The following is a 453,708-nucleotide window of genomic DNA, read 5'->3' on the forward strand; positions in this document are numbered from 1 at the left end:
GGAAGTGAGGTATGTTCTTAAACTTGACGTCTAAGGTACTTCACTTCTAGTGAGCACTTGATTTCATTGTGCTTGTGGCCGGGGTTTAAAACCCAGTCACACTGCACTCGCATCAAGCGCCCACACTTATCGGTTGTTTAATTGTTAAAGAGCGGTACTGCTAAATTCGGTACTACTTACTGCCTGCTCGCTTCGCTACGCCGCTTTCGCTGGCGCCGCGTTGTTTGCAGCAGAGAAACGAGATTATGAAGAAGTTTTTATCGCTTGTCAAGTCAGCGTCACATCCATCGTTACGCTTTCTTGCCTGCGACCTCTTCAGGTCCGCCTCTCTTTAGCAGCTATCGAAATATCAGGGTTAACCCTAAGTTTTCGGCAGCTGCCAAGCCCAAGACTATAACACGATTTTTGCAGATTGCGCAACTGGCTTTTGCCTAACTTGCTGCAATCCTTGCAATCACCGCGCACCGCTCATCTCTGAACGCTTTGCGGCAGACCTGGCTCGAATCTTCTTGCCCGACCTGTTGTGCTTGCTTGGCTTCGCGGTTCAAAACTGTCTGAACTGCGAAGGAGCGAGACTATAGCACAGATTTCTGCGGGCGGCGCAGCATCGCGCTTACGTCTGCCCACACTGGAGCCACGCGCCGCTCGCCCCTATAGCTCGCCCCTATATATAGTGGGAATCCAGCAGTCGTCCCATATGGATAGTTGCCTCGTCCGCCTTGCCCTACGTTTACTATTCGCCTGTACGCCGCACCTTACTGGAGACGAACACGCTATGCCCCCAGCCATCGCCCTGAGCGAAGACATCCTGATCAACGTCACCCCCTTTGAAACCCGCGTTGCGCTGGTGGAACAAGGGTCGGTGCAGGAACTGCACGTAGAACGCAGCATTCAGCGGGGCCATGTCGGCAATATCTATCTTGGACGAGTGGTCCGCGTGCTGCCTGGCATGCAGAGCGCCTTCATCGATATCGGACTGGAGCGCGCGGCCTTCATACATATCGCCGATCTGCGTGAAAATCGTGGCGAAAGAAGCCAGGGGCTCACCCCCACGCCCATCGAAAAGCTGCTTTTCGAGGGACAGACCATCATGGTCCAGGTGGTCAAAGACCCCCTGGGCACCAAGGGTGCGCGGCTATCGACCCAGATCAGCATGGCCGGCCGGATGTTGGTTTACCTGCCCCACGACCCGCATATCGGCATTTCGCAGAAGATCGACGACGAATCCGAGCGCATCCAGTTGCGCGAACGCCTGCAGGCTTTGATGCCCGCCGAGGAAAAAGGCGGCTTCATCGTCCGCACCCAGGCGGAAGGCGCCAATGACGAGGAGCTGACGGCGGACCTGGAATATCTGCGCAAACTGTGGACCAGCGTCCAGGCAGCAGCCCGCACCCAGCCCGCCCCTGCTCTGCTGCATCAGGATCTGACCTTGGCGCAGCGCGTCTTGCGCGACATGGTGGGTCCGAACACCGGCGCCATACTCGTGGATTCCCGCACGACCAGCGCCGCGATGTTGGAGTGGGCGCGGGTCTATACCCCCTCGGTGGTGGACCGCATTCAGCATTACAGTGGGGAGCGTCCGCTGTTCGACACCGCCAATGTGGACGACGAGATTGCACGGGCGCTATCGCGCCGAGTGGATTTGAAGTCGGGCGGCTACCTCATCATCGACCAGACCGAGGCGCTGACCACGGTCGACGTCAACACCGGCGGCTTCGTGGGCGGCCGCAATTTCGACGACACCATCTTCAAGACCAACCTGGAAGCGGCCCAGGCCATCGCCCGCCAGCTGCGGCTGCGCAATCTGGGCGGCATCGTCATCCTGGACTTCATCGACATGGAGGAACAGGAACACCGCGAAACCGTGCTGGCCGAACTGAAGAAGGCGCTGTCGCGCGACCGCACCCGCATGACGGTCAACGGCTTTACACAGCTGGGCCTGGTGGAAATGACGCGCAAGCGTACCCGCGATTCGCTGGCGCATCAGCTGTGCGAGCCCTGCCCGATGTGCGAGGCGCGCGGCAACGTGCGCACGCCGCGCACGGTCTGCTATGAAATCCTGCGCGAGATCCTGCGCGAGGCGCGGCAATTCAATCCCAAGGAATTCCGCATCCTGGCCTCGCAAGAGGTGGTCGACCTGTTTCTTGAAGAAGAAAGCCAGCATCTGGCGATGCTGGGCGACTTCGTGCGCAAGCGCATTTCGCTGGAAGTGGAAGGCGCGTACTCGCAAGAGCAGTACGACATCATCCTGGTCTGATTTCAGGAGATCCTGTCGGTGGTGCCGACGAATTCCAGGGGGCAATAAAAGCCCCCATGGAACTGCGCCGCGATGGGATCCTCGGGGATGTTCTGGGCCAGGATCTCCGCGGCGAAAACCTCGGAATCGTCCTGCGGCGCGTAGCCCAGGAATTTCGCGTTGGAATTGTCCCAGCGGTTGCGCAGGTTGTTCGACACCCCATAGACCACGGTGAAATGATAGGACTCGTGCTCCACGCAACGCGCCGCCAGTTGCGCCATGTCGCGGTGGCTGATCCAGGTCAATAGCTGCCGCGCCTCGCTCGGGCGGTCCGGCGTGCGGAAGGTCCCGATCCGCAAGCAGGCGACGGACATGCCGTACTTGTCCGCATACATCCGGCCCAGGCCCTCGCCGAATACCTTCGATACGCCATACAGAGAATCCGGCCTGGGCTGCACGGTGTCATCGAGGAACTTTTCCCGCCGGTGGTAGCCGATAGCGTGATTCGAACTCGCGAAAATCACCCGGCGCACGTTCTGGCGCCGGGCCGCCTCGAATACGTTGTAGCAACCCTCGATATTCATGGGCAGGATTTTTTCCCAGACATCGGCGCCGGGAATGCCGGCCAGATGGATGACGCAGTCAATACCCTCCATGCAGCGTTCCAGGGACTCGATGTCCCGGACGTCCATGGTGCAGGTTTCCTCGCCTGCCTGCGCCGGTTCCTGCGGTGCGATGTCGGCCAAACGCAGCAAGGCATAGCGGCCGCGCAGCTGCGAGCGCAGGCAAAGGCCGATATTTCCGGCTGCTCCGGTAATCAGCACGCGCAGGTTTTGGGGTTGGTTGAAAGGTGTCATCAATCTGTCCAGTTTCTCTTGACTATGAAAGCGCCGGGGCCTGTGCCGTTCGCGCCCGTTACTGCTTCTGCTTGGCGGCGATCAGCGCGTCATAGAGCGCCTGGCCATTGGGGGCTTCGCCGACGAGCTTTTTCACAACGGGCCGCGTAGCCTGCACCATGGAATCGAGATTGCTGGGGTAGACGATGGACACCCCTTTCGTTTGCATCGTCTTCATCCCCTCGTCGTAGACCTTTTTGTAATAGTCGCGGGCGTAAGCCATGGCCTCGTCCGCGGACTCCTTGATCATTTTCTGTTCCGCGGGCGAAAAGCGGTCCCAGCGATCCTTGGACATGAGCAGCAGCGCCGGATGGATGTTGACGTGCGTCATGTTGAAGTACTTGGACACCTCGATGAATTTGTCCGAGACAAACTGGTCCGGCGTGGTTTCGCCGCCGTCGAGCACCTTCTGCTGCAGGGCCAGATACAGCTCCGAATAAGCCATGGGCGTCGCTTGCGCGCCCAGGGCCTTGTAGCTTTCGACGTAACCCGGCGACTGGATGACGCGGATCTTCATGCCCTTGAGGTCTTCAGCCGAGTTGACGGGCCTGTTGCCGAAGACGTTGCGCTCGATTGCCGAAAACCAGCCCAGGCCGACCAGGCCGTACTTGGGCAGGACTTCCATGAATTTGTCGCCCGCCGGCCCGTTGAGGATCTGGTTGGCTTGCTCCACGCTGTCGAACAGGAACGGCGAGTCAAAGACCAGGAATTCCTTGACGATGCCGTTCAAGGTCGGCTGACCCGTGATGACCAGGTCGGTGGCGCCGGCCACGGCGCCTTGGATCATGGTCAGTTCGCCGCCCAGTTGCGAATGCGGGAACACGGAAATCGTGATTTTCCCGTTCGATTTCGCCTTCAGCACGTCGGCGAACTTCTGCGCCCCCACGTGAAACGGACTGTCCGTCGTGAGCGTGTGCCCCACATCCATGTTCAGGGCATGCGACGGCGCGGCAAACATGAGGGCGCTCAGGGCGCCGGCGCCAAACAGTTTCTTGAATAGCTTCACATCCATCTCCTCGATTTTCCAGCCGCCCGACAGGCGCTGCCGTCAGGCGGCCGGATTATTTTTTATAAGAAAAAAGTACTAATGGCGGGCACGTAAGAAATAATCAGGACATCAAGCACCAGCACGGCAAGGAAGATAACCAGGTACTTCGCCAACTGGTGCATTTTCAACTGGGCAACTTCACACACCACGAACAGGTTCACGCCGACCGGAGGCGTCACCATGCCGACCGCCAGATTGGTGATGACGATCATGCCGAAGTGGATGGGATCGATGCCGAAAGTCAGGCTGATGGGCGCCAGGATGGGCACGATGATCAGGATCGCCGCCAATGCCTCGATGAACATGCCGACCAGGAACAGCATGACGTTCACCAGCAGCAGAAACACGATCGGATTGGTCGTGACGGACCCCAGCATGGCAGCGACCTGCTGCGGCACCTGGTTGATCGTCAGCAGGTACGCGAACACGGCGGCGAAGGCCACGATCAGCAGGATGATGGAAGACATCACCGCGGAGCGCGCGAAAATGCCCAGCAGATCCTTGACCGTTATTTCCTTGTAGACGAACAGCCCCAGCGCCAGCCCATAAAGCACCGCGATGCAGGAGGCTTCCGTGGCGGTGAACAAGCCGCCGTAGATTCCCCCAAGGATGATGACCGGCATCATCAGCGCCAGCGTTGCATCCTTCAGGGCTACCAGGACGCCTTTCAGCCACCCGCCAAAGCTCACCGCAGTGACTTCATCGAAACCCTGGAAGCGGGCGACCAGGCAGACTGTCAGGATCAGCGACACGGTGATCAGCAGCCCCGGCAGGATGCCCGCGAGAAACAGCGACCCGACCGATACGTTGGCCGTCAAGGCGTACACGATCATCGGGATCGACGGCGGAATGATCGCCCCCAGCTCGCCGGAGGATGCGGCAATGGAGGCCGCGAATGACCTCGGATAGCCCTTCTTTTCCATTTCCGGAATCAGCACGGAGCCGATCGCCGCGGTCGTGGCGGACGACGAACCGGAAACCGTCGCGAACAGCAGCGAGGTCAGCACCGCGACCGCGCCCAGGCCGCCCCGGATCCAGCCGACGAAGGCATTGGCCAGTTGCACCAGTCTGGTAGCCACGCCGCCCGAGGACATGAGATGCCCGGCCAGGATGAAGAACGGCACGGCCATCAGACTGAACGAATCCAGCGACTGGAACGCCATCTGCGCCACGATGAGCAGCGACCGGTCGCCCGCCTGCAAGGCGAACGCGGCCGACATGCCCAGGGCGGTGACGATGGGCGCACCGATGATCAGGATCGCCGTAAATGACAAGAACAGAACCGGAATCACAGCGCCCCTCCTTCACTGTTTTGCATGGCGGCGGCAACTCGTTCCGCCTCGCCGCCCTGCTGCGATACTTCAACGCTCAGCAATTCCTTGATGACGTGCGTGAAGGTATTCAGGCTCATGAGCACGCAGCCAATGAACATGAATATGTAGATGTATGCCATGGGCATTTCCATCGCGGGCGATGTCTGCCTCATGCCGAGTTCTATCAGCCTGATCGATTTCCAGGCCAAGAGCAGCGCCAGCATCAAGGTCAGGATATGCGCCACCACGCGCAGCCAGCGGGCGACCGACTCCGGCACCATGCCTATGAAGGCATCGACGCCGATCAGCCGCAGGCGATAGGTCGCGACGGCGCCGCCGATGAAGACGCTTCCGACCATCATGAAGCGGCCCAGTTCTTCCGCCCAGGGCGTGGAAAAAGGAATACCCGTATAGGTGTAGAGCAGCCGTACAAATACAGAAATTGAAATAGCCAGGACCATTCCTATAAGAAAAAGTCCGGCGCACTTTTCAGCTGCGGCGTTTATCGAATCCATTATTCGCTGCAGCGTTTGAAGCCTCTGGCGTGAGGCACAATGTCCGGCCATGCGGAGCCCTCCCTCTTTGTCTCATTTATTTATTCGCCGCCTTTTTGAGCCAGGCGTTCGATAGGCAATATACTCAGCGGCATGCGATTCGTAAAATTCAAATAACAGAACATTCTTTTCCAAAAAAACGATTGTTGAATCGTCCTGCCTTGAACCGGAGTTTCGATAATGTTGAGTGATCTCAAACAGTTGCGCGCCTTCCTCACGATTGCGCGTCTGGGCAACTTCACCAGGACGGCTCACGAACTGAATATTTCGCAGTCGGCTTTGACCATACAGATCCAGCAGCTCGAGTCCCATCTGCGCACGCGGCTGTTCGATCGCAACCACCGCAGCGTCAGCCTGACACCCCGGGGCCAGGAGCTCTTTCCGCGGATCGAGAAGCTGGTGGCCGAAATCGAAGACCTGGTCACCCATGCCCGCGACACCAGCGATCGGGAACGGGGCACCGTAACCGTCGCTGTGCTGCCCTCACTGGCCGCCGGCCTGCTACCGCAGGCCATCCACAGGCTGAACCGCGATTACCCTCGCATTACCGTCTGTGTGCGCGACACGGTGGCCTCCCGGGTCAACGACATGACCCGCAGCGGCGAGGTCGACTTTGGAATAGGCAGCCCGATCAAGCGCGATCAGGAATTGGTCTGGGAGCAGTTGGTGACCGACCGCTTCTGCGCCTACATGGCGCACGACTACCCCTGGGCCGCGCCGGACACGGTGACGCTGAAGGACTTGGCCGAGCATCCGTTGATATTGCCGGTGCGGGAGAGCAGCATCCGCACGCACATCGAAGCGGCGGCCGATAAATTGAAGATTTCGCTGCCGGCGGCGTATGAGGTGGTCTACAACTCGACCGTGCTGGCAATGGCGGCGCAAGGACTCGGCGTAGCCATCCTGTCTGAATTGGCAGCCCGCGAAGGCGATACCAACCGTCTGCGTTGTGTTGCCATCAGCGGCCCGCCGCTATACCGGCACATCGGCATCCTGCGGCGCGCGGGCCGCTCGCTGTCCCGTTCCGCGGAGCTGCTGACCGCGGCATTGCGGGAAATCGCCGTCCAGGAATAAGGCGCGACGCGCGCACGCGTAACAGGTCGTCGTCGCGATTTCACTTCATTATGTGTGAATTGTGTTTCTTAACGATTCGATTGCAAACAATTCTGAAAGCAATGGCGGCAAGGAAGACGACCCGATAAGCTGCGGGCGCCTTCAGGGTATACCCTGACTATTTCTTTACTTCGCTTTTAGGAGTTCGATGCGATGAAGTCCCTATTCCGTCCGTTCCTGGTGCTGGCCGCTGCGCTGCCGTTGATGCTGGCCGCCTGCGGCAACAAGGAACCCGAACAGCGTGCCGCGTTCACGCAGTTCCTGCAGACCCGTATCGTCGACAAGCCCGGCGTGCGCGTCCCGCAGCTGACGGATGAAGAGAAGAAGTCCTTCGGCGACTACGCGGCGCAATATGCGGTGATCACGGACTTCAACGCTGGCATGGATGCCTCGGTCAAGCCCCTGTCCGGCATCATGCAGAAAGGCTCGATGCGCTCGCTGAATGACATCGTGACCCGTCGCGACGACCTGAAGACCGTGCAGGCTTCGCTCAATGAAATGGGCGCGGCGCTGAAGGAGCAGCAGGCCAAGGCCGACGCCGCGCGCGCGCAGCTCAAGCAGCCGGAAGACCTGAAGGCCGTGTACGACAAGGCCTACGAGAAGACCGTCAGCCTGCCGGCCGACACCTTCCGCGATGTGCTGCCGCAACTGAACGCGACCTTCGACAGCAGCCTGAAGATCGCCGATTACGTCGCCGCGCACGCCGCGCAGATTGACATTTCCGGCCCCATCGTCAAGGTCCAGGATCCCGCCGTGCAGGCCGAGCTGAACAAACTGCTGCAGGACCTGAATGCGCAAGCCAAGAACGTGCAGCAGGCGCAGACGCGCATGCAGGCCGTGATGGTCGGCCGCTAAGCCCAGGCGGCATTAGAAAGCCCCGCCGCGCGATGAGCGCGGCGGGGCTTTTTTCATGCTGCGCCGGATCACGTCCCTGCGACCGCCACGCGGTTGCGGCCGGATTCCTTGGCCCGATAGACCGCAGCGTCGGCCGCCTCCACCAGACTGGCCAGCGTATCGTCGGCCTGCGGCACCGAGGTCGCGACCCCGACGCTGATCGTGACGATCCCGGCGGCGGCGTCCTCGTGCGGCACCTTCAGGCCGGCAACTGTCCGCCGTATGCTCTCCGCAATCTCCACCGCGCGCTGGCGGCTGGTGTTGGGCAACAGCACGACAAATTCCTCGCCCCCGTAGCGCGCCGCCAGATCGCGGGGACGCCGGGCCTTTTTCTTCAGCACGCGCGCCAACGCTATCAGCAGCTGGTCTCCCTGCTGGTGGCCATAGCGGTCGTTGTAGCGCTTGAAATGGTCCGCATCCAAGAACAGCAGCGACAGCGGCACGCGTTCGCGGCGCGCATTCTGCCATTCGCGCGCCAGCGTCTCGTCAAACGCGCGCCGGTTGGCCAGGCCCGTCAGTCCGTCCGTGCGCGCCTGTATCGCCAGTTGCGTCTCGACGGCCTTGCGCAGTGCCATCTCGCGCCTGAACAGCACGATCAGCGCCACCACCGACAGCAGCAACGCCGTGGTCACCGGGATGATGAAGAGCGCGCGGCGGTCCCAGGGTTCGAGCAGTTCGTCCACGTCCATCGCAACGTCGATGATGAGCGGCGTGTCCTCGATGCTGGCGAAGGTGTAGTAGCGGTTCACGCCATCCGGCGACAGCGCGCCCTCGAACGAGCCCTCGCGGCGGATCAGGAACTGCTGGAAATCCAGCGTCATGCCGATGTCGCTGCCCAGGTCGTTCAGCGAGTACGGGGCGCGCAGCAGCAGCAGGCCATCGTTGCGGAAGACGCTGATCTCGTCGCGCTCGCCGATCGACAGCGCGGCGAAACGGTCGCGGAAGTAGGCCAGGCGCAGCGAGCCGCCCACCACGCCGGCGAAACTGCCGTCCGGATTGGACAGGCGCCGGCTGATGGCGATGCTCTCGTCGCCGTCGCGCAGGCGGCTGCGATACGGTTTGCTGACGTACATGCCGACGTCGTCCGCATCCCGATGCACCTGGAAGAAATCCCGGTCGGCGAAACTCACGTCCGGCACATCAAGCCCCCCGGAGTGGTAGCGGATGTTGCCGTTCTTATCCAGCACCACCACGGCGCCCAGGTATTCGGCGGTGGATGGCCGGTCGAACAGGAAACGGTGCTGGGTTTCGGGCGCGAGCCGGTCGAGACCGGGTTCGCGCAGGCGTTCCGCCATGCCTTGCAGCGACAAGTCGTAGACATGCAGGGTGCGGCTGATATCCGCGGACAGCACGCCGGTGATGTTGCGCGCGGAGGCGTGGGCGGATTCCCAAGTGGCGCGCCGGTCGATCCAGAGCAGCGCGACCGCAGCCGCGCAGATACCAATCGCGACGAGCACCGCCAATGCATACAAGGCGCGATGCATAAGCCCGCGAGACTTCAATACGGCGCTCCTACGCAGGGGATGTCGGGGGAAAGCGGTTCATTTCCAGCAGACATTTACGCCGCTGATGATGCCGCCCCCGGACATGCCACGCAAGATCCGGCCCTAAAAAAATTCCCGCCCTGCCCGCCTGGATCTTCCCTCAGCCCGCCGCGACCGCCGCGATGCGGAAGGGAAAGGCCTTGGCGCCCCTGGCCCTGTCGGTTTCGCGATGCGCGCCGATGGACCATGCCGGGCCCGCACCGCCCGTGTGCGACATGAGCTGGCGCATGGAACCCGCCGAAAACCCGCAGCGCAAGGCCAAGGCCTGCCGCCGGGCCAGTTCTACTCCAACAGCGTGCGGCGTCGTGGAAATCCGATCCGATTGCAGCATGGCAGCCCCCTGGCAAATGCTCGTCATGGATGAAGAGTCAGTGCGGACAAATCTACCTCAGCCACCAGCGCCTGCGCGTGAAATGATGCGAAAAGTAATGCAACGATAAGGAAATAGTCGGTTACGCGGTCGGGCTGGCCGCGGCCTTCTCGGTTTCCCGGTCGGGTTGGTCGTTGCGGCCGTCCGGAGCGCTGGTCATATTGCCGTAAAGAAGCGAGCGGCCGGCGAACAGCCCGCCCGCCACCTCCAGGTCGAAACGCTCGGTGTCGCGCCTGCGCACGTCCTGCACCACCTCGGCGGCTTCGTCGGGCGGCACGCCGATCACGCGCAGCGCGGCCTCGCCGAAGGCCAACGCCGATTCCAGGGTTTCGCGCACCTGGTAATCCACCCCTTCCTTGGCCAGCGCCAGCGAATGGATGCGGTCATAAGCGCGCACCACCACCCGCACCAGCGGGAACTCCGCCTTGATCAGCTTGACCATGTGGTTGACCGCCTTCGGGTCGTCGATGCAGATCAGGATGGCGCAGGCATTCTCCGCGCCGGCGGTGCGCAGCATGTCGACGCGGGTGCCGTCGCCGTAATAGACCTTGACGCCCCATTTGGCCGCCGCCCGGATCGCGTCGGTATCGGTGTCCAGGATCGACACCGTCAGGTCGCGCGCCAGCATCGCCTGGGTCACGATCTGGCCAAAGCGGCCGAACCCCACGATCAGCGCGCAGCCCTCCAGATCCTTGGCCACGTCCACGCCCTCCATCGAAGGCTGCGGCTTGGGCAGCAGCCAGCGCAGCGCCAGCACGCACAGCGGCGTGAGCGCCATGGAAATGATGACGACCGCGGTCAGCACGGCGCCGGTATGCGGATCGAAGATGCCGGCAGCCGCCGCCGCCCCGTACAGCACGAAGGCGAATTCGCCGCCCTGCGCCAGCAAGGCGGCGCGGGTCATGGCCTCGGCGTGGGTGGCGCGCAGCACCCGCGCCACCACATACACGCCCACCGACTTCACCAGCATAAACACCACCACCGCTGCCAGGATCAGCGGCCACTCGCGGGCCACCGCCGACAGGTCCAGCGACATGCCCACGCCCAGGAAGAACAGGCCCAGCAGAATGCCGCGGAAGGGTTCGACTTCGGCCTCCAGCTGGTGGCGGAAGGTGGACTCGGACAGCAGCACGCCTGCCAGGAAGGCGCCCATCGCCATGGACAGGCCGCCCAGTTCCATCAGCAGCGCCGCGCCCAGCACCACCAGCAAGGCGGCGGCCGTCATGACCTCGCGCGCATGCGCGGCGGCCAGCAGACGGAACAAGGGATTGAGCAGCCAGCGGCCGGCGGCCAGCAGCGCCAGGATGCAGGCCACCGCGATCGCCGACTGCATCCAGGGATCGCCATGGCTGGCGTTGTCCGCCGGCGCCAGCAGGGTCGCCAGGGCCAGCAAGGGCACGATGGCCAAGTCTTCCAGCAGCAGGATCGAGACAATGCGCTGGCCCTGCGCGCTGGCGGTTTCGCCGCGCTCGGCCAGTATCTGCATGACGATGGCGGTGGACGACAGCACGAAGCCCATTGCGGCCATGAAAGCCGCGGGACCCGACAGCCCCGCCAGCAGGCCGACCACCGTCAGCAGTCCGCCACAGGCCAGTACCTGCGCCACGCCCAGGCCGAAGATCTCGCCTCGCAGCTTCCACAAGCGGGAGGGCTGCATTTCCAGGCCGATGATGAACAGGAACATCACCACGCCCAGTTCGGCCACGTGCAAGATGGATTTGGGATCGGAGAACAAGCCCAGACCGAACGGGCCGATCACCAGGCCTGCGGCCAGGTATCCCAGGACGGATCCCAGCCCCAGGCGTTTGAACAAGGGAACCGCGACGACCGCAGCCCCCAGCAGGACGACAACATTGACTAGCTGATTGCCTTCGGCAGGCAGGGACATGGGGCGCTCCTGATGCTCGGCGGACCAAAGCGCCTGGCGGCGCCGCCCCGCCCGCATCGGGCCGGGGCCGGGCCTGCCGGCAGGCCCGGCTCCATTTTCCGGCAATCCGGGCGCTTGGCAATCCGGAAATGCGACAGGAAAAAACAGCCGCCTGCGCGGACCGGATCAATCGTCGCGGAATTGCATCTTGTAGAGCGAGGCGTACAGGCCGTTGGCGGCCAGCAACTCGGCGTGGGGGCCCTGTTCGACGATCTTGCCGGCGTCCAGCACGATGATGCGGTCGGCGTTCTGCACCGTGGACAGGCGGTGCGCGATGACCAGCGTGGTGCGGCCCTTCATCAGACGCTCCAGCGAGGCCTGGACCTGGCGTTCGGATTCGTTGTCGAGCGCGGAGGTGGCTTCGTCCAGGATCAGGATGGGCGCGTTCTTGATCAGCGCGCGGGCGATCGCCAGGCGCTGGCGCTGGCCGCCGGACAGGCGGGCGGCGTTTTCGCCCACCGGCGTATTGAGGCCCTGCGGCAGTCCTTCGACGAACTCCAGCAGATTGGCCGCCGCCAGCGCATCGCGCACCTTCTGTTCGCTGGACTTGCCCAATGCGCCGTAGCCGACGTTGGCCGCGATGGTGTCGTCGAACAGCACCACGTCCTGGCTCACCAGCGACAGGTGCGAGCGCAGGCTGCGCAAAGTCAGCTCGTCGATCGGCGTGTCGTCCACCAGGATGGAACCGCTATCCGCCAGCACGAAGCGCGGCAGCATATTGACCAGGGTGGTCTTGCCACTGCCCGAGCGCCCTACCAGGGCCACGGTCTGGCCGGGCTCCACCGTGAAGGAAATGTCTTTGACCGTATCGCGGTCGGCATCGGGGAAGCGATGCTGGACGTGGCGGAATTCCACCTTGCCGCGCACCGGCTCGGCCAGTTCCCTGGTGCCAGTGTCCTTTTCGGGCGTCTGGTCGATCAGCGTGAACACGCTTTCGGCGGACACCAGCATCTTTTGCATGCGGGCGGCGACGTTGGTCAGGCGCTTGATGGGATCGAAGATCTGGGCCAGCGCCGCCATGAAGGAGGCGAAGCTGCCCACGGTCAGCGCGCCGTGGTTGGCCTGGCTGAGCGCCACGGCGATGACGGCGCCGACCGAGATGGAAATGCAGACCTGGGTCAGCGGCGTCAGGGCGGCGTCCGCCGTGGCGGTGCGCATGGCGAAGCGACGCAGGCGGCGGCTGACGAAATCGAAGCGGCCGCGCTCGACTTCATAGCCGTCGAACAGCTTGATGACGCGCTGGCCGTCGATGCCCTCGCCCACGACGCGGGTCAACTCGGCGTTCATGTTGACGGTTTCGCGGTTGATGCGGCGCAGGCGCTTGATGAAGAAGCGCGAGATCAGCACCGACACCGGCAGCATGATCAGGATGATCAGCGTCAGCACCCAGGACATGTACAGCAGCACGCAGATCAGGGCGATGACGACCAGGGTTTCTCGCACCAGCACCGTGATGACATCGGTGGCGTAGCCCGTGACGTTGCCGGCGTCGATGGTGAAGCGGTTGAGCAGGCGGCCGGTGTCGCCCTGCTTGAAGTCGGCGTCGGGCAGGCCCAGCAGGCGCTCGAACATGTCCCGGCGCATGCCCAGCAGCACGTTGTTGGCCACCCAGGCCAACAGGTAGTCGCTGAAGAAGTTGCAGATGCCGCGCAGCAGGATCAGGCCCACCACCGCCAGCGGCAAGGCCCAGACGTAGTACGGTTTGGCGCCCGAAAAGCCGCCGTCCAGCAGAGGCTTCATGATCACGGCCAGGACCGGCTGCGTGGCTGCCGCGCCGGCCATCAGCAGGACGGCCAGCAACAATCCCTTCCAGTAGGAGCCCACGCGGCTGTAGATCCGACTCCAGAGTTCAGCTTTGACAGGTTGGGAGCTCGCGGGCGCGTTGCGTGCGGCAGAATTCAAAGGGATCACTCGCTTTTATACAATTGTGGCGAGAATTGTACCGGCTGCGCGACAAGTCGCCGTCCGGGCCATGTCCCCTTCAGCCTTAACGCGCCCAGCGCCCTTCCATGTCCGATATCAGTTGCCTGTACGTCCGGTTACCCAATTGGGTGGGCGATGTTTGCATGAGCCTGCCCAGCCTGCGCGCCTTGCACGCCAGCGGCCTGCCCCTGGTGATCTGCGCCCGTCCCTGGGCCCGCGACCTGCTCGACGGCGTGGCCAAGCAGGATTTCATCCCCATGCGCGGCAAGGTCGGTCCCGACCGGGCGGCGGTCAGCGCCCATCGCCGCGGCCTGGGGCCCCTGGGGCGCCGCGCCCGCGGGCTGCTGCTGCCGGATTCGCTATCCAGCGCGCTGGTGTTCCGGCTGGCGGGACTGCCCTCGGCCGGCTATCGCGACGACGGCCGCAGCTTCCTGTTGCGTTGGCCCGTTGCCAAGCCCGGCGATTCGCTGCACGCGGTGCAGTCCTGGCATCACCTGACCCGCGAGGCCCTGACCCGCTGGGGCCTGCCCAGCGGCCCGGCCGAACCCGGCCCCACCCTGGACTTGCCCCTGACCTCCGCCCACCAGGGCGCGGCCGATCTGGCGCTGGAGGCGGCCGGGCTGGCGGGCCAGCGTTTCGTGCTGATCGCCCCCACTGCCACGGGGCTGCACAAGGGCAAGATCAAGGTCTGGCCGGGATTCGATACACTTACCCGCGCCCTGCAGGCTCGCGGCCATACCGTGGTAATGTGCCCCCCTCCGGCCGAAACCGAGGAGGCGCGGCGCAATGCGCCCACGGCACTGCTGCTGCCTCCCCTGTCCCTGGGCGCGTTCGCGGCCCTGACGGCGCGGGCGGCGCTGGTAATTTGCAACGATTCCGGCGTCTCGCACGTGGCTGCGGCAGCCGATGCCAGGGAACTGACCCTGTTTGGCGTAACGCGCCCGGGGCGCACCGGCCCGTGGTCGCCGCGGGCCGTGTGCGTAGGCACGGAGCATGCATGGCCGTCCGTCGAGGAAGTTGAGCAGCAGGCCGACCTCCTGCTGGGCGAGACGCAGTAATCAGGATTGTTTCAAAATGACCTTGTCCAGCTATCTCACGAATCTGATCATTCCTTACAACTTGTGTGTGACCCTGGTCGTCATCGGACTGGTGCTGGGCCTGTTCCGGCTGCGCAAGACCGGCGGCACCCTCATCGTCGCAGGCTTGCTTTGGGCGCTGGCCTGGTCGCTGCCGGCCACCTCGCTTTGGCTGGGCGGCGCGCTGGAATCCCGCTATCCGCATCTGGCCCCTTCCGAGTCCCCGACGGCCGACGCCATCGTGGTGCTGGGAGGCAATACCGCCAATGGCCGCGCCAACTGGTTCCTGCCCTATGACAAGGACACGGCGGTAGTGCGCGTGGACACGGCTGCCCAGCTCTATCTGGCCGGGCGTGCGCCCAAGGTGCTGCTGTCGGGCGGCGCGCTGGAAGGCGACGTCAGCGAAGCCCGCGGCATGGCGCACGCCATCCGCCAGCAGGGCGTGCCGGAAACTGCCCTGATCCTGGAGAACTCCAGCCGCACCACCTATGAAAACGCGGCCCTGACTGAGGACCAGCTCAAATCCCGCGGAATCGGCAAAGTCCTGCTGGTGACATCAGCGCTGCATATGCCCCGGGCCATGGCGGCCTTTTCCAAGCAAGGCGTGGAAGCCGTCGCCGCTCCGGCACCGCCGCAGATCGTGGCGCCCGCGGACGGATCGCTGCCGCTGTGGCTGCCAGACCAGCGCACGTTCGACGCCAGCCGCTCCATCATCAAGGAATACGCCGGCCTGTTCGTCTATTGGTTGCGCGGATGGGTCTGAACCCACAGGCGCCCGCCGCGCTGGAATGCCGGCCCGGCTGCGGCGCCTGTTGCATCGCGCCGTCGATCACCCGGTCGATTCCTGGCATGCCGCAAGGCAAGCCCGCCGGCGCGCCCTGTATCCAGCTGCTGCCGGACATGCGCTGCGCGATTTTCGGCCAGCCATCCCGGCCGGATTTCTGCGGCGGGTTGCAGCCCCAGGCCGAGATGTGCGGCACCGGCCGCGAACATGCGATCCGCTGGCTGGGCGAACTCGAACAGGCCACGGCACCCAGCCATTGAAACGCAGCCGGCAAGCCCGGACCCGCGCCCGCCTCAACCGCGCTCTTGCAGCACCTTGTGGTACAGCGCCTCGTAGCGCGCCGCCACCGTTTCCCAACTTTGCTCGCGGGCGATTTCAAGACCGCGCTCGGTCAGGGCCGCCCGCAATTCCGGTTCGGAGCCCAGCCGCTCCAGCGCCTGCGCCAGTTGAGCGCCGTCGCGGGGGTCCTGCAGGATGAGCGCGTCCTTCCCCGCCGACAGATACTGCGCAAAGCCGCAATAGGCGGGCGAACTCACCACCACCGGCAGTCCGTGCGACATGGCTTCCAATGGCGCCATGCCGTAGCTGTCGTTCAGGGTCGGATGCGCGTAGATGTCGGCGGCGCTGAAGTAGCGGGCGACATCGGGGGTAGGTTCGATCAGAGTGACGCGGCTGGCGATGGCGCCGGCCGCGCGCACGCGTTCGCGGGTAGGCTCGTCCGCCCCCACCACCAGCAACCGGTACTGCGGCGGCAGTTGCGCCAGGGCGTCCAATAGCGCCGGCAATCCCTTGCGCAAGGGATTGCGGGCCACCAGCAGACAGCCTATGGTGCCTGCGTCCCAGCCCAGGCTGGCGCGGGTAGCCTCGCGCCCTTCCATTTGCGCCGCGGTCGGCAGCTTGACCCCGGGCGCGATGATGTCGACCGGCAATTGCGGGCCATAGCTGCGGTGCAGCTGGTCCATGATGAGGCCCGATACCGCCACCACGCGCCTTGCGGGCGCCCGGCGCACGCGCAGCTTTTCCAGCACCAGATAGGTGGCCAGGCGCGGGCTGAGCCAGGCGGTCAGACGCTGCAAGGGCTTGACGCGGGTCAGCCGGTTGTAGCGCACCGGCGTCACGTGCATGACCTGGATTTCGCCGGCCCAGCCGTTCATGTGCGAATGCACGATGTCATAGCGGCCACGGGTCAGGCGGTCGGCGCGCCAGGCGAAATACAGCACCCGCATCCAGCTGGGCAACCAGCTCGGAAAACGTACGGGCAGGAAGGGAAACGGCAAGTCGCTGTCGAAGTCGCGCGCCACGATGGATACGTCATGGCGCTGGCCCAGCACCCGCATCAGTTCCACGCCATAGGCTTCCGCGCCGCCAAAGCGATTGCCGAAGCGGTCGACCAGCAGCGCGATGCGCAGCCGCCGCTCAGCCGCGCCGGCGGGAGTCTTCATACCGGGTCAGGCACTTCTGCAGGAAACGGATGATGTTGGTGGAACGCGAGACCGTGACCCGCGGCAACCCGTAGGGATCGTCCGAGGCGGCCGCCAGGCCGCGCTGGGTCAACGTGGCGTTGTCGTAGCCGGCCTCGCGCGCCATCGCGCGGTGTTCGGGGCCGTGGTCGCCGTAGGGATAGCAGAAGGCGGTGACCGGCGCGCCCAGCGCCTGCTCCAGCTCGTCCTTGGACTGGACGATCTGGCGGCGGGCCTCGTCGGGCGACATCTGGGGCAAGTGCACGTGGTCCAGCGTGTGCGAACCGACTTCGTTGCCGGCCTGGGCCCATTCCCGCATTTCGTTCACGGTCATCAGCGCCGAAAACGGAATGCCTTTTTCCAGATCCCACACGTTGCCGCCATCGAACTGGCGCGCCACGAAGTAGTTGGTGGCGGTGAAACCCAGTTCGCTCAGCACCGGCATGGCGTTGTGGTGCACGTTGCGGTAGCCGTCGTCGAACGTGATGCCGAATACCTTGCCCTGGCGTTCGCCGCGCACATAAGGCATGACGTCGCGCATGGACAGGCCGCGATAGCCCAGCCTGCGCATCCAGCGCATCTGCCGGGCAAAGCTGTCGGGGTGCACCGTCAGGCCGCGGAACGGCGTGCCCTTGGGATTGGGCTCGCCGATCTGGTGGTACATGAGTATGGGGATAGACATAGGGACAGATTATAAAGCCCGGTCTTATCCCAGCGTGCGTCGGTATACGTCCAGTGTGGCGGCGGCGAAACGTTCCAGATTGAAATCCCGCAGGCTGGTTTCCCGCGCCCGGGCGCCCATGGCACGCACGGCGTCGGGATGGTCCAGCATGAAGCGCAGCTTGGCCGTGATGGCGGGGACGTCGCGCGCGGGCACGATCCAGCCGTCGACGCCATCGGTGACGTTCTCGGGCAGGCCACCCGCGTCGCTGACCAGGGCGGGCAGCCCCAGCCCCATGATCTCGCGGCAGGCGAACGACAGGGCTTCGCGATAGGACAGCACAAAACCCGCATGGCAGGAGGCCAGCGCGGCCCGCACGTCATCGAGCAGCCCCGGAAAGCGGACCTGATCGATCATGCCCAGTTCGCGCACCCGCGCAAGCTTGGCTTCGTTGGGCGGATCGCCCGCCACCATCAGCAATACCCGCGCGCGGTCTTCCGGCGGCAAGGCTGCCGCCGCGGCCACCAGGTCCAGCCAGCCCTTGTCATAGTCGGTGCCGCCGGCGCTGCCCAAGAGCAGCTTGCCTTGCCAGTCGGGCCCGAAGAAGATGGTGCGCAGCTTGTCCAGGCTTTCCGGCGGCGGCGGCGCGAAGAAATTGGTGTCGATGCCGTGGCGGATGGTGGTGATGGGACGCTTGCCGTAGGGCGAATGCTGCATCAGGCCGTGGACGTAGTCGCTGACCGCGATGGCGTGGTCGGTCGCCAGCGCCACCCGCAACTTGTGGCCGAAGCTCGTCAGCGGATGGTCGTTGTGCTTGGTGAAGACGATGCGCGGGCGGCGGCGCATGCCCAGCGTGGCCAGCATGACCTGCTTGTGGTCGGCCGAGCCGTTGGCATGGATGATGTCGAAGCCGCCGGCCTTGATCAGCCGGCGCAACTGCGCACGGTCCTTGAACCAGGACGAAGGCCGCGTGGTGTATTGCATGTCCTCGACCGTCACCCCCGGAATCGCCTTGGCGTAGCGGTACAGGCGGCTGGTGGCCGGCGCCGCGATCGTGATCTGGTGGTCCTTGGACAGGGCCTTGGCCAGATTGATGATGTAGGTGACGTGGCCCCCGCCATTGCCGGCGTGGAAGTTGGTGTAGAGGATCTTCACTTCTTCTTCTCGGCCAGGAACATCAGCTTCGAATAGCGGAAGAAGCTGCCGGCCGAGGCCACGACCGCCAGCACCAGGCCGTGCTTGCCGTCCAGGAAGCCGCGCCGGATCAGATAGATCCGCACAAAGGTCCAGAAGCCATGGCCCAGCGCGCCGAAGACCGAGGTGCGCCGCCCCTTGGCGTACATCATGGCGGCGGCGTCGGAAGAATAGCGGTTGACCTTCGTGATCAGCGCATCCAGGTTGTCGTAGGGATAGTGGTGGAAATAGCCGCGCATCTGCAGCGGCTTGCCGTTGGCCGGCACCACCCGCTCATGCACGGCGACGTCGTTGAAACGCGCCGTGCCGCGCTTGAACAGGCGCAGCACGTAGTCGGGCCACCAGCCGCTGTGGCGGATGTCGCGGCCGCAGAAATTCGACAGGCGCGCAATCTCGTAGGCATCGGCGCGCGGCGCGCGCAGCGCTTCCTGGATTTCCTGGGCCAGCTCCGGCGTGACGCGCTCGTCGGCGTCGATGGACAGCACCCAGTCGCCCGTCGCCAGATCCAGCGCGCGGTTCTTCTGCGGGCCGAAGCCGGGCCAGTCCGGGGTGACTTCCACCCTGGCGCCCAGGGCGCGCGCGACTTCGACGGTGCCGTCGGTGCTGCCCGAGTCCACCACGATGAACTCGTCGGCGAAGGCCACGGACTTGATGCAGGCGGCGATGTTCGCCACCTCGTTCTTGGTGATGATGATGACTGATAGCTTCATCCGCGATTCCTGAGACGCTTTTTCCAGGCTTTCCAGGCATGAAAGCGCGGCCCCCAGAAGGGATCGCGCGACAGCCAGATGCGCCGGTTCAGCCAGGAGCCGCCCTGGTTGCGCACCGCGAAACGATAAATGTGTTCGGGATCCGCGCCGGGGGTGTTCTGGCCAAAAGGGTCGGTAGTGTACAAGTGCCGGAATCCGGCGGCCCGCGCCGCGGCCACGTAGTCCGCATCGAAGTAGCCTTGCGGCCAGCAGAGGTGGTCGCTGACGGATCCGAGGCGACGCGTCAGGGTGTCGCGGGAATCCTGCAGTTCCTGGGCGATATGGGCGCGCTTGGCGTCCTGGTCGGCGCCGCAGACCTTGTCCCAGCGCGTATGGGTATGGGTGTGGGAATGGAATTCGAAGGTGCCCGCCGCCTGCATGGCCTCGATCTCGCTCCAGCGCAGCATGGCCTCGTCGGCACGGCCCGCCGCCACCAGTTGCTTGCAGGCGTCGTGGTCGGGCGTGGCGGGCAAGGGGCTGCCCTGGCCGGCATGCGGGCGGACCGGCCCGTCGCCGATCCAGCCGGTGATGGTGAACAGCACGGCGCGCATGCCGTGGCGCGCCAGCACCGGATGCGCGTGCACCCAGTTGTTCAGGTAGCCATCGTCGAAGGTAATCAGCACCGAGCGCTCGGGCGCGGCGCCGCCTGCCAGGTAGGCCGCGAACTGATCGACGGACAAGGACTGGTAGCCGGCACGGGCCAGGCGCGCGATCTGCGCCTCGAACACCTCGGGCGTCGCGGCGATCATGCCGCCGGCCGGCGTGACGTGGTGATACATCAGCACCGGGACGTTGGGCGCATTCATCCCGCGCGCTCCGCCAGCCATTTGGTGTAGACGGCCTCGGTGGTTTCCGCCAGGCGGGCGGGCGAGAATACGCCTTCGTCCCAGACCATCTTGCGGCCGGCTTCGCCCATGCGCCGCCGCAGATCGGCATCGTCGATCAGGCGCACCAGCGCGGCAGTCAGCGCTTCGGGGTTCTTGGGCGGTACCAGGATGCCGGTTTCGCCGTCGCGGAACATTTCCGACACGCCGCCCACGTCCGTACCTACCACGGGCAGGCCGCTGGCCTGCGCCTCGACATAGACGGTGCCGGACGCTTCCTGCTGTGTCGCCAGGGCGAAGAGGTCGAAACCCGCCAGCAGGTTGGGCACGTCGCGCCGCATGCCCATCAGGTGGATGCGGTCCTGCAAACCCAGCTCGGCTACATAGTCCTGGGTCTGCTCGAACACCGGCGAACCGCCGCCGACGAACACCAGGTGCAGCTTGGGCCGGCTGGCCATCAGCGGCGCAATCGCGTCGATCAGGTCCTTGTGGCCCTTGGTGGCGCGCATGACGGCCACACAGCCGACCACGATGTCGTCATCAGCCAAGCCTAGCTCTTCGCGCAGTGTGGAACGCTCCACCGGCGGCGGCAGCACGATGGGCGAATAGACGGTGGCCACCTTGCCGGCTGGCACGCCGCGGTCGATGAGGTGTTGCCGCACATGATCACTGACCGTCGTGACCCTGTGCGGCAGACAGGTGTAGGACCAGAGCGATCCCACCTTGTTGGACAGATGCCGGGTCCGCACGATGAGCGGCGTCCCCGCCAGCCGGCCGGCGGCCGCCGCGATGACCGTGTCGCGCCGGCTGTGGGTATTGAGCACGTCGAAGCGCCCTTCGCGCAGGATGCCGCGGATGGTGGCGATGCCCTTCAGGTAATTGACCGCGCCATCCATTTCCAGGGTGTGCACCGGAAAGCCGGCGTCCGACAGGCGTTCGGCCAACAGCGCCTTGGGCTGGCAGATCGCTTCCATATGATGACCGCGCGCGCGCATGGCCGTCATTTCCTTGAAGATCCGGCCTTCCTGACCGCCAAAGCTGGTGGCGGCTTCCGAGTGAACGATACGCATAGGCATCAATAGGTGACCTCCACGCCATCCGGCTTGGTCCATTCATTCAGGTTGGCGAGCAGCGTGTCGGCCATGCGGACGCGCCACTCCTCGCCCAGGCGGACCGTGCACAGGAAATTATTCTTGGTATAGACGATATCGACCGGCACGCCGGGAATGCCGTTCTCCGGCTCGGCCCGGAACGGGTTCAGCATCTGCCGCAGGCGGGCGGCGTCGGCGCTGCCGTTGAGCTTGACGCGCAGGGACTTGGCGCGGGCTTCGCGCGCCAGTTGCAGGTCGTAGAGCTGTTCGGCCACGATGCGCATGCCGCCGGAGTAGTCGTCATTGCTGACCTTGCCCTGGACGATCACGAGCTGGTCCTCGCGCAGGCGGTTGCGGTGCTTTTCGTAAAGCTCGTTGAAGACCGAGATTTCCACCTGCGCGGTGCCGTCGTCCAGCACCGCGAAAACCATCTTGCCGCGGCGGGTCATCATGACGCGCACGCTGGCCAGCACGCCGCACATCCATTGCAGGTCGCGCTGCGGTTCGACCCGCACCAATTGCATGGGGACGATGCGGCGCACTTCATCGCGCCAGGCGTCGAACAGATGGCCGCTGTAGTAATAGCCCAGCGCGGACTTTTCCTCGGTCAGCTTCTTGTGCAGATCCCAGGGTGCGACCTTGGCCAGTTCGCCTGCCACCACGTCGCCGCTGTCGTCGCCGAAGAGCGAGGCCTGGTTGGCGCTGCGCGCCGCCTGCTCGGCGGCTTCCATGGCGGTGGGCACCGAGGCCAGCATCGCCGCCCGGTTGGGCTCGATGGTGTCGAAGGCGCCGGCCTTGATCAGGGCCTCGATGGTGCGGCGGTTGACCGCCTGCTTGCTGACGCGGCGGCAGAAGTCGAACAGGTTCAGGAAGGGACCGCCTTCCTTGCGCGCGCGCAGGATGTCCTCGACCGCGCCCTGCCCCGTGCCCTTGACCGCGCCCAGGCCGTAGCGCATGGTGCGCGGCGGCTTGCCGTTCTTGGTGTGCTTGTCGACGACCGGTTCAAAGCGATAGCCGGAAAAGTTGACGTCCGGCGGCAGCACCTCGACGCCATTGTCCTGGGCGTCGCGGCAGAAGATCTGGACCTTGTCGGTGTCGTCCATGTCCGAGGACATGGTGGCGGCCAGGAATTCGGTCGGATGGTAGGCCTTGAGCCAGGCGGTCTGGTACGAGATCAGCGCGTACGCGGCCGAGTGCGACTTGTTGAAGCCGTAGCCCGCGAATTTCTCCATCAGGTCGAACAGCTTGACCGCCAGGTCCGGGTCATGGCCCTTTTCCTTGGCGCCCTGCTCGAACAGCTCGCGGTGCTTGGCCATTTCCTCGGGCTTTTTCTTGCCCATGGCGCGGCGCAACAGGTCGGCGCCGCCCAGCGAGTAGCCGCCGATGATCTGCGAGATCAGCATCACCTGCTCTTGGTAGACGATGACCCCGTAGGTACTCTTGAGCGTGCTTTCCAGGTCGTTGTGGAAGTAGTCCACCGCGGCGCGGCCGTGCTTGCGGTTGACGAAGTCGTCCACCATGCCCGATTCCAGCGGCCCCGGTCGATACAGGGCCAGCATGGCGATGATGTCTTCGAAGGTGTTGGGCCGCAGCTTCTTCAGCAGTTCCTTCATGCCGCGCGATTCCAGCTGGAACACCGCGGTTGTGTTGGCGTCGCACAGGATCTTGTAGGCGGCCGGATCGTCCAGCGCCAGGGCCATGACGTCGAAGTCGCGCTTGTCCTCGTTGAACTGGCGCACATAGCGCACGGCCCAGTCCAGGATGGTCAGGTTGCGCAGGCCCAGGAAGTCGAACTTGACCAGGCCGGCGGCCTCGACGTCATCCTTGTCGAACTGCGAAACCGCGCTGTTTTCCTGGCCGGGCTGGCAATACAGCGGGCAGAAGTCGGTCAGCTTGCCGGGCGCGATCAGCACGCCGCCGGCGTGCATGCCGATGTTGCGGGTCAGGCCTTCCAGCGGCTTGGCCAGATCCACCAGCGCGCGCACTTCCTCTTCCTGCTCGTAGCGGTCCTTGAAGGCGGGCTCGTCCTTCAGGGTCCGTTCGAGGGTCCAGGGATCCATCGGGTTGAACGGGATCAGCTTGGACAGGCCGTCGCAGAACATGTAGGGCATGTCCAGCACCCGTCCGGCGTCGCGCACCACGGCCTTGGCGCCCAGCGTGCCGAAAGTGGCGATCTGGCTCACGGCGGCGCGGCCGTACTTTTCCTTGACGTAGTCGATGACCCGTTCGCGGTTGTCCTGGCAGAAGTCGATATCGAAGTCGGGCATGGAGACCCGCTCGGGATTCAGGAAGCGCTCGAACAGCAAGTCATAGCGGATCGGATCCAGGTCGGTAATGCCCAGGGCGTACGCTACCAGCGAGCCCGCGCCGGAGCCCCGCCCCGGCCCCACCGGCACGCCGTTGTTCTTGCCCCAGTTGATGAAGTCCTGCACGATCAGGAAGTAGCCGGGGAAGCCCATCTGGATGATGGTCTTGCATTCCCAGCGCAGGCGTTCGTAGTACTGCTCGCGCTTGGACTCGCGTTCGGCGGCGTCCGGGAACAGGAACTCCATGCGCTTTTCCAGGCCCTCTTCCGACAGCTGGACCAGGTAGTCGTCCAGACCCACGCCTTCCGGCGTGGGGAAGTTGGGCAGGCGCGGCTTGCCCAGCACCAGGCTGAGATTGCAGCGCTTGGCGATTTCCACCGTGTTGGCCAGCGCCGAGGGCACGTCGGCGAAGCGCCGCGCCATTTCCTCGGAGCTGAGCAGGTACTGCTCCTTGCTGAACCGGCGCACGCGGCGCGGGTTGGCCAGGATTTCGCCTTCGGCGATGCAGACCCGGGCCTCGTGCGCCTGGAATTCGAATTCGTCCAGGAACTGCACCGGATGCGTCGCCACCACCGGCAGGCCGGCCTCGCTCGCCAGGCGCATGGCGGCCTGGGTATAGGCTTCGTCGCCGTCCATGCCGGCGCGCTGCAACTCGATGTAGTAGCTGCCCGGGAACAGGTGCGCCCACTGGCGCGCCAGCGCCAGCGCCGACACGGCATTGCCGGCGTCCAGCGCCTGACCCACGTCGCCGCCGCGCCCGCCCGACAGGGCGATCAGCCCCTCCTGTCCCTGCAGCCATTCGCGGCGGATCTCCGCGCGGCCCTTGCCCTGGTTTGTCAGGAAGGCCTTGGACAGCAATTCGCAGAGATTGAGATAGCCCTGATGGTTGCGCACCAGCAGCAACAGGCGAAAAGGCTTGGCAGGGTCGTCATCGTTGGACAACCAGACATCGCAGCCGGCGATCGGCTTGATGCCGGCACCGCGCGCGCCCTTGTAGAACTTGATCAGGCCGAACAGGTTCGACAGATCCGTCAGGGCGACTGCGGGCTGGCCCAGCTTGGCCACGCGCTTGATGAGGTCGGGGATGCGCACGAGGCCGTCCACGACCGAGAATTCGGAGTGTACGCGCAGGTGAACAAATGGGGACGGGGTTGTTACGGCTTCTTCGGACATAAAGGGAATTGTACCTAGTCAACGCGGTCCAAGCCGAGGCCTCTGCGCTTGCGCAAGAGACACCGCAGGCGGCTGTGTAACAATACGCGTTGCACGTCATCCTTCATTGTTGACATGAGATTTACGCACGAGATTCACCTATGAAATGGCTAATTCCCGGGATCTGGCTAAGCGCCATCCTGTTTGCGCACTTCCGCGGCCGCGTCAAGCTGCCGCTGGGCCGGCAACTGCTCGACCACTCCGTGCTGCTCGCCCCCATCAACGCCTTCATGGTGCTGGCATCGCGCGTGCCGCCCACGCCCTACCTGACCACGAGCGAAATCGCCGAACTCAAGGTGCTGGACGACAACTGGGAGACGATCCGCGAGGAAGCCATGCAGATGGCCGAGCTGCGCCGCATCAAGGCCGCCGACACCCATAACGACATCGGCTTCAACTCCTTCTTCAAGTACGGCTGGAAGCGCTTCTACCTGAAGTGGTACGACGCCCGCCACCCGTCCGCCGAGGAACTCTGCCCCAAGACCGTCGCCATCCTGAAGACCCTGCCCAAGGTCAAGGCCGCGATGTTCGCCGAACTGCCGCCCGGTGGCCAATTGAACCCGCACCGCGACCCGTTTGCCGGATCCCTGCGCTACCACCTGGGCCTGGTCACTCCCAACGATGACCGCTGCCACATCATCGTCGACGGCGAGCGTTACAGCTGGCGCGACGGCGAAAGCGTGGTGTTCGACGAAACCTACGTGCACGAAGCCTACAACCACAGCGACGAGAACCGCATCATCCTGTTCTGCGACGTGGAGCGTCCGCTGAAGTGGCGCTGGGCCGAAGCCTTCAACCGCTGGTTCGGCCGCGTCGTCATGTCCGCCGCCAGCTCCCCCAACGACGGCGGCGACCAGACCGGCGCCATCAACAAGCTGACCCACGCCCACTGGGTCATCGACCAGAAGCGCAAGGCCTTCAAGGCCTGGAACCGCACGGTCTACAAGGCCACCAAGTACGGCCTGATCGCCCTGGTCATCGTGGGCTTCCTGGCCCTGTAAGAAAAGGCGCCCGGAAAATCCGGGCGCCCCCTCAGCCAGATCGCGCGAGCGTCCACCGCCACAACGCAAGACACCGCGTATGCCATTTCCGGCCGCCCGGGCGGCCGAAAATGGCGGGCCCCGCAAGACCCGCCCCACCAACCAGCTTCTACATCGCGACGACCCAAGACGCACGTAGCCCTTCGGCGCGGGCGGCGTGGCGGCTCGCAACCTCGATGCGCCCAACGGAATCCGAAGGAGTCGCCGAAGGCGAGGACGAGGATGAGGCAGGGGGAGTCCGGAGCGAACGCTCCGGACCGCAATCGTGGGCGCGAGCCGCCACGCCGCCCGCGCCGAAGGGCGACCTACGAAGAACCCGCCCGACAATAAACCACAATAGAAATATAGAGAATCACAAAAGCGATCAACGCTTCAGTGACTCCCAACTCTTCATCAACCGTTTGACAGAAACCGGCATAGGCGTCCGCAACTCCTGCGCAAACAACGCCACCCGCAGCTCCTCCAGCAGCCACCGGAACTCATCCAGCCGCGGATCCGGCGCCCCCTTCAACGCCGACCGCGCCCGCTGATACTGGGTCAGCAAGGGCGCCATCTCCGCCACCAGCTTGGCATCCCTGCCCGGATCCGCCCGCAGCTTGTCGATACGCGCCAGAACCGCCTTCAGATACCGCGGAAAATGCGCAAGCTGCGCATACGGCGTATCGCGGATGAACCACTTGGGCATCAGCGCCCCCAGTTGCGCCTGCAAGTCCGCATAGGCCGACGCATGCGGCTTGGCCTGCGGCAGCTTGCGCTGCACCGCCGCCCACTCCGTCAGCACCGCCCCCGCCAGCCGCGCCACTTCCTGCGCCAGGAGGCCCAGCCGGCCCTTGCCCTCGGCCCGTCGGGCCTCGAACTGCTGCTCGTTCACCGGCCAGGGTTCGGCCAGGCAAGCCTGCCCCAGCGCGCAATCGATGATCTGGTCGCGCAGCTCTTCCTGCGTCCCCAGCGTCATGTAGAGCATGCTGATCTTGGTCAGGTCGGTGAGGTTCTTTTCCAGGAACTTCACCTGCTCGCGCAAGCCCAGCCGGAACAGCTTGAGCAAGCCCGCCCGATGATGCTTGCGCGCTTCGTCGGGATCGTCGAACACGTCCAGGTCGCAATGCGCGCCGCGGTCCACCAGCGCCGGATAGCCGATCACCGACTGCCCGCGCCGCTTGATCTCCATGATCTCCGGCAAGGGACCGAAGGACCAGGAGGTCAGGTTCTCATGCGCCAGCGCCTGGGCGACCTGGGTGTCGCTGGCCGCCAATTGCTGGAATGTAGCCTGCGCCTGCTTGCCGAATTCGGCGCGCAGCTGCGCCAGGTTGCGCCCGGCCGCCAGCATGCGGCCATGCTCGTCCACCACCCGGAAATTCATGAACAGGTGGGCCGGCAAAGTCTCCAGCTTGAAATCGCCCGCCGCCGGGCGGACCTGCACCTGGTCCCACATATCGGCGATGATCGCGTCCACCAGCCCCTGCTGCGGATCGGCCTGGCGCTCGAACCAGCGCTCGTAGAAGCCCGCCGCATAGTCCGGCAGCGGCACGCAATGGCGGCGCAGCTTCTGCGGCAGCGACTTCAGGAGCAGATGCACCTTCTCCTTGAGCATGCCGGGCACCAGCCATTCGCAGCGCGCCGGATCGATCTGGTTGAGCGCGAACAGCGGCACCGACAGGGTCACGCCATCGCGCGGCGAACCCGGTTCGAAGTGGTAGTCCAGCGCCATCGACACGCCCTGCCATTCCACCTTCTTGGGGAAGACATCGGTCGTGACGCCCGCGGCCTCGTGTCGCATCAGCTCGTCGCGCGTCAGCATCAGCTTGGCGGCGGAGGCCTTGTCCAGCCCCGACACCCACTTTTCCAGCGAGGCCGTCTGCGAGATGTCGGCCGGCAACTGACGATCGTAGAAGGCGTGGATCAGCTCGTCGTCGACCAGGATGTCGGGGCGGCGGGTTTGGTGTTCCAGCTTCTCGATGCCCGCGATCAGCTTGCGGTTGTGCGCCACGAACGCCAGCCGCGTGTCGATCTCGCCAGGCACCAGGGCCTGGCGGATGAACAGCTCGCGGGCGTGGGTCGGATTGACCCGGCCGTAGTGGATGCGCCTGCCCGTGTAGATGGTCAGCCCGTAGAGCGTGGCCCGCTCGTTGGCCGCCACCTGCCCCGCCTTCTTTTCCCAGCGCGGGTCGGACCAGTTCTTGCGGATCAGGTGCGCGCCGACCTTTTCCAGCCACACCGGATCGATCCGCGCCACGCAGCGCGCGTACAGGCGCGTGGTCTCGACCAGTTCGGCCGCGACGATCCAGCGCCCCGCCTTCTTCACCAGCCGTGAGCCGGGGTGGATATGGAAGCGGATCTCGCGCGCGCCCTGGTAGTGGCCGCCTTCGTCGCTCTTGAAACCGATATTGCCCAAGAGGCCCGACAACAGCGCCATGTGCAACTGCTCGTAGGTGGCCTCGGTCTGGTTCAGGCGCCAGCCCTGCTCGCCCACCAGGGCGGCCAGCTGGGTATGCACGTCATGCCATTCGCGCAGCCGGATCGGCGACAGGAAGTTCTGCCGCAGCAAGGCCACCAGCTTGCGCTGCGAGGCCTTGTGCTGCACCTGCTCGCCATACCAGCGCCACAGCTTCAGGAAGGAAATGAATTCGGACTTGTCGTCGGCGAACTTGGCATGCGCCGCCTCGGCCGCCTCGCGTTCCTGCATGGGGCGGTCGCGCGCGTCCTGCACCGACAGAGCCGAGGCGATGATCAACATTTCGGACAGGCACTGGTGCTCGCGCGCCGCCAGGATCATGCGGCCGATGCGCGGATCGACCGGCAGCTTGGCCAGTTCGTGGCCCGTCTGGGTCAACACGAAGGACGCGCCGGTGCGGGAGGCGTCGGCGTCGTCGTCCGCAGCCGACGCCAGCTCGATCGCACCCAGTTCCTGCAGCAGGTGGTAGCCGTCGGCCACCGCGCGGCCCGGAGGCGCCTCGACGAAGGGGAACTGCTCGATATCGTCCAGCTTCAGCGACTTCATCCGCAGGATGACCGAGGCCAGCGACGAGCGCAGCACTTCCGGATCCGTGAACGGCGCGCGGTTGTTGAAGTCCAGTTCGTCGTAGAGCCGGATGCAGACGCCCGGGCCGACCCGGCCGCAGCGGCCGGCGCGCTGGTTGGCCGAGGCGCGGCTGATCGGCTCGATGCGCAGCTGCTCGACCTTGTTGCGCCAGGAATAGCGCTTGATGCGCGCCAGCCCGCTGTCGACCACGAAGCGGATACCCGGCACCGTCAGCGAGGTTTCCGCCACGTTGGTGGCCAGCACGATGCGCCGCGCATTGGTGCGCGGATGGAAGATCTGCTCCTGCTCGGCCTGCGACAGGCGCGCGTACAGCGGCAGCACTTCGGTGCCGGCCGGATGGCGCTTGCGCAGCGCCTCGGCCGATTCGCGAATCTCGCGTTCGCCCGGCAGGAACACCAGCACATCGCCCGGGCCGTGGCGCGCGCATTCGTCCACCGCGTCGACGATGGCGTCGATCAGGTCGCGCTCCTCGTCGCCCGACATGCGCTCGCGGTCGCGGCCAGGCTTGGCCGGAGCGGCCTCGTCTTCCGCCAGTTCCTCGCGCACAGGGCGGTAGCGGACCTCGACCGGGTACAAGCGGCCGGACACCTCGATGACGGGCGCCAGCTTGTCCTCGGACGCGGCGAAGTGGCGCGCGAAGCGCTCGGCGTCGATGGTGGCCGAGGTGATGATGATCTTCAGGTCCGGGCGCCGCGGCAGCAGCTGCTTCAGGTAGCCCAGCAGGAAATCGATGTTCAGGCTGCGCTCGTGCGCCTCGTCGATGATGATGGTGTCGTAGCGGCGCAGGAGCGGATCGCGTTGCGACTCGGCCAGCAAGATGCCGTCCGTCATCAGCTTGATGGACGCGTTGGGGCCGGTGCGGTCGTTGAAGCGCACCTGGTAGCCCACTACCTCGCCCATGGGCGTGTTCAGTTCTTCGGCGATGCGCTTGGCCACCGAGGTCGCGGCCAGTCGGCGCGGCTGGGTATGGCCGATCATCTTCTGGCGGCCGCGGCCCAGTTCCAGGCAGATCTTGGGCAGCTGGGTGGTCTTGCCCGAGCCGGTCTCGCCGCTGACGATCACCACCTGATGGCGGGCGATGGCGCGCGCGATCTCCTGGCGCCGCGCGCTGACGGGCAGGTCTTCGGGGTAGGTCACCACGGGGATGGGCCGCTCGGGACGCGGCGCTCGGCGCGCATTCCGCGCTTCCGCGGCCGCCGCGTCCGCGCTCTTGGGCGCACGCGGGCTGGAGGATTCAGGCATGTACGATTTGTCCGGTTAGCCCGGCATTATAAATTTCCGCGGACGCCCTGGCGGCGCGCCGGGGCCAAACCGGAAAATCCGGCACCAAATTGGCACTCTTTTCCTCCTGCGCCGGGGCGCGACGGTCATATAATTTCGCCACGCCGTCGCCTGACGGCGCCATGGCGCGGCACTGCGCCGCGTTTTGACCGACTCTCAGGAATCCTTCCGCCCATCATGCCCGACCTGGAACCAGACACCGTCTCCGCCCTCGAAGCCCCAGAATTCGCACCCGCCCAGTTCGTCCGATGGTTCCGAGAAGTGGCGCCTTATGTGCATGCGTTCCGAGGCAAGACATTCGTGGTGGCATTCGGCGGTGAACTGGTGCAGGCCGGCGCGCTGAACGCGCTGGTGCAGGATCTGTCGCTGCTGTCCTCGCTGGGCATCCGCCTGGTGCTGGTGCATGGCTCCCGTCCGCAGGTCAACGAGCAGCTGCGCCTGAAGGGCTACACCCAGCAATTCGACCGCGGCCTGTCGCCCACCGACGCCGCGGCGCTGGAATGCGCCAAGGAGGCCGCCGGCGAAATCCGCCTGGACATCGAGGCCGCCTTCAGCCAGGGGTTGCCGAACACGCCCATGTCGCACGCCCACATCCGCGTGATCTCCGGCAACTTCGTCACCGCCCGCCCTACCGGCGTGCTGGACGGCGTGGACTACAAGCACACCGGCCAAGTGCGCAAGATCGACATCGACGCGCTCAAGTTCGCCATCGAAAAGGGCTCGTCCGTGGTGCTGCTGTCGCCGCTGGGCTTCTCCCCTACCGGCGACGCCTTCAACCTGGCCATGGAAGACCTGGCCACCAGCGTCGCCGTGGCGCTGCGCGCTGAAAAACTGATCTTCCTGTCCAGCTCGCAGGGCGTGCTGAACGACGACGGCACGCTGGACACCGAACTGGCCCGGGTCGATGCCGACGCCCTGCTGGCCGGCGGCGAACTCGACGAGGAAACCCATTCCTTCCTGCAATACGCCTCGCTGGCGGTCAAGCGCGGCGTGGCCCGCGCCCACCTGCTGCCGTTCGCGCTGGACGGCAGCGTGCTGCTGGAAATCTTCACTCACGACGGCGTGGGCACCATGGTGGTGGAAGACACGCTGGACGACCTGCGCGCCGCCACCATCGACGACGTGGGCGCCATCCTCAGCCTGATCGAACCGCTGGAAGCGGACGGCACCCTGGTGCCGCGCCCGCGCAGCGTGGTCGAACGCGACGTGGAAAACTTCACCGTGCTGGAGCACGACGGCGTCATCTACGGCTGCGCGGCCCTGCATACCTTTGCCGAAGAACAGATGGCCGAAATGGCCTGCCTGATCGTGCATCCGGAATGGCAGGGCTCGGGCGAAGGCGAAATCCTGCTGCGCCACATGGAGTCGCGCGCGCGCGCCACCGGCGCCAAGCGCCTGTTCGTGCTGACCACGCGGACCTCGCACTGGTTCATGAAGCGCGGTTTCGTGCAAGGCGGCATCGCCGACCTGCCGCGCGAAAAGCAGAACAACTACAACCGCTCGCGCAACAGCCTGGTCTTCATCAAGAAGCTGTAACACCCGGGCTACCCGCAGGGTCCGCAGGGGCTTGGCGCCATCAGGTCGCCAAGCCCGTTAAAATGCAGGATTACTCATTTCTTCCGGCAGCGAACCATGGCCCGTATCGTCAACTGTGTGAAATTGAAGCGTGAAGCCGAAGGGCTGGATTTTCCGCCCTATCCCGGCGAACTCGGCACCAAGATCTGGCAGAGCATTTCCAAGGAAGCTTGGGAAGAATGGAAGGGCATCCAGACGCGTCTGGTCAATGAAAACCGCCTGAACCTGGCGGACGCCCGCGCCCGCAAGTATCTGAAAGAACAGATGGAACGCTTCCTGTTCGAAGACGGCACCGTCGAAGCGCAGGGCTACGTTCCGCCCTCGGCCTGACCCGGCCGTGCTTTTCCGCCGGTCGCCGCTAGCGGCGGCCAACCCGATCCAGCCCCTCGCCCGCGAGGGGCTGTTCGTTTCCGGCCCCGGCTCCCGTCGCCAAGCCGGCCTTAAGATTCAAGCATCGCTGGCCGTATCATCGCTGTCATGAAAGAAGAATCGCGCCTGTCCCCGTCCGCCGCCCCCTCCTCGCCCATCGAACGCGCGCTCGGCATCGGGCCCGACCGCCGCACGGGTACGCTGCAGGACGTGCGGCACGTGGTGATCCTGATGCAGGAAAACCGGTCCTTCGACCACTATTTCGGCACCTTGCCCGGCGTGCGCGGATTCGCGGATCCGCATCCCGCCCCCACGCTGAGCGGCAATGTGCTGACGCAGGCGGACGGCGCAACACAGGTTCGGCCGTATGCCCTGCAGGCGGAATACGCCAGCGATGCGCAGGTGGGCTACATCACGCCGCATACCTGGGACGACGCGCAGCGCGCCTGGAACGACGGCCGCATGGATCAATGGCTGCCCGCCAAGAGCCGGCTGGGCATGGGCGCCTATCGCAGCGCGGAGGTGCCGTTCCAGACCGCGCTGGCAAACGCCTTCACCCTGTGCGACGCCTATCATTGCTCGATCCACGCCGGCACCAATCCCAACCGCCTGTTCCTCTGGACCGGCACCAATGATCCGCAAGGCCTGGCCGGAGGACCGGCGCTGGTCAACACGTTTGACCGCCCGGGCCCCGCCAGCGAAGGCTACGCCTGGACCACCTATCCCGAGCGCCTGCAGGACGCCGGCGTGGATTGGCGCATCTACCAGGACATGGCGGACAACTACCACGACAACCCGCTGGCCGGCTTCCGGCAATACCGGCGCCAGCATGCGGGCGCGGCCGGCGACGCCCCCTTGCGCGACCGCGGCCTGTCCACTTGCACGCTGGACCAACTGGCCCGCGATGTCGCCGACGGCACGCTACCGCAGGTGTCGTGGATCATTGCGCCCACGGCCGATTCCGAACACCCCGAGGTCTCGTCGCCGGCCCGGGGCGGCGCCTACACGGAGCGCGTGCTGGACATCCTGACCCGCAATCCCGAGGTCTGGAGCCGCTGCGTGTTCTTCGTCACCTACGACGAGAACGACTGCTTCTTCGACCACATGCCGCCGCCCGCGCCGCCGGCCCGCGCAGCCGACGGCCTGTCGGGTGGCCTGTCCACGGTCGAGCTGGACGGCGAATACCATGACGCGCGCCACGGGCCCAGCGCCGCCACGCCGGACGACCCCACCGGCCTGCACGGCCGCGGATTCGGCCTGGGGCCGCGCGTGCCGATGCTGGCGGTCTCGCCCTGGAGCCGCGGCGGCTGGGTCAATTCCCAGGTGTTCGACCACACCTCGGTGATCCGCTTCCTGGAGGCGCGCTTCGGCGTGCTCGAACCCAATATCAGCGCTTGGCGGCGCGAGATCGCCGGCGACCTGACCTCGGCCTTCGATTTCGCCGGGGACCATATCGCGGCCCCTTCAGGCCCGCGGCGGGCCTGCGCCCTGCCGTATGCGCTGGAGATCCAGGGCAGGATGGCCGCCGACGGCGGACACTACCGGCTGACCCTGCGCAACCCCGGCGCCGCGGGCGCGGTGCTGCATGTCTACGACCGCCGCGCGCTGGAACTTGCCCCGCGCCGCTATACCGTGGGCGCAGGCGCGCGGCTGGACGACGGCTGGCGCCTGCACGATGGCGGCGCCTATGACTTGTGGCTGTTGGGTCCCGACGGCCTGCACCGGCAGTTCCGCGGCGATGCGCGCGATGCCGGCGCACTGGAGGCGCAAGTCACGCCGACGGCGACTGGCCTGAGCCTGCGTCTCGTCAATCGCGGCGAGGCGCCGCAGCCGGTGAAAGTGGAGTCGCGCATAGGCGACGGCTGGTGCGCCATGGCGCACGTGCAGGCGGACGGCGCGCTGGAACTCGCCTATGGCGGTTGCCAGGGGTGGTACGACCTGGAGATCAGCGCGCCCGCCATGCCGGCCTTCTGCCGCAGGCTGGCCGGCCGCATCGACGCCGGCAAACCCGGCCTGCCAGACCCGCGCCTGCAAGCCGGGGCCGCGCTGCCGCTGGACTGACGCGAGGCGCCTGACGCCTCGCGCCTGGCGGCGCCGCGACGCAATCTTCGACGCCAAACGCCCGGCGAGAACCCGCCGGGCGTCCGACAGCGATGATTACTCTTCCGTGCCCTCTTCTTCTTCGCCGCGCGCCAGGCGCTCGGTGTTCTTCACGCCGGTGTGGCGCACGTCGGCACCCTTGACCATGTAAATGACGCGCTCGGACATGTTCTTGGCGTGGTCGCCGATGCGTTCCAGCGCGCGCGCGATGAAGATCATGTCGATGGCGCGCGAAATGGTGCGCGGATCTTCGATCATGTAGGTGATCAGGTGGCGCAGCGCGCCCTTCCATTCCTTGTCCACTTCCTTGTCGCTGCGCACGACGGCCGCGGCCTGGATGGGATCCAGGCGGGCGAACGCGTCCAATGCCTGATGCAGCATGGTGCGGACAGCGGCGGCCATGTGGCGCAGTTCGATCACCGGAATATGGCGCAGTTCGGCTTCGTGGATGCGGCGCGCGACGGTGGCGACCTTCTCGGCTTCATCGCCGGAACGCTCCATGTCGGTCAGCATCTTGGACACGGCCATCAGCATGCGCAGGTCGATGGCGGTGGGCTGGTGGCGCGCCAGGATGCGGCTGATGCTTTCGTCGATTTCGACTTCGTGGCGGTTGACTTCCTTTTCCCGCTCACGAACCTTGTCGACCAAGGACATGTCGCCGCTGGCGAGCGCGTCGATGGCCTCCTGGATCATGGCTTCCACCAAGCCGCCCATTTGCAGGAACTGCGAACGGACGCTTTCGAGGTCCGCATCGAACTGCTTGTTTGTATGCTCCGACATCCGGGCTCCCTGCGTGGTTGGTCTCATTGCACTGCCCTGAAAAAAGGAAATTACAAGGTGGGCCTGCACAACCCGCAAGGTTATGACCCAAGTGTGACAGGATTATGAATGCGCCCCCGGGCGCCTGCAAGGCAAGGCGGCCGGGGTGCCGGATCAGGAGCCGCGGCAGGTCTCAGGCGCGGCGATCCAGGCGGCGGATGCCGTTCTGCGTGGCCAGCAGCGCCACGTCGGCGCCGGCGATCGCGAACAGGCCGCAAGTCACCACGCCCGCCAGGTTGTTGACCCGGGCTTCGAGGCCCTGCGCGTCGGTGATGGACAGGCCGGACACGTCCAGGATGATGTTGCCATTATCGGTGACGAATCCCTCGCGCAGCTTGGGCTGGCCGCCCAGCGCCGCCAGGGCGCGCGCCACGGACTCGCGGGCCATGGGAATGACTTCGACCGGCAGCGGGAACTTGCCCATGGTCTGCACCAGCTTGGATTCGTCGGCGATGCAGATGAAGCGCTCGGCCACCGAGGCCACGATCTTCTCGCGCGTCAGCGCGCCGCCGCCGCCCTTGATCATGTGCAGGTTGGCGTCGATCTCGTCAGCGCCGTCGACATAGATCGGCATCGTCGTGATGTCGTTCAGGTCCAGCACCTTCAGTCCATGCCCGGCCAGCCGGGCGGCGCTGCGCTCGGAGCTGGCCACCGTGCCGCCGATCCGGCCCTTGAAACGGGCCAGGCCATCGATGAAGAGATCGGCCGTGGACCCCGTGCCCACGCCGATGATGGCGTCCGGGCCGGCGACCTGTTCAACGAATTCCAGGGCCGCGTCGGCGGCTTGCTGCTTGAGTTCTTGCTGGGAAAGCATGGCGAAAAATGCGGGAAGGTTGCTCGAGCCAGGAAATTTAGCATGCGGCGGCGGGCCACGCCCGCGCCAGGATCGCCTGGGCATCCGTGCCGGCGGCGAGTTCGCCGAACACGCCGCCGCGCGTGTTCAGGCGGCTGGCGGCGAAGGCTTGCGCCACCGGCGCGGGCGCATGCTGGATCAGCAAGGCGGCCTGCCACAGCCGCGCCAGACCTGCAGCGATGCGGCGCGCCTGGAACTCGGCCTGGGCCTCGTCGGCCAACAAGGCCCGCCAGCGCGTCAGCGCGTCGTCGAAGTCCTGGTACTGCCCCGTCGCCTGCCCGAACTCGCGCTCCAGTGCAGGCAGCGCTGCGGCCTCGCGCTGCAAGGCCCGCAGCACGTCCAGCGCCATCACGTTGCCGGAACCTTCCCAGATGGAGTTGACCGGCGTTTCGCGGTAAAGCCTGGGCATGGGACCGTCGTCCACGTAGCCGTTGCCGCCGCAGACCTCCATGCATTCGGCCACCGCGGCGATGGCGCGCTTGCAGACCCACAGTTTGGCGGCGGGCGTACCCACGCGGACCAGGGCCCGCGCTGAGGCGTCGGCGCGTTCGTCCACCGCGCGCGCCAGCCGCAGGCCCAGCGCCATGGCCGCTTCGCTTTCGAGCGCCAGGTCGGCCAGCACGTTGCGCATGAGGGGCTGCTCGATCAGGGGCTTACCGAAGGCGCGCCGATGCCGCGCATGATGGACCGACTGCACCAGCGCCTGCCGCAGCAGCGCCGCGCTGCCCAACACGCAATCCAGGCGCGTGGTGGCCGCCATCTCCAGCAGCACCGTCAGGCCGCGGCCCGGTTCGCCCACCATGACGCCCCAGGCGTCCTCGAATTCGACCTCGGCGCTGGCATTGCTGCGATTGCCAAGCTTGTCCTTCAGCCGGCGCACGCGCACCGCATTGCGCGGCCCGTCCGGTATCCAGCGCGGCACGAAAAAGCAGCTGAGCCCTTCATCGGTCTGCGCCAACACCAGGTGTGCGTCGGCTTGCGGCACCGAGAAAAACCATTTGTGTCCGACCAGCAGATAGGCGCGTCCACGGCCGGCCGCGCCCACCGGCGTGGCGCGCGTGGTGACGGCGCGCAGGTCGGAGCCGCCCTGCTTTTCGGTCAGGCCCATGCCGATGAGGGCCGAGCGCTTGGCGGCCAGCGGCGCGTCGGCGCCGTCGAACTCGCGGGAATACAAGGCGTTCAGCCACTGCCCGCCGAAATCCACCACGCCTGGGGGTTCGCGCTGCAGCAGCGGCACCGCCGCGAAAGTCATGGTGGTGGGACACAAGGTGCCCGCCTCGACCTGCCCCTGCATCACATAGGCGGCTGCCCGCGCCACCTGCGCGCCCGGCTCGGGCTGCGCCCAGGCGCGGCTGTGCAGGCCGCGCGCCATGATGCCGCCCATCAGCAGATTCCATGACGGGTGGAATTCGACGCGGTCGATGCGGTGGCCGCCGCGGTCGTAGCTGATCAGGCGCGGCGGGCAGCGGTTGGCCTGGGCGCCGGCCTCCAGCGTCTGCGCCCGGCCCAGCCAGGCGCCATGCGCCGCCAAGTCTGACACCCAGGCTTGCGCGCCTTCGCGCCGCACCGCCTCGCGCAAGGCCGGATCGGTCTCGTACAGGGAGTAGTCCTCCAGGGGCGGCACCTGGTTGGATACGGCGTGCGTCGCAAACGATGACATGGCGGCTCCCTGGATCGGTCCATTGATGCGCCGCTGGCCCGCGGCGCGGTCTGCCCCTTGCGCCCTACCTGGCCATCGGCGCCACCAGGGCCCAGGGCCGCAGCGCCTCGACCTGCGCCGCCAGTTCCAGCAGCATCGCCTCGCTGCCCAGCGGCCCCATGACTTGGATGCCGATGGGCAGGCCGTCGGACGACATGCCGAAAGGGATGGAGATGGCGGGCATGCCGGTCAGGTTGGCCAAAGGCGCAAACGGCGAATAGCCGATGACGCCCTTCTTGCCCAAACGGTAGGCCAGGTAGTCGGCATTGTCCATGGCGTAGCGGCCGATGGGCGCCGGCGGCTGCGCCAGCACCGGGCTCAGGAACAGGTCATAGCCCTGCGCGCCGTCGCGCTCCAGGAAGCGGCCGACCCGGCGCGTGATCTCGTGGCAGGTATCGACGCAGGCCACGTATTGCGCGCCGGAGATCGCGCGGGCGTATTCGCGCGCGCCCAGCGTGGTCGGCTGCAGTTCATCGGCGGCCAGCCGTCGGCCGCGCGCGGCCACGAAGGCGTCGATGGCATTGGCCGCCGCGCTTGCGATCAGCGGCAGCATGGGCGACAAGACCTCCTCGGAGCCCACCGGCGGCGCGGCGGGCGCCAGTTCATGGCCCAGCGAAGCAAAGAGGCGGACGGCCTCGTCCACCGTCGCCGCCACTTCGGGATGGATGGCCTCGCCCTCGTAGGTCGTGTTGACGAAGGCGATGCGGCGCCGTGCGGCCGACTGCGGATCGGCCGCGATGCGCGCCACCACGGCGCGGTAGGAGTCCGCGGGCAGCGCCGGCGCGGCATAAGGCGCGCCCACGTCGGCGCCAGCGCTGATGTCCAGCGACGCCGCGCAGTCGCGCACCGACAGGGTCATCATGTGTTCGGTGGCCAGGCCGCCCCAGCCCTCTCCCTTCAGCGGGCCCAGCGGCATCAGGCCCCGCGAGGGCTTCAGGCCCAGCACGCCGCAGCAGGACGCAGGAATGCGGATCGACCCGCCGCCATCGCTGCCATGGGCGATGCGCACCATGCCGCTGGCCAGCGCCGCGCCCGCGCCGCCGCTGGATCCGCCCGCGCTGTGGCCGGTCTTCCAGGGATTCTGCGTGGCCGGGCCGTAGACCGGGGATTCGGTGGTGGGACTCAGGCCCAGCTCTGCGCTGGTCGTGCGGCCGAACGGAATCAGGCCGGCGCGGCGGTAGCGCTTGACGATCTCGGCGTCGACATTCCATACCACCTGGCCATAAAGCACCGAGCCCATGGCGCTGGGCAGGCCCAGCGCGGCGGTGCCCAGGTCCTTGAGCAAGGTGGGTACGCCCAGGAACGGACGGTCCTGCAGCTGCGCCGAGCGCTGCGCCTGCGACATACCGGCGAGATCCTCGTCCAGCGACTGCGCCAACCGCAGGCCGATTTCCGCCTGCAGGCCGCAGGCGGCGTTGATCGAGGGATTGCGGGCCGCCACCCGGTCCACCGCCTGCTGCATCGCAGCAAGCGCAGTGGTGGCCCCTTGCGCGATATCGGCGCCCAGCGCCGTCGCGTCCAGGGTGGAGGAATCATGGCGTTCAGCGGTGCTCATGCTTGCAATGCTCCAGGTGTCGACGGCGGATCGCCGCTAGCGCCAGGATATCGGCAGTCGCGGCGGGCAACAAGCGCGCGCCCCTGCGATGCCGTTTCGGCCGGATCAGTTCGGGCCCGCGGCCTGCAGCCCCTCCTGGTCTTCCTCGTCGTCCGCGGCAGCGCCCTCGTCCACCGCGCCCAGCAGGAGCCGGGCATCGGCTTCGGGCAGCGCCTCGACGGCCTTCAAGTTCTTGAGCATGGCGCGGGTACGGACTTCCGTCTGGCCGATCTTGTTGCTGGCGGTGTCCAGCGTCTTCTTGACGCTGGCCAGGGATTCGCCGAACTTGCCGAATTCCGTCTTGACCGCGCGCAGCACCTGCCAGACCTCGGACGAGCGCTGCTCGATGGCCAAGGTGCGGAAACCCATCTGCAGGCTGTTCAGCAACGCCGCCAGGTTGCTGGGGCCGGCCACGTTGACGCGCAGGTCGTGCAGCTTGTCCAGCAGGCCCGGGCGGCGCAACACCTCGGCATACAGGCTTTCGGTGGGCAGGAACATGATGGCGAAGTCGGTGGTGTGCGGCGGCGCCACGTACTTCCCGGCGATCAGGCGCGCCTGCAATTCGACCGCACGGCCCAGCGCAGCCCCGGCGTTCTTCACGCCTTCGGTGTCCGCGGCTTCCTGCGCGTCCATGAGGCGCTCGTACTCTTCCTTGGGGAACTTGGCGTCGATCGGCAGCCAGACAGGTTCGCCGCCGTCGCCGCGTCCCGGCAGGCGGATGGCGAACTCCACCACCGCGTCGCTGCCCGGCACGGGCTTGATATTGCTGGCGTACTGGTCCGGCGTCATGTTGTCCTCGATCAGCCTGGCCAGTTGCACTTCGCCCCAGGTGCCGCGCGACTTCACGTTGGTCAGCACCCGTTTCAGGTCGCCCACGCCGGCAGCCAGCGCCTGCATTTCGCCCAGGCCCTTGTGCACGGCCTCCAGGCGGTCCGACACCAGCTTGAAGGACTCGCCCAGGCGCTGCTCCAGCGTGGCGTGGAGCTTTTCGTCCACGGTGCGGCGCATTTCATCGAGCTTGGCGCTGTTGTCGGTTTGCAACGATTGCAGGCGCTGATCCACCGTGGCGCGCACTTCCATCAGGCGCCGCTCGTTGATCTGGATGAGGCCCTGCAACTGCTCGGAGAAACCTGCGGCGAAGCGCGCCAGGGATTCCGCCGACTCCGCGCGCGCGGCCTGGGCATCGCGCGACAGCCCGGCGCGCAAGTCGCCATGCGACTGCGACAGTTCCACCCGCAGGGCGCGCGTGGAGTCCGCGAATTCGCTGCGCAGGCCGCGCTGGCCTTCCGCGATGTCGGAACGCAGCGCGCGCTCGGTCCGCTCCAGGCTTTCCAGCAGCGCGTCGAGCCGGTCGTCCCTTGCGGGCGGGCGCAGCCAGGCCAGCAAGGCCGCCAGAAAGGCCAGAACAGCGCCGCCCGCGGCGATCCAAAGCAGATGAATGTCGTTCAAAAGATGCGTCTCCAAAGCCGGGATTGTAGGACTCCGACCACGTCTTCCCAGGTAAATCCGACCGAGATTCGGCATCTGGCGGACTCATGCTCCGGCTCAAGGATTAAACTTGGGAGCATCCAAACAGGCTTGATCTCCTCTTGAACCCCGCAGATCCCCCCCTCTGTACGCCCGCGGCGTCTTTCCAGTCCATCTTCGGGCCGCTGGACCTGAACGCCGCCACGCCGCTCGCCTCCGGCCATGACCGGCACATCTTCCAGCACCCCAACATGCCGTCCTTGCTCGTCAAGGTCATGGACATGCGCGCCCGCGCGATTTACCTGGAAGCCCGCCCGTTCAAGCGCTGGTACAAGCAGTACCAGCGCGAAAGCGCGTACCGCGTCTACCTGACCGAACTCTACGAATACGTCACCACCACCACCCGCCCCTCGGGCGTATGGCAGGTGCCCATGGCGCGCATACTCGGCGTTGCCCAAACCACCCTGGGCCTGGGCCTGGTGGTCGAGAAAATCCGCGACGCCAACGGCAACATCGCTCCCACCGTGACGGACCTGGCCAGGGCGGGCAAGCTGGACGATGCCCTAGGCGCGCAGCTGGACGAATTCTTCCAGGACCTGGCCGACGCCCACGTGGTCCTGCACGACGTCTCCGCCAGCAATATCGCCTGCGGCCTGAACGCAGACGGCAAGCAGGGCCTGTACCTGATCGACGGCTTCGGCGGACTGCCCCTGATTCCGATCTATGCCTGGAGCAAGCGCCTGAACAGCCGGCGCGTCCAGCGCAAGTACGCGCGCATGCGCGCGGCCCTGGCCGAGCGCATCGCCAACGGCACTGTCTGAAGCGCCCGCCCAGACCGCGACCGCGCAGGTCAGTTACGGCTGCGGAGCCTGCCGCAGCACCACGCCCTGGCGGTCCACCCAGACATAGTCATGGCCGGCGCGCTGTCCGCGGCGCAACGGATTGCGCGTGCAGAAGGCGGCGTAGCCCGGGTCGACAAAGCGGTAGTGCAGATGTTCGTCCCGCCCCAGGGGTATGCCCAGGCGCGTGGTGCAGATCAGGGCCTCGGGCGATTCCCCCACATCCTCCACATACAGTGCCTGCGGATCGAAACGGCGCGCGTCCCAGTCCGGCACTTTCAGGCCCAGCGCCCGGCACAGCAGGGTCTGGCCGGCGCACAGGCCGGAGACCGGCCGCGGCCGCCCCTGCGCATCCGGATTCAACTGCAGCATGCGGGCCAGCGCCTGCGGTCCGGACAGCGTGTCCGTCCAGGGATAGGCGGATTTGATCAGCACGGCATTGCCCGGCCCGCCGGCGCTGAAGTTCAGCGAATCGCCGCCACGGGCGTAGTACATGTAGACCGTGCCGCCGTCCATGAACAGGGCCCGTCGCTTGTGCGTGTACCCCAGCGACGCATGGCTGCCCTTCTCTTCCAGGTAATAGGCTTCGGTCTCGATGATGCGGGCCGACAGCCACAGGCCGCCCACGCGGTGCCGGATGACCTTGCCCGGCAGCTCGCGCGCCAGCTGCAAGGCGTCGCGGTCGAAAAAGGCGTCGGGCAATGCCTGGCCGGCAGCGCCTGGCGCCTGGCCGGACTGGGCCCGCGCCTCAGGCGAACCGTTCGCCGTAGCGTTTTTCGCTGAAGCCAACGCTCACCTCGCCATCGGGCGTGACCGTAACCGGGCGGCGCACCAGCGCCGGGTACTCGGCGATCAATTGGCTCCACTGGGCATCGGTGTGCGCCGTCTTGCGATCTTCGGCCAAGTTGCGCCAGGTCATGGACGTGCGGTTGACCAGCTTTTCCCAGCCGCCGACCTGGTCCGCCCAGGACTTCAGCGTGGCCGCGGGCACCGGGTTGTCGCGGTAGTCCACGAACGCGTGGGCGACGCCATGCGCGGTGAGCCAGTCGCGCGCCTTGACGCAGGTGCTGCATTTGGTCAGGCCGTACAGGGTGGTTTGCTTCATTTGGATTCGGACTCCTTGCGCCATTGCATGCGGTTGGCCAGGATCACGCAAGTGCCGACCGCCAGGATGAATAGGGTCGCCAGCGCGTTGATCTCGGGTTTCAATCCCAGGCGCACCCGCGAAAAGACTTCCATAGGCAGCGTGCTGGAGCTGGGGCCGGACAGGAACGAGGCCAGCACCACGTCGTCCAGCGACAGGGTGAAGGACAGCAGCCAGGCCGAGGCGAGCGCCGGGGCGATCAGCGGCAGCGTGATCTTGAAGAACACGGTCATGGGCGTGGCGCCCAGATCCAGCGCAGCCTCTTCCAGCGAACGGTCCAGGTCACGGATGCGCGTCTGGATGACGACCGCGACGAAGGCCATGCACAGGGTCACGTGGCCGACCCAGATCGTGAAGATGCCGTTCTCCGCGGGCCAGCCCAGGCTGCCGCGCAGTTCCACGAACATCAGCAGCAAGGAAATGCCCAGCACCACTTCGGGAATGACCAGCGGCGCGCTGAGCATGCCCACGTACAGCGCGAAGCCGCGGAAGCGCCCCATGCGGCCCAGCACGTAACCGGCCCAGGTGCCGATGATGACCGCAGCGGTGGCGGTCATGGCGGCGATGCGGAACGACAGCCAGGCCGCGCGCAGCAGCGCGTCGTCGTTGAACAGCGAGTGATACCAGCGGAACGAGAAGCCGGTCCAGGACGTGACGGTGGGCGACTCGTTGAACGAGAACACCATCAGGCTGATGATGGGCACGTACAGGAAGAAGTACCCCAGCCCCAGCACCACGGCGCGCAAAGTCTTGTTGGGCCCGTTCATTTGCGGCCTCCGCTCGCCTGCTCCTGCTGCTTGACCTGGTTGTATTGGAAGACCACCAGCGGCACCAGCAGCAACAGCACCATCACGCAGGTCACGGCAGAGGCCATGGGCCAGTCGGCGTTGTTGAAGAATTCATTCCACATCACGCGGCCCATCATGAGCGTATTGGCGCCGCCCAGCATTTCCGGAATCACGTATTCGCCCACTGCCGGGATGAACACCAGCATGGCGCCCGCGATCACGCCCTGGCGCGACAACGGCACGGTGATCTGCCAGAACGCCTGCCAGGGCTTGGCGCCCAGGTCGTAGGCGGCTTCCAGCAGGCGCAGGTCCATCTTCACCAGCGTCGCGTACAGCGGCAGGATGAAGAAAGGCAGATAGGCGTAGACCATGCCGATATAGACAGCGACGTCGGTGCGGTAGATTTCCAGCGGGCTGGAAATGATGCCCAGGCCCTGCAGCAGGTTGTTGAGCAGGCCGTCGTTGCGCAGGATGCCCACCCAGGCGTACACGCGCAGCAGCAGCGAAGTCCAGAACGGCAGGATCACGCCCAAGAGCAGCAGGTTGCGCACCGCGGGCGACGAACGCGCGATGTAGTAGGCGATGGGATAGCCGATCAGCACGCAGAAGAGCGTGGTGATGGCGGCTATCTTCACCGAATTCAGGTAAGTGGCGAAGTACAGGCTGTCCGTGAAGAGCAGGATGTAGCCGCGCAGGTGCAGGCTGAACTGCACCGCCTCGTCCTTGAATTCGGCCAGCGAGGTATACGGCGGAATGCCGAACTTCAGCTCGGCGAAACTGATCTTCAGGACCAGCAGGAACGGCACCAGCAGGAACAGCACCAGCCAGGCGAACGGCGGCACCACCGCCAGCGCCCGGCCCGACGGCAACCAGTCGCGGGGCGAAAAGCGGATCATGACGCCAGCACCGTGGCGCTGTCGGCGTCCCAGCTGACGAAGATCTCTTCGTCGATGCCGGGCGCATCCATCTGGACCAGCAACTGGCTGGGCACGCTGGCCTCCACCGTCTTGCCGGAATCCAGGCGGATCTGATAGAGCGCGTAGCTGCCCATCCACGCCATGTGGCTGACCATGCCGTGGGCCCAGTTGTATTCGGCCTCGGGCTGCTCGCGCGACACCACCAGCCGTTCAGGCCGGATGGAGACGTGCACTTCCATGCCCAGCGGCTCGCTCACGCCATGGTTGACGAAGAGCGGACGGGTCAGTTCGCCGCACTCGATGGCGACGTGATCGGGCTCATCGACCACGATGGTCCCGGTGAACATATTGGTCGAACCGATAAAGCTGGCGACGAAGCGGGAATTCGGAAAGGCGTAGACGTCCTGCGGCGTGCCGCATTGGACGATCTGGCCTTCGGTCATGACGGCCAGGCGGTGGGCCATGGTCATGGCTTCTTCCTGGTCGTGCGTGACCATGATGCAGGTCACGCCGACCTGCTCCAGGATCTTCACCAGTTCGATCTGGGTCTTCTGGCGGATCTGCTTGTCCAGCGCGGACATGGGTTCGTCCAGCAGCAGCAGCTTGGGCCGCTTGACCAGGCTGCGCGCCAGCGCCACGCGCTGCTGCTGCCCGCCCGACAACTGGTTGGGCTTGCGGCGCGAATAGCCGGCCATCTGGACCAGGTCCAGGGCTTCGAACACGCGATCATGGATCTCGGCCCGGTCCACGCCTTCCTGCTTCAGGCCGAAGGCCACATTGGCCTCGACCGTCATGTGCGGGAACAGCGCGTAGGACTGGAACATCATGTTCACGGGCCGGCGGTATGGCGGCACGTGCGTGATGTCCTCGCCGTCCAGGAAAATCTGGCCCGAGGTGGACTCCTCGAAGCCCGCCAGCATGCGCAGCAAGGTCGACTTGCCGCTGCCCGAGCTGCCGAGCAGGGCGAAGATCTCGTTGCGCTTGACCGAGAGATTGACGGAACGGACGGCGACCACATCGCCGAAGATCTTTACGACATCGGAGATCCGGACGAACTCGTCCGGATCGGCCGAATGCTGCGCCGAGTAACGGCTATCGCTCATGATGACTTATCTTCCAGACTTCAGCTCGGACCACATCCGGTTTTGCAGGCGTTGGATGTTCAAGGGCAGCGCCTTGATCACGTACAGGGTCTTGGAGACCTCCGCCGGCGGGTAGATCATGGGGTTGTCGGCCACGTCCTTGACCACGTACTGCCGCGCCTCTTTGTTGGCGTTGGGGTAGAACATGGTGTTGGTGATGGCCGCGTGCACCTTGGGCGTTTCGATGTAGTTGATGAAGGCCAGCGCCTCTTCGGGATGCGGCGCATCCTTGGGGATGACCATCAGGTCGAACCAGGCGGGCGCGCCGCCCTTGGGAATGAAGTAGTTCACTTCATACGCCTTCTTGGCGTCCTGGGCGCGCTTGCGGGCGATCATCACGTCGCCGGAGAAGCCGTAGACCATGCACAGGTCACCCACGGCCAGCTCGTCGATGTAGCCGGACGAACTGAACTGGCGGATGTACGGGCGGATCTTCATCAGCACTTCCAGCGCGGCCTTGTAGTCGTCCGCGTTGGTGCTGTTGGGGTCCTTGCCCAGGTACTTCAGCACGGCCGGGAACACCTGGGCGGCCTCGTCCAGCATCGAAATGCCGCACTCTTTCAGCTTGGCGGCGTTCTCGGGCTTGAAGATCATGTCCCAGTTGGCCAGGTCCACGCCATCGCCCATGATCTGCTTGACCTTGGTGACGTTGTAGCCCAGGCCGTTGGTGCCGTAGCCCCAGGGGATGGCGTACTCGTTGCCGGGATCGACGGTGGCGACCAGCGCCATGATTTCGGGATCCAGGTACTTCCAGTTCGGGATCTTGGACTTGTCCAGCTTCTGGAACAGGCCGGCTTCGATCTGGCGCGAGGCGTAATGCGTGGACGGGACAACGACGTCATAGCCCGACTTGCCGGCCAACAACTTGGCCTGCAGGGTGTCGTTGCTGTCGTAGACGTCATAGCGGACCTTGATGCCGGTTTCCTTTTCAAAACCGGGAATCGTGTCCGGAGCCGTGTACTCGGCCCAGTTGTAGACGTTGACGACCTTGTTCTGCGCCACCGCAGCCGAAGAGGCCGCCGTAACCAGCATCGCCCCCAGCGCCCAGCGCATGCCCGCCCGTAATTTCATCACCAGCCCCCTTGCGTTATGCCGTATGTGACAGGAGTACCAAAAGGCGAAATGATAAAGCTTTTTAGCGATGACCTGCCCAACTTTGCCGGCTGATTGGCGCGATTTGGACCCAATGGCGGCAATTGGCCGCCCGCGCCCGGATCAGGGCTGGATTCCCACGCCCCAGGCCGTCCAGTAGCTGTCGCGCAGGCGCAGCCAGAAGCGCTCGCCTTCTTCCCCCGCCACCTTGCGCAGCGAGCGGCGCAGGCGTTCCAGGTTGGCCTCGCGCTGCCGGTCCGACAGGGCGCCTTGCGTGCCGCGGTCGAAATCGATCAGCCAGACGCGGCCGTCGCTGCCCACCAGGATGTTGAAGGCGTTGAGGTCGGCATGCCAGACGCCGGCCCGGTGCATGCGCACGATAGCCTCGGCCGCCGCCTGCCAGACCGGTTCGGCCAGCATCTGGGCCAGGGGCCGCACGCCGGGGATGCGCTCGACCACGATGGCGGCACGGTAGATCGGGCCCTGCCGCCAGTACGCGGCGGCCAGCGGCGCCGGCACCGCCAGGCCCTGCGCGCGCATGGCGGTCAGCAGGCGGTATTCGCGGAAGCTGCGGGTGCGGGCCTCGCCGTTCCAGAGATAGGCGTCGCGGCTGATGCGCGCGATCATCCCGCCGCGGCGGTAGCGGCGCAGCACGCCCTGCCAGCCTGCGCCCTGCACGAACCAGGCCGCCTGGCGCCCGCCGGCGTCCACCGGCCGTGCCCGCTCGCCGTAGTGCGCAGGGTTGAACAGGTCCGGGCCAGCCTCGGCCAGCCGCGAGGGATCGCTCAGCATGGCCCCGCCCAGCGGGCCGGACCAGGCCTGGCGCCGTTCGCCGGACCGGGAATCGTCTTCAGCCTTCACGATTGCGCATCCAATCGGCCACGCCGTAGAAGGACTGCAGCAGGCGATCCACCAGGGCCGGCGCTATGCCCTGGTCTTCCATGGCCCGGCCGATACAGGTGACCCACTGGTCGCGCTCGACCTCTCCGATCGAGAACGGCAGATGCCGGGCGCGCAGCCGCGGATGGCCGAAGCGTTCTATATAGTGGTCCGGACCGCCGAAGTAGCCGCAAAGAAACCAGAACAGCTTGTCGCGCGCCTGGTCCAGGCTGGGACCATGGGCGGCCCGCAGTTCTTTCAGGTCGGGCTCCATGTCCATCAGGTCATAGAAGCGGTCCACCAGGGCGCGCACGCCCGGCTCGCCGCCGAGTAGGTCAAAAATGCTGCTGGAATTTTCCACGGGTTCGGTAATCGTATGGACGCGCGTCGGCATCAGGTTTCTCGTAGGGTGACCAGGGGCGGCGTGCGCAACACGCCGCGCAGGGCCAGAGCGCCGCCGGCCCAGGCGCCCAGCATGCCCGCAGCGATGCCCGCCAGCCACGGCCAGAGGCTGAGAGTAATGGTGAAATCAAAGACCTGCGTTGACAAAGCCCAAGCGATCGCCGTGGCGCCGGCCGCCGCCAGCAGCCCGGCCAGGCCGCCCACCGCCCATAGCTCGATGCGCTGGGAGCGCGCCAGCTGGCTGCGGGTCGCGCCCAGCGCGCGCAGCACGGCAGCTTCGCGCATGCGCTCGTCGCGCGTAGCGGTCAGCGCCGCGGACAGCACCAGCACGCCGGCCGCCAAGGTGAACAGGAACAGCAACTGCACGGCCTTGCCCACCTCGTTCAGCACGGACTGCAGCTGCTGCAGGATGGCGCCCACGTCGAACACGGTCAGGTTCGGGAACTCGCGCACCAGCGCGGGCAGGACCGAGGCCTTTTCGGGCGGCAAGTAGAAGGAAGTGATCCAGCTTTGGGGCATGTCGGCCAGCGCGGCGGGGGTCAGGATGGCGAAAAAATTGACGCGCATCGTATCCCAATCGACCCGGCGGGTGCTGGAAACGGCCACCTCGACCTGCTGGCCCGCCACGTCGAAGGTCATCTTGTCGCCCAGCGCCAGGCCCAGCGTCTTGGCCAGGCCGGACTCCAGCGACACCTCGGCTGCGCCGGGTTCCAGCCAGCGGCCCTGCTCGATGCGGTTGGACGAGGGCAGCTCGTCGCCATAGGACAGATTGAACTCGCGGTCCACCAAGCGCTTGGCGCGGGGCTCCTCGTAGTCGTCCGGCCCCACCGGCTTGCCGTTGATGGCGATCAGCCGCCCGCGCACCATCGGCGCCAGCGCGATGCGGCCCAGGCCTTCGCGCGTCAGCGCGTCGGTCACGGCCTGGCGCTGGTCCGGCTGCACATTGATGAGGAAGCGGTTGGGCGCGTCTGGCGGCAGGGTCCGCTGCCAGCCCTGGATCAGGTCGGTGCGCGTCATGGTCAGCAACAGCAGCGCCATCAGGCCCACCGCCAGCGCGCAGACCTGGGTAATGGTGGCGGCGCGCCGGCGCACCACGCCAGCCAGCGCAAAGCGCAGCGCCGGCAAGCCGGCGGCCAGCCGGCGCACGCGCGCCAGGCCCAGGATGCAGAGCCAAGCCACCAGCGCAAACACGGCGAACGCACCCAGGAAGCCGCCCGCCACCACCCCGCCCAGCTTGGCGTCGCCCGCGAACCACCAGATCAGCAGGGCGAAGCCCGTAGCGCCCAGGACATAGCCCAGGGCGCTGCGCGCGCTGAGCGTGTCGGCGTCGCGCCGCAGCACCCGGGCGGGCGGCACGTGGCGCAGCTGGGCCAGCGCCGGCAGGGCGAAGCCCAGCAACAGCAGCAGGCCGGTCAGCAGTCCCTGCAAGGCCGGTATGGCCGAGGGCGCGGGCAAGGTGGTATCGATGAGCGAGCCCAGCAGCATCACCAGCACCTGGTGCACCGCGTAGCCCAGCAGGCAGCCCGCGGCCGACGAGAACAGGCCGACCAGGGTGAATTCCAGCGTCAGCATGCGCGACACCTGCGACTGCACCGCGCCCAGGCAGCGCATGACCGCAATGCCGTCGCGGTGGCGCGTCATGTAGCGGCCGGCCGCCAGGGCCACGGCCACCGCCGATATCAGCACCGCCAGCAGCGCCACCAGCGACAGGAAACGCTGCGCCCGGTCCAGCGTGCGGCGCACTTCCGGACGGCCGGACTCCAGGGTGGCGACCTTCTGGCCGCGCTTCAAATTCTGCTTGAGCCAGGACGAGTAGCCGGCCACGGCGTCCGGCTGGCCCGCGACCAGCATGGCATAGCCGATGCGGCTGCCCGGCGCGATCAGGCCGGTGGCCGGCAGGTCGCTGGCGCGCAGCAGCACCCGCGGCGCCACGTTGACGAACTGCATGCCGCGGTCCGGTTCGTAAGTAATGACGCGGTCCACCCGCAGATGGGCGTCGCCCACGTTCAGCATGTCGCCTACTTTCAGGTTCAGCAGCGACAGCAATTGCCCATCCACCCAGACCGCGCCCTCGGGCGGAATATCGCGCGTCGCGGCGTCGGGCTCGAACGGCGCGCCCGCCACGCGCAAGGCGCCGCGCAGCGGATAACCGGGCTCGACGGCCTTCAATGCGGCCAGTTGTGCGCCGTTGCCAGCGCCCACCATGGAGGGAAACTGCCATGTGCTGGACACGGTCAGGCCGCGTTCCCGGGCCTGATCCATGAAGGCCGCGGGCACCGGCTCGTCGGCATCCAGCACCAGGTCGGCGCCCAGCATCTGCCCGGCGTCGCGCTCCAGCGCCCGTCCGACCCGGTCTGCCAGGAAGCCGACGCTGGTCACCGCGGCCACCGCCACGACCAGCGCCAGCACCAGCAGGCGCAGCTCTCCGGCGCGGGCGTCACGCATCATCATCCTGGCGCCCTGGCGCAGGGTGGACCAAAAACCGGGGCGCCTGGCCCGTGACATATCAGGGAAATCCATCATTCCACAATGTTAACCAACGGCCTAGATCGGGGCCGAATCCCGATATCATCCCGGGGCGGGAGGCAAAGCCACCCATAAAGATACCCAAACCTGGAGAAGACAATGCGTAAATCCTGGCTTGCCGCCACGATTCTGGCCGCCTGCGCGGCCGCCACCTCCCTGCCCGCCACGGCGCAGAACACCTTGAAGATGGCCTATGCGCTGTCCACGTCCTCGCACTACGGCGCCGGCGCCGACGCGATGGCCAAGTCCATCGAAGCCTCCACCGGCGGCAAGTACAAGGTACAGCAATTCGCCAACAGCGCGCTGGGCGGCGAACGCGAAGTGATCGAAGGCCTGCAGATCGGCACCATCGACCTGGCCATCGTCTCGACCGGCGCTACCCTGAACTTCGTGCCCGAAACCGGCGTTTTCGACATTCCCTTCTTGCTGCGCGACCTGCCGCACGCCCGTAACGTGCTGGACAGCAAGATCGGACAAGATATGCTGGCAAAGTTCCCCAGCCGCGGCATCATCGCCCTGGCCTGGGGCGAACAGGGCTTCCGCCACCTGACCAACAACGTCCGCCCGGTCAAGACGCCGGCCGACGCCAAGGGCCTGAAGATCCGCACCACGGAAAACCCGATTCACATCACGGCTTTCCGCCAGATCGGCATCCTGCCCACCCCCATGGCCTGGCCTGAAGTCGCCACCGCCCTGCAGCAAGGCACCATCGACGGCCAGGAAAACCCGCTGTCGGTGATCACCTCGGCCAAGCTGTCGCAAATGCAGAAGTACTTGTCGCTGACCGGCCACGTCTATGGCCCGGCCCTGGTGCTGATGTCGGCCAACGTGTACGAGGGCCTGTCGGCCGCGGACAAGGCCAACTTCGACAAGGCCGGCAAGGAATCCGCCCTGGCCATGCGCGCCTACGTGGACAACATCGAGAAGACGGGCGTCGAGCAGTTGAAGAAGGAAGGCATGCAAGTGTCCGAGGTGGACCGCGCCGCCTTCGCCGCCGCCGTCGAGCCCGCCTACCCCGAGTACTACAAGAAGTTCGATAAGAAGCTGATCGACGCGATCCGCGACACCAAGTAAGCAGGGCCCGCCCCGACCCGGGGCGCATCGCCCTTGGCGGCGGGATCCTGGTCCCGCCGCTTTTGTTCCCATCCTTTGCGTACCACGCCAACAGGATTCATCATGCGTTTGCTCTGCGCCTTCGACCGGGGCCTGTTCAAATTGGTCTCGGTTTTTGCCCAATTGCTGCTGGTGGCCGCCGCGGCCGCCGCCTTCTACCAAGTCATCGCGCGTTTCGTGTTGCACTCCCCCGCAGACTGGAGCGAGGTGCTGACCCGCGCCCTCCTGATCTGGACCGTGCTGCTGGGCGTGGCCCTGGCCTTCCGCCACGGCGCCATGATCAGCGTGGAGTTGCTGCGCAACCTGCTGGGCGGCACGCGCCGCCGCGTGCTTGAAGCCGTCATCGGCCTGATCTGCGCCGGATTCCTGGGCTTTCTGGCCTGGATCGGCGGCAACATGACCTACCGCGTGCGCTTCCAGACCGTGCCCAGCCTGGACATTTCGATTTCCTGGATCTACCTGGCCATCCCCGTGGGCGCTACCCTGGCCGCCATCGCCGTGCTGGCCCGCTGGTGCGCCGGCGAAGAAGACGACGTGCCCGTGCGCAACGACGCGCAAGGCTGAGCCGACCCCATCGAACATAAGCAGCAGATATCGCCATGTCCCAATTAATGATTGTCTCGATGCTGATTTTCTTCGGGCTGTCCGTGCCGGTCGCCGTGTCGATCGGACTGGCCAGCCTGGCGGGAGTCGGCGCCGCCGGCCTGCCCTGGGTGGTGGTGGCCCAGCAACTCTTCGCCGCGCTGGACAAATACCCCCTGGTCGCCATCCCCTTCTTCATCCTGGCCGGCAACCTGATGGAAGCCGGCGGCATCTCCGAACGCATGGTGGAGTTCGCCAAGAGCGTGGTGGGCGGCATCCAGGGCGGCCTGGCCTGCACCTGCGTGCTGACCTGCATGATCTTCGCCGCCGTGGCCGGCTCCAGCGTAGCCACCACCTTCGCGGTGGGCGCGATCCTGATTCCCGCGATGATCCGGCACGGCTACCCCGCGCCCTTCGCCGCCTCGTTGCAAGCCAGCGCGGCGGAACTGGGCGTGATCATCCCGCCGTCCATTCCGATGATCCTGTTCGCGGTATCCACCGACACCTCGACCGGCGAACTCTTCATCGCCGGCGTCATGCCCGGCATCCTGATCGGCGTGGCGCTGATGTTCTACGTCTGGTTCTACGCCAAGCGCAACAACCTGGGCAAGCGCGACGGCGAAGGCCGCCTGCCGCTGTGGCCGGCGTTCAAGAACGCCTGGCTGGCGCTGCTGATGCCGGTCATCATCCTGGGCGGGATCTACGGCGGCGTGTTCACGCCGACCGAGGCCTCGGTGGTGGCGGTGATGTACGCGGTGGTGGTGGGCAAGTTCATCTATCGCCGCCTGACCTTCAAGCAACTGTCCGCCACGCTGCACAAGTCGGTGGTGTCTACGGCCGTGATCATGTTCGTGATCGCCAACGCCGGCATCTTCAGCTTCCTGCTCAACCGCGCCGGCATCCCGGACGCGCTGGGTGTGTGGCTGGCGCAGATCTTCGATACCAAGTTCACCTTCCTGATGGGCGTGAACGCGGCGCTGTTCCTGATCGGCATGTTCATCGAAACCTCGGCATCCATCGTGGTGCTGGCCCCCTTGCTGCTGCCGGTGGCGCTGAAATTCGGCGTGGAGCCGGTGCACTTCGGCATCATCATGGTGGTGAACCTGGCGCTGGGGATGATTACGCCGCCGTTCGGCGTGAATCTTTTCGCGGCTTGCGCGGTGGCTAAGTTGCCGTTGGAGAGGTTGATCAAGCCGTTGATTCCGTTTGTGGGGGTGGTGATTGTTTGCCTGATGGTGATTACTTATTGGCCGGGGTTGTCGCTGGGATTGCGGGATCTGGTCTACGCGAAGTAGGTCTGTTTGCAGGTTCTGTAGTCGTGGCGAGTGGCGGGGCTTAGCTTCATAGGCCGCTCGCCGGCGCGGGCGCCATGGGGGCGAGCGCCCACGATTGCGGTCCGGAGCCTTCGCTCCGGACTGCCCCGTCGTCATCTTCGTCCAGGCCTTCGGCCTTCCCTTCAGATTCCCTCGGGCGCATCGAGGTTGCTCGCCCCCATGGCGCCCGCGCCGGCGAGCTACCGAACTCTTGGCCTGTTGCGCTGCTAGACCTTTGGTTGATGGCGAATCTTGCGTCGCCCGCTGCTTGCGGCCGCGCGGGCGGCCGCAAGCAGCATACGTGTGGGTGGTCGTCGTGGCTGTCTGCGCTTGCGCGAATGCGGCTAGCTGCTTGCTAATGGCACCGGCATTTGGGGTGTGGGCGGTGATGGGTGGCGCGCGGCGCGCAGCCGCTTGCGCATCAAGATCCGTTCACGCGCGCCACCCATCCGGCGGCGGAGTTGAAATGACGATTCTTGGCCAACTCCGCCTTGGCGCTTGCATATCGAAATACGCTGTCGCTGGCGGACAGGCCCACTAGTTCCAGTAAGTCGTCGACCCGGCGCCGCCCGCGTCTCGGCCGCTGCCGCCCACAGACCCTGCGTCGTGATCGGCTCGGCCACGATACTGGCCACGCACCAGCGCGGATTCAGGCTGGCGTACGGATCCTGGAAGATCATCTACGAATTGCGACACCCTGCCCTTGCGGTTGCGCCTGTAGCGCAACGTTTCGCGCGGCACTGAGAGTGTCCACCGCCTTCAAGGTTCGCTCGGGCTGACGCGACAAAGTGCGTTCCAGCCAAAGTTTGCGCTCCCAACCCTCAGCTCGCGTAGCTGTCGCACATTTCTTTGCTAACGGATCGTCATACCAATAGGGCAGTAAGCGAAACAGCTCTGCTTGGGCTCCGACGCACGACATCGCCGTTCATGCACCTAGCCTTTTGCGGAGATGTGCAGCTGATGTCTATCAGATAGCCTGCGATCGCCATGTCATTTTGCGCGCGAGGAAGAATTCACGAATTGACATGGTCGGGTTACGGGAGGGATTCGTCCAGATCTGCTCGCACCTGTTCCATCAACTCAATATCAAGCACTGGAGTCGTCTTATGACATTCAAGAAACGTGCTGTGTCAGCACTGCTGGCTGTCGCCTACCTGGCACTCGCGGCGTTCGCCCAAAACGCCATAGCTGCGGGCGCCTACTCGAGTTCGGCGGTCATGCCGACCATCTACAGCAAGAACCACTGGTACACCGTGGAACCGCCCGTGGTCGGGAACCCGCCGAGCACCACAACCATCTCCACGGTGTACTACAGCTACGGCTATCGCTTTCCGCGCCCGCCCGGCCTCCAAGTGATGCTGTGCGACAACAGCGGCAACAATTGCACCGACGTGACCTCCAGGGGTTCGGGCTCGGTCAGCTTCAAAGGCAAAGGCGTCAAGGCCAACACTCCTGTCCGCTTCTATGCACGCGTCGCGGGCAATGGCACGATGTCGCCCCTGGTGAGTGATGGCGCCGTCAACGTGTCGGTGAACTACGACGACTGATCCGGTAATCGGCGAGCGGGCAATGGATCTCACCCCGGCTCGCCGTGAATGATGACTCTGCAACTACGCGGCTTTTCCGCCCACCGATGCGAGCCAGCCACTGGCCTCAAGGTAGTCTTTGGATTGCAAGTTCGTATGGTCAAAGAGCTTGGCAAGGATCTGATCCGCAGGGGTACCCTTTGCCTTCTCGGAGTCGTATATCGCCTTGCGCTGCGCGTCAATCACGGCTGCCTCCTTGGAAAAATTCTCCTTGAAGGCTTCGTCGATGATGCGCCCGGAAGAGAGCTTATTCAGCGGCTCCCCGCCCCTTCCCGGTGCAAGCTGGTCGCGAATGTCGTACCAGATCGTGCTGGGTATATTCACCATGTCATACGCGAACTGTTCAGCGTATTGCGGGTCGGAAGCTGCGGAATTCAACCACTTTTCCTGAATCGCCGTGCGGCCCTGCGTCGCGCCTCCCTCCTGGATCGAGCGCTTGCGAGCCGCGTCGGAAATCCCCACTTGCGTGGTCGAGGAATTGAATCCCTGAAAGAGTCCCTGAAACCCCGCCACGTCCACCGGCGTCGATTTCGTCGTAGTGGAGCCCAGCTTCGAAAAGCCCACTCGATCTGCGCCTTGGAACGAAAGAACGCTAAAGCCAGACTGAATATTCATTCACATCTCCAATCAATACAGAAAGTGGCGAGCCTTGAAGCACTTTTTTCCTAATCTTCTTGGCACCTACGCCCCGGAAAGCTACGTTGATAGAACTGCGTCTTAACTTGTCGCCTAATACTAGATTGAAGGATCGCGAGCCTTTGGTCAAAAAAGCGAGCGAAAAATGGGACTTTTCTGACATTTTCTATCCCACGCACACGCGTTCTCAGCGCAAGCCACTGAACCTTCAGTGTTACCTCACGGCCGCGCTGACCGGATTGCTTCTTTTGACGTGCGACGCTGTGTTCGCTGCGGATGTTCTCTATTCCGAGTACCAAGCCAAACAGCAGCAAAGTGCGTTCGAGTTTCCGCTGGAAGAAGCAATCGCTCTGGCGGTGAGGGACAACAGGTTGGTGAGAAACGCCTACGTCCAACGCATCAGCCAGAAATTCGACCTCTACGTCAGCGAAGGGAAGTTCTACCCGAAGCTGCTGCTCACCACGTCCGCATTGACGAGCAAAGTCAACGGTACCTCTAGCAACGCGAAAGACCTGACCACCAACGCATCGCTCAACTTGCCGACCGGAGCAACCGTATCTCTCGCCAATGTCCAGGGCGGAGGCACCGCGGGCACATCTTCGTCAACATCGATCACGTTGAGCCAGCCCCTGCTGAAAAACGCAGGAATCGATGCGAACACGGCCTCAGTCCGCATCGCGCGCCTCGACGAGAAAATCGGCCGATTAGCACTCAAGGCAACACTATCCCAAACCGTCGCGCAGGTGATCTACGCCTACCGCGAACTCCTGCGCGCCCAGGAACAAAAGGTGATCGCCGAGGCAGCCCTGGCACGCAACAAGGACCTGTACGAGGTCAACCGCTCGCTGATTGCGGCAGGACGCATGGCCAAGGTGGAGATCCTGCAAGCGCAGGCCGAAGTCGCGAATCGAGAAGTGGCGTTGGAAGAAGCGGAGAACCAGATCGACGCGGCCCGGCTGGCCCTCGTAGCGTTGCTTGCTCTGGAGCCTCGCACACCCCTATACGCGACCGCGCCATCCAAGGTGGACTGGCATCCCGCCGACCCGACACGCGCGCTGGAAACGGCGCTCGCGCTTCAGCCCGACTACCTCGCCGCGAAAATCCTGGTCGAACGGGCCAAGATCAGCCTGGACTATGCCAAGAACCAGCAGCTGTGGGATTTGTCGCTGGTGGCCACCAGAACCCAGGCCCGGAGCAGCGGCGTGTCGCTGGGAACCACGGACATTCAGGCGTCCGGCGCCCGGACCGATAGCACCTACACGGGCCTGCAGCTCACCATCCCCTTCGGGGACCGCTCCATCAAGCAAGCCGAGGTGCGCGCCTCCGTGGATCTGCAGGCCCAGGACCTCAAGTTGCTTGAAACACGTCAAACGGTGGAACACCGAGTCCGCGATGCCGCGCGCAATGTCCAGACTCGATGGCGCCAACTGGAACTCTCGATCAAGGCGCGTGACTTGTCCCGGCAGAAGCTTGAGGCGGAAAAGGAGAAGCTGCAGGTCGGCCGATCGTCGAACTTCCAGGTGCTGTCCTTCGAGAACGACCTGCGCAATGCCGAGAACGCCCGCCTCAACGCGCAGATCGCGTACCTGAACACGCTCACAGAACTGGACGAACGCATGGGCAAGACACTGGACGTCTGGAACATCCCCATCATCGAACCCAACCGCTATGAGAACTAAAGAATTCGCGCCGGCAGCCCCGCAGTTCGGCCTTGTGGTCGTGAGTGCCGCCGGCACCATCGAATCGCTCAACACCGAGGCCGAGGCGCTTCTGCGGCTATCGGGTGAATCGCTCATAGGCCGGCCAGTCGTCGAAGCATTGCTTGATGTCGTTGACGACGCGTCCGCTACCATGTTGAACCTGCGGTTCGGCCCACCGCTGAGCGGCAGTAGCGTCCCAGAAGAGCGCCACCACGTCACACGGCTGTCCATGCACTGCGAGCGTCTTCCCGGGACCGAAGTCGATGGACGCTGGCTGATTCTGCTCGACACCCCAGCCCCCGCTTTCGAACCCACAGCCCAACGCACCAGCCGCGCCAGGTGCACCAAAGCGTCTTGGCTAGCTGCCGGTAGCGCAGCGGCCCTCTTGGCTGCTGCGGCACATTGGGGGACGCCTGGCAACGGCGCGTCGCCACCAGGAACCTCGGCTGGAGCGATGGCCGGCGCATCGACCTTGATGGCGCAAGCCTTGGCGTCCACCGCCCCTACCGACATTTCCATCGTCGGCACCATCGAGGCCAGCGACACGCTCGGCGTCTCTGCCCCCTTCGATGGCGTCATCAAGGAAAAGCGCTTCTCGTTCGACACGGAAGTCGAGCAGGATCAGTTGCTGCTGATACTGGACCCAACCGACTTGAACCAACGCGTCCAAGAAGCCAAGGTGGTGATGCTCAAGGCCTCCAACGCCATGCAGGAACTTGAGCGCTGGGACAGTGGCGCCGAAGTCTCGCGGGCGAGACGCACGTTCGTTGTGGCCCGCCAGCAGGTTGAGCAAACTGAGCGCAAAGTGCGGGAAACCGACGGGCTGGTCAAGAAGGGCATTCTCGCCCGCAACGAGTACGACATCGTGGCGGAACAGCTCAACGGTTTCAAGGCCCAGTTGGCGGCCGCAGCGGATGACCTGAAAGCTACCCAGAAAAAGGCCAGCAAGGACAATCTGGAAATCGCCCGCATCGAGTACGAACAGGCCAGGGCGAAGCACGAGGACCTGGCCAGGAGCGCGTTGCTGGCACGCATCGCGGCGCCGCGTGCCGGCATTCTGTCGAAGGCGCCAGCATCCTCTGGACAAGCGCCGGCGACACTTGATGCGGGAAGCCGGATCACGAAGGGTCAGTTGCTGTTCAACGTCGCGCTTACCGGCAAGCTGCGCGTGTCGGCCCGGGTCGACGAAGCGGACGTCGTCGGCCTCGCCACAGGCATGCCTGTGGAAGTGTGGATCGATTCACAGGAGATCGCCCCCCTCCTAGGACACCTTGCCAGTATCTCGGCACAGGCCATCCAAAGCGGCAACGGCGTCCGCAGCGCCCTGTTCGACGTGAGCGTCGATCTGCCGGCATTGAGCGAGGAGCAACGAAGGAGGCTGCGCGTCGGAATGTCCTGCAACCTTCGCATAGAAACCCGGGACGCCGCGAATCCCGGGCCGGGCGGCCCAGCGCGTGTCGGCATGACGCCAGCGCAGACAAGAGACTGAAATGCTGACACTGGATCGGATCAGCAAGGCCTACCGTAATGGCAGCGGTGCAGTGCCAGTGCTGCAAGACGTTTGCCTCGAAATCGGCGCTGGCGAGATGTGCGCCATCATCGGAGCATCCGGGTCGGGCAAGAGCACGTTGCTCAACATCATGGGGTTGCTCGACGCGCCGGATAGCGGCGCCGTGCTCTACCGGGGGAAGCCCGTGCATGATGCGGACTTGAAGATGCGAGCCGACCTGCGCAATGGCCACATCGGATTCGTATTCCAAGCCTTCAATCTGCTGCCGCGCATGAGCGCACTCGACAACGTCGGCCTTCCCCTGCTCTACCGCGGCATCGGCAAGTCCGAGCGCCGCCGACGGGCGCAGCGCTGGCTGGAGCGCGTCGGGTTGGCCGATCGCGCGGAGCACCTGCCGGACTCGCTATCCGGCGGACAGAAGCAGCGAGTTGCCATCGCGCGGGCCCTAGTCGGAGCGCCACAGCTCGTGCTCGCCGATGAACCCACCGGCAACCTTGATCCGAAGGCGGCGCAGGAAATTCTCAGCCTACTCGGCGAACTGAGCCGGGAATCCGGCGTCGCCGTCGTCATCGTGACCCACGACCCTGCCATCAGCGTCAAGTGTCAGCGGGAAATCGCGGTCAGTCACGGGCGGGTCGTCGTTAGCGAAAGTGCGCCATGGCGTGGATGAATCTCCCGCGCGCAACCGGCTCCTTGCGCGCCATTGTCGAGGATGCCATCGACAATATGCTCGCGGTTCGGCAGCGCACCCTTCTGTCCCTGGTCGGCATAGCCATCGGCGCTGCGGCCGTCGTGGCGCTCTTGAACATCGGAGAGAACACCTCGGACGAGGCTGCGCGCCAATTCAAGTCGATGGGGACGGACCTCATCATTGTTCAGGACAGCCCCGCCATCGGCCGACAGCGCAAAGCCCCCCCACTCAGGAGCGAAGACGCGCAAGAAATGGCAAACAGTATCGCTGGGGTTTCCCTGGCCGCTCCGCTATCGACGACGCCAGTCAAGACCGGCACAGCAGGAAAGTTGCTCGACGCGACGGTCATTGGCGCCACGGAACACCTGATGACCGCAGCTCGGCTGGAACTCGCCCGCGGCCGATTCATTTCCCACCGGGATGGATTGAACACCGTGGTGGTGGTCGGAGGGAATCTGGCTACGCAACTCGTCGGCGGCGGCACAGAGCTGGCGCTGGGCGATGAGATCCGCATGGACAACTACCGCTATACGGTCGTGGGAGTCCTGCGTAGTGCGCCACGCAATCCACTACTGCCGTTCGATCTCGACAACGCCCTGATTCTGCCGATCAAGGCGGATCGCCGCGCGAACTCCGCGACCGGAGCGCTATCCAACATCCTGCTTCGCGTTGACGAAGGCCACGACCCTCTGCATGCGCTCACCGAAGTCTCCTCGTTTCTTCAGCGCAAAGGCAGCAACGCCCAGGCGCAGGGAGCGCTGCTGCTGCTCGACGGCATGCGGCAACAAGGGCAGATGTTCAAATGGATGCTGGGTGGAGTGGCCTGCATCTCGCTGCTTGTTGGCGGCATTGGCATCATGAACGTCATGCTGGCCGGTATCGCCGAACGACGCCGCGAGATCGGGCTGCGCATGGCCATCGGCGCCGACCAGTGGGGCATCCTGACAATGATCGTCACGGAGGCGGTCAGCCTCTCGTTCGTGGGAGGCGGAGCAGGCACCCTACTTGGCATGTTCGCCTCCGTGCTCTACGCGTGGTTCACGGGCTGGGAGCCGACGCTATCAGCTCTGGCGGCACTACTCGGGTTCGGCATGTCGCTTTTGACCGGATTGTTCTTCGGTATCTACCCCGCCTTTGTAGCCTCGAAATTGAGTCCGATTGAAGCGCTCAGATCCGACTAAAACCGGCTCATCCACGGCGCGGTTGGCGCCCTGAGAACCGATCTTCGACTAGATCACGCGGCGCGCACTACATCCCACGTCACCGCGTGACACCGCAACTGCCGCCCGCCCACCCCGACAACCACAGGCACCTCCACCTTGCACTGCTCCCGCGCCATCCCACACCGAGGATGAAACGTACACCCCGTCGGCGGCAAAATAGGATTCGGCACCTCGCCCCCCATCGGCTCCCGATCCCGCCGCGGATCATCCAGGTCCGGAATCGTATCCAGCAGCATCCGCGTATACGGATGAGCAGGCGCTTCGAATAGCTGATCCGCGGGCGCCTGCTCCACAATGCGGCCCAGGTACATCACCGCCACGCTATCCGACACGTGCCGCACCACCGACAGGTTGTGGCTGATGAAGACATAGGTCAGCCCGAACTCCTTCTGCAGGTCGCCCATCAGGTTCAGGATCTGCGCCTGCACCGACACGTCCAGCGCCGAAGTCGGCTCGTCGCACACCAGGAACTCCGCCTCCGTCGCCAGCGCCCGCGCGATCGAAATCCGTTGGCGTTGGCCGCCGGAAAACTCGTGCGGAAAGCGCCCCGCGTCGCTGGCGGACAGGCCTACTAGTTCCAGCAGTTCGTCGACCCGGCGTCGCGTCTCGGCGGGCGTGGCGCGCAGGCCCAGCGTGGTGATCGGTTCGGCCACGATATTGCCCACGCGCCAGCGCGGATTCAGGCTGGCATAGGGGTCCTGGAAAATCATCTGCGGATGCAGCACCCCGCCCTTGCGGTTCTGCCCATACCGCAGCGTTCCGCGCGTAGGCGCCACCAGGCCCACCAGCAGTTTGGCCAGCGTGGACTTGCCACAGCCCGATTCGCCCACGATGCTCAGGGTCGTACCGCGCGGCACTGACAGCGAGACCCCGTCCACGGCTTTCAGGGTCTGCTCGGGCTGGCGCGACAGCGTGCGCTCCAGCCAGGGCGGCGACACGTCGAACCAACAGGCCAGGTCTTCGGCCCGCAACAGCACATCATCGTTACGCGGCATGGGCGACTCCTCCTTGATGCAGCCAGCAGGCGCTGACGGTGGCGCCGGCCGGGGATGCGGCCAGCGGCGGACGCTGCTGGCCGCAGCGCGGTCCGGCCATGGCGCAGCGTGGATGGAAGGCACAGCCGTCTGGCATGGCGTGCAGGCGCGGCATGGCGCCGTCTATCTGGTTCAGCCGGGCCGCGCGCTGGCGCAAGCCGGGAATCGCGTTCATCAGGCCCTGCGTGTATGGATGGCCTGGGCGGCGCAGCACGTCCAGCACCGGTCCGATCTCAACGATGCGGCCGGCGTACATCACCGCCACGCGGTCGGCGGTTTCGGCGATCACGCCCATGTCGTGCGTCACCAGCAGCACCGAGGTGCCCTGCTCGCGGCACAGGCGGCGCAAGAGTGCGGTGATCTGCGCCTGCACCGACACGTCCAGCGCCGTAGTGGGCTCGTCGGCGATGATGAGCGCCGGCCGGGCCGCCAGGGCCAGCGCGATCACCACGCGCTGGCGCATGCCGCCAGAGAACTGGTGCGGATAGTGGTCGATGCGCTTGTCCGCCGCCGGGATGCCCACCGCCAGCAACAGTTCCAGCGCCCGCTGGCGCGCCGCCTGCGCCGTCACCTTGTCATGATGGCGGATCGTCTCGACCAATTGGTCGCCCACGCTGAACAGCGGATGCAGGCTGGTCAGCGGATCCTGGAAGATCGCGCCGATCTCCTTGCCGCGCAGGCGCTGGCGTGCCTTGGGCGGCAGATTGTCGATGCGCCGGCCCGCCAGATGGATCTCGCCGCCGCCCAGCCGGCCGGGCGGTTCCAGCAGGCCGATCACCGCCATGCCGGTCAGCGACTTGCCGGCGCCGGATTCGCCCACCATGCCCAGGATCTCGCCAGGCTGGATATCGAAACTGATGTCGCGCGTGGCGACCAGGACGCCGTGGCGCGTGGGGAATTCGACCGACAGGCCGCGCACGGACAGAGTCGGCGCGGCGCTGGCTGCGGCCGGCGGCTGCGTGGTGTTGGGAACGATGGCCATCATGACGGACTCCTTGCGGGACGCGGATAGCTGGAGGAGAAAATCTGCTCGGCCGGCGGATGGCCCCAGGTGCGGTCGGGGTAGCGGGCCACCAGGCCGTCGAACTGCATCTGCGCCTGCTCTTGCGCCAGGCGTGCATCGAAGCCGGGAATGCGCCCGTCCACCATCACAAAGCGGCCGTCGATTACCACCTGCGACACGTCGCGCCCGCTACCGCTCACCATCAGCGTCTGTATGGGATCGATCAGTTGGCCGTTGCGGTCGTGCGAAAAATCGAAGACCACGATGTCGGCCTTGGCGCCCACGGCCAGCCGGCCCAGGTCCGGCCGGCCCAGCGCGTCCGCGCCGCCCACCGTGGCGGCGTCGTAGTAGTCCTCAGAGCGGACCGCCTCGGTCGAGCCATCCGCCACGCGGCACAGCATCATGCCCACCTGCATGTTCAACACCATGTCCGGCGGCCAGGTGTCCGTGCCCATGCCGATGTTCACGCCCAGCTTGCGGTAGCGCGCAAACGATTCCAGCGTGGCGCCGTGGCGTCCCGACACCAGCGGGCAATGCACGATGCTGGCGCCAGAATCCCGGATGATCTCCAGGTCGCGTCCCGGCCGGTCGATATGGCGCGAGCCCGACACATAGGTGCCGTGCGGCAGCAGCGCGCGCTCGGACAGGAAGTCCAGGCTTTGCAGCCATTCTGGCGGACTCATGCCGTGCTGTTCCAGCACCAGGTCGTACTCCAGGCGCGACTGGCAGCAATGCAGCCGGATCGGCATGTTGCGTTCGCGAGCCGCGGCTGCGGAGGTGCGCAGCAGCGCCGGCGTGCAGGTTTCGATGCGGTCGGGCGACAGCATGGCGCGCACCCGGCCGTTGTGGCGGCCTTCGATCTCGTCGCAGAAAGCCAGGGCCTCGGCCAGCCCCGCCATGCCGCGCGCCTCGTCATAGTGGCAGCGGATCTTGCCCGCAGCGTCTACATAGGTGTGGCCGCTGCGATAGGCCGGCCCCAGGTAGACGCGCAGGCCCAGTTCGCCGGCCGCGTTGGCCGCCGACAGGAATTCATCGCGGGTCTCGCCCCACACCCGGTAGAACAGCGACGCGATCGGCAGCGCCGTCGTGATGCCGTTGCGTATCAGCTGGGCGAAGGCATAGCGCTTCTGGAACGCCAGTTCGGCCGCCGTGTACATCTCGTACGGCCCCTGCTTCATGTAGCTCTCGGGCCAGATGCGGCCCTTCTTCCAGGCCGGCGAATTGTCGAAACCCAGGATGGTCGTGTCCAGGTCGGACAGCGCGTCCAGATCCACGAAACCCGGGCCGATCAGCGCCCGGCCGTAGTCGCGGCGCTGCGCCACCGGCCCCGGGTAGCGGTGGCCGACGTAGACGATGCGATCGCCCTCGAACACCACCTCGCCGTTCTCGTACAGGCAATGGCGGCCATTCTCGTGACCCACCACCCAGCGGGCGGTCAGCAGGATGGGACCTTGCGGCGCGCTCATCACGGCGCCTCCGTCAGCGCGCGGCCGTTACGCGCAACCACGCGTCCGCCCTTGACGACCAGCTTGCGCACCGGGCGCGAGACGATGGCTTCGGCCACCGTCTCGGCGTCCACCAGCACGAAGTCGGCGCGGCAGCCCGGCGCGAGGCCGTAATCGGACAGGCCCATGACCTGCGCATTGCCGTAGGTCGCCACGTGCAGCGCCAGATCCAGCTCGTCGTCGCGGCGGAAGTTGTTGCGCAGGCCCACCAGCATGGTCCGCTCCAGCATGTCGGGCTTGCCATAGGGGCCCCAGGTGTCGCGCATGCCATCGTTGCCCGTGCAGACCGTAACGCCGGCCGCGTGCAGCTTCGCCACATTGGGCACTGGCCGCGAGGCCGAGCCCGTGGTCATGATGTGCACGCCCGCCTTCAGCAAGCCTTCGGTCAATGCCTGCACTGCGTAGGTGTCGGGCATGCCCAGGCAGAAGGAATGCGACAGCGTGACCTTGCCCTGCATGCCCAGCGCCAGCACCCGGTCTATGGTCATCTGCATCGAGAACGCACCCAGTTCGCCGGCCTCGTGCAGATGGATGTCGATAGGCTTGCCGTGCCGCTGCGCCAGCCCGAAGATGGCGTCCAGATGCCCCTTGGGATCGCGGTCCATGCCGGCCGGATCCAGTCCGCCCACCACTTCCGCGCCCATGCGCAGGGCCTCGTCCATCAGTTCCAGCGTGCCTGGCCGGATCAACAGCCCGCTCTGCGGGAACGCGACGATCTCCACGTCGATCTGGTCGCGGTACTGTTCGCGCGCACGCATCACGCCTTCGATCGCCCCCAGCCCGATCTCCGTGTCCACGTCCACATGGCTGCGGATGTGGCTGGTGCCGTCGCCGATCGACATCACCAGCTGGCGGGCCGACTGGCGGTACGGGTCGATGTCCAGGCGCTTCTTCTCGGCGCGCTCGTTCTCGATCTTGTCGATCAAGCGCGGGCCGACCTCGTTGCGGTACCAGGGCATGCCGTACATGGTCTTGTCCAGGTGTGCATGGGCGTCGATCAGGCCCGGCAGCATCAGCGCGCCGCCTCCGTCCACGATCTCCACCCCGGCGGGCGCCGGTCCGCCCAGCGCCTGGATGCGGCCGTCGCGCACCAGCACCGAGGTCAGCTCGCCGCCTGCCGGACGGACTTGGGTATACAGCGTTGCGTTTTCCATGGTTCTACTCTTGTCGGTTTGCGTTCAGCGCAGACGGGGATTCAGGGCGTCGCGCAGCCAGTCGCCCAGCAGGTTCACCACCAGCACGATCAGGCTCAGGTACAGCGCGGGAAACACCACCACCCACCACTGCCCCGAAAACAGGAACTGGTTGCCCAGCCGGATCAGCGTGCCCAGAGAAGGCTCGGTAGGCGGCATGCCCACGCCCAGGAAGCTGAGCGTGGCCTCGATCAGGATCGCCAGGCCCAGGTTCAGGGTGGCGGTCACCATGACCGGCGTCAGCGTGTTGGGCAGGATGTGCGTCAGCATGATGCGCAGCGAGCTCACCCGGGTCAGGCGCGCCGCCTGCACGTATTCCTTGCCGCGCTCCACCAGGGCCGAAGCCCGCACCGTGCGCGCGTACTGCACCCAGTTGGTCATCGAGATGGCCAGGATCAGGATCACCGCCGACAGGGTTTCGCGCATGCCGGGCGGCAGCAGCTGGCGGAATACCGCCGTCACCAGGATCGCGACCAGAATGGTCGGGATGCTCAGCAGCGTGTCGCCCAGGCGCATCAGCGCATTGTCGACCCAGCCGCCGAAATAGCCCGCCGCCAGCCCCACCAGCAGGCCGATGGCCAGGGACAGCACCACCGTCGCCAGCCCGATCACCAGCGACATGCGCGAGCCGTACAGGATGGCGGACCAGACATCGCGGCCCTGCGTGTCCGTGCCCAGCAGGAATTGCGGGTCAGAGCCTGCCTCCCAGACCGGCGGCAGCTCCGCGTTCAACAAGTCCAGCTGCGCCAGGTCGTAGGGATTCTGCGGCGCGATCCAGGGCGCGAACACCGCCAGCAGCACCACCGCCAGCAGCACGATGCCCGCGCCCATGGCCACGTAGTCCTGCCGCAGGCTCCACCACAGATCGCTGCGCAGGAAACGGGCCAACCAGCCCTGGCCCTGCCCCGTTGCGGAAAATGGCTTAGTGAGCATTGGCGCCTCCCTTGACGTGCTGGCTGCGCAGGCGCGGGTCGACCACGCCGTACATCATGTCCACCAGCGTGTTCAGCGCCACGAAGATGAAGGACACGATCACCAGATAGGCGGCCATGACGGGAATATCCACGAACATGACCGATTGGATGAACAGCAGCCCCATGCCGGGCCACTGGAAGACCGTTTCGGTAATCAGCGCAAAGGCGATCAGGTTGCCGATCTGCATGCCGGTCACGGTGATCACCGGCATCAGGCAGTTGCGCAGGGCCAGCCGGAAATGCACCACGCGGTCGGGCAGGCCGCGCGCGCGGGCGAACTTGATGAACTCGGTGCGCAGCGTCTCCAGCATCTCGGCCCGCACCAGGCGCATGATGAGCGTGATCTGAAACAGCGCCAACGTAATGGAAGGCAGCACCAGCGCGGCGCGCCCGGATGGCGTGAGCAGGCCGGTGGTCCACCAGCCTATCTTCACCGTGTCGCCGCGCCCGAAGCCCGGCAGCCAGCCCAGCTGCACCGAGAAGATCAGGATCAGCATGATCCCCACCACGAAGCTGGGCAGCGAGATGCCCAGGATGGAAACGAACTGCAGCGTTTGCGCCAGGCGCGACTTGCGGTAGATGGCCGTCAGCACGCCCAGCGGCACGCCGATGACCAGCGACAGCAAGGTCGCCATCAGGACCAATTCGAACGTGGCCGGAAAGCGTTCGGCCACCAGCGCGAACACGTCCTGCTGGTTGCGGTAGGAAATGCCGAACTCGCCCTGCGCCGCGTTGGTCACGAAGTGCACGAACTGCATGCCCACCGAGGCGTTCAGGCCCAGGCGCTCGCGCAGTTCGTCGCGCTGCGTCTGCGAGGCCTGCTCGTTGAGCATCATGTCGACGGGGTCGCCGACGAACCGGAAAATCACGAAGGCCAGCAGCGCCACCGCCAGCATGACGCCGACCGCGTTGAAGACCCTTCTTACGATGAACGCCAGCATATGCGGCTCCCCTTCAGACCTCTGTCATTCCCAGGACCGCCGGCGGGCGACGGTCCGCGGCCTCACTGCATGCGCACAGTCCACAGGCGCGCCTTGTTGTCCGGCATCTGCAGCACCTCGCCCACGTTCTTGCCCACGGCCCAGGCCATCGGCTGCTGGTGCAGCGGCAGGAAGCGCGCGTCGTCATGCAACGTCTGCAGCACGTCGGCCATCATCTGCACCCGCTTGGGGCGATCCATTTCGGCCGCCGCGGCGTCGATCCTGGCGTCCAGCGCCGGATCGCCCCACTGGCCCCAGTTGAAGACGCCCGCCGGGCCGCTGCGGCTGTGCATCACCTGCAGCAGGATGGACAGCGCGTCGATCTGCGGTTCGTTGGCCCAGCCGTGGATGGTGATGTCGAACTCGCCGCGCGAGCGCTTGGGGTTCTGCAGCGAACGCGGGCCGCTGGCCAACGAAGCCTTCACGCCGATCCGCGCCCACATGGAGGCGGCGGCCTGGCAGATTTCCTCTTCATTGACGAACATGTCGTTCGAACACAGCAGCGACACCGTGAATCCGTCCGGGTAGCCGGCCTCGGCCAAGAGCTTCTTGGCGCGCGCGGCGTCGAACGGCAGGCGCTCTTCCTGCTTGGGCTCGTAGCCCGGGATGGACGGCGCCACCAGCGCCCCCGTGGTGCGCGACAGGCCGCGCATCACGCGCTTCTGGATCAGTTCCGGCGACAGCGCCATGTACAGCGCCTGGCGCACTTTCAAATCCTTCAGCGGATTCTTGTCGGTGATGTTGGAGCCGACCAGCTTGTCGCCCAGGTTGAAGCCGAAGTACAGGGTGCGCAACTCGGTCGAGGCCAGCACCTTGACGTTGGACGCCGCGCGCAGCCGGTCCAGATCCTGCAGCGGCGCGTTCTCGGTAAAATTGATGTCACCCGACAGCAGCGCCGCCACCCGGGTGGGCGCGGACGCGATCGGCGTGAATTCGATGCGGTCCAGGTTGTGCTGCGGCTTGTCCCACCAACCGGGGTTGACCACCAGCACGGTGCGCGTGTCCGGGCGGTACGACTCCACCTTGAAGGGACCCGTGCCGTTGGCGTTGTGGGTGGCGTAGCCTTCGATCTTCTTGGCCGCGTCGGTGGGCTTCAGGCTGTTGTTGTCCACCAGCCATTGGCGGTTGAAGATGAAGATATTGGTCAGGTCATTGAGCATCAGCGGATACGGACGCGTCATTTCGATCTCGACCGTGTAGTCGTCCACCTTGCGCACCGCCTTGAAGGCCGGCAGATTGCCCTTCAAGGGCGAGGCCTCGTCCGAGACCCGGGTCATCGACGCCACCACATCGTCCGCCGAGAACGGCGCGCCGTTGTGGAACTTCACCCCTTTGCGCAGATGAAAGCGCAACACCGTGGGCGACGGGGTCTCCCAGGACTCCGCCAACGCGGGCGTAATGTTGAACTTGTCGTCATAGCGGATCAGCGCTTCGTACACATGGTTCAGGAACGCCAGGTTGAAGGTGCTGCCGTACGAGTACGGATCCAGCGAATCCAGGTCCCGCGCCGCGCCCCACTTCAGCGTGTTGGCGGCGCTGGCCCCCGTGATGGCCGACAGCGCGATCACGGCGCCCGCGGTCCACTTGAGCAAAGTCTTCATGGCTGCAACTCTCCCTTGTGTATCGGTCTGAACTCGCCGGGGGCGAGCCCGGCGCGGTGGATAAGACGAAGAAACTAGGAATGCGCGCCCGGACGTATCAGCGACAGCCGCTGCGCGCGCTCCAGGGACGCCAGCGCCAGCGCCTGGGCCAGGGCGGCGCGGTAGGAATCGATGATGGGCACGGCCGGCAGGCGCGGCAGGCTGGGCAGGTAGCCCGCCAGCGCGGCCCCCGCCACGATCACGACGTCCGCGCCCTGCGCCACGGCCGCGTCCAGCGCCCGGCTGACCTGCAGCGCCGACTCGGCCGAACGCGACACGTAGTCCAGGGCATTGCCCGGCAAGGCCAGAATGCCGGCGCAGCGGGACTCCAGCCCCAGTTGGCGGATTTGTTCGCGCAGCATGCCGGGCCAGCGCTGTCCCACTGTCACGATGGCGTAGCGGTCGCCGCGCTGCATGGCGCTCATGATCGAGGCCTCGGCCATGCCCACCACGGGCACGTCCAGGCGTTCGCGCACCGCGCCGATGCCGGGTTCACCGAAACAGGCCAGCAGGCAGGCGTCGAATCCGCCGTCCGGCGTCTCGCCGGCCGCCCGCTCCACGATGTCCAGCACCGCATGGGCGGCAATGGCCGCCTCCGCGCGGCTGGCGATGTAGGCGGGGCCGAAAGCCGCGGTCACCGCATGGATGCGGACCGTATTCCCGTAAAAAGCCTCGGCCTGGCTGGCCAGGCTGGTCGTCAGGTCGGACGTGGTGTTGCCGTTGACCACCAGCAGGCGGTAAGGCGAGGAAAGGGACAGCTCGGTTGCAGCGGCCTGCGGTACAGCGGACATGGATCAGCCTTTGTTTATTTGTATACAAACAAAAAGACTGTATTTGGACAATCTTGAATGTTTTGTATAAAAATTTGTATACGATTTATGTCGCCAATGTACTCCGCAGAGTCACGGCGGCAAGCTATCGCTAACCCTTAGCCTGCGGTGTAGTATGCTTTCCTGCACCAAGAAAAATGCGCGCCGGCAGCGCCAGCCGGGCCATTCCAACACTCTGAAAAGCGCGCAGGCATAGGAGCCAACAAGAAGATGAAGTCCCTCGCGCCGCCGGCCAATGAGCCCGCCAAGAAAGACGTCAGCCGCAACGAAATCGTATACAAAAATTTGCGCATGGCCATCATTGAGCAGGCCCTGCTGCCGGGCGACAAGCTGCCCGAAGACATCATCGGCGAGCGATTCGGCGTCAGCCGGACCATCGTCCGCAGCGTCCTGACGCGCCTGTTCAGTGAAGGGCTGGTGGATCTGCGGCCGAACCGCGGCGCCGCCGTGGCCCGCCCCAGCCTGGAAGAAGCGCACGACATCTTCGAGGCGCGCCGCTGCCTGGAGCGCGACGTGGCGCGCCGGCTGCTGCAACACATCACCGAGGCGGGGCTGGCACGGCTGGAACAGCACGTGGCGCAGGAAGAAGAAGCCCGCAAGCGCAACAGCGCCAACGAATCGATCCGGCTGTCAGGCGAATTCCATATCCTGATGGCGGAGCTGTCGGGCAATGCGGTGTATGCGCGCTACGTCAACGAGATCGTGTCGCGCTGCTCGCTGATCCTGGCCCTGTATGGCCGGCCGCATTCGAGCGAATGCGCGGTCAGCGAACACATGGAGATCGTGGCGGGCCTGCGCGCGCGCGACGAGAAGCACGTGCTGCACCTGCTGGAGCACCATCTGGAATCGGTAACCGCGCGCGCGCTGCTGACCGCGGACGGCCAGGGCGTGCGCGATATCCGCAAGATCCTGGACCGCTACGGCACGTAGGGGCGCGCCCGCCCGACGGGCGTGCGGCGTCCCCCAACGAAAAAGCGCCCGGTCCGGGCGCTTTTTTGGTTGGGGAGGCTAGATTTCGCGCTCTTCCGTCTTGAGGTTGTTGTCGCGAGCGAAATCCACCACGAACTTGTACGCCAGCGGTTCCAGATCGCGCAAACGCAAATCGACCACGATCCCGCGCACGCCGTCGATCACGACGGGCAGCACATAGGGCGAATAGGTGAGGTGGTTACCGGCACAGCCGGCGGGCCGGAACTGTGCCATTACGCCGGCGAGCCGTTCCGCCCAATCGCTGGGGCGAAAGCGGCTACCGCTTTCGGTAACGCCATGAATTACGAATTGTCTGACGCGAGTTGCCATGAGTTCTTCACTACAGCGCGCCCTTCACGAAAGCCGGATCTTCGGCGTGATCAAACATGCGCCCTGCGCCGCGAATTGTATATGATTGATCCTTTGCCCTCTTTCAAAAAGCGATTCGCCTGGGAAAACGAGCTGCCGGGGCTGCCAAACCCGGCGGCATTCCACGGGAACTCCGACCGAGCTCCAGCGCAATCCGCTTCATCCACAGGAGGATCCGCGATGACCTCGCCTCTGGCCAATATCTACGCCCGGCTGCCGGTATCGTTCACGCACGGCCAGGGCGTCTGGCTGTGGGACGCCGAAGGCCGCAAGTACCTGGACGCGCTGGCCGGCATCGGGGTGTCCTGCCTGGGCCACGCCCATCCGAAACTGGTGGCCGCCATCAGCGAGCAGGCCGCGCGCGTCATCCATACCTCGAACATCTACGAAGTGCCGCAGCAGGCCGAACTGGCGGCGCGCCTGACGCAGTTGTCCGGCATGCAGGAAGTCGCGTTCAACAACAGCGGCTCCGAGGCCAACGAGGCCGCGATCAAGCTGGCCCGCTATTACGCTTACCAGCGCGGCAACAAGCACGCCCACATCATCACCATGGATTCGTCCTGGCATGGCCGCACGCTGGCCACGCTGGCGGCCACGGGCAGCGAAAAGGCGCGCAAGGGCTTCGAGCCCCTGCCCTCGGGCTTCATCCAGGTGCCCTACAACAGCGTGGACGCGGTGCGCGCCGCCGGCGACGCCGAACCGCGCGTGGCCGCCGTGCTGCTGGAGGTGCTGCAGGGCGAAGGCGGCATCCGTCCCTCCGACATCGCCTATCTCCAGGAAGTGCGCCGGCTGTGCACCGAGCGCGGCTGGTTGCTGATGATCGACGAAGTCCAGTCCGGCATCGGCCGCACCGGCAAATGGTTCGCCCACCAATGGGCCGATATCGTCCCTGACGTCATGACCCTGGCCAAGGGCCTGGCGGGCGGCGTGCCCATCGGCGCCATGCTCGCCGCCGGCCCGGCCGCGGGCGTGCTCACGCCCGGCAGCCACGGCACCACCTTCGGCGGCGGCCCGCTGGTCTGTGCGGCCGGACTGGCCGTGCTGGACGCGCTGGAATCCGAAAACCTGCTGGACAACGCCCACAACGTCGGCAACCACCTGCAAGCCGCCCTGGCCGACGCGCTGGCCGGCACCCAGGGCGTCACCGAAATCCGCGGCCGCGGCCTGATGCTGGGCATCGAGCTTGCCCGCCCCTGCGGCGTGCTGGCCCTGCGCGCCCTGGAGGCCGGCCTGCTCATCAACGTCACGCGCGACCGCGTCATCCGCATGTTGCCGCCGCTGATCCTCAACCGCGACGAAGCCGACCGCATCGTCGCGATCCTGGTTCCGCTCATCCAGGAATTCCTGGCCGAAACACCATAAAATCAACGTCCCGCCCGGGCCATGAGCCTGGCCGGGCCCCATGACCTGCGACATCACCATGACTCCTCCCACGACTCAAAACGGCCCGTTGCGGCACTTCCTGCAGTTCAAGGACTTCTCGTCCGCCGAGATCGCCTACGTGCTGGACCGCGCGCGCCTGATCAAGGACAAGTTCAAACGCTACGAACCCCACATGCCGCTGCATGACCGCACGCTGGCGATGGTGTTCGAAAAGGCCAGCACGCGCACTCGCGTGTCGTTCGAAGCCGGCATGTACCAGATGGGCGGTTCGGTCATCAACCTGACCTCCAACGACTCGCAGCTGGGCCGCTCCGAGCCCATCGAAGACACCGCGCGCGTCATCTCGCGCATGGTCGACATCGTCATGATCCGCACCTTCGAGCAGACCCGCATCGAGCGCTTCGCCTCGCACTCGCGCGTGCCCGTGATCAACGGCCTGACCAACGAATTCCACCCTTGCCAGATCCTGGCGGACATCTTCACCTACATCGAGCACCGCGGCCCCATCGCCGGCAAGACGGTGGCCTGGGTGGGCGACGCCAACAACATGGCCTACACCTGGCTGCATGCCGCCGAAATGCTGGGCTTCACGCTGCACGTGTCGACCCCGGCCGGGTACGAGCTCGAAGCCTCGCGCATCGGCACGCCGCCGGCCACGGTGCTGCGCCAGTTCAAGGATCCCATGGAAGCCTGCAAGGGCGCGCACCTGGTCACCACCGACGTCTGGACCAGCATGGGCTATGAAGCCGAAAACGAAGAGCGCCGCGCCGCCTTCGCCGACTGGTGCGTGGACGCCGAAATGATGGCCGCCGCCGACGTCGAAGCCGTGTTCATGCACTGCCTGCCCGCCCACCGCGGCGAGGAAGTCACCGGCGAAGTGATCGACGGACCGCAAAGCGTGGTCTGGGACGAAGCCGAGAACCGCCTGCACGTGCAGAAGGCGCTGATGGAGTTCCTGCTGCTGGGCCAGATCAAGTAAGGCCTACGCCTACAAAAAAAGGCCTGCGCTTCTGTCGATGCGCAGGCCTTTCTTGTGTTGGAGGCAGGCTGCCATATGGGGGGCATTCTCACCCGCCGTCAGGACAGCAGCAATAATGGGCGCCAGGGCAATTACAGAACCTTGCGCAAGAAGTCCCGCGTACGTTCATGGCGCGGCTCACCCAGCACTTGCCGCGGCGGCCCCTCCTCCATGATCACGCCCTGATCGATGAACAACACTCGATCCGACACTTCCTGCGCAAAACCCATTTCATGCGTCACCACCACCATGGTCATCCCCTCTTGCGCCAAGGCCTTCATCACCGTCAACACCTCACCGACCAGTTCGGGATCGAGCGCCGAGGTCGGCTCATCAAACAGCATGACTTTCGGTTCCATCGCCAGCGCGCGGGCAATGGCCACACGTTGCTGCTGGCCACCCGACAACTGATTTGGAAACGCGTCGATCTTTTCCAGCAGGCCGACTTTCCGGAGCAGCCTTTCGGCCGCCGGCACGGCGTCTCGGCGGGACAGCCTCCTGACTTCCATCGGCGCCATGATCAGGTTTTCCAGCACCGACATGTGCGGGAATAGGTTGAAGCGCTGAAACACCATGCCCATGCTGGAACGCAGCGCGTTCAGATCGACCTTGGGATCATGGACCTTGACGCCGTCTACGATAATCTCGCCATCGCTCGCTTCCTCCAGGCCGTTGAGGCACCGCAGAAACGTGCTCTTGCCGGAACCGGACGGACCAATCATACAGACCACTTCTCCCTCTTTGATATCGCAGTCGATACCGCGCAGGATATGCGCCGGGCCAAACTGCTTATGCAGTTTTCTGACGTGTATCACCGTGCATCCCCTTTGCCATAGCGGGTTTCAAGATGCCGGACGAGCGCCGACAACAGCAGCGTAATAGCCCAGTAGATCAGCGAAATCGTCAGATACGGCTCCCAGTAGCGGGCATAGGCGCCGGACACCGTGCGTGCCGCATACGCCAGTTCCGCCAGACCGATGGCCGACGCCAACGAGGAATCCTTGACTATGGCAATGGCGTTGTTGCCCAGCGGCGGCAACATGCGGCGGAAAGCCTGCGGCAACACCACCTTGCGCAGCGTCCTCATGTAGCTCATGCCGAGCGAGCGCGAGGCCTCGTTTTGGCCACGATCAATCGACTGGATGCCGGCGCGAAAAATCTCCGATACATAAGCGCCTGAATTGAGCGTGATCGCCAGCACCGCCGAGGTGAATGCGCCGTATTGCGAGCGAACTTCACGCGCGATATCGCCGCTCAGAATCAAACCGTCGCTGGGATTGATCAGCAGCGGCATCAGCGCGAAGTGAATCAACAGAATCTGCACGAACAGCGGAGTGCCACGCACGAAACTGACGTAGATGCGCACCGGCCACTGCACCATGTAGTGCAGGGAGTATTTCCAGAAACCGTGGCGCGCCTGCGCCAGACGGCCGACGCCCAAAGCCAGGCCCCAGCACGTTCCCGTGATCACACAGATCAGCGCGACCTTGATGGTCATCCACGTGCCCTCGACAAACAAGGGCAGATACTCGCCAATGATTTCCCATTGAAAGAAAGAATTCATGAATGGAATCCGGAAGGAAATTCGCCCACGATCCGCAGCGAGAGCGTGGGCATGAAAAGGTTCTTGCGTGGCTTACAGCGGCAGCGCTGGCACGTTGGCGTCGAACCATTCCTTGTAGATCTTGGCGTAGGTCCCGTCGGCAACGATCTTCTTCAAACCGGCATTGATCTTGCCTTGCAGTTCGCTGTTGCCCTTCTTGACGGCGATACCGAAGTACTGGCGCGTGAACTTGGCATCGTTGACCACTTTGAATTGCTTTTCAGGATGGCTCTTGATGTAGAACTTGATCACGCCGACGTCGCCGATCGCGGCATCGATACCGCCTCGATACAGCTCTTCCAGCATCAGCGGCGTATTGTCGAAACGGTGAATGGCCGTACTGGACTTGCCTATTTCGTCCGAGATGACGATGTCGCCCGCGGTCGAATTGACTACACCGACTTGCAGGGCCTTCAGGTCCGCCAGCGCGGCAACCTTATTGTCGGCGCCAGTGATGATGACTTGCTCGGCCGGGAAATAAGGCAGCGAAAAGTCGACCATCTTGGTGCGCTTTTCAGTGATGGTAATGCCGGAGATGATGATGTCGCGGTCGCCCTGGCCCAGGGTGGCGAAAATGCCTTCCCAGGGCGTGCTGACCAGCTTGATCTTGAAGCCGGACGCGTGGGCAATGGCCTTGATGATGTCGATGTCGAAGCCGACCAGTTCCTTGCTCGGCGTTTCGAATTCAAAGGGACGGTAGGTGCCGCCTGCACCGACGACATAAGTCTGATCGGCTGCACTGACGTTGGTAGCGCTCAGCGTCAGTGCCAGAGCACAGCTCGCGCGCATGACGAACTTCTTGAACAACATGGTTTTCTCCCTGGGATGCCGGCGACCCACGACAACCGGCGCCAGACGGCCGACCAGCAAATGCCCACGGGCTTCGCTGTGTTCAGGCCCGGCTTCGTTGCGGGACTCGCACTTGCACGAACTGCCGGAAAATTCCAGGCCGCGCGAAACTCGGGATGTTCCGGCGCTCGTTTCTGGAGGTCAACGTATTAATTATTGATTTTTATAGAAAAAAATTAGATTTACCAAACAAGATTTCCATCGGCTCAAAAACCGTTTCAACAGTCTGATTGCGCGCGCATGGCAGGCGAGTCCCGGCGCCTGCTCCGCGGCTCCGCGCCCTTCCTACAGAATGCGTTTGAACATGATGCGGCGCGTATTGCGGAATGACGGCCGCACGCGGCTGCTCCAGTCGCTGGCGCGCACGGCCAGCCAGGGCGGGCTGCCGAAGGTCTCGCGCGTGTGCAGGTCGTAGCAGGCCAGGTAGCGCGGCGACTCGTCGCGGCATTCATAGCGCATGGCGCGCACCGTGCCAGGCACGGACGCCAGGCCCGGCAGATGCTCCTGGTCATACCAGGCATTCAGGTCGGCTTCGGCCTCGGGCAGCACGTCGGTTTCGACGATGTAGTGCCACGGCGCGTCCTGCCCCGCCGAGGCGCCGGCCAGGTCCAGCGTCAAGTGCAGCACGCGGCTACGGGCGCCCGGAAAGCTCTCGGCCAGGCGGGCCTGCGCTTCCGGCAAGGCGGCCGCCGGACCGCGCAGATAGACGTAGGTTTCGTCTTCTTCAACGGCGGCGTACGCGGCGGCGCGCAGGCCTTCCAATCCTTGGGTCAAGGTCCGCCCAAGTTCACCTGCCCGCGGTTCGTCGAAGCGCTCGCCCAGCGATACCAGCAATACGGTTTCCTGCACTCCAGTCTCCTTTTCAATGTCCGACGCGCAAAGCCACCAGGAAGCGCGAGACCATGTTGTACGCGCCCACGGTCGCCGCCAGTTCCACCAGCTGCGTGTCATCGTAGCGCGCGCGCAGCGGCGCGAACACGGCGTCCGGCACCTCGATGTCGCGCGTCATGGCGTCCGTCAGCGCCAGCGCCTCCGCCTCGCCCGGCTCCAGGCCTTGCAATTCCGCAGGCGCAGGGCCGCCGCGCAATGCGTCGACCAGCGCTTGCGGCATGCCAGCGGCCAGCGCGTGCGGCACATGGGCCTCGAACTCGTACGGCGCGTTGTTCAAGGTCGCCACGCGCAGGATGATCAACTCCCGCAGGCGCGGTGGCACCGAAGTGTTCAGGCGGATCGCCGTCAGCATCGCTTCCCAACCCTGGACCACGGCCGGGCTGTTCAGCAGCACCTGGTACAGGGGCGAGATGCGCCCCCGCGCAGCCGAGATCCGCGCCTCGACTTCAGCCAGTTCCGGGCGAGTGCCGGGCGTCACGAGCCCTACTCTGCATGCGTTCATTTTCACTCCGGACGGATGTTCTTGCGCTGGATCAGCGCGGTCCACTTCTCCCGGTCCGACGCGATCAGGGCAGCCAGTTCCTGCGGGCTGCCGGGCGCGGCCTGGGCACCGAACTTCTCCAGGCGGGCGCGTACGCTCTCCGTGTTCAGCGCGGCGCGCACGGCCTGGTTGAGCTTGTCGATCGTGGCCGGCGGCGTGGCGGCCGGCGCCACGATGCCGTACCAGTTGTTGGACTCCACCCCGGCAATGCCTTGCTCGGCCAGGGTCTTGACCTCGGGCAGCAGCGGATGGCGGGTCGGCGCGGCGATGCCCAGGGGCTTGAGCTTGCCGCCCTGGATATGGCCGATCAGGCCGGGCACGTCGCCGAAGAAGCCCGACACCTGATTGCCCATCACGTCGTTGATGACCGGGGCCGCGCCCTTGTAAGGCACATGCATCACGTTCGCCTTGCTGGAGTCGGCGAACATTTCCAGCGTCAGGTGGGGAATGCTGCCGATGCCCGACGAGCCGATCGCCACCGATTGCGAGGCGGCTTGCGACTTCTTGACGAAGTCCGCGGCGTCGACCGCCGGATTGGACGGATTCACCACGAACACCGTGGCGTTGTTCACCACCTTGGACACCGGCGCGAAATCGCGCACGGGGTCATACGGCAGGTCCTTGTACAGCGCCGGGCTGATCGCTACCGCGCCCACGCTGGTCAGGAACAGCACCGAGCCGTCGGCGGGCGACTTGGCCACGTAGGCCGCCGCGATGTTGCCGTTGGCGCCGGCCTTGTTCTCCACGATGACCTGCTGCTTCAGCTCCTTGCCTAGTTGCTCGGCCAGCACCCGGCCCACCAGATCCACCGGCCCGCCCGGCGGGAAGGCGATGATGAGGCGCACCGGCCCGTCGGCATGGGCGGAGCCCACAGCGGCCAGGCTCAGCAGGCCGGCGGACAGTATTTTCTTGAACATGATGTCTCCTGATTGAATGGAATTTTCTTGTCATCCGCGCGCCGCCTGATGGCGGCCGCGTTTGCCGCGTCTACTCGAATCCGTACAGCCGCGCCGGGTTGTCCACCAGGATGCGCTGGCGCAAGGCCGCATCGGGGCAAGCTTCGAAAAACAGGTCGACCAACTCGCCGTCATCCGGCATGTCGCCGGCCACGTTCGGATGCGGCCAGTCCGTGCCCCACAGGCAACGGTCGGGCAAAGCCTCGGCCAGCGCGCGCACAAAGGGCAGGCCCTCGGCATACGGACGCGTGCCGGACGCGATGCGGTCGATGCCCGACACCTTGACCCAGGCCTGCGGCACCTGCGCCAAGCCGAGCAGCGCCTGCATCGCCGGCGACTCCAAACCATCGGCAGCTTTCAACCGCCCCATGTGATCGACCACGAAGGGCAACGGCAGCGTAGCCAGGCGCGGCAACAGTTCCGGCAGCATCGCGCCGTCCAGATGCAGGCACAGATGCCAGCCCAGCGGCGCGATCAGGGCCACCACCTGGTCAAAGACCGCCGGATCGGGCGCGCCGCCCAGATGCGGCACAAAGTTGAAGCGGGCCGCGCGCACCCCGCCCTCATGCAATTGCCTGACGCCGGCCTCGGTGGCGTCAGCCCCCAGCAGCGCCACGCCGCGATAGCGGCCGCCGCTCCGGGCCAGCGCGTCCAGCAAGGCCCGGTGGTCGGAGCCATGGCAATTGGCCTGCACCACCACCGCGCGCTCCACGCCCAGGCGCTCGTGCAGCGCCGCCATGGCCTGGTAAGGCGCGTCCGGCGGCGTGTACGAGCGGCCCTCGGCATACGGAAACACGCCAGCCGGCCCGAACACATGGCAATGCGCATCGCACGCGCCAGGCGGCAAGGCGTGGCGGGGACGGGACGGTGAGGCAAGCGGAGGACGGCAATCGGGCACGGGCGGGTTCCTGCGGTGAAAGCGTCATGGTCCCGGATTGCCCGCAGTCCAACAATGCTATATCTTTGATTTCAGATATAGATTTTCCAAATATCAGATGGACCTGAAGCAGATCGAATACTTCCTGCGCGTGGCCGAGAGGCGCAGCTTCTCGCGCGCGGCCGAAATGCTGGACGTGGCACAGCCCACGCTCAGCCGCCAGGTCCGCCTGCTGGAACTGGAACTCGGCCAGCACCTGCTCTATCGCAACGGGCGCGGCGCCGAACCCACCGAGGCCGGACTGCGCTTCCTGGAGCACGCCCGCGCCCTGCTGACCCTGGCCGAACGCGCCAAGGAAGATCTGCAGACCCTGCGCGAAACGCCCACCGGCAAGGTCGTGGTGGGCCTGCCGCCCCGCATCGCGCGGGTGCTGACGCCGCCGCTGGTGCAGGCTTTCCGCCGCGGCTTTCCCGAAGCCTCCATCGCCGTGGCCGAAGGCCTCAGCGCCCAGGTGCGCGAATGGCTGCTGGCCGGCCGCGTCGACCTGGCCCTGCTCTACGATCCCGCACCCTCGCCCCAGCTGGCCTACGAATCGCTGTTCCGCGAAGACCTGGTGCTGGTGGCCGCCGCCGGACGCCGGCCCGCCCTGCCCGCGCGCATCGCCGTGGCGCAACTGGGCGACTACCCGCTGGTGGTGCCCAGCCTGCCCAACGCCATCCGCACCCTGGTCGAAAGCGTGTGCCGCGCCCAGGGCGTGCGCCTGACCATCGCCGTCGAGGTGGACGCCGTCCAGACCATCGTCGAACTGGCCGCCCAGGGCGACGCCTACGCCATCCTGCCACGTTCGGCCGCGCGCGGCCCCGCCGCGGAACACGAGCTGTCGCTCTGCGACATCGTCGACCCGATCATCACCAACGACCTGGTCCTGGCCAGCGCCCGCCACCGCCCCGCCACCCGGCTGGCCGCCGCCACCGCACTCCTGATCCGGCGGCTGGAGCTGCCAGCCCTATTCGCGCCCCCCGGCCCATCCGCGGCAAAAGAGTTAAAATAGCGTCCGTTTCTCTTGTTTGGCGGCTAGCGGCTGTCCAAGTCTGCTGTCCAAGTCCTGTTGGCGTCTCACTTCAAACAATGACCACTATTCTCCCGAACCTTCCCACCGGCCAGAAGGTCGGCATCGCCTTCTCCGGCGGCCTCGACACCAGCGCAGCGCTCCTGTGGATGCGCAACAATGGCGCCATCCCCTACGCCTACACCGCGAACCTGGGCCAGCCCGACGAGTCCGACTACGACGAGATCCCGCGCAAGGCCATGGCCTACGGCGCCGAAAAGGCCCGCCTGATCGACTGCCGCGCGCAGATGGTGGCCGAAGGCATCGCCGCCCTGCAATCGGGCGCGTTCCACATCTCGACCGCCGGCATCACCTACTTCAACACCACCCCCATCGGCCGCGCAGTCACCGGCACGATGCTGGTGGCCGCCATGAAGGAAGACGACGTCAACATCTGGGGCGACGGCAGCACCTTCAAGGGCAACGACATCGAGCGCTTCTACCGCTACGGTCTGCTGACCAATCCGGACCTGAAGATCTACAAGCCCTGGCTGGACCAGCGCTTCATCGACGAGCTCGGCGGCCGTTCCGAAATGTCGGAATACATGCGCCAGGCCGGCTTCGACTACAAGATGTCGGCTGAAAAGGCCTACTCCACCGACTCCAACCTGCTGGGCGCCACCCACGAAGCCAAGGACCTGGAGCACCTGAACTCCGGCATCCGCATCGTCAAGCCCATCATGGGCGTCGCCTTCTGGCGCGACGACGTCGCCGTCAAGGCCGAGGAAGTCACCGTCCGCTTCGAGGAAGGCCATCCGGTCGCCCTGAACGGCGTGGAATACAGCGACCCCGTCGAACTGATGCTCGAAGCCAACCGCATCGGCGGCCGCCACGGCCTGGGCATGAGCGACCAGATCGAAAACCGCATCATCGAAGCCAAGAGCCGCGGCATCTACGAAGCCCCGGGCCTGGCCCTGCTGTTCATCGCCTACGAGCGCCTGGTCACCGGCATCCACAACGAAGACACCATCGAGCAGTACCGCGAAAGCGGCCGCAAGCTCGGCCGCCTGCTGTACCAGGGCCGCTGGTTCGACCCGCAAGCCATCATGCTGCGCGAAGCCGCCCAACGCTGGGTCGCCCGCGCCGTCACCGGCGAAGTCACCATCGAACTGCGCCGCGGCAACGACTACTCGCTGCTGAACACCGAATCGCCCAACCTGACCTACGCGCCCGAGCGCCTGTCCATGGAAAAGGTCGAAAACGCCCCGTTCACGCCCGCAGACCGCATCGGCCAGCTCACCATGCGCAACCTCGACATCGTCGACACCCGCGGCAAGCTCTTCACCTACGTGAAGACCGGCCTGCTCGCCTCCTCCGGCAGCTCGCTGCCGCAGCTGAGCGACGAAGGCAAGAAGAAGTAATTCTTCAACGCCCAAAACAAAGCCCTTCGGCATGCCGAAGGGCTTTTTGTTTGGGCAACATCAATCGCAAGAAACCGCCGAAGCCCCCAAAGGCCGCCCGCGCGGCCGGCCGGGGGCGAGCCCCGCAAAATCCATCGCCACACCCCACTCTAGGCGAGGACGTCAAGCACACTACCCGCGCCAGCGACCGGACAAATTCAACTGGCGCAGCCTGTGGCGAGGGGGCGTGGGACGCGCGGGGCGTCGATAAGCCCGAGGGAATCGGAAGGAGTCGCCGAAGGCGAGGACGACGATGACGACGGGGGAGCCCGGAGCGAAGGCTCCGGGCCGCAATCGTTGCCCCGCGCGTCCCACGCGCCCTCGCCACAGGCGTCATAAGAACTCACCGCATCGGCAAGAACCCAGAGCCTAGAGCTCCACCTGCATCCCCATCTCCACCACCCGATTAGCCGGAATCTTGAAAAACTTAGTACTCCGCGTAGAGTTCCGCGCCATGAACGAAAACACCGCCCGCCGCCACCGCCACAACGCCGGCTTCCTGGCCGCCACCACCGTCTGCCGCGACAGGAAGTAGGAAGTCCGCATCGGCTCCAGATCAATCTCGGGATAGGCCTCCGCCACCAGCCGCAGCGCCTCCGGCACGTCCGGATCTTCCTTGAAGCCGTAGTTGATCGTCGCCTGCCAGCTCGACGCCGACAGCTTGGTCACGGAGAAGCGTTCTTCCGGCGAGACATAAGGCACGTCCGCCACCAGAATCGTCAGGAACAGCACATGGTCGTGCAGCACCTTGTTGTGCTTCAAGTTATGCAGCAGCGCCGGCGGCACATTGCCCGAATTCATCGTCATGAAGATCGCCGTGCCTGGTACCCGCGACGGCGGATATTCCTCCAGCTGCGCCATGAATTCCTTGAGCGGCTGACGGTCCCGCTGCTGCATCTCGGACAGCAGCCGGCGTCCGCGCCGCCAGGTCATCATCAGCGTGAACACCACGATGGCCACCAGCAGCGGCAGCCAGCCCCCCTCATGGATCTTGAACACATTGGCCGAGAACAGCAGCACGTCAAACAACAGCAGCAGGCCCAGCGCCACCAGCCACAACACACGTTTGATTCCGGTCGAACCGCGCGGCAGCACCGCGAAAGCCAGCACCGAAGTCGTGAGCATCGTGCCAGTGACCGCAAAACCATAGGCCGCGGCCAGATTGTCCGAATTGCGGAACAGCAGCACCAGGATCAGCACCGCGCACAGCAGCAGCGCATTGACCTGCGGCAGATAGATCTGCCCCTTCTCGACCGCCGAGGTGTGCAGGATCTGCATGCGCGGCCAGAAGCCCAGTTGCACCGCCTGCCGCGTGACCGAGTAAGCCCCGGAAATCACCGCCTGCGACGCCACGATGGTCGCGATGGTCGCCAGCGCCACGAGCGGAGCCAGCCCCCATTCCGGCGCCATCATGAAGAACGGATTGCGTATCGCCGTCGGATCGCGCAGCAGCAGCGCGCCCTGGCCGAAATAACACAGCGTCAAGGCCGGCAGCACCATGCTGAACCAGGCGCGGCGGATCGCCGGACGACCGAAGTGGCCCATGTCGGCATACAGCGCCTCGGCGCCGGTCAGGGCCAGCACCACCGCCCCCAGCAGCACGAAACTGATCCACGGAAACTCGACGATGAAGCGCAGCCCCCACATCGGATTCAACGCCCGCAGCACTTCCGGGGTCTGCCAGATCTGCCACCCGCCCAGCGCCGCCAACGTGCCGAACCATAGCAGCATCACCGGACCGAACAGTTTGCCCATGGCGCCCGTGCCGTGCGACTGGATCGCGAACAGAGCGATCAGCACCACCAGCGCCAACGGCACCACCCAGGCATCCAGCTGATGCGACACGATACCTATCCCTTCCAGCGCCGACAGCACCGAGATCGCCGGCGTGATCATGCTGTCGCCATAGAACAGCGCCGCGCCAAAGATCCCCAGCACGATCAGCACCCAGCGCAGCTTGCCTTCGCGCCCGCGCACCGCCAATTCCAGCAAGGCCAGCGTGCCGCCCTCGCCACGGTTGTCGGCACGCAGCACCAGGGTCACGTACTTGAACGACACCACCACCATCAGCATCCAGAACAAGATAGACAGCACGCCCAGCAGGTGGGCCGGCTCCAGATCGGTGTGCACGCTCAGTCCCGTCAAGCAGGCCCGCAGCGTATACAGAGGGCTGGTGCCGATATCGCCATACACCACACCCAGTGCCCCCATGATGAGAGCCGCGCGCGACGACGGCGCGTGTCCGCCGAGTGCATGCCCATTGGACGACGAAGGAACGCTGGCCGAACCTTGGCTCATGATGTAGGTTCTTGACGAGTGAGTTGGGCTCCCTTGCGGGGGCCGGGAAACACGACGGAAAGCCGTGTTCCTGAAAAGTCCGGGCGGCTGGTGAGCTTCCACCAGGCGCCATGCGCATGCGCGATTTCCCGCACGATGGCCAACCCCAGGCCCGACCCGCCCGCGGTAGCCGTGGGCGAGCGGTAGAAGGCTTCGAACACGCGTTCGCGCTCATCCGGAGAAATGCCAGGCCCGTCGTCCTCCACGGTCAGCGAAGGCGGATTGGCGCCGACGATCAGCGTGATGCGGCCGGTCTTGTTGCCATAGCGCAGCGCGTTGTCGATGAGATTGCCCAGCAGCTCGGCCAACAGCAAGGGATCGGCGTCGATCCAGATCGGCGCATCGGGCGCCACCAGATCCAGCTCGTAGTGCGCCTCGCGCACCCGCGGAAACCACTCCGCGCCGTTCGCGCGCACCCATTCGCACAGGTCGATGCGCACGAAACTGTCTTGCGGGCGGGCGTTGGGATCGGCGCGCGCCAGCACCAGCAGTTGCTGCCCCAGGCGGATCATGCGGTCGCTGACGGCCTTGATGCGTTCCGCCCGCGCCCGCACGTCGTCGGGCAAGGGACGCGCCAGCATCAGTTCGGACTCCAGCCGCAGGCCGGACAAGGGCGTGCGCAACTGGTGCGCCGCATGGCCGATGAAGCGGCGCTGCGCCGCCAGCGAGGCGTCCAGGCGCAACAGCAAGTCATTGGTGTGCGTCACCAGCGGCTCGATTTCGACCGGCACGCCGGCCACTTCCAGCGGCTGCATGTCGTCGATGGAGCGTTGCCTGATCTCCTCAGACAGATGATTGACCGAACGCAGCCCCGAGCGCACGCCCTGCACCACCACCCAGGTGAACAGCGCAATCAGCGCGATCTGCCCCACCACCATCAACCAGAAGAAATCTTCCAGCATCCAGAGCGACATGTCGATCTTGTGCGTGATGACCCAGGTGGCTGCCAGGTCCAGCAGGACCAGCAGCAGGATCGGCGGCATCAGGCGAATGACCAGATGCCGCGCCAGCGAACGAGAGGGAAGCAAGGGGCGAGAAGCCGGAGTAGAGGTAGGAGCGCGTTCCTGCATCATGACGCAATACCCTCGCCCAGGCGTATGGATGCGCTCGGCCGGCGCGATCCGGCCGAGGCCGGCCCGTCAGGCCGTTTCCACATCCAGCATGTAGCCAAAGCCGCGTACCGTCTGAATGCTGGCGCCCGTGCCTTCCAGGCGCTTGCGCAGGCGGTACACATAGACTTCGACGGCGTTTTCGCTGAAGTCGGCATCCCAGGCCGAAAGCGAGTTCACGATCTGGCGCTTGGTCACGACGCGGCCGACGCGGGCCATCAGCATTTCCAGGACAGAAAGTTCGCGCACCGACAGGGACAAGCGCTGGCCATTGGCGCGGACTTCGCGGCCGACGGTGTCGAACACCAGCGGTCCGACTTCGATCAGGGGCTGCGCCTGGCCGGCGCGGCGCCGGCCGAAGGCGCGCACGCGCGCCGCCAGCTCGGGCAGTTCGAAAGGTTTGGTGACGTAATCATCGGCCCCGGCATCCAGGCCGGCGACGCGGTCCTCGATGCCATCGCGGGCGGTGAGAATCAGCACGGGGACCTGGTTGCCGTCCTGCCGCAACTGCCGCAGCACGTCCAGTCCGCTCATACCGGGGAGGTTGAGGTCGAGCAGCATCAGGTCGTAGGGCTGACCTGCCAAGGCGCCCAGAACCCGGTCGCCCTCGGTCAGCCAGTCGACCGCATAGCCTTGGTCGGCCAGAAATTCCTGGAGCGCGTGGCCCAGGGTGGTGTCGTCTTCGATTACCAGAACTCGCATGCGGCGATTCTAGCGCGATCCCGGCCGGAACGGGGCGTGAAATACGCCCCGGGGCCGGGAAGCGTTCAAGGTGCGGACGGAGCCGGGGCGGCTCCGGCTGCGGCGGGGGTTGCCGCGCCCGCGGCGCCGCCCGAAGGAGGCGTGGTGACGAACCCGATGCGCGTCATGCCCGAACGGCGCGCCGAAGCCATGACCTTGGCCAGCGTCTCGTAGCGGGTGTTCTGATCCGCGCGGATGCGGATCTCGGGTTGCGGCTTGGTGCCGGCGATCGACTTGAAGCGGTTGGGCAGGTCGTCGATATTGACCGGCTTCTCGTCCCAGAACAGCGCGCCGCTGGCATCGATGGCCAGGTCGACGGTCTTGGGCTCTTCCTCGATCTGCTCGGCGGCCACCTGGGGCATGTTGATCTTGATCGAGTGCGCCAGCAGCGGCGCGGTGATGATGAAGATCACCAGCAGCACCAGCATCACGTCGATCAGGGGCACCATGTTGATCTCGGAAACCGTGTGGCTTCCGGACCCTTTGCCCTCGAAGCTGCCAAAGGCCATTATTCGCTCCCGCGTTGAGCCGCAGCGCCGTTGCCGTTCTGGCGGCGCAGGGCGCGCACCTTGCCGTCGGACAGCGCAACTTGCTGGCCGGTGGTCAGGAACGCGAACAAATCATGCGCGAAGGCATCCAGGCGCGACAGGAACACGCGGTTGTTGCGCACGAAGGTGTTGTAGGCCAGCACCGCGGGAATGGCGACCGCCAGGCCCAGGCCCGTCATGATCAGCGCTTCGCCCACCGGACCAGCGATGCGGTTGATGGTCACGCCATCGGACAGGCCGATGCCGACCAGGGCATGGTACACGCCCCAGACCGTACCGAACAGGCCCACGAACGGCGCCGTCGAACCGACCGACGCCAGCACCGTCAGGCCGTTTTCCAGCTTGGCGGTTTCTTCGTCGATCACCTTGCGCATGGTGCGCGTGACGAAATCGGTATTGCTCCCGGCTTCTTCCAGCTTGGTCGCGCCGAACTTGTTGTGATGCGCCTGCGCATGCATGGCATGGCTGGCCAAGTGCGAGAACGGATCGCGCGCGCCGTGCGTGACGATTTCGTTTTCCACCTGCTCGAGCGAGCTGGCATTCCAGAACTTGTTCAGGAAGTCCGCCGAGCGCTTGCGCATGCTGACGTTGCTGGCCACCTTGACCAGGATCAGGTACCAGGTCACCAGCGACATCAGGATCAGGATGATGAACAGGCTCTTGCCGACAAAGTCGCTCTGCGCAATGAAGTGCATGAAACCCATGTCGGGGACCGCGATGGGAGCCGGCGCGGCAGGCAGCGCCGAGGGCAGCGCGGCGGCGGCGCCTTGCAGCGTGTCGGCCGACTGCTGGACAGCGCCAGCGGCTTGCTGAGCCACGGCGCCGACGGTCGAGGCGGCTTGTTGGGCGGCGGGCGCGGCCGCAGCCGCGGCAGGCGCAGCAGCGGCGGCAGCCGGCGCTGCCGGGCTGGTGGTCGCCTGCGCCACCAGGGTGGCGCTATGCAGTGCGTTGGACATCTCAGTTCCTCATTACGAAATCGAACGGAATTTTGGCTTTGGCGGGATAGGCCACGCCGTTACGGGTATACGGTTTGAAACGGCCCTTGCGGGCGGCTGCCAGCGCCGACTCGTCCAGGCGCGGAAAGCCCGAGGAAGCGTCGATGGTTGCCCGCTCGACCAGCCCCTGGGTATTGATCTCGACCAGCACCACCACCCGGCCCTCTTCCCGCATGCGGCGCGAGGCCATCGGGTAATTGGGCATGGGACGCGCGCCCTGGAACTCGATGCTGGAAACCAGCACCGGTTGGTCGGGCGGCGGTCCCTGCTGCGGCCCTTGCGGCGCCTGGGTGCCTTCGGGCGCGCCGCTGGGCGGCGCCTTCGGCGCGTCCGGCTTGGGCTCGACCTTGACGTCCTGCTTGGGCTCCGGCTTGGGCTTAGGCTTGGGTGGCGGCTTGGGTTTGGGCTTGGGCGCCGGCATCGGCGGCTTTTCAACCACCGGTTCCGGTTCGGGTTCAGGCTCCGGCTCGGGCTTGAGTTCGGGCTCAGGCTCGGGTTCCGGTTCAATCTCGGGTTGCGGCTCGGGCGGCGTTTCCGTCACCGGTTGCGGCTCTTCGGGAGTGGGCTCGGCCTTGGCGATCTGGGGAATGGGCGCATCCACCACGCTCACCATGATGGCTTCCGGTTCCTCGAGTTCAGGACGATTCTCGGGCGCCATGAAGATGGCTCCTATCACTGCCGCATGCAGCGCCAGGACCGTCAGGCCAGCGCCTGCGCGTATACCGAATGAAGAGCGCGAAGAAGAATTCCAACCGCGTTGAAAACTAGGCATGAATCAGCCAGAGTGCATTGACTTATCCGGCCAGCCAGTAAAAGACGCACACGCAATGGCGACGGCTGCTGACCGGTACAAGCCCACAATAATATCTTAAATGCGAATGATTCGCACGTCCTATTTCATCTGATCCGGTCCTACATTTCTGACCTGGATCAATGCGCCCGAGCCATGCAAGCCAGCTCAGTCAATGAAGAACAAAACCCAAAACAAAAAACCCGCCACCATGACGTGTGCGGGTTTTGTGTGGAGCGCATATCGGAGCTTTTGGTGGGTGCTACAGGGGTCGAACCTGTGACCTACGCCTTGTAAGGGCGCCGCTCTACCAACTGAGCTAAGCACCCATTTTGATGCAGCCTCAAGACGAAATTCGCGAAAAATCCGTACAAGCAACTGCCAACCGGGGCACTCAAAAGCAATACGCGGGCCGGAGTATACCGGACCGCGCACTTGTGGGCAAATCGCCAGGTCTGCGCCTGCGATCCGCCCGCCGTCCATTAGTTGACGGCGTCCTTCAGGGCCTTGCCCGGACGGAACTTCGGCACCTTGGCCTTCTTGATCTTGATGGTTTCGCCGGTGCGCGGATTACGGCCGGTGCGAGCGGCGCGAGCCGACACAGCGAACGTGCCAAAGCCAACCAACGTAACCGTACCGCCCTTCTTCAGGGTGGTCTTGACGGCACCGATCAGGGCGTCGAGCGAACGACCAGCGGCAGCCTTGGAGATGTCAGCCTTGCTGGCGATGTGATCGATGAGTTCGGTTTTGTTCATTCAGGTGTACCCCTCACAAGGTATTGAGTCTGCCGGTAGTGCAGTTCACGGCCGTCATGATGGACGCCGCTGAAGACGCAAGACCCGACAAACGACGAACAGACAGTGGATAAACTTTTTTCTTGCGCTGCGAAGCACAACTTTTAAACTGCTGCGCCGCTTGGATTCAATGGCAAATTGCCTTCAAATCGTCAGCGACGCAGACGTGTATTAGGCCTTGGCGTGGCGCGGCTGTCAAGCGAAAACCTCACCACAACCCGCGCCAATACTAGCTTTTAGACCTTTTCGCAATAAACAGAAACACGCATTTCGGGATTTGCGCGACACCCCCGAACGCGATAGTTAACTTGCGTCAGACCTCGGCCCATCGACGCAGCAAATTGTGATAGATGCCGGTGAGCTGCACGATGGAAGGATGCCCTGCGGCGTCCTGGTTCAAGCGCTGTATGGCCACGTCCATGTCCAGCAACAGCGCGCGCTGGCTGTCTTCGCGCACCAGGCTCTGCATCCAGAAAAAGGACGACACGCGCGCGCCGCGCGCCACCGGATTCACCTTGTGCAGGCTGGTGCTGGGATACAGCACCATGTGCCCGGCGGGCAGCTTCACCGCGCGCGGGCCATAGGTATCGTCGATGACCAGTTCGCCGCCATCGTAGGAGTCGGGCTCGGAGAAGAACAAGGTGGCCGACAGGTCGGTACGCACGCGTTCGGCCGTGCCGGCAATGCCGCGCACGGCGTTGTCCACGTGATAGCCGAAGGACTCGCCGCCCTCGTAGCGATTGAACAAAGGCGGAAAGATCTTGCGCGGCAACGCGGCCGACATGAACAGGTTGTTGACCGCCAGGCGTTGCAGGATCAGGTTGCCCAGCTCCTGCGCCAAGGGGTGCTGCTCCGGCAATTGGCGGTTGCGCTTGACCTCGGCCGACTGATGGCCGGCCGTGACTTTGCCGTCGACCCAATCGGCGGCGTCCAGGCGGCGCCGGATCTCGGCCGCCTCTTCAGGCGTAAAAACTTCTGCGATCTGTATAAGCATGGGCACTATCCCGATGGCGTTGCAGGCGCGGCCAGCCACCGGCCGCGCGCGTGCCGCATTATCCCTGCAGGCAGCCGTTGAGCGCCTGATCGAAATCAAACAGCAGATCGGCTTCGTCTTCGATGCCCACGGACACCCGGATGAGACTGTCCGCGATGCCCATCTGCTTGCGGCGCTCGGCGCCCATCTCGTAATAGATGGTGTGGGCGGCGGGCAGCGCCAGGCTGCGCGTATCGCCCAGGTGAGTCGCCATCAACACGATGCGCAGGCGGTTCAGGAAATCGAAGCAATCCACCCCATCGGCCAGTTCCACGCCGAGCAGCCCGCCGAAGCGCGAACCGAACAGCGCCGCCGCGCGCGCATGTTGCGGGTGGCTGGCCAGCCCGGGGTAATGCACCCTGGCCACGCCGGGATGCTCTTCCAGGAAGCGCGCCAGCGCCAGCGCGTTGGCGCAATGCTTGGCCATGCGCAGGGCCAGCGTCTCGGCGCCCACCGCGATGCGGTGCGCGGGCTCGGCCGCCAGGGTGCCGCCCATGTCGCGCAGACCCTTCTTCTTGATCTGCGTAAGGCCCCAACTAGTGGGCGCGCCCTTGCGATAGGCCTCGTAGATGTTCGAGTCATCCGACCAATCGTACAAGCCAGTGTCCGTCACGGCCCCGCCCAAGGCATTGCCATGGCCGCCGATGTACTTGGACAGCGAGTTCATCACCAGCGACGCGCCGACCGAGGCCGGCCGGAACATCCACGGCGTGGTCAAGGTATTGTCGACCACGTAGACCAGGCCCTTCTCGCGGCAGATCTCGCCGATCACCGCCAGGTCGGCAACTTGCGTGCCCGGATTGGCGATGGTTTCGGTGAAGACCATGCGGGTATTGGGCTGGATCGCCGCGCGCACCTGCGACGAATCGGTCGCGTCCACGAAGGTGATCTCGATGCCCAGTTCCAGCAGCGTGCCCAGCAGGCTGTTGGTGTTGCCGAACACGAACTGGCTGGATACCAGGTGGTCGCCGCGGCGCAGCAGCGTGGTGAAGATCGCGGCCAGCGCAGCCATGCCGGTCGCGAAGCTGACCGTGCCCTTGCCGCCTTCCATCTGGTTGACCTTGGCCTCCAGCGCAGTGGTGGTGGGCGTGCCCTGGCGGGCGTAGGTAAAGCCAGCTTTGCCTTGGAAGACCGCAGCCAGCTCGCGGGCGTCTTCGTAAGCGAACTCCGAGGACGGATGCATGGGCTTGTGCACCGCTCCGTGCTCGACGGATTGCTTGCGGTCGGAATGGAGGATGGTGGTGGTAAAGCCGTTCTGGTGCATGATGGGCTGACGCGAAGAGGATGTGGTCTACAGGATAGGCAAGACGGATGGATCAGGAACGGCGCTGACGCACGGTTTCGTATAGGCAGACGGCGCTGGCCACGCTGACGTTCAGGCTTTCCACCGAACCCAGCATGGGGATGTTCACCAACTGGTCGCAGGTTTCCCGCGTCAGGCGGCGCATGCCCTCGCCTTCCGCCCCCATGACCCAGGCCATGGGCTGGCGCGCATCGATCTGGTGCATGCTGTCGGTCGCCTGGTCGTCGGTACCCACCAGCCACACGCCGCGGTCCTTCAGGCTGCGCATGGTGCGCGCCAGGTTGGTCACCATCAGATAGGGCACCGTGTCGGCGGCGCCGCAAGCCACGCGTTGCACGGTCGCGTTCAGGCCAACGGCCCGGTCGCGAGGGGCGATGACCGCGTGCACGCCAGCGGCGTCGGCCGTACGCAGGCAGGCGCCCAGGTTGTGCGGATCGGTCACGCCATCGAGTATCAGCAGTAGCGGCGGACCTTCGATGACGTCGAGAACTTCGTCCACGTCCACCGCCAATTGGCGTTCTTCGGCCAGCGCCACCACGCCCTGGTGGCGAGTGCCGCGGGACAAGCCGTCCAGGCGCTCCATGGGGACCGGATGCAGGCGGCAGCCCGCTTTCTCGGCCTGCTCGATGAACGTCTGCATCCGCTTGTCGCGGCGCGATGCCTCTACATAGATTTCCTTGATCGAGTCGGGCGCGTGGCGCAGCCGCGCAACAACCGCGTGAAACCCGGCCAGGACTTGGGTCGACGCCATAAATGCAATACCTTTAGATAAACGAATACCCGCCCCAGAGCGGGGCGGGCCACCGGACCAAGCCGGGCATAGATGCAATGTTACCCCTTATGGCTCGGCCGCCAAACGACGGCCTGGCCATAAAGAAGCATCAGTGGCGCTTGTGCGCGGCCTTCTTGGCCGGCGCGGCGCGCTTGGACGCCTTGGGCGCCCTGGGCGGCTTGCTGGCCTTCTTGGCTTCGGCGCGCCGCTCCTTGGCGGTCTGGCCCTTCAGGGCGGCGGGCTTGGGCGAGGCCGCCTTCTTCACGCGGCGCGACGGCTCATCCGGCCCGCGGGCCGAGGCCTTGCGCAGAGCGTCGAAGCTCGTACCTTGCACCAGGCGGAACTCGATGCGGCGGGCCTCCAGGTCCACGCGCGAGACCTGGACCTGAACCTTGTCGGTCAGGCGGTAGCGCATGCCGGTGCGCTCGCCGCGCAGCTCGTGCAGGGCGTCGTTGAACTGGAAGTACTCGCCACCCAGCTCGGAAACATGCACCAGCCCTTCGACGTGCAGCGTGTCCAGCGTGACGAAGATGCCGAAGCTGGCGACGCCGGTGACGGTGCCGCTGAAGTCCTCGCCCACGCGCTCCTTGACGAACCAGCACTTGAGCCAGGCCTCGACGTCACGCGACGCCTCGTCGGCGCGGCGCTCGCTGGCGGACAGGACCAGGCCCATCTTTTCCCAGATGGCGTGTTCGTGCTCGCGCTGCGTACGGCCTATCACCACAGGCTGGTCTTCCAGGCTGGGCACATACCGCTGGCCGGCCAGCAACGCCTTGATGACACGGTGCGTCAGCAGGTCGGGATAGCGGCGGATGGGCGAGGTGAAGTGGCTGTAGCCAGGATAGGACAGGCCGAAGTGGCCCATATTGTCCGGGCTGTAAACCGCCTGCTGCATGGAGCGCAGGCACATGGTCTGCAGCAGCTGGTAGTCGGGACGTCCGCGCACCGAATCCAGGAAGTCGCCGTAGTCCTTGGCCGTGGGCGTTTCGCCCCCGCCCAGCGACAGGCCCATGGTGCGCAGGAATTCGCGCAGCGATTGCAGGCGCTCGGGGGTGGGCCCTTCGTGGATGCGGTACAGGCCGGGATGCTTGCTGCGGGTCATGAAGTCGGCCGCGCAGGTATTGGCGGCCAGCATGCATTCCTCGATCAGCTTGTGGGCATCGTTGCGTACCGACGGCACGATCTGCTCGATGCGGCCGAGCTCGTTGCAGACGATCTTGGTCTCGACCGTGTCGAAATCGATGGCGCCGCGCTTCTTGCGCCCTTGCGCCAGCAACTGATAGAGCTCGTACAGGTGCTGGACCTGAGGCATGACGCTGCGCATGGCATGCGCCGCCGGGCCGCCGGGTTGCTGCAAGGCGGCCCAGATGTTCGTATAGGTGGTGCGCGCATGCGAATGCATGACCGCGTTATAGAACTGGTAGGCCGTGACCGTGCCGGCCTTGGCGCCGCTGGCCGGGATAACCATGTCGCAGACCAGCACCAGGCGGTCGACGTCCGGGTTCAGCGAACACAGGCCGTTGGACAGCGACTCCGGCAGCATCGGGATGACCCGGCGCGGGAAGTACACGCTGGTGCCGCGTTCGATCGCGTCGTCGTCCAGCGCGTCGCCCGGACGCACGTAGTGGCTCACGTCGGCAATGGCCACCAGCAGGCGCCAGCCCGGACGCTTGCGCTGGCCCGTGCCCAGTTCCACCGGTTCACAGTAGACGGCATCGTCGAAATCGCGCGCGTCCTCGCCGTCGATGGTTATGAGCGGCACGTCGCGCAGATCTACGCGGTCTTTCAGGTCGGTCTTCTTGACCACATCCGGCAGGCGCGCCGCCTGCTTACGCGCGGCCTCCGAGAATTCGACCGGCACGTCGAACTTGCGCACCGCGATCTCGATTTCCATGCCGGGATCGTCGATCTCGCCCAGCACCTCGGCCACGCGGCCCAGCGGCTGCGTGTGGCGCGTGGGCTGTTCCATGATTTCAACCGCGACCACCTGCCCGTGCTGGGCGCCGTTGGTATCGCTGGGCGGAATCAGGATGTCGTGCTTGATGCGCTGGTCCTCGGGAACGACGATGGACAGGCCGTGTTCGTGCAGAAAGCGCCCCACCAGCTTGTTGGTGCGGCGTTCGATGACTTCGACGATGGTGCCTTCAGGCTTGCCGCGGTATTCGCCGGCAGGCTTGACCAGCACGCGATCGCCATGCAGCACCTTGAGCATTTCGCGCGGCGACAGGAACAGATCGGGCCCGCCATCATCGCGCAGCAGGAAGCCGAAGCCGTCGCGATGCCCCAGCACCTTGCCGGCAACGAAGTCCAGTTTGGTGGCCAGCAGCAACACGCCCTTGCGATTGGGCATCAATTGCCCGTCGCGCTCCATGGCGCCCAGGCGGCGCTCAAATCCCACCATCGTCGCGGCGCGCTCGACGCCCATGCGTTCGGCCAGTTCCACCGGAGACAGCGGCGAGCCTGCGGCGCGCAGCGCTTTCAGGATGGCTTCACGGGACGGGACATCAGGATCGAAGTCCGGCGGCGCTTCGGGCAAGGGTGTTGATCTGTTGTTATTCGATTCGTTATTCGATCGTTTTGCCAAAGCTAAAATTTCCGTATATAATGCGCAGCTTCTGTGGTTCGCCCAAGGCTGAACACTGAAGCAGAAAATGGTCAGAAGGTTGGGAAGTTTAAAGCCCAGCCGGGGTTGAAAAGCAAGTTGCTTAAAACCGTATTGTAGAACCAACTGCACTTTGGAAGCATGCTTTAGTTAATGTGTTTTAACTGAAGCGATGCAACTAGGGCGGCAGCGTATCACATACTTCTGACAGTATCTCTCAGTGCCCAGGTGGCGGAATTGGTAGACGCGCACGGTTCAGGTCCGTGTGCCGCAAGGTGTGGAGGTTCGAGTCCTCTCCTGGGCACCACGGAATTTCAATCAAGACTATGCAAGCCAGTCTTGATGGCAACGGCTAAAAAGCCCCGGAAATCGCAAGATTTCCGGGGCTTTTGCTTTGCGCCTTGCAAACCCTGCCCTTCAACGCCAAGGCACTTTGCGGTTCAAATGATGCCGTGCGTACAAATCGGCGCCCATGCCTTCGATCTGGCCATCGATCAATGCCTCGAAAGGCCGCAGCAGCGCATCGAAATTCATCGGCGCCTCGATGGCGTTCAAGGCATGCGTCACGGCCTCTATCGTGGACAAGGCACCTGCCACATCGGCATGGCGCACGCGATAGCGCGTGGAGAGTCCCGCAGGCAACATCACGCGCGGCAAAGCGGCAAGCGCAGGATTGATATGCAGCAGCTTGCGCGCATGCCCCCAGGTGCCGTCGGGCACGATCAACCTGATGGGCGCGCCGAGATCCTGCCCGTAGCCAGGCACCAACACCTCAGCGCCCTCGCCGGGAAACAGCAAGCGAGGCAGGTGGCCGGGCAACGCCCAGTCGTCTTCTGAAAAATATTCGCCCACCACGCGTTGCGCGCCCGCCAATCCCAGCACGGCCAATCTTGCGGTGTTCAAGGCATGACGCGCCTCGCTGGGATGCTGCAGCACCACGACTCGAGTACGGCAGGAAAGCGAGGGAATCAGCGCGCACAGACAGTGCGATAGAGGACGCAGGCAACGCGTGCAAAGGGTACGAGACATGGGGCGACACTATATCGAATGTTCGAAAGCGGCCCGGCAGCAAAAAATATGAAAAAAAACCCACACGACTTGCACACTTCTAAAAAAGTGTGCATAATCTCATTCCTCTGCTGCTGAACAAGAAACAACGCGAAAGCGAAGCGACAAGTAAAGCATCAGCGCCCAGGTGGCGGAATTGGTAGACGCGCACGGTTCAGGTCCGTGTGCCGCAAGGTGTGGAGGTTCGAGTCCTCTCCTGGGCACCAATTATTACATCACGAGGTACCTGCGTGATGCGCCAAAAAAACCCCGAACGCGTAAGCGTCCGGGGTTTTTTCTTTGTCGGGCCCGTTTTGCTTGCCCGGCTCGCAATTTTCTTGAGCCGGGCGGGACTGCCCTACTTCAGCACATGCGTCATGACCACGTGCGGAATACCAGCCTCGACGAATTCCTCGCCTTCCACATTGAAACCGTGCGCCCGGTAGAAGCCCGCCGCATGCGTCTGCGCGTGCAGCACCAGCATGCGATGGCCGTCGCCATGGCCTTGTTTGATCAACGCGTCCAGCAACTGGCTGCCGACGCCCATGCCCCGCGCCTTCTTGTGGACCGCCATGCGGCCGATGTGGCCGTCGGGCAAAAGCCGGCCTGTACCCATCGGCGTGCCGTCCGGGCCGTAGGCCACGGCGTGCACCGACACGGCATCGTCGTCGTCCAGCTCGACTTCGGGCGGCACTTTCTGTTCGACGACGAACACCTCGTGACGCACCGAATATGCGTCGTCGCGCAAACGGTCCCAGGTTCCCAGGGCGATACGCACCGTAGCTTGTTTGTTGGTCGACATGTCCATCCCTCGCATGCAGCAAATGAATAAAAGAATCCTACGCCTCATTTTAGGCAGGGATGAACAAGTGCCAAAAGGGGGTACGATCGCGGCTTGCCCACGTCGTCCATGTTCCGCCACATGCCGCCTGCCGCTCCCCCCGCCTGGTTGAAAGCCGCGCCCGCGCTCTTCCTGCTTCTCTGGTCCAGCGGTTTCGTCGTGCTCAAAGTGGGTCTGGCCTATGCCGACCCCATGACGTTCCTGGCCTTGCGCTATGCCTGCGTGGTGCTGATTCTTGCGCCCTTCATGCTGGTTCTGCGCCCGCCGCTGCCGCGCGGCGCCAGCGCCTGGGGCCATCTGGCGATGGTCGGGCTGCTGTTGCAGGCAGGCTACTTCTGTTTCACCTACCTGTCGCTCAAACAGGGCATGTCGGCCGGCGCCGTGGCGCTGATCACCTCGCTGCAGCCTATCCTGATCGGCCTGCTGGCGCCGGCGATCGCGCACGAGAAAGTCGATGCCCGCCGCTGGGCCGGCCTGGGCCTGGGGGTATCGGGCGCCGCGCTGGTGATCATCGCCAAGGCCTCGATCGACGTGCTCTCGCCGCTAGGCTTGGCGTTCGCCATCAGCGCCCTGCTCTGCATCACTGGCGGCACCCTGTATGAAAAGCGCTACGGCGTGCAAACGCATCCCGTCACCTCCAATATGGTGCAGTACGCGGTCGGACTGATCGCCACCGCGCCGTTGGCGTTCTGGCTGGAGCCGATGCACATCGAGTGGACCGGCCCCTTGCTGGGTTCGCTGGCTTATCTGGTCGTGGGCAATTCGCTGGTGGCCATCACCTTGCTATTGACCATGATCCGCTACGGCGAGGCCTCGCGCGTGTCCGCGCTGTTCTTCCTGGTACCGCCTTGCACGGCCGTCATCGCGCTGATCATCCTGGGCGAAGCCATCCCCGCGCTGGCCTGGCCCGGCATGGCGCTGGCGGCGCTGGGCATCCTGCTGGTGACGCGCACGCCACAAGCGTCGCCCAAGTAGAATGAGCGCCCCTCCAGGTCCCTCCCCATGAACGCCGTCATTACCTCCGCCCTGCCGGTCTTCGCGCTGATCCTGACCGGCTGGCTCGCCGCCCGCTGGCGCATCCTGGGTTCCGGCGCCACCGACGCACTGAATCGCTACGTCGTCTATCTGTCGCTGCCCGCGCTACTGTTCCGCGCCATGACGCAAGTGGACCTGGCGCACATGGCGCATTGGGGTTTCGTGGGCGCCTTCGCGGGCGGCATCGCGGTCACGTTCCTGGTCTCTTTTGCCGGCGCGCGCCGCACGCAGCGCGCGCTGACCGACCGCGGCATCCAGGGCCTGGCCGCCTCCTACGCCAACGCCGGCTACATGGGCATTCCGCTATGCCTGGCGCTGTTCGGCCCCGACAGCATGGCGCCCGCTACTTTCACCACCCTGCTCACCGCCAGTGTGCTGTTCGGCTGCGCCATCGCCCTGATCGAGTTCGACCGCCAGCAGACGCCCAACCTGCCCTCCACGCTGCTCAAGGTCGGGCGCGCGCTGCTGCGCAATCCGCTGCTGGCGGCGCCGCTGCTGGGCCTGGCCTGGGCCTTCACCGGGCTCGCCCTGCCGGAGGGCGTGGACCGCTACGTGGCCTTGCTCGGCGCGTCCGCCAGCCCCTGCGCGCTGGTCACGATAGGCCTGTTCCTGGCGCAGACGGAGACGTCCAGCTCGGGGCCGGGCGTCATGCGTCTGGTCACCGGCAAGCTCTTGCTGCAGCCCGCTGTCACGGCCGTGCTGGCGTTCTATGTCTTCACCATGCCGCCGGTATGGGCCTGGACCGCGGTGCTGATGAGCGCGCTGCCGATCGGCACAGGGCCTTTCATGCTGGCGCAGATGTACGGCCGCGACGCCCGCGTGACCTCGCGCGCCATCCTGGTCTCCACGGTGGCGTCGGTGCTGACTGTCAGCCTGCTGGTCGCCTGGATCAGCGCCCATCCGCTTTCCTGACGCCTTTCACCATGCTGCTCGCCGCCGCCATTTTCGTACTCACCATCACCCTGGTCATCTGGCAGCCCAGGGGCCTGTCGATAGGCTGGAGCGCCGTGCTGGGCGCCGCGCTCGCGCTGGCCACGGGCGTGGTGCACCTGGCCGACATCGCGGACGTCTGGCGCATCGTCTGGAACGCCACCGCCACCTTCATCGCCATCATCGTTACCAGCCTGATCCTGGACGAGGCCGGCTTCTTCGAATGGTCGGCGCTGCACGTGGCGCGCTGGGGCGGCGGCCGGGGCCGGCTGCTGTTCGTCCTGATCGTGCTGCTGGGCGCGGCCGTTTCCGCGCTGTTCGCCAACGACGGCGCGGCGCTGATCCTCACGCCCATCGTCATGGAAATGCTGGTGGCGCTGGGCTTCGGCCCCGGCGCTTCGCTGGCCTTCGTGATGGCCGCGGGCTTCATCGCGGACACGGGCAGCATTGCGCTGATCGTGTCCAACCTGGTCAACATCGTCTCGGCCGACTTTTTCAACATCGGCTTCGGCGAGTACGCGTCGGTGATGCTGCCGGTGAACCTGATGGCCGTGGCGTCGACCCTGGCGGTGCTGTTGCTGTTCTTCCACCGTAGCATTCCGCCGCGCTATGACGTAAGCCAACTGCCCGCGCCCGCTTCCGCGATCCGCGACCTGACCACGTTCCGCGCCGGCTGGATCGTGCTGGCGCTGCTGCTGGCGGGCTTTTTCATCCTGGAACCCATGGGCATCCCGGTTAGCGCCATCGCCGCCGTCGGGGCGCTGGGCCTGCTGCTGATCGCCGGGCGGCAGCATATCGTCGGCACGCGGCGCATCATGCGCGAGGCCCCGTGGCACATCGTGGTCTTCTCGCTGGGCATGTACCTGGTGGTGTACGGCCTGCGCAACGCCGGCCTGACCGCGCACCTGGCGCAGGTGCTGGACCGTTGCGCGGAATATGGCGTGTGGGGCGCGGCGATGGGCACGGGCCTGATCACCGCCTTCCTGTCGTCCATCATGAACAACCTGCCCACCGTGCTGGTGGGCGCGTTGTCGATCGCGGACACCAGCGCCACCGGCGCGGTGAAGGATGCCATGATCTACGCCAACATCATCGGCAGCGATCTCGGCCCCAAGATCACGCCCATCGGCAGCCTGGCAACGCTGCTATGGCTGCACGTGCTGGCGCGCAAAGGCCTGCGCATCACCTGGGGCTATTACTTCAGGGTCGGCATCGTGCTGACCTTGCCGGTGCTGCTGCTGACCTTGGCGGCGCTGGCGTGGCGGCTGCAATAGGCGGCCAGGCGGTTTTATATTACTTTTGGTTATTTAAAAGGCATTAATAGATGGTTTGAGTTAGGCTTGCGCCGCTTTAGACTTTCAAACCTACACGGGTGCCTGCGCGCGCCCGTTTTGCTTTCTTACGGATCAGATCCCCGGGACTCGACCATGAGCACCAACGCTTCCACCCTCCCCCTGCCGTCTTCCGCCCTGCCGCCCATCCAGATCAACCGCAAGCCGCTCTGGATCGCCTTGCTGCTGGTGCTGGCGGGCGCGCTCTACCTGAACCAGACCGTCAGCTGGCGCCAGGGCGCGCTGTGGGTGATCGGCGCCCTGCTGGGCGTAACGCTGTACCACGCCTCTTTCGGCTTCACGCAAGCCTGGCGCGTGTTCGTGTCCGACCGCCGCGGCGCCGGACTGCGCGCGCAGATGCTGATGCTGGCCGTGGGCGTGCTGCTGTTCTTCCCCTTCCTGGCGGCCGGCTCGCTGTTCGGCCAGCCGGTCAGCGGCTTCGTGTCGCCGCCTGGCGTCTCGGTCCTGCTGGGCGCCTTCCTGTTCGGCATCGGCATGCAGCTGGGCGGCGGCTGCGCCTCGGGCACGCTGTTCGCGGTCGGTGGCGGCAACACCCGCATGGTGGTCACGCTGCTGTTCTTCATCATCGGCTCGGTCATCGCGACCGCCAACTTCGGCTGGTGGTCCAATCTGCCGGCACTGGCGCCGACCTCGCTGATCAAAACGTGGGGCCTGGCGCCCGCGCTGGCCATCAACCTCGCCGTCTTCGCGCTGATCGCATGGGCGACCACGGCGCTGGAAAAGCGCCGGCATGGCCACCTGATCTCGTCTGCCTCGCGCACGGCGCGCCCGGCGTCCTTGCTGCAAGGTCCCTGGCCGCTGATCTGGGGCGGCGTGGCGCTGGTGGTGCTGAACTTCGCCACGCTGGCGCTCGCCGGCCGCCCCTGGGGCATCACCTCCGCCTTCGCGCTGTGGGGCGCCAAGACGCTGGACGCCTTCGGCGGCGACGTGGCCACCTGGGCCTACTGGGCCAAGCAGCCCTCGCTGGCCGCGCCGCTGCGCCAGGACGTCACCACCGTCATGGACATCGGCCTGATGCTGGGCGCGCTTGCCGCCGCCAGCGCCGCCGGCAAGTTCGCGCCCATCTGGAAGGTGCCGGCCCGCTCGCTCGTGGGCGCCGTCATCGGCGGCCTGCTGCTGGGCTACGGCTCGCGTCTGGCCTTCGGCTGCAATATCGGCGCCTACTTCAGCGGCATCCTGTCGGGCAGCCTGCACGCCTGGCTGTGGCTGCCTGCCGCCTTCGCCGGTAGCGCCCTGGGCGTGCGCCTGCGTCCGGCGTTCGGCCTCGCGGTCGAGAAGACTCCGGCCGCTTCCAGCTGCTGAGAAACAGTATTCCAGGACCTTCCCCCGGCACGAGGGGACGGCTCCTGGTGTATGGTTGCTCCATCCCGAAATACGGAGATGGACATGAGCTGGTTTTTCGGCCGTTACACGGCTTTTTTGTTGACCCTGATCGGCGCCGCGGTCACCGCGACCCTGGCCGCGACCAGCTCGCTCTGGTGGCTGTGGCTGGCCGTGCCGCTGGCGCTGCTGGGCGCGCTGGGCGTCTATGACCTGGTGCAGACCCGCCACGCCATCCGGCGCAACTATCCGGTCCTGGGCAATCTGCGGTTCCTGTTCGAGTTCATCCGGCCCGAGATCCGCCAATACTTCCTGGAAGACGACACGCAGGCCGCGCCGTTCTCGCGCGCGCAGCGTTCCATCGTCTATCAGCGCGCCAAGCGCGAAATCGACAAGCGCCCCTTCGGAACCCAGGAAGACGTCTACGGCGACCGCTACGAATGGATCAACCATTCCATGTCGCCCTCGCAAATCCCCGACACCGACTTCCGCGTCACTGTGGGCGGCCCCGAGTGCAAGCAGCCGTACTCCATGTCCGCGTTCAACGTGTCGGCCATGAGCTTCGGCGCCTTGTCGGCCAATGCCGTCCTGGCCCTGAACGAGGGCGCCCGCCAGGGCAACTTCGCGCACGACACCGGCGAAGGCGGCATCAGCCGCTACCATCGCCAGCCGGGCGGCAGCCTGGTCTGGAATATCGGCTCGGGCTACTTCGGCTGCCGCGATGAACACGGCGCGTTCTCCGAAGAGGCCTTCGTCAAGAATGCCTGTACGCCGCAGGTCAAGATGATCGAGATCAAGCTGTCGCAAGGCGCCAAGCCCGGCCACGGCGGCATCCTGCCCGCGGGCAAGGTCACGCCCGAGATCGCCGAGGCGCGCGGCGTCGTGGCCTGGCAGGACTGTAATTCGCCGGCCACCCATTCCGCCTTCGACTCGCCCATCGGCTTGATGAAGTTCGTGGCGCGCCTGCGCGAGTTGTCCGGCGGCAAGCCGGTGGGCTTCAAGTTCTGCGTGGGCCACCCCTGGGAATGGTTCGCCATCGTCAAGGCCATGCTGGAAACCGGCATCACGCCGGACTTCATCGTGGTGGACGGGGCCGAAGGCGGCACCGGCGCCGCGCCCGTGGAATTCGTGGACCACGTCGGCACGCCCCTGCGCGAAGCGCTGCGGCTGGTCCACAACACGCTGATCGGCGTAAACCTGCGCGACCGCATCAAGCTGGGCGCGTCCGGCAAGATCATCACGGCCTTCGACATGGCCCGCGTCATGGCCATGGGCGCGGACTGGTGCAACGCCGCGCGCGGCTTCATGTTCGCCATCGGCTGTATCCAGGCCCAGGCCTGCCACACCGGCAAATGCCCCACCGGCGTCACCACGCAAGACCCGCTGCGGCAGCGCGCGCTGGTGGTGCCGGACAAGGCGCAGCGCGTGGCCAACTTCCACCGCAACACCCTGCATGCGCTGGCGGAACTGTTGGCGGCAGCCGGCCTGACTCACCCTGGCCAGCTCCGTCCGCACCATATCGCGCGCCGCATCTCGTCCAGCGAAATCCGGCTGCTGTCGGCGCTGTTCCCGGAGCTGGCGCCCGGCGAACTGCTGCGCGGCGAATTCCGTCACCAGGTGTTCCGCGCCGGCTGGTCGATGGCCCAGGCCAGTTCGTTCCAGCCGACCCACGACATCACCACGGCCTTGGCGCAAGAACACGCCGCCCACTCCACACCGGCCGCCGCGCAAGTCTGAGCCGGTTGGCGCCTGGCGCTACAACCAGCGCTCGAACATGCGCGAGAAGAACTCCATCGAACGGTCTCCCACGCCCCTGGCCTGCCAGGCCTCGGGCGTGATCCGCACCGCATCGGCGACGTCGCGCTGGAACAGCGACTCCATTTCCGCCGCGAATTCAGGCCCCAGCACCACCGCGTTGATTTCGTAGTTCAGGGCGAAGCTGCGCCAATCCAGGTTGCTGGAACCCACCGTGGACCACACGCCGTCCACCACCGCGGTCTTGGCATGCAGGAGCGCATCGCGCCGCTCGTAGATCTTCACGCCGGCCGCCAGCAGATCCGTGTAGTGCGAACGTCCCGCATGGAATACCAGCGAGGAATCGCTGAAGCCGGGCAGCACCAGCGCCACGTCCACGCCGCGCCGCGCCGCGTCCGTCAGGACGTCGATGAAGGCCGGGTCCGGCACGAAGTACGCCATGGTGATGTGGATGTATTCCTGCGCGCTTTCAAACGCCGACATCAGCGTCAGGTAGACGGTATAGCCATCGCTGCGGTCCGGCTGGTTGGCCAGGATCCGCACGGTCGTCGCGCCTGCTGGTGGCGCCACCTGCGAGTCGCCGCCCTTGATCGGTTCCTTGGACTGGGATTCCCAACCTACGCGGAGGACTTGCTCCAGCTGGGCCACTGCTGGCCCCTCGATACGCAGGTGCGTGTCGCGCCATGGCGCCGCCTTGGCGTCCGCCGCAGCGGGCGCGTCGGCCTTGCCGGCGCCGCTTCCCGATCCCGATCCTGATCCCGATCCTGATCCAGACCCGGGCGAAGATTCGTAGACGCTGCTGACGTTGATGCCGCCCAGGTAGCCGACCTTGCCGTCCACCACCAGCACCTTGCGATGGTTGCGCTGGTTCGGCGACCAGCCCGCGCGGCCGCTGGCCGGGTTGACCGGATTGAATATCGCCACCTGCACGCCCGCGTCGCGCAGGCGCTGGAACAAGGCATCGGGCGTCTTGATGGTCCCTACCGCGTCGACCATCAAGGACACCTCGGCGCCGCGATTGCGCGCCGCGATCAAGGCTTCGGCAAAGCGCGCGCCTTCGGCATCATCATCGAAGATATAGGTTTCCATGTGCACATACCGGCGCGCCTGCGCAATGGACTGCAGCATGGCGCGATAGGTGCTGGGCCCGTCGGCCAACAGCCGGACGCGGTTGCCGGCCACCAGCGGCGCGCCGCTGACCGCCTGCTCGACGGCAAGGTGACGCGCGAGGAAATCATCCTTGGGAGTTCGCGGATCCGCCGCGATGCCCTGGCCGCGGCGATAGCTGTCCTGCGCGGCGTCGGCCGACAGGCCGGCCTGCGACTCGCGCGCGCGGCGCTCCTGCGCGTCGGGAACGCTGGCGCACGCCGCCAGCAAGGCCGCGCACACCAGCGGCAACAGCCACCGGTACGCGCCGGCCAGCCACGGCCACTTGTCCCGCCGCAGTCCCGGCCGGCGCACCGCCGCGGGCGGCTTCATGGCTTTCCGGCTTAGCGGCGGCCGCCCGAAGCCAGCAGGCAGCCGAGCAAGGCGCCCACCAGCGCCGCCACGCCCACCGACTTCCAGGCATGTTCATGCACGTACTCGTCGGCGTAGGCGGTGGCGCGGCGCGCGCGCTCCCGTGCCGCGCCCTCCCAATCACCGGCAGACTCGCGCGCCTCGGCCACCTGGCGCTTCAGGCGCGCGCGCGCCGCCTCGATCTCGGAGCCTGTGTATGTAGCGGTCGACCGCAAGAGGTCTTCCGTACCGGCGAGCAGTTCATGGAAGCTGTCGCTCACCCGTTCACGGTGCAGGGCCATTTCGGCGCGTTGGTGCTTACGGTTCATCGTCGCTCCTTGTCGTTGTCGGGCCTCGCGGAGTCGGGCCGCCTGACGCAATGCAGCATGCCGCGTTCCCGGACCGGCCCGCGCATCGCGTGGCCCCATTGTGACCATCATCGGCTGCCCCCGCCAGAGCTTTGGCAACCAGCGGTAAACCGATATTTCAACGCGAGCAAACGTATCGGCAGACAGCGTGCGCTCACCGGCGCAGACGCTCGCGCTCCTCTTTCGAATTCGTAAAAGTCCATTGCATTCAGCGGCTTGGCGCTTGACACCGGCCCTGCCCTGGCGGCCACAATAGACTTTTGCAATGCGCCAGAACCGCCTGGTCTGGACCTCCCAACGCCGTGTTTCCCAAGCGCTTGCCGCCCAGGGGTAGTCCGGCGACAGAAAAGGAACAGGACGCATGGTTTCGCCTTCCGCACTGTTTGCCCCCGCCGCGCCGACGTTCATCGCCCAAGAGCCGCAGCCTCCCAGCGCCGAACAAATCGAACTGCGCGACGGCTTGCTGGCGCGTCACGCGCACATCGATCCCAAGTTCCTTTATGACGCGCTGGGCTCGGCGCTCTTCACCGCCATCACGCAGTTGCCGGAGTACTACCCGACGCGCTGCGAGTCGGAAATTTTTCAGCGTCACGGCGCTGATATCGCGCGCCACATCGGCCCGGTGCTCTCGATGATAGACCTGGGCGCGGGCGATTGCGTCAAGGCCGAACGCCTGTTTGCCAGCCTGCGCCCGCGCCATTACGTGCCCATCGACATCTCGGCTGACTACCTGCAAGCCGCGGTGCGCCGCCTGCAGCTGTCCTACCCCGACCTGCAGATCACCGCCCTGGGCCAGGACTTCACGCATGCGCTAGCCCTGCCCGCCAGCGTGCCGGCCGAACAGAGGCTGTTCTTCTATCCCGGCTCCAGCATCGGCAATCTCAGTCCCGAGGACGCGCATGCCATGCTGCGGCGGATCCGCGAACAATGCGCGGGCGGCGGACTGCTGGTGGGCGTGGACCGAGTCAAGCCCAAACAAGTGCTGGAGCCCGCCTACGACGACGCGCTACACCTGACCGCAGCCTTCAACCTGAACCTGCTGCGGCACGTGAACAGCGTGCTGGACGCCGATTTCGACGTGGACGACTGGCGGCACGTGGCGCTTTTCAACAGCGCCAGTTCGCGCATCGAAATGCATCTGGAAGCGCAGCGCGCGGTGCGCGTGGCCTGGCCCGGCGGCGCGCGCGCATTCAGCGCCGGCGAACGCATCCACACCGAGAATTCCTACAAGTTCACCCCCCAAGCCTTTGCCGACCTGCTGCAAAGCGCCGGCTACCGCGATGTCGCGCACTGGTCGGATTCCCGCGGCTGGTTTTCGGTTTTCAGCGCCCGCGCCTGAAGCGGGCCCGCCCTCAACGCCACTGGAGGATCGCCATGGAACCTGCGTGCCTGCTGACTCACCCCGCCACCGGACCTTACGCTGCCGGCCAGGCGGGGCAGCACGACCGCTACGACGCCGTGCGCTCGACCAGCACGGCCCTGGCCGCTCCCCTGAGCCCCGAGGATTGCCAGGTGCAATCCATGCCGGACTGTAGCCCGGTCAAATGGCATCTGGCCCATACGACCTGGTTCTTCGAGACCTTTCTGCTGACGCGCTTTCATCCGCCCTATTCGGTCTTCCATCCGCAGTACCGCATGCTTTTCAACTCCTACTACAACGCCGTCGGCGCCAAGCATCCGCGTCCACACCGAGGCCTGCTGTCGCGCCCCGCGCTGGCGGAGGTGCTGCACTACCGCCGCCACGTGGACGAGGCCATGCATGAGCTGATCTCGCGCCTGGGCGGCAACGATCCCGCCTTCGACGCCTTGCTGGAACTCGGGCTGAATCACGAGCAGCAGCACCAGGAACTGATCCTGACCGATCTGAAGCACATGCTGTCGGCCAATCCGCTCAAGCCCGCCTACGTGGCGCCCGGCACGCCCGCGCTGCCGCCTGGCACGCCTGCCGGCTGGACCCGCTACGCCGGCGGCGTCAGCCGCATCGGCCATGACGGCAGCGGTTTCGGTTTCGACAACGAAGGCCCCGCCCATGACGTGCTGCTGGCGCCGTTCCATCTGGCCGACCGGCTGGTGACCCAGCACGAGTACCTGGCCTTCATCCGCGACGGCGGCTACAAGCGTCCCGAGCTCTGGCTGTCGCTGGGCTGGGATCGGGTCTGTGCCGAAGGCTGGCGCGCCCCGCTCTACTGGGAAGGACAGCGCGACGACTGGCGCATCTTCACGCTACGCGGCATGCAGGAACTGGAACTGCAGGCGCCGGTGACGCACGTCAGCTACTTCGAGGCCGATGCCTACGCCCGCTGGGCGCGCGTGCGGCTGCCGCGCGAAGCGGAATGGGAACATGCCGCCCGCCAACTGCCCGAAGGCGCGCTGACCGCGCGCGCCAACATGCTGGAAAACGGCCACCTGGACACACGCCCCGCCCCCGCGCGCAACGGCACGGGCGGCCCCGTGCAACTGTTCGGCGATGCCTGGGAATGGACCTCCAGCGCCTACGACGCCTACCCCGGCTTCAAGCCCGACAGCGGCGCGGTGGGCGAATACAACGGCAAATTCATGTGCAACCAGTACGTGCTGCGGGGCGGCTCCTGCGCCACGCCCAGGGACCACATCCGCCCCAGCTATCGCAACTTTTTCCCGCCCGAAGCCCGCTGGCAGTTCTCCGGGATCCGCCTGGCGCGGGACGCATGAGGCATTTCTTTGAAATTTGAGTACGGATCGCTTGCGCACGCCAAAAATTTCATGCTAGAATTTCGTTCTTCGTTGATCACTGATTGCGACACAGATGTGACGCAAATTCAGGGATTGATCGAAATGGCGCATTAGCTCAGCCGGTTAGAGCGACGGAATCATAATCCGCAGGTCCCCTGTTCGAATCAGGGATGCGCCACCAGGAATTCAAAGCCCGGAACCACCTTGGTTCCGGGCTTTTTCGTTCTGGCGCCGACAGATCTCTGTGCACTCGAAGCCCCCATACACTGGCAGGATTGACGGTTGCAGTAGCTCGATGCATATACCTACGATCGCGAATCACGCCGGCATTTCCAAATCGATTGAAAGAACGTAGCCTATTGGCCACACTAAATACAGCCTGATATATATCTTGCCTACGCGCTGGCAGAACAGCTGTAAATGTGGTGGCGTTCGGCAGTAGGTTCCTGCTGCCGCCGGACCTGACGGCTTACGCGAATCCATTGGAGCAATACGCCATGAAACTGAACACGCGTGAGTACGATGTCGCCGAGCGGCTACGTACGCCAGAGGAAATGGCCCTCTACCTTGACGCCTGCATTGAGGAAAGCGAAGGTGATGCCGCGTTCATTGCCAAGGCATTGGGCGACATCGCGCGCGCCAAGGGCATGACGCAGGTGGCCAAGGATGCGGGCCTCTCGCGCGAGAGTCTCTACAAGGCGCTCTCAGGGGATCGCGATCCCGGTTTCTCCACCATCCTGAAGGTATCCAGGGCGTTGGGCCTGCGGCTGCACGCAACGCCAGCCTGAACGGGTCGCACAATCAGCCGGACCAACGGGAAAGCAGATCAAAAACCCTATTGTTGGCATCCTGCGTGCACCGCCAGAATCAAGCAAGGCCCTCGCTCCTGCGAGGGCCTTTTGCTTTGCGGCTCCTGCATGCTGACGAAGCCTTCCCTGCATCAGGGCAGCCGCACCGCATCACGCCGCCTGCCGCCCCAGGTCGCCGCCAGGCTGGCCACGAAGGCGCCTATCAGCATTGAGGCGAATCCCCACAACGCGAATGCCGCCGCGGCCTTGCGCGCCTGGTCCGCAGCCTCCTTGGCCTTTTGCTTGGCGTCGTCGGCGGCCTGCTTCACGTTCTGCACGGCCTGATCGACGCGGCGCTGCGCCGCTGCCGGCTCCATGCCAGTCTGGGCGGCCACGACCTTCACGACATAGTCGCGGTCTTCGCCTGTCATGGAGCCGCGCGCCACGCTCATCGCCACGATGCGGGCCACTTCATCTCTTGCCCCGTTGCGATCGGCGCCAGCATCGGGCCGCTCCGGACGCAGCAAGGCATCGGAGAAATAGCCCCTGACCTGCGCCATCCCATCGCCCCCGCCCGCAGCGGCCGCGGCCGTCGCAGCCGTGCCGGCTCCCGCAGCGACGGAAGCGCCCGCCTTGGCCACGCCGGAAGCCAGGGTCGCGATGGACGCACCCAGCAGGACGGCGCTGACGACCGCGCTCAGTGCCCACACCAGAAAGCCGTGCGCCGTGTCGCGGAAATAGACCTCGTCCGAATGCACGTCGACCCATTTGGTGCGCAGCCGCCCCGCGACGTAGCCGCCTATGCCATAGGCAACGATCTGCGTGGCCAGCATCCATATGATGAGACCGATGCCTATCGCAGGCGCCGACACGCCCTCGCCGCTCCAGGGCGAAACAGAAAGAAAGCCCAGGCCCGTGCCGCCGGCGAACAGCGCCAGCGAAAGCGCCGCGGCGATGACCGCGCCCGCAATCACGGCGGCCCACGACACGGCCGAGATGGCGGATTCTCGCGGCGGCACGCCACCTGCGTACGGCTGACTCAATGAAGATGCGTTTTCCATGGATATGTTCCTTGTTCACGGTTCATTGCGGCTGCGCCAACATGCGCCACAGCTGCAGGAAAATCTCGCGGTCAATGCCAGAAAAGCGCCAACAGGATGATGATGGGAATGGGCACGCCAAGCAGCCACAACAAGATGGAACGCATAAAACCTCCTTGGATGATGTCCCGCGCCTTGCGCGCGGCGCTCAGGCCAGATCGATCGTGCCCGGCGCGCGAGGATTCGGCGGCGGCTGCACGGGATCGATGACGTCGGGATCATTGCGAGGCCGATTCGGATCCAGCGGCGGGTCGTCAGGCGGCGGATTGTTGGGAAAGGCAGGATCGTCGGGTACGGGCTCGTCGCCCCCACCGGGTTCGCGATGCATGGACTGGGACATGGTGTTCTCCTCGAGCAGCGCCAGGCGCGCCGCTCCATCCCTCCAGCAAGCCGCATGCCCGCCTCGCGCCCGCGGACATGAAAAAGCCCTCTTGCGAGGGCATCATGGCGCGCATAACGGTGAAGGCATCAGGACTTGTTCTTGCCGTCCTTGGCCGTTTCGGTGACTTTCTGGCCCCCGCTACCCAGAAATTCGACCACGGCAGCCTTGCCCGCCGCCGAAGCCTCATCCTGGCTGCCATAGCGCCTGGCCGAATAATTGGTGCTGCGCACATTGCCGGTTTCGGGATCGAACAGGGTAATGATCCAGGCGAATTCTCCCGGCATCAGTTGCCTGACTTGCAACGTGGCGCGCGTGCCTGGGCGCAGTTGCGGCATATGGCGGCCTTTAGCGTGGTTCGACGCCGCCATCGTAGCGCAAACGCGCCGACGCACACGCGCCGACGCAAACACGTCGGCGCGAGCCCTGGCAAAAATGCTGCGCCTGCACATGAATTCATGCTGCACACCCCGCGGCAAAAACGCCACACGCGACGCAGCGCGTCAGGAAAACCCTAGGGCCGAATGCCCGAATACAGGCGCACAATCGATACAAACATCTAGACCGCATCAGCGGCAGCCGCATCCCTTTAATCAGGCGAGGACGGAGACAACATGACTTATGTAGCAGTGGTTATGAGCTGTTTGATGGTTGTGGGTATCGTCGCGTTGGTGATTCAAACGGTTCAAAGCGCAGGGTCCGAACCCTGGCTGAAGATCTCGGCGGCGATCGTCAGTTCCTTATTTGCTTCGCTCTTGCTGATTCCGCTCGGATACGCGGTCGCGCAGACCGTGCTGATCGAATAACTCCTTTATTACGGCATACACGCCTGGGGCTAAGCGCCCCGGGCGGTCTTGCCGCGGGTCGCAGCCCAGCACAAGAGCGACCCGGCGGTCACCATGGCCACGCCCTGCCAGAATGACGCGGTCAGGCGGGTCGACAGCCACACGGCAGCGAAGAATGTCGAGAACACCGGAGTGAAGTAGGACGCCGTGGCCAGCAAGGTCAGGTTGCCCTTGAGTATTCCCACGTTCCATAGCGCATAGCCTGCCGCCATGGCGCCGCCGGCCACCAGCAGTTCCAGCGTGGCGGGCCAGGTGTAGGTCCAGGCAGGTTCGGCGCCCAGCAGGTACTTGATCCACAGGGCGGCCGCGGTCAGCATGAAAAACAGGACAACGCCATTCCTGCCGTCGGCAAACCTCGTGGTCACGTTGCAATAGACGGCCCAGATGATGGCGCCGCTGAAGGCCAGTCCGTAGCTGAGAGGATTGCTGGAAACATTGGCGATGGTGCGGTCCCAAGACAAGCCGCCGGATCCGCCCAGAACCCAGACGATGCCGGACAACGACAACAGTATGCCCGGCACCACCCATGCGCTGGCCCGCTGGCCGTTGATGAGCATGGCGAGAATCACAGTGAAGCAGGGCCAGAGATAGTTGACCATGCCCAATTCGATCGCCTGTCCGCGATTGGCGGCATAGCCCAAAGAGAGCGACAGGCAGATCTCGTAGGCGACGAACAGCAAGCTGCCAACGATGAGATAGGAGCGCGGAAAGGTCCGCAGCTTCGGAAAGCCCAGCAACAGCACCAGGAACGCGGAACCCGTCGTATAGATCAGCGCGGCGCCGCCCACCGGGCCGAAGCTTTCGCTGACACCGCGGATCAGGCCGACGACGGTGCCCCACAGCAGCACCGCCAGCAAACCTAGGGAAGTCGCCGTGTTCCGGCTCAGGGAGAGTTGCATTACCGATTCCGATTGCCCGCTTTGGGGCGCCAAGCCGGGCAGTTTAGCGAAAACCTGCTCGATTCGCGGCCAGCCTTCGGCCTGCGACAGAGTCGGCGCCCCACCCTCGAATGCCCGCCAGAACAATGCAGAACAAGGAGCAAGCGCCGCATGACCATCTCCACACGCAGATTGAGCGACGTGCTTGCCAGCACGGAATCGGGCCGGCTCTACCGGATTGAAGTATTCCTGAGGACGGAAGAGCCTGGCCACGCGGCCCGGCCTGACGCGGCCCGCTACATACTCCGCACCACGGAGGGGGAGCTCGTGGTGCCGCTGGATCGGAACCGGTATCGGCTGAAATCGGGCGAAGTACTTACCGCCCTGGCGCCGCCGCCCCACGACGCATGACGGCGCATGGGCGGCTGGCGGGCCAGATCACTGATCGGCCTCCACCCTGCGCTTGCCCTGCCCCTTGGCCTTGTAGAGCGCCATGTCGGCGCGTTCCAGCAGCTCGCGCACGGCAACGCCGGACTGCGGATACACCGCGATTCCGACGCTGGCGGATACCGAGACGCTGACCTCGGGATACGGCAGCGACAGGCTTTCCACCAACGCCTGCGCGACACGCCGCGCGTCGTCCCGGCTGGCGCCCAGCAACAGCACCGCGAATTCGTCGCCCCCAAGCCGCGCCGCCACGTCCGACACGCGGATCGCGTCGGCCATGCGTTCCGCCGCCTCCTGGAGCACCGCGTCGCCGGTCGCATGGCCGTGCAGGTCGTTGACCGCCTTGAATCCGTCCAGGTCGATCGCCAGAATGGCGAAGGACTCGCCGCTGCGCTGCGCCACCGTCAGTTCGCGCAACACCAGTTCGTTGAACAGCACTCGATTGCACAGGCCCGTCAGCGGATCGTAGTGCGCCAGATGCTGGGCATGCGCCAGCATGCGCGAGGCCTGCACCAGCGCGCCGCCCACTTCCGCAACCTCCTTGACCCGCGTGCCCGGCACCGTCACCGCGTGCCCCTTGCCCAGCGCGAGCGCGGGCGCAACCAGACTCTGCACGGCCGAGGTCAGGCGGCTGGCGAGCCGCAAGGCCAGTAGCAGGCCCAGGCCGAAAGCCAGCAAGGTTCCCAGGGCGATCCAGGCGATGGAGCGATACAGGTCCGTGGTCAGCAAACTCATCGGCGCGCCGGCCGCGACCGTCCAGCCGGACAAGGACGAGCGGCTGAAGGCGGTGTAGACGGGCGTGCCTTCCTTGGTGACGGTTTCCAGCGAGCCCTCGCTTTCCTGCTGCACCGCCCGCGCCAACTCGGGCACGGCCTTCTGGCCCACGAACTTCGAGGTGTCGCGGGTGCGCGCCAGGATCGTGCCGCTGTCGTCCAGCACGGCAGCCACCCAACCGTCAGGCAATGCCCGCCTGCCCAGCAGATTGCCGATGCGCTCAGGCAGGATGCCGACATTGAGGCTGTAGGCGACCTCGCCGCTGCGCATCACCGGTACGCCCAGCGCAATGAGCGGCCCCTGGTTGACCTTGCTGGCAAAGAGACCCGTCAACACCGCCGCGCGCGTCTGGAACACCTGGGCCAACTGCGCGGACGCACCGGTCAGTGGCAAAGGGTTGCCGAACGGCACGGACGTGTTGATCAATTGGCGGCCATCCTTATCGGTCAGGACGTAGCTGTCGATGATCTGGAAGCGCACGGATTCGCGCGCCCGCCGATGAAAACCGGCCAGGTCGCCAGCCACCAGATCCGGCGACGAAGCCAGCATCTGCAAGCCAGCCTCAACGCCGGTGAGTTCGCGGTCGAGGATCGCGGTGAGATTGCGCGCCAGGAATATCGTGTCGCGGAAAATCCGCTCTTTCTGGATGACGTAGCTTTCGTAGACTGCCACCGAAGCCATGACCAGCGCGGGCGTGATACAGGCAAACACCAGTGTCAGCAGCCCTGTGCGCATGGAATAGCGGCGCGGCCGACGCACCCGCGCGCCCGCCAGGCTTTCGGCGTCAGCCACGGGAACCTCGCCCTGCGACGTCCGCAAGCGTCGGCCTGCCGATCGAAACCACACCTCTGGACCCATGCGCCTCCCGATGCGCTCCCCTCGGCCCACGGCCACAGGACGAATGAACGCCAGAAATTATTGCAGAAGTTCGCAATCGCACAATCCGCGCCATGGGAATCCCCTCGCCGCGTCGATACCGATGTGGTGAAAACAGCGCGTCCCCAATTTATTGCGAACGCGCGGCGCCTGTCGGCTACCGGTCTTCCAGGTCCGGGGTGCCGGTGAACTGGGTCTTGAGCAGCGTCAGCGCCCCTTTCTCGGCCAGCGCCTCATTGGGGAACACGTGCTTGGTGTCTTCCAGTACTGGAAATCCGAAGATCCGCACCCGGGCGTGATAGCCCTCGGGGGTCTCGGCGAATTCGATGTCGAAGTTGCGTTCTTCGATCCAGCCCGATCGATGCAGTTTCCATTCCATATCCAACGCGCTCCCGATTAGTCGAGGTTTGATACGAAAGGCCGGCCTCGATGGAAGCCAGCGCTGCTACACCATACACCCGCCGGGCCGAGGCGGGCCACCGGGCCGCCCTCCGTGCCTATTTTTCGACGCGCGGCGGGTCCTCGGCGCTGTCCGCCAATCCGTCCACCGGCGGCGCGAACAGGTCCCAACTGGCCATGAACAGCGCGGCGATCAGGGGGCCGATCACGAAACCGTTCAGGCCGAACAAGGCCATGCCGCCCAGCGTGGAGATCAGCACCACATAGTCAGGCATCTTGGTGTCCTTGCCGACCAGGATGGGGCGCAGCACGTTGTCCACCATGCCGATGACCAGCACGCCGAAGAGTATCAGCACGACGCCCTTGATCGTGGCGCCGGTCAGGAGGAAGTAGATCGCCACTGGCGCCCAGATCAACCCGGCGCCGATCGCGGGCAGCAAAGACAGAAAGCCCATGATCACGCCCCACAGCAGCGCGCCCTGGATCGACAGGATCGAGAAGATGATCCCGCCCAGCGCGCCCTGCGCCGCGGCCACCGCGACGTTGCCCTTGACGGTGGCGCGCACCACGGTGGTGAACTTGCGCAGCAGGTGCTGCTTGTGCGTATCGCTCAGCGGCATGGCGCGCTTGAGCCGCGCCGACAGCAGCGGGCCGTCGCGCAGCAAGAAGAACAACAGATACAGCATGATGCCGAAGCTGATCACGAACTGGAACGTGTCCTGTCCGATGTTCAAGGCCTGGGTCGCCAGGAACTGGCTGGCCTGCATGGCGCCCGCGCTGAGCTTTTCCTGCAGGCTCGGTATGTCGGTCAGGTCGAAGCGCGCCAGCAGATCATGTACGGACGGCGGCAGGGCCGCCATGGCCTGCTGGAAATAGGCACCGAAGTTGATCTGCCCGGACTTGACGCTCTGATAGAGATTCGCCCCTTCGCGCACCAGCGATCCGCTGATGACGATGAGCGGCAGGATCACCAGCAGCAGCACCAGCAGCAAAGTGATCAGCGCGGCCAGGTTGCGCCGTCCGCCGATGCGCGCCACCAGCCGGCGCTGCAGCGGCGCAAAGATGATGGCAAGAACCGCGCCCCAGAAAACGGCGCCGTAAAAAGGCCACAACAACCAGCCGAATGCGATGGTGACCACCACCAGCAGGAGCAGAAAGGTTCTGTAGTGCACGCTGGAAGATTGGCTCATATTCCGTCCCAGGCTCGGCTGACGCCGCGAGACCCGCATTGTACAAAGCGCAGCTCAGCGGACGTCCGGCGGCTGCCCGGCAGCCTGCAGCAGCACGATGCGCGCATGCTCCAGGACGTCCGACTGCGCGTTCAAGCCCTGCAGGCGCAGGTTCAATTCCTGCTGCAGCGTGAGCGTCGCGACGCGGGCCTGCCCGTCCGCCAGCAGGATGTCCTGCGCATGGGCGGCGACGAAATCCGCCACGCCGAGCGCATCGCGCGCCACCGCATCCATGGCGGCCGCGGCATCCAGCAGCTCGCCGGCGGGCGCCGTCACGGCTTCGTCATACACGCCGTCATAGACCGGCGCGAGATCCACCGGCAAGGCCAGCGCCGCGCGCGCCTTGTCGGCCTTGGCCTGGGCCTGCTGAACCTCGGCCGCCTGCTCGGCCAGCGTCTTGCGCGCCGCCTCGAAGCGAGCCCGCCGTTCCACGATCTCGGCCACTGAATGGATAGTCTCGACTTCCAGCACGCCGCGCATGGCCAGGGCTGCCTGCGCCAGGGTTTCCTGGAAGCCGGTGATCACTTCATAGGCGTCGGCATAGCCGCCGACGGCCTCCTTTTCCGGCTCGCTCAACATGCCTATGGGCAGCAGCGACGCGCTGCTCATCCGGCTTTGCAACAGCTGGATGAACGCAACCCGCTCCTGGGGCTCCTTGTTGACGCAGGCCGACAGAAACAGCATCGACGCCATCGTCAGGCCCAGCAGGCAAGCTCGCAGCAGTGCCATGCCCATCCTCCTTGCATGCGGGTTCGCGAAACCGCCGCCCCCCAGCAGGGCGGCCGCCCTCCGGCAGATTATCCCGAAGGCGCTTCCTGCCGCCGCCAGCGGGCGGATTTTGTTGCTATCGAAGCGTGTTGACACAGGGTCTATCGCCCGCATCATGGCACCAGGGGATACGTCATCGCACATCGCAGCGCCGGGTCAAAGCCCATGGCTGCCTCGTGCCGCAAACGCGCCCGCAGCCCCGGCGAGAGCTCCTCCGCCGGCACCTCGGCAAAGCCTTGCCGCAGGTAAAACGGCCGGTTCCAGGACAATTCGCGGTCGGTGGTCAGCACCACGGACCGGTAGCAGCCAGCAGTACGGGCGTGGGTGCATACGGCGCGAAGCAGCGCCCGCCCCAGGCCGCGCCCCTGCCAGGGCAAGGCCACCGCCATCTCCGCCAGGTAGAGATCGCCATCCATGGGCCGGGTCAACGCAAAGCCCGCGGGCAGGCCCTCGGACTCCGCAATCCACAACAGGCCGGCCGCCAGCGCCTGCGACAGATCGGCCTGCGGCACCGTATCGTCGCCGGCGGCCCAGGCCATGTGCGTGTCCAGGAACCGCCGCGCGGCGGAACGTTCGATATCGGCCAGGCTGGCCAAGTCTGAAGGTCGAGCGAGTCTGATCATAGGCATGGCAGTATGCCTCAAGCGGCCCTGCCGTCCGATCCCATAAAATGGCGTCTTCGGCCCCCACGGCCCTCGCAATACAGGCTAGCCCCAAGACATGACTCAAACCGCCACCTCCGATACCTGGGGCTTTGCCCATCCCGATTGCCGCGGCGCGGCCGCCCTGCTGTTCTTCATGAACGACCTGGCGCGAGTGGTCAACCAGTACCTCAGCCCGGGCCAGTTGTCCGATGAAGCGCTGGCCGACGCGCAAAAGGCAGTCGACGCCTTGCTGGCCCGCTACGTGGAAATCCAGGCCGCCCCCGAGGCTTTCGACAACGAGCGCATCGAACTCGCGCTGGAAACCGAAAACCAGCCCGACGGCCAGACCAGCGCGCAGGTCGCCTTGCGCATGTCCGCGCGTCTGGAAGGACTCATCATCGAAGCCCAGCGCCAGGCCCGCCCGACTGCACATTAAGGGACGGATAAGGGGAGATATCTATCTCCCCTACCACAAAACGCTTGCAAAAAGCGTCGACCACCCGTATCATCAGCGGTTGAGTTCTGCGGTTTGCGCCAATTTCCATTCGAAAATAAAACGGCGCAGGTCCTGAGGGCTGAGCATCAGTCCCATTCCAAGCACCAAGCAGAACCTCAAAAAAACACCCAAGCCCGAGCATTCCGTCCCGTTTGCGAAGAACGCAAATCCGGATCATGGCCTTGGGGAAAACGCCTTCACCAAACCGCCAGTCCGGCTTGGCAAGAAGCAACAAGACAATCTGCGGCGCCTGCAACACGCGCAAGCGACAAGTACCGATAACCGCGCCGCAATCGCCAGGGCCTGCACGCCCTGCTTGAATCCTCGGACCCCTGCATGCCTTGCGCATCGCACAGCCCGAAATGATGCCGTCCCGGACTGATGGACAGCATCGCACCGTCAGCCCGCGCGCGCAAAAAACATGAGAATGCGCAAAGGGACGGCGGCAGAAATGCGTTAGTGTCACCACACGCCCGCCCGATTCGATACGGCTGGCAGCGGCAGGAATGCCGCGCGTCATATGGCCTGACGCGGCTTTTCACATAACTAGAAACCAAGAGAACAAACACCATGAATACTCGTTTCACTACCTCGGACCTGATCCGACGCCCGGCCCACAGCACGCTGGACAACATGCCGATCCATATCGGCGACATCGTTTACCTGAAGCCCGCGAATGGCCCGGAAATCCGCGCCACGGTCATCTACAACGCGCCGATCAACGGCACCACGACCTACACGACCGAAGTCGTGCCCTGCGGAGCGCCTGCGCAAGAGGCTCCTGGCCAACGCATCCGCTTCCGCCATGAGCACGTGCATCGCATCGTGCCGGTGCGCCGCAACACCCACTGAAGCAGTGCCCCGCCCCGTTGCACACGCAGCGGGGCAATTTGTGCGTGATAAAGTCCCCGGCAACACAGCCCTGGCGATCCCTCCATGCAGAACAATCGTCTCGCGGTCCATATCTGGGACCTTCCCACCCGTCTATTCCACTGGGCGCTGGTCGCCTGTATCGTCGGCGCGTTCGTCAGCGTCAAGCTGGGCGGCCTGTACATGGATTGGCACGTGCGCTTCGGCTGCGCGGCGCTGGGCCTGATCCTGTTCCGCCTGCTGTGGGGATTCTTCGGCCCCCGCTACGCCCGCTTCTCGCAGTTCGTGCGCGGCCCGGCTGCCGTGGCCCGATACCTCAAGGGCGCCGCCGCGCCCGCCGGCCACAACCCGCTGGGTGCGCTGTCGGTGCTGGCGCTGCTGCTGGTGATCGGCTTCCAAGCGGTCAGCGGCCTGTTCACCACCGACGACATCATGACGCAGGGTCCGCTGTTCGGGCTCGTCAGCGAAACCGTGTCCGGCGCCATGACCTCCTGGCACAAGCTCAACGAGTGGGTCATCCTGGCGCTGGTCGCCCTGCACCTGGCCGCGGTGCTCTGGTACGCGCTGGTGCGCCGCAAGCGCCTGGTGCGCGCCATCATCACGGGCAAGGTCGACGCCAAGGACGTGCCCGCCGGCACCCCGCCCACGCAGGACGGCTTTGCCGTCTGGCTGCGCGCCCTGGTGCTGGGCGCATGCGTCACGGGCCTGGTGCTGTGGATCCGGTCGCTGGAAGTGGCCGCCGATATGTCTTTTTCCTGATCCGTCAGCGCGGCGCGAAACAGCGCTGCGCAGCCTCAACGCCGCGCCTCGATCAGATGCCGCGTCGAGTGAGCCACCAACGGCTCCCCGCGGCGCATCCGCATATCCAGCGCCAACAGCGCGTCATGGTACTTCCGCGCCGAAAAGCCCGGCACCCACCACACGCACTTGCGCAGAATCCAGACCACGGCGCCCACGTCGTGGAACACCATCCGGCAGCGCGCCGTGCGCAAATCCGTCACGGTCAGCCCTGCCGCCGCGGCGTCGGCGGCTTCATCCCGCGGATCGCGCAGGCGCCGTTCCTGCGGCAATAGCCCGAGAAAATGCTCGATCAGTTCGAACGCGGAAGCCGGTCCCACGTGCTGCGCGAAGTAGTGTCCGCCCGGCTTGAGCACGCGATGGATCTCTGCCCAGTCCGGACTCACGGGATGTCTGGACGTCACCAATTCGAACGAGGCGTCGGCGAATGGCAACGCAGCGCCATGCGCGGTCTGCACCACCTGCACGCCGCGCGCGGCCAGGCGCTCATGCGCTTTCCTGGCATTGGGCGGCCAAGCTTCGGTCGCATGCATCACCGGCGGAAAGCCGGCGGCCTCGCCCAGCACCTCGCCACCGCCCGTGTCCAAATCCAGCGCCGACTGCACACGGGCCAAGCGCTGGGCGAGTCGATTGGCATAACCCCAAGGCGGGCGCTCCTCGGAGGCCCGCCCCGACAGCCAGTCGAAACCCCACCCGTTCACGTCGGCAGCTTCGGCCTCGGCCACCAGATCCTCAAAGGATTTCATACGCTCTCCCTGAAACGGGATGCGCCCATGGTCCGAGAACCGCGGCCCACGCCCCGCAATGACCAAAAAAAAGCGCCAACGATTCCGCTGGCGCCTCTTTGCCCACATGCCGCCCGCGGACGGCCGGCGCTTTATTTCTTCTTGCGGTACGAGTCGTGGCAGGCCTTGCAGCTTGCGCCGACATCGCCAAACGCGGCGCGCAGCTTGTCCAGGTCGCCGGCATCGGCGGCGGCAGACAACTTGACGATGTTGTCCTGGAAGGCCTGCTGCTTCTGCTTGAAGCCCGCAGCGTCGCTCCAGACTTCGGGACGCGCGTCGCCGCCCTCCGTGCCCGCGCCGAAAGCCGTCCACGGCAAGGCCGACAAGGTCTTCAGCACTTCCACATTGGCCTTGATCTGCGCGGCGTCATAGGGTTGCTGGCCCTTGACCACCGGCGCCATGCGGCCAAAGTGGGAAGCCATCAGCGTCAGCGCCGACTGGCGGTATTTGACCGCATCCTCGGGCTTGGCGAACTGCGCGGACGCGCTCGTCGCCAGCAGCGGCCCAACCGTCATACAGGCCAACGCGGCGAGCGTGGACAACTTCTTCATTGCAATCTCCCGTAAGTTCAACAGAGGCCGCGCGCCCCAGGCGCGCGGCAAGGCGACTATACCGCCCGGGCCAAGTCGGCCGCCAGCCCGATATAGGAGCGCGGGGTCATCGCCAGCAGGCGCGCCTTGGGCTCTTCGGGCAGGGCCAGGCCCTGGATGAATTCTCGCAGACCTTCCTCGGTGATGCCCTTGCCGCGCGTCAAAGCCTTGAGCTGTTCGTACGGCTGCGGCAAGCCATAGCGGCGCATGACGGTCTGCACCGGTTCAGCCAGCACTTCCCAGCAAGCGTCGATGTCGGCGTCGATGGCCGCGGTGTTGACTTCCAGCTTGCCCAGCCCGCGCATGCAGGCGTCCCAGGCCACCAGGCAGTAGCCCAGGCCCACGCCCAGGTTGCGCAGCACGGTGGAGTCGGTCAGGTCGCGCTGCCAGCGGGAGATCGGCAGCTTGTCGGCGAGGTGGCGCAGCACGGCGTTGGCCAGGCCCAGATTGCCCTCGGAGTTTTCGAAGTCGATCGGGTTGACCTTGTGCGGCATGGTGGACGAGCCGACCTCGCCTTCCTTCAGGCGCTGCTTGAAGTAGCCCAGCGCCACGTAGCCCCAGATGTCGCGGTCCAGGTCCAGCACAATGATGTTGGCACGCGTGATGGCATCGAACAGCGCCGACATCCAGTCGTGGGGTTCGATCTGGATGGTGTGGCGGTTCTGGGTCAGGCCCAGGCCAGCCAGCACGCGCTGGCTGAAAGCGGGCCAATCGATCTCGGGGTAGGCCGAGAGGTGGGCGTTGTAGTTGCCGGTGGCGCCGTTCAGCTTGGCCAGCGGTTCGACGGCCTCGACGGCGGCGATGGCGCGGTTCAGGCGCGCGGCCACGTTGGCGAATTCCTTGCCCAGGGTCGTCGGGCTGGCGGGCTGGCCGTGCGTGCGCGACAGCATGGGCTGGTCGGCCTGGGCCACGGCCATGTCGTTCAGCTTGGCGGCCAGTTCACGCAGGCGCGGCACCACGACCTCGTTGCGGGCGCGGGTCAGCATCAGCGCGTGCGAGGTGTTGTTGATGTCCTCGGAGGTGCAGGCGAAGTGGATGAACTCGGCGGCGCGGGCCAGCTCGGCGTCATCGGCCACTTTTTCCTTCAACCAGTACTCAACGGCCTTGACGTCATGGTTGGTGACGCGTTCGATGTCCTTGATGCGGGCGGCGTCCGCTTCCGAGAAGTCGCGCACCAATTGTTGCAGGCGGGCGCGGGCGGCTTCGGAGAAGGCGGGCAGTTCCGGCAGGCCGGCATCCGACAGCGCGATCAGCCAGGCCACCTCGACTTCGACGCGATGCGCCATGAAGCCGGCTTCGGAGAGCAGGCCGCGCAGCGCGTCGCCCCGGGAAGCGTACCGGCCATCCAATGGCGAAAGGGCGTTGAGTTGGCTGAGCTGATCGGCGATTTGCATGGTATGGGAAAGAAAAAGCGGGGAATGAGCGAATCGGGCGATTTTATCATCCGGAAGCATGCAACATTGTGGCAAACTGACGAAGATTCCGGCCTCTTGGCCGTCTGCCGTCATGCGGCCTGCTATACTTCGGCCGCTTTCCGACTCCGCTTGTGACTCCATGAAACTGATCGGCTCGCTTACCAGTCCTTACGTGCGCAAAGTGCGTATCGTCATGGCCGAGAAAAAGCTGGACTACCGGCTTGAACTCGAAAACGTCTGGTCCGCCGACACGCAGATCCAAACGTACAACCCGCTGGGCAAGGTACCTTGCCTGGTCATGGAAGATGGCGGCGCCCTCTTCGATTCGCGCGTCATCGTCGAATACGTCGACACCCTGTCCCCGGTCGCCCGCCTGATTCCTCAGCCGGGGCGCGACCGCGCGGCCGTCAAGTGCTGGGAAGCCATCGCCGATGGCCTCCTGGACGCCTGCGTGACCATCGTCAAGGAAAACCAGCGTCCCGAGGCTCAGCGCAGCCCCGAATGGATCGAACGCCAGTACTCCAAGATCCACGCCAGCCTCGACGCCATGAACAAGAGCCTGGGCGACAACGCCCACTGTATGGGCATCAACTACAGCCTGGCCGACATCGCTGTCGGCTGCGCACTGGGCTACCTGGACCTGCGCTTCGCCGCGCTCGACTGGCGTACCAACCACCAGAACCTGGCCCGCCTGTACGACAAGCTATCGCAACGCCAATCGTTCGTCGATACCGTTCCGGTGGTGTAGTCCCCCCCGAGGCGCTGCGCGCCTCCCCCCAGGGGGCGCCGCTACGGACCGGCGGAGCCGGATCCGTGCGGCCCCGCTTCTGCTCCGCGTACGCTTCCGCGCTGGCCGTGCCTCGGCTTCTCGTCTACTTCTACGCCGGCTGCGCCTATCCATCGGCGCAGCCGTACCCGGCTCAACTGGTGAACGTCTGCCAGGCCTTGAACAGCATGTACGCGGCCAGCGCGAACAGCAGGCAGGCAAACACGCGCTTCAAGGTCTGCACCGGCAGGCGGTGCGCCATGCGCGCGCCCAGCGGCGCCGTCAGCACGCTGGTGCACACCAGCGCAATCAAGGCCGGCCAGTAGATGTAGCCCAGCATGCCGGGACGCGATTCGCCCGAATTCAGTCCTGACACCACGTAGCCCACGCTATTGGCCAGCGCGATGGGAAAGCCCAGCGCTGCCGAGGTCGACACCGCGTTGTGCAAGGCTACGTTGCACCAGACCATGAACGGCACCGACAGGAAGCCACCGCCCGCGCCCACCAGGCCGGACAGAAAGCCGATGCCCGCCCCCGCCGCGCTGGTGCCCACCACGCCCGGCATCTGGCGGCTGGGCTTGGGCTTCTTGTTCTGCAGCATGCTCCAGCCGGAATAGCCGACGAACAGCGCGAAGAACAGCGACAGCCACAGCGTGCTGAGCGCGGCGAACACCGCGCCGCCGGACAGCAGGCCGCCGACGATGATGCCCGGCGCCATCGCCCAGACGATGTTCCATTTGATGGTGCCGCGCTGCTGGTGCGCCCGCACGCTGGAAATGGAGGTGAACAGGATCGAGGTCATCGACGTGGCGATGGCGGCGTGCACCACCAGGTCGGCAGGCATGCCCTTCCACGCGAACAGCATCGTCAGGAATGGCACCAGCAGCATGCCCCCGCCTATGCCCAGCAGGCCCGCGGCGAAACCCACCACTCCGCCCAGCACCAGCAGGCAAATCACCATCGTTACATCCACAACTCTCTCCTCTTTCTTCTTGGTAATGAACAAAGCCCCACGGGCCGCGCCCGAGGGGCTTTGATTGAAGTCCGTACACGCCGCGCGGCGGATGCCGGCGCGGCGCCTACAGGATGATGCCGCCGCCCAGGCAAACCTCGCCATCGTAAAGCACGGCGGACTGTCCGGGGGTAACCGCCCACTGCGGCTCGGTAAAGCCAAGGCTGAACGTGCCGTCCACAGCACCGTCCAGGCGGCAGGCGGCATCGGCCTGCCGGTAACGCGTCTTGGCGCCATACGTGCCGGCGGCCGGCGCGTGGCCCGCGACCCAACTGGCGTCCTGCGCGCGCAGTTCGCCCGACAGCAGCCATGGGTGGTCGTGCCCCTGCACCACGTAAAGCACATTGCGCTCCAGGTCCTTGCGCGCCACGTACCAGGCTTCGGCCGTGCCGTCCTCGCGCTGGCGTCCCTTCACCCCGCCCACGCCCAGGCCCTTGCGCTGGCCCAGCGTGTAGAAGGACAGCCCTTCGTGGCGTCCGACCTTCTGCCCTTCCGGCGTCATGATCGGACCCGGCTCGGTCGGCAGATAGCGGTTCAGGAACTCCCGGAACGGCCGCTCGCCGATGAAGCAGATGCCGGTGGAATCCTTTTTGGCGGCATTGTGCAGCCCGATCTCGTGCGCGATGCGCCGCACTTCGGTCTTGTGGATCTCGCCCAGCGGGAACATGGTGCGCGAGAGCTGCGCCTGGTTCAGGCGATGCAGGAAGTAGCTCTGGTCCTTGGACGCGTCCAGCGCCTTGAGCAGCTGGAACTGCGTGCCGCCGCCCTCGGCCGGCACTTCGCGCACCCGCGCGTAGTGGCCCGTGGCGATGTGCTCGGCGCCCAGCGCCATCGCGTGGTCGAGGAAGGCCTTGAACTTGATCTCGGCGTTGCACAGCACGTCCGGATTGGGCGTGCGGCCCGCGGAGTACTCGCGCAGGAACTCCGCGAACACGCGGTCCTTGTATTCGGCGGCGAAATTGACGAACTCGAACTCGACGCCGACCAGGTCCGCGACGCTGGCGGCGTCCAGCAGGTCCTGGCGGGTGGAGCAGTATTCGGAATCGTCGTCGTCTTCCCAGTTCTTCATGAACAGGCCGACGACCTCATAGCCTTGCTGCTTGAGCAGCCAGGCGGTGACCGAAGAATCGACCCCGCCGGACATGCCGACGACAACGCGGCCCTTCTTGGTAGATTTTTGATTCATGATGGATCTATTTTAGATCGGACGGGGCATCTTCCCGCGGCTGCGGCTCGGCCGCGCGCGATACTTCCATCAGCCAGGTGCGGAAAGCCTGCAAAGTGGGCAGATTGGCTTTCTGCTCCGGATAGCACAGGTAGTACCCCATGCGCGCCCGGATAGGCAACTGGATAGCGACGGCCAGCTTGCCGTCGCGCAGTTCGTCCTCGATCAGGCAGCGCGGAATCAGCGCCACGCCAAAGCCGGCCGCGGCCGCCTGCGACAACAGCGCGTACTGGTCGAAGCGCGCGCCTTCCAGGCTGCGCCGGGTATCGCAGCCGGCTTGCTCGAACCAGTCGCGCCAGCCGTCCAGCGCCGAGGTATGGTGCAACAGCGGGTAGGCCAGCAGATCTGCCGGCGTGGCGCAACCGCCCGGAATCAGGCGCGGACTACAGACCGGCAGGATTTCGCGGCCGACGATGTAGTCCGCCCCGCTGCCCGGCCAGATGCCCTCGCCGAAGCGCACGGCGGCGTCCAGTTCCGGCGTGGAAAAGTCATAGCCCTGCCGGTGGGGCAGGAACTCGACATGGATGTCCGGCCGCAGGCGCATGAAGGCGGTCAGGCGCGGGATCAACCAGCGCGCGCCGAAGGTCGGCATACAGGTCAGGTTCAGCGTGCCGCCCTGCCCCTGGTGCGCGATCAGCTCCACGGTCGCGGCTTCGATCTGCCCCAGGCCGGCCTGGATCTTGGTCAGATAACTGCGTCCAGCCTCGGTCAGAACCAGGCCTTGCCTGATCCGCAGGAATAGTTCGATGCCGACGAACTCCTCCAAATGTTTCACCTGCTTACTGACCGCGCCCTGGGTGACACACAATTCCTGAGCCGCGCGCGTGAAACTGCTATGTCTCGCGGCGACTTCAAACGCCTGGAGATCGGTAAGAGAAGGACAGAAACGCCGCATGGATGGGGTACGCAAATTGTTTCAGGCCGCGCAGTCGAAACAGCCGCGTTCCGGGCCGCCGCGAAAAGAGGCATGAAAAAAACTCATAGCTTACGGAGAAACTTTCGTTTGCGCAAACCCGACCGCCAGGAAAGAATCGTTGCGTTTGCGTCTGCCTTTGCGCATCCGCTTTCCAATTCATTAGGGGAATCCATGCAACGCCGTAATGTAGTACTGGGCCTGTGCGTCGCCGCCGCGACCCTGGCCACGCCGCTGACCTCGGGCATCGCGCACGCTGAAGACGCGTATCCGACCAAGCCCATCCGCCTGATCGTTCCGTTCCCGCCCGGAGGCACCACCGACATCGTCGGCCGCCTGTTCGCCGACAAGCTGGGCAAGGAACTGGGCCAGACCGTGGTGGTGGAAAACCGCGGCGGCGCCGGCGGCTCGATCGGCAGCGCCTTCGTCGCCAGCAGCGCGCCTGACGGCTACACGCTGGGCATCGCCACCGTCAGCACCCACGGCATCAACCCGGCCATCTACCCGAACCTGCCGTTCGACGGCGAGAAGGACTTCACGCCCATCTCGAACCTGGCGGCCGTGCCCAACATCATGACCATCAACCCGAAGGTCCAGGCCAAGAACATCGCCGACTTCATCAAGCTGGCCAAGAGCGAGCCGGGCAAGCTGACCTACGCGTCGGCCGGCAACGGTTCGGTCTCGCACATGATGGGCGAACTGTTCAAGATGGCTTCGGGCACCAACCTGATGCACGTGCCGTACCGCGGCGTGGGTCCGGCGCTGAACGACGCGCTGGCCGGCCAGGTCGACGTCATGTATGACAACCTGCCTTCCTCGCTGCCGCACGTGCAGTCCGGCCGCCTGATCGCCATGGCCGTCGCCTCGCCCAAGCGCGTGGCCGCCCTGCCCGACGTGCCCACGTTCGCCGAAGCCGGCCTGCCGGCTGTGAACGACGCGTCCTGGTTCGGCCTGGTGGCCCCCGCCAAGCTGCCCCAGCCCGTGCTGGACAAGCTGAACGCCGCCGTGCAGAAGGTCAGCGCCGAAGCCGACGTCAAGACCCGCCTGGAAGCCCTGGGCGCCGCGCCTGCCGCCAACACCCCGGCCGAATTCGCGGCGCAGATCTCGGCTGAAATCGCCAAGAACAAGCGCATCGCCAAAGAAGCCAACGTGAAGATCGACTAAGCGGTCTTCGATCCTCGCCGTCCCTCGCGGCGGCGAGGATCTCCGATTCACGAACGCAACACCCCCTTATGCGAATTACCCAACCCCTGTCTTACCGGCTCGACCTCCCGCAGCAGTATCCTGATTCGGACTCCTCGGCTCCCCTTGTGCTGGACTCCCCGCACAGCGGCACCGCCTACCCCCCCGATTTCGCGGCTGCGGTGGACTTTGGCGCCTTGCGCACCGCCGAGGACACCTGGGTTGACGACCTGTGGGGCGACGCCTTGGACATGGGCGTACCGATGATTGCCGCCGCGTTTCCGCGCGCCTATATCGACGCCAACCGCTCGCCCGACGAAATCGACGAATTGCTGCTGGACGAGGCCTGGCCCGACGCCGTCAACGCCTCGCCCAAGGTCAAGCTGGGCAAGGGCCTGATCTGGCGCATGCTGGACGACGGCACGCCGCTCTACAACCGCAAGCTGACGGTGGCGGAAGTGCGCCACCGCATCGACGCCTGCTGGAAGCCCTACCACGCCGCGCTGGGCCAGGTGCTGGACGCCGCCCACCAGAAGTTCGGCAAGGTCTGGCACATCAACTGCCACTCCATGCCCAGCGTCGCCGGCGCCTACGCCACCGACCGTCCTGGCCTGGTGCACCCCGACTTCGTGCTGGGCGACCGCGACGGCAGCACCAGCGACCCGGCCTTCCGCGAATTCATCGCCGCCTGGCTGCGCGAACGCGGCTACAACGTCACCGTCAACGATCCCTACAAGGGCGTGGAACTGGTGCGCGCCTTCGGCCGTCCCGAGGAAGGCCGCCACAGCCTGCAGATCGAGATCAACCGCAAGCTCTACATGGACGAAGTCTCGCTGCGTCCTTCTGAAAACTACGGCCGTCTGAAGGCCGATCTGCGCGAGCTCACCGCCGCGCTGATCACCTGGACTCGCGCGCAAACGGCTTGACGCCGGACGTTTGCGCACTGGTGCCGGCCAGCGCAAAAGTCAGACTGGCCGGAGCAGTTGGGTCGCAAGACCCCAGCCCCATGGTTCGCCATGGGGCTTTTTTTTGAGTTGGCAGATCGCCTTGCCGTTCCGGCAATGCCGGATTCTTCCCCCTCGCCCCCTGGGGGCGGGACACCTTTCCTTTCACTTTCCCGTGTATAACTGATGCCAACTAATGAGGAGAGGCGTAGATGCACATCGGGATACCAAAAGAAACCCGAGACGGGGAAACTCGTGTCGCAGCAACACCGGAGACCGTCAAGAAGTACGTAGGCGGCAAACACACCGTCGTCGTGGAGCGCGGGGCAGGCACTGCCGCCCGCTATCTCGACGAGGCCTATGAGGCAGCGGGCGCCACGCTCGGCAGCGCCCAGGATGCGTTGGGGGCAGACCTTGTCATGAAGGTGCGCGCGCCTTCTGCCGCGGAACTGCCCCAGATGAAATCCGGCGCCGTCGTGGTCGGCATGCTGGATCCCTTCGACGCCGAAGGCATCCAGCAAATGGCGGCCGCGGGGCTCACGGGATTCGCGCTGGAGGCCGCGCCCCGCATCACGCGGGCGCAGAGCCTGGACGTGCTGTCCTCGCAGGCCAACCTGGCCGGCTACAAGGCGGTGCTGCTGGCAGCCCATCACTACGGCCGCCTGATCCCCATGATGATGACCGCCGCAGGCACGCTGAAAGCGGCCCGCGCCGTCGTGCTGGGCACCGGCGTCGCCGGGCTGCAGGCCATCGCCACCGCCAAGCGGCTGGGCGCGGTGGTCGAAGCCTCGGACGTGCGCCCCGCCGCGCGCGAACAAGTGGAATCGCTGGGCGCCAAGTTCATCGACGTGCCTTTCGAAACGGATGAAGAACGCGAAATCGCGCAAGGCACGGGCGGCTATGCGCGGCCCATGCCGCCCGCCTGGATGGCGCGGCAGGCCGCGCTCGTGTCCGAGCGCTGCAAGCAGGCCGACATCGTCATCACCACGGCGCTGATCCCCGGCCGCCCCGCCCCCACGCTGGTGTCCGCGGAAACCGTCGCGGCCATGAAGCCGGGTTCGGTGCTGGTGGACCTGGCGGTCGAACGCGGCGGCAATTGCCCGCTGTCCGAGAAAGGGCAGATCGTGGAAAAGCACGGCGTGACCATCATCGGGCTGACCAACCTGCCCGGTCTGGTCGCAACCGACGCGTCGGCGCTGTATGCGCGCAATATCCAGGATTTCCTGAAACTCATCATCAATGCGGACGGCGCGCTGGCGATCCAGCGCGACGACGAAATCGTCGCGGCCTGCCTGATGTGCGAAGGCGGCAACGTGGCGCGGAGGAACTGACAGCATGGAAGCGATCAACCCCACCCTGATGAACCTCATCATCTTCGTGCTGGCCATCTATGTCGGCTACCACGTCGTGTGGAACGTCACCCCCGCCCTGCACACGCCGCTGATGGCCGTCACCAACGCCATTTCCGCCATCATCATCGTGGGCGCCATGCTGGCGGCCGCATTGACCGAAGGCGGACTGGCGCGCGGCATGGGCGTCTTTGCCGTGGCGCTGGCTGCGGTCAACGTGTTCGGCGGCTTTCTCGTGACCCGGCGCATGCTGGAAATGTTCAAGAAGAAAGACCGCAAGGCAGGCAAGGAGGAAGCGAAATGATCTCGCTCAACCTCGTCACCCTGCTGTATCTCATCGCCTCGGTCTGCTTCATCCAGGCGCTTAAGGGCCTGTCGCATCCCACCACCTCGCGGCTGGGCAATGCGTTCGGCATGGCCGGCATGGCGATCGCCGTGCTGACCACGGCCGCGCTCATCGTCGCCCTGGCCCGCAGTGGCGCCGCCACCATCGGCCTGGGCTGGGTCGTGCTGGGCCTGCTGGTGGGCGGCTCCATCGGCACGCTGATGGCCAAGCGCGTCGAAATGACCAAGATGCCCGAACTGGTCGCCTTCATGCACAGCATGATCGGCCTGGCGGCGGTCGCCATCGCGGTGGCCGTGGTGGCCGAGCCGCATGCCTTCGGCATCGTGCCGGCCGGCATGCCCATCCCCACCGGCAATCGCTTCGAGCTGTTCATCGGCACCTTCGTCGGCGCCATCACGTTCTCGGGTTCGGTCATCGCCTTCGGCAAGCTGTCGGGCAAGTACAAGTTCCGCCTGTTCCAAGGCGCGCCGGTGGTGTTCTCGGGCCAGCACATGCTGAACCTGGCGCTGGCGCTGCTGATGCTGGGCTGCGGCATCTGGTTCATGCTCACGCAGGAATGGACGCCCTTCATCGTCATGACGATCATCGCCTTCGTGCTGGGCGTGCTGATCATCATCCCGATCGGCGGCGCCGACATGCCGGTGGTGGTGTCCATGCTGAACAGCTACTCGGGCTGGGCGGCGGCGGGCATCGGCTTCTCGCTGAACAACCCCATGCTGATCATCGCCGGTTCGCTGGTGGGCTCGTCGGGCGCGATCCTGTCCTACATCATGTGCAAGGCGATGAACCGCTCGTTCTTCAACGTGATCCTGGGCGGCTTCGGCGGCCAGGCCGGCGGCGCTGCGGCAGCGGGCGATGCACAGCAGCGCAGCGTCAAATCGGGCAGCCCCGACGACGCCGCCTTCCTGATGACCAACGCCGAAAGCGTGACCATCGTTCCGGGCTATGGCCTGGCGGTGGCGCGCGCGCAGCACGCGCTGAAGGAACTGGCCGAAAAGCTCACCGAGCGCGGCGTGACGGTCAAGTACGCCATTCACCCGGTGGCAGGACGCATGCCCGGCCACATGAACGTGCTGCTGGCCGAGGCCGAAGTTCCCTACGACCAGGTCTTCGAAATGGAAGACATCAACAGCGAGTTCGGCCAGACCGACGTGGTGCTGGTGCTGGGCGCGAACGACGTGGTCAACCCCGCCGCGAAGAACGACCCGCAGTCGCCTATCGCCGGCATGCCCATCCTCGAAGCCTACAAAGCCCGCACCGTGATCGTGAACAAGCGCTCCATGGCCTCGGGCTACGCGGGCCTGGACAACGAGCTCTTCTACATGGACCGCACGATGATGGTTTTCGGCGACGCCAAGAAGGTGCTGGAAGACATGGTCAAGGCGGTGGAGTAAGACGCCTGGCGCCGGATGCCGCTAGGCGTCTGGCGCCTACGCGTTGCGCTGGCCGGCAGGCTGGCGCAATTGTTCGTCCACCACTTCGATCCAATGCCGCACCGGCGTGTCGGTGCCGCTTTGCAAATGGCCGATGCAGCCGATGTTGGCGGACAGGATCACATCCGGTCCGCCTGCGGCGATCGCACCCAGCTTGCGGTCGCGCAACTCCAGCGCGATTTCTGGATTCAATACCGAATAAGCCCCCGCCGAACCGCAGCACAAATGCTTGTCGGCGAACGGCTGCAACGCGAAACCCAGATCCGCCAGCAGTTGTTCCGACAGCGGCCGCAGCCCTTGCCAATGCTGCAGCGTGCAAGGCGGATGGAAAGCCGCGCGCGTACCCGCCTGCAGCCGCGCGCGCAATTGCGCCGCATGCGGCGCAACGATTTCGGCTACGTCCTTCACCAGCGCCACGATGTCCGCGGCCTTTTGCGCATAGGCAGGATCGTGCCGCAGGTGATGCGCATATTCCTTGACCATGGCGCCGCAACCGGACGCGTTCATGACAATGGCCTCGACCTTCCCATCCTGCAGCAGCGGCCACCAGGCGTCGACGTTGGCGCGCATCTGCGCCAACGCGTCGTCCTGGGCGTCCAGGTGGAAACTGGCCGCGCCGCAGCAGCCGGCGCCGGGGGCAATGCGCGCGCCTATGCCGACCGCGTCCAGCACGCGGATGGTGGCCGCATCGATGGTGGGCATCATGGCGGGCTGCACGCAGCCCGCCAGCATCAGCACCTGCCGCGCATGGCTGGCCACCTGCGGCAGCGGCCCCGCCGCGCGGCGTTCCGGCACCTTGCGCTTGAGCGACTCGGGCAACATACCGCGCACCGCCTGCCCCAGCCGCATCGCGGGCGCGAACAGCGGCGACAACATGGTCTTGCGCAGCAAGGTACGTTTGGTCTTGTCGGCCCAACTGCGCGGCACGCGCTCCTCGACGATCTTGCGGCCGATATCCACCAGATGGCCGTACTGGACGCCAGACGGGCAAGTGGTCTCGCAATTGCGGCAGGTCAGGCAGCGGTCCAGGTGCTGCTGCGTGGACTGCGTGGGCTCGGCGCCCTCCAGCACCTGCTTGATCAGGTAGATGCGTCCGCGCGGGCTGTCCAGCTCGTCGCCCAGCACCTGATAGGTAGGACAGGTCGCGGTGCAAAAACCGCAGTGCACGCAACGCCGCAGGATGGCGTCGGCCTCCTTGCCCAGATCGGACTCGCGTGCCCAGGATGCCAGATTGGTTTGCATGATGCCCTATAGATCCAGGACCAGACGGCCGGGGTTGAACAGGCCGGCCGGATCGAGCTCTTGTTTGAGGCGGCGCGTGATCGCAGCGATCCCGGGCGCCAGCGGATGGAATACGCCGTCGGCCGGCGCCCTGCCTGGCCCGGCGCGGAATAACGTGGCGTGGCCGCCCAGCCGCTCGGCGGTCTCGCGCAACGCGGCGGCATCATGCTCGCCCGACAGCCAGCGCTGGCCTCCGCCCCACTCCAGCAAGGCAGGTCCCAACCCGAGGGCGGCAGCAGTGGGCGGCAGCGCCAGGCGCCACAAGGGCCGGCCCGGCGCAAAAAAGGCGTGGGTCTGCTCGCGCAAAGACCGCCACCAGGCTTGCGCCGCTTCAGGCGCCAGCGGCGCGCCGCCTATCAGTTGACGGGCGCTGGCGATCGCGGGCGGCGCGCCCGACAGTCGCACGGCCATCTGGCCGTCCCCGTCGTCGCCGCTCCAGCTGGTGGCGGAGATCGGCAAGGGCTTGCCGCGCCACAGGGCGAAGCTGGCCAAGGCCTGCGCCTCTGTGGCGGGCAGCGTCAGGGTGACCTCTTCCATCGGCCGCGGCACGACCTTCAAGGACACTTCGAGTATGGCGCCGAAGATGCCGTGCGAACCGGCCAGCAGGCGCGACACGTCATAACCCGCCACGTTCTTCATGACCTCGCCGCCGAACGAGAGGATGCGGCCTTCCGAATCCAGCAGCTGCGCGCCCAGGACGAAATCCTTGAGCGCGCCCGCGCTCATGCGGCGCGGGCCCGACAGCCCCGCCGCCACGCATCCGCCCACTGTGGCGGAGGTCGAGAAATGCGGCGGTTCGAAGGCCAGCATCTGCCCATGCTCGGCCAGCGCGGCTTCGAGTTCCGCGAGCGGCGTACCCGCGCGCACCGTCACCACGAGCTCCGAGGGGTGGTAGCTGACGATGCCGCGATAGGGCGTCATGTCCAGCAGGCAGTGGCCATCCTGCGGCGTCACCGGACGGTAGTTGCCATAGAACGCCTTGCTGCCGCCGCCCATCACAAACAGGGGTTTGTGACCGGCACGGGCCGTCATGACCTGGTCGCACAATTCCGACAGGACGAAATCCATAAGGACAGGTCCTAGAAACGGGCGAGATCGGGGAAGCGCAGCTCTCCCGCATGGACATGCATCTTGCCGTATTCGGCGCAGCGGGCCAGCGTGGGGATGACTTTTTCAGGATTGAGCAGGCAGGGCGGATCGAAGGCCCGCTTTACCGCCAGGAACGCGTCGAGTTCTTCGCGAGAGAATTGCACGCACATTTGATTTATCTTCTCCATACCCACCCCGTGCTCTCCGGTCACGGTCCCTCCTACCTGCACGCACAGTTCAAGAATGGCGGCGCCGAATTTCTCGGCGCGCTCCACCTCGTCCGGCTTGTTCGAATCGAACAGGATCAACGGATGCAGGTTGCCGTCGCCCGCGTGAAAGACGTTGGCGCAACGCAGGCTGAACTCGTCTTCCATCTGTTCGATGGCGCCCAGCACGCGCGCCAGATGGCGGCGCGGTATCGTGCCGTCCATGCAATAGTAATCAGGCGATACCCGCCCGGCAGCCGGGAAGGCGTTCTTGCGGCCGGCCCAGAATTTCAGGCGCTCGGCCTCCGAGGACGAGACCTGGCAGCGCGTGGCGCCCGCCTCGCGGAACACGGCCTCCATGCGCGCGATCTCGTGCTCGACCTCTTCGGGCGTGCCGTCCGACTCGCACAGCAGAATGGCTTGTGCGTCCATGTCGTAGCCCGCGCGCACAAAGGGTTCGACCATGTGGGTCGCGCGGCGGTCCATCATCTCCAGGCCCGCCGGTATCATGCCGGCCGCGATCACCTGCGTGACCGCATTGCCCGCCGCTTCCACGCTGGAAAAGCTGGCCATGACCACCTGCGCGCAGGCCGGCTTGGGGATCAGCTTGACCGTCACTTCGGTGACCACGCCCAGCATGCCTTCCGAACCGATGAAGACGGACAGCAGGTCCAGGCCGGGCGCATCGGGCGCTTCGGAACCCAGTTCGACCACATCGCCATCGATCGTCACGACCCGCACCCGCAGCACGTTGTGCACGGTCAACCCGTACTTCAGACAATGCACGCCGCCGGAGTTCTCCGCCACGTTGCCGCCGATGGAACAGGCGATCTGGCTGGAGGGATCGGGCGCGTAATACAGCCCATACGGCGAAGCCGCCTCGGAGATCGCCAGGTTGCGCACGCCGGGCTGCACGATGGCCGTGGCGCTGGCCAGGTCGATGTGCTTGATGCGATTGAATTTCGACAAGCCGAGCAACACGCCGCGGCTGTGCGGCATGGCGCCTCCGGACAAGCCGGTGCCAGCGCCACGCGCAACCACGGGCGCATTCAGGCGTTTGCAGATGCGCATGACGGCCTGCACCTGCTCTTCCGTTTCAGGCAAGGCAACCACCGCAGGCAGCGCGCGATATAGAGAGAGGCCGTCGCACTCGTAAGGGCGCGTATCCTCTTCGCGGAACAACACGCAGTGCGCGGGCAAGGCGGCCGACAACGCCTCGATGAGCTGCTGCAAGGAATAAGGCGCCTGCACTTGTGCCAGGCCGGTTTCGACCAATGAATTCATGAGCGCAACAATAGCGCGAGCACCCGTCACTAGCAGACCGGGATTTACCCGCATCCGTGCACCTATGGCACACCAGATAAGTAACCAGCCGTAATCGCATGCCGCACACGGCCGGCGCCCGCCTCGCTCGACCGTTCCGCCGGCAAAAAAAAGCCGACGGCATGCCGTCGGCTTAGGATGTCGGCGGCGCTGCCGCAGCAGGCTTACCAGGACACGATCTTGCCGGGATTGAGAATATTGTTGGGATCAAATGCGTGCTTCAAACTGCGCATCAGATCCAGGGCATCCTCGCCATGCTCTTCGGCCATGAACTGCATCTTGTGCAGGCCCACGCCGTGCTCGCCCGTGCAGGTGCCGTCGGCGGCAATCGCGCGGCGCACCAGGTTGTGGTTGATGGTTTCGGATTCTTCCCATTCCTTGGCGTTGTCCGCATCGAGCAGCATCAGCACATGGAAGTTGCCGTCGCCGACGTGGCCGACGATCGTGTAGGGGAAGCTGGCGCGGTCGAGTTCCTCGACCGTGTCGCGCACGCAATCAGCCAGGCGCGAGATCGGCACGCAGACGTCGGTGGTGCTGGCGCGGCAGCCGGGGCGCAGTTGCAGGCCGGCGAAGTAGGCGTTGTGGCGCGCGGTCCACAGCCGGCTGCGGTCCTCGGGGCGCTCGGCCCATTCGAAGTCCATGCCGCCATGGTCCGCCGTGATCGCCTGCACGGTTTCGGCCTGTTCCTGCACGCCAGCCGGGCTGCCGTGGAATTCGAACACCAGCAGCGGCGTCTCGCGCAGGGTCAACTTGCTGTGCAGGTTCACCGAGCGCACGCTGGCCGCGTCCATGAATTCGACGCGGGCGACCGGCACGCCCATCTGGATGATTTCGATCACGCTCTGCACGGCCGAATCCAGCGTGGGGAAATTGCAGACCGCGGCCGACACGGCTTCAGGCTGCGGGTACAGGCGCACCGTCACTTCGGTGATGATGCCCAGCGTGCCTTCGCTGCCCACGAAGATTCGTGTCAAGTCGTAGCCGGCCGAGGACTTGCGGGCGCGACCGGCGGTGCGGACGATGCGCCCGTCCGCCGTGACCACGGTCAGCGACATGACGTTCTCGCGCATGGTGCCGTAGCGCACGGCGTTGGTGCCGGAAGCGCGCGTGGCCGCCATGCCGCCCAGGCTGGCGTCGGCGCCCGGATCGATCGGAAAGAACAAGCCGGTGTCGCGGATTTCTTCGTTGAGCTGCTTGCGCAGCACGCCGGCCTGCACGGTGGCCGTCAGGTCCTCGGCGTTGACCGCCAGCACCTTGTTCATCTGCGACAGGTCCAGGCTGATGCCGCCCTGGATCGCCAGGATGTGGCCTTCGAGCGAAGACCCTGCGCCGTAGGGAATCAGGGGCACGCGATGCTGATTGCACAGCTTGGCGATCTCGGCCACTTCCTCGGTCGTGTGCGCGAAAACCACCGCGTCCGGCGGCATGGCCGGATAGGGAGATTCATCGCGGCCGTGGTGGTCGCGCATGGCGGAGGATTCGGACAAGCGATCGCCAAAGCGGGCGCGCAAGGCATCCAGACAGGCGGCCGGCACCGGACGGCGCAACGATTCGGCGTGCAAGGGAGCGTTCATGGTCAGCGTGATCTCGGGTTCGTTAACCTGATTATTCTACGCCGCCGCGCACGCCGCGCCGCAAACCGCCAAGCGCTGGCGATCGGCGGCGCTGCCAGGGGCTTACTTGCCGGAAGTCAGGGCGACCCGGCGGCGTTCGCGCACGGCGTGCGCCAGGCGCTCGAGCACCGCGACCGAGGCGTCCCAGTCGATGCAGCCGTCGGTGATGCTCTGGCCGTAGACCAGCGGCGTGCCCGGCACCATGTCCTGGCGGCCGCCCAGCAGATGGCTTTCGACCATGACGCCCACCAGGCGGCTGTCGCCCGCTTCCATCTGGCGCGCCACGTCCTCGATGACCAGCGGCTGGTTCTCGGGCTTCTTGCTGCTGTTGGCGTGGCTGGCGTCGATCATGATGCGCTGTGCCAGGCCGGCCTTGGACATGTCCTGGCAGGCCGCATCGATGCTGGCCGCATCGTAGTTCGGCGTCTTGCCGCCGCGCAGGATGACGTGGCAGTCCTCGTTGCCGGCCGTCGACACGATGGCGGAATGGCCGCCCTTGGTCACCGACAGGAAATGGTGCGGCTGCGACGCCGCCTTGATCGCGTCCACCGCGATCTTCACATTGCCGTCGGTGCCATTCTTGAACCCCACCGGACACGACAGTCCCGAAGCCAGTTCGCGATGCACCTGGCTTTCCGTCGTCCGAGCCCCGATCGCCCCCCAGGAGACCAGATCCGCGATGTATTGCGGCGTAATCATGTCCAGGAACTCGCAACCCGCCGGCAGTCCCAGGCTATTGATGTCCAGCAGCAATTCGCGGGCGACGCGCACGCCCTTGTTGATGTCGAAGCTGCCATCCAGATCCGGATCGTTGATCAGGCCCTTCCAGCCCACCGTGGTGCGCGGCTTCTCGAAGTACACGCGCATCACGATTTCCAGGTCGGCGCTCAGCCGGTCGCGCACGGGCTTCAGACGCTTCGCATATTCGATGGCCGCGCGGGTGTCATGGATGGAGCAAGGACCGATCACGACGATCATCCGGTCATCCATGCCGTGCAGGATGCGGTGCATTCCCTGACGGGCGGCGAACACGGTATCGGACGCCTCCTTGGTGCAGGCGAACTCGCGCATGACGTGCGCGGGCGGGTTCAGCTCTTTGATTTCTCGAATGCGAAGGTCGTCGGTATTGTGTGACACGGTACTGCTCCTGGGTTGCCCGCCACGGGGATGTTCCCGAGGTGGTTTCCTCAACTGGCGGCGCAAAAAAAGCCGCCAGTTCGCTGGCGGCTTTTTTGGGGGGATTCTTTCCAAACTTCAGATTGAGCGCGTCCCTTCCTCCGCCAGCGGCTTCAGAAAACCATAAAAATAAAAATAAAAGGCGGGGGACGCGAATTTCATGGGGATTGACTCTAGCACAAATTTTTCGGGCCGTCACCCGTGTTTTTTCGGATCAGGCCGTGCCGCCGACCGTCAGGCCTTCCATGCGGACCGTGGGCATGCCCACGCCCACAGGTACGCTCTGCCCATCCTTGCCGCAGGTGCCCACGCCCGAATCCAGCTGCAGGTCATTGCCGATCATGGTGACGCGGTTCATGGCGTCCGGACCGTTGCCGATCAGGGTGGCGCCCTTGACCGGGTAGGTCACCTTGCCGTTTTCAATCATGTAGGCCTCGGACGCGGAGAACACGAACTTGCCGTTGGTGATGTCGACCTGGCCGCCGCCGAAGTTGACCGCGTACAGTCCGCGCTTGACGGACGACACGATTTCCTCGGCCGGCTTGTCGCCCGCCAGCATGTAGGTATTGGTCATGCGCGGCATGGGCAAGTGCGCAAACGATTCGCGGCGGCCATTGCCGGTGGCCGCGGTCTTCATGAGGCGCGCGTTCAGGGTGTCCTGCATGTAGCCGCGCAGGATGCCGTCTTCAATCAGCACGTTGCGCTGGGTGGCGTTGCCTTCATCGTCGATATTGAGCGAACCGCGGCGATCCGGGATCGTGCCGTCGTCCACCACGGTGACACCCTTGGAGGCCACGCGCTCGCCGATGCGGCCGGAAAACACGCTGGAGCCCTTGCGGTTGAAATCGCCTTCCAGCCCGTGACCGACAGCCTCGTGCAGCAGGATGCCGGGCCAGCCGGAGCCCAGCACGACGGTCATCTCGCCAGCCGGCGCCGGGCGCGCTTCCAGGTTCACCATGGCTTCATGTACCGCGCGCTCGACATAGCCTTGCAGCATTTCGTCCGTGAAATAGGCCAGGCCCAGGCGGCCGCCGCCCCCGGCGTGGCCCATCTCGCGACGGCCGTTGCGTTCGGCGATGACAGTCAGCGACAGACGCACCAGCGGACGCACATCGGCGGCCAGGCGGCCGTCGCTGCCGGCCACCAGCACCACGTCGTACTCGGCGCCCAGGCCCGCCATGACCTGGATCACGTGCGGATCGCGCGCGCGCGCCATGCGCTCCACGCGCTCCAGTAGTGCGACTTTTTCCGGGGCGCTCAGCGTGGCCACCGGATCGATATCGGCGTACAGGCTGCGGCCGATCTCGGCTTCCACCTGCGCCGCCACCTTCACTTTGCCGGCGCCACGGCGCGCAATGCCGCGCACGGCGTGGGCCGACGACAGCAAGGCTTCGGGCGACAGCGAATCCGAATAGGCGAAGGCGGTTTTCTCGCCGCTCACGGCGCGCACCCCGACGCCCTGGCTGATCGAAAAACTGCCCGTCTTGACGATGCCCTCTTCCAGGCTCCAGCCCTCGCTGCGCGTGTACTGGAAGTACAGGTCGGCGTAGTCGACCTTGTGCGTGAAGATCTCACCCAGCGCGCGCGCCATATCCGCCTCGGTCAGCCCCCAAGGGTCGAGCAGCAGGGATTTGGCGGTGGCGAGGGAAGCAATGGCGGGATCGATGATTTTCATGGGGCTCTGTACAGGAGGCGGCGGCGCGCTGGCGCGCGCTCGCGGTGATACTCGAGATCATATCGTAACGCCGGCGCGGCCCCGCCGTCGCGGGGACGCTCCGGCGCAGAGGATTCAGCGAGCGGCACGCGGGCGGCACGCGGGCGGCACGCGGGCGGCACGCGGGCGGCGAAAAATACCACGGGCATTATCTATGGGACATGGGATGGGGCCGGAATATTACATATCAAGCTGGACAGGCTGGCTCAAACGCAGGCCCAAACAATGTTCGATACGCCCCTCTTTCCCTGTTCCGGAAGACATGGGCGGCTCGTCGGCATATAGACCCCACGATATCTCGAACGCACACGCCAAACTCGTCATACAACCTGACATGAAAATGAAATGCGCCAAGGGAACGCCCCGGCGCCCAATACGGGATCACATCAGACGGGACCGCATAAATATCGGACTACAGGACAATTCATTCGTTCCCTTGCATACCGTCATCAGACCTCCACCAGCGCCGGGCAGGCAGCTTGCACGATCGATGGCGGCAGCCCGGAAGCCGCGTATTTGCACGCTCTGCGAGACAAACCGCGCAGGCGCAAGGGTTCAACGGCCCATTTGTCCGCCTCGTGAACCAATATCCCTATTGTTTCAAGTTGTCCCAAATTTAAGAATATCCTTCCCAGCACTTGGCTCATTGCAGGCATTCCCAGACCGAAAAACGGTATCGGGCTCTTTTGATACAAAGTAATTGCTTCGAAAACCGGGAAGTCAAGCCGCAACTTCTGTATTATGCGAAGCACAACAATTACACATAACTTCGCCGGCGATTACAGCAGTTCCATAATCAGGAATAAACCATGGCCCGAGAATCCTACGCAGCACTGCAAGCAAAGATCGAAAAGGAAATCAACAAGCTACAAAAGAAGGCTGAAGTCCTGCAAACCAAGCGCCGCAAGCCGGTGATCACGCAGATCATCACGTCGATGCGCGAGTACGAAATCACGCCTGAAGAGATCATTGCAGCCTATGGCGCCGGCAAGCCCGCCCGCGCCGCCACAGGCGGCCGCCGCAAGGCCGGCGCCGCTGCCCGTCCCGCCAACGCCGCCAAACGCGCCGTTGCGCCCAAGTACCGCCATCCTCAAACAGGGGAAACGTGGAGCGGCCGTGGCAAGGCTCCCCGCTGGCTCGCCGCGGAAGAAGCCGCAGGCGCGACCCGCGACAGTTTTCTTATCAAAGAATAAGAACCTATTCGCCAGTAATAAAAAAATCGGCGCACCAAAATGGTGCGCCGATTTTATTTAAAGGCTGGTCCGCAAAGACCGCCGGAATTTATTGCACCGGGAAACGGATTTCGCGCTCAGCGCCATTATTCCCGGGAAAATTATCAAATATTGCGCGCACCAGGTACGGCATGGTCCGCAGGAAATCGTCGCGCTCGCTCAATATGAAAGCGCTGGAACGGTACACCTCCGCGCCGCCCCGCTGCGTGTCATAGATATGCAGGGTGAGGGTATTGCGCTGCACCGCCATCGGCACATCCACCCAGTCCGGCCCCCAATAGCCATAGCCGGCGCCCCAGGGCCGCGGGCCGTAGAAGCCGCCGTAGCCATAGCCGTAGCCGCCGTAGAAGTACGGGTCGTATGGACGCTGCACCATTATCTGGGTCTGCGAGGTGCCGTAATTGAACGACACGTCGAAACGGCCTTTGGCTCCAGGCCTGGCTTCGACCAGGCCGGTTGCGCCTATGCCGGCACGCACCATGTCCTGATAGGACTGATATTCGAGATTGTTGTTTTGCGAGGCGTCGGCGGCGATGAATTGGTATGTCTGCCCCTCTACGCCCGCGGGCCATTGCTGAAAGGAAGTCACCCGCGCGGAAACCGTCGGCGCCGCGCAACCCGTCAGGGCGAGCGCCCCCGCAACAGCCATCAGGCCCGCCCAGCGGCGTGCATTGAACATGGACAACCTCGACATTTTGCAACCCCTCCGGCGCGCGACGGCGCCATGATACTGACTTTGACTCGAACCGCTACAAAAAGTTTACGGTAAGCCAAAAGGCCCAGGCCGGCGCGCCATGCCCAACCACTACAATAGAGGCCTCGTTCATACAGGACTGCAATCCCATGCGCACAGACACGCCCGTAACCGTATATCGCAAGGATTACCAGCCCTACCCCTACGACATTCCCGAAGTCGCCCTCGCCTTCGATCTCGCGCCGGACGCGACCGAAGTGCGCTGCACGCTGCAAGTGCAGCGCAAGGCCGGGGCCAGCGCCGACGCCGCCCTGGTCCTGGACGGAGTAGACCTGGAACTCGTCTCGGTAGGCGTGAATGGCGCGGCCCTGCCCGCCGACAGCTACCGCCTGTCCGAACACAGTTTGGCCCTATACGGCCTGCCGCCGAGCGCCACGGTGGAAATCGTCAGCCGCTGCAAGCCTTCGGCCAATTCCACGCTGATGGGCCTGTACGTCTCGGGCGGAAACTTCTTCACCCAGTGCGAAGCCGAGGGCTTTCGCCGCATCACCTGGTTCGCGGACCGGCCTGACGTCATGTCGCGCTACCGCGTAACCTTGCGCGCGCAGCCGGAGTACCCGGTGCTGCTGTCCAACGGCAACCTGCTGGCCACGCGCCAATTACCCGACGGCCGCAACGAAGTCGAATGGGAAGACCCCTTCCCCAAGCCCTGCTACCTGTTCGCATTGGTGGCCGGCAAGCTCACGCACCGCGAAACCACCGTGAAGACCGCCAGCGGCCGCGACGTGCTGCTGCAGGTCTATAGCGACCCGGGCTCGGAGTCCAAGACCGAATGGGCGCTGGATTCGCTGGTGCGCGCGCTGCGCTGGGACGAAAGCCGCTTCGGCCTGGAGCTGGACCTGGATCGCTTCATGATCGTGGCCGTCCATGACTTCAACATGGGCGCGATGGAAAACAAGGGCTTGAACATTTTCAACGCCGCCTACGTGCTGGCGGATGCGGACACCGCTACGGACGCCAACTACGAAGGCATCGAGTCCGTCATCGGACACGAGTACTTCCACAACTGGACCGGCAACCGCGTCACCTGCCGCGACTGGTTCCAGTTGAGCCTGAAGGAAGGCCTGACCGTCTTCCGCGACCAGGAGTTCAGCGCCGACATGATGGCCCACGGCATGGATGCCGCCGAAGCCGCAAGCGCCCGCGCGGTCAAGCGAATCGACGACGTGGTCGCGCTGCGGGCCGCCCAGTTCCCGGAAGATGCGGGTCCCATGGCTCACCCCATCCGGCCGGAAAGCTACCAGGAAATCGGCAATTTCTACACCGCCACCGTGTACGAGAAAGGCGCCGAGGTCATCCGCATGCAGCACACCCTGCTGGGCGAGGAAGGCTTTCGCGCCGGCATGGACGAGTACTTCCGTCGCCATGACGGCCAGGCCGTGACCTGCGACGACTTCGTCGCCGCCATGGAATCCGTCTACGTGCGCCAACATCCGGACCGCGACCTGTCCGTGTTCCGCCGCTGGTACCGCCAGGCCGGCACGCCGCGCGTGACCGTCAAGCTCGAGCACGACGCCGCCGCGCGCCGCTGCACCGTGACGCTCACTCAGGAATGCCCGCCGGTCGGCGTGGAAAGAAAGGCCGGCGCCGACTACGTCAAGGCCCCCTTCCATATCCCCTTCGCCATCGGCCTGCTGGATCCGAGCGGCCGCCCCCTGCCGCTGCGCCAGGGCGACGAGGTCGAGGAAACCGCGTTGCTGGAACTGACGCAGCAAAGCCAGCAATGGGTATTCGACGATATCGCCGAGCGCCCCGTGCCGTCGCTGCTGCGCGACTTCTCGGCGCCCGTCATCGTCGATTACAGCTGGACCAACGAAGAGCTGGCGCTGCTGTCGGCGCATGACAGCAATCCCTTCGCGCGCTGGGAGGCCGGCCAGGAATTCGCCACTCGCCAGATCCTGGCGCTGGCCGAGGCCCAACAGGCCGGCAAAACGCTGCATGCCGATTCCGCCTTCATCGACACCTGGCGCGCGCTGCTGACCGATCCTGAGATCGATGCCGCCTACCGTGCCCGCGCCTTGGCGCTGCCGTCGGAAAAGACCCTGGCCGAGCGCATGCAGCAGGTGGATCCGCCTGCCCTCGCGGTCGCGCGCGACTTCCTGCGTGCCGAACTGGGACGCCAGCTGGCCGCCGAATTCCGCCAGGCTTTCGACGACAACCAGACTCCGGGCGAATACAGCCCGGCGCCGGTTCCGGCGGGCAAGCGCGCGTTGAAGAACCTGGCGCTCAGCCACCTGATGGCGGCGGGCGAACTCGACGCCCAGCGCCTGGCCGAGCAGCAGTACGGCAAGGCGGACAACATGACCGACAGCATGGCCGCGCTGTCCGCCCTGATCAATTTCGGCCAGGGAGAGTTCCCGCAAGAGGCGCTTGCCGCCTTCTACGACAAGTGGCGCGACAATGCCCTGGTGGTGGACAAGTGGTTCGCCCTGCAGGCCGCGGCACGCTCAACCACGGTGCAGACCGCGCGCGAACTGATGCGGCACCCCGCGTTCACCTTGCGCAATCCGAACCGCGCTCGCTCGCTGATCTTCCAGTTCTGCCTGAACAACGCGCGCGGCATGCATCATCCCGACGGCACGGGCTACGCCTTCTGGGCCGAGCACGTGCTGGCGCTGGACGCGCTCAATCCCGAAATCGCTGCCCGTCTGGCGCGCGCGCTGGACAACTGGTCGCGCTTCGTGCCCGCCCTGCGCACGCCCATGCAGGCAGCCCTGCAGCAGGTGCGCGCGCACGAAGGCCTTTCGCGCAACGTGCAGGAAATCGTATCCAAGGCTTTAGAATTCGCAGCATAGGAGGTTCCTTTGAAACGCAAAACACTGACCCAATACCTGGTGGAGCAACAGCGCTCCGCCCAAGCCCTCGCGCCGGAAGTGCGGCTGCTCATCGAAGTGGTCGCGCGCGCCTGCAAGGCCATCAGCCATGCGGTGAGCAAAGGGGCGCTCGGCGGCGTCCTCGGCAGCCTGGAAAGCGAGAACGTCCAGGGCGAAGTGCAGAAGAAGCTGGACGTGCTGTCCAACGAGATCCTGCTGGAAGCCAATGAATGGGGCGGCCACCTGGCGGCCATGGCCTCCGAAGAGATGGAAACCATCCATCTGATTCCGAACCGCTATCCCAAGGGCGAATACCTGCTGCTGTTCGATCCCCTGGATGGCTCCTCGAACATCGACGTCAACGTCTCCATCGGCACCATCTTCTCGGTGCTGCATGCGCCGCACAACGTATCGGGCGCGCCCGTGTGCGAACAGGACTTCCTGCAGCCGGGCGACAAGCAGGTCGTGGCCGGCTATGCCGTCTACGGTCCGCAAACCATGCTGGTGCTGACCATCGGCAATGGCGTGGTGGGCTTCACGCTGGATCGCGAAATGGGCTCGTGGGTGCTGACGCACGAGAACATCCGCGTGCCGGAAGACACCAAGGAGTTCGCCATCAACATGTCGAACATGCGCCACTGGGCCGCCCCGGTCAAGCGCTACGTCGACGACTGCCTGGCCGGCGCCACCGGTCCGTTGGGCAAGGACTACAACATGCGCTGGATCGCCTCCATGGTGGCGGACGTGCATCGCATCCTGACCCGCGGCGGCATCTTCATGTACCCCTGGGATGCCCGTGAGCCCGGCAAGGCCGGCAAGCTGCGTCTGATGTACGAAGCCAACCCCATGAGCTTCCTGGTCGAACAGGCCGGCGGCGCCGCGATCAACGGCGAGCAGCGCATCATGGCGATCCAGCCCGACAAGCTGCACCAGCGCGTCAGCGTGATCCTGGGCTCGAAGAACGAAGTCGACCGCGTCGGCCGCTACCACGCCGAAGAGGCTGCCAAGCAGTAATTCCGCAGGCGCTCCGCGCCCATGAAAAAAGCCCCGGCGCCTTGTGCGGCCGGGGCTTTGTCTTTGAAGGATGGCCGGAACGGCGGTCACTTCACCTGTTCAATGGACTTCACGTCGTCCTTGTTGATCTGGACCTTCTTGCCGTCCTTGTCATATTCGTACATGCCCGAATCCTTGTCGTATTTGGGCGTATCGGGCGTCACGGTCGAGCTGCCGTCCCGCTGCTGAATGACCGACGGAGACGAGCATCCGGCCAGTACCCCGAATCCGGTCACGGCCAGGGCAAGCGTCATGGTCTTCAGTTTCATGGGCGTGTTCTCCGAAAGTGAATCGTGGATTTACTGTATCGGACACTGCCCCCTCATTCGTGACCGGTTGTGGTCAAAATGCATGCGAAGGTAATCCAGCCGACCCGCCAAAACGCAAAAAACCCCTCGCAAGACCAGCTTGCGAGGGGTTGCACACGCACACAAGACGCAAGCGGCCTTTACACCTTGGCGTTCGCCTCGATGAAGCGTCGCACGGCGGCCTGATCGCAATCCATGATTTCCACGCGTTGCGGCAGCGACTCGAGATCGGCGAGATTGCCCGGCGGCGTGGCCGGACGGCCCAGCGCCTCTTCGATGGTTTCCGAGAACTTCGCCGGCAAGGCGGTTTCCAGGACCAGCATGGGCACGCCGGGTTCGACGAATTCACGCGCGACCTTGACGCCATCTGCGGTGTGCGGATCGATCAGCACGCCGGTTTCGTCGTAGACCGAACGGATCGTCGCCAGGCGGTCTTCGTGCGAGCTCGCGCCCGATACGAAGCCATAACGCTCCTCGAATTGCGGCTTCAGATCGGACAGGTCGAAAGACCCGTCGCGCGCCATGCCGGCCCACAGTTCCTTGACCCGAGCCGCGTCGCGGCCGACCAGGTCGAACACGAAGCGCTCGAAGTTCGAGGCGCGCGAAATATCCATCGACGGGCTGGAGGTGGCGTAGGTCTGCTCGGCGGGACGCGGACGATAGACGCCGGTGCGGAAAAACTCTTCCAGCACGTTGTTCTCGTTCGTGGCCAGCACCAGGCGGCGGATGGGCAGGCCCATGCGGCGCGCAATGTGGCCGGACAGGATGTTGCCGAAGTTGCCCGAGGGCACCGCGAACGACACCTGCTCGCCAGCCTTGCTGGTGGCGCGCAGCCAGCCGTGAAAGTAGTACACCACCTGGGCGGCGATACGCGCCCAGTTGATGGAGTTGACCGCGCCCAAACGGTACTTGGTCTTGAACGCCAGATCGCCGGCCAGGGCCTTGACGATATCCTGGGCTTCGTCGAACACGCCGTGCACGGCGATGTTGTGGATGTTCTCGTCCTGCAGCGAATACATCTGGGCGCGCTGGAAGGCGCTCATGCGGCCATGCGGCGACAGCATGAACACCGCCACGCCCTGTTTGCCGCGCAAGGCGTATTCCGCCGCCGAACCCGTATCGCCGGAGGTGGCTCCCACGATATTCAGGGTGGTGCCGCGCTTCGCCAGCACGTATTCGAAGACCTGGCCCAGGAACTGCATGGCCATGTCCTTGAAGGCCAGCGTCGGCCCCTCGGACAGGCCCAGCAGCGACAGGCCGCCGTCCAGCGGACGCAGCGGGACGATGTCCTCGCTGTTGAAGATCTGCTGGGTGTAGGCCGCGCGCGTCAGGCGGCGCAGGTCTTCGGCCGGGATGTCGGTGGCGAACAGCGACAGCACTTCGAACGCCAGGTCGGCATACGGCAGGCCGCGCCAGGACTCCAGCGTTTCGGCCGAGACCTGGGGCAGTTGCTCCGGCACCGCCAGGCCGCCGTCCGGCGCCAGGCCTTCCAGCAGGATGTCCGAGAATTCCATCGCGGCCATGCCGCCGCGGGTAGAGATGTATTTCATGTCAGGTTTTCCACGCGTAGGCGCGTAACTTTCGAACGCACGAACGGTAGGGCTTCGATGCGTTCGATCGCCTGGTTGACGTTGCCTTCGACCGCTTCGTGCGTCAGGAAGATGATGTCGGCGCCGCCGATGTGCGACGGCTGCTGGATCATCGACCCGATGGAGATGGAGCGGTCGGCCAGGATGCGGGCGATGTCGGCCAGCACGCCCGGCTGGTCGTCCACGCGCAGGCGCAGGTAGTACGAGGTGCTGACCTGCTCGATCGGCAGGATCGGCGTGTCGGACATGGCGTCCGGCTGGAAAGCCAGGTGCGGTACGCGGTTGCCCGGGTCGGCGGTGTGCAGGCGGGTCACGTCGACCAGGTCGGCCACCACGGCCGAGGCGGTGGGCTCTTCGCCCGCGCCCTGGCCGTAATACAGCGTGGGGCCGACGGCGTCGCCCTTGACCAGCACGGCGTTCATCGCGCCCTCGACGTTGGCCAGCAGGCGTTCGGCCGGCACCAGCGCCGGATGCACGCGCAGCTCGATGCCGTCCGGACGGCGCTTGGTGACGCCCAGCAGTTTGATGCGGTAGCCCAGGCGTTCGGCATGCTCGATGTCTTCGGCAGCCAGCTGCGAAATGCCTTCGATATAGGCGCGGTCGAACTGTACCGGCACGCCGAAAGCCAGCGAAGCCAGCAGGGTCAGCTTATGGGCCGCGTCCACACCTTCCACGTCGAACGTGGGATCGGCTTCGGCGTAGCCCAGGCGCTGGGCCTCGGCCAGCACGTCGGCGAACGGCAGGCCGCGCGAGCGCATTTCAGACAGGATGAAGTTGGTGGTGCCGTTGATAATGCCGGCCACCCACTGGATGCGGTTGGCCGTCAGGCCTTCGCGGATCGCCTTGATGATGGGGATGCCGCCGGCGACGGCGGCCTCGAAGGTCACCATCACGCCGCGCTCGTGGGCGGCGGCGAAGATCTCATTGCCGTGCTTGGCCAGCAGCGCCTTGTTGGCGGTCACGACGTGCTTGCCGTTGGCGATGGCTTCCAGCACCAGCTCGCGCGCCAGCGTGTCGCCGCCGATCAGTTCGACGACGATGTCGATTTCAGGGTCGCGCACCAGCGCGTGCACATCGGTATCGACCAGGATCGCGTCGCCCACGCGCGCGCGCGCCTTGGCCACGTCGCGCACGGCGGCGCGGGTCACCTCGATGCGGCGGCCAGCGCGGCGCGCAATCTCTTCCGCGTTGCGCGACAGCACCGCCCAGGTGCCGCCGCCAACCACGCCCAGGCCGAGCAGGCCGACTTTCATGGGTTTCATCGCGGCGCCTTCTGCGGGCGGGCGTTGAGGGGAATTCATTTTCGGTTCTCCATAACTGCTGTGCGAGAGCTGCGCCCCCTGATACGGTGCCCCCCCTATCGGGATGCCGCGGATCCGGCTCCGCCGGCATGCCCCCTTGAGGGGGAAGCGCGCAGCGCTTCGGGGGTGGGCTCTACTTCAGCAATCCGTCCTTGCGGAACATGTCTTTGATGCCTCGCACCGCTTGCCGGGTGCGCTGCTCGTTTTCGATCAGGGCGAAGCGCACGTATTCGTCGCCATACTCGCCGAAGCCGATCCCGGGGGACACAGCTACCTTCGCATCCGACAGGACGCGCTTGGCAAATTCCAAAGAGCCCATCGCCCTGTAGGGTTCGGGGATCTGCGCCCAGATGTACATGGACGCCTTGGGAATTTCCACATTCCAACCTGCTTCATGCAAGCCGCGCACGAGCACGTCGCGGCGGCTTTGATACTGCGCCACAATTTCGTTCACGCAGTCCTGCGGACCGTCCAGAGCGGCGATGGACGCCACCTGGATCGGCGTGAACGTGCCGTAGTCGTGATAGCTCTTGATGCGCGCGAGCGCGTTGACCAGTTCGCGGTTGCCGACCATGTAGCCGATGCGCCAGCCGGCCATGTTGTAGCTCTTGCTCATCGTGAAGAACTCGACGGCGACATCGCGCGCGCCGGGCACCTGCATGATGGACGGCGCCACGTAGCCGTCGAACGTGATGTCGGCGTAGGCCAGGTCGTGCACCACCAGGATGTCATGTTCCTTGGCCAGCGCCACCACGCGTTCGAAGAACGACAGGTCCACGCACTGCGCGGTCGGGTTGCTGGGAAAGCCCAGCACCATCATCTTGGGCTTCGGGATGGATTCGCGCACGGCGCGTTCCAGTTCCTCGAAGAAGTCCACGCCCGGCGTCATGCGCACGGAACGGATGTTGGCGCCGGCGATGACCGCGCCGTAGATGTGAATCGGGTAGCTGGGGTTGGGCACCAGCACGGTGTCGCCGCGGTCCAGCGTGGCCAGCATCAAGTGGGCCAGGCCTTCCTTGGAGCCGATGGTGACGATGGCTTCGGAATCCGGATCGAACTCGACCGCGTAGCGGCGCTGGTACCAGTCACAGATCGCCTTGCGCAGGCGCGGAATGCCCTTGGACACGGAATAGCCGTGCGTGGTCGGACGCGTCGTCGCTTCCACCATCTTGTCGACGATGTGCTTGGGAGTCGCGCCGTCCGGATTGCCCATCGACATGTCGATGATGTCTTCGCCACGCCTACGCGCCGCCATCTTGAGCTCGCCGGTAATGTTGAAAACGTACGGGGGCAAACGCTCGATGCGGGAGAACTTCCTCATGATGGGAATCCTTAGGGGCGATAAAAGGGCAAAAAACCAGGGCGCGAATGCGCGAAGGGGAAAAGGGTCCGAAACGCTGCGCCAGCATGGGATTGCAGTGCAGCAAAACCCTGTAATCTAGCGCAAGGACGCCTGTGCGGCAAATGGGGAAAAAAAGGGGCCGATTTCGGGGGTTCCTCGAGAGGAATCGCGTGGCGTGAGGACTCCGTTTTGCCGCCGGGCCGCCCCAAGGCAAAACGCGCCCCCTCGGGGGGCAGCAAGCGAGCGCAGCGAGTGCGGCGTGGGGGCCCTTCCCCACACGTGGATACCCTGCAACATGGCGTCATCCTGATGCGCTATTATCGGGCCATATAGCCGGAGTTTTTATTGAAGCTGCATACCGATCCTGCGACGGCCGCTCTGAATACCGTCACCGCCTATGGTGATGGCTATATCGAGGTCAACCAGGTACGTTTTTCCTCCTCGGTCGCATTCGGCCCCGAAGGCGAAGTGACCCACTGGCCCGTTGAGTCGCCGGCCGACATCACCCCCACTCTCTTGCGCCAGGCGGCCGGATTGTCCGAGCCCGTCCGCGACCCCATGGCCTTTCTGGACGAACCGGAAGCCGCCCCCAGCCGCCCGGCGAATGCGCCGGAAGTGCTGCTGGTGGGCACCGGCGGGCGCCAGCAGTTCCTGCGCCCCGACGTGCTGCGCCCCCTGCTGGCGGCCGGCATCGGCGTCGAGATCATGGACACGCACGCCGCCTCGCGCACCTACAACATCCTGATGGCGGAGGGCCGGCGCGTGGTCGTGGCCCTCATCCCCCCCAACGGAGAATCCCAGAAATGACGCCGACCATAGGCAAACCCGCCCCGCTGTTCACCGCTGAAAGCACCATAGGTCCGATCAGCCTGGAGCAGTGCCAGGGCCGCGCCGTGATCCTGTATTTCTACCCCAAGGACAATACCCCTGGCTGCACCACCGAAAGCCAGGATTTCCGCGACCTGAACGCCGAGTTCCTGGCAGCCAGCGCCGTCGTCATCGGCATCTCGCGCGATTCGCTTAAGTCGCACGAGAACTTCAAGGCCAAGTACGAACTTCCTTTCCCTCTCATCTCCGACGCCGACGAAACCGTCTGCAATCTGTTCGGCGTCATCAAGCAAAAGAATATGTACGGCAAGCAGGTGCGCGGCATCGAGCGCAGCACCTTCCTGATCGATGCCTATGGCGTGCTGGTGCAGGAGTGGCGCGGGGTGAAGGTCCCGGGCCACGCCAAGGAAGTCCTGCAGGCAGCGAAAAGCATCGGTTAGCCGTGTAAGCACAGGTTTTACCCGTCAGGCGCTATAGCCGGCCCACACTGGAGAGTGACAAATATGCCGCTTCCGAAGTTGCCCACCCGTCCCGCAGCCATCCTGACCTTCCCCTCGGGCGAATCCGCCCGGGCGCAGGCCCGCAGCACCAAGACCGCCGCTGCGCGGTCCAGTACCCAGGCAGTCCTCGCCGAGGACGACGAAGACGAGTTGCTCGTCCAGCCCGAACTCGAAGGTCTGGCCGCACCGGCCCGGAAGGCGCAGATCCCGGCGCCCGCCCGCCAGGTGCCGCCGCCGGCGCCAGCCGCTCCCGCCGCGCGCGCCGAAACGCGCCGCGCCAAGCCGGCGCCCGCCAAGCGCACGAAAGCCCGCGCCCAGAACGAACCACGCAAGCTGTTCGTGCTGGACACCAACGTGTTGCTGCACGATCCCAGCTCCCTGTTCCGCTTCGAAGAGCACGACATCTTCCTGCCGATGATGACGCTCGAAGAGCTGGACCATCAGAAGAAAGGCATGTCGGAAGTGGGGCGCAACGCGCGCCAGGTCAGCCGTTCGCTGGACGCGCTGGTGCAGGACGCGAGCCAGCTGGACGAAGGGCTGGAGCTGACCAAGCTGGGCAACAAGGACGCCACCGGCCGCCTGATGTTCCAGACGACCGCGATCCACAGCACCCTGCCGTCCGACCTGCCCATGGGCAAGGCCGACAACCAGATCCTGGGCGTGGTCCGGGCGCTGCAGGAAAAGTACCCGCAGCGCGAAGTCGTGCTGGTGTCCAAGGACATCAACATGCGCCTGAAGGCGCGCGCGCTGGGCATGGCCGCTGAAGACTACTTCAACGATCACGTCATGGAGGACTCGGACCTGATGTACTCGGGCGTGATGCAGTTGCCCGAGGACTTCTGGAACAAGCACGGCAAGGATGTGGAATCCTGGCAACAGGGCGGCACCACCTTCTACCGCATCCACGGCCCGCTGTGCTCGCAGTTCGTGGTCAACCAGTTCGTCTACTTCGAAGGCCAGATGCCCCTGTACGCGCAGGTGCGCGAGGTCAGCGGCAAGATGGCGGTGCTGGCGACGCTGCGCGACTACACCCACGGCAAGAACAACGTCTGGGGCATCACCGCGCGCAACCGCGAGCAGAACTTCGCCATGAACCTGCTGATGAATCCCGAATGCGACTTCGTGTCGCTGCTGGGCCAGGCGGGCACGGGCAAGACGCTGCTGGCGCTGGCCGCGGGCATCACCCAGGTGCTGGAAACCAAGCGCTACACCGAAATCATCATGACCCGCGTCACGGTGCCGGTCGGCGAAGACATCGGTTTCCTGCCGGGCACGGAAGAAGAGAAGATGCTGCCCTGGATGGGCGCCCTGGAAGACAACCTGGACGTCCTGAACATGGGTGAAGGCGAAGGCAACGGCGACTGGGGGCGCGCCGCCACCATGGACCTGATCCGTTCGCGCATCAAGGTCAAGTCCCTGAACTTCATGCGCGGCCGCACCTTCCTCAACAAGTACCTGATCATCGACGAGGCGCAGAACCTGACGCCCAAGCAGATGAAGACGCTGGTCACGCGCGCGGGTCCGGGCACCAAGGTGATCTGCCTGGGGAACATCGCCCAGATCGATACGCCCTACCTGACCGAGGGCAGTTCCGGCCTGACCTTCGTGGTCGACCGCTTCAAGGGCTGGCCGCATTCAGGGCACGTCACACTGCAGCGCGGCGAGCGTTCGCGCCTGGCCGACTACGCCGGGGATGTGTTGTAAACCCTTGCCGCCAAAGGAAAAAGCCCCTTGATCGCTCAAGGGGCTTTTTTTTTGCCGGAGGCGACGGTTACTTGTCGGCGGCATTGGTAATGGCACTGCCAGCCTTTGACATGTCCTTGCCCATGCCCGCGACGGTGTTGCAACCGGCGAGGACAAAGCCGAACACGACGAAGGCGGTCAGCACGATCTTGCTGCGCATGCTGGCGCTCCTGAAGTAGTGAAAACGGATCCGGGGCGTACTTTAAACGATCTGGACGCGGAGTTCACCCAGGCCTTCGACGCCGCCGGTGATCACGTCGCCTTGCAGCACGGCGCCCACGCCTTCGGGCGTGCCGGTGAAGATGATGTCACCGGGTTGCAGTTCGAACAGGCCGGACAGGTAGGCAATGCTTTCAGGGATGTTCCACAACATCTGCGAGATGTCGCTGGACTGCTTGCGCTGGCCGTTCACGTCCAGCCAGATGGCGCCCTTGTCCAGAGTGCCGACGACGCTGCGCGGATGGATCGGGCCCAGCGGCGCGGACAGATCGAAGGCCTTGCCGATTTCCCAGGGACGGCCCTGCTTCTTCATTTCGCCTTGCAGGTCGCGGCGGGTCATGTCCAGGCCCAACGCATAGCCCCACACGCAATCATTGGCCTGCTCCACCGGAATGTCGCGGCCGCCCTTGCCCAGCACCACGACCAGTTCCATCTCGTAGTGCAGATTGGAAGTCTTGGGCGGATACGGCATCTTGCCGGTTTCGCCGTCGGCCACGCTCAGCACGGCATCGGCGGGCTTGCAGAAGAAGAACGGATCTTCGCGGCCGGTGAAGCCCATTTCCTTGGCGTGCTCAGCGTAGTTGCGGCCGACGCAATAAACGCGGCGCACCGGAAACAGCGCGGCGCTGCCGGCAACGGGAACCGCGACGGGCGGCTGGGGGGGCAATACGTAGTCCATGTTCACTCGACCTATGAAGAATACGTGGCCGGAATCCGGCAGAAGAATACAGCCAGGCCCGCGAGGCGCCCGCTACCGCGGGCGGCCCCTCTGGAGGCGGGCCGGACAGGGAAAAGCCATCCGCGAGTTTATCCCTTTCCGGGGGGCAAGGCGCGGTCCGGGACGTTCAGCTGAAAGTAGGAATTTCCCCGTCGTACACCACCAGCCGCTCGATGAAACCGGCCATGTACGCCTTCATTTCCTGGTGCGCAGGGGACACCTGGTAGCGGTCATGCGCGGGGCTGTCCGCGAACGCCGCCACCACGGCGTGGGTCAGGCCGTCCGAACGGCTGGCCTGATTGGGCCGGAAGGCGTATCCCGCCACCCCGTCGCACTCGGCCAGGATGCGCTGGCAATAGCCTTGGACGCGGTCATGGAAGCGCGCATCGGCGGCGCTGGACAGTTGCAGCATTACGACATGCAAGAACATCAGAATTCCTTTCTCTTGCGGGTAAGCGCCAGCCAGGCCCGCGAGACCAGACCCATGATGCCATCGCGGAACAAGAGGACGCAGAGGACGAAGATCGCGCCCTGGACGATGAGCACCCATGAGCCCAGCGGCGCCAGGTAGTTCTGCAGCGACACGAAGGTGAAGGCGCCGGCCAGCGGGCCGAACACCGTGCCGATGCCGCCCAGCAGCGCCATCAGCACCACTTCGCCGTTGGCGTGCCAATGCACGTCCGTCAGCGAGGCGACGCCAAACACCAGCACCTTCAGGCCGCCGGCCAGCCCCGCCACCGAGGCCGACAGCGTGAAGGCCATCAGTTTGTAGCGCGACGTGGAGTACCCCAGCGAACGCGCGCGCTGTTCGTTGTCGCGCACCGAGCGGATCACTTCGCCGAAGGGCGAATTCAACACGCGCAGCACGAAGGCATAGCCCAGCGCGAACACCGCCAGCGTGAAGTAGTACATGGGCATCACGCCTTCCAGGTCGAAGATGCCGAACAGCTTGCCGCGCGGCACGCTCTGCAGGCCGTCCTCGCCGCCGGTAAAGCCCGCCTGGACCGCAATGAAGTACACCAGCTGCGACAGCGCCAGCGTAATCATGGCGAAGTAGATTCCCTGGCGGCGGATGGCGATGGCGCCGAACGCCAGGCCCAGCAAGCCGCCCGTCACCACCCCGGCCAGCAGGCCGAGCTCGGGCGTGGCGCTCAACAGCTTCATCACGATGCCGGTGGCATAGGCTGCCGCGCCGAAGAACGCGGCATGGCCGAACGACAGCAGGCCCACATAGCCCACCAGCAGATTGAAGGCCGCGGCGAACAGCGCGAAGCACAGTACCTTCATCAGGAAGGTCGGATAGATGAACCAGGGCGCGGCCACGGCGGCCAAGGCCAGCGCTGCCATCGCCACGCGCATGCCGCGGCGGCTCAGCTGCACCGGCTCGCGCGTCGCCTCGGCGGCCAGCACGTTCTGCACTTGCAGGGGTTTGCCGAACAGGCCGGCGGGCTTGCACAGCAGCACCAGCACCATGATGATGAAGATCGCCAGGTTGGCGGCCTCGGGATAGAACACCTTGGTCAGGCCTTCGATGATGCCCAGGCCGAAGCCGCTGACGATGGCGCCCATGATGGAGCCCATACCGCCGATCACCACCACCGCAAACACCACCACCACCAGGTTGGAGCCCATCATTGGACTGACCTGGTAGATGGGCGCGGCGATCACGCCCGCCACCGACGCCAGCGCCACGCCCAGCGCGTAGGTCAGCGTGATGAGCAGCGGCACGTTGATGCCGAAGGAGCGCACCACGGTCGGGTTTTCCGTGGCCGCGCGCAGCATGGCGCCCACGCGGGTCTTCTCGATCAGCACCCAGACGGCCAGGCACAGCACCAGCGACACCGCCACCGCCCAGCCGCGATACCAGGGCAGGAACATGAAGCCCAGGTTGATGCCGCCGGTCAGCGCCTTGGGTATGGTGTAGGGCAGCCCCGACACGCCGTAGGCCTGGCGCAAGCCGCCTTCGATCAGCAGCGCGATGCCGAAGGTCAGCAACAGGCCATATAGATGGTCCATGCGGTAGGTGCGCGAGATCAGCAGGCGCTCGACCACAATGGCGAACACGGCCATGATGAGCGGCACCAGCACCAGCGCGGCCCAGTAATTCACGCCCAGGTAGTTCAGCAGCATCCAGGCCAGGAACGCGCCCGCGGTGTACTGCGCGCCATGGGCGAAGTTGATGATATTCAACAGGCCGAAGATCACCGCCAGTCCGATCGACAGCAGCGCGTAGAACGAGCCGTTGATCAGGCCGAGCAGCAGCTGGCCGAATAGTGCCGTGGACGGCACGCCGAAAATTTCGAACACGTGGATTCTCCCCTCAGACACCCAGGCGGCGCTTGATCCGCTCGGGATCGTTGCGCGCTTCTTCGGCCGACAGCTGATCGACGACGCAGCCGTGCTCCATGACGTAGTGGCGGTCGGCCACCTTGGTCGCGAAACGGAAGTTCTGCTCGACCAGCACGATGGTGAAGCCTCGCTCCTTCAAGGTGCGGATGGCCTGCCCGATCTGCTGCACGATGACTGGCGCCAGGCCCTCGGTGGGCTCGTCCAGCAGGATCAGCTGGGCGCCCGTGCGCAGGATGCGCGCGATCGCCAGCATCTGCTGTTCGCCGCCGGACAGGTTGCCGCCGGAGCTGGCGCTGCGCTCGCGCAAGTTGGGAAACAGCGTGTAGATCTCGTCCAGCGACATGCCGCCGTCGGCCAGACGCGGCGGCAGCATCAGATTTTCGGTCACGTCCAGGCTGCGGAACACGGCCCGCTCTTCCGGGCAATACACCACGCCCAAGCGTGGAATGCGGTGCGGCGCCATGCCCACGGTCTCGTGGCCGTTCAGGCGGATGGAGCCGCGGCGCTTGTCCATGATGCCCATGATGGCGCGCAGCGTAGTGGTCTTGCCCGCGCCGTTGCGGCCCAGGATGGTGACGAGTTCGCCGCGCCGCACTTCCATGGCCACACCGTGCAGCACGTGGGATTCGCCATACCAGGCGTTGAGGTCCTTGATCTCCAGCATCTCAGTGCGCCTCCTCGTCCGAGCCCATGTATGCGGTGATGACGCGCTCGTCGCTGGACACGGTGGCGTAGTCGCCCTGGGCCAGCACCGCACCGCGCGCCAGCACCGTAATGGTGTCGGACAGGTCCGCCACCACCGACAGGTTGTGTTCGACCATCAGGATGCTGCGGTTGGCCGACGCGCGCCGGATCAGCGCGGCGATGCGGGTCACGTCTTCCTGGCCCAGGCCCGCCATGGGTTCGTCCAGCAGCATGATTTCCGGTTCCAGCGCCAGGGTCATCGCGATCTCCAGCGCGCGCTTGCGGCCATAAGGCAGCAAGGCCGCCGTGGTATCCGCCAGGCCGCTCAGGCCGACGGCGTCCAGCAGCTCCATGGCGCGGCCGTTCAGGCGGTCGATGCTGCTGCGGCTGCGCCAGAAGCGCCAGCCGTCGCCGTGCTGGCGCATCAGCGCCACGCGCATGTTCTGCAGCGCAGTCAGGCCCAGAAACACCGCCGATATCTGGAACGAGCGGACGATGCCCAGGCGCGCGATCTGCTCGGGCGCCAGCGCCGTGATGTCGCGGCCGCGGTAGTGGATGACGCCCGCGTCGGGCGTGAGGAACTTGGTCAGCAGGTTGAAGCAGGTGGTCTTGCCTGCGCCGTTGGGGCCGATCAAGGCATGGATGGAGCCTTCACGCAGGGACAAGGAGACGCCGTCGACGGCGTTGAAGCCGCCGAAGCGCTTGATCAATCCCTGCGCGGACAGGACCGCTGGGGTGTTCATGGGCGCGCTCCTACATGCGGGCCAGCAGGCCGCCGTCGATCGCCAGGACGTGTCCGTTGACGAACGAAGCGCCCGGCGAGGCCAGGTAGACCACGGCCGGCGCGATGTCTTCCGGCGCCGCCCAACGGCCAGCGGGCACCGCCGTGGCCAGGAAGGACTGGAACTGCGGATTGTCCTGCAGCCCCTGCGTGAAATCGGTGCGCACGAAGCCGGGCGCCAGCGCGTTGCAGGTGATGCCGCTGGCGCCGTATTCGACCGCCAGCGCGCGGGCGAAGGCCGCGATCGCGCCCTTGGCGGTGGCATAGGCGGCAATGTTGGGCATGGTGGCCTGCCCCGCCACGGACGACATCAGCACGATGCGGCCAAAGCCGCGCTTGCCCATGCCGGGCAGCACCGCCCGCGCGCAATGGAAGGCGCCGTTGACGTGCACGTTCTGCAGGGCCTGCCATTCGGCGGAACTCATTTCCACCACCGGCTTGCGGTTCTGGTTGCCGGCACTGCTGACCAGCACGTCGATCGCCAGCCCAGCGATCTCCAGCTGTGCGACGGCATCGGCCACCGCCTTTTCGTCGGCCACGTCGAAAGGCGCGCCATGGGCCTTGATGCCCTCGGCCGCCAGGCGCTCGCAGGCGGCGGCGCAAGCGTCGCCCGACAGATCGTTGATTACCACCTGGGCGCCCGCCTGACCCAGGGCCCGCGCGATGGCGTAACCCAGTCCCCGTGCTGCGCCGGTCACCAGCGCGACGCGCCCCGCCAGACCGAACGTGCGGTCCAGATAGTCGTGTTTCAAGCTTGTCTCCTTGGTCTTATATGTGCCGGATTTCTTGGCCCGGCCTGTGTCGCTGCATGCTTTCGTCAGGCGAAAACACGATTGACATAAATCTCAATATACGCGACTATTTTTAAACACTCAATAACAAGATTTTTTCTTTATCTCTCATAAAGAGTTCTGGTAGGAGACATCATGGCCCTGGAAACTCCCGGCTGCCCCGCAGCCAACGCCTTGCCGCCCCTGGCTTCACGCTTCCTCAAGGTTGCTGATTTGCCATGGAAGCCGACGCAGGTGGAAGGCATAGACATGAAGGTGCTGATGCAGGACAAGGAGACCGGCCTCCTGACCGCCCTGTTCCGTTGGCAGCCGGGCACCGAACTGCCTTTGCACGAGCACGTGGAGGTCGAACAAACCTTCGTGCTGGAAGGCTCGATCGTCGACGCCGAAGGCGAAGTCTGCGCCGGCGACTATGTGTGGCGCCCGCGCGGCAACCAGCATGTGGCGCGCGCGCCCAACGGCGCCCTGGTGCTGAGCTTCTTCCTGAAACCCAATATGTTCATCGACGCCTACGCCGGCCAGACGCTGGAATAAGCCCCCACAAGAAGACCCGGCGCGACCGTCCGGCACAGGGCGGCGCGCAAGAACAAAGCCCCCGAGGAGACATACCCATGAAGACCCGTTTGAAGAACAGCCTGGCCGCCTGCGTGCTGGGCGCCCTGTCCGTATCCGCCCAGGCGCAAGTGTCGGATGACGTCGTGAAGATCGGCGTGCTGGGCGACCAGTCCGGCATGATGGCCGACCTGTCCGGCAAGTTCGGCGTGGAAGCCGTGAAGATGGCCGTCGAGGATTTCGGCGGCAGCGTGCTGGGCAAGCCCATCGAAGTGATCTCGGCCGACCACCAGAACAAGGTCGACATCGGTGTGGCGACCGCGCGCCGCTGGTACGAGAACGACAAGGTGGACCTGATCCTGGACGTGCCCAATTCCGCCATCGCCCTGGCGGTGCAGGACCTGACCCGCCAGATGAAGCGCGTGGTGATCTTCACCAGCGCCGGCTCGGCCGACCTGACCGGCAAGGCCTGCTCGCCCAACGGCATGCACTGGACCTATGACACCTACGCCTACGCCACCGGCGTGGCCAATGGCGTCATGGAAGACGGCGGCAAGAGCTGGTACTTCATCACCTCCGACTATGCCTTCGGCCATTCGCTGGAGCGCGACGCCATGGCGGTGGTCAAGGCCAAGGGCGGACAGGTGGTCGGCAGCGTGCGCCATCCCATCGCCAGCGCGGATTTCTCGTCGTTCCTGCTGCAGGCGCAAGCGTCCAAGGCCCAGGTGATCGGCCTGGCCAACGGCAGCGGCGACACCATCAACAGCATCAAGCAGGCTTTCGAGTTCGGCATCATGGGCAGCAAGCAGCGCGTGGCCGCGCTCTTCATGAGCATCGTGGACGTGCGCAGCGTGGGGCTGGAGTACGCGCAGGGCCTGAACCTGGTGGAACCCTTCTACTGGGACCTGGACGACAAATCGCGGCAATGGTCCGAGCGCTACTTCAAGCGCACTGGCCGCATGCCGTCCATGGTCCAGGCCAGCAACTACAGCGCCGCCATGCACTACCTGAACGCCATCAAGGCGGCCGGCACGGATGCTTCCGAGCCGGTGCTCAAGAAGATGCATGAGACGCCCATCAACGACTTCATGACCGAGAACGGCCGCATCCGCGAGGACGGCCGCATCATGCGCGACCTGTATCTGTTCCAGGTCAAGAAGCCGTCGGAATCCAAGCGCGACTGGGACTACTACAACCTGGTGCGCAAGATTCCCGCCGAACAGGCCTTCCGCCCGCTCAAGGACGGCGCCTGCCCGCTGGTGAAGTCGTGATGGACGGCGCGCTTGGGTTGCTGGCCGGCAAGCGCGCCATCGTCACGGGGGGCGCCAACCCCCGTGGCATAGGCGCCGCCATCGTCGACCTTTTCATCGCGCAGGGTGCGGCCGTCGCCGTGCTGGACCAGGCTTATCCGGAAGGCGCCAGCGCGACGCTGGCCGCCGGCCGCATCGACCTGCACTGCGACGTGTCGCGCACGGCCTCCTGCGAGGCGGCGATCGAGCGCGCCAGGGATGCACTGGGCGGCATCGACGTACTGGTCAACAACGCCGGCATCGTCGCCGCCACGCGCATCTGGGATCTGCCCGAGGACGAATTCCGCCGCATGGTCGAGGTCAACCTGACCGGCACCTACAACGTCACGCATGCGGCGCTGCCCGAATTGCTGCAAAGCCCGCGGCGCCCGGCCATCGTCAACCTGGGCTCCACCGCCGCGCTGCGCGGCGGCGGCCTCCTGGGGGGTTCGCACTATGCGGCGTCCAAGGGCGGCGTCATCAGCTTCACCAAGGCGCTGGCCCGGGAACTCGGCCCGCGCGGCGTGCGCGCCAACTGCGTGGCCCCCGGCATCATCGAGACGGACATGACGCTGGGGAAATTCGGCGAAAATTGGGAACAAGAACTCAAACAGGGCATTCCGCTACAGCGCTTCGGCTCGCCCGCCGAAGTCGCCCAGGCCATACTTTTCCTGGCCTCGGACCTGTCCTCCTACTCAACCGGCATCGTGGTCGACGTCAATGGCGGCTTCCACATTCACTAGGCGCGCCCTTCCGCAATGAGCACTCCAGACCGCATGTTGTCCATCCTCGACCTCTTTCGCGACGACACCACCGCCGCGTTCCAGGAAGACGTCATGGCGCATCTGGACTGCTCGCGCGCCACGGCCTACCGCTACCTGAAGTCCCTGACCGAAAGCGGGCTGCTCGCGCCCACCGCGGGCGGCGCCTATGTGCTGGGATCGCGCATCATCGAGCTGGACCGTCATCTGCGCCGGCACGATCCCCTGATGCGGGCGGCGCGCGAGGTCATGCGCGCCACCGGCGACGAGCTGCACGCCAACCTGATGCTGTGCAATTACTACGGCGACAAGGTCATGTGCGTGGACCGCTACTGGACCGACGACTCCATCGAATCCAGCTATGCGCGCGGCCGTCCCTACACCATGTTCCATGGCGCCACGGCCAAGCCCATCCTGGCCAACCTGCCGCCGTACCAGCTGCGCAACCTGATGCTATGGCACGCAGCCGAAATCCGCGAGGCCGGGTTGGGCGAGGACTGGGACGAATTCCGCGCCAACCTCAAGCGGCTGCGCGCGGCCGGCGTGTACGTGTCGCATGGCGAGGTCGACCCGGGGCTGATAGGCATAGGCTCGGCCATCTTCAGCGCCGAACAGAAGGTCGTGGGCAGCCTGGTGTTCATCGCCGCGGAAGCGCGCACCTCGGCCGAGCGGCTGGAGGTACTACAGGCGCGCATCCAAATCGCGGCCGCGCAGGTGTCGCGCAATCTGCAGGCCCCGCAAAGCAACGGCGCGGCGGCGATCGGCATCATGCCGTCGCGGCCGCGCCGCACCAAGTCCCCGGCCGGAGCAACGCCGGCCAGGACCAGGAAACCGTAATCAGGCTTTGTTGTAGCGCTCGGCGCTGCGGACGATTTCCTCGTGCGCGGCGTCCAGGCCCTTCCAGCCCTTGACCTTGACCCACTTGCCCTTTTCCAGGTCCTTGTAGTGCTCGAAGAAATGCTGGATGCGGGAGATGTCTTCCGCCGGCAGATCTTCGTAGGACTTGATGTTGCGGTACGGGGGGTACAGCTTTTCGATCGGCACGGCCAACAGCTTGGCGTCGCCGCCCGATTCGTCGTCCATTTCCAGCACGCCGATGGCGCGGCAGCGCACCACCGCGCCGATCTGGATCGGGAACGGGGTCAGCACCAGCACGTCGGCGGGGTCGCCGTCTTCGGACAGGGTTTGCGGGATGTAGCCGTAGTTGCACGGATAGTGCATGGCGGTCAGCATGAAGCGGTCAACGAAAATCGCGCCCGTGTCCTTGTCGACCTCGTACTTCACCGGGTCGGCGTTCATGGGGATTTCGATGATGACGTTGAAGTCTTCCGGCAGCTTCTTGCCAGGGGAGACGCGATCAAGACTCATGATTCAACCTTGTTGTGTGTCTGAAGGATTGTTCAAATCGAGCCGTCGTCCTTGAACGGCGGCTTGGTCGCCGGCACGGGCGCGACGGCCGGCGCGGGCTTGGACCCTGCGGGCGTGGCCGGCGCGTACGTGGGCACGGGATCATCGAAAGCTGCCGCCGGAATGGGGGCGCTATCGAAGTACTCGTCGATGTCGGAGGTACTGCCGCCAGCCAGCGGGGCGTCTTCGGGAGCCAGTGCGCGTTCGCGCTGCTCTTTATTCACGCGGGCGTCCGGATCCAACACGTAGTCGGAAGCCGAGGCCGCCACGGCCGGAGGCAGTGCGGGATAATCGCCGCCCAGTTCGGCGTCGCCGTCGGTATCGGACAGGCCCACCGCGTAACCGCCTTCGGCGTCCACGCGATAGGGATCGGAACCGGTATCCGCGGCCGGCAAGGCGGCATCCGCCGCCAGCACCGGCAACGCCATGCTGGCCGCCGTTGCCAGGCGCCAGTGGCGCACCGCGTCGGCGGGACGTTCCAGGCGGTCGTACAGGCTGCCCAGCAGCGCATGCGTCTGCGCGTCGCTGCGGCGGCTGAGGCTGCGCAGCAGATAGCGTTCGGCCTGGCCCCAGAGCTGGCCGTTCAGGCACAGCATGCCCAGCGCGGTCAGCAGGTCGGGATCGGTGGGACGCTGTTGCAGCCAGGTCTCGGCGCGCGCCAGCCGGCGCGAAACCTGTTCGGCTTCGCAACGGGCGTAGGCCGCCACCAAAGCCGGATTGAACTTCACGGCGACTGCGGCTTCCAGCACGCGCGCGGCCTCGCTGGCTTCGCCGGCGGCCTCGAACGCGGCCGCGCCCGCCAGCGCGATTTCCGGCAGCAGCCGTTCCTCGGCCTTCAGGTCCTTCCAGATGGCGCGCCAGGCCTCGCTGCCGCCAGCCGCTGCGGCGCGCAGGCGCGCCGCGCCCGAAGCGTCGATCAGGAGGTCGGCTTCGGCACGGGCCAGGGCATTGCGACGCACCAGGCCGCGCGCCAGCGTGAAGACCTGTTCGTCGTGATGCAGGGCGGTATGCGCGCGCAGCAGCAGGCGCATGGTGTGCAGATGGCGCGCGCCGCCGTCGGCCAGCGGCTCCAGCACGCCCAGCGCGCGCTCGGCGCGGCCTTGGTCCAGCAGCATGTCGGCCGACACCGTGGCGGTGGCTTCGATCAGGCCGGCGTCCGTGCCGGCCTGTTCCTGTGCGGTCGCCAGCAGGCGGTCGCGGCGGTCGAATTCGCCCAGGCCATGCGTGGCGCGGGCTGCGGACAAGGCCGCCAGCACGCGGCGCGTCTGGACCTTGGTCTGGTCCAGCAGCTTGGTGAGATCTTTTTCGGCGGTGGTGTAGCGCCCTTCCAGCAGGCCGATCCAGCCGCGCTCCAGCAATTCGTGGTCGCGCGCCTGGGCGCGCTTGCCGCGCCAGGCCCGCACGCGATCGGGGATGGCCAGCAGCCATGCCAGCAGGCGCAGGCCCACGTACAGCACGATGAAGGCCGCAACGATGAGCAGGACCGCGAGCGTCAGCGACATGTTGATGCGCCACGGCCAGACCAGCAACAGCACGTTGCCGGAGTGTGAACGCAGCACCACCGCCAGGGCGACGGCGACGACGGCGAGCAGCAGTGTCCAGAACCAGGTACGCATAAGCCTCAGTCCTGCCCGCTGGTCTTGAAGCCCGCGGCGCGCAGCGCAGCCACGGCGTTCAGGCTGTCGGCCACTTCCGGCATGCGCACGGCGATGTCGGTCTGCGCCAGTTCGCGCGCCAGCGTCTGGGCGGCGACGGTGTCGGGGGAACGGTTGTCGAAATACTTCGCGAGCGTGACGCCGACGTTGTCGAATTCGCTCTTCCAGACGGCAGGCTGGCGCATCAGCATGGCCAGTTGCGCCGTCAGCAGGCGCTGGCGCAGGGTGCCGCGCACCTGGTCGGCCTGTTCGGGCGACAGCAGCAGGGCCGCGGGCTCGTCCACGCGCTGGATCGTGATCAGGCCGCCCAGTTCATGGGCCAGCGCGGCGCCCGCGCGGCCGGGCCAGGAGGCCATCTCGGCGCGCCAGCGCTGCCACCAGGGCGCGTCGGCCGGGAGGCCGGCCAGCGGATCCACCGCGGGGGCCGGCGTGGCCGTGGGAGCGGTTTCGCCGGCAGGCGCCACGCCCGGCGCGGCGGCGTCCGGCACCAGCAGGGGCGCCTTGCCGATCAGGGCCACCAGGCGGTCGATGCGGGCCGACTGGGCGGGAATATCCACGGTGGACACGGCGCGCAGGCGGTCCAGGTCGCCGTTGATGGCTTGCTGCAGGCTGGAGAAGCGCGGGCGGTCGGCGCGCGCCAGGCGCGATTGCGCGGTTTCCAGCGCCACGATCGCGTTGGAGACGTTGCCGGCCAGACGCAGTTGCTGATTCGCGATGGTCAGCAAGCGCTCGACGTCGTTGGCGAGCAGTTCGTCGCTGGCGCTGTCGTTGAAGTTCTGCCAGGCCAATTGCAGAGCGTTGTACTGGCTTTGCGTTTCACGCACGGTGTCTTCGAGCTCGCCGACCCGGCCGGCCTGGGCTTGCGCCAGGGCCAGGGCCTCGCGCGTGTCCTTGCGGGCCTGCGCGAGATCGGTGGTCAGCGTTTCGAGGCGCGTGGCAACCTCGCGGCCAGCGGACACGAATTGGGTGCGCTGCATCCAGAGGGCGTAACCCAGGCCGGCTGCCAGCAGGATGAGAATGATGAGGGCGGGGACCAGCGGGCCACTGCCACGCTTGGCCGGGCGGGCCTTGACGGAATCGGCCGGGGCCGACGCGGGCGCGCTTGCACCCGGGGCGGCCGTCGGAACGACCGGATCGGTAGCGGGAGTCTTGTCTGTCATGACGCGATTGTATTCGGTGTCAGTCCGATGCAACGAATCAAGCAGCAACAAAAGCCTGGAATATCGACTCGTCGTTGGGCAGGCAGATTTTTACCATTGGCCGCGCCCCGCCTTCGTGACAGGCCTGTGGCACGCGGCGCTCCAGGGAGGGATGCGTCAGCACGAAGCGGCAGCGCGCCCACCAGTCCGCCAGGCCGGCGGCATCCAGGCCGGCCCGCAGCGCGTCCGCCCCTTCGCCGCTGGTGATCAGCCAGGTCGCAGGAATGCCCGCGCCAGCCCAGCGTCGCAGGCTGGCAAGTTGATCGGCGCCCCAGTTCGCCGGGCGGCGCAGGTAGGCGGCATGGCGGGTCACCGCCGCGCCGTGCGCCTCGAGCCTGTCACCCAGCCAGTCCCTGCCCTGCGTGCCGCGCACCAGCAGCACGCGGCGGGGGCGTTGCGGCAAGCCCTGCAAGACCTGCCAAAGCGCCTCGGAATCGTGGCTGGGAGCGTTCTCGGGGGGATGCAAAACTGTTGTATTCGCGCCAAAACAGGCGGACTGGCGCAAGGCCTGGGCGCTGGCCGGCCCGACGGTGGCGGCGATGACCTCGGCCGGCCAAGGGACGGGCCCGTCCGCCTGGGCCCACTGCTCCAGGTATAGCCTGGCCGCGTTGCCGCTGACGAACACGACCATGTCGTAGTCGGAGGGGCGCGGCGGCCCGCCATCCATGGCCGGCAAGGCCTGGATTTCCAGGGCAGGAAGTATGCAGGGCGTCCAGCCGGCGCCGAGCAGGCGGCCGGCCAGCGCCTCGTTGCGGCCATCGGGCCGCGTCAGGATGGCGACCCGCGGCAGCTCGGCGGCTGCGGACGCCGTGACCATCAGTCGGGCCTGGGTTCGTCTTGCAGCAGTTCGCGCAGGATGTCCTGCGCGCCCGCGTCCAGCAGTGCCTGGGCCGCCGCCTCGCCGATGGCCTGGGCATCCGCCACGGGCCCGCTGCGGGACGCATGGACCATGCGCACGCCGTCGGGCGACGCCACCAGCGCGCGCAGCGACAAGGTGCCGCCGGCGATCTCGGCGTACGCCGCCAGGGGTACCTGGCAAGAGCCGCCCAGCTTGCGGGACACGGCGCGCTCGGCCACCACACAGGAAGTGGTATCGGCGCTGACCAGCGGCGCCAACCATGCGCGCATGTCGTCGCGGTCGTCGCGGATCTCGATGCCCAGGGCGCCCTGCCCGGCCGCCGGCAGGCTATCTTCCGGTTCAAGCAGGCTGCGGATGCGCGCGCCCAGGCCCAGTCGCTCCAGGCCTGCCGCAGCCAGCACGATGGCGTCGTATTCGCCCTTGTCCAGCTTGCCAAGGCGCGTGTCGAGATTGCCGCGCAGCGGCTTCACCACCAGTTCGGGATAGCGCGCGCGGATCTGGGATTCGCGGCGCAGGCTGGACGTGCCGACGACGGCGCCCGCCGGCAGATCGGCCAGCGTGTCATGCGTGTTGGAGACGAAGGCATCGCGCGGATCGGCGCGATCGAGGACGGCGCAAAGCTCGAACGGGGCTTGCAGATCGACCGGCACGTCCTTCAAGGAGTGCACGGCCAGATCGGCGCGTCCGTCGAGCAGCGCGTTTTCGAGTTCCTTGACGAAGAGACCCTTGCCGCCCACCTTGGAGAGCGTGCGGTCGAGGATCTGATCGCCTCGGGTCGTCAGGGTGAGCAGCTCAACCGCGCACGCCGGGTACAGCGTGCGCAGCCGGTCGCGCACATGCTCGGCTTGCCACAGGGCAAGCCGGCTGGCGCGGGTCGCGATGACCAGGCGTTGCGGTAGAGACACGAGACGGCATCAAACGAAATTGGAGACGATGACCGTCGCGACTACCCCGAGGATGGCCAGCACGAAAAGGCCCTGAAGGAGGCTCAGGCCCGATTCGGATTGCTGGGGATCGACGGATCTACGCAGACTCATGTGCTGATTCCTTGGAAGCGGTTTTGCGGCTTGCCAGCCACCGTCCAAGGACAACAACGAGCAAGGCGCCGATAATTTCTGCAGCGATTTTAACCGTAGTGGGCTGAACACCGAATTGACGTTCGACAACCACGTCGGTAATCAGCATGCCACCGGCGATCCAGCCCAGCAAAGCCGCGCCAAACGTAACCACCAGCGGATAGCGGTCGATGAGCTTGAGCACCAGGGTGCTGCCCCAGATGATGATCGGCACGCTGACGATCAGGCCGAAGGCAACCAGACCGATCTGATGGTCGGCATGGGCGTTCTGGGCTGCGCCGGCGATGGCGATCACGTTGTCCAGGCTCATTACGAAGTCGGCGATGATGATGGTCTTGATCGCGGCGGCAATGGATGTGCCGCCCTTCACGTTGCCATGGGCGTCGTCCTCGGGGACCAGGAGCTTGACGCCGATCCAGACCAGCAGCAGACCGCCCACGACCTTCAGGAACGGAATCGACAGCAGCGTCAGGGCGAAGGCGATCAGGACCACGCGCAGGATGATGGCGCCCGCGGTACCCCACAGAATGCCTTGCATGCGCTGCTTGGGCGCCAGATTGCGGCAGGCCAGCGCGATCACGACGGCGTTGTCGCCGCCGAGCAGGATGTCGATGAGGATGATCTGGAATACCGCTGTCCAACTCAGCGTCTGTAGAAACTCAAGCACTATGAACCCCCGAAGGCATTTATGAAAAGAGTGGCCGGTCCCGGTCCGGCATGGCTCGCCGCGCTAGGCGCGGCGAGCTTATTCAGTACAACTTATTAGTATAATTCAGCTTTCAGTCAGCTTTCTGGCGCATCAGCAAAACTTTACCGATAGCCAGCACCAGGACCGCGCCCAGCACGCCCGTCATCAGCGCAAAGCTATGCTGCGTGATCCCCAGTGCCGCATCGATACGCGCCACCGGTTCCTGCAAGGCCGGATCGCCCACCAGCAGTTCGCCCGCGATGAACCCCAGCAGCGCCGCGCCTACCCAGACAATGACCGGGAAACGCTCGATGACCTTCAGGAGCAGCGTGCTGCCGAAGATGACCAGCGGAATACTGATGGCCAAGCCCAATACCAGCAAGGTCGTATCGCCCATGGCGGCGGCGGCGACGGCCACCACATTGTCCAGGCTCATGACCAGGTCGGCAATCATGATAGTGCGGATTGCGGTCAGCAGATTGCCTTGCGTCTTGCCCGCGCCGTCTTCCTCGCCTTCAGGCAACAGCAGCGTCACGCCGATGTAGACCAGGAGCAGCGCGCCGATCAGCTTGAGCCACGGCAGCAAGAGCAGCTTGGCCGCCACCAGCGTCAGCACGATACGCATGATGATCGCTGCGGCGGAGCCGACCACGATCGCTTTTTTCTGTTGGGCCGGAGGCAGCGAACGCGCCGCCAGCGCAATAACCACGGCGTTGTCGCCCGATAGCAGAATGTTGACCCAAATGATCTGGAGCAACGCTATCCAGAATGCCGCTGAACTGAGTTCCATGCCTCTCTTTCCTAGGTGTGATCCCCCTAGGACAAACCAAATGAATGGGTGAAATAAGACGAAAAAAACGTACTGACCGCCTTGGTGCGAGCCCGGCGACATTCTTGCTTGGTACGCGTGGAATTTCTTTCATTATAGTTTCGTTCAGCTTTCCGTATGTTTGCCAGGCCGCGGCATGAACGCGGGATTTCCCTAGGATTGCGGAAAAAAGACGAAAAAAAGCCCGCCATGGCGGGCTTGGGATGGCGCTTGCAGGTCGCTGGAAATCAGGGGTTTGACGCCAGGACCAGGCTTGCGCCAGCAGGCTCGCGGCGCCGGACGCAAAAGCGCCCGGACACCCGGCCTGGAGCTTTTTACAGCACCGACTTGAGCAGCTTGCCCATTTCGGACGGGTTGCGCGTGGTGCGGATGCCGCAGGCTTCCATGACTTCCAGCTTGGCGTCGGCAGTGTCGGCGCCGCCGGAGATCAGCGCGCCGGCGTGGCCCATGCGCTTTCCGGGAGGAGCGGTGACACCGGCGATGAAGCCGACGACCGGCTTCTTCATGTTGTCCTTGGCCCACTCGGCGGCGTTGACTTCGTCCGGACCGCCGATTTCGCCGATCATGATGACGGCGTCGGTGTCGGGATCGTCATTGAACATCTTCAGCACGTCGACGTGCTTCAGGCCGTTGATGGGATCGCCACCGATGCCGACGGCGCTGGATTGACCCAGGCCCAGCTCGGTGACTTGCGCCACGGCTTCGTACGTCAGGGTGCCCGAACGGCTGACGATGCCGATGCGGCCCTTGCGGTGGATGTGACCGGGCATGATGCCGATCTTGATTTCGTCGGGGGTGATCAGACCCGGGCAGTTCGGGCCCAGCAGCAGGGTCTTGCTGCCCTTGGCCTTCATGCGGTTCTTGACTTCCAGCATGTCGCGGACCGGGATGCCTTCGGTGATGCAGATCACCAGATCCAGTTCGGCCTCGACGGCTTCCCAGATGGCGGCGGCGGCGCCCGCGGGCGGCACGTAGATGACCGACACGGTCGCGCCAGTGTCAGCCTTGGCGTCCTTCACCGAAGCGAAAATCGGCACGCCTTCGAAGTCTTCACCCGCCTTCTTGGGGTTCACGCCGGCCACGAAGGCGGCCTTACCATTGGCGTACTCACGGCACATGCGGGTGTGGAACTGGCCCGTCTTGCCCGTGATGCCCTGGGTGATGACCTTGGTGTCCTTGTTGATCAGAATCGACATTTGTGAATCCTTGGGTTTTTCTTTACTTGACGGCGGCTACGACGCGGGTGGCGGCTTCGGCCATCGTGTCGGCGCTGATGATCGGCAGACCGGAGTCGGCCAGCATCTTCTTGCCGAGTTCTTCGTTGGTGCCCTTCATGCGGACGACCAGCGGCACGTTCAGGTTGACGGCCTTGCAAGCAGCGATCACGCCTTCGGCGATGACGTCGCAGCGCATGATGCCGCCGAAGATGTTGACCAGGATGGCCTTCACGCTCTTGTTCTTGAGCATGATCTTGAAGGCTTCCGTGACCTTCTCGGCCGTGGCGCCGCCGCCGACGTCCAGGAAGTTGGCCGGCTCGCCGCCGAACAGCTTGATGGTGTCCATGGTGGCCATGGCCAGACCGGCGCCGTTCACCAGGCAGCCGATGTTGCCGTCGAGCTGGATGTAGGCCAGGTCGAACTTGCTGGCTTCGATTTCAGCCGGATCTTCTTCGTCCAGGTCGCGGTAGGCGACGATTTCCGGGTGGCGGAACAGGGCGTTGGGATCGAAGTTGAACTTGGCGTCCAGGGCGATGATGTTGCCCTTGCTGTCGCGGTTCAGCGGGTTGATTTCGACCAGGGAGGCGTCGGTGTCCATGTAGCACTTGTAGAGCTTCTGGAACACGTCCACGGCTTGGGCGGTGGAATCAGCGGGCAGGCCGATCGCGTTGGCGATCTTGGTGGCTTGCTCGGCCGACAGGCCGGTCAGCGGGTCGATGTATTCGGTGATGATCTTCTCGGGAGTGGAGTGGGCCACTTCCTCGATGTCCATGCCGCCTTCGCTGGAGGCGATGAAGGCGACCTTCTGGGTGGCGCGGTCGGTGACCAGCGACACGTAGTATTCCTTCTGGATGTCAGCGCCGTCTTCGATGTACAGGCGACGGACCTTCTGGCCTTCCGGGCCGGTCTGGTGCGTGATCAGCTGCATGCCCAGGATTTCCGAGGCCAGCTTGCGGACGTCGTCCAGCGAGCGCGCCAGCTTCACGCCGCCGCCCTTGCCGCGGCCGCCCGCGTGGATTTGTGCCTTGACGACCCACACCGGTCCACCCAGCTTTTCAGCGGCAGCCACGGCCTCGTCGACGGAAAGAGCGGGAATCCCGCGCGGCACGGGGACGCCAAATTGCTTCAGCAGTTCCTTGCCTTGATACTCGTGGATTTTCATGTGTTACCTGTCAGGACGTATGAGAAAAAGAAGGTGAATCGGAGGACGAATCGGCCGATGCCTCAGCGCTACCCCCCGTGTACCACTTGGGATAGTGCTCAGCCACCACCGGGCCGCTGGTGCTTAGCGCATGGCAACCGTCCAATTGGAATGGACGCCGGTTCGGGTTGTTTTCCTGCCGCCGGCGATTGGCCATGGTCTGGACTGCCGCGGTGGGAAGCACCTGCGACAGTTCGGTCATGTGGGTACAGCCCGCCACGTGCCCGAACCGCTCCTTGACCTGCCCGCGGAACCCCTTGAGCAGGTTCATGCCGATCAGATCAGTGTAAGCCGGTTCGATGGCCATGCAATGCTCGCCGTAGGGAGCCGCGTCATAGACGGCCTGCGCCGCCACGATCGAGAAAGTCTCGTCGATGGTGATGCGCAGATGCATGTGGTGGATGGGTTGTCCGGCCTTGAACATCTCGCCGTCGCGCTTGGGGAAATCGTACGCCTTGACGTCGATCAGCTCGGCTTCCAGGTCCCAGAGCCCGTCTTCGCGCGCATACGACTGCACGCGTATGGAACGCGTATGCAATGGTTGGCGAGGATAGTCCGGCGGTGGCAAGGGCATGCTGGGGGCCTGCGGGGCGAGATGCCTGCGCATGGTGCGCGGCAACAAAACCTTCAAAGTATAGCGCAGGCAGCCTGCGATCAAGACCCCTGCCCGGCGCCTGGCGCGCTGCCGCAGAGGGCAGCGGCGGCCCACAAGCCCTGGTGCCGGACCTGGCAGGTAAGCTGGGCGGCGGCCAGGTGCCGCTCGCGCTGCGGTGAGTACTCCTCCAGCCCGCGCCGGCAGGCTTTCAGGCGCGCTTCCAGCGCGCTCCAGGCCCGGGCGAAGGCATCCGCCCGGCCGCCGGGCGGACTGGCGGCCAGTGCGGCGGCCGCCTGCGGGCCGCCATAGAGAGCCAGCACATCGGCATCGCCCGGCCAGGCCTGTGCGCTGGTCAGGTCCACGCCCGGCACGCCCTGCCGGGACAGGCCGCAAAGAATATAGGGGCCACAATAGGAAAACGAGCTGTGCCAGCGCGCGCCCGGCAACATCCGCGGCCCCTTGGGGGTTTCGGTCCATTCCGGCGGCATGGCCGGATCGCGCCGCGCCAGCTCCTCGGCCAGCCAGTCCCTGGCCGCCTGCCGCTGCGCCGGCCGGGCCGCAAGCAGGTGTAACAGCCACATCTCGACCGGAGCGCCCTCCCCGGTCAGCCACAGGGCCGGGATCACCGCTGGGTCCAAGGCGTGGCCGGACTGCCGATCCAGGCCTGGCCCGCCGGAATGGCCTCGCCCTTGAGCACCAGCGTCAGCGGACCGAGACGCGCACCGGTTTCGACCCGGGTGTCATATAGGATGGTGCTGCGCGGCCCCACGTTGACGGCGTCGCCGATGCGGACCAGGCCGATCTTCATCACCCGGTCTTCGAACAGATGGGTCTGCGGACCGGACCAGGCGTGCAGCACCGCGTCGTCGCCAATCGATACGCAGTCGTACTCGGTGATGTCGGTGGTGTCCATGAAGACCCGTTTGCCAATGCGGGCGCCCATGCAGCGCAAAGCCAGCGGCAGCCAGGGCGTGGCCCGCAGGAAGTTGAAGAAGTTCGGCACTGCGATGGATTCGTACAGGCTGGTGACCGCTTCGCTCTTCCAGACGAAGGGCGTCCACATCGGCTCGGCGCGCGGCCGGTAGCGGCCAATCAGCGTCCACTTCAGCGCCACCAGGAACAGGAAGGCGCCGACGCCGTACAGCACGCCGGCCAGCATCAGTTCGTCGAAGGCGGAGACGAAGCCTTCGCGCGCCGCCATGGGGATGACCTTCATCACAGTCAGATAGCCCACCGCGATCACCACGGCCAGCGGCAGGATCATCCGCATGCCTTCAACGCCCCCGCGCAGGATCTTGCGGCCCACGCTGGGCCGGAAAGTCAGGTGTGCCGGAAAGCCCGCGGTCTGCTCGCGCGCGGGCAGCGCCAGCGGCGGATTGCCCAGCCAGGTCTGGCCGCTGGCCATGCGGGCGTTGGCCGGCGCTCGGCTCTGCACACCGATCAGCACGTCGTCGGGCAGCACCGAGCCGTCCGGCACGTAGGCGCCGTTGCCGACGAAGCTGCGGTTGCCGATGACGGTGGGGCGCATGGTCATCCAGCCGCCGTCGATTTCCTCGTCGCCCAGCATGACGCCGTCGGCGATGAAGCTGTCGCGACCCAGGGTCAGCATGTCCGGCACCACGCCCATGGCGGTGGAGATTTCGGTGCCGCGCCCGACCTTGGCGCCCAGCAGGCGGTACCAGTTGCCGGCATAGATCGACGCGTACAGGCCGTGCAGCACGCTGAGGCTGGATTCCTGGATCTGGTTGGTCAGCCAACGTCGCAGATAGATCTGTCCGTACACGGGCCAACGGCCGCTGGCCAGCCGCGGCAGCAGCGTCCAGCGCAGCAACGCGGACACCAGCACCGTCAACATCAGCAGCAAGGCGCTGGCGGGCAAGGCCAGCAGCAGATAGCTCAGGAAGGCCTGGGGCCAGGGCACGCGCGCGCCCATCAGGTCCAGCCAGCGCGCGTCGATCCAGTCGATCAGCACGAAACTGGGAAACACCGGCATGAAGAACAGCGCGGCGATCAGCGTGCCGCCGCCCGCGTAGGCCACGCAGTCCAGCCGGCTCCAGATGCCCTGGCGCCTGGGCCGCGGCGGCAGCTCGGGAGCGCGGGCCTGCGGATCGTGCCGCGCCGGCGCGCCGCTCCAGATCTGACCTGCGGGCACGCGGGCGCCCTGCGCCAGGGAAGACAGGCCGTCCAACCGGGCGCCCTCGCCCATCGTCACATCGCCCTGCAGCACCGAATAGGAACCGATGTAGGCCTGGTCCGCCAGCGTGATCGGCCCCACGCTCCACTGCCCGCCGCGCACCGAGAAATTCTCCAGGTTGACCGCCGCGCCGATGCTCACGCCGTTCCCCACCGACAGCAGGTCGGGCGCGCGCACGGAGACGCGGCTGATGGCGGCGTCGCGGCCGATGCGCGCGCCCAGCGCCCGCAAGTACCAGACCTGCAACGGCGATCCGGCCAGCAGATGCGCGGGCGGTATGTCCAGTACCCGATCCACCAGCCACCAGCGGTAAAACAGCCAGCCGTACAGCGGGTAGCGGCCGGGCTTGAGCCGGCCCAGAATGCCCCACTTGCAGGCCACGGCCACGCCGAAGCTGAGCAGGTTGCACGCCAGGTAGCTGGCGATGGACAGGGCCACCGCGCGCCAGACGGAGTCGCCCTCGTCGCCCGTCCAGTAGTGGTAGGTGAAGAACGGCGTCAGCCAGATCAGCATGCGCACGCCGATCAGCAGCGGCAAGGCTGCCAACTGCGCCAGGCCGCAGGTCCAGCGGCGCCACTCGGGCGCGGCCGCCGGATCGTTGCCAGTCCCGGCGACGCCGGCCGGTGCGGTCGCGGCCATTTCGGCCGCGGCCAGCGCGTCCAGCCGGGCTGCCAGCACGCCCAGGACGGAATGCTGGTACAGCTCGTGCATGGTCAGCGCGGAAAAATGCGGATGCTTGCGCAAGGCCGACACCAGGCGCGCGGCCAGCAGCGAATGGCCGCCCAGGTCGCGGAAGAAGTCGCTGGCCAGCCGCAACGGCTGCCCCGGGAACAGCGGGCGCAAGGCCTCGAACAAGGCAAGTTCGCCCGGCGTGACGGGTTCATCGTCTTCGCCGCTGGGCTCGGACACGGCGTCCAGCTCGCGCGCCTTCAGCGCCTTGCGGTCGATCTTGCCCGAGGTCAGGCGCGGAACGTCGGCCACCAGTTCGAACCGGGCTGGAATCATGTAGGCGGGCAAGTCCGCGGCGAGCGCGCCGCGCAAGGCATGCGGGTCCAGTCGCGCCTCGCCCTCGGGCTTGAGGAAGGCCACCAGTTGCTCGATGCCCGCCAGATCGCGCAGCACCACGGCCGCGGCGCCCACGCCCGGCAAACGGTAAAGCGCGGCCTCGATTTCCCCGAGCTCGACGCGAAAGCCGCGTACCTTGACCTGGTCGTCGCTGCGGCCCAGGCAGTGGATCTGGCCATGCTCATCAATCCGCGCCAGATCGCCGCTGCGGTACATGCGGGTGTCGTAATCGGCGCAAGGCCAAGGGTTCGCCAGGAATTTCTCGGCCGTCAGCTCGGGCCTGCCCAGATAGCCGCCGGCCACGCCGGGACCGGTGATGCACAGCTCACCCACTTGTCCTTGCGGCAGCACCGCGCCGTCCTCGCCGCGCACCAGCATGCCGTAGTTGGGCAGCGGCGCGCCTATGGTCACGGGCTGGCCGGGCAGGAGTTCCGCCAGGCTGGCGGACACCGTGGTCTCGGTGGGACCGTAGGTATTGAACAGGCGCCTGCCGGGCGTGGCCCAGCGCGGTACCAGGAAGTCCGGACAGACCTCGCCGCCCAGATTAACGATGCGCAATCCGGGTACGTCGCGCGCGAACAGGGCGAGCAAGGTCGGCACCGCATGCAGCACGGTGACACCTTCCCGCGCCAGGGCGTCCGGCAAGCCTTCCGGATCCGTGGTCAGCATCTTGGGCGCGACCCATAAGGACGCGCCCACGAGATAGCTGATCCAGATCTCTTCGAACGACATGTCGAAGGCCACCGAGAAGCCCTGGTAGACCTTGTCTTCATGGCGCACGCCCAGCACTTCGTTTTCGCTGCGCAGGAGATGACAGATGCTGGCGTGGCTGATGGGTACGCCCTTGGGCTTGCCGGTGGAGCCCGAGGTGTAGATGACGTAGGCGGGATGCTCGGGCAGCAGCCCGTCCCGTCTGCGCAAGGCGCCGTCCACCGGTTCCGACAGCGCCCAGGTGGTCCAGGTAGACATGCCGTCCAGCCGGACCTCGGCGCCCGCGATCAAGCCGTTGGCCCCCGCATCCTGCAGGCAGACCTGCATGCGGTCCGGTGGCGTATCCGATTCAAACGGCAGCCAGGCGGCGCCGGCCTTGGCGATGGCCGCCTGCATCACCAGCAGGTCCGCCCCGCGCGGCAGGCATAGGCCCACGATATCGCCGGGGCGCACGCCGGCCGCAATCAGATGATGCGCGGCCAGGTCGGCGCGCTGGCCGAGCATGTCGTAAGTGAGGGTGTGATCCAGCCAATGAATGGCAGCGGCGGCGGGATGCCGGCGGATCGTGGCTTCCAGAATGTCGGGCAGCGTCTCTGCTAGCAGCAGATCGGGCCGACAGGGGCCTTGGAGAATCATAGGAACGACAAGGATCCAGCAATGGGATTTTGCGTATTGACCCATGCCGCGGAATTTCGTTCAAGCAGGATTGAAAAAAACATCGGCGCCGCGCCCAAGCTGTGGTTTGCAGCCATCACAGAGACCTTGCGGCTGCAAAGAAAAAACCCTGATCCGCGCGCGACATGCGCGGATCAGGGTGGGCGCCGGACCCATGGAATCCGGCGGCGCTACGGCTAGCTGTCTGCTCAGGCCGCCTGGCGCAAGGCCCGCGCCGCCTCCACCATGCCGATCAGCGCGGCTTCGGTTTCAGGCCAGGCGCGCGTCTTCAGGCCGCAGTCAGGATTGACCCACAGGCGCTCCTTGGGCAGGCGGGCCGCAGCCTTCTCCATCAGGCCGACCATCCAATCCACTTCGGGCACATTCGGCGAATGGATGTCGTACACGCCTGGACCGATGTCGTTGGGATAGCGGAAGTCCTCGAAGGCCTTGAGCAGCTCCATGTTGGAGCGCGACGTTTCGATCGTGATCACGTCCGCGTCCATGGCGGCGATGGATTCGATAATGTCGTTGAACTCCGAATAGCACATGTGCGTATGGATCTGCGTCTCGTCGCGCACGCCGGCGGTCGACAGGCGGAAGCAATCCACGGCCCAGTCCAGGTAGGCCTGCCAATCGGCGCGGCGCAGCGGCAGGCCCTCGCGGATGGCGGGTTCGTCGATCTGGATGACGCTGATGCCGGCGGCTTCCAGATCCACCACTTCGTCGCGCAGCGCCAGCGCCAGTTGGCGGCAGGTCTGCTCGCGCGGCTGGTCGTCGCGCACGAACGACCATTGCAGGATGGTGACCGGCCCGGTCAGCATGCCCTTGACCGGCTTGTCGGTCAGCGACTGCGCGTACGACGACCAGCCCACCGTCATCGGCGCGGGACGGGCGACGTCGCCGAAGATGATCGGCGGCTTGACGCAACGCGAACCGTAGCTCTGGACCCAGCCGTTCTTGGTGAAGGCAAAGCCGGCCAGCAGTTCGCCGAAGTACTCCACCATGTCGTTGCGCTCGGGTTCGCCGTGCACCAGCACGTCCAGGCCAACTTTCTCCTGGAAGCGGATGACTTCCTCGATTTCCTTGCGGATGGCAGTCTCGTAGCCCGAGTCCGTCAGCGCGCCCGACTTCCAGTCGCGGCGCAGCGCACGGATTTCGGCAGTCTGCGGGAAGGACCCGATGGTCGTGGTCGGGTAGGCGGGCAGGCCCAGCTGTTCCTGCTGGCGGGCGATGCGGCCGGCGAACGGCGCGCGGTCGCGCGACACGGCGGCGGCGCCGGCCATGCGCTGGCCGACGGCCGGATTATGGATGCGGGTCGAGGAACGGCGGGCAGCCAGCGCGGCGCGCTGCCTGGCCAGGCCGTCCTGCGCGGCGGCTTGCGTTGCACTGTCCAGGGCGCGGCCCAGCAGGCTCAGTTCTTCCAGCTTTTGCGCGGCGAAGGACAGCCAGCTCTTGAGTTCGGCGTCCAGCTCGGTTTCATGGGCCAGGTCCACCGGCACGTGCAGGAGCGAGCATGACGGCGCCAGCCACAGGCGGTCGCCCAATTGCTGCTTGATCGGGGTCAGCGTGGCAATGGCGGCGTCCAGGTCGGTGCGCCAGATGTTGCGGCCATTGATCACGCCGGCAGACAGCACCTGCTCGGCGCCCAGGCCGGAAACCACTTCCGCCAGTTGCTCGGGCGCGCGGACCAGGTCCACGTGCAGGCCGGCCACGGGTAGGCCCAGCGCAGTCGGCAGGTTGTCCTTCAGGCCGTCGAAATAGGTGGCCACCAGCAGCTTGACCGGGCTGGCGGACAACTGGTCATAGGTCTGCTTGAACGCATCGCGCCAGGCTTGCGGCAGATCCAGCGCCAGGATGGGCTCGTCGATCTGCACCCACGGCACCCCCAGCTTGGCGAAGCGCGCCAGCACTTCCTGGTAGACGGGCAGCAATGCGGCCAGCAGTTGCAGCTTGCCCGCGTCGGCGGCGCCGGCGGCAAAGGCGTCGCCCTTGCCCTGGTACAGCCAGGTCAGCGGACCGGGGATCACGGGCTTGACGGCGTAACCCTGGGCCTGTGCTTCCTGGATCTGTTCGAACAGCGATTCGCGGGCGATGCGGAAGGTCTGGCCCGGCACCAGTTCCGGCACGATGTAGTGGTAATTGGTGTCGAACCACTTGGTCATTTCGCAGGCGGCGGCGGGCTTGCCCGACGGCGCGCGCCCGCGCCCCATGCGGAACAGCGTGTCCAGCGTGACGGGCTCGTTGTCCTTCTGGCCGAAACGGGCGGGCACGGCGCCCAGCAGCGTGGTCCATTCCAGGATCTGGTCGTACCAGGCGAAGTCACCCACCGGTACGAACTTCAGGCCGGCTGCAGCCTGCAGCTTCCAGTGCTTGGCGCGCAGGTCGCGACCGGTCTGTTCGAGTTCTTCGGCGGTCTGCTTGCCGGCCCAATAAGCCTCAACCGCGCGCTTCAGTTCACGCTGAGCACCGATGCGGGGGAACCCCAAATTATGAATAATAGTCATGACATCACCGCCCTTAGACAAAATTTGTTCAAGTGGCAGCTATTCTGAGGCCAAACCAAAATGAATCAAAATCAATGTCTACATTCATAAAATGAGGAAATCTCATACAATATGAGCTTATTCCCGATCCCTGCAGTCACCCATGCTTGAAATCCGCCATCTTGAAACGCTCACCGCCATCCGCGACGGCGGCAGCCTGCAGGAAGCCGCCGAGCGCCTGCATCTGACCCAGTCGGCCTTGTCGCACCAGTTGCGCGACCTGGAAACCCGGCTGGGCACTCCTTTGCTGAACCGCCGCACGCGGCCGGCCCGGCTGACGACGGCGGGCCTGCGGGTGCTGGCGCTGGCGGACGAGGTGCTGCCGCGCATCCGCGCGACGGAACGGGACCTGCAGCGGCTGGCCGCGGGCCGCACAGGGCGGCTGCACCTGGCGATCGACTGCCATTCCTGCTTTCAGTGGTTGATGCCGGCGCTGGATGCTTTCCGGGTGCAATGGCCGGACGTGGCGCTGGATCTGTCGGCGGCGTTTTCCTTCGCTCCCCTGCCCGCCCTGGTGCGCGGCGACCTGGATCTGGTCATTACGTCCGATCCCCAACCGCTGGACGCGGTGGAATACCTGCCGCTGTTCAAATATGAGTTGGTGCTGGCCGTGTCGGAATCCAATCCGCTGGCCGGCAGCAAGTTCGTCATGCCGGACCAGTTGGCCGACCAGACGCTGATCACCTACCCGGTGGACAAGCAGCGCCTGGACGTTTTCACGGCGTTCCTCGACCCGGCCGACGTGGAACCCGCCGCCATCCGGCGCGCGGAGCTCACACCCATCATTGCGCAACTGGTGGCCAGCAACCGCGGCGTGGCCGCGCTACCCAACTGGGCGCTGACGGAATACATGAATCAGGGCTGGCTGCGGCAGTGTCGACTGGGCCCGCAAGGCGTATGGCGCACGTTGTACGCCACGGTGCGCAGCGAAGACACGGACGCGTCGTATATCGATGAGTTCCTGACCATCACCCGGAATGTGTGCTTCAAGACCTTGTCGGGGATCAAATCGGCGAAATAGCGCCCCTGCCGTGCGCCGCCGATTCGCGATACATTAAAAAATAATAAGATTCAATTTGGCACATAAGGTTTAGAATGCTGCTCCCTCAATCCTTCGAGCCGGCAGCAAAACATGTTCTTGCAATCGTTGTTCTCAGCGCGCGTTATCGGGCGTTCGACCATTCTTGCTTCCATCGCCTTGCTGGCGGGTTGTGGCAACGTTCCGAACACGCTCCCGGTCCAGTACTCGCCTTCGTCGGTGATCAGCGCTGAAGGGGCTGTCGAAGTCGGTGACTTCACTTACGAACCCAACAAGAAAGAGACTGCTGAACAGCCCAAATCCCAGCGCTACGCCAACGCCGGCCTGTCGACCTCCCAGCAGGCCAGCTCACCGAACTCCGCTGGCAGCTACCGCGCTCCGCAAATCGCTCCGAATCAGGTCCGCAACACCGCGATCGGAAACATATTGCTCGAAAAGGACGTCAAGGACTTTGTCCGGGACGCCACCTTTGCCGAACTGCGCTTCATCGGCGTCAAGGTCAATGGCAACCAACAACGCCGTCTATTGACCGCCGAAGTCGAGGAATTCCTGGCGGACGACCTGGGTTATTCGGTGGACTGGACACTGCGTATTGCTTATGTCGTGACCGACAAGGCCACGCAGAAGCCCGTGTATACGCAAACCAAGGAAACCAAGCGACGCACGAACAAGTTCGCCAATTTCTTCACTTCGCTAAACGATTCGATACGGCTCAGCACCGAAGCCTTGGCCAAGGACCCGGACTTCCTGTCTGCCATCCAGGAATAAGGCCCGCCCCGCCCGCCGGCTCGCTTTTGGAAAATCCGCCGCGACGGATTTTCATAGGCATACGGACAAGCCCTGAGCAGGGCTGCTCAATCCTCGTCGCCCTCGCCCAGTATCCGGCGGATCACGTCATGCGCAAAGCCGCGGCTGGCCAGGAAGCGGGCCTGCTTGGCATAGGCTGCACGGTCTTCCGGCTTGGCGCTGAAGCGCTTCTTCCAGACCTCCAGCGCGCGGTCGTACTCGGTGGCCCGCAGCTGTTCGCGCAATTCGGCGACCTGGTTGTCGTCCACCCCGTGCTGGCGCAATTCCTGCACGATGCGCGCCGCCCCCTGGCGCGAGGCGCGCCGATGGACCAGGCTTTGCGCAAAACGCTCGGTGGACAGCCAGCCTTCCTTTTCCAGGGCATCGAGCACGGCCTCGATCTCGGCCGGATCCTCGGCGTGGGCGGCAAGCTTGCGCGCCAATTCCTCGCGGGCATGCTCGCGTCGCGACAGATAGCCTACGGCCCGCATCTTCAACGAAGGCCCCTTGCGGGCTGTTTGTCCATCGGCATCCGGGCCGTCCTCGGCCGCAGCGGCGCGGCGCCCGCGCCGCACACTACCCGCTTCCGAACTGCGGCTCCATGAATCCGGCGCCTCGCCGGATTCCACTTCCTGCTCGCGGCGCGCATCCGAAGTGCGGCGCAAGCCCTGGGGCTTGGCCACGGTTTCGAATTCATCGTCCAGCTTGGCGCGTAGGCGTTCGGCTGTAGCGGGCGGCGGTTTCCAGCTCATGCGTATCCTGCTTGCTATGCATAACGGCAGGCCCGTCCTGGCGCCTGCCGCACATGTTCGGGCTGCCCCGACGAGATATGCGGGCCGCTGGCGGCAGATATGAATCCGCTGCGCAAGGCCCGCCCCCGATCCGATTACTCTTCGGCGGTGTCTTCCGCGGTCGGCACGAACTCGGCCGCGCGGCTGACGATGCCCTGGTTCTCGCGGACGCGGTTCTCGATTTCGATGGCGAGTGCCTTGTGCTCTTTCAGGTACTCGCGGACATTGTCCTTGCCCTGGCCGATGCGGTTGCCGTTGTAGCTGTACCAGGCGCCGGACTTGTCCACGACGTTGGCGGCGACGCCCAGGTCGATGATTTCGCCTTCGCGCGAGATGCCGGCGCCGTACATGATGTCGAATTCGGCCTGCTTGAACGGCGGCGCGACCTTGTTCTTCACGACCTTGACGCGGGTTTCGTTGCCGACGACCTCGTCGCCCTTCTTGATGGAGCCGATGCGGCGGATGTCCAGGCGCACGGAGGCGTAGAACTTGAGCGCGTTGCCGCCGGTGGTGGTTTCGGGGTTGCCGAACATCACGCCGATCTTCATGCGGATCTGGTTGATGAAGATGACCATGCAGTTGGTCTTCTTGATGGTGGCGGTGAGCTTGCGCAGCGCCTGGCTCATCAGGCGGGCTTGCAGGCCGGGCAGGGAATCGCCCATTTCGCCTTCGATTTCGGCCTTGGGCACCAGCGCGGCCACCGAGTCGATGACGATCAGGTCAACCGAACCGGAGCGCACCAACGCATCGGTGATTTCCAGGGCCTGCTCGCCCGTGTCCGGCTGCGAGATCAGCAGGTCGGCCAGGTTCACGCCCAGCTTGGAGGCGTATTGCACGTCCAGCGCGTGTTCGGCGTCGACGAAGGCGCAGGTGCCGCCCAGCTTTTGCATTTCAGCGACCACTTGCAGGGTCAGCGTGGTCTTGCCCGAGGATTCCGGACCGTAGATTTCAACCACGCGGCCACGCGGCAGGCCACCGACGCCCAGCGCGATGTCCAGCCCCAGGGAGCCCGTGGAAACCACCTGGATGTCATGCGAAACATCGTTGTCGCCGTAGCGCATGATCGAGCCCTTGCCGAACTGCTTTTCGATCTGCGAAAGCGCGGCGGCAAGCGCCTTGGCCTTTTCCGATGCGGCGGCCTTGGTGGTTTTGTCGTCCATGTAGAGTCCTGTCTGTAACGTATCTGGTGTCTAGGGAAGTGCCGCAGGTTTAGGCGGGTGCTTTGAGCAACGGGTCAGATTATGGCATCGGATTATACTGTACATAAACCCAGTGTGCCAGTGTTTTGCACGTATACCCTGAGTGGCAAGCATGGCGCCCTATGCCAGAATGCCAGACGAACCCGGCGTTTTGTCCCCTTTGCGCCGCGGGGTCTTTTCTCACTGTAGCCCATGCGCATCCTGATCGCCGAAGACGACAGCATCCTGGCCGACGGCCTGTCCCGTTCGTTGCGCCACAATGGCTATGCCGTGGACGCTGTGCGCGATGGGCTGGCGGCCGATTCAGCGCTGGCGGCCCAGGCGTTCGACCTGCTCATCCTGGACCTCGGCCTGCCGCAACTGGCCGGGCTGGAAGTGCTGCGGCGCCTGCGCGCCCGGAACTCCGCCCTGCCGGTACTCATCCTGACGGCGGCCGACAGCATCGAGCAGCGCGTCAAGGGCCTGGACCTGGGCGCCGACGATTACATGGCCAAGCCTTTCGCGCTGTCCGAGCTCGAGGCCCGCGTGCGGGCCCTGACCCGGCGCGGCGCGGGCGGCGGCGCCACCATGATCAAGCACGGCCGCCTGCTGTTCGACCAGACAGGCCGCGTCGCCATGGTCGACGACCAGACCCTGGACCTGTCGGCGCGCGAAGTCAGCCTGCTCGAGATCCTCCTGACGCGCAGCGGCCGCATGGTCAGCAAGACCCAGCTGGTCGACCACCTGTGCGAATGGGGCGAAGAGGTCAGCACCAACGCCATCGAGGTCTACGTCCACCGCCTGCGCAAGAAGCTGGAACCCAGCGGCGTGAAGATCGTGACCGTGCGCGGCCTGGGCTACTGTCTTGAGCGGGACCAGGGTGCGGCGTACCTCGCAAGCTGAAGCGGCGCCGCCGGAAGCGCTGAACCAGGAAGCACTGGATGTCATGCGGGCGGGGGCCAAGGGTCCGAGCTTCGCGCCGCCGCAGCGCTCCCTGTTGGGCGAGATCCTGGACTGGATGCTGGCGCCGCTATTCCTCCTGTGGCCCATGAGCGTGGCCATCACCTACGTGGTGGCCCAGAACATCGCCAACGTTCCTTACGACCGCGCGCTGGCCAACAACCTCCACGTCCTGACCCTGCAGGTCCACGCGCAGGACGGCCGGGCCGTGCTGAAGATGACCGACACCGCACGCGAGGTGCTGCATGCCGACGAAACCGACAGCGTATTCTGGCTGGCGCTGGGCAGCCGCGGCGAATACCTGGGCGGCGACCGCGCGCTGCCCCTGCCCTCCACCGTGGGCCAGCCCCGCCCGGGCGAGGTGCAATACGAAGACGCCACCTTGCGCGGCTTCGGCATCCGGCTGGCGTTCACCTGGGTGGACCTGCACCTGCCCGATACGCAGCCGGCGCTGCTGATTGCGGCCGAGACCGTCGAAAAACGCACGCAGCTGGCCAACGACATCATCAAGGGCGTGATCATTCCGCAGTTCGTGGTACTGCCCGTCGCCGTGCTGCTGGTGTGGTTCGGGCTGTCGCGCGGGGTGGCGCCGTTGAACGCGCTGCAGCAGCGTCTGCGGGCGCGCCGGCCCGACGACCTTTCCCCCATCGACGAGCGCGCCGCGCCCACCGAAATCGCGCCCCTGGTGGCCGCCATGAACGACCTGCTGGACCGGCTGTCGTCCAACGTGCAGGCGCAGCGCCGCTTCGTCGCCGACGCCGCGCACCAGTTGAAGACGCCGCTGGCCGGGCTGCGCACTCAGGCCGAACTGGCCCTGCGCGACGCCAGCCCCGAGGAAATGCAGTCCAGCCTGCGCCAACTGGTGACCGGTTCTGAGCGCGCCACGCGCCTGGTGAACCAGCTGCTGTTGCTGGCCCGGGCCGAAAACCCCAGCGCCATCGGCCTCACGCGCACGGACATCAATACCATCGCCTACGAGCAGGCCATGCACTGGGTGCCGCAGGCGCTCGCACTGAGCACCGATCTGGGCTTCGAAGGCTCGGACCATCCGGTGGAGATCAACGGCAACCCCCTGCTGTTGGCCGAACTGCTCAACAACCTGGTGGACAACGCGCTGCGCTACACGCCGCGCGGCGGCCATATCACCGTGCGCGCGCAGGTCCAGGACGGGCATGCGGTGCTGGAGGTGGAAGACTCAGGCCCCGGCATTCCGCCAGAGGAACGCGAACGCGTGTTCGACCGCTTCTACCGCGTGCTGGGCACCCAGTCCGACGGCAGCGGACTGGGCCTCGCCATCGTGCGGGAGATTGCCCAGAAACATCAGGCCAGCGTCGAAATCAACGATCACCCCACGGCGCATTCGAACCTGCCCGGCATGCGCATCCGCGTGGTCTTTCCGCTCTATGCCGAGGCCCCGGATTCGTCCGCTGCACCCTAGGACTATCCCTAGCGCCCCAGGGGACAGTTACTTGTTGTTTCAATTTTAAGACTCAAGTAAGGATCTCGTCAGAACCTCGTCAGCCTCGCCCCCCAATGTTGCGTATAGCTCAATGTCGGTCTCGCCGGCTGCGGGCGGAGCACGGCGGACAACCGCCGGCCATAAAAACCGAGGAGACATCATGAGCACAACAACCATGGCAGGCCGCGGTCCATCCGCGGATCCGCGCCCGATGACCAAGGATGAGCGCCGCGTCATCTTTGCGTCGTCGCTGGGCACGGTTTTCGAGTGGTACGACTTTTACCTCTACGGCTCGCTCGCAGCCATCATCGCGCAACACTTCTTCTCGGGCGTGAACCCCACCGCGGGCTTCATCTTCGCCCTGCTGGCGTTCGCCGCCGGTTTCGCCGTGCGGCCGTTCGGCGCGCTGGTGTTCGGCCGCCTGGGCGACCTGGTCGGACGTAAATACACCTTCCTGGTCACTATCGTGATCATGGGCCTGTCCACGTTCCTCGTGGGCGTGCTGCCCAGCTACGCCAGCATCGGCCTGGCCGCTCCCGCCATCCTGATCGTGCTGCGCCTGCTGCAAGGCCTGGCGCTGGGCGGCGAGTACGGCGGCGCCGCGACCTACGTCGCGGAACACGCGCCGCATGGCCGTCGCGGCTTCTACACGTCTTGGATCCAGACCACCGCGACCCTGGGCCTGTTCCTGTCGCTGCTGGTCATCCTCGGCATCCGCACGTTCATGGGCGAAGACGAATTCAAGGCCTGGGGCTGGCGCATTCCGTTCCTGATCTCAGTCGTGCTGCTGGGCATCTCGGTGTGGATCCGCCTGCAACTGAGCGAATCGCCGACCTTCAAGCGCATGAAGGAAGAAGGCAAGGGTTCCAAGGCGCCGATCGCTGAATCGTTCGGCCAATGGAAGAACCTGAAGGTCGTGATCCTGGCGCTGCTGGGCCTGACCGCCGGCCAGGCCGTGGTCTGGTACACGGGCCAGTTCTACGCCCTGTTCTTCCTGACGCAGACGCTGAAGGTCGACGCCAATACCGCCAACATCATGATCGCCATCGCGCTCCTGATCGGCACCCCGTTCTTCGTGGTCTTCGGCGCGCTGTCCGACAAGATCGGCCGCAAGCCCATCATCATGGCAGGCTGCCTGATCGCCGCGATCACCTACTTCCCGATCTTCCAGGGCATCACGCACTTCGCCAATCCGGCGCTGGAAAAGGCTCAGGCCACGGCCCCGGTCACCGTGATCGCGGACCCGGCCACCTGCTCGTTCCAGTTCAATCCGGTGGGCACCTCGTCGTTCACCAGCTCTTGCGACGTGGTCAAGTCGTTCATGGCCCGCAACTCGGTGAACTACAAGAACGAAGCAGCGCCGGCCGGCTCGGTCGCCAAGGTCAAGATCGGCAACGACGAGTTCGCCTCGTTCGACGGCAAGACCATGGCCCCGGCGGACTTCAAGGCCAAGGCCGCCGAACTGGACAAGTCGCTGACCACCGCCATCCGCAGCCACGGCTATCCCGCCAAGGCTGACCCGGCGCAAAGCAACAACGTCATGGTCGTGGTGCTGCTGACCATCCTGGTGCTCTACGTGACCATGGTGTACGGCCCGATCGCCGCCATGCTGGTGGAAATGTTCCCGACCCGCATCCGCTACACGTCGATGAGCCTGCCCTACCACATCGGCAACGGCTGGTTCGGCGGCTTCCTGCCCCCGGTCGCCTTCGCCGTGGTTGCCGCAACCGGCAACATCTACGACGGCTTGTGGTATCCGATCATCATTGCAGTCATGACCCTGGTCATCGGCACGCTGTTCGTGCGCGAATCCAAGGACAACGACATCAACGCATAAACGGCCATCCCCCGCCGGACGGGACTGCTGCGCCCGCCCGGCCTTTCAAAAGCTCCTTATGGAGCTTTTTTTTTGCCTCCGTTCAGGCCACCCCTTTCCGCTGCGCCCTGGCGAAAAAGAGATCCGCACTTTCAGGACCATGTCAGACCCGCGCCATTAGACTGAGCGCTCAGATTACGGCCTTGCGCCAGATCGACCGACGATTGATCCCCCTGTCGGACGATTGCAGGGCCAGTGTTCTGACACCGATACCGCGTTCCCCGCGAGCCTTTTATGACGCGGTATTGCGTGCTCCCGTACCGGCCCGGCCCTCAATGAGCCGGGCCGCTTTTTTTTGTGCTGGCGCACGCAAGGCACGCAAAAATGGCGACCGCGCGGCGGTCGCCATTGTCGGATACTGCAAGCGGCGGCCTGGGCCGCCGGCGATCAGCGGCGCATGCCCACGCCGATCGCCAGCACGCCGGCCACAATGGCCGCGATGCCGGCCCAGGCCGGGATCGCCACGGACTTCTCGGTCTCGGCGGTAGCCTTGACCGAACCGATCTGCAGCACGGTCTCCTCGGATTTGTAATTGAAGCCCTTGTAGGCCAGGGCGGCGATGCCCAGGACGATCAAAATGGCGCCGATGATCTTCATTTTTTCTCTCCAGTTCGACTTGCTGCGCGGACATTAGCGCATAGGCCCGCGGCTGTCAGTGACAGAAGGTGTCGCATCACGCTGCGGTATTGCCGCACTTCGGCAAAGCGCCCGCGTCGTATAGAATCAACCCTTTTGGCCGACGCTCATGTGGTTCAAGAATCTCAAGATTTATCGCCTCTCCTCGCCGTGGACGCTGGTCGGCGACCAGCTTGAAGAAACGCTCGCGCGGCATGCCTACCAAAGCGGCAACAACCTCGAAATGCAAAGCCTGGGCTGGGTGCCGCCGCGCGAAAACGGCGGCCTGGCCCATGTGGTCAATGGCCAGATCCTGCTGAGCCTGCGCGCCGAGAAAAAGCTCCTGCCGGGTACGGTCGTCAACCAGGTCGCCAAGGCCCGCGCCCAGGAAATCGAAGAGCAGCAAGGCTACAAGCCGGGCCGCAAGCAAATGAAGGAAATCAAGGAACGCGTCACCGACGAGCTCCTGCCGCGCGCCTTCAGTGTGTACCGCGACACCCGCGTCTGGATCGACCCGCAGAACCATTGGCTGGTCATCGATGCGGCCGCCTCGGCCAAGGCCGACGAAGTCATCGGCCTCCTGGCCAAGTGCGTGGACCCCTTCCCGCTCGAGAACCTGTATGTAGCCCAGTCCCCGGCTTCAGCCATGACCGGCTGGCTGGCCGAGGACGAGGCTCCGGCCAACTTCTCCATCGACCAGGACACCGAACTGCGTTCCTCGGGCGAAAGCGGCGCGGCCATACGCTACGTCAAGCATTCGATCGACGCCGACGACGTGCGCCGCCATATCCAGTCGGGCAAGCAGTGCACCCGCCTGGCCATGACCTGGGCCGACCGCATTTCTTTCGTCCTGACAGAAGGCCTGGACGTCAAGCGCGTCGCGCCCCTGGACGTGCTGAAGGAAGGCAATGAAGGCGTGGCCGCCAACGACGACGAGAAGTTCGATTCCGACATGATGCTGATGACGGGCGAACTGGCCAAGATGATGGCCGAGCTGGTCGACGCGCTGGGCGGCGAAAAGAAGGTGTAAGCCGCGGGCGCCAACGCGCCTGCAAGCTGGGCCGCCCTTCGCAGGGCGGCCTTTTTCATGTCTGCAAGACTGGCCTCAGGCCGCCACGGCGCGGTCGCGGCCGGCCTGTTTGGCCTGGTAGAGCGCCTGGTCGGCGCGGTCGATCAGATAGGCGTAGTCCGGATGGCCGTCGAACGTCGCCACGCCGATGCTGGCCGTGATGTGCAGCGGGCCGGCCTCGGGAATATTGAAGACATGGCGGCGGATCTCCGCGCCCAGCTTCTCGGCCGCGGCCAGCGCGGCCTCGCGCGGCGCGTCGACCAGCACCACCAGGAATTCCTCGCCGCCGTAGCGGAACACGAAATCGCTGGAGCGGCACGCCTGATGCAGGACCTCGGCGAACTGGCGCAGCACCTGATCGCCCCCGGAGTGGCCGTGCTGGTCGTTGATGGCCTTGAAGTGGTCGATATCCAGCAACAGGACCGAGAATTCGCTGCGCTGGCGCCGCGCAATCGATATCTCGCGCCCGATCACCGAGGGCAGGAAGCGCCGGTTCAGCACATTGGTCAGCGGGTCGCTACCGCTCTCTATCTCCGCCACCATATCGAACAGGCCGTTGAGCAGGTGCTTGATGCGCGCCACCAGCTCCTGCAATTCGCGCACGTGGTCGGGCATGGTCCCGGCCTGCCCCAGTTCCTCGCCTCGCATCAATTGAGGCAACACCACGCCGTCCAGCTGCGCGACGGCGTCCGTGATCTGCTGCAGGCCAGGCGCGCTTTCGAACATCGCCCCGCCCTTGTGCTGCAACCACAACCCGAATTCCGAGGCCGCCAGCCGCGGCAGGCTTTGTCCCGGCGCGCGGTAGTGCAGGCCGATCAGCACCGCCTGGCTCCATTCCAGCAAGGCGGCGCGCTGCCGCTCGCGTTCCGTGGAGATGTTCTGGCCCAGCGCGAAGAGCCGGTAGGCCTCGTCGTTGCGGGCGCCGCGACTGATGTCGCGCATGAAGGCGCGGCTCATCTGCTCGACCGCCAGGTCGAACAGATTGCACACGTACTGGGTGGCCACGGACGCGGCCATGCCGTCCAGGTCGCTGACGCGCAGGCGCAGGGCAATCTCGTTTTTCAGGATGCGGGCGCCGGCCATCACCAGATGGATGGGGATATGGACGCGGGCATGCACCTCGCCCACCTTTTTCTGCGTGGCCATCAGGGAGGCGATGTCGCCCTGGTCGCGCACGCACAGCAGCCCCTTGAGCCAGCGCGTCATGCCCGCATGCAGGCGGCTCGACACGATTTCATGGGACAGCCGCGGGCCGGCCTCGGCGTCGGCCAGCAGGGTGGAATAAAAGGCGTCGACCAGTTCTGAGAGGCTGTCGCCCACCACCGCGGCGACTTGCCCGCGCGTATAGGCGTCAACCGACTGGTAGACCGCAATCCAGGCCTGCTCATTGGACGCGCTCAGGTAGCACGCCTGATCGGATGCGCCAGCGTGCCGGTCGGGAATTGGCGGGACGCCAAGACTGCTTGAAGACATATAGATAATCCGCCCGAAGGCTCCACGGCGTGTCCGGAAACGACACGCGACAGAAAAAACCAGCGCGGATTATGCTTGAAAACCCCGGGCCGAGACCGTCCGGCGGCCTGGGCCTAGGGATATTCGGCCCGGCGCCCGGCGCTTATTCGAGTCCGTGGAAGGACGAATCGTCCGGCCCGATATGGGACGGATGCTGCCAGGTCACATCGCGCAGGGAGTGCTGGACCAGGCCCTCGACGCCCAGCAACACCGCGAAGATCGCCATGCGGATGGGGATGCCGTTGTCGGTCTGGCGGAAGATCGCCAGGCGCGGGTCGTGGTTCAGGTCCACGCTCAGGTCGTTGGCGCCGGGACGGCTGTCGCGCGGCAGCGGGTGCATCACGATGGTGTCCGGACCGCAGTAGGCGTCGATGATGGCGCGGCTGATCTGGAAGTCCGGGGTGTAGCCTTCGTTTTCTTCGTTGGCGAAGCGCTCTTTCTGCACGCGCGTCGCGTAGATCACGTCGGCGCCGGCCAGGCCCTCGGCCAGCGAGCTCTTCTGCTCGATGACGTTGCCGTTGCGGCTGGCCTGCTCGATGATGTAGGACGGCATTTCCAGGCCCTTGGGCGACACCAGCGAGAACTTCACGTTCTTGTACAGCGCCATCAGCTTGATGAGCGAGTGCACGGTGCGGCCGTACTTCAGGTCGCCGACCATGGCGATATGCGCGCCGTCCAGCAGTTTGCCCAGGCGCGAGAACTCCGTCAGGATCGTGTACAGGTCCAGCAGGGCCTGGCTGGGGTGCTCGCCCGGGCCGTCGCCGCCGTTGACCACGGGAATGTTGGTGGCGCGGGCGAACTCCGCGACCGAACCCTGGTCCGGATGGCGGATGACCATGGCATCCACGTAACCGCTCATGACGCGGCTGGTGTCGTAGATCGATTCGCCCTTGGCCATGGACGAGAACGTGAAGCCGGTGGTGTCGCAGACCGAGCCGCCCAGGCGGCAGAACGCCGAGCCGAAGCTGACGCGGGTGCGGGTGCTGGCCTCGAAGAACAGGTTGCCCAGCACCGCGCCTTCCAGCACGCGGGACACCTTCTGGCGGCGGGCGATGGGCTGCATCATGTCGGCCACGCGGAACAGATCCTCCACCGATTCGCGGGTGAATTGATCCACCGACAGCAACTGATGCTTGCCCTCCACCGCGATACGGTCACGCAAAGGACCTTCTTGTACGCTTTGCGTATATTTTTCCAGCAAGACGCCGTTCTGGACGATTTCACTGACGAAGCGCTGCACCACTTCCGGCATCGCACGGAATTCCTGCGAGCCCTCGGGCAGCAACCAGGTATCGAGCGCGCGGCGCTTGACGCCGATGCGGGTCGCGAACACGTCGCGAGTGAGATTCAGGCGCCGCATGGCGTCGCGCAGGAAGGCTTGCTGGGAGATGGTCATGACGGGCCCCGAACAGGAGATTTATATACGCTGTGCGCATATTATTCTCAACACAAATCCAAGTCCAACGTTTTTGCGCACACGGGTTTACCCGCAACTACCGCCTTGCATAGGCTGTGGTGGTCTGGGGCGCATCCGTGATTGCCTGCGCAGCCGCCAGCCAGCAGGCGGCGCAGAAGGCAAGCGCGCTGATCAGGTAGCAAAGCATGGCCAGAATCTGCGCGGGCCAGTGGGCGCGCGTCAGATGGCCAGTGTAGCCCTGGCGCAACAGGCTGACCTGCGCCAGGTAGGCGAACAATATTCCCAGGCAGGCAGCCAGCAGGCCGCCCAGCAACAACGCCAGCGGCAGCTGCAGATCCGGCGCGGCGATGTCGCCCCCCACCACGCCCAGCGAAAAGCCCGTCAGGACCAGCGCCGCGCCGCCATTGAGCCAGCCCAGGAAGCGGAACGCCCCCGCCAACAGCGAGAATGACAGGCCGCTGGCGCGGATCTGCTGGGCGCGGGCGTCCATCGATCAGCCTTCGCCGCCCTTGCGGCAGACCGGCGTGGCGCTCTGGATCGAAGCGCGGGCGGCGGCGATTTCGGCCGCATCCCAACGGCCTTCGCCCAGCACCGTGATGCTTACCTTGGACGTCGAGGGACTGGCGCTTTCGACAGTCATCAATTCCAGCACCTTGGCGGGTTCCGTCACCTTATAGAGCTGCACCTCGTCGGGCGCGCCCTTCTCGCCTTTCACGTGGCGCCAGGCATAGGCCACGTTGTAGGCGTGCTGCACATTCACGTGGCAGGTACGCACATACTCGCCCGCGCGGCGGAAAGCCGCTTCGTAGTGGGTATTGACGGTGAAGGTCTCCGTCACCACGGCATCGGACTCGTAGACCCCTTTGCTCGCGCAGCCGGCCAACAGGGCCGCAAACGCCATTCCCACCCACAAAGACTTGCGCATGACACTTCCCACGATCGAATTCAACTTCCCGAATTATGCCAGGAGGGGGGGCCGCGATCCGGCAACAAAAAAGCCGCGAGAGGGATGCATGGGCATGTCTCGCGGCTTCCGGGCCGGAATTGCGGCGCGGAGAACGAAGGCCTATTTGGTGGCGGCGCCCTCGATCTTCTCGCCGCCCCGCTGAATGTCCTTGCCTGCCCCGGCTACGGTGTTGCATCCCGCCGAGAGGGCAGCGATCGAAAGCAACATGACGAGAAAGACTTTGTTCTTCATGGACATCTCCTGTCTGGGCTTGGAAAGTGAAGCCAGCATACCCCAAAGACCCTCATTTGGGCATCGGCCGGACACGGGCTCCGCAGCCGCTGCCGGCCGCATCGGCGCGAGATCAAACACTATTCGAAAGGCTTGCGTTCGCCTGTCGCGCAATTGCCGCCAATCGATTAGGATTCGCAAATGACCAAGAAACACGCATCGCAGAACGCCGGTTCCGCCCACCAGGGCTGGGGCTGGGAACAACCCCAATGCCGCGGACAAGCGGCATTGGCGCTCTTCATCGACGATCTCCACCGAATTTTGCAGGCGCATACCGCCGGCAAGCTGGCTGAAAGCAGCACGCTGGCCGATGCGCAGCAAAACGTGAATGAATTGCTGGCCCGCTACAACGAAATAGGCGCCGCGCCGGATATTTTTCTCGGCCAATCGGTCGAACTCAAAGAGGGCGTGGACCGCGACGGGGTGTCCCATACGGTACCCATTTTTTCGGCCCGCCTGAAACAATCCCTGGTGTCGATGCTGGGCCAAGGTCCAGCCTGAAACACCGCCCGGCTTGCCAGCAGGTTCGGGGCCATAAACAGAACAGTTACCGCAGGAGACCGCACAATGAAGAATACCGACAACGTCGTAGAGTTCCTGCGCTTGCTGTCGCTGGATGTCTCCCTGGGAGCCGCCGCCCAGCACGCCGCCGCCCAGGCGGATGCGCCCCTAGCCCTGGCCCGCCTGGCCACCGCCCACGGCCTGCCCTGCAACGCGTCGGACTGGTCTGCCTTTGCCCGCAGTTGCCTGGACAGTTCTGAACTGGTCGATCAAGACGCCATTCCCGCGGAAGCCACCATCTGGCAGTTGGTGCAGGATCCCGCGCACGGCACCGAAATCCCGGCCAGTGCGATTACCCGCGTCATCGGCATCGTTACGCAACCCGAAGGCGGCGCACCGGTGGTGGGGCATGTCGTCGGCGACCTGGCGCCGCGCGCACCGCTGGGCCTGGCGCCCTACTCCTCGGGCTCCTGAAACCCCGCGGCCTCAGGCTTGCGGCGGCACCCGTCCGCCCGACCGAAGGAATTCCATCACTCCGGCAGCGGCGATCACGCCGCTCGCCATGCATGCCGTCAACAGGTAGCCGCCAGTCGGCGCCTCCCAATCCAGCATTTCCCCGGCGCAGAACACGCCAGGAATATCGCGCAGCATCAGGCTGGAATCCAGCGAGTCGAACGACACGCCGCCCGCCGTGCTGATGGCTTCGTCCATCGGCCGCGCGCGCAGCAGGCGCAGCGGCAAGGCCTTGATGCGCAGGCCCAAACGTTCGGCATCGCGGAAGTCTTCCGCCGAAGCGCATTCGCGCAGCAGCCCCGCCTTGACCCCGGTCAGCCCCAGCCGGCTCTGCAGATGGCTGGACATGGAACGCGAGCCTCGAGGGTGCGTCACCGCTGCCATCACCTTTTCCTGGGACCAATCCGGAGCCAGATCCAGCAGGGCGATGGCATGCCCCTGGACGTCGATCCGGTCGCGCAGCGGCGCCGATAAGGCATACACCAGGCTGCCTTCCACGCCAGTTTCCGACACGACGAACTCGCCTTGCCTGGCGGGCGTCTTGCCGGCCACGGTCTCGCAAGCCATGGCCACGGATTTCACGGGCTGCCCGGCATAGCGCTCGCGGAAGTGATCTGACCATGCCACGTCGAAGCCGCAATTGGCCGGACGCAGCGGCGCGACCGCGACGCCATGCGCCTGCAGGCCGCCGATCCAGGCGCCGTCCGACCCCAGCTTGGCCCAACTGCCGCCTCCCAACGCCAGCACCACGGCATCTGCTGCGTAGTCCTGCTCGCCCTCGGGCGTCTGGAAGCGCAAGGCGGCCGCGGCGGGCCGCGAATCGGCCGGCCACCCCAGCCAGCGGTGGCGCATGTGCAAGCGCACCCCGCTGGCGCGCAGCCTGGCCAGCCAGGCCCGCAACAGGGGCGCCGCTTTCATCTCCTGGGGAAACACGCGGCCGGACGAGCCCACGAAGGTCTGGATGCCCAGACCGTGCGTCCACTCGCGCAAGCCGTCCGCGTCCAGCGCCTGCAGCCAGGGCACCACGCGGGCGGCGCGATCGCCATAGCGCGCCAGGAACGGCGCGGCCGGCTCGCTATGGGTCAGGTTCAAGCCGCCCCGCCCCGCCATCAGGAACTTGCGGCCAACCGATGGCATCGCATCGAATACATCCACCTCCAGCCCCTGAGCACTCAGACGCTCGGCCGCCATCAAGCCGGCGGGACCGCCACCTATCACGGCGACGCGTGCGACGGCCGGACTCATGGCGCCGGCGCCTTCAGGCCGCAGGAATGGATAGGCGTAGCACTAGGCATGGGGAACGAACCGGGAGGAAATGGCAAATCAGGCGCGGGCGCGCCAGAAAGGGAAAAGATTGTCGCATAGCCACCGCGCGCGGCTGGCGGGAAGCAATAAACGCCCCGTTGGGGCGTTTATTGAGCGGCGCTACCAAGTCATTGTTATGACAGGGAAAACCCGAAATACGCAGAGGCTATCCCAAGGCTTGTCCACAGTAGCTGTGGGTAATTCAGCCCGGGCATGCGCCGCCGAATCAAGCGTGGCCCGCGGCCTGCATCGGGCCGGACCAGGGTTCGGCGTCCATCTGGAAACGCAGTTCCTGGTATTCGCCATCCACCGAGACGGAAGACAGCAGGCCGGCATCCAGCGCCTGTCCGAGCGCACGGCGGCACAGGGTTTCGGGATCGTCCGGCAAGGACTGGAACACCCCGTCCGGTATGCGCAGGCGTAGCATCGCCTGGGGATCGCCGCGGTCCGCGGGACGGCCGATATGGATATGGGCAGGATAGCCGTGGGGGCACCAGATGCCCACGTGGTATTTGCCGTCAGCGCCAGTATCGGCGACATAGCCAGGATGATCGTATTTTGCTGTTCCCATGGACCCTCCTCGAGTGCGGCAACCTAGCGCGCGTGACCCATGGTAGCGCAGGGTTGGCGGCCTGTGCGGCCGCGAACACCAGGGAAAGTCCGGACTGGAACAAAGGTTTGACGCAGAGCAAGCGGCTCAGGGAATCCTGCCGCGACGGCGAAAAAAAAAGCCGCGATGAAAATCGCGGCTTTCTTCTGCAAGGGCCTATCCGTCGCAGCATTTTTGCCATGCTGCCGGAACGGGCCGGTCCTGCTTGAAACTGGTTGCGGGGGCAGGATTTGAACCTACGACCTTCGGGTTATGAGCCCGACGAGCTGCCAGACTGCTCCACCCCGCGTCTGATGTGTGAATCATACATCATTTTGAAATCTTGTGCAGCGCACCCAGCCGATTTTTTCGGTTTTTAAGCAGTTCCCGCTGAAAAAAAGCGGCGGCGGCCCGAAAAAAACGCTGCGCATAGCCCAGACTGTCCAGGCAGATCAGCTCCGCCGGGCCGATGGCCGTGACTTGCGCCACGCCACCGTAGCCCAGGCCGTGCCCCTCCCCCGCATTGATACGCACGGATACCGCGCCAGGCAGTCCGCCCGCGGCTTCCGGGCCGTTGACCGGCTCCTCGACCCGCACGCTGCCGCTGACGCACACAAGCGTGGCGCCGGCGCGCAAGACCAGTTTCCGGCTGGCGCCGGCGGCAAGTTCCAGGCGGCGGGCCTGGGCATCGGGGGGGTAAGTCGCAATCATCGTCGTCTCCTGTCGGACAACTACAGGCTACGCTCGCCCTGCTATGCGCAACAGTCACAATCCCAGGGTTTCTGTACCGATGCAGATCCTCGATTTTCACGCTGTTATGGTGTACTTTGCATGAATCTGTGCCTACCCTCATTCCAACCTCGGGGAGCATGATCGGCGCATGGACCCGCAACCGCTATACCTACGCCTGGCCAACCATTACCGGCGCGCCATCCAGACGGGCGTGCTGGCGCCGGCCCAGCGCATGCCCTCGGTCCGCACCCTGGTGCGCACCCATCACGTCAGCCTGTCGACGGCGCTGCAGGCCTGCCGCCAGCTGGAAGACGACGGCCTGATCGAAGCGCGCCCCCGCTCGGGCTACTTCGTGCTCAAGCCACGGCGCAACAGCATCCCGCCCGTCGACGAACCCGACATCCGCCAGACGCTCGGCGCCGCGCAGTACGTGGGCATCCACGACCGGGTCTCGGACTTCGTGGCCAAGTGCGAAGCGCATCCGGTCAGCGCCAACTTCGCCCTGGCCGCCGCCGTGCCCGAGGCCTACCCCCTGGAGGAACTGAAGCAGGCCATGATGCGCGCGCTGCGCCAATCGCCCGAGGTGCTGGTGAGCCCGGTGCCGCCGCAAGGGCATCCAGACCTGCGCGCCGTGCTGGCCCGCCGGGCGCTGGCCAATGGCATCAATGCGACGCCCGACGACGTCATCGTCACGCATGGCTGCATCGAGGCGCTGAACCTGGCGCTGCGCGCAGTGGCCCGGCCCGGCGACACGATCGCGGTCGAATCGCCGGCCTACTTCGGCCTGCTGCAAATCCTGGAAAGCCTGGGCATGCGGGCGCTGGAGATTCCCACCAGCCCGCAGCACGGCCTGTCGATCGAAGCGCTGGACCTGGCGTTCCAGACCCATGGCAATATCCGCGCCGTGGTGGTGGTGCCCAATTTCCAGAACCCGCTGGGCTGCGTCATGCCGGACGCGGAAAAAGCGCGGCTCGTCGCCCTGTGCGAGCGCCAGCAAGTGCCGCTGATCGAGGACGACACGTACGGCGCGCTGACCGACGACGACACGCCGCTGGCCGCAGCCAAGTCGTGGGACGCGACCGGCAACGTGATCTATTGCTCGTCCATGCACAAGACGCTGGCGCCGGGCATGCGCCTGGGCTGGCTGCTGGGCGGCCGCTGGAAAACCCGCATCGCCATGCTGAAGTTCGCCCAGAGCCGCCCCAACGAACCACTGGCGCAGATCGCCGTGGCCGAATTCATGGGCTCGCGCGCCTACGACCGGCACCTGTCGCGCCTGCGCCGGCACCTGAAGATGCAGCGCGACCAGACCGCCGAGACCATTGCCGCGCACTTTCCTCCCGGCACCCGCCTGAGCATGCCGCAGGGCGGCATGCTGCTATGGGTGGAAATGCCCGACGGCCGCCTGGGCATGGAGGTATTCGAAGCTGCCCTGCGCCAAGGCATACGGGTAGCGCCCGGCGCCATGTTCTCCAACGGCGCGCGCTACAACCACTTCCTGCGTATCAGTTGCGGGCAACGCACCACGCCCGAGATCACCAGCGCCCTGCAGACCTTGGCGCGCATCGTGGCCGAGCGGCCCAGATGAATCCGGCCCTGCATCAGTTCATCGTCGACTATGGCCTGTGGGCCGTGTTCGGCGGCACGCTGCTCGAAGGCGAAAGCGTGGTCGTGTTCGCCGGCTTCCTGGCGCACCAGCATCTGCTGCACCTGCCCTACGTAATGCTGTGCGCCTTCGCCGGTTCGTTCCTCGCCGATCAGGCGTTGTTCTTCCTGGGCCGCCGCTATCGCGATCATCGCTATGTCCGGCGGGTCCGCGAGAAACCCGCTTTCGAAAAGGCCTTGGCGGCGGTGGACCGCTATCCGCACGGCTTCATCCTGAGCCTGCGCTTTCTGTACGGCTTGCGCACGGTGGGACCGGTGGCGCTGGGCGTATCGAACGTGCCGCCGCTGCGCTTCCTGGTGCTCAACGCCATCGCCGCCGCCATCTGGGCGATGTGCTTCAGCGCCTTGGGCTACCTGTTCGGACAGACCATCGAATCGATGCTGGGACGCCTGCATGGCGTCGAGACCAAGCTGGCCGTGGCCATCGCGATCGGCGCCGCCATCTGGCTGGCTTATCACCTGCTGGGCAGGCGCCGTAAATAATAAAGCGGCCTTAGACCACCAGCTTGCCGCTGGCCCGCAGCACATAGCGGCGCCGCGCATTGCGGTACCAGCGGCCCACCAGGGGCAGGCGCGCCAGGCGGCGCAGGATGGGATGGCGCTGGTCGAAGTCGTGCCAGGCCTTGAAGCCATGCCCCATCCGCTCCCAGCTCTGGCGCGCCTCGGGGGAGAGTTTGCCGGGGTCGAACGCCGCCAGCTTTGCTGCTTCCGAGACGCGCACCGCGATCGATCCGCCCCGGCATTCCAATGAATACTGATTCCGCATGGGGCCGCATATTACCCGGCTTGCATGACCTGCGCCGCGCCGCCCAAAGCGCCGCCAGCGAGCGCAATTGGAGCCCGCTTTGAGCGCCTCATGCAAGCCTTTGTAATTAAAGGAAATTGGACATCTATGCCCGCACTATCCCAAGGCTTGTCCACAGAAGTTGTGGGTAACTCCCGCAACTGCCGGCGCCATCGGGGCGGCTATTTCAGGGCGCCCAGGACCATGTCGCGCACACTCTCGAAACCGGCCACGTACTGCGGATTCTCGGAGCGGGCCAGCAAGCTGGAATAGTTCTGTTCGAGCTGGGCCTCGATGGCCTCGCGCAGGCCGGGCGAAGCCTTGGCCAGATGCAGCATCGACAGCAGGGTCGAATTCAGCGCGTCGATGCGGCCGCCTTGGTGCGAAATGGTATGCACGATGACGGCGATTTGTTCCTGGATGTCCATTTGAAAGCCTCCTGGCATTGAAGTCGGCGCAAATCCTAGCACGGCGCCCCGCTCGCCCAAGCTAGGCAAGCCCTGCATGCCGCGCTAGCATGAAGCGTAGCCGCATAGGCACGGCGGCGCACGTCACCGGTTGCGTCTCCCGGGCTGCGGCCCCGCGCTCCGGTGCAACCGGAGGCCCCATGAAGACGATCCAGAACTACGTTGCGCCGGACGCCCAATCCATGCGGCGCCTGCAGGACCGGCTGGACTACAGCGACGCGCGCATGGCGGAGCTGGCCGGACTGGACGCGGCCATTCCCTGGCACAGCTATATCGGCGGCGCCGAGCCGCGCTCGCTGGGCCGCCAGCGCCTCTTCTACGTGGCGGCCCGCCTCACGCTGGATGAAGCGCAGTGGCAGCGCGTGCTGGCCGCCATGCACGAACTGGGCGCGCGCTTCGACTATGAAGATTTGCGTCAGCCCGACGCGCTGGCCACGCCCGAACCCATGGCGGACGAAGAGCGCAAGTTCGGGATGCTGCTGGTCAGCCGCAACGGATCCTTCCACGAAATGGAGCAACTGCGCGAGTTCGCGCATTTTGCGCACGAGGCCGACGTCAGCCGCTATGTGCATTCGGCCTTCTACGACAGCGACATCGATCTGTGCCGCTTCAGCTTCGCCGACCACGACGGCCTGGACGGCGCCAGCCGCGACCGCATCTTCGATGCCGCGCGCAAGACCATCACGCGCTTCGAGTTCGACGGCCGCATCTATCAGGGCGGCATTCCGCCCGAATCCGACGGCTAGCGTCCAACCCGCTGCAACGCGCGCGCCGCCGCGCATTGACGCGGGCTGCCCCGCGCCTGTACCGTCGGCACTCGCGCCCTCTCGCTCCACGCTGCCCATCACCGTATGAACGAACGACTCGACGCCATCGACCGGCAACTGCTCAGCCTGCTGCAAGCCAATGCGCGCGAACCCGCGGCCATCCTGGCGCGCAAGCTCGGCCTGGCCCGCACCACCGTGGTGGCACGCATCGCCCGGCTCGAGCGCGAACATATCGTGGCGGGTTATGGCGTGCGGCTGGGGCGGCTGCTGGAAGAAGCGGCGGTGCGGGCCTATTGCTCCATCAGCGTGCTGCCCAAGACGACCGCCGCCGTGATCCGCGAACTGGAGAGAATGCCCGAGGTCGAAGAGGTCTCGTCGGTCAGCGGCCCCTACGACTACCTTATCTTCCTGCGCTGCGAAACCCACGAACAGCTGGACGAACTGCTGGACCGCATCGGCTTGATCGACGGGGTCAAGCAGACCCAGACCTCCATCGTCCTGAGCCGCAAGCTCGACCGCCGCAGCGCCGTGGCCGCGCCCTGAAATGATGGTGTAATTGGGGGAATCGCCATTTCAGGACGCCTCATGTTTGCACGCCTTGCCCCCGCCGCCGTATTGCTCGCCCTGCTGAGCGCCTGTTCCAGCATGAGCGAGGTCACGTCCGTCGGCAAGGACACCTACAGCGTCACCCACAGCTCCGGCTCGCAGATGATGACCTGGGTGGAAATCAAGAACCAGGCCCTGCTGCGCGCCGAACAGTATTGCCAGTCCATCGACCGCAAGCTGGTCAAGCCCAAGATCACGTCCAACCACGCGACCGGCCTGGGTCCCAAGCGCGCCACCGTGACCTTCGAATGCGGCGTCATCGAACCGCCCAAGAATCCCTCGAAGTAAGGCGGCTGCCCGCCTGCCATCGGGTGTAGCATGATCCGCAACACAACCTCAGTTCCAGCACCGTGAAGACCTCCCTGCCCGTCGGCATCACCATGGGCGATGCCGCCGGCATCGGCCCCGAAATCGTCGTCAAGGCATACGCGCAAGGCCTGAATGCGCCTTGCGTGGTGTATGGCGACGCGGGCGCGCTGCGCCGCGCCGCCGCCCAGTTGGGCGCCAGGCTGGAGATCGTCGAGGTCGCGGACGTGGGCCAGGCAGCGCCGGGCGCGGACCATATCAACGTCATCGCCCGCGGCCCCACCCTGCCCGTCGACCTGCCGCTGGGGCAGATCAGCGCTGCCGCCGGACGCGGCGCCTACGATTACGTCTGCGCCGCCATCGACGACGCGCAGGCCGGACGCATCCGCGCCATCGTCACCGCGCCGCTGAACAAGAAATCCATGCACGCCGCCGGCATCGACTATCCCGGCCACACCGAGATCCTGGCGGAGCGTTCAGGCACGCGCGACTTCGCGATGATGCTGGCCAACGACGAGCTGCGCGTGCTGCTGGTGACCATACACGTGGCGCTGGCCGACGTGATCGCGCGCATCACGCCGCAAGCCGAACTGACCTCGATGAAACTGGCCGACCAGGCCTGCCGCCAGATGGGCATAGCCCAGCCGCGCGTCGCGGTCGCGGGCCTGAACCCGCATGCGGGCGAAGGCGGCAAGTTCGGCCGCGAGGACCTCGACATCATCGAACCCGCGATCGCCGCCGCCCGCGCGCAAGGCATCGACGCCAGCGGCCCCTGGCCCGGCGACACGATCTTCATGCGCGCCCGGCGCGGCGAATTCGATATCGTGGTGGCGCAGTACCATGACCAAGGCCTCATTCCGGTCAAGTACCTGGGCCTGGACCATGGCGTGAATGTGACGGTGGGCCTGCCTTTCGTGCGCACCAGCGTCGACCACGGCACCGCCTTCGACATCGCGGGCAAGGGCCTGGCCGACCACGCCTCGCTGGTCGCCGCCTTCGACCTGGCGCTGGCCATGACGCCCTGAGCGCTGCGCCGCGGCCCTGCTGCGGCCCCGCAGCGCTGACAACTGGCTGTCAGGAAGCAAGGCGTCCCCGGGACTACAATACGCCCCGTTTACGGCGCCTGCGGCGCTTTCCGTCCGCCCTCCCTCCCCTCCTCCATGTCACGCCTTGCCCGCCTTCTTCCCGACCGCTTCACCCTCTACCTGATCTGCACCGTCATCATCGCCAGCATCGTGCCCGCGCACGGGCAAGGCGTGGTGGTGTTCGGCTGGATCACCAACATCGCGGTCGGCCTGCTGTTCTTCCTGCACGGCGCGCGCCTGTCGCGTGAAGCCATCATCGCCGGCCTCACGCACTGGAAGCTGCACCTCACGATCTTCTCCGCGACCTTCCTGATGTTCCCCTTGCTGGGCCTGGCGCTCAAGCCGGTACTGGAGCCGCTGGTCACGCCGGAACTCTATCTGGGCATCCTGTTCCTGTGCTGCCTGCCCGCCACGGTGCAGTCGGCCATCGCCTTCACCTCGATGGCGCGCGGCAACGTGCCGGCCGCCGTGTGCAGCGCTTCCGCCTCCAGCCTGCTCGGCATCTTCCTCACCCCGCTGCTGGTGGGCACGGTGGTGGCCAACGCGGGCAGCGCGCCGATTTCGTTCGACGCGGTCGGCAAGATCATGCTGCAGCTGCTGCTGCCCTTCGTGCTGGGCCAATTCGCCCGCCGCTGGATCGGCGCCTGGGTGCACAAGCGTAAGGCCATGCTGAAGTTCGTCGATCAGGGTTCGATCCTGCTGGTGGTCTACACGGCTTTTTCGGAAGCCATCAACGAAGGCCTGTGGAGTTCGACCCCGATCCCCGCGCTGGCCGGCCTGGTGGTGGCTTGCGCCGTCATCCTGGCGCTGGCGCTGGGCCTGTCGGCGCTGGCGGGCCGGGTCTTCGGCTTCAATGTGGAAGACCGCATCACGTTGCTGTTCTGCGGCTCGAAGAAAAGCCTGGCCAGCGGCATTCCGATGGCGCAGGTGCTGTTCGCCGGCCACGCCGTCGGCGCCATCGTGCTGCCGCTGATGCTGTTCCACCAGATCCAGCTGATGGTGTGCGGCGTGCTGGCCGCGCGCTTCGGCAAACGCCCCGAGGCTGAGGCCTGAAGCGGCTGCCTGCCTGCAATGAAAAACCGCGCCGAGGCGCGGTTTTTTCTTGGGCCGGAACCACCGCTCAGTACATGTCGCGCGGCTGCGCGCCGGAGAAGTTCAGGAAGCGCGTACTGGAACCCTGGAAGGTCAGGCGCACGGTGCCGATGGGACCGTTACGCTGCTTGCCGATGATGATCTCGGCGGTGCCCTTGTCCGGCGAGTCGGGGTTGTAGACCTCGTCGCGGTAGATGAACAGGATCACGTCGGCGTCCTGTTCGATGGCGCCGGATTCGCGCAGATCGCTCATCACGGGACGCTTGTTGGGGCGCTGTTCCAGGCTTCGGTTCAACTGCGACAGCGCGATCAGCGGGCAGTTGAGCTCCTTGGCCAGGCCCTTGAGCGAGCGGCTGATTTCCGACACTTCGGTGGCCCGGTTTTCGCCCGAGCCGTTGCCCGACATAAGCTGCAGGTAGTCGATGATGATCAGGCCCAGCTGGCCGCACTGCCGCGCCAGGCGGCGCGTGCGCGCGCGCACTTCCATCGGGCTGAGCGCGGGCGTTTCGTCGATGTAGACCTGAGCATCCTGCATCAGCTGCACCGCGTGCGTCACGCGCGGCCAGTCGTCGGCGATCAGCTTGCCGGTACGCATGCGGTGCTGGTCCAGCAGCCCCACCGAACCCAGCATACGCATCGCCAATTGCACGGCGCCCATTTCCATGGAAAACACCGCCACCGGCAAGCCCTGCTCGATAGCCACGTGTTCGCCGATGTTCATGGAGAACGAGGTCTTGCCCATGGACGGGCGGCCGGCCACGATGATCAGGTCGCCGCCCTGCATGCCGGACGTCATCTTGTCCAGGTCGGTGAAACCGGTAGGCACGCCGGTCACGTCGGAACTGCCTTCGCGGTGATAGAGCTCGTCGATGCGCTCGACCACCTGCGTGAGCAGGGGCTGGATCTCCTGGAAGCCGGCGGCGCCGCGCGCGCCTTCCTGGGCGATCTTGAACACCTTGGACTCGGCCTCGTCCAGCAACTGGCGGGCTTCCTTGCCCTGCGGATTCAGGGCGGCCGAGGAAATCTCGTCGGCGATCGTCACCAGCTTGCGCAACATGGCGCGCTCGCGCACGATTTCGCCGTAGCGCCGGATGTTGGCGGCGGACGGCGTGTTGTGCGCCAGGGCGTTCAGGTAGGCCAGGCCGCCGGCGTCTTCGGCCTTGCCCGCGCTGATCAGGGACTCGTTGACCGTGATCACGTCGGCCGGACGCGCCAGCCCGATGAGACGGGCGATGTGGTGCCAGATCAGGCGATGGTCGTGGCGATAGAAGTCTTCTTCCACCAGCACGTCGGCGATGCGGTCCCAGGCTGAGTTGTCCAGCAGCAGGCCGCCCAGGACCGACTGTTCAGCCTCGATGGAATGGGGAGGAACGCGCAGGTACTCGAGCTGGGAATCGGCGGGTGTATTCATGACTTCAATAGTAACGGCTGCAGGATATCCGCAACGCGGAAGAATCCCTGGATATCGCGTGAGGGCAGGCGGCCCAGCACCACGCGCAAGGGCGCCGCAATGGCGCAGAGCACACGCGCCAGGCGTGTCAGGCGGGCGCGGACCTCGGCATCGGGGTTGCTCTCGAAATAGACTTCGAGCGCCAGTTTACCCAGCGTGCGGGCCACATCGTCCGGCAATTTACGCAAAGACACCAGAGAGGCCAGCATCTGGAACAGGTCATAGGCCTGGGCCAGCGGGCGCGACAGGGTCGAACCGATGTTCTCTTCGAAATCGATGCGCCACAGTTCGCCGTCCTGCAAGGTGATATTGCGGATCTGCGCGCCGCCATGCCACATGCCGCGGGCATGGAAGGCGGCCAGATCGGCCGCGGCGGCACGCGCCAACCACAGCCGGGACGTCGTGTCCTCGTTGCGGATCAGGTCAGCCAGGTCTTCGCCCACATATTCCAGCACCAGCAGGCCCTGCTCTTGCCACCAGACCTCGGGCACGCGGCAGCCTGCCTTCAACAACTGCGCCAGGCGTTGCGACTCGTGCGCCAGGCCATTGCGCAGCAGCACGCCCGGCCGCGGGAATTCACCCAGGAATATCTTGCAAACCACGCCCAGGAACAGGGCGCGCACATAGCGCAGCGCATAACTCACGCCCTGCGCGATGCTGGGTCGGCGGCGTTTGATGATGCAGCGCACGCCCTCTATCGTCACATCCCGCACCGACGGTTCACGCGACGCATCCACGCTATCCAGCCAGGCTCGCAAGCCAGGAGGCGCGTTGTGGTGAACGGGGGGCTGAGTCAAGACGTCCTCTGAGGAATGCGGCGCGAGGCCTGGATCGTGGAGTCCGAAGCCTACACGCAATCGGCGCGGGGCAAAAAAGAAAAAAAGCCGGCACGCGGGCCGGCTTCTTTTTACTGCGGGTACCGGCTTAGGACAGTTCGCCTTCGACCAGGACCGTCACGTCGACCAGCACGTCGGCGTGCAGGGCAACCTGGATCGGGAACTCGCCGACCGCCTTCAGTTGGCCGTTGGGCAGGCGCACTTGCGCCTTTTCGACGGCTTCGAAGCCAGCCTTCTTCAGGCCTTCGGCGATGTCGGCGTTGGTGACCGAGCCGAACAGACGGCCGTCGACGCCAGCCTTCTGGGCAACCTTCAGCAGGAAGCCGGCGAGACGCTCGCCCAGAGCCTGGGCAGCGGCCAGCTTTTCAGCCTGGGCCTTTTCCAGTTCGGCGCGGCGCGCTTCGAATTCCTTCAGGGCGGCGTCGGTTGCGCGACGGGCCTTGCGCTGGGGGATCAGGAAGTTGCGGGCGTAGCCATCACGCACGCGGACGACTTCACCGAGGTTACCCAGGTTGACGACTTTTTCGAGCAGAATAACTTGCATTTCAGTGCCCCGGATTAGTTGTGGTTGTCGGTGTAAGGCAACAGGGCCAGGAAGCGCGCGCGCTTGATGGCGGTGTCCAGCTGGCGCTGGTAGATTGCCTTGGTGCCGGTCAGGCGAGCCGGGATGATCTTGCCGTTTTCTTGCACGAAGTCGCGCAGGGTGTCCAGATCCTTGTAGTCGATCTCTTCCACGCCGGCAGCGGTGAAGCGGCAGAACTTACGACGCTTGAAAAGCGGGTTCTGCTGCGTGAATTTGCGTTTTTCCTTGCGTTTTCCGAAGAAAGCCATGATATGTGCCTCTTTGTTTGAGGGGGCCGGGTTTTACCCAAAACGGGCCCAAACCCCCATAACCTATCCGTATTCAGAAGGCGCTCATCGCGCCTCTTGCCCAATTCCCTTCAAGCCACCAGCGGATCGCGTCCTGCGCTGCCGCTGATCCTGCGTGCCTGCTGCAAATGCAGCTTGACCTTCACCGAGTCCTTGCGGGTGGGGGCCAGAAAGCCCTGCACCAGCAATTCAGACCCTAGCGCGGTGTCCTTCAACAGCAACGCCAGATCGCCCAGTGCCACGGCCGCGATAGTCAATTCGACGCGGCGCGGGTGGCCTGCTTCGACGACTTCCGACTCGTGCGCCAGCACCATTTCCAGTGCGGGCAATCCGGCGGGAGTGTGGCGCAAAGGCTCGCATTCGAGAACGCGGGCGCTGAGTTCCAGCTTGTTCATCCTGCCAGGCACCGAGGGGACTTCATGGGATGAGCTCTGCGTGAGCCCTGCTTACTCGGCCTGAGCCGGCGCTGCTGCTTCAGCCGAAGCCTTGCGGGCTTCTTCGCGTTCGACCGACTTCATCATGATCGAGGGCGTGGCTTGAGCCTTCTTGGTCTTGATGACCAGGTGGCGCAGAACGGCGTCGTTGTAGCGGAACGAGTGTTCCAGCTCATCCAGCGTGGCTTGGCCGCACTCGATGTTCAGGCAGACGTAGTGAGCCTTGACGAGCTTCTGGATCGGGTAGGCCAGTTGACGGCGACCCCAGTCTTCCAGGCGGTGAACCGAGCCGCCTTGGCCCGTGACCAGCGCTTGGTAACGCTCGACCATGGCGGGCACTTGCTCGCTTTGGTCGGGGTGAACGATAAACACCACTTCGTAGTGACGCATGAGTAAAACTCCTTGAGGATGTCTCGCTGGCCGACCGTCTTACACCCGCCGCTTTCCATCAGGGGTGGATTTGCATCATGGACAGTGGCCCGCAAGGGGCAGCCCGCTACCCAAAAACCATGGGCGGTCGAGCAAGAAAGCTCTCGATTATCACCGATTGAGCGGTACAGCGCAAGCCAAAGAGGGCTCAGGAAATCAGGGACGGGCTATTTCCACCGCCCTGCCCCGCCCGCAGAGGCAAATCGGCAACATCGATTTCCTCGGGCCGGTTGACCACGCTGACCATCACATAACTGATGATCATCAGCAGGAACCACGAGCCCAGCTTGGCGATGGACACCAGCTCCCAGCCCTGCGACTGGTTGGGATAGCGCCAGGCATTGGCGAAGGTGCCGATGTTCTCGGCGAACCAGATGAACAGGGCCACCAGCACGAAACCCAGCAACAGCGGCATGCGGCGATAGACCTGCCAGATGCGGAAATACACCCAGGTGCGCGCGAACAGGACGGCGGTCAGCGCAAACAGCCCCCACCGGATATCCATGATGTAGTGGTGCGAGAAGAAATTCACGTAGATCAGCACCGACAGCGCCACGGTGGCCGCCACCGGCGGATGCGCGCGAAAGCGGAAGTCGAACAGGCGCCAGACGCGGGCCAGGTAGCTGCCCACCGCCGCATACATGAAGCCCGTGAATAGCGGCACGCCGCCGATGCGCAGCACGCTGGCCTCGGGATAGATCCATGAGCCCGCCGCGGTCTTGAACACTTCCATGCCGGTACCCACCACATGGAACAACAGGATCACGCGCGCTTCGCTCCAGGTTTCCATGCGCAGCGCCAGCAGCAGCGCCTGGATGCCCAAGGCCGCCAGGGTCAGGAAATCGTAGCGAGCCAGCGCGGCATTCTGCGGGTACCACCAGTGCGTGCCGAGCAGCAGCGCGCACATCAGACCGCCGAACAGGCAGGCCCAGGCCTGCTTCACGCCAAAGCGGAAGAACTCATAGAGGGCGACGCCAAAACGGCCGCGGCCGGCCAGATTGCTGGCCAGCCGCGATTCCCATTGCTGCAGCCCCGCGATGAGCGGCCAGTCATTGGCCGCCGGATGGCTCACGGAAAGCTCAGCCTTCCACGACGGCGTAGGCCGAGTGGTTGTGGATGGATTCGAAGTTCTCGGCTTCCACGCGGTAGCGGGCGATGCCGGGATGCGCGTTCAGGCGGGCAGCCACGTCGCGCACCAGGTCTTCCACGAACTTGGGGTTGTCGTAGGCGCGTTCAGTGACGTACTTCTCGTCCGGGCGCTTGAGCAGGCCCCACAGCTCGCAGGAGCCCTCTTCCTCGATCAGGCGGATGACGCCATCCATGCCGATGTCGGCGTTCAGGATGGCGGATACCGTGACGTGCGAGCGCTGGTTGTGCGCGCCGTACTCGGAGATGGCCTTGGAACACGGACAGAGGCTGGTGACGGGCACCTGCACGATCAGTTCGAACTCGACCTCGTCACCCTGGGCGCGGGCGATCCACTGCACTTCGTAGTCCAGCAGGCTCTGCACGCCAGAGATCGGGGCGGACTTGTTGATGAAGTACGGGAAGGCTGCGGTGATGTCGCCGCGCTCGGCATGCAGCAACGGCAGCATGTCGGCCGCCATGGCGCGGAACAGGGTCGGCGTCATGGGGGTGCTGCGGTACTTTTCCAGCAGGGCCACGAAGCGGGACATGTGCGTCCCCTTTTCTTCGGGCGGCAGGGCCACGGTCAGCGTCCAGTTGGCCACGGTGCCCTGGGGCGAGCCGTCGCCGCTTTCAATCAACATGGGGTGGCGCACGCCACGGATGCCCACGCGCTGAATCGGGATGTGCCGGGTGTCCGCCGAACTCTGGACGTCGGGCATCACGATGGCGGGGTCGATCGGAGAATTCATTTCGGCTTACCTGTCTAGGCAGTCAGTCGTGAAAACGCACGGGCCTAGTAATCTTTGAGAGGGGGCCATTATCGCCCATAGTCCGCCAATCGCCAGGGAAAACCCTTTTATTCGTAGGTTGGCGGGGCCGGAACAGTGTGTTTCATTCCTGCGGACAAAGCCCGCAGGAATCGAAGCGGATTCAGCCCAGCAGATCGGCGTAGCGGGCGCGGATCGAGCTTTCGATGCCCGTCGCGTCCAGGCCGACGCCGGCCCATAGCGCCGACTGCTCGCCATGGTCGATGAACTCGTCGGGCAGGCCCAGTTGCAGCACTGGGATCATGACCCCGGCCGCGCTCAGCGTTTCCAGCACCGCGCTGCCCGCGCCGCCCATGATGGAGGCATCTTCCAGCGTGACCAGCGCGTCGTGGCGGCTGGCCAGGTCGAGGATCAGCTCGCGGTCGATCGGCTTGACGAAGCGCATGTCGGCCACGGTGGCGTCGAGCTTTTCGGCGGCGCCCAGCGCGGCCTGGACCAAGGTGCCGAAACCCAGGATGGCGATCTTGCGGCCTTCGCGGCGCACCACGCCGCGGCCGAGTTCGACCGTGTCCAGGCCGGGCGCTTCGGCGGCGCCGCAGCCTGCGCCGCGCGGATAGCGCACCGACGCCGGGCCAGGATGCTGATAACAGGTCGACAGCAGCAGCCGCGTTTCGTTTTCGTCCGAAGGCGTGGCCACGACCATGTTGGGCACGCAGCGCAGGAAGGCGATGTCATAGTTGCCTGCGTGCGTGGCGCCGTCCGCGCCCACCAGGCCGGCGCGGTCCAGCGCGAAGGTCACGTCCAGGTTCTGCAGCGCGACGTCATGGATGAACTGGTCGTAGCCGCGCTGCATGAAGGTGGAGTAGATCGCGACCACGGGCTTCTGGCCTTCGCAGGCAATGCCGGCGGCGAAGGTCACGGCGTGCTGCTCGGCGATGCCCACGTCGAAGTAGCGCAGCGGAAAGCGCTGCTCGAATCCCACCAGTCCGCTGCCTTCGCGCATGGCGGGCGTGATGGCGACCAGACGCGAATCCTGCTCGGCCATGTCGCACAGCCACTGGCCGAAGACCTGCGTGAAGCTGCGCTTGCCGGGCGCCTTCGATTGCTGGATGCCGACCGCCGGATCGAACTTGCCGGGGCCGTGGTACAGCACCGGATCGGCCTCGGCCAGCTTGTAGCCCTGGCCCTTCTTGGTCACCACGTGCAGGAACTGCAGGCCTTCCAGGGCCTTGAGGTTCTGCAGGGTAGGAACCAGCGCGTCCAGGTCGTGCCCGTCGATCGGGCCGACGTAGTTGAAGCCGAATTCCTCGAACAGCGTGGCCGGCGTGACCATGCCCTTGGCATGTTCCTCGAAGCGGCGCGCAAGTTCCAGCACCGGCGGCACGTGCTGCAGCACCGCCCGGCCCACATTCTTGGCGGCCGCATAGAAGCGGCCCGACATCAGGCGCGCCAGGTAGCGGTTCAACGCCCCCACCGGCGGCGAGATCGACATGTCGTTGTCGTTCAGGATCACCAGCAGGTTGATGTTGGGCGTGACGCCGGCATTGTTCATGGCCTCGAAGGCCATGCCCGCGGACATCGCGCCGTCGCCGATGATGGCAATGTGCTGGCGCTGCACGCCGGCGTTGCGCGATGCCACCGCCATGCCCAGCGCCGCCGAGATGGAGGTGGACGAATGCGCGGTGCCGAAGGCGTCGTATTCGGATTCGCTGCGTTTCGGGAAGCCCGAAATCCCGTCCTGCTGGCGCAGCTTGGCCATGCCGGCGCGGCGTCCGGTCAGGATCTTGTGCGGGTAGGACTGGTGGCCCACGTCCCAGACGATGCGGTCATGGGGCGTGTCGAACACCTGGTGCAAGGCCAGGGTGAGCTCGACCGTGCCCAGGTTGGACGACAGGTGCCCGCCCGTTTTGGACACCGACTCCAGCACGAAGCCGCGCAACTCGTCGGCCAGCCTTTTCAGCTCGCGGCGATCCAGGCGCTTGAGGTCTGCCGGGGATTGAATGCGGTCCAGTAAATCTGTCGTCATGCTTTTATGTGGTTCGTTGGCCCGGCCTGCCTCCAGCCCGGGCTGTTCCCGGCTCAGCGGTCTCGTAGGACGATGAAGTCGGCCAGTTCAGCCAGGCGCGATCCGGCCTCGCCCAGCGGAGCCAGGGCAGCCAGCGCGTCCTCACGCAATTCCTGGGCGAACGCGCGCGCGCCGTCCAGCCCCAGCAGCGATACATAGGTAGGCTTGTTTTCGGCAGCGTCCTTGCCCGGCGTCTTGCCCAGGCTGGCGCTGTCGGCGGTCACGTCCAGGATGTCGTCGACCACCTGGAAGGCCAGCCCCACGGCCTGCGCGTAGGCGTCCAGCGCCTGGCGCGAGGCCGAGCTGGCGCCCGCCACGATGCCGCCCAGGGCCACGCTGCAAGCCAGCATGGCACCCGTCTTCATGCTGTGCATGGTTTGCAGTTCGTCGCGCGACAGCGCGTGGCCGACGCTGAACAGGTCGATGGCCTGCCCACCGGCCATGCCCTGGCTGCCGGCGGCGCGCGCCAGCGACTGGGTGGCCTGCACGATCAGCGCGGGTGCGATCGGCATGGAAGCCAGCAGATCGAAGGCCAGCGGCTGCAGCGCATCGCCCGCCAGCATGGCGGTGGCTTCGTCGAACTTCACGTGGGTGGTGGGACGGCCGCGGCGCAGCGTGTCGTCGTCCATGCAGGGCAGGTCGTCGTGCACCAGTGAATAGGCGTGGATCAGTTCCACCGCCGCGGCGGCGCGGTCCAGCGAGGCCTGCACGGCCAGCACGCTGCCGCTGACGGGGCAGGCCTGCCCCGCCGCATAGACCAGCGCGGCGCGCACCCGCTTGCCGCCGCCGAGCACGGCGTAACGCATGGCTTCGTGCAGCCGCGAGGGCAACGCATCCGCGGGGGGCAACAGATCATCCAGCACGTCTTCGACGTGCTGCACGCGCCCTTGCAACCATTCCGGAAAGGCGAGTTGAATTTGCTTCATCGGGTTCTTATTCGTCATCCAGCGCCGCCGGGTCCAGCGGACGCAGCAAATCGCCTTCCAGGACCTTGACCTGCTGTTCGGCCTGCGCCAAGCGTTCCTGGCAGACCCGCGTGAGCGCCACGCCGCGCCGGTAGGCGGCAAGCGACTGCTCCAGCGGCAACGAGCCGTCTTCCATGGCCGCTACCAGCGATTCGAGTTCGGCCAGCGCCGTTTCGAAATCCTGGGGCAAGGGACGGTCATCGATCTGCGGATCGGCTTGTGAAGATTTGGCCAAACGGGTCTCCGAGGGCGCTAGGGGTGGATCAATCCGTGAATTGTACGAGATACCCGCAAGGCCGTCGGGCTTGCCGCGGCACGCCGCAAGTCTCAGGCCGGAGCGCCCGCCAGCCCCGCTATGGCGGCGTGCAGCAGAGGCGCCACGCGCGAGCGCAGGTCCGCCTCCGGCAACAGGCTGGCTGGCCCGCCGCAGCTCATGACGAAGACGCCCTCGCCCGTGATGGACGAGAACGGCACCGCCACCGCATTGATCCCCGACTGCCATTCGCCGATGGCGTAGCAGCAGCCCGTGTCGCGCAGTTCCGCCCGCGCGCGCTCAATGGCGTCCGCGGCCGGCGCCGTCTCGCCCAGGCGGGCCAGTGCGTCGGCGCAAGCCTGGGGCGGCAGGCTTGCCAGATATGCCCGGCCCATGGCGCTGTCCAGGCTGGCGCGATAACCCACTGGCAGGCGCAGGTACAGCGCCGAAGAGCCATGGATGGCTTCGACGTAGGTCATGGCGTCGCCGTCGAAGGCGCCCAGGGCCACCGCGCCGCCGGTGGCGCGCGCCAGCTCGGTCATCGAGGCCTTGGCCAGTTCGCGCACCTCCAGCCCGGCCAGCAGGCCGAAGCCCAGCGCCAGCACGCCGTAGCCGGGCGAGTACTTGCCGGTGTCCGGGTGATAGCGCAGATAACCCAATTCAGTAAGGGTGTAGGTAATGCGGCTGATGGTGGGCTTGGGCAGGCCGGTCAGGCGCGCCAGGTCCAGGTTGCCCAAGGCCGATACGCCATGGCGGAAGCAGCGCAGCACATCCAGTCCGCGCGCCAGCGCCGTAATGAAGTCGGGAGAATTGGCGCCCTCGCCCGAGCCGGCGGCGCGCTTGCGGCGCGCGGGCAGGCTGAGTTCGACCTTGCCGTCGGGCTTGGCGGCGGGATGCGCGATGCGCTTGGCGTCAGAAAAAGATTGCATTTCTATTCGCTTCGTTTTTATAGTTTATTTCGAATAACAAAATTAAATTCCATTTTACGGAATTTAATGCATCCAAGGAGACCTGGCAAGCACTGCCTCGCGGCGCCAAGCCAGGCCCGATCCTCCACTCATGCACACGTTTTCAAGGGGAAAACATGCTACGCACTAGCTTCAAACTGCTGGCCACCCTGCTGCTCGGCGCAGCGGCGCTGGGCGCCCAGGCCGAAACCTACCCGGCCCGCCCGATCAAGGTGGTCTCGCCCTTTCCCGCCGGCGGCGCGACCGATGTGCTGACCCGGATCCTGGCCGAACGCATGGCCAAGACGCTGGGCCAGCCCATGATCGTCGAGAACAAGGCCGGCGCCGGCACCTCGATCGGGGCGGCCTTTGTCTCGCGCGAAGCGCCGGACGGCTACACCATCCTCATGGCGACCAACTCCACGCTGGTCACCAACCGCTATCTGTACAAGGAACTGCCCTACGATCCCGACGGCTTCGCCCGCATCGGCATGGTCGGCGTGGGACCGCTGGTCCTGCTGGCCAGTCCCAAACGCCCCTTCAACAACACCCAGGACGTGGTGGCCTACGCCAAGCAGAACCCGGGCAAGCTGACCTTCGCCACCTTCGGCCCAGGCACGTCCTCGCACCTGGCGGGCGAACTCTTCAAGGAGCGCGCCGGCATCGACATCCTGCACGTGCCGTTCAAGGGCGCGACCCAGGCCCTGCCCGCCCTGGTCAGCGGCGACGTGGACCTGTTCTTCGACATGGTGGCCACCGGCATGCCGCAGGCCGATGCCGGCAAGGTCAAGGTCTTCGCCATCACCAGCCCCGGCCGCCTGGCGACGCAGCCCAAGCTGGCGACGCTGGCCGAACAAGGCTATCCCGCGTTCGACATGACCGCCTGGTTCAGCTTCGTGGCGCCCAAGGGCACGCCCGCCCCCGTCATGGAAAAACTGCAGCAGGCCCTGGTCGAAACCCTGCAGGACGAAACCGTCAAGAAGCGCATGCTGGACATGGGCATCGATCCCCGCTCCGGCACCGCCGCCGAACTGGACAAGCAGATCAAGACCGAACAGCCCATCGTGGCGCAGCTGATCAAGCAGGCCAATATCGTTCTGCAATGAGGGCGCGAGCCGTTTCGTGACAAAACGTAGGCAGGCCCGCGCCTGCCCGTGAATGCGCCGCGCCACGCGGCTCCTGCCGGCAGAGGCTCCCGCAGCCCTGCCGGTTTTTTCGTGCGCCGCCGACAGGCCCTCTAACCCCTGGATACAGTACCAGGGCGCGCCCCGCTGCTAAGGTGAAAAGGCAAACACCGCAACGGGAGCCCGATGCCCTATACCGAAGAGAAATACGCGCGCCTGGATGCCGCCCGCTGGCTGGCGGCGGTCGCGGTCGTGCTGCTGCACAGCGCGGCCATGGTGGTCAGCAACCCGGCCGTCTACGGCGGCGGAGCCTGGTTGGCCGCCAATCTGTACGACTCGGCCGCGCGCTGGTGCGTGCCCGTGTTCGTCATGGTCAGCGGCGCCCTGCTGCTGGATCCCGACAAGCCGCAGGACGCGCGCCAGTTCTACAGCCGGCGCATGGCGCGGATCTGCGCGCCGCTCCTGTTCTGGACCTTCTTCTATCTGGCATGGCGCACGGCGTTGGACTGGTGGGACGACGGCCGCATCGATTTTTCGTTCTGGCCGCGCAAGCTGGTCCAGGGCGAGCCCTACTACCACCTGTGGTACCTGTACATGATCGTGGGCCTGTACCTGTTCGCGCCACTGGTACGAGTCCTGTATGCGCGCAGCACACCACGGGCGCGCGCGCTGTGGGTGGTGGGCATCCTGGGCGTGGCGATCCTGGACGCGCTGTACCGCCGCGCGCTGGGCGCGCCCGCCGGCTTTTTCCTGACCTGGTTCCTGCCCTATCTGGGCTACTTCGTGGCGGGCCGCCTGATCTTCGACGGCCAGATGCGCATCCCTCGCCCCGGCCTGATGCTGACAGCCAGCGTGGCCGCGACGGCGCTGGGCGTGTATGCCATGTCGAGCAACCGGGCCCTCAACACCTACTTTTACGATTACTTCAGCCTCACGGTGCCGTTCATGTCGCTGGCCGCGTTCCAGTGGATCGTCTCATCGCCGCGCCTGCCGCGGCTGGCCTCGCTGGCGCCGCTGACCTTCGGCGTCTACCTGATCCATCCGCTGTTCCTGGACGTGGCGCATCGCGCCGGCGCCCTGAGCGGCGCGCGCAATGACGCATGGACGCTGCCGGTGTTGGCCGCCGCCGTGTTCGCGCTGTCGGCGGCCAGCAGCTGGCTGCTGAGGCGCCATCCCGCCACCCGACGCTTCGTCTGAAAGGCCTACATCTTCAAGGGGTTATGCCGTAGCTGGCACGCATCGACCAGCTGCGGCATAACTTCACCAAGCTTCGCAGATCTTCACGGGCGCGGGGTAAGGGCTTGGGGTACAATTCACGGCTTATTTGATCGGCCAGCACCGATTTTTCTTCGCGCCAGCACGGAACGCACCCAGCGGATTTCAAAGCCGCCAGGCAAATGCTTCTCCGTCCTGGCTTTTTTATCCGAGCGGGGGGAATCATGACCGACATCGGTCGGATGGCACATGTAGTGCCAGCTCGCACCCAGCTACCCGTCAGCGCGTATTTTGACGAAGCCCTCTTTGCCCGCGAGCAAGAACTCATTTTCAAGCAATCCTCACAATACGTCGGCCACCAGAAAGTGGTGCCCGAAAACGGGGATTGGCGTACGTTGGTCCAGGAAGACGGAGGGCGCGTGCTGGTTCGCAACCAGCAAGGCGTCGAACTCATCTCAAATGTCTGCCGCCATCGCCAGGCTTTGATGCTTGGCGGCGAGACCGGCAATGTGGCCGGCAACTGCAATACGCATGGCAATCTGAAGGCAACCGGCGGCAACATTGTCTGCCCCTTGCATCGCTGGACGTACAACAACCAGGGCGAGTTGTTGGGCGCGCCGCAGTTCGCCACCACGCCCTGCATGAACCTGCAGAAGTTCCGCCTGCGCGACTGCCATGGCTTGCTGTTCGAAGGCCCGCGCGATCCGGCCGCCGACATGGCGCCGTTGTTCTCGCGTCCGGAATTCGACTTCGGCGACTACGTGCTGGACCACGTCGAAGTGCACCAGTGCAACTACAACTGGAAGACCTTCATCGAGGTCTACCTGGAGGACTACCACGTCGGTCCGTTCCACCCGGGCCTGGGCCGCTTCGTCACCTGCGACGACCTGAGCTGGGAGTTCAACGACTGGTACAGCCTGCAGAAGGTCGGCGTGCACAACGCCCTGGCGCAGCCCGGGTCCGACGTCTACAAGCAGTGGCATGACCGGCTACTGGCGTTCCGCGAAGGCGACGCGCCCGATTTCGGCGCGGTCTGGGTCACGTACTTCCCGACCCACATGATCGAGCTGTACCCGCACGTGCTGGTGCTCTCCACGCTGTACCCGAAGGGTCCGCAGGAAACGGTGAACGTGGTCGAGTTCTACTACCCCGAGGAAATCGCCGCCTTCGAGCGCGAGTTCGTCGAGGCGCAACGCGCCGCCTACATGGAAACGGCTATCGAGGACGACGAGATCGCCGAGCGCATGGACGCGGGCCGCAAGGCGCTGATGCTGCGCGGCGTGAACGAAACCGGTCCTTACCAGTCGCCCATGGAAGACGGCATGCAGCACTTCCATGAATGGTATCGCCGCATCATGCAGGAGCGGGTCTGAAGCCAGGGCCCCCGAGGCCCCTCGCCCGCTGGGGCCCGGCAGTGAACAGCACCCCATGGGATGGAGCTCCATCCCATGGGGTGTTTTTCATGGCGTCAGGCCGGGAGCTTTTTTCCGATCAGATGCTCGACAAGCAAGCGCGTGGCTGCAAGCAGATGCTTCGGGTCACGCACGCACAGCATCAAGGGGCGATACGCCCAGGTTTCCTTGAGCGGCCTGACCACGATGCCCAACTGTTCGACAAACGGGTAGGCGGCGATGGCGGGAAGAATCGCGACGCCCAGCCCGACCGACACCATCTTGCGCACGCTTTCAAAACTCGTCGCGTGGCCGCGCTCCTTCAGAGTCCTGCCTAGAATCGTGGCCTGATGCCGGTACAGGCTCAATAGCGCGCTATCGCGCTGCATGCCGATGAAAAATTCGTCGAGCATGTCCGATAGCGTCAAGTCGTCGCGGCTTGCAAGCCCGTGGCCGGGCGGCAGGATCGCGACCAGCTCGTCATGCTCCCAGCGGATGATGTGCAGATCACCGCCATCGACCGTACCCGAGAACAGGCCGATATCCGCGCTGCCCGTGCGGACCGAATGGATAACCTCGACGCTGGTGAACTCGTCCAACTCAACATCGATACCCGGGTTTTCAGCAATAAAACTGGCGATCTTGCCAGGCAGAGATCCAGAAATCGCCGACATATGGGCATGGACCCTGATAAATCCGCTAGTGCCGCCACGGATCGCCTCCATGTCGAACATCATGCGTTGAAGCGGGCCAGACAGATCGCACAACCGAGCCAGCAATATCTCACCGGCGGCAGTCGCCGCCACGCCGCGGTCATGGCGTTCGAGCAACGCTAAGCCACAGCGGTATTCAAGATCCGAAATTCTGCGGCTGATGGCCGAAATGGCGATGTGCTCCCGTTCAGCCGCCCGGGCAAGAGATCCTTCCTCAACCGCCGCCGCAAATAGCCGCAATGAAGTGAGATCGATGTCCTTGAGAGACCAGCCATGAGCAGTTGCCATACCCATCAGTTGTCAGACCGAGATTGATCCCGCGAGCCCAAGCCCCCCGGGCGGAGGAAAACTCTATCACGCCGAGCGCTTTTGGAACCTAGGAATCGATAAAAGTAGTAAGTAGACAAATTTTTGTGATTACTAGGGATGCTCGAACGCCCAAACATGGGTCGAGCCGTTTCCGACAGGGCGGATAAATCAGAGCGCTTGATAGCAGAAAGCTGCATTGCCGAATGGCGAATTCCCCCTGTCGCGGACCGCTGATAAATTGATTGCCGATCCACGCAAGCACAAAAAAGTCGAGCCTTCGCTATCCGCCAATGCCTTTGGCAAGAGCGAGCAGGCGGCAAGTGATCGACTTCAATTCTGGAGGGACAACCGACATGAACGGCCAACTTACTAAGGCGCCTGACAAGGTCAACAAGAAATTCGAAATCAGGGGCTTGAACCACATCGCGATGGTCTGCGCCGACATGAAACGCACGGTGGATTTCTACCAAGGCGTGTTGGGAATGCCGCTGATCAAGACCCATGTTTTCGACCACGGGCAGCACTTCTTCTTCGACATGGGCTGCGGCGCATCCTTCGCCTTCTTTTGGTTGCGGGATGCGCCTGCGGCTTTGCCGGGCCCGACCGTTCCGTCGATACTGCATTTCGAAACCCCGATCGGTGCAATGAATCATTTCGCGTTCAATGTCGATGCCGCCCTGATCCCCGAGTATCGGGAACGGCTGATTGCCGCGGGGGTCGAGGTATCCAAGATCGTGCATCACGACGATGTGTCGCCGAACGGGCTCAATGTGACGCAGCAAGAGCACAAAAGCACCTGGGTCTCCTCGATTTACTTCAGGGATCCAGACGGCATTCAACTCGAATTCGCAGGTTGGAGACGAGTATTCACCGAAGCGGACGTCCGGCACGAGCCCGCGACAGCCGTGGACGCCCCTCGCCACAAGCGCGAGACGATCGACGCCTGATTTTTCCAATACGAACCCCATCAAGAACAGAGAGAACATATGCCTCGTGTCCGCCAAGTACCCCTGTCTGAAATCCATGCCAATGGCCGCCCATACTACGAGAGGCTTTTCAAGGGCGGCGACCCGACGGTCAATCCGGGCACGGCCACCGGCACGCCGGGACACTGGTGGTCCACCATTGCATTGCGGCCATATATCTTCGACCATGCCGCCGCGCACATGGGCATGCTGGGACTGTTCGGGGCGGAAGCGTCCAGTCAGTTGGACCCCAAGGCGCGCGAAATCGCGTTGATGCGGGTTGGCTTCCTGATGGCGAGCCAGTTCGTCTACTCGCAACATTGCAAGATCGCAGACGTGCTTGGCATTCCGCAGGCCAAGATCGACGCGATCCAGCACTGGAATGTGGAGCCTGACTTGTGGACGCCGCTCGAGCGCGCGATTCTGGCCTATGCCGACGCGATCGTGCTCGACCGCGGCCGCGTTCCCGACGGCGTCTTCAATGCGCTGCACACGCTCATGAAGGACGAGGACATTGCCGAGATCACGTATCACATCGGCGGCTACATGCTGCACGCCTCTTTCTGCCGGGCGCTGCGTCTTGAATGGGACGATGTGCCGGAACGCGTCCAGGAGGTCCCCTGGCCCGAAGGTACCGACCTCGTCGCCATCAAGAAGAAACGGGCGAGTTCAGACCGTAGCAACGCGGCCGAGCAATCCCATCGCTGAAACGGGCGCCTGGCGCCCGCTGAATCAAATGAAGAAACGAATCTGAAGAGATATGCGTGATGAAAATAACGGTTTCCGACGGAGCCTACGACGCCTATGTAGCACGACCCCAGGCAATTTCCGCACCGGTCGTCGTAGTCATCCAGGAGATTTTCGGTGTGAATGCCGATCTCCGGGCGACATGCAATGAACTCGCGGCCATGGGCTTCATCGCCGTGTCGCCCGATCTTTTTTGGCGCGCCGCGCCGGGCATCGAATTCAACAAGCTGAACAAGCAGGAGTGGCGACGGGCATTCGAGCTGTACAAGGCGTTCGATATCGACCGCGGCGTGCAGGATATCGCGGCAATGATCGACGCCGCGCGATCGATCTCAGGCGGGAACGGCAAAGTCGGCGTCATGGGCTTTTGCATGGGAGGCCTCATGGCCTACCTCACAGCCGCCCGCTGCGAGGTCGACGCGGCGGTCGCCTACTACGGCGGCGGCACCGATCTGCACCTGAAGGAAGCGGATCAGGTGACCGCGCCACTGATGATGCATCTGGCCGATGCGGATGAGTTCATTCCCGCGAACTCCCAGGCGCGCATCAAGGCCGCGCTAGAGGGCAGGACCGGTACCGAGGTCCACGGTTATCCCGGCTGCAACCATGCTTTCGCGCGGCGCGGCGGATCGCATTATGACGCGCATGCCGCCGCGCTCGCGAATCAGCGGACGCAGACCTTCCTGCGCCGATCTCTCGGCGCCTGACACCTCCGCCAATCGATAGTCTCAAGCATCCCGCACACCGCAAAATCCGGGCTTGCCGCTCTGCGCCCATTTCCTGCCGTTTTCCCTTTCGAGGGCCTAGCGCCCATTGGAGTCCCTATGCCGCACACCGTACACGTCAGTGCCATTGTCCACGCGCCGCTTGAAAAGGTCTGGACCTGCTTCCGCGATTTCGATGGGCTGGCGCGCTGGCAGCCAGGCGTTGCGGCAAGCCGGATCGAAGAGGGAGGACGTCATGACGCGGTGGGTTCCGTGCGGTACTTGACGGGCAAGTCGTCCGGCTTTGTGCGCGAGAAACTCCTGATGCTGGACGATCCCGGCACCACGCTGCGCTACGCCGTCATCGAAACCAGCCTGCCCTTGCGCGATGGCATCGCTGGCGTGTCGCTGCATCCCATCACTGAAAGCGGACATACGCTGGTGCAATGGTGGGCGGACTTCCGGGTCGAGGGCGCGCCACTGAGCGATGTGGCGAACGCCATGCAGGCTATGTACGCGACGGCGCTGGCGGCGCTGGATGCGAAGCTGCGCGAGGAGTGACTGCACTCATCCGCGCGCCCCATTGCGCGCCAGCGCCCGGGCTCAGCGGCCGGGTTCAGCGGCCCACTACGCCCGCCACGGTGCGCTCGCCGATGGCCAGGCCGACCGTCATGCCCACGCCCGAATGCATCACCGCCACCGTCGTGGCCGGGTCCACCGGCATGACGGAGAACGGCGCCGGGCCATGCGCGCCATAGACGCCCTGCCAGCGCTCCAGCACGCGCAGGCGCGCGCCCAGGGCCTGGGACGCCAGGTCCAGCATGGCGTTGTCGACCGCCTCGTCGTTGAACGGCAGCGCATCCTGGCCGTAGCGGTGTGAATCGCCGATGATCAGTTCGCCATAGGGCGTGGGGCTGATCAGCAGATGGATGCCGTTCTCCAGCAGCATGGGCGTGCGTGCCTGGATCACTTCGCGCAGCGCCAGCGCCGACGGCAGATCCGAGAACGCGCCGTAGTGCACGCAGGACAGGCCGGTCAGCAAGGGGCGGTCCAGCGCGATGGGATGGGTTTCGAACGCGGCGCGCAGCATTTGCAGGCGCGTGACCTCCAGGTTCATCGGCGCAAAGCGCTCAGGCAGCAGGGTCAGGTAATCATGTCCGGGGCAGACGAACACGTGCCCGCCCTTGAACTCGCCCGCCGAGGTGCACACCAGTCCGCCCTCGACCGCGCGCGCCAACGTGCCGGTAATGAACTGCACGCCCAGAGACTCCGCCAGGTAGCTCGTAATGGCCGGCAGCGCCTCGCGCGAATAGATCTGCAGATCGTCATGCCCTTGCAGGCCCGCGCAGTGGTGCGCCAGCTGGCCGCCATATAGTGCGGCCACCTCGCGGCCCGACAGCAGGTTGGCGCGATAACCCTCCTGGCGCATGCGCGTGTCGGCGAACTCCTGCAGCACGTCCGCCTCTTCGGCGTTGCGGGCCAACACCAGGGCGCCGTTGGCGCGCACATGAAAGCCCGCCCGGTCCGCCAGTTCCAGCCACAGCTCGCGCGCCTGCTGGGCGTGCGACAGCATCATGCCGGGCGCCTGGCCCGTCACGATGACCTGGCCGAAGTTGCGGATGGTGGCGCCATGCGCCTGGCGGCTGCGCTCGATCACGGCCACCGACAGGCCGCGCTTGGCGGCCGCCCAGGCATGGGCGATGCCCAGCATGCCGGCGCCCACCACGACTACGTCGAAATTTTTCATCTGTGGAACATTGCAAAGGGAAATGCGGCGGGAGCCGCCCTAGCGGGCAGCCCCGGGGCGCGGCGGCAGCCAGCGCCGCCGCGATCAAACGGACTTACTTCTTCTTCGGCTCGGACTTGCCGTCGTAGCGCTTGGTCCACTCGGCGATGATGCGGTCGCGGTTGGTGGCGGCCCAGGTGAAGTCGTTCTTGATCATGCGCTGCATCAGGTCGGCCGGCAGGTTCGGATTCGACGTGGCGATCGACGGGATGGCCAGCACCGCGAAGTTGGCCTTGTACAGTTCATTGGCCTCGCGGCTGGCGGAGAAGTCGGCCAGCTTGCGCGCGGCTTCCAGGTTCTTGGTGCCCTTCATGATGGCGGTGGCTTCGACTTCCCAGCCCAGGCCTTCCGAGGGGAACACGGCTTCGACCGGGGCGCCGTCGGCCTTCAGCTTGGCGGCGCGGTAGTCGAACGACACGCCGATCGGGAATTCGCCCGCGGCGGCCATATTGCACGGCTTGGAGCCCGAGTGCGTGTACGAACCGATGTTCTTGTGCAGGGCGTCCATGTAAGCCCAGCCCTTCTCTTCACCGAAGATCTGCAGCCAGGCGCTGACGTCCAGGAAGCCGGTGCCCGACGAAGCCGGGTTCGGCATCACGATCTTGCCGGCGTACACCGGCTTGGTCAGGTCCTGCCACGAGGTGGGCTTGGGCAGCTTCTGCTTTTCCGCTTCGATGGTGTTGAAGCAGATGGCGGCGGCGAAGCCGTCCATGCCGACCCAGCTGGGCTCGGCCTTGGCATCGCGCATGTTGGCGGCGATCTGGTCCAGGCCCTTGGGGGCGTAGGGCTGCAGCATGCCTTCCTTGTCCATCAGGCCCAGCGAGGTGCCGGCCAGGCCCCAGACGGCGTCGGCCTTGGGGTTGTTCTTTTCGGCCAGCAGCTTGGCGGTGATGATGCCGGTGGAGTCGCGCACCCACTGGATCTTGATGTCGGGATAGGCCTTCTCGAACGCGGCCTGGTAGGCCTTGATCTGGTCGGCTTCGAGCGCGGTGTAGACCGTCAGCGTGGTCTCGGCGGAGGCGGCGCCCATCACGCCCGTCAGGGCGGCGGCCAGTGCAAGCAGCTTGTAGCGATTCATGAAGTACTCCGTTGGTAAGCGGAAAAAAGGCTGAGAAGGTCCTCGGGGCTGGCCTGGGCCGGCCCCGTCAGGCGGTGCAGACAGGTGATGGAACGTTTAGGGGCGCTGGCCCGCGGACAAACGGGATTCGATGTCGGCGATCACCGTGGGCAGGTCGGCGACGGTGTCGATCAGGTAGTGCGGCGCGGCGGGCGACAGCTCCAGGCTGGCGGCGGTGCGCGCCTTCTGGCGGCCGGCGTCGTCCAGGCTCAGGTACTCCTCCAGCGTCAGGCCGGCGGCGTTGCCCGACAGCAGCAGGCCCACGGTCCACATGCCGGCGCGGCGTCCTTCTTCGATGCCGGGCGCGGTGTCGTCGACCTTGACGCAAGCGGCCACGTCGGACAGGCCGAGCTCGACCACGTTCTTCAAAGCCATCGCGGGCGCCGGCCGGGCGCGCGGCACGTCGTCACTGGCGACGATGCAGTCGGGCTCCAGGCCTTCGGACGCGGCGCGTTCCACCACGCGGCGCATAACGCTGGCGGGATAGCCCGAGCAGGAGCCGATCTTCAGGCCGTGCTGGCGCAGGGCGCGCAGCAGTTCGGCCGCACCGGGGATCGCCGCGGAATACTGGGCGACCTTGTCCAGCTGCATCGGCAGGAAGCGCTCGTAGATGGCGGTCACGTCGTCATCGGTGGGCAGGCGGCCGAACTGGGCCTGGTACTGGCCGGCGATCACGGCATCGTTGCAGAGCGTGCGGATGTGGTCCCACTTGCCCATGCCCATCGGGCCGCGGGCTTGCGCCAGCGACATTTCCACGCCGAACTGCGAGAACGCGTCCACGAACACCTTGGTGGGCGCGAAGGAACCGAAGTCGACCAGCGTGCCGGCCCAGTCGAAGATCACCGCTTCCAGGCGGACGGGAAAAGGCGAAACAGTCATGAGGGTCTTCCTTGAAAAATCGTTCAATGGGCCGCGGGACGGCGCCAGGCCTGGCTGCGCGCCACCAGCGCGCGGCTGGCCAGATGCAGGACCATGGCAGCGGCGGCCGAGCTGGCCATGATCACGGTGCACATGGCGGCGGCGGGGCCAATGAAGCCGGCGTCATCCATGTTCAGCACCGCGACCGCGGCCAGCACCGTCGAAGGGCTGTACAGGAATACGACCGCGGACACCGTCGTCATGGCGGAAACAAACAGATAGCGGGCCACGTCCAGCGCCGCCGGCAGGCACATCGGCAGGGTCACGCGCAGGAAGGTCGTCAGGCGCGGCACCTTCAGCGACGCCGAGGCCGCTTCGAACTCGGGGTCCAGCGCGTTGAGCGCGGTGGCGGCCGTCAGGTGCGCGCTGGTATAGAAGTGGATGACGGTGCACAGAACCAGCAGCGGCATGGTGCCGTACAGCACGTTCAGCGGGTTCGACAGGCTGTTGAAGAAGAAGATGTAGCCCAGGCCCAGCACCAGGCCGGGCACGGCCATGGGCATCAGCGCCAGCATGCCGACCATGCCGCGCAGGCCGCGCGCCAGCTGGCCGCGGGCGGGCACCTTCTCCATCATCCATGCGCCCGTGAAGACCACGGCCGTGCCGATCAGGGCAGTGCAGAACGCCAGCTGCAGGCTATTGCGCCAGGCCAGCCAGCCGCCGCCGTCCATATTGTCGAAGTCATACGAACGCAGCGACATCGACAGGTTGTAAGGCCACATCTTCACGAAGGACGCCCACACCGCCACGCCTATGATCAGCAGCAGGAACGCCGCCAGCACGCCGGCCAGCGCCAGGAAGGCGGCATCGCGGCGGCGGTTGGGGCCGGCGGCGTAGGGCTGGGCCCGGCCGCTCATCTGGGCGCCCTGGCGGGCGCGCAGCCGCCGGTCCAGGGCGAAAGTCAGGATCGCCGGGAGCAGCAGCAGGATGCCGATGGCCGCGCCCTTGGGGAAATTCTGCTGGCCGACCACGGCCTTGTAGGCCTCCATCGCCAGCACGTTGTAGTCGCCGCCCACGACCTTGGGCACGCCGAAGTCGGTCACCGTCAGCGTGAACACCACGCAGCAGGCCGAGAACACGGCGTAGCGGGTGCCCGGCAGGGTCACCGTCAGGAAGGTTCGCCAGGGGCCCGCGCCCATGGCGCGCGCGGCGTCGTAGAGACGGCCGTCGGCCAGGGCCAGGCCGGTCAACAGGATCATGAGCGCGTGCGGGAAGGTATAGAAAGCCTCGCCCACGACGATGCCCCAGAAACCATAGATGGTCGCGCCGCCGGTCAGGCCCTTGAGCAGGCCCTGGTTGCCCAGCAAGTACACCAGCGCAATGCCCGGCAGCAGCGACGGCGCCAGCAACGGCAGCAAGGCGACGGTGCGCAGCAGGCCCTTGCCCGGCAGGCGCGTGCGCGTCAGGCCGTAGGCGAATCCGTAGGCGCAGGGCACCACCAGCAGCGTGGTCACGACGCCTACCGCGAGGCTGCGCGCGACCATGGACATGAAGCCGTCGCCGCCGATGATGTCCGCCAGCACCGACAACCCGGCCCAGGCGCCGTCGCTGTCGGTCACCGACCGGATCAGGATCGCGGCCAGCGGCAGCGCCAGGAACAGCAGCAGGCCCAGCGCCAGGGCGCCCTGCCCGGTGGCGAAGCCAAGGGCACCGATCCAGGCCGGCAGCGGGCGGCGGCCGAGCATCGGCGCAGGCGCCGCGATGCTGGCTGGGGCCGGGGCGGCCGTGGTGGAGGAACGGTTCATGGCGGGATCAAGCGTAGGCGCGTATCGCATGGCGCGGCAGCTCCACCCAGCAGCGGCTGGCGGCGTGAGGGCCCAGCAGGGCGTCTCCGATTTCGGGGGACACGATGGAATGCACCGTGCTGCCGGGCACGCCTTCCAGGCGCAAGGCCAGGCGATAGCCTCGGCCCAGGAACACGCCGTCGAGCACGTCGGCCAGCATGGCATTCGGCTGCTCCGGCCGAGCGGTGCTGACGCGCACCGCTTCCGGCCGCACGAACAGCTTGCCGCTGGCGGCGTCCAGCGCCTCGTCCACGGCCAGCTCCTGGCGTCCCACGCGGGCGCGGTGCGCATCCAGGCGTTCGAACGGCAGCCAGTTCGCTTCGCCCACGAAATCGGCGATGAAGGCCGAACCCGGCTGGCGGTAGAGTTCCCGCGGCGTGCCGTATTGCTCGATGATGCCGCCATTCATGACGGCGATGCGGTCGGCCATCACCATGGCCTCTTCCTGGTCGTGCGTGACCATCAGCGTGGTGATGGACAGGCGCTTCTGCAGGGCGCGCAGTTCGATGCGCAGATGCTCGCGGACGCGGGCGTCCAGCGCCGACATGGGCTCGTCCAGCAGCAACAGCGACGGCGACGGCGCCAGCGCGCGCGCCAAAGCCACGCGCTGCTGCTGCCCGCCGGAAATCTGTCCCGGATACTTGTCGGCCGCGCCAGCCAGCCCGACCAGCGTCAGCATTTCCTCGACGCGGTTGGCGACGTGGTTGCGGTGCGCGCGCTTGCCGCTCAGGCCGTAGGCCACGTTCTGGGCCACGGTCAGGTTGGGAAACAGCGCATACGACTGGAACAGGATGCCGTAGTCGCGCGCCTGCGGTTCGGCATGCGAGATGTCGCGCCCGGACAGCACGATGGTGCCGCTGTCCTGCCGCTCCAGGCCGGCGATGGCGCGCAGCAAGGTGGTCTTGCCGCAGCCCGAGGGCCCCAACAGGCACACCAGCTCCCCGGCGCGGATGTCGAGCGAGACGTCCGACAGCGCGGTATGGCTGCCAAAGCGCTTCACCAGATGCCTGACAGAGAGAAATGCGGTATCGCGTTCGGCCATGGGGCCTCCGGTTTGGGAACGAAGGCAGTATGGAAGACGCGTATTGAGTGTTTATGACACTTCGCGCAAATGCAGTAATAAAAACATCAAATTATTTTGGTGTACTGGCGGTCTTGCGCATTGCGCCCATATTCCGCCCCCAAAAAACCGTGCTTGTCGCCGAACTCAAATCCTTCTACGCCGTGGCCCGCTGCGGCACCGTCACCAAGGCCGCCGCCCAGTTGGGCGTCAGCCAGCCCACGGTGACGGGGCAATTGCGCCAGTTGGAGTCCCGTTACGGCGTCGAACTGTTTCATCGCCAGGGGCGCGGCATGCGCCTGTCGGACGCCGGCCACAGCCTGATGCCCATGGTGGAGAAGCTGGTCCAGCAGGAAACCGAGATCGATTTCCGCCTGCGCGACGCCAGCGATCTGCGTGAAGGCAATCTGCGCATCGGCGCCACCGGCCCCTACTACATCATGGATACGGTGCGCGCCTACAACCAGCGCTACCCGGGCATAGACCTGACCCTGGCCATCGGCAATTCGCAGACCATGCTGCAGGCGCTGCATGACTATCGCATCGAGATTGCCACCTCATCCTTTCTGATGGATGACAAGCACCTGTACCGGCGCATGATCGCCGCCGATCCCATCCGGGTGGTGGCGCATCGCGGCCATCCGCTGGCGCGCCACAGCCAGGTCCGCCTGGCCGATCTGGCCGAACACGCGCTGCTGTTGCGCGAACCCGGCTCCATGACGCGGCAACTGACGGAAGACGCCTTGCTGGCGGCCGGCGTCGCCGTGCGCCGCACGCTCGAAATCGGCAGCCGCGAGTCGATCCGCCAGGCCATCCTGTGCGGACTGGGGATCAGCCTGATCCCCTCGCGCGAGATTCCCTCTCATCCCGAACTGGCGGCCCTGGACATCGAGGGCGCCGACATCGTGATGCATGAATACCTGTACTGCCTGCGCGAGCGCCAACCGGTGCAGTTGATCGCGCGCTTTCTGGAGATGGCGCCAGCCGCCGGCTGAGCGCCGCCCTCCCCTATGCGGCCACCCAGGAGACAACCATGGCCTTGACCCTGCAAGATATCGAACAGATTTTCCTGGAGCGCGGGCACCGCTCCTACGACGGCGAATCCGTCAGCCACCTGCGGCATGCGCTGCAAACCGCGGCGCTGGCCGAACGCCACGGCGCCGGCGCCCACCTGATCACCGCCAGCCTGCTGCACGACCTGGGCCACCTTATCGCCGACCGGCCGGGCACGCCCACGCTGCGCGGCCTCGACGACAAGCACCAGTACTTCGTGCTGCCCTTCCTGCGCGGCCTGTTCGGCCCGGCGGTGCTGGACCCGATCCGGCTGCATGTGGAGGCCAAGCGCTACCTCTGCTATGTGGAACCGCAATATGAAGCGTCGCTCTCGGAGGATTCGAAGCGCAGCCTGGCGCTGCAGGGGGGCAGTTTCGATGCGGGCCAGGCGGTGGATTTTGCGAGCATGCCGGGCGCGCCGGATGCGATCCGCCTGAGGCGCTGGGACGACATGGCCAAGGTCCCCGGCTTGGCCACGCCGCCCCTGGATCACTTCCTGGAGATCGCCGAGAGCGTCTCCGGGCGGGTCAAGCTGGCTGCCATCTGGTAGGGCTGGCGGGAAAACCGTGCGTCCTGGCGGCCCAGACGACCGCCAGCGTCGCCGCCAGCAGCGCCAGCAGGGCTGGCACGAATGCAGCCACGCCCAGGCGTTCGAGCAACGCGCCGCCAACCACGCCGCCCGCGGCGATGGCCGTGTTCCACGCCGTCACCAGCATGGACTGCGCGACGTCCGCGGCATCGCCGGCCGTCTTGGCCAGCGCCGTCTGGAACAACGTCGGCGAGCCGCCGAACGCCACGCCCCAGGCGCCCACAGACAGATAGAGCATGGCCGGCATGCCGCCCGCGATGCCCAGCGCCAGCGCGGCCAGGCCGAACAGGGCTATGCAGGCCAGGGTCAGCGCCCGCAGATGGCGATCGATCAACGCTCCTACCACCCAGATGCCGAGCAGCGAACTCAGTCCGAACACCAGCAACACCAGTTCGGTGCTGGCAGCCATCCCCACCGAGGCCAGGAACGGCGCGATATAGATGTAGAGAATGTTGTGCGCCAGCACGAACGCCAGCACCGCGAACAGCACCGGACGCACGCCGGGCAGCAGGAATACGCGCCGTAGCGGCAGTTGCCGGCCCCGGGTTTGTCCCGCAAAGTCCGGCACCCGCAGGCGCACCCAGACCATCAGGATGAGCGCCAGCCCGCTCATGATGCCGAAGCCGATGCGCCAGCCCCACAGCGAGCCCAGCAAGGTTCCGGCCGGCACGCCCAGCGACAGCGCCAGCGGCGCGCCCAGCATCGCCACCGCGATTGCGCGGCCCTGCTGGTGCGCCGGCACCATGCGCGCGGCGTAGCCGGCCACCAAGGCCCACAACAGCCCCGCCGACATGCCCGCCAGGAAGCGCGCAGCCATCGTCAGTACATAGGCGGATGACAGCGCGGTCACGGTATTGGCCAGCACGAACCCGGCGATCGCCGCCAGCAGCAGCGGACGCCGGCGGACGCCCCGGGTGGCGGCGACCAGCGGAATCGCCGCCACCAGCGAGCCGATCGCGTAGATGGTGACGGTCTGGCCGATGCTGGCCTGGGACACGGCCAGGCCCTGCGCCATCTGCGGCAGCAGCCCGGCCGGCAGCGCCTCGGTCAGGATCGTGATGAAGCCCGCCATGGCCAGCGCCAGCAGGGAGCCCCACGGCAAGCGATCGCAAGCGGCAGCGGGGGGATGCGCGGGCGCAGGGCGCGGGCGCGAGGAAAACGCGGAATCTGTCATGGGTGGCATCTAGGTTGAAGCAGGAGAACCCAGACAATAGATGCGCCGGGATTAAAGAAAAAGTAGGCTACATTTCCTTCTTATGCGGAACTGGATGTCCGCAATCGAGGAAAGAAATGGACAGCCTGAATGGCTTTGTCGTGTTTGTGCAGGTGGCCGAAACGCGCAGCTTCGTCGCCGCCGGCCGGCAGCTCGGCGTGTCGGCCTCCGCCATCGGCAAAAGCGTGGCGCGGCTGGAAGCAAAGCTGGGGGTGCGCCTGTTCCACCGCAGCACGCGCAGCGTCACGCTGACGGCCGAAGGCATGCTGTTCCTGGAACGCAGCCGCCGCATCCTGGCCGAAATCGAGGCGGCCGAACTGGAGCTGTCGCGTGCGGCAGGCGCGCCGCGCGGACGCCTGCGCGTCAGCCTGCCGCTGGTCAGCGGACTGGTGCTGCCGATACTAGGCGAGTTCATGCGCGAATATCCGGAGATCGAACTCGATCTGGATTTCACCGACCGCATGGTGGATGTGATTGAAGAAGGCTTCGATGCCGTGGTACGCACGGGCGAACCGGCCGACTCCCGCCTGTCGGCGCGCCGCCTGGGTTCATTCCAGATCCTGCTGGTCGCCTCGCCCGCCTATCTGGCCAGCCGGGGCACGCCCCGGACGCCGGCCGATCTGTTGCATCACAGCTGCCTACACTACCGCTTTCCCAGCAGCGGCAAGCTGGAGACCTGGGCGCTGCGGCAAGCCGAAGGCGAACCAGAACTGCAACTGCCCGTCTCGATGATCTGCAACAACATCGAGACGCGCGCCTGCTTCGCGCTGCAAGGGTTGGGGATAGCCTACCTGCCGGACTTCGCCATCCGCGAGCCATTGGCGGATGGAAGCCTGGTGCAGGTCCTGGCGGGACAGGCGGAGCGCACCAACGTCTTCCATGTGCTCTGGCCCGCCAGCAAGCAGCCGTCGCCCAAGGTACGGGCCCTGGTCGATTTTCTCTGCTCGAGAGTGTTCGCGGACGCCAAGGCGGCCAAGTCCGCCGGCCGGTCCAGGCGATAGGAAGCCGCCCGGCGCGCCGTCCCGCAAAGTCCGCGCGGCTTGCGGCAAGAAAGCCGGGGCGTTGCGCCCCGGCCTGCAGAACCTACGCGCCCGTGGCCACCGGCCGGGCCGGGTCGCTGCACCACTCGCTCCAGGAGCCCGGGTACAGGCGCGACCCCGACAGTCCGGCGATCTCCATCGACAGCAGATTGTGGCAGGCCGTAATGCCCGAGCCGCACTGGTGCACGATGGCCGCGGGATCGCGGCCGTCCAGCAGGCTGGCGAATTCCTCGCGCAATTGCGCGGCGGGCTTGAAGCGGCCGTCGGCCTGGAGGTTCTCGCCGTTGGGGCGGTTCAGCGCGCCCGGAATGTGGCCTGCCACCGGGTCCATGGGCTCGACCTCGCCGCGGTAGCGGTTGGCCGCGCGCGCATCGATCACGGTGAAAGCCTGGCGGGAAATATTGTCCAGCACCGCCTGGGCGTTTACCGAACCCGCCAGTGAGGCACCCGGCTCGACCGGATCGCCCGCGCGCACGGCGGCCGCGGCTTCGGTCGTGGTCGGCAGTCCGGCCGCGGTCCACGCCTGCCAGCCGCCATCCAGCACGGCCACCTGATCGTGTCCCAGCCAACGCAGCATCCACCACAGGTGCGCGGCGTACATGCCGCCGCTGGCGTCGTAGGCCACCACCAGGGTCTGGGGCGTGACGCCATGCGCGGCCATCAACGCGCCGAATTCGCCGCGCGAGGGCAAGGGATGGCGGCCGTTCTTGCCGGTGCGGGCCGCGGACAGCTCGGTTTCATGGTCCAGGTAGCGGGCGCCGGGGATATGGCCGGCGTCATAGGCCTGACGGCCCGCCGCGTGGTTGCTCAGGTCGTGGCGCACATCGAACACGCGCACATCGGGCGCATCCAGGCGCGCGGCCAGGTCGGCGGCGGAAATCAGGGTCATCGTCATTCGGTGTGCTCCTGTAATGGTGCGTAGCTGTCGCGGGTCAGGCCGGCTTGGGATCGCGCATGGTGCGCCATATCGACAGCAGGCCCGCGAAAATGATCAGGCCCATCCCGGCCCAGGCCAAGGCGTCCAGCTGCTCGCCCCAGATACCCATGCCCAGCAAGGCCGCGAAGATGATGGTGCTGTACTGCAGTGCCGCGGTCAGCAACGCCGACCCCAGGCCGAAGGCCCGGGTCATGGCCAGCTGCCCGAAAAGCCCCGTCACACCCACGCCCAGCAGCGACAGATAGCCGGTCCAGTCGGCGTAGCCCCAGCCCTCGAACAGCAGTCCGGCCAGGCTGGACACGCACACGGCCACGGAGAAGAACAGCACGGTACGCCACTCGGGTTCCCCGACCCGGCCCAGTTGGCGGATCTGCATCATGGCGATGGCCGACATGGCGCCGGCGGTCATTCCCAGCAAGGCGGCCAGCCACTGGTCTTCGTTGATGCTGGGCCGCAGGACCGCGATCACGCCCAGGAACCCCAGCGCCACCGCCATAATGCGCACGGGGTCGCGCTGCGCCCCGCCCCAGCCCAGCATCCAACAGGCGATGAACAGCGGCGCGGTGTAATTCAGGCTGGTGGCCGTGGCCAGGGGCAGATGGGCGATGGCGAAAAAGCCCAGCCACATCGACGTGACGCCAGACAGGTTGCGCCACAGGTGCAGTTTCCAGCTAACGGGAATGATGGACTGGCGGCCGGCGCGGGCCCAGATCAGCAGCAGGATGACCGACGGCAGTCCGCGAAAGAGCACCACTTGCGGCAGCGAGGCGCCATGCTCGGTGCCGAGCTTCACGAACGAACCCATGATGGCGAACATGGCGGACGCCAGCAACATCCAAAGTGCCTGCATGGGGGGTCTACGCTAAGGGAAAAGTGAGGAGGAATAAGGGAAAGCGATACTATACTCTCCGTCACCGGAAGCGGCGCCGCGAGTCGGGGAACTGGCGGGCCGCAGCAGTGTCGAATCCCGGCATATCCTGCTCGCAGAGGAACACAAAAAACATGAAACGCATTGTCTTGTTCGTCCTGACCAACCTGGCCGTCATGCTCGTGCTGTCGGCCACGCTGCGCATCCTGGGCGTGGACCGCTACATCACCGCCAACGGCCTGAACCTCAACGCCCTGCTGATCTTCTCGGTCGTGGTGGGCTTCACCGGCGCGATCATCTCGCTCTTGATCAGCAAGCCCATGGCCAAGTGGAGCACCGGCGCCCAGGTGCTGGACCCGAACTCGCCGCGCAACCAGCGCGAAGCCTGGCTGGTCGACACCGTGCACCAGTTGGCCGACCGCGCCGGCATCGGCCGCCCGGAAGTCGCCATCTATGAAGGCGCGCCCAACGCCTTCGCCACCGGCGCGTTCAAGAACGACTCCCTGGTCGCCGTGTCCACCGGGCTGCTGGAAAGCATGAGCGAAGAAGAAGTCGCCGCCGTGCTGGCCCACGAAGTCGCCCACATCGCCAACGGCGACATGGTCACGCTGACCCTGATCCAGGGCGTGGTGAACACCTTCGTCGTGTTCCTGGCGCGCGTGGTCGGCTACTTCATCGACCGCGTGGTGTTCAAGAACGAACGCGGCATCGGCCCGGGCTACTACATCACCGTGCTGGTCTGTGAGATCATTTTCGGCGTCCTGGCCTCGATCATCGTGGCCTGGTTCTCGCGCCAGCGTGAATACCGCGCCGACGCCGGCTCGGCCCACCTGATGGGCGCCCGCGAACCCATGATCCGCGCCCTGGCCCGCCTCGGCGGCCTGGAGCCGGGCGAACTGCCCAAGTCCTTCGAGGCCTCGGGCATCACCGGCAAGGGCGGCCTGGCCGCCATGTTCGCCTCGCACCCGCCGATTCCGGCCCGCATCGCCGCGCTGCAGAACGCGCGCGTGGTCTAAGCCTTTCGCTCAGACGGGCCTCGCGCCCTGCAGCCCTGACTCGATGGCCCGCTTGCGCGGGCCATCGTCTTTTCCGGCTCCGGCCAAAAAAAGGCCCCCAGGATGCGAGGCAGACCCCGAAGAGGACTAACGATCAGACATTCCTGCTTCAATGGAGTGGGCGCATAATTTCAAGGGCCTGGCGCCGGTCCTGGCTGTATGGATAGACGTGATGTCGAGGGCAGACCGTGGCTGAATCGAGTACGCACTCCCCGGCCCGCGGAACGGGCAGCTGGCTGGTTGCCGTGGGCACGTATACGCGGCCGATGCCGCATGTGCACGGCATAGGGCGCGGCATCCACTTGCTGAGGTTCGACGCCGCGACGGCCACGCTGCGTGAATTGCAGGTGGACAGCCATGGCGTCAATCCCTCTTACCTGTGCCATTCCGCGTCCCTCGGCCTGCTGTATGGCGTGAGCGAGCAGGAAGTAGGCGCCAGCATCGACGTCTACGCGGTCGACGACGCGGCCACGCTGCGGCATTTGCTCAATGTGCCTACCCCTGGCGCCAGCCCTTGCCACATCAGCCTGACCCCTGCGGCGGACCGCCTCTTCGTATCCAACTATGGTAGCGGCGAAGTCCTGAGCTACCGGCTCGACGGACAGGGGTTGCCCAGCGCCCCGCCCGACATCATCGTGCGCCATGGCAGCGGTCCGCGCAGCGACCGCCAGGCGAGCCCCCATGTGCATTGCGCCCAGCCGACCCCGTCCGGCGATGCGGTCTACCTGTGTGACTTGGGTACCGACAGCGTCGCCCGCCATGCCTTGCGGGGCGCCGCGCTGGATCTGCTCCCGGACCTGCAGGTGCAGATAGGTCCAGGTTCCGGGCCGCGCCACCTGCGGCTGAATCCGGCCGGTACCCGCGCCTTCGTGCTCAACGAACTGTCCAATAGCGTGAGCGTCGTTCAACTGCCCACGGCACGCGATCCCCATGCACACGCGCTCGCCCGGATCGGCACGCTGCCGGCAGATTGGCGCAACGCCAACTCCGCGTCCGCGCTTTGCCTGCATCCGAGCGGACGCTGGCTCTACGCGACCAACCGCGGCCACGACAGCATCGCAGGATTTCGGCTATTGGAATCCGCCCCTTGGCTTGAGCCGATAGGCTTGTGGCCCGCCGGCGGGCGCACCCCGCGGGACGCCGCCATCACCCCGGACGGCGGCTTCCTGCTGGTCGCCAGCCAGGACGAGCACCGCATTTCCTGCCTGCGCATCGACCCGGACAGCGGCCAGCTGCAGCCTGCAGGCGTGCCGTTTGCCATTTCCTCCCCGGCCTACGTTCTTCCCTTGCTTCGGAAAGGAACCCCGAGGCCATGACAGCCGCTCGCCCTCCCGCATCGTCGTCACCCCGTGCCCTCAGCACTCGACAATGTTCACCGCCAGCCCGCCGCGCGCGGTTTCCTTGTACTTGGTCTTCATGTCGGCGCCGGTTTCGCGCATGGTCTTGATGACCGAATCCAGCGACACGTAATGCTGGCCGTCGCCACGCAGCGCCATGCGGGCGGCGTTGACGGCCTTGATGGAGGCCATGGCGTTGCGCTCGATACAGGGGATCTGGACCAGGCCGCCGACCGGGTCGCAGGTCAGGCCCAGGTTGTGCTCCATGCCGATCTCGGCCGCGTTCTCGACCTGTTCGACCGTGCCGCCCAGGGCCGCCGCCAGGCCGCCCGCCGCCATCGAGCAGGCCACGCCCACTTCGCCCTGGCAGCCGACCTCGGCGCCCGACAGCGAAGCGTTGTACTTGTACAGCAGCCCGACCGCCGCCGCGGTCAGCAGGAAATCGCGCACGCCCTCGCGGTTGGAGCCGGGCACGAAGCGGTCGTAGTAGTGCAGCACGGCGGGGATGATGCCGGCCGCGCCGTTGGTCGGCGCCGTCACCACGCGCCCGCCGGCGGCGTTCTCTTCGTTGACCGCCATCGCGTACAAGTTGACCCAGTCCATCACGGACAGGGGATCGGACAGCGTGCGCTCGGCGCGCTGGGTCAGGTTGCGGTACAGCTCGGGCGCGCGGCGGCGCACGCGCAAGGGGCCGGGCAGCTCGCCGTCGGCCTCGGGATAGTTGATGCCGCAGCCGCGCGACACACAGTCCTGCATCACCTGCCAGATGCGGTCCAGGCCGGCGTGCACCTCGGCCTCGTCGCGCCAGGTCAGTTCGTTCTTCATCATCAACTGCGCCACCGACAAGCCGTTCTCGCGGCACATGGACATCAGCTCGCGCCCCATGCGGAACGGGAACGGCAACTGGTCGTGCGCGGCGATGACCTGACTGTTGGAGGCGCCGGCCGTCACCACGAAGCCGCCGCCCACCGACAGGTAGCGGGCTTCGCGCAGCGATTCGCCATTGGCGTCAAACGCATGAAACTTCATGCCGTTAGGATGCTCCGCCATGGCTTCGCGGCGGTAGAACATCATGTGTTCCTTTTCCACGAAGGGAACCGGATGGCGTCCCAGCAGCGGCAACTGGCGGCTGGCGCGCACCGACGCGATCATGCCGGCGATGGCGGCAGGGTCGACGGTATCGGGCGCTTCGCCCATCAGGCCCAGCAGCACGCCCTTGTCGGTGCCGTGGCCCTTGCCCGTGGCGCCCAGGGATCCGTAGAGCTCGGCGCGCACCCAGGCCACGCTGGGCATGAGCCCGTCGCGTTCCAGGCCTTGCGCGAACAACAGGGCAGCCCGCATCGGGCCCACCGTATGGGAGCTAGACGGGCCTATGCCTATCTTGAACAGGTCGAATACGGAAACGGCCACGCAACACTCCAATGCATCTACGAAGGATGAGGCAATGATACGCGCAGCCCAGTCCGCGCGCAGCAGGCACGGCAGGCGTATGCTGTATTGAGGGGACAGGTTCCCCCGCCAGCGCCGCGCATGCGATCATTACAGAATTATTACTTGTCATAAAAGAATGGAAACACGCCAGGATGTCCGGACTTATTACCCTGCTTGACTTCGCCGGCTACGTCGCCCTGCTCCTGTGGGGCGTGCACATGGTCCAAACAGGCGTGCAGCGCGCCTTCGGGGCCGCGCTGGGCGCGGCGTTGGGCAAGGCCCTGGGCACCCGGCTGCGGGCCTTCGCCGCCGGGCTGGGCATTACCGCCGCGCTGCAGAGCAGCACCGCCACCGGCCTGATGATCACCGGCTTTGCGGCCGGCGGCGTGGTCGGCCTGGCGCCGGCCCTGGCCGCCATGCTGGGCGCCAACGTCGGCACCACGCTCATCGTCCAGCTGCTGTCCTTCGACCTGACCTCGCTCGCCCCCATCCTGATCCTGGCGGGCGTCTGGATGTTCCGCCGCTATCCGCCGGGGCGCACGCGCGACCTGGGCCGCGTCTTCATCGGCCTGGGCCTCTTGCTGCTGTCGCTGCACCAGTTGGTCGAGCTGTTCCAGCCCTTCCAGACCGCGCCCATGCTGGGCATGATCCTGGACGCGCTGTCGACCCAGCCGGTGGCCACCGTGCTGCTGGCGGCCGCCTTCACCTGGGCGGCGCATTCCAGCGTGGCCGTGGTGGTGCTGGTCATGTCGCTGGCCAGCCACCACATGGTGGCCCCGCACGTCGCATTCGCGCTGGTGCTGGGCGCCAACCTGGGCACCGCCATCAACCCCATGATCGAAGGCGTGACCGGCGACGACCCGGCCGCCCGCCGCCTGCCGCTGGGCAACCTGCTGACCCGGGTGCTGGGCGTGCTGGCCGGCCTGATCCTGCTGCCCTACCTGCAGCCGATGATGAGCGAGCTGGCGTCCGACCCGGCCCGCGCCGTGGCCAACTTCCACACGCTGTTCAACGCCGTCATCGCCCTGGTGTTCCTGCCGCTGCTGACGCCCTATGCAGCCCTGCTGACCCGCTGGCTGCCCAAACGCGCGGATCCGAACGACCCGTCGCGACCCCAGTACCTGGACGAATGGGCCCATGACGTGCCGGCCGTGGCCCTCGGCAACGCCGCGCGCGAAGCGCTGCGCATGGCCGACATGCTGCAAACCCTGCTGCTCTACGCCCGCGCCGGCTTCAAGCGCGACAACCGCCACCGCATGGTGCAGGCGCGCCAGCTGGACGCCGCGCTGGACAAGCTGGAGAACGCCATCACCACGTACCTGGCCACCCTGGACCAGGAAAACATGACGCGCGACGACATCCAGCGCCTGGACGACATCCTCGCCTTCACCAGCAATATCGGCCATGCCGGCGACATCGCCCATCACGGCCTGCTCAGCCACGTCGCCAAGCTGCGCAAGCAGGGCTGGATGTTTTCGCCCGAGCAGCGCGCCAGCCTGGACGACACGCTGGGCCAGCTCATCGCCAACCAGCGCACCGCCGCGGCCTTGTTCGTCAATGACGACCTGCGCCAGGCCCGCGCGCTGGCGGGCGAGAAGGCGCGCTTCCGCTCGATCGAAACCCATGCGGCGGATACCCACCTGCAGAAGATCAAGGCAGGCGAGGTCGACGCGGCCGAAGTGGGCGCGCTCTACCTGGATATCCTGCGCGACATGAAGGGCATCAATTCCCACCTGGTGGGCGCGGCCGCCTACCCCTTGCTGGCGCGCCACGGCGAGCTGCTGCCCAGCCGCCTGCGCGAGGCAGGGAACTGAGAAGAAGAAAAAAGCCGACCCGCGAGGTCGGCTTTTTCAAATCGCGGCAAGAGGCGCTTTCGCCCCCTGCTCCGCTCCTACAAGTACCGCTTGAACCAATCCAGCATGCGCTTCCAGCCGTCCTGCGCCGCCTCGGCCTTGTAGCTGGCGCGGTAGTCCGCCAGGAAAGCGTGGTCGGCTTCCGGGTACACCACGAACTCCGAACGCCTGGCGTTGTCGTTGCCGGTGGCCAGCTTGGCCTTCATGGTTTCGACGTCGGCCAGCGGAATGCTGGCGTCCTTGCCGCCATACAGGCCCAACACCGGCGCGTGCAGTTCGTTGACCACGTCGAAGGCAAAGCGCTTGATCAACGGGCCATGGCCCACGCTGAGCTTGCCGTACCAGGCCACGGCGGCCTTCACGTCGGGGTTGTGCGCGGCGTACATCCAGGTCAGGCGGCCGCCCCAGCAGAAGCCCGTCACCGCCACGCGCTTGGGGTCGCCGCCATGCTCGGCCGCCCAGGCCACGCTGGCGTCCAGGTCGGCAAACACCTGTTCGTCCGGCACCTTGCTGACCAGCTCGGCAATCAGTTTCGGGATGTCGGTGTAGACCGAGGCGTCGCCCTGGCGCTGGTAAAGATTGGCGGCCACGGCCAGATAGCCGGCCTTGGCGACCCGGCGGCACAGGTCCTTGATGTGCTCATGCACGCCGAAGATTTCCTGCACCACCAGTACGATGGGCAGGTCGCGCCGGCCTTCGGGCGCGGCGTAATAGGCGGCGATCGTGCCGTCGGCCACGGGCAGCTTGAAATCCCCGTGGACCAGCCCCTGGGTGTCCGTGTGGATCACGGTGGGGGCGACATTGCCGGCTGCGGCGGAAAAACTCATGAAGAACTCCTGTGTAGGGATGATCAACCAAGCCGGATATCCCGCCAGCGCCTGCATGGCCTCGCGCCGATCCTAGTGCCGGTGGACATGCTCCACTTGCGGCGCGCCACGGCCGGCTTCGGCGTCGTGGTCGTGCCCGTGGTGCATCACCGTGGTGACGCTGTAGATCAGCGCCACGCCCACGCCGACCAGCAGCAACTGCGGGACGGCATCGGCCAGGGATACCCGTTCGTGCATCTGCGGCATCAGGTCGGCCACCGAGATGTAAAGGAAGCTGCTGGCCGCAACCACCAGGACATACGGCACCCATTCTTGCGCCTGCTGCAGCACGAAGTACCCTATTATGCCGCCCACGGCTGAACACAAGCTGGTGAAGAGAATCAGCGAGAACGCGCGGCGGCGCGCCAGGCCGGCGTTCAGCAGCACCACGAAATCGCCCAGCTTGTGCGGCACTTCATGGACGATGATGGACGCCGCGGTCAGCACGCCCAGCAGCGGATCGGTCAGGAAAGCCGCGGCCACCAGCACACCGTCGCACAGATTGTGCAGCGAGCTGCCGATCAGGATCAGCACCCCGCCGCGGCCCGCCTCGTGGCGGTCATGACCCTTGTGGTGATGGTGGCCGTCGCCCTCGTGGTGATGGCTGTGCCGCAGCAAGGCAATCTTCTCCAGGACGAAGAAGCCGATCAGCGACGCCAGCATCAGGCCGAACAGCACATGGGCGTCGCCCACCCCGGTCTCGAACGCCTCGGGCAGCAGATGCAGCAGCGCCACCGACAGCAGCACCCCCACCGACAGGCTGACCATGTGGTGCAGATATTGCGCGAAGACCTTGTAGGCCAGCCAACTGGCGACCAGGACAGCGATGAGCCCGCCGGTAACGGTGGCGAGCAAAATCCAGAGCAGCAACATTTGGGGGACGTGTTTTAGGCGGGGAAGCGCAACATTATATTGTTTCAATACCGAAAACGGAAATGGGCCGCCCGCAGGCGGCCCAAGTGTCCCGGGGACAGGAGGGTCCCGGCCTTAGTGGGCCTGCTCCCAGTTCTTGCCCATGCCCACCTCGGCCACCAGCGGCACGCGCAGGGTCGCCACATTGCACATCAGGCGCGGTAATGCTTCCTTGACCAGTTCCAGTTCGGCGTCCGGCGCTTCCAGCACCAGTTCATCGTGCACCTGCATGATCATGCGCGTCTGCAGCTTTTCGGCTTCCAGCCAGTCCTGCACCGCGATCATGGCCATCTTGATCAGGTCGGCCGCCGTGCCCTGCATCGGCGCGTTGATGGCGGCGCGCTCGGCCCCCTGGCGGCGCGGGCCCGAAGCGCCGCGGATTTCCGGCAGTTGCAGGCGGCGTCCGAAGACGGTTTCCACATAGCCCTGTTCGCGCGCGCGGCGGCGGGTGTCGTCCATGTACATCGCCACGCCGGGATAGCGGGCGAAATAGCGGTCGATGTAGGCCTGCGCGGCATCGCGCGTGATGCCCAGGTTGGACGCCAGGCCGAACACCCCCATGCCGTAGATCAAGCCGAAGTTGATCGCCTTGGCGGCGCGGCGCTGCTCGGTGGAGACGTCCTCCAGCGACACGCCGAAAACTTCGGAGGCCGTGGCGCGGTGGATGTCCTCGCCCGCCTCGAAGGCGCGCTGCAGATTGGCGTCGTCCGACACGTGCGCCATGATGCGCAGCTCGATCTGGGAATAGTCGGCCGACAGCAGCATGCCCTGCTCGGCAATGAACGCCTCGCGCACGCGCCGGCCGGCTTCGGTGCGCACCGGGATGTTCTGCAGGTTGGGATCGGACGAAGCCAGGCGGCCGGTGATGACCGCAGCCTGCGAATAATGCGTGTGTACCCGTCCGGTGTTCGGGTTGATCATGCGCGGCAGCTTGTCCGTGTAGGTGGACTTCAGCTTGGACAGGCCGCGGTATTCCAGCAGCACTTGCGGCAGCGGGTAATCCTGCGCCAGCTTGCTCAGCACTTCTTCGTCGGTGGACGGCGCGCCGCTGGCGGTCTTGCGGACCACCGGCAGCTGCATGCGGCCGAACAGGATCTCGCCCAGCTGCTTGGGGGAATTCAGGTTGAAGGGCTGGCCGGCCAGTTCATAGGCCTTCTGCTCGAGCTGCAGCATTTCCTGGCCCAGCTTATGGCTCTGGCGCCCCAGTTCCGCGGCATCCACCTTGACGCCATTGCGTTCGACCGTGGTCAGCACCTCAGACACCTGCATTTCCAGCAGGTAGATGCGGTTAAGCCCTTCGTCGGCCGCCACCATCGGGCGCAGCACCTGATGCAGCTGCAAGGTGAAGTCCGAGTCCTCGGCGGCGTAGTGGCCGGCCTTGTCCACCGCCACTTCGTCAAAGCCGATCTGCTTGGCGCCCTTGCCGCAAAGGTCCTCGTAGGACACGCCGCTGCGGCCCAGGTAGCGCTGGGCCAGGTCGTTCAACCCGACGCCGCGATGCGATTCCAGCACATAGGCCTGCAGCATCGTGTCTTCGGTAATGCCGGCCAGCTTGATGCCCTCGTTCGCGAACACGTGCGCGTCGTACTTGGCGTGGTGCAGCAGCTTGGCGCGGGACGCATCTTCAAGCCAGGGCTTCAGGCGAGCCAGCACTTCGGCCTTGGGCAGTTGCGGCGCGTTGTCCGGGCCGCGGTGCGCGACCGGGATGTAGCACGCCACGCCGGGAGACACCGCCAGCGACATGCCCACCATCCGCGCCTGCATTTCATCCAGCGAAGTGGTCTCGGTATCCACCGCGACCAGCGGCGCGTCCTTCAGCTTTTCCATCCAGGCGTCGAACGCGGCCCAGTCGGAGAGAATCTGATAGTCCAGCTCCACGGGCGCGGCGGGCGCCTCGTGCGCGACGCGGGCATCGCCCGCCGGTACGCGTTCAGCGTCGCCGGTCAGGTCACGCAGCCAGGTGCGGAAACCGTAGCGCTCGTAGAGCTCGGTCAGCGTCGCATCGTCGCGCGGGCGCGGCGTCAGGTCGTCCACCGCGTCCACGTGGCCGGCCAGGTCGCAGTCGTACTTCACGGTCAGCAATTGGCGCGTCAGCGGGAAATTCGGAATGGCCTCGCGCAGATTGCTGCCGGCGACGCCCTTGATGTCTTCCGCCCCTTCAACCAGCTTGTCAATCGAGCCGAATTCCGTAAGCCATTTGACCGCCGTCTTGGGACCCACCTTGGTCACGCCGGGGACGTTGTCCACTGCGTCCCCCACCAGCATCAGGTAATCCACGATGCGGTCGGGCGGCACGCCGAACTTGTTGACCACGCCGGCCTCGTCCAGCACTTCGCCGGTCATGGTGTTGACCAGGGTGACGTGGCTGTTGACCAGCTGCGCCAGGTCCTTGTCGCCGGTGGACACGATGGTGTACACGTCGTGCTCGGCGGCGCGCTTGGCCAGGGTGCCGATCACATCGTCGGCCTCGACCCCTTCGATGGCCAGCACCGGCCAGCCCAGCGCGCGCACGGCGCTGTGGATGGGCTCGATCTGCGCCGCCAGGTCTTCCGGCATGGGCGGGCGGTGCGATTTGTACTCCGGGTAGAGATCGTCCCGGAAGGTCTTGCCGCGGGCATCGAAAATACATGCGGCATACTCTGCCTTATGATCAGAGACAAGTTTGCGCAGCATATTCACCACGCCGTAAAGCGCCCCCGTGGGTTCGCCTTGCGCGTTGCGCAAATCAGGCATAGCGTGGAAAGCGCGGTACAAGTAACTTGAACCGTCGACCAGTAATAAGGTTTTTTTCATGGTTACAAAGGCAGATATGGCAATAGCTGCGGAAACACCCGCCAACAAACAAATTCCGCTGATTATGTCAGAGATACGGACGGCGGCAGACAAGCTCGCGAACATCGGGCCTGCTGTCAGCGTCTTCGGCAGTGCGCGAGTCAGCCGTAATTCCCCCCACTATGAAACCACCATCGCCATTTCAGCTGCTCTGGCGGATGCGGGTTTCGCGGTGATCGCCGGCGGCGGTCCCGGCATCATGGAGGCAGCCAACAAGGGCGCGTTCGAGGCAGGCGGCACCAGCATCGGGCTGAACATCAGCCTGCCCCACGAAGCGCACAACAACGAATACCAAACCATCAGCCTGTCATTCGAGTATTTTTTCTCGCGCAAGGCAACCTTCTTCATGCACAGCTTCGCCTATGTGGCGATGCCTGGCGGTTTCGGCACCCTGGATGAACTCTTCGAAGCGCTGACGCTCATCCAGACGGGCAAGGTCCCGCCCGCTCCCATCGTGCTGGTGGGCAGCGAGTACTGGTCCGGCCTGGTCGAATGGCTGGGCGGCCAAGTGCTGGCCAACGGCATGATAGGCGCGCACGACCTGGACCTCTTCATCATCGAAGACGATCCCGTCAAGGTGGTGCGCAAGGTGGTGGAATTCCACGCCAAGGTCAACTCGGACGCGCAATACGCGCCCTCCCTGCCGGCCTGACGGCAAATAATGGGGCGGCCTTGCGCCGCCCCACTCCCAACGACTATTGACGCATGAACGAGGGCAGCACGTCGGCCGGAATCGGGCAGACGTAGGGTTGCCCCCGGCGCGTCTCCATCAGTTCTTCCTTGGCGCGCGCCAGCGCCTCGGGTTGCGTGTACAGATCGGCGGCGGTCGCCGCGATGATCTTGGCCGCGTGCACCATGCCCTTGTGCGCCATGGACATCTTGCCCTGCGCCACCATCTGCCAGGAATGGAACGGCGTGCCGTAGGCATAGCAGGCGCCCCAGCATTGCGCCGTGGGCGTGACCCAGCTCACGTCGCCCACGTCGGTTGAGCCATAGGTGATTTCGGCCTTGCCGGGTTCGTACGGCGCCACGCCGGTGAACAGCGGCGTGGGATTGCGCAGCACCGCGCCCAGATTCTTGCCGGCGTTGTCGATGTCGTCCGCGGAAATCGAGTCCCACATGCGGCGCGCGGCCTGCTGTTCGCCCGCACTGTAATCCGGCCCCTGCAAAGACTGCATGTTGGCGTACATGATCTGGTTGAGCACGCCGTTGGGGATGTAGTTCGAGCAGGCCTTGTCGAACACGATTTCCAGTTCGCAGCCCGTCATCAGCGCCGCGCCGCGCGCCACGTTCTGCACCCGCTCGTACAGTTCGGAGGCCTGCGAATTGATCGGCGCGCGCACCAGGTACAGCACCTCGGCGCGGGCCTGCACCACGTTGGGCGAAATGCCGCCGCTATTGGTCACGGCGTAGTGCACGCGCGCATCCGGCACCATGTGTTCGCGCAGGTAGTTCACGCCCACGTTCATCAGTTCGACCGCGTCCAGCGCGCTGCGGCCCAGGTGCGGCGAGTTCGCCGCGTGCGCCGCGATGCCGCGGAAGCGGAAGTAAGCCTGGATGTTGGCCAGCGAGGACTGGTGGAAGATGCCAGTGTGCGATGCGGGGTGCCAGGTCAGCGCCGCGTCCAGGTCATCGAACAGGCCAGCGCGCGCCATGAAGGTCTTGCCCGAGCCTCCCTCTTCCGCCGGACAGCCATAGAAGCGGATGGTGCCGGGCAGGCCGTTGGCCTCCAGGAATTCCTTCACTGCCACCGCGGCGAAATGCGCGGCGGTGCCCAGCAGGTGGTGGCCGCAGCCGTGGCCATTGCCGTTCGGCGTTTCCGGCGAAGGCTGGCAGGCGTAGGCGCCGCTTTCCTGGCTCAGGCCCGACAGCGCGTCGTACTCGCCCAGGATGCCGATCACAGGCCCGCCGCTGCCCGCCTCCGCCACGAAGGCGGTGGGAATGCCGGCGGCGTCACGCGTGACGCGAAAGCCTGCTTCCTCCAGCATCGCGATGTGCAGCTCGGCGGACTTGTGTTCGTCGTAGCGCAGTTCGGCCAGGCTCCAGATGCGGTCGCTCAGTTCCGCGTAGCGCTCGCTGCGCGCGTCGATGAACGGCGCAAGTTTTTCGATGGCACCCATTGTCTCTCCTGTGGCTGTAATGGCGGGGAAATACCGGTCAGGTCACTCGTCGAGCTTGATGCCGGCAGTTTCAATGATTTTGCGATTGGCGGCCAGCGTCTGCGCGATGCGTTCGGCGAAGGCCTGCGGCGTGCCGGCATCGGCCTGCGCGCCCATGCCCGCCAGGCGCTGCACCAGCGCCGGGTCCGCCAGCGCGCGCACCGCCGCCTCATTGAGGCGCTGCACCACGGCATCCGGCGTGCCTGCGGGCACGACCAGCCCGAACCAGGTCTGGCCCAGCGCGTTCAGTTGCGGATAACCGAGTTCGGTCATGGTCGGCAGTTCCGGCATGTCGGGCATCCGGGCCGGCGCCGACACGGCGATGGCGCGCAGCTTGCCGGCCTTGACCAGCGATTGCGCGGAGGCGTACTGGTCCTGCTGCACCTGCACCTCGCCGCCCACCGCGGCGGTCAGCGCCGGCCCCATGCCGCGGTACGGCACGTGCAGCACGTCGACCTTCAGGTCGGCATTCATGGCCGCCAGGTTCAGATGGCCCAGCGAGCCCACGCCGGGCGAACCATAGGAATACTTGCCCGGATGGGCGCGCAGCTCGGCCAGGAATTGCGCGAAATCCTGCGCCGGAAACGCCGGATTCACCATCCATACGACCGGCACCGTCGCCACCGACGCCACCGGCTTCAATTGCGTCTGCGGGTCGACGCGCTTGGTGCCGTATAGCAAGGGATTGACGGCCATGGTGCTGACCGTGGCCATGCCCAGCGTGTAGCCGTCGGGCTCGGCCCGGGCTACCGCCTCGGTGCCGAGCAGGCCGCCCGCGCCAGCGCGGTTCTCCACCACCACGCTCTGGCCCAGTTCCTTGCGCAAGCCCTCGGCCACCGCGCGCGCCAGCGCATCCGTGGATCCGCCAGGCGCAAATGGCACGATCAGCCGCAGGGGCTGGGAAGGATAGGCGCCCTGGGCGGCGGCCAGGGACGAAACACTGAAAGTTACGGCGCAAACCAGCGCGTGCAGCAGACGGGACTTCATGGACCAGCCACTCCTGGGGAACGGAAGCAATGAACGGGATCGCTGCATTGTGTCCAGGGCATATCCTTATTTCAAATACATTAATGGGTAGATATATTCATATTTTGAATATCAATCTTGCCCGCGCCATGGACGTCGCCCCCGCCACCCTGCTGTCCCGCCTGCTCGCCAAGGGCCGCCTGCGCCATCTGCAATTGCTCGCCAGCATCGCCGACCTGGGCAGCATCCAGCAGGCGGCCAGCCATATCGGCCTGAGCCAGCCTGCGGCCACCCATGCGCTGGCCGACATCGAGGACCTGCTGGGCGTAAAGCTGTTCGAGCGCCACGCCCGCGGCATGCGCACCACGCGCAGCGGCCAGCTCATGGCGGAATGCGCCCGCAGCATGCTGACAACGCTGCGCGCTTCCACGGACTCGGTGGCGGCCCTGCGTCAGGGCGCCACCGGCTACCTGCGCCTGGGCGCCATTCCCGCGGCCAGCGGCGGGCTGCTGGCCGAACGCCTGCCCGCCTACCTGAAGGCGCGGCCGGGACTGCAAGTGGAGGTCGTCGAAGGCAGCCGCGAGCAGTTGCTGCCGCAGGCGGCTGGCGGCAGCCTGGACATGCTGCTGTGCCGGCGCCCGGAAGCGGTGCCCGCCGGCCTGGAATTCGTGCCGCTGCAAGACGACGCAGCGGTGATCGTGGCCGCCGCCGGCCACCCGCTGCTGGCGCCCGACGGCGCGCCCACGCTGGCGCAGGTGGCCTCGCAGCTATGGATCGAGCCCCGGCCGGAACTGGCCATCCACGCGGTGTTTAAGGCGTTTTTCGAACGCGCCGGCGTGGTGCCCCGGCTGTGCAGGCTAAGCAGCGCCGCCCCGCCGATGCCGCTGCTCATCGCCGTGATGCAGGCCCAGGAGGCCCTGGCGATGGTGCCCCAGACCCTGGGCAACTGGTACATGCAGCATGGGCACTTCCAGCGCGTGCCGATCGAATCGCCGGGCTCGTTCCAACCCATAGGAGCAATCGCGCGCGACCAAGGGCCAGGCCGCGATTTCCTGGACTGGCTGGCGGCCAGCCGCCCCGACGGCTGATGCGGAGCCAGGCAGCCAGACCTGCGGCAACAGGCTGAACCGGCCCCTGGCGGCTCGGCCCATTCAGCCTATGTCACCGCCCGCCACATACATGATCTGCCCGGTGATATAGGACGCCTCGGGCGCGGCCATGAAGCAGATCGCCGCTGCCACCTCTTCGGCCTGGCCCAGGCGGTCCTGCGGCGTGTCGCGCAGGCAGGAGGCATACATCTCGCCCACCCAGGCGGTCTCCTGCGCGGAGGGCGTCTCATGATGGCGCGGGATGGCGCGCACGCCGTTGTCCAGCGCGCCCGGCGACACGCAATTGACACGCACGCCGGACTTCGCCAGCTCCAGCGCCATGCAGACGGTGGCCGCGTGCACGCCACCCTTGGAGGCCGAGTACGGCACGCGGTAGATGCCGCGCGTGGCGTTCGACCCCACGTTGACGATGGCGCCCGCGCCCTGCGCCCGCATCACCGGTATGACTTCGCGGCAGGACCACAGCGTGGGCCACAGCGACCGGTTGACCTCGCGCTGCATCTGCTCGGGCGAATACTCCCAGAACGGCCGGGTCCAGATCGTGCCGCCCACGTTGTGCACCGACACGTCGATGCGGCCATTGATTGCCAGCGCGGCCCGCACCATGGACTGCGCGCCCGCATGGGTTTCCAGATCGGCCTGCGCAAAGCTGGCGCGTCCGCCCGCGGCCCGGATTTCCTCGGCCACGGCGGCGCCCTGCTCCTCGGCCCGGTCCACCACGACCACGTGCGCGCCTTCGGCCGCCAGGCGCCGGGCCGTTGCCCGGCCCACGCCCTGGGCCGCGCCGGTGACCAGGGCCACCTGGCCCTCGAAACGTAGATGTGTGTTCATGCTTGTGTCGTCCTTTGCCGTATCAATGCGCCGCGGACAGCGCGCCCTCGGGCCGCGCATGCTTGAGCTTGAGGCTCAATACCGCCAGCGCCGCGACCGCCAGGGGGATGGCCAGCGCGATGAAAAATCCCGAAGGCCCGCCCCAGGCCAGGAAGCTGCCGCCGATGGCCGAACCCGCAATCGCTCCCGCGCGCCCCATGCCGATGGCCCAGCCGGTGGCGGTGGCGCGCAAGGCGGTGGGGTAAGCGCCCACCACCAGGTAATTCAGCGCGATCTGCTGTCCGCCTATGCCGAAGCCGGCGGCGCCGACCAGGATGAAGACCAGCGTCCAGTTGTCGCCGGCTTGACTCAGGCCGACGGCCACCGCGATGCCCAGCGCGAACATGCCGCCCAGCAGCCGCCGGGTGTTGAGGCGCGGCAGCATGAAGGACAACGGGATCGCGCAGATGATGAAGACGGCATTAACGATGACCGTCCCCATGGGCGCCTGCTCTGCCGGCAGGCCCGCAGCCTTGAGCACCGTGGGCAGCCACGACAGCAGCATGAACCACGCGACCCAGTTCAACAGGTACACCGCCCAGATCGCCACGGTCTTGGCGCCGTGGCCGTCCGCGAACAGCGCGCCCACGCCGGCCCGCGCGACGGATTCCTCCGGCACGGTGAACTGCGTGTCCGCTCCCAGCTTGCGGCTCGATATCGTCGAGAGAATCCGCGCGATGTAGCGCTGGCTTTCCGGATCGCGGCGCGTGGCCTTGAAGTACAGCGACTCGGGCAGCATCACGGCGGCGACGGCCAGCAGCGCCAGCGGCGCCAGGCCGCCGACCACGAAGATGCCTTCCCAGCCGATGACGGGCAGCATGCGGGCGGCCAGCAAGCCGCCCAGCATGGCGCCTGCGGGCAGGCCCAGCAGCACGCCGGTCATGATGGCGCCGCGCAAACGGGCCGGGCCATACTCGGCGGCCAGCGCCAACAGCACCGGCGTGCAGCCGCCCATACCCAGGCCGGCTATGAAACGCAGCACCAGGATGTGGCTGGTGTCGGTAGCCCAGGCCGTGGCCAGCGTGGACAGGCCGAACAGGGCCAGGCCCAGCATGATGGCCGGACGACGGCCGATGCGGTCTCCGATCAGGCCCAGGGTCATCGCGCCCACCGTCATGCCGACGATGCCGGCGGTCAGGATGGGCGCCAGCGCGCCTGCCTTCAGATCGAAGGCGGCCAGGATCGCGGGCCCGGTGAAGGCGATCGCCTGGGTGTCGAAGCCGTCGAACAGCGCAATCAGAAAGCACAGGATCAGCACGCGCCATTGAAAGGCGCCCAGGCGTTCCTGGTCGATCAGCGTGGGGATCGACCAGCTGTTGGTAGCGGTCATGATGTTTGTCTCCATGGCGCGGCCGGACCCGGCCTCGCGCCTGCGGGATTGTTCTGTGTGGTGTCGGGGACGGCGGCGCCGCGGCGGGCGCCGCCCGGGTGACGCTTAAGCGGTGGCGCGGTCCATGCGGGCTTGCGGGCGGGCCTCGTCGGCGTCCAGCGCCGGCTGCAGCACAAAGTCGAAACAGACTCGCGTGAACGGCGCGTTCACGCCCAGGCTCTCATAGCCCGCGGGCGGCGTGCCCGGCTGCAGTTCGACCACCAGGCCGTCACGCGTGGCGAAGGCGAAGTCGTCGTCCAGGAAGGTGTCGCCCGGGATGTTGACCTGCGTGGTCAAGGTGCGCTGGCCTTCGGCGGCCACCAGGAAGTGGATATGGGCCGGCCGGTTGCCATGGCGGCCCAATGCCTCGAACAGTTCGGACGTGGGGCTGTTCGGCGGAATCGCGTAGCCCGGCGGAATGAAGCTGCGGAAGCGGTAGCGGCCCTGCGCGTCGGTCTTGATCTTGCGGCGCAGGTGGTAGTCCGCCTGGTCCGGATCGAAATGCGAATAGCGCCCCAGCTCGTTGGCGTGCCAGACGTCGACGAGCGCGCCGGCGACAGGCTGGCCGTCCACGTCGCGCACCTGCCCTTCCATCACCAGTACGGTCCCCGGCACGGGATCTTCGTCCAATCGCGCTTCGCTGTCGGACAGCGGGGCGCCCGCAATGTAGAGCGGTCCCTCGATGGCGCGCGGCGTGCCGGCGGCGCGGCCGGCGGCCTCGTCGGCCTCTTCCTCGCGGATATCGATCAGGCGGTCAAAGCCCAGGCCCGCGGTGATCAATCCCATCTGGCCGCTGGCGCCCAGGCGCGCGAGCCAATCCACGCCCGCCCAGAACTCGTCGGGCTTGATGTCGAGATCGTCGATCGCGCGGAACAGGTCCGACACGATGCGCTGCGAAATCTGCCGGACCCGGTCGTTGCCGGGATTGACCTGGGAACTGTTGACCAGGTCCAGTAGTTGTTGCTGGGTAAATTCAGCCATGATGCGTCTCCTGCTTTTTGGAATGATCGGGAAAATGGTGGGTCAGGTCGCGGCAGCCTCGCCACCGCGGCCGAAGTCGACCGTGACGGGCGTCAGGCCTGCCCTGGCGCGGTCGAAACGATCCAGCCGCTTCTCATCCACGACGACGCCGAAGCCGGGGCCGTCGGGCAATTGCAATGCAAAGTCGCGCACGGCCATGGGCTGCTCGACGATGTCGTCGACCAGCAGCTGCGGGCCGAACAGTTCGCAACCGTGATGCTGGTCAGACAGCGTGGCAAACACGTGCGCGGACGCCGCGCTGCCCAGCGAGGTCTCCAGCATGGTGCCGCCGTACCAGCCTATGCCGGCGGCTTGCGCCACGGCCGCGACTTCGCGCGTGCGCAGCAGGCCGCCGTGCTTGGCGACCTTCAGGGAAAACACATGGCATGCGCGCTGCGAGGCCAGCATGAAGGCGTCCTGCGCGGAGCACACGGTCTCATCCGCCATGATCAGCGCGGCCGAGCCCAGCGACTGCGTCGCCTCGCGCAAAGCCTGCACGTCCCACTTCGCCACGGGCTGTTCGATCAAGGTCACGCCGGCCAGCACCAATTGCGGCAGATAGCGGCGCGCGGTGTTGCCGTCCCAGGCCTGGTTGACGTCCACCGTCATCTCGGCGCGGCCATCCAGGCCGCGCGCGATGCGCGCCACGTGGGCCACGTCGTCGGCCGGACTGCGCGCGCCGATCTTGAGCTTGAAGAGGCGGTGGCGGCGCGCCTGCATCATCTGCTCGGCCTCTTCCAGGTCGCGCTGCGAATCGCCGCTGGCGAGCGTCCAGGCCAGCGGCAGGCGTTCGATGCGCTTGCCGCCCAGCAATTGCCAGGCCGGCACGCCCAGGCTGCGCGCCACCGCGTCGATCAGCGCCATCTCAACGGCGCTCTTGGCAAAGGCATTGCCCTTGCAGACGGCATCGAGACGGTTGATGTGTTCGGCGAACCGGCGCGCATCCGCTCCGGCCACTGCCGGAGCGAGGTAGTTCTGGATCGCATGCAGAATGGATTCGGGCGACTCCTCGTTCCACGACGGCCCGCCTATCGTCGCCGCCTCGCCAAAACCGCAGGCGCCGTTGGCCAGCCAGAGCTGCACGATGACCGGGCTTTGCCGGTTGATGGCGCCGAACGAAAACTTGTGCGGCCGGATCGTCGGGATGTCGACGATCCTCGCGTGGATGCGCTCGATGCGCCAGGAGGCGTCGTCCGGCGTGATCGGAGCCTGGGTCGAAACGGAAGTCATAAAGCCTGAAGCCCTGCGTGAGTGATACAGGCAAGATTAGGGCCCGGCCGGTTTTTCATCCAATGATTTATATTGCATTTATTATTCGATGCTATCGAATAATAAATCGCCCATCATTGACCGTCCGTTCCGGCTTTGCACCAGGAGTCCCGCCGATGGAATTGCGCCAGCTACGCTACTTTCTCAGCGTTGCGGAAACCGAGCACCTGACCCGCTCGGCGGACGCCCTGCACGTCACCCAATCCACCCTGTCGCACGGCCTGCGACAGTTGGAGGAAGAGCTGGGCATGCCCCTGTTCGACCGTATTGGCAGGGGGTTGCGCCTGTCGCAAGCGGGCCGGGTGCTGCGCGACCATGCCAGCCGGGCCTTGCAGGAAGTCGAAGCCGGGAAAATGGCCCTGGCGGATCTGGCGGGCCTGCAGGCCGGATCCCTCACCATAGGCGTCATCCCCACCTTCCTGACCCATTTCGTGCCGGACGCGGTGGCCGGATTCAGCCTGGCCTTTCCCAAGGTCCAGATCCAGGTGCGCGACCTGCGCGCCGGCCCCATCGAGGACCTGCTGGTCAGCGGCCAACTGGACCTGGGCATTTCCTTCCATCCGGCGCTGCGCGAGGAAATCGAGGCGCAGCCCCTATTCGACGAGCGCCTGCGGGTGGTGGTCGGCAAGAACCACCCGCTGGCCTCGCGGCGCAGCTTGCGCATGCGCGACCTGGCGGGCGTGCCGCTGGCGCTGCTGCCGCGCAGCTTCGCCACGCGCCGCATGATAGACGCGGCCTGCGCCCAGGCCGGGCTGGCTCCCGAGGTGCGGGTGGAAATGGAATCGGTGGATGCGCTGATCCACCTGTGCCGGCAAGGCGAACTGGCGACCATCGCCGCCGAGCATGCGGCCGGCGCGGCGGGATCCGAATTGAAGAGCATCGCGCTCACCGACCCGACCACCATCCGCCGCGCGGCCATCCTGTGGCGCAAGGAAGCATCGCGCAGCCGCGCGGCGCAGGAGTTCGCCGCCCGGCTGCTGGACGCGGTGCAGCGCCTGCCAGGCGCGGTGGCAGCCGGCCGCCGCTGACAGGCGCGCGGGTATCACGGCGCGCAGCAAAAAAAAACGCAGCCCAAGGGCTGCGTTTTTTCCAGACCGATGCGAAGCCGCGCTCCGCGCAAGTCCTTTAGACGGCGGATTCGCGCGCGGCGCGCTTGCGCTCGTTTTCCAGCAGGAAGCGCTTGCGCAGACGGATCGACTTCGGCGTGATTTCCACGAGTTCGTCGTCGTCGATGAATTCCACGGCGTATTCCAGCGACATCTGGATCGGCGGAACCAGGCGCACGGCTTCGTCGGTGCCCGAAGCACGCACGTTGGTCAGCTGCTTACCCTTGATGGGGTTCACGACCAGGTCGTTGTCACGGCTGTGGATGCCGATGATCATGCCTTCGTACAGCGCATCGCCCGGGCTCACGAACATGCGGCCGCGATCCTGCAGCTTCCACAGCGCGTAGGCCACGGCGTCGCCTTGGTCCTGGCTGATCAGCACGCCGTTGCGGCGCTCGCCGATCGAGCCTTCCTTGATGGGCGCGTATTCGTGGAAGATGTGGCTCATCAGGCCGGTGCCGCGCGTCAGCGTCAGGAATTCGTTCTGGAAGCCGATCAGGCCACGGGCCGGGATCAGGTATTCCAGGCGGGTGCGGCCGCGGCCGTCCGGCTGCATGTCCTGCAGATCGCCCTTGCGGCGGCCCAGCTCTTCCATCACGCCGCCCTGGTGGGCGTCTTCGACGTCGACGGTCAGCGATTCAAAGGGTTCGCACTTCACGCCGTCGATGTCCTTGAACACCACGCGCGGACGCGACACGGCCAGCTCGTAGCCTTCGCGGCGCATCGTTTCCAGCAGGATGGTCAGGTGCAGTTCACCGCGGCCCGACACTTCGAACACCGTGTCGTCGCCCGTGTCGCGCACGCGCAGCGCCACGTTGGACTTCAGCTCGCGGTCCAGGCGGTCGCGCAGCTGGCGGCTGGTCACGAACTTGCCTTCACGGCCGGCCAGCGGCGAGGTGTTGACCATGAAGTTCATGGTCAGGGTGGGTTCGTCGATGCGCAGCATCGGCAGCGCGTCTTGCGTGGCGGTGTCGGTCACCGTGCAACCAATGCCCAGTTCTTCGATGCCGTTGATCAGCACGATGTCGCCGGCTTCGGCTTCGTCCACGACGATGCGCTCCAGGCCGTGGAACTTCAGCACCTGGTTGATGCGGCCGCGGCCGCCCTGGCCTTCGGGGCCGAACTTGTAGGCCACTTCCATGCCGGGACGCATGCGGCCGCGGTTGATGCGGCCCACGCCGATCTTGCCGACGTAGCTGTTGTAGTCCAGCGAGATGATCTGCATTTGCAGCGGACCATTGGGATCGTCTTCACGCTGCGGCACGTGTTCGAGGATGGCTTCGAACAGCGGACGCATATTGCCTTCGCGCACGTCGGCGGTCAGGCCGGCGTAGCCCGACAGGCCCGAGGCGTAGATCACCGGGAAGTCCAGCTGCTCGTCGGTGGCGCCCAGCTTGTCGAACAGGTCGAACGTGGCGTTGATGACGAAATCGGTGCGGGCGCCCGGACGGTCGACCTTGTTGACCACGACGATGGGCTTCAGGCCCAGGGCCAGCGCCTTGCGGGTCACGAAGATGGTCTGGGGCATGGGGCCTTCAACCGCGTCCACCAGCAGCAGCACGCCGTCGACCATGGACAGCACGCGCTCGACTTCGCCGCCGAAGTCCGCGTGTCCCGGGGTGTCGATGATGTTGATGTGCGTGCCTTCGTATTCGACGGCACAGTTCTTGGCCAGAATCGTAATGCCGCGTTCTTTTTCCAGGTCGTTCGAGTCCATGACCCGTTCGGTCAGCGCCTGGTTTTCGCGGAAGGTGCCGGATTGGCGCAGCAGCTGGTCGACCAGGGTGGTTTTACCGTGGTCCACGTGGGCGATGATGGCGACGTTGCGCAAGGCGCGAGTCATAGCGAGTCCTTTAAGGTCAGGGTGGAGGGCAGCAAGCCCTCCGGCAATTCGTTCAGTGCAAGCAATGCCTGCTTGGGATCTGGCATGGCCTGCAAGGCTTCCAGCGCAACGGCGCGTTCCAGGGAAAAAGGCCCGACGTGCGTGCGCCGCAGCGCCGTCAGGTGGGCGTAACAGCCCAGCACGCGCCCGATGTCCTGGGCCAGTGTCCGGATGTATGTGCCTTTACTGCATGCCACATCGATCTCTGCCTCGGTCCCGTTCAGGGACAGCAGTTCGATGCGGTGTATCGTGATCTGGCGCGGCGGCCGTTCCAGCTCGATGCCGGCGCGCGCGTACTCGTACAACGGCTTGCCATCGCGCTTGAGCGCGGAATACATGGGCGGAATCTGCTCGATCGTGCCCGAGAATCGTGACAGCGCGTCGCGCAGCGACTGCTCATCCACCGTAAACCCGGGCTCGGCGGTGGACACCACATTGCCGGTCAGGTCGCCCGAGTCGGTTTCGGAGCCAAATTGCAGCGTAGCGCGATATGCCTTGTCGGCGCTGAGCATCGCACCGGAAATCTTGGTTGCGCGGCCCATGCAGCACACCAGCAAGCCGGTGGCGAAGGGATCCAGCGTGCCCGTGTGGCCGGCTTTCGCCGCGTCCATGGCACGTTTGGCGCGTTGCAGGGCGTGGTTGCTCGACAAACCTACGGGTTTGTCGAGCAACAGCACACCGTCGAGCGTAAGCCCGCGTCGTTTAGCCATCGTCGGAATCCGGTTTAAAGCAGTGACGACAGCCCGATCAGGACTGGTCTTCAGGTTCGTCGGGCACGCCCGAGTGCGGGCCGGGCCGGTTTGCGCGGTCGATCAGAATCGACATCTCGATGCCACGGGCGATCTGCTCGTCGTGGAAGAAGCGCAAAGTGGGGACAGTGTGGATGTGCAGCAGCTTGTACAGCTGGGAATGCAGCCAACCGGCTTTCTCGTTCAGCAAGGCGGTCGCGGCTTCGGGCTCGGCGCCCAGAACCGTGAAATACACCTTTGCGTGCGCGTAGTCGGTCGACAGTTCCACACCGGAGAGCGTGATCAGTCCAGCGCGGGTCGTGTCGATCTCGCGCTGGATGATCCCGGCCAGATCCTTCTGGATCTGGTCGGCCAGCCGCAGATTGCGGCCGGGGATGGCTTTGGACTTGTGACGGCTCATTAGAAAAAATGCCTCGCGGACGCCTTACAGCGTACGCGCGATTTCCTTGATTTCAAAGACTTCCAGCTGGTCGCCCACCTGGATGTCGTTGTTGCCGCGCAGCGTAAGACCGCAGTCGAAGCCAGACTTGACTTCCTTGACGTCGTCCTTGAAGCGGCGCAGCGAATCGAGCTGGCCGGTCCAGTGAACCACGTTGTTGCGCAGCAGGCGGACTTGCGAATCGCGACGCACCAGACCGTCCAGCACCATGCAACCGGCGATATTGCCGATGCGGGAGATGCTGTAGACCTCGCGGATCTCGACCAAGCCGATGACTTCTTCCTTCTTCTCGGGCGCCAACATGCCCGACATGGCTGCCTTCACCTCATCCACGGCGTCGTAGATGATGTTGTAGTAGCGCACGTCGATGCCGTTGTTCTCGGCCAGCTTCTTGGCGCTGGCTTCGGCGCGAACGTTGAAGCCGATGACGACGGCGTTCGAGGCGATGGCCAGGTTGATGTCGCTTTCCGAGATGCCGCCGACGGCAGCGTGCACGACCTGCACGCGCACTTCGTCGGTCGACAGCTTGGTCAGGGACTGCACCAGCGCTTCCTGCGAACCCTGGACGTCGGTCTTCACGATCAGGGCCAGGGTCTGCGTGCCCTCGCCCAGGTTGTCGAACATGGATTCGAGCTTGGCGGCCTGCTGGCGGGCCAGCTTGACGTCGCGGAACTTGCCCTGGCGGAACAGCGCGATTTCGCGCGCCTTGCGCTCATCGGACAGCACCATCAGCTCGTCGCCGGCAGCCGGCACTTCGGTCAGGCCCTGGATTTCCACGGGGATGGACGGACCGGCTTCCTGGATCGGCTTGCCGTTTTCGTCCAGCATGGCGCGCACGCGGCCGAAGCTTGCGCCGGCCAGCACCACGTCGCCGCGCTTGAGCGTGCCGCTCTGCACCAGGATCGTCGCGACCGGGCCGCGGCCCTTGTCGAGACGGGCTTCGATCACCAGACCCTTGGCGGGCGCGTCGACCGGCGCCTTCAGTTCCAGCACTTCGGCCTGCAGCAGCAGGTTTTCGAGCAGATCGTCGATGCCTTCGCCGGTCTTGGCCGACACGGACACGAACGGCACGTCGCCGCCGTATTCTTCCGGCACCACTTCCTCGGCAACCAGTTCCTGCTTGACGCGGTCGGGGTTGGCGGAGGGCTTGTCGATCTTGGTCATGGCCACGACCATGGGAACGCCTGCGGCCTTCGCGTGGTGGATGGCTTCGCGGGTCTGCGGCATCACGCCGTCGTCGGCCGCGCAGACCAGGATGACGATGTCGGTGGCCTTGGCACCGCGGGCACGCATGGCGGTGAACGCCTCGTGGCCCGGGGTGTCGAGGAAGGTGACCATGCCGCGCTCGGTCTGAACGTGGTAGGCGCCGATATGCTGCGTAATGCCGCCAGCTTCGCCCGCGGCGACCTTGGCGCGGCGGATGTAATCCAGCAGCGAGGTCTTGCCGTGGTCGACGTGGCCCATGACGGTCACGACCGGAGCGCGCGACATCTGTTCGGCTTCCGACACGGTGGCGGTTTCGTCCAGGAAGGCTTCCGGATCGTCCAGCTTGGCGGCGATCGCCACGTGGCCCAGTTCCTCGACCACGATCATGGCCGTTTCCTGGTCCAGCACCTGGTTGATGGTGACCATCTGGCCCAGCTTCATCAGTTGCTTGATGACTTCGGCGGCCTTGACGGACATCTTGTGGGCCAGGTCGGCCACGCTGATGGTTTCCGGCACGTGGACTTCACGCGCGATGAATTCCTGCGGCACCGGCTCGTTGCGGCGATCGTTCTGCTGGTTGCGGCCGCCTCGGCCGCCCTTGCCACCGCCCTTGCCGCCCGCGCGCCAGCCGTCGCGGCTGGCCGGGGCTGCCGGCTTGTCCGCGGGCTTCTTGCGCGAGGCGTCATCGGACCAGGTCGACGCGACTTCGGCGGTCTTGATGGTCTTCTTCGCGCCGGGAGCGGCGGGCTTGGCGTCCTTCTTGGCGCCAGGAGCGGCGCCCGGCTTGCCGGCCGGCTTGTGCAGCGTGCCCGAGATCGGCGCCGCGGCGGCGGGCGCTTCCGGTTCGGGAGCGCGCAGCACCTTGCGCGGACGATTCAGCATCTCGCGCAGCGCGGCGGCTTCGGCCTCGGCCTTGCGGCGGGCCTCATCGCGGGCTGCCGGCGCGGCGGAAGCGGCCAGCGGCGGGCCGGCGCGGCGGTTGTCCGCGCGGTTGCCTACCTTGACGGCGGGCGCGGCGGGCTCGGGCTTCGCGGCGGTTTTGACGGGTTCGGACTTCGCAGCAGGCTGAGCCTGGGCGACAGGCGCGGCGGCCTGGGAGATAGATGGTTCGGACTTATTGGCTAGCACAACGGGTTCCGGCTTGGCTTCTTCAGCCTTGGGCTCGGTGGATTCAGTCTTGACTTCGGGCTTGGCCTGTTCGGCCACGGGCTCGGCAGGAGCAGGCGCCGGCGTCGGTTCGGGTTCAGGCTGGGCCTGGACTTCGGCGGCTTTCGCCTCGACGGGAGCGGGCGCTTCGGCCGCGACGGATTCAACGGGCGCGGGCGCTTCAACCGGCGCGGGCGCTTCTGCAGCAACGGGCTCTTCCGCCTGGACGGGGGCAGCAGCCTCCACCTGAGCGGGAGCGGCCTCGAGAGGGGCGGCCGCGACAGGAGCCTCGGGGACGACGGGCGCCGACACCTGCGGCGCTTCATCAACGGCTGCGTCATCTTCGGCACGCGCGGACGCGGCCTGTTCCAGGGCGATTTCGGAGGGATCACGCTTGACGAACACGCGCTTCTTGCGCACTTCGACCTGGATCGTGCGCGAACGGCCGGTGGCATCCGCCTGGCGGATTTCGGACGTCTGGCGGCGCGTCAGGGTGATCTTCTTGCCTTCGGTCGCGCCGTGGGCGCGACGCAGCGATTCGAGCAATTTCGCCTTGTCGCTGTCGGTGACGGAATCGTCGACCGATTTGAGGTCAACGCCGGCCGAGCGCAGCTGATCCAGCAGCACATTGGCAGGCATTTTCAGCTCGGTAGCGAACTGCGCGACGGTATTACTCGACATTAGGCTCTCTCTTCCCTATATGCAGCTATTACAAACAACGTGAACTCGCGGCGGCGGAAACTCCGTCCGCCGCGGACCCGTGTCCTTTTGGTTATTCTTCGTCGAACCAATGGGCGCGGGCACGCATGATGAGATCGCTGGCTTCCTGTTCGGTCAAACCGGCGATTTCCGCCAGTTCGTCCGTCGCCAATTCGGCCAGATCATCACGCGTATGCACTTGGCGCTCGGCCAGCTTGGCAGCCAGTTCGGGCGTCATGCCTTCGAGTTCAAGCAAGTCCTGCGCGGTCTCAAGGCGCTCTTCCTGGGCGATTGCCTCGGTCAGCAGCGCATTGCGGGCGCGGGCGCGCAACTCATTAATGGTGTCTTCGTCAAAGGCCTCGATTTCCAGCAGTTCCTGCATGGGCACGTAGGCGATTTCCTCGATACCGGTAAAACCTTCGTCGATCAGGATGTCAGCGACTTCCTCGTCGACGTCCAGCTTGCTCATGAACGTGGCGCGCAGGCCCGAACGCTCGACTTCCTGGCGGTTCAGGCTTTCTTCCGGCGTCATGATGTTGATCTGCCAGCCGGTCAGCTCGGAAGCCAGGCGGACGTTCTGACCCTTGGCGCCGATGGCCTTGGGCAGGTTTTCCTCGTCCACCACGACGTCCATCGCGTGCTTGTCTTCGTCGACGACGATGGATTCGACGTTGGCCGGCGCCAGGGCGCCGATCACAAACTGCGCGGGGTCTTCCGACCACAGCACGATATCGACCTGTTCGCCGCCCAGTTCGTTGCGCACGGCGGTAACACGCGAACCGCGCATGCCCACGCAGGTGCCGATCGGGTCGATGCGCTTATCGTATGCCACCACGGCGATCTTCGCACGCACGCCGGCGTCGCGGGCCGCAGCCTTGATCTCAAGCAGGCCCTGCTCGATTTCGGGAACTTCGTTCTCGAACAGCTGGCGGATGAAATCCGGCGCAGTGCGCGACAGGATCACCTGCTGGCCGCGCGCGGCGTGGTCTACGCGCAACACAAAAGCGCGAACCCGGTCGGCCACCCGGAGGTTTTCCTTCGGGATCATTTCGGAGCGCGGCAGGCGCGCTTCGATCTTGCCGGTTTCGACGATGGCGTCGCCCTTGTCCATGCGCTTGATCGTGCCGGACACGATGGATTCGCCACGGTCCAGGAAGTCGTTCAGCACCTGTTCGCGCTCGGCGTCGCGGATCTTCTGCAGAATGGCCTGCTTGGCGGCCTGCGCGCCGATGCGGCCGAACTCGATGGGTTCGAGCGGCTCTTCGATGTACTCGCCTTCCTGGATGCCGGGAACGATTTCCTGCGCATCCGACAGCATTTCCTGCTTGTCGGGTTCTTGCAGGCCAGCTTCGTCAGGCACGACCAGCCAGCGGCGGAAGCCTTCGTGATCGCCCGTGTCCCTATCGATGGCGACACGGATGTCCGCATCATCCTTGAAGCGCTTTTTCATCGCCGAGGCCAGCGCGCTTTCCAGCGCTCCGAACACGACGTCGCGCGTGACGTTCTTTTCACGCGCCAAGGCATCGACCAACAGAAGAATTTCGCGACTCATCGCTTTTTGCCCTTGAAATCCAGAACGGGATCCAGTTTTGCACGTTCGATATCGTCGACCGTGAAATTCAACACCTGGATTTCGTTCTTTTTTGCCTCAAATTCGAGACCGAACACGGTCTTTTGCATTCCAGCAGCCGCGTCGGAGGCTGCGGCGTCGTCTTCGGGCATCGTCAAGATGCCGGCAAAGACCTTGCGGCCGTCCAATGCCTCGCGCAGCTTGATTTCGATGCGCTCGCCTGCGAAACGGCGGAATTCAGCCTCGTTGCGCAGCGGGCGGTCTACGCCCGGCGAACCGACTTCCATCCGCTTGTAGTCGACGTTCTCGACTTCAAACACCCGCGACAATTGGCGGGACACCTGCTCACAGTCTTCGATGCGCACACCGCCGACCCGATCGATCGTGACGCGCAAAAGGCCCAGGGCGGCACGCTCGACGTCCACGAGTTCGACGTCCATGCCGGCCAGAGCCTCTTTGGTCAATGCGAATAAATCAGCCATATACTCAAAAAAAATGGGCTGCACGCCCAGCCCACCGTATTGCACAGAGCCCAGCCGCCACCCTACTGCACGTAAGGAGCAATGCTGGGCAGTGCCCTATATTGCGACCTAAATTTGGCTTGCGCCGCCCTGGTCAGTCCTGACCCGCCGCCCCAACCCGCAATTCGGATCAGGCGGCACCTGGCGCAAAGTCCGATGCCAACTACTGCCTGGCTGCTGCCGCCACCGCTGCATTCGCTACGCTTTTGCCACGAACTTGCCATGCATTTGCGATGCGTTGGCAATGGGTTAGCGCGGGTTTACAGAGGCATTGCTGCCTTACGGCACGCAAAAGGCAACGACACGAAGCCATGAAAACCATTGATTTTACCAGATAAACTGGAAAAACGCCTGATTCGTCACGGGCTTACGACTATGCGGGACATATCCCGCCCGGCGGCGCGGCCAGCGCGCCGCCCGACAGCGATCAGCGACCCTGCCGGCCGCGCCCGCCCATCACGCCCAGGCGGGATTCATGCGCCGACGCGCCGCGCGGCTGCCAGTCATCGCCACGGGGAGCAGAGGAGGCATTACGCGGAGCGCGCGGCTTGCCGCCAGCGCCCGGCCCCTTGTTTCCAGCGGCGCCGCCCGCCTTGTTGCCTGCGGAACCCGTTGCCTTGTTGCCGCCACGACCGCCGCCGGCTGCCGCCGGCTTGCCGCCCCGACCGCCGTTGCCGCGCGCGCCCGCGGGCTTGCCGCCCGCCGGCCTGCGCGCGCCGCCAGCCGGCGCCTCGGCGGCATTGCCGAAACCAGCATCGGCCGACGCCGCATTGCCAGGCTGCCCGCCAGCCGCGGCTGCGCGCGGACCTCGCGGCTTGCCGCCAGATTTGCCAGCATTGCCGGCGGGCCTGCCGCCCTGCTTGCCACCCGGCTTGCCGCCTGCGGCCGCGGAACGGCCGCCGCCAGGCTTGCCGCCCTTGCGGTTGCCGCCAGCGCCTTCTCCCGACAGGGGATGGCCATTGGCATAACCACCGGCAATCATCAAACCCGTACCAAAGGGATCCGACGGACACGCGGCCGCCTGGCCGGCGCTGCCCAAGCGGCCGCCCTGCAGCTTGCCGCGGCGACCGATGCGGGCACCGTTCAAGCCGTTGCGGTCCATGGTGCCAAAGCCCGGGGGCAGCGCGCTGTCATGCGATTGCGGCTGCTTGGAGCGGCGGCGGTTGCCGCCGGCTTCGTCGTCATCGCGCACCAGGCCCAGCTGGACCATCAACGCCGTGACCAGGGAGGCATCCAGCTCCTCCCAGCGGCCGCGGCGCAGCGTGCGCGGCAGGACCACGTCACCGAAACGGGTGCGGATCAGCCGGCTGACCGTGACGCCCACGGCCTCGAACATGCGGCGGACTTCGCGATTGCGGCCTTCCTGCAGGGTGACCCGATACCAGCGGTTACTGCCGTCGCCACCCAGGTAGTCCAGCGCACCGAACGCGGCCAGCCCGTCTTCCAACTCGATGCCATCGACCAGCGACTGGCGCTGGGCCTCGTCCATCTCACCCAGCACGCGGACCGCGTATTCGCGTTCCGTGCCGTAGCGCGGGTGCATGATGCGGTTGGCCATGTCGCCGGACGTCGTGAAGATCAGCAGACCCTCTGTGTTCAGGTCCAGACGCCCCACCGACAGCCATTTGCCCGTGCGCAGCTTGGGCAGGCGGGCAAAGACGCTGGCGCGGCCGCCCGGATCGTCGTGGCTGACGATTTCGCCGGCGGGCTTGTGATACAGGATCACGCGCGGCGGCTTCTTCGTATTCACGCGCATGATGGGCTTGCCATTGACGCGCACTTGATCGTTGGGCGCCACGCGCTGGCCGATATGGGCGGGCTCGCCGTTGACCGACACCCGGCCCGCGACGATCAGTTCTTCCATTTCGCGGCGCGAACCGATGCCGGCGTCAGCCAGCACCTTGTGCAGCTTGGGCATGACCGAATCGCTGTTCAGGTACTTGCCCAGGCGCTGCTCCATGCGGTCAGCAGTTTCCAGGTACGACAACGCCTGCTCGGCCTCCTGCTCCGTGCCGCGCGACTCCTGCGGCTCGGCCTGGACTGCGGTAGCGGCAGCGGCTGCCGGCTGAGCCTCGCCCGCCGGCGCCTGCTCGGCGGCGGCATCGCCGCGGCGGCGGCGGAACGGCGTTCTCAGCTTGCGGCCTCGGCCGCGGGCGCCCGCCTCGCCTTCTGCTGCCGGCTCGCGCGCGGCGGATTCCGGCTGGCCGTTGGAAGCGGCATCATCCGAACGGGGATTGTCGTCCTGCATTGCTGTATTCGTTGTCACTGGGACAGCTCCGAATTTCAAACTTGGGTAGGCCTGCCTGCGGCAGGCTCGTCATCATCTGGGGACGCCGGCTCTCGATCAGCCTCGGGCCGCTCAAAGCCTGCCTCGTCCGATTCCGGGGAGGCGGCATCCGGGCCAGGCCGAACAGGATCGGCAAGACCGGAAGCGGGCTCATGCCCGGCGGCGTCAGGCGCCGCAGTATCGGTCTCGTCAATCGGGTCGGTCGGTTCCGCGTGTTTTGCGTTCTCGACGCTTTCCTTTGCAGCACCGGCTTCTGGGGCATCGGCGGCCATATTGGAAATGTCGTTGTCAGCCGCGTCGTCGGGAAAACCGGACATGGCTGACGTATTGGACAAGCCTTCGGCTTGCTCCCGGACGGTGGATTCGTCAGCGGGATCCGCGCCTTCTTCTGTGCGCGAAAGCACGGATTCTACGCTATCGACGGGAGCTATGGGTACATCCTGTTCCGAAACAGACAATTCCGCAACCGGAATACTGACCTCGGACTCCCCGTCCTCGCCCGCCACGGCAACCTCGCCTTCGGAGCGCGCGCCCATTTCGACGCCATCCTCGCCCGCGGAATCTGCGTCGCCCGCGGCATCCGCCGCAACCTCGGCCACGCCCTCAGGCTGCTGGCCGGCGGCTTCCTCGCGGTCGCCAGGCACATCGCCTTCGGCCGCAGCCTCTTCCCCACCCAGCACCTGCTGCACTTCGCCCAGATCCAGCCCGGCGAGCGCCGCGGCCGCCTGCGCGGACTCGAGCGCAGGCAATTCGTCCAGGGCACGCAGACCCAGATCATCCAGAAACTGGCGCGTGGTGCCGAACAACGCCGGGCGGCCCGGCGCGTCGCGGTGGCCGATGACCTCGATCCACCCCCGATCCTCGAGCGCTTTCACGATCTGGGAAGACACGGTGACACCGCGGATATCCTCGATGTCGCCCCGCGTCACCGGCTGGCGCCAGGCCACGATGGCCAGCGTTTCCATCACGGCGCGCGAGTACTTCGGCGGTTTTTCCGGATTGAGGCGCTCAAGGTAGCGCTGCATGCGCGGGCGGCTCTGAAAGCGCCACCCGGTGGCCAATTGCACCAATTCCAGGCCGCCGTCAGCCCAATTGGCCTGCAGCGTTTCCAGCAACGCGCGCAACGCGCTGTTGTCGAATTGTTCATCGTCCCCGAACAGCTTGCGCATATCGGACAGGTGCATCGGCTGCGCCGCGCAAAGCAGCGCGGTTTCCAACACGAGTATTGCCTCGCTATCGTTCATCGACATTCAAATTCAAAAAGGGCTAACTTGCGCTAGGTTGAAAATAAGGCTACTATTCATTTCTCAGACGCGGGGTGGAGCAGTCTGGCAGCTCGTCGGGCTCATAACCCGAAGGTCGTAGGTTCAAATCCTGCCCCCGCAACCAAATTGATTCAGGCCTGGCGCACGCGCCGGGCCTTTTTCATTTGCGGCGCCGGAAAAAATCCACGAGTACGGCAAACCAGCCAACGCACGCAACCCCGGCACGCCGGCACGCGCACCCGCCGCCGGACCGGCAGCCTCGGCGGCTCGCCAGCAACAGACAGCATTGGTTTGCGAAATTTTCACTGGATTCCTGTGTTTACCGCCATGCGCCCCGGATATGCGTACCCCGGACATGTGCCGAAACGACCGCGCCAATCGGGATTGGGCGGAATGCCTGCCGTGACCTGCACGGCAAACACTCAAGCAAATTCTGGAAAAGCCGGCAGAAATCGCCGGCCAGCCCGCAGAGCACGCCGACAACTCGGCGCAGCCTTCCTGCGGCAATCGATATCAAGGACCCGAATCATCGAGGCTCGGGCTGCGCGGACTGGCCGCAACATTCCATAAACCCGATAAGCTTCCCCTGGCGCATGCGGAAACGGGTTCCGCGATGCCGCAGCCCACCAGAGCTGCAACCACGATTCTTGGATGTTTTATAAGACTACACGCTGACAGGCATAAGCCCATCGCGCCTAGCATGTTCAAGCAGTTGTTCGATTATACCGCCATATACCCCACCCTCAAGCCTGAGCGACGCCGAACGCGGCGCGAAAACTACGGTGCAGGCTTGTCCCATGGCGTGGATTCCAGGCGGCCCACCAGAAAATCCAGCATGGACCGCAAGATCAGCGGCATCTGGCGGCGCGAGACGTAAACCCCGTAAATGCCCAGCTCCTGAGGCTTGCTTTGGGTCAGGATGGCCCGCAAGCGGCCCGAGGCAATGTCGTCCGCAGCGTAGTAAGTCGGCAGCATGGCAATGCCCGCCCCTTCCAGCGCCGCGCGCGACAGCACCGACACCTCATTCGCGCTGATGTTGCCGCTGACGGGCACATCCACCGGTTCGCCGTCGCGCTCGAAGCGCCACAGGCTTTTGCCGAAGTAGGAGTGAGTCAGGCAATTGCGCAAGGACAAGTCCTCGATACGGGCCGGCACGCCTTCGCGCTGCAAATACTCGGGCGAGGCGCACACCACCGAACGGCAGACCGCAAGCTTGCGGGCGATCAGATTGGGATCGAGATCATTGGTGATGCGCACGGCCAGGTCCACGCGCTCTTCCACCAGATTGACGGCGCGATCCACCAGCATCAGATCGACCGAAGTGCCCGGATGCAGCTTGACGTAATCGGTGATGGCGCTGGCCAGATGCCGGGAGCCGAACGACATGCTGGTGGTGATGCGCAGCAGGCCCCGCGGCGTGTCGTCCGGAGTCGATACAGCATTGCGCAGATCCCCCACCATGTCCAGCATCTGCCGGCAGCGCGGCAGCGTTTCAGCGCCGGCGGGCGTCAGGCTCAGGCGCCGTGTCGTGCGATGCAACAGGCGCACTCCCACCCACTGCTCCATTTCCGCCAGATAGCGCGACACCATGGCGCGCGACATATCCAGATGAATCGCCGCCGCCGACAGGCTACCCCTGTCAGCGACCTCCACGAACACCTGCATGGCTTTCAAACGATCCATGATTGTCTCGATTCTTGCACCAGACCGCTCCGGTTATACCGTATTTCGGTGCAACGCCGACATCAAAATCAAGACCACCATCCGGAAGGCCCAGACCGTCAGCCACGGACAATCAAAGGATGGACTGCCCAAGCGCGGCACCCAGAGCAGCGCGAACCTCCGCCACCTCAGGCCCTCGCAAGATGCAGACCAGCCGCGACACCTGCTCGCCGCCCGGCCATTGATCGAGTTGACTCACCGGATAGAGCTCGCCATGCACGCCATGCACCTCGCACGGCAGCATCTCGCCCTCGAAACATACCAAGCCCTTCATACGCAGCAAGCCCTGCCCGTAGCGCTCCAGGATCCGCGACATGCCGGCCAGAAACGCCGCCCGCCCGACGGGAACAGCCAAAACCAGGGAGAAACTGCCCACGCTTCCATGGCGGGCCGCCCGAGGCTGGGCAAATGGCCGCAGCCAACCCGCCAGGGCAGCGCCATCGCGCCTGGCCTGCCTATCCAGCCCCAGGCGCAGCGCATCGGCAAGCGGCGCATCGGGCCATTGGACGCAACGTTGCGCACCCGGATTGATGTCGGCGACCGCCTGCCCCAGGCGGTCCAGGCTTGCCTCGTCCGACAGGTCCGGCTTGCTGAACACCACGACATCCGCCAAGGCCAGTTGCCGCGGCGCCTCGGGTTGCCGCTCCAATTGATCCAGGCCGTTGCGCGCATCCACCAGGACGATCGCTCCCCGGTACGCATAGCGCTCGGCCAGGAAGCGGTCGTGCTTGAGGGTGAACAGGATGGGCGCAGGATCGGCCAGCCCGCTGGTTTCGATGAGCACGCGGCGAAAGGGTTTGATCTTGCGGCTGAGCGCGAGCATGAACAAATCGCGCAAGGCATCGACCACCGCGCCACTGACGACGCAGCACAGGCAGCCACCCTCGACCAGCACGATGTTGTCGCGGGCCTGCCGCACCAGATGATGATCGACGCCCACTTCGCCGTATTCATTGACGATGACGACGGCATCGGCGTACGCCGGATCCCGCAACAGCCGGTTGAGCAACGACGTCTTGCCGCTGCCCAGAAAACCGGAAATCACCGTCACGCCTATGCGCTTGTCGTCCATGCCCGATCTTCCATGACAGATCCGATGCAGCAAACCAAAAGGGCCATTCACTTGCGTGAATGGCCCTGAATTCTTTGGCTCCCCGAGCTGGGCTCGAACCAGCGACCTGCGGATTAACAGTCCGTCGCTCTACCGACTGAGCTATCGGGGAACTGCTAAGAAACGAGATTATGAACTAAAAAATCAGACTGTGCAAATCGCCGGATTTTTCCAGTGTTTTGAGCGCATGGTTTCCCATCGCCAAAAAACTCTGATATGATCTCGGTCTTTCCAGATCGGACCCCATAAATCAGGGCCACGAGACAGGAAAAACAAAGATGTTTTGCTTGCGGTTCCAGCATCACCGGAACGAAGCAAATGGTCTTGCCGGCATAGCTCAGTTGGTAGAGCAGCGCATTCGTAATGCGAAGGTCGTAGGTTCGACTCCTATTGCCGGCACCAGATTTCAAGAAGCAGCCCTCTCGGGCTGCTTTTTTCATTTCCGCGCCCGTTCCGCGCCGCACCCTCGCCCGGGAACTCCCGCCCGCCACCGCGCATCCAACCTGCTGGACCATCCTGGCGGACACGACCATGCGCATCCTTCTTGTTGAAGACGATCTCATGATAGGCGAGAGCGTGCTGGACTTCCTGCGCGCCGAACACTACGCCGTCGACTGGGTCAAGGACGGCAATGCGGCGGAACTCGCGCTGCGCACCGACACCTACGACCTCATACTGCTGGACCTGGGCCTGCCCAAGCGCGACGGCCTGTCGCTGTTGCGCGACCTGCGCGCGCGCAAGGACCGCACGCCGGTGCTGATCGCCACCGCCCGCGACGCCGTGAGCGACCGCATCGCGGGCCTGGACGCCGGCGCCGACGACTACGTGGTCAAGCCCTACGACGTGGACGAGCTGCTGGCCCGCATGCGCGCCCTGATCCGGCGCAGCGCCGGCCGCGCCGAGCCGGTATTCGAACACGAGGGCATCACCATAGACCCCCAGTCGCACGCGGCCATGGTGGACGGCACCCCCGTGACGCTGACCGCGCGCGAATGGGCCGTGCTCGAACCGTTGATCGCGCGTCCCGGCATGATCTTCTCCCGCGCCCAGCTGGAAGAAAAGCTGTATAGCTGGAAAGAGAGCATCAGCAGCAACGCGGTTGAGGTTTATATTCATGGCCTGCGCAAGAAGCTGGGTCCGAACCTGATCCAGAACGTCAGAGGCGTCGGCTATGTCATCCCCAAAACATGAGCATTCCGCTTAGCTACTCACTGAGAGCCAGGCTGCTTTTTTTCCTGTTGGCCGCCATCGTGGTCGGCGCGCTGGTGCAAGGCGCCATCGCCTACCGCAACACCTTGGCGCAAGCCGACGACATCTTCGATTCGCTGCTGCAGCGCACCGCCCTGTCGCTGGGGACCGGCGACGGACTGCTCAGCACAGGCCCGACGCACGCGCGCGGCGCGGGCTCTCCCGTCGCCGACGACTTGATCATCCAGATCTGGACGCCCGACGGCCTGCGCGTCTTCAATTCCCGCTCGCGCCGCCCACTGCCAGACCAGATCGTGCTCGGCTTCTCCGACGCGAAAATGGAGGGCAGCACCTACCGCGTATATTCGCTGGCCACGCCCTTCCAGGTCATCCAGGTGGCGCAGGACATGGGCGTGCGCACCAGCATGGCGCGCGCGCTGGCGCTACGCACCATCGCCCCCATCGCCGCCGCGGCGCCCCTGCTGATGCTGATCGTCTGGTGCGTGGTGAGCTGGTCGCTGCGCCCCGTGAAGCGCGCGCGCGCCCAGGTCGCGGCGCGGCAGCCCGAGGACCTTTCCCCCGTCAGCGTGCAAGGCTTGCCCGACGAGATCCGGCCGCTGGTCCAGGAACTGAACCTGCTCCTGGAACGCATGCGCGGCGCCTTCGCGCAGCAGAAGCAATTCGTGGGCGATGCAGCGCATGAGCTGCGTTCACCGCTGACCGCGCTGCGGCTGCAACTACAGGCGCTGCAACGCGCCGGCGACGCGGAGACGCGCAAGCTGGCCGAGCAGCGCCTGGCTGCCGGCATCGACCGCGCCACGCGCCTGGTGGAACAGTTGTTGTCGATGGCGCGCCATGAAAACGCGGCAGAACAGACGCCTCCTGAAGCCGTGGACCTGGCCGACGTGTTGCGCCAGGCGCTCTCCGAGATGCTGCCCCAGGCCAACGCCAAGACGATCAGCATCGATCTGGACGGCGCGCCACAGGCATGGGTGCAAGGGCACCGCGATGCGTTGACGCTGCTGGTGCGCAATCTGCTGGACAACGCCATCAAGTACACCCCCGCCGGCAAGCGCATCCACCTCCACCTGGAACAGGCCGCCCATGAAGTCGCCCTGCTGATCGACGATGAAGGCCCCGGTGTCGCGCCGGAAGAGCGCGAACGCGTGTTCGACCGCTTCTACCGCGTCGAAGGCAATGCACAGCATGGCAGCGGCCTGGGACTGGCGATCGCGCGCAGCATCGCCGACCAGCACGGCGCGGCGATAACGCTGCAGGACACGCCGGCCGGCCAGGGCCTGCGCGTGAAGGTGGCTTTCCCGACTTAAGGCTCGCCTTTAAGGCCCGCCTTTAAGACTCGCCTAAGTGTCAGGCCCGAAGATAGCGTCATGTCCTTCAACATGAACGCAGGAGCCGACATGAAGACCACCCAAATGAAACCCTCGCGCCTGATGCTGGCGCTGCTGGCAGCCGGCGCCATAGGCGGCGCGGGCGCAACCGCCTTCACCGCCGGCGTTTCGATGGCGGCCAACGCGCCGGCCATTACCTCCTCCCTCCAGGCGCCCGGCACGTCCAGCCCGCCCAACTTCGCGCAGATCACGCGCGACTTCGGCCCGGCCGTGGTGAACATCAGCGTCAGCGGCACCCGCAAGGTCTCTGCCGACGAAGGCGATCCCTTTGCCCAGTTCTTCGGCCAGATTCCCGGCGCGCGCGGCCAAAGGCCTTCGCGCGAAGTGCCGATGCGCGGCGAAGGCTCCGGCTTCATCGTCAGCGCCGACGGCACCATCCTGACCAATGCGCACGTAGTCCAGGACGCCAAGGAAGTCACGGTCAAGCTGACCGACCGCCGCGAGTACAAGGCCAAGGTGCTGGGCTCGGATCCGCAGACCGACGTGGCCGTCCTCAAGATCGACGCCAAGAACCTGCCGGTGGTGAAGGTGGGCGACGTCAACCAGCTGCAGGTGGGCGAATGGGTGCTGGCCATCGGCTCGCCCTACGGCCTCGAAAACACGGCCACCGCCGGCATCGTCAGCGCCAAGGGCCGCTCGCTGCCGGACGACACCTCGGTGCCTTTCATCCAGACGGACGTGGCGGTGAATCCCGGCAACTCGGGCGGCCCGCTGTTCAACGACCGCGGCGAAGTGGTGGGCATCAACTCGCAGATCTACAGCCGCACCGGCGGATTCCAGGGCTTGTCGTTCTCGATTCCGATCGACGTGGCCTACAAGATCAAGGACCAGATCCTGGAACACGGCAAGGTGCAGCACGCCAGGCTGGGCGTAACGGTGCAGGAAGTGAACCAGGACCTGGCCAACTCCTTCAAGCTGGATACGCCCTCGGGCGCGCTGGTGTCCAGCGTGGAGAAAGGCAGCGCAGCCGACAAGGCCGGCCTGCAGCCCGGCGACGTGGTGCGCAAGATCGACGGCAAGACCATCGTGTCGTCAGGCGATCTGGCCTCCACCATCACGCTGGCCACGCCGGGCGAGAAGATCAAGCTGGACGTCTGGCGCAACGGTTCGCAAAAGGAACTGGTCGCCACCCTGGGCGGCATACCCAAGGACAAGACCCAGGCCTCGGCGGGAGAGCAGGAGGTGCAGCGCGGCCAGCTCGGCCTGGCGCTGCGTCCGCTAAGCCCGCAGGAGCAGCAGGCGGCCGGCGCCGAAGGCCTGCTGATCGAACGCTCGATCGGGCCGGCCGCCAAGGCCGGGATCGAACCGGGCGACGTGCTGCTGTCCTTGAACGGGGTGCCCGTGCACAACGTCGCGCAGGTCAAGGAAGCGCTGTCCAAGGCGGGCAAGACGGTCGCCCTGCTGGTACAGCGCGGCGAAGCCAAGATCTTCGTGCCGGTGCAGATCGGCTGAGCCGGTCCGCACCCGGTTAGCCGCTACTCCGCGTCGGGCTGCTTGCCCGGCGCGGCCGCATCGAAGGCCGGCAGCGCGCGGCAGGCGGCATCAATACGCACGACGTTGGGCATGGCCGACAGATCGCAGTCGAAACGCTGGGCGTTCGCCACCTGGGGCACCAGGCACAGGTCGGCGATCGTGGGCGTGTCGCCATGGCAGAAACGGCCGGTGGCAGCAGAGCCCGCCAGCTGCGCCTCCAGGGCCTCCAGGCCCTGATGCACCCAGTGCTTGTACCAGGCGGTCTTGGCGGCCTCGTCCACGCCCAGGGTGTGCTTCAGGTACTTCAGCACGCGCAGATTGTTCAAGGGATGCGTGTCGCAGGCGATGCCCAGCGCCAGGTCGCGCACCCGAGCGCGGCCTATCGCGTCCGCCGGCAGCAGCGGCACCTCGGGATGCGTTTCTTCCAGGTATTCAATGATGGCCAGCGACTGGCCGATGACGGCGTCGCCGTCGACCAGCGTGGGCACCAGCGCGGTCGGATTCACCTTGCGGTAATCCGCCGACAGCTGCTGGCCGCCGTCCTTCAGCAGATGCACGGGCAGGTATTCGTAGGGCAGCCCCTTGAGATTCAGGGCGATGCGCACCCGGTACGCGGCCGAGCTGCGAAAGTAGCTGTACAACTGCATGAAGTCTCCTTGATGTTCTGATGCGGCAGCGCCGCGCGGTCGCGCGGCGCCCGCCTGCTTATTCCAGCGATTCCGTCTGCGCCGACTTGCGGGACAGGCCCTTGGGCAGCGGGAACGCCACATTCTCTTCCAGGCCCGGCATGGTGCGCACCGACACCGCGCCCAATTCCTTGACCCGGTCGATGACCTGCTGCACCAGGATCTCGGGCGCGGATGCGCCCGCCGTCACGCCGATACGCTTGCGATCCACCAGCCAGGCCGGATCGATGGACTGCGCACCATCGATCAGGTAGGACGCCACGCCCTTGCGCTCGGCCACTTCGCGCAGCCGGTTGGAGTTGGAACTATTGGGGCTGCCCACCACCAGCACCAGGTCGCAATCCGGCGCCATCACCTTGACCGCGTCCTGGCGGTTCTGGGTGGCGTAGCAGATATCGCTTTTCTTGGGCTCGACGATGCTGGGGAAGCGCTCCTTCAGCGCCCGCGACACGGCCGCCGCGTCATCCACCGACAAGGTGGTCTGCGTGACGTAGGCCAGGTTTTCGGGGTCGGCCACCTGCAGGCCGGCGACGTCCTCGACGGTCTCGACCAGGTACATGCCGCCCTGGGCCTGGCCCAGCGTGCCTTCGACTTCGGGATGGCCTTTGTGGCCGATCATGATGATCTCGCGGCCGGCGGCGCGCATGCGGGCCACCTCGATATGGACCTTGGTGACCAGCGGGCAGGTGGCGTCGAACACGCGCAGCCCGCGCGAATCGGCCTCGGCCCGCACCGCCTTGGACACGCCGTGCGCCGAGAACACCACGATGGCGCCGGCGGGCGCGTCGTCCAGCTCGTCGATGAAGATGGCGCCCTTGGCGCGCAGGTCTTCGACCACGTAGCGGTTGTGGACGATCTCGTGGCGCACGTAGATGGGCGCGCCGTGCAGTTCGAGCGCGCGTTCGACGATGTCGATGGCGCGATCCACGCCGGCACAGAAGCCGCGCGGCTGCGCCAGCAGGACTTCGGCGTCGGCGGCGGTGACAACCTGGCTCATCAGAGGACTCCCAAGAGCGCCACGTCGACCCGCAAGCTGATGCCCGCGAGCGGGTGGTTGAAATCGAACAGGGCCGATTCGTCGTTGATTTCCTTCAGGACGCCCGAATAGCGTCCGCCATTGGGCGCGGCGAATTCCACCAGGTCGCCCGGCTCGAAGGTGGCGTCGGCGCCCGCATGCTCAGCCAGCATGGCGCGCGTGACGCGCTGGATGAGCTCGGGGTTGCGCTCGCCATAAGCGTCGGCCGGCTCGACCGTGACGCTGAAGCGCTCGCCTTCGGCGCGGCCGACCAGCGCCGCTTCCAGGCCGGGCGCCCATTGGCCGCTGCCCATCTGCAGCGTGCCGGGACGGCCGTCGAAGGTGTCGGCGAACACGGAATCCTTGCCCGGCCCGGAGGCCAGCGTGATGCGGTAGTGCAGCGTCAGGTAGGAATCCGGACGGACAAAAACGTTCACTTCGTTAGAGGCGATGCTCAAGATCTGCCACCGTATATGCAATTGAATAAACCCTGATTTTAGAGCCTCTTATGAAATTGTCCGATCGGCTGCCCAAACACGAGCGCCCCAGGGAGCGCTTGCTGCGCCACGGCGCCGGATCGCTCCAGGACTCGGAATTGCTCGCCATCGCCCTGCGCACCGGCATTCCCGGCCTGGACGTGGTGCAATTGGGCAGCCAGTTACTGGCCAGATTCGGCGGCCTGCGGGGCCTGCTGGGCGCGACGCCCGAGGAACTGACCGCGGTCCCCGGCCTGGGTGCGGCCAAGGCCTGCATGCTGGTCGCCCTGCTGGAACTGGCGCGCCGCGCCATCGAAGAGGATCTGACCCGCAATAGCAACCTGGCCCACCCGTTGCAGGTAAAGGAATATTGCAAAATGGCGCTGGGGCACCGCCAGGTGGAACACTGCATCGCGCTCTATCTGGACAACCGGCTGCGACTCATCGCCACGGGCGAGCTGGCGCGCGGCACCCTGTCCCAGGCATCGGTCTACCCCCGCGAGGTCGTGCGCGAGGCGCTGCGGCACCATGCGGCGGCCCTGATCATCGCCCATAACCATCCGTCCGGCCTGGCCGAGCCCAGCGCCGCGGACCGCGGCTTCACGCAGCACCTGAAACAGGCGTTGGCGCTGGTGGACATCCGGCTGGTGGACCATCTGATCGTCGCCGCCGGGACGGTCATCTCCATGGCCGAACTCGGCGGCCTGTAGGGGCTGCGGACAGCTCCCGAATTCGTTAGACTAGCGCCCGCAATTGTTTTAGGCTTAACGCATCTTCCGACCCATTCCGCCTGACATGAAACGCTTGTGGGACATCTCCCCGCCCGTCTCCACGGCGTCGCCAGTCTTTCCTGGCGACACGCCGTACCGCCAGCAATGGAAATGGTCGCTTACGCCCGGCTGCCCGGTGAACGTCAGCGAAATCACGCTGTCGCCGCACATCGGCGCGCATGCTGACGCGCCCCTGCACTACCAGAACGGCGCCGCCGCCATCGGCGCAGTGTCCCTGGAACCGTTCCTGGGGCCCTGTCGCGTCATACACGCCATCGATTGCGGCCCCCTCATCACGGTGGACCACGTGGCCCATGCGGGCTTGAACCTACCGCCCCGCGTGCTGGTCCGCACCGCCAAGCATGCCGCGCAGGACTGGTGGACCGACGATTTTTCCGCCTACGCGCCCCAGACCATCGAATGGCTGGCCGAACGCGGCGTCATGCTGATTGGCCTGGATACGGCCAGCATCGACCCCGCGTCCAGCAAGACCCTGGACAGCCACCACACGATCTTGCGGCACGACATGCGGGTACTGGAGAACCTGGTGCTCGACGATGTGCCGGAAGGCGATTACGAGTTGATCGCCCTGCCGTTGGCGCTGGTCCAGGCCGATGCCAGCCCGGTCCGCGCCGTCTTGCGCGAACTGTAGGCTGGTCCGCTGGCCATGGGCGGCCGATCCGAAATCGGCCGCCAGTTCTGGAAGCTCGACCATGAAACACCATTCCGATCCGCACGCGACGCTTGCCCGCGCCCGTCCCCATGCGCCCTCGTGGCGCGCCCTGCCCGCATCCGCGCGCAGCGCCGCCCCGCCCTGCCAGGGAGACCGCGCATGAGCCACTCCGAACGCCCCGAAGACATCGTCCGCCAGGAAAAAGCGCAGCTGGATTTCACGCGCGACATGACCTATGGCGATTACCTGCATCTGGACGAACTGCTGGGCGCGCAGCATCCGCTGTCGCCCGAGCACAACGAGATGCTCTTCATCATCCAGCACCAGACCAGCGAACTCTGGATGAAGCTGATGCTGCACGAACTGCGCGCCGCCATCGCCAACGTGGCCGCCGACCGGCTGCAACCCGCCTTTAAGATGCTGGCCCGCGTCAGCAAGATCATGGAACAGCTGGTCCATGCCTGGGACGTGCTGGCAACCATGACGCCGCCCGAATACTCCGCGCTGCGCCCCTATCTGGCGCGTTCCAGCGGATTCCAGAGCTACCAGTACCGCCAGGTCGAATTCCTGTTGGGCAACAAGAACGCCGCCATGCTCAAGCCGCATGCGCACCGCGACGACCTGCTGGCCCAGGTGCGCAGCGCCTATGAAGCCCCATCGCTGTACGACGAGGCATTGCGGCTGCTGGCCCGCCATGGCCTGGACGTGCCGACCGACCACCTCGAACGCGACTGGACCCAGCCCTACCAGGCGTCGGCCGGCGTGGAGGCCGCCTGGCTGACGGTCTACCGCGAGCCCGACCGCTACTGGGACCTGTACCAGCTAGGGGAAAAGCTGACCGACCTGGAAGACGCATTCCGCCTGTGGCGCTTTCGCCACGTCACCACCGTCGAGCGCGTCATCGGCTTCAAGCGCGGCACTGGCGGCACGTCGGGGGTCGATTACCTGCGGCGCATGCTGGAAGTGGTGCTGTTCCCCGAGATCTGGAAGCTGCGCACGGATCTTTAAACCCTTATCCGACCCCAATTTTGGCAAGGGCGCCCCTCCCCAAGGGCCTCCTTTCCTCTTGGCCGAGCCAAAATTCCCATGCTAGAATTTGGGGTTACTTTTTGGATACGTGGCTGGAATAGTCGACGAGTATCCGGCCGCTGGGCAAACCCGATGAGCATATCGGCGGATTTGCCGGGCGGACGGGATTACCGCGCTTCCTGGCTGGCGACCCTAACAACTTGCAAGGCTCGGAAGAGCCCTAGGAAAGCACCATGAAAGAAGGCATTCACCCCGAATACCGCGAAGTCGTCTTCGCCGATCTGCAAACGGGCAACAAGTTCATCACCCGTTCGACCGTGCACACGCGCGAAACCGTTGAAATCGACGGCAAGACGTACCCGCTCTTCAAGTGCGACGTGACCTCCGAATCGCACCCGTTCTACACGGGCGCCCAGACCCGCATCGTCGAAACCGGCCGCGTGGAAAAGTTCCGCGCCCGTTTCGCCCGCACTGCCGGCACGGTCAAGTCCGCTTCCTGATCCTGTCGCTCCCGCGGGAGCCGCAGCAAAAAGGCAGCCTCCGGGCTGCTTTTTTTTCTCCCTGGCAGTTCAATCTTGACGCCGGGTACTAGCGCAATCAGACCACTCGGTTACATTAACGCCCGTGTCCCCACTTTCCATTTCCACTCCGGCCCGGCTCACGTCCGTGGCCACCGCGAAACTGCCCAGGCTGATCCTGCTGGGCTTGTCGCTGGCCTATATCGTGGCCGGCCTGTTCATGCGCGACCCGTGGAAAACTGATGATGCGGTGGGGCTGGCGACCATGGTCACGGCGATCCGCGAAGGCGGCATCACCTGGCTGCTGCCGCAGGTGGGGCACCTGGCCCACGCCGAGGAAGGGCCGCTGATCACCTGGGTGGGCGCGATCTGCATCTGGCTGTTCGGCCCCTTCATCGGCGACATCACCGCCGGCCGCCTGCCCAATCTGCTGTGGTTCGGCATCACCGCGACCAGCGTCTGGTACGGCACCTACCTGCTGGGCCGCCGCGCCGAAGCGCAGCCGCTGGCCCTGCCCTTCGGCGGCGAACCCGAACCTCGTGATTACGGGCGCATGCTGGCCGACGCCGCGCTCCTCCTGCTGCTGGCCACGGTCGGCATCCTGCAGCGCACCCACGAAACCACCGTCGTGCCCGCCATCATGGCGTGGCAGGCGCTGGCCTTCTATTCGCTGGCGCGCAGCATAGACCGGCCCTTCACCGGCAGCACCACCCTGGGCATTGCCCTGGCGGCCAGCTTCCTGACCCGCGGCTGGGTCGGCGCCATCCCCATCATGGTGGGCGCGGCCCTGGCCTTCTATCCGCGCAGCCGGCTGTGGAAATGCCGCCGCTGGCTGCCCTGGGCCGCGCTGCTGGCGGCCCTTCTGATCCTGGCTTGGTGGATTCCCGCCAGCCACAGCAGCGAGTATTGGATCCGCAACTGGAAGATCTGGAACCTGTCGTCCTTCGCCGTGCCCTCCTGGCATGACATCGGGCGCACCCTGCGCGACCTGCCCTGGTACCTGTGGCCCACCTGGCCGTTGGCCCTGCTGGCCATCTGGCGCTGGCGCGCCTGGCTTTATGCGCCCCATATCTGGCTGCCCCTGACCCTGTTGGTGTGCTCGGCGGCAGTGCTGTTCGGCCTGGAAGAAGCTTCCGACTCCGAATATGTGCTGCTGGCCGTGCCTTGCGCGGTGTTGGGCGCGTTTTCGCTGCCCACGCTGCGCCGCGGCGTGGTCAACACCCTGGACTGGTTCGCCGTCATGTGCTTTTCGCTGACGGCAACCACGGTCTGGCTCGGCTGGGTCGCCCTGCACTTCGGATGGCCGGCACAGATTTCCCGCAATATCGCGCGCCAGACCACCGGCTACGACCCCGAGATCTCCTGGGTGGCGTTCGCGCTGGCCATTGTTTTTACCGTGGGCTGGATCGCGCTGGTGGTCTGGCGGCTGCGGGTGCGGCCGCAGGCACTGTGGCGCGGCACCGTGCTGTCGGCCGGAGGCCTGACCGTTACGTGGATCCTGCTGGTGCTGCTGTGGCAGCCCGCCGTGGACTACGCCCGCAGCTATCGCACCGTGTCTGGGCAGTTGGCACAGGCGCTGGAGCAGAACGTGCGCCCCGGCGAGTGCGTGCGCGGACTGAGCCTGGGCAGCGGGCAGCGCGCCTCGTTCCTGATCTTCAATAACCTGACGTTCACGTTCGACTCCAAGTGCACGCTGGTGCTGCAACAGACCAGCAACCAGAGCCTGCGGGACAATACCGCCGCCTACAGCGACGGCGCCGAAGTACTGTGGCAAGGTGGCCGGCGCGCCGACCGCCAGGAAGTGTTCCGCCTGCTTAGAGTCGGCGCCCCCCGATGACGCCCGCGTCCGCCGCGCCGATGAGTTTCGGCGCCACCCTGCGCGGCATCGCCCGGCAGGCCTGGCCGGTACTGGTCAGCCAATGGGCCGGCATCTCCTTCGGCGTGCTCGACACCGCCATGACGGGCCACTCCAGCGCCGCCGACCTGGCGGCGATGGCCTTGTCCGCGTCCATCTACATCACCATCTTTGTCGGGCTGATGGGCGTGGTACACGCCCTGATCCCCATCCTGGCCCAGCACTTCGGCGCTGGCAACAACCTCGAGGTTGGGCGCAGCTGGGGCCAGGGCGTGTGGCTGGCGCTGGGGCTGTCGGTGGTCGGCGCGGTGCTGCTGCTGTTCCCGGACATGTGGCTGTCCATGTCGGGCGAAGTCGCCCCAGGCGTGCGCGAACGCATCGGCTCCTATCTGCAGGCCCTGGTGCTGGCGCTGCCCGCGGCCCTGGTGTTCCGCACCATCTACGCGCTGGGCACCTCGGTCTCGCGCCCCAAGCTGGTCATGGCCATCAACCTGACGGCGATCGGCTTCAAGGCTTTCTTCAACTGGCTCTTCATTTACGGCAATCTTGGCCTGCCGGCCATGGGCGCCACCGGCGCCGGCCTGGCGACGGCCGTGGTGTCGTGGATGAGCCTGGGCCTGGGCCTGTGGGTCATCACCCATGACCGCTACTACCGGCGCTTCAAGCTGCACGTCGGCAAGCCCGACTGGAAGACGCTCAAGGAGCTGTTGCGCCTGGGCATCCCCATGGGCGGCTCGTATCTGGTGGAAGTGTCGGCCTTTACCTTCATGGCCCTGCTGGTGGCGCGCGAAGGCACCTTCGTGACCGGCGGCCACCAGATCATGTCCAACCTGGCCGCGCTCTGCTACATGATGCCGATGGCGCTGGGCGTGGCCACGGCCGCCCTGACCGCGCAGGCCATCGGCGCGGGCAATCTCGCGCATGCGCACCGCACCGGTATGGCGGGCCTGACGCTGGGCATCCTGGGCGCGCTGCTCACCGCAGCGGTGCTGCTGGCGGGCCGGCCGCTCATCCTGGCCGCCTATACCAACAACCCCGAGGTGGCCGCGGTGGCGACCACACTGCTGGCCGTCCTGCCCCTGTTCCATCTGTTCGACTCGATGCAATGCATCAACTCCTACCTGCTGCGCGCCTACAAGGTCGCGGTGGTGCCGCTGCTGCTGCAAGTGGTCGCCCTGGCGGGAGTGGGCCTGGTCGGCGGCTGGTGGTTCGGCTTCGGCCCGGGCCGCGGTGGCCTGGACGGCGTGCGCGCCATCCTGGTGCCGGGCTCGCCGCAGGGCGCGGGCAGCATGTGGCTGATGGCCATGGTCGGCTTGGGACTGTCGGCCGCCTTGCTGCACTACTGGTACCGGCGCATCGTGCGCGGGGCGATCAAGTAAAAAAAGCAGCCTTGCGGCTGCTTTTTTTAGGACCTTATTTCGGTCGCTTGTCGATCACGCGGCGCGCCTTGCCGGTCAGCGTGCGTTCCACATGGCCCGAGTCCGACACCTGGATACGCGCGCTGACGCCGATGTGCGTCTTGACCGCGTGCTGCAGCTGCTTGCCCAGGTTCGCGCGTTCCGCATCCGACAGGGTCGAGAACTCGGCGCGCAGTTCGGTCAGGATTTCCAGCTCGTCCATATTGCCGCTGCGCGACAGCACCAACTGATAGTGCGGCGCCAGCTGGGCGATCTTCAGGACCAGTTCCTCGACCTGGGTCGGGAACATGTTGACGCCGCGCACGATCAGCATGTCGTCGCTGCGGCCGGTGATCTTGCCAATGCGACGCATGCTGCGCGCGGTCGGCGGCAGCAGGCGCGTCAGGTCGCGGGTGCGGTAGCGGATGATGGGCATCGCTTCCTTGGTCAGCGAGGTGAACACCAGCTCGCCCGGCTCGCCGTCGGCCACGGGTTCGCCCGTGTCGGGATTGATGATTTCCGCGTAGAAATGGTCTTCCCAGACCACCGGGCCGTCCTTGGTCTCGACGCATTCGCTGGCCACGCCCGGCCCCATCACTTCGGACAAGCCGTAGATATCCACGGCGTCGATGCCGGCTTCGGTCTCGATGTCGGCGCGCATCTGCCCGGTCCAGGGTTCGGCGCCGAAGATGCCGATGCGCAGCGAACTTTGACGCGGATCAATCCCCTGGCGGCGCTGTTCCTCCAGAATATTGCAGAAGTAGGAGGGCGTGACCATGATGATGTCCGGACGGAAATCGTTGATCAGCTGCACCTGCTTTTCGGTCTGTCCGCCCGACATCGGGATGACCGTGCAACCCAGGCGTTCCGCGCCGTAATGCGCGCCCAGGCCGCCGGTGAACAGGCCGTAGCCGTAGGCCACGTGCACCGTGTCGCCGGGCTTGCCGCCCGCCGCGCGAATGGAACGCGCCACCAGGTTGGCCCAGTTGTCCAGGTCGCCCTGGGTATAGCCCACCACCGTCGGCTTGCCGGTGGTGCCGCTGGATGCATGGATGCGCGAGATGCGCTCGCGCGGCACGGCGAACATGCCGAAGGGATAGTTCTCGCGCAGTTCCTTCTTCGTGGTGAAGGGGAACTTCGAAATATCGGACAGCTGCTTCAGGTCGTCGGGATGCACGCCGGCTTCATCGAAAGCCTTCTTGTAGTGCGGCACGTTTTCATAGGCATGCTTGAGCGACCACTTCAGCCGCTCCAGTTGCAGCGCGCGCAGTTCATCCTCGCTGGCATGCTCGATGGGATCCAGCCCCGGCTTGCTCATGGTGTTGGACATGGTTATCTCTCTCCTGAAATTCTCTCTGCGCGGAGCCCGGTCGCGCGGCGGGCGGAAGCCCTGCCCGCTCGCGGCCCGGCCCGCGGCCGTATCTTTGGTTGGTTGGCTGGCTCAAGCGTCCGCGGGGACGCCAACGATCTGGCCCTTGATGCGGTAGGAACGGCCGCGGAACAGCGCCACGTTACGCCCATCCTGGTTGGTCACGGTTACGTCGTAGACGCCGGTGCGGCCGGCCAGCGAGCGCTCCTGCGCCACTGCGGTCAGCAGGTCGCCTTCGAAGCCCGGCGCCAGGTAGTCGATGGTGCAGCCCGACGCCACCGTGCTGACGTTGCGCGAATTGCAGGAAAAGGCGAAGGCGCTGTCCGCCAGGGCGAAGATGAATCCGCCATGGCAGGTCTTGTGGCCGTTCAGCATGTCGGCGCGCACGCGCATGGTCAGGCGCGCGTAGCCCGGCGCCATTTCCTCGATTTTCATGTCCAGGCCTTGCGACGCCGCGTCGCCTGCAAACATGACGGTGCCGACGGCCTGCGCCAGCTCCTGGGGATCGGCCGGCACTTCGACCGCGGGAACGTGTGCGTTCATTCTTATTGCCCCTTGAATTGCGGTTCGCGCTTGCCCAGGAAGGCGGCCACGCCTTCCGCGTAGTCCGCGCTGCGGCCGAGTTCGCGCATCATGTCGCGTTCCAGGTCCAGCTGCGTGGACAGGTCATTGCCCAGGCTGGCCTGCATGGCCTGCTTGGTGAAAGCCAGGCCCTTGGTCGGAGCCTTGGCGAAGTGCTGGGCCAGGCGTTCCAGTTCGGCGTCGAATTCCTCGTCCGCCACGCATTGCCAGATCAGGCCCCACTCCTCGGCCTGCTTGGCGCTGAGCTTGTCGCCCAGCATGGCCAGGCCCATGGCGCGGGCGCGGCCCACCAGGCGCGGCAGCACGAAGGTGCCGCCGGTGTCGGGGATCAGCCCAAGACGGCAGAACGACTGGATGAACGTGGCCGAAGCCTTGGCGATGACGATGTCGCCAGCGAACGCCAGATTGGCGCCCGCGCCGGCGGCCACGCCATTCACGCCCACCACGACCGGCATGGGCAAGGCGTTGACGCGGCGCACCAGCGGCCCGTAGAACTTGTCGACGGTCTCGCCCAGGTCGGGCGGCGTGCCATCGGCGGCGGGCTTGCGCTCGCTCAGGTCCTGGCCGGCGCAGAAGCCGCGGCCCGCGCCGGTCAGCAGCAGCACGCGCGCGCCTTCGGTTTCCACGCGCGTCAACGCGTCAGCCACTTCGCCGTGCATGTTGGCCGTGAAGCTGTTCAGCTTGTCGGGACGGTTCAGCGTCAGGCGCGCGATGCCGCCGGACAGGTCGAATTGAATGTCTTGATAGGTCATATCAGTTATCCATAGCGGGCACGTCACTCGCAACAGAGATTATGCGTAACGCCCAACCCGGGCCGCGCGGAGCCGGCTTTGCCGGTCCGCAGCGGCGCCCCTCGAGGGGGAAGCGCGCAGCGCTTCGGGGTGGGATCAAACATGGCGGCGGGTTTGCACCACGCGGAAGCGGTTCGACACGAAGGCCGAGTCCGACAGCGCGGCGTTGGCGGCCGGGTTGGCGCCGGTGCCATGGAAGTCGCTGAAGGCGGCCGTCTGATTGACGAATACGCCGCCCGTCAGGTTCAGCGACAGCGACACGCCCGAGACTTCGGCGGCGTCCTGCACCTGGTCGGCGACCGTATCGCTGGTGGTGTAGGCGGACAGCGACAGCGCGCCATGCTTGATCACGCTGTCGCGCGCCAGCTGGATGCTGTGGGTGGTGGAATCCGTGGCGACCACGAAGGCGATCGGACCGAACCATTCCTGGCTGATGGCGGCGTTGCCGGCTTCCGTGCGCAGCAGCAGCGGCGTGCGGACGCGGGCGTTCTCGAATTGCGGGTGCGTCAGCGCCTTGCTGTCGGCCACCACCGGCAAGCCCAGCGCGCGGGCCTTCTCGATGCGCTCGACGATGCCTTGGTTCTGGATCGCGCCGGTCAACTCGACGGCCTTGGCCGCATCGGCGCCGACCTTCTCGACCGCGGCGCCCAGGGCGGCGGCGACTTCATCGAAGCTGACGCGGCCTTCCGGCGTCTGGATGCCGTCGCGCGGCACATAGATGTTCTGCGGCGCGGTGCACATCTGGCCCGAATACAGGGCCAGCGAGAATGCCAGGTTGCGGGCCACGCCCTTCAGGTCGTCGGTCGAATCGATGATGACCTGGTTGACGCCGGCCTTCTCGGTGTAGACCAACGCCTGGCGGGCGTTGTTTTCCAGCCAGTCGCCGTTGGCGGTGCTGCCGGTGAAGTCGACGATCTTGACCGCCGGATCCAGCGCCAGCTTCTGCGCGGTGTCATCGCCCGCGGCATGCGCGGCCAGCAGTACCACGTCGGGATCGAAGCCCGCTTCCTGCAGCACTTCGCGCGCCACCTTGACGGTGATGGCCAGGGGCAGAATGGCGCCGGGGTGCGGCTTGACGATGACGGTGTTGCCGGTGGCCAGGCTGGCGAACAGGCCGGGGTAGCCGTTCCAGGTCGGGAAGGTGGAGCAGCCGATCACCAGCGCGACGCCGCGCGGCACCACGGTGAACTGCTTTTCCATGCGAATCGGGTCATTCTTGCCCTGCGGCTTTTCCCAGACGGCCACGCCGGGGATGCGCGACATTTCCTGCCAGGCGTAGGTCACGGCTTCGAAGCCGCGATCCTGCGCGTGCGGGCCGCCGGCCTGGAAGGCCATCATGAAACCCTGGCCGGTGGTGTGCTGGACCGCGTAGGCGATCTCGAAGCTGCGCTTGTTCAGGCGGGCCAGGATTTCCAGCGAGACGCCCACCCAGGCGCGCGGGCCGGCGCGGCGCCAGTCTTCAAGCGCGCGCTTGGAGGCCGCGATCAGCTTGTCGGCGGGGACGCGCGGATAGGTGATGCCCAGGTCGAAGCCGAAGGGCGACTGCTCGCCGCCCACGGTGCCGTCGGCGTCATGCAGGTTCAGCGGGAAAGGCTTGCCTTGCAGCGCCTCAAAGGCAGCGCGGCCCTCGTCGTTGGCGGTCTCGCCATAGTTGCGGGGACTGGGCGACTCGGCAAACGGGCTCCAGTAGCCGCGCAGGGAGGCGGCGGCCATGGCTTGTTCCAGCAGGGGCTGGTGACGTTCGAAGAATTGTTGGGACACTGCGTCTCTCCAAATAGATGTGGTTTTTTCTGCCGGGCGCGGGCCGGGTCAGGTTTCCTGGTCGAAGTCGATGACCAGGCGGTCGCTGACCGGGAAGCTCTGGCAGCTCAGGATGAAACCGCGCGCCACTTCGTAGTCTTCCAGGGCGAAGTTGGCGTCCATGTCCACCTCGCCTTCGATGACCTTGCAACGGCAGGTGGAGCACACTCCGCCTTTGCACGAATATGGCAGTTCTATCCCTTGCGCCAGCGCCGAATCCAGCACACTGTCTTTATTCTTTTCAATCACGAACATGCGGCTGTGGCCGTCTTGCACCACGGTCACTTCGCACTGGCCCTTGCCGGGCGCCTGGCGGGCGTCCTGGCCGGTGCGCAATGCGCGCGGCCCCTTGGGCGCGCCGAACAGTTCGAACTTGATGTTCGACTTCGGAATGCCGCGGGCCTGCAGCCGCTCGACCACGCTTTCGGTCATGGTCTGCGGACCACAGACAAAAGCGTAATCGATATCCTCGGGACTCATCCAGGCCGCCATCAGCTGGTCGACCTTGTCGCCGTCCAGGCGGCCGTTGAAGAGTTCGATGTCCTGGGTTTCGCGGCTCATGATGTAGACCAGCGAGAAGCGCTCCATGTAGAGGTTCTTCAGGTCTTCGATCTCTTCGCGGAACAGCACCGCCGACGAGGCGCGGTTGCCGAAGAACAGCGTGAACGTGCTGTTGGGTTCGGTCGACAGCGCGGTCTTGACCAGGGAGAACACCGGGGTGATGCCGCTGCCTACGGCAAACGCCACATAGTGGCGCTTGTTCTCGGGCGAAAAATCGACGGTGAAATTGCCGGCCGGCGCCATGACCTCCAGGGTCTGGCCTGGCTGCAGTTCATGATTGGCCCAGCTGGAAAAAACGCCCTCGTCCACCTTCTTGATGGCCACGCGCAGCAGCTTGTCGTGAGGCGCGGAACAGATGGAATAGGAGCGGCGCTGTTCCTGGCCATCCAGCTCGGTGCGCAGCGTCAGGTACTGGCCCGGCAGGAAGGCGAACTCTTGCGCCAGCGTCTCGGGCAGGTCGAAGGTCACGACCACGGCGTCGCGCGTGTTGCGCGCCACCGAAGCCACCGTCAAGGAATGGAATTGGTTCTGGCTCATTGCGAAACCGCTCTCAGTGAGTCTTGAAATAATCGAAGGGCTCGCGGCAAGACACGCAGCGATACAGCGCCTTGCACGACGTGGACCCGAAGTTGCTGACCAGGCGCGTGTCTTTCGAGCCGCAGCGCGGGCAGGCGATGGCGGGGCCGGACGCGCGCCGGCTGATGCCCGAAATATCGACGGCGCGTTCGGCGGGCGCGGCGATGCCGTAGCCCTTGAGCGCCTCGCGTCCCTTTTCGCTCATCCAGTCGGTGGTCCAGGCCGGCGCCAGGCGGGTTTCCACGCGGACCTCGGCGATGCCGTGGCGGGCCAGCGTCTGCTGGATGTCCTGTGTGATCTCGCGCATGGCCGGACAGCCGGAGTACGTGGGCGTGATGACCACGACACAGGCCTCGCCGTCCCAGGACACGTCCCGCACCACGCCCAGATCCACCACGGACAGCACGGGGATCTCCGGATCGGGGACCTCCTGCAGCCAGGTGTAGACCTGGTCGGCGGATACGGGCGCCAGCGCGTTCACCAGGTGGCTCCGGGGTAGGCGCGCGGCAGGAACTGCATTTCGGCGAGCACGTAGCCCAGTTCCTCGGTGTGCTTACCCTGGCGGCCGCCGCGATACGCCAAATGGTTTGCGGCGGACTCGTCGGGCACGGTCAGGGTGGCCTCTTCCAGCACTTCGCGCACGTGGGCCAGCCAGGGCTGGCGCAAGGCCGACAGCTCACAGCCTATGCCACGGGCGGCAACGTCCTGGTCGATGGCATCGTCGGCGAACAGTTCGCCGGTGAAGCGCCAGGCGTCATCGATGGCCGCCTGCATCTTGGCGTGGCTTTCCGCCGTGCCGTCGCCCAGGCGCACCACCATGTCCGAGGAGCGGCGCACGTGATAGGTCACTTCCTTGATGGCCTTGGCCGCGATGGCGGCGACGCGCTCGTCCGCCGACTGCTCCAGGCGCTGCAAAAGGAAGTAGTGCCAGACGTCGAACAGGAACTGGCGCGCCATGGTGTCGGCGTAGTTGCCGTTGGGGCGCTCCGCCAGCAGCACGTTGTGGAACTGGTGCGCGTCGCGCAGGTAGGCCAGCCCGTCTTCGTCGCGGCCGGCGCCTTCGACTTCGCCCGCCAGCGTCAGCCACATGCGGGCCTGGCCCAGCAGGTCGAGCGCGGTGTTGGTCAGCGCCAGGTCTTCTTCCAGAATGGGGCCGTGGCCGGTCCAGGCGCCCAGCCGCTGCGACAGGATGAGCGAGGAATCGCCCAGGCGCAGCAGGTATTCAAACAGAGTCTTGTCCATGTCTCCCCCGCCGTCTTACATGTGCTTGATTTCTTCGGGCATCGGGAAGAACGTCGGATGCCGGTAGACCTTGCTGTTGGCCGGTTCGAACAGCGGATCCTTGTCGCCGGGGCTGCTGGCCGAGATATCGGAGGCGCGCACCACCCAGATGCTCAGACCCTCGTTGCGGCGGGTGTAGACGTCGCGGGCGTGGTTGATCGCCATTTCAGCGTCGGATGCGTGCAGGCTGCCGACGTGCTTGTGCGCCAGGCCGTGCTGGCTGCGGATGAACACTTCCCACAAAGGCCAGTCTTTGCTCATGATGGATATCCTCGAATGCCGGGCGCGCGCGGCGCGCTCCGGTTTGCAATGGTGGTGAAGAAGAGTGGAGCCCGGACGCGAGTTCAGGCTGCTTTGCGCTCGGCCTGCTTGTCGGCGTAGGCGACCAATGCGTCGCGCACCCAGGCGCCGTCCTCGTGCGCCTTGACGCGCGCGGCCAGGCGTTCGCGGTTGCAGGGACCATTGCCCTTGAGCACCGCGTAGAACTCGCTCCAGTCGATCTCGCCGAAGTCGTAGTGGCCACGCTCGGCGTTCCATTTGAGTTCGGGATCCGGCACTGTCAGGCCCAGGTATTCGGCCTGCGGCACGGTCTGGTCCACCATCTTCTGGCGCAGCTCGTCGTTGGAGAAGAGCTTGATCTTCCAGGCCATGGACTGGGCGCTGTTGGGCGAATCGGCATCCGAGGGACCGAACATCATCAGCGCGGGCCACCACCAGCGGTTCAGCGAGTCCTGCACCATGGCCTTCTGCTCGGGCGTGCCGTGCAGGCACATCTGCATCAGCAGGTCGTAGCCCTGGCGCTGGTGGAAGGACTCTTCCTTACAGACGCGCACCATGGCCCTCGCATAGGGGCCGTAGGAACAGCGGCACAGCGGGATCTGGTTGATGATGGCCGAGCCGTCGACCAGCCAGCCGATCATGCCGATGTCGGCCCAGCTGAGCGTGGGGTAATTGAAGATGCTGGAGTACTTGGCGCGGCCGGCGTGCAGATCGTCGATCAGGTCGTCGCGCGACACGCCCAGGGTTTCGGCGGCGCTGTACAGGTAGAGGCCGTGGCCGGCTTCGTCCTGGACCTTGGCCAGCAGGATGGCCTTGCGCTTGAGCGAAGGCGCACGGGTGATCCAGTTGCCTTCGGGCAGCATGCCCACGATTTCGGAGTGCGCGTGCTGGGAAATCTGGCGCACGAGCGTCTTGCGGTAGGCCTCCGGCATCCAGTCCTTGGCCTCGATGCGGACGCCGTCGTCGATCCGGCGCTGGAACGTCTGCTCCCGGCCTTCGAGCTGGTCCGCGGTCTTGACCTGCTTGACGCCGGTTTCGACGAGTTGAGCGTACATGTTTGTCTCCTTGAAGACGGTTTGCGAAAACGCAAAGCAAACGTTCCGCAGTGCCGTCATGTCATAGGGCGATTATTTAATACAAAAAATTCATTGTCAAACTCAAATCTGTATCACATTGGATTTATGTATCATATTGCGGATCCCGATACCGGCCGTCTGCGGCCCCTTCTAATGGCAAACCCTCAGTCGCCCCTGGACCGCTTTCTGTCACGTCTGATCAAGAACGATCCGCCGCGCGCGAAGTCGCTCTGCGTCAGCCTGCTGGGGGACGCCCTGGCCCCGCACGGCGGCGCCATCTGGCTGGGCGACCTGATCGAGCTGCTGGCGCCGCTGGGCATCAATGAACGGCTGCTGCGCACCAGCGTGTTCCGCCTGGTGGCGCAGAACTGGCTGCAATCGGAACGCCACGGGCGGCGCAGCCTCTACCTGATCTCCGAGCAGGGCTTGCGCCATACGGCGCATGCCTCGCAGCGCATCTATGTGGGGCCGCCCCAGGAATGGAACGGGGAATGGACGCTGGTCGCCCTGCCGCGCACCGGCAACGGGCTGGCCGAGCGCGCGGAGCTGCGCCGGGAACTGGTCTGGGAGGGGTTCGGCATGATCGCGCCGGGGCTGTTCGCCCATCCGCACACCGAAGCGAGCGCCGCGCACGACATCCTGGAAAAGCTGGGCATCCCGGACCGGGCGCTGGTGCTGTCGGCCCGCGACCTGGCTGGCGCCGGCGGCTTGCCGATAGCCAGCCTGGCCTCGCAATGCTGGAACCTCGATGAACTGGCCGAGCAGTACCGCCAGTTCGCCAAGAATTTCGGCCCGCTGGAAAAGCTGCTGGAAACCCCGCCCGCGCCCGCCGAAGCCTTCATCGTGCGGGTCATGCTGCTGCACAGCTGGCGCCGCATCGTCCTGCACGATCCGCAACTGCCCGGCCCCATGCTGCCCGAGGACTGGCCCGGCCATGCCGCCCGCGAGATCTGCGGACGCATCTACTGGCAAGTGTTCGACGCCTCGGAGGCGCACCTGGACGCGCTGGCCGGCCGCGACAACGAGCGCTACGCGCCGCTGGCGGCGGATATCGCCGCCCGATTCGGCGGCAAGCCCGCCTGAGGCCCGCCCCAGGGCTCAGGCGGCCGGGGCGATGGCCACGCCCAGCGTATCCACCTCCGACACGCCGCAGGCGTCGCGCCCCGGTCCCGGGCATTCCAGCCCCCTCGCCCGGCCAATGAAAGACAGGGTCCAGCGCGCCCGGATGGGCCGCCCCAGCGCCTCGCCCGTGTCCGCGTCTATGCCGCTGGGCACGTCCAGCGCCAGCACCGGGACGTGCCAGTCGTTGACCGTATCCACCAGTGCCTGCCAATCCGCGCCCAAGGGGCGATTCAAGCCGATACCGAACAGGCCGTCGATGACCAGTCCCGGCTTGAAGTCCGGCTCCAGCACAGTCCAGGTTTCGCCGCCTGCCGCCAACCAACCGGCGTAGGCGCGGGCAGCATCGGCGGGCAGGTTCTGCGGGTCCGAGGGCAACAGCACCCGCACATCGTGTCCCATCGCGCGCAGGCCGGTTGCGGCTTCGAGCGCGTCGCCGCCATTGTTGCCTGGGCCCGCCAGCGCCAGCACCACCACCCCAGGCCGGAACCGCGCCGCGACGTAACGGGCGGCGGCCGCCCCCGCCAGCGGCATCAGCCGCCTGCCTGCGGCCAGGGCCTGGCGTTCGGCGTCGCGGATTTGGGCTACGGAGTAGGAAGGTGGCATAGGTTGAATGCGTGAAATTCACGCATTGCGTGAAAATTTACCTGCAAATCAGGATGAAACGCGGCACAGGCACCGCAAATGCCCGGGGTTTGCGCTTCCCGGCAGCTGGCACGCATCTTGCGTTGTAGTCATGGCCGGTACGAGCGAGACCGGACGACTCAACTGAAGAGACTATACCCATGCGTTCCATGAGCATCATCTGCCCGAACGGGCACTTAGGATTCGCCCCCTTGCGCACCGAGAGTTTCCAGCTCGGCGTGGCCGCCGGGCCGGACTGCATCGCCGCCGATTCGGGCAGCGACGATGTGGGTCCCGTGCCGCTGGGCTCCGATACCTCGACCAGCCCGCAAGCCTGGCAGCGCCACGACCTGGAGCAGATGCTGCTGGCCGCACGCAAGCTGGGCGTGCCCATGGTCATCGGGTCGGCCGGCGATACCGGCTCCAACAGCCGCGTCGACCTGTACGTGCGCCTAGTCAAGGAAATCGCCGCGGAGCATGAGCTGGCGCCGTTCAAGGTCGGCTATTTCTACTCGGAAGTCGACAAGGAACGCGTGCGCCGCGCCCTGCGCGACGGCCAGCAGGTAGCGGGCCTGGACGGCTACGCCGACCTGACCGAGGCCGAACTCGACGCCAGCGACCGCATCGTGGCGGTGGCCGGCGTGCACCCCTATATCAAGCTGCTGGAAGCCGGCGCGGACGTGATCATTGGCGGGCGCAGCTCGGACGCCGCCGTGTTTGCCGCGCCTGCCCTGCATAAGGGTTACGACGCCGACCGCGCCTATTACCTGGGCAAGGTGCTGGAATGCGCCTCGTTCTGCGCCGAACCCTATGGCGGCAAGGAAACCGTGATGGGCGAGATCTCGGCCGAAGACGTGCGCGTCACCGCCATGCACCCCGACCAGCGTTGCACCATCGCCTCGGTCGCGGGCCATGCGATGTACGAACGCTCCAATCCCTATGAAGAATTCTTCGCCGGCGGCCGGCTGGACATGGCCGACTGCCGCTACGAGCAACTGAGCGAAAAGACCACCCGCATCACGGGCTCGCGCTTCGAACCCGCCGCCCAGGTGCGCGTGAAGCTGGAAGGATCCGGCAAGGTCGGCGAGCGCTACATGGGGCTTTGCGGCATACGCGATCCCTACACCATCGCCAACGTCGACCGCGTCATCGCCTGGGCGCGCGACAAGGTACGCGAGCGCTTCGGCGACTCGGGCTATGAACTGCACTACAAGGTTTACGGCCGCGACGGCGTCATGGGCGACCTGGAACCGTTGCGGGACCAGCCTGGCCACGAGCTCTGCGTCATGGTCCAGGGTGTGGCCCCGACCGCCGAAATGGCCGAGGAATTGACGCTCACGGGCTTGCGCCAGATGTTCTACGCCCGCCTGCCCGACGTGAAGGGCACGGCCGGTTCGGTGTCCTTCCCGCTGGACGAGGTGGTGCGCACCAGCGCCGCCTACCGCTGGACCTTGAACCACACCCTGCCGGTGGCAGACGCCGGCGAGCTCTTCCCGACCCACCTCACCGAGGCTGGCGCCTGAGCCGGCAAGATCATGAGCACCCAGAAACTCAGCACCCTGGCCAAGACCATCCGCAGCAAGAACGCGGGCGTGAACAAGATCACTTTCGACATTATCTTCCGCGAGCCCGCGACCTACGAAGCGGTCAAGCGCTCCGGCGCGCTGACGCGCGCCAGCATGGCGGCCCTGTACCGCATCGACGACAGCCGCATCTCGGACTTCGTGCATTACGATCCCGGCCTGGCCATCAAGTTCACGATCTACCGGCTGGCTCCCAGCGGCTCCGCGGGCGACGGCGACATCTTCGGCGCGCAACAGTACGCGCCGCTGCTGGACGTCGCCGTCCCCATGCCGGACTGAACGCCGCGGGCGCCGCGTCCGGCGCCCGCTCCAACCTCTGCTCTCCTAGAGAATCGATCATGAAAGCGCTTATGCAAACAACGTTGTTCCTGGCGGCGTCCCTGCTGGCCGGTGCGGCAGCGGCCCAGACGGAAGTGCCCAAGCAGGTCAAGATCGTGGTGCCGTTCACCGCCGGCGCCAGCAATGACGCGATCGCCCGCGCCATCGCGCCGCAGCTCGCGGCCCGCCTCGGCAACACGGTCATCGTGGAAAACCGCGGCGGCGCGGCCGGCGCGATCGGCTCCGAGTACGTGGCCCGCTCGGCCAAGGACGGCTCGGTGCTGCTCCTGACCTCGTCGACCTTCCTGACCACCGCCGCCACCCAGCCGCACCTGCCCTATGACCCGCTGAAGCAGTTCGCGCCGGTGGCGATGATAGGACAGGGTCCGTTGGTCATCGCCGCCTCGGCGCAAACGCCCTACACCTCGTTGAAACAGCTGCTGGAAGCGGCGCGCGGCAAGCCGGGCGCCTTGAACTACGGCAGCGCCGGCGTCGGCTCGCTGGCGCATCTGGCCACAGTCATGCTGGACGACGCAGCCGGCACGGATATGACTCACGTGCCCTACAAGGGCGCGGCCAACGCCGCCTCGGATCTGGCGGGCGGCCTGATCCATGTCATGCTGTCCAACTACAGCACGCTGGCGCCCGTGGTGCAGGGCAAGAAGGTCAAGCTGCTGGCCACCACGGCGCAAGGCCCCTCGCCGGCCTTCCCCGATCTGCCGCCGGCCGCGCTAGCCTTGCCGGGCTACTCGGTGCAGATCTGGGTGGGCGTGTTCGCGCCGGCTGGCACGCCGCAGCCCTATATCGACAAGCTCAACGCCGCGCTCGTCGAGATTTCGGCGTCGCCGGAAATGAAGGCTCTGCTCGATCTGGACGGCACCGTGCCCTCCCGTATGGACAGCGCCGAGTTCGGCACGCGCGTGCGCGAGGAGCTGGCGCTGTGGCAAGGCATCGCGCGCAAGCACAACATCAGCGCGGAATAGGCTTCAGCCGTCCAGCCCCAGCTTGAGCATCTGGTGGCGCAGGGCATGCCGCGTGAGTCCGAGGGACTCGGCGGCACGCCCCAGGTTGCCGTCCTCGGCCTGCAAGGCCGCGCGGATCAGGCCGCGCTGGAACTGCGCGGATTGTTCGGCATAGCCGCCAGCGGTGGCAGGCGAAGCCGCGGGCACGGGCTTGGCCGCTTCGCGCAGGATGCGCTGCGGCAAATGCCGCGCCAGCACCGTGTCGCCGTCCTCCAGGATGCAGATCCGCTCCAGCAGATTGCTCAATTCGCGCACATTGCCCGGCCAAGCGTAGGCCTTGAAGATACGCTGGACCTCAGGATCGATGATCGTGAAGCGGCTGCCATGGGTGGCGTTGTAGCGTTCCAGGAAACGCTGCGCCAGCACGATGACGTCGTCGCCCCGCTCGCGCAGCGGCGGCAGGTTGATCGACACCACCTGCAGGCGGTAATACAGGTCGTCGCGAAAGCGCCCGGCTTGCACTTCGCCCAGCAGGATCTTGTTGGTGGCGGCGATGAAGCGGGCGTCGACCGAGACCTCCTGGACTGAACCGATGCGGCGGAAGCGCCGGCTGTCCAGCAGGGTCAGGATCTTGGCCTGCATGACCGGATCCAGTTCGCGGATCTCGTCCAGGAATACGCTGCCGCCGTTGGCGGCTTCCAGCAGCCCGGTCTTGCGCGCCACTGCCCCGGTGAACGCGCCGCGCTCATGGCCGAACAGTTCGGATTCGAGCAGATTGCCCGGGATGGCGGCGCAATTGATCTCGGTATAGCCCTTGGCCGCGCGCGCCGACTGCGCATGCAGGTTGCGGGCGACCAGCCCTTTGCCGGTGCCGGTCTCGCCGTAGATGAGGACGATGCTGGCCTTGCTGCGCGCGACCCGGCCGACCAGATCGCGCAGGGCCGCCATCGACGGGTGATCCCCGATGAGCGGCTCGCAGGCGGACGGGGCGGCGGGCATGGGCGGGGCCGCTTACACCTTCAGGAAGTGTTCGCGGTAGTGCTTGAGTTCGTCGATCGACTCGTAGATGTCGGCCAGCGCTTCGTGGCGGCTCTTCTTCTCGAAGCCCTTGTACACCGCCGGCGCCCAGCGGCGCGCCAGTTCCTTCAGCGTGCTCACGTCCAGGTTGCGGTAGTGGAAGAACTGCTCCAGGCGCGGCATGTAAGCAAACATGAAGCGGCGATCCTGGCTGATGGTGTTGCCGCAAAGCGGCGACTTGCCCGCCGGCACGTGCTGCGCCAGAAACGCCAACAGCGTATCCTCGGCCTCGGCCTCGGAAATCGTGGAGGCCTTGACCTTGTCGATCAGGCCGCTCTTGCCGTGGGTGGACTTGTTCCAGCTGTCCATGGCGTCGAGCAGGCTGTCGGGCTGGTGCACCACCAGCACGGGGCCTTCGGCCACGACCGTCAGGTCAGGCTCGGTCACCACCACGGCCACTTCGATGATGCGTTCTTTCTCGGGGTCCAGGCCGGTCATTTCCATGTCCAGCCAGACCAGGCGGTTTTCATTCACAGCCATATAATTTGCCTATAAGGAATACCCCGCGCGGCACCTTCGGCATGCTGCCCCCATGGGGCGCTTCTTACCTTGGGACCGCCTGGCGGTAAAAACACGCGATTTTCGCACATACCTATTTGAGCAAGCCGCATCGCCCATGTTCACACTGCTGTTCGTTGCCTTTCTGCTGACCGATATTGCCGTGCGCCTGTGGCTGGCTAGCCGCCAGATCCGCCACGTCGCCCGCAACCGCGACCAGGTGCCGTCCGAATTCTCTCACCGCATCGGGCTGGCCAGCCACCAGCGCGCGGCGGACTACACGGTGGCGCGGGTCAAGCTGGGCATGCTGGAACGCACCTATGACGCCATCCTGCTGGTGGCCCTGACCCTGATGGGCGGGCTGCAATTCATTGACCTGACGGTGGCCCAGCTTACCAGCAACGACTTCCTGCGGCAGATGCTGCTGCTGGTCGTGGTGGCGCTGCTGCTGGGCGTGCTGGGCCTGCCCTTCACGCTGTGGCGGCAGTTCAAGCTGGAGGCGCGCTTCGGCTTCAACCGCATGACGCCCGGCCTGTTCGCCGCCGATGCCTGCAAGGGCCTGCTGGTGGCAGCGGTGCTGGGCCTGCCGCTGGCGGCCGCCGTGCTCTGGCTGATGGGCAGCGCGGGCGCCTACTGGTGGGTGTGGGCGTGGGCGCTGTGGACGGCGTTCAACCTGGCGCTGCTGATCGTCTACCCGATGTTCATCGCCCCGCTCTTCAATAAGTTCACGCCGCTGTCCGACCCGGAGCTGGCCGGACGCATCCAGCGCCTGGCGCAACGCTGCGGCTTTGCGCTCAACGGCCTTTTCGTCATGGACGGCTCGCGCCGCTCCGCCCACGGCAATGCCTATTTCACGGGCTTCGGCCGCTCGCGCCGCATCGTGTTCTTCGACACCCTGCTGGCGCGCCTGAACGGCGACGAGATCGAAGCCGTGCTGGCACACGAACTTGGCCACTTCGCCAAGCGCCACATCGTCAAACGCATCGTCTTCAGCTTCGCCGCCGCGCTGGCGTTCTTCGCCCTCCTGGGCTGGATCTCGCAGCAACCCTGGTTCTACGTGGGGCTGGGCGTCATGCCGCAGCTGGGCGGACGCAACGACGCCATGGCGCTGCTGCTGTTCTTCCTGGTCATCCCCGTCTTCACTTTCATGCTCACGCCCGTGGCCAGCTGGTACTCGCGCCGCGACGAGTTCGAAGCGGACCGCTATGCGGCCGAACAGAGCTCGCCGGAACGCCTGGTATCCGCGCTGGTCAAACTCTACGACGACAACGCCGCCACCTTGACTCCCGACCCCGTGCACTCCGCCTTCTACGATAGCCATCCGCCCGCCGCCGTGCGCATCCGCCACCTGACGGCGGCCGCCGCATGACCGCGCCGGCAGCCGGTCCCAACGAAGGCCGCATCATCGCCGCCCACGGGCGCCACTACACCGTGGAGCTGGCCGACGGCACGCTGCGCAAGTGCTTCCCCCGCGGCAAGAAAGCAGGCGCCGCCGTGGGCGACCGCGTGCGCATCACGCCCCAGGGCAAGGACGAAGGCGCCATCGACGCCATCCTGCCGCGCCGCAATCTGCTGTATCGATCGGACGAAATGCGTTCCAAGCAGTTCGCGTCCAACGTCGACCAGCTGTTGATCGTCGTCGCCGTGCAGCCCACGTTTTCCGACGACCTGACCGGGCGCGCGCTGGCGGGCGCCTGGAGCGCGGACATCGCGCCCATCATCATCCTCAACAAGACCGACCTGGCGGACGAGCTGCCGGCGGCGCGCGCGCGGCTGGCGCCGATCGCGGCGCTGGGCGTGGACGTGATCGAACTCAGCGCACGGGAACCCGAGAAGGTGCACAGCCTGCTTGCGCCGCGCCTGGCCGGACACACCAGCCTGCTGCTGGGCCAGAGCGGCATGGGCAAGTCCACCCTGCTCAATGCCCTGGTGCCAGACGCCGCCGCCCCGACCCGCGAGCACTCCACCGCGCTGGACATGGGCAAGCACACCACCACCAGCACGCGGCTCTACCATCTGCCCGCGCCCGGCGGCGACCTGATCGACTCGCCGGGCTTCCAGGCCTTCGGCCTGCAGCACCTGAGCCGCGAAGACATCATCCGCGGCTTCCCGGAGTTCACCCTGCCCATCGAGCAGTGCCGCTTCTACAATTGCACCCATCGGCAGGAGCCCGGCTGCGGCGTGGTCGCGGCCCTGCAAGCCGGCGCGATCGATCCGGCCCGCTACGCCTTGTACCAGCGCATCCTGGAGGAAAACCTGGCGGGGCAGCAGCGCTACTAGGCGCCCTGTTCCGTAAAGGCGTACGACGCGGGGCCGTATCCTGGCTGCGGTCCCGCAACGAATACGGCCCCACGATGGGGCCGTATTCGTTGCGGCGAACAGCGCCGGACCAGGTCAGCGCGGCGTGAAGCCGTGGCGCAGCAGATGGTAGAGGTTGCGCAGCATGCCGGCGGTCGCGCCCCAGATGAAATACTTGCCATAGGGCATGCCGTAATACTGGCGCACCCTGCCGTCATCCAGACGGGCTTCGTACAGCCGGTGATTGGCCGGATCCATCAGGAACGACAGCGGCACCTCGAACACCTCGGCCACCTCGAACGCGTCCGGCGCCAGGTCGAAGCCCGGGCGCACCAGCGACACCACCGGAATGATGGAAAAGCCTGTCGCCGTCAGGTACGGCGGCATGCTGCCCAGCACTTCCACATGATTGCCCGGCAGCCCGGTTTCTTCCTGCGCTTCGCGCAAGGCCGCGGCCTCCGGCGTGGAGTCGCTGGTTTCGATGCGCCCGCCCGGAAAGCTGATCTGGCCCGCATGGTCGTGCAGGTGGGCGGCGCGCTGCGTCAACATGATGTGCACGCCGTTGTCGCGCGTCACCAGAGGGATCAGCACCGCCGCCGGCACGGGCACGCCTTCGCGGCCGGGATAGCGCAGGTCGGTGTCGCGCGAAAGCTCCAGCGTCCAGGTGGACGGCTGGCTGAGCGTGCCCCGCAGCGAATCGGGGGTCAGCAGACGGCTGGGCACGGCCGGCAGGGACTCGTTGGCCACCACCCAGGGTTGCGTCGCCGGGTCGAAGCCGGGACGCGCCAGCGGCCGCCGGGGCCGCGGGGAAGACGAGGAATCAGACATACGGCTCTGCAAAAAGAAAAAGGCACCCTCGCAGGTGCCTTTTTAACCCGGAAACCCGTGCCGAACGAAAACGCTGGATGGCGTGAGCGTCCGACACTGGTAGGGCCGTGTGCCGATAAGCGATCAAGCCGCCGAGGCTTGCTTGCTGACCAGCTTTTCCTTGATACGCGCCGACTTGCCCGAGCGGTTGCGCAGGTAGTACAGCTTGGCGCGGCGCACGTCGCCGCGGCGCTTGACTTCGATGCCGGCGATTTGCGGCGAGTACAGCTGGAACGTACGTTCCACGGCTTCACCCGACGAAATCTTGCGCACGGTGAACGCGGAGTTCAGGCCGCGGTTGCGCTTGGCGATCACGACGCCTTCGAAAGCCTGCACGCGCTTGCGGGTGCCTTCAACGACGTTCACGCTCACGATGACGGTGTCACCAGGAGCAAATTCAGGCTTGGCTTGACCGCCGGTCAGACGGGCAATTTCTTCCTGTTCCAGGATAGCGATGAGGTTCATGAGAACTCCTAGATCATCATGTCTTTGCGGACTAAAACTTTTGCCGTTCGATGTTGTTCACGCGGTTTTTGCAAGGCTGCGCTATGTGCGCTGCCTGCATCCGTCGCGTGTTGCACGGCTAGCTGGCGGTGAGACCAGCCCCCGTTGCATGTGCCGCAAGCAGAGGATGAGATTTGGCAAACCAATGATTCTACACCAAAAATCGCTCAGGGCATCAGGTAACATGGCCCCGGTTCTCGCGGTTTGGAGTACCCTTCCGTCTTCTGTAACAAACACGTCATTTGACGCTGTTCCTACATGTCGTACTCGTCCCTGATCTTGGTCGTCCTGGCGGCAATGGCCCACGCCACGTGGAATCTGCTCGCCAAGCGCGCGGCCATGGTGGGCGCGCCCTTCGTCTTCGCCTATGGATTGTGCGCGTCGGTGCTGTATGCGCCGTGGGTCATCTGGGTGCTGATGCACGACGGCATGACCTGGACCTGGCCCGTGGTCGCCGCCATCCTGACTTCAAGCCTGTTGCATCTGGGCTACAGCCTGTGCCTGCAACGGGGCTATCAGGTGGCCGATCTGTCGGTGGTCTACCCCATTGCGCGCGGCACCGGACCGCTGCTGTCCACCACCGGCGCCTTTCTGCTGTTGGGCGAACCCGCCACCAGTACCGGCATCATCGGCATGCTCTGCGTGGTAGCCGGCGTGCTGCTGATCGCGACGCAGGGCCGGCTGGCCATCTTCAAGCAGGCGCAGGCGTGGATAGGTGTGCGCTGGGGCGTGGTGATCGGCCTGTTCATCGCCGCTTATACCGTCGTCGACGCCTACGGCGTGAAGGTGCTGCTGATCAGCCCGGTGCTGTTCGACTGGTTTACCTGCGTGACCCGCACAACCATGATGACCCCCCACATGCTGCGCCGCCGCCCCCAGGCCTGGGAGGCCATGCGCGGACACTGGCATCTGGCGCTGGCGGTGGGCCTGTTGTCGCCATTGGGCTACATACTGGTGCTGTACGCCTTGCGCAACGGCGCGCCACTGAGCCTGGTGGCCCCTGCCCGGGAAATGTCCATGATGCTGGGTACCCTGGCTGGCACGTTCCTGCTGCGGGAAAAGGTCGGCATCGGCCGCCTGCTAGGCTGCCTGTCCATCCTGGCCGGCGTCATCCTGCTGGGATCGAGCTGACGGGTACTCGGCCGGGCAGTGCCGGATCACGGGCTGTCCTTGGCTAACTTTCCGTCGGCGTCCTGCGCGGGCAGGTTTCGCCTGGCCAGTTCCGGCAGAGCCTGCCGCCGTTCAAAACCCGGCGGCGGCGCCCAGCCACATCAGGCCGGGGATGATCGCGCCCCAAGCCAATACCATCACCACGTCGATCACCATGGCCTTCATCGTCACCTGAGCCGTCACGGGTTCCACCGTGGCGTTGCCCAGGCTGCGTTCCCGGGTGGCTGGCGCCGCAGCCGCTGAGACCCCGACAGCGGCCGCAGGCGCGGCAGGCGCAGGCATCGGCAGCGGAGCGGCAACGGCTTGGCCGGTCAGTGCGCCGGCTTCGGCGGGCGCCGGGGGGAACGGCCAACGCGCAGGCCCGGAACCGGGCCGCGCGCGACGGCGCGGCTCGACGTCGGCCGCAGGCGAATTCCAGGGCATCGCCATGCCTGCCACCTTGGCGCACCAGGCGCGAGCGCGGTGCGAGCTGCGGCGCAGCGGGTTCAGCGTGACGACGAGGTCGTCCGACAAGACGGAAATATCAGCGGTGTTCATGGGAACTCCTAGCAAAGACGGTCCAGCGCCAGGGCATAGCCCCCCGGCAGGCATGCGCGGCGGCAGCCGGCGGTCAATCGAACAATGACAACTGGCCTGCGGCCATGGCTTGCAACTGGCGCGCTACGCGCCCGTGCGCGCCGCCAGCTGCGGGCGATACGGCGGGAAAAGGGACCCCTGAAGACGCTTGCGCGCCAACCGGGGATAGAAAATCGGCAACCTTCGCCGCAAGCGCGGCGGGAGGCAGGAAACGGTCGCAATCCAGCGCCAGGCGGTGGCGGTTCAAGCCCAGCTTGCGCGTGGCCAGGCTAAAGCGCTGGCGCAGCAGATCAGCCCAGACGCCGGTTCCGCGCATGCGCGACCCGAAATTGGGGTCGTTGCGGCGGCCATTGCGCAGGTCTTCGATGCGATGCAGCACGCGCTGGGCGCGGTCGGGGAAATGGGCGTTGAGCCAGTCCTCGAACAGGGTCTTGACCTCCCAGGGCAGGCGCAGCACGGTGTAGCTGGCGTAATGCGCCCCGGCCGCCTTGGACTCCTGGAGGATGTGTTCCATGGACTCGTCGTTGATGAACGGAATGATGGGAGCCACCAGCACGCCCACCGGCACGCCGGCATCGGTCAGGCTGCGCACGGCTTCCAGGCGGCGCCACGGCGCGGCGGCGCGCGGCTCCAGCGTGCGGGCCATGCCGGCATCCAGCGTGGTGATGCTCATGTACACCACCACCAGCTTTTGCTCGGCCAGCGCGGCCAACAGGTCCAGGTCGCGGGCGACCAGCGCGTTCTTGGTGACGATGGTCAGCGGATGGCGGGTTTCCAGCATCAGTTCCAGCAGGCCGCGGGTCAGACGCCATTCGCGTTCGATGGGCTGATAAGCGTCCGTGGCGGAGCCGATGTTGATGGGAGACGGCTTGTAACCGGGCCGGGCGAGTTCGGCGCGCAGGGCCTGGACCGCATTGGCCTTGGCCACCAGCCGGGTTTCAAAGTCCAGCCCGGGCGACATACCCAGGTAGGAATGGGTGGGCCGGGCGTAGCAATAGACGCAGCCATGTTCGCAGCCCCGGTAAGGATTGACCGCCACGTCGAAGGGAATGTCCGGCGAATCGTTGCGCGACAGCATCTTGCGCGCCTCTTCGGCGGTGACCGTGGTCTTGGGAGCGGCGGGCGCGATGCGCGCGTCCGGCAGGATGGGAATGACGCGCTCGGCTGGCTTGTCAGCGGCGGCTTCGGAAAAATTATCAGGGACGGATTCAACGAAGTCGGCCGGTAGACCGGAGGAGGACCAGCCGTCGTCGACCTGCACACGGTCATCGCGCTGAAAGCGATGCCGAACATTAGTAACCGCACCCCGACCGCGCAAGGCGGCGGGGGCGGCAGCCGGGGACCCAGAACCGGCGGGAAAAGAATGATCGGTGCGTGCCATGAAAACTACTGTACAAAAACACAGTGGTTTTGACAAGCACCAAAAGCCTTTTCGTAAGACAGCCCCACTTTACCGCAAGACGCCGACGCCGTCCGGACAAATCGATTTCACCAGGCGAGATCGCGCTGAAACCCGCGCCAATACTAGGTTTAGCGAAAAAACAACAAGATCTGGAAGGCCGAAAATCCGTTGTTTTCCGGCCTCTTACGCGTTACCGCAACATACCCGCCGCCGCGGTCTGGTGCGTGGCCTCGTCGATCAGGATGAAGGCGCCGGTCGCGGGCACGTCGGCATACCGATCGACCGCCAGCGACTCGCGCGTGGTGAGCGTCACGCGTCCGATGTCGTTCATGCGCAGCGTGCCTTCGGTGTTCTCCACTTCCTGCAATTCGTGGATGTCTCGATGCGACAGCACCGCGCGTATCTTCGCCGAGGTCAGGCGCGTGCCCGACTTCAGCAGATACTTGCGCGCCGGATTCAAAGCTTGCGCATCAAGCCAGCACAACTCCGCTTCGAACTCGCGCGTGACCTGCGCCGGCGCCGACGCATGCACGATCACGTCGCCGCGCGACACGTCCACGTCGCGGTCCAGCACCAGCGTGATCGAGTCGCCCGCGACTGCTTCATCCAGCGCGCGGTCGAAGGCGCGCACCTCGCGCACGACCGCGGTCACGCCCGAAGGCTGCACCGCGATCTCATCGCCAGGACGCAGCACGCCGCTGGCGACGCGGCCGGCATAGCCGCGGAAATCGTCCTTGCGGTTGCCGTCATGGCGCGCCACCCACTGCACCGGAAAGCGCAGCGGCAAGACGCGGCCGTCGCTCGCCAGGTCCAGCGATTCCAGCAAGGCCAGCAAGGGCAGCCCTTGGTACCACGGCGTCTGCGGTGACAAGGTGACGACGTTGTCGCCGTTGAGCGCCGACAGCGGCAGCGCGTCGAAATGCTCAATGCCCAGCTTGCGCGCCAGGTCGGCATAGGCGTCGCGGATGCGCTCGAACACGGCGCGGTCCCACTCCACCAGGTCCATCTTATTGACCGCCACCACGATGTGGCGGATGCCCAGCAGGCGCGCGATAGTGCTGTGGCGCTTGGTCTGCGGCAGCAGCACGCCGTCGGCCGCGCGGGTGGCATCGATCAGGATGACGGCCACGTCCGCGGTCGACGCGCCCGTGACCATGTTGCGCGTGTACTGCTCGTGCCCCGGCGCATCGGCGATGATGAACTTGCGCGCCGGCGTCGAAAAATAGCGGTAGGCCACGTCGATGGTGATGCCCTGCTCGCGCTCGGCCTCCAGGCCATCGGTCAACAGCGAGAAGTCGATGCCGTCGCCCGCCACCCGCTTGTGCTTGGCGCGCGAGATCGCATCCAGCTGGTCGGCGAACACGCCCTTGCTGTCATACAGCAGGCGGCCGATCAGCGTGGACTTGCCGTCGTCCACCGAACCCGCGGTGATCAGGCGCAACACGCCCGTGTCGGCGCCGGAAAGAAAAGAATCGTTTAGTGCGTTCATGTGCGTCCCTGGTCGCCGGCGCATGCCGGCGTGTCATGCGATCAGAAATAGCCTTCCTTCTTGCGGCGCTCCATCGAGGCCTCGGAAGTCTGGTCGTCCATGCGCGTGGCGCCGCGCTCGGTAATGTCGGTCACCGCGGTCTCGGCGATGATGGCCATGGTGTCGGCGGCGTCGGACGCCACCGGGCAGGTGCAGGAGATGTCGCCCACCGTGCGAAAGCGCACCTGCAGGCGTTCGACCTGTTCGCTTTCCAGCGGCGGCGTCAGCCGCGTGACCGGCACCAGCAGGCCCTTGCGGCGCACGACCTCGCGCTCATGGCTGTAGTAGATGGATGGCAGCGCCAGCTGCTCGCGCTGGATGTACTGCCAGACGTCCAGCTCGGTCCAGTTCGAGATCGGGAAGACGCGCATGTTCTCGCCGCGATGCACGCGGGTGTTGAACAGGTTCCAGAGTTCTGGGCGCTGAGCCTTCGGATCCCATTTTCCGAATTCGTCCCGGAACGAAAAGATGCGCTCCTTGGCGCGGGCCTTTTCCTCGTCGCGGCGAGCGCCGCCGATGCAGGCGTCAAAGCCGAATTCCTCGATCGCCTCCAGCAGCGTGACCGCCTGGGCGGCATTGCGCGAATCGGTCTCCCGGCGCAGCACCACGCTGCCGCGCGCGATCGAATCCTCGACGCTGCGCACGATCAGGGTCTCGCCCAGTTCAGATGCGCGCGCGTCGCGAAAGGCGATCACTTCGTCGAAGTTGTGGCCAGTATCGATATGCATCAGCGGGAACGGAAACCGTCCCGGCCGGAAGGCCTTCTCGGCCAGGCGCAGCAGCACCACGGAATCCTTGCCGCCCGAGAACAGTAGCACGGGTTTTTCGCTTTCGGCGGCCACCTCGCGCAGGATGAAGATGGCTTCCGATTCCAGCCAATCCAGGTGGCTGCGTTGGATCACAGCAGACATATGCACTTCCCCTAAAACAGATTTCGAATTCGTGGGCCGCATCAATCGGCGCGCGCCGCGATGCTGATGACCCGGTTGCCCGCATGCAGGCCGCATTCCTTGGAGTCCGACGACTCCCACCACCAACGCCCCGCCCTGAGGTCCTCGCCAGGCCGGATGGCACGCGTACAGGGTTCGCAGCCTATGGACGGGTAGCCCTGGTCATGCAGCGGGTTGTAGGGAATGCCCAAGGCGCGGATGGCGGACCAGACCTCGTCCTCGCTCCATTCCGCCAGCGGGTTGAACTTGTAGAGGCCGAAGGTGCTGTCGTCCTCTTCCAGCGGCAATTCGCCACGGGTGGTGGATTGCGCCCGCCGCTGTCCGGTGATCCAGGCGCCGCGTCCCGCGAGCGCGCGCTTGAGCGGCTCGACCTTGCGAATCTGGCAACAGGCCTTGCGCAGTTCCACGCTTTCGTAGAAGGCGTAGGCGCCGTGCTCGGCGACGTGCTGTTCGACGGCGGCCGCCACCGGCCGGTACACGGTGACCTCGCGGCCATAGCGTTCGCGCACGGCGTCCAGCACGCCCAGCGTTTCGGCATGCAGCCGGCCCGTGTCCAGCGTGAAGACTTCCAGGTCCAGGCCGGCGCTGTAGATGGCGTGCGTCAGCAGCATGTCCTCGGCCGCCAGCGAGGAGGCCAGCGCGGCGTCCGGGTAACGCCGCTGCACGTCGGCCAGCCGCAAGCCCAGGTCGCGCCAGCGCGCCGCGAGGCCCGCCTCGAGTTCAAGAGAGAGATCAGTAGCGCTCATGATTGCGTCGCGAAAATGCGCGCCCGCCGCGGACGCGCCAACAGGATTTCGCCATCGCGCAGGCCCAGTTCCCGGTATAGGGACTCGGGCACCTCGGCTTCGATGATGGCGTCGGAATCCTCGCTGGCCAGCTCCAGGTAGGCGCTGGGACCGGCGAGGAAGGCGTGTGCCAGGCGCACCGGAATGCCGTCCGCGCCGGCGCGATAGCGCTCGACGTCGAACTCGTGCGGCCGCACGTAGGCGGTGGCGCGCTGGGCTTCGGCCTGGGCCAGCTCCGGCGCGGGCAAGGACAGGCCGGCACCGTTCCAGACGCCGCGCGTGGCAAAGCCCTGCAGCTGGTTCACGTCGCCCAGAAAGCCGTACACGAACGGCGTGGCAGGTTCTTCCCAGACCTCGCGCGGCGTGCCGACCTGCTCGACGCGGCCCGAATTCATCAGCACCACGCGGTCCGACACTTCCAGCGCTTCTTCCTGGTCATGGGTGACGAACACGCTGGCCACGTGCAGCTCGTCGTGCAGACGGCGCAGCCAGCGCCGCAATTCCTTGCGCACCTTGGCGTCCAACGCGCCGAAGGGCTCGTCCAGCAGCAGCACCCGCGGCTCCACGGCCAGCGCGCGCGCCAGCGCGATGCGCTGGCGCTGGCCGCCGGAGAGCTGCGCCGGATAACGGTCGGCCAGCCAGTCCAGCTGCACCAGTCCCAGCAAGTCATGCACCTTGCGCTGGATCACGTCTTCCGAGGGGCGCTGTGAACGATGCTTGACGCGCAGGCCGAAGGCCACGTTCTCGAACACCGTCATGTGCTTGAACAACGCATAGTGCTGGAACACGAAACCAACCTGGCGCTGGCGCACGTCCACCGCGGTGGCATCTTCGCCGGCAAACAGCACGCTGCCGGAATCGGCCGATTCCAGCCCCGCGATGATGCGCAGCAACGTCGTCTTGCCGCAGCCCGATGGGCCCAGCAACGCGACCAGTTCACCCGTTTCAATATGCAGCGAAACGTCGTTCAGCGCGCGGAACTGGCCGAAGCGCTTGGATAGATTGCGGACTTCGATACTCATGCTTGGTCTCCTTGCAGGCCGCCGCGTCAGGCCAGGGCCGGCTTGATGGCGGCCGGCTGGCCGGGATACTCGACCGGCAGGTCGGCGGCTTGCTGTAAGCGCGCGTTGCGCCATTCGACGACGTTCTTGGCCACCAGCGTCACCAACGCCAGCAGGGCCAGCAACGACGCCACGGCGAACGCCGCGGAATACTGGTATTCGTTGTAGAGAATCTCGACGTGCAAAGTCATGGTGTTGGTCAGGCCGCGAATCTGCCCGGACACCACCGACACCGCGCCGAATTCGCCCATGGCACGCGCGTTGCACAGGATGGCGCCGTACAAGAGGCCCCACTTGATGTTGGGCAGCGTCACGCGCCAGAAGATCTGCCAGCCGCTCGCGCCCAGGGTCAGCGCGGCCTGCTCTTCCTCGCTGCCCTGCGCCTGCATCAGCGGGATCAGTTCGCGCGCCACGAAAGGAAAGGTCACGAAGAGCGAGGCCAGCACGATGCCCGGCACCGCGTAGACGATCTTGATGTCGTGCTCCTGCAGCCAGCCGCCAAACCAGCCCTGGGTGCCGAACAGCAGCACGAACACCAGGCCGGCCACCACCGGCGACACCGAGAACGGCAAGTCGATCAAGGTGATCAGGAACTGCTTGCCGCGAAACTGGAACTTGGTGATTGCCCAGGCCGCTGCCACGCCGAACACCAGATTCACCGGCAGCGCGATAGCCGCGACCAGCAGCGTCAGGCGGATGGCCGCGAGCGCGTCCGGTTCGACAATGGCGTCCAGGTACAGCTGCCAGCCCTTCTTGAAGGCCTCGACGAATACCGCCGCCAGCGGCACCAGCAGGAACAGCGCCAGGAATCCCAGCGCGACGAAGAGCAGCACGCCGCGCACCCAGCGCGGCTCGGTCAGATGGGCGGGACGGTCCGCGGCGCTCATGCGAGCCTCCCGAGGTTACGGCGGGCCTGCCAGCCCTGCAGCAGATTGATGACGAGCAGCAACGCGAAGGAAAGCGCCAGCATCACCGTGGCGATGGCGGCGGCGCCGGCGTAGTCGAATTCCTCGAGCTTGGCGATGATCAAGAGCGGCGTGATCTCGGACACCATGGGCATATTGCCCGCGATGAACACCACCGAGCCGTACTCGCCCACCGCGCGCGCAAAGGCCAGCGCGAAGCCAGTCATCAGGGCCGGCATGATGATGGGCAGCAATACCCGGCGTATGGTCTGCCAGCGGTTGGCGCCCAGGCTGGCCGCGGCCTCCTCGATCTCGCGCTCCACGTCTTCCAGCACGGGCTGCACCGTGCGCACCACGAACGGCACGCCGATGAAGATCAGCGCAATGACGATGCCCAGCGGCGTGAACGCCACCTTCCAGCCGAACCAGTCGGCCAGCGGCCCGCCCAGCCAGCCCTTCTGCGAATACAGCGAGGTCAGCGCAATGCCGGCCACCGCCGTCGGCAGCGCGAACGGCAGGTCCACCAGCGCGTCCAGGATTTTTTTGCCCGGGAAACGGTAGCGCACCAGCACCCAGGCCACCACCGTGCCGAACACCAGATTCACCAGCGCCGCGATCAGCGATGCGCCGAAGGTCAGCTGGTACGAAGCCACGACGCGCGGCGCGGTCACGGTGTCCCAGAAGCCCTGCCAGCCCAGTCCCGCGCTCTTGATCGGCAAGGCCGCCAGCGGGATGAGCACGAGAATGCTGAGGTACAGCACCGCGTAACCCATCGAGATGCCGAATCCGGGCAGCACGCCCGGGCTGTTGCGCCGAAAGGCAAAAGGCGCTTGCGCGCCGCTTGCCGCCGGGTTCGAGGCTGTAGTCATGGCCATCGTCCGATCGTGATGTGCTTATTTCTTTTGCGGCAGATAGATCTGGTCGAAGGTGCCGCCGTCGCTGAAGTGATCCTTCTGCGCCTTGCGCCAGCCGCCGAAGATCTGGTCGTCGATGGTCACGAGCTTGACCTTGGGGAACTTGCTTTCGTACTTGGCGGCCACGGTCTTGTCGATGGGCCGGTAGTAGTTCCTGGCAATGATTTCCTGCGCGGCGGGCGTGTAGAGGAATTCCAGGTAGGCCTGCGCCGCAGCGCGGGTGCCCTTCTTGTCCACGACCTTGTCGACTACGGCCACCGGCGGTTCAGCCAGGATGGACAGCGACGGCACCACGATGTCGAACTTGTCCGGACCCAGCTCTTCCAGCGCCAGGAAGGCTTCGTTTTCCCAGGCCAGCAGCACGTCGCCCACGCCGCGCTCCACGAAGGTGGTGGTGGCGCCGCGCGCGCCGGTATCCAGCACCGGCACGTGCTTGAGCAGGTCGCCGACGAAGGCGCGGGCCTTATCCTCGCTGCCGCCGTTCTTCTCCAGCGCGTAGGCCCAGGCCGCCAGGTAGTTCCAGCGCGCCCCGCCCGAGGTCTTGGGATTGGGCGTGATGACCTGTACGCCGTCCTTGACCAGGTCGTCCCAGTCCTTGATCTGCTTGGGGTTGCCCTTGCGCACCAGGAACACGATGGTGGAGGTATAGGGCGAACTGTTCTGCGGCAGGCGGGCCTGCCAGTCGGCAGGCAGCAGCCCGCGGTCGGCGACGGCGTCGATGTCGTAGGCCAGCGCCAGGGTCACCACGTCGGCTTCCAGGCCGTCGATGACGGAGCGCGCCTGGCGGCCGGAACCGCCGTGCGATTGGCGGATGGTCAGGTCGACGTTGGCCTTTTCCTTGTATTGCTTGATGAACGCGTCGTCGATCGCGCGATACAGCTCGCGGGTCGGGTCATACGAGACGTTCAGGAGCGTCTGCTTCTGCTGCGCCTGCGCCGGCGCGATCGCGGCAAACGACATCGTCACTGCGGCCAAGGCGGCCAACCAACCGGCTTTCCTGAAAGACATCCCATGCTCCCTGTGTTCGGCAATGTGGGAGCAAGTGTGCTGGCTGGGCGTTCTGAACGGAACGAATCATTATTTGGTTGCTCATCGCTCGCAGGCATATAGGACCGGCGTCCCAGCAATGGGAATCTGCCCTGCCCCCACGCGCGCCCCAATGAAAAACCGCCGCCTCCCCAAAGGGCAGGCGGCGGTTTCGAACGGGGACCAGCCCCTGCGGTTTCCGAATTTACTTATTCGGCTGCGGCGTGATGCGCAGATAGGGGCGCACGGCCTTGTAGCCCTTGGGGAATTTCTGCTTGATCACGGCCTCGTCCTGCAGCGACGGAACGATGATTACGTCGTCGCCATCTTCCCAATTCACCGGCGTGGCAACGCTGTGGCTGTCGGTCAGTTGCAGGGAGTCGATGACTCGCAGGATTTCGTTGAAGTTGCGGCCGGTGCTGGCCGGATACGTGATGGTCAGGCGCACCTTCTTGTTGGGGTCGATGATGAACACCGAACGCACCGTCAGCGTGGCGTTGGCGTTCGGGTGGATCATGTCGTAGAGCTCGGACACCTTGCGGTCCTTGTCGGCCAGGATCGGGAAGTTGACCCTGGTGGACTGCGTGTCGTTGATGTCCTCGATCCACTTGGTATGCGAATCAGTGCCGTCCACTGACAGCGCCAGCACCTTCACGTTGCGCTTGGCGAACTCGTCGGCCAGCTTGGCGGTGTAGCCCAGTTCGGTGGTGCAGACGGGCGTGAAATCGGCCGGGTGCGAGAAAAGCACACCCCAGCTGTTACCCAGATACTCATGGAAGCGGATCGGTCCAGCCGAGGATTCCTGTTCGAAATCAGGGGCGGTGTCGCCCAGGCGTAGATGACTCATGGTGTCTCCTGTGTGCGGATGCAGGTGAGGGGCTGGCCGCCCGTCGCGGCAGGCGGCGCAGAACAGCGTTTCTTGGCGCAAGGTAGCGCCTGTGAAACGATTCTTCCATCAAACCTGCAGCTGGGGAAATACGCAAGTCATATAACCTTATGCAATATTCAAGCTGGCGCCGCAGGCGTCCGCCACCACTCCCGCCCGCACCGCGGCCGACAGGGCCAGCGCCCGCGGCAGGATGTGGGCGCCGTAGAACAATCCAGTCGCCAGCTTGGCTGTGTGGAACGGATCGGTGGACCCGGCCGCCAGGTGGCGCCGGCAGGCCAGCACGGCCCGCGCCATCTGCCAGCCGCCGTGCACCACCCCGGCCAGCATCAGATAAGGCACGCTGCTGGAATAGACCGCCCTGATATTGGTCGGCGATTGTTCCAGGATGAAGGCCACGCCGGCCTCGTAGGCCTGGATTGCGCTGTCCAGGTTGTCGCGCAGCAGGCGCAGCCCCTCCTGCTCGCCCGCGGACGCGCGCTTCGCCTCGGTCTCCACGGCGCGCAACGTCTCCCGCATCGCCGCGATCGCGGCATGGGCAGTGGCGCCGCCGTCGCGCTGCGTCTTGCGGCTGACCAGGTCGTTGGCCTGGATCGCGGTCGTGCCCTCGTAGATGGGCAGGATGCGTGCGTCGCGGTAGTACTGCGCCGCCCCGGTTTCCTCGATGTAGCCCATGCCGCCATGCACCTGCAGGCCCAAGGATGCGACCTCTACCGCAGTCTCGGTCGAAAAGCCCTTGACGATGGGCACCATGTATTCATAGAAGGCCCGGTTGCGCGAGCGCTGCTCCGGATCGGGATGATGCGTGCCCTTGTCATGCGCTGCCGCCGTCACATAGGACACGGCGCGCGCCGCCTCGGTCAGCGCCTTCATGGTCATCAGCATGCGCTGTACGTCGGGATGGCGCACGATGGCCACGGCAGCGGCGGAGCCTTCGACCGCCCGCCCCTGTACGCGCTCGCGCGCATAGGCCAGCGCGTGCTGGCAGGCCCGCTCCGACACGGCTATACCCTGCTGCCCCACCGAATAGCGGGCGGCATTCATCATGATGAACATGTATTCCAGGCCGCGGTTCTGTTCGCCGACCAGATAGCCGATGGCGCCCTCGCCCACTTCGCCCTTGCCCGAGCCGTACAGCAACACGGCGGTGGGGCTGCCGTGGATGCCCAGCTTGTGCTCCAGCGACGCGCACCAGACGTCGTTGCGCTTGCCCAGGCTGCCGTCGGCCTGAACCAGGAACTTGGGCACGATGAAAAGCGAGATGCCCTTCACCCCGGCGGGCGCGTCCGGGGTGCGCGCCAGCACCAGATGGATGATGTTCTCGGCCAGGTCGTGGTCGCCATAGGTGATGAAGATTTTCTGGCCGCTCAGCCGGTAGCTGCCGTCAGCCTGCTTCACCGCGCGGGTCGCGACCTGGGCCAGGTCCGAACCGGCCTGCGGCTCGGTCAGGTTCATCGTGCCGGTCCATTTGCCGCCGATCAGTTGCGGCACGTACTGCTTGCGCTGCGCTTCGGATCCGACCGTGAGCAGGGCTTCGATCACGCCGTCCGTCAGCATGGGACACAAGGAAAACGCCAGGCTGGCCGCCTGGATGTTCTCGCCCGGCGCCGCCGCAACCAGCTTGGGCAGCCCCTGCCCGCCCCAGGCCACGGGATGCTGCAAGCCCTGCCAGCCGCCCGCCGCGTAGTCCCTGAAACCCTGCGCATAGCCCGGCGTGGTGGTGACCTGGCCGTCTTTCCAGACCGGTGGCTGCGTGTCGCCCAGCACGTTCAGCGGCGCCACGGCCTGTTCGACGAAGCGGCCGTTTTCTTCCAGGATGGCGTCCACCAGATCCGGCGTGACCTCTTCGAAGCCGGGGAGCTTCAGGACTTCGCCGAGTCCGGCCAGCTCGTTCAAGGCGAAGCGGAAGTCCTGCAGCGGGGTTACGTAGGGCATGGTGTCTCCATCAATTGGCAGTCTCTAGGCTTTCTTTGGCCAATCTTAAACCCTTGCCTCCTTCCTTGCGGGCATAGTCCCCGAACGCGGCCAGGGACGCGGACGGCGTCACTTCTTCATAGCCGGCGGCCATGCCCTGCTGCACGTCGGGCTGAGCCAGCACCTCATTGCTGGCCTTGAACAGCGTCTCCAGCACTTCCGCCTGCGTGCCCTTGGGAGCGAAGATGCCCCACCAGTTGGAGAGGTCATAGCCGGGCACGGTCTGCGAAATGGGAGGATAGGGCAACAGCCGGGAGGGCTGGCCGGACGTGACCGCCAGCGCCACCACCTTGCCGGTGTCGATCACCGACTTGGCCGACGGCGCCGTGGCGAACGAGACGTCGGTGTCGCCCGCTGCCACGGATTGCGCCGCTGCGGCCCCTCCCTTGAAGGGAATATGCATCAGCTTCACCCCGGAGAGCGTCATGAACTCGACCGCCGCCAGGTGCGTGATGACGCCGTTGCCGGACGACGCGACGTTGATGGACCCCGGCTTGCTCTTGGCCCGGTCGATCAGGTCCTGCACGTCTTTCAGCCCCAGCTTGGCGTTCGCAATCAGCACCATGGGACCGGTGGTCAGCTGCGCCACGGGCACGAAGCTGTCCGGCGTGTAATCCACCTTGTACAGCGCGCTGTCGCTGCCCATGACGCTGGAATTGCCCAGGTACAGCGTGTAGCCATCGGCGGCGGCGCGTGCGGCGAGGCTGGCGCCGATGGTCGATCCTGCGCCAGGACGGTTTTCGATGACGACCGGCTGCTTCAACTGCCTGGCAAGTGCGTTCGCATAGACGCGGCCCACCTGATCCGCCCCGCCGCCAGGCGGAAATCCGATCACCAGCGTCAAGGGCTTGGAGGGGTAAGGAGCGGCCGCGTGCGCTCCTCCGGGCATCGCGGACAAAGTGGCAACAGCGGCAAGTACGGCGCCGCAGGCGGCGATAGCGGGTTTCATCGGTGTCTCCTTTGGTGGAATCGGAGCCGCTTGTGCTGCGGCTCTCTGCTCATGCGCCGGCTGCGTCAGCAGCCGGTGAAATGCGGCGCGCGCTTCTCCTTCCAGGCCGCCGCGCCTTCAGCCAGGTCATGCGACCGCTCGGAACGCAATACCGCCTGTTCGATTCCGGCCAGATCGAGTTCGCCCCGCGCGATGCGGTTCAGGTGCGCCTTGACGCCGAACAGCGGGATCGGCGCCATCGCTGCTATCTGCGCGCTCAAGGCGTCCAGCCGCGCCGCCAGCGTCTCCTCGGGCACCAGTTCGGTCAGGAATCCGATGCGCAGCATTTCGTCGGCCTGGAGCTTTTCCGCGGTCAGGAACAGCCGCTTGGCCTGATCCAGGCCAAGCCGCGCCACATAGCGCGACATGCCGCCAGCGTAGAAATGCAGGCCCAGCCGCGTGGCCGGCATGAACATATCCGCCTGCGGCGTGCCGATGCGGAAATCGCAGGCCAGGCACAGGTCGGTGCCGCCGCCATAGGCCCCGCCCTGGACCGCCGCTATCGTCACTGGCCGCGCCGCCTCGATCAGGTCCATGGTCTGGCCAAAATAGAGAGAGCTGGGCGCCTGGTCCGACGCCAGGGACGAAATGTCATAGCCGCTGCAGAAATACTTGCCCTCGGACTGGAAGCGCAGCACCCTGACCGCGTCGTCCGCATTGACCCGGTCCAAATGCTCCCTGAGAACAGCCAAGTCCTGGGGACCGAGCCGGTTGGCATGGCCAGGCCTGCGCAGGCGGACGGTGGCAACGTGTCCGTCAATGGACAAGCTGGGTGTATCGGAAGGCGCCGTCATGCGTAGACCTCCGCCTGATGCGCCACCCCGTCCGCCAACAGGCGATCGATCTCGGCATCCGCCATCCCGTAGCGCGCGAACACTTCACGCGTGTGCTGGCCGAAGACAGGCGGGGCGCGGCGGCTTGCCGTGCCCGCAGCGCTCAGGCCCAGGGGCAGGTCCACCTGCCGCAGTTCGCCCAGCAGGGGGTGGTCCAGGGAGCGCACCAGTCCGCAGGCCTGCACCTGCGCATCGGCGAACACGTCTTCCAGGGTATTAATGGGCCCGGCGGGAATGCCGCCTTCGATCATCAGCGCAGTCCACTCCATGCGCGTCTTGCACTGGAGGCCGGCCTCCAGCTCCTGCTTCAACGCATAGCGGTGCTGCATGCGCTCCGCGTTGGTGAGGAAGCGCTCGTCGGACACCAGATGGGAGAGCCCGAGTATGCTGCAGAGCTTGACCCACATCGCCTGGGTCGCCGGCGCCATATTGAGCGGCCCGTCCGCGGTCTCGAAAGTACCGTAGGGCGCGATGACCGGATGCACGTTGCCGCAAGGTTCGGGGATTTCCCCCTTGCTGAGGTAGCGCTGGCCCTGGACGCTGAGCAAGGCCATGAGTCCAGCCAGCAGCGACGTTTCCACATGCTGCCCACGTCCGGTCGACGAACGCTGCGCGACGGCGGACAGGATCCCTATCGTCAGCCACATGCCTGCGGTCAAGTCGCCCACGGCCACGCCCACTCGCATCGGCCCCGACTCCGGCGAGCCCGTCAGGCTCATGAAGCCGGAGTAGCCTTGCGCGACCTGGTCAAAGCCTGCCCAGTCCCGCGCCGGCCCCTTGCTGCCGAAACCGGAGATCGACGCCATGATCAGCCCCGGCTGTTCCTGCGCCAGCGCCTCGTAACCCAGGCCCATCGCATCCATGGTTCCGACCTTGAAGTTCTCGACCACGATGTCGGACGCCAGGGCCATTCTGCGCAGCAGCGCCAGTCCCTCCGGCTTGCGGAAGTCCACGCCTATGCCTTGCTTGCTACGATTGGCACTAAGATAATAAACACTTATATCTTCTTCGAAGGGACCCCATTGCCGCGCCATTTCGCCCGCCGGCATGGGCTCCACCTTGACGACTTCAGCGCCCAGGTCTCCGAGAATCATTGTGCAGAACGGTCCGGAGAGCGCTCGGGTCAGATCCAGCACTTTCAACCCTGCCAACGGCAGACTCATTTTCGTTCTCCCTTGATGCGAAGCCCATTCTAGGCAGCACCTCGAGAGCGCCGAAAATACTATTTTCCGATCTATCCATAAGATTCTCTTATTCAATGAATCTGCGCCAACTCAAGTACTTCGTCCGTGTCGTTGAAATGCGCAACATGACCCGCGCAGCGGCAAGCCTGCACGTCGCGCAGCCGGCGCTGAGCCAACAGATGGCGCTGCTGGAGGAAAGCCTGGGCGTCTCGTTGCTGGTGCGCGGCGTCAAGGGCGCGCAGCCCACCGCCGAAGGCCTGCTGCTGTACCGGCATGCGCAAACCATTCTGCGTCAGGTCGACAGCACCCGCAGCCTGCTCTCCAAGACCACGGATCAGGTCACCGGCACGGTATCGATCGGGCTGGCCTCCAGCACCGCCCGCATGCTGGCCTTGCCGCTGATGCGCCGCGCCAAGGCGGAACTGCCCTCGGTGGTGCTGGAAATCGTCGACGTGCCCAGCGCGGACCTGACCAAGCTGGTTCTGCAGGGGCGCATTGATTTTTCTCTGTCGCCGGACCAGCAGCCTATCCAGGGCCTGCTGCGCACGCCGCTGCTGCGGGAAAACCTGTTCTTGCTGGCCCACGCCAGCGTGACGCTGCCGCGCCGTACCCTGGCCATTGCGGACTTCGCCGCCTTGCCGCTCGTCCTGCCCAGCCTGCCCAATACCCTGCGCGCGCGCCTCGACCATGCCTTCCTGACGGCAGGCCTGACCTGCAATCTGTTCGCCGAAGCGAGCACGTCGGCGATCCTTGTTCCGGCGGTGCGCAGCGGAATGGCGGCTACGATACTGCCGTCCTCGGCAGCCCAACCTGAAATCGCGGACGGATCGATCGTGGCGCACGCGCTGGACGAAACCCTGTCGCGTGAACTGGTGCTCTGCGCCAGCGAGAGTCTGCCTCCCACGCCGGCGGTAAGCCGGGTCATCGATCTGTGCAAGGACGAAATAAAGCGCCTGATCGACGATCAGACCTGGCAGGGATGCGCGCTGCTACAACAAGGCTCGCGCTAGGCCAAATGATGCGCCAGCGACACGATGATCGGCCCCAGCACCGGCAACAGCACGTTGGCGATGGCGTAGGTCACCGTGTAGCCCAGCAGCGGCACGGAACTGCCGCTGGACGTCAGGATGGCGCTAATGGCCGGGGTGCTGACATGCTGGCCGGCGATGGCGCCGACCAGCAGGGGCCCTTCGATCTTCAGGATCTTGTGGCCCAGCCAAAGCGACAGGCAGGCCGGCCCCAACGAAACCAGCAGGCCGATAAGCGGCAGCACCGCGCCATGTTCACGGATCAAGGCAATGGCCTCGGGTCCCGCCGACAGTCCGACGCAGGCCACGAACACCGCCAGCCCCAGGTCCTTCAACAACTGCACGGCATGGTCCGGCATATGCCCTATCGCCGGCCGCTTGGCGTTGATCCAGCCGCAGACCAGGCCACTGACCAGCGCCCCGCCGCCGCTGCCCAGCGACACGGGTATGCCCCAGAGCCGTGCGCTCAGGCTGCCTATCATCAGGCCCGCGAGGATGCCGAAAGCCAGAAACACCAGGTCGGTCACGCCGCTGCGCCGCAGTTCGTTGCCCAGGGCCGCACCGGCTTCCGACAATTCGGGCTCGGCGCCGACCAGCGTGACCAGGTCGCCATACTGCACCACCGTGGATAGCGTGATCGGCAAGGAGTGGCCCGAGCGCACAATGGATTGCAGGAAGACGCCGCGCGCCCGGCGGGCGTTCGGCCGCTTCGCCAGTTCCCCGACGGTATGGCCGTTGACCGTCTTCTTGTTGACGATGACGGCCAGCTCGCTGAGTTGCAGATCGTCGGCATGCGCTTCCGGCAACTGGATTTCGGGTCCGATGACGGAACCCGCACGCAGCGCGAAGCGGCGCAAGCCCAGCACCACCACGATATCGCCCGTGGCCAACATGTCCTCGGGCGTGGCGTCCACCGCCTCGCCATTGCGCAGGATGCGGCTGATGACCGTGCGCCCGCCCAGCGCGGACTCCACTTCGGCCACGCTTTTGCCATCGGCGTCCTTGACCACGTGCGAGCGTCCCACGAGCCGCGGCAAGGTGGGCATGTTCGCGTCCTCGCCCTCGCCCCCGGCGACGCCCAGCTTTTCCTCCAACGCCTTGGAGGCCTCGCGCAGATTCATGCGCAACAGCGCCGGCGCGATCTGGCTGGTGAAGAACACAATGCTGATCAGACCCACCAGGTAGGTCAGCGTATAGGCCGTGGCAATATTGGCTTCCATGCGCTGGACCTCGGCGTCCGCCAGGCCCAGGTGCTTGAGCGCCTCGGCAGCGGTCCCGACCACGGCCGATTCGGTAGCCGCGCCCGCCGCAAGACCCGCCGCCGTCCCCGCGTCCAGGCCGAACAGCGGCACTGCCGACAGCACGATGGTCAGCACCAGCAAGGCTTCGATGAGGGGCAGCGCGATGTAGCGCAGACTGGAACGGTTCAGGTTGGCGAAGAACTGCGGCCCGCCCGAATACCCCATTGCAAAAATGAACAGGGCGAACGCGACTTCCTTCAGGTCGCCGCGCATCTGGCAACCCGTCTGGCCGATCAGCAGGGCGACGATGAGTGTTCCGCACACGCCGCCCAGCTGGATCGGCCCGACTTTGAGCTTGCCGATCAGGTATCCCAAACCCACCGTCACGAACAGCACTGCGATGGGAACGCTATTGAAAAACCCGACGGTGCAAGTCATGTCGTCATGTCGCCCTGGAGGTTGCTGCCTGACCTGCCTACTTTCGCGCGGCGGCCTTCTTGACGGACTTCACCGCCACGTCGGCCTTCTTCACCGCTTTCTTGACGGCTTTTTTGGCAACCGCGGTCTTGCCCGCCTTGCGCTTGGCTGCGGGCGCCTTCGTGGTCTGGCCCTTGCCGGCCGTCGGGCCCGAACGCACCAGCTCGCCGGCCTTCCATGCCTCGACGTATTCGGTCGCAGCTTCGACCATGTGCTTGCCGATCTTGGCGTAATCGCCATCGTCCAGATTCGCCAGCGAGACACGGATCGACCACGGCGGGCCGCCGAAGCCGCCACCGTCCATCAGCACCACGCCGGATTTCTCGGCCAGGCGGAACAGGAAGTCGACCGGCTCATAGTTGGACATCATGTACTTGCAGAACGCCTCGCCATACGTGATCTTGGCCCAGACCATGAAATCCAGCTCGACGTAGTACCAGGCGCGCATCGGATCTTCGGGCGGCATGGGGATGCCCAGGCCGCGCCACAGCGCATCGCGCCGCGCGCGCACGATCTTCATCGTCAGGTGCTTGTAGGAGTCCTTCAGGTCCATCAGATGCGACAGCGCGAAAAAGCCCATCTGCACCTGCTGCGGCAGGGACAGGCCTGCGGTGTGGTTCAGCGCGACATTGCGACTGTCGGCCACCAGCCGGTCGATGAACTTGAGCTTTTCGGGCTCCATCGTCATGGCGCCGTAGCGCTTGTTCAGGCGCTGCTTCCAGGACGCCGGCAGTTCGGCGATGCGGCGGTCCATGGTGTTCTTTTCATGGGTCGCGATCACGCCCAGGCGCCATCCCGTGCAGCCGAAGTTCTTGGAGAACGAGTACACGCATATGGTGTTGTGCGGCACTTCAGCCATCAGAGAGCGGAAGTTCGGCACGAAGGTGCCATACACGTCGTCCGTCACCAGCACCAGGTCCGGGTTCTTGCGGATGAGGCGCACGATCTGCTTCATCTCGACCGGGCTGAACGCCACCGACGGCGGGTTGCTGGGGTTGACCGTGACCGCCAGCTTGATCTTGGGATTTTCCAGCTTGGCGATTTCAGACGCCGGATAGTGCCAATCATGGGTGCCGTCGGCCCGCAGGCTGCTGGCGTTGATCGGGACGATCTTGAACTGGAAGCGCTCCAGATGCGAGATCTCGATGTAGGGCGTGAAGGTGGGCAGGAACAGCGCGATGGTGTCGCCTTGCTTCAGCAGGCCGTTCTGCATCAGCGAATCAAAGATGTAGCACATGGCCGCCGTGCCGCCTTCGACCGGGAACAGGTCGAACTTGCCCTTGGGCGGACGGCCGTCGCACATTTCCTTGATCAGGTAATCGTGCACGATCTGTTCAAGATGGACCAGCGCGCGCGGCGGCACGGGATAGTTGTCGCCGATGATGCTGTCGGTCAATTCATGGACCCATGCGTCGGGATCGAAGCCCTTGACCTTGACGCCGTACTCCAGCACGCCGACCAGGAAATCGTAGCCGTCCATGCCTTTGTGCTTGGACAGGAATTTGCGCATCCGATCGGCGCAGCCCTTCCTGGCCGGCATGCCCGCCAGAATGGACTCGTCGCGCACGCGGCGGGCTTCCTTCATGGCGAACTGGCCCATCAGGAAGAAGGCGTCGCGCGGTTCGGTGGCGATCCAGTTCGGATTGCCGCGGCCGGCGTTCAACATGGTGATGGCGGCGGTGTGCTGGTTGTCCTTGGCCAGCGTGATCAGGTAGTCCTTCAGTTCAAACGGAGAAAGCTGTTCGAGGTCGCGTTGGCGCGAACGGGTAGTTTTCAAGGCCGAGGCCAGGCTGACGGTGAGAGGCGCGGTGGAAGCCATTGTTCAGTACTCCTGGTTTGCGTGGTGACAGGCGCTGAGCGTCGCCGGCCGGGCCGGCGCGCTTGCAAAACGCCCCACAAGCGCGGGGCTTGCGGGGCGTTCTGCTAGGACATGAGCATGACGATGACAATCCCCCAGATGATGAGCAGGGTATTGCCGATGGCGTAGGGAACCGTGTAGCCCAGTGCGGGCACCTGGCTCTTCGCCGTTTCGGTGATCTGGCCGATGGCCGCGGTGGTGGTCCGGGCTCCGGCGCAGACTCCCAACGCAATGGCGGGATGGAACTTGAATACGTACCGCGCAATGTACACGCCCACGATCATCGGAACGCTGGTGGCGATGATGCCCGCGATGAAGAGCTTGGCGCCCAATTGCTGGAAGCCCAGCACGAATCCCGGCCCTGAAGATATGCCCACGACCGCAACGAACGTCGTCAGCCCCACCGATGTCAGGAACCAGTGCACCGGTTCCGGCACCCGGCCGAAGGTCGGATGCACCGAGCGCAGATAGCCGAAGATCAGGCCGGAAATCAGCGCGCCGCCGGAGGTCGACAAGGTGACGGGAACGCCGCCCACGGTCAGCACCAGCGAACCGAACAGGCCGCCGAGCAGGATGCCGAAACCGACGAAGACCATGTCGGTCTGGCTGGTGGCGCGGTCCACGTAGCCCAGCCGGCCGACCACGCGCTCAACGTCGCGCTTGGCGCCCAGTACGAACAGGCGATCGCCGCGGTCCAGCTTCAGGCCCCAGTTGACCGGCATGTCGTGGCCGCCGCGCACGACCTTGCGCAGGAACACGCCGCGTCCCAGTTCGCGGCCGGCTTCGCTGTCCGCGATTTCCTTGATGGTCTTGCCGGCGATGTTCTTGTTGGTCAGCACGACCTCGACGACCTCGGCGGGCATGCTGATCAGGTCGCGGTCCTCGACCTCGGTGCCGATGATGCCAGCGGCCTGGGTGACCAGCGCGTCATGCCTGCCGGTCACGCCCAGTATGTCGCCCTGCTGCAGCACCGTCTTGGCATCGCTGTCGATGATCTGGTCGCCGCGCCGGATGCGTTCCACGAACACTCGAGCCTCGACGAAGCGGGACTCCAGATCTCCCACCGTCTTGCCGACAAATTCCTCGCGGTCCAGCTTGTAGGCGCGCGCAATGAACTTGCGATAGCCCGACAGTTCCATCGAGTCGGCGCCGCCGGACATCTTGGCTTCGTATTCCTGGCACTCCTTCACGATGTCCACGCGCATCAGCTTCGGGCCCAGGGATGCCAGGATCCAGGCGCTTCCGACCGTGCCGAAGATGTAGCAGACCGCGTAGGCGACAGGAATGCTGTCGATCCATTTCTTTTTGGTGGCTGCGTCTATGCCCAAACCGTTGATGGTGTCCGTCGCCACGCCCATGACCGCGGAAATGGTTTGGGCCCCTGACAACAGGCCCGCGCCGGTGCCGGCATCGAAGCCGAAGCCTACGGCTGTCGCCCATGTCACCAACAGGCAGATCACGCAAATAATGACGGCAAAGATGACCTGGGGAAGGCCATCGCTTTTCATCCCTCGGAAGAACTGCGGTCCGACGCCGTAACCCAGACCGAACAGGAAGAGCAGGAAGAAGACCTGCTTGAGGACGGGAGCGATCGTGATATTGAGCTGTCCCACCAGCACGCCGACCAGCAGCGTGCCGGTCACGGCTCCCAGATTGAATCCGAAGATCTTCTTGGCGCCTATCCAGTACCCAACACCCAGGGTAAGGAATATCGCAAGTTCCGGATATTTTCGCAGAGTGTCAAAGAACCATTCCATCCCGAATCTCCTTCGTTCTGTACAGGTCGAGCACTTGCGCGAATCTAGCTGCGCGCGGAACACATTATCAGAATCTTTCGAGAAATCAAAAGATTTGGGATATTGAAATCAAATGATGTGTGGTCCTGGCGTCAAAAATAAAAAAGCCCGCCAGCGCGAAGCTGGCGGGCCTTCAATACTGCAGCGCGATAAGACTTACAGCGCGCCGGTCAGTTCAGGCACGACCTGGAACAGATCGCCCACCAGGCCATAATCGGCCACGCCGAAGATCGGCGCTTCCGGATCCTTGTTGATGGCCACGATGACCTTCGAATCCTTCATGCCGGCCAAGTGCTGGATGGCACCCGAGATACCAACCGCCACATACAGCTGCGGCGCGACGATCTTGCCGGTTTGACCGACTTGCCAGTCGTTAGGCGCGTAGCCGGCGTCGACCGCGGCGCGCGAGGCGCCGAGTGCCGCGCCCAGCTTGTCGGCCAGCGGATCCAGGATCTTGAAGTTCTCGGCGCTGCCCAGGCCGCGGCCGCCGGAGACGACGACGCGCGCGCCGGCCAGCTCCGGACGGTCGCTCTTGGCGACTTCGCGGCCCACGAAGGTGGACAGCCCCGAATCGGCGACGGCGGCGATTTCCTCCACCGCGGCGGAACCGCCCTGCGCGGCCACGGCGTCAAAGCCGGTGGTGCGCACAGTGATGACCTTGACGGCGTCGGCCGACTGCACCGTGGCAATCGCGTTGCCGGCGTAGATCGGGCGCTGGAAGGTGTCGGCGGATTCCACGCCGATGATGTCGGAGATCTGTGCCACGTCCAACTTGGCAGCCACGCGCGGGGCCACGTTCTTGCCCGAGGCGGTCGCCGGGAACAGGATGTGGCTGTAGCCCGAGGCCACCGCCAGCACCTGGGCGGCGACGTTCTCGGCCAGGCCGTCGGCCAGTTGCGGCGCGTCGGCCAGCAGGACCTTGGAGACGCCTGCGGCGGCGGCGGCCTGGTCGGCCACGGCGCGCGCGTTGGCGCCGGCGACCAGCACGTGCACGTCGCCTCCGATCTTGGCGGCGGCGGCGACGGCGTTCAGGGTTGCGCCCTTGAGCTGGGCGTTATCGTGTTCGGCAATAACCAGCGTCGTCATGTTCAGACCACCTTCGCTTCGTTCTTGAGTTTGTCCACCAGGGCCGCGACATCGGCCACCTTGATGCCGGCCTTGCGGGCGGGCGGCTCGCTGACCTTCAGCGTCTTCAGGCGCGGCGCGGCGTCCACACCCAGCTCTTCCGGCGTGACGGTGTCCAGTTGCTTCTTCTTGGCCTTCATGATGTTGGGCAGCGTGACGTAGCGCGGCTCGTTCAGGCGCAGGTCGGTGGTGACAATGGCCGGCAGCTTCAAGGTCAGCGTTTCCAGGCCGCCGTCGACTTCGCGCGTGACCGTCACCTTGCCGTCGGCCAGCTCGACCTTGCTGGCGAACGTGGCTTGCGGCCAGTCCAGCAGCGCGGCCAGCATCTGGCCGGTCTGGTTGGCGTCGTCGTCGATGGCTTGCTTGCCCAGGATCACCAGCTGCGGCTGTTCCTTGTCGACCAGCGCCTTCAACAGCTTGGCCACGGCCAGCGGCTGCAGTTCGGCATCGGTCTGGACCAGCACGCCGCGGTCGGCGCCGATGGCCATGGCCGTGCGCAGCGTTTCCTGGCACTGCGCAACGCCGCAAGAAACCGCCACGACCTCGGCCACCGCGCCCTTCTCCTTCAGGCGGGTCGCTTCCTCGACGGCAATTTCGTCAAAGGGGTTCATGGACATCTTCACATTGGCGATATCCACGCCGGTTTGATCAGACTTGACGCGCACCTTGACGTTGTAGTCAACGACGCGCTTGACAGGTACCAATACCTTCATCCCGCTGCCTCCAAATGGAAAATAATTACCCGGCATGCGCCGGGATCGCATTGCACAATTTTTTCTTGATTCTACAGCTTCGCAAGCGCTCGTATATGCGCAACCACGCTGCGGCCCAGGGCTGACAGGTTGTAACCGCCCTCGAGCGTGCTGACGATCCGCCCCTGGCAGTGGCGCTCGGCCACCTCCACGAGCTGTTCGGTTATCCAGGCGTAGTCGGCCTCGACCAGGCCCATCTGGCCCATGTCGTCCTCGCGGTGCGCGTCGAAACCCGCCGACACCAGAATCAGTTCGGGGCGGTGCGCCTCCAGCGCAGGCAGCCAGGTATCCGTCACGATAGTCTTGACCGCGGCCCCTCCGGTATAGGCGGCCACCGGCACGTTCAGCATGTTCGAGGCGGGATTCTCGGTGCCGCTGTTTGGAAAAAAGGGATGCTGGAAGAAGCTGCACATCAGCACCCGATCGTCGCCAGCGAAGATGTCTTCGGTGCCATTGCCGTGGTGCACATCGAAATCGACGATGGCCACACGCGACAGGCCGTGGAAGTCCAGTGCATGTTGCGCTGCAATGGCGACGTTGTTCAGAAAGCAGAATCCCATGGCCTGGGAACGGCAGGCGTGATGCCCGGGAGGCCGCACCGCGCAGAACGCCGTACGGGCTTCCCCCCCCATCACGGCATCCACCGCCGCCACGCCCGCGCCCGCCGCGTAGAGGGCAGCCTCGTAGGTGTGGGGATTCATCAGGGTATCCGGATCGATAGGGAAATACCCTTGCTCCGGCAAATGTTCGCGCAAACTGTTCAGATACTGGACAGTGTGCACCCGCAATATGTCATGGCGGGATGCCTGCGGCGCCTGGCGGTCATCCAGGTAGGGCATCAATCCGCTGGCAAGCAACTGGTCTGAAATGGCGTCCAGCCTCTGGGGGCTTTCGGGATGCCAACTGCCCATTTCATGCAAGCGGCATGCCGGGTGGGTAAGATACATGGTCTCCATAAGGAAGATTATGTTCATCTGTCGGCGTTTACTGCAACTCGGAACGCTTTCCGCCCTGCTGGCGGGCTGCTCCACCACCGCTCCCTCTGCCACCACCAACACCGCCGCCGGCCAGCCGGCCGCCGAATCAACCCCGGCCCCCATTCGCATCGGACCCAGCGCGCCGACACCTGGTTCTGAACTGGCGGACGACGGTCCCGCCGCGCTGGGCGCCAATGGCGCGCTGCGGCCTGAAGTCCGTTCCTTTGTCGAAAACCTGGCCACCGAACGCCAATTGCCGCTGGACCCCATGGTCGCCGCGCTGGCCGGTTCGCGCTACAACGCCACCGTCGCGCGCCTGATCGCGCCGTCGCCGCCGGGCAAGAAAATCTGGCGCAGCTGGCTGACCTATCGCTCGCGCTTCGTCGAACCCAAGCGCATCGGCTGGGGCGTGGAGTTCTACAACGAGAACCGCGACCTGCTCAACCAGGCAGCGCAGCGCTTCGGCGTCCCGGCGCCCGTGATCGCCTCGATCATCGGCGTGGAAACGCTGTATGGCCGCAATATGGGCAATTTCCGCGTGCTGGACGCGCTGACCACGCTGGCCTTCGACTATCCGGACCCGGCCAAGCCCGAGCGCGCCACCATGTTCCGCGGCCAGTTGGCGGATTTCCTGACCCTGGTCATGAAGGACAAACTGGACCTGGAAACGCGCGGCTCCTACGCCGGCGCCATAGGCATGCCCCAGTTCATGCCCACCAGCGTCATGCATTACGCGGTGGACGGCGACGACAACGGCCATATCGACCTGAGCAACAACACGCGCGACGCGATCATGTCCGTGGGCAGCTTCCTGTCGCAGCACGGCTGGCAGCGCGGCCTGCCGGTGTTTGCCCCGGTGGTGTTGCCCACGGATCCTGCACCGCTGGTCGACGGCGGGCTGGAACCCAAGCAGAGCTGGGGCACGCTCACGGCGGCGGGCGCCCGCCTGCAGCCGGGCGCCTCGGCCGCCGGCTGGGGCAGCCAGCCGCTGGGCGTGGTCGATCTGGTCGAGGAAGCCCGCGGCACGGCGCAATACCGCGTCGGCACGCCCAACTTCTTCGCGCTCACCAAGTACAACCGCAGCTACTTCTACGCGACCTCGGTGGCGGATCTGGCGAGCGAGATCGAAGCCCGCGTGGGCCGCTGACAGCCCCCTGGGCCGCGGCGTCCGACGCCGTGGCCCGCTTTACACCGTCGCGACCGGCGTCACGGGCGAACCCACGGCGCCAGGCAGGTTCAGCGGCGGCGCCGTCAGCAGGAAGCGGCTGCGGCCGTTGGCCGTCAGCCAACGCGCCAGCGCCCCGAGATACCACATCTCGCCTATCGGCAGGCCCAGCTTGAAGATGCAGTGGTGGTGCAAGGGCAATGCGGCGCAGCAGGCATTGGGCTTCTGCGTGGGATAGATTTCCAGCGCATGGTTGTCTGACGCCATGGCCGCCACCTTCGAGTCGGTGATCCACTGCAGTAGCTTCTCGTCGCTGCCGTCCAGGCCGGCGCAGATTTCGTGCAGCGTGTGGGGGTCGGGCTCGCGGTTCTTTTCCAGCAGGGCGTCGCCGAATTCCGTATGGAACAGCACGATATCGCCCTGCTCGATCTCGATCCGGTCCGCTTCCAGAATGCGCATCAGGTCGTCATAGCCGACCGACTTCTGCTCTCGCCCGTAGTGGCGCGCCAGATCGACCATTACTCCGCGCGTCTGCAGGCACGATTCGGCCAGCTGTGTGATGTCCAGCTTTTTGGCGTTGGAGGCCGGCCCCTGCCCCAGGTCGGTCTTGGCATAGCCATTGTCCACGTCGTAGTCCACCGGGCCCACAACATGCTCGTTGGGCCGATAGCCGTTGTAGTAGACACGCTCGGGCAGGCCGTCGCCATTGGCGTCAAACAGCGCGCCGACGTGGGCCAGCGAATCCCATTGCGTCGAGTACTGCAAGCTCATTTCGACAATGTCGTCGCTGAGCACGTCGACGCAGCCGGGACGCAGGCGTCCCAACGGAAAGTTCAGGTACTGGTCGCCATCCCTCTCGGTAGGCCGCAGCTTGGGCGGATGACGACGCACGTTCACGCCATTGCCGCCCGGGTAATCCAGCGGCAGCGACAGGCAGAAGCTCAGTCCTTCGCGGACTTCCCGCATGCCGCTCAGCACGTTCGCGGGGGTGATGTAATTCAGGCAACCTCGCTGGTCGTCAGGCCCGAAATCTCCCCAGTTCGATCCCTCGGGACGGTTGTTCCATCTCATGCCTTGCAACTCCTGGTCGATTGAATGCTGTTTGACATAAATTTATCACGTATAGGATACTAACATCATGGATGTGAAAACCGCAGGCCGTGTGCTGGATGTGCTGAACCTCTTCGCCGAGGCGCAGAAGCCCTTGCTGTACAGCGAAATCGCTGCCCAGATGGAAATTCCGCTCTCCAGCTGCCACGGTCTCCTGAAGACCATGGTGGCGCGCGGCTATCTCTATGAAATCGGCAAGAAGCATGGCTACTACCCGACCCAGAAGCTGATCCACGTGGCCACCCTGATCTGCCATAGCGACCCGCTCAACGCGGTGATCGAGCCGGTGCTGGCCCGGGTGCGGGACCTGACGGGCGAGACGGCCTTGCTGGCCAAGCTGGCCGACGACAAGGTCGTGTACCTGATCGTCGCGGAATCCAAGCAGACGATCCGCTTCTCGCATCAGCCCGGCGGCTTCAAGGCGGTGCACGCGACCAGCTCGGGCAAGGCGCTGCTGTCGGTGCTGTCCCAGGACGAACGGCAGAAGTGGTTCAAGGCCTACAGCGGATTTGCCGCCTACACGGACAGCACGCTCACCAGCCGGGAAGCCTTCGACCGCGACCTGGAAGCGGGCGTGGCGCGCGGCTGGCAGCGCTCGGTGGGCGAAAACGTCGAGGACGTGATGTCCATTTCGCTCGGATTCCGGGCATACGAACAACCCTTTGCCATCGTGGTGGCCGGCCCGCTGAGCCGGATGCTGAAGAACGAAGCCACCACGGGGAAACAGCTGACCGAGGTCAAGGCGATGCTGCAGGCGGCGCTGCCCTCGGCCAATCTCACCTTTGTAGGAGTAGACAGTAGATGAACAAACGCACTTTCCTCGCCGCGGCATGCTCGGCGATCGCCACGGCAGCGTTGCCGGCAGCAAACGCCTACGCGCAGGCGGCTTATCCCGACAAGCCCATCCGCGTGATCATGCCGTGGGCGGCGGGCGGGCCGACGGACGTGGTCGGCCGCGTGATCGCGGTGCAGATGGGAGAGATCCTGGGCCAGCCGCTGGTGATCGAAACCCGCGCGGGGGCCAGCGGCACCATCGGTACCGCCCAGGTGGCCAAGGCGCCTGCCGACGGCTACACCTTGCTGATGAACCCGTCGGTGCAGGGCATCTACCCGGCCCAATTCAAGAATCTGAGCTTTGACCCGATCAAGGACTTCCAGATGGTGGGCGTGCTGGGCACGGTGCCGATGGTGGCCGTCGTCCCGCCCAATTCCAAATTCAAGACCTTCGGCGAACTGATCAAGCAGGCCCAGGCGCAGCCCGGCTCGCTGACCTTCGCTTCCCCCGGCGTCGCCACCTTGCCGCACCTGGCGGGCGAGCTGATCAATACCTCCACCAAGGCCAAGATCACCCACGTCGGCTACCGCGGCAGCAGCCCGGCCCTGACCGACGTCGCGGGCGGCCACGTGGACCTGATGTACGCGCCGCTGGCGCCGGCCTTGCCCCTCATCCAGAGCGGCAAGATCCGCCCGATCGCCGTCACGACCAAGACGCGCCTGGCTGAGCTGCCCGATGTGCCGACCATCGCGGAGAGCGTCCTGCCCGGTTTCGACATCGTCACCTGGTACGGCATGTGGGCGCCCAAGGATACGCCGCAACCCATCATCGCCAAGCTGAACAAGGCCATGATCGAAGCGTCGCAATCGCCCAAGGTGGTGGAAGCGCTGAAATCGCAGGGCACCCTGCCCAGCGCCATGAGCTCCCAGGAAGCGGAAGCCTTCAACCTCGCGGAAAGCCAGCGCTGGATCAAAGTGATGCAGGACGCCGGCATCCAGCCCGAGTAAGCAGGCAAAAGACCGGGGCGCCCGCCGCGCCCTTCTAATGAAAAACCGCCATGTCGGGCTGCCCCGGCATGGCGGTTTTGTTGAGTTCGGCTACAGCCGGGCGTTCAGTTGAAAACGCCCGTGGACAGATAGCGGTCGCCGCGGTCGCACACGATGAACACGATGGTGGCATCGTTGACGCGTTCGGCCACGCGCAGGGCCGCAACCAGCGCACCCGCGGAGGAAATCCCGCCGAAGATGCCCTCTTCCGCCGCCAGCCGGCGCGCCATCTGTTCGGCTTCCGCCTGTTCGATGGATTCGTAGGCGTCGACCCGGCTGCGGTCGAAGATCTTGGGCAGATAGGCTTCGGGCCACTTGCGTATGCCCGGGATCGACGATCCTTCGGCAGGCTGCGCGCCCACTACCTGCACCGCCGGGTTGCGCGACTTCAGATAGGTCGACACGCCCATGATGGTGCCCGTGGTGCCCATGGCGCTCACGAAGTGGGTGACGCGCCCTTCTGTCTGGTTCCAGATTTCCGGCCCGGTGGTCTCGATGTGAGCGCGCGGGTTGTCGGGATTGGCGAACTGGTCCAGCACCAGCCCGCGGCCGTCCGCCTGCATGGCGGAAGCCAGGTCGCGGGCATATTCCATGCCGCCCTTGTCCGCCGGCGTCAGGATCAGCTCGGCGCCATAGGCCGTCATGGCCGCGCGCCGCTCCACCGACAGGTTGTCCGGCATGATCAGGATCATGCGGTAGCCGCGCATGGCGGCCGCCATGGCCAGCGCGATGCCGGTATTGCCGCTGGTCGCCTCGATGAGGGTGTCGCCCGGCTTGATGTCGCCGCGCTCTTCGGCGCGCGCGATCATCGACAGGGCCGGACGGTCCTTCACGGAGCCGGCGGGGTTGTTACCCTCCAGCTTGGCCAGGATGACATTGCCTCGGGCAGCGCCCGCGGCCCCGGGAATGCGCTGCAGGCGCACCAGCGGCGTGTTGCCGACGGTTTGCTCGATAGTGGGATAGGTAGTAGTCATGCGGACGATCATAACCTTGCCCGGCGGCGCGCGGCGCCAAAGGCCGCGCTCCCGCCAGGGCTACCCGCGCCGACCGGCGCAGTCAGGGCCGGGCGCGGGCCGCGGGCTGGGAGGATGGCGGCCTGGCTTCGGGCTTGGCTTCGGGCTTGGGCGCTGCCGCCCTGACCTGCGCCGGCTTGGCCGCTGCCTCGCCCGGCCCGGCCTGAGCCCCGGCGCCGCCCACCAGCAGGCCGGCCTCTTGCAGGGCCTGGGCCTTTTTCGGACCGATGCCGCGCACGCGTTCAGCCAGGTCGTTCAGCGACTCGAACTTGCCGCCCCGCTCGCGCTCCTTCACGATGATCTCAGCCATGCGCGGGCCTATGCCGCGCACGCCCTCGAGCTGCTGGGCATTGGCCTGATTGACGTCGAGCGCGTGCGCCAGCGGCGCGGCAAAACCCAGGCCGGCCGTCACCAGCAAAGCGCCCAGGACCTGCCGCAAGGGGCGCGGCCGGGCGCCGGAACCGGCGGGCGAGCGCTGCCTGCGCCACCGCGCACGGGGCGCGGGCCGGGCTGCGGCGGATTGAAGAAATGGATTCATGGAAGGTCTCCCTGGAGTCTGGCGCAACGGCTGTCACGCCACGTCCAGATCATGCCGGCGCCCTTCCCGCCCGCGGCGGCGCAGTGAACGGAAACATCCGCCCCGGCAAACCGCCAGGCGTAAAAAAACCACCGCGAGCGGTGGTTTTCATGCGGAGACGCCGCTGCTGCGGCGCCGCGGGCCTTTACTTCCGGGCGCGCCAATAGCGAACGTATTCGGTGACGCCAGTCCGCACATCGCGCATGGGCGCCTGGAATCCCGCCGCGCGCAGACGCGTGACGTCGGCCTGCGTGTAGCTCTGGTAGCGTCCCTTCAGGTCGTCCGGGAAGGGGATGTAGCGGATCAGATCCAGCTCGACCAGCTGCGCCAGCGTCAGTTCGGCTTCGCCGCGCTCCGCGCGCAGCGCGTTGACCACGCCGGCCGCCACGTCGTTGAAGGGCTGCGCCCGGCCCGTGCCGCAGTTGAAGATGCCGGACTGTTCCGGGTGATCCAGGAAATGCAGGTTGACGGCAACCACGTCCTCGACCGAGATGAAGTCGCGGCTCTGGCCGCCATCGACATAACCGTCCCAGCCGGCGAACAGGCGCACATGCCCATGCTCCAGGAACTGGTTCATGTTGTGGAATGCCACCGAAGCCATGCGGCCCTTGTGCTGTTCGTGCGGACCATAGACGTTGAAGTAGCGCAGGCCCACGACCTGTGCGGTCAGGCTGTCCATGCGCTGGCGCAGGACCTGGTCGAACAGCAGCTTGGAATAGCCGTAGACGTTCAGCGGGCCTTCGTTGGCGGGATCTTCCACGTAGATGGACGAACCACCATAGACCGCCGCCGAGGAGGCGTACAGGAACGGAATGCGGCGCTCCTGGCAGAACTCGAACAACTCCAGCGTGACGCGGTAGTTGTTGTCGAGCATGTAGCGGCCGTTGCGCTCGGTCGTGTCCGAGCACGCGCCTTGATGCAGCACGGCGCGGACTTCGCGCAGGCTGCCGTCGAGGACGCGGCGGCGGAAGTCGTCCTTGTCCATGTAGTCGGCGATCTGGCAATCGACCAGGTTGACGAACTTGTCGCCTTCGGTCAGGTCATCGACCGCGATGATGTCCTGGATGCCGCGGCGGTTGAGCCCGCGCACCAGGTTGCTGCCTATGAAGCCCGCGGCTCCGGTAACGACGATCATGAGGATTCTCCTGCCAATTCCGCGGCGGTGACGATGGACGTGCCGAGCTTGCCCACGGCGATGCCGCCGGCCTTGTTGGCCCAGCCCATCGCCTCGACCCAGGGCAGATCGATGGCGCGCGACACGGCCAGCGTGGCCAGCACGGTATCGCCCGCGCCTGACACGTCGAACACTTCGTGCGCTTGCGCATCGATGTGGTCGCGTCCCGCTGCGGTAAACAAAGTCATGCCCTGCTCGGACCGCGTCACGAGCAAGGCTTCCAGGTCCAGGTCGGCGCGCAGGCGCTGCGCGCGATCGGTAAGCTCTGCCTCGGCATTCCAGCGGCCCACGGCCTCCTGCATTTCCGAGCGGTTGGGCGTGACCAGGGTAGCTCCGCGGTAGCGGGCGTAGTCATGGCCCTTGGGGTCCACCAGCACCGGCACGCCCGCGTTGCGGGCCAGGGCGATCAGCGACTCGACCCGCGTCAGCACGCCCTTGGCGTAGTCGGACAGCACGACGATGTCGTGGTTGGCCAGGTGGCGGGCGAAAGCCGCATCGACATTGTCCAGCGCGGCCTGCGCCGGATGCTGTTCGAAGTCCACCCGCAGCAGCTGCTGCTGGCGGCCCAGCACGCGCATTTTCAAGGTGGTGTGCAGGGACGGATCGGCGACCAGTTCGGCCTGTATGCCGGCTTCCGCCGACAGGCGCCGGACGCTGTCGCCGGCCTCGTCTTCGCCCAGCACGCCCACCAGCGTGACATGGCCGCCCAGGGCCGCCACGTTGCGGGCCACGTTGGCGGCTCCGCCCAGGCGGTCTTCGCGACGCGCCACGCGCACCACGGGAACCGGCGCTTCCGGCGAGATGCGTTCGACTTCGCCGAACCAGTACCGGTCCAGCATCACATCGCCCACCACGAGGACGCGGCTATGCGAAATGGCTTCGGCGGGAAAAGAGTTCATTCAAGTTCTTCCAGACGGCGCGGCGCATAGGTTTCCCAGGCATTGCAGCCGGGACATTGCCAGTAAAAGCGACGCGCTTGAAAACCGCAACTGCGGCATGCGTAGCGGTCCAGCCGCTGCGTATGCTTGTGTATCAGGCTGCGCAACAGCGTCAGGTCGGCGCCCGGCACCGGCGCCTGCTCGGCGCCGCCTTCCGGATTGGCCAGCTCGGCCTCCAGCAGGCGGTCCAGACCCAGCAGCGACGGATGGCTGCGCAATGCGTTGCGGGCAAAGGCCCATGAAGGCGCCGCGCCCTGCTGGACGCGCAGTTCGCGGAACAGCACGTTGAACAGGTCCAGCGAAGCGTGGCGCGCGTACTGCTTCTGCAGCACGTCCAGCCCGGCTTCCTCCTGGTTGGCCGCGCGGTAGTTGGCCAGGACCTGCTCGGCCACCAGGCCGGCGTACTCCGGAGCGTCGGTCATGATTGACTCCAGGTACAGACGTTCGCGCTTGGGGTCCTGTTCGATCAGGGCCAGGCGCGCGCGCAGCATCGCGGTGCGCACCATGGCGCCCTTGCTGGAAGCAGGGTCGATGGCCGACAAGGCATGGTCTGCGGCGTCCAGCGCCTTGTGGGCCGCGTCGATATCGGCCGGCTTGGCCGACAGCGCGGTCTGGGCCTGTTCGCAGTAGTAGTGCACGATCTGCGGCACCGGCTCGTCGACCAGGCCCTGCAGCGTCTTCACGGCCTCGATGGCGCGCGGCCAGTCGTGCTCGGATTCATAGATGCGGATCAGCGAGCGTAGCGCGGGCAAGGCGTAGCGAGTGTCCTTGAGCTGCTCGAAGCCGCTTTCGGCGCGGTCCAGCATGCCCGCCTTGAGGAAGTCCTGCGCCAATTCGTGCTGCGCATGCTCGCGCTCGGCGGCGGGCAGGTCGGACCGGTTCAAGAGGCTCTGGTGCACGCGGATGGCGCGCTCCATTTCGCCCCGGCGACGGAATAGGCTGCCCAGCGCAAAGTGCAGCTCGGTGGTTTCCGGATCCAGCTTGGCCACTTCGACGAAGGCGTCGATGGCGCGGTCCGGCTCTTCATTGAGCAGGAAATTCAGCCCGCGGAAATAGGAGTCGGGCAGGCTGCGGGTTTCCCGCAGCATTTGCCGGATATCGAAGCGCGCGGCCAGCCAGCCCAGCGCGAACAATACCGGCACGAAAATCAACCACCAAGGTTCAAAATCCACTATGCGGGCTCTTGCGGTAATTCAGTGCGGAAAGGGATACGGGGCCGGCGCGCGTTACAGCGGCGACATCGGGGCCACGGCCTCCGGCGGCACCGCAGGCGTGGTACCGGCCACGGCGGCCTGAACGCGGTCCAGTTCGCGGCGCAGGCGCATGGCTTCGCGGCGGCGGCGCATGGCGGCGGGCACGGTCAGCAGCAGGCCGAACAAGGCGCCCAGCACGAACACGACCAGCATCACGACGATGAGCGGAACGTCCTGCACCACGTAATCGGCGTAGAACTTCACGGCGACCGGGTCCGTGTTTTTCAACGCGAACATCAATACTGCAACAAACACGAGCAATCGCAGGGCCCAGACTAGGTAGCGCATGGCGCATGCTCCAAAGAATTCAAGACTATCAATTGTAAGCGACGGATCCCGCCTGGCGCCAAAAAACAAAGCCCCTTGATTTCTCAAGGGGCCAGGTTCTCGGTCCGATCCGCCCGAAGGCGGCCTTACTGCCGTGCCGTCAATGCATGGCGTGCAGACTCACCATCGACGGCATCGGTTCACTCGATCCAGAGGATTGAGCGTCCTCGTCATTGCCGCCGGCCAAGTCCACCCGCTCGCGCAATTCCTTGCCCGCCTTGAAGTGCGGCACCTGTTTGCCAGGCACCAGCACCTGTTCGCCGGATTTCGGATTGCGACCGATGCGGGGAGACCGCTGCGACAACGAGAAGCTGCCAAAACCGCGGATCTCGATGCGCTGACCCGAGGCCAGGGCCTGGGTCATTGCGTCGAGCACGGTCTTGACCGCGTAATCGGTGTCGCGGGCGGCCAGCTGAGGATAGCGGGCCGCCAAGGCGGCGATCAGCTCCGACTTGGTCACGAATTAACCGTCGTTGCGCTGTTGGTCCAGCTTGGCCTTCAGCAGCGCGCCGAGGTTGGTGGTGCCGGACGAAGCGCTGGCGTCGGACATGCGCTGGATCGTTTCGGCGGTTTCGGCGTTGTCGCGGGCCTTGATCGACAGCTGGATCGAACGCGTCTTGCGGTCGATGTTGACGATCATGGCTTCGATGTTTTCGCCAGCGTTCAGAACGGTGGTGGCATCTTCGACGCGGCCCGAGGAGATCTCGGAAGCGCGCAGGTAGCCTTCAACGTCCACGGACAGCGTGACGACAGCGCCCTTGGCTTCGACCGACTTGATGGTGCCCGGAACAACGGCGCCCTTGTCGAAGGTGGCAACGAAGTTGTTGAAGGGATCGCCTTCCAGCTGCTTGATGCCCAGCGAGATGCGTTCCTTGTCGGTATCGATGCCCAGAACCACGGCTTCGATCTCGTCGCCCTTCTTGAAGTTGCGCACGGCTTCTTCGCCGGTTTCCGTCCACGACAGGTCGGACAGGTGAACCAGGCCATCGATGCCGCCGGGCAGGCCGACGAACACGCCGAAGTCGGTGATCGACTTGATGGCGCCGCGGACCTTGTCACCACGCTTGAAGTTGGTGGCGAACTCTTCCCACGGGTTCTGGCGGCACTGCTTCATGCCCAGCGAGATGCGACGACGGTCTTCGTCGATTTCCAGGACCATGACTTCGACTTCTTCGCCCAGGGTCACGACCTTGCGCGGATCGACGTTCTTGTTGGTCCAGTCCATTTCGGAGACGTGCACCAGGCCTTCGATGCCGGCTTCGACTTCAACGAACGCGCCGTAGTCGGTCAGGTTCGTGACCTTGCCGAACAGGCGGGTGCCTTGCGGGTAGCGGCGAGCCAGGCCCACCCACGGATCTTCGCCCAGCTGCTTGACGCCCAGGGAGACGCGGCTCTTTTCCTGGTCGAACTTGAGCACCTTGGCTTCGACTTCCTGACCCACTTGTAGGACTTCGGAGGGGTGACGCACACGGCGCCAGGCCATGTCGGTGATGTGCAGCAGGCCGTCGATGCCGCCCAGGTCCACGAACGCGCCGTAGTCGGTGATGTTCTTGACCACGCCCTTGACCACAGCACCTTCGTGCAGGGTTTCGAGCAGCTTCTGGCGCTCTTCGCCCATGCTGGCTTCCAGCACTTGGCGACGCGACAGAACGACGTTGTTGCGCTTGCGGTCGAGCTTGATGACCTTGAATTCGAGGGTCTTGCCTTCGTACGGGGTGGTGTCCTTGACCGGACGCAGGTCCACCAGCGAACCCGGCAGGAACGCGCGGATGCCGTTGGTCATGACGGTCAGGCCGCCCTTCACCTTGCCGGTGATGGTGCCGGTAACCAGCTCGCCGTTTTCCAGGGCCTTTTCCAGCTGCAGCCAGGCCGACAGGCGCTTGGCGCGGTCACGCGACAGGATGGTGTCGCCGTAGCCGTTTTCCAGGGAATCGATGGCCACCGAGACGAAATCGCCGGGTTGCACTTCGAGCTCGCCCTGGTCGTTCAGGAACTCTTCCAGGGGGATCAGCGCTTCGGACTTCAGGCCGGCGTTGACGACGACAAAGTTGTGGTCGACGCGGACGACTTCGGCGCTGATGACCTCGCCGGACTTCATGTCCTGGCTCTTGAGGCTCTGTGCGAAAAGGTCGGCGAAGCTTTCGCCGCCGGTGGCGACGGTAGTGGAAACGGAAGACATGGGGTTGAAATCCATTAGGCCGAAATGGCCGTTAAAAACACACCGCAGCGGATTGCCCGCCACAGTGGAGTCAAAATGCCTGTTTGCCGGTTCGCCCTTGCGGGGTGGCCCGTGGGGGTTGCGCCTGGCGTGAACAGGGCCGATAAAAAAAACAGAAAACTACGGAGGATCCTTGGGGAAAGTCCGGGACCGATCGCTCAATCCGCAGCGGCCTTCTTCCAGAAATCCAGTATTGCCTGCACCGTTTCCGCAATCGTCAAATCAGACGAATCCAGCACGTGTGCATCCGCTGCGGGAGCCAAGGGCGCTGTAATTCGCCCCATATCGCGGGCGTCCCGCTCGCGCATATCCCGTAGGAGGTCATCAAGATTAGCAGAAATTCCCTTTTCGATCAACTGCTTACAGCGCCTCTGCGCCCGCGCGACCACATCGGCGACCAGAAACACCTTCAGGGGCGCATCGGGAAACACCACCGTACCCATGTCGCGCCCGTCCGCAACCAGGCCCGGCGCCACCCGGAAAGCGCGCTGGCGCTCGAGCAGCGCCTGCCGCACGCCCGCGAAGGCGGCCACGCGCGAGGCGAAATTGCCGACTTCCTCACGGCGGATCTCGTGGCCCACGTCCGCGCCTTCGAGGTAGACATGGGGACCTTCGAAACGCACATCCAGGGTTTCGGCCACGCGCGCCACGGCGGGCTCGTCTTCGGCGGACAAGCCGCGGTTGAGCGCCGCCAGGGCCGTCAGGCGATAGAGCGCGCCGCTGTCCAGCACGTCCCAGCCCAGGGCCTTGGCGACGCGGTGGGCCACCGTGCCCTTGCCGGACGCGGTGGGGCCGTCGATGGTGATGACGGGGACAGAAGCAGTTTCAGGGGAAATCGAAGTCATGGGCAATTCTTCGCTAGGCCGCAACCAGGCCCGCGTAAACATCAAAGTAACCCGGGAAGGTCTTGCTGACGCAACCCGGATCGAGGATACGAACCGCCGCCGGCCCGAAAGCCGCCAGCGAGAAGCACATGGCCATGCGGTGATCGTCCCAGGTGCCGATGTGCGCATCGCGCCAGCCATCCTTTTCCGGCGGCGTCACGCGCAGCCAATCCGGCCCCGATTCCACCTGGGCGCCCAGCTTTTCCAGCTCGGTCTGCATGGCGTGGATGCGGTCGGTTTCCTTGACCCGCCAGCTGCCGATGTTGCGCAGGCGGCACGGGCCGTCGGCGTACAGCGCCAGGGCAGCCGCGGTCATGGCGGCGTCCGGGATCAGGTTGAAATCGGTGTCGAAGGCTTTCAGGCGTTCGCCCTGGGCCACGCGCGCGCCCGACACTTCGATCCAGTCGGGACCGTAGCTCACCGAGGCGCCCATGTCGGCCAGGGTGGCAGCAAAGGCGACGTCGCCCTGGATGCTGTCGACGCCTACACCGGTCACGCGCAGCGGCCCGCCGCCGATCGCGCCCAGCGCCAAAAAATAGGAAGCCGTGGAGGCATCGCCTTCGACCGCAATCTGCCCGGGGCTGCGGTAGGCCGCCCCGCCGTCGATGACGAAACGGCTCCAGCCGTCGCGCCGCACCTGCACGCCGAAGCGCGCCATCAGGTTCAACGTGATCTCGATGTAGGGCTTGGAAATGAGTTCGCCCAGCACTTCGATCGTGACGGGCTTGCCGCTGCGGCCGGCCTGCAGCGGCGCGGCCATCAACAAGGCCGTGAGGAACTGGCTGGACACCGAACCCTGCACGCGCGTGACCGCGTCCACCGCGATCTCGCCGCGGCCGATGCGCAGCGGCGGATAACCAGGCTGGCCCAGATAATCGATGCTGGCGCCCAGGCCCTTGAGCGCGTCGACCAGATCGCCGATGGGACGTTCGTGCATGCGCGGCACGCCCGACAGGCGGTAGTCGCCGCCCATCAGCGCCAGCGCGGCAGTCAGCGGCCGGATCGCGGTGCCGGCATTGCCCATGAACAGGTCGGCGCTTTCCACGGGAAAGCGGCGCACGCCCTGCACCGTGACGCTGCCCGCGTCCAGTTCCGACACCTGCACGCCCAGTTGGCGCAAGGCGCCGAGCATGACGCGGGTGTCGTCGGAGTCCAGCAACCCGGTGATGACCGTGCTGCCTTCAGCGATGGCGGACAGCAGCAGCACACGGTTGGAAATACTTTTGGAACCTGGCAGGGCAATCACGCCCCGCGCTTGCCGCACGCGCGGCAGATCGAGATAAGGCAAAGCACCCATGTCAGCTACTCCTTGCGCCAGTTGCGGCGGGCGCGGGCCGCCGTGTCCAGCAGCTTCAGCAAAGCCGCGCCATCGCCGTCGGCAATGGCGCGTTCGGCACGATCCAGCACCGCGCGCACGTCGGCCAGTTCGGCCAGCATCGCGTCGCGGTTGGACAGAAAGATGTCGCGCCACATTTCCGGCGAACCCGCGGCGATGCGCGTGAAGTCGCGAAAACCGCTGCCCGCGAGATCCAGGCGCGTAGCGGCGTCGGCGGCCTCGGCCACCTGCTCCATGTACGCCGCCGACAGCAGATGCGGCAGATGGCTGACCGAAGCCAGCACCCGGTCGTGGGCGTCGGCGTCCATGTCGATCACGTTCGCCCCGCAAGCCTGCCACGCGCGGCGCACCAGGTCCAGCGAGGCCGCGCCGTTCTCGGCCAGGGGGGTCAGAATGACGGTGCGCTTGCGGTACAGGTCGGCATCGGCCGCCTCCGGCCCGGTGCGCTCGGCGCCGGCGATGGGATGGCCAGGCACGAACTGCGCGGCCCGGTCACCCAGGGCGGCGCGCGCGGCCGCAACCACTTCCACCTTGGTGCTGCCGCCATCGGTCAGCACGGTGCCGGGACGCAGGTGCGCGCGCATGCGCGACAGCGCGTCGGCCAGCCCGCCCACCGGCGTCGCCAGCAGGATCAGGTCGGCGCGCGCCGCGGCTTCCTCGATGGAAGCGGCCTCGTCGATCAGCCCCAATTCAACGGCGCGGGCCAGGGATTGCGCGTTGCGCCCCACCCCCAGCACCCGGCCAACCTGGCCGGCCCGGCGCAAGGCCGCGGCGAAGGAGCCTCCGATCAGGCCCACGCCTACGACGGCCAATACAGGAATCAGGGGGCCAGCGGCCCCCTGATCGGATTTCGGTGACGCGTCGTTCATGCGGAAAGGATGGCGGTCAGCGCGTCAATGAATCGGTCGTTTTCCTGCGGCAGCCCGATGGACACCCGCAGCCACTCCGGCAAGCCGTCGCCGGCCACCGGGCGCACGATCACACCGCGCTTGAGCAGTTCCAGGTTGATGCGCGGAGCGTCGCCCACGTGCACCAGCACAAAGTTGCCGTAGCTGGGGACGTAGCGCAGCTTCAGACGTTCAAACGCGGCGCACAGTTGCGCCTTGCCTGCCTTGTTCGAGGCGTAGGCCTCTTCCAGGTAGGCCGCGTCGCGCAGCGCGGCGATGGCCGCGGCCTGCGCCAGCGTATTGACGTTGAACGGCTGGCGCACGCGGTTCAGCAGATCCGTCAGGACGGGTTGCGCCACGGCGAAGCCCACCCGCAGGCCCGCCAGGCCGTAGGCCTTGGAGAACGTGCGCGACACGATCAGATTCGGATAGCGGCGCACCAGCGCCGTGCTGTCGAAGCGGAACTCGGGATCGAGGTACTCGTTGTAAGCCTCGTCCAACACCACCGTCACGCGGTCGCCGTGGGCGGCCTGGACACGCTCCAGGAAGGCCGCGATCTGGTCGCCCGGCACGAAGGTACCGGTCGGATTGTTCGGGTTGGCGATGAACAGCAGCCGCGTATCGTCGGCGATGGCGTCGAACATCGCGTCCAGGTCATGGCCGTAGTCCTTGGCCGGCACCACGATGTGGCGCGCGCCGCGCGCCTGGGTCGCCAGGCGATACACCGCGAACGAATGCTGCGCGTACACCGCCGACACGCCCGGCTCCAGCAGCGCCAGCGCCGCGATTTCCAAGATGTCGTTGGAACCGTTGCCCAACGTGACCCAGCTCATCGGCACGCCGTAGCGCTCGGCCAATGCCGCCTTCAGATCAAAGCCGTTGGGATCGGGATAGCGCGCCAGCGACTCGGCCGCGGCCAGCATGGCCTCGCGCGCCGACTTGGGCATGCCCAGCGGGTTTTCATTGGACGCCAGCTTGACGATGCCGGCAGGATCCAGCCCGAATTCGCGGGCCAGTTCTTCGATAGGCTTGCCGGCCTGGTAAGGCGCGATGGCGCTGACGTGCGCGGGAGCAACAAGGGGCTTGGGTGCGGTGGTCATGTCGGAGAGGCTCACGGCGCCGGGTAGGAACCCAGCACTTTCAGGTAGGCAACCTGCGCCTGCAAGGCAGCAAGGGCGCGTTCGACGTTCGGATCGTTGCGGTGACCCAGGACGTCCACATAGAAATAGTATTCCCACTGCCCGGTGCGCGCGGGCCGCGACTCGAAGCGCGTCATGGAGACGCCGTTGGCCGCCAGCGGCGCCAGCATTTCGTAGACGGCGCCCGCGCGATTCGGCACTGCCAGGATCAGGCTGGTCTTGTCCTTGCCGCTGACCAGCGGCTCGATGTTGCCGATCGCCAGGAAGCGCGTGCGATTGTGCGGATCGTCCTGGATACCCGCGGCGACGATCTGCAGGCTCCAGGCGGGCGCAGCCACCTCGCCGGCGATCGCCGCGATGCTCGGGTCGGACGCCGCCGCGCGCGCGGCCTCGGAATTGCTGGACGCGGCCACCCGGGCCACGTCGGGATAGTTGCGCGTGAGCCAGCCCTGGCACTGGGCCAGCGCTTGCGGATGCGCGGAGATCGTCTTGATGCCGTCCATGCTGCCGGACTGCGACATCAGGCAATGGCGTATCACCAGCGAACGCTCGCCCAGGATCTTCAGGGGCGTGTTGAGCAGCAGATCCAGGCTGCGGTTGACCGCGCCTTCGGTGGAGTTCTCGACCGGCACCATGCCCACGTCCGCCTGTCCTGCCTCGACGGCGCGGAAAACCTCGTCAAACGAGGCGCACGGCAGTTTCTGCACGGCCTGCCCGAAATGCTCTCGCGCCGCCTGCTCGGAGAACGAACCTTGAGGCCCCAGGAAAGCGACCGTCATGCCGCGCTCCAGGCCGCGACAGGCCGAGATGATTTCGGTCCAGACCGCAGCCACGCCAGCGTTCGGAAACGGACCGGGATTGGTCTGCTGCAAACGGCGGATGACATCGGCTTCGCGCTCGGGGCGCAGCACGGGGCCATCGGCGTTCGCGGCGTGCTTGGCCTCGCCCACTTCCAGCGCGGCGCTCGCGCGCTGCGTCAGGAGGTCGAGGATCTGGGCGTCCAAGGCGTCGATGCGCTGACGCAGGGGGAGCAGCTTGCGCTGCAGATCGTCATCCATAGCGACGCTCGAATTCCTTGAGGTACTCGACCAGCGCCGACACCCCTGCCAGGGGCACGGCGTTATAAATGGAGGCGCGCATGCCGCCCACGCTCTTGTGGCCCTTGAGCTGGGTCAGGCCGGCCGCGTCCGCGCCTTGCAGGAAGGCGTCGTTGAGCGATTCGTCGCGCAGCACGAACGGCACGTTCATGCGCGAGCGCACGGGTGCGTGGATGGGATTGCGATAGAAGCTGGTGCTGTCCAGGTAGCCGTACAGCAGATCGGCCTTGGCCTTGTTCGCCGCTTCCATGCCGGCCACGCCGCCATTGGCCTTGACCCACTTGAACACCAGGCCGGCGACGTAGATAGCGAAGGTCGGCGGCGTGTTGTAGCGCGAATGCTCGGCGGCCACATTGGCGTAGTCGAACGCGGACGGGCAGATCGGCAAGGCGTGGCCGATCAGGTCGCGGCGCGCGATGACCATGGTCACGCCCGCCGGACCGGCGTTCTTCTGCGCGCCGGCATACATCATGCCGGTGCGCGTCACGTCCATCGAACGCGACAGGAAATGCGAGGACGCGTCGACGACCAACGGTACGTCGGGCGCGCCCAGCGCGGCGGTGTCGGGCCAGTCCATGAACTCGACGCCGCCGATGGTTTCATTGCTGCAAAGATGCAGATAGGCCGAATCCGGGCGCACCTGCCAGGTATCGACCGGCGGCACCCAGGTCAGCGGCGCCTGCTCGCGGCCATCCAACTGGATGGCCTGCTCGCTGCTTGCCGCCACATGGGTACTGCCATAGCGGCCGGCTTCCTTGTACGAACGCTTGGACCAATGGCCCGTCACGACGAAGTCGGCTGCCGGCGTGCCGCGGCGCCCCATGAGATTCATGGGAACGATGGCGTTTTCCCCGGAACCGCCGCCTTGCATGAACATGACGGCGTAGTCCGCCGGCAGGCCCAGCAAGTCGCGCAGATCGGACTCGGCTTCATCGCAGATCTGCACGAAATGCTTGCCGCGATGGCTCATTTCCATCACGGACATGCCGCTGCCGTGCCAGTCCAGCATTTCCGCAGCGGCTTGCTGCAGCACCACCTCGGGCAAGGCCGAGGGGCCTGCCGAGAAGTTCCAGGGGCGGGCCATTATTGCTCCGTAGGTTCCGTCGAATCCGTCGAGTCCGCAGCGCCGTTGTCGTCGCCGCCATCCGCTTCCTGGCCGTCTTCGCCCAGGTCGCCATCATCGTCCGCATCGCTTTCGACGACGCGGCGCACGCCGGACAACGAACTGCCGTCATCGACGTTGATGAGCGTGACGCCTTGCGTGGCGCGGCCCATTTCGCGGATTTCCGAGACGCGGGTGCGCACCAGCACGCCGCCGGTCGTGATCAGCATGATCTCGTCCGAAGGCATGACCAGCACTGCGCCCACGACCTTGCCGTTGCGCGAGCTGGTCTGAATGGCGATCATGCCCTTGGTGCCACGGCCGTGGCGCGTGTACTCGGTGATCGGGGTGCGCTTGCCATAGCCGTTTTCGGTGGCGGTCAGCACGCTTTGCGTTTCGTCGCCAGCCACCAGCAGCGCGATGACGGTCTGGGTGTCTTCCAGCATCATGCCGCGCACGCCGCGGGCGTTGCGGCCCATCGGACGCACGTCGTTCTCGTCGAAGCGCACGGCCTTGCCGGCGTCCGAGAACAGCATGACGTCATGCTTGCCATCGGTCAGGTCGGCGCCGATCAGGTAGTCGCCATCGTCCAGATCCACGGCGATGATGCCGGCCTTGCGCGGATTGGAGAAGTCGGACAGCGGGGTCTTCTTGACCGTGCCGCGCGAGGTCGCCATGAAGACGTAGTGGTCTTCGCTGAATTCCTTGACCGGCAGCACCACGGTGATCTTCTCGCCTTCAGTCAACGGGAACATGTTGACGATAGGCTTGCCGCGCGAGTTGCGCGTGCCCTGCGGCACTTCCCAGACCTTCAGCCAGTACACGCGGCCGCGGTTGGAGAAGCACAGCAGGAAGTCGTGCGTGTTGGCGATGAACAACTGGTCGATCCAGTCGTTTTCCTTCATGGCCGTGGCCTGCTTGCCGCGTCCGCCGCGCTTTTGCGAGCGGTACTCGGACAGCGGCTGGCTCTTGATGTAGCCGCCGTGCGACAGCGTCACGACCATGTCGGTCGGCGTGATCAGGTCTTCGGTGTCGAGCTCGGTGGCGTTCAGTTCGATGTCCGAGCGGCGCGTATCCTTCACGCCGGTCGAGAATTCCGCCTTGATGGCCTGCAGCTCGTCGGAGATGATCGTGGTGATGCGCTCCGGACGCGCCAGGATGTCCAGCAGGTCGGCGATGGTGGACATGATGTCCTTGTATTCGCCGACGATCTTGTCCTGCTCCAGCCCGGTCAGGCGTTGCAGGCGCATGTTCAGGATTTCCTGGGCCTGCGTGTCGCTCAGGCGGTACATGCCGTCGCCCTGGAGGCCGAACTCGGTGCCCAGGTCGTCCGGACGGAAGGCCGCGCGGCCTCCCGGCGTGTCGCCGTCGGCGCGCGACAGCATTTCGCGCACCAGCGAGGAATCCCACGACTTCGCCATCAGTTCCTGGCGCGCGACCGGGGGGGTCGGCGCCGCCTTGATGATGGCGATGAAGTCGTCGATGTTGGCGAGCGCAACCGCCAGGCCTTCCAGCACGTGGCCGCGTTCGCGGGCCTTGCGCAGCTGGAATACCGTGCGGCGCGTGACCACTTCGCGGCGATGCTGCAGGAAGTAGTCGATCATCTGCTTCAGGTTGAGCAGGCGGGGCTGGCCGTCGACCAGCGCCACCAGGTTCATCCCGAAGGTGTCTTGCAGCTGCGTGTTCTTGTAGAGGTTGTTCAGGACGACCTCGGGAACCTCGCCGCGCTTGAGTTCGATGACCAGGCGCATCCCGTCCTTGTCGGACTCGTCGCGGATGTCCGAGATGCCTTCGATCTTCTTGTCGTTGACGAGCTCGGCGATGCGTTCCTGCAGCGTCTTCTTGTTGACCTGGTAGGGGATCGCGTCGACCACGATCGCCTGGCGGTTGCCCTTCTCCATGTCTTCGAAGTGGGTCTTGGCGCGCATGATGACGCGGCCGCGACCGGTGCGGTAGCCTTCCCGCACGCCGGACATGCCGTAAATGATGCCGCCGGTGGGGAAATCGGGGGCCGGGATGAGCTCCATGAGCTCATCGACCGAGCAGCCCGGATTGCGCAGGCAGTACAGGCAGCCGTCGACCACTTCCTGGAGGTTGTGGGGCGGAATGTTGGTGGCCATGCCCACCGCGATGCCCGAGCTGCCGTTGACCAGCAGGTTGGGCAGGCGCGACGGCAACAGCAGCGGTTCTTGTTCGCTGCCGTCGTAATTGGGGCCAAAGTCCACCGTTTCCTGGTCGATGTCGGCCAGCAATTCGTGGGCGATCTTGGCCAGGCGGATTTCGGTGTAACGCATCGCCGCGGCGTTATCGCCGTCGATCGAGCCGAAGTTGCCCTGGCCGTCGACCAGCATGTAGCGCATGGAGAAATCCTGCGCCATGCGGACGATGGTGTCGTAGACGGACTGGTCGCCGTGGGGGTGGTATTTACCGATGACGTCCCCGACGATACGCGCCGACTTCTTATAGGCGCGGTTCCAGTCGTTGTTCAGTTCGTGCATCGCGTAGAGCACGCGCCGGTGGACGGGCTTGAGGCCGTCCCGCACATCCGGTAGCGCCCGACCGACGATCACGCTCATCGCGTAATCGAGGTAACTGCGGCGCATCTCTTCTTCCAGCGATACCGGAAGCGTCTCCTTGGCAAAGGAATCCATATATATAACGACAGAATCGTGTAAGGAGGAACCCGGGCCGGGTAAACAGGAAATTCTATCATCCGATTCCCCGAGCGGTCAGAAGCGCCTCCCCAAGCAGCGCCTCGGCGGTCCGGAGCGGCGGACATGGGGCCGCGACCGGCCACGCGTCAGCCCGCGTCCTGCGGCCCTGTTGTCAAAAACCAACATGGAAAACCGAAGGAGCGCCGAAAACGTCATATCCAGCGCCAATGCGCCTCTCCAGGGAAGCCAAAGCCCCCCAAATGCCTTAAGATTGTTTCCAGCACGCAGGAAACCCAGTAGCTATTCCTTTGAACCAGCTCTTGGCGTTGCTATACTGGCCCCGTTTTCCTGATATGCGGCGGGGGTTCGCTGCGAGTCACTTATCCAGCTTCAAGCTCAACGAGGAGAAACATGAACAAACCCTCCAAATTCGCTCTGGCGCTCGCCTTCGCCGCCGTCACGGCCTCTGGTGTAGCTTCCGCGCAAACCGTGGACAACTGGCGCAACCCGTTCGGTGACGTTTGGAAGAACGGCACGAACGAACTGTGCTGGCGCGATGCATTCTGGACCCCGGCCACCGGTATCCCCGGTTGCGACGGCGTTCCGGTTGCACAACAGAAGGCGAAGCCGGCCCCGATGGCGGCCAAGGTCGTGTTCAACGCTGACACGTTCTTCGACTTCGACAAGTCGACGCTGAAGCCCGAAGGCCGTCAGCTGCTGGACCAAGTCGCCCAGCAAGCTCGCGGTATCGACCTCGAAACCATCATTGCTGTGGGCCACACCGACTCGATCGGTACGGAAGCCTACAACCAGAAGCTGTCCGAGCGCCGCGCCGCTTCGGTCAAGACCTACCTGGTCAGCAAGGGTATCGACCCGAACCGTATCTACACGGAAGGCAAGGGTGAGCTGAACCCGATCGCTTCCAACAAGACGAAGGAAGGCCGCGCCCAAAACCGTCGCGTTGAGATCGAAATCGTGGGTAGCCGCAAGTAATTGCTGGACTAGCTACAATAAGAGGGCCTCGCATAGCGAGGCCCTTTTTTTCGCCGGCCACGCACCAAAGCGGTGCAAGGCTGCGCCCTTCCCTCGCCTAGCGCGACGGACCCCCTCTATATATATAGAGTCGCCTTACGCTGGACCTGCCCATGACCACGCAAACGCACGACACTGCCCGCCCCGCGATCAACGCCGACCAGGCCGAACTGGACAAGTTCGGCGCCCTGGCCAGCCGCTGGTGGGATCCCGAAAGCGAGTTCAAACCCCTGCACGCGATCAATCCGCTGCGGCTGGAATGGATCCAGGAATGCGCGGGCAGCCTGGCGGGCAAAAAGGTCCTGGACGTGGGCTGCGGCGGCGGCATCCTGTCCGAAGCCATGGCGCACAGTGGCGCCGAGGTCACTGGCATCGATCTGGCCGACAAGTCCCTGAAGGTGGCACGCCTGCACGGCCTGGAATCCGGCGTGAAGGTGGAGTACCGCAAGGTTCCCGTGGAGGAACTTGCCGCGGAGCAACCCGGTCAGTATGACGTGGTGACCTGCATGGAAATGCTGGAACATGTGCCGGATCCGGCTTCGATCGTGCGCGCCTGCTCCACGCTGGTCAAACCGGGCGGCTGGGTGTTCTTTTCGACCTTGAACCGCAATCCCAAGTCCTTCCTGTTCGCCATCGTGGGCGCCGAGTACGTCTTGCGCCTGTTGCCGCGCGGCACGCACAGCTATGACCAGTTCATCAAGCCCAGCGAGCTGTCGGCGGCGGCGCGCGGCGCCAGGCTGGAACCAGTGAGCATGCGCGGCATGGAATACAACCCGATCACCCAGATCTACACCCTGTCGTCCGACACCTCGGTCAATTACCTGATGGCTACCCGCAAATGAGCGCCCTGATCCTGTTCGACTTCGACGGCACGCTGGCCGACACTGCCCCCGATCTGGCCGCCGCGGCCAACCGCCAGCGTACCCGCAAGGGTCTGGAACCCATGCCGTACGAGGCCCTGCGGCCCGTCGCGTCCCAGGGCGCGCGCGGCCTGCTGCGCGTGGCGCTGGACCTCAAGCCGGGCGACGCCGATTACGAGCCGACCCGCCTGCAGTTCCTGGAAGACTACGCCGCCGGCTCCACCGTCCACAGCAAGCTGTTTCCCGGCATCGAAGCGTTGCTCGCCGATATCCGCGACCGCGGGCTGTCCTGGGGCATCGTGACCAACAAGGTCACCTACCTGACCCTGCCCATCGTCGAATACCTGGACCTGACGCGCGACAGCGCGGTCCTGGTCTGCGGCGACACCACGGCGCACGCCAAACCGCACCCGCTGCCGCTGCAGCACGCCGCGCGCGAAGCAGGTTTTTCCGTCGACCGTTGCGTCTATGTCGGCGACGACCTGCGCGACATCCAGGCCGCGCACGCGGCAGGCATGCCGGCCGTGGCCGCCGCATACGGCTACGTCGGCGAAGACGACAACATCACGACCTGGGAAGCGGAAACCTGCGCCAATTCCCCCGCGGAACTCTGGTCCGCCATCCAGCCGCTGTTGCCCAGCGACCTGCGCTGATTCCGCTCGGCCGGGCCGCCGCCGCGCGGCCCGTTTCCGGCCTGATGATGGTTCGCGAAAATTAGTTGAGTTTGCCGAACAATCTTTCCCAGACCAAGGCCTTTATCCTGAAACCAAAGTCACTTAAAGTGTGACTCATGCAAGGCATGCGGGTGCTTCCCGATTGCCTTTTCCGGCTATTGCCGGAGGTTGCGGACACTGCCGCCCGCCACCATTGATCCCACGCACCGGCGTCCTTCGACCCCGATGCAGTTGCCCGGCATAGAAGCCGGCGCACCCCTGACCTTTTTTAGACCGCCTACCAACGCCGCCCGCGCGCCGCCCTCCAGCGCCGCGCCAGAGGAATGCCTATGCTATTGCCCATCCTGTTACTTTCCGCAGCCGGTTTCACCATCCTGACGACAGAATTCCTGATCATCGGGCTGCTGCCCGGCCTGGCCCGCGATCTGAACGTCACCGTTTCCCAGGCCGGCCTGCTGGTTTCGCTGTTCGCCTTCACGGTGGCGGCGACCGGCCCGCTGCTCACGGCGCTGATGGCCAACGTCGAGCGCAAGCGGCTGTTCATCGGCGTGCTGGTGCTGTTCGGCCTGTCCAACGCCCTGGCGGCCGCCGCGCCGAACATCTGGGTCATGGCCGTGGCGCGCCTCTTCCCTGCCCTGGCCCTGCCCGTGTTCTGGTCGCTGGCCAGCGCCACGGCGGTGGAACTGGTCGGCCCGGCGCGCGCCGGCCGGGCCATCTCCATGGTCGCCTTCGGCATCGTCGCGGCCACGGTGTTCGGCATCCCCATCGGCGTGCTGATCTCGGACGCATTCGGCTGGCGCGCCGCCTTCGGCGTGCTCTCGGCGGTGGCGTTCGCCAAGGCGCTGCTATTGTTGTTCGCCTTCCCCAGCACCCGCATCCGCGCCGACAGCGTCAAACTCGTCACGCAGTTGCGCATCCTGCGCAATCCCATCGTGGTGGGCCACGTGTTGTTGTCGCTGCTGGTCTTCACCGGCATGTTCACCGCCTACACCTATCTGGCGGACATGCTGGAGCGGCTGGCGGGCTTCAACGGCCAGATCGTGGGCTGGACGATGATGGCATTTGGCGCAGTCGGCCTGGTCGGCAATACCCTGGGCGGCCGTATGGTGGACCGCAGCCCGCTGGGCGCGACCGCGCTCTTTTCGGCGCTGATGGCGGCAGGACTGGCGGCGATCGCCCCCGTGATGCAGTCGCATGGTCTGCTGGCCGTGGCGCTGGGCGTCTGGGGCATCGCGCAAGCCGCGCTCTTCATCGTCTGCCACGTGCGCCTGATGAAATCCGCGCCGGAAGCGCCGGCTTTTGCCGCCTCCCTGAACATCTCGGGCGCCAACACCGGGATCGGCCTGGGCGCCGTGGTCGGCGGACATGTCATCGACAACTACGGACTGGCCTCGCTGGGCTGGGCCGCGGCCGTCATCGTCGCCATTTCCGTGATCCTGGCCTTGGCGCTGATGGCAGCCTCGCGCCCGCGCCACGAACCCAAGGCGGTCTGCGCCAACGCGGCTTGAACGGCCGCCTGTATCGTCCGCGCCACGCCGGGGCAAGGCTGCGCGGGCGAGACAGCAGGCTATGGCATTTACCAGTACAATAGATGTTCTTGGGGCCGATCCGGATTCGACGTGGGTCGCGAAACAACTCAGGGCATGCCGAGCACCAGTACGCTCGTTAAACCACTGGAAACACTACAAACGCCAACGACGAGCGTTTCGCTCTCGCCGCTTAAGCGGTGAGCCGCTGCACTGATCTGTCCTTGGGTCAGGCGGAGGAAGGCAACTTCCTAGGGGGGTAACCCTCGAACCGCAGCAGCGACATTCACAAGGAATCGGTTTGAACTGGGGTCACACGGTTCAAATTTAAATTACGTGAATCGCTTTGGTCCGGCCTGTCGGTTGGCTAAGTCCAAGGTTAAATCCAAATAAATCGACTACGCATGTAGAACTGATTGCAGAGGGCTTGCGGACGGGGGTTCAATTCCCCCCGGCTCCACCAAATACCGCAGACGCAAGACTAAAACCGGTCCGACTTCCCAGTCGGACCGGTTTTTTCTTTGCGCGGAAGGCAAATCACCCGGTTCCCGCGCCCCGCACTCAGGCTTCCAGCCTGAACTGCGGCAAGGTGATCTCATCCGACCCCCGCTCGAAACACACCCGCACCCGGCTGCCTATCCTGACCGCCTCGGGCGGACTGTCGATAATGTTGGCCATCATGCGCACGCCTTCGTCCAGGTCGATCATGGCGACGACATAAGGCACTTTTTCGCTCAGGGCCGCATTGCTCGGGCGCCGGTTGATGGTGTAGGTGTAGACGGTTCCCTGGCCAGCGGACTCGATCCACTCGATGCTGTCGGACAGGCAGGCCGTGCAGAATTCGCGCGGATAGAACTGGCGCGCCTTGCAGCAGCCGCATTGCTGGACGACCAGGCGGTTTTCCTTCGCCGCATCCCAGTAGGGCTGGGTGATCCAGGTCGGTTGCGGCAGTGGGCGTTGAACTTGGTCCATGGTCAGACTCCGAGGATCAGGGTGGTGTTGCAGGAAAAAACCAGGCCGGGCGCATGCACCAGGGCCAGTTCGGCCTTAGGCAATTGGCGTTCCCCGCATTCCTTGCGCAGTTGATGCACGGCCTCGAGCAGCAGCAGCATGCCGAACTGGCCGGGGTGGTTATAGGACAGGCCGCCGCCCGAGGTATTGATGGGGAAGTCGCCCCCCGGCGCCAGGCGTCCATCCGCCACGAAGGCCCCGCCCTCCCCGCGCTTGCAGAAGCCCAGCTCTTCCAGGGACTGGATCACGCCGATGGTGAAGTGATCGTAGATCTGCACCACGTCGATATCGGCGCGCGTGACGCCAGCCATGGCGAGCGCGGCATCCGCCGTCTGCGCCACATTGGTATCCAGCCAGTCCGCCGTATTGAAGGGCGTGTAATGGTGCGAGAAGGACTCGGCGATGCCCATCACGTAGACCGGCGGCCGCTTGAGCTCGCGGGCACGGGCGGCGGAGGTGATGATGACGGCGCCGCCGGCGTCGGTTACCAGGCAGCAATCGCGCTGGCGCAAGGGATCGGCAATCATTTTGGAAGCCATGACTTCCTCGATCGAGGTGTCCTCGCGACGATAGGCCTTGGGGTTGAGTTGCGCCCACTTGCGCGCCGCCACCGCCACTTCGGCCAGGTCCTTGTGAGTGGTGCCGTAGCGCTGCATGTGCAGTTGCGCGACCATCGCGTAGTAGCCGATGGGGCTCAGCTGCCCATACGGCGTGATGAACTGTCCACGCGGCAGGCGCATGTCCTCGGGCGTGCCGCCCACCTTGCGCGTGCCGTCCGACAGCTGGGTGCTGCCGTAGGCCACCAGCGCCACCTCGCACATGCCGGCCTCGATGGCGGCCATGGCGTGGCGGATGTGCATGACGCTGGACATGCCGCCCACGCTGGTCGAATCCACATAGCGCGGCCGTATGCCCAGGTACTCCGCCAGATGCAGGCCGGCGAACTTGTCGTCCACGTGCGCGAACACGCCGTCGACGTCCTTGAGCGTCAGCCCGGCATCGCGCAAGGCGCGGGCGGCTGCCTGCGCCTGCAGGTCCAGCGAGGTCATCCCGGGCACTTTCCCCAGGTCGGATTCGGCGGCGCCGACGATGGCGACCGATTTCGATAGATGCTTGCTCATGTAGGGATCTGTTCCTGTCGAAGTCGAAGAAGAAGGTTCAAAGCGTGCGGGCGATCAGCTCGCGCATGACCTCCGAGGCGCCGCCGTAAATCCGGTTGGGCCGCACATCGGTGTAGGCGCGGGCGATGGGGTATTCGCGCATGTAGCCGTAGCCGCCGTGGAACTGCAGCAGGTCGTCGATGGCGCTGGTGGCCTCGGAAGCCCACAGCTTGGCCATGGCCGCGCCGCCGGCGTCGAGTTCGCCGTCCAGGTACTGTTGCACGCAGCCGTCGACGAAGGCGCGGGTGGCGGCGGCCAGGGTCTTGATGTCGGCCAGCTTGAAACGGATGTGCTGGTTGTCGATCAAGGCTTTGTCGAAGGCGCGCCTGTCCTTGGTGTAGTCCACCGTCCATTGCAGCGCGCTCTCCAGCGCCATGGCGCAGCGCACCGCGATCATCAGGCGCTCGCGCACCAGTTCCTTCATCAGGTAGCCGAAGCCCTGCCCCGGTTCGCCCAGCATGTCCTCGTCCGGCACGAACATGTCCTGGAAGAACAGTTCGGCGGTGTCCTGCGCCTTTTGCCCGACCTTGTCCAGGAGACGGCCGCGCGTGAATCCCGGCGTCGCGGTATCGACCCAGAACAGGCTGATGCCGCGCGCGCCCGCGGCGGGATCAGTCTTGGCCACCACCAGCACGCGGTCGGCATGGAAGCCGTTGGTAATGAAGGTCTTCTGGCCGTTGATGACGTAGCCGCCCTGCGCCTTGGCCGCCGCGGTGCGGATGGCCTTGACGTCGCTGCCCGCGCCCGGCTCGGTCATCGCGATGGACGCCACGATGTCGCCCTGTGCCATGCCGGGCAGGTCACGCAGCTTCTGGCGCTCGCTGCCGAAGTTCAGCAGATAGGGCGCGACGATGTCGGAATGAGTGGTAAAGCCGGTGACGCCGGTGGCCAGCGCGCGGGCGATCTCCTCCACCACGATGATGGTGTGCAGGAAATCGCCGCCGCCCCCGCCGTATTCCTCGGGCGTGCTGGGCAGCAGGATGCCGGCCGCGCCGGCCTTGCGCCACAAGTCGCGCGGCACCAGGCCTTCCTGTTCCCATTGGTAGTGGTGGGGCGTGATCTCATCCGCGATGAAACGCGCCACGGTGTCGCGGAACAGTTCATGCTCCGCCGAGAAAAGCTTGCGCCGCTGGTTCATGCCGTCTCCTGATCTGTCATGGTGGGCCGCCTAGGCTTGCGGCCAGTAGCGCTGCTTGACCAGGCGCTTGAGCAGCTTGCCGGTCTCGGTGCGCGGCATATCGCTGGAAAAGTCCACGCTCTTGGGGCACTTGATGGGCGAGATCCGGTCGCGGCAATAGGCGATCAGCTGCTGCGCCAGGTCGGAGCTGGCAGCGGCGGGATCGCGCAATTGCACGACCGCCTTGACCTCCTCGCCGAACTCCGCGTTCGGCACGCCCACCACCGCCACGTCGGCCACCGCCGGATGCGTGCTCAGCAAGTTCTCCGCTTCCTGGGGATAGATGTTGACCCCGCCCGACACGATCATGTTGGAAAGGCGATCGGTCAGGTACAGATAGCCGTCCTGGTCCAGGTAGCCGATATCGCCATAGGTGGCCCAGCCGCGCGCGTTGTAGGCGCCGCGCGTCTTGTCCGGATCCTTGTGGTATTCGAAGGAACCGCCGCCGGAAAAGTAAATGACGCCGGGCTGGCCCAAGGGCAATTCGTTCAACCCATCCTCGCTCATGATGTGCGCCTGGCCGAACTCCGGCCGGCCGACCGAGCCGCGGTGCGCCAGCCACTCATGGGAGCCCAGCGAGGTGCGTCCCACCAGTTCGGTGCCGCTGTAGTACTCGTACAGGATCGGCCCCCACCACGCGATCATGGCTTCCTTGACGTCGGCCGGGCATGGCGCGGCCGCATGCACCGCGTAGCGCAGCGTGGACAGGTCGTGGCGCGCACGCGCTTCCTGCGGCAGGCGCAGCAGGCGGATGAACATGGTCGGCACCCATTGCGAATGCGTGACGCCGTAGGTGGCAATCGCCTCAAGCGCCGCGGCCGCGTCGAATTTTTCCATCATGACGCAGCTGCCACCTGCGCGCAGCGCCGCCATGTTCCAGCGCACCGGGGCCGCGTGATAGAACGGCGCGGTGGACAGATAGACCGTGTCGCGGTCGAAGGCCTTCCAGGCGCTGCTGGGCGCATCGCCGACGCGGAAGTAGCGGTTGGCCACTGACAACGGGCGCTTGATGCCCTTGGGCAGGCCGGTGGTGCCGGACGAATACAGGAAATCCGTGCCTTCCGGGGTTTCGGGCAGGGCCACGTCATCGGCATAACGCCCGACCCAAGCCTCGTACTGGATCGCGCTGGCGTCCGCGCCGTCCATGCAGACGCGCAACACGCCGCGCGCATCCAGGCTGTCCGCATCCGTTTCGGCCTGTGTGTGGCCGGAGTAGAACAGCACGCGCGCATCGCAGTTGTCGATGATGTAGCGCGCCTCGTCGCGTTTGAGATGGCGACTGATGGTGGTGTAGTACAGGCCGATACGGTGCGCGGCCCACAGCAGTTCGAAGAAGCGCGGATGGTTTTCCAGGAACACCGCGATCACATCGCCGGCCTGCAGGCCGGCGTCCAGCAGGGCCGCCGCGCATTTGCGGCTGCGCAGCTCCAGTTCGCGCCAGGTCACCGTGGTTCCCGACGGAATCATGCGATAGGCGATGCGGTCGGGCATCTGCCGTGCATGGTCTTCAAGTGCGGACATGAGGACTCTCCAGTTTGCTCAATGCGCCAGGCTGGCGACGCCGTTGCTCAGCACCACGGTGCCGCGCTCATGGGCCAGTGCGCGGAATTGCAGGTTGTCGCCGTCGCGCCAGATCTCCACGCGCAGCGTCTCGCCCGGGAAGAACGGCGCCGAAAAGCGCGCGGCGATGGCGCCCAGGCGTTGTGGCGTCGAGGACGCGCAAGCCTGCAGCAGGGCACGCGCCGCCATGCCGTAGGTGCAAAGGCCATGCAGGATGGGCCGGTCAAAGCCGGCCGCTTGCGCCATATGAGGCAGCGCATGCACCGGATTGAGATCGCCGTTCAGACGATAGAGCAAGGCCTGCTGCGGCAGCGTGGACAGCAGCACGACCTGGTCGGGCTCGCGTTGCGGCGTGGCCGGCAGGGCTTCGGGCGCTTCGTCGCCCTGGCCGAAGCCGCCATCGGCGCGGCAGAACGACACGTGCTCCACCGTGGCCAGCGGCGCCCCGCTATCGGCGTCGGAAATGTCGCGCACGGTCACCACCAGCGCGCCCTTGCTGGCGCCCTTGTCCACCACCCGCGTGACGCGGGTCTGGCTGCGCACGCAGCCGGCCGCGGCCAGCGGAGCATGGAAGGTCATGCGGTGCTCGCCGTGCAGGATCTTGAGCCAGTCTATGCCGGTGGCCGGATCCGCCGCCCAGCCGTTGGGCGCGCCGATGGTGGCCAGGAAGGTCGGCACCACGGCCGTCCCTTCTTCATGCACGTAGCGCAGCTCGGCTTCATCGGCCGGATCGCTGCCGTAACCCAGTCCCAGCGCATAGATCATGCAGTCGCGCGCGCTATAGCGGTCGACGCGGTCCTCGAACTTCCAGTTGCGCAGGTTTTGATAATCGATTGCCATGAATCATGCCTCTCTGAGCATGCCGGCGGCGCCGTGCCGCCGGCATGTTGGTCATTCCGCCTTGATGCCGGCGGCCTTGATGATTTTTTCCCAGCGGTCCTTTTCCGACCGGATGAAGCTGTCGAATTCGGCCGACGTGCCGCCCAGCGGAATGCCGCCCTGCTGCGCCAGCTGCTTCTTCACTTCCTCGTCGGCCAGGACCGCGTTGAGTTCCGTGTTCAGGCGCGCCACCACGGCCGGCGGCGTGCGCGCCGCGACCAGCACGCCCAGCCAGGCGCCGACGTCGACGTCGGGATAGCCTTGCTCGGCCAGCGTCGGCACATCGGGCAGGATCTGGCTGCGCTCGCGGGTGGTGACGGCCAGCGCCCGCAGCCTGCCGGCCTTGACCAGCGGCGCCACGGTGATGACGTTCTCGACCGTGAAGTCGACCTGCCCCGCGACCAGGTCGTTGGTCGCCGGCGCCGCGCCCTTGTAGGGCACGGTCACCGCGGTGAAATCCAGGCGGTTCTTCAGCAGTTCGCCGCCCAGGTGGCCCGACGTGCCGATCATGGAAACGGCCATGGACAGGTTGCCCTGCTTCTTGCGGGCATAGTCGCGGAACTCCGCCAGCGTCTTGACCGGCGCATTGGCATTGACCACCAGCGCATTCGGCATGGTGATGATGCGGATCACCGGAGCGAAGTCGGACATCGCGTAAGGCAGTTTGCTGTACAGCGTGTAATTGACCGCGTTGGGTCCGCTGCTGCCCATGACCATCGTGTAGCCGTCGGGCTCGGCGCGCAGCAGGCCTTGCATGCCCAGGATGCCGGCCGCGCCCGCCATGTTTTCCACCACCACCGGCTGCCCCAGCCGTTCGGACAGTTTCTTGCCGACTATGCGGCTGGTGATGTCCAGGATCCCGCCCGGCGAACTGGGCGCGATCAGGCGCAACGGTTTGTTCGGGTAGCCATCGGCCGCGCGCGACGTCTGCGGCAAGGCCATCGCTGTCATCAGGCTGGCCAGCACTGCCAGCGTGTTTCGCCTGCGTGTGTTCATGTATGTCTCCTGATAGTTCTATATGCCGCGGGCTTGTGGCGCCCGCTGTTGCGAATCCGCTGGGCGGACCCGTTACCGCGCGTCAATCCACCTTCATGCCGGTGGCGTCGACCACGCCCTGCCACTTCTTCACTTCGGACTTCAGGAAGGCGCGGGCCTCTTCGGGGCCGCCGGTCAGGGGCCGGGCGTAGATCCGGTCCATGAACTCCTGCACATCGGGCTGCTTGTTGATGTCGGCCACCGCTTCGGCCAGAGTCTTCAGCACCGGCGCCGGCACCTTGCCGGGCGCGGCCATGAAGTACACCGCTTCCACGTCGTAGCCCTTGAGTCCGGCCTCCTCGATGGTGGGCAGGTCCGGCATCGCCTTCATGCGTTCGCGCCCGGTCACGGCCAGCGCCTTCAGCTTCTTGGACTGCACCAGCGGAATCGCGGTGGAGACGCTGCCGAACATCATGTCGACCGTGCCCGACATCAGGTCCACCTCCGCCGGCGACACGCCCTTGTAGGGCACGTGGGTCATGTCGACCCCTGCCATAACCTTGAACAGTTCACCCGCCAGATGGATGGACGAGCCCATGCCGGCCGAGGCGAAGGTCAGCTTGTTGCCGCCCGCCTTGGCCTTGCGGATCAGGTCGTCGACGCCCTGGATGTTGGAGCCGGGCGGCACCACCAGAATGTTCGGCGTGGACGCCACCATGCCTATGGGCATCAGGTCGCGCTCCCAGTCGTAGGGATTGCGTTTCATGGCGGCGTTGGCCGCCACGTAGTTGGCCGCCATCGCGATGGTGTAGCCATCCGCTGGAGCTTGCGTCAGCGCCTGGATCGCGATATTGCCGCCGGCGCCCGGGCGGTTTTCCACGATGAAAGTCTGGTTGAAACGTTCGCCGAGCTTTTTGGCGTAAAGACGGGCGAGCAGGTCGGTGGCGCCGCCGGGCGCGAAGCCCACGTACACCCGTACCGGCTTGTCCGGATAAGCGTCGGCCCCGCTGGCTGCGCCTACGACAGCCAGGCTCAGTACCGCGGCCAACAATCCCTTCAACATTGCCATGAGTCGATCTCCTTCCGATTTTTTTAGAGATATGGGAATGCCGGGCCAACTAATTCCGACATGCCGAACAGTATAACGATGTGCCGATATCAATTGTCAACATTTCCGATGATGTGTATATTTGTTCGGGACCTCGGAATAAAATCAAACCTGCTTGGCGCATTACCCGAGATGTCGGATTTCGGCCTAGGGCGCCTTGCACCATCAGCTACAGAAGGGGAATAAAGATGGACCTGCAACTCACCGGTAAAGTCGCTGTTATCACGGGTTCCGGCCGCGGCATCGGCTATGCGTCGGCGCTGGCCCTGGCACAGGAAGGCGCCCGCATCGTCATTACCGACATCAACCCCGAATCGGTGGAACAGGCCGTCGGCAGCCTGCAGCAGGCCGGCCACGACGCTATCGGCGCCGTGCTCGACGTCTGCGATCCCGAGCAGGTCCAGACCATGGCCGAGCTGGCCGCGCACAAGTTCGGCGGCATCGACATCCTGGTCAACAACGCCGGCTTCACGCGCGACAAGTACCTGCTCAAGATGCCGGTGGAAGATTGGGATTCGGTGGTCGACACCATCCTCAAGGGCGCTTACTACTGCACCAAGGCCGCCCTGCCCTCCATGATGGAAAGGAAGTGGGGCCGCGTGATCAACATCGCCTCGCGCGCGCACTGGGGCAACCCCGGCCAGACCAACTACTCGGCCGCCAAGGCCGGCCTGATCGGCTTCACCCGCGCGCTGGCGCTGGAACAGGGCAAGTTCAACATCACCGCCAACGCCATCGCCCCGGGCCTGATCGAAACGCCGCTGGTGCGCGGCCTGTCCACCTACGAGACCCTGCGCGCCAACGCGCTGGCGCGCCAGCCGGTGCCGCGCCTGGGCGCGGTCGAGGACATCGCCAACGCCGTGGCCTTCCTGGCGTCCGAGCGGTCCTCCTTCATCACGGGCGAACTGCTGCACGTGACCGGCGGCCGCTACGCTTCGTAAGACGTCCCTCCACTCCGGAATCCGATCAGCCATGCAAAGCGCAAGCCCTGCCTGCCAATCCCCGCGTCCCATCCAGCAGCCGCTGGAAGTCGGCCACAGCTTCGAGTCGGCCGGCCGCACCATCACCGAGAGCGACATCGTCAACTTCGCCTGCCTGTCGGGCGATTTCAACCGTCTGCACGTCGACCATGAATACGCCAGCGCCACGCCCTTCGGCCAGCGCATCGCCCACGGCCTGCTGGTGTTGTCCGTGCTGTCCGGACTGACCACCCAGTCCAGCGGCTACCGCCAGCTGGAACCCTACGTACTGGCGCTGATCGACATCAACTGCCGTTTTCCCAAGCCCACCTTCATCGGCGACACCATCGTCGTGCGGGTCACGGTAACGGAGAAGGCCGGGCAATACCGGCCCGGCAAGGACAAGGTGGTGTTCCGGCGCGAAGCCATCAATCAGCGCGGCGAGGTGGTGGTCCAGGCCGACTTCGCCATGGTGCTGCGGTCCATGGAGGACGCGGCATGAAACCGTTCGCAGACCTGACCCGTTTCACCAATCCGCGCAATATCGCCGTGGTCGGCGCCTCCGCCCGCGAATCCAGCCAGGGACGCCGCCTGTACGACAACCTGCTGCTGCATTCGTCGGTGCCGGGCGAGGTGTATGCCGTCAATCCGGCCTATCAGGAGATCGGCGGCCGGCCCTGCTGGCCATCCATCAGCGCCTTGCCCGAGGCCGAGATCGACGTGGCCCTGATCATGATCAACGCGTCGCTGGTGCTGGATTCCCTGCGGCAATGCGCGGCGCGCGGCATTCCGTTCGCGGTGGTCATGACCTCCGGCTTCTCGGAAGCCGGCGAGGAAGGCCAGCGCCTGGAACGCGAGATCGCCCAGCTGTGCGAGGACACCGGCCTGCACGTGTACGGGCCGAACTGTCCTGGCTTCGTCAATGTGCGCGACCGCCTGGGCATGACCTTCTCGCCCGCTTTCAAGGACGATCTGAACAGCGGTTCCATCGGTCTGGCGACCCAGGGCGGCGGACTGGGCCGCAACCTGCTGCAGGGCCTGTCCTATGGCCAGGGCGTGGGCCTGTGGTTTTCCGCCGGCAACGAGGTCGACCTGGAGATTCCGGACTTCATCGCCCACATGGCCAACGATCCGAAGATCGGCGTAATCGCCTTGCTGATGGAAGGCGTGAAGAATGGCAGGCGCCTGACCGCCGCGCTGGAGCTGGCGCGCGCCCGCCACAAGCCGGTGGTGGTGCTGAAAGTGGGACGTTCCGAAGCCGGCGTGCGCGCCGCGCAGTCGCATACGGCATCGGTGGCCGGCACGGCCGCCGTCAACAGCGCCGTGTTCCGCCAGTTCGGCGCGATTGAAGTCGACGACCTGGACCAGCTGCTGGCGGCCTCGCGCCTGCTGACGCGCATCACCGCCAAGAGCGGCAAGGGCCTGTGCATCTATACCTTCTCGGGCGGCACCGCCGCGCTGGCCGCCGACATTGCCGGCGCCGCCGGGCTGCCGATGGCGGTGTTCGCGCCTGAAACCAAGGCCGCCCTGCGCAAGCTGTTGCCGGATTTCGCCAGCATGGACAATCCGGTCGACACCACCGCCGACATCCTGCGCAACCCCGAAGCCTCGGCCGCCTGCCTGCGCGCGATATGCGCCGACCCGGCGGTAGGCACGGTGCTGTTCCCCATTCCCATGGACTACGGCAGCATCACGGACGGCATGGCGCAGGCCATCGCCACGGTGGCGGCCGAAACCGACACCCTGATCGTGCCGGTCTGGATGAGCCGGCGCCTGGGCGGCGGCTTCCAGTTGCTGGAAACTGCCGGCCTGCTGCCCTTCCTGTCCTTGTCGGACGCGATCGCGGCCCTGTCCAAAGCCATACCGTGGCAGCGGGCCGAAGGCGTGACGGCTGCTGCGCCCCGCCACGCGGAAGGCCCGGCCGGCCAGGCCCGCATGCTCAGCGAAGCCGTGGCCAAATCCTTGCTGCGCGAAGCCGGCCTGCCGATTCCTGAAGGGCGGGTGGTCACCAGCGCCGAGCAGGCGGCCCGCGAGGCCGAGCGCCTGGGCTTTCCCGTGGTGATGAAAGTGGTCAGCGCCCAGATCGCGCACAAGACCGAAGCGGGCGGCGTCAAGCTGGGCATCGCCAACCCCGACGCGGCGCGCGAGGCCTACGCCGCCATCCACGAGTCGGTCGCGCGCCATAGTCCGGACGCCATCATCGACGGCATCCTGGTGGAGCGCATGCTGCCGCCGGGTGGCCGCGAGGTGCTGGTCGGCGTGCATCGCGACGCGGCCTTCGGCCTGGTGCTGACCTTCGGCCTGGGCGGCATCTTCGTCGAGACCATCCGCGACGTGGCCCACCGCATGGTGCCGCTGTCGCGCGACGATGCACGCGCGCTGCTGCGCGAGATCCGCTACGCCGAAGTGCTGGACGGGGTGCGCGGCCAGCCGCCAGCCGATCTCGCCGCGCTGGAAGACCTGATCCTGCGGGTCTCGGACTTCGCCTGGAGCCACCGCGACGCCTTGCAGGAATTGGAGCTAAACCCGGTCTGGGTCGGCGCCGAGGGGCAAGGCGCGATGCCGTTGGACGCGCTGATCGGTCTGCGCCCCGAAGCGGAGCCCGGCCTGATGCAGCGCCGGCCATGACCGCCGCCGGATTTCTCTCTTCGACCCTATCCGCCTAGGACTCGCATGGACTTCTCACTGGATTCCACCCAGATCGAATTGCGCGACTCGCTGCGCCGCTACCTGACGGCCGAAGTCGCGCCCATCGTCAACCGCTACGAGGCCGAAGCCCGCGTGGTGCCGCAGGAAATGGTCCGCGCCATGCGCGACTTCGGCCTGTTGGGCGGCATGCTGCAGGAAAAGGACGGCGGCTATGACTTGCCGATGACGACCTACGGCATGCTGATAGCCGAGCTGGCGCGCGTCTGGCCGTCGCTGCGCAGCATCGTCAGCACCAGCAATCTGGCCGCCTCGGTGCTGAGCGACGGCGGCTCGCCTTATCTCAAGGAAAAGTACCTGCCGCGCGTCCTGTCGGGCGAGGCGATCGCCAGCTTCGCGCTCAGCGAACCGAACATCGGTTCCGACGCCGCCAATGTCGAAACGCGCGCGGTGGAAACCGCCACAGGCTGGCGCGTCAATGGCCGCAAGCTCTACATCAGCCTGGGCACGGTGTGCGAACTGGGCGTGGTGTTCGTGCAGACCCAGCGTCAAAGCGGCGAACGCGGCGTGTCCTGCCTGCTGTTCGAGCGCGCCATGCCGGGCTTCTCGTCCAGTCCCATCGACAAGATGGGCATGCTGAGCTGCCCGCTGGGCGAGTTGCTGTTCGAAGACGTGGAGATCCCCGCGGCCAACCTGATCGGCACCGAGGGCAAGGGCTTCGCGCTGGCCAAGAAATACCTCAACATCGGCCGCTGCGTGGTGGCGTTCTCGGCGCTGGGCATTGCCGAGGCGGCCTATGAGGCAGCGGTAAAATACGCCGGCGACCGGGTCCAGTTCGGCCGGCCCATCGGCGGCTTCCAGCTGGTGCAGCATATGATCGCCGACATGATGACGCTGGTCGAAACCTCGCGCCTGCTGTGCTGGCGCGCCGCCGACGCGCTGGACCGCAACGCCGCCGACAGCCAGATGCTATGTTCGATGGCCAAGCGCCACGCCACCGACGCTGTGCTGCGCGTGGCCGAACTGTCCATGCAGGTGCATGGCGGCGCGGGCTACACCACGCTGTTCCCCGTCGAGCGTCATTACCGCGACGCCCGCCACCTGAGCATTGCCGAAGGCACCAACCAGATCCAGGCCCTGCTCATGGCGCAGAGCGTACTGGGCATTTCCGCGTTGAAATGACCGACTACGCAACCGCCCGGGCCGGCTCCCCACTCAACTCCGACATCCTATGCCGCAAATCCTTCCTACCGCACAGCGTGTACTGCAAGTCTTCGAAGTCTATGCGCGGGAACGCCGTCCCCTGACGAACTCGGAAATGGCGCGCTTTCTCGATCTGGCCGACAGCAGCTGCTCGGACCTGCTCTATACGCTGCGTCAGGCGGGCTACCTGCTGCGCACGCCGAAATCGCGCTACTTCCACCCCACGGGCAGGCTGCTCGACGTGGCCCAGGGCATCTCCGCGGCCGACCCGCTGCAGTCCTTCGCTTCCGAAGCACTGGAGATTCTGACGCGCCAGTCCGGTGAATCGTCGATGTGCGGCTTGCTCGACGGCAACAAGGTGAAGATCTACGCCAGCCAGGAGAGCCCGCGCGCCTTGCGCTACGTGGTGAAGGCCGGCACCACCTTCGACCTGCAGGCCGCGGCATTGGGCAAGGCCTTGCTGGGCGAGATGGATGCGGCGGAACGCAATGCGCTCATCGATACGCTGCCGTTCGAACACGTCACGGCGAGCACCATCACCAACCCCGCTACCTTGCGCGCGCAGATCGAATCGCAGCTATCCAAGCACTACTTCAACAGCCGCGACGAAGGCAATGAAGGCGTATCGGCGGTCGGCATCGCGGGACGCGTGGGCGGGCAGCTGACCGCCCTTTCCATCGTCGGCCCGACCCACCGCATGGACGCCAACATGGAGCAGTACATCCAGATCATCCTGGACGCGCGCGCCGAATTCTTCGAATCCTGAGCACCCGATACATCATGGAGTGACGATAGACATGGCTGGTCCCCTGAGCGGATTTACGGTGGTGGAAATGGCGGGCATAGGGCCCGGCCCCTTCTGCGCCATGATGTTGGCGGACATGGGCGCGGACGTGATCCGCATCGACCGGCTGACGCCCGGGTTCCTGGGCGGCGGCGGCACCATCATCGACCGGGGCCGCCGCACGATCGCGCTGGACCTCAAGCAACCCGGCGCGACCGACATCGTGCTGCGGCTGCTGGACCGCGCGGACGCCTTGCTGGAAGGCTTCCGGCCTGGCGTCATGGAAAGGCTGGGCCTGGGACCCGAGCAATGCCTCGCGCGCAACCCGCGGCTGGTGTACGGGCGCATGACGGGCTGGGGCCAGGACGGCCCGCTGGCGCAAGCGGCCGGCCATGATTTGAACTACATCGCCATCACCGGCGCGCTGCACGCCATGGGACATGCCGGGCTGCCGCCAACGCCGCCGCTGCATCTGGTCGGCGACATGGGCGGCGGCGCCATGATGCTGGCCTTCGGCGTGCTTTGCGGCCTGCTCGAGGCTGGCCGCACGGGCCGGGGCCAGGTGGTGGACGCGGCCATCTGCGACGGCGCCTCCCTGCTGGCCAGCGCCTACCACGGCAAATTGCAAAGCGGCGACTGGGTCAACCAGCGCCAGGCCAACATGCTGGACGGCGGCGCCCACTTCTACGGCTGCTATGCCTGCGCGGATGGCAAGTACGTTTCCATCGGCGCGATCGAGCCGCAGTTCTACCGCCTGCTGCTGGAGCGCTGCGGCATCGACGACCCGGACTTCCAGCAGCAATGGGAGCGCGCGCAATGGCCGCCGCTGCGCGCCAAGCTGGCCGGCATCATTGCCGGCAAGACCCGCGAGCAATGGTGCGCGCTGCTCGAAGGCACCGACGCCTGCTTCGCGCCGGTGCTCGACTTCGAGGAAGCGCCACAACATCCCCACCATCAGGCGCGCGGCAGCTTCATCGAAACCGGCGGCATCGTGCATCCCGCCCCCGCGCCGCGCCTTTCGCGCACGCCGGGACAGGCCGGCGCCGTGCCCGCGCCCGGCGCGCACACGGAAGAATTGCTGGCGGAACTGGGCCTGGCGCAAGCCGAGATCCAGGCATTGCGCGAGCGCGGCGCCATCGCCTGACGGCCCGCGGCAACTTGCGGCCAGGCCCGCATGGCGCGGCCTGGCCATCCTGGAAGGCAGACATGGAGACCGATACGATGCAAGTCATCTCTAGCGAATTCAAGACCCTGCTCTATACCGTCGAAGGCGGCGTCGCCACCATCACCCTGAACCGTCCTTCTCAGCGCAACGCGCTGGACATGGTCATGCGCGAAGAGCTGGCCCATCTGGTGGGCCAGATCCGGCGTGACCGCGGCGTGCGCGTCGTGATCCTGGCCGGCGCCGGCGGCGCTTTCTGCTCGGGCGGCGACATTTCCACCATGGGCTCGGGCGGCTCCGCCGAAGAAGCGCACCAACGCATGGCCGGCCTGCTGCAGACGATAGAAGGCCTGATCACGCTGGACCGGCCGGTGATCGCGGCGGTCGATGGCCCCGCCTATGGCGCCGGACTGGGCCTGGCCCTGACCGCCGACCTGATCCTGGCCTCGCCGCGGGCGCGCTTTTGCCTGTCCTTCCTGCGGCTGGGCGCTATCCCCGACTGCGCGACCATGTACACCCTGCCGCGCATGGTGGGCCTGCAACGCGCCAAGGAACTGGCCTTCTCCACCCGCGAATTCCAGGCCGAGGAAGCGAAGGAGATGGGCATCGTGTTCGAGATCCAGCCGCAGGAACGGATCCACGCGCGCGCGCGGCAGATCGCGCTGTCCATGGCCGAACTGCCCATGGCGGCGCTGGCGATCACCAAGCGCGGCTTCAACGCGTCGCTCAACAGCGACCTGAACGCGATGCTGGACCTGGAGGCTGCCGGCCAGGGCGTGGCCCGTTCCACCGAGTACCACCGCGAGGCGGCAGGGCGTTTCATGGACAAGGTGGCGCAGCGCTTCCAATGGCCGGCGAATGAGGCCGGATAGGCCATCGCCATCGCGCGAAAGCAACAGATTGCCCCCACATTCGCCGACAACCGCCCTTTTATGAAATAAACCGTCACATATTACGATTACTTTCAATCCATAATCTACGCAAGAAAATGCCACCGGCGTAGGGGGCCCGTTCTTGCGATGAAAGTCCTTTCCATATTCGGGACCCGTCCCGAAGCGATCAAGATGGCGCCCCTGGTGGCCGCGTTGCAAGGCGAACCCCGGATCCAGAGCGTCGTCTGCGTGACGGGCCAGCATCGCGAGATGCTGGATCAGGTGATGGCCTTGTTCGATCTGCGGGCGCAGCACGACCTGGACATCATGGTGCCCAACCAGACGCTCAACGGCCTGTACGCGCGGCTGATCAGCCGGGTGGACAGCGTGCTGGAGGCGGAGCAGCCCGATTGCGTGCTCGTCCATGGCGACACCAGCACCGCGTCGGCCTGCGCGCTGGCCTCTTTCCACCGCCGCGCGCGCATCGGCCACGTCGAAGCCGGCCTGCGCACCGGCGATCTGGCCAAGCCCTTCCCCGAGGAAATGAACCGCCGCGTGGTCGATGCGGTGGGCGACTGGCTGTTTGCGCCCACGGCGCAATCGCGCGCCAACCTGCTGCGCGAAAACCTGTCGGGGCGCATCACCGTCACCGGCAATACCGTGATCGACGCGCTGGCCCTGACCTGCGGCAAGCTCGCCCCCGAGGGCGCGCTGGCGCAGCAACTGGCGACACGCTACGGCTGGCTGGATCCGCAGCGCCGCCTGTTGCTGGTCACCGGGCACCGGCGCGAAAGCTTCGGCGACGGCTTCCGGCATATCTGCGCCGCCCTGGCCGAACTGGCGCGGCGCGAGGATCTGCAGATCGTCTATCCCGTGCACCTGAATCCGCAAGTGCGCAACGTAGTAATGGCGCAGCTGGACGGCCTGTCGCGCGTGCACCTGATCGCCCCGCTGGATTACCTGGACTTCGTCTGGTTCATGCAGCGCGCCTACCTGATACTGACCGACTCGGGCGGCGTGCAGGAAGAAGCGCCCTACCTGGGCAAGCCGGTGCTGGTGATGCGCGACGTCACCGAGCGCCCGGAGGCCGTGCAGGCCGGCACCGTGACGCTGGTCGGCACCGACACGCAGCGCATCCTGGCCGAAGTGAACCGCCTGCTCGACCACCCTGAACTGCACGCCGCTTTCTCGCGCCGCATCAATCCCTATGGCGACGGCCTCGCCAGCCAGCGCATCGTCGACGCGCTCTGCGGCCGCGCCGTCACCGAGTTTTCGCCTCAGGCGCCTGCCGCGGCCCGCTAGCCGCCCCAGTCCCCACCACCGGAGCCTCCATGCCCCATGCCCCGCATTCCCATGCCGCCCGCACCCTTTGCCGCGCCCTGATCGCCGCCGGGTTGCTGCTCCCCTTGGGAGCGATGGCCAGTCCCGCGGGCGACGCCTTGCGGCGCTTGCTGGGCGACGACTGGGTCACGCGCGACACCAGCCTGGAGGATCTGGGCATCCGCGAGCCCGTGGTGCTGAGCAATAGCGACGCGCGCCAGGAGTTCTACCTGCCGGTCCCCCGCGGCGTGCCGATAGCCGATGCCACGCTGGACTTCGACGCGCGCTACATCAAGGGCGAACCAGGCCGCGCCAGCATGGTGCTGTGGGTGGACGGCGTGCCGCAGACCGCGCAGCGCATCGCCGACGGCGAGGGATCGGCCACGCGCAAGCTGAACGTGGAGCAGCGCGTGCGCGACACGGGCTTCGTGCGCCTGGCGGTGGACTGGCAATCGGAGATCGCGCAGCGCCAGTGCGAGAGCAACCGCGCCACCGCCAACGCCCTGATGATTTCGCCGCGCACACGCCTGAGCTACCGCTACGACGCCTCGGCCATCGGCAGCCTGGACGAGGCCTGGAGCACCCTGCCCGGCAAACCGGTGCTGATGGTGGCGGGCGCCAAGCTCGACCAGCAGGCGTTCGACAGCGCCTGGCGCATGGGCGTGGCGATGGAGCGCAGCGGCAAACGGGTCGCGGTGAGAGCCTTCCCAACTGTGGGCGACGAGATCGACACCCGCGGCCTGCAGGCGCCGAACGGACTTGGGCAGGTGCCTGCGTTCGCGGCCCTGGCGGGCAATGACAAGCACAAGCTGGCCAGCCCCGCCGAGATCGGCGCGCTGCTGGTCATGGGCGCCCCCGCGGTCAGCGGCGACGTGGTGATCGCGGACGCCGCGCTGCGCGCCCGCTACAGCGAGGCGCTGGACGCCTTGCAGGCGCAATTGGCGCAGGACGCCGACGCCGCGGAGGCCTTCAAGGCATGGCGCCAGCGGCGCATGCCGCTGGCCGGCCAGGACCTGCCATCCAAGGAGATCCGCCTGGCGCCGCTGGGCCGGCAGGCGGTGATCGCGGTGGCCGCCGATGCCGGCGCGCAAGGCGCGGGCGCCTTCGACACGGCCTGGCGCCGCATCCTGGTCACGCGCCAGGCGCAGGTCAAGGCGGCCGAGCCGCCGCAAGCCTCGGGCGAGGACGGCATGCGTTTGACGGCGCTGGGCGGATCGTCCGCCAGCTTCGACGTGGTCGCGCGCGGCGACTGGAACGCCACATTCGCGCTGGCCGCCGTTTCCGCCGACGGCAGCATGCCGGACGAACTGGTCATGGACCTGGCCGCCGCGCCCGGCGCCTCCGCCACGCGCCCGGTCGCCTCCGTGTTCTGGAACGGCATTCTGCTGGCCGCCAAACAGATGGACGCCGACGGCCATCCCGAGCGCCTCACGGCGCGCGTGCCCGGCTACGCCCTGGGCCTGAACAACGCGGTGCGCGTCACCTTCCAGCGCCAGCCGGTATCGGTGGATTGCAACGAAATCCCGCAAGGCTATCCGGTGAACGTGCTGCCCACCAGCTACGTGAAGCCGGGCCGCGCGCAGCCCGATGGCACCTTCGTGGGGCTGCTGCCGCTGCTGGCCGGCAGTCCTCAGCTGCTGGTCCCCGACACCTATCTGGCCGACGCGCCCGCCAGCCTGCAACGCGTCATCGGCATCGCCACGGCCAGCGGCCTGTCGGCCACGCGCGCGGCGCTGTCGCTCACGCCGGCGGGCCAGACGGCCAAGCCCGGCGGCCCATTCGTCGCGATGGAAGTCGCCGTGGACGGCGCCAAGCCCATGGTCAAGGTCACGGACCGCAAGCAGCTGACGGTGGACGGCAAGAGCGCGCCCTGGCTGGACATTTCCGGGCTGGAAAATCTGAGTACAGCCGAAGTGGTGCGCGCCGGAGGCCAGGACGGCCTGCTGTGGCACACGCTGGGGCAGCGCCCGGCCATGCCGCAGACGCCCTTCGTGCTGAACCGCGGCAACATCGCCATCATCGGCGCGGCAGGGCCGCTGGCCTGGATCGACAGCGCCAACCCCGCCGCCGGCCAGCCGCCGGGCGCGGGCGCGAGCGCCTTCTTCGAGTGGCGCAACTACCTGTCGTGGAGCGTGCCGGCCCTGAGCGTGGGCCTGTTGATCCTGCTCCTGATCCTGATCGCCGCCTTGCGCGTCAGCCGCAGGAAGAACAAGGACAGCAAGTAATCCGGAGACGCCATGTCCTCGCTTTACTGGCCCTACCTCATCGCCGACTACTACCGCGGCCTGGAGATCGTGACGGCGGTGGTCGGCGTCATCATCCTGCTGTCCAGCCTGGACGACCTGTTCATCGACGGCTGGTTCTGGCTGCGCGAACTGCGCCGCGGACTGACGGTCAAGCGCCAGTATGCGGCGCTGACCGCGGAACAGCTGCGCGCCAAGCAGGAACAGCCGCTGGCGATCATGGTGCCTGCCTGGCTGGAGTACGACGTGATCGCCCCCATGCTGGAAAACATGGTGTCCACGCTGGAATACAAGAACTACACGATCTTCGCCGGCACCTACCAGAACGACGAGCGCACCATCAAGGAAGTAGAGCGCATGCGGCGCCGCTACCGCCAGCTGATACGCGTGGAAGTGCCGCACGACGGACCGACCTGCAAGGCCGACTGCCTGAACTGGATCGTGCAGGCCATCTTCGCGCAGAACGCGCTGCAGCCCGAGCCCTACGCCGGCGTAATCCTGCACGACAGCGAAGACGTGCTGCACCCGCTGGAACTGAAGTACTACAACTACCTGCTGCCGCGCATCGACTTCATCCAGTTGCCGGTGACCTCGCTGGAACGGGAATGGCACGAGCTGGTCGCCGGCACCTACATGGACGAATTCGCCGAGTGGCACACCAAGGACCTGGTGGTGCGCGAAAGCCTGTCCAGGATGGTGCCGTCCGCCGGCGTGGGCACCTGCTTCTCGCGCCATGCCTTGGAGGTGCTGGCGGCGGAGACGAACAACCAGCCCTTCAATACCGACACGCTGACCGAGGATTACGACATCGGCGCGCGGCTGGCCCAGCGCGGCATGCGCCAGATCTTCGGCAAGTTCGAGGTCGAGTACGTGACCCGCCGCCGCGCCTGGTTCGGCCTGGGGCGGGAGAAAGTCTCGGCCATCAAGATGCCGCTGGGGGTGCGCGAGTACTTCCCCAATACCTTCCGCACCGCTTACCGGCAAAAGGCCCGCTGGACGCTGGGCATCGGCCTGCAAGGCTGGCAGCAGGTGGGATGGACGGGATCGCTGGCGACCAAGTATCTGCTGTTCCGCGACCGCAAGGGCCTGTTCACCTCGTTCATCGCGATCCTGGCCTATCTGCTGCTGGCCAACTTCTTCCTCTTCTACCTGGCCGACCGTTTCGGCTGGTGGAAGGTCTACTACCCCTCGTACTTCCGCCCTGGCGGCTGGCTGGTGACGCTGATGTGGCTGAACGCGGGGGCGCTGCTGCTGCGCGTGGTGCAGCGCGCATACTTCGTCGGCCGCATGTACGGCTGGGAACATGCGCTGCTGTCCATGCCGCGCATGATCGTCGGCAACTTCATCAACGCCATGGCAGCGGCGCGGGCCTGGCGCCTGTTCATCGGCCACCTGATCACAGGCAAGCGGCTGGCCTGGGACAAGACCATGCATGACTTCCCGTCCACCGACCAGTTGGCGCAGCAACGCCAGCGCCTGGGCGACCTGCTGCTGTCCTGGCAGGCGATCGACCACCAGATGCTGGAACAGGCGCTGGAGATCCAGGCGCGCGAGAAGCGGCCGCTGGGCGAAATCCTGATGGAACAGGGCTGGCTGGACGAAAAGACCTTGCATGAAGCGCTGTCGTTCCAGCAAGGCGCCCCAACGCAAACCGAGCACCCCGCGGACCCGCTATCGCACAGGCCCTCTCCTCCATGACCGTTATTTCCCGTTCGCTGGCTTTCACCGCCATGCTGCTGTGCACGGCGGCGGCTCCCGAAGCCGCCGCGCAACCTGCCGCCGCAGCCGAACGTCCGCTGGAAGGCGACGCCTACCAACTGGCCGACCAGGCCTACAAGCAGTACGACGCCGGCCATTACGAAACCGCCCAGGTCATGGCGGAAAACGCGATCCGCCTGCGGCCGGATGTGGCCCGCCTGCGTCTGCTGCTGGTGTACGCCCTGGAAAAACAGGGCAAGCGCCAGGAGGCCGCGCGCGCGGCCGACGCGGCCATCGCCGACGGTTTGGGCACGCCTGAGCTGCGCCAGGCCAAGGCCAACCTGCAGCGTCCGCCCGCCGTGGCAGCAACGCCCGCGCAACCCGCGGCGCAAACGCCGGCACAGGCACAGGTTCAGGCGCAAGCGTCGCCCCCCGTCCGCAAGCCCGCGCCGCAGACGCCGTACCAGCGCGCTTACCCCGTGGCGGCACGCGCCTATGCGGACTATGGACGCCAGGACTACGCAGCCGCCGCCGCGGGCGCCGAGCGCGCCTTCCGCGCCGTGCCCAGGCAGGGCGAATGGGCCTTGCTGTGGGTGGAATCGCTGGGCGCCCAGCAGCGCTACGAAGCCGCCAGCCAGGCCGTCGACACGGCGCTGGCGCTGGGCGCGCCCAACAAGGCCGCGCTGCAGGCCAGGCAACAGGCCTTCCAGAAACAGCTCGCCGCGAGCCAGGCGCCCGCCGCGCCAGCCCCGGGCAGCGTGGCCGCCACCGGCGCCTATGCCGCCTACGACAAGGGCGCGTACCAGGAAGCCATCGTCCTGGCCCGCCAGGCCGTGGCCGAAGCGCCCGACAACGAAAGCTACGCCCAGCTGTTGACGACCACGCTGGCCGCGGGCACCAAGGCCCAAGCCGCCGAAGCGGAAGCGCGCTTGAGCGACGCCATCGCCCGCCAGCCGGACTCGGCCCAGTTGCTCGCGCAGCGCGGCTACGCGCGCCAGCGCCTGGGCCAGCCGGCAGGGGCGGTATCGGACTTCGCGGCGGCGCGTGCGACCGGCCAGGCGCCGCCGCGCCTGATCCTGGACCAGGCCTATGCGCAATCCGCGATGGGCGACAACCGCGCCGCCACCGACTCGCTCAAGCAGGCCATCGACATGGACGATGCCGGCCAACTGGGCCTGACGCCGCTGGAACGCTACAACACGCGCAGCGGCGTGGCCGCGCTGTCGCGCGAATGGGGCGGCTCGTTCTCGGCGTCGTACCGAGGCGCGCGTCCCGCCAGTTCCAGCCTGGGCGGCGCCGCCATCAACACCCCTGGCGACGTGGTATTCAGTACTGCTGAAATCTTCTGGCGTCCGCCGCAGCTGAACAACCGCTGGGGCATGCTGGAAGCCTATGCGCGCAGCTCCAACACGCTGTACGACAGCGGCAGCACCTACGAGTCGCGCAGGAACGTCGACCCCTGCACGGGCGCAAGCACGCCCGATGAACGCTCCAACGAAGAACGCTTCCGCAACAACAGCAGTTCCTCCGGCATCCCCAGCACCATAGGCGCGCTGGGCCTGCGCTATCTACTGGCCGATACCGGCGTGACCTTCGGCATCGAACGCCGCTTCTTCCTCGGGTCCGCCACCCGCCAGGGCTACGCCTACCCCGAATCCAGCGCGGTGCAGTGCGCCGCGCAACAGGCCTTCCACAACGCCTACCCCAATCTGCAGGACCAGAGCGCGGTCGCGCGCTACAAGCTCAACGGCAACGCCGGGGGCTGGATGTCCTACGTCACCTACGGCTATTACCAGGGCCGCGAACTACGCGTGGACGTGCCGAGCTGGCTCACCATCGAAGGCTATGCGCAGGCCGGTTACGCCTGGGACGACAACAGCGCCCGCTACACGGCTTACTCGGTGGATGCCAAGGGCCAGCGCCAGCAGGACCTGGGCAGTTCCTCGGGCCGCCTCAAGCGCGACCAGGCCTTCCTCTCCGGCGAGCTGCGCGTGGGCCGCAGTTTCCGCGCCACCAGCATCAGCGACAAGCTGGTGCTGTTTCCGTATGCAGTCATCGGCGCGGACTGGCTGTGGCAGAAGAGCGTGGCCAAACTCGACGACCTGCCCGGCTACGGCAGCGGGTCGGTGGTCCTGTCCGACCATGACACTTCGTGGTCACTGGGCGTGGGCCCCGGTTTCAATGTACGCTACTGGTTCCGCGAAGACCACTACAACGCGCCGCGCTCCTACCTGGACTTCGGCGTCCAGTACCGCACCAGCTTAGGCGGCGGCGAAAGCGACCGCGCCAAGGGCTGGTTCATGAACATGACGCTGTCGTACTGAGCGGCATCGCCATGGATACACCCTATTACATCAGTTCATAAGCCTATAACAATGAATCGGGCATAGTGCTCCGCGCCACGCCGGCAGCGCGATCGCCGCGCGTGCAACCCTCATCCTTCACCGCGTTGGAGATTGAATTGCCGATTATCAAACAAGCCCGTATCGCCCTGGCCGCCGCCGCCCTGACCCTGGCCAGCGGCGCCGCTCTCGCCCAGCAGGCCATGCCCCCGGGCCAGATGCCCAACCTGGCTGCGCTGAGCGGCCAGATGCATGCCGCCGCCGAGTATTGCGGCGCCTACTCGGCCGCGCAGCTCGAACAGATGAAGCAGCAGCAAAAGACCGCGACCAGCGCCCAAGGCATGTCGGGCGCGGACTTTGACGCCGCCTTCTCGCAGTCGTACGGCCAGGCCAAGACGCAGCTGGGCGCGCTGAGCGCGGCCGACAAGGAAAAGACCTGCGCGCAGCTCAAGGCCATAGCCGCGGCGCAACAACCGCGCTAGCCCTTCCCCTTCCGGCCTGCGTATCGGCCGCCTAGAGCGGCCACTCCCGCCTCAAGCGCTCGGCCTCGGGCGTAGGCCCGATCAGCCAGGGATCCGCCGCAAAGGCGACCACACTTTGCGCGCGGTAGCGCCGCGCGATGCGCAACTGCCGGCGCACGCGCGCGGCATCGGCGGAACGGGCATTGAACGTAGTGCCGTCCTGGCGTCCGGACGGCAGTTCCTCGAACAGTTCGACGATCAGGTCGAACGGCGCGCGCCGCGCCAGCAGCATGCGGTGCAAAGGTTCCAGCGCCTCATAGGCCGCCATGCCGGACACGCCTACCCCATCCTGCAGCATGGGCCTCAGCCTGGCGGCGTCCAACAGTCCGCTCCACAGGTCGGCCAGGCTCAGCATTCCCGGCAGTTTGCTGTGATAGGTGGATATGGTCGGCGCGCGCCCGGTCTGTTGCGCGAGCGGATCGGACAGCTCGCGCAGCCACTGCACCAGGCGCGGCTGGCGGCCGGACGCGGCCCAGCTGTGCTGCTCGATTTCATAAGGGATGTACCAGCCGCGGAACGCCGCAAGCCCGGTTGCGTCCGACGCCCGCGCATAGGCCAGCGCCTGCGCCTGCGCGGCCTGCAGGAAAGCGGCCAGCGCCGCGTCATCCGGATTGCCCAGTTGCCGCCACCAGCGCTCGTCGTAGGGCAGGCCCAGCTGCAGCCCCATGCCCAGGCGCTCCGCCTCGTCGAAGATCAGCGCCAGCGTGGGCGCGGGCAATTGCCAGGGCTGAGCCCCGCCGCTGGCCCCGACCCACTGGATGATGATCTCGCGGAATCCCAGCGCGTGCATGGCGGCGATGCGCTCGCGCCAGGCCTGCGGACTCAATTCCAGGTGGCTCGGCCACAGTTGCCAGAAGGTGCTTTGCACCGACCAGGCCGGCGCGCAGGCGGGCAGGCTGGCGGCCAGCGCCGCCACGCCCAGGCCCTGCAACAGGCGCCGCCGGCCGGTGGAAGCAGGCGCTGACGCCTGCATGGGCTGCCTGGCGATAGGACTTAGCCTGCGCGGTTGCCGAAGATGCCCGACAAGGACGCCAGCAGGTCGGCCGGGTTGAATTGCTGCTCTCCCTGCACCTCGCCGTTGGGAGTGGCCTTGTCCACCAACTGCGGCAGCAGCGAGGACAGCGAGCCGAGCACGGAATCCGTGTCCTGCCCGGTCTTGGCGGCCAGTTCGTTGACGACGCCAGGATCCAGCACCGAACCGAGCTGGTCGGCGCTGACAGGCATGTTCTGACCGGTGCCCACCCACGAGGCCACGATCTCGTTCAAGCCGCCCTTCTGGAAGCTTGCGATCAGGCCGGAGAGGCCGCCCGGGTACTTGTTCAGTTGCTCGATCAGCGCGGGCAGCAGCGAAGCCGAGCCCCCTTGCTGACCGCCGCCGGCCATCGAGGCCAAGGTATCCAATAGGCTCATCATCGTGCTCCTGAAAAATCGGAGAATCAGTATAGGCCCATGCCCGCCGCCCTGCCTGTCATCTGATGGATGACACCCGGCATCTTTGCAAAGCTTGTCGATTGCAGCCGGTCAGTTTGCGCCCTTCCCTGCCTGCAAGGCTTGCAGCGACTTCAGGCCGGCGCGGCCGTCCGGCCGCAGGCCCAGCTCGCGCTGCACCGTCTGCAAGGCCTCGCGGGTGCGCTTGCCGATCATGCCATCGGGTTCGCCGATCTCATAGCCGCGGGCAATCAGCAGCCGTTGCAATTCGCGCCGCTGCGCCCGCGACAGGCCCGGGTCGTCGGTCGGCCAGGCTTGCGCCAGCGGCCCGCCGCCGCGCAGCCGGTCGGACAGGTGGGCGATGGCCAGGGCGTAGCTTTCGGCGGCGTTGTAGGAATACAGGGCGTCGAAATTGCGCGTAACCAGAAAGGCGGGACCGCCCCGGCCCGCCGGCAGCAGCAGGCCCGCCGGCGTGTCGCCCGCGGGCAGCGGCTGGCCGTCGGCCCGCGTGACCCCGCGCCCGGCCCAGTACGACATCGCGCGCTTGTTCTTGCGGCCCGCGCCCGAGGTATCCAGGCCCGCCGGCAGGCGGACTTCGTAACCCCAATGCAGCGCGCTGTTCCAGCCCGCGCGCTTGAGGAAATTGGCCGTGGAGGCCAGCGCATCCGGCACGCTATCGACCAGGTCGCGGCGGCCGTCGCCATCGAAATCCACCGCCAGGCGCAAGTAGGTCGAGGGCATGAACTGGGTCTGGCCGAAGGCGCCCGCCCACGAGCCGGTCAGACGCTCGGGCGCGATGTGCTCGTCCTGGATGATCTTCAGGGTGGCAAAGAATTCGCCGCGGAAATAGGCCTGGCGCCGGCCAAAGCAGGACAGCGTGGACAACGAAGTCAGCAGGGGCCGGCCACCAAGGGTGCGGCCGTAGTTGCTCTCCACGCCCCAGACCGCGGCGATGGTGGCCGGGTCCACGCCGTAGCGCGACGCGGCGCGCTCCAGGTCGGACTGCCAGCGCGCCATCCCGGCCTGGCCGTCGGCCACGCGCTCGTCGTCGACCAGCGCCGCCATGTAGTCCCAGATCGGCGTCTTGAATTCCGGCTGGGCGTCCAGCAGATCCAGCACCGTCATGTCAGGCGCGAGCCCCGCGGTTTGTGTATCGAACGTGGCGCCCGACACGCCGGCCTTGAGCGCCGGGCCGCGCAATTGCGCCAGGCAGGCCGCGAACGCGTCGGCGGCGTAAGCCGCGGGCGCCGCCAGTGAGATGAAAGCGCTGCCGGCCAGGGCGCAGCTCAGCGCGCGCAGCGGGCGGGTCCGCAAGGTCTTGATGGAGTTGTCGATGCTCATGTCGTCCAGTCAACCGGCCTGCAATGCGGCAAGCTCGGCGTCGTCGAATCCGGCGGCGCGGCGCGCCTCCAGGTTGAAGGGGCCGCGCAGGCGGGGCGCGTCGTAGCGCTGCGCCAGTTCGGCATAGCAGGCCATGGGATCCTGGCCCATCTGCGCGCACAGGTGCTTGTACCAATGATTGCCGATGGCCACGTGGCCGATCTCGTCGGCCAGGATGATGTCGACGATGGCCGCGCTGTCCGCGTCCCCCGCGCCCGCCAGCTTGGCGCGGATTGCGGGAGAGGCATCCAGGCCACGCGCTTCCAGCGTGCGCGGCACCAGCGCCAGGCGCGCCAGCAGATCTGTCTGCGTGCGTTGCGCCATGTCCCACAGGCCGTTGTGCGCGGGGAAGTCGCCATAGGCGTGGCCCATGACGGCCAGGCGCTGCCTGAGCAGATCGAAGTGATAGGCCTCTTCGCGCGCCACCCGTAGCCAGTCGCGGTAGAAGGCTTGCGGCATGCCGGCGAAGCGCCAGATGATGTCCAGCGCCAGGTTGATGGCATTGAACTCTATGTGCGCCAACGCGTGCAGCAGCGCCGCGCGCCCTTCCTGCGTGGCCATGGAGCGCTGCTTGACCTGGGCCGGGGGCACCATCTGCGGCAACGGCGGGCGGCCCGGCAACCCGGCCGTGGGCGCGAACACCCGCCCGCAGTCCAGCACCGCCTCATCCGAAATGGCGCGCACCGCCACCAGCTTGTCCTGCCACGCCGTGGCGGCCAGGGCCGCCAGCGCCTGCCCGCGCAGGCAATCCTGAGCGTGCCCGGCCGCGGCGGGCGTCGTATTGCTGTCCATATGCTTCTCTGTGCGGGCGGCCTCAAGCCCGCCCGAAATCCCGTGAAAACGCTGGGGCCGCAGGCCTCGCGCATACCCGGAGACTTTATCATTCAGCCATGGATTCCCTGCGCCTGACCATAGAGACCGACCTGTCCCGCATCGACGCCCAGCAATGGGACGCGCTGGCGGGAGACCAGCCCTTCCTGCGCCATGCCTTCCTGCGCGCGCTGCACGAAACCGGCTGCGCCACGCCCCAGACCGGATGGGCGCCGCATTACCTGGCGTTGTGGCGAGACGGCGCGTTGGCCGCGGCCGCGCCGCTGTACCTGAAGTCGCATTCGCGCGGCGAGTATGTGTTCGACTACGCCTGGGCCGACGCCTTCCAGCGCCACGGGCTGCGCTACTACCCCAAGCTGCTCTCGGCCATTCCCTTCACGCCGGTGACCGGCCCCAGGCTGCTGGCAGGCAACGATGAAGACCGCGCCACGCTGGTGCGCGGGCTGGTCGCCTTCGCCGAAGAGATCAAGGTCTCCTCGCTGCACCTGCTGTTCCCGTCGGACATCGACATGCAGGCGCTGCGCGAGGCCGGCTTCATGATCCGCGAAAGCGTGCAGTTCCACTGGACCAATCCGGGTTATGCCGACTTCGACGCCTTTCTGGCCACGATGAGCCACGACAAGCGCAAGAAGATCCGCCAGGACCGCAAGAAGGTCGCGGCTACCGGGCTCTCGTACCGCTGGCTGCGCGGCGCCGCGATCGGCGCGGCCGAGCTGGACTTCTTCTATGAATGCTATTGCCGCACCTACTTCAGCCATGGCAATCCGCCCTACCTGAGCCACGAATTCTTCCGCCGCGCGCAGCGCGAACAGGCCGAGGCCTTTGTGCTGATCCTGGCGGAGCGCGACGGCCAGCCGGTGGCGGCGGCGTTGAACCTGGCGGGCGGCGACGCGCTCTATGGCCGCTACTGGGGCGCGACCGAATACGTGCCTGGGCTGCACTTCGAGACTTGCTACATGCAGTCCATCGCCTATTGCATCGCCCATGGCATCGCACGCTTCGAGGGCGGCGCGCAGGGCGAGCACAAGATGGCGCGCGGGCTGCTGCCCACGCCCACGTGGTCGGCGCATTGGGTCGCGCATCCCGGCTTCGCGGACGCGATCCAGAACTTCCTGGATGAGGAAACAGCGGCGGTGACGGACTATCTGGGAGAGCTGGAAAGCCACTCCCCATTCAAGCGGCCGCGAGAAGACTGAATCCAGGGCCTGCTCACGCCAAAAAGCGCCTTGCAAAGGCCCTAAAGGAAGCGGTCCAGCAGCTTGCGGCTGTGCTTGTCCAAGGACTGGATGTCGCGCACCAGATAGAAGATGCCATGGCTGTCTGCGATCAGCAGGGTCTGCGGACTCAGGCGGCGGATGTCCTCTTCGCCGCGCAGCGTGAACGAGGTCGGGCCGCGGTCGGTATCGACCTGCCAGGTGCTCGGGGTGGCGAAGGTGGAGACGCTGGCCAGCTTGCGGATCTCGGGCATGAACTCCCGGCTCGCCAGTTCCTCCTCGATCAGCGCGCGCTGCGGCGCCGGTACGTCGGACAGGTGTTCGATCCAGAGCAGTTCATGCCCATCCACCGTCACCAGCGACAGGCCGCGGCCCGGCTCGCTGATGGGAAAGGCGCGCACGGGCAGCACGCCTTCATGGGTTTCGCCACCGGCGGCCTGGAACTCCAGACGACCGAAGGCATTGCGGCGCAACTGAAAAGACGGCAAGGTCATGGCGATAATTCCGGTTCCGCGTCAGGCCACGGCGGCCATGTCTTCGCTGCCCGACGCCTGCGCGTCGGCCTCGGCCTGGCGCGCCTGCGCCTGGTACAGGCGATAGTAGGCGCCCTCGCGGGCCATCAGTTCTTCGTGCGGCCCCTGCTCCACGATCTGGCCGCGGTCCAGCACCACCAGGCGGTCCGCCTTGCGCAAGGTGCTCAGGCGGTGGGCGATGGCGATCGTGGTGCGGCCGCGCACCAGGTTGTCCAGCGCCTTCTGGATTTCCTTTTCGGTGGTGGTATCCACCGACGAAGTGGCCTCGTCCAGGATCAGGATGCGCGGATCGATCAACAGCGCGCGCGCGATCGAGATGCGCTGGCGTTCGCCGCCGGACAGGGCCTGGCCGCGTTCTCCGACCAGCGAGTCGTAGCCGTGCGGCAGCCGCAGGATGAATTCGTGCGCATGCGCGGCCCGCGCCGCGGCCACGATCTCGTCACGGGTAGCGTCCGGTTTGCCGTAGGCAATGTTCTCGGCAATGGTGCCGAAGAACAGGAACGGCTCCTGCAGCACCAGCCCGATATTGCGGCGGTAGTCCGCCACGCGCACCGAACGGATGTCGGCGCCATCCACCAGCACCGCCCCTTCGGATACGTCGTAGAAGCGGCAGATCAGGTTGATCAGGGTGCTCTTGCCCGAACCGCTGTGGCCCACCAGGCCGATCATTTCGCCCGGAGCGATGGTCAGGTTCAAGCCGCGGATGACCTGGCGGTTGCCGTAGCGGAAACCCACGTCGCGCAATTCGATGCGGCCGTTGATGTGCGGCAGCTTGGCCGGGTTCTGCGGTTCCGGCACGCTGGACACGTGGTCCAGGATGTCGAAGATGCGCTTGGCGCCGGCGGCCGCTTTCTGCGTGACCGAGACGATGCGGCTCATCGAATCCAGGCGCATGTAGAAGCGCCCGATGTAGGCCAGGAAGGCAGCCAGCACGCCGACCGTGATCTGCTTCTGCGACACCTGCCAGATGCCGAAGATCCACACCACCAGCAGCCCCACTTCCGTAAGCAAAGTGACGGTGGGCGAGAACAGCGACCAGGTGGTGTTCACACGGTCGTTGACTTCCAGGTTGCGGTTGTTGGCTTCGCGGAAACGCGCCACCTCGCGCTTTTCCTGCGCGAACGCCTTGACCACGCGGATGCCCGGGATGGTGTCGGCCAGGACGTTGGTGATTTCCGACCAGATGCGGTCGACCTTCTCGAAGCCATGGCGCAGGCGGTCGCGCACCGCGTGGATCATCCAGATGATGAACGGCAGCGGCACCAGCGTGACCAGCGCCAGCCACGGGTTGATGGACACCAGGATGACCGCGGTCATGACGATCATCAGGATGTCGTTGGCAAAATCCAGCAGGTGCAGCGACAGGAACACGCAAATGCGGTCGGTCTCGCTGCCGATGCGGGAGATCAGGTCGCCCGTGCGCTTGCCGCCGAAATACTCCAGCGACAGCTGTTGCAGGTGTTCATAAGTCGTGGTGCGCAGGTCGGCGCCGATGCGCTCGCTGACCCAGGCCAGGATATAGGTGCGGGCCCAGCCCAGGCCCCAGGCCAGGAACGCCGAGGCCAGCAGCCCGCCCAGGTAGAGGCGGACCTTGTCGTAGTCGATGGGCGCGCCGTTCTGAAACGGAATCAGCACGTCGTCCATCAGCGGCATGGTCAGGTAGGGCGGCACCAGGGTGGCGGCCGTGCCCAGCAGCGTCAGGACGAAACCTGCCAACAGCGGGCCGCGGTAAGGCCGGGCAAAGCGCCACAGGCGCAGCAGCGCCCAGGTGGACGACGGCGCCGCCTGCTCCTGGTTGCAGGTCGGGCATTCTTCCTCGCCCGCCGGGATAACGTTATTACAGATGGTGCAGGTGCGTTCCGCCAGTTCCTCGACCTGATGGCCGGACAAACGGATGGCCTGCTGGGTCTCGAATTGCGCCAGCAGGCGCAGCGCTTCCGGATTGCGCGCCAGCGTGAAACGCCAGACGCCCAGGCGGGAGTCGTCGTCGTGCAATTCCAGCAACGCGGCGCCGGCGTGGTCGGTCAGGCTGAGCTTTAATTGGGGGCCATATACCCAGGATTCCCAGCGCGGCTCGTCGGAATGGCGGGCCAGCAGCCGGCGATCGGTGGCGGCGATCAGCCCCGGGCGGAACTTCAGGCGCTGATCCAGGTCTATTTCAACCCAGGCCAACAAGGTTTCGCCATCCGCCAATTCGGTGCTGATTTCATCGCGCCAGCGGGCAGGAAAGGCTTCGGCAAGGCCGGAAAGCAGGTTTGGTTTTTTCATTGGAACGCATACCGGGCCAGGACTCTGCCCTACTAGGCGGCAACCGGTTCGCTACCAGGACTGGCGGCAAACGTGTCCCTTCCTTACAACATAACGATTTCACGCCTTGAAGGCGTCGTATAGTAGCAGCCGATTTTTCTAATTAGGAATATCTGGGATCCCCCACTCGTTGGCATTATTCTAAAGGCGCAACCCCAATAAATTCGCGGTCTTGCATAGGGGCGTCCGCGCGTGCCAACCTGCTTCTCTCGTAAATTAAAACATGAAAAAGAAAGACATTGAATTTCTCGATGTCGTGGCTTTGCGCGGCCCGAACATTTGGACGTACCGCCCGGTACTCGAAGCGTGGGTGGATATCGGCGAACTGGAGGACTACCCCTCCAACACCATTCCCGGCTTTTACGAACGCCTGACGGAATGGCTGCCGACCCTGATCGAACACCGTTGCAGCCCGGGAGTCCGGGGCGGCTTTCTGTCGCGCCTGAAGGAAGGCACCTGGCCTGGCCACATTCTTGAACATGTCACCCTGGAACTGCAGAACCTGGCCGGCTTGCGCGGCGGTTTCGGCAAGGCCCGGGAAACCTCCACCCGCGGCGTCTACAAGGTCGTGGTGCGCGCCTGGCAGGAACAGGTCACCCGCACCGCCCTGAACGAAGCCCGCGACCTGGTCATGGCCGCCATCGAAGACCGTCCCTTCGATGTGCCCGCCGCCATCGCCAAGCTGCGCAGCCTGATCGACAAGCACTGTCTCGGCCCCAGCACCGCCTGCATCGTGGATGCCGCCGACGACCGCGACATTCCCTACATCCGCCTGTTCGAAGGCAACCTGGTGCAGTTCGGCTACGGCTCGGCCCAGCGCCGTATCTGGACCGCCGAAACCGACCGCACCAGCGCCATCGCCGAAGGCATTTCGCGCGACAAGGACCTGACCAAGGAACTACTGTCGACCTGCGGCGTGCCGGTGCCCGAAGGCCGTCTGGTGCGCAGCGAGGACGACGCCTGGGAAGCCGCCGAGGACATCGGCCTGCCGGTGGTCGTGAAGCCCTACGACGGCAACCACGGCCGCGGCGTCTTCACCAATCTGACGACGCGTGAGGAAGTGGTGTCGGCCTACCGCGTGGCCGTGGACGAGGGCAGCGGCGTCATCGTCGAGCGCTTCGTGCTGGGCAACGAGCACCGCCTGCTGGTCGTCGGCGACCGCATGGTGGCCGCCGCCGCCGGCGAACCGGCCTGGGTGACGGGCGACGGCAAGTCGACCATCACCGAACTCATCGACAGCCAGATCAATACCGACCCGCGCCGCGGCCGCACCGAGAACCACCCGCTGAACCCGGTGCGCCTCGATTCCGCCGCGCGGCTGGAAATCGCGCGCCAGGGCCTGACGGAAGACAGCGTTCCGCCCGAAGGCCAGCACGTGCTGGTGCAGCGCAGCGGCAACGTCGCCTTCGACGTCACCGACCGCGTGCATCCCAGCATCGCCGCCACCGTGACCCTGGCCGCGCGCATCGTGGGCCTGGACATCGCCGGCGTGGACCTGGTGGCCGAAGACATCTCCCGCCCGCTGGAAGAACAGCGCGGCGCCATCGTCGAAGTCAACGCCGGCCCCGGCCTGTTGATGCACCTGAAGCCGGCCGACGGCACGCCGCGTCCCGTGGGCCGCGCCATCGTCGACCATCTGTTCCCGGAAGGCGATGCGGGCCGCATCCCCATCGTCGGCGTAACCGGCACCAACGGCAAGACCGTGGTGGCGCGTCTGGTGGCCCGCCTGCTGAGCCTGTCCGGCAAGCGCACCGGCCTGGCCTGCAGCGAAGGCCTCTATCTGGACCGCCGCCAGGTGCAAAAGGGCGACCGCGCCGATTTCGCCTCGGGCACGCGCCTGCTGATGAACCGCAACCTGGACGCCGCCGTCATCGAGAACGACAGCGGCGTGATCCTGGGCCAGGGCCTGGCCTATGACCGCTGCCAAGTGGGCGTGGTCACCAACATCGACGACGCCGACCATCTCGGCGACTTCGACATCAACGAAACGGAGCGCATGTTCAATGTGTTCCGCACGCAGGTGGACGTGGTGTTGCCGGGCGGCGCCGCCGTGCTGAACGCGCGCGATCCGCGCGTGGTCGAAATGGCCGAACTGTCCGACGGCGCAGTCATCTTCTTCGGCATCGATCCCGCCCTGCCTGCCATCGCGGCCCATCTGCAGCAGGACGGCCGCGCCGTGTTCGTGCGCGACGGCGACATCGTGCTGGCGCAAGGCGGCCGCGAGGAACGCCTGGCCGCCGTGGCCGCGATCCCACTGACCCATGGCGGACGCGTGGCCTTCCAGGTCGAAAACGTGCTGGCCGCGGTGGGCGCGGCCTGGGCGCTGGACATTCCCGTGGCGCTGATCCGCGCCGGCATCGAAACCTTCGATATCGACCAGGCCGATGCGCCCTGGCAGTTCACGCTGTTCGAACGCAACGGCAGCACCGTGGTGGTCGACGACGTGCACAACGCCTCGGCGCTGCGCCCCCTGATCGCCGCCATCGACCAGTTCCCCTCGACCACGCGCGCCGCCGTCTATTCGGCCGGCGCCGACCGCCGCGACGCGGACCTGATCGAGCAGGGCAAGCTGCTGGGCGACGCCTTCGACCGCGTGGTGCTCTACGACGATCTGACCGTGCGCAGCAAGCGCCCGGAAGGCGAGGCGCGCGCGCTGCTGCGCCAGGGCCTGGCGCAAGGCGCCCGCGTCAAGGACATCCAGGAAGAGCCCGACCACGGCAAGGCCATCCAGAGCCAGCTCGACGGCATCGCCGCGGGCGACTTCGTCTTGTTGCAGTCCGACGAGGCCTTCTCCGGCCCCACCATCGATCTGGTCCGCCGCTGGATTCAGCAATACTGACAATATCTGCGCGCGCCCTCGCACTAGCGGGGCGCGCGTGAGCTAGACAGGAATACCTGCCATGGAAGTTTCCCGTATCCGAGCACTGCGCGGCCCCAATCTGTGGAGCAAGAACACGGCGATCGAGGCCATCGTTTCCTGCGCCGACGCCGAATGCTCCATCGACAATCTGCCTGACTTTGAAGCACGCCTGCGCGCGCGGCTGCCCCAGACCGGGCTGCTGCGTCCCGAAGGCCATCAGGGCGCGGTCTCCATCGCCCACGTGCTGCAGATCGTCGCGCTGACGATGCAGGCGCACGCCGGCTGCCCCGTCACGTTCGGCCGCACCGCCTCCACCATCGAGCCTGGCGTGTTCCAGGTGGTGGTCGAGTACAGCGAAGAGGAAGTCGGCATGCTGGCGATGGAACTGGCGCAAGTGCTGGTGCGCGCCGCGCTGGACGACACGCCGTTCGATCTCGCCGATGCCTTGAAGCGCCTGCGCGAGCTGGACGAAGACGTGCGCCTGGGGCCCAGCACCGGCTCCATCGTCAACGCCGCCACCGCCCGCAACATCCCCTACCGCCGTCTGACCCAGGGCAGCATGGTGCAGTTCGGTTGGGGCAGCAAGCAGCGCCGCATCCAGGCCGCCGAAACCGACCTGACCAGCGCCATCTCCGAGTCCATCGCGCAGGACAAGGACCTGACCAAGATGCTGCTGGACTCGGCCGGCGTGCCGGTGCCCATGGGGCGCTCGGTCACCACCGCCGAGGAAGCCTGGGCCGCGGCCGAGGAACTGGGCGGCCCGGTCGTGGTCAAGCCGCGCGACGGCAGCCAGGGCCGCGGCGTGGCCGTCAACATCGAAACCCGCGAGCGCGTGATCCAGGCCTTTGAAGTGGCCGAGGAAATCAGCTCCGAGGTCATCGTCGAACGCTACATCCCAGGCCACGATTTCCGCTTGCTGGTGGTCGGCGGCGCGCTGGTCGCGGCCTCGCGCCGCGATCCGCCGCAGGTCACGGGCGACGGCGTGCAGACCATCCGCCAACTGGTGGACCAGGTCAACGCGGACCCGCTGCGCGGCGACGGCCACGCGACCTCGCTGACCAAGATCCGCTTCGACGACATCGCCCTGGCCACGCTCAGAAAGCAAGGCTTCGAGGCCGACTCCGTGCCGCCGTCCGGCACCCTGATCTTCCTGCGCAACAACGCCAACCTCAGCACCGGCGGCTCCGCCACCGACGTGACCGACGAAGTGCATCCGGAGATGGCTGCGCGCGCGGTGTCGGCGGCGCGCATGATCGGGCTGGACATCTGCGGCGTGGACGTGGTCGCGGAGAGCGTGCTCTACCCGCTTGAAGAGCAGAACGGCGGCGTGGTGGAAGTGAACGCCGCGCCCGGCCTGCGCATGCACCTGAACCCGTCCTTCGGCAAAGGCCGCGCCGTGGGCGAAGCCATCATCGCCAATATGTACGCAGACGGCGACGACGGCCGCATCCCGGTCGTGGCCGTGGCCGGCACCAATGGCAAGACCACCACGGTGCGCCTGACCGCCCACATCCTGGGCGCTGCCGGCAACCGCGTCGGCATGACCAACTCCGACGGCGTCTACGTCGACAACCTGCGCATCGACACCGGCGATTGCAGCGGCCCGCGCAGCGCCCGCAGCGTACTCATGCACCCGGACGTGGACGCGGCCGTGTTCGAAACCGCGCGCGGCGGCATCCTGCGCGAAGGCCTGGCCTTCGATCGCTGCAACGTGGCCATCGTCACCAACATCGGCATGGGCGACCACCTGGGCCTGGGCTACATCAGCACGGTCGAAGACCTGGCCGTGGTCAAGCGCGTGATCGTGCAGCACGTGCATCCCTCGGGCACCGCGGTGCTGAACGCGGCCGACCCCATCGTGGCCGAAATGGCCGCGAGCTGCCCGGGATCTATCACCTACTTCGCCGAAGACCGCAATCATCCCGTGCTGGCCACGCACCGCGCGCAAGGCCTGCGCTGCGTGTATCGCGACGGCGACGCCATCGTGACCGCGCAGCAAGGCGCCGAAGAGACCCGCTACCCGCTGGCCGCCATTCCGCTCACGCGCAACGGCACCATCACCTTCCAGGTCGAAAACGCCATGGCCTCGATCGCCGCCGCCTGGGCGCTGGGCCTGGACACGGACATCATCCGCCGCGGCCTGGCCACCTTCGTCAACGACGCCCAGACCGCGCCCGGACGCTTCAACGTGTTCGACTACCGCGGCGCCACGGTGATCGCGGACTACGGCCATAACCCCGATGCCATCCTGGCCCTGGTGCGCGCGGTGGACGCCATGCCCGCCAAGCGCCGTTCCGTGGTCATCAGCGGCGCGGGCGACCGACGCGACGAAGACATCCGCATGCAGACCGAGATCCTCGGCGACGCCTTCGACGACGTGCTGCTCTACCAGGACCAATGCCAGCGCGGCCGCGCCGACGGCGAGGTGCTGGCCCTGCTGCAGCAAGGCCTGGTCAACGCCAGCCGCAGCAAGCACGTCGAAGAGATCCACGGCGAGTTTCTCGCCATCGACACGGCGCTGGCGCGCCTGGGCGCCGGCGACCTGTGCCTGATCCTGGTCGACCAGGTGGAAGAGGCGCTGGATCACATCGCGCGCCGCATCGCGCAAGCCTGAGCCGCACGCGGCTCCAGAAACGCAAACGGGGCGCCCATGGGTGCCCCGTTTGCGTCAGCGCGAGCCAGTCAACTGCTGGACGACACCACGGGCGCGGCCGCCTGATAGCGGTCTGTCACGTGCGTGCATCCCATCGCCGCCATCGCGGCCAGCGCCAGCAAGATAGCGCTGCAAAGTCGTTGCGTCATGCGAGTTCCTATTCCTGTTCCTGAAGGCCAAACCTGCTTGCGGGTTCCGTCGTGACTATACCGTCACGCCTGCCGGCTAGCCAACTACGAGGGGCCCTCGCTCGGATCTCGCAGATCCAGTTACCAGCCACCCTCAAAAGCCGACAAGACATTGCCGTGATGTAACGGTCGGTCCTAGTGCACCTGCACCTTCTTCTCGTCCGAAACTGCAGAGTTTCAGCCCCGCCAGTCGTTACATTTCCCCACGACAAAGTTTGACAGGCCGAGCCGTAAACTCGTAGTGTAAAAGACACTCCATCCAACTGACACAATACGGTTGAAAACCGCAACACCAGCTGCTGACCCACTCGAAAGGAAGCGCCCAGCAATTGGCTAGCTTGATTCAGGGAACGTTATGGCAACACCAAAGAGCAAGCTGAAATGGAAGTCCCGGACTTCCGTGCAAGGCATCCCAACCTGTTCGACCTTCAGGAGAAGCTAACATGCTGCAATATGCCGTAGTCTTCTTCGTCATCGCGGTTATCGCCGCCATTCTGGGTTTCAGCGGCCTTGCCGCTGGCGCCGCTGGCATCGCCAAAACCTTGTTCATCGTCTTCATAGTGCTGGCGCTGCTCTCCTATCTCGGCGGCGCGCTCCTCAAGAAATAGAACTCGCCTCGACGGTCTCGCCATCTGCTGCGCCCAGGCACGGACGGAGTCTCCACTTCCACCGCTGTTGCCTTTGACGACGAGATAAAGCAGTCCGCGCGTGAATGTATGCCCGACCGCGGACAAGAAGCAACACGAGGGCTATTCGAGCCTCGTCCTGGAGAATAAAGTGGCGGCCGTGTCGGACACGGCCGCCGCTTTATTTTGGACCACCACCCGCGCAACCGTCTCATGGTTTCGATGCCCAACAAGGTGTCATTGATCCAGTTACCAAGCTCGCTCAAAAGAGGACGAGACATTGCCGGAATGTAACTCCGACAGGTAGTACGCCTGCAATCTCCCCCGGGAGGAAACCCGCCCATTTTGCCGCCGCCACACAGTTACATTTGCCCACAGCCAGGTTTGACGCCCGCGCGGCAGGCTCGTACGGTAAGTGCATGGCCTGCACGGATCGAATCTCTTCAACCTCGATGCAGGCCCTAGCTGATCAGTGTCCCACTCAACCGCGACAGCCCGGTTTACAGGCCGCAAACCGGATGCCGCTAGCAACAGGAGAGGTCACCATGAATAACGACATCATCGCTGGCAAGTGGAAGCAACTGGCAGGCAAGGCCAAGGCCGCCTGGGGCGAGCTCACCGACGACGAGCTGACCCGCACCGAAGGCAACGCCGAACGTCTGGCGGGCCTTATCCAGGAGCGTTACGGCAAGACCAAGGAACAGGCAGAGAAGGAAGTCCGCGATTTCTTCGACCGTAATCCTTGATCCGTCCAACCACCAGGAGAAGCTGACATGCTGCACTACGCCGTAGTTTTCTTCGTCATCGCCATCATCGCGGCTGTCCTGGGCTTCGGCGGCATCGCCGCCGGCGCTGCCGGTATCGCCAAGATCCTGTTCTTCGTCTTCCTGGTATTGGCGCTGCTGTCCATCCTCGGCGGCGCATTCCGCAAGAAATAGAACTCGCACCCAAGACTCTACGCAATCCCCGCGTCTCGACGCGCTGAACCACTAACAAGGAGCATGACTATGGAATTCCGCAAGCTGATCGCCGCCGCTGCACTGGGCACGGGCGCCGTCTTCACTTCCATGGCTTTTGCCGCCGACGACGGCAAGCCGAAACAGTCCGTGGGTGAGTACGCGTCCGACGCCACCGTGACCACCAAGGTCAAGGCCGCCATCGTGGCCGACAAGCAGCTGAGCGCGCTGGACATTGCCGTGGAAACCAATGCTGGCGTCACCAAGCTGACGGGTACCGTCGGCACCGCGGCCGAGGCCGATCACGCCGCCACCGTGGCGCGCGGCGTCGAAGGCGTCAAGCAGGTGATGAACAACATCAAGGTCGACCCGGCCAAGAACAAGAAGTAAGCCTCGGGGGCTCAAGCCCTTTCCTGAAATGCAGAGCGGCGCCTGTGTCGGACACAGGCGCCGCTTTGTTCATGGGCGTGCAGCAGGGCTCTGCCCTTTCCGCCTCTTGATTTCAGATATCGACCACGCCGCGGCCTATCTCCAGCGCGCGTCCGCCCACCTGGATCCGGCCATCGGCCTGGACGTCCAGCAGCAGGCGGCAGGTCCTGCCCATCTGGTCGCCCTGCTCCACCAGAATGCTGGCGGGCAAGGGACGCTTTTGATGCCGCAGCCAGCCGCCCAGATTGGCGCAGGCGGAACCCGTGCCGGCATCCTCGTTCACGCCGCCGCCTGCCTTGGCGTAGAAGTAGCGCGCCACCACCACCTGCCTGCCGTCTTGTTGACGGCTGTCGTCAAAGGCAAAGGTGTACATGACCTTGCGGCCCAGGCTGTTGGCCTGCCAGCGGTCCAGCCGGGAAGCGTCGGGCGCAACGCGGCGCACGGCTTCCACGCTGGCCAGCGGCACCAGCAACTGGTCGGCGCCCGTGTCCATCCAGATCGGATCACCCAACATATCGTCGGCGTCCAGGCCCAGCAAACTGGCTATCTCGGTGCGTTCCCGCGCCGGCGCCGCGGTGCGCACGCCATCCGGGCACGGCGCGGTAAAGGTCCAGGCGTCGCCGCGCGCCGTCACCGGCACCACGCCGGCGGCGAACTCCAGGGTCAGTTCATCGCCGGTCTGCCGCAAATCTCGCACGACCTGCGCGGTTCCGATCGTAGGGTGGCCCGCGAACTTCATCTCGAAGCCCGGCGTAAAGATGCGCACCCGCGCCGCCGCCTGGTCGGACGGCAGGATGAAGGTCGTTTCGGACAGATTGAACTGCGCCGCCAGGTTCAGCATGGTGGCGTCGTCCATGCCGCGCGCGTCTTCGAACACGCATAGCTGGTTGCCGCTGAAGGTGGAGGACGCGAAGACGTTGAGCAGGCGGAAAGCGTAGGAGGCCATGGCGGATGCGATAGTTGAAAGAACTGCGCCGGCCTCGGCCGGCGCAATACCCCACTTTATCGCATGCCTCGGACGCGGGCTACCAGACCGCGAAGAACAGCACCCAGGCCAGGCAGAACGGCGTCAGGCCGGCCGCCAGCACCAGCCAGGCCAGGCCTTTGCGCCAGGCGCTCGCCAGGCGCGGCTTCAGCAGCCGCGCAAACAGGCGCAGCGTCCACAGCACCGCCAGGCTCAGCAGCGTGAAGCGCACGGGCGCGGCCCAGGCGGCTTGCATCCCTTCGTGCTTGAGCAGATTGACCGTGGTGGCCGACAGGCCCAGGAACACGCCGATGCCGGCGGATGGGATCAGGGCCTGCGCCAGCTTGTGCAGGCCGGGACGGCCCCAGCGCGTCACGGGCTCGCCTGCCACAGGCGCGGCGGGCGCCAGTCGGTCGGCGATCCACAGCGACAGGAAGGAGGCGCCGCCGACACAGATCGTGGCGCCGACGACGAACATCAGGATGCCCGCGCCGTCCAGCCATGAGAAGCTGTCGTTCACTTCCGGGTAATGCGTCAGGATGAACCAGGGCGCGTTGTCCAGCAGCGGCCACATGATGTCGTGTTCGACCAGCCAGGTCGCGGCCCACTGCTTGGCGGTCACATACCAGGGGCTGGCGCTCCAGAGGAAGGCGCCGATCGCGATGCCCATCAGGCCGAAGCACAGCAGCGCCGTCTGCCACGGGTCGCCGTGGGTGACATGCACGATCTCTTCTTCGGGCGAACGCGGCGTCAGCTCGATCGCGCCACGATAGCCGCTGCAGCGCCCACAGACATGGCAATCGCCCGCGCCCTTCATGTGGCGCAGCGGCACCAGCGGCGCACAGTTGATGGGTTCGATTCGGATGACCGGATGGCGCCACTTCTCTTCGTCGACCTTGAAGTGCCAGGGCGCCAGCTTGGCCAGCAGATTGAACACGCCGTTGACCGGGCACAGGTACTTGCACCACACGCGCTTGCTGCGGCCATAGCGCCAGCCAACGATCATGGCCGCCACGGTGGACCCGCCCAGCACCGCCAACACCGCCAGGGGATACTGGTACACGCTGACCAGTTGGCCGTACACGGTCGTGAGCGCGAACGCGACGAATGGCCAGCCGCCCCAACGCATCCATTTCGGGATCGCATGTCCCTGGCCGCGTTCGCTGGCCCATTCTGTCAGCATGCCCTCGGGACACAGCCAGCCGCACCAGGCCCGCCCCAGGATGGGCATGGAGATGAGCACGAACGGCCACCACACGCCCCAGAACGCGAACTGCGCGACGATGGTCAGGTTGTTGAACACCGAGGCCGCGTTGTCCGGCAAAGGCAGGATCGCGGGCACGATCAAAAGGAACGCGTACATCGCAACAATGCCCCACTGCAGCTTGCGCAACAGCGGGGCATGGTCACGGAGGAAGTCGGCGATACGGGAGGTCGCCCTCCCGAGTGCAGCTGCCATGGTCAAACCTTCAAATATTCAGTCCGGCAATAGTCGGGTTCAGGAAGCACTGCGAGCGGCGGTGGCAGCGCCTGCGGGCTTGCCTCCCACCCAGCGCAGCAGCGCCCACACGATGATCCAGTAAGCCACCCACAACAGCACCGAACTCAGCGCAGGCAGCGCGCGATAGCCGGCAAAATCGGCCAGGATCTTGCCCACGCCGGTGCTGTCGCTCAAGAGCCAGGAACTGTCCCAGACCGGATCGACGATGGTCGGCAGGACGTCCAGCGAAATCAGGTGATCCAGACCGCCCACCAGCAGCGATCCGGCCAGCAGCAACAACAGGATTTCAGTCACGCGGAAGAAGCGGCGCCAGGTAATGAGCTTGCCGCCCAGTTGCAGCAGCCAGAACGTCAACAGCGCCACGACGAAACCGGCCGCGCCGGCCAGCGCCAGCATCAGCATGTCGCTGCCGCCCTCGCCTGCCGACACGGTGCCGTACAGGAATACGACGGTTTCGCTGCCTTCGCGCGCCACGGCAATCGCGACCAATACGAAAAGGCCCCACCAGTTGTCGCTGGCGACCGAAGCTCGGGCGCCGCTTTCGAGTTCGCCCTTGAGGGTGCGGCCGTGCTTCTTCATCCAGACGACCATCTGCACCACCAGCGCGCATGCGGCCAGCGACATGATGGCCTGGAACCATTCCTGGCCTTCGTCGCTGAGCCAGTTGGAAACGCCCAGCAGCACCAGCGCCAAGGCCACGGCCAGCGCCAGGCCCGCGGCAACGCCGCCCCACAGGTAGGTCAGGCCGCGCTTGCCCTCGGGCGTGGAGCGCAGCCAGGTGTACAGAATGCCCACCACCAGCATGGCTTCGACGCTTTCACGCCAGACGATAAAGAGGACCTGTTCCATATATTGCTACCGCTTATTCCTTGGGTTTGACGACCAAGGTGCCTTTCACGCTCTGGTGAAAGTCATCAAAAAAGGGATACTCGCCGGGACGGGAGATGGTGATGACCACGAAGGACTTCACGCCCGGCCCCAGGACTTTCTCCTTGCGCAGCGGAATGCTTTCGAATTCCACCGGCTCGTTGCTCTCGTTGATGAGCTCGATCTTGAAGCGGCCCGCCGGCACTTCCAGCGTGGCGGGCTCGAACGTGCCGTCCGGCTTGAACCTCAGCGTGAACGTGGGCAGTTCGTCCGCCTGCGCCGGCGCCCCGCCGGCCAGGCCGGCCAAGCCGATCAGCAATGCGGCGACAAGGCGTAGCAGGCTGCGCACGATCAGTAACCGCCCTTCTTGCCGGTGCCGGCGTAGACGAATTCATATTCCAGGTCGAAGGGTTCGAACCAGGGGCCCACGCCGGTTTCCTTGTCGACGTGGCGGCCGAAGTGGCTCATCTTGTCCGCGGTCGGGGGCAGGATCGAGTACTTCAGCTTGTACTTGCCCGGGCCTTCCAGCTTGACGTTCTCGCCGTAGTGCGGGCCGTCGTTGGCGACCATCGGCATGAAGGTGCCCTTCTGCACGTTCTGGCTGCCGACCTTCTGGATTTCATACTTCACGACCAGGTAAGGCACCCACTCGCCTTCGGGGAAGCCCGTCTTGTTGCCGGCGGTGGCGTGGATGTCGGCTTCAAGGTGCACATCCGAATCCTTGGCCGGGCGCATCATCCCGGGGGGGTCCATTTCGATCGGCTGCAGGTACACCGCGCCGATTTCCATGCCGCCTTTTTCCACCGGTTTGCCGATGGGGTATTCGGCCGCGTTGGCGGCGGAAACGCTCAGGGCGACAATGGCCAGGGCCAAGGCTTTCTTGATCATGTGCATAATCCTTGAGACACGAATGAGACGACGGCTCGTAAAATACAAACAAGAACCGTTTTCATTAATGTAACCAAATCAACTGACAGAACCCTGAACCTGAAGCCAGGAAAATCAGCGGATCATTGCGTTTGATCAAGCGGTGCAAGAGGTCCGGTTCGCCCCTTCAGAGTCCGAGAAATTTGAATGGCGCCGACGGCTGGAAGGCGCGAGTGGCGTCGCCCGCATACGTGTGGCGCTGGTCCGGGCCCAGGTCCAGCTTCAGCACCTTGCCGCTTTCCGGACTGAAATCCACGGCCTTGAGATCCACCCAGAACGTATTGGGCGTCAGCGCCGATTCAAAGAAATACAGCTTGCGCTGATGGTCGAAAACAGTACGCCAGCGGGTGGACGAAATATTGGGCTGCCCGGGCGTGCTGATGCCGTAGGGCACCGAGACATTGCGTATCACGCTGAAGACGCTGGCCAGCGCCTTGTTGGGATCAGGGTCCTTGGGAATGGCGTTGATATAGAACGATGCCCGCACGAAACGATCCGCCGCGCGGTTGGTGCCCGGCAGCATGGTGGTGCCGCCGATCTGTTGCCAGTAAGCGTCGAGCGCCAACTGCTGCTCGAATTGAGGCGAGTTGGTCATCACCTGGTAATCGCGGCTGTGGTGGATCACCTGGCGCCCGCCGATGTATTCGATGATGGCGCTGTCGCCGCTCGCGTCCGAGATCGACAGGTGCAGCGTCGTCAGGCGGTCCTCCCCCGGCACGTTGTCCGAGACGATGGTGTAGGGCTCCTGTTCCAGCGCCGCCACGGCCTCCTTGACGGTGGCGTAGTTGTCCAGCACGTACTGCGCCCACGCGGCGATGGTCAGCCCGGGCTTGCTCCGCGCGTCGAACTGCGGATACTGCGATTCCGCCAGCCACAGCAGATTGGCGCTCAGGCCCGCTTCGTTCACGCCGTCCGTGGTGGAGACGTCATAGCCGGACGTGACCACGCTGCCGTAGCGCGAGGTCCAGCGCAGGGAATTCGGGCCGGCCTCGCCGCTGCGCGCCATGCCGCGAGGCAGCACCCACAGGTTGCTGGTGATGTCGTTCTTCCAGTCCATCGAACGAGCCGTGACCACTTGATCGCCGGCGCCGTGGAAGACCACGCGCGTGCAGGCCCAGGCGGCAGACGACGCGGACAGGACCGTCAGCCCGGCCAATGCGGTGCAGGCCAAGCGGGAAAACGCCTTGTTCAGTCTCATGCATGCGCTCCTGGGATTCTGTTCTTTCACATGCCGCGCGCCAGGGCCGGCGCGCGAGGATGAAAAACACCCCAAGAACCGGACCGCTATCCGGCTGTTGGGGTGCTTGATCGATGAGGCCGTGCAGGGCGCGGCCCCGCCGCTACTTGCGTCCGGAACCTTGCGTGCCGCCCGGCGTGAACGGGAAGGTCGAAAACATGGCGCGCGTCTGATCCTGCATCTGGTCCTGCATCTGCACGAACAGATTCTTGCTCTGGTCGATGTAGTTGTTCATCATGTTCTGCAGCATGGGCGTCTGCACGTTCATGAACTGCGCCCAGGCCTCGGGACCGAACTGGCTGCCGTACAGGCCCTTGGACTGTTCCGCCATGCGCTGCTGGATTTCGATGAAGGCCTGGATGTTCTTTTCCAGGTAGGAACCCATGATGCCCTGCATGGCATGGCCGTAAAAACGGATGATCTGCGAAAGCATGTTCGACGAGAACATCGGCATGCCGCCGCTTTCCTCTTCGAGAATGATCTGCAGCAGGATGCTGCGCGTCAGGTCTTCGCTGCTCTTGGCATCGACGACCTGGAATTCTTCATTGGCCAGGACCAGTTGCTTGACATCTGCCAGGGTGATGTAGGTGCTGGTCCGGGTGTCGTACAGACGACGGTTGGGGTACTTTTTAATCAGGCGCAGGCTGGCGCCGGTTTGTGCTTGCGTCATGGTTGTCCCCGGATCGGGCGATCTCTAAGGCTTGGAATAGGGTTATTGTAATCCGGAGGGCCCTCTCCCCGAGGCCCTCCGGTACCGACGGGCCGCCCGCTGGCGGCCCGCGATGCGTCAGCCCATGTGCAGGCCGCCGTTGAGCGAGAAGTCCGCACCCGTCGAAAAGCCGGACTCGTCCGAGGCCAGCCACGCCGTCATGGAAGCAATTTCCTCCGGCGTGCCAAGGCGGCGCACCGGGATGGTGGCAACGATTTTTTCCAGCACGTCGGGACGGATGGCGCGGACCATGTCGGTGCCGATGTAGCCGGGCGAAATCGTATTGACGGTGACGCCCTTGCTGGCCACTTCCTGGGCCAGCGCCATGGTGAAGCCATGGATGCCGGCCTTGGCCGTGGAATAGTTGGTCTGGCCGAACTGCCCCTTCTGCCCGTTGACCGAGCTGATGTTGATGATGCGGCCCCACTGACGCTCGACCATGCCTTCGATGACCTGCTTGGTCACATTGAACAGGCTGTTCAAGTTGGTGTCGATGACCGCGCGCCAATCATCGGCGCTCATCTTGCGGAACAGGCCATCGCGCGTGATGCCCGCATTGTTGACCAGCACGTCGACCGGGCCCAGTTCCTTCGTGACCCGTTCGAAGGCTTCTACCGTGGAGTCCCAGTCGGACACGTTGCCCACGGACGCGTAGAACGTATAGCCCTGCGCTGCCTGCTCGTCCAGCCATTGCTGGTAATTGCGGCTGGGGCCGCAACCTGCCACCACGCGAAAGCCTTCCTTGGCCAAGCGCTGGCAAATAGAGGTGCCGATACCGCCCATCCCGCCTGTTACGTAAGCCAGTTTTCCGCTCATTGGACTTCCTCCTGTGTGCGACGGACGCCTCGTTAATTAACCTTCTTCTATCCGGGCCTAACCGCTGATCGCGGTTTCAGGCTGCCCGGACTTTCACATACCTGCCAGGCGCCGGCTCTATCGGCCGGTACTTGGCATTGCCCAATTTTTCACGCGCCTTGACCTGCTTGCCTGAATGGCCCGACAGCCAGCCAGCCCAATCGGGCCACCAGCTGCCCGGCGTTTCGACGGCCTGCGCGAACCATGCGTTCGGATCGCCAGGCAGATGATGGCCCGACTGTTCGAGCTTGTCAGCCGCCCAATAGCTGCGGCGCTTCTTGGCCGGCGGATTCACCACCCCGGCGATGTGGCCGGAAGCCCCCAGCACAAAACGCTGCGGGCCGCGCAGCACCTGGGTGGACGCATAGGCCGAGACCCAGGGCACGATATGGTCCTCGCGCGACCCGAAGATGTACGCCGGCATTTCCAGCCGCGTCAGGTCCAGGGGCATGCCCGCGGCCTGCGCCCGGCCCGGCACCTTGAGGTTGTTCTCCAGGTAGGTATTGCGGAAGTACCAGGAGAAGAACGGTCCGGGCAGATTGGTGCTGTCGCCATTCCAGAACAGCAGGTCGAACGCAGGCGGCTTCTGGCCCTTCAGGTAGTTGCCCACGACATAGTTCCAGACCAATTCATTGGGCCGCAGGAACGAGAAGGTGGTGGCGAGGTCACGCCCGGGCATCAGGCCGCCCTGGCCCAGTTGATGGTCGCGCAGCAGCGCATGGGCCTCGTCGACGAAGACGTTCAGGACGCCGGTATCGTGGAAATCGAGCAGCGAGGTCAGCAGGGTCAGCGAAGCCACGGGGTGCTCGCCGCGCGCCTCGGCCAGCGCCAGCGCGGAGGCCAGCATCGTGCCGCCTACGCAGAAGCCCAGCGCATTGACCTGCGGCTGCTTGGTAATGTCGCTAGCCACGCGCAGCGCCTGCAGCACTGCGTCGTCCAGATAATCGGACCAAGTCGCGCGGTCCACGCCATCGGTATCGCTGGACACCGGATTGCGCCATGAAATCAGGAACACCGTATAGCCCTGGCCCACCGCGTGCCGCACGAAGGAGTTCTCGGGCTGCAGGTCCAGGATGTAGAACTTGTTGATGTTGGGCGGCACGATGACCAGCGGACGCTCGTGCACGGTGGCCGTCGACGGCGCGTACTGGATGAGCTGGAACAGCCGGTTTTCGAACACCACTTCGCCTGGCGTCACCGCGACGTTGCGGCCGATCTCGAACTGCGATTCGTCCGTCTGCGTGATGCGGCCTTTCTTGACGTCGCCCAGCAGATTGGCCAGCCCTTCGTTGAGCGCGCGTCCGGCGCTTTCGACGATGGATTGCTGGGCATCCGGGTTCAGCGCCAGGAAGTTCGACGGCGACAGCGCGTCGACCCATTGCATGATGGAAAAGCGCAGGCGGTCGCGCATGGGCTCGCTGACCTGGGCTGCATCGACCATGCGCGACATGGCGCGGGCCGACAGCAGGTAGGTGTGCGCCAGCAGCAGGTGCGAATGATGGGAGGCCCAGGCATCGCCGGAAAAGCGGCGGTCTGGCGGCGGCGCAAGCGCGCCACGGCGGGCGTCATCGCAAAGGCGTTGCCACTCGCGGGAGAATTCGGCCTGTATGTCGGCCAGGACTTCCGGTGCCACGCTCACCGGAATGGGCCCTGCGGAGAGATTGGCATTCACTTCGACACCTTGTTATCGAAACTACGCGATTGATGTTGCATTCCGGGTCCGGGGCTGTCAATGCGGGTATACAAGGAGGCCTGCCAGGGTACGCCGCAAGCCCAGCCGCGGGCCTTGCGCCAGATCAAACCCCGCCGAGCCAGGCCAGCAACGCCATGCGTCCGGTTTCGCCATCACGGCGGTACGAGAAGAATCGATCGGCCCCGGCCACCGTGCACAGTCCGCTCAAGGAGACATCTTGTACTCCGGCGCGGCGCAGGCGGAAATCAGCCAATCCGGCGAGATCGGCCAGCCATTTTCCGGATAGCCCGGGCCGCGGCGTGAAGTAGCGCAAGGCCGCGGGATCGTCCTGGGAGAAGGCATCCAGCACGTCCTGGCCGACCTCGAACGCCTGCGGACCGATGCCCGGTCCGACCCAGGCGCGCCAGCCCGAAGCCTGCGGCGCCTTGGCGCGCATGGCGGCCAGCGTATGTTCCAGCACGCCGCCCGACAGGCCGCGCCAGCCGGCATGCGCCGCGCCCAGCACCGTGCCTTGCGCGTCGGCGATGACCACCGGCAGGCAGTCCGCCACCATGACGGCCAGGACGCGGCCGGGCCGCGCCGTGACGCTGGCATCGACCGCCGGCTCGTCCGGGAGGTCGGCCTGATCAGCGTCCACGACTTCGCTGCCGTGGACCTGGCGCAGCCACAGGGGTTCGGCGGGCAGCGCGGCACGCACGCGGCGCCGGTTTTCAATGACCGTGTCCGGATCGTCTCCAGCGCGGCGACCCAGATTCAAGGTGTCGTGCGGCGCGACGCCGACGCCCCCTGCCCGGGTCGTGCAGAAATAGTTCACGCCCGCCCATTCCGGGCCTGTCACTACCGGCAGGCCTGCCACTACGCGTTCCATGCGATCTCTTCCTGGACCAAGCCCATGTCGGGAGGCACGGCTGCGGCGAACTCGACTTCGCCGCGGCCGCCCGGATCTTCGAAATGCAGCGCGCGCGCATGCAGCATCTGCCGCTGCGCGCCCACGATGTTCTTGCCGCCGTAAAGCGTATCGGCCAGCAGCGGATGCCCCAGGCTTGCCATGTGCACGCGGATCTGATGGGTGCGGCCGGTTTCCAGGCGGCACACCACTTCGGTGACGCGGCCGCCGGGATCCGCTTCGCCGCGGCGAGCGGGCGCGTAATGGGTAATGGCCGGCTTGGGCGCCACCGGGCGTTCCACGCTCATGCGCACCGGCACGCGCGAATCGCGGCCGATGGGACGATCGACCTTGCCGGCCGCGGCCAGCCAGCCATGGGCCAGCGCCACGTATTCCCGGCCCATGCTGCGCGCCTGCAATTGGCGCACCAGATGCGTCTGGGCAGTTTCGTTGCGCGCCACGACCATCAGGCCGGAAGTGTCCTTGTCCAGCCGATGCACGATGCCGGCACGCGCCACCTGGGTCAGTTCGGGATAGCGGTACAGCAGGCCGTTTAGCAGCGTGCCGCTCCAATTGCCGGCGCCGGGGTGCGTGACCAGGCCCGCGGGCTTGTTCACCACGATCCAGTCGGGGCTTTCGTCGACGACTGCGAAATCGACGGGTTCGGGCGCGAAAGCCAGGGATTCAGGCGCGGGCTGAGGCCAGACGGTGAGTTCATCACCGGGACCGACCGTCTGGCGCACCTTGCCGGGCTTGCCGTTCACGTGGACGTTGCCGGCCTCGATCCAACCCTGCAGCCGGCCACGGGAATGCTCGGGCAACAGCCCCGCCAGCACCTTGTCCAGCCGGTCAGCGCGCGTGCTGGAAGGCACGGTTACAAATTGCGGTTCCCCCTGGGGAGAATCCTCGGAATTACCCAGGAGTTCATCATCAGAAACGAGATCCGCGCCGGAGGCTGTATCAGACATGGAGACAAATCATATAATCAGCCTTGCATGCTAACACCAAGGATACGATTCTCGTGATTCACCACTCCGCAGCTCCCTCGAATCCCGCCTCCCGAAGCGGGCCGGTTTTGCGCGTGGTTATCGCGCTGTTTGCCGTCATGGTCATCGCCGGTTGCGGCTCGACCAACAGCAAATATGACAAGACCACCAACTGGAGCGCCGAACAGCTCTACGCGGACGCCAAGGCGGAAATGTCTTCGGGCGGCTGGAAAGAAGCGCGCGAGCGGCTGACCGCGATCGAAAGCCGCTACCCCTTCGGCGTCTACGCGCAGCAGGCCCTGCTTGAGCTCGCCTACGTCAACTGGAAGGACGGCGAAAACGAACAGGCCCTGGCCGCCATCGACCGCTTCCAGCAGCTCTACCCCAACCATCCCGGCACCGATTACGCCCTCTACCTGAAGGGCTTGATCAACTTCACCCCGGCCAGCGCCTTCATGAGCAGCATTACCGGCCAGGATCCCGCGGAACGCGATCCCAAGGGTCTGCGCGCGTCCTACGACGCGTTCAACGAGCTGATCAAGCGCTACCCGGACAGCAAGTACACGGTGGACGCCGAGAAGCGCGTCGCCTGGCTGGTCAACACCATCGCCATGAACGAAGTACACGTCGCCCGCTACTACTATGAGCGCGGTGCCTACGTGGCCGCCGCCAATCGCGCGCAAACCGTCATCACCGACTTCGAAGGCGCCCCCGCCACCGAGGAAGCGCTCTACCTGATGGTCGAGTCCTACGACAAGCTCGGCATGACCGAACTGAAGAACGACTCGCAGCGCGTGTACGACAAGAACTTCCCCAACAGCGAATTCAAGACCAAGGGCCTGAAGGCCGACAAGAGCTGGTGGAACCCCTTCAACTGACATATCAGTTGCCGCACCGAAGAAAGCCCCTGCAGCGCAGGGGCTTTTTTCATGTGGGCGCGCCGCGCCGCATGGCTTGTGGCGGTTGCCCGTAAATGCGGATGAAGGCGCGGCGCATGCGTTCCGTATCACCGAAACCCACCCGGCGCGCGATGGCGTCCATGCCGGCTTCGCCTTCTTCTACCAGTTCGCGTGCGGCCTCGGCGCGCACCCGCTCCACGGCCTTGGCCGGAGTCTGGCCGGTTTCAAGCTTGAACTGGCGGCAGAATTGGCGCGGACTCAGGCAGGCCACGGCGGCCAGGCGCTCGATGTCCAGCACTTTATCCAGATGTTGGCCGACGTGGGCCAGCACCTCGCGCATGCGTCCGCTGGCCGGCGCCAGGTCTTGCAGGACCGAGAACTGCGATTGCCCGCCCGTGCGCCGGTGATAGACCACCATCTCGCGGGCGGTGGCTCGGGCAACCGCCTCGCCGTGGTCGGCCTGCACCATGGCCAACGCGAGATCAATGCCGGCCGTGATGCCCGCCGAGGTCCACACCGTGCGGTCCTCGACATAGATGCGATCCGCCTCCACCGCCAGTGCCGGATGGCGCTGCTGCAATTCGGCGGCGTGGCGCCAATGGGTCGTCACCCGGCGCCCCTGCAGGATGCCGGCCTGCGCCAGCACGAAAGCGCCCGTGCAGACGCTGGCCACGCGCCGTCCGCGCGCATGCGCGCCGCGCAGATAGGCCAGCATGGCCGGCGCAGCCTGGGGCTCGCGCGCGCCCTGACCGCCCGGCACCAGCACGGTATCGGCGCGCAGGCCGCGCCAGGGACGCGTCAGCACGGGCACGCCAGCCGAGCAGCGGACCGGCCCGCCCTCGGCCGACACCACGGCTACCTCATAGGCGCCCGGCACCAGTTCGGCGGCGATCTGAAAGACTGACAGCGGCCCGGCCATGTCGAGGAGCTGGAAGTTCGGCACGGGCAGGATGCATACTCTATGAGTGGCCATGGCATGAAACGAGGGAAAATAGTCATTCTTGCCATAGTTTCGGGCGCTAGAGTGGGGCCTGTCAATCCTCCGGACCTGCTCCCGCCATGAACGCTTCCCTGCGCGGCCTGCGCAATGCCCGCATCCTCGCCGTCTGCCAAGGCCTGTACATCGCGGCGATCTCCATCGACCTGACCCTGACGGCGCTGACCGGCCAGATGCTGGCGCCGCATCCGGCGCTGGCGACGCTGCCTTTCGCGCTGATCACGGTGGCGGGCGCCGCGGTGACCTGGTATGCCTCCTTGCTCATGCAGCGCATCGGCCGGCGCGCCGGTTTCATATTGGGATCGCTGGCGGGCGCGGCCGGCGGGCTGATTTCCGTGGCCGCGGTCTTCGCCAGCGACTTCTGGCTCTTTTGCCTGGGCACGGCGCTGGTCGGCGTGTTCCAGGCCTTCGCGCAGTACTACCGGCTGGCGGCCGCGGACGCGGTGCCCGCCGAAGCCAAGAGCCACGCCATCTCCGTGGTTCTGACCGGCGGCGTCATCGCGGCCATTGCAGGACCGGCGCTGGCTGCCTGGGCCAAGGACATCTTTCCCGCCGCGATCTTCTCAGGCGCCTATCTGATGGTGGCCCTGCTGGGAGCGGCCAGCGCGCTGCTGCTCCTCGCCTACCGCGACCAGGAAGCCGACGACAGCCAGCCCGCCGACACGCAGGCCGCGGGCCTGCCGGCCCGCCCCTTGGGCGAAGTCATGCGGCAGCCGATATTCGTGGCGGCGCTGGCCAACAATGTCGTGGGATCGGTCTCGATGATGTTCGTCATGACGGCCGCGCCGCTCGCCGCCGTGGCCTGCCAGCACAGCATCGCCGACGGCGCCAGCATCATGCAGTGGCACCTCATCGGCATGTACGCCCCGGCGTTTTTCGCCGGCGCGTTGATCAACCGGCTGGGACTGCCGCGCGTGCTCGGCATGGGCATGGCGCTGAACGCGGCCTGCTCGCTGATCGCGATGCAATCGACTTCGCTCACGGCCTTCCATGCGGCATTGTTCTGCCTGGGCGTGGGCTGGAACTTCATGTTCGTAGGCGGCACCACGCTGCTGGCCCAATCCTACCGTCCCGCCGAACGGGCACGGGTGCAAGGGGCGGCCGAGATGCTGCGCTATGCCACCACCGCACTGGCCACGCTGGCCGCCGGGCCGGCGCTGGCGCGCATGGGCTGGGAGGCGCTGAATGCCGCCATGCTGCCCATCGTGGGCCTGGCCGCGGTCATGACAGGATGGTGGGCGCTGTCGCGCAGGACTGAACGGGTCGCCGCCTGACCATGCCGGCGAGCCCGCATTGCGGCGGCGCAATCAGCAGGCGAGGCCACCTTTGGCGGGGCCACCTTTGGCGGGGCCACCTCCTGGCGTGTGTTCTGACACAGCCCCGCTTCTAGCCCTGCGGTTCCTGCTTGCGCCGGTAGAACGCCAGCACCTCTTCCAGCTCGCGCGTCCGCGCAAACGGCGGCAATCCGCGCCACAGTCGCTTGCCGTAAGGCTTTTCGACCAGGCGCGCATCGCCCACCATCAGCACCCCCCAATCGGATTCCGTGCGGATCAAGCGGCCCGCGCCCTGCTTGAGCGAAATCGCGGCTTCGGGCAACTGGTATTCCGAAAACGGATTGCCGCCCTGCGCGCGGCAGGCACGCAGCCGCGCCTCGATGACGGGATCGTCGGGCGGCGCGAACGGCAGCTTGTCGATCGCCACAAGGGTCAGCACGTCGCCCGGCAGGTCGATGCCTTCCCAGAAACTGGCGCTGCCCACCAGCACCGGATGCTCCAGCTTGCAGAAGCGGTCCAGCAGGTCGCGGCGCGTGCCCTCGCCCTGCTTGAGCAAGGGCCATTCATGTCCGGCATCGTCGAAGGCGTCGGCCAGCAGGTTGGCGACCTTGTCCACGGCGCGCAGCGTCGTGCACAGCACCAGCGTGCCGCCGGGACTGGCCTCCAGCAGCGGCAGTAGCGTCTGCACGAAACGGTCGAGGAACTGCGGCGATTGCGGTTCGGGCATGCCGCGCGGCACGAACAGCAAGGCTTGTTCGGGATAGTCGAAGGGCGATTCCCACTTGCCCGTGCGCGCCTTTTCCAACCCCAGCTGGCTGGTGAAGTGGGTGAACTCGCCGTTCACGGACAAGGTGGCCGAAGTCATGATCCAGGCCTGGCCCGGCTTGCGGTACTTGGAAAAAGCCTGGGCCACCGACAGCGGCGCGGAATGCAGCCGCACGTGGTGCTGGCCGTGCTCGACCCAGCGCACCGCCGGACCGGTCCATTGTTCCGCGGCGGCTGCGCCTTCCAGGATCGCGGCGGGCGTGGAGAGTCCGTCGCCCAGCGCCGATTGCAGCGCGGGCTCGGGCGCCTGATCGTCGCGGCCCCAGCCTTCGTCGCCGTGATCCGCGGTCGCCCGTCCCGGCGTGGCCCAGCGCTTGAGCCGCACCGAAATTTCGGCGCCACTGCGCGCGGCCGCCATCAGGTCCGGATGTTTTTCGGCGACCGCGCCCAGCGCCTTCGCCGCGCCGTCCACGGCCTCGCGCAGCGCCAATAGCGCTTCGTCGAATTCCTCGGGATTGGGAATGGCCTCGAAGGTGGCCTTGCGGCCCGGCATCTTGTCCAGCGGCGCACAGACCAGCCGCAACTCGCGCGCCGCCGTTTCCACATGGCGGCTGACGTCGCTCCATTTGGCGGCCTCGCGCGCATAGGCCAGGCCGGCCGCTTCCATCGCGCGGCCAAAATCCAGCAGTTGGTGCGTGGACACGCTGCTGCCCAGGAAGCGGGTGGCGGTATCCGGCAACTGGTGCGCTTCGTCGAAGATCACGGTGTCCGCTTCGGGCAGCAGATCGGTCACACCCTCTTCGCGCAGCACCAGGTCGGCCATGAACAGGGCGTGGTTGACCACCACCACGTCGGCTTCTTGCGCCTGGCGGCGCGCCTTCACCACGAAACAGTCGCGAATGCGCGGGCATTCCTGGCCCAGGCAGTTCTCGCGCGTGGAGGTCACGCGCTGCCAGATGTCGGCGTCTTCCGGCACCTGCGCCAGGTCGCCGCGATCACCCGTCTTGGAGATGCCGGCGAACACCTGGATCTGGCGCAGCTGCTGGATTTCGGTGCGCGACTTCAAGGCGCGCTCGTCGCCCTGCAGGCGGTCCAGGTGGTAATGACAGACGTAGTTGCCGCGGCCCTTGAGCAGCGCGGCGGTCACCGGCGCGGCCAGCGCCGCGCGCACGCGCGGCAGGTCGCGGGCGAAAAGCTGGTCCTGCAGGGTGCGGGTGCCGGTGGAAATCAGCACCTTGCCGCCCTGGATGAAGGCGGGTACAAGATAGGCCCAGGTCTTGCCGATGCCGGTGCCCGCCTCGGCTACCAGGGTGGCGCGGTCCTGGATGGCTTGGCCTATGGCCTGCGAGAGTTCAACCTGCGAGGGGCGCGGCTTGTAGCCGGGCAAGGCCGTGGCCAAAGGCCCGTCGGCGTCGAAGAATTCGGAGATGTCCAGGTCCAGCATAGCGAGTCAACGGTGAACCGGTGCCGGTTGCGGTTCGGGCGCCAGACACATGTGTGGGAAAGGACCAAATGATACCCGCTGCCGGACCGCCGATTGGCCACCCGGGCAGCGCAAGGGGGACATATCCGTCCACCCTGGCACGTTTTGTAACAGCGGCTTATGGCACAATCCGCCCCTTGTTTTTCCTTTTTGTCGTCGTATCGAGATGTCTGAAACTTCCGCTATCACGTACGTCGCCGCCGGCGTCGACAACGCCCGCATCGTCGCGCAGCTCGCCACCGAGCTGGGCACGCGCGCCTCCCAGATCGCTTCGGCGGTGGAATTGCTGGACGATGGCGCCACCGTGCCCTTCATCGCCCGCTATCGCAAGGAAGCCACCGGCGGCCTGGACGATACCGTGCTGCGCAATCTCGAAGTGCGCCTGGGCTATCTGCGCGAACTCGAAGAGCGCCGCGGCTCCATTCTTGAATCCATCTCGCAGCAGGGCAAGCTCACGCAAGCGCTGCAGCAGGAAATCGCCACGGCCGACACCAAGCAACGCCTGGAAGACTTGTACGCGCCGTACAAGCCCAAGCGCCGCACCCGCGCCCAGATCGCCCGCGAAGCAGGCCTGGAGCCGCTGGCCGACGGCATCCTGGCCGATCCCGCCTGCGACCCCGCCGCGCTGGCCGCGCAGTACCTGAATCCGGAAGCGTCCATCAACGACGCCAAGGCCGCGCTCGACGGCGCGCGCGACATCCTGGCCGAGCGCTACGCGGAAAACGCGGACCTGCTGGCCGACATGCGCGAGCACCTGTGGTCCACCGGCCTGATCCATTCCAAGATGGTCGACGGCAAGGAAACCGAGGGCGCCAATTTCCGCGACTGGTTCGACTTCAACGAGCCGCTGCGCACCCTGCCCTCGCACCGCATCCTGGCGCTGCTGCGCGGCCGCCAGCAAGGCGTGCTGGAACTGCGCCTGGGCCTGGAAGCCGAACTCGAAGCGCAAACGCCGCACCCTTGCGTGGCCCGCATCGCCGGCTTCCTGAAGCTGGGTAACGGCCTGTTCGCACTGGACGCCACGCCGCGCGCCCGCTGGCTCGGTGAAGTCTGCCGCTGGACCTGGCGCGTGAAGCTGCTGACGGCCTTCGAAAGCGAACTGATCGGCCGCCTGCGCGAAAGCGGCGAAACCGAAGCCATCCGCGTGTTCGCCGCCAACCTGAAGGACCTGCTGCTGGCCGCGCCGGCCGGCCCCAAGGCCGTGCTGGGCCTGGACCCCGGCATCCGCACCGGCTGCAAGGTCGCGGTGATCGACCAGACCGGCAAGGTCGTGGACACCACCACCGTGTACCCGTTCGAGCCGCGCCGCGACCGCGAAGGCACCATCAACACGCTGGCCGCCCTGGTGGCGCGCCACAAGGTCGACCTGATCGCCATCGGCAACGGCACCGCCTCGCGCGAAAGCGAAAAACTGGTGGGCGACATGATGGAACGCTTCCCGAACCTGAAGGTCACCCGCGTGGTGGTCTCCGAAGCCGGCGCTTCCGTCTATTCCGCGTCCGAAACCGCCGCCCTGGAATTCCCTGACCTGGACGTGACGCTGCGCGGCGCCGTGTCCATCGCGCGCCGCCTGCAGGATCCGCTGGCCGAACTGGTCAAGATCGATCCCAAGGCCATCGGCGTGGGCCAGTACCAGCATGACGTCAACCAGCGCGAGCTGGCGCGTTCGCTGGACGCCGTGGTCGAGGATTGCGTGAACGCCGTGGGCGTGGACGTGAACACCGCGTCCGCCGCCCTGCTGGCCCGCGTGTCCGGCCTGAATTCCCTGCTGGCCAAGAACATCGTCGCCTGGCGCGACGAGAACGGCGCCTTCCCAACCCGCGAGATCCTGCGCAAGGTGCCGCGCTTTGGCGACAAGGCGTTCGAGCAGGCCGCGGGCTTCCTGCGCATTCCCAACGGCGACAACCCGCTGGACGCCTCGTCGGTCCACCCGGAAGCCTATCCGGTGGTCGAACGCATCGTCGCCAAGATCAAGGCCGAAGTGAAGCAGATCATCGGCCAGCGCGAAGCCCTCAAGGGCGTGTCGCCGTCCGACTTCACCGACGAGCGCTTCGGTCTGCCGACGGTGCGCGACATCTTCGCCGAACTGGAAAAGCCCGGCCGCGATCCGCGCCCGGAATTCAAGACGGCGCAGTTCAAGGAAGGCGTCGAGACCCTGAACGACCTGTACCCGGGCATGGTGCTGGAAGGCGTCGTGACCAACGTGGCCAACTTCGGCGCGTTCGTCGACATCGGCGTGCACCAGGACGGCCTGGTCCACATCTCGGCCCTGGCCGAGAAGTTCGTGAAGGATCCGCGCGACGTCGTGCGCGTGGGCCAGACGGTGAGCGTGAAGGTGCTGGAAGTGGACGCGGCTCGCAAGCGCGTGGCGCTGACCATGCGCCTGAACGACACCGCGGCGCCCGCCCGCCGCAGCGCCGACGCGCCCAAGGGCGGCGACCGCAACCGCCGGCCGCAGGGCGACGGCGGCCGCGGTGGTTCCGGCGCCGGCGCCGGCATGAACAGCGCCATGGCGGACGCGTTCGCCAAGCTCAAGCGCTGAGCGAATGCCGCTCCACGAAAAACCGGCGCCTGGTGCGCCGGTTTTTTTTACCTAGGGCTTACCCGTAAAGAGACGGGTTACTTGTGTTCGCTCAAGCCGCAACTATCAAAAATGATAGAAAATATCTAATTGTGTCCAAATAATAAGACCCGACGGCGCCAGGCCGCGCAGCGACACAAAGCCCCCCCGCGAGCAGGCGAGCCATGGCGCGCAACGCTTGCCGGGGAGCAGCACAACAACAACAGCAGCGCCCTGCCCTGAACGACCGGAGATCCGCCCCGCCATGTCCCATACCATCACACTTGCCGCCAATGAAACGGCAACCATCACTGAAAAGGAAGCCAACGCCAGCGGCGTCTACAGCGAAATCACCCTGGGCCAGTATTCGCACCTGCTTGTGGACGGCGCCGAAGTGAGCTTCAAGCACATCACGCTGGAGCGGCTGGGCAGCCGCGTCATCGAACTGAGCAACGGTGCGCAGTTGCACGTCGGCGCGCTGGGATTCGCCAGCATGGGGGCCAGCATCACTTACCGCATCGGCGCGGGTTGTGCGCTGACCTTCGACGCCAGCCAATGGGATCCGGAAGTGGTGGCCAACACCACCTTCGATTTCGCCAGCCAGGGCAGCGGCACATTGAAGTACTTTCCGTTCATCAACCCGGAATGGCTGGACTGCCCGAACGTCACGGGCTACACGGAAGGCGACATGCTCGAGATCGCCGGCCAGGGCAGCGCCCAGCGCTTCCAGGTGCGCGACGGGCGCATCGTGGCCAGCGCCCGCGCCGCCTGAACCTGCGGGCCGGCTTTGCGCCGGCCCCTGGGGCTTATTCCTGCGACAGCGACGACAGCGCGGCGCGCGCGCGCGCCAATGAGGCGCCGGATGCATCCTGCGCGCCCGCCGGCGCGGTCGCCACGGCCACGCCGTCGATCATTGCGGCATAGCCTTGCCCGTCGGCCTGCAGCACCGCATCGGCCGGTTCCGACTGCAGGCGGCGCATCAGGGCGCCAGCCTCCTTCGGATCGGCGAAGCGCTGCGACAGCAGCAGTTCCTCGCCGTCGGCAGCCAGCAAGCGGAAGCGGAAGCCGCCGTCTTCATCGCGGAAGCTGACGAAGCGCGCGCCCTTGCCCTTTTCCTTCTTGGGCTGCGCGGCCCGGGCGCCCGACGCGGCCTCCAGATTGCGCAGGCCCACCGCCTGGCGCAGCTCGTGCATGAACGGCGTGGCCAGCTTGCGCGCCTTGGCGGCGCCCGCCTGCAGGATGTCTTCGATGCGGCCGGGGTTGGCCATCAGATCGAAGTACTTCTCGCGCATGGGCGCCAGCAGGTTTTCAAGATGGTCGTACAACGCCTGCTTGGCCTCGCCCCAGCCCATGCCCTCTTCGAGTTGCTTGCGCAGCGTGGCGGCCTGTTCGTGCGTGGCGAAGGCGCGGTAGATGGTGTACAGATGCGAATTCTCGGCGTCCTTGGGCTCGCCCGGCGCGCGCGAATCGGTCACGATGCGCATCACCGCCGCGCGCAGCGCGCTGGCGCCGCCCTCGAACAGCGGAATGGTGTTGTTGTAGCTCTTGGACATCTTGCGGCCGTCCAGGCCTGGCAAGGTCGCCACGTCCTCTTCGATCACGACTTCCGGCAGCGTGAAGTAATCGCGGCCATACAGGTGGTTGAAACGCTGGGCGATGTCGCGCGCCATTTCCAGATGCTGGATCTGGTCGCGGCCCACGGGCACCTTGTTGGCGTTGAACATGACGATGTCCGCCGCCATCAGCACCGGATACGAGAACAAGCCCATCGTGACGCCGTCGTCCGGTTCCAGGCCCTTCTCCGTGTTCTGGTCCACCGACGCCTTGTACGCATGCGCCCGGTTCATCAGGCCCTTGGCGGTGACGCAGTTCAACAGCCAGGTCAGTTCGGGAATCTCCGGGATGTCCGACTGCCGGTAGAAGGTCACGCGTTCGTGGTCCAGCCCCACCGCCAGCCAGGTGGCGGCGATTTCCAGGCGCGAGCGCGCCACGCGGGCGGGGTCGTCGCACTTGATGAGGGCATGGTAGTCCGCCATGAAGAAGAATGCGTCCACGCCGGGCTGCGCGCTGGCCTGAACGGCGGGACGGATGGCGCCCGCGTAATTGCCGAGGTGGGGAGTTCCAGAGGTGGTGATGCCGGTAAGGACGCGGGTATTCATGAGGCGAAGAGGCGTTTGCTAGGGGAAACGCCCAGTGTAACGTGCCGGGCGCGCGGCTACAGAACGGCCAGCACCGGCGCCGCCAGCGCGCACAGGCCGCCGGCGGTCAACGCGGCGCGAGGCCGGAACGTCAGGAACCAGATCAGCAGCAGCCCGGCAATGCTGAGGATGCCTATCCATTCGACCGTGCCATAGCTCCAGCCCCAAACCGCTGCCGAAGCGCACAGCGACAGGGCCAGCGCAGCCCAGCCGAACAGCCGCAGAGGCAAGCGGTGGCGCCGCGGCAAGGCCCGGTCGAACAGGTCTTCGTAGTGACGATCCATGCCCAGGCACAAGGCGGCAAAACCGGCATAGGCCAGGCAAAAGGCGGCAAGCGTCATGGCGTATCCCCTCTAGGTTCGTAGGCGGACTGGACAGGCTGGGACTGGGCTGCGGGCTTGGTCGCGGCGCGGCCCTTGATGGGCGCCTTGGCGGCCGCCTTGCCTGCGCGGGCGGCCTTGCGCGCCATCCAGGCCAGCAGCAGCGCCCCGGCCAGGCAAGTCAGATCGAAACCCGCCATGACCCAGTCGCCCGTGGGCAGGGACACGCCCAGATGGCGCGAGGTCGTCAGGGCGTTGACCACCGGCACCAGCGCCAGAGAGGCCGCCGCGGCAGCCAGCAGATCGCGCCACTTGCGATGCTGGAACAGGAAGGCGTAGACCAGCGACAGGCCCCAGGCGGCAAAGAAGGCGCGCGATTCCCAGAACTGCCTGCCCGGCAGGTCGACGGGCAGCAGGCGGTTGGCCCAGAAAAAAGCGGCGACCGAGATGAACAGGCCCGCGATGGTGCCGGCATTGAGCGCATCCACCAGCCGCAACGAAAACGCTTCACGCGCGCCCGGACGCGCCTTCTGGCGCCGCTTGGCGATCCACAGGACCATGCCCGTGCCCACCATGGCCGTACCTGCCATGCTGACCAGGAAATATAGCCAGCGCAAGAACGGTTCTGCGAACAGGCCCAGGTGCAGGCCGACGATGACGCCCGCTGTCCGCGCGGTGGCGCCGAGCTCGTCCTCGCTTTCCTGCAGCGCGCCCGTAACGCCATCAAAGCGCATGTACGGCGCCAGCTTGCCAAACGACACGCCATCGGCGGCATCGCGCACCAGGGTCACGGTCGCGCCGGCATCGCCGGGATGGTTGACGGTGACGCGCCCCACCCGGCCGCCTTGCCAGTGCTGCTGCGCCTGCTCCACCAGCGGCGCGAGCGGAAGCAAGGGCGCGGGCTCATTGCGCGCGGGCGTGACCCTGAAGGACTTGAAGACGTCGTCGGAGTATTGGCGCGGACTTTCGTACACCGCCAGGATGCCGGCCGGCATCAACATGGCCATGAACAACACCAGCCCGCTGAACGTGATCATCAGGTGGAACGGCAGCCCCAGCACCGACAAGACGTTATGGCCGTCCATCCAGGCGCGCTGGCCGCCCTTTCTGGGCCGGAAAGTGAAGAAGTCGGTGAAGATCTTCTTGTGGGTGATGATGCCGCTGATGATGGCCACCAGCATGAACATGCCGGCGATGCTGGCGAGCCAGCGCCCCCACGGAAAGGCGGTTTCCAGTTCGAAATGGAAACGGTAGAAAAAGTCGCCGCCGCGCGTCTCGCGCGCGGTCAAGGCCTGGCCGGTAGCCGGATCCAGCTTTACGCGCACGAAGCCGCGCTCGCCCGGCTTGGGCTTGGGCACCAGGTAGAGCACCTGGAGGTACGGCTCGCGGTCGGACGGCGGCGAGATGAACCAGCGCGTGGCGTCGGGCGCATGTTCGCTCAGGTAGCGCTGCGCCGCAGCCACGGACTGCGCCGCGGGCGCGGGCCGCACCTGGATCTCGGGCTGCATCCAGCTCGTGATCTCGGGGCGGAAGAACGCCAGCGTGCCGGTCAGGAACATCGCGAACAGCACCCAGCCGAAGATCAGCCCCGACCACGTGTGCAGCCAGGACATGGATTGGCGCAGTCCTTCCTCGCCCTGCGCTTTTTCCACTTTCGCCTTCATGCCGCCCCCGTCATGCGGCCTACCGCGAACAGCGCGCCCAGCAGCGCGGCGGGCAACAGCACGCCCGCCCAGGCGCGCCAGGCATTGCGCGTGGCGAAGACCCAGATCACGCCGCAGGCATAGAACACGAAGGACAGCATTTGCGCCGTGATCACGGCGTCCGGCCGCCGCATGGGCAGCCAGATGGCCAGGCAGGCCGCAGCCGCCGACGCCAGCACATAACCGCCCAAAATGGCGGCCGCCGCCCTGGAAAAGACGGCCAGACGGTAGCGCATCATGCCTGCGCCGGCAGCGGGAGCTTTCACTGGGAAACGTTGAAGGTCAGAGTGGATACGTAACGGATCTTGGCGTAGGCCTTGCCATCGGCCTCGCCGGCCTTGTCTTCGACATGGGCGGCTTCGAGCACGTACTGGCCGGGCCATGGCGTGGTGATTTCGATGCGGCCGTTCTCATCGCTGTGGAAGCGCTTCTCCCACTTGGGCGGGCCGAACACGGTGACTTCCGTTTTCGCCAGCGGCTTGCCCTTGAACTGCAGCACGAAAGCGTTGGTCCCGGCCGCGACGGGCACGAGTTCCAGGTCCAGCTTGCCTTCGGTGTCCGCGCGGCCAGCCTTGGCGCCGTACTGCACCAGGGTGTCCTTGAACTGGTAGGCCTGGCGCAGGCGCACGTCACCCTTGCCCGCCGCCGCGAATTCGAGGAAATCCGCGCCCTCGCCCGAGGCCTTCAGCGCCTTGCCGTCGGCGCCCGTCACGACCGGCGCCACCATGATCTTGCCGAGCAGGCCGTCGCGCTTTTCGCGCACGTCGTCCGCCCATTCCCCGAAGTACGCCTTGGCCGGTCCCTCGGCGCTGCGTTCCAGCCAAACGAAATGCGCCTGCGCGGCGCCCGCCGCGCCCATGAGGGCGATAGCGGCCAAGGTTCTTGCGAATGTCATTGTTGATTTCCTTTAGAGGACCGAATCGAGCCAGCCCCGCGGCCAGGCCCGATTCGGAGGGTTTTAAATTATAACCATTCTCACTTCGAAGTAGCCATCCGTCTTACCAGCGATAGCGCAGGCTGGCCTTGATGGAGCGCTGATAGCCGTACCAGCACCAGGAATCGCCCGAGCACGACGCGACGTACTCCTTGTCGAACAGGTTCTGCACGTTCAGCGCCACCTGCATGCCCTTGAGCGAAGGCGATGCACGGCCCAGGTCATAGTCCAGCATCAGGTCGAACAGCGTGACCGACGGCACCTTCAGCGTGTTGGTCTCGTTGCCGTACGAGGAACCGATGTAGCGCACGCCGCCGCCCACGCCCATGCCCGCCAGCGGACCGTCCTGCAGTTGGTAGCGGGCCCAGGCGGAAGCCTGCTGCGAAGGCACGCCCACGGGCGCCTTGCCCTTCAGGTTCAGGCCCGCGGCGTTGGGGTAGCCCTTGGAGTACTCGTTGTCCATCAAGGAATACGCCGCCACCAGCGTCAGTCCGCGCATGGGCTCGGTCTTGGCTTCCAGCTCGATACCCTGGGTGCGCAGTTCGCCCGCCTGGATCGAGCAGCGCCCGCCGGCCGTGCCGCAGATATGGGTCGGATCCGGATCCGTGGTGGTCATGTTCTCGCGCCGGATGTCGAATGCCGCAACCGACAGCAGCGTGGCGCTGCCCGGCGGCTGGTACTTGATGCCGACCTCGTACTGGTTGCCTTCGATCGGCTTGAAGGGCGTGTTCTGCCAACCCGTGCCCGATTGCGGTTCAAACGATTCCGAATAGCTGAAGTAAGGCGCCACGCCGTTGTCGAAGTTGTAGATCACGCCCAGGCGACCGGAGAATTTCTCCGCGTTCAGCGAGGACGGCGCGACCCGGCCGGTGGCGAGCGTGGTGGTCTCGCCCACCGTGCGCGACCAATCGTAGCGGCCGCCCAGCAGCACCGAGAGGCGGTCGATCTTGATCTGGTCCTGGAAGTACAGGCCGGCCTGATATTGCTTGGAGGTCGCGTCCGTCGAGAACGCCGGCGTCGGGATGTTCTGATGGTTGTCCGGGTTCAGCACGTCCAGCGCGGGCGCGGTGCCAAAGCCCGACAGCGTGTCGGTCTTGACGTGCTGGTAGTCAAAGCCCAGCAGCGCGGTATGCGCGAAGCGGCCGGTGTTGAAGCGCGCCTGCAGGTTGTTGTCCAGGGTCAGCGCGCCCACGTCCACGTCGGTCGCAATCGACGCGCGCTGCTGGTAGCGGTAGGTCTTGTCGGTGTAGCCGTAGTTATTGGTCATCGCGCCGTAGATGCTGCGGTACTGCGCTTCCGAGCGCGTCCAGCGCAGGCTCTGCGAGGCCTTGAAGGTGTCGTTGAAGCGATGCTCCAGCACATAGCCCAGCGAATAGCTCTTACGGTCGCTCTTTTCGAAGTTGGCGTCGCCGTCGTAGTAGTCCGCCGGCAGACGGATGCCGTCGGGCGCCGAGAGCAGCGTGCGCATGGCCGGCACGCTGCCGTAGGAACCCATGTCGGGATCGCGCTGGAAGTTCGTCAGCACCGTCAGCGTGGTGTCGCCGCTGGGCTTCCAGGTGAAGGCCGGAGACACGAAGTAGCGGCGCTCCTTGGTGTCTTTGACCTGGCCGTCGGACATATAGCCCGAGCCGACCAGGCGATACAGGAATTTGCCTTCGTCATCCACCGGGCCGCCGAAATCGAAATTGGCACGGCGGTAGTCATAGTTGCCAACCTGCACCTCGACCTCGCGCAGCGTCTCTTCCAGCGGGCGCTTGCTGACCTGGTTGACCACGCCGCCCGGACCGCCCTGCCCGTACATGACGGAAGCTGGCCCCTTCAGCACGTCCACGCGCTCCAGGCGATAGGTGTCCACTTGCGGCAAGGCGTCACGGCCGCCGAATACCCGCAGGCCGTCCAGGTAGGACGATGCCTGAAAGCCGCGCACGCTGAACTGGTCCAGGCGCGTGGCGGTGGCGCCGCGCGATTCCGTGGCCACGCCCGCGGTGTAACGCAGCACCTGGTTCAACGTCTGCGCGCCCTGCTCCGTGATCTGCTCTCGCGTGACAACCGATATCGACTGCGGCGTTTCGATCAGCGGAGTGTCGGTCTTGGTGGCGCTGGCGCTCACCGTGGCGACGTAGCCCACCGTCGTGATCGCGCTGTCGGACATGCCCGACACGGTCACCGGCGCCAGCGTGGGCGTATCGCCCGCGGACGCAGCAACCTGCACCAGCGTCCAGGTATTGCCCGATTGCGCGCGCGCCTGCAGGCCGCTGCCCGCCAGGATGCGAGAGAATCCCGCGCCCACCGAGTACGCGCCCGCCAACCCTTCCGAGCGGCGTCCGCGCACCAGCGCCGGGTCGAACGACAGCACCACGCCGGCGCTGCGCGCGAACTGCGTCAAGGCGTCGGCCAAGGGGCCGGCAGCGATCTGGTAGCTGCGTGGCGCGTTCGCGGAGGCGGGCGCCGATTGCGCCCAGGCCTGCGGCATGCCGGCGACGAGCCCGCCCGCGCACATGGCGGCCAGCACGGCGACGCGGCCGGCGGACAAGGGGGCGCGCAAGCGCGATTGAGATGAAGCGGACACAAAACTCTCCCTGTACGGTGGTATCTATCCCTGCCTTCCGTACGGGATCGGAAAACCTGCAAGCCGCAGGCAAGAAAATTTGTAACGCTCAAGCCTCGCGCGGACCGACCTGCAGCCAGTACTGCGTATGCCGCGTCACACGGATGGGCAAGGCAGGCTCCAGCGCCTTGAGCGCGCGTTCGGCATCGTCCAGCGGAAACACGCCCGACAAGCGTAGGCCGGCCACCGCCGGATCCACCCGAATCATGCCCAGGCGCTGACGGGCCAGGTATTGGGCGAAGTAGTCCAGGCGCCAGTCCTTGGCCACCACCAGCCCGTCGGTCCAGGCCAGTCGGTCGGGATCGGATGCGCGGCGGCCGACTTCGCCATGCCCGGAGAACTCCAGGCGCTCGCCCGCTTCCGCGTGCGTGGCCACGCCGGCGCGCAACAGCACCACGCTGCCTTCGTACACGCCCAGTCGTGCGCCTTCGGCCGTGCGCCGCAAATCAAAGCGCGCCCGTTCGGCGCGCAATTCCCCATGGCCCGTGTCCACGCGCAACGCCGCCATGGCGGGTCGCATTTCAGTCCGTACCAGCACTTCGCCGCGCAGCAGGTCCATGCCGCGGGCATCGCCCTGCAAGTGCAGGCGCACCGCGCTGTCGCTGTTCAAGGTGATGTGCAGCCCATCGGCCACCGCGACCGCCAACCGTTCGCCGACGCCGGTGTTGAGATCGGCGGCCAAGCGTTGCCACGGCGCATGGCGATAGCCCGCCCAGCCGGTGACGGCCGTGCCGCCGATAGCCAGCAATCCACGTAGCACCGCGCGACGTCCATTCGACCGAGGCGCGGATAGCGCGGAATGCGCCAACGCCGCCGGCACGCGGCGCGCATCCTGGCTGATGCGCTGCAGGCGGTCCCAGGCCTGGCGGTGCGCGGGATCCTGCGCCAGCCATGCCTCGCACGACTGCCGCTCGCCCACACCGGCCATTCCAGATTGCAGCCGCACCCACCAGGCGATCGCCTGGTCCGCCACCGGATCCGCGGCGCTAGTCATCAAACGCCGCGTAGCACGCGGTCATGGCGCGCACCATGTACTGCTGCACCGAACTCAGGGAAATTTCGAGCCGCCGGGCGATCTCGGGATAGGTCAGGCCGTCGAGCTGCGATAGCAGAAATGCGGACCGGGCCTTCGGCGGCAGTCCGTCCAGCAGGCGATCCAGCCGCGCCAGCGATTGCAATTGCTCGGCCTGCTCTTCGGGAGACGGCGCGTAGGCCTCGGGGATGGCGGACAGATAGGCAAGGTATGCCCGTTCCAGCGCCGCATGCCGTTGATGGTCCACCACCAGGCCCTTCGCGATGGTGGTCAGCAGCGCCCGGGCATCGCCGGCGCGAACTGCCTTGCGGCCCTGGATCACCCGCAGGAACACGTCCTGCGCCAGATCTTCCGCGCGGTGCTCGCAGCCCAGCCTGCGGCGCAGCCAGCCGAACAGCCAGGGGCGGTGATCGCGATACAGGCCATCGACGGGCGCGGCACAAGTATCGGTGCGCGCGGCCGATGCGGACAGGAAGGGGGAGGACACGTTGGAAACTGCGGTACTGGACCAGAAGTCTCCAAATCTTAATTGATAATGACTTGTATTACCAATTTCAAGCAAGCGCCGCCCGGAAAATATGGGCGGATGCGGCGCGACTACAACGACACGGTGTGGCGACGTTCCGATTCCAGGTACTCGCGCGACTGCATTTCCAGAATGCGCGAGACGGTGCGGTGGAATTCATTGGCCAGCGCGCCCTCGGTGTAGATTTCCTCGGGCTCGCACTCGGCCGACATGATGAGCTTGATGCGGTGGTCGTAGAACACGTCGATCAGCCAGGTGAAGCGGCGCGCCTCGGAAGCCTGGCGCGGTCCCATGCGGGGCACGCCCGACAGGATCACCGCGTGGAAACGGTTGGCCAACTCCAGGTAATCGTTCTGCGAACGCGGCCCGCCGCAAAGCGTGGCGAAGTCGAACCACACCACCGATCCGCCCAGAGCCAGCGCGCGGATCTCGCGGTGCTCGATATGCAGCACCGGGTCCTGGGGCGGCGTATCGGCCAGGCTGTCGAACGCTTTCTGCAGTGCCTGCTGGGCATGCTCGTCCAGCGGCGTGTGATAACACTGCACCTGCTCCAGCGAACGGCGACGGTAGTCGACGCCGGCATCCACGTTCATGATGTCCATGCGCGCCTGGATCAGCTGGATGGCGGGCAGGATGCGGTCGCGGTGCAGCCCGTCCGGATACAGGGTCGAAGGTTCGTAGTTGGACGTCATCACGAAGGACGTGCCGTACTCGAACAGCTTGAACAGCAGGCGGTGCAGGATCATCGCGTCGGCCACGTCGGAAACGTGGAATTCGTCGAAGCAGATCAGGCGATAGCGCTTGGCCACGCGCCTGGCCACTTCGTCCAGCGGATCCTGCATGCCCTTCACTTCTTCGAGTTCGCGGTGCACGCCACGCATGAACTCGTGGAAATGCAGGCGCGTCTTGCGCACCACGGGCACGGTGGCGTAGAAGGCGTCCATCAGGAAGCTCTTGCCCCGCCCCACTCCGCCCCACAGGTACACGCCGCGCGGCACGTCGGGGCGGTTCAGCAGCTTCTTCAGCGCGTTCGAGCGCATCGACTTGAACTTGACCCATTCGTCGAAATAGCGCTGCAGCCGGTCGATCGCCTTTTTCTGGGCCTCGTCTGGCTGGTAGCCGCGCTCGGCCAGGGCGTGTTCGTAGTATTCGCTGACGTTCATGTGGGAGCAGGTAAAGCAGAATGAAAAAAGGGCGGATCCGTGAACCCGCCCCCGTCTTGCATCGGCTACGCGCGTATCAGAAGTTCAACGCGCGCTTGTCCACGGCCAATGCGGCTTCCTTCACGGCTTCCGACAGCGTCGGGTGCGCGTGGCAGATGCGGGCGATGTCTTCGGCCGCGCCACGGAATTCCATGATGGTCACGGCTTCCGAGATCAGTTCCGAGGCCATCGGGCCCACGATGTGCACACCCAGGACCTCGTCGGTCTTGGCATCGGCGATCACCTTGGCGAAGCCGGTGGTATCGCCCAGCGCGCGGGCGCGGCCGTTGGCCAGGAAGGGGAAGCTGCCGGCCTTGTACTCGCGGCCTTCGGCCTTGAGTTGCTGCTCGGTCTTGCCGACCCAGGCGATTTCCGGCGAGGTGTAGATCACCCACGGCACGGTGTCGAAGTTGACGTGGCCGTGCTGGCCGGCGATGCGCTCGGCAACCGCCACGCCTTCTTCCTCGGCCTTGTGCGCCAGCATCGGACCGCGCACCACGTCGCCCACCGCCCAGACGTTCGGCAGGTTGGTCTTGCAGTCGCCGTCCACGGCCACGAAGCCGCGTTCGTCGAGCTTCAGGCCCACGGTGTCGGCGTTCAGGCCGCCGGTGTAAGGCACGCGGCCGATCGAGACGATCAGCTTGTCGACCACCAGCTTCTGCTCGGCGCCCTTGGCGTCGACATAAGGCACGGTGACGGACTTGGCGGTCGCCTTGATCTCACCGATCTTGACGCCCATCTGGATGTTCAGGCCTTGCTTGGTGAAGGCCTTCAGGGCTTCCTTGGCCACTTGACCGTCAGCGGCGGCCAGGAATTCCGGCATCGCTTCCAGGATGGTGACTTCGGAACCCAGGCGGCGCCATACGCTGCCCATTTCCAGGCCGATCACGCCGGCGCCGATCACGCCCAGCGTCTTCGGCACGGCGCCGATGTTCAGCGCGCCGTCGTTGGACAGCACGACCTTTTCGTCGAACGGCAGGCCGGGCAACTCGCGCGCCGACGAACCGGTGGCGACCACCACGTGCTTGGCAACCAGGTCTTCCTCGGCGGTGCCGGTGACCTTGATGGCCCAGCCGCCGTCAACCTGGCCGGCGAACGCGCCCTTGCCATGGAAGAAGGTGACCTTGTTCTTCTTGAACAGGTACAGGATGCCGTCGTTGTTCTGCTTGACCACCGTGTTCTTGCGGCCGATCAGCGTGTCGAGCTTCAGGCTGACGCCCTTGACTTCGATGCCGTGGTCGGCGAAGTGGTGATTGACCTGCTCAAAGTGTTCGGACGACTGCAGCAGCGCCTTGGACGGGATGCAACCGACGTTGGTGCAGGTGCCGCCGGGAGCCGGGCCGCCTTGGCCGTTCTGCCAGGCGTCGATGCACGCCACCGACATGCCGAGCTGCGCGGCGCGGATGGCGGCGATGTAGCCGCCGGGGCCCGCGCCGATGACGACGACGTCAAATTGTTTGGACATAGTGTTCTCGCGTAGAGGTATTGAGTGGAGCACGCCCCGCCCTGCGGGCCGGCATGAAGCCGGCCGGGGCGCCGCAAGACCCTGGGGTCGCGTGGGCGCCGGGCCGGGGCGTCGAGATTACAGGTCCAGCAACAGGCGCTGCGGATCTTCCAGGGCGTCCTTCATGGCGACCAGGCCCAGCACGGCTTCGCGGCCGTCGATGATGCGGTGGTCGTAGGACAGCGCCAGGTAGTTCATCGGGCGGATGACGATCTGGCCGTTTTCGACGACGGCGCGATCCTTGGTGGCGTGCACGCCCAGGATGGCTGATTGCGGCGGGTTGATGATCGGGGTCGACAGCATCGAGCCGAACACGCCGCCGTTGGAGATCGAGAACGTGCCGCCGGTCATTTCTTCAATGCCCAGCTTGCCGTCGGCCGCGCGGCGGCCGAAGTCGGCGATGGTCTTTTCGATGTCGGCGATGGACAGTTGGTCAGCGTTGCGCAGGATCGGCACAACCAGGCCACGCGGGCTGCCGACAGCGATACCGATGTCGAAGTAGCCGTGGTAGATGATGTCCTTGCCGTCGATCGAGGCGTTGATCAGCGGGTACTTCTTCAGGGCGGCAACGGCAGCCTTGACGAAGAACGACATGAAGCCCAGCTTGATGCCGTGTTCTTTTTCGAACTTGTCCTTGTACTTGCTGCGCAGGTCGATGACCGCTTGCATGTTCACTTCGTTGAACGTGGTCAGGATCGCGTTTTCCTGTTGCGATTGCAGCAGGCGCTCGGCGATGCGAGCGCGCAGGCGGCTCATCGGCACGCGCTGTTCCGGACGGCCGTCCAGCGACAGCGTCGGGGGAGCGACCGGGGCGGCGGCCTTGGCCGGAGCGGCCTTGGCGGGTGCGCCGGCGGCCAGGGCGTCGCCCTTGGTCACGCGGCCGTCGCGGCCGGTGCCGGCCACGGAAGCGGCGTCGACGCCCTTCTCGGCCAGGATCTTGGAGGCGGCGGGCGAAGCCACGCCGGCAGCTGCCGACGAAGCGGGCGCGGCGGCCGGAGCGGCAGCGGCTTGCTCAGCGGCCTTGGGAGCTTCGGCGGCGGGTGCGGCGGCGGCAACGGCGGCCTTGCCGGCGGTGTCGATGCGGGCCAGCACTTCGCCCGAGGTGACGGTGCTGCCGTCGCCCTTGACGATTTCAGCCAGCACGCCCGAGGCCGGAGCCGGCACTTCCAGCACGACCTTGTCGGTTTCGACTTCGATCAGGATTTCGTCCGCTTCAACGGCAGCGCCGGGCTGCTTCTTCCAGGTCAGCAGCGTCGCTTCGGAGACGGATTCGGAGAGTTGGGGGACGACGACGTCGGTAATAGCCATTTTGTTTGTTCCGTAAAGTTTGTGTTCTGGTCGCGCTGCGCGGCAAGCTTCGAAATCCAATTCCGGAAACCTGCGCGCGCGGCGCGTGCATCAAGCGCGTGTTACTTCGTCAACATGACCTTGAACTTGGGCGCGAAAGCCGTTTCGATCAGGGCCTTCTGCTGCTCCTGGTGCTTGGCCAGGTAGCCCACGGCCGGCGATGCCGACGCGGCGCGGCCGGCATAGCCCAGCTTCTGGCCTTCGACCATGTTTTCGTACACATGATGCTGAACGTAGAACCAGGCGCCCTGGTTCTGCGGTTCGTCCTGAACCCAGATCACTTCGGTTGCCTTCGGGTACTTGCGCAGTTCCGTTTCGAACGACTTGTGCGCGAACGGGTACAGCTGTTCGACACGGATGATCGCCACGTTGTCGGCGCCACGCTCGCGGCGGGCGTTGACCAGATCGTAGTAGACCTTGCCCGAGCAAGCCAGCACGCGCTTGACCTTGCTGGCGTCGATGGCCTCGTCGACTTCGCCGATGACCGGACGGAAGCTGCCGCCTGCCAGATCGGTCAGGGGGGAGCCGGCGTCCTTGTTGCGCAGCAGCGACTTGGGCGTGAACAGCACCAGCGGCTTGCGGAACGGACGGATCATCTGACGGCGCAACACGTGGAAGATCTGCGACGCGGAGGTCGGCTGGATCACCTGCATGTTGTTGTCGGCGCACAGCTGCAGGAAGCGCTCGATGCGGCCCGACGAGTGCTCGGGACCCTGGCCTTCGTAGCCGTGCGGCAGCATCAGGGTCAGGCCCGATTGGCGGCCCCACTTGGCTTCGCCGGAGCTGATGAACTGATCGATCACGACCTGGGCGCCGTTGACGAAGTCGCCGAACTGGCCTTCCCAGATGGTCAGCGTGTTGGGTTCGGCGCTGGAGTAGCCGTATTCAAACGCCAGCACCGCCTCTTCGGACAGCACGGAGTCGATGACGGTGAACGGAGCCTGGCCTTCCGAGACATTCTGCAGCGGAATGTAGGTGCCGTCGTTCCAGCGTTCGCGGTTCTGGTCGTGCAGCACGGCGTGGCGGTGCGTGAACGTGCCGCGGCCCGAGTCCTGGCCGGTGATGCGGATGGCGTAGCCCGAGGACACCAGGGTGGCGAAGGCGAGGTGTTCGCCCATGCCCCAGTCCAGGTTCATTTCGCCCTTGGCCATGGTGCGGCGGTCGTTCAGCAGCTTGGCGACCAGCGGGTGCACCGTGAAGCCTTCCGGCACGGTGGTGATGCGTTCGCCGATGCGCTTGAGTTCGGCCAGCGGCACGGCGGTGTCGGCCTGGTCGGTCCACTTGGCGCCCAGGAACGGCGACCAGTCGATGGCGTACTTGCTCTTGTAGTCGGTCAGCACCGGCTCGATGGTGCGCTGGCCGTCTTCCATCAGCTGGCGGTAGTCCTTCACCAGTTGGTCGGCTTCGCCTTCGGCCAGCACGCCTTGCGTGGTCAGCTTGTCGGCGTACAGCTTGCGCGTGCCGGGGTGGTGGCCGATGCGCTTGTACATCAGAGGCTGCGTCAGCGACGGGGTGTCTTGCTCGTTGTGGCCCAGTTTGCGGAAGCAGACGATGTCCACGACGATGTCATGGCGGAACTGCTGGCGGTAGTCCAGAGCCAGCTTGGTGACGAACACCACGGCTTCGGGATCGTCGCCGTTGACGTGGAACACCGGGGCTTCGATCATCTTGACCACGTCGGTGCAATACAGCGTCGAACGCGAGTCGCGCGGGTCGGACGTGGTGAAGCCGATCTGGTTGTTGATGACGATGTGCAGGGTGCCGCCCGTGCCGTAGCCGCGGGTCTGGGCCAGGTTCAGGGTTTCCATGACCACGCCCTGGCCGGCGAAGGCTGCGTCGCCGTGCACCAGCACCGGCAGCACTTGCTTGCCTTCGGCATCGCCGCGGCGTTCCTGGCGAGCGCGCACGCTGCCTTCGACCACGGGGTTGACGATTTCCAGGTGGGACGGGTTGAACGCGAGCGACAGATGGACCGGGCCGCCACGGGTGGACAGGTCGCTGGAGAAGCCGTTGTGGTACTTCACGTCGCCGTCGGTCAGGCCTTCGGCGTGCTTGCCTTCGAACTCGGCAAACAGGTCGCCGGGCATCTTGCCCATGATGTTCACGAGCAGGTTCAGGCGGCCGCGGTGGGCCATGCCGACCACGATTTCCTGGACGCCGTTTTCACCGGCGTGGTTCACCACTTCGTCCATCGAGGCGATGAAGCTTTCGCCGCCTTCCAGCGAGAAGCGCTTCTGGCCGACGTACTTGGTGTGCAGGAAGCGCTCGAGGCCTTCGGACTCGGTCAGTTGCTGCAGGATGTGGCGCTTTTCTTCGGCCGAATAGGCGGGCGCGCCCAACGTGGTTTCCAGGCGTTCCTGGATCCAGCGCTTGGCGGCGGGATCGGAGATGTGCGTGAATTCGGCACCGATGCTGCGGCAATACGTGTCGCGCAGCGCCTTCAGGATGTCGCGCAGCGTCATGGTGCTGGCGGTCGTGAAGTAGGTGTTGGTGGCCGAGTAGGTTTGATCCAGATCGGCTTCGGTCAGGCCGTAGAAGGCCGGATCGAGTTCGGGGATCGGGGGACGTTCCTGGCGCTTGAGCGGATCCAGATCGGCCCAGCGCGAACCCAGCGAACGGTAGGCCGCGATCAGCGACTGCACCGAAACCTGCTTGCTGGCCACGCTCAGGTCGGGTTCGGCGGCGCGTTGCACGAAGGCATTGGCCTTGGCGCGCTGGGCGAACGATTCGACGATGGGAGCGTGGGCCTGGTCGCGGGTGGATTCCTGGCCGTCGGTGGCGGGAGCGTGTTGCAGCTGGTCGAAGTATTCGCGCCAGTTGTCAGGTACCGAACCGGGATTGTCGAGGTAGGCTTCGTAAAGCTCCTCAACATAAGGGGCGTTACCCCCAAAGAGATAAGACGTGGATAGAGATTCTATTTCCGAAGACATATCGCTTCACCTTTACGAGTGCTTCACTCGACACGATGCAGGAAAACCTTCCGCGACACGGGCTTCCCGTTAAGCGGATAGCAGGGGCAGAAGGCGCGTACAAGCCTTAAAAGCCGTATGGGATAAGAGTATAGCCCTTTGAGTTTAAGGACGTCTTCTTGCGTTTGCGTGACGCAAAAGCCCATTCGGAATGCCGTCATGCAGCAATGGAATGTCCAGCGAACACCTTCCATTGCGCCGTCTACGCGCCATCAATTTCTGGCAACCCAAAATGCCGCATTGCATCATTTTCACTGACAGAATTGCCAGTGTTGCGCGTTAGCCTCGTTCATACGGGCAACTCGGTGGTCGACAGGATCTCTTTCAGGACGAAAAAGGTGCGGATCTGGCGTACGCCCGGCAGCTTGATGATCTCGCCGGCATGCAATTTGTTGAAACGTTCCAGATCGCGGATGCGCAGCATCAGGAAGTAGTCGAATTCGCCCGCCACCAGGTGGCATTCCAGGCAGCCGCTGATGCCGCGCGCCGCGGCTTCGAAATCGGTGAAGGACTCGGGCGTGGAACGATCCAGCACCACCCCGACGATGACCAGGGTGGCCATATCGACCTCGGCGGGCTCGAGCAGGGCCACGGTTTTCCGGATGATGCCCTCGCTCTTGAGCTTTTCCACGCGCCGCAGGCAGGCGGCGGGGCTGAGGTGGACCCGCGCGCTCAATTCAAGGTTGGTGATCTGCGCATCCTGCTGCAGGGCGCGCAGGATGTGACGGTCGATGCGATCCAGGCTGGAAATGGCTGCCATTTAATCCGTCCCTAAAAATTAAATTTCGCTTTTATTTTTTTACTTCAAATAATAAATACCATTCAATGAATTTAATAACCTTCGAAATCGAAAAATCATAAAAATACGCAATTGACGCCATATCCAGGCAATTCCTATGATTTTTCCATCCGCACCAACCGCGGCCGTCACAGGAGCCCCCCATGGATCTGCAACGCTTTCCCCGCCATCGCCTGACCTTCGGCGACACCCCCATCGAAAAGCTCGACCGCCTGTCCGCGCACCTGGGCGGCAAGGTCGAGATCTACGCCAAGCGCGAAGACTGCAACAGCGGCCTTGCCTTCGGCGGCAATAAGCTGCGCAAGCTGGAATACCTGATCCCGCAGGCCCTGGAACAAGGCTGCGACACGCTGGTCACGATCGGCGGCATCCAGTCCAACCACACCCGCATGGTGGCCGCCGTGGCCGCCAAGCTGGGACTGGCCTGCGTGCTGGTGCAGGAAAACTGGGTGGACTATTCGGACGCGGTCTACGACCGGGTCGGCAACATCATGATGAGCCGCCTGATGGGCGCTGACGTGCGCCTGGTGGATCAGGGTTTCGACATCGGCTTCCGGCGCAGCTGGGAGGAGGCCCTGGAGGACGTCCGCAAGCGCGGCGGCAAGCCCTATGCGATTCCGGCCGGCGCATCGGACCACGAGCTGGGCGGCCTGGGCTACGTCGGCTTCGCCGAGGAAGTGCGGCGCCAGGAAGCGGAGCTGGGATTCAAGTTCGACTATGTCGTGGTGTGCGCGGTTACTGGCAGCACTCAGGCCGGCATGGTGGTGGGCTTTGCAGCCGATGGGCGCGCCGACCGCGTCATCGGCATCGACGCCTCGGGCACGCCCGAGCAGACCCGGGCGCAGATCCTGCGCATTGCGCGGCGCACCGCCGACCTGGTCGGGCTGGAAACTGCCATCGAAGAGCGCGACGTAGTGCTGGACACCCGCTATGCCTATCCCGCCTACGGCTTGCCGTCGGCCGAGACCAACGAGGCCATCCGCCTGTGCGCCCGGCTCGAGGGCATGATGACCGACCCGGTCTACGAAGGAAAATCCATGCAGGGCATGATGGACATCATCCGCCGCGGCGAGATTCCCGCCGGCTCGCGGGTTCTGTATGCGCACCTGGGAGGGGTGCCGGCGATCAACGCCTACAGCTTTCTCTACCGCAACGGATAAGGGTGCTTACGGCGCTTTCGCCTGGCCTTGCGGCGACCTGCGCTGAGCGGCCAGCCTCGAATGGCAGGGCTTGCCAGCCCCCGCCGTCCGCGCCCATGATGGATGCAGGAAGCGCAGCCCAGCCGGCGTATCCGCCGGCTGGGCTTTTTCCTGCCCGCACTTTTCCCATGGCGCCGTTTCAGTCAGGGGGAAATCATGTACATAGTTTGTATACAAAACTAGGATTTCCAGCTATGGTGCTGATCATGAGGAAGTCGTCCGCCAACCCACGCCCGGCCGCCACGCGCCGGCGCACTCCGCCCGCCTGTTCATGACCGCCTACGATTCCACGCTCCCCTACCCCCGCGACCTGGCCGGCTACGGCCGCAATCCGCCGCATGCGCGCTGGCCGGGGCAGGCGCGCATCGCGGTCCAGTTCGTGCTGAATTACGAGGAAGGCGGCGAGAACAGCGTGCTGCATGGCGACGCCGGGTCCGAACAGTTCCTGTCGGAAATGTTCAACCCCGCCAGCTATCCGGAACGCCATCTCAGCATGGAAGGCATCTATGAGTACGGCTCGCGCGCGGGCGTGTGGCGCATCCTGCGGGAGTTCGAGAAGCGCGGCCTGCCGCTGACCGTGTTCGGCGTCGGCATGGCCTTGCAACGCCACCCGGAACTGACCGCCGCCTTCGTCGAACTGGGACACGAGATCGCCTGCCACGGCTGGCGCTGGATTCATTACCAGCACGTAGACGAAGCCACCGAGCGCGAGCATATGCGCCTGGCCATGGATGCCATCACGCAATTGACCGGCAGTCGCCCGCTGGGCTGGTACACCGGCCGCGACAGTCCGCGCACCCGGCGCCTGGTCGCCGACTACGGCGGCTTCGAGTACGACAGCGATTACTACGGAGATGACCTGCCCTTCTGGATGCGCGTGCGGAAGACGGACGGCAGCGTCGTGCCGCAGTTGATCGTGCCCTACACGCTGGACTGCAACGACATGCGCTTCGCGCTGCCGCAGGGCTATTCGCACGCCGATCCCTTCTTCCAGTACCTGAAGGACAGCTTCGACGCGCTCTACGCCGAAGGCGACGAGGCGCCCAAGATGATGAGCATCGGCATGCATTGCCGCCTGCTGGGCCGGCCCGGCCGCATCACCGCGCTGCAACGCTTCCTGGACCACATCGCCAGCCACGACCGCGTCTGGGTCTGCCGGCGGCTCGACATCGCGCGCCACTGGCAAGCGGCGCATCCCTATACCCCCAACGCCTGAACAGGACGGCCATGGCCCACACCCTAGCCCAACTCAATGCGGCGGCGCCCGCGGACGCCGCCGCCATGCTCGACGGCCTGTACGGGCACGCGCCCTGGATTGCCGAGCGCGCACTTGCCCACCGGCCGTTCCGCTCGCTGGCCGATCTGGGTCAGCGCCTGCGCCAGGCCATGAGCGCAGGCGATGCCGAGACCCGGACAGCGCTGCTGCGCGCCCATCCCGAGCTGGCGGCCACGCCAGGCGCGCCCCTGGGCGCGGATTCCGCACGCGAGCAGGAACTGGCTGGATTGGCCGGCTGCACGCCCGCCGAACTCGCGCGCCTGCAGGAGTTGAACGCCGCCTACAAAACCCGGTTCGGCTTTCCCTTCGTGCTGGCCGTGCGTGGTCCGCGCGGCGCCGGCCTGACGCGCCAGTTGGTGATCGACGAATTCGCCCGCCGCCTCGACAACCCGCCGGACCTCGAATTTGAAGAGGCTCAGCAGCAGCTGCACCGCATCGCCGAAATCCGCCTGCGCGAGCGCTACGACGCCGAACCTGCCATCGGCAACGACATCTGGGACTGGGGCGAGCAACTGGCTGTCCACAGCGACCCGGGCTACGCCGAAAAAGGCCAGCTCACCGTCACCTACCTGACCGCAGCCCATCGCGCCTGCGCCGCTCTGCTGTCGCAGTGGATGCGGGATTGCGGTTTCGACGAGGTCGGCGTCGATGCCGTGGGCAACGTGGTCGGCCGCTATCTGGCCGAGAACGCCGACGCCCCCACCCTCATGACCGGCAGCCATTACGACACCGTGCGCAACGCCGGCAAGTACGACGGCCGGCTGGGCATCTTCGTGCCGATGGCCTGCGTGCGCGAACTGCACCGCCAGGGCAAACGCCTGCCTTATCACCTGGAAGTCATAGGCTTCGCGGAAGAGGAAGGCCAGCGCTACCGCGCCACCTTCCTGGGTTCCGGCGCGCTGATCGGCGACTTCAAGCCCGAATGGCTGGACCAGCAGGACGCCGACGGCATCAGCATGCGCGACGCCATGGCGCAAGCCGGCCTGCGCAGCGAGGACATCCCCAAGCTGAAGCGCGATCCCGCGCGCTACTTGGGTTTCGTCGAGGTCCATATCGAACAAGGGCCGGTGCTCTACGAAATGGGACTGCCGCTGGCCGTGGTCACGTCGATCAACGGCTGCGTGCGCTATCAGGTCCGGATCAACGGCCTGGCCTGCCATGCCGGCACCACCCCCATGAACCGCCGCCGCGACGCGGCCACCGCCGCCGCCGAACTGGCCTTGTACGTGGAGCAGCGCGCCGCTCGCGACGGCGACTCGGTGGGCACCATAGGCATGCTGGAAGTGCCTGGCGGCTCGATCAACGTGGTGCCGGGCGAATGCCGCTTCAGCCTCGACCTGCGCGCGCCCAGCGACAAGCAGCGCGATGCGCTGGCGGACGACGTGCTGGCCGAGCTCGAGGCGATTTGCCAGCGCCGCGGCCTGCGCTATGCGCTGGAAGAAACCATGCGCGCCGCCGCCGCCCCCAGCGATCCCGCCTGGCAGCAGCGCTGGGAACGCGCCGTCGACGCCCTGGGACTGCCCGTCCACCGCATGCCCAGCGGCGCCGGCCACGACGCCATGAAGCTGCACGAGGTCATGCCCCAGGCCATGCTGTTCGTGCGCGGCCAGAATTCCGGCATCAGCCACAACCCGCGCGAGTCCACCTCCAGCGACGACATCCAGCTTGCCGTGCTGGCGTTCCTGCGCCTGCTCGACGACCTTGCCCACGACACCCAATAGCCGACCATGACCGACTACGCCCGACTCGACGCCTGGATTGACGCCCACTTTGACGAGGAAGTCCGCTTCCTGCAGGAGCTGGTGCGCGTGCCGACCGACACGCCCCCCGGCAATAACGCCCCGCACGCCGAACGCACGGCCGAACTGCTGCAAGGCTTCGGCCTGGAGGCCGAGGCCCACCCGGTGCCCGCCGGGGCCGTGCGGGACTACGGGCTGCAATCCATCACCAACCTCATCGTGCGCCGCGAGTATGGCGCCGGCGGCCTGCGCGTGGCGCTCAACGCCCACGGCGACGTGGTGCCGCCAGGCGAAGGCTGGGAACACGATCCCTACGGTGGCGACATCGACAACGGCAGCCTGTACGGCCGCGCCGCCGCCGTCAGCAAGAGCGACTTCGCCAGCTACACCTACGCCCTGCGCGCGCTGGAAGCCGTCGCCCGGCCCAGCCGCGGCGCGGTCGAACTGCACTTCACCTACGACGAGGAATTCGGCGGCCTGCTCGGCCCCGGCTGGCTGTTGTCGCAGGGGCTGACCAAGCCCGACCTGCTGATCGCCGCGGGCTTCAGCTACGAAGTCGTCACCGCGCACAACGGCTGCCTGCAAATGGAAGTGACGGTGCACGGCAAGATGGCGCATGCCGCCATTCCCAGCAGCGGCGTGGACGCGCTGCAAGGCGCGGTCGCGATCCTGAACGCGCTGTACGCGCAGAACGCGCGGTATCGCGAAATCAGGTCGGAGGTGCCTGGCATCAGCCACCCCTATCTGAATGTCGGCCGCATCGAAGGCGGCACCAATACCAACGTGGTCCCTGGCAAAGTCGTATTCAAGCTGGACCGCCGCATGATCCCCGAAGAGAATGCGGCCGAAGTCGAAGCCGACATCCGCCGCATCATCCAGGAAACCGCCGCCTCCATGCCCGGTATCAGCGTGGACATCAAGCGCCTGCTGCTGGCCAATGCCATGCGTCCGCTGCCGGGCAACCAGGCGTTGGTGCAGGCGATCCAGAAGCACGGGGAGGAATTGTTCGGCGAACCCATCGCCGCCATGGGCACACCGCTCTATACCGACGTGCGCCTGTACGCCGAAGCGGGCATCCCGGGGGTGATCTACGGCGCCGGACCGCGCACCGTGCTGGAATCGCACGCCAAGCGCAACGATGAACGCGTGGTGCTGGAAGACCTGCGGCGCGCCACCAAGGTCATCGCCCGCACGCTGGCCGACCTGCTGGACGCCGCCTGATACGCCCGCCCGGCAGGACCGGCCGGGCGTATCACGCCAGCTTCATCACCCGGCGCCAGAACAGGATCGCCACCAGCACGAAGACGGCCAGGCCCAGGAACGATGCCGTGTGCTCGAAGCCCGCGCCGGCAATCGCCAACGGCGCTTCCGTGCCGGCCGCGCCGATGATGCCGGCCATCAGCACGCCGACCAGGCTTTCGCCCACGATCAGGCCCGAGGCGATCAGCACGCCGCGACGGTTGGCCGCATCCGCAAACTGCTCGTAGGGCTTGCCGGCCGCAGCCGCGCGGCGGCGCAGGGCGCGCTCCAGCAGCCAGGCCAGGACCGCGCCGACCACGATGGGCGCGGCGACGGTGGGCGGCAGATAGATGCCGATACCCACGGCCAGCACCGGGATCCGGGCCACGCGGCAGGTGCGCTTCATGATCTCGTCGACCACGATCAGGCCCACGCCGACCGCCATGCCGATCAGGATCATGGTCCAGTTGAGCTGGTGCGTGAAGATGCCGCGCGCGATCGCCAGCATCAAGGTCGCCTGCGGCGCCGACAGGGCTTGCGCCGGGTCCATGCCTTCGCGCGGCATGGCGTCGGCAAAACCGTAGGCGTTGTAGAGCAGCTCCAGCACCGGCGAGATCACCGCCGCGCCGGCCACGCAACCGATCAGCAGGGCCACCTGCTGGCGCCAGGGCGTCGCGCCCACCAGCCAGCCGGTCTTCAGGTCCTGCAGGTTGTCGTTGGAAATGGAGGCCACCGCCACCACTGCCGAGGTGCTGAAGATAGCCAGGGCAATCGCCATCTGCACGCCGTTCTCCGCGCCCAGCAGCTCGCCGCCCAGCGCCAGCATCAGGAGCGACACCAGCACGATGGCGACGATGCCCACGCCCGAGATCGGGCTGGTCGAGGAACCCACCAGGCCGGCCATGTAGCCGCAGGCCGCGGCTACCAGGAAGCCGAACACAAAAGCGAACAGCACGGCGTAGGCCACCAGCTTCCAGATCGCCGCGGGCGACAGCGGCGCACCCGACAGGAACACCTGGAAGGTCACCACCAGGACCGCCACCAGCACCAGCGTCACCGCCGAGATCCAGCCGGCCGACAGGTCGCGCTCGGTGCGCGGCGCTTGTCCAGCGCGGGCCGCGCCCGCCTTGGTCAGGGCCGCGAACGAGGCCTTGACGCCGCGCGCCATCGGCATGAACAGCGTGGCCAGCGTCCAGATGGCGCCCACGCCGATCACGCCGGCGCCGATGAAGCGCACCTGCGAAGCCCACAGGCCGGTGGCGTACTTGGCCAGCGACACATCCGCGGGCATGTCGCCCATGGCGGTCAGGATGGGTACGGCGATGCCCCAGGAAATGACCAGCCCGGTCAACATGGCCAGGCCCGCAACAATGCCGATCAGGTAGCCGGCGCCCAGCAGCGCCAGCGAAAAGCCCATGGGCAGCCGGAACACCGCGCCGCCCAGCGCGAACCAGCCGCTGACGCTGTCGCCCAAGACCCGCAAGCCGCTGGCGGCGAAGCTGACTGCGGCAGCGACCACGCCGCCGGCGACGATGTCGCCCATGCCAGTGGCCGTCTTGGCCGGCGCCCGTCCGTTTTCCTCGGCCTCGTCCTGGGCGCGTTCGGCGCTGCCCACCCGCAGGATTTCAGCGGCCGCCACGCCTTCCGGATACGGCAGGTCGCTCTGCACCACCATCACGTGGCGCAGCGGAATGGTGAACATCACGCCGAGCATGCCGCCCGCCGCGCAGATGCCCAGCGTCTGCCAGAACGGGAAGCCCTGCCAGTGCCCCATCATGACCAGGGCCGGCAGGATGAAGATGATGGATGACAGCGTGCCGGCCGCCGAGGCCTGGGTCTGCACCATATTGTTTTCAAGGATGTTCGCGTCCTTGAACAGCCGCAGGACCGACATCGAGATCACGGCGGCCGGAATGGCGGATGAGAACGTCAGGCCCACCTTCAGTCCGAGGAAGACGTTGGAGGCCGTGAAGATGACGGTGATGATTGCGCCCAGGAGGATGCCGCGGAACGTAAGTTCGGGCAACGTGACCTCTGCCGGGACGCTGATGGGTTGGGTCATTGCAGTAATTCCTATCATGCCAGCCGCGAATTCTAGCGCCTTCGCGTCCACCCTGCGGCCACCCCCTCCGGGCGGCGGCCGGGCACATCCTCGGCAGAAGCTGCCGCAAGCCGCAAAACCTGCAACAGATTATGCTGAATTTCCGGAAATTTCCCCAAAATTTTGATTACCCATGCCAGGGGCTAGGGTCTAGCATGGACGTCATAACAGGAGACGACCAGACCATGCGCGACGCCAGTTCCGCCCGCCCCGGGCAAGATATCCAGCACGACGCCGACCCCGCCGAAACCGCCGAATGGCGCGACGCGCTGGAATCGCTGGTACAGGCAGAAGGTTCCGGGCGGGCAGGCTATGTGCTGGACAATCTGCTGGGCCATGCCGCGTCGCTGGGCCTGCGCGCCAACAGCCAGACCCGCACCGCCTACCTCAACACCATCCCCGCCGACCAGGAGCCGCCCTTCCCCGGCAACCTGGCCGTGGAGGAACGCATCGCCCGCATCAACCGCTGGAACGCGCTGGCCATGGTGGTGCGCGCCAACCAGGCGCACGGCGAGCTGGGCGGCCACATCGCCAGCTACGCCTCGGCCGCCGACCTGTTCGAGGTGGGCTTCAACCACTTCTTCCGCGCGCAAAGCCAGGACGGGCCGGGCGACCTGGTCTACATGCAGCCGCACTCGGCGCCCGGCGTGTACGCCCGCGCCTACCTGGAAGGCTTCCTCGGCGAAGAAGACCTGGCGCATTTCCGCCAGGAGATCACCGCGTCGGCCCGCGGCCTGCGCGGACTGTCGTCGTACCCGCACCCGTGGCTGATGCCGGACTTCTGGCAGTTCCCCACGGGCTCGATGGGCATCGGTCCCATCAACGCCATCTACCAGGCGCGCTTCATGCGCTACCTCGAACACCGCTCGCTGGTGCCAGGCGGCGACCGCAAGGTCTGGGGCATCTTCGGCGACGGCGAAATGGACGAACCCGAATCCATCGCCGCGCTGACCCTGGCCGCGCGCGAAAAACTCGACAACCTGGTGTTCGTCGTCAACTGCAACCTGCAGCGCCTGGACGGCCCGGTGCGCGGCAACGGCCGCATCATCGACGAACTGGAAACGCTGTACGCCGGCGCCGGCTGGAACGTCATCAAGCTGGTCTGGGGCAGCGACTGGGACGCCCTCCTGCGGCGCGACACCAATGGCGCCCTGGCGCGCGCTTTCGCCAATACCGTGGACGGACAATTCCAGACCTTTGCGGCCAACGACGGCGCCTTCAACCGCGCGCACTTCTTCAACCAGAATCCCGAACTGGCCGCCCTGGTGGCCGACTGGAGCGACGAGGCCATCGACCGGCTGCACCGCGGCGGCCATGACATGGTGAAGATCCATGCGGCCTACCACCGCGCCGCGAGCCATCGCGGCCAGCCCACGGTCATCCTGGCGCAGACCAAGAAGGGCTTCGGCATGGGATCCGCCGGCCAGGGCAAGATGACCACGCACCAGCAAAAGAAGCTGGACGACGAGGCGTTGCTGGCCTTCCGCGACCGCTTCGCGCTGCCGATCTCGGACGCCGACTGCCTGGCGCTGAAATTCTACCGCCCGGCCGAAGACAGCGCCGAACTGCGCCACCTGCAAGCGCGCCGCGCCGCGCTGGGCGGCCACATTCCCCGCCGCAACACCGAGGCTCCCCGGCTGGCGCCGCCGGACGCGGAACACTGGGCGCGCTTCGCGCTGGCCGCGGACGGCAAGGAAATGTCGTCCACCATGGCCATCGTGCGCATGCTGACCGCGCTGCTCAAGGACGCCGCCGTGGGGCCGCGCATCGTGCCTATCGTGGCCGACGAGGCGCGCACCTTCGGCATGGCCAACCTGTTCCGCCAGATCGGCATCTATTCGGCGCAAGGCCAGCTCTACGAACCCGAGGACATAGGCTCGGTGCTGTACTACCGCGAGGCGCGCGACGGCCAGATCCTGGAAGAAGGCATTACCGAGGCCGGCGCGATTTCCTCGTGGACGGCCGCCGGCACCAGCTACTCGGTCAACGGCCTGCCGATGCTGCCCTTCTATATCTATTACTCGATGTTCGGCTTCCAGCGCATTGGCGACCTGATCTGGGCCGCGGCCGACCAGCGCACGCGCGGCTTCCTCATCGGCGCCACCTCCGGCCGCACCACCCTGGGCGGCGAAGGCCTGCAGCACCAGGACGGCTCCAGCCACATCATTGCAGCCACCGTGCCCAACTGCCGCGCCTATGACCCGGCCTACGCCTTCGAGGTCGCCGTCATCGTCGAACACGGCATGCGCCGCATGCTCAACGAACAGCGCGACGAGTTCTACTACCTGACCGTCACCAACGAAAACCTGGCGCAGCCCGACATGCCGGCGGGCGAGGACGTGCGCGAGGGCATCCTGCGCGGCATGTACCGCCTGCGGCCCGCGCGCGCGCAGGCCCAGGTGCGCCTGCTGGGCGCGGGCCCGATGCTGCGCGAGGCGGAACTCGCGGCAGAACGCCTGCAGGCCGATTACGGCGTGGACGCGGAGGTCTGGAGCGTCACCAGCTACTCCGAGCTGGCGCGCGCCGGCCGCGAAGCCGAACGCGCCCGCGTGCTTGGTCTGGATGCCAGTGTCGACTGGGTCCGGACCTGCCTGGGCGCAAGCAACGCTCCGGTCGTCGCCGCCAGCGACTACGTGCGCGCCGTGCCGGAACAGATCCGCGCCTGGGTGCCCGCGCCCTACCGCACGCTGGGCACCGACGGCTTCGGCCGCAGCGACACCCGCGCCCAACTGCGCGACTTCTTCGAGGTCAGCGCGGACTGGATCGTGCTGCACGCCCTGGACAGCCTGGACCGCCAGCAAGATGCCCAGGCGCTGCGCGCGCGCTTGAATGCCGGCGCGCGCCAGACGCCGCCCTGGGAACTGTAGGATTGCCATCCGCGATGCAGCGAGGTTTTGCGCAAAATCGTCCATTCGCTGCACCGCAACAACCAAGCACCCGCGCTTTCTGTTGAAATACGGGTGTTCCCAAGCATTTCCAAAAAAATACGGCGGGCCGCGAGCCCGCCTTTTGCAATCCGATTTCCTTTCCATTTAGCGCCCTCAAGGCCTGTATCCCATGGACGAAACTCTCACCAAAATGGCGTTGGACTACCACGCCTACCCCACCCCCGGCAAAATCTCGGTCACCCCGACCAAGACCCTGGCCAACCAGGACGACCTGTCCCTGGCCTACTCCCCCGGCGTGGCGGCCGCCTGCATGGCCATCTTCGACCAAGGCGATGACGCCGCCTCGAAGTACACCTCGCGCGGCAACCTGGTGGGCGTGATCACCAACGGCACCGCCGTGCTGGGCCTGGGCAACATCGGCCCGCTGGCCGCCAAGCCCGTGATGGAAGGCAAGGGTTGCCTGTTCAAGAAGTTCGCCGGCATCGACGTCTTCGACATCGAACTGGCCGAGAACGATCCCGACAAGCTGGTCGACATCATCGCGGCGCTGGAGCCCACCCTGGGCGGCGTCAACCTCGAGGACATCAAGGCGCCCGAGTGCTTCTACATCGAGAAGAAGCTGCGCGAGCGCATGAAGATCCCCGTCTTCCATGACGACCAGCACGGCACCGCCATCATTTCGTCGGCCGCCATCCTGAACGGCCTGAAGGTCGTGGGCAAGGACATCGGCAAGGTCAAGCTGGCCTGCTCGGGCGCCGGCGCCGCCGCCATCGCCTGCCTGGACCTGCTGGTCCACCTGGGCGTCAAGCGCGAGAACATCTACGTGGTGGACTCGCGCGGCGTGATCTGGGACGGCCGCGACGAAAACATGGAGGCCAACAAGAAGCGCTACGCGCAGAAGACCGACGCGCGCACGCTGGCCGACGTGGTCAACGGCGCCGACGTGTTCCTGGGCTGCTCGACCGCCGGCGTGCTGACCGCCGACATGGTCAAGACCATGGCCGCCAGCCCGCTGATCCTGGCGCTGGCCAATCCGGAACCGGAAATCCGTCCCGAAGTGGCCAAGGCCGCCCGTCCGGACTGCATCATCGCCACCGGCCGTTCGGACTACCCGAACCAGGTCAACAACGTGCTGTGCTTCCCGTTCATCTTCCGCGGCGCCATGGATGCCGGCGCCTCGCGCATCACGGAAGAAATGAAGCTGGCTTGCGTCAAGGCCATCGCCGAACTGGCGCAAGCCGAACAGAACGACGAAGTGGCCCGCGCCTACGCCGGCCAGGAACTGTCGTTCGGCCCGGACTACATCATTCCCAAGCCCTTCGACCCGCGCCTGATCGTCCAAATCGCGCCGGCCGTGGCGCAAGCCGCCGCCGACTCCGGCGTGGCCGCCCGTCCCATCGAGGACATCGAAGCCTACCGCCAGAAACTGATGGGCTTCGTGTACCACTCGGGCCAGCTGATGCGTCCGCTGTTCGCCCAGGCCAAGAAGGCGCCCAAGCGCGTCATCTACGCTGACGGCGAAGACGAACGCGTGCTGCGCGCGGTGCAGACCGTGGCCGATGAGAAGCTGGCGTTCCCGATCCTGATCGGCCGCCCGGCCGTCATCGAGATGCGCATCAAGAAGTTCGGTCTGCGCCTGGTCGCCGGCCAGGACTTCGAGATCGTCGATCCGGAAGACGACAGCCGCTTCAACGAGACCTGGGCTGCGTACTACCAGCTGAAGGGCCGCGAAGGCGTGACGCCGGCCATCGCCAAGGCGATGATCCGCAAGCACAACACGCTGATCGGCGCGATGCTGCTGCGCCGCGGCGACGCCGACGCGCTGCTTTGCGGCGTGGCCAGCAAGTACGACAACCAGCTCAAGTACATCGATGAAATCATCGGCAAGAAGGAAGGCCAGACCTACGCCGCCCTGAACGTGCTGATGCTGCCCGACCAGACGCTGTTCGTCACCGACACCCACGTCAACGAGAACCCCACGGCCGAGGAAGTCGCCAGCATCACCATCCAGGCCGCGGACGAAATGCTGCGCTTTGGCGTGGTGCCGAAGATCGCCCTGCTGTCGCACTCCAACTTCGGCAGCCGCGTGACAGAATCCTCGCGCAAGATGGCCGCCGCGCGCCAGATGGTGCAGGACCGCGCTCCCGACCTGGAAGTCGACGGCGAGATGCACGCCGACGCCGCCCTGTCGGAAAAGATCCGCGTCCTGGCCTATCCGGACAGCACGCTCAAGGGCCGCGCCAACTTGCTCGTCATGCCCACGCTGGACACCGGCAACATCACGTACAACATGCTGAAGATGACCGGCAGCAATGGCGTCGCGATGGGTCCGATCCTGCTGGGCGCGGCTCGCCCCGTGCACATCCTGACCACCAGCGCCACCGTGCGCCGCATCGTCAACATGACGGCGCTGGCCGTGGTGGACGCGCAGCAGGAAGCCGCCGAGGCCGCCAAGAAGCGTCGTTGATGATCGACCGCCGCTAAGGCAAAGAGCGCCCCTCGGGGCGCTCTTTTTCATTGCCGAGGGTCACGCCATCAAGATAGCTGCCCTACCCGCGCTGATGGTAAAAACCAAGTTCGACCTTGTTTTCTGGAGTCAACATGCTGGCCGACGCTTTGTATGCCTGGTTTCACTACCTGGCCATTTTCCTGCTCGTGGTGGTCCTGACGGCCGAAGCCGTGCTGCTGCGGCCCGATCTCAGCGCCAGCGGCCTCAAGCGCCTGGTCATTTATGACCGCCTCTATGCGCTGAGCGCCGTGGTCGTGCTTGTCACCGGCGTGCTGCGCCTGACGCTGGGCGCCAAGGGCGCCGCGTTCTACATGAGCAATCCCTGGTTTCACGCCAAGATCACGCTCTTCGTCGTCATCGGCCTCTGTTCGATCGCGCCTACGATGACATTCCTGCGCTGGGCCAAGCAGTCCCGCCAACAGCCGGGCTTCTTGCCTGTTGCGGCCGACATCAAGCGCGCCCGCCGCTGGGTCATGATCGAATCGCACCTGTTCATCTTCCTGCCGCTGTTCGCCGTGCTGATGGCGCGCGGCATCGGCGCATAAGGCAGGCTCCCCGGCCTGCTGCGTGGTTCAGGGGCAGGCCGCGCGGCTGGGCTGCGGTTCCTCGTCGCCCACGATGATGGTGGCGAAGTGGAACACGCCCGCCTCATCGTTCTTGAGCACGTCCACGACCTCGCCGGCCAGCGTCTGCATGACCGACATGCCCTCGGGCACGTCGGCGTGACCGTCACGCCGGGCAACTTGGCCGTCCCAGGGGCTCAGCACCAGCACGCCCGGATACGGCTCGCGCGCATCGCCGCGGCCGCGCCGCGCCGACTTGACCTGGGTGCCTGCGGCATAGCTCACTCCGCCGAAACGCGTCGGGCAGGCCAGTTCCGCATCGCTGACCCGCAACAGGCGCCGCGCCTCGTCGAGGTACAGCCGGGGCTCGCTCAAAGGCAGCCCGAATATCTTGACCGCCACCGGGTTCTTGACCTCGATGCGCCAGCGATCCGGATCGCGCGATCCATCGGTGTAGACGGTGCCGCTCGAGCCGTAGACGATGGAGCCCGGCGCAAGGTCCACGGTCTCGACCCGGTTGCCCGGGCCCAGCACGCACTTGTCGAACGCCTTCGTGGCGCCGTCGCTCGCCACCTCGAATTCGATGTCCTGTGTGGCGTCGCACTGCCAACCCTGCACCGCCTGGCTACCCGCGCCGCGCAGGATCACATTGCGCGGGTAGCGGCGCAGCAAGGCGTAGGTTTCGTTGTCGTAATCGGTGTTGAGATAGCGCCGGGCGCTCGACGCCAGTACCCCGTACATGGCCACAGGCTGTGGAAACTCCGCTTCGAGATAGGTTTCCAGTTGCCCTTCGTCCTGCAGCTTCAGTCGCGTTCCCGCTGGCATGGCAATGCCGCCGACCGTGGTGGTTTCCTGCAGCGTGATATTGCGGGCGGCCTCCGCACGGGCGCCCTCCCGCTCAATCTGCCAGACCACCGTCTGGACCCAGGCATAGAAAGCGAACGGCACGACCAGCACGATCGACGCCAGTGCAGAAGTCTTCCAGTACTTGCGTACAGTGCGGCGCGCGCCCGCGCTCACCGCCAAGACCACGGCCCAGCCGAGCAGCAGCAGGCCCGCAAGAAAACCCAGGGAAACGAAGATGTAGAAGCCGGCGGAAGGCAATGCTATGGGAATCATGGCATGGATGATAAACGCCAAACCCAAACGCCAAGTGCAGACACCGAGCTGCCCGCCCGTCTTCGCACGGCAAACGGCAACAAAAAACCGCCCGAAGGCGGTTTCTTGGTCAAGCCAGGCAGCAGCGTATCAACGCTTGTCCATCGGCGGCACGTCGCGCGTGACCGAACCGGTGAACAGCTGGCGCGGACGGCCGATCTTGTAATCGGGATCCGACAGCATTTCGTTCCACTGGGCGATCCAGCCCACCGTGCGGGCCAGCGCGAAGATGGCCGTGAACAGCGAGGTCGGGATGCCGATGGCGCGCTGGACGATACCCGAGTAGAAGTCCACGTTCGGGTACAGCTTGCGCTGGACGAAGTACGGATCCGACAGGGCGATGCGTTCCAGTTCCATGGCCAGCTTGAACAGCGGGTCGTTTTCCAGGCCCAGGGCCGAGAGCACTTCCTTGCAGGTTTCCTGCATCAGCTTGGCGCGCGGGTCGTAGTTCTTGTAGACGCGGTGGCCAAAGCCCATCAGGCGCACGCCCGAGTTCTTGTCCTTGACCTTCTCCATGAACTCGCCGACCTTGGCGATGCCGCCGTTGGCTTGCAGTTCTTCCAGCATCTGCAGGCAAGCTTCGTTGGCGCCGCCGTGAGCCGGGCCCCACAGGCAAGCCACGCCGGCCGAGATGGCGGCGAACGGGTTGGTGCCCGACGAGCCGCACAGGCGCACGGTCGAGGTCGAAGCGTTCTGCTCGTGGTCGGCGTGCAGGATGAAGATGCGGTCCAGCGCGCGCTCGACGACTTCGTTGACCTTGTAGTCTTCGCACGGCGTGGCGAACATCATGCGCAGGAAGTTGCCCGTGTAGGACAGGTCGTTCTGCGGGTAGATGAAGGGCTGGCCTTGCGAGTACTTATAGGCCATCGCGACCAGCGTCGGCATCTTGGCGATCAGGCGGATGGCCGAGATGTGGCGATGCTGCGGGTTCGTGATGTCGGTGGAGTCGTGGTAGAACGCGGACAGCGCGCCGACCAGGCCGGTCAGGACGGCCATCGGGTGCGCGTCGCGGCGGAAGCCGCGCAGGAAGAAGTGCAGCTGCTCGTTCACCATCGTGTGATGGGTCACTTGCGAATCGAAGTCGGCCTTCTGGTCCTTGTTGGGCAGTTCGCCGTTCAGGATCAGGTAGCAGATGTCCATGAAGTCGCAATTGACGGCCAATTGCTCGATGGGGTAGCCGCGGTACAGCAGTTCGCCCTTGTCGCCGTCGATGTACGTGATGCCCGATTCGCAGGCGGCGGTGGACATGAAGCCGGGGTCAAACGTGAACATGCCCGTCTGGCCGTACAGCTTGCGGATGTCGATCACATCCGGACCAACCGTACCCTTGTAAACAGGGAACTCAATGGGGGCGCTGCCATCCGAGAAGGATAGAGTGGCTTTTTTGTCAGACAGGTTCATGTTCATTCCTCTCAATTAATCAGAGCGCGCGCATCTGGCCAATGATGCTCCGAAGCCTGGGCGTGTCCAGCGCGCCCTCAAGCTCTTTGCGGGCCAGCAGCAGATCGAGAAGGTCGTTGTCTCCCATCTCGAAGAGCTGCGTCAATGCCGCCACGTCATCATCGGTAAGCTCAGCCTCGTGGGCATCCAGATACCGGGTGATGATCAAGTCGTTTTCGAGCAAACCGCGGCGCGCCCGCCAACGCAAACGCGCCCGCTCCAATTCAGTTAGCTTGCTCATCTTTCCATACACCTAAAAAAAGCCCCGGCGCCGCACCCGCTACGCGGGTTTGCTGTCCCCGAGGGGACGTTTTTGCCTTGGGACAGCCCGGCGGCAATAACGCCGCCGGAGGCAAAAATACGCTTGTTCAAAACTAGACCGTGCGGCGAACCATCAGTTCCTTGATCTTGCCGATCGCCTTGGTCGGGTTCAGTCCCTTGGGACAGACGTCGACGCAATTCATGATGGTGTGGCAACGGAACAGGCGGTACGGATCTTCCAGGTTGTCCAGACGGCTGCCCGTGGCTTCGTCGCGGCTGTCGGCGATGAAGCGGTAGGCTTGCAGCAGGCCGGCCGGGCCGACGAACTTGTCCGGGTTCCACCAGAACGACGGGCAGGAAGTGGAACAGCACGCGCACAGAATGCACTCGTACAGGCCATCCAGCTCTTCGCGCGCCTCGGGCGACTGCAGACGCTCTTTTTCGGGCGGCGGCGTGTCGTTGATGAGGTACGGGCGGATCGAGTGGTACTGGTTGAAGAAGTGCGTCATGTCCACGATCAAGTCGCGGATGACGGGCAGGCCCGGCAGCGGACGCAGAACGATGGGTTCCTTCAGTTCGCGCAGGTTGGTGGTGCACGCCAGACCGTTCTTGCCGTTGATGTTCATGGCGTCCGAGCCGCACACGCCTTCACGGCACGAGCGGCGCAGGGCCAGGCTGTCATCGACGTCGTTCTTGATGCGCACCAGCGCATCGAGCAGCATCTTGTCGGTCGGCTGGAGTTCGACTTCCAGCTTCTGCATGTACGGGCGCTCGTCCTTGTCCGGATCGTAGCGGTAGATTTCGAACTTGACGATTCTCTTGTTGCTCATAGTGGGCTCAATCCGGACTTAGAAGGTACGCGCCTTGGGCGGGAAGGACTCGACCGTCAGCGGCTTCATCTGCACGGGCTTGTAATCCAGGCGGCTGCCTTCGGAGTACCACAGCGTGTGCTTCAGCCAGTTTTCGTCGTCGCGCGTCGGGTGGTCGTCCAGCGCGTGCGCGCCGCGGCTTTCGGTGCGGGCGGCGGCCGACTTGATGGTGGCGCGGGCCACTTCCGTCATGTTCGCCATTTCCAGCGCCTCGACGCGCGCGGTGTTGAACACCTTGGACTTGTCCTTGAAGTAGATATTGTCGGCTTGCTTGGCCAGATCTTCGATCTGGGTCACGCCTTCGTTCAGCAGTTCCAGCGTGCGGAACACGCCGCAGTGGCGCTGCATCGAGAAGCGGATGGCATTGCCGATGTCCTGGGTCTTTTCGCCCGAGGTGCGCGATTCCAGCTTGTTGACGCGGTCCAGCGAGAATTCGACGGCTTGCTGCGGCACGGGCTGGTGCGCGTGCTGGCGTTCCGGATGCGAATTGACGATGTGGTTGCCGGTGGCGCGGCCGAACACGATCAGGTCCAGCAGCGAGTTGGTGCCCAGGCGGTTGGCGCCGTGCACCGACACCGCGGCGCATTCGCCGATGGCGTACAGGCCGTTGACGACCTTGTTTTCGCCATTTTCGCGCGACAACACCTGACCGTGGTAGTTGGCCGGAATGCCGCCCATCTGGTAGTGGATGGTCGGAACGACGGGGATCGGTTCCTTGATCGGGTCCACGTTGCCGAACTTGATGGCAATTTCGCGGATCGAGGGCAGGCGCTTGTTGATGACGTCGGCGCCCAGGTGATCCAGCTTGAGGACCACGTAGCTGCCGTCCGGACCGCAGCCGCGGCCTTCCTTGATTTCCTGGTCCATCGAGCGCGACACGAAGTCACGCGGAGCCAGGTCCTTCAGCGTGGGCGCATAGCGCTCCATGAAGCGTTCGCCATCCTTGTTCAGCAGGATGCCGCCTTCGCCGCGCACGCCTTCCGTGATCAGCACGCCGGCGCCGGCCACGCCGGTCGGGTGGAATTGCCAGAATTCCATGTCCTGCAGCGGGATGCCCGCACGGGCGGCCATGCCCAGGCCGTCACCGGTGTTGATGAAGGCGTTGGTGGAAGCGGCCCAGATGCGGCCGGCGCCGCCGGTGGCCAGCACCGTGGTCTTGGCTTCCAGGATGTAGATTTCGCCCGTTTCCATTTCGAGGGCGGTCACGCCCACGACGTCGCCCGCTTCGTTGCGCAGCAGGTCCAGCGCCATCCATTCGACGAAGAACTGGGTGCGCGCGGCGACGTTGCGCTGGTAGAGGGTGTGCAGCAGCGCGTGGCCGGTGCGGTCGGCAGCGGCACAGGCGCGCTGGACCGGCTTTTCACCGAAGTTGGCGGTGTGGCCACCGAACGGACGCTGGTAGATGGTGCCGTCGGGGTTGCGGTCGAACGGCATGCCGAAGTGCTCGAGCTCGTACACGGCGTTCGGCGCTTCGCGGCACATGAATTCGATGGCGTCCTGGTCGCCCAGCCAGTCCGAACCCTTGACGGTGTCGTACATGTGCCAGTACCAGTTGTCTTCGCTCATGTTGCCCAGCGAGGCGCTCACGCCGCCTTGCGCGGCAACGGTGTGCGAACGCGTGGGGAACACCTTGGACAGCACTGCAACGGACAGGCCCGCTTGGGACAGTTGCAGCGAACAACGCATGCCGGCTCCGCCGGCGCCAACGACCACCACATCAAACTGGCGGCGCGGCAGGGATTTCATGACAGAGACCACGGCTTAAATGCTCCAGAGGATTTGCGCGAAGTAAACGACCGAACCGACCAGCCAGAGGATCGTCAGCACTTGCAGCAGCAGGCGCACGCCCACCGACTTGACGTAGTCCATCCAGATGTCGCGCACACCAATCCAGGCATGCCAGGCCAGCGCAATGAATGCAAGGGTGGCCAGGATCTGGCCAACCGGAAGAACGCCCACGTAGAAATTGAACAGTGCGGTCCAGTGTTCGTACGTGAAGGCCGGCATCATCAGGATGCCGATGAGCAGCACCAGCGTGTACACGGCCATGATGACGGCGGTGATGCGCTGGATGATGAAATCCATGACGCCGTAGTGGGCGCCCACGACCAGACGCTTGGGTCCGTAGTTTTTGACGTCGGCCATTACAGCACTCCGAACAGTTTGAGAGCGAACACCAAGGTCAGCGCCAGGCTCACCCCGAAAACCACGCCGGCGCTCTTCTTGGCCGACAGTTTGTCGATGCCGATGTGCAGATCCAGCAGCAGGTAGCGGATGCCGGCACAGAAGTGGTGCAGGTAGCCCCAGATCAGGACCAGGAAGACAAGCTTGACTATCGGGTTGCCAGCGTACGCGGCCACGGCTGCGAACGTCTGCGGCGCGGCCACGCTGGCCGCGAACAGCGGCAGGATGACCAAGGGAAGACAGAGGAACAGCAGCGCGCCGCTGACGCGGTGCAGAATGGACAGCTTGCCGGCCAGGGGCAGGCGGTAGCTGGCGAGTTGCGCAATACCAATATTGCGAAACTGCGGACGTGGCTTGGCAGCGGTGTCGGACATGACGGCCTCGGTGTTTCGGAACTAGGGAATCGTTACGGCGGAAATGCCGTCGCCCTTGCGGGCAAACACGGTATTTTCGCCCAGAGATAGGGTCGGTATCAAATCGTAGGTAAAAAGATCATCAATTCAGACTATTGCGGTAGTGGTATCGATCGGTCAAGTACAACCCCCGGCGAATTTCCATGGGGCGGTCACCATACGTATAAGACACCCTATCCACCTGCAACAACGGCGTCCCGGCGGGAACATTAAGCAGCGGACAGACCTCGGCCGGCGCAATCACCGCGCGCAGCTTTTCGTCCGCGCGCACCATGCTCACGCCGAACTCGGATTCGAACAGACCATAGAGCGGCGCCTTGTTGGCGCTCAGCAGTTCCAGGGTCAGTCCACGGAAAATGGAACCAGGCAGCCAGATGTCGTCCACCACGGTGGGCGCCTGCCCCAGGGACAGCAGGCGGCGGATCATGATGACGGTTTCGCCGGCCCGCAGGTCCAGGGCGCGCGCGATCTCGGCGGGCGCCCGCAGGCGCCGGCATTCCAGGATGCGGCTTTCCGCCCGGCCGGCCTCGCCTTCGTCGGCGGCCAGGCGCAGGAAGCGGTAGCGCACGCGCGCTTCGTGGTGGGTGGCGACAAAAGTGCCCTTGCCCTGGCGCCGCAGCAGCATGTGCTCGGCGGCCAGCTCGTCGACCGCCTTGCGCACCGTGCCCTGGCTCACCTGGAAACGGGCGGCCAGATCGATTTCGCTGGGGATGAGCTCGCCGGGCTTCCATTCGCCGCGTTCCAGGCTCTGGACAAGCAGATCCTTGATTTGCCGGTAGAGCGGACTGAAAGCGGCCCCCTCGCCCGCCGTGCGGGCGGCGCGAATGCGTAAGGAGGTTTCGGGCCGGGGCTCTGCCATGGATCTTTTCGATTGAGTCATGTTTATCCGGGAAATGGGAGGGCGGCGCAAGGCAGCGAACCCATCCGCAATGCGCTGCTGCCGCCAGTGTTCTGGCTTGATACAGGCGCGCAACCGAAACCGGGCTGCGGCGCATTCGAATAAACGCTCTATTGTGGCATATCGGCCGCAACACTGTCCAACGTCTTATGTCTTATATAAGATAGAAGAGCAATTGACGGACACGTAAATTCGATCTAGGATTCAACGCTGCCCAGGCCCTGCGCCAGCCACCGTGCGCACCTCCGCGCCCGCCGCTGCGCACGCTGCCGCACCCGCGTTGATTTTCACGCCCAACGATTACACTGATTGGTGAGATTTTTTCTCGCCAAACCATTACGGAGAACGTCCATGTCCAAGCCTGCCTTGCGTGTCGCCGTCACCGGCGCCGCCGGCCAAATCGGTTACGCACTGCTATTCCGCATCGCCTCGGGCGAAATGCTGGGTAAAGATCAACCCGTCATCCTGCAACTGCTGGAAATTCCCGACGAGAAAGCGCAAAAGGCCCTGAAGGGCGTCATCATGGAACTGGATGACTGCGCCTTCCCGCTGCTGCAAGAAGTCACCGCCCACAGCGACCCGCGCACCGCCTTCAAGGACGCCGACGTGGCCCTGCTGGTCGGCGCCCGCCCGCGCGGCCCCGGCATGGAACGCAAGGACCTGCTGTCGGTCAACGCCCAGATCTTCACGGCTCAGGGCAAGGCCCTGAACGACGTCGCCAGCCGCAACGTCAAGGTCCTGGTCGTGGGCAACCCGGCCAACACCAACGCCTACATCGCCATGAAGTCGGCGCCGGACCTGCCCGCCAAGAACTTCACCGCCATGCTGCGCCTGGACCACAACCGCGCCCTGTCGCAACTGGCCGCCAAGTCGGGCAAGGCCGTCGCCGACATCGAAAAGCTGGTCGTGTGGGGCAACCACTCGCCCACGATGTACCCCGACTACCGCTTCGCCACCGTCGGCGGCGAATCGCTGTCCAAGCTGATCAACGACGACGCCTGGAACCGCGACACGTTCATCCCCACCGTGGGCAAGCGCGGCGCCGCCATCATCGAAGCCCGCGGCCTGTCCTCGGCCGCTTCGGCCGCCAACGCCGCCATCGACCACGTCCGTGACTGGGTCCTGGGCAGCAACGGCAAGTGGGTCACGATGGGCATCCCGTCGGACGGCTCCTACGGCATCCCGGAAGGCATCATCTACGGCGTGCCGGTCACGACCGAAAACGGCGAATACAAGCGCATCGAAGGCCTGGAAATCGACGCCTTCTCGCGCGAGCGCCTGGACTTCACGCTGAAAGAGCTCCTCGAAGAGCGCGACGGCGTCAAGGACCTGCTGAAGTAAGCAGCGCATGAGTAAAGAATTGGGCCCGTTTGCGCGGGCCCAATTCCTAGGCAAGAGCGAAACATAAACCTGTCCCTTTGCTCCTGCGCAAAGGAATGTCGCGAAGGGGACAGATTTATTTTCCGGCCAGTCCTTCCATCCGGGGCATTCTGAAAACACCCGGTCCAAATTACGGAGACCACCCATGTCCAGACCCGAATCCGCCGGCGCCCTCTTCCGCCGCGCACTCGCCGAAGAAAGCCCGCTGCAGATCATCGGCGCCATCAACGCCAACCACGCACTGCTGGCCAAGCGCGCCGGCTACCGCGCGATCTACCTGTCCGGCGGCGGCGTCGCGGCTGGCTCGCTGGGTCTGCCCGACCTGGGCATCAACACCATGGACGACGTGCTGACCGACGTGCGCCGCATCACCGACGTCTGCGACGTGCCGCTGGTGGTGGACATCGACACCGGCTTCGGCCCCTCGGCATTCAACATCGCCCGCAGCGTCAAGAGCCTGATCAAGTTCGGCGCCGCCGCCTGCCACATCGAAGACCAGGTCGGCGCCAAGCGCTGCGGCCACCGCCCGGGCAAGGAAATCGTCTCGACCGAGGAAATGGCCGACCGCGTCAAGGCCGCGGCCGACGCCCGCACCGACACCGATTTCTACCTGATCGCCCGCACCGACGCGATCGCCTCGCACGGCGTCGACGCCGCCATCGAGCGCGCGCTGGCCTGCGTGGAAGCGGGCGCCGACGCCATCTTCGCCGAAGCCGCCTACGACTTGCCCACCTACGACCGCTTCGTCAAGGCAGTCAAGGTGCCGGTGCTGGCCAACATCACCGAATTCGGCAAGACGCCGCTGTTCTCGGTGGAAGAACTGAAGAGCGTGGGCGTGGGCATGGTGCTCTACCCGCTGTCGGCCTTCCGCGCCATGAACAAGGCCGCCGAAGCGGTCTACACCGCCATCCGCCGCGACGGCCACCAGAAGAACGTGGTGGATCTGATGCAGACGCGCGAAGAACTGTACGACCGCATCGGCTATCACGAATTCGAATCCAAGTTGGACGCGCTTTTCCAGAAAGGCAAGGCGTAAGCAAGCCCTCGGTTTCCGGCGCCGCGGCAACCGCCCGGCGCCTTGCATGCCCACCCCATAGCAACGACCATCGCGAAAGGAAGGAGTAGAGACATGAGCACGGCTCCCAAGAAGCAAGTGGCCAAATCGGACGCCAAGCCGGAAGAAAAAGCCGGCTTCAAGCCCAAGAAATCGGTTGCGCTGTCTGGCGTTGTCGCCGGCAACACGGCGCTGTGCACGGTTGGCCGCAGCGGCAACGACCTGCACTACCGCGGCTACGACATCCTGGATATCGCCCACACCAGCGAATTCGAGGAAATCGCCCACTTGCTCGTCCACGGCAAGCTGCCGAACAAGGCCGAACTGAAGGCCTACAAGGAAAAGCTGCGCAGCCTGCGCGGCCTGCCCGCCCAGCTGCAAGCCGCGCTGGAGGCCCTGCCCGCCGCCAGCCACCCCATGGACGTGATGCGCACCGCCGTGTCGGTGCTGGGTTGCGTGCTGCCTGAAAAAGACGACCACAACACCCCGGGCGCGCGCGACATCGCCGACCGCCTGATGGCCAACCTGGGCTCGGCGCTGCTGTACTGGTACCACTACAGCCACAACGGCCGCATCATCGACGTGCAGACGGACGACGACAGCATCGGCGGCCACTTCCTGCACCTGCTGCACGGCGAAAAGCCCAGTGATGATTGGGTCAAGGCCATGCACATCTCGCTGAACCTGTACGCCGAGCATGAATTCAACGCGTCCACGTTCACCGCCCGCGTCATCGCCGGCACCGGCTCGGACATGTTCTCCGCCATCTCGGGCGCCATCGGCGCGCTGCGCGGCCCCAAGCACGGCGGCGCCAACGAAGTGGCCTTCGACGTGCAGAAGCGCTATGACACGCCGGACGAGGCCGAGGCCGACATCCGCCGCCGCGTCGAAGCCAAGGAAGTTATCATCGGCTTTGGCCACCCCGTCTACACCGTGTCCGACCCGCGCAACAAGGTCATCAAGGAAGTGGCCAAGAAGCTGTCCAAGCAGGCCGGCAGCACCAAGATGTTCGACATCGCCGAACGCTTGGAAACGGTCATGTGGGACATCAAGAAGATGTTCCCCAACCTGGACTGGTTCTCGGCCGTCAGCTATCACATGATGGGAGTCCCGACCGCCATGTTCACGCCGCTGTTCGTCATCGCGCGCACGGCGGGCTGGTCGGCCCACATCATCGAACAGCGCGTCGACAACAAGATCATCCGCCCCACCGCCAATTACGTGGGCCCGGAAGACCAGAAGTTCGTTCCTCTGGAAAAGCGCAAGTAAGACCGGGACACGGACGAGGGCACGGCATGGCCACCTGTATTCATTCCATGGAGAGGTACCGCTATGTCTGCCCCGTTCTCCAACGTCCGTCCCGATCCCGACCAGGTCCTGGTCGACATCGCCGACTACGTCCTGAAGTATGAAATCCAGAGCGGCCTGGCGTACGAGACGGCACGCAACTGCCTGATCGACACGCTGGGCTGCGGCCTGGAAGCGCTGGAATACCCGGCGTGCAAGAAACTGCTGGGCCCCATCGTACCCGGCACGACCGTGCCCCACGGCGCCAAGGTGCCTGGCACCCAATTCCAGCTCGATCCCGTACAAGCCGCGTTCAACATCGGCACGATGATCCGCTGGCTGGACTTCAATGACACCTGGCTGGCCGCCGAATGGGGCCACCCGTCCGACAACCTGGGCGGCATCCTGGCCACCGCCGACTGGCTGTCCCGCACCGCGGTCGCGGCGGGCAAGCCGCCCCTGCTGATGCGCGACGTGCTGACCGGCATGATCAAGGCGCATGAGATCCAGGGCTGCATCGCGCTGGAGAACTCCTTCAACAAAGTCGGCCTGGACCACGTGGTGCTGGTCAAGGTGGCCTCCACCGCCGTGGTGGCGCAGATGCTGGGCCTGAGCCGCGAGGAAGTGATCAACGCGGTATCGCTGGCCTGGGTCGACGGCCAAAGCCTGCGCACCTATCGCCACGCACCCAACACCGGCAGCAGGAAGAGCTGGGCCGCGGGCGACGCCACCAGCCGCGCCGTGCGCCTGGCGCTGATCGCCAAGACCGGCGAAATGGGCTACCCGTCCGTGCTCACGGCCAAGACCTGGGGCTTTTACGATGTGCTGTTCAAGGGCCAGCCGTTCAGGTTCCAGCGGCCCTATGGCAGCTACGTGATGGAAAACGTGCTGTTCAAGATCTCGTTCCCGGCCGAGTTCCACGCGCAAACCGCCGTCGAATGCGCCATGGAGGTCCACAGCCGCCTGAAAGCCGCCGGCAAGAGCGCCGACGACATCGCGAAAATCACGATCCGCACACACGAGGCCTGCATCCGCATCATCGACAAGAAGGGCCCGCTCGCGAACCCGGCTGACCGGGACCACTGCATCCAGTACATGGTGGCGGTGCCGACGCTGTACGGCCGCCTGACCGCAGCCGACTACGAGGACGCGGTGGCGCAGGATCCCCGCATCGACGCGCTGCGCGACAAGATCGTCTGCGTCGAAGACCCCGCCTACACCCGCGACTATCACGACCCCGACAAGCGTTCGATCGCCAATGCGCTGACGGTGGAATTCAAGGACGGCACCCGGCTGGACGAAATCGTCTGCGAGTATCCCATCGGCCACAAGCGCCGCCGCGCCGAAGGCATACCGCTGCTGGAAGCCAAGTTCCGCACCAACCTGGCGCGCATGTTCCCTGCCCGCCAGCAGGACCGCATCCTGCAGGCCTCGCTGGACCAGAAGCGGCTGGAAGCCATGCCGGTGCACGAGTACGTCGACCTGTACGTGATCTGAGCCACCGCCCCGCAAAGCCCCGTCCGCGGGGCTTTGCTCCGGCCCTGGGCGCAGGGTGGCGCAGCTTACAATGCGGCTTTCCTCGACTGGATCGCACCATGGCCATGCTTTGGGTCAAGACCTTTCACATCGTCTTCATCGCTTCCTGGTTTGCCGGCCTGTTCTACCTGCCGCGCATATTCGTGAACCTGGCCCAGCAATCGGACGCCACGGTCCAGACCACCCTGCTGGGCATGGCGCGCCGCCTGTACCGCTTCACCACCATCCTGGCCGTGGTCGCCGTCGTGTTCGGCATGTGGCTGTACCTGGGCTATGGCATCGGCGTGGGCCCCGGCAACGGCTGGATGCACGCCAAGCTCTTTTTCGTCCTGCTCGTCATCGGCTACCATCACGCCTGTGGCCTGATGCTGCGCAAATTCGAACAGGGCAAAAATACCCGTTCGCACAAGTTCTATCGCTGGTTCAACGAAGTTCCCGTCTTGCTGCTCTTGGTGGTGGTGGCGCTGGTCGTCGTCAAACCCTTCTGATACCCCCTACCTCTGCACATTCGCCAGGATTCGTATGTCCTCTGATGAACAGGACCGTCCGCGCAAGACGCTGACGATCAAGAAAACGGCGCGCGACGCCCACGCCGAAGACGCCCCCAAGCGCACCCGCACGGGCGCCCGCGCCCGCCTGGTCGCGCAACAGGAGCGCACCAAGGAAAGCATCGAACGCCAGAAGGACCCCGCCGCCTATCAGCGGCGCAAAGACGAGGAGGCCCGCGGACCGCGCGGCGCCGGCCGCGGCCAGCCCGCCCGCGGCGCGTCGGATCGTGGCGCGCCAGGTCGGGCTGCGTCAGACCGGGCCGCGTCAGGCCGTAACACCTCGGACCGGGCCGCGCCTGGCCGCTCTGCGTCAGACCGCAAGCGCGACGACGGCCCGCGCCGCGAAACCGAATCCGGCAGCCGCTCCGGCCGCGCGCCGCAGCGCGCACCGCGTCTGCGGGACGATCAGTACATCGCGCCGGCCACGCCGGCAGGCCGCTTCTACGACCCGTTCGAGGACGACGGCCCCGCCCCGGAATACCTGGCCGAACCCGACCACGCGCAGGAAGCGGATTTCGCCGAAGCTCGCGACCATGACGACGGCCGCGACAGGCGCGAGCCCGCCGTGGAAACGCGCAGCCGCCGCCCGCGCGAAACCCGCCAGGCGGAAGTATTTCCCATCTTCGCCCCCTGCCCCCAGGGCCTGGAAGAGGCGCTGACGGCGGAAATGCAGGCGCTGGGCTTCGAGGACGCGCAGGCCGGCCGCGCCGGCTGTTCCTTCACCGCCGACTGGGCGGGCGTGCAGCGCGCCAATCTGTATTCCCGCCTGGCCACCCGCATCCTGGTGCAAGTGGCCCATGCCGAGATTTCGCACGAAGACGACATCCTGGACCTGGCCCGCGATACCCCCTGGGAACGCTGGTTCGGCGCCGAGCAGACCCTGCGCGTGGACACCTCGGCCATCAAGAGCCCGGTGCAAAGCCTGCAGTACTGCAATCTGCGCGCCAAGGACGGCATCTGCGACCGCCTGCGCGAACTGGAAGGCGAACGCCCCAGCATCGACACGGTGCGCCCGGATGCCCGCGTACACCTGTTCCTGACCGGACACACTGCCACGCTGTATCTCGATACCTCGGGCGAATCCCTGTTCAAGCGCGGCTGGCGCCTGGACAAGGGCGAAGCGCCGCTGCGCGAGAACCTGGCCGCCGGCATGCTGGCGCTGGCTGGCTGGGATCCGGCCGCGCCGCTGCTGGATCCGTTCTGCGGATCGGGCACCATCCTGATCGAGGCCGCCTGGATCGCGCTGGGCGTGCCCCCGGGCATTTCGCGCCCGTTCGGCTTCGAGCGCCTGCGCGGGCACGACGCCTACCGCTGGCGCGACCTGAAGGACGACGCCCGCTCGCGCATCCTGCCGCAGCTGGACGCGCCGCTGGTCGGCTACGACCTGGACCCGCAAGCCATCGAATTCGCCCGCAACAACGCCGAACGCGCCTGGCTGACGGAAGACTCCATCCGCTTCGAGGTCGGCGACGCCCGCCACGTCACGGCGCCCGCCGATCATGGCTGGATCGTCACCAATCCGCCCTATGGCGAACGCATGGGGACGGAACAGGACGAGGATCTGTGGCGCGACTGGGCCACCTGCCTGAAGCGCAATTTCGCAGGCTGGCAGCTGCATGTCATCACCAGCGACCTGACCTTGCCCAACCAGATGCGTTTGAAACCCAAGCGCCGCGTGCCGCTGCACAACGGTTCGCTGGATTGCCGCCTGTTCGGTTTCGAGCTGGTCGCCGCCGGCTACCGCGACGCCTGAGGACGCCTCGCGCCCCGGGCGGCTACGGCCCCCCGGCGCGCCCCTTTTTCCCTCTGGGGCAGTACGTTGTAAACGCGCAGCAACATGGTGCGCGTATCTTTGCTTATGGTGTTCCCCCGCCCCGTTTGGGAGCATCATCGCACCAAGGTGTTGCCAATACGCACCGGCCACTTGCACAAATTCAGGGTTAACCCCTATAATTCGGGTTATCCCTAGTAGCTAAACAAACAGTGCAAGCCCGTGGAGGCTATTGTGATCAACCCGAACAACACCATCCGCCTGACCGACGAACTCGAGCGCCAACTGATGCTCCAGGCTATTGAAGAACAATTCCGTCCGCACCCGATGCGGGCGTTGGCCGCCGGCCTGCGTAAGCTGGCCCACGGCATCCGTGCCCTGGCTGGCAAGACGAGCGCCAAGAACGCGCACTCCGCCGCCTAAGCAAGGCCCAGGCTCATGGCCTGAACAGTTTTCCCCTTGGGGGCTGCACAGCCCCTTTTAAGACCCGCCCTTACCGACGGGTTTTTTTTTGCCTGGAACGCCCCCGGCAAGACATCCTGCGAAAGTCGCCGCAAGCGCACAGGCCAGGTCGCCAAAACCCGGCTTTGTCGGATAATAGCGACCCATGACGACCGACGCCCTCCTCGACCAGACTCCCAACCGGCTGCGCCGGTTCGCCTGCATGATGTACGAAGCCGTGCTGCTGTTTGGCGTGGTCTTCCTGGCGGGCTACCTGCTGGATACGCTGACCCAGAGCAAGAACGCGCTGGAATTGCGCGGCGCCCGGCAGGCTTGGCTATTCGTCGCCATCGGCGCGTATTTCGTGCTGTGCTGGCGCCGCCGCGGCCAGACGCTGCCCATGAAGACCTGGAACATCCGCCTGGTCGACCGCGACGGCAATACCCCCTCGACTGCCCGGCTGATGCTGCGCTATGTCTTGGTCTGGCCCCTGGTGCTGGCCGGCGCGGCAGTCGTCTGGGCCGCCGCCAGCGCTACCGGCTGGCCCTCGATGGACATGTTCATCGTCGCCGCGCCTTTCACGATCTTCATCTGGTCCTGGTTCGACCCCGACGGGCAGTTCCTGCACGACCGCATCCTCGGCACCCGGCTGCGCAACGCGCCGCAGCGCAAAAAGGCCCGATAGGCCGGGATCCCGGCGCGCCGATGGGCGTGTCGCACACATCCTGCGACAAACAGCAACATCATGCGGCGATTTGGCGGTTTGCTTTCAGAAAGTTGAAAGTCGACCGCAAAGACAATGGGGCCCTTTTTTTTTCAGACGCCCCGAACCATCATGCGCGCTTTTCTTTCCCGTGTTGCGCTGGCTGCCGCCAGCGCCCTGTTCCTGCTGCCCGCCGGCGCCCTTGCGCAGAACGCGGCCGCCCAGCAGGAAATCGAAGCAGCCACGAAAGCCGCCTTTGCCGCGGCCCAGGAAGGGCCGGCCGACGTCAAGCTGGGCGACCAAGCAATCGTCCATCTGCCCGAAACCATGTTCTTCGTGCCGCGCCTGCAGGCCGACCGGCTGATGGCCGCCTACGGCAATGGCAAGGATCCTTCCCTGCTCGGCGTGGTGATGCCCAAGAGCGACGATGACGACTGGGTCATCACTGTCAATTTCGACAAGGCCGGCTACATCAAGGACGACGACGCCAAGAACTGGAACGTCAACGAATTGCTGGACAGCCTGCGCGAAGGCACCGAGCAGTCCAATGAAGAGCGCAAGCAGCGCGG

General features: G+C 65.7%; 413 protein-coding genes, 8 tRNA genes and 1 other RNA gene (1 of these 422 only partly in view). 154 read left to right on the top strand and 268 right to left on the bottom strand.

The window, feature by feature from the left end:
* Positions 1-793 precede the first annotated feature (793 nt).
* Positions 794-2,257, top strand: coding sequence for a ribonuclease G (gene rng / locus AC3WOB_RS06950; protein WP_041655367.1), 1,464 nt, complete (start codon positions 794-796; stop codon positions 2,255-2,257).
* A 2-nt stretch (positions 2,258-2,259) separates the two neighbouring features.
* Here the strand turns inward: rng and AC3WOB_RS06955 are convergent, their stop codons facing one another.
* From AC3WOB_RS06955 to AC3WOB_RS06970, 4 genes are read right to left on the bottom strand one after another with little or no spacing between them, the layout of a single operon-like run.
* Positions 2,260-3,093: an NAD-dependent epimerase/dehydratase family protein gene (locus AC3WOB_RS06955; RefSeq protein WP_013392687.1), complete on the bottom strand. Its 834-nt coding sequence runs from the start codon at positions 3,091-3,093 to the stop codon at positions 2,260-2,262.
* Between the two features lie 58 nt (positions 3,094-3,151).
* The gene (locus tag AC3WOB_RS06960) at positions 3,152-4,144 is read right to left on the bottom strand and encodes a TRAP transporter substrate-binding protein (RefSeq protein ID WP_013392686.1); all 993 of its coding nucleotides are present in this window, start codon (positions 4,142-4,144) and stop codon (positions 3,152-3,154) included.
* 56 nt (positions 4,145-4,200) lie between these two features.
* The gene (locus AC3WOB_RS06965) at positions 4,201-5,472 is read right to left on the bottom strand and encodes a TRAP transporter large permease (protein ID WP_013392685.1); all 1,272 of its coding nucleotides are present in this window, start codon (positions 5,470-5,472) and stop codon (positions 4,201-4,203) included.
* Positions 5,469-6,008, bottom strand: coding sequence for a TRAP transporter small permease (locus AC3WOB_RS06970; protein WP_237709988.1), 540 nt, complete (start codon positions 6,006-6,008; stop codon positions 5,469-5,471). The genes AC3WOB_RS06965 and AC3WOB_RS06970 overlap by 4 nt, the downstream gene beginning before the upstream one ends.
* Positions 6,009-6,227: 219 nt before the next feature.
* Between AC3WOB_RS06970 and AC3WOB_RS06975 the strand changes: the two genes are divergently transcribed.
* Together AC3WOB_RS06975 and AC3WOB_RS06980 are read left to right on the top strand one after the other, a co-directional pair.
* The gene (locus AC3WOB_RS06975; protein ID WP_013392683.1) at positions 6,228-7,121 is read left to right on the top strand and encodes a LysR family transcriptional regulator; all 894 of its coding nucleotides are present in this window, start codon (positions 6,228-6,230) and stop codon (positions 7,119-7,121) included.
* Positions 7,122-7,313: 192 nt separating this feature from the next.
* Positions 7,314-8,015, top strand: coding sequence for a DUF3053 domain-containing protein (locus AC3WOB_RS06980; protein WP_013392682.1), 702 nt, complete (start codon positions 7,314-7,316; stop codon positions 8,013-8,015).
* Between the two features lie 68 nt (positions 8,016-8,083).
* On the opposite strand, the gene AC3WOB_RS06985 is transcribed toward AC3WOB_RS06980, so the two are convergent.
* The 4 genes from AC3WOB_RS06985 to msbA all read right to left on the bottom strand — a co-directional run bounded on the left by AC3WOB_RS06985 (position 8,084) and on the right by msbA (position 13,797).
* On the bottom strand, positions 8,084-9,538 hold the full coding sequence (locus AC3WOB_RS06985; RefSeq protein WP_013392681.1) for a GGDEF domain-containing protein: 1,455 nt from the start codon (positions 9,536-9,538) through the stop codon (positions 8,084-8,086).
* A gap of 160 nt (positions 9,539-9,698) precedes the next feature.
* Positions 9,699-9,929 (bottom strand): hypothetical protein, encoded by a 231-nt coding sequence (locus tag AC3WOB_RS06990; RefSeq protein WP_013392680.1) that lies wholly within the window; start codon positions 9,927-9,929, stop codon positions 9,699-9,701.
* 121 nt (positions 9,930-10,050) lie between these two features.
* Entirely contained in the window at positions 10,051-11,856 is a 1,806-nt protein-coding gene (locus AC3WOB_RS06995; protein ID WP_492274619.1) for a monovalent cation:proton antiporter-2 (CPA2) family protein, read from the bottom strand.
* A 165-nt stretch (positions 11,857-12,021) separates the two neighbouring features.
* Positions 12,022-13,797 carry a lipid A export permease/ATP-binding protein MsbA gene (gene msbA, locus AC3WOB_RS07000; RefSeq protein ID WP_013392678.1) on the bottom strand — a complete coding sequence of 592 codons (1,776 nt, stop codon included), beginning with the start codon at positions 13,795-13,797 and terminating at the stop codon, positions 12,022-12,024.
* 107 nt (positions 13,798-13,904) lie between these two features.
* Here msbA and AC3WOB_RS07005 point away from each other — a divergent pair, with 107 nt between their 5' ends.
* From AC3WOB_RS07005 to AC3WOB_RS07015, 3 genes are read left to right on the top strand one after another with little or no spacing between them, the layout of a single operon-like run.
* Positions 13,905-14,876 (top strand): glycosyltransferase family 9 protein, encoded by a 972-nt coding sequence (locus AC3WOB_RS07005; protein ID WP_492274620.1) that lies wholly within the window; start codon positions 13,905-13,907, stop codon positions 14,874-14,876.
* 16 nt (positions 14,877-14,892) lie between these two features.
* Positions 14,893-15,657 (top strand): YdcF family protein, encoded by a 765-nt coding sequence (locus AC3WOB_RS07010; protein ID WP_492274621.1) that lies wholly within the window; start codon positions 14,893-14,895, stop codon positions 15,655-15,657.
* Positions 15,648-15,938, top strand: a complete 291-nt coding sequence (locus tag AC3WOB_RS07015) for a YkgJ family cysteine cluster protein (RefSeq protein ID WP_492274622.1) — start codon at positions 15,648-15,650, stop codon at positions 15,936-15,938. Before AC3WOB_RS07010 ends, AC3WOB_RS07015 begins: the two co-directional genes overlap by 10 nt.
* Before the next feature lie 33 nt (positions 15,939-15,971).
* Here AC3WOB_RS07015 and AC3WOB_RS07020 read toward each other — a convergent pair whose 3' ends face one another.
* The 7 genes from AC3WOB_RS07020 to dnaE are packed head-to-tail and all read right to left on the bottom strand — an operon-like array spanning position 15,972 to position 25,136.
* Positions 15,972-17,120, bottom strand: coding sequence for a glycosyltransferase family 4 protein (locus AC3WOB_RS07020; protein ID WP_013392674.1), 1,149 nt, complete (start codon positions 17,118-17,120; stop codon positions 15,972-15,974).
* Positions 17,095-17,820 (bottom strand): polysaccharide deacetylase family protein, encoded by a 726-nt coding sequence (locus AC3WOB_RS07025; protein ID WP_013392673.1) that lies wholly within the window; start codon positions 17,818-17,820, stop codon positions 17,095-17,097. Before AC3WOB_RS07025 ends, AC3WOB_RS07020 begins: the two co-directional genes overlap by 26 nt.
* Positions 17,821-17,844: 24 nt before the next feature.
* Positions 17,845-18,954, bottom strand: coding sequence for a glycosyltransferase family 4 protein (locus AC3WOB_RS07030; protein WP_013392672.1), 1,110 nt, complete (start codon positions 18,952-18,954; stop codon positions 17,845-17,847).
* Entirely contained in the window at positions 18,951-19,703 is a 753-nt protein-coding gene (locus tag AC3WOB_RS07035) for a glycosyltransferase family 2 protein (protein ID WP_013392671.1), read from the bottom strand. Before AC3WOB_RS07035 ends, AC3WOB_RS07030 begins: the two co-directional genes overlap by 4 nt.
* On the bottom strand, positions 19,700-20,548 hold the full coding sequence (locus AC3WOB_RS07040) for a polysaccharide deacetylase family protein (RefSeq protein ID WP_492274623.1): 849 nt from the start codon (positions 20,546-20,548) through the stop codon (positions 19,700-19,702). The genes AC3WOB_RS07035 and AC3WOB_RS07040 overlap by 4 nt, the downstream gene beginning before the upstream one ends.
* Positions 20,545-21,645, bottom strand: a complete 1,101-nt coding sequence (locus AC3WOB_RS07045; protein ID WP_492274624.1) for a glycosyltransferase family 4 protein — start codon at positions 21,643-21,645, stop codon at positions 20,545-20,547. The genes AC3WOB_RS07040 and AC3WOB_RS07045 overlap by 4 nt, the downstream gene beginning before the upstream one ends.
* Complete coding sequence (gene dnaE / locus AC3WOB_RS07050) at positions 21,642-25,136, bottom strand: DNA polymerase III subunit alpha (RefSeq protein ID WP_492274625.1); 3,495 nt, start codon at positions 25,134-25,136, stop codon at positions 21,642-21,644. Before dnaE ends, AC3WOB_RS07045 begins: the two co-directional genes overlap by 4 nt.
* 140 nt (positions 25,137-25,276) lie before the next feature.
* Here dnaE and lpxO point away from each other — a divergent pair, with 140 nt between their 5' ends.
* Positions 25,277-26,176, top strand: a complete 900-nt coding sequence (lpxO, locus tag AC3WOB_RS07055) for a lipid A hydroxylase LpxO (RefSeq protein WP_492274626.1) — start codon at positions 25,277-25,279, stop codon at positions 26,174-26,176.
* A 403-nt stretch (positions 26,177-26,579) separates the two neighbouring features.
* On the opposite strand, the gene hrpA is transcribed toward lpxO, so the two are convergent.
* Positions 26,580-30,497, bottom strand: a complete 3,918-nt coding sequence (gene hrpA, locus AC3WOB_RS07060) for an ATP-dependent RNA helicase HrpA (protein WP_492274627.1) — start codon at positions 30,495-30,497, stop codon at positions 26,580-26,582.
* A 216-nt stretch (positions 30,498-30,713) separates the two neighbouring features.
* Between hrpA and argA the strand changes: the two genes are divergently transcribed.
* The 3 genes from argA (at position 30,714) to AC3WOB_RS07075 (ending at position 34,541) form a co-directional block, all read left to right on the top strand.
* Complete coding sequence (argA, locus tag AC3WOB_RS07065; protein WP_492274628.1) at positions 30,714-32,072, top strand: amino-acid N-acetyltransferase; 1,359 nt, start codon at positions 30,714-30,716, stop codon at positions 32,070-32,072.
* 96 nt (positions 32,073-32,168) lie between these two features.
* On the top strand, positions 32,169-32,441 hold the full coding sequence (locus AC3WOB_RS07070; protein ID WP_013392664.1) for an oxidative damage protection protein: 273 nt from the start codon (positions 32,169-32,171) through the stop codon (positions 32,439-32,441).
* A 147-nt stretch (positions 32,442-32,588) separates the two neighbouring features.
* Positions 32,589-34,541: a phosphocholine-specific phospholipase C gene (locus AC3WOB_RS07075; protein WP_492274629.1), complete on the top strand. Its 1,953-nt coding sequence runs from the start codon at positions 32,589-32,591 to the stop codon at positions 34,539-34,541.
* A gap of 96 nt (positions 34,542-34,637) precedes the next feature.
* Here the strand turns inward: AC3WOB_RS07075 and phoU are convergent, their stop codons facing one another.
* The 5 genes from phoU to AC3WOB_RS07100 all read right to left on the bottom strand — a co-directional run bounded on the left by phoU (position 34,638) and on the right by AC3WOB_RS07100 (position 40,994).
* On the bottom strand, positions 34,638-35,360 hold the full coding sequence (phoU, locus tag AC3WOB_RS07080; RefSeq protein WP_013392662.1) for a phosphate signaling complex protein PhoU: 723 nt from the start codon (positions 35,358-35,360) through the stop codon (positions 34,638-34,640).
* Positions 35,361-35,532: 172 nt separating this feature from the next.
* Entirely contained in the window at positions 35,533-36,213 is a 681-nt protein-coding gene (gene rpiA, locus AC3WOB_RS07085; RefSeq protein WP_492274630.1) for a ribose-5-phosphate isomerase RpiA, read from the bottom strand.
* Between the two features lie 37 nt (positions 36,214-36,250).
* Positions 36,251-37,912 carry an isovaleryl-CoA dehydrogenase gene (locus AC3WOB_RS07090; RefSeq protein ID WP_492274631.1) on the bottom strand — a complete coding sequence of 554 codons (1,662 nt, stop codon included), beginning with the start codon at positions 37,910-37,912 and terminating at the stop codon, positions 36,251-36,253.
* Positions 37,913-37,976: 64 nt separating this feature from the next.
* The gene (locus AC3WOB_RS07095; RefSeq protein WP_013392659.1) at positions 37,977-39,506 is read right to left on the bottom strand and encodes an amidase; all 1,530 of its coding nucleotides are present in this window, start codon (positions 39,504-39,506) and stop codon (positions 37,977-37,979) included.
* A gap of 105 nt (positions 39,507-39,611) precedes the next feature.
* Positions 39,612-40,994: a DNA recombination protein RmuC gene (locus AC3WOB_RS07100; RefSeq protein ID WP_013392658.1), complete on the bottom strand. Its 1,383-nt coding sequence runs from the start codon at positions 40,992-40,994 to the stop codon at positions 39,612-39,614.
* A 140-nt stretch (positions 40,995-41,134) separates the two neighbouring features.
* On the opposite strand from AC3WOB_RS07100, the gene AC3WOB_RS07105 reads away from it, so the two are divergent.
* Positions 41,135-41,833: a PhoP regulatory network YrbL family protein gene (locus tag AC3WOB_RS07105; protein ID WP_013392657.1), complete on the top strand. Its 699-nt coding sequence runs from the start codon at positions 41,135-41,137 to the stop codon at positions 41,831-41,833.
* Between the two features lie 33 nt (positions 41,834-41,866).
* Here AC3WOB_RS07105 and AC3WOB_RS07110 read toward each other — a convergent pair whose 3' ends face one another.
* The 9 genes from AC3WOB_RS07110 to AC3WOB_RS07150 form a co-directional block, all read right to left on the bottom strand.
* The gene (locus AC3WOB_RS07110; protein WP_013392656.1) at positions 41,867-42,553 is read right to left on the bottom strand and encodes a DNA-3-methyladenine glycosylase; all 687 of its coding nucleotides are present in this window, start codon (positions 42,551-42,553) and stop codon (positions 41,867-41,869) included.
* A 46-nt stretch (positions 42,554-42,599) separates the two neighbouring features.
* Entirely contained in the window at positions 42,600-42,956 is a 357-nt protein-coding gene (locus tag AC3WOB_RS07115) for a Spx/MgsR family RNA polymerase-binding regulatory protein (protein WP_013392655.1), read from the bottom strand.
* Positions 42,953-43,762: an ABC transporter permease subunit gene (locus AC3WOB_RS07120; protein WP_013392654.1), complete on the bottom strand. Its 810-nt coding sequence runs from the start codon at positions 43,760-43,762 to the stop codon at positions 42,953-42,955. Before AC3WOB_RS07120 ends, AC3WOB_RS07115 begins: the two co-directional genes overlap by 4 nt.
* Complete coding sequence (locus tag AC3WOB_RS07125) at positions 43,759-44,679, bottom strand: ABC transporter permease subunit (RefSeq protein ID WP_013392653.1); 921 nt, start codon at positions 44,677-44,679, stop codon at positions 43,759-43,761. The genes AC3WOB_RS07120 and AC3WOB_RS07125 overlap by 4 nt, the downstream gene beginning before the upstream one ends.
* On the bottom strand, positions 44,676-45,803 hold the full coding sequence (locus AC3WOB_RS07130) for an ABC transporter ATP-binding protein (RefSeq protein WP_492274632.1): 1,128 nt from the start codon (positions 45,801-45,803) through the stop codon (positions 44,676-44,678). Before AC3WOB_RS07130 ends, AC3WOB_RS07125 begins: the two co-directional genes overlap by 4 nt.
* A gap of 6 nt (positions 45,804-45,809) precedes the next feature.
* Positions 45,810-46,913, bottom strand: a complete 1,104-nt coding sequence (locus tag AC3WOB_RS07135; RefSeq protein WP_492274633.1) for a polyamine ABC transporter substrate-binding protein — start codon at positions 46,911-46,913, stop codon at positions 45,810-45,812.
* Between the two features lie 144 nt (positions 46,914-47,057).
* Positions 47,058-47,726, bottom strand: coding sequence for a 3-deoxy-D-manno-octulosonic acid kinase (locus AC3WOB_RS07140; protein ID WP_492274953.1), 669 nt, complete (start codon positions 47,724-47,726; stop codon positions 47,058-47,060).
* A gap of 58 nt (positions 47,727-47,784) precedes the next feature.
* Positions 47,785-48,207, bottom strand: coding sequence for a group II truncated hemoglobin (locus AC3WOB_RS07145; protein WP_207466443.1), 423 nt, complete (start codon positions 48,205-48,207; stop codon positions 47,785-47,787).
* The gene (locus AC3WOB_RS07150) at positions 48,207-50,738 is read right to left on the bottom strand and encodes an ABC transporter permease (protein ID WP_492274634.1); all 2,532 of its coding nucleotides are present in this window, start codon (positions 50,736-50,738) and stop codon (positions 48,207-48,209) included. The genes AC3WOB_RS07145 and AC3WOB_RS07150 overlap by 1 nt, the downstream gene beginning before the upstream one ends.
* A gap of 102 nt (positions 50,739-50,840) precedes the next feature.
* Between AC3WOB_RS07150 and AC3WOB_RS07155 the strand changes: the two genes are divergently transcribed.
* From AC3WOB_RS07155 to AC3WOB_RS07170, 4 genes are all read left to right on the top strand, one after another.
* On the top strand, positions 50,841-51,815 hold the full coding sequence (locus tag AC3WOB_RS07155; protein WP_492274635.1) for a TRAP transporter substrate-binding protein: 975 nt from the start codon (positions 50,841-50,843) through the stop codon (positions 51,813-51,815).
* A 102-nt stretch (positions 51,816-51,917) separates the two neighbouring features.
* Complete coding sequence (locus tag AC3WOB_RS07160; RefSeq protein WP_492274636.1) at positions 51,918-52,418, top strand: TRAP transporter small permease; 501 nt, start codon at positions 51,918-51,920, stop codon at positions 52,416-52,418.
* Positions 52,419-52,453: 35 nt separating this feature from the next.
* Complete coding sequence (locus AC3WOB_RS07165) at positions 52,454-53,731, top strand: TRAP transporter large permease (protein ID WP_207466437.1); 1,278 nt, start codon at positions 52,454-52,456, stop codon at positions 53,729-53,731.
* 1,124 nt (positions 53,732-54,855) lie between these two features.
* Entirely contained in the window at positions 54,856-55,296 is a 441-nt protein-coding gene (locus AC3WOB_RS07170; RefSeq protein WP_492274637.1) for a flagellar protein FlhE, read from the top strand.
* Positions 55,297-55,359: 63 nt separating this feature from the next.
* Here the strand turns inward: AC3WOB_RS07170 and AC3WOB_RS07175 are convergent, their stop codons facing one another.
* On the bottom strand, positions 55,360-55,950 hold the full coding sequence (locus tag AC3WOB_RS07175; protein ID WP_492274638.1) for a hypothetical protein: 591 nt from the start codon (positions 55,948-55,950) through the stop codon (positions 55,360-55,362).
* Positions 55,951-56,075: 125 nt separating this feature from the next.
* Here AC3WOB_RS07175 and AC3WOB_RS07180 point away from each other — a divergent pair, with 125 nt between their 5' ends.
* The 4 genes from AC3WOB_RS07180 to AC3WOB_RS07195 are packed head-to-tail and all read left to right on the top strand — an operon-like array spanning position 56,076 to position 61,053.
* Positions 56,076-57,650 carry a TolC family protein gene (locus AC3WOB_RS07180; RefSeq protein ID WP_492274639.1) on the top strand — a complete coding sequence of 525 codons (1,575 nt, stop codon included), beginning with the start codon at positions 56,076-56,078 and terminating at the stop codon, positions 57,648-57,650.
* Positions 57,640-59,160 carry an efflux RND transporter periplasmic adaptor subunit gene (locus tag AC3WOB_RS07185; RefSeq protein ID WP_492274640.1) on the top strand — a complete coding sequence of 507 codons (1,521 nt, stop codon included), beginning with the start codon at positions 57,640-57,642 and terminating at the stop codon, positions 59,158-59,160. The genes AC3WOB_RS07180 and AC3WOB_RS07185 overlap by 11 nt, the downstream gene beginning before the upstream one ends.
* A 1-nt stretch (position 59,161) precedes the next feature.
* Entirely contained in the window at positions 59,162-59,851 is a 690-nt protein-coding gene (locus AC3WOB_RS07190) for an ABC transporter ATP-binding protein (RefSeq protein WP_492274641.1), read from the top strand.
* On the top strand, positions 59,839-61,053 hold the full coding sequence (locus tag AC3WOB_RS07195) for an ABC transporter permease (RefSeq protein WP_492274642.1): 1,215 nt from the start codon (positions 59,839-59,841) through the stop codon (positions 61,051-61,053). Before AC3WOB_RS07190 ends, AC3WOB_RS07195 begins: the two co-directional genes overlap by 13 nt.
* Before the next feature lie 53 nt (positions 61,054-61,106).
* Here AC3WOB_RS07195 and AC3WOB_RS07200 read toward each other — a convergent pair whose 3' ends face one another.
* From AC3WOB_RS07200 to AC3WOB_RS07235, 8 genes are all read right to left on the bottom strand, one after another.
* A complete protein-coding gene (locus AC3WOB_RS07200; RefSeq protein WP_492274643.1) occupies positions 61,107-62,090 on the bottom strand; it encodes an ABC transporter ATP-binding protein in 984 nt (327 codons plus the stop codon).
* Positions 62,080-63,114: an ABC transporter ATP-binding protein gene (locus AC3WOB_RS07205; RefSeq protein ID WP_492274644.1), complete on the bottom strand. Its 1,035-nt coding sequence runs from the start codon at positions 63,112-63,114 to the stop codon at positions 62,080-62,082. Before AC3WOB_RS07205 ends, AC3WOB_RS07200 begins: the two co-directional genes overlap by 11 nt.
* Positions 63,111-64,598, bottom strand: coding sequence for an amidohydrolase family protein (locus tag AC3WOB_RS07210; protein WP_492274645.1), 1,488 nt, complete (start codon positions 64,596-64,598; stop codon positions 63,111-63,113). Before AC3WOB_RS07210 ends, AC3WOB_RS07205 begins: the two co-directional genes overlap by 4 nt.
* The gene (locus tag AC3WOB_RS07215; RefSeq protein WP_492274646.1) at positions 64,598-65,791 is read right to left on the bottom strand and encodes an amidohydrolase family protein; all 1,194 of its coding nucleotides are present in this window, start codon (positions 65,789-65,791) and stop codon (positions 64,598-64,600) included. The genes AC3WOB_RS07210 and AC3WOB_RS07215 overlap by 1 nt, the downstream gene beginning before the upstream one ends.
* A gap of 24 nt (positions 65,792-65,815) precedes the next feature.
* On the bottom strand, positions 65,816-66,763 hold the full coding sequence (locus AC3WOB_RS07220; protein WP_492274647.1) for an ABC transporter permease: 948 nt from the start codon (positions 66,761-66,763) through the stop codon (positions 65,816-65,818).
* Positions 66,753-67,745, bottom strand: coding sequence for an ABC transporter permease (locus AC3WOB_RS07225; RefSeq protein ID WP_454693953.1), 993 nt, complete (start codon positions 67,743-67,745; stop codon positions 66,753-66,755). Before AC3WOB_RS07225 ends, AC3WOB_RS07220 begins: the two co-directional genes overlap by 11 nt.
* Before the next feature lie 62 nt (positions 67,746-67,807).
* Positions 67,808-69,385: an ABC transporter substrate-binding protein gene (locus AC3WOB_RS07230; RefSeq protein WP_492274648.1), complete on the bottom strand. Its 1,578-nt coding sequence runs from the start codon at positions 69,383-69,385 to the stop codon at positions 67,808-67,810.
* Between the two features lie 74 nt (positions 69,386-69,459).
* The gene (locus AC3WOB_RS07235) at positions 69,460-70,215 is read right to left on the bottom strand and encodes an aspartate/glutamate racemase family protein (RefSeq protein ID WP_492274649.1); all 756 of its coding nucleotides are present in this window, start codon (positions 70,213-70,215) and stop codon (positions 69,460-69,462) included.
* A gap of 249 nt (positions 70,216-70,464) precedes the next feature.
* Here AC3WOB_RS07235 and AC3WOB_RS07240 point away from each other — a divergent pair, with 249 nt between their 5' ends.
* Entirely contained in the window at positions 70,465-71,184 is a 720-nt protein-coding gene (locus tag AC3WOB_RS07240) for a GntR family transcriptional regulator (RefSeq protein ID WP_492274650.1), read from the top strand.
* Positions 71,185-71,262: 78 nt separating this feature from the next.
* Here AC3WOB_RS07240 and AC3WOB_RS07245 read toward each other — a convergent pair whose 3' ends face one another.
* Complete coding sequence (locus tag AC3WOB_RS07245; RefSeq protein ID WP_013392635.1) at positions 71,263-71,553, bottom strand: DUF3579 domain-containing protein; 291 nt, start codon at positions 71,551-71,553, stop codon at positions 71,263-71,265.
* Positions 71,554-71,772: 219 nt separating this feature from the next.
* On the opposite strand from AC3WOB_RS07245, the gene AC3WOB_RS07250 reads away from it, so the two are divergent.
* Both AC3WOB_RS07250 and argF read left to right on the top strand, forming a co-directional pair.
* Positions 71,773-72,954 carry an aspartate aminotransferase family protein gene (locus AC3WOB_RS07250; RefSeq protein WP_492274651.1) on the top strand — a complete coding sequence of 394 codons (1,182 nt, stop codon included), beginning with the start codon at positions 71,773-71,775 and terminating at the stop codon, positions 72,952-72,954.
* 58 nt (positions 72,955-73,012) lie between these two features.
* The gene (argF, locus tag AC3WOB_RS07255) at positions 73,013-73,954 is read left to right on the top strand and encodes an ornithine carbamoyltransferase (protein ID WP_492274954.1); all 942 of its coding nucleotides are present in this window, start codon (positions 73,013-73,015) and stop codon (positions 73,952-73,954) included.
* A gap of 131 nt (positions 73,955-74,085) precedes the next feature.
* Here the strand turns inward: argF and AC3WOB_RS07260 are convergent, their stop codons facing one another.
* From AC3WOB_RS07260 to AC3WOB_RS07290, 7 genes are all read right to left on the bottom strand, one after another.
* Entirely contained in the window at positions 74,086-74,808 is a 723-nt protein-coding gene (locus AC3WOB_RS07260) for an amino acid ABC transporter ATP-binding protein (RefSeq protein WP_492274652.1), read from the bottom strand.
* Positions 74,805-75,557 (bottom strand): amino acid ABC transporter permease, encoded by a 753-nt coding sequence (locus AC3WOB_RS07265; RefSeq protein ID WP_492274653.1) that lies wholly within the window; start codon positions 75,555-75,557, stop codon positions 74,805-74,807. The genes AC3WOB_RS07260 and AC3WOB_RS07265 overlap by 4 nt, the downstream gene beginning before the upstream one ends.
* Before the next feature lie 72 nt (positions 75,558-75,629).
* Complete coding sequence (locus AC3WOB_RS07270) at positions 75,630-76,406, bottom strand: basic amino acid ABC transporter substrate-binding protein (protein WP_492274654.1); 777 nt, start codon at positions 76,404-76,406, stop codon at positions 75,630-75,632.
* A 324-nt stretch (positions 76,407-76,730) separates the two neighbouring features.
* Positions 76,731-77,294, bottom strand: a complete 564-nt coding sequence (locus AC3WOB_RS07275) for a hypothetical protein (protein ID WP_492274655.1) — start codon at positions 77,292-77,294, stop codon at positions 76,731-76,733.
* 13 nt (positions 77,295-77,307) lie between these two features.
* Complete coding sequence (locus AC3WOB_RS07280; protein WP_492274656.1) at positions 77,308-77,838, bottom strand: carboxymuconolactone decarboxylase family protein; 531 nt, start codon at positions 77,836-77,838, stop codon at positions 77,308-77,310.
* Positions 77,839-77,840: 2 nt separating this feature from the next.
* On the bottom strand, positions 77,841-78,794 hold the full coding sequence (locus tag AC3WOB_RS07285; protein ID WP_013392630.1) for a Bug family tripartite tricarboxylate transporter substrate binding protein: 954 nt from the start codon (positions 78,792-78,794) through the stop codon (positions 77,841-77,843).
* A 70-nt stretch (positions 78,795-78,864) separates the two neighbouring features.
* Entirely contained in the window at positions 78,865-79,731 is an 867-nt protein-coding gene (locus tag AC3WOB_RS07290) for an amidohydrolase family protein (RefSeq protein WP_492274657.1), read from the bottom strand.
* A gap of 97 nt (positions 79,732-79,828) precedes the next feature.
* Between AC3WOB_RS07290 and AC3WOB_RS07295 the strand changes: the two genes are divergently transcribed.
* The gene (locus tag AC3WOB_RS07295) at positions 79,829-80,761 is read left to right on the top strand and encodes a LysR substrate-binding domain-containing protein (protein WP_492274658.1); all 933 of its coding nucleotides are present in this window, start codon (positions 79,829-79,831) and stop codon (positions 80,759-80,761) included.
* A 77-nt stretch (positions 80,762-80,838) separates the two neighbouring features.
* On the top strand, positions 80,839-82,179 hold the full coding sequence (argG, locus tag AC3WOB_RS07300; protein ID WP_013392627.1) for an argininosuccinate synthase: 1,341 nt from the start codon (positions 80,839-80,841) through the stop codon (positions 82,177-82,179).
* 408 nt (positions 82,180-82,587) lie between these two features.
* Here argG and AC3WOB_RS07305 read toward each other — a convergent pair whose 3' ends face one another.
* The 12 genes from AC3WOB_RS07305 to rnr all read right to left on the bottom strand — a co-directional run bounded on the left by AC3WOB_RS07305 (position 82,588) and on the right by rnr (position 95,224).
* A complete protein-coding gene (locus AC3WOB_RS07305; RefSeq protein WP_041653043.1) occupies positions 82,588-84,516 on the bottom strand; it encodes a potassium transporter Kup in 1,929 nt (642 codons plus the stop codon).
* Positions 84,513-85,628, bottom strand: coding sequence for a sensor histidine kinase (locus tag AC3WOB_RS07310; RefSeq protein ID WP_013392625.1), 1,116 nt, complete (start codon positions 85,626-85,628; stop codon positions 84,513-84,515). Before AC3WOB_RS07310 ends, AC3WOB_RS07305 begins: the two co-directional genes overlap by 4 nt.
* A 66-nt stretch (positions 85,629-85,694) precedes the next feature.
* A complete protein-coding gene (locus AC3WOB_RS07315) occupies positions 85,695-86,366 on the bottom strand; it encodes a response regulator transcription factor (protein WP_006218435.1) in 672 nt (223 codons plus the stop codon).
* A gap of 65 nt (positions 86,367-86,431) precedes the next feature.
* Positions 86,432-86,914, bottom strand: coding sequence for an ExbD/TolR family protein (locus tag AC3WOB_RS07320; RefSeq protein WP_013392624.1), 483 nt, complete (start codon positions 86,912-86,914; stop codon positions 86,432-86,434).
* Positions 86,914-87,909, bottom strand: coding sequence for a MotA/TolQ/ExbB proton channel family protein (locus tag AC3WOB_RS07325; RefSeq protein ID WP_013392623.1), 996 nt, complete (start codon positions 87,907-87,909; stop codon positions 86,914-86,916). Before AC3WOB_RS07325 ends, AC3WOB_RS07320 begins: the two co-directional genes overlap by 1 nt.
* A gap of 1 nt (position 87,910) precedes the next feature.
* Positions 87,911-88,720, bottom strand: a complete 810-nt coding sequence (locus AC3WOB_RS07330; RefSeq protein WP_013392622.1) for an energy transducer TonB — start codon at positions 88,718-88,720, stop codon at positions 87,911-87,913.
* A gap of 271 nt (positions 88,721-88,991) precedes the next feature.
* Positions 88,992-89,067, bottom strand: a tRNA-Val gene (locus AC3WOB_RS07335).
* A 153-nt stretch (positions 89,068-89,220) separates the two neighbouring features.
* Entirely contained in the window at positions 89,221-89,493 is a 273-nt protein-coding gene (locus tag AC3WOB_RS07340; protein WP_003812968.1) for an HU family DNA-binding protein, read from the bottom strand.
* 352 nt (positions 89,494-89,845) lie between these two features.
* Positions 89,846-90,526 (bottom strand): Fe2+-dependent dioxygenase, encoded by a 681-nt coding sequence (locus AC3WOB_RS07345; protein ID WP_013392621.1) that lies wholly within the window; start codon positions 90,524-90,526, stop codon positions 89,846-89,848.
* Between the two features lie 58 nt (positions 90,527-90,584).
* Positions 90,585-91,829 (bottom strand): cystathionine gamma-synthase family protein, encoded by a 1,245-nt coding sequence (locus tag AC3WOB_RS07350; protein ID WP_492274659.1) that lies wholly within the window; start codon positions 91,827-91,829, stop codon positions 90,585-90,587.
* A gap of 52 nt (positions 91,830-91,881) precedes the next feature.
* Positions 91,882-92,619: a 23S rRNA (guanosine(2251)-2'-O)-methyltransferase RlmB gene (gene rlmB / locus AC3WOB_RS07355; protein WP_013392619.1), complete on the bottom strand. Its 738-nt coding sequence runs from the start codon at positions 92,617-92,619 to the stop codon at positions 91,882-91,884.
* A 130-nt stretch (positions 92,620-92,749) separates the two neighbouring features.
* The gene (gene rnr / locus AC3WOB_RS07360; RefSeq protein WP_013392618.1) at positions 92,750-95,224 is read right to left on the bottom strand and encodes a ribonuclease R; all 2,475 of its coding nucleotides are present in this window, start codon (positions 95,222-95,224) and stop codon (positions 92,750-92,752) included.
* A 240-nt stretch (positions 95,225-95,464) separates the two neighbouring features.
* On the opposite strand from rnr, the gene AC3WOB_RS07365 reads away from it, so the two are divergent.
* A tRNA-Leu gene (locus tag AC3WOB_RS07365) sits at positions 95,465-95,549 on the top strand.
* Between the two features lie 110 nt (positions 95,550-95,659).
* Here AC3WOB_RS07365 and AC3WOB_RS07370 read toward each other — a convergent pair.
* Positions 95,660-96,271 (bottom strand): tRNA-uridine aminocarboxypropyltransferase, encoded by a 612-nt coding sequence (locus AC3WOB_RS07370; protein WP_013392617.1) that lies wholly within the window; start codon positions 96,269-96,271, stop codon positions 95,660-95,662.
* Between the two features lie 160 nt (positions 96,272-96,431).
* On the opposite strand from AC3WOB_RS07370, the gene AC3WOB_RS07375 reads away from it, so the two are divergent.
* A tRNA-Leu gene (locus tag AC3WOB_RS07375) sits at positions 96,432-96,516 on the top strand.
* Between the two features lie 131 nt (positions 96,517-96,647).
* Here AC3WOB_RS07375 and AC3WOB_RS07380 read toward each other — a convergent pair.
* On the bottom strand, positions 96,648-97,097 hold the full coding sequence (locus AC3WOB_RS07380; protein WP_492274660.1) for a GNAT family N-acetyltransferase: 450 nt from the start codon (positions 97,095-97,097) through the stop codon (positions 96,648-96,650).
* 114 nt (positions 97,098-97,211) lie between these two features.
* On the opposite strand from AC3WOB_RS07380, the gene AC3WOB_RS07385 reads away from it, so the two are divergent.
* The 5 genes from AC3WOB_RS07385 (at position 97,212) to AC3WOB_RS07405 (ending at position 103,504) form a co-directional block, all read left to right on the top strand.
* A complete protein-coding gene (locus tag AC3WOB_RS07385; protein ID WP_492274955.1) occupies positions 97,212-98,105 on the top strand; it encodes a DMT family transporter in 894 nt (297 codons plus the stop codon).
* Positions 98,106-98,132: 27 nt separating this feature from the next.
* A complete protein-coding gene (locus AC3WOB_RS07390; protein ID WP_013392614.1) occupies positions 98,133-99,077 on the top strand; it encodes an AEC family transporter in 945 nt (314 codons plus the stop codon).
* Between the two features lie 11 nt (positions 99,078-99,088).
* Positions 99,089-100,369, top strand: a complete 1,281-nt coding sequence (locus tag AC3WOB_RS07395) for an arsenic transporter (protein ID WP_492274661.1) — start codon at positions 99,089-99,091, stop codon at positions 100,367-100,369.
* A gap of 153 nt (positions 100,370-100,522) precedes the next feature.
* Positions 100,523-101,749 carry a YeeE/YedE family protein gene (locus AC3WOB_RS07400; RefSeq protein ID WP_492274662.1) on the top strand — a complete coding sequence of 409 codons (1,227 nt, stop codon included), beginning with the start codon at positions 100,523-100,525 and terminating at the stop codon, positions 101,747-101,749.
* An 84-nt stretch (positions 101,750-101,833) separates the two neighbouring features.
* The gene (locus tag AC3WOB_RS07405) at positions 101,834-103,504 is read left to right on the top strand and encodes an FMN-binding glutamate synthase family protein (protein WP_492274663.1); all 1,671 of its coding nucleotides are present in this window, start codon (positions 101,834-101,836) and stop codon (positions 103,502-103,504) included.
* Between the two features lie 18 nt (positions 103,505-103,522).
* On the opposite strand, the gene AC3WOB_RS07410 is transcribed toward AC3WOB_RS07405, so the two are convergent.
* Both AC3WOB_RS07410 and AC3WOB_RS07415 read right to left on the bottom strand, forming a co-directional pair.
* Positions 103,523-105,001: a phospholipase D-like domain-containing protein gene (locus AC3WOB_RS07410; protein ID WP_492274664.1), complete on the bottom strand. Its 1,479-nt coding sequence runs from the start codon at positions 104,999-105,001 to the stop codon at positions 103,523-103,525.
* A gap of 11 nt (positions 105,002-105,012) precedes the next feature.
* Positions 105,013-105,348 (bottom strand): ElaB/YgaM/YqjD family protein, encoded by a 336-nt coding sequence (locus AC3WOB_RS07415; RefSeq protein ID WP_013392609.1) that lies wholly within the window; start codon positions 105,346-105,348, stop codon positions 105,013-105,015.
* 400 nt (positions 105,349-105,748) lie between these two features.
* On the opposite strand from AC3WOB_RS07415, the gene egtD reads away from it, so the two are divergent.
* The 4 genes from egtD (at position 105,749) to AC3WOB_RS07435 (ending at position 108,887) form a co-directional block, all read left to right on the top strand.
* Positions 105,749-106,726, top strand: a complete 978-nt coding sequence (egtD, locus tag AC3WOB_RS07420) for an L-histidine N(alpha)-methyltransferase (RefSeq protein WP_492274665.1) — start codon at positions 105,749-105,751, stop codon at positions 106,724-106,726.
* A gap of 35 nt (positions 106,727-106,761) precedes the next feature.
* Positions 106,762-108,078 (top strand): ergothioneine biosynthesis protein EgtB, encoded by a 1,317-nt coding sequence (gene egtB, locus AC3WOB_RS07425; RefSeq protein WP_492274666.1) that lies wholly within the window; start codon positions 106,762-106,764, stop codon positions 108,076-108,078.
* Positions 108,079-108,203: 125 nt separating this feature from the next.
* Positions 108,204-108,280 (top strand) — tRNA-Met (locus AC3WOB_RS07430).
* A 316-nt stretch (positions 108,281-108,596) separates the two neighbouring features.
* A complete protein-coding gene (locus AC3WOB_RS07435) occupies positions 108,597-108,887 on the top strand; it encodes an addiction module antidote protein (protein WP_332012474.1) in 291 nt (96 codons plus the stop codon).
* Between the two features lie 152 nt (positions 108,888-109,039).
* Here AC3WOB_RS07435 and AC3WOB_RS07440 read toward each other — a convergent pair whose 3' ends face one another.
* The 3 genes from AC3WOB_RS07440 to AC3WOB_RS07450 all read right to left on the bottom strand — a co-directional run bounded on the left by AC3WOB_RS07440 (position 109,040) and on the right by AC3WOB_RS07450 (position 110,704).
* Positions 109,040-109,948, bottom strand: coding sequence for a hypothetical protein (locus tag AC3WOB_RS07440; protein ID WP_013392605.1), 909 nt, complete (start codon positions 109,946-109,948; stop codon positions 109,040-109,042).
* 187 nt (positions 109,949-110,135) lie between these two features.
* Positions 110,136-110,327 carry a hypothetical protein gene (locus tag AC3WOB_RS07445; RefSeq protein ID WP_492274667.1) on the bottom strand — a complete coding sequence of 64 codons (192 nt, stop codon included), beginning with the start codon at positions 110,325-110,327 and terminating at the stop codon, positions 110,136-110,138.
* Between the two features lie 128 nt (positions 110,328-110,455).
* Complete coding sequence (locus AC3WOB_RS07450; RefSeq protein WP_013392603.1) at positions 110,456-110,704, bottom strand: hypothetical protein; 249 nt, start codon at positions 110,702-110,704, stop codon at positions 110,456-110,458.
* Positions 110,705-110,980: 276 nt separating this feature from the next.
* On the opposite strand from AC3WOB_RS07450, the gene AC3WOB_RS07455 reads away from it, so the two are divergent.
* On the top strand, positions 110,981-111,172 hold the full coding sequence (locus tag AC3WOB_RS07455; protein WP_013392602.1) for a hypothetical protein: 192 nt from the start codon (positions 110,981-110,983) through the stop codon (positions 111,170-111,172).
* A gap of 29 nt (positions 111,173-111,201) precedes the next feature.
* On the opposite strand, the gene yddG is transcribed toward AC3WOB_RS07455, so the two are convergent.
* A complete protein-coding gene (gene yddG / locus AC3WOB_RS07460) occupies positions 111,202-112,110 on the bottom strand; it encodes an aromatic amino acid DMT transporter YddG (protein WP_492274668.1) in 909 nt (302 codons plus the stop codon).
* A 150-nt stretch (positions 112,111-112,260) separates the two neighbouring features.
* On the opposite strand from yddG, the gene AC3WOB_RS07465 reads away from it, so the two are divergent.
* The gene (locus AC3WOB_RS07465; RefSeq protein WP_492274669.1) at positions 112,261-112,500 is read left to right on the top strand and encodes a 6-phosphofructokinase; all 240 of its coding nucleotides are present in this window, start codon (positions 112,261-112,263) and stop codon (positions 112,498-112,500) included.
* A 27-nt stretch (positions 112,501-112,527) separates the two neighbouring features.
* Here the strand turns inward: AC3WOB_RS07465 and AC3WOB_RS07470 are convergent, their stop codons facing one another.
* The 5 genes from AC3WOB_RS07470 to AC3WOB_RS07490 form a co-directional block, all read right to left on the bottom strand.
* A complete protein-coding gene (locus tag AC3WOB_RS07470; RefSeq protein ID WP_492274670.1) occupies positions 112,528-114,102 on the bottom strand; it encodes a GGDEF domain-containing protein in 1,575 nt (524 codons plus the stop codon).
* Positions 114,103-114,343: 241 nt separating this feature from the next.
* Positions 114,344-114,565: a hypothetical protein gene (locus AC3WOB_RS07475; protein ID WP_492274671.1), complete on the bottom strand. Its 222-nt coding sequence runs from the start codon at positions 114,563-114,565 to the stop codon at positions 114,344-114,346.
* A gap of 118 nt (positions 114,566-114,683) precedes the next feature.
* Complete coding sequence (locus AC3WOB_RS07480; protein ID WP_013392597.1) at positions 114,684-115,775, bottom strand: AI-2E family transporter; 1,092 nt, start codon at positions 115,773-115,775, stop codon at positions 114,684-114,686.
* 54 nt (positions 115,776-115,829) lie between these two features.
* Positions 115,830-116,543, bottom strand: coding sequence for a DUF3053 family protein (locus AC3WOB_RS07485; protein ID WP_492274672.1), 714 nt, complete (start codon positions 116,541-116,543; stop codon positions 115,830-115,832).
* Positions 116,544-116,695: 152 nt separating this feature from the next.
* A complete protein-coding gene (locus tag AC3WOB_RS07490) occupies positions 116,696-117,211 on the bottom strand; it encodes a GNAT family N-acetyltransferase (protein ID WP_492274673.1) in 516 nt (171 codons plus the stop codon).
* Between the two features lie 91 nt (positions 117,212-117,302).
* Between AC3WOB_RS07490 and AC3WOB_RS07495 the strand changes: the two genes are divergently transcribed.
* The 3 genes from AC3WOB_RS07495 to AC3WOB_RS07505 all read left to right on the top strand — a co-directional run bounded on the left by AC3WOB_RS07495 (position 117,303) and on the right by AC3WOB_RS07505 (position 119,351).
* On the top strand, positions 117,303-117,662 hold the full coding sequence (locus AC3WOB_RS07495; RefSeq protein ID WP_013392594.1) for a hypothetical protein: 360 nt from the start codon (positions 117,303-117,305) through the stop codon (positions 117,660-117,662).
* 630 nt (positions 117,663-118,292) lie between these two features.
* Positions 118,293-118,574 carry a hypothetical protein gene (locus tag AC3WOB_RS07500; protein WP_013392593.1) on the top strand — a complete coding sequence of 94 codons (282 nt, stop codon included), beginning with the start codon at positions 118,293-118,295 and terminating at the stop codon, positions 118,572-118,574.
* An 84-nt stretch (positions 118,575-118,658) separates the two neighbouring features.
* Entirely contained in the window at positions 118,659-119,351 is a 693-nt protein-coding gene (locus tag AC3WOB_RS07505; protein ID WP_013392592.1) for a cytochrome b/b6 domain-containing protein, read from the top strand.
* Between the two features lie 35 nt (positions 119,352-119,386).
* On the opposite strand, the gene AC3WOB_RS07510 is transcribed toward AC3WOB_RS07505, so the two are convergent.
* The 3 genes from AC3WOB_RS07510 to purB form a co-directional block, all read right to left on the bottom strand.
* Positions 119,387-120,136: a class I SAM-dependent methyltransferase gene (locus AC3WOB_RS07510; RefSeq protein ID WP_492274674.1), complete on the bottom strand. Its 750-nt coding sequence runs from the start codon at positions 120,134-120,136 to the stop codon at positions 119,387-119,389.
* Between the two features lie 131 nt (positions 120,137-120,267).
* Positions 120,268-120,726 (bottom strand): c-type cytochrome, encoded by a 459-nt coding sequence (locus AC3WOB_RS07515; RefSeq protein WP_013392590.1) that lies wholly within the window; start codon positions 120,724-120,726, stop codon positions 120,268-120,270.
* Positions 120,727-120,782: 56 nt separating this feature from the next.
* The gene (gene purB / locus AC3WOB_RS07520; protein ID WP_013392589.1) at positions 120,783-122,159 is read right to left on the bottom strand and encodes an adenylosuccinate lyase; all 1,377 of its coding nucleotides are present in this window, start codon (positions 122,157-122,159) and stop codon (positions 120,783-120,785) included.
* A gap of 160 nt (positions 122,160-122,319) precedes the next feature.
* Between purB and AC3WOB_RS07525 the strand changes: the two genes are divergently transcribed.
* Complete coding sequence (locus AC3WOB_RS07525) at positions 122,320-122,928, top strand: glutathione S-transferase (protein ID WP_454693925.1); 609 nt, start codon at positions 122,320-122,322, stop codon at positions 122,926-122,928.
* Between the two features lie 172 nt (positions 122,929-123,100).
* On the opposite strand, the gene AC3WOB_RS07530 is transcribed toward AC3WOB_RS07525, so the two are convergent.
* The 3 genes from AC3WOB_RS07530 to gcvA form a co-directional block, all read right to left on the bottom strand.
* Entirely contained in the window at positions 123,101-123,919 is an 819-nt protein-coding gene (locus AC3WOB_RS07530) for a sulfite exporter TauE/SafE family protein (RefSeq protein WP_492274675.1), read from the bottom strand.
* A gap of 106 nt (positions 123,920-124,025) precedes the next feature.
* A complete protein-coding gene (gene mnmA, locus AC3WOB_RS07535; RefSeq protein ID WP_492274676.1) occupies positions 124,026-125,144 on the bottom strand; it encodes a tRNA 2-thiouridine(34) synthase MnmA in 1,119 nt (372 codons plus the stop codon).
* 7 nt (positions 125,145-125,151) lie between these two features.
* Positions 125,152-126,078, bottom strand: a complete 927-nt coding sequence (gene gcvA, locus AC3WOB_RS07540; protein WP_013392585.1) for a transcriptional regulator GcvA — start codon at positions 126,076-126,078, stop codon at positions 125,152-125,154.
* Between the two features lie 192 nt (positions 126,079-126,270).
* On the opposite strand from gcvA, the gene AC3WOB_RS07545 reads away from it, so the two are divergent.
* The 5 genes from AC3WOB_RS07545 (at position 126,271) to AC3WOB_RS07565 (ending at position 131,311) form a co-directional block, all read left to right on the top strand.
* Positions 126,271-127,260: a Bug family tripartite tricarboxylate transporter substrate binding protein gene (locus AC3WOB_RS07545; RefSeq protein WP_013392584.1), complete on the top strand. Its 990-nt coding sequence runs from the start codon at positions 126,271-126,273 to the stop codon at positions 127,258-127,260.
* 68 nt (positions 127,261-127,328) lie between these two features.
* The gene (locus AC3WOB_RS07550) at positions 127,329-128,204 is read left to right on the top strand and encodes an N-formylglutamate amidohydrolase (protein WP_492274677.1); all 876 of its coding nucleotides are present in this window, start codon (positions 127,329-127,331) and stop codon (positions 128,202-128,204) included.
* A gap of 230 nt (positions 128,205-128,434) precedes the next feature.
* Complete coding sequence (locus tag AC3WOB_RS07555; RefSeq protein ID WP_013392582.1) at positions 128,435-129,553, top strand: Re/Si-specific NAD(P)(+) transhydrogenase subunit alpha; 1,119 nt, start codon at positions 128,435-128,437, stop codon at positions 129,551-129,553.
* Between the two features lie 4 nt (positions 129,554-129,557).
* A complete protein-coding gene (locus AC3WOB_RS07560) occupies positions 129,558-129,875 on the top strand; it encodes an NAD(P) transhydrogenase subunit alpha part 2 (protein WP_013392581.1) in 318 nt (105 codons plus the stop codon).
* Positions 129,872-131,311: an NAD(P)(+) transhydrogenase (Re/Si-specific) subunit beta gene (locus tag AC3WOB_RS07565; protein ID WP_013392580.1), complete on the top strand. Its 1,440-nt coding sequence runs from the start codon at positions 129,872-129,874 to the stop codon at positions 131,309-131,311. Before AC3WOB_RS07560 ends, AC3WOB_RS07565 begins: the two co-directional genes overlap by 4 nt.
* Positions 131,312-131,347: 36 nt before the next feature.
* Here AC3WOB_RS07565 and glcF read toward each other — a convergent pair whose 3' ends face one another.
* The 7 genes from glcF to AC3WOB_RS07600 all read right to left on the bottom strand — a co-directional run bounded on the left by glcF (position 131,348) and on the right by AC3WOB_RS07600 (position 140,399).
* The gene (glcF, locus tag AC3WOB_RS07570) at positions 131,348-132,592 is read right to left on the bottom strand and encodes a glycolate oxidase subunit GlcF (protein ID WP_492274678.1); all 1,245 of its coding nucleotides are present in this window, start codon (positions 132,590-132,592) and stop codon (positions 131,348-131,350) included.
* A 6-nt stretch (positions 132,593-132,598) separates the two neighbouring features.
* Positions 132,599-133,699, bottom strand: coding sequence for a glycolate oxidase subunit GlcE (gene glcE, locus AC3WOB_RS07575; protein WP_492274679.1), 1,101 nt, complete (start codon positions 133,697-133,699; stop codon positions 132,599-132,601).
* A gap of 11 nt (positions 133,700-133,710) precedes the next feature.
* The gene (locus AC3WOB_RS07580; RefSeq protein ID WP_207466228.1) at positions 133,711-135,210 is read right to left on the bottom strand and encodes an FAD-linked oxidase C-terminal domain-containing protein; all 1,500 of its coding nucleotides are present in this window, start codon (positions 135,208-135,210) and stop codon (positions 133,711-133,713) included.
* Positions 135,211-135,413: 203 nt separating this feature from the next.
* Positions 135,414-136,823, bottom strand: coding sequence for an FAD-binding oxidoreductase (locus AC3WOB_RS07585; RefSeq protein WP_492274680.1), 1,410 nt, complete (start codon positions 136,821-136,823; stop codon positions 135,414-135,416).
* A gap of 102 nt (positions 136,824-136,925) precedes the next feature.
* Positions 136,926-137,999 carry a 3-deoxy-7-phosphoheptulonate synthase AroG gene (gene aroG / locus AC3WOB_RS07590; RefSeq protein WP_013392575.1) on the bottom strand — a complete coding sequence of 358 codons (1,074 nt, stop codon included), beginning with the start codon at positions 137,997-137,999 and terminating at the stop codon, positions 136,926-136,928.
* A 253-nt stretch (positions 138,000-138,252) separates the two neighbouring features.
* A complete protein-coding gene (gene tldD / locus AC3WOB_RS07595) occupies positions 138,253-139,713 on the bottom strand; it encodes a metalloprotease TldD (RefSeq protein WP_013392574.1) in 1,461 nt (486 codons plus the stop codon).
* Between the two features lie 488 nt (positions 139,714-140,201).
* On the bottom strand, positions 140,202-140,399 hold the full coding sequence (locus AC3WOB_RS07600; protein ID WP_492274681.1) for a hypothetical protein: 198 nt from the start codon (positions 140,397-140,399) through the stop codon (positions 140,202-140,204).
* A 162-nt stretch (positions 140,400-140,561) separates the two neighbouring features.
* Between AC3WOB_RS07600 and AC3WOB_RS07605 the strand changes: the two genes are divergently transcribed.
* Entirely contained in the window at positions 140,562-140,945 is a 384-nt protein-coding gene (locus tag AC3WOB_RS07605) for an H-NS histone family protein (RefSeq protein WP_013392573.1), read from the top strand.
* Between the two features lie 88 nt (positions 140,946-141,033).
* Here the strand turns inward: AC3WOB_RS07605 and AC3WOB_RS07610 are convergent, their stop codons facing one another.
* On the bottom strand, positions 141,034-141,678 hold the full coding sequence (locus AC3WOB_RS07610) for a DUF4136 domain-containing protein (RefSeq protein WP_013392572.1): 645 nt from the start codon (positions 141,676-141,678) through the stop codon (positions 141,034-141,036).
* Between the two features lie 149 nt (positions 141,679-141,827).
* Here AC3WOB_RS07610 and pepN point away from each other — a divergent pair, with 149 nt between their 5' ends.
* Both pepN and AC3WOB_RS07620 read left to right on the top strand, forming a co-directional pair.
* Positions 141,828-144,533 carry an aminopeptidase N gene (gene pepN / locus AC3WOB_RS07615; RefSeq protein WP_492274682.1) on the top strand — a complete coding sequence of 902 codons (2,706 nt, stop codon included), beginning with the start codon at positions 141,828-141,830 and terminating at the stop codon, positions 144,531-144,533.
* Between the two features lie 9 nt (positions 144,534-144,542).
* On the top strand, positions 144,543-145,565 hold the full coding sequence (locus AC3WOB_RS07620) for a class 1 fructose-bisphosphatase (protein WP_492274683.1): 1,023 nt from the start codon (positions 144,543-144,545) through the stop codon (positions 145,563-145,565).
* Positions 145,566-145,651: 86 nt separating this feature from the next.
* Here the strand turns inward: AC3WOB_RS07620 and AC3WOB_RS07625 are convergent, their stop codons facing one another.
* From AC3WOB_RS07625 to alaC, 4 genes are all read right to left on the bottom strand, one after another.
* The gene (locus tag AC3WOB_RS07625; protein ID WP_013392569.1) at positions 145,652-145,873 is read right to left on the bottom strand and encodes a YgdI/YgdR family lipoprotein; all 222 of its coding nucleotides are present in this window, start codon (positions 145,871-145,873) and stop codon (positions 145,652-145,654) included.
* Positions 145,874-146,052: 179 nt separating this feature from the next.
* Positions 146,053-147,462 carry a threonine synthase gene (gene thrC / locus AC3WOB_RS07630; protein ID WP_492274684.1) on the bottom strand — a complete coding sequence of 470 codons (1,410 nt, stop codon included), beginning with the start codon at positions 147,460-147,462 and terminating at the stop codon, positions 146,053-146,055.
* The gene (locus tag AC3WOB_RS07635) at positions 147,459-148,763 is read right to left on the bottom strand and encodes a homoserine dehydrogenase (RefSeq protein WP_013392567.1); all 1,305 of its coding nucleotides are present in this window, start codon (positions 148,761-148,763) and stop codon (positions 147,459-147,461) included. The genes thrC and AC3WOB_RS07635 overlap by 4 nt, the downstream gene beginning before the upstream one ends.
* 172 nt (positions 148,764-148,935) lie before the next feature.
* Entirely contained in the window at positions 148,936-150,123 is a 1,188-nt protein-coding gene (gene alaC / locus AC3WOB_RS07640; RefSeq protein WP_008164319.1) for an alanine transaminase, read from the bottom strand.
* A gap of 366 nt (positions 150,124-150,489) precedes the next feature.
* On the opposite strand from alaC, the gene AC3WOB_RS07645 reads away from it, so the two are divergent.
* The 3 genes from AC3WOB_RS07645 to AC3WOB_RS07655 all read left to right on the top strand — a co-directional run bounded on the left by AC3WOB_RS07645 (position 150,490) and on the right by AC3WOB_RS07655 (position 153,176).
* Positions 150,490-150,951 carry an Mth938-like domain-containing protein gene (locus AC3WOB_RS07645; RefSeq protein WP_013392566.1) on the top strand — a complete coding sequence of 154 codons (462 nt, stop codon included), beginning with the start codon at positions 150,490-150,492 and terminating at the stop codon, positions 150,949-150,951.
* Positions 150,948-151,412 carry a peroxiredoxin gene (locus AC3WOB_RS07650; protein WP_013392565.1) on the top strand — a complete coding sequence of 155 codons (465 nt, stop codon included), beginning with the start codon at positions 150,948-150,950 and terminating at the stop codon, positions 151,410-151,412. The genes AC3WOB_RS07645 and AC3WOB_RS07650 overlap by 4 nt, the downstream gene beginning before the upstream one ends.
* A gap of 63 nt (positions 151,413-151,475) precedes the next feature.
* Positions 151,476-153,176 (top strand): PhoH family protein, encoded by a 1,701-nt coding sequence (locus tag AC3WOB_RS07655; protein WP_492274685.1) that lies wholly within the window; start codon positions 151,476-151,478, stop codon positions 153,174-153,176.
* A gap of 67 nt (positions 153,177-153,243) precedes the next feature.
* Here the strand turns inward: AC3WOB_RS07655 and AC3WOB_RS07660 are convergent, their stop codons facing one another.
* From AC3WOB_RS07660 to AC3WOB_RS07690, 7 genes are all read right to left on the bottom strand, one after another.
* Positions 153,244-153,375 (bottom strand): entericidin A/B family lipoprotein, encoded by a 132-nt coding sequence (locus AC3WOB_RS07660; RefSeq protein ID WP_013392563.1) that lies wholly within the window; start codon positions 153,373-153,375, stop codon positions 153,244-153,246.
* Positions 153,376-153,417: 42 nt separating this feature from the next.
* Positions 153,418-154,113: a fumarylacetoacetate hydrolase family protein gene (locus AC3WOB_RS07665; RefSeq protein ID WP_013392562.1), complete on the bottom strand. Its 696-nt coding sequence runs from the start codon at positions 154,111-154,113 to the stop codon at positions 153,418-153,420.
* A 166-nt stretch (positions 154,114-154,279) separates the two neighbouring features.
* Positions 154,280-154,582, bottom strand: coding sequence for a Dabb family protein (locus AC3WOB_RS07670; RefSeq protein ID WP_013392561.1), 303 nt, complete (start codon positions 154,580-154,582; stop codon positions 154,280-154,282).
* Complete coding sequence (locus AC3WOB_RS07675) at positions 154,582-156,459, bottom strand: ABC transporter permease (RefSeq protein ID WP_013392560.1); 1,878 nt, start codon at positions 156,457-156,459, stop codon at positions 154,582-154,584. Before AC3WOB_RS07675 ends, AC3WOB_RS07670 begins: the two co-directional genes overlap by 1 nt.
* 13 nt (positions 156,460-156,472) lie before the next feature.
* Positions 156,473-157,165 carry an ABC transporter ATP-binding protein gene (locus AC3WOB_RS07680; RefSeq protein WP_013392559.1) on the bottom strand — a complete coding sequence of 231 codons (693 nt, stop codon included), beginning with the start codon at positions 157,163-157,165 and terminating at the stop codon, positions 156,473-156,475.
* Position 157,166: 1 nt separating this feature from the next.
* Positions 157,167-157,928 (bottom strand): ABC transporter ATP-binding protein, encoded by a 762-nt coding sequence (locus AC3WOB_RS07685; RefSeq protein WP_492274686.1) that lies wholly within the window; start codon positions 157,926-157,928, stop codon positions 157,167-157,169.
* A gap of 10 nt (positions 157,929-157,938) precedes the next feature.
* Complete coding sequence (locus tag AC3WOB_RS07690; protein WP_013392557.1) at positions 157,939-158,718, bottom strand: SDR family NAD(P)-dependent oxidoreductase; 780 nt, start codon at positions 158,716-158,718, stop codon at positions 157,939-157,941.
* Between the two features lie 174 nt (positions 158,719-158,892).
* Between AC3WOB_RS07690 and AC3WOB_RS07695 the strand changes: the two genes are divergently transcribed.
* The 4 genes from AC3WOB_RS07695 to AC3WOB_RS07710 all read left to right on the top strand — a co-directional run bounded on the left by AC3WOB_RS07695 (position 158,893) and on the right by AC3WOB_RS07710 (position 162,196).
* Positions 158,893-159,291: a cupin domain-containing protein gene (locus tag AC3WOB_RS07695; protein ID WP_013392556.1), complete on the top strand. Its 399-nt coding sequence runs from the start codon at positions 158,893-158,895 to the stop codon at positions 159,289-159,291.
* A gap of 77 nt (positions 159,292-159,368) precedes the next feature.
* A complete protein-coding gene (locus AC3WOB_RS07700; RefSeq protein ID WP_013392555.1) occupies positions 159,369-160,580 on the top strand; it encodes an ABC transporter substrate-binding protein in 1,212 nt (403 codons plus the stop codon).
* Positions 160,580-161,341, top strand: coding sequence for an SDR family NAD(P)-dependent oxidoreductase (locus tag AC3WOB_RS07705; RefSeq protein WP_013392554.1), 762 nt, complete (start codon positions 160,580-160,582; stop codon positions 161,339-161,341). Before AC3WOB_RS07700 ends, AC3WOB_RS07705 begins: the two co-directional genes overlap by 1 nt.
* Before the next feature lie 15 nt (positions 161,342-161,356).
* Positions 161,357-162,196, top strand: a complete 840-nt coding sequence (locus AC3WOB_RS07710; RefSeq protein ID WP_041652995.1) for an IclR family transcriptional regulator — start codon at positions 161,357-161,359, stop codon at positions 162,194-162,196.
* Here the strand turns inward: AC3WOB_RS07710 and ppa are convergent, their stop codons facing one another.
* From ppa to metE, 14 genes are all read right to left on the bottom strand, one after another.
* A complete protein-coding gene (gene ppa / locus AC3WOB_RS07715) occupies positions 162,197-162,727 on the bottom strand; it encodes an inorganic diphosphatase (protein WP_013392552.1) in 531 nt (176 codons plus the stop codon). It lies immediately after the preceding gene.
* Between the two features lie 32 nt (positions 162,728-162,759).
* Entirely contained in the window at positions 162,760-164,382 is a 1,623-nt protein-coding gene (locus AC3WOB_RS07720; RefSeq protein ID WP_492274687.1) for a heme biosynthesis HemY N-terminal domain-containing protein, read from the bottom strand.
* Positions 164,383-164,387: 5 nt separating this feature from the next.
* Positions 164,388-165,581, bottom strand: coding sequence for a uroporphyrinogen-III C-methyltransferase (locus AC3WOB_RS07725; protein WP_492274688.1), 1,194 nt, complete (start codon positions 165,579-165,581; stop codon positions 164,388-164,390).
* Between the two features lie 37 nt (positions 165,582-165,618).
* Positions 165,619-166,437 (bottom strand): uroporphyrinogen-III synthase, encoded by an 819-nt coding sequence (locus AC3WOB_RS07730; protein WP_013392549.1) that lies wholly within the window; start codon positions 166,435-166,437, stop codon positions 165,619-165,621.
* On the bottom strand, positions 166,437-167,384 hold the full coding sequence (gene hemC, locus AC3WOB_RS07735) for a hydroxymethylbilane synthase (protein ID WP_013392548.1): 948 nt from the start codon (positions 167,382-167,384) through the stop codon (positions 166,437-166,439). The genes AC3WOB_RS07730 and hemC overlap by 1 nt, the downstream gene beginning before the upstream one ends.
* A gap of 9 nt (positions 167,385-167,393) precedes the next feature.
* Positions 167,394-167,516 carry a hypothetical protein gene (locus tag AC3WOB_RS07740; protein WP_006218348.1) on the bottom strand — a complete coding sequence of 41 codons (123 nt, stop codon included), beginning with the start codon at positions 167,514-167,516 and terminating at the stop codon, positions 167,394-167,396.
* Positions 167,503-168,222: a TerC family protein gene (locus tag AC3WOB_RS07745; protein WP_013392547.1), complete on the bottom strand. Its 720-nt coding sequence runs from the start codon at positions 168,220-168,222 to the stop codon at positions 167,503-167,505. Before AC3WOB_RS07745 ends, AC3WOB_RS07740 begins: the two co-directional genes overlap by 14 nt.
* Before the next feature lie 112 nt (positions 168,223-168,334).
* Complete coding sequence (locus AC3WOB_RS07750; RefSeq protein WP_013392546.1) at positions 168,335-169,033, bottom strand: TerC family protein; 699 nt, start codon at positions 169,031-169,033, stop codon at positions 168,335-168,337.
* A gap of 353 nt (positions 169,034-169,386) precedes the next feature.
* Positions 169,387-170,268 carry a succinate--CoA ligase subunit alpha gene (sucD, locus tag AC3WOB_RS07755; protein WP_013392545.1) on the bottom strand — a complete coding sequence of 294 codons (882 nt, stop codon included), beginning with the start codon at positions 170,266-170,268 and terminating at the stop codon, positions 169,387-169,389.
* Between the two features lie 22 nt (positions 170,269-170,290).
* Positions 170,291-171,451, bottom strand: coding sequence for an ADP-forming succinate--CoA ligase subunit beta (gene sucC, locus AC3WOB_RS07760; RefSeq protein ID WP_013392544.1), 1,161 nt, complete (start codon positions 171,449-171,451; stop codon positions 170,291-170,293).
* A 10-nt stretch (positions 171,452-171,461) separates the two neighbouring features.
* Positions 171,462-172,064 carry a DUF2889 domain-containing protein gene (locus AC3WOB_RS07765; RefSeq protein WP_013392543.1) on the bottom strand — a complete coding sequence of 201 codons (603 nt, stop codon included), beginning with the start codon at positions 172,062-172,064 and terminating at the stop codon, positions 171,462-171,464.
* A gap of 80 nt (positions 172,065-172,144) precedes the next feature.
* Entirely contained in the window at positions 172,145-172,711 is a 567-nt protein-coding gene (locus AC3WOB_RS07770; RefSeq protein WP_013392542.1) for a 4'-phosphopantetheinyl transferase family protein, read from the bottom strand.
* Positions 172,708-176,691, bottom strand: coding sequence for a Pls/PosA family non-ribosomal peptide synthetase (locus tag AC3WOB_RS07775; protein WP_013392541.1), 3,984 nt, complete (start codon positions 176,689-176,691; stop codon positions 172,708-172,710). Before AC3WOB_RS07775 ends, AC3WOB_RS07770 begins: the two co-directional genes overlap by 4 nt.
* A gap of 227 nt (positions 176,692-176,918) precedes the next feature.
* Positions 176,919-179,216 (bottom strand): 5-methyltetrahydropteroyltriglutamate--homocysteine S-methyltransferase, encoded by a 2,298-nt coding sequence (gene metE, locus AC3WOB_RS07780; protein ID WP_492274689.1) that lies wholly within the window; start codon positions 179,214-179,216, stop codon positions 176,919-176,921.
* Between the two features lie 142 nt (positions 179,217-179,358).
* Here metE and AC3WOB_RS07785 point away from each other — a divergent pair, with 142 nt between their 5' ends.
* Together AC3WOB_RS07785 and AC3WOB_RS07790 are read left to right on the top strand one after the other, a co-directional pair.
* Positions 179,359-180,276 (top strand): LysR family transcriptional regulator, encoded by a 918-nt coding sequence (locus AC3WOB_RS07785; protein ID WP_013392539.1) that lies wholly within the window; start codon positions 179,359-179,361, stop codon positions 180,274-180,276.
* Positions 180,277-180,387: 111 nt separating this feature from the next.
* On the top strand, positions 180,388-181,062 hold the full coding sequence (locus AC3WOB_RS07790) for a hypothetical protein (protein WP_013392538.1): 675 nt from the start codon (positions 180,388-180,390) through the stop codon (positions 181,060-181,062).
* 86 nt (positions 181,063-181,148) lie between these two features.
* Here the strand turns inward: AC3WOB_RS07790 and recX are convergent, their stop codons facing one another.
* Entirely contained in the window at positions 181,149-181,832 is a 684-nt protein-coding gene (gene recX / locus AC3WOB_RS07795; protein ID WP_492274690.1) for a recombination regulator RecX, read from the bottom strand.
* Between the two features lie 134 nt (positions 181,833-181,966).
* Entirely contained in the window at positions 181,967-183,031 is a 1,065-nt protein-coding gene (gene recA, locus AC3WOB_RS07800; RefSeq protein ID WP_013392536.1) for a recombinase RecA, read from the bottom strand.
* Between the two features lie 231 nt (positions 183,032-183,262).
* Between recA and AC3WOB_RS07805 the strand changes: the two genes are divergently transcribed.
* The 3 genes from AC3WOB_RS07805 (at position 183,263) to AC3WOB_RS07815 (ending at position 187,305) form a co-directional block, all read left to right on the top strand.
* On the top strand, positions 183,263-183,952 hold the full coding sequence (locus tag AC3WOB_RS07805; RefSeq protein ID WP_013392535.1) for a response regulator transcription factor: 690 nt from the start codon (positions 183,263-183,265) through the stop codon (positions 183,950-183,952).
* A gap of 115 nt (positions 183,953-184,067) precedes the next feature.
* Positions 184,068-185,447, top strand: a complete 1,380-nt coding sequence (locus AC3WOB_RS07810) for a sensor histidine kinase (RefSeq protein WP_085947850.1) — start codon at positions 184,068-184,070, stop codon at positions 185,445-185,447.
* 196 nt (positions 185,448-185,643) lie between these two features.
* Complete coding sequence (locus AC3WOB_RS07815; protein ID WP_041652979.1) at positions 185,644-187,305, top strand: MFS transporter; 1,662 nt, start codon at positions 185,644-185,646, stop codon at positions 187,303-187,305.
* Between the two features lie 426 nt (positions 187,306-187,731).
* On the opposite strand, the gene AC3WOB_RS07820 is transcribed toward AC3WOB_RS07815, so the two are convergent.
* Positions 187,732-187,941, bottom strand: coding sequence for a hypothetical protein (locus tag AC3WOB_RS07820; protein ID WP_013392532.1), 210 nt, complete (start codon positions 187,939-187,941; stop codon positions 187,732-187,734).
* 148 nt (positions 187,942-188,089) lie between these two features.
* On the opposite strand from AC3WOB_RS07820, the gene AC3WOB_RS07825 reads away from it, so the two are divergent.
* Positions 188,090-188,989: a recombination-associated protein RdgC gene (locus AC3WOB_RS07825; RefSeq protein WP_054451049.1), complete on the top strand. Its 900-nt coding sequence runs from the start codon at positions 188,090-188,092 to the stop codon at positions 188,987-188,989.
* A 75-nt stretch (positions 188,990-189,064) separates the two neighbouring features.
* Here the strand turns inward: AC3WOB_RS07825 and AC3WOB_RS07830 are convergent, their stop codons facing one another.
* The 5 genes from AC3WOB_RS07830 to AC3WOB_RS07850 all read right to left on the bottom strand — a co-directional run bounded on the left by AC3WOB_RS07830 (position 189,065) and on the right by AC3WOB_RS07850 (position 193,155).
* Positions 189,065-190,501 carry a diguanylate cyclase gene (locus AC3WOB_RS07830; protein ID WP_492274691.1) on the bottom strand — a complete coding sequence of 479 codons (1,437 nt, stop codon included), beginning with the start codon at positions 190,499-190,501 and terminating at the stop codon, positions 189,065-189,067.
* Between the two features lie 142 nt (positions 190,502-190,643).
* Positions 190,644-191,936, bottom strand: coding sequence for an aspartate carbamoyltransferase (locus tag AC3WOB_RS07835; protein WP_013392529.1), 1,293 nt, complete (start codon positions 191,934-191,936; stop codon positions 190,644-190,646).
* Positions 191,937-192,033: 97 nt separating this feature from the next.
* Positions 192,034-192,447 carry a hypothetical protein gene (locus AC3WOB_RS07840; protein ID WP_013392528.1) on the bottom strand — a complete coding sequence of 138 codons (414 nt, stop codon included), beginning with the start codon at positions 192,445-192,447 and terminating at the stop codon, positions 192,034-192,036.
* 3 nt (positions 192,448-192,450) lie between these two features.
* Positions 192,451-192,882, bottom strand: coding sequence for a BPTD_2524 family lipoprotein (locus tag AC3WOB_RS07845; RefSeq protein ID WP_013392527.1), 432 nt, complete (start codon positions 192,880-192,882; stop codon positions 192,451-192,453).
* Positions 192,883-193,023: 141 nt separating this feature from the next.
* The gene (locus tag AC3WOB_RS07850) at positions 193,024-193,155 is read right to left on the bottom strand and encodes an entericidin A/B family lipoprotein (protein WP_042792633.1); all 132 of its coding nucleotides are present in this window, start codon (positions 193,153-193,155) and stop codon (positions 193,024-193,026) included.
* Between the two features lie 180 nt (positions 193,156-193,335).
* Here AC3WOB_RS07850 and AC3WOB_RS07855 point away from each other — a divergent pair, with 180 nt between their 5' ends.
* Positions 193,336-193,695 carry a hypothetical protein gene (locus AC3WOB_RS07855; protein WP_013392525.1) on the top strand — a complete coding sequence of 120 codons (360 nt, stop codon included), beginning with the start codon at positions 193,336-193,338 and terminating at the stop codon, positions 193,693-193,695.
* A 66-nt stretch (positions 193,696-193,761) separates the two neighbouring features.
* Positions 193,762-194,169: a hypothetical protein gene (locus tag AC3WOB_RS07860; protein WP_013392524.1), complete on the top strand. Its 408-nt coding sequence runs from the start codon at positions 193,762-193,764 to the stop codon at positions 194,167-194,169.
* 12 nt (positions 194,170-194,181) lie between these two features.
* Here the strand turns inward: AC3WOB_RS07860 and AC3WOB_RS07865 are convergent, their stop codons facing one another.
* A complete protein-coding gene (locus AC3WOB_RS07865; protein WP_492274692.1) occupies positions 194,182-195,453 on the bottom strand; it encodes a TIGR03862 family flavoprotein in 1,272 nt (423 codons plus the stop codon).
* A gap of 286 nt (positions 195,454-195,739) precedes the next feature.
* Positions 195,740-196,084, bottom strand: a complete 345-nt coding sequence (locus tag AC3WOB_RS07870; RefSeq protein WP_492274693.1) for a hypothetical protein — start codon at positions 196,082-196,084, stop codon at positions 195,740-195,742.
* Between the two features lie 107 nt (positions 196,085-196,191).
* Between AC3WOB_RS07870 and AC3WOB_RS07875 the strand changes: the two genes are divergently transcribed.
* Positions 196,192-196,332: a hypothetical protein gene (locus AC3WOB_RS07875; protein WP_492274694.1), complete on the top strand. Its 141-nt coding sequence runs from the start codon at positions 196,192-196,194 to the stop codon at positions 196,330-196,332.
* A 3-nt stretch (positions 196,333-196,335) separates the two neighbouring features.
* Here the strand turns inward: AC3WOB_RS07875 and AC3WOB_RS07880 are convergent.
* Both AC3WOB_RS07880 and AC3WOB_RS07885 read right to left on the bottom strand, forming a co-directional pair.
* Positions 196,336-196,412 (bottom strand) — tRNA-Met (locus AC3WOB_RS07880).
* A gap of 20 nt (positions 196,413-196,432) precedes the next feature.
* Entirely contained in the window at positions 196,433-196,738 is a 306-nt protein-coding gene (locus tag AC3WOB_RS07885) for a hypothetical protein (protein WP_492274695.1), read from the bottom strand.
* A 244-nt stretch (positions 196,739-196,982) separates the two neighbouring features.
* On the opposite strand from AC3WOB_RS07885, the gene AC3WOB_RS07890 reads away from it, so the two are divergent.
* Both AC3WOB_RS07890 and AC3WOB_RS07895 read left to right on the top strand, forming a co-directional pair.
* Positions 196,983-198,422 carry an aminotransferase-like domain-containing protein gene (locus tag AC3WOB_RS07890; protein WP_013392520.1) on the top strand — a complete coding sequence of 480 codons (1,440 nt, stop codon included), beginning with the start codon at positions 196,983-196,985 and terminating at the stop codon, positions 198,420-198,422.
* On the top strand, positions 198,419-198,982 hold the full coding sequence (locus AC3WOB_RS07895; protein ID WP_013392519.1) for a DedA family protein: 564 nt from the start codon (positions 198,419-198,421) through the stop codon (positions 198,980-198,982). The genes AC3WOB_RS07890 and AC3WOB_RS07895 overlap by 4 nt, the downstream gene beginning before the upstream one ends.
* A 10-nt stretch (positions 198,983-198,992) precedes the next feature.
* Here the strand turns inward: AC3WOB_RS07895 and AC3WOB_RS07900 are convergent, their stop codons facing one another.
* Together AC3WOB_RS07900 and AC3WOB_RS07905 are read right to left on the bottom strand one after the other, a co-directional pair.
* Positions 198,993-199,265, bottom strand: a complete 273-nt coding sequence (locus tag AC3WOB_RS07900) for a hypothetical protein (protein ID WP_207466165.1) — start codon at positions 199,263-199,265, stop codon at positions 198,993-198,995.
* Positions 199,266-199,465: 200 nt separating this feature from the next.
* Positions 199,466-199,711 (bottom strand): hypothetical protein, encoded by a 246-nt coding sequence (locus AC3WOB_RS07905; RefSeq protein WP_013392517.1) that lies wholly within the window; start codon positions 199,709-199,711, stop codon positions 199,466-199,468.
* 179 nt (positions 199,712-199,890) lie between these two features.
* Between AC3WOB_RS07905 and AC3WOB_RS07910 the strand changes: the two genes are divergently transcribed.
* From AC3WOB_RS07910 to AC3WOB_RS07930, 5 genes are all read left to right on the top strand, one after another.
* Positions 199,891-200,496: a hypothetical protein gene (locus tag AC3WOB_RS07910; protein ID WP_492274696.1), complete on the top strand. Its 606-nt coding sequence runs from the start codon at positions 199,891-199,893 to the stop codon at positions 200,494-200,496.
* A gap of 105 nt (positions 200,497-200,601) precedes the next feature.
* Positions 200,602-201,060 (top strand): Lrp/AsnC family transcriptional regulator, encoded by a 459-nt coding sequence (locus AC3WOB_RS07915; protein ID WP_013392515.1) that lies wholly within the window; start codon positions 200,602-200,604, stop codon positions 201,058-201,060.
* 42 nt (positions 201,061-201,102) lie between these two features.
* Positions 201,103-201,411, top strand: coding sequence for a hypothetical protein (locus tag AC3WOB_RS07920; protein ID WP_013392514.1), 309 nt, complete (start codon positions 201,103-201,105; stop codon positions 201,409-201,411).
* A 62-nt stretch (positions 201,412-201,473) separates the two neighbouring features.
* Complete coding sequence (pdxA, locus tag AC3WOB_RS07925) at positions 201,474-202,454, top strand: 4-hydroxythreonine-4-phosphate dehydrogenase PdxA (RefSeq protein WP_492274697.1); 981 nt, start codon at positions 201,474-201,476, stop codon at positions 202,452-202,454.
* A 135-nt stretch (positions 202,455-202,589) separates the two neighbouring features.
* Positions 202,590-203,567 (top strand): bile acid:sodium symporter family protein, encoded by a 978-nt coding sequence (locus AC3WOB_RS07930; RefSeq protein ID WP_013392512.1) that lies wholly within the window; start codon positions 202,590-202,592, stop codon positions 203,565-203,567.
* Positions 203,568-203,634: 67 nt separating this feature from the next.
* On the opposite strand, the gene AC3WOB_RS07935 is transcribed toward AC3WOB_RS07930, so the two are convergent.
* The 12 genes from AC3WOB_RS07935 to AC3WOB_RS07990 form a co-directional block, all read right to left on the bottom strand.
* Positions 203,635-205,017: a replicative DNA helicase gene (locus AC3WOB_RS07935; RefSeq protein ID WP_013392511.1), complete on the bottom strand. Its 1,383-nt coding sequence runs from the start codon at positions 205,015-205,017 to the stop codon at positions 203,635-203,637.
* Positions 205,014-205,853, bottom strand: coding sequence for a BUD32 family EKC/KEOPS complex subunit (locus AC3WOB_RS07940; protein WP_492274698.1), 840 nt, complete (start codon positions 205,851-205,853; stop codon positions 205,014-205,016). The genes AC3WOB_RS07935 and AC3WOB_RS07940 overlap by 4 nt, the downstream gene beginning before the upstream one ends.
* A gap of 127 nt (positions 205,854-205,980) precedes the next feature.
* On the bottom strand, positions 205,981-206,436 hold the full coding sequence (gene rplI / locus AC3WOB_RS07945) for a 50S ribosomal protein L9 (protein ID WP_492274699.1): 456 nt from the start codon (positions 206,434-206,436) through the stop codon (positions 205,981-205,983).
* A 14-nt stretch (positions 206,437-206,450) separates the two neighbouring features.
* Positions 206,451-206,723: a 30S ribosomal protein S18 gene (gene rpsR / locus AC3WOB_RS07950; protein WP_006218308.1), complete on the bottom strand. Its 273-nt coding sequence runs from the start codon at positions 206,721-206,723 to the stop codon at positions 206,451-206,453.
* A gap of 110 nt (positions 206,724-206,833) precedes the next feature.
* Positions 206,834-207,157 (bottom strand): primosomal replication protein N, encoded by a 324-nt coding sequence (priB, locus tag AC3WOB_RS07955; protein ID WP_013392508.1) that lies wholly within the window; start codon positions 207,155-207,157, stop codon positions 206,834-206,836.
* A 51-nt stretch (positions 207,158-207,208) separates the two neighbouring features.
* Entirely contained in the window at positions 207,209-207,586 is a 378-nt protein-coding gene (rpsF, locus tag AC3WOB_RS07960) for a 30S ribosomal protein S6 (RefSeq protein ID WP_013392507.1), read from the bottom strand.
* 187 nt (positions 207,587-207,773) lie between these two features.
* The gene (locus AC3WOB_RS07965; RefSeq protein ID WP_492274700.1) at positions 207,774-208,697 is read right to left on the bottom strand and encodes a DUF817 domain-containing protein; all 924 of its coding nucleotides are present in this window, start codon (positions 208,695-208,697) and stop codon (positions 207,774-207,776) included.
* 7 nt (positions 208,698-208,704) lie between these two features.
* Positions 208,705-209,502 carry a GTP cyclohydrolase FolE2 gene (gene folE2 / locus AC3WOB_RS07970; RefSeq protein ID WP_013392505.1) on the bottom strand — a complete coding sequence of 266 codons (798 nt, stop codon included), beginning with the start codon at positions 209,500-209,502 and terminating at the stop codon, positions 208,705-208,707.
* Between the two features lie 181 nt (positions 209,503-209,683).
* Entirely contained in the window at positions 209,684-211,546 is a 1,863-nt protein-coding gene (gene dxs, locus AC3WOB_RS07975; protein WP_492274701.1) for a 1-deoxy-D-xylulose-5-phosphate synthase, read from the bottom strand.
* A 53-nt stretch (positions 211,547-211,599) separates the two neighbouring features.
* Positions 211,600-212,511 (bottom strand): polyprenyl synthetase family protein, encoded by a 912-nt coding sequence (locus AC3WOB_RS07980; RefSeq protein ID WP_492274702.1) that lies wholly within the window; start codon positions 212,509-212,511, stop codon positions 211,600-211,602.
* Positions 212,512-212,518: 7 nt separating this feature from the next.
* Positions 212,519-212,785, bottom strand: a complete 267-nt coding sequence (locus tag AC3WOB_RS07985) for an exodeoxyribonuclease VII small subunit (RefSeq protein WP_054451022.1) — start codon at positions 212,783-212,785, stop codon at positions 212,519-212,521.
* Between the two features lie 92 nt (positions 212,786-212,877).
* Entirely contained in the window at positions 212,878-213,732 is an 855-nt protein-coding gene (locus AC3WOB_RS07990) for an IclR family transcriptional regulator (protein WP_013392501.1), read from the bottom strand.
* A gap of 155 nt (positions 213,733-213,887) precedes the next feature.
* On the opposite strand from AC3WOB_RS07990, the gene AC3WOB_RS07995 reads away from it, so the two are divergent.
* From AC3WOB_RS07995 to AC3WOB_RS08005, 3 genes are all read left to right on the top strand, one after another.
* On the top strand, positions 213,888-214,856 hold the full coding sequence (locus AC3WOB_RS07995; protein WP_492274703.1) for a Bug family tripartite tricarboxylate transporter substrate binding protein: 969 nt from the start codon (positions 213,888-213,890) through the stop codon (positions 214,854-214,856).
* 204 nt (positions 214,857-215,060) lie between these two features.
* Positions 215,061-216,071 carry an acyltransferase gene (locus tag AC3WOB_RS08000; RefSeq protein WP_013392499.1) on the top strand — a complete coding sequence of 337 codons (1,011 nt, stop codon included), beginning with the start codon at positions 215,061-215,063 and terminating at the stop codon, positions 216,069-216,071.
* 242 nt (positions 216,072-216,313) lie between these two features.
* Positions 216,314-217,462, top strand: a complete 1,149-nt coding sequence (locus tag AC3WOB_RS08005) for an aromatic ring-hydroxylating oxygenase subunit alpha (protein ID WP_013392498.1) — start codon at positions 216,314-216,316, stop codon at positions 217,460-217,462.
* Between the two features lie 95 nt (positions 217,463-217,557).
* Here the strand turns inward: AC3WOB_RS08005 and AC3WOB_RS08010 are convergent, their stop codons facing one another.
* Positions 217,558-218,487 (bottom strand): LysR family transcriptional regulator, encoded by a 930-nt coding sequence (locus AC3WOB_RS08010; protein ID WP_049797781.1) that lies wholly within the window; start codon positions 218,485-218,487, stop codon positions 217,558-217,560.
* Positions 218,488-218,822: 335 nt separating this feature from the next.
* Between AC3WOB_RS08010 and AC3WOB_RS08015 the strand changes: the two genes are divergently transcribed.
* The 4 genes from AC3WOB_RS08015 (at position 218,823) to AC3WOB_RS08030 (ending at position 221,479) form a co-directional block, all read left to right on the top strand.
* A complete protein-coding gene (locus AC3WOB_RS08015; protein ID WP_492274704.1) occupies positions 218,823-219,449 on the top strand; it encodes a VOC family protein in 627 nt (208 codons plus the stop codon).
* Positions 219,450-219,488: 39 nt separating this feature from the next.
* Entirely contained in the window at positions 219,489-220,175 is a 687-nt protein-coding gene (locus AC3WOB_RS08020; RefSeq protein WP_492274705.1) for a carboxymuconolactone decarboxylase family protein, read from the top strand.
* Between the two features lie 59 nt (positions 220,176-220,234).
* Positions 220,235-220,921, top strand: a complete 687-nt coding sequence (locus AC3WOB_RS08025) for a dienelactone hydrolase family protein (RefSeq protein WP_492274956.1) — start codon at positions 220,235-220,237, stop codon at positions 220,919-220,921.
* 117 nt (positions 220,922-221,038) lie between these two features.
* Complete coding sequence (locus AC3WOB_RS08030; protein WP_492274706.1) at positions 221,039-221,479, top strand: SRPBCC family protein; 441 nt, start codon at positions 221,039-221,041, stop codon at positions 221,477-221,479.
* Positions 221,480-221,534: 55 nt separating this feature from the next.
* Here AC3WOB_RS08030 and AC3WOB_RS08035 read toward each other — a convergent pair whose 3' ends face one another.
* The 5 genes from AC3WOB_RS08035 to AC3WOB_RS08055 all read right to left on the bottom strand — a co-directional run bounded on the left by AC3WOB_RS08035 (position 221,535) and on the right by AC3WOB_RS08055 (position 227,565).
* A complete protein-coding gene (locus AC3WOB_RS08035; protein WP_013392492.1) occupies positions 221,535-222,665 on the bottom strand; it encodes a TIGR03364 family FAD-dependent oxidoreductase in 1,131 nt (376 codons plus the stop codon).
* Between the two features lie 94 nt (positions 222,666-222,759).
* Complete coding sequence (locus AC3WOB_RS08040; RefSeq protein ID WP_013392491.1) at positions 222,760-223,782, bottom strand: putative 2-aminoethylphosphonate ABC transporter substrate-binding protein; 1,023 nt, start codon at positions 223,780-223,782, stop codon at positions 222,760-222,762.
* A 96-nt stretch (positions 223,783-223,878) separates the two neighbouring features.
* Positions 223,879-224,700 carry a phosphonoacetaldehyde hydrolase gene (gene phnX / locus AC3WOB_RS08045; RefSeq protein ID WP_492274707.1) on the bottom strand — a complete coding sequence of 274 codons (822 nt, stop codon included), beginning with the start codon at positions 224,698-224,700 and terminating at the stop codon, positions 223,879-223,881.
* A gap of 23 nt (positions 224,701-224,723) precedes the next feature.
* On the bottom strand, positions 224,724-226,514 hold the full coding sequence (locus AC3WOB_RS08050) for a putative 2-aminoethylphosphonate ABC transporter permease subunit (protein ID WP_492274708.1): 1,791 nt from the start codon (positions 226,512-226,514) through the stop codon (positions 224,724-224,726).
* A complete protein-coding gene (locus AC3WOB_RS08055) occupies positions 226,492-227,565 on the bottom strand; it encodes a putative 2-aminoethylphosphonate ABC transporter ATP-binding protein (RefSeq protein ID WP_013392488.1) in 1,074 nt (357 codons plus the stop codon). The genes AC3WOB_RS08050 and AC3WOB_RS08055 overlap by 23 nt, the downstream gene beginning before the upstream one ends.
* A gap of 149 nt (positions 227,566-227,714) precedes the next feature.
* On the opposite strand from AC3WOB_RS08055, the gene AC3WOB_RS08060 reads away from it, so the two are divergent.
* On the top strand, positions 227,715-228,578 hold the full coding sequence (locus AC3WOB_RS08060) for a LysR family transcriptional regulator (protein ID WP_013392487.1): 864 nt from the start codon (positions 227,715-227,717) through the stop codon (positions 228,576-228,578).
* A gap of 38 nt (positions 228,579-228,616) precedes the next feature.
* Entirely contained in the window at positions 228,617-229,186 is a 570-nt protein-coding gene (locus AC3WOB_RS08065; RefSeq protein ID WP_013392486.1) for a phosphonate degradation HD-domain oxygenase, read from the top strand.
* Here AC3WOB_RS08065 and AC3WOB_RS08070 read toward each other — a convergent pair.
* Positions 229,164-230,297, bottom strand: coding sequence for an MFS transporter (locus AC3WOB_RS08070; protein WP_049797910.1), 1,134 nt, complete (start codon positions 230,295-230,297; stop codon positions 229,164-229,166). The genes AC3WOB_RS08065 and AC3WOB_RS08070 overlap by 23 nt on opposite strands.
* 218 nt (positions 230,298-230,515) lie before the next feature.
* Between AC3WOB_RS08070 and AC3WOB_RS08075 the strand changes: the two genes are divergently transcribed.
* The gene (locus AC3WOB_RS08075; RefSeq protein ID WP_013392484.1) at positions 230,516-231,439 is read left to right on the top strand and encodes a LysR family transcriptional regulator; all 924 of its coding nucleotides are present in this window, start codon (positions 230,516-230,518) and stop codon (positions 231,437-231,439) included.
* A gap of 82 nt (positions 231,440-231,521) precedes the next feature.
* Here AC3WOB_RS08075 and AC3WOB_RS08080 read toward each other — a convergent pair whose 3' ends face one another.
* Together AC3WOB_RS08080 and AC3WOB_RS08085 are read right to left on the bottom strand one after the other, a co-directional pair.
* Positions 231,522-232,373 (bottom strand): sulfurtransferase, encoded by an 852-nt coding sequence (locus AC3WOB_RS08080; protein WP_492274709.1) that lies wholly within the window; start codon positions 232,371-232,373, stop codon positions 231,522-231,524.
* A 37-nt stretch (positions 232,374-232,410) separates the two neighbouring features.
* A complete protein-coding gene (locus AC3WOB_RS08085) occupies positions 232,411-233,265 on the bottom strand; it encodes a DMT family transporter (protein ID WP_041652943.1) in 855 nt (284 codons plus the stop codon).
* 152 nt (positions 233,266-233,417) lie between these two features.
* Between AC3WOB_RS08085 and htpX the strand changes: the two genes are divergently transcribed.
* Positions 233,418-234,299, top strand: a complete 882-nt coding sequence (gene htpX, locus AC3WOB_RS08090; protein ID WP_088139274.1) for a protease HtpX — start codon at positions 233,418-233,420, stop codon at positions 234,297-234,299.
* 227 nt (positions 234,300-234,526) lie between these two features.
* Positions 234,527-235,654 carry a lactonase family protein gene (locus AC3WOB_RS08095; protein ID WP_492274710.1) on the top strand — a complete coding sequence of 376 codons (1,128 nt, stop codon included), beginning with the start codon at positions 234,527-234,529 and terminating at the stop codon, positions 235,652-235,654.
* A 39-nt stretch (positions 235,655-235,693) separates the two neighbouring features.
* On the opposite strand, the gene AC3WOB_RS08100 is transcribed toward AC3WOB_RS08095, so the two are convergent.
* Positions 235,694-237,085: an L-serine ammonia-lyase gene (locus tag AC3WOB_RS08100; RefSeq protein WP_207466132.1), complete on the bottom strand. Its 1,392-nt coding sequence runs from the start codon at positions 237,083-237,085 to the stop codon at positions 235,694-235,696.
* 173 nt (positions 237,086-237,258) lie between these two features.
* Between AC3WOB_RS08100 and AC3WOB_RS08105 the strand changes: the two genes are divergently transcribed.
* Entirely contained in the window at positions 237,259-238,920 is a 1,662-nt protein-coding gene (locus AC3WOB_RS08105) for a Na/Pi cotransporter family protein (protein WP_013392478.1), read from the top strand.
* Positions 238,921-238,997: 77 nt separating this feature from the next.
* On the opposite strand, the gene AC3WOB_RS08110 is transcribed toward AC3WOB_RS08105, so the two are convergent.
* The 3 genes from AC3WOB_RS08110 to polA form a co-directional block, all read right to left on the bottom strand.
* Positions 238,998-239,786 (bottom strand): dienelactone hydrolase family protein, encoded by a 789-nt coding sequence (locus AC3WOB_RS08110; RefSeq protein WP_013392477.1) that lies wholly within the window; start codon positions 239,784-239,786, stop codon positions 238,998-239,000.
* A 72-nt stretch (positions 239,787-239,858) separates the two neighbouring features.
* Positions 239,859-240,698 (bottom strand): ZIP family metal transporter, encoded by an 840-nt coding sequence (locus AC3WOB_RS08115; RefSeq protein WP_013392476.1) that lies wholly within the window; start codon positions 240,696-240,698, stop codon positions 239,859-239,861.
* A 114-nt stretch (positions 240,699-240,812) separates the two neighbouring features.
* Positions 240,813-243,530, bottom strand: coding sequence for a DNA polymerase I (gene polA / locus AC3WOB_RS08120; RefSeq protein WP_492274711.1), 2,718 nt, complete (start codon positions 243,528-243,530; stop codon positions 240,813-240,815).
* On the opposite strand from polA, the gene AC3WOB_RS08125 reads away from it, so the two are divergent.
* Positions 243,529-244,221 carry an LOG family protein gene (locus tag AC3WOB_RS08125; RefSeq protein WP_013392474.1) on the top strand — a complete coding sequence of 231 codons (693 nt, stop codon included), beginning with the start codon at positions 243,529-243,531 and terminating at the stop codon, positions 244,219-244,221. The two genes, polA and AC3WOB_RS08125, sit on opposite strands and share 2 nt — an antisense overlap.
* A gap of 43 nt (positions 244,222-244,264) precedes the next feature.
* Here the strand turns inward: AC3WOB_RS08125 and AC3WOB_RS08130 are convergent, their stop codons facing one another.
* Both AC3WOB_RS08130 and AC3WOB_RS08135 read right to left on the bottom strand, forming a co-directional pair.
* Positions 244,265-245,689, bottom strand: a complete 1,425-nt coding sequence (locus AC3WOB_RS08130; protein WP_492274712.1) for a M20 family metallopeptidase — start codon at positions 245,687-245,689, stop codon at positions 244,265-244,267.
* A gap of 42 nt (positions 245,690-245,731) precedes the next feature.
* Positions 245,732-246,715, bottom strand: a complete 984-nt coding sequence (locus AC3WOB_RS08135) for a Bug family tripartite tricarboxylate transporter substrate binding protein (RefSeq protein ID WP_013392472.1) — start codon at positions 246,713-246,715, stop codon at positions 245,732-245,734.
* Between the two features lie 104 nt (positions 246,716-246,819).
* Between AC3WOB_RS08135 and AC3WOB_RS08140 the strand changes: the two genes are divergently transcribed.
* The gene (locus AC3WOB_RS08140) at positions 246,820-247,782 is read left to right on the top strand and encodes a LysR family transcriptional regulator (protein ID WP_237709986.1); all 963 of its coding nucleotides are present in this window, start codon (positions 246,820-246,822) and stop codon (positions 247,780-247,782) included.
* A gap of 63 nt (positions 247,783-247,845) precedes the next feature.
* On the opposite strand, the gene AC3WOB_RS08145 is transcribed toward AC3WOB_RS08140, so the two are convergent.
* The 4 genes from AC3WOB_RS08145 to AC3WOB_RS08160 all read right to left on the bottom strand — a co-directional run bounded on the left by AC3WOB_RS08145 (position 247,846) and on the right by AC3WOB_RS08160 (position 252,292).
* A complete protein-coding gene (locus tag AC3WOB_RS08145; RefSeq protein WP_013392470.1) occupies positions 247,846-248,634 on the bottom strand; it encodes a 1,6-dihydroxycyclohexa-2,4-diene-1-carboxylate dehydrogenase in 789 nt (262 codons plus the stop codon).
* A 22-nt stretch (positions 248,635-248,656) separates the two neighbouring features.
* Entirely contained in the window at positions 248,657-250,003 is a 1,347-nt protein-coding gene (locus AC3WOB_RS08150; RefSeq protein ID WP_492274713.1) for an MFS transporter, read from the bottom strand.
* Between the two features lie 105 nt (positions 250,004-250,108).
* Positions 250,109-251,023 carry a dioxygenase family protein gene (locus AC3WOB_RS08155; protein WP_013392468.1) on the bottom strand — a complete coding sequence of 305 codons (915 nt, stop codon included), beginning with the start codon at positions 251,021-251,023 and terminating at the stop codon, positions 250,109-250,111.
* 42 nt (positions 251,024-251,065) lie between these two features.
* On the bottom strand, positions 251,066-252,292 hold the full coding sequence (locus tag AC3WOB_RS08160; RefSeq protein WP_492274714.1) for a muconate cycloisomerase family protein: 1,227 nt from the start codon (positions 252,290-252,292) through the stop codon (positions 251,066-251,068).
* Between the two features lie 155 nt (positions 252,293-252,447).
* Here AC3WOB_RS08160 and cynR point away from each other — a divergent pair, with 155 nt between their 5' ends.
* Positions 252,448-253,359: a transcriptional regulator CynR gene (cynR, locus tag AC3WOB_RS08165; protein WP_492274715.1), complete on the top strand. Its 912-nt coding sequence runs from the start codon at positions 252,448-252,450 to the stop codon at positions 253,357-253,359.
* Positions 253,360-253,456: 97 nt separating this feature from the next.
* On the opposite strand, the gene typA is transcribed toward cynR, so the two are convergent.
* The 8 genes from typA to scpB all read right to left on the bottom strand — a co-directional run bounded on the left by typA (position 253,457) and on the right by scpB (position 265,186).
* A complete protein-coding gene (typA, locus tag AC3WOB_RS08170; RefSeq protein ID WP_013392465.1) occupies positions 253,457-255,280 on the bottom strand; it encodes a translational GTPase TypA in 1,824 nt (607 codons plus the stop codon).
* Positions 255,277-256,029, bottom strand: coding sequence for a tRNA pseudouridine(55) synthase TruB (gene truB / locus AC3WOB_RS08175; RefSeq protein ID WP_492274716.1), 753 nt, complete (start codon positions 256,027-256,029; stop codon positions 255,277-255,279). Before truB ends, typA begins: the two co-directional genes overlap by 4 nt.
* A gap of 37 nt (positions 256,030-256,066) precedes the next feature.
* Positions 256,067-256,468: a 30S ribosome-binding factor RbfA gene (gene rbfA, locus AC3WOB_RS08180; RefSeq protein WP_006388333.1), complete on the bottom strand. Its 402-nt coding sequence runs from the start codon at positions 256,466-256,468 to the stop codon at positions 256,067-256,069.
* A gap of 24 nt (positions 256,469-256,492) precedes the next feature.
* Positions 256,493-259,540 (bottom strand): translation initiation factor IF-2, encoded by a 3,048-nt coding sequence (infB, locus tag AC3WOB_RS08185; protein WP_492274717.1) that lies wholly within the window; start codon positions 259,538-259,540, stop codon positions 256,493-256,495.
* A gap of 91 nt (positions 259,541-259,631) precedes the next feature.
* Entirely contained in the window at positions 259,632-261,110 is a 1,479-nt protein-coding gene (gene nusA, locus AC3WOB_RS08190) for a transcription termination factor NusA (RefSeq protein WP_013392462.1), read from the bottom strand.
* The gene (gene rimP, locus AC3WOB_RS08195) at positions 261,107-261,610 is read right to left on the bottom strand and encodes a ribosome maturation factor RimP (RefSeq protein ID WP_041652908.1); all 504 of its coding nucleotides are present in this window, start codon (positions 261,608-261,610) and stop codon (positions 261,107-261,109) included. Before rimP ends, nusA begins: the two co-directional genes overlap by 4 nt.
* 466 nt (positions 261,611-262,076) lie before the next feature.
* Entirely contained in the window at positions 262,077-263,897 is a 1,821-nt protein-coding gene (rluB, locus tag AC3WOB_RS08200) for a 23S rRNA pseudouridine(2605) synthase RluB (protein WP_492274718.1), read from the bottom strand.
* Between the two features lie 35 nt (positions 263,898-263,932).
* Complete coding sequence (gene scpB / locus AC3WOB_RS08205; protein WP_492274719.1) at positions 263,933-265,186, bottom strand: SMC-Scp complex subunit ScpB; 1,254 nt, start codon at positions 265,184-265,186, stop codon at positions 263,933-263,935.
* Positions 265,187-265,248: 62 nt separating this feature from the next.
* Here scpB and AC3WOB_RS08210 point away from each other — a divergent pair.
* Positions 265,249-265,325 (top strand) — tRNA-Met (locus tag AC3WOB_RS08210).
* A 653-nt stretch (positions 265,326-265,978) separates the two neighbouring features.
* On the opposite strand, the gene AC3WOB_RS08215 is transcribed toward AC3WOB_RS08210, so the two are convergent.
* From AC3WOB_RS08215 to AC3WOB_RS08225, 3 genes are all read right to left on the bottom strand, one after another.
* Complete coding sequence (locus AC3WOB_RS08215) at positions 265,979-266,884, bottom strand: LysR family transcriptional regulator (RefSeq protein WP_013392458.1); 906 nt, start codon at positions 266,882-266,884, stop codon at positions 265,979-265,981.
* Positions 266,885-266,996: 112 nt separating this feature from the next.
* Entirely contained in the window at positions 266,997-267,995 is a 999-nt protein-coding gene (locus AC3WOB_RS08220) for a CobW family GTP-binding protein (RefSeq protein ID WP_492274720.1), read from the bottom strand.
* Positions 267,996-268,070: 75 nt separating this feature from the next.
* Positions 268,071-268,146, bottom strand: a tRNA-Asn gene (locus AC3WOB_RS08225).
* A gap of 214 nt (positions 268,147-268,360) precedes the next feature.
* On the opposite strand from AC3WOB_RS08225, the gene AC3WOB_RS08230 reads away from it, so the two are divergent.
* The 4 genes from AC3WOB_RS08230 (at position 268,361) to AC3WOB_RS08245 (ending at position 272,083) form a co-directional block, all read left to right on the top strand.
* A tRNA-Thr gene (locus AC3WOB_RS08230) sits at positions 268,361-268,436 on the top strand.
* Positions 268,437-268,565: 129 nt separating this feature from the next.
* The gene (locus AC3WOB_RS08235) at positions 268,566-269,225 is read left to right on the top strand and encodes a response regulator (RefSeq protein WP_013392456.1); all 660 of its coding nucleotides are present in this window, start codon (positions 268,566-268,568) and stop codon (positions 269,223-269,225) included.
* Positions 269,222-270,550, top strand: coding sequence for an ATP-binding protein (locus tag AC3WOB_RS08240; protein WP_492274721.1), 1,329 nt, complete (start codon positions 269,222-269,224; stop codon positions 270,548-270,550). Before AC3WOB_RS08235 ends, AC3WOB_RS08240 begins: the two co-directional genes overlap by 4 nt.
* 90 nt (positions 270,551-270,640) lie before the next feature.
* Entirely contained in the window at positions 270,641-272,083 is a 1,443-nt protein-coding gene (locus AC3WOB_RS08245; protein ID WP_492274722.1) for a DegQ family serine endoprotease, read from the top strand.
* 23 nt (positions 272,084-272,106) lie between these two features.
* Here the strand turns inward: AC3WOB_RS08245 and maiA are convergent, their stop codons facing one another.
* The 3 genes from maiA to AC3WOB_RS08260 are packed head-to-tail and all read right to left on the bottom strand — an operon-like array spanning position 272,107 to position 274,263.
* On the bottom strand, positions 272,107-272,751 hold the full coding sequence (gene maiA / locus AC3WOB_RS08250) for a maleylacetoacetate isomerase (protein ID WP_013392453.1): 645 nt from the start codon (positions 272,749-272,751) through the stop codon (positions 272,107-272,109).
* Between the two features lie 58 nt (positions 272,752-272,809).
* Complete coding sequence (gene ispH, locus AC3WOB_RS08255) at positions 272,810-273,787, bottom strand: 4-hydroxy-3-methylbut-2-enyl diphosphate reductase (RefSeq protein WP_013392452.1); 978 nt, start codon at positions 273,785-273,787, stop codon at positions 272,810-272,812.
* A complete protein-coding gene (locus AC3WOB_RS08260; protein WP_080551049.1) occupies positions 273,787-274,263 on the bottom strand; it encodes an FKBP-type peptidyl-prolyl cis-trans isomerase in 477 nt (158 codons plus the stop codon). Before AC3WOB_RS08260 ends, ispH begins: the two co-directional genes overlap by 1 nt.
* A gap of 50 nt (positions 274,264-274,313) precedes the next feature.
* Between AC3WOB_RS08260 and radC the strand changes: the two genes are divergently transcribed.
* The 6 genes from radC (at position 274,314) to AC3WOB_RS08290 (ending at position 280,505) form a co-directional block, all read left to right on the top strand.
* Positions 274,314-274,991, top strand: a complete 678-nt coding sequence (radC, locus tag AC3WOB_RS08265; protein WP_013392450.1) for a RadC family protein — start codon at positions 274,314-274,316, stop codon at positions 274,989-274,991.
* A gap of 85 nt (positions 274,992-275,076) precedes the next feature.
* Positions 275,077-275,703, top strand: coding sequence for an arylformamidase (kynB, locus tag AC3WOB_RS08270; RefSeq protein ID WP_492274723.1), 627 nt, complete (start codon positions 275,077-275,079; stop codon positions 275,701-275,703).
* A 180-nt stretch (positions 275,704-275,883) separates the two neighbouring features.
* Positions 275,884-276,732, top strand: a complete 849-nt coding sequence (gene kynA, locus AC3WOB_RS08275) for a tryptophan 2,3-dioxygenase (RefSeq protein WP_492274724.1) — start codon at positions 275,884-275,886, stop codon at positions 276,730-276,732.
* A 254-nt stretch (positions 276,733-276,986) separates the two neighbouring features.
* Positions 276,987-277,253 carry a type B 50S ribosomal protein L31 gene (locus tag AC3WOB_RS08280; RefSeq protein ID WP_006218255.1) on the top strand — a complete coding sequence of 89 codons (267 nt, stop codon included), beginning with the start codon at positions 276,987-276,989 and terminating at the stop codon, positions 277,251-277,253.
* Between the two features lie 124 nt (positions 277,254-277,377).
* Entirely contained in the window at positions 277,378-279,108 is a 1,731-nt protein-coding gene (locus AC3WOB_RS08285; RefSeq protein ID WP_041652883.1) for an ArnT family glycosyltransferase, read from the top strand.
* The gene (locus AC3WOB_RS08290) at positions 279,105-280,505 is read left to right on the top strand and encodes an MATE family efflux transporter (RefSeq protein WP_492274725.1); all 1,401 of its coding nucleotides are present in this window, start codon (positions 279,105-279,107) and stop codon (positions 280,503-280,505) included. The genes AC3WOB_RS08285 and AC3WOB_RS08290 overlap by 4 nt, the downstream gene beginning before the upstream one ends.
* Before the next feature lie 34 nt (positions 280,506-280,539).
* Here the strand turns inward: AC3WOB_RS08290 and paaK are convergent, their stop codons facing one another.
* The 9 genes from paaK to paaA form a co-directional block, all read right to left on the bottom strand.
* Positions 280,540-281,853, bottom strand: coding sequence for a phenylacetate--CoA ligase PaaK (paaK, locus tag AC3WOB_RS08295; protein ID WP_013392445.1), 1,314 nt, complete (start codon positions 281,851-281,853; stop codon positions 280,540-280,542).
* Positions 281,854-281,964: 111 nt separating this feature from the next.
* Positions 281,965-282,435, bottom strand: coding sequence for a hydroxyphenylacetyl-CoA thioesterase PaaI (gene paaI, locus AC3WOB_RS08300; protein WP_013392444.1), 471 nt, complete (start codon positions 282,433-282,435; stop codon positions 281,965-281,967).
* A gap of 2 nt (positions 282,436-282,437) precedes the next feature.
* A complete protein-coding gene (gene paaG / locus AC3WOB_RS08305; protein ID WP_492274726.1) occupies positions 282,438-283,226 on the bottom strand; it encodes a 2-(1,2-epoxy-1,2-dihydrophenyl)acetyl-CoA isomerase PaaG in 789 nt (262 codons plus the stop codon).
* A 135-nt stretch (positions 283,227-283,361) separates the two neighbouring features.
* On the bottom strand, positions 283,362-285,026 hold the full coding sequence (gene paaN / locus AC3WOB_RS08310) for a phenylacetic acid degradation protein PaaN (RefSeq protein WP_492274727.1): 1,665 nt from the start codon (positions 285,024-285,026) through the stop codon (positions 283,362-283,364).
* 48 nt (positions 285,027-285,074) lie between these two features.
* Positions 285,075-286,163, bottom strand: a complete 1,089-nt coding sequence (gene paaE, locus AC3WOB_RS08315; RefSeq protein ID WP_492274728.1) for a 1,2-phenylacetyl-CoA epoxidase subunit PaaE — start codon at positions 286,161-286,163, stop codon at positions 285,075-285,077.
* Between the two features lie 13 nt (positions 286,164-286,176).
* Positions 286,177-286,683, bottom strand: a complete 507-nt coding sequence (gene paaD / locus AC3WOB_RS08320; RefSeq protein WP_013392440.1) for a 1,2-phenylacetyl-CoA epoxidase subunit PaaD — start codon at positions 286,681-286,683, stop codon at positions 286,177-286,179.
* The gene (gene paaC / locus AC3WOB_RS08325) at positions 286,680-287,444 is read right to left on the bottom strand and encodes a 1,2-phenylacetyl-CoA epoxidase subunit PaaC (protein WP_492274729.1); all 765 of its coding nucleotides are present in this window, start codon (positions 287,442-287,444) and stop codon (positions 286,680-286,682) included. The genes paaD and paaC overlap by 4 nt, the downstream gene beginning before the upstream one ends.
* 15 nt (positions 287,445-287,459) lie before the next feature.
* Positions 287,460-287,744, bottom strand: a complete 285-nt coding sequence (gene paaB / locus AC3WOB_RS08330; protein WP_013392438.1) for a 1,2-phenylacetyl-CoA epoxidase subunit PaaB — start codon at positions 287,742-287,744, stop codon at positions 287,460-287,462.
* Positions 287,745-287,827: 83 nt separating this feature from the next.
* On the bottom strand, positions 287,828-288,817 hold the full coding sequence (paaA, locus tag AC3WOB_RS08335) for a 1,2-phenylacetyl-CoA epoxidase subunit PaaA (RefSeq protein WP_006393654.1): 990 nt from the start codon (positions 288,815-288,817) through the stop codon (positions 287,828-287,830).
* Between the two features lie 174 nt (positions 288,818-288,991).
* On the opposite strand from paaA, the gene paaX reads away from it, so the two are divergent.
* Positions 288,992-289,921, top strand: a complete 930-nt coding sequence (gene paaX / locus AC3WOB_RS08340) for a phenylacetic acid degradation operon negative regulatory protein PaaX (RefSeq protein ID WP_492274730.1) — start codon at positions 288,992-288,994, stop codon at positions 289,919-289,921.
* A gap of 15 nt (positions 289,922-289,936) precedes the next feature.
* On the opposite strand, the gene AC3WOB_RS08345 is transcribed toward paaX, so the two are convergent.
* Positions 289,937-290,563: an NAD(P)H-hydrate epimerase gene (locus AC3WOB_RS08345; protein WP_492274731.1), complete on the bottom strand. Its 627-nt coding sequence runs from the start codon at positions 290,561-290,563 to the stop codon at positions 289,937-289,939.
* Positions 290,564-290,742: 179 nt separating this feature from the next.
* On the opposite strand from AC3WOB_RS08345, the gene AC3WOB_RS08350 reads away from it, so the two are divergent.
* The 3 genes from AC3WOB_RS08350 (at position 290,743) to AC3WOB_RS08360 (ending at position 293,465) form a co-directional block, all read left to right on the top strand.
* On the top strand, positions 290,743-292,104 hold the full coding sequence (locus AC3WOB_RS08350; RefSeq protein WP_492274732.1) for an acyclic terpene utilization AtuA family protein: 1,362 nt from the start codon (positions 290,743-290,745) through the stop codon (positions 292,102-292,104).
* A 12-nt stretch (positions 292,105-292,116) separates the two neighbouring features.
* Positions 292,117-292,443 (top strand): DUF4387 domain-containing protein, encoded by a 327-nt coding sequence (locus AC3WOB_RS08355; protein WP_013392433.1) that lies wholly within the window; start codon positions 292,117-292,119, stop codon positions 292,441-292,443.
* Positions 292,444-292,514: 71 nt separating this feature from the next.
* Positions 292,515-293,465 carry a tripartite tricarboxylate transporter substrate-binding protein gene (locus AC3WOB_RS08360; protein WP_492274733.1) on the top strand — a complete coding sequence of 317 codons (951 nt, stop codon included), beginning with the start codon at positions 292,515-292,517 and terminating at the stop codon, positions 293,463-293,465.
* A gap of 3 nt (positions 293,466-293,468) precedes the next feature.
* Here the strand turns inward: AC3WOB_RS08360 and AC3WOB_RS08365 are convergent, their stop codons facing one another.
* Together AC3WOB_RS08365 and orn are read right to left on the bottom strand one after the other, a co-directional pair.
* Positions 293,469-294,443: a sigma-54 interaction domain-containing protein gene (locus AC3WOB_RS08365; RefSeq protein WP_492274734.1), complete on the bottom strand. Its 975-nt coding sequence runs from the start codon at positions 294,441-294,443 to the stop codon at positions 293,469-293,471.
* A gap of 12 nt (positions 294,444-294,455) precedes the next feature.
* Entirely contained in the window at positions 294,456-295,001 is a 546-nt protein-coding gene (gene orn, locus AC3WOB_RS08370; RefSeq protein ID WP_492274735.1) for an oligoribonuclease, read from the bottom strand.
* Positions 295,002-295,137: 136 nt separating this feature from the next.
* Between orn and AC3WOB_RS08375 the strand changes: the two genes are divergently transcribed.
* Positions 295,138-296,388: a M48 family metallopeptidase gene (locus AC3WOB_RS08375; RefSeq protein ID WP_492274736.1), complete on the top strand. Its 1,251-nt coding sequence runs from the start codon at positions 295,138-295,140 to the stop codon at positions 296,386-296,388.
* Positions 296,385-297,299, top strand: a complete 915-nt coding sequence (rsgA, locus tag AC3WOB_RS08380) for a ribosome small subunit-dependent GTPase A (RefSeq protein WP_492274737.1) — start codon at positions 296,385-296,387, stop codon at positions 297,297-297,299. The genes AC3WOB_RS08375 and rsgA overlap by 4 nt, the downstream gene beginning before the upstream one ends.
* 114 nt (positions 297,300-297,413) lie before the next feature.
* On the opposite strand, the gene AC3WOB_RS08385 is transcribed toward rsgA, so the two are convergent.
* Entirely contained in the window at positions 297,414-298,145 is a 732-nt protein-coding gene (locus AC3WOB_RS08385) for a CoA pyrophosphatase (RefSeq protein WP_013392427.1), read from the bottom strand.
* 123 nt (positions 298,146-298,268) lie between these two features.
* On the bottom strand, positions 298,269-298,649 hold the full coding sequence (gene rplS / locus AC3WOB_RS08390; protein WP_006218237.1) for a 50S ribosomal protein L19: 381 nt from the start codon (positions 298,647-298,649) through the stop codon (positions 298,269-298,271).
* 297 nt (positions 298,650-298,946) lie between these two features.
* Between rplS and AC3WOB_RS08395 the strand changes: the two genes are divergently transcribed.
* Positions 298,947-299,819: an EamA family transporter gene (locus tag AC3WOB_RS08395; RefSeq protein ID WP_492274738.1), complete on the top strand. Its 873-nt coding sequence runs from the start codon at positions 298,947-298,949 to the stop codon at positions 299,817-299,819.
* A 111-nt stretch (positions 299,820-299,930) separates the two neighbouring features.
* Here the strand turns inward: AC3WOB_RS08395 and AC3WOB_RS08400 are convergent, their stop codons facing one another.
* The 14 genes from AC3WOB_RS08400 to AC3WOB_RS08465 all read right to left on the bottom strand — a co-directional run bounded on the left by AC3WOB_RS08400 (position 299,931) and on the right by AC3WOB_RS08465 (position 314,849).
* Positions 299,931-300,395, bottom strand: a complete 465-nt coding sequence (locus AC3WOB_RS08400) for a hypothetical protein (RefSeq protein WP_013392425.1) — start codon at positions 300,393-300,395, stop codon at positions 299,931-299,933.
* Between the two features lie 73 nt (positions 300,396-300,468).
* Positions 300,469-301,815: a PA0069 family radical SAM protein gene (locus AC3WOB_RS08405; protein ID WP_013392424.1), complete on the bottom strand. Its 1,347-nt coding sequence runs from the start codon at positions 301,813-301,815 to the stop codon at positions 300,469-300,471.
* 211 nt (positions 301,816-302,026) lie between these two features.
* On the bottom strand, positions 302,027-303,325 hold the full coding sequence (locus tag AC3WOB_RS08410) for a sulfate adenylyltransferase subunit 1 (RefSeq protein WP_013392423.1): 1,299 nt from the start codon (positions 303,323-303,325) through the stop codon (positions 302,027-302,029).
* 41 nt (positions 303,326-303,366) lie between these two features.
* Positions 303,367-304,275 (bottom strand): sulfate adenylyltransferase subunit CysD, encoded by a 909-nt coding sequence (gene cysD, locus AC3WOB_RS08415; protein ID WP_013392422.1) that lies wholly within the window; start codon positions 304,273-304,275, stop codon positions 303,367-303,369.
* A 41-nt stretch (positions 304,276-304,316) separates the two neighbouring features.
* On the bottom strand, positions 304,317-305,060 hold the full coding sequence (locus AC3WOB_RS08420; RefSeq protein WP_492274739.1) for a phosphoadenylyl-sulfate reductase: 744 nt from the start codon (positions 305,058-305,060) through the stop codon (positions 304,317-304,319).
* Positions 305,057-306,121, bottom strand: coding sequence for a sulfate/molybdate ABC transporter ATP-binding protein (locus AC3WOB_RS08425; RefSeq protein WP_013392420.1), 1,065 nt, complete (start codon positions 306,119-306,121; stop codon positions 305,057-305,059). Before AC3WOB_RS08425 ends, AC3WOB_RS08420 begins: the two co-directional genes overlap by 4 nt.
* Before the next feature lie 26 nt (positions 306,122-306,147).
* Complete coding sequence (gene cysW, locus AC3WOB_RS08430; protein WP_492274740.1) at positions 306,148-307,047, bottom strand: sulfate ABC transporter permease subunit CysW; 900 nt, start codon at positions 307,045-307,047, stop codon at positions 306,148-306,150.
* Positions 307,044-307,934: a sulfate ABC transporter permease subunit CysT gene (gene cysT, locus AC3WOB_RS08435; protein ID WP_041655295.1), complete on the bottom strand. Its 891-nt coding sequence runs from the start codon at positions 307,932-307,934 to the stop codon at positions 307,044-307,046. Before cysT ends, cysW begins: the two co-directional genes overlap by 4 nt.
* A 24-nt stretch (positions 307,935-307,958) precedes the next feature.
* A complete protein-coding gene (locus AC3WOB_RS08440; protein ID WP_492274957.1) occupies positions 307,959-308,939 on the bottom strand; it encodes a sulfate ABC transporter substrate-binding protein in 981 nt (326 codons plus the stop codon).
* A gap of 271 nt (positions 308,940-309,210) precedes the next feature.
* Positions 309,211-309,852: a peroxiredoxin gene (locus AC3WOB_RS08445; RefSeq protein WP_013392416.1), complete on the bottom strand. Its 642-nt coding sequence runs from the start codon at positions 309,850-309,852 to the stop codon at positions 309,211-309,213.
* A 147-nt stretch (positions 309,853-309,999) separates the two neighbouring features.
* Positions 310,000-311,826 carry an acyl-CoA dehydrogenase gene (locus AC3WOB_RS08450; RefSeq protein WP_492274741.1) on the bottom strand — a complete coding sequence of 609 codons (1,827 nt, stop codon included), beginning with the start codon at positions 311,824-311,826 and terminating at the stop codon, positions 310,000-310,002.
* Positions 311,827-311,836: 10 nt separating this feature from the next.
* Positions 311,837-312,814, bottom strand: coding sequence for a tripartite tricarboxylate transporter substrate-binding protein (locus AC3WOB_RS08455; protein WP_492274742.1), 978 nt, complete (start codon positions 312,812-312,814; stop codon positions 311,837-311,839).
* A gap of 65 nt (positions 312,815-312,879) precedes the next feature.
* Positions 312,880-313,647 (bottom strand): enoyl-CoA hydratase/isomerase family protein, encoded by a 768-nt coding sequence (locus AC3WOB_RS08460; RefSeq protein WP_492274743.1) that lies wholly within the window; start codon positions 313,645-313,647, stop codon positions 312,880-312,882.
* The gene (locus tag AC3WOB_RS08465; RefSeq protein WP_492274744.1) at positions 313,644-314,849 is read right to left on the bottom strand and encodes a CaiB/BaiF CoA transferase family protein; all 1,206 of its coding nucleotides are present in this window, start codon (positions 314,847-314,849) and stop codon (positions 313,644-313,646) included. Before AC3WOB_RS08465 ends, AC3WOB_RS08460 begins: the two co-directional genes overlap by 4 nt.
* 95 nt (positions 314,850-314,944) lie before the next feature.
* On the opposite strand from AC3WOB_RS08465, the gene AC3WOB_RS08470 reads away from it, so the two are divergent.
* On the top strand, positions 314,945-315,880 hold the full coding sequence (locus tag AC3WOB_RS08470; RefSeq protein WP_013392411.1) for a LysR substrate-binding domain-containing protein: 936 nt from the start codon (positions 314,945-314,947) through the stop codon (positions 315,878-315,880).
* On the opposite strand, the gene aspT (AC3WOB_RS08475) is transcribed toward AC3WOB_RS08470, so the two are convergent.
* From aspT (AC3WOB_RS08475) to AC3WOB_RS08500, 6 genes are all read right to left on the bottom strand, one after another.
* Entirely contained in the window at positions 315,877-317,577 is a 1,701-nt protein-coding gene (gene aspT, locus AC3WOB_RS08475) for an aspartate-alanine antiporter (protein WP_013392410.1), read from the bottom strand. The genes AC3WOB_RS08470 and aspT (AC3WOB_RS08475) overlap by 4 nt on opposite strands.
* 37 nt (positions 317,578-317,614) lie before the next feature.
* Positions 317,615-319,435, bottom strand: a complete 1,821-nt coding sequence (locus AC3WOB_RS08480; RefSeq protein ID WP_013392409.1) for a bifunctional aspartate transaminase/aspartate 4-decarboxylase — start codon at positions 319,433-319,435, stop codon at positions 317,615-317,617.
* Between the two features lie 104 nt (positions 319,436-319,539).
* Entirely contained in the window at positions 319,540-321,231 is a 1,692-nt protein-coding gene (gene aspT / locus AC3WOB_RS08485; protein ID WP_013392408.1) for an aspartate-alanine antiporter, read from the bottom strand.
* 195 nt (positions 321,232-321,426) lie between these two features.
* Positions 321,427-322,356: an electron transfer flavoprotein subunit alpha/FixB family protein gene (locus AC3WOB_RS08490; protein WP_013392407.1), complete on the bottom strand. Its 930-nt coding sequence runs from the start codon at positions 322,354-322,356 to the stop codon at positions 321,427-321,429.
* Between the two features lie 2 nt (positions 322,357-322,358).
* Positions 322,359-323,108, bottom strand: coding sequence for an electron transfer flavoprotein subunit beta/FixA family protein (locus tag AC3WOB_RS08495; RefSeq protein WP_013392406.1), 750 nt, complete (start codon positions 323,106-323,108; stop codon positions 322,359-322,361).
* A 71-nt stretch (positions 323,109-323,179) separates the two neighbouring features.
* The gene (locus tag AC3WOB_RS08500; protein ID WP_080551048.1) at positions 323,180-324,103 is read right to left on the bottom strand and encodes a histone deacetylase family protein; all 924 of its coding nucleotides are present in this window, start codon (positions 324,101-324,103) and stop codon (positions 323,180-323,182) included.
* Between the two features lie 10 nt (positions 324,104-324,113).
* Between AC3WOB_RS08500 and mltB the strand changes: the two genes are divergently transcribed.
* Complete coding sequence (gene mltB / locus AC3WOB_RS08505) at positions 324,114-325,271, top strand: lytic murein transglycosylase B (RefSeq protein WP_013392404.1); 1,158 nt, start codon at positions 324,114-324,116, stop codon at positions 325,269-325,271.
* Positions 325,272-325,310: 39 nt separating this feature from the next.
* Here the strand turns inward: mltB and AC3WOB_RS08510 are convergent, their stop codons facing one another.
* Positions 325,311-326,360, bottom strand: a complete 1,050-nt coding sequence (locus AC3WOB_RS08510) for a cyclase family protein (RefSeq protein WP_013392403.1) — start codon at positions 326,358-326,360, stop codon at positions 325,311-325,313.
* Positions 326,361-326,427: 67 nt separating this feature from the next.
* Between AC3WOB_RS08510 and AC3WOB_RS08515 the strand changes: the two genes are divergently transcribed.
* Complete coding sequence (locus tag AC3WOB_RS08515) at positions 326,428-327,204, top strand: IclR family transcriptional regulator (protein WP_013392402.1); 777 nt, start codon at positions 326,428-326,430, stop codon at positions 327,202-327,204.
* Positions 327,201-328,181 (top strand): Bug family tripartite tricarboxylate transporter substrate binding protein, encoded by a 981-nt coding sequence (locus AC3WOB_RS08520; protein ID WP_013392401.1) that lies wholly within the window; start codon positions 327,201-327,203, stop codon positions 328,179-328,181. The genes AC3WOB_RS08515 and AC3WOB_RS08520 overlap by 4 nt, the downstream gene beginning before the upstream one ends.
* A 104-nt stretch (positions 328,182-328,285) precedes the next feature.
* Here the strand turns inward: AC3WOB_RS08520 and cysM are convergent, their stop codons facing one another.
* The 15 genes from cysM to gyrA form a co-directional block, all read right to left on the bottom strand.
* Complete coding sequence (gene cysM / locus AC3WOB_RS08525) at positions 328,286-329,194, bottom strand: cysteine synthase CysM (RefSeq protein ID WP_041655288.1); 909 nt, start codon at positions 329,192-329,194, stop codon at positions 328,286-328,288.
* An 82-nt stretch (positions 329,195-329,276) separates the two neighbouring features.
* A complete protein-coding gene (locus tag AC3WOB_RS08530; RefSeq protein ID WP_013392399.1) occupies positions 329,277-329,771 on the bottom strand; it encodes a ComEA family DNA-binding protein in 495 nt (164 codons plus the stop codon).
* Between the two features lie 184 nt (positions 329,772-329,955).
* Positions 329,956-330,945 carry an ADP-glyceromanno-heptose 6-epimerase gene (gene rfaD, locus AC3WOB_RS08535; protein ID WP_013392398.1) on the bottom strand — a complete coding sequence of 330 codons (990 nt, stop codon included), beginning with the start codon at positions 330,943-330,945 and terminating at the stop codon, positions 329,956-329,958.
* Positions 330,942-331,883: a D-glycero-beta-D-manno-heptose-7-phosphate kinase gene (rfaE1, locus tag AC3WOB_RS08540; RefSeq protein ID WP_013392397.1), complete on the bottom strand. Its 942-nt coding sequence runs from the start codon at positions 331,881-331,883 to the stop codon at positions 330,942-330,944. The genes rfaD and rfaE1 overlap by 4 nt, the downstream gene beginning before the upstream one ends.
* A complete protein-coding gene (lapB, locus tag AC3WOB_RS08545) occupies positions 331,880-333,094 on the bottom strand; it encodes a lipopolysaccharide assembly protein LapB (protein WP_013392396.1) in 1,215 nt (404 codons plus the stop codon). Before lapB ends, rfaE1 begins: the two co-directional genes overlap by 4 nt.
* A 54-nt stretch (positions 333,095-333,148) precedes the next feature.
* Positions 333,149-333,463 (bottom strand): LapA family protein, encoded by a 315-nt coding sequence (locus tag AC3WOB_RS08550; RefSeq protein ID WP_013392395.1) that lies wholly within the window; start codon positions 333,461-333,463, stop codon positions 333,149-333,151.
* Positions 333,464-333,602: 139 nt separating this feature from the next.
* Positions 333,603-333,962, bottom strand: coding sequence for an integration host factor subunit beta (locus AC3WOB_RS08555; RefSeq protein ID WP_013392394.1), 360 nt, complete (start codon positions 333,960-333,962; stop codon positions 333,603-333,605).
* A gap of 3 nt (positions 333,963-333,965) precedes the next feature.
* On the bottom strand, positions 333,966-335,681 hold the full coding sequence (gene rpsA, locus AC3WOB_RS08560) for a 30S ribosomal protein S1 (protein ID WP_041655272.1): 1,716 nt from the start codon (positions 335,679-335,681) through the stop codon (positions 333,966-333,968).
* A gap of 197 nt (positions 335,682-335,878) precedes the next feature.
* A complete protein-coding gene (gene cmk, locus AC3WOB_RS08565; RefSeq protein WP_492274745.1) occupies positions 335,879-336,565 on the bottom strand; it encodes a (d)CMP kinase in 687 nt (228 codons plus the stop codon).
* Between the two features lie 13 nt (positions 336,566-336,578).
* A complete protein-coding gene (aroA, locus tag AC3WOB_RS08570; protein ID WP_492274746.1) occupies positions 336,579-337,901 on the bottom strand; it encodes a 3-phosphoshikimate 1-carboxyvinyltransferase in 1,323 nt (440 codons plus the stop codon).
* A 5-nt stretch (positions 337,902-337,906) separates the two neighbouring features.
* Positions 337,907-338,809 carry a prephenate dehydrogenase gene (locus AC3WOB_RS08575; protein WP_492274747.1) on the bottom strand — a complete coding sequence of 301 codons (903 nt, stop codon included), beginning with the start codon at positions 338,807-338,809 and terminating at the stop codon, positions 337,907-337,909.
* A complete protein-coding gene (hisC, locus tag AC3WOB_RS08580) occupies positions 338,806-339,927 on the bottom strand; it encodes a histidinol-phosphate transaminase (protein WP_013392389.1) in 1,122 nt (373 codons plus the stop codon). Before hisC ends, AC3WOB_RS08575 begins: the two co-directional genes overlap by 4 nt.
* An 11-nt stretch (positions 339,928-339,938) precedes the next feature.
* Positions 339,939-341,024, bottom strand: coding sequence for a prephenate dehydratase (gene pheA, locus AC3WOB_RS08585; protein ID WP_207474123.1), 1,086 nt, complete (start codon positions 341,022-341,024; stop codon positions 339,939-339,941).
* Complete coding sequence (gene serC, locus AC3WOB_RS08590; RefSeq protein WP_013392387.1) at positions 341,017-342,147, bottom strand: 3-phosphoserine/phosphohydroxythreonine transaminase; 1,131 nt, start codon at positions 342,145-342,147, stop codon at positions 341,017-341,019. Before serC ends, pheA begins: the two co-directional genes overlap by 8 nt.
* Positions 342,147-344,816: a DNA gyrase subunit A gene (gene gyrA / locus AC3WOB_RS08595; protein WP_013392386.1), complete on the bottom strand. Its 2,670-nt coding sequence runs from the start codon at positions 344,814-344,816 to the stop codon at positions 342,147-342,149. Before gyrA ends, serC begins: the two co-directional genes overlap by 1 nt.
* Before the next feature lie 414 nt (positions 344,817-345,230).
* Here gyrA and ompA point away from each other — a divergent pair, with 414 nt between their 5' ends.
* From ompA to ssrA, 5 genes are all read left to right on the top strand, one after another.
* On the top strand, positions 345,231-345,812 hold the full coding sequence (gene ompA, locus AC3WOB_RS08600) for an outer membrane protein OmpA (RefSeq protein ID WP_013392385.1): 582 nt from the start codon (positions 345,231-345,233) through the stop codon (positions 345,810-345,812).
* 152 nt (positions 345,813-345,964) lie between these two features.
* Positions 345,965-346,693: a bifunctional 2-polyprenyl-6-hydroxyphenol methylase/3-demethylubiquinol 3-O-methyltransferase UbiG gene (gene ubiG / locus AC3WOB_RS08605; protein WP_013392384.1), complete on the top strand. Its 729-nt coding sequence runs from the start codon at positions 345,965-345,967 to the stop codon at positions 346,691-346,693.
* A complete protein-coding gene (locus AC3WOB_RS08610) occupies positions 346,690-347,364 on the top strand; it encodes an HAD-IA family hydrolase (RefSeq protein WP_013392383.1) in 675 nt (224 codons plus the stop codon). Before ubiG ends, AC3WOB_RS08610 begins: the two co-directional genes overlap by 4 nt.
* A gap of 350 nt (positions 347,365-347,714) precedes the next feature.
* Positions 347,715-348,893: an MFS transporter gene (locus AC3WOB_RS08615; protein ID WP_492274748.1), complete on the top strand. Its 1,179-nt coding sequence runs from the start codon at positions 347,715-347,717 to the stop codon at positions 348,891-348,893.
* Positions 348,894-348,984: 91 nt separating this feature from the next.
* Positions 348,985-349,374, top strand: a transfer-messenger RNA (tmRNA) gene (ssrA, locus tag AC3WOB_RS08620).
* Between the two features lie 98 nt (positions 349,375-349,472).
* On the opposite strand, the gene AC3WOB_RS08625 is transcribed toward ssrA, so the two are convergent.
* From AC3WOB_RS08625 to AC3WOB_RS08655, 7 genes are all read right to left on the bottom strand, one after another.
* Positions 349,473-349,883 carry a Zn-ribbon domain-containing OB-fold protein gene (locus AC3WOB_RS08625; RefSeq protein ID WP_492274749.1) on the bottom strand — a complete coding sequence of 137 codons (411 nt, stop codon included), beginning with the start codon at positions 349,881-349,883 and terminating at the stop codon, positions 349,473-349,475.
* Between the two features lie 2 nt (positions 349,884-349,885).
* Positions 349,886-351,043: an acetyl-CoA acetyltransferase gene (locus tag AC3WOB_RS08630; RefSeq protein ID WP_013392380.1), complete on the bottom strand. Its 1,158-nt coding sequence runs from the start codon at positions 351,041-351,043 to the stop codon at positions 349,886-349,888.
* A 37-nt stretch (positions 351,044-351,080) separates the two neighbouring features.
* A complete protein-coding gene (locus AC3WOB_RS08635) occupies positions 351,081-352,220 on the bottom strand; it encodes an acyl-CoA dehydrogenase family protein (protein WP_492274750.1) in 1,140 nt (379 codons plus the stop codon).
* Between the two features lie 30 nt (positions 352,221-352,250).
* On the bottom strand, positions 352,251-353,780 hold the full coding sequence (locus AC3WOB_RS08640; RefSeq protein ID WP_492274751.1) for an AMP-binding protein: 1,530 nt from the start codon (positions 353,778-353,780) through the stop codon (positions 352,251-352,253).
* An 18-nt stretch (positions 353,781-353,798) separates the two neighbouring features.
* The gene (locus AC3WOB_RS08645; RefSeq protein ID WP_013392377.1) at positions 353,799-354,659 is read right to left on the bottom strand and encodes a MaoC family dehydratase; all 861 of its coding nucleotides are present in this window, start codon (positions 354,657-354,659) and stop codon (positions 353,799-353,801) included.
* Positions 354,660-354,710: 51 nt separating this feature from the next.
* Positions 354,711-355,694, bottom strand: a complete 984-nt coding sequence (locus tag AC3WOB_RS08650; protein WP_013392376.1) for a Bug family tripartite tricarboxylate transporter substrate binding protein — start codon at positions 355,692-355,694, stop codon at positions 354,711-354,713.
* An 82-nt stretch (positions 355,695-355,776) separates the two neighbouring features.
* Positions 355,777-356,742 (bottom strand): Bug family tripartite tricarboxylate transporter substrate binding protein, encoded by a 966-nt coding sequence (locus tag AC3WOB_RS08655; RefSeq protein WP_492274752.1) that lies wholly within the window; start codon positions 356,740-356,742, stop codon positions 355,777-355,779.
* Positions 356,743-356,969: 227 nt separating this feature from the next.
* On the opposite strand from AC3WOB_RS08655, the gene AC3WOB_RS08660 reads away from it, so the two are divergent.
* The 12 genes from AC3WOB_RS08660 to AC3WOB_RS08715 all read left to right on the top strand — a co-directional run bounded on the left by AC3WOB_RS08660 (position 356,970) and on the right by AC3WOB_RS08715 (position 372,492).
* Positions 356,970-357,722, top strand: coding sequence for a beta-ketoacyl-ACP reductase (locus AC3WOB_RS08660; RefSeq protein WP_013392374.1), 753 nt, complete (start codon positions 356,970-356,972; stop codon positions 357,720-357,722).
* 31 nt (positions 357,723-357,753) lie between these two features.
* Entirely contained in the window at positions 357,754-358,242 is a 489-nt protein-coding gene (locus AC3WOB_RS08665; protein ID WP_013392373.1) for a MaoC/PaaZ C-terminal domain-containing protein, read from the top strand.
* On the top strand, positions 358,239-360,368 hold the full coding sequence (locus AC3WOB_RS08670) for an acetate--CoA ligase family protein (protein ID WP_492274753.1): 2,130 nt from the start codon (positions 358,239-358,241) through the stop codon (positions 360,366-360,368). Before AC3WOB_RS08665 ends, AC3WOB_RS08670 begins: the two co-directional genes overlap by 4 nt.
* Positions 360,369-360,413: 45 nt before the next feature.
* Positions 360,414-361,568: an acyl-CoA dehydrogenase family protein gene (locus tag AC3WOB_RS08675; protein WP_492274754.1), complete on the top strand. Its 1,155-nt coding sequence runs from the start codon at positions 360,414-360,416 to the stop codon at positions 361,566-361,568.
* A gap of 49 nt (positions 361,569-361,617) precedes the next feature.
* Complete coding sequence (locus AC3WOB_RS08680) at positions 361,618-362,355, top strand: IclR family transcriptional regulator (RefSeq protein WP_013392370.1); 738 nt, start codon at positions 361,618-361,620, stop codon at positions 362,353-362,355.
* 31 nt (positions 362,356-362,386) lie between these two features.
* A complete protein-coding gene (locus tag AC3WOB_RS08685) occupies positions 362,387-363,517 on the top strand; it encodes a CaiB/BaiF CoA transferase family protein (RefSeq protein ID WP_492274755.1) in 1,131 nt (376 codons plus the stop codon).
* A gap of 62 nt (positions 363,518-363,579) precedes the next feature.
* The gene (locus tag AC3WOB_RS08690; protein WP_492274756.1) at positions 363,580-364,407 is read left to right on the top strand and encodes an enoyl-CoA hydratase/isomerase family protein; all 828 of its coding nucleotides are present in this window, start codon (positions 363,580-363,582) and stop codon (positions 364,405-364,407) included.
* A 147-nt stretch (positions 364,408-364,554) separates the two neighbouring features.
* The gene (gene wecB, locus AC3WOB_RS08695; protein WP_013392367.1) at positions 364,555-365,709 is read left to right on the top strand and encodes a non-hydrolyzing UDP-N-acetylglucosamine 2-epimerase; all 1,155 of its coding nucleotides are present in this window, start codon (positions 364,555-364,557) and stop codon (positions 365,707-365,709) included.
* A 29-nt stretch (positions 365,710-365,738) separates the two neighbouring features.
* Entirely contained in the window at positions 365,739-367,952 is a 2,214-nt protein-coding gene (locus AC3WOB_RS08700) for a hypothetical protein (protein WP_492274757.1), read from the top strand.
* Positions 367,953-367,964: 12 nt separating this feature from the next.
* A complete protein-coding gene (locus AC3WOB_RS08705) occupies positions 367,965-369,668 on the top strand; it encodes a glycosyl transferase family protein (protein ID WP_492274758.1) in 1,704 nt (567 codons plus the stop codon).
* Complete coding sequence (locus AC3WOB_RS08710; protein WP_492274759.1) at positions 369,665-371,992, top strand: NfrA family protein; 2,328 nt, start codon at positions 369,665-369,667, stop codon at positions 371,990-371,992. The genes AC3WOB_RS08705 and AC3WOB_RS08710 overlap by 4 nt, the downstream gene beginning before the upstream one ends.
* 137 nt (positions 371,993-372,129) lie before the next feature.
* A complete protein-coding gene (locus AC3WOB_RS08715) occupies positions 372,130-372,492 on the top strand; it encodes a hypothetical protein (RefSeq protein ID WP_492274760.1) in 363 nt (120 codons plus the stop codon).
* 31 nt (positions 372,493-372,523) lie between these two features.
* On the opposite strand, the gene AC3WOB_RS08720 is transcribed toward AC3WOB_RS08715, so the two are convergent.
* The 4 genes from AC3WOB_RS08720 to AC3WOB_RS08735 all read right to left on the bottom strand — a co-directional run bounded on the left by AC3WOB_RS08720 (position 372,524) and on the right by AC3WOB_RS08735 (position 376,131).
* Positions 372,524-373,504, bottom strand: a complete 981-nt coding sequence (locus AC3WOB_RS08720) for a DUF4434 domain-containing protein (RefSeq protein ID WP_492274761.1) — start codon at positions 373,502-373,504, stop codon at positions 372,524-372,526.
* A gap of 20 nt (positions 373,505-373,524) precedes the next feature.
* The gene (locus tag AC3WOB_RS08725; RefSeq protein ID WP_041652833.1) at positions 373,525-373,941 is read right to left on the bottom strand and encodes a YidB family protein; all 417 of its coding nucleotides are present in this window, start codon (positions 373,939-373,941) and stop codon (positions 373,525-373,527) included.
* A 111-nt stretch (positions 373,942-374,052) separates the two neighbouring features.
* Positions 374,053-375,282, bottom strand: a complete 1,230-nt coding sequence (locus tag AC3WOB_RS08730; protein ID WP_492274958.1) for a lytic murein transglycosylase — start codon at positions 375,280-375,282, stop codon at positions 374,053-374,055.
* Positions 375,283-375,309: 27 nt separating this feature from the next.
* On the bottom strand, positions 375,310-376,131 hold the full coding sequence (locus AC3WOB_RS08735; protein ID WP_492274762.1) for a ferritin-like domain-containing protein: 822 nt from the start codon (positions 376,129-376,131) through the stop codon (positions 375,310-375,312).
* 98 nt (positions 376,132-376,229) lie between these two features.
* Here AC3WOB_RS08735 and AC3WOB_RS08740 point away from each other — a divergent pair, with 98 nt between their 5' ends.
* Complete coding sequence (locus AC3WOB_RS08740; RefSeq protein WP_492274763.1) at positions 376,230-377,366, top strand: GNAT family N-acetyltransferase; 1,137 nt, start codon at positions 376,230-376,232, stop codon at positions 377,364-377,366.
* A 41-nt stretch (positions 377,367-377,407) separates the two neighbouring features.
* On the opposite strand, the gene AC3WOB_RS08745 is transcribed toward AC3WOB_RS08740, so the two are convergent.
* Together AC3WOB_RS08745 and AC3WOB_RS08750 are read right to left on the bottom strand one after the other, a co-directional pair.
* Entirely contained in the window at positions 377,408-377,878 is a 471-nt protein-coding gene (locus AC3WOB_RS08745) for a cyanophycin metabolism-associated DUF1854 family protein (RefSeq protein ID WP_013392357.1), read from the bottom strand.
* A 21-nt stretch (positions 377,879-377,899) separates the two neighbouring features.
* Complete coding sequence (locus tag AC3WOB_RS08750; RefSeq protein ID WP_013392356.1) at positions 377,900-380,185, bottom strand: cyanophycin metabolism-associated ABC transporter; 2,286 nt, start codon at positions 380,183-380,185, stop codon at positions 377,900-377,902.
* Between the two features lie 262 nt (positions 380,186-380,447).
* On the opposite strand from AC3WOB_RS08750, the gene cphA (AC3WOB_RS08755) reads away from it, so the two are divergent.
* From cphA (AC3WOB_RS08755) to AC3WOB_RS08780, 6 genes are all read left to right on the top strand, one after another.
* Entirely contained in the window at positions 380,448-383,063 is a 2,616-nt protein-coding gene (cphA, locus tag AC3WOB_RS08755; protein WP_492274764.1) for a cyanophycin synthetase, read from the top strand.
* 61 nt (positions 383,064-383,124) lie between these two features.
* Entirely contained in the window at positions 383,125-385,698 is a 2,574-nt protein-coding gene (cphA, locus tag AC3WOB_RS08760; protein WP_013392354.1) for a cyanophycin synthetase, read from the top strand.
* 670 nt (positions 385,699-386,368) lie between these two features.
* Positions 386,369-386,533: a DUF1328 domain-containing protein gene (locus AC3WOB_RS08765; RefSeq protein ID WP_492274765.1), complete on the top strand. Its 165-nt coding sequence runs from the start codon at positions 386,369-386,371 to the stop codon at positions 386,531-386,533.
* Between the two features lie 563 nt (positions 386,534-387,096).
* A complete protein-coding gene (locus AC3WOB_RS08770) occupies positions 387,097-387,297 on the top strand; it encodes a CsbD family protein (RefSeq protein WP_013392353.1) in 201 nt (66 codons plus the stop codon).
* A gap of 27 nt (positions 387,298-387,324) precedes the next feature.
* Positions 387,325-387,489, top strand: coding sequence for a DUF1328 domain-containing protein (locus tag AC3WOB_RS08775; protein ID WP_006389411.1), 165 nt, complete (start codon positions 387,325-387,327; stop codon positions 387,487-387,489).
* Between the two features lie 69 nt (positions 387,490-387,558).
* Positions 387,559-387,897, top strand: a complete 339-nt coding sequence (locus AC3WOB_RS08780) for a BON domain-containing protein (RefSeq protein WP_013392352.1) — start codon at positions 387,559-387,561, stop codon at positions 387,895-387,897.
* Positions 387,898-388,009: 112 nt separating this feature from the next.
* Here the strand turns inward: AC3WOB_RS08780 and AC3WOB_RS08785 are convergent, their stop codons facing one another.
* From AC3WOB_RS08785 to AC3WOB_RS08835, 11 genes are all read right to left on the bottom strand, one after another.
* A complete protein-coding gene (locus AC3WOB_RS08785; protein WP_492274766.1) occupies positions 388,010-388,882 on the bottom strand; it encodes a PhzF family phenazine biosynthesis protein in 873 nt (290 codons plus the stop codon).
* A 79-nt stretch (positions 388,883-388,961) separates the two neighbouring features.
* The gene (locus AC3WOB_RS08790; RefSeq protein WP_492274767.1) at positions 388,962-390,359 is read right to left on the bottom strand and encodes a 4Fe-4S binding protein; all 1,398 of its coding nucleotides are present in this window, start codon (positions 390,357-390,359) and stop codon (positions 388,962-388,964) included.
* Positions 390,360-390,398: 39 nt separating this feature from the next.
* The gene (locus tag AC3WOB_RS08795; RefSeq protein WP_492274768.1) at positions 390,399-391,250 is read right to left on the bottom strand and encodes an FTR1 family iron permease; all 852 of its coding nucleotides are present in this window, start codon (positions 391,248-391,250) and stop codon (positions 390,399-390,401) included.
* A 13-nt stretch (positions 391,251-391,263) separates the two neighbouring features.
* Positions 391,264-391,617 (bottom strand): cupredoxin domain-containing protein, encoded by a 354-nt coding sequence (locus tag AC3WOB_RS08800; RefSeq protein ID WP_013392348.1) that lies wholly within the window; start codon positions 391,615-391,617, stop codon positions 391,264-391,266.
* A gap of 2 nt (positions 391,618-391,619) precedes the next feature.
* The gene (locus AC3WOB_RS08805; RefSeq protein WP_013392347.1) at positions 391,620-392,156 is read right to left on the bottom strand and encodes an iron transporter; all 537 of its coding nucleotides are present in this window, start codon (positions 392,154-392,156) and stop codon (positions 391,620-391,622) included.
* Between the two features lie 166 nt (positions 392,157-392,322).
* A complete protein-coding gene (locus AC3WOB_RS08810) occupies positions 392,323-393,393 on the bottom strand; it encodes a linear amide C-N hydrolase (protein WP_013392346.1) in 1,071 nt (356 codons plus the stop codon).
* A 142-nt stretch (positions 393,394-393,535) separates the two neighbouring features.
* Entirely contained in the window at positions 393,536-394,102 is a 567-nt protein-coding gene (gene phaR / locus AC3WOB_RS08815; protein ID WP_013392345.1) for a polyhydroxyalkanoate synthesis repressor PhaR, read from the bottom strand.
* A gap of 117 nt (positions 394,103-394,219) precedes the next feature.
* Positions 394,220-394,957: an acetoacetyl-CoA reductase gene (gene phbB, locus AC3WOB_RS08820; RefSeq protein WP_013392344.1), complete on the bottom strand. Its 738-nt coding sequence runs from the start codon at positions 394,955-394,957 to the stop codon at positions 394,220-394,222.
* A gap of 76 nt (positions 394,958-395,033) precedes the next feature.
* Positions 395,034-396,668 (bottom strand): class I poly(R)-hydroxyalkanoic acid synthase, encoded by a 1,635-nt coding sequence (gene phaC / locus AC3WOB_RS08825; RefSeq protein WP_013392343.1) that lies wholly within the window; start codon positions 396,666-396,668, stop codon positions 395,034-395,036.
* A gap of 124 nt (positions 396,669-396,792) precedes the next feature.
* Positions 396,793-397,557: a peptidoglycan editing factor PgeF gene (gene pgeF / locus AC3WOB_RS08830; RefSeq protein WP_492274769.1), complete on the bottom strand. Its 765-nt coding sequence runs from the start codon at positions 397,555-397,557 to the stop codon at positions 396,793-396,795.
* Positions 397,545-398,543 (bottom strand): RluA family pseudouridine synthase, encoded by a 999-nt coding sequence (locus AC3WOB_RS08835; protein ID WP_492274770.1) that lies wholly within the window; start codon positions 398,541-398,543, stop codon positions 397,545-397,547. The genes pgeF and AC3WOB_RS08835 overlap by 13 nt, the downstream gene beginning before the upstream one ends.
* Before the next feature lie 137 nt (positions 398,544-398,680).
* On the opposite strand from AC3WOB_RS08835, the gene AC3WOB_RS08840 reads away from it, so the two are divergent.
* Positions 398,681-399,439, top strand: a complete 759-nt coding sequence (locus AC3WOB_RS08840) for an outer membrane protein assembly factor BamD (protein WP_237710019.1) — start codon at positions 398,681-398,683, stop codon at positions 399,437-399,439.
* Positions 399,440-399,488: 49 nt separating this feature from the next.
* Here AC3WOB_RS08840 and AC3WOB_RS08845 read toward each other — a convergent pair whose 3' ends face one another.
* Positions 399,489-400,433 (bottom strand): GlxA family transcriptional regulator, encoded by a 945-nt coding sequence (locus tag AC3WOB_RS08845; protein WP_492274771.1) that lies wholly within the window; start codon positions 400,431-400,433, stop codon positions 399,489-399,491.
* An 86-nt stretch (positions 400,434-400,519) separates the two neighbouring features.
* On the opposite strand from AC3WOB_RS08845, the gene AC3WOB_RS08850 reads away from it, so the two are divergent.
* Entirely contained in the window at positions 400,520-401,731 is a 1,212-nt protein-coding gene (locus AC3WOB_RS08850; RefSeq protein WP_492274772.1) for an MFS transporter, read from the top strand.
* 112 nt (positions 401,732-401,843) lie between these two features.
* Here the strand turns inward: AC3WOB_RS08850 and yoaA are convergent, their stop codons facing one another.
* The gene (gene yoaA / locus AC3WOB_RS08855) at positions 401,844-403,940 is read right to left on the bottom strand and encodes a DNA repair helicase YoaA (protein ID WP_492274773.1); all 2,097 of its coding nucleotides are present in this window, start codon (positions 403,938-403,940) and stop codon (positions 401,844-401,846) included.
* A gap of 205 nt (positions 403,941-404,145) precedes the next feature.
* Here yoaA and tex point away from each other — a divergent pair, with 205 nt between their 5' ends.
* Together tex and AC3WOB_RS08865 are read left to right on the top strand one after the other, a co-directional pair.
* On the top strand, positions 404,146-406,521 hold the full coding sequence (gene tex, locus AC3WOB_RS08860) for an RNA-binding transcriptional accessory protein Tex (RefSeq protein WP_013392336.1): 2,376 nt from the start codon (positions 404,146-404,148) through the stop codon (positions 406,519-406,521).
* Between the two features lie 283 nt (positions 406,522-406,804).
* Positions 406,805-407,311 (top strand): hypothetical protein, encoded by a 507-nt coding sequence (locus tag AC3WOB_RS08865; protein WP_013392335.1) that lies wholly within the window; start codon positions 406,805-406,807, stop codon positions 407,309-407,311.
* A gap of 34 nt (positions 407,312-407,345) precedes the next feature.
* Here AC3WOB_RS08865 and AC3WOB_RS08870 read toward each other — a convergent pair whose 3' ends face one another.
* From AC3WOB_RS08870 to AC3WOB_RS08930, 13 genes are all read right to left on the bottom strand, one after another.
* Positions 407,346-408,698, bottom strand: coding sequence for a tryptophan--tRNA ligase (locus tag AC3WOB_RS08870; RefSeq protein WP_492274774.1), 1,353 nt, complete (start codon positions 408,696-408,698; stop codon positions 407,346-407,348).
* 56 nt (positions 408,699-408,754) lie between these two features.
* Positions 408,755-409,078: a DUF3325 domain-containing protein gene (locus AC3WOB_RS08875; RefSeq protein WP_013392333.1), complete on the bottom strand. Its 324-nt coding sequence runs from the start codon at positions 409,076-409,078 to the stop codon at positions 408,755-408,757.
* On the bottom strand, positions 409,075-410,721 hold the full coding sequence (locus AC3WOB_RS08880) for a PepSY-associated TM helix domain-containing protein (RefSeq protein ID WP_492274775.1): 1,647 nt from the start codon (positions 410,719-410,721) through the stop codon (positions 409,075-409,077). The genes AC3WOB_RS08875 and AC3WOB_RS08880 overlap by 4 nt, the downstream gene beginning before the upstream one ends.
* Positions 410,718-410,999, bottom strand: coding sequence for a DUF3649 domain-containing protein (locus AC3WOB_RS08885; protein ID WP_041652797.1), 282 nt, complete (start codon positions 410,997-410,999; stop codon positions 410,718-410,720). The genes AC3WOB_RS08880 and AC3WOB_RS08885 overlap by 4 nt, the downstream gene beginning before the upstream one ends.
* A gap of 23 nt (positions 411,000-411,022) precedes the next feature.
* The gene (locus AC3WOB_RS08890; protein WP_013392330.1) at positions 411,023-411,655 is read right to left on the bottom strand and encodes a DUF4198 domain-containing protein; all 633 of its coding nucleotides are present in this window, start codon (positions 411,653-411,655) and stop codon (positions 411,023-411,025) included.
* A 103-nt stretch (positions 411,656-411,758) separates the two neighbouring features.
* Positions 411,759-414,194 carry a TonB-dependent siderophore receptor gene (locus tag AC3WOB_RS08895; RefSeq protein ID WP_085947847.1) on the bottom strand — a complete coding sequence of 812 codons (2,436 nt, stop codon included), beginning with the start codon at positions 414,192-414,194 and terminating at the stop codon, positions 411,759-411,761.
* Between the two features lie 157 nt (positions 414,195-414,351).
* The gene (locus AC3WOB_RS08900) at positions 414,352-415,296 is read right to left on the bottom strand and encodes a DUF4880 domain-containing protein (RefSeq protein WP_492274776.1); all 945 of its coding nucleotides are present in this window, start codon (positions 415,294-415,296) and stop codon (positions 414,352-414,354) included.
* Positions 415,289-415,822 (bottom strand): sigma-70 family RNA polymerase sigma factor, encoded by a 534-nt coding sequence (locus AC3WOB_RS08905; protein WP_492274777.1) that lies wholly within the window; start codon positions 415,820-415,822, stop codon positions 415,289-415,291. Before AC3WOB_RS08905 ends, AC3WOB_RS08900 begins: the two co-directional genes overlap by 8 nt.
* A 110-nt stretch (positions 415,823-415,932) precedes the next feature.
* Positions 415,933-417,024: a cell division protein ZapE gene (zapE, locus tag AC3WOB_RS08910; protein WP_492274778.1), complete on the bottom strand. Its 1,092-nt coding sequence runs from the start codon at positions 417,022-417,024 to the stop codon at positions 415,933-415,935.
* A gap of 76 nt (positions 417,025-417,100) precedes the next feature.
* Entirely contained in the window at positions 417,101-418,528 is a 1,428-nt protein-coding gene (lpdA, locus tag AC3WOB_RS08915) for a dihydrolipoyl dehydrogenase (RefSeq protein WP_492274779.1), read from the bottom strand.
* 117 nt (positions 418,529-418,645) lie between these two features.
* Complete coding sequence (gene odhB / locus AC3WOB_RS08920; protein WP_013392324.1) at positions 418,646-419,875, bottom strand: 2-oxoglutarate dehydrogenase complex dihydrolipoyllysine-residue succinyltransferase; 1,230 nt, start codon at positions 419,873-419,875, stop codon at positions 418,646-418,648.
* Between the two features lie 101 nt (positions 419,876-419,976).
* The gene (locus AC3WOB_RS08925; RefSeq protein ID WP_013392323.1) at positions 419,977-422,844 is read right to left on the bottom strand and encodes a 2-oxoglutarate dehydrogenase E1 component; all 2,868 of its coding nucleotides are present in this window, start codon (positions 422,842-422,844) and stop codon (positions 419,977-419,979) included.
* Between the two features lie 328 nt (positions 422,845-423,172).
* Entirely contained in the window at positions 423,173-423,643 is a 471-nt protein-coding gene (locus AC3WOB_RS08930; protein ID WP_492274780.1) for an Lrp/AsnC family transcriptional regulator, read from the bottom strand.
* A gap of 182 nt (positions 423,644-423,825) precedes the next feature.
* Between AC3WOB_RS08930 and AC3WOB_RS08935 the strand changes: the two genes are divergently transcribed.
* The 4 genes from AC3WOB_RS08935 (at position 423,826) to AC3WOB_RS08950 (ending at position 429,117) form a co-directional block, all read left to right on the top strand.
* The gene (locus AC3WOB_RS08935; protein WP_013392321.1) at positions 423,826-424,842 is read left to right on the top strand and encodes a 1-aminocyclopropane-1-carboxylate deaminase; all 1,017 of its coding nucleotides are present in this window, start codon (positions 423,826-423,828) and stop codon (positions 424,840-424,842) included.
* A gap of 310 nt (positions 424,843-425,152) precedes the next feature.
* The gene (puuE, locus tag AC3WOB_RS08940; RefSeq protein ID WP_013392320.1) at positions 425,153-426,097 is read left to right on the top strand and encodes an allantoinase PuuE; all 945 of its coding nucleotides are present in this window, start codon (positions 425,153-425,155) and stop codon (positions 426,095-426,097) included.
* 11 nt (positions 426,098-426,108) lie between these two features.
* Positions 426,109-427,878, top strand: coding sequence for a 2-oxo-4-hydroxy-4-carboxy-5-ureidoimidazoline decarboxylase (gene uraD / locus AC3WOB_RS08945; RefSeq protein WP_013392319.1), 1,770 nt, complete (start codon positions 426,109-426,111; stop codon positions 427,876-427,878).
* A gap of 6 nt (positions 427,879-427,884) precedes the next feature.
* A complete protein-coding gene (locus AC3WOB_RS08950) occupies positions 427,885-429,117 on the top strand; it encodes a M20 family metallopeptidase (protein ID WP_013392318.1) in 1,233 nt (410 codons plus the stop codon).
* A gap of 31 nt (positions 429,118-429,148) precedes the next feature.
* On the opposite strand, the gene AC3WOB_RS08955 is transcribed toward AC3WOB_RS08950, so the two are convergent.
* Positions 429,149-431,197 (bottom strand): OPT family oligopeptide transporter, encoded by a 2,049-nt coding sequence (locus tag AC3WOB_RS08955; protein WP_013392317.1) that lies wholly within the window; start codon positions 431,195-431,197, stop codon positions 429,149-429,151.
* Between the two features lie 224 nt (positions 431,198-431,421).
* Between AC3WOB_RS08955 and mdeB the strand changes: the two genes are divergently transcribed.
* The 3 genes from mdeB to AC3WOB_RS08970 all read left to right on the top strand — a co-directional run bounded on the left by mdeB (position 431,422) and on the right by AC3WOB_RS08970 (position 437,178).
* Positions 431,422-434,103 carry an alpha-ketoglutarate dehydrogenase gene (gene mdeB, locus AC3WOB_RS08960; RefSeq protein ID WP_492274959.1) on the top strand — a complete coding sequence of 894 codons (2,682 nt, stop codon included), beginning with the start codon at positions 431,422-431,424 and terminating at the stop codon, positions 434,101-434,103.
* Between the two features lie 190 nt (positions 434,104-434,293).
* Positions 434,294-436,591 (top strand): NADP-dependent malic enzyme, encoded by a 2,298-nt coding sequence (locus tag AC3WOB_RS08965; RefSeq protein WP_013392315.1) that lies wholly within the window; start codon positions 434,294-434,296, stop codon positions 436,589-436,591.
* A 134-nt stretch (positions 436,592-436,725) separates the two neighbouring features.
* Positions 436,726-437,178, top strand: a complete 453-nt coding sequence (locus tag AC3WOB_RS08970) for a DUF2214 family protein (protein WP_492274781.1) — start codon at positions 436,726-436,728, stop codon at positions 437,176-437,178.
* A gap of 27 nt (positions 437,179-437,205) precedes the next feature.
* On the opposite strand, the gene AC3WOB_RS08975 is transcribed toward AC3WOB_RS08970, so the two are convergent.
* The 8 genes from AC3WOB_RS08975 to AC3WOB_RS09010 all read right to left on the bottom strand — a co-directional run bounded on the left by AC3WOB_RS08975 (position 437,206) and on the right by AC3WOB_RS09010 (position 444,380).
* Positions 437,206-438,315, bottom strand: coding sequence for a hypothetical protein (locus AC3WOB_RS08975; RefSeq protein ID WP_492274782.1), 1,110 nt, complete (start codon positions 438,313-438,315; stop codon positions 437,206-437,208).
* A 129-nt stretch (positions 438,316-438,444) separates the two neighbouring features.
* Positions 438,445-439,755, bottom strand: coding sequence for a citrate synthase (locus AC3WOB_RS08980; RefSeq protein ID WP_013392312.1), 1,311 nt, complete (start codon positions 439,753-439,755; stop codon positions 438,445-438,447).
* Positions 439,756-439,774: 19 nt separating this feature from the next.
* A complete protein-coding gene (locus AC3WOB_RS08985) occupies positions 439,775-440,035 on the bottom strand; it encodes a succinate dehydrogenase assembly factor 2 (protein WP_013392311.1) in 261 nt (86 codons plus the stop codon).
* A gap of 133 nt (positions 440,036-440,168) precedes the next feature.
* Positions 440,169-440,885 (bottom strand): succinate dehydrogenase iron-sulfur subunit, encoded by a 717-nt coding sequence (locus AC3WOB_RS08990; protein WP_013392310.1) that lies wholly within the window; start codon positions 440,883-440,885, stop codon positions 440,169-440,171.
* An 18-nt stretch (positions 440,886-440,903) separates the two neighbouring features.
* A complete protein-coding gene (gene sdhA / locus AC3WOB_RS08995) occupies positions 440,904-442,670 on the bottom strand; it encodes a succinate dehydrogenase flavoprotein subunit (protein ID WP_492274783.1) in 1,767 nt (588 codons plus the stop codon).
* Positions 442,671-442,685: 15 nt separating this feature from the next.
* Positions 442,686-443,069 carry a succinate dehydrogenase, hydrophobic membrane anchor protein gene (sdhD, locus tag AC3WOB_RS09000; RefSeq protein ID WP_013392308.1) on the bottom strand — a complete coding sequence of 128 codons (384 nt, stop codon included), beginning with the start codon at positions 443,067-443,069 and terminating at the stop codon, positions 442,686-442,688.
* The gene (gene sdhC / locus AC3WOB_RS09005; protein WP_013392307.1) at positions 443,069-443,482 is read right to left on the bottom strand and encodes a succinate dehydrogenase, cytochrome b556 subunit; all 414 of its coding nucleotides are present in this window, start codon (positions 443,480-443,482) and stop codon (positions 443,069-443,071) included. The genes sdhD and sdhC overlap by 1 nt, the downstream gene beginning before the upstream one ends.
* 121 nt (positions 443,483-443,603) lie before the next feature.
* Positions 443,604-444,380: a GntR family transcriptional regulator gene (locus AC3WOB_RS09010; RefSeq protein WP_013392306.1), complete on the bottom strand. Its 777-nt coding sequence runs from the start codon at positions 444,378-444,380 to the stop codon at positions 443,604-443,606.
* Between the two features lie 390 nt (positions 444,381-444,770).
* Here AC3WOB_RS09010 and AC3WOB_RS09015 point away from each other — a divergent pair, with 390 nt between their 5' ends.
* The 9 genes from AC3WOB_RS09015 to AC3WOB_RS09055 all read left to right on the top strand — a co-directional run.
* Positions 444,771-445,760 (top strand): malate dehydrogenase, encoded by a 990-nt coding sequence (locus AC3WOB_RS09015; RefSeq protein WP_013392305.1) that lies wholly within the window; start codon positions 444,771-444,773, stop codon positions 445,758-445,760.
* Positions 445,761-445,944: 184 nt separating this feature from the next.
* Positions 445,945-446,835 (top strand): methylisocitrate lyase, encoded by an 891-nt coding sequence (prpB, locus tag AC3WOB_RS09020; RefSeq protein ID WP_054450739.1) that lies wholly within the window; start codon positions 445,945-445,947, stop codon positions 446,833-446,835.
* A gap of 93 nt (positions 446,836-446,928) precedes the next feature.
* On the top strand, positions 446,929-448,122 hold the full coding sequence (gene prpC, locus AC3WOB_RS09025; RefSeq protein ID WP_013392303.1) for a bifunctional 2-methylcitrate synthase/citrate synthase: 1,194 nt from the start codon (positions 446,929-446,931) through the stop codon (positions 448,120-448,122).
* Between the two features lie 63 nt (positions 448,123-448,185).
* Positions 448,186-449,637, top strand: coding sequence for a bifunctional 2-methylcitrate dehydratase/aconitate hydratase (locus AC3WOB_RS09030; RefSeq protein ID WP_492274784.1), 1,452 nt, complete (start codon positions 448,186-448,188; stop codon positions 449,635-449,637).
* A gap of 98 nt (positions 449,638-449,735) precedes the next feature.
* Entirely contained in the window at positions 449,736-450,164 is a 429-nt protein-coding gene (locus AC3WOB_RS09035; RefSeq protein WP_013392301.1) for a CopD family protein, read from the top strand.
* A gap of 34 nt (positions 450,165-450,198) precedes the next feature.
* Positions 450,199-451,977, top strand: a complete 1,779-nt coding sequence (locus tag AC3WOB_RS09040) for a THUMP domain-containing class I SAM-dependent RNA methyltransferase (protein WP_492274785.1) — start codon at positions 450,199-450,201, stop codon at positions 451,975-451,977.
* A 252-nt stretch (positions 451,978-452,229) separates the two neighbouring features.
* Positions 452,230-452,418, top strand: coding sequence for a hypothetical protein (locus tag AC3WOB_RS09045; protein ID WP_006389355.1), 189 nt, complete (start codon positions 452,230-452,232; stop codon positions 452,416-452,418).
* A gap of 184 nt (positions 452,419-452,602) precedes the next feature.
* Positions 452,603-453,121, top strand: a complete 519-nt coding sequence (locus AC3WOB_RS09050; RefSeq protein WP_492274786.1) for an RDD family protein — start codon at positions 452,603-452,605, stop codon at positions 453,119-453,121.
* 150 nt (positions 453,122-453,271) lie between these two features.
* Positions 453,272-453,708, top strand: the beginning of a protein-coding gene (locus AC3WOB_RS09055) for a DUF2167 domain-containing protein (RefSeq protein ID WP_013392297.1). 472 nt of this gene lie beyond the right edge of the window; 437 of the gene's 909 nt are visible here — the first part of the coding sequence; its start codon is at positions 453,272-453,274; its stop codon lies off the right edge, out of view.

Source organism: Achromobacter sp. FW305-C-30-7 (assembly GCF_058783105.1).

Excerpts from the sequence above, each read along its gene's own strand:
- scpB (WP_492274719.1), bottom strand. The coding sequence starts at position 265,186 with ATGTCGATGAACGATAGCGAGGCAATACTCGTGTTGGAAACCGCGCTG.
- AC3WOB_RS07895 (WP_013392519.1), top strand. The coding sequence starts at position 198,419 with ATGAATCCGGCCCTGCATCAGTTCATCGTCGACTATGGCCTGTGGGCC.
- AC3WOB_RS06995 (WP_492274619.1), bottom strand. The coding sequence starts at position 11,856 with ATGTCCCTGCCTGCCGAAGGCAATCAGCTAGTCAATGTTGTCGTCCTG.
- AC3WOB_RS08155 (WP_013392468.1), bottom strand. The coding sequence starts at position 251,023 with ATGGCTGAATTTACCCAGCAACAACTACTGGACCTGGTCAACAGTTCC.
- paaI (WP_013392444.1), bottom strand. The coding sequence starts at position 282,435 with ATGAACGCACACGTTCCCGCGGTCGAAGTGCCGGCCGATCCCCAGGAG.
- AC3WOB_RS08440 (WP_492274957.1), bottom strand. The coding sequence starts at position 308,939 with ATGTCGTTTGCCGCGATCGCGCCGGCGCAGGCGCAGCAGAAGCAGACG.
- AC3WOB_RS08375 (WP_492274736.1), top strand. The coding sequence starts at position 295,138 with ATGTTCACACTGCTGTTCGTTGCCTTTCTGCTGACCGATATTGCCGTG.
- rpsF (WP_013392507.1), bottom strand. The coding sequence starts at position 207,586 with ATGCGTCACTACGAAGTGGTGTTTATCGTTCACCCCGACCAAAGCGAG.
- AC3WOB_RS07610 (WP_013392572.1), bottom strand. The coding sequence starts at position 141,678 with ATGTCGAGGTTGTCCATGTTCAATGCACGCCGCTGGGCGGGCCTGATG.
- AC3WOB_RS07870 (WP_492274693.1), bottom strand. The coding sequence starts at position 196,084 with ATGGGAACAGCAAAATACGATCATCCTGGCTATGTCGCCGATACTGGC.
- AC3WOB_RS07585 (WP_492274680.1), bottom strand. The coding sequence starts at position 136,823 with ATGAACGCTCCCTTGCACGCCGAATCGTTGCGCCGTCCGGTGCCGGCC.
- AC3WOB_RS07185 (WP_492274640.1), top strand. The coding sequence starts at position 57,640 with ATGAGAACTAAAGAATTCGCGCCGGCAGCCCCGCAGTTCGGCCTTGTG.
- AC3WOB_RS07905 (WP_013392517.1), bottom strand. The coding sequence starts at position 199,711 with ATGGACATCCAGGAACAAATCGCCGTCATCGTGCATACCATTTCGCAC.
- AC3WOB_RS08365 (WP_492274734.1), bottom strand. The coding sequence starts at position 294,443 with ATGCCCGCCGCCCCGTCCGCCTGCGAGCCGCTCATCGGGGATCACCCG.
- AC3WOB_RS06985 (WP_013392681.1), bottom strand. The coding sequence starts at position 9,538 with ATGCATCGCGCCTTGTATGCATTGGCGGTGCTCGTCGCGATTGGTATC.
- paaK (WP_013392445.1), bottom strand. The coding sequence starts at position 281,853 with ATGTCCAACACCATGAGCAAGCCGGGGCTGGATCCCATCGAGCATGCC.
- cysD (WP_013392422.1), bottom strand. The coding sequence starts at position 304,275 with ATGTCTGCTGTGATCCAACGCAGCCACCTGGATTGGCTGGAATCGGAA.
- AC3WOB_RS07320 (WP_013392624.1), bottom strand. The coding sequence starts at position 86,914 with ATGGCCTTTGGCAGCTTCGAGGGCAAAGGGTCCGGAAGCCACACGGTT.
- AC3WOB_RS07990 (WP_013392501.1), bottom strand. The coding sequence starts at position 213,732 with ATGCAATCTTTTTCTGACGCCAAGCGCATCGCGCATCCCGCCGCCAAG.
- rpsR (WP_006218308.1), bottom strand. The coding sequence starts at position 206,723 with ATGGCTTTCTTCGGAAAACGCAAGGAAAAACGCAAATTCACGCAGCAG.
- AC3WOB_RS08690 (WP_492274756.1), top strand. The coding sequence starts at position 363,580 with ATGGAGACCGATACGATGCAAGTCATCTCTAGCGAATTCAAGACCCTG.
- AC3WOB_RS07695 (WP_013392556.1), top strand. The coding sequence starts at position 158,893 with ATGGCCCTGGAAACTCCCGGCTGCCCCGCAGCCAACGCCTTGCCGCCC.
- AC3WOB_RS07860 (WP_013392524.1), top strand. The coding sequence starts at position 193,762 with ATGAAGAATACCGACAACGTCGTAGAGTTCCTGCGCTTGCTGTCGCTG.
- AC3WOB_RS08160 (WP_492274714.1), bottom strand. The coding sequence starts at position 252,292 with ATGACTTCCGTTTCGACCCAGGCTCCGATCACGCCGGACGACGCCTCC.
- AC3WOB_RS06990 (WP_013392680.1), bottom strand. The coding sequence starts at position 9,929 with ATGCTGCAATCGGATCGGATTTCCACGACGCCGCACGCTGTTGGAGTA.
- hisC (WP_013392389.1), bottom strand. The coding sequence starts at position 339,927 with ATGACCACCGCACCCAAGCCCCTTGTTGCTCCCGCGCACGTCAGCGCC.
- rplI (WP_492274699.1), bottom strand. The coding sequence starts at position 206,436 with ATGCAAGTTATTCTGCTCGAAAAAGTCGTCAACCTGGGTAACCTCGGT.
- AC3WOB_RS07720 (WP_492274687.1), bottom strand. The coding sequence starts at position 164,382 with ATGCGTACCTGGTTCTGGACACTGCTGCTCGCCGTCGTCGCCGTCGCC.
- AC3WOB_RS08105 (WP_013392478.1), top strand. The coding sequence starts at position 237,259 with ATGTCCGGACTTATTACCCTGCTTGACTTCGCCGGCTACGTCGCCCTG.
- AC3WOB_RS07125 (WP_013392653.1), bottom strand. The coding sequence starts at position 44,679 with ATGATCCGCTTTTCGCCCCGCGACTGGTTGCCGTCGGGCCGGGCGCTG.
- sdhA (WP_492274783.1), bottom strand. The coding sequence starts at position 442,670 with ATGAAATCCCTGCCGCGCCGCCAGTTTGATGTGGTGGTCGTTGGCGCC.
- AC3WOB_RS07200 (WP_492274643.1), bottom strand. The coding sequence starts at position 62,090 with ATGCCGCGTAACGATGATGTGCTGTTGCGGGCCGAAGACCTGGCCTGT.
- AC3WOB_RS08980 (WP_013392312.1), bottom strand. The coding sequence starts at position 439,755 with ATGAACCTGTCTGACAAAAAAGCCACTCTATCCTTCTCGGATGGCAGC.
- AC3WOB_RS07265 (WP_492274653.1), bottom strand. The coding sequence starts at position 75,557 with ATGAATTCTTTCTTTCAATGGGAAATCATTGGCGAGTATCTGCCCTTG.
- AC3WOB_RS08680 (WP_013392370.1), top strand. The coding sequence starts at position 361,618 with ATGCCGCAAATCCTTCCTACCGCACAGCGTGTACTGCAAGTCTTCGAA.
- AC3WOB_RS08990 (WP_013392310.1), bottom strand. The coding sequence starts at position 440,885 with ATGAGCAACAAGAGAATCGTCAAGTTCGAAATCTACCGCTACGATCCG.
- AC3WOB_RS07305 (WP_041653043.1), bottom strand. The coding sequence starts at position 84,516 with ATGAGCCAAGGTTCGGCCAGCGTTCCTTCGTCGTCCAATGGGCATGCA.
- AC3WOB_RS08030 (WP_492274706.1), top strand. The coding sequence starts at position 221,039 with ATGCCGCACACCGTACACGTCAGTGCCATTGTCCACGCGCCGCTTGAA.
- AC3WOB_RS07435 (WP_332012474.1), top strand. The coding sequence starts at position 108,597 with ATGAAACTGAACACGCGTGAGTACGATGTCGCCGAGCGGCTACGTACG.
- AC3WOB_RS08280 (WP_006218255.1), top strand. The coding sequence starts at position 276,987 with ATGAAAGAAGGCATTCACCCCGAATACCGCGAAGTCGTCTTCGCCGAT.
- AC3WOB_RS07560 (WP_013392581.1), top strand. The coding sequence starts at position 129,558 with ATGGAAGCGATCAACCCCACCCTGATGAACCTCATCATCTTCGTGCTG.
- radC (WP_013392450.1), top strand. The coding sequence starts at position 274,314 with ATGAAATTGTCCGATCGGCTGCCCAAACACGAGCGCCCCAGGGAGCGC.
- phbB (WP_013392344.1), bottom strand. The coding sequence starts at position 394,957 with ATGAGCGGAAAACTGGCTTACGTAACAGGCGGGATGGGCGGTATCGGC.
- AC3WOB_RS07825 (WP_054451049.1), top strand. The coding sequence starts at position 188,090 with ATGTGGTTCAAGAATCTCAAGATTTATCGCCTCTCCTCGCCGTGGACG.
- AC3WOB_RS07280 (WP_492274656.1), bottom strand. The coding sequence starts at position 77,838 with ATGAACGCATGCAGAGTAGGGCTCGTGACGCCCGGCACTCGCCCGGAA.
- lpdA (WP_492274779.1), bottom strand. The coding sequence starts at position 418,528 with ATGTCCAAACAATTTGACGTCGTCGTCATCGGCGCGGGCCCCGGCGGC.
- AC3WOB_RS07345 (WP_013392621.1), bottom strand. The coding sequence starts at position 90,526 with ATGCTTATACAGATCGCAGAAGTTTTTACGCCTGAAGAGGCGGCCGAG.
- tldD (WP_013392574.1), bottom strand. The coding sequence starts at position 139,713 with ATGAAAATCATCGATCCCGCCATTGCTTCCCTCGCCACCGCCAAATCC.
- AC3WOB_RS08655 (WP_492274752.1), bottom strand. The coding sequence starts at position 356,742 with ATGGCAATGTTGAAGGGATTGTTGGCCGCGGTACTGAGCCTGGCTGTC.
- AC3WOB_RS07705 (WP_013392554.1), top strand. The coding sequence starts at position 160,580 with ATGGACGGCGCGCTTGGGTTGCTGGCCGGCAAGCGCGCCATCGTCACG.
- AC3WOB_RS08455 (WP_492274742.1), bottom strand. The coding sequence starts at position 312,814 with ATGAAACCCGCTATCGCCGCCTGCGGCGCCGTACTTGCCGCTGTTGCC.
- AC3WOB_RS07295 (WP_492274658.1), top strand. The coding sequence starts at position 79,829 with ATGGACCTGAAGCAGATCGAATACTTCCTGCGCGTGGCCGAGAGGCGC.
- AC3WOB_RS07215 (WP_492274646.1), bottom strand. The coding sequence starts at position 65,791 with ATGGAAAACGCAACGCTGTATACCCAAGTCCGTCCGGCAGGCGGCGAG.
- AC3WOB_RS08420 (WP_492274739.1), bottom strand. The coding sequence starts at position 305,060 with ATGAGCGCTACTGATCTCTCTCTTGAACTCGAGGCGGGCCTCGCGGCG.
- AC3WOB_RS07565 (WP_013392580.1), top strand. The coding sequence starts at position 129,872 with ATGATCTCGCTCAACCTCGTCACCCTGCTGTATCTCATCGCCTCGGTC.
- yddG (WP_492274668.1), bottom strand. The coding sequence starts at position 112,110 with ATGCAACTCTCCCTGAGCCGGAACACGGCGACTTCCCTAGGTTTGCTG.
- AC3WOB_RS07175 (WP_492274638.1), bottom strand. The coding sequence starts at position 55,950 with ATGAATATTCAGTCTGGCTTTAGCGTTCTTTCGTTCCAAGGCGCAGAT.
- cphA (WP_013392354.1), top strand. The coding sequence starts at position 383,125 with ATGGAAGTTTCCCGTATCCGAGCACTGCGCGGCCCCAATCTGTGGAGC.
- lpxO (WP_492274626.1), top strand. The coding sequence starts at position 25,277 with ATGAAATGGCTAATTCCCGGGATCTGGCTAAGCGCCATCCTGTTTGCG.
- alaC (WP_008164319.1), bottom strand. The coding sequence starts at position 150,123 with ATGAGGAAGTTCTCCCGCATCGAGCGTTTGCCCCCGTACGTTTTCAAC.
- AC3WOB_RS08790 (WP_492274767.1), bottom strand. The coding sequence starts at position 390,359 with ATGGCAGCTGCACTCGGGAGGGCGACCTCCCGTATCGCCGACTTCCTC.
- paaG (WP_492274726.1), bottom strand. The coding sequence starts at position 283,226 with ATGACCTATCAAGACATTCAATTCGACCTGTCCGGCGGCATCGCGCGC.
- AC3WOB_RS07580 (WP_207466228.1), bottom strand. The coding sequence starts at position 135,210 with ATGAATTCATTGGTCGAAACCGGCCTGGCACAAGTGCAGGCGCCTTAT.
- AC3WOB_RS08660 (WP_013392374.1), top strand. The coding sequence starts at position 356,970 with ATGGACCTGCAACTCACCGGTAAAGTCGCTGTTATCACGGGTTCCGGC.
- AC3WOB_RS08450 (WP_492274741.1), bottom strand. The coding sequence starts at position 311,826 with ATGCCCTACGTAACCCCGCTGCAGGACTTCCGCTTCGCCTTGAACGAG.
- AC3WOB_RS07285 (WP_013392630.1), bottom strand. The coding sequence starts at position 78,794 with ATGTTCAAGAAAATACTGTCCGCCGGCCTGCTGAGCCTGGCCGCTGTG.
- AC3WOB_RS08500 (WP_080551048.1), bottom strand. The coding sequence starts at position 324,103 with ATGGAGACCATGTATCTTACCCACCCGGCATGCCGCTTGCATGAAATG.
- AC3WOB_RS08685 (WP_492274755.1), top strand. The coding sequence starts at position 362,387 with ATGGCTGGTCCCCTGAGCGGATTTACGGTGGTGGAAATGGCGGGCATA.
- AC3WOB_RS08510 (WP_013392403.1), bottom strand. The coding sequence starts at position 326,360 with ATGAGATGGAACAACCGTCCCGAGGGATCGAACTGGGGAGATTTCGGG.
- AC3WOB_RS07310 (WP_013392625.1), bottom strand. The coding sequence starts at position 85,628 with ATGATGCAGGAACGCGCTCCTACCTCTACTCCGGCTTCTCGCCCCTTG.
- odhB (WP_013392324.1), bottom strand. The coding sequence starts at position 419,875 with ATGGCTATTACCGACGTCGTCGTCCCCCAACTCTCCGAATCCGTCTCC.
- AC3WOB_RS07830 (WP_492274691.1), bottom strand. The coding sequence starts at position 190,501 with ATGTCTTCAAGCAGTCTTGGCGTCCCGCCAATTCCCGACCGGCACGCT.
- AC3WOB_RS08805 (WP_013392347.1), bottom strand. The coding sequence starts at position 392,156 with ATGATCAAGAAAGCCTTGGCCCTGGCCATTGTCGCCCTGAGCGTTTCC.
- AC3WOB_RS08725 (WP_041652833.1), bottom strand. The coding sequence starts at position 373,941 with ATGAGCCTATTGGATACCTTGGCCTCGATGGCCGGCGGCGGTCAGCAA.
- phoU (WP_013392662.1), bottom strand. The coding sequence starts at position 35,360 with ATGTCGGAGCATACAAACAAGCAGTTCGATGCGGACCTCGAAAGCGTC.
- polA (WP_492274711.1), bottom strand. The coding sequence starts at position 243,530 with ATGAAAAAAACCTTATTACTGGTCGACGGTTCAAGTTACTTGTACCGC.
- AC3WOB_RS07400 (WP_492274662.1), top strand. The coding sequence starts at position 100,523 with ATGAGCACCAACGCTTCCACCCTCCCCCTGCCGTCTTCCGCCCTGCCG.
- AC3WOB_RS07190 (WP_492274641.1), top strand. The coding sequence starts at position 59,162 with ATGCTGACACTGGATCGGATCAGCAAGGCCTACCGTAATGGCAGCGGT.
- aspT (WP_013392410.1), bottom strand. The coding sequence starts at position 317,577 with ATGACTTGCACCGTCGGGTTTTTCAATAGCGTTCCCATCGCAGTGCTG.
- AC3WOB_RS08985 (WP_013392311.1), bottom strand. The coding sequence starts at position 440,035 with ATGAGCAAGCTAACTGAATTGGAGCGGGCGCGTTTGCGTTGGCGGGCG.
- AC3WOB_RS07235 (WP_492274649.1), bottom strand. The coding sequence starts at position 70,215 with ATGTCCGCTGTACCGCAGGCCGCTGCAACCGAGCTGTCCCTTTCCTCG.
- AC3WOB_RS08075 (WP_013392484.1), top strand. The coding sequence starts at position 230,516 with ATGGACAGCCTGAATGGCTTTGTCGTGTTTGTGCAGGTGGCCGAAACG.
- AC3WOB_RS08640 (WP_492274751.1), bottom strand. The coding sequence starts at position 353,780 with ATGTCCGCACTTGAAGACCATGCACGGCAGATGCCCGACCGCATCGCC.
- AC3WOB_RS08040 (WP_013392491.1), bottom strand. The coding sequence starts at position 223,782 with ATGAATCGCTACAAGCTGCTTGCACTGGCCGCCGCCCTGACGGGCGTG.
- AC3WOB_RS08465 (WP_492274744.1), bottom strand. The coding sequence starts at position 314,849 with ATGAGTCTGCCGTTGGCAGGGTTGAAAGTGCTGGATCTGACCCGAGCG.
- AC3WOB_RS07485 (WP_492274672.1), bottom strand. The coding sequence starts at position 116,543 with ATGGCACTGCTGCGAGCTTGCCTGCTGGGCCTGACGATGGCGTCGATG.
- argG (WP_013392627.1), top strand. The coding sequence starts at position 80,839 with ATGACCACTATTCTCCCGAACCTTCCCACCGGCCAGAAGGTCGGCATC.
- AC3WOB_RS08785 (WP_492274766.1), bottom strand. The coding sequence starts at position 388,882 with ATGGCCTCCTACGCTTTCCGCCTGCTCAACGTCTTCGCGTCCTCCACC.
- AC3WOB_RS07455 (WP_013392602.1), top strand. The coding sequence starts at position 110,981 with ATGACTTATGTAGCAGTGGTTATGAGCTGTTTGATGGTTGTGGGTATC.
- orn (WP_492274735.1), bottom strand. The coding sequence starts at position 295,001 with ATGGCTGTGAATGAAAACCGCCTGGTCTGGCTGGACATGGAAATGACC.
- AC3WOB_RS07150 (WP_492274634.1), bottom strand. The coding sequence starts at position 50,738 with ATGATGGATTTCCCTGATATGTCACGGGCCAGGCGCCCCGGTTTTTGG.
- AC3WOB_RS08900 (WP_492274776.1), bottom strand. The coding sequence starts at position 415,296 with ATGACTAGCGCCGCGGATCCGGTGGCGGACCAGGCGATCGCCTGGTGG.
- AC3WOB_RS07810 (WP_085947850.1), top strand. The coding sequence starts at position 184,068 with ATGCTGGCGCCGCTATTCCTCCTGTGGCCCATGAGCGTGGCCATCACC.
- AC3WOB_RS07550 (WP_492274677.1), top strand. The coding sequence starts at position 127,329 with ATGCGAATTACCCAACCCCTGTCTTACCGGCTCGACCTCCCGCAGCAG.
- cysT (WP_041655295.1), bottom strand. The coding sequence starts at position 307,934 with ATGACTACAGCCTCGAACCCGGCGGCAAGCGGCGCGCAAGCGCCTTTT.
- AC3WOB_RS09015 (WP_013392305.1), top strand. The coding sequence starts at position 444,771 with ATGTCCAAGCCTGCCTTGCGTGTCGCCGTCACCGGCGCCGCCGGCCAA.
- AC3WOB_RS07205 (WP_492274644.1), bottom strand. The coding sequence starts at position 63,114 with ATGATGGCCATCGTTCCCAACACCACGCAGCCGCCGGCCGCAGCCAGC.
- rlmB (WP_013392619.1), bottom strand. The coding sequence starts at position 92,619 with ATGGCGTCGACCCAAGTCCTGGCCGGGTTTCACGCGGTTGTTGCGCGG.
- AC3WOB_RS08895 (WP_085947847.1), bottom strand. The coding sequence starts at position 414,194 with ATGTGCGCGGGCGGGCTCGTCGCCGGCATGCCGCAGGCCTGGGCGCAA.
- rsgA (WP_492274737.1), top strand. The coding sequence starts at position 296,385 with ATGACCGCGCCGGCAGCCGGTCCCAACGAAGGCCGCATCATCGCCGCC.
- AC3WOB_RS08890 (WP_013392330.1), bottom strand. The coding sequence starts at position 411,655 with ATGACATTCGCAAGAACCTTGGCCGCTATCGCCCTCATGGGCGCGGCG.
- AC3WOB_RS07505 (WP_013392592.1), top strand. The coding sequence starts at position 118,659 with ATGCAGAACAATCGTCTCGCGGTCCATATCTGGGACCTTCCCACCCGT.
- AC3WOB_RS06960 (WP_013392686.1), bottom strand. The coding sequence starts at position 4,144 with ATGGATGTGAAGCTATTCAAGAAACTGTTTGGCGCCGGCGCCCTGAGC.
- AC3WOB_RS08425 (WP_013392420.1), bottom strand. The coding sequence starts at position 306,121 with ATGAGTATCGAAGTCCGCAATCTATCCAAGCGCTTCGGCCAGTTCCGC.
- kynB (WP_492274723.1), top strand. The coding sequence starts at position 275,077 with ATGAAACGCTTGTGGGACATCTCCCCGCCCGTCTCCACGGCGTCGCCA.
- AC3WOB_RS07930 (WP_013392512.1), top strand. The coding sequence starts at position 202,590 with ATGTCACGCCTTGCCCGCCTTCTTCCCGACCGCTTCACCCTCTACCTG.
- AC3WOB_RS07890 (WP_013392520.1), top strand. The coding sequence starts at position 196,983 with ATGGACCCGCAACCGCTATACCTACGCCTGGCCAACCATTACCGGCGC.
- hrpA (WP_492274627.1), bottom strand. The coding sequence starts at position 30,497 with ATGCCTGAATCCTCCAGCCCGCGTGCGCCCAAGAGCGCGGACGCGGCG.
- AC3WOB_RS07750 (WP_013392546.1), bottom strand. The coding sequence starts at position 169,033 with ATGGAACTCAGTTCAGCGGCATTCTGGATAGCGTTGCTCCAGATCATT.
- AC3WOB_RS08770 (WP_013392353.1), top strand. The coding sequence starts at position 387,097 with ATGAATAACGACATCATCGCTGGCAAGTGGAAGCAACTGGCAGGCAAG.
- AC3WOB_RS08795 (WP_492274768.1), bottom strand. The coding sequence starts at position 391,250 with ATGGAACAGGTCCTCTTTATCGTCTGGCGTGAAAGCGTCGAAGCCATG.
- sdhC (WP_013392307.1), bottom strand. The coding sequence starts at position 443,482 with ATGTCCGACACCGCTGCCAAGCCACGTCCGCAGTTTCGCAATATTGGT.
- AC3WOB_RS08880 (WP_492274775.1), bottom strand. The coding sequence starts at position 410,721 with ATGAAGGCGAAAGTGGAAAAAGCGCAGGGCGAGGAAGGACTGCGCCAA.
- AC3WOB_RS06955 (WP_013392687.1), bottom strand. The coding sequence starts at position 3,093 with ATGACACCTTTCAACCAACCCCAAAACCTGCGCGTGCTGATTACCGGA.
- AC3WOB_RS08955 (WP_013392317.1), bottom strand. The coding sequence starts at position 431,197 with ATGACCCAACCCATCAGCGTCCCGGCAGAGGTCACGTTGCCCGAACTT.
- dnaE (WP_492274625.1), bottom strand. The coding sequence starts at position 25,136 with ATGTCCGAAGAAGCCGTAACAACCCCGTCCCCATTTGTTCACCTGCGC.
- glcF (WP_492274678.1), bottom strand. The coding sequence starts at position 132,592 with ATGCAAACCAATCTGGCATCCTGGGCACGCGAGTCCGATCTGGGCAAG.
- pgeF (WP_492274769.1), bottom strand. The coding sequence starts at position 397,557 with ATGGAACGCGTAGTGGCAGGCCTGCCGGTAGTGACAGGCCCGGAATGG.
- AC3WOB_RS08740 (WP_492274763.1), top strand. The coding sequence starts at position 376,230 with ATGGATTCCCTGCGCCTGACCATAGAGACCGACCTGTCCCGCATCGAC.
- AC3WOB_RS08360 (WP_492274733.1), top strand. The coding sequence starts at position 292,515 with ATGCAAACAACGTTGTTCCTGGCGGCGTCCCTGCTGGCCGGTGCGGCA.
- AC3WOB_RS07315 (WP_006218435.1), bottom strand. The coding sequence starts at position 86,366 with ATGCGAGTTCTGGTAATCGAAGACGACACCACCCTGGGCCACGCGCTC.
- AC3WOB_RS08405 (WP_013392424.1), bottom strand. The coding sequence starts at position 301,815 with ATGGCACGCACCGATCATTCTTTTCCCGCCGGTTCTGGGTCCCCGGCT.
- AC3WOB_RS08445 (WP_013392416.1), bottom strand. The coding sequence starts at position 309,852 with ATGAGTCATCTACGCCTGGGCGACACCGCCCCTGATTTCGAACAGGAA.
- AC3WOB_RS08490 (WP_013392407.1), bottom strand. The coding sequence starts at position 322,356 with ATGACGACGCTGGTTATTGCCGAACACGATAACGCCCAGCTCAAGGGC.
- AC3WOB_RS07490 (WP_492274673.1), bottom strand. The coding sequence starts at position 117,211 with ATGCCTATGATCAGACTCGCTCGACCTTCAGACTTGGCCAGCCTGGCC.
- infB (WP_492274717.1), bottom strand. The coding sequence starts at position 259,540 with ATGTCGAGTAATACCGTCGCGCAGTTCGCTACCGAGCTGAAAATGCCT.
- AC3WOB_RS07015 (WP_492274622.1), top strand. The coding sequence starts at position 15,648 with ATGGGTCTGAACCCACAGGCGCCCGCCGCGCTGGAATGCCGGCCCGGC.
- prpC (WP_013392303.1), top strand. The coding sequence starts at position 446,929 with ATGAGCACGGCTCCCAAGAAGCAAGTGGCCAAATCGGACGCCAAGCCG.
- AC3WOB_RS07495 (WP_013392594.1), top strand. The coding sequence starts at position 117,303 with ATGACTCAAACCGCCACCTCCGATACCTGGGGCTTTGCCCATCCCGAT.
- AC3WOB_RS09030 (WP_492274784.1), top strand. The coding sequence starts at position 448,186 with ATGTCTGCCCCGTTCTCCAACGTCCGTCCCGATCCCGACCAGGTCCTG.
- AC3WOB_RS06980 (WP_013392682.1), top strand. The coding sequence starts at position 7,314 with ATGAAGTCCCTATTCCGTCCGTTCCTGGTGCTGGCCGCTGCGCTGCCG.
- AC3WOB_RS07225 (WP_454693953.1), bottom strand. The coding sequence starts at position 67,745 with ATGCTGGCGTTCATCGTAAGAAGGGTCTTCAACGCGGTCGGCGTCATG.
- AC3WOB_RS07725 (WP_492274688.1), bottom strand. The coding sequence starts at position 165,581 with ATGACAGACAAGACTCCCGCTACCGATCCGGTCGTTCCGACGGCCGCC.
- AC3WOB_RS08145 (WP_013392470.1), bottom strand. The coding sequence starts at position 248,634 with ATGAACACACATCTACGTTTCGAGGGCCAGGTGGCCCTGGTCACCGGC.
- AC3WOB_RS08240 (WP_492274721.1), top strand. The coding sequence starts at position 269,222 with ATGAGCATTCCGCTTAGCTACTCACTGAGAGCCAGGCTGCTTTTTTTC.
- AC3WOB_RS08000 (WP_013392499.1), top strand. The coding sequence starts at position 215,061 with ATGCCCTATACCGAAGAGAAATACGCGCGCCTGGATGCCGCCCGCTGG.
- AC3WOB_RS07910 (WP_492274696.1), top strand. The coding sequence starts at position 199,891 with ATGAAGACGATCCAGAACTACGTTGCGCCGGACGCCCAATCCATGCGG.
- sucC (WP_013392544.1), bottom strand. The coding sequence starts at position 171,451 with ATGAAAATCCACGAGTATCAAGGCAAGGAACTGCTGAAGCAATTTGGC.
- AC3WOB_RS07040 (WP_492274623.1), bottom strand. The coding sequence starts at position 20,548 with ATGAATGCGCCCAACGTCCCGGTGCTGATGTATCACCACGTCACGCCG.
- AC3WOB_RS07115 (WP_013392655.1), bottom strand. The coding sequence starts at position 42,956 with ATGAAGCAAACCACCCTGTACGGCCTGACCAAATGCAGCACCTGCGTC.
- AC3WOB_RS07325 (WP_013392623.1), bottom strand. The coding sequence starts at position 87,909 with ATGTCCAACGCACTGCATAGCGCCACCCTGGTGGCGCAGGCGACCACC.
- AC3WOB_RS08840 (WP_237710019.1), top strand. The coding sequence starts at position 398,681 with ATGGTCATCGCCGGTTGCGGCTCGACCAACAGCAAATATGACAAGACC.
- AC3WOB_RS08395 (WP_492274738.1), top strand. The coding sequence starts at position 298,947 with ATGTCGTACTCGTCCCTGATCTTGGTCGTCCTGGCGGCAATGGCCCAC.
- AC3WOB_RS08020 (WP_492274705.1), top strand. The coding sequence starts at position 219,489 with ATGCCTCGTGTCCGCCAAGTACCCCTGTCTGAAATCCATGCCAATGGC.
- AC3WOB_RS08050 (WP_492274708.1), bottom strand. The coding sequence starts at position 226,514 with ATGCGATACGCGCCTACGCTTGATCCCGCCATGAACCGTTCCTCCACC.
- aspT (WP_013392408.1), bottom strand. The coding sequence starts at position 321,231 with ATGGAATGGTTCTTTGACACTCTGCGAAAATATCCGGAACTTGCGATA.
- AC3WOB_RS07765 (WP_013392543.1), bottom strand. The coding sequence starts at position 172,064 with ATGCCCTTGCCACCGCCGGACTATCCTCGCCAACCATTGCATACGCGT.
- AC3WOB_RS07005 (WP_492274620.1), top strand. The coding sequence starts at position 13,905 with ATGTCCGATATCAGTTGCCTGTACGTCCGGTTACCCAATTGGGTGGGC.
- AC3WOB_RS08520 (WP_013392401.1), top strand. The coding sequence starts at position 327,201 with ATGAACAAACGCACTTTCCTCGCCGCGGCATGCTCGGCGATCGCCACG.
- AC3WOB_RS07165 (WP_207466437.1), top strand. The coding sequence starts at position 52,454 with ATGTCCCAATTAATGATTGTCTCGATGCTGATTTTCTTCGGGCTGTCC.
- AC3WOB_RS07805 (WP_013392535.1), top strand. The coding sequence starts at position 183,263 with ATGCGCATCCTGATCGCCGAAGACGACAGCATCCTGGCCGACGGCCTG.
- AC3WOB_RS07655 (WP_492274685.1), top strand. The coding sequence starts at position 151,476 with ATGCCGCTTCCGAAGTTGCCCACCCGTCCCGCAGCCATCCTGACCTTC.
- AC3WOB_RS07665 (WP_013392562.1), bottom strand. The coding sequence starts at position 154,113 with ATGGACTACGTATTGCCCCCCCAGCCGCCCGTCGCGGTTCCCGTTGCC.
- folE2 (WP_013392505.1), bottom strand. The coding sequence starts at position 209,502 with ATGAATTCTCCGATCGACCCCGCCATCGTGATGCCCGACGTCCAGAGT.
- AC3WOB_RS08135 (WP_013392472.1), bottom strand. The coding sequence starts at position 246,715 with ATGAAGTCCCGTCTGCTGCACGCGCTGGTTTGCGCCGTAACTTTCAGT.
- dxs (WP_492274701.1), bottom strand. The coding sequence starts at position 211,546 with ATGACGACAGATTTACTGGACCGCATTCAATCCCCGGCAGACCTCAAG.
- paaC (WP_492274729.1), bottom strand. The coding sequence starts at position 287,444 with ATGGACAAGACTCTGTTTGAATACCTGCTGCGCCTGGGCGATTCCTCG.
- AC3WOB_RS07700 (WP_013392555.1), top strand. The coding sequence starts at position 159,369 with ATGAAGACCCGTTTGAAGAACAGCCTGGCCGCCTGCGTGCTGGGCGCC.
- AC3WOB_RS07385 (WP_492274955.1), top strand. The coding sequence starts at position 97,212 with ATGCCGCCTGCCGCTCCCCCCGCCTGGTTGAAAGCCGCGCCCGCGCTC.
- AC3WOB_RS07220 (WP_492274647.1), bottom strand. The coding sequence starts at position 66,763 with ATGCTCACTAAGCCATTTTCCGCAACGGGGCAGGGCCAGGGCTGGTTG.
- AC3WOB_RS08970 (WP_492274781.1), top strand. The coding sequence starts at position 436,726 with ATGCTGGCCGACGCTTTGTATGCCTGGTTTCACTACCTGGCCATTTTC.
- AC3WOB_RS08735 (WP_492274762.1), bottom strand. The coding sequence starts at position 376,131 with ATGGACAGCAATACGACGCCCGCCGCGGCCGGGCACGCTCAGGATTGC.
- AC3WOB_RS08115 (WP_013392476.1), bottom strand. The coding sequence starts at position 240,698 with ATGTTGCTGCTCTGGATTTTGCTCGCCACCGTTACCGGCGGGCTCATC.
- AC3WOB_RS07980 (WP_492274702.1), bottom strand. The coding sequence starts at position 212,511 with ATGAAGCAAATTCAACTCGCCTTTCCGGAATGGTTGCAAGGGCGCGTG.
- cynR (WP_492274715.1), top strand. The coding sequence starts at position 252,448 with ATGGAATTGCGCCAGCTACGCTACTTTCTCAGCGTTGCGGAAACCGAG.
- AC3WOB_RS08630 (WP_013392380.1), bottom strand. The coding sequence starts at position 351,043 with ATGAGCAAGCATCTATCGAAATCGGTCGCCATCGTCGGCGCCGCCGAA.
- rfaE1 (WP_013392397.1), bottom strand. The coding sequence starts at position 331,883 with ATGAACTCTTTTCCCGCCGAAGCCATTTCGCATAGCCGCGTCCTCGTG.
- AC3WOB_RS08650 (WP_013392376.1), bottom strand. The coding sequence starts at position 355,694 with ATGAACACACGCAGGCGAAACACGCTGGCAGTGCTGGCCAGCCTGATG.
- sucD (WP_013392545.1), bottom strand. The coding sequence starts at position 170,268 with ATGTCGATTCTGATCAACAAGGACACCAAGGTCATCACCCAGGGCATC.
- AC3WOB_RS07600 (WP_492274681.1), bottom strand. The coding sequence starts at position 140,399 with ATGAGCCAAGTGCTGGGAAGGATATTCTTAAATTTGGGACAACTTGAA.
- AC3WOB_RS08130 (WP_492274712.1), bottom strand. The coding sequence starts at position 245,689 with ATGGGTGCCATCGAAAAACTTGCGCCGTTCATCGACGCGCGCAGCGAG.
- AC3WOB_RS07845 (WP_013392527.1), bottom strand. The coding sequence starts at position 192,882 with ATGCGCAAGTCTTTGTGGGTGGGAATGGCGTTTGCGGCCCTGTTGGCC.
- metE (WP_492274689.1), bottom strand. The coding sequence starts at position 179,216 with ATGACTATTATTCATAATTTGGGGTTCCCCCGCATCGGTGCTCAGCGT.
- AC3WOB_RS08025 (WP_492274956.1), top strand. The coding sequence starts at position 220,235 with ATGAAAATAACGGTTTCCGACGGAGCCTACGACGCCTATGTAGCACGA.
- AC3WOB_RS08645 (WP_013392377.1), bottom strand. The coding sequence starts at position 354,659 with ATGGCAATCGATTATCAAAACCTGCGCAACTGGAAGTTCGAGGACCGC.
- AC3WOB_RS07135 (WP_492274633.1), bottom strand. The coding sequence starts at position 46,913 with ATGAAATTACGGGCGGGCATGCGCTGGGCGCTGGGGGCGATGCTGGTT.
- argF (WP_492274954.1), top strand. The coding sequence starts at position 73,013 with ATGACTCCTCCCACGACTCAAAACGGCCCGTTGCGGCACTTCCTGCAG.
- rfaD (WP_013392398.1), bottom strand. The coding sequence starts at position 330,945 with ATGATCGTCGTTACCGGAGCCGCGGGCTTCATAGGCAGCAACCTGGTG.
- AC3WOB_RS08480 (WP_013392409.1), bottom strand. The coding sequence starts at position 319,435 with ATGGCTTCCACCGCGCCTCTCACCGTCAGCCTGGCCTCGGCCTTGAAA.
- AC3WOB_RS07025 (WP_013392673.1), bottom strand. The coding sequence starts at position 17,820 with ATGTCTATCCCCATACTCATGTACCACCAGATCGGCGAGCCCAATCCC.
- AC3WOB_RS08035 (WP_013392492.1), bottom strand. The coding sequence starts at position 222,665 with ATGAAAAATTTCGACGTAGTCGTGGTGGGCGCCGGCATGCTGGGCATC.
- AC3WOB_RS08975 (WP_492274782.1), bottom strand. The coding sequence starts at position 438,315 with ATGATTCCCATAGCATTGCCTTCCGCCGGCTTCTACATCTTCGTTTCC.
- AC3WOB_RS07835 (WP_013392529.1), bottom strand. The coding sequence starts at position 191,936 with ATGACCATCTCCCAGCAAGCCTTCCTGCGCGACGCCATGCGGCGCCTG.
- argA (WP_492274628.1), top strand. The coding sequence starts at position 30,714 with ATGCCCGACCTGGAACCAGACACCGTCTCCGCCCTCGAAGCCCCAGAA.
- AC3WOB_RS08125 (WP_013392474.1), top strand. The coding sequence starts at position 243,529 with ATGGTTACAAAGGCAGATATGGCAATAGCTGCGGAAACACCCGCCAAC.
- AC3WOB_RS07445 (WP_492274667.1), bottom strand. The coding sequence starts at position 110,327 with ATGTCCCAGTCCATGCATCGCGAACCCGGTGGGGGCGACGAGCCCGTA.
- AC3WOB_RS08705 (WP_492274758.1), top strand. The coding sequence starts at position 367,965 with ATGTCCTCGCTTTACTGGCCCTACCTCATCGCCGACTACTACCGCGGC.
- AC3WOB_RS07155 (WP_492274635.1), top strand. The coding sequence starts at position 50,841 with ATGCGTAAATCCTGGCTTGCCGCCACGATTCTGGCCGCCTGCGCGGCC.
- AC3WOB_RS08700 (WP_492274757.1), top strand. The coding sequence starts at position 365,739 with ATGCCCCATGCCCCGCATTCCCATGCCGCCCGCACCCTTTGCCGCGCC.
- AC3WOB_RS08215 (WP_013392458.1), bottom strand. The coding sequence starts at position 266,884 with ATGGATCGTTTGAAAGCCATGCAGGTGTTCGTGGAGGTCGCTGACAGG.
- AC3WOB_RS08290 (WP_492274725.1), top strand. The coding sequence starts at position 279,105 with ATGACGCCCGCGTCCGCCGCGCCGATGAGTTTCGGCGCCACCCTGCGC.
- tex (WP_013392336.1), top strand. The coding sequence starts at position 404,146 with ATGTCTGAAACTTCCGCTATCACGTACGTCGCCGCCGGCGTCGACAAC.
- AC3WOB_RS08055 (WP_013392488.1), bottom strand. The coding sequence starts at position 227,565 with ATGGCCGAACGCGATACCGCATTTCTCTCTGTCAGGCATCTGGTGAAG.
- AC3WOB_RS07680 (WP_013392559.1), bottom strand. The coding sequence starts at position 157,165 with ATGCTGGAGATCAAGGACCTCAACGCCTGGTATGGCGAATCCCACGTG.
- AC3WOB_RS08355 (WP_013392433.1), top strand. The coding sequence starts at position 292,117 with ATGAGCACCCAGAAACTCAGCACCCTGGCCAAGACCATCCGCAGCAAG.
- egtB (WP_492274666.1), top strand. The coding sequence starts at position 106,762 with ATGGAACCTGCGTGCCTGCTGACTCACCCCGCCACCGGACCTTACGCT.
- AC3WOB_RS08460 (WP_492274743.1), bottom strand. The coding sequence starts at position 313,647 with ATGACGGCGCCTTCCGATACACCCAGCTTGTCCATTGACGGACACGTT.
- AC3WOB_RS08220 (WP_492274720.1), bottom strand. The coding sequence starts at position 267,995 with ATGGACGACAAGCGCATAGGCGTGACGGTGATTTCCGGTTTTCTGGGC.
- pheA (WP_207474123.1), bottom strand. The coding sequence starts at position 341,024 with ATGGATGACGATCTGCAGCGCAAGCTGCTCCCCCTGCGTCAGCGCATC.
- AC3WOB_RS08610 (WP_013392383.1), top strand. The coding sequence starts at position 346,690 with ATGAGCGCCCTGATCCTGTTCGACTTCGACGGCACGCTGGCCGACACT.
- AC3WOB_RS08400 (WP_013392425.1), bottom strand. The coding sequence starts at position 300,395 with ATGAACACCGCTGATATTTCCGTCTTGTCGGACGACCTCGTCGTCACG.
- AC3WOB_RS08720 (WP_492274761.1), bottom strand. The coding sequence starts at position 373,504 with ATGCAGGCGTCAGCGCCTGCTTCCACCGGCCGGCGGCGCCTGTTGCAG.
- purB (WP_013392589.1), bottom strand. The coding sequence starts at position 122,159 with ATGCAAATCGCCGATCAGCTCAGCCAACTCAACGCCCTTTCGCCATTG.
- AC3WOB_RS07815 (WP_041652979.1), top strand. The coding sequence starts at position 185,644 with ATGGCAGGCCGCGGTCCATCCGCGGATCCGCGCCCGATGACCAAGGAT.
- AC3WOB_RS07605 (WP_013392573.1), top strand. The coding sequence starts at position 140,562 with ATGGCCCGAGAATCCTACGCAGCACTGCAAGCAAAGATCGAAAAGGAA.
- AC3WOB_RS06975 (WP_013392683.1), top strand. The coding sequence starts at position 6,228 with ATGTTGAGTGATCTCAAACAGTTGCGCGCCTTCCTCACGATTGCGCGT.
- AC3WOB_RS07670 (WP_013392561.1), bottom strand. The coding sequence starts at position 154,582 with ATGTTCTTGCATGTCGTAATGCTGCAACTGTCCAGCGCCGCCGATGCG.
- AC3WOB_RS08085 (WP_041652943.1), bottom strand. The coding sequence starts at position 233,265 with ATGCAGGCACTTTGGATGTTGCTGGCGTCCGCCATGTTCGCCATCATG.
- AC3WOB_RS07240 (WP_492274650.1), top strand. The coding sequence starts at position 70,465 with ATGAAGTCCCTCGCGCCGCCGGCCAATGAGCCCGCCAAGAAAGACGTC.
- AC3WOB_RS07935 (WP_013392511.1), bottom strand. The coding sequence starts at position 205,017 with ATGAATACACCCGCCGATTCCCAGCTCGAGTACCTGCGCGTTCCTCCC.
- AC3WOB_RS07710 (WP_041652995.1), top strand. The coding sequence starts at position 161,357 with ATGAGCACTCCAGACCGCATGTTGTCCATCCTCGACCTCTTTCGCGAC.
- AC3WOB_RS06970 (WP_237709988.1), bottom strand. The coding sequence starts at position 6,008 with ATGGATTCGATAAACGCCGCAGCTGAAAAGTGCGCCGGACTTTTTCTT.
- AC3WOB_RS07245 (WP_013392635.1), bottom strand. The coding sequence starts at position 71,553 with ATGGCAACTCGCGTCAGACAATTCGTAATTCATGGCGTTACCGAAAGC.
- truB (WP_492274716.1), bottom strand. The coding sequence starts at position 256,029 with ATGGCTAAACGACGCGGGCTTACGCTCGACGGTGTGCTGTTGCTCGAC.
- AC3WOB_RS08150 (WP_492274713.1), bottom strand. The coding sequence starts at position 250,003 with ATGACCGCTACCAACAGCTGGTCGATCCCCACGCTGATCGACCAGGAA.
- AC3WOB_RS07075 (WP_492274629.1), top strand. The coding sequence starts at position 32,589 with ATGAAAGAAGAATCGCGCCTGTCCCCGTCCGCCGCCCCCTCCTCGCCC.
- AC3WOB_RS07090 (WP_492274631.1), bottom strand. The coding sequence starts at position 37,912 with ATGTCATCGTTTGCGACGCACGCCGTATCCAACCAGGTGCCGCCCCTG.
- AC3WOB_RS07820 (WP_013392532.1), bottom strand. The coding sequence starts at position 187,941 with ATGAAGATCATCGGCGCCATTTTGATCGTCCTGGGCATCGCCGCCCTG.
- AC3WOB_RS08835 (WP_492274770.1), bottom strand. The coding sequence starts at position 398,543 with ATGTCTGATACAGCCTCCGGCGCGGATCTCGTTTCTGATGATGAACTC.
- AC3WOB_RS08810 (WP_013392346.1), bottom strand. The coding sequence starts at position 393,393 with ATGAGACTGAACAAGGCGTTTTCCCGCTTGGCCTGCACCGCATTGGCC.
- pepN (WP_492274682.1), top strand. The coding sequence starts at position 141,828 with ATGCGCACAGACACGCCCGTAACCGTATATCGCAAGGATTACCAGCCC.
- AC3WOB_RS07160 (WP_492274636.1), top strand. The coding sequence starts at position 51,918 with ATGCGTTTGCTCTGCGCCTTCGACCGGGGCCTGTTCAAATTGGTCTCG.
- AC3WOB_RS07095 (WP_013392659.1), bottom strand. The coding sequence starts at position 39,506 with ATGAGCACCGCTGAACGCCATGATTCCTCCACCCTGGACGCGACGGCG.
- AC3WOB_RS07660 (WP_013392563.1), bottom strand. The coding sequence starts at position 153,375 with ATGCGCAGCAAGATCGTGCTGACCGCCTTCGTCGTGTTCGGCTTTGTC.
- AC3WOB_RS08080 (WP_492274709.1), bottom strand. The coding sequence starts at position 232,373 with ATGACGATGACCCTGATTTCCGCCGCCGACCTGGCCGCGCGCCTGGAT.
- AC3WOB_RS08345 (WP_492274731.1), bottom strand. The coding sequence starts at position 290,563 with ATGCCACCTTCCTACTCCGTAGCCCAAATCCGCGACGCCGAACGCCAG.
- cysW (WP_492274740.1), bottom strand. The coding sequence starts at position 307,047 with ATGAGCGCCGCGGACCGTCCCGCCCATCTGACCGAGCCGCGCTGGGTG.
- AC3WOB_RS08410 (WP_013392423.1), bottom strand. The coding sequence starts at position 303,325 with ATGAACGCACTAAACGATTCTTTTCTTTCCGGCGCCGACACGGGCGTG.
- AC3WOB_RS08635 (WP_492274750.1), bottom strand. The coding sequence starts at position 352,220 with ATGAACCAGCGGCGCAAGCTTTTCTCGGCGGAGCATGAACTGTTCCGC.
- AC3WOB_RS07010 (WP_492274621.1), top strand. The coding sequence starts at position 14,893 with ATGACCTTGTCCAGCTATCTCACGAATCTGATCATTCCTTACAACTTG.
- rluB (WP_492274718.1), bottom strand. The coding sequence starts at position 263,897 with ATGCAGGACGACAATCCCCGTTCGGATGATGCCGCTTCCAACGGCCAG.
- AC3WOB_RS07790 (WP_013392538.1), top strand. The coding sequence starts at position 180,388 with ATGTTCTTGCAATCGTTGTTCTCAGCGCGCGTTATCGGGCGTTCGACC.
- AC3WOB_RS07250 (WP_492274651.1), top strand. The coding sequence starts at position 71,773 with ATGACCTCGCCTCTGGCCAATATCTACGCCCGGCTGCCGGTATCGTTC.
- AC3WOB_RS08950 (WP_013392318.1), top strand. The coding sequence starts at position 427,885 with ATGACCGACTACGCCCGACTCGACGCCTGGATTGACGCCCACTTTGAC.
- ompA (WP_013392385.1), top strand. The coding sequence starts at position 345,231 with ATGAACAAACCCTCCAAATTCGCTCTGGCGCTCGCCTTCGCCGCCGTC.
- prpB (WP_054450739.1), top strand. The coding sequence starts at position 445,945 with ATGTCCAGACCCGAATCCGCCGGCGCCCTCTTCCGCCGCGCACTCGCC.
- cysM (WP_041655288.1), bottom strand. The coding sequence starts at position 329,194 with ATGACTACTACCTATCCCACTATCGAGCAAACCGTCGGCAACACGCCG.
- AC3WOB_RS07525 (WP_454693925.1), top strand. The coding sequence starts at position 122,320 with ATGAAACTGATCGGCTCGCTTACCAGTCCTTACGTGCGCAAAGTGCGT.
- AC3WOB_RS07635 (WP_013392567.1), bottom strand. The coding sequence starts at position 148,763 with ATGAAACCCATGAAAGTCGGCCTGCTCGGCCTGGGCGTGGTTGGCGGC.
- AC3WOB_RS08925 (WP_013392323.1), bottom strand. The coding sequence starts at position 422,844 with ATGTCTTCGGAAATAGAATCTCTATCCACGTCTTATCTCTTTGGGGGT.
- AC3WOB_RS07785 (WP_013392539.1), top strand. The coding sequence starts at position 179,359 with ATGCTTGAAATCCGCCATCTTGAAACGCTCACCGCCATCCGCGACGGC.
- gyrA (WP_013392386.1), bottom strand. The coding sequence starts at position 344,816 with ATGGATTCCTTTGCCAAGGAGACGCTTCCGGTATCGCTGGAAGAAGAG.
- AC3WOB_RS07440 (WP_013392605.1), bottom strand. The coding sequence starts at position 109,948 with ATGGAAAACGCATCTTCATTGAGTCAGCCGTACGCAGGTGGCGTGCCG.
- AC3WOB_RS07740 (WP_006218348.1), bottom strand. The coding sequence starts at position 167,516 with ATGAGTCTGCGTAGATCCGTCGATCCCCAGCAATCCGAATCGGGCCTG.
- AC3WOB_RS07840 (WP_013392528.1), bottom strand. The coding sequence starts at position 192,447 with ATGGACGCCCGCGCCCAGCAGATCCGCGCCAGCGGCCTGTCATTCTCG.
- AC3WOB_RS07730 (WP_013392549.1), bottom strand. The coding sequence starts at position 166,437 with ATGGTCACGGCGTCCGCAGCCGCCGAGCTGCCGCGGGTCGCCATCCTG.
- AC3WOB_RS07270 (WP_492274654.1), bottom strand. The coding sequence starts at position 76,406 with ATGTTGTTCAAGAAGTTCGTCATGCGCGCGAGCTGTGCTCTGGCACTG.
- AC3WOB_RS08005 (WP_013392498.1), top strand. The coding sequence starts at position 216,314 with ATGACCGACATCGGTCGGATGGCACATGTAGTGCCAGCTCGCACCCAG.
- recA (WP_013392536.1), bottom strand. The coding sequence starts at position 183,031 with ATGGACGACAAAACCACCAAGGCCGCCGCATCGGAAAAGGCCAAGGCG.
- AC3WOB_RS08515 (WP_013392402.1), top strand. The coding sequence starts at position 326,428 with ATGGATGTGAAAACCGCAGGCCGTGTGCTGGATGTGCTGAACCTCTTC.
- mltB (WP_013392404.1), top strand. The coding sequence starts at position 324,114 with ATGTTCATCTGTCGGCGTTTACTGCAACTCGGAACGCTTTCCGCCCTG.
- AC3WOB_RS08885 (WP_041652797.1), bottom strand. The coding sequence starts at position 410,999 with ATGATGCGCTACCGTCTGGCCGTCTTTTCCAGGGCGGCGGCCGCCATT.
- yoaA (WP_492274773.1), bottom strand. The coding sequence starts at position 403,940 with ATGCTGGACCTGGACATCTCCGAATTCTTCGACGCCGACGGGCCTTTG.
- AC3WOB_RS09040 (WP_492274785.1), top strand. The coding sequence starts at position 450,199 with ATGTCCTCTGATGAACAGGACCGTCCGCGCAAGACGCTGACGATCAAG.
- AC3WOB_RS08615 (WP_492274748.1), top strand. The coding sequence starts at position 347,715 with ATGCTATTGCCCATCCTGTTACTTTCCGCAGCCGGTTTCACCATCCTG.
- priB (WP_013392508.1), bottom strand. The coding sequence starts at position 207,157 with ATGAACAAGCTGGAACTCAGCGCCCGCGTTCTCGAATGCGAGCCTTTG.
- AC3WOB_RS07070 (WP_013392664.1), top strand. The coding sequence starts at position 32,169 with ATGGCCCGTATCGTCAACTGTGTGAAATTGAAGCGTGAAGCCGAAGGG.
- AC3WOB_RS07475 (WP_492274671.1), bottom strand. The coding sequence starts at position 114,565 with ATGGAATGGAAACTGCATCGATCGGGCTGGATCGAAGAACGCAACTTC.
- AC3WOB_RS09050 (WP_492274786.1), top strand. The coding sequence starts at position 452,603 with ATGACGACCGACGCCCTCCTCGACCAGACTCCCAACCGGCTGCGCCGG.
- rimP (WP_041652908.1), bottom strand. The coding sequence starts at position 261,610 with ATGGCTGATTTATTCGCATTGACCAAAGAGGCTCTGGCCGGCATGGAC.
- AC3WOB_RS07625 (WP_013392569.1), bottom strand. The coding sequence starts at position 145,873 with ATGAAACTGAAGACCATGACGCTTGCCCTGGCCGTGACCGGATTCGGG.
- AC3WOB_RS09035 (WP_013392301.1), top strand. The coding sequence starts at position 449,736 with ATGGCCATGCTTTGGGTCAAGACCTTTCACATCGTCTTCATCGCTTCC.
- AC3WOB_RS08235 (WP_013392456.1), top strand. The coding sequence starts at position 268,566 with ATGCGCATCCTTCTTGTTGAAGACGATCTCATGATAGGCGAGAGCGTG.
- AC3WOB_RS07405 (WP_492274663.1), top strand. The coding sequence starts at position 101,834 with ATGAGCTGGTTTTTCGGCCGTTACACGGCTTTTTTGTTGACCCTGATC.
- AC3WOB_RS08470 (WP_013392411.1), top strand. The coding sequence starts at position 314,945 with ATGAATCTGCGCCAACTCAAGTACTTCGTCCGTGTCGTTGAAATGCGC.
- AC3WOB_RS07515 (WP_013392590.1), bottom strand. The coding sequence starts at position 120,726 with ATGAAGAAGTTGTCCACGCTCGCCGCGTTGGCCTGTATGACGGTTGGG.
- aroA (WP_492274746.1), bottom strand. The coding sequence starts at position 337,901 with ATGGGTGCTTTGCCTTATCTCGATCTGCCGCGCGTGCGGCAAGCGCGG.
- AC3WOB_RS09010 (WP_013392306.1), bottom strand. The coding sequence starts at position 444,380 with ATGGCAGAGCCCCGGCCCGAAACCTCCTTACGCATTCGCGCCGCCCGC.
- nusA (WP_013392462.1), bottom strand. The coding sequence starts at position 261,110 with ATGAGTCGCGAAATTCTTCTGTTGGTCGATGCCTTGGCGCGTGAAAAG.
- AC3WOB_RS08675 (WP_492274754.1), top strand. The coding sequence starts at position 360,414 with ATGGACTTCTCACTGGATTCCACCCAGATCGAATTGCGCGACTCGCTG.
- AC3WOB_RS07035 (WP_013392671.1), bottom strand. The coding sequence starts at position 19,703 with ATGAAGCTATCAGTCATCATCATCACCAAGAACGAGGTGGCGAACATC.
- rpiA (WP_492274630.1), bottom strand. The coding sequence starts at position 36,213 with ATGCTTTCCCAGCAAGAACTCAAGCAGCAAGCCGCCGACGCGGCCCTG.
- thrC (WP_492274684.1), bottom strand. The coding sequence starts at position 147,462 with ATGAAATACATCTCTACCCGCGGCGGCATGGCCGCGATGGAATTCTCG.
- AC3WOB_RS07195 (WP_492274642.1), top strand. The coding sequence starts at position 59,839 with ATGGCGTGGATGAATCTCCCGCGCGCAACCGGCTCCTTGCGCGCCATT.
- AC3WOB_RS07395 (WP_492274661.1), top strand. The coding sequence starts at position 99,089 with ATGCTGCTCGCCGCCGCCATTTTCGTACTCACCATCACCCTGGTCATC.
- AC3WOB_RS08575 (WP_492274747.1), bottom strand. The coding sequence starts at position 338,809 with ATGAACGACGCGTCACCGAAATCCGATCAGGGGGCCGCTGGCCCCCTG.
- AC3WOB_RS08875 (WP_013392333.1), bottom strand. The coding sequence starts at position 409,078 with ATGACGCTTGCCGCCTTTTGCCTGGCCTATGCCGGTTTTGCCGCCTTG.
- AC3WOB_RS08780 (WP_013392352.1), top strand. The coding sequence starts at position 387,559 with ATGGAATTCCGCAAGCTGATCGCCGCCGCTGCACTGGGCACGGGCGCC.
- AC3WOB_RS07545 (WP_013392584.1), top strand. The coding sequence starts at position 126,271 with ATGCAACGCCGTAATGTAGTACTGGGCCTGTGCGTCGCCGCCGCGACC.
- ispH (WP_013392452.1), bottom strand. The coding sequence starts at position 273,787 with ATGAGCCAGGTTGTCACCGCCGCCGACGCCGAAGTCCTGCTGGCGCAG.
- phaR (WP_013392345.1), bottom strand. The coding sequence starts at position 394,102 with ATGACGCAAGCACAAACCGGCGCCAGCCTGCGCCTGATTAAAAAGTAC.
- sdhD (WP_013392308.1), bottom strand. The coding sequence starts at position 443,069 with ATGGCCGACGTCAAAAACTACGGACCCAAGCGTCTGGTCGTGGGCGCC.
- paaA (WP_006393654.1), bottom strand. The coding sequence starts at position 288,817 with ATGTACGCTCAACTCGTCGAAACCGGCGTCAAGCAGGTCAAGACCGCG.
- serC (WP_013392387.1), bottom strand. The coding sequence starts at position 342,147 with ATGGCCCGCCCCTGGAACTTCTCGGCAGGCCCCTCGGCCTTGCCCGAG.
- AC3WOB_RS08750 (WP_013392356.1), bottom strand. The coding sequence starts at position 380,185 with ATGAAAAAACCAAACCTGCTTTCCGGCCTTGCCGAAGCCTTTCCTGCC.
- AC3WOB_RS07330 (WP_013392622.1), bottom strand. The coding sequence starts at position 88,720 with ATGCCTAGTTTTCAACGCGGTTGGAATTCTTCTTCGCGCTCTTCATTC.
- AC3WOB_RS07500 (WP_013392593.1), top strand. The coding sequence starts at position 118,293 with ATGAATACTCGTTTCACTACCTCGGACCTGATCCGACGCCCGGCCCAC.
- AC3WOB_RS07510 (WP_492274674.1), bottom strand. The coding sequence starts at position 120,136 with ATGAAATCCTTTGAGGATCTGGTGGCCGAGGCCGAAGCTGCCGACGTG.
- AC3WOB_RS07390 (WP_013392614.1), top strand. The coding sequence starts at position 98,133 with ATGAACGCCGTCATTACCTCCGCCCTGCCGGTCTTCGCGCTGATCCTG.
- AC3WOB_RS08865 (WP_013392335.1), top strand. The coding sequence starts at position 406,805 with ATGTCCCATACCATCACACTTGCCGCCAATGAAACGGCAACCATCACT.
- AC3WOB_RS08385 (WP_013392427.1), bottom strand. The coding sequence starts at position 298,145 with ATGTCTGATTCCTCGTCTTCCCCGCGGCCCCGGCGGCCGCTGGCGCGT.
- paaE (WP_492274728.1), bottom strand. The coding sequence starts at position 286,163 with ATGAGCCAGAACCAATTCCATTCCTTGACGGTGGCTTCGGTGGCGCGC.
- AC3WOB_RS08065 (WP_013392486.1), top strand. The coding sequence starts at position 228,617 with ATGGCCTTGACCCTGCAAGATATCGAACAGATTTTCCTGGAGCGCGGG.
- maiA (WP_013392453.1), bottom strand. The coding sequence starts at position 272,751 with ATGCAGTTGTACAGCTACTTTCGCAGCTCGGCCGCGTACCGGGTGCGC.
- AC3WOB_RS08935 (WP_013392321.1), top strand. The coding sequence starts at position 423,826 with ATGGATCTGCAACGCTTTCCCCGCCATCGCCTGACCTTCGGCGACACC.
- AC3WOB_RS07370 (WP_013392617.1), bottom strand. The coding sequence starts at position 96,271 with ATGTCTCGTACCCTTTGCACGCGTTGCCTGCGTCCTCTATCGCACTGT.
- AC3WOB_RS08765 (WP_492274765.1), top strand. The coding sequence starts at position 386,369 with ATGCTGCAATATGCCGTAGTCTTCTTCGTCATCGCGGTTATCGCCGCC.
- AC3WOB_RS08070 (WP_049797910.1), bottom strand. The coding sequence starts at position 230,297 with ATGGCGGGCTTCATCACGATCCTGACCGAGGCGCTGCCGGCCGGGCTG.
- AC3WOB_RS08775 (WP_006389411.1), top strand. The coding sequence starts at position 387,325 with ATGCTGCACTACGCCGTAGTTTTCTTCGTCATCGCCATCATCGCGGCT.
- kynA (WP_492274724.1), top strand. The coding sequence starts at position 275,884 with ATGAGCCACTCCGAACGCCCCGAAGACATCGTCCGCCAGGAAAAAGCG.
- AC3WOB_RS08745 (WP_013392357.1), bottom strand. The coding sequence starts at position 377,878 with ATGACCTTGCCGTCTTTTCAGTTGCGCCGCAATGCCTTCGGTCGTCTG.
- glcE (WP_492274679.1), bottom strand. The coding sequence starts at position 133,699 with ATGGATTTCGTCCTGTCGGAATTGTGCGACCAGGTCATGACGGCCCGT.
- AC3WOB_RS08550 (WP_013392395.1), bottom strand. The coding sequence starts at position 333,463 with ATGCGCTACCTAGTCTGGGCCCTGCGATTGCTCGTGTTTGTTGCAGTA.
- AC3WOB_RS08245 (WP_492274722.1), top strand. The coding sequence starts at position 270,641 with ATGAAGACCACCCAAATGAAACCCTCGCGCCTGATGCTGGCGCTGCTG.
- AC3WOB_RS08965 (WP_013392315.1), top strand. The coding sequence starts at position 434,294 with ATGGACGAAACTCTCACCAAAATGGCGTTGGACTACCACGCCTACCCC.
- AC3WOB_RS08845 (WP_492274771.1), bottom strand. The coding sequence starts at position 400,433 with ATGGCCACTCATAGAGTATGCATCCTGCCCGTGCCGAACTTCCAGCTC.
- puuE (WP_013392320.1), top strand. The coding sequence starts at position 425,153 with ATGACCGCCTACGATTCCACGCTCCCCTACCCCCGCGACCTGGCCGGC.
- paaB (WP_013392438.1), bottom strand. The coding sequence starts at position 287,744 with ATGAGCAAAGACTGGCCTTTGTGGGAAGTGTTCATCCGCAGCCAGCAC.
- AC3WOB_RS07480 (WP_013392597.1), bottom strand. The coding sequence starts at position 115,775 with ATGAGCCAATCTTCCAGCGTGCACTACAGAACCTTTCTGCTCCTGCTG.
- rpsA (WP_041655272.1), bottom strand. The coding sequence starts at position 335,681 with ATGTCTTCCGTTTCCACTACCGTCGCCACCGGCGGCGAAAGCTTCGCC.
- AC3WOB_RS08850 (WP_492274772.1), top strand. The coding sequence starts at position 400,520 with ATGAACGCTTCCCTGCGCGGCCTGCGCAATGCCCGCATCCTCGCCGTC.
- AC3WOB_RS07210 (WP_492274645.1), bottom strand. The coding sequence starts at position 64,598 with ATGAGCGCGCCGCAAGGTCCCATCCTGCTGACCGCCCGCTGGGTGGTG.
- AC3WOB_RS07410 (WP_492274664.1), bottom strand. The coding sequence starts at position 105,001 with ATGAAGCCGCCCGCGGCGGTGCGCCGGCCGGGACTGCGGCGGGACAAG.
- AC3WOB_RS07380 (WP_492274660.1), bottom strand. The coding sequence starts at position 97,097 with ATGGACATGTCGACCAACAAACAAGCTACGGTGCGTATCGCCCTGGGA.
- ppa (WP_013392552.1), bottom strand. The coding sequence starts at position 162,727 with ATGAGTCTTGATCGCGTCTCCCCTGGCAAGAAGCTGCCGGAAGACTTC.
- cmk (WP_492274745.1), bottom strand. The coding sequence starts at position 336,565 with ATGACTTCGATTTCCCCTGAAACTGCTTCTGTCCCCGTCATCACCATC.
- AC3WOB_RS07850 (WP_042792633.1), bottom strand. The coding sequence starts at position 193,155 with ATGAAGAACAAAGTCTTTCTCGTCATGTTGCTTTCGATCGCTGCCCTC.
- AC3WOB_RS08110 (WP_013392477.1), bottom strand. The coding sequence starts at position 239,786 with ATGAGTTTTTCCGCCGCAGCCGGCAATGTCGCCCCCACCGTGATCCAC.
- AC3WOB_RS08625 (WP_492274749.1), bottom strand. The coding sequence starts at position 349,883 with ATGGACCAAGTTCAACGCCCACTGCCGCAACCGACCTGGATCACCCAG.
- AC3WOB_RS08670 (WP_492274753.1), top strand. The coding sequence starts at position 358,239 with ATGAAACCGTTCGCAGACCTGACCCGTTTCACCAATCCGCGCAATATC.
- recX (WP_492274690.1), bottom strand. The coding sequence starts at position 181,832 with ATGAGCTGGAAACCGCCGCCCGCTACAGCCGAACGCCTACGCGCCAAG.
- AC3WOB_RS07555 (WP_013392582.1), top strand. The coding sequence starts at position 128,435 with ATGCACATCGGGATACCAAAAGAAACCCGAGACGGGGAAACTCGTGTC.
- AC3WOB_RS08665 (WP_013392373.1), top strand. The coding sequence starts at position 357,754 with ATGCAAAGCGCAAGCCCTGCCTGCCAATCCCCGCGTCCCATCCAGCAG.
- mdeB (WP_492274959.1), top strand. The coding sequence starts at position 431,422 with ATGCGCGACGCCAGTTCCGCCCGCCCCGGGCAAGATATCCAGCACGAC.
- wecB (WP_013392367.1), top strand. The coding sequence starts at position 364,555 with ATGAAAGTCCTTTCCATATTCGGGACCCGTCCCGAAGCGATCAAGATG.
- AC3WOB_RS07685 (WP_492274686.1), bottom strand. The coding sequence starts at position 157,928 with ATGAACACCCCAGCGGTCCTGTCCGCGCAGGGATTGATCAAGCGCTTC.
- AC3WOB_RS08495 (WP_013392406.1), bottom strand. The coding sequence starts at position 323,108 with ATGAAGGTATTGGTACCTGTCAAGCGCGTCGTTGACTACAACGTCAAG.
- AC3WOB_RS07350 (WP_492274659.1), bottom strand. The coding sequence starts at position 91,829 with ATGCACCAGAACGGCTTTACCACCACCATCCTCCATTCCGACCGCAAG.
- cphA (WP_492274764.1), top strand. The coding sequence starts at position 380,448 with ATGAAAAAGAAAGACATTGAATTTCTCGATGTCGTGGCTTTGCGCGGC.
- AC3WOB_RS07465 (WP_492274669.1), top strand. The coding sequence starts at position 112,261 with ATGACCATCTCCACACGCAGATTGAGCGACGTGCTTGCCAGCACGGAA.
- AC3WOB_RS07140 (WP_492274953.1), bottom strand. The coding sequence starts at position 47,726 with ATGCTGAGCGATCCCTCGCGGCTGGCCGAGGCTGGCCCGGACCTGTTC.
- AC3WOB_RS08530 (WP_013392399.1), bottom strand. The coding sequence starts at position 329,771 with ATGAATCCATTTCTTCAATCCGCCGCAGCCCGGCCCGCGCCCCGTGCG.
- rplS (WP_006218237.1), bottom strand. The coding sequence starts at position 298,649 with ATGAACCTCATCGCTATCCTGGAACAGGAAGAAATTGCCCGTCTGACC.
- AC3WOB_RS07450 (WP_013392603.1), bottom strand. The coding sequence starts at position 110,704 with ATGCCGCAACTGCGCCCAGGCACGCGCGCCACGTTGCAAGTCAGGCAA.
- zapE (WP_492274778.1), bottom strand. The coding sequence starts at position 417,024 with ATGAACGTCAGCGAATACTACGAACACGCCCTGGCCGAGCGCGGCTAC.
- AC3WOB_RS07340 (WP_003812968.1), bottom strand. The coding sequence starts at position 89,493 with ATGAACAAAACCGAACTCATCGATCACATCGCCAGCAAGGCTGACATC.
- AC3WOB_RS07230 (WP_492274648.1), bottom strand. The coding sequence starts at position 69,385 with ATGAAGACTTTGCTCAAGTGGACCGCGGGCGCCGTGATCGCGCTGTCG.
- AC3WOB_RS07170 (WP_492274637.1), top strand. The coding sequence starts at position 54,856 with ATGACATTCAAGAAACGTGCTGTGTCAGCACTGCTGGCTGTCGCCTAC.
- phnX (WP_492274707.1), bottom strand. The coding sequence starts at position 224,700 with ATGACTGTTTCGCCTTTTCCCGTCCGCCTGGAAGCGGTGATCTTCGAC.
- AC3WOB_RS07855 (WP_013392525.1), top strand. The coding sequence starts at position 193,336 with ATGACCAAGAAACACGCATCGCAGAACGCCGGTTCCGCCCACCAGGGC.
- AC3WOB_RS07775 (WP_013392541.1), bottom strand. The coding sequence starts at position 176,691 with ATGATTCTCCAAGGCCCCTGTCGGCCCGATCTGCTGCTAGCAGAGACG.
- AC3WOB_RS08350 (WP_492274732.1), top strand. The coding sequence starts at position 290,743 with ATGCGTTCCATGAGCATCATCTGCCCGAACGGGCACTTAGGATTCGCC.
- AC3WOB_RS07020 (WP_013392674.1), bottom strand. The coding sequence starts at position 17,120 with ATGAAGACTCCCGCCGGCGCGGCTGAGCGGCGGCTGCGCATCGCGCTG.
- egtD (WP_492274665.1), top strand. The coding sequence starts at position 105,749 with ATGGTTTCGCCTTCCGCACTGTTTGCCCCCGCCGCGCCGACGTTCATC.
- gcvA (WP_013392585.1), bottom strand. The coding sequence starts at position 126,078 with ATGCGGCGTTTCTGTCCTTCTCTTACCGATCTCCAGGCGTTTGAAGTC.
- AC3WOB_RS08710 (WP_492274759.1), top strand. The coding sequence starts at position 369,665 with ATGACCGTTATTTCCCGTTCGCTGGCTTTCACCGCCATGCTGCTGTGC.
- uraD (WP_013392319.1), top strand. The coding sequence starts at position 426,109 with ATGGCCCACACCCTAGCCCAACTCAATGCGGCGGCGCCCGCGGACGCC.
- rbfA (WP_006388333.1), bottom strand. The coding sequence starts at position 256,468 with ATGAGCCGTCACAAGTCCAAAGCCATCCCCGGCCGCAATCTGCGGCTG.
- AC3WOB_RS07900 (WP_207466165.1), bottom strand. The coding sequence starts at position 199,265 with ATGCGGAATCAGTATTCATTGGAATGCCGGGGCGGATCGATCGCGGTG.
- mnmA (WP_492274676.1), bottom strand. The coding sequence starts at position 125,144 with ATGAATCAAAAATCTACCAAGAAGGGCCGCGTTGTCGTCGGCATGTCC.
- AC3WOB_RS07415 (WP_013392609.1), bottom strand. The coding sequence starts at position 105,348 with ATGAACCGTAAGCACCAACGCGCCGAAATGGCCCTGCACCGTGAACGG.
- AC3WOB_RS08930 (WP_492274780.1), bottom strand. The coding sequence starts at position 423,643 with ATGGCAGCCATTTCCAGCCTGGATCGCATCGACCGTCACATCCTGCGC.
- AC3WOB_RS07145 (WP_207466443.1), bottom strand. The coding sequence starts at position 48,207 with ATGCCGACGCGCGTCCATACGATTACCGAACCCGTGGAAAATTCCAGC.
- AC3WOB_RS07915 (WP_013392515.1), top strand. The coding sequence starts at position 200,602 with ATGAACGAACGACTCGACGCCATCGACCGGCAACTGCTCAGCCTGCTG.
- typA (WP_013392465.1), bottom strand. The coding sequence starts at position 255,280 with ATGACTCGCGCCTTGCGCAACGTCGCCATCATCGCCCACGTGGACCAC.
- AC3WOB_RS07920 (WP_013392514.1), top strand. The coding sequence starts at position 201,103 with ATGTTTGCACGCCTTGCCCCCGCCGCCGTATTGCTCGCCCTGCTGAGC.
- paaX (WP_492274730.1), top strand. The coding sequence starts at position 288,992 with ATGGCAAACCCTCAGTCGCCCCTGGACCGCTTTCTGTCACGTCTGATC.
- AC3WOB_RS07120 (WP_013392654.1), bottom strand. The coding sequence starts at position 43,762 with ATGAACGGGCCCAACAAGACTTTGCGCGCCGTGGTGCTGGGGCTGGGG.
- ubiG (WP_013392384.1), top strand. The coding sequence starts at position 345,965 with ATGACCACGCAAACGCACGACACTGCCCGCCCCGCGATCAACGCCGAC.
- htpX (WP_088139274.1), top strand. The coding sequence starts at position 233,418 with ATGAAACGCATTGTCTTGTTCGTCCTGACCAACCTGGCCGTCATGCTC.
- AC3WOB_RS07130 (WP_492274632.1), bottom strand. The coding sequence starts at position 45,803 with ATGAGCGATAGCCGTTACTCGGCGCAGCATTCGGCCGATCCGGACGAG.
- AC3WOB_RS08010 (WP_049797781.1), bottom strand. The coding sequence starts at position 218,487 with ATGGGTATGGCAACTGCTCATGGCTGGTCTCTCAAGGACATCGATCTC.
- AC3WOB_RS07865 (WP_492274692.1), bottom strand. The coding sequence starts at position 195,453 with ATGAGTCCGGCCGTCGCACGCGTCGCCGTGATAGGTGGCGGTCCCGCC.
- AC3WOB_RS07995 (WP_492274703.1), top strand. The coding sequence starts at position 213,888 with ATGCTACGCACTAGCTTCAAACTGCTGGCCACCCTGCTGCTCGGCGCA.
- AC3WOB_RS07650 (WP_013392565.1), top strand. The coding sequence starts at position 150,948 with ATGACGCCGACCATAGGCAAACCCGCCCCGCTGTTCACCGCTGAAAGC.
- AC3WOB_RS08870 (WP_492274774.1), bottom strand. The coding sequence starts at position 408,698 with ATGAATACCCGCGTCCTTACCGGCATCACCACCTCTGGAACTCCCCAC.